The sequence below is a fragment of the Pelomonas sp. BJYL3 genome (genome assembly GCF_027257975.1).
Taxonomy (GTDB): domain Bacteria; phylum Pseudomonadota; class Gammaproteobacteria; order Burkholderiales; family Burkholderiaceae_C; genus Roseateles_B; species Roseateles_B flavus.
Window position 1 is genome coordinate 389,171 of the sequence record NZ_JANZKX010000002.1, and the last position, 455,950, is coordinate 845,120.

Consider the following 455,950-nt stretch of genomic DNA (forward strand, 5'->3'; position numbering starts at 1 on the left):
GACTGGCAGTGGGCAGCTACAGCGTGGTGGCCCAGTTTCCCGGCGACATCAACAACGAGGCCAGCAGCTCCGCACCTGTAGCTGTGAGCGTGGACAACGCGACGCCGGCCAGCCTGGGTTTGAGCAGCACGCTCAAGGAGTTGCCGGCCGGGGCGCGCACCGTGCTGGTGGCCAGCGTCGGTGGGAACAAGCCCAGCGGCACGGTGTCGTTCTACGAGGGGACGACACTGCTGGGCACGGCGCCTGTCGTCGAAGGCATGGCCACGCTGATCGTCAGCTTTGGCACGCCGGGCGCCCACCTGGTGCGCGCCGAGTACAGCGGCGACGCCAACAACATCGGGCTCGTCAGCGCCGGCACGGTGGACTTCAACGTCAGCACGGCACCGGCACCCGGCAGCAGCAGTGCTGAACGCAGCTACCGCTATGACCGTGTAGGCAACGTCGTTGGCAGTGCCGACCGCCGCGGTAATGGCATGCAGGCGATCTACGATGCTCGGGATCGGTTGTCTTTGGTGGTCAATCCGGTGGGAGGCATCTCCCGCAATCGATACAACGGCCTGGGCCAGCCGATCAGCACCACCGATGCGGACGGTGTGTCCGAGACCAACGAGTTCGACAACTTCCAGCGCCTGACGCGCCAGGTGGACGGCCGTGGCAACGTGACCGAGCTCCGCTACGAGTTGAGCAACGGTCAGCCTGGCTCCATGGGTGCACCGACCGAGACCCGCTACCCGACCTACACCCAGCGACAGCGGCTGGACGCCCTGGAACGCCCCACGGCGGACACCCTGCTCAATCCCACGCCTTTGGGCGAAGAGGGCCTGGTCAGCTACAGCACCTACGACTTGCGCGGCCGGCTAAAGACCAGCACGGACGCCAACGGCAAGACGACCAGCTACAGCTACGACGCTCTGGGGCGACTGACCGAGCTGATGGACAGCCTGGGCAACAAGACCATCAGCCGTTACAGCGCCTGGGGCGATCTGCTGGCGCTGACCGACCCGAATGGCCGGACCAATGCCTTCGAGTACGACCGCCTGGGCCGCGTGACCAAGGAAACGCTGCCGATGGGGCAGTCCGTGCAGTACCGCTATGACGCCGCCGGCAACACCACCGGGCGCACGGATCCCAAGGGCGTGGAGAGCGAGTACCGCTATGACGCGCGCAGCCGCGTCGTGGAGGTGCAGCATTTCGACAGTGCGCACGCGCTGAAGCGCAAGATCACGCTCGACTGGGACGCCGAGGACAACCTGGTCGCCTGGACGGACACGGACCTCACCCGTCCGGCGGGGCAGCAGGAAAGCAGGGGGTCGGCGGTCTATGACGAGGACAACCGCAAGCTCAGCGAGACCCTGCAGGTCCCCAACCCGGCCGGCGGTAGCTACGCGCTGAGCTACAGCTACCGCTACAGCCCCGAGGGCCGGAAGACGCGCCTGAACTGGCCTGACGGCAGCGTCGTCGAGTACGCCTACGCGGCCCACGGCGAGCTCGAACGCGTGGGCGTGCCGGGCGAAGGCAGCCTGAGCGTGACCGAGTTCCAGTGGACGGCGCCGACCAAGGTCACGCTGCCCGGCGGCGGCAGCCACGAGAGCCGGTATGACGGCCTGCTCAACCTTCTCGGTCAGACGGTCAAGACGCCCACGCAGCAGACGGTGCTGGAAACGGCCTACACCTACGGCAAGCTGCAGGAGCTCAAGACCCGCCAGCGGACCGACATCGCCGAAGGCGCCAGCAGCACCGACGACCTGACCCTGAGCTACGACGACGAGGCCCGCCTGGTGCAGGCCGAGCGCAGCGGGGCCTACGGCAACGAAGTCGAGCGCTTCACCCTGGACGGCGCCGGCAATCGCGTTGGCCACAGCCGGGTCAGCGGCGCCTGGACCTATGACGGCAACAACCGCCTGCTGAGCCGTGGTACTGGCGCTTCGGCCACCACCTACGCCTACGATGAGGCGGGCAACCAGGTGCGCAAGACCGAGCCGGGCGGCAAGGTGACCGAGTACCGCTACGACGTACTCAACCGCCTCACCGAGGTGCGCACGGGCGCGGGTGCGCTGGTGGCTCGCTATGGCTACGACCCGCTGGACCAGCGCATCTGGAAGGAGCAGTACCGAGACGCTGCCGGCCAGCTCCTGGCGCAGGCCCTGCGAAGCTACTACCTCTACGGTGACGAGGGCCTGCTGGCCGAGAGCCGCCAGCCCATCACCCTCGGGCCGGATGAGCAGGTCGCGGCCAGCGGCGCGCCGGTGCTGCACACGCAGATCGGCGTCATGCCCGACAGCCACTTCAGCACGGCGCCGCTGTTCGTCAAGACGCAGAACAGCGCCGGTCAGGCCGTGGTGGCCTATCTCCAGCATGACCAGCTGGGCACGCCCATGCAGGCCCTGGACAAGAACGGTCGCCTGCTCTGGTCCGCCCAGTTCAACGTGTTCGGCCGGGCCCAGATCACCACGCCGGCAGCCACGGCCGAGCGCCCCACCATCGAGCTGGCGTTGCGCCTGCCCGGCCAGTGGGAAGACGCCGAAACAGGTCTGCACTACAACTTCCGCCGCTATTACGACCCGGAGACGGGGCGCTACATCACCCAGGATCCCATTGGCCTGGAGGGCGGCGGGAATATGTACCGCTATGCCGAAGCGGATCCTGCGAACTTGACCGATCCGACAGGGGAGATCGTGCCCTTTGTCGGAGCGGCTGCTGAAGCGGCGGCGATATACGGGGAATGCGTCCTGGGCTGCACGGCCGAGGAGGCGATGACCGATGCCGTGACCGGTGAATGCGTTGACCTGAAGTCTTCGCTCAAGGACTGCGCGAAGTCCTGCATCGTGGGTCCTCTGGGCAAGCTGGCCAAGAAGCTGCTCAAGTGGATGCCCGACTGGGCGCGCAAGAAGGCCAAGGAGGCCTGGGACAAGGTCAAGTGCGCTACGGGCCGCAACAGCTTCCCGGGTGACACCCTGGTCCATGTCCGGCCGGCGGATGCGGCCGATGCGGATGCCCAGCGCGGCTACAGCGTGCTCAAGCCCATTCGCGATGTGCGCGTTGGCGATGAGGTGCTGGCCTTTGCTGAGTGGGAGGAAGCTGGCGACCTCTCGACGGGTCGTGATCGGCGGCTGCGGTATGAGCGGGTGATCGATGTCTTTAGCAGCATCAAGTCGCAGGAGTTGGTGTCGCTGGCGGGGGCTTCGGGCGAGACGATTGAGGCAACAGGGGGGCATCCATTTTTAACAAAGAATGGATGGAAAGACGCCGCCCGCCTGACGACGCAGGACGATATATTGACCCGCCCAGGTGATTGGCGGGCATTAATTGATCTTCAGCGTTTCGACGCAGGTATTGCGCCTGTATTCAATATTGAATTGGGTACGGCTCATGCGTATTTCGTCGGAATTCAAGCGTTTATTGTCCACAATGCTATTGTTTGTACGCAAAAAATACCGAGAGATGAGCTAAAGCCTCCAAAAAAGCGAGGGAATGCGCCAATTGGAAGTGACGGACATCCGGTGGAGCTTCATCATACTGGCCCAAATACGGTTGAGGAACTCACTCGCACGGAGCATAGAGGCGCAGGGAATTTTAAGGATAAGCATCCGGAATGGATAAATCCAGATCGGAAAGAATTTGACAAGGATCGGAAAAAATACTGGAAAGAGGAGTGGGATAAATGGTGGAGATAATGTATGTTAAGTGATGATTTTTTGATTGAAGTCATGGGCCCAGATGAATGGGCCCTTGCTGTGGATTGTGATGGTAGGTCTGTTTATGCTTATCTTCGAAATTCCGGAGAGATGGTTAATCACGTTTGGCTGATGAATGCTCCAGGCCGTCCATTTGAAGAGCCCGTTCGCGGCAGACCTCCAATGAATAGGCCTCCATTCTGTGTCGAGTCACAATTGGGTACATTGCCGACCGCCGATGATCTTCAAACAGATTGGAAGTGCTTTGGCGAAGGTGTTGAAGTGACGCTTAGATTTCGAGATGAAGTTCTAGCAGTGCTAGATTCATATTCTAGACCGGGTAAGTCAAGGTATACCGTTGTCCCTAGTAAACTTTCTCGACCATTATAATTTTATTAATTGTGGAGGGTGCTGATGCCTGAGGCTGTAGTCAAAATAATGGCGGAGAACCGGGGTCAGGCCTTAATGTTAAGTACTCAAGACTTAAGGTCCGGCCTTAGTGTCGTCGGTAATTTTTGAATCAAGAGCCGCCGTCCCCATCCACCCACCATGCCCAGCAAAACCCTCCCCACCTGGCTCCAACTCCTCGCCATCCTCCTCATCGCCTGGCTACTCAAAACCCAGGTCTTCAACCACCGCGAATCCAGCACCCCGAGCAGCAACTGGACCCCCGAGCAAATCCATGCCCTCGCCGCCACCGTCAAGGCCGAAGAGGTGGTCATGTACACCACCACCGAATGCGGCTACTGCCACCAGGCCAAGGCCTGGCTGAACCAATACGGTTTTGCCTATACCGAATGCAATATGTCCGTCGACAGCCGCTGTGAATCCGAGTTCGCGAGTTATCACGCGAATGGCACGCCCTTTCTGGTGCTGAACCGCCAGGGCCGCGAGCACCGCATGCACGACGGGTTTGACTCCGATGAATTCCTGGCGGCGCTGAGCCTCTGACGCGCTCGCGCCCTCCCTTTTTCCTAACGTAGTCCCAGCCGACCACGGCCGCTGCCGTGGGCCTCACTATGAGCTCTTTGACCGCCGACTTCGCAATCCCTCCGGCCCCGCAGCACCCCCGCGCGGCCTCACGCACGGGCTGGCAGCGCCTGGGTGCCCGCGTCGCGCGGGTGCTGGGCGCCGGCCTGTGGATGGCGGCGCTGGCCGTGCAGGCGCAGGAGACGGTCTGTGCCAAGGTCAAGATCGAGATCAAGCAGGAGCTGACGCTGGAGCGCCAGGCCTTTGATGCCGAGATGCGCATCATCAACAGCACCGACAGCAGCGTGCTGGAGAACGTGGGCGTGGTGGTCAAGGTGACGGACGAAGCGGGCACGCCCGTGCTGATCTCGGACAACCCCAATGACCTGAACGCCAAGTTCTTCATCCGCCTCTCGTCCAAGAAGGACATCGGCGCGGCCGACGGCACGGGCATGGTCCGGCCCCGCAGCACGGCGGTGCTGAACTGGCTGCTGATCCCCGCGCCGGGCGCGGCGGGCAATGCGCCGCTGGGCAAGAAGTACCTGGTGGGCGCCACGCTGAGCTACCGCTACAACGGCGAGGACACGGTGCTGGACGTGGCGCCGGACGTCATCAAGGTCAAGCCCCTGCCCCAGCTGAGCCTGGACTACTTCCTGCCCGCCGAGGTGGAGGGCGACGACCCGCTGACGCCCGAGGTGGAGCCGGTGCAGCCCTTCACCCTGGGCCTGCGCGTCAAGAACAACGGCGTGGCCACGGCGAAGAACCTGGTCATCGATTCCGCCCAGCCCAAGATCATCGAGAACAAGCAGGACCTGCTGATCGGCTTCAAGCTGACGGGCAGCTATGTGGGCGACGTCCCCGCGCCCAACACCCTGCTGGCCAAGCTGGGCGATGTGCCGGGCAACAGCGCCAAGACCGCGCGCTGGATCATGGAGAGCACCCTCTCGGGCCGCTTCACCGAGTTCACCGCGAAGTTCAGCCATGCGGATGAACTGGGCGGCGCGATGACCTCGCTGCTGCAGGGCACGCAGGCGCACACGCTGGTGCGCGATGTGCGCGTGGACCTGCCGGGCCGCGACACGGTGCGCGACTTCCTCGCGCAGGACGGCGACGTGATGCGCGTCTACGAATCCGAAGGCCAGGACACGGTGGTCACCAATCACAGCGCCGTGGCCACGCTCGGCGCGGGCTCGGGCGGCAGCGGCTATGCGCTGAACTTCCCGGTCACGGCCGGCTTCGTCTACGCACGCCTGCCGGATCCGCATGCCGGCACGCGCGCCCTGGGCGTGATCCAGCGTTCGGACGGCAAGGTGCTGGCGCCGGAGAACGTCTGGCTGAGCCGCACCCGCAACGCCGAAACCAAGAAGTGGGAGTACTGGCTCAACGTCTTCGACGTGAACTCGACGGGTGTCTACAGCACCGAGTTCAAGGCGCCGCCCGTGGAGATCCAGCCGCCGGCCCTGCAGTTCATCGCGGACCGCACGGTGCAGGAGGGGCAGCAGGTCTCCTTCCTGGTGGAGGCCAGCGGCAAGAACGGCAAGCCGGTGACGCTGACGGCCACCCCGCTGCCCACGGGCGCCAAGTGGCTGCCGCAGGCGGCCGATCCTGGCGCGCCGGCCCTGGCCCGCTCGGTGTTCGACTGGACGCCGGCCCGCGGCAGCAAGGGGGACTACCTCATCAACTACACGGCCAACGACGGCCTGATGAGCACCAGCCGCAGCGCCAAGATCACGGTTAAAGCGGCGCCGCTGCTGAAGCTGCCGGCCCTGCCGCGCGTGGTGTCGCCCCTGGCCGGCGCCCGCCAGGCCCTGAGCTGGACCGGCACCGAGTTCCAGGCCAATCCCCTGCCGCTGACGGTCGCGCTGGCCGGTGGCGAGTTCGACTCCGCCACCAGCCTGGTCTTCGAGCTCTACGACGACGCCGAGTACAGCCAGCTGCTGGCCTCGGCCACCGTGGCCCCGGTCAGCGTGGGCGGCGTGATGCAGGCCACCTGGTCGGTGGCGGCGGACTTCCGCTCCAACCGCAAGTACTGGTGGCGCGTGCGGGCCACGGACGGCACGCTGTCCAGCCCGTGGGTGGAGGCGTGGTTCTCCACGAATCAGGGGAATGCGGCGCCGCCGCGGGTGCGCAAGGTCACGGAGAACTACCAGTTCAAGGACGCGCAACCCGTCCTGGTTTGGCGCAACGCAGAGGACGTTGACGGTGACACGTTGCGCTACGAGGTGCACGTGTGCCGTTGGCGGATCCAGGGCGAAGCTCTTCCCGCTGACAACGGACTGTGCCGTTGGAATGGCGCCACCGACGAAGTGCTGGTGGCGCGGTCTGGCCTCTTGTTCGGCGGCGCGGGTGGTGAGACCTCATGGAAGGTCCCGGTGCCCCTGCTGCCGTCGACCTTCTACACCTGGCGTGTCGAGGTCTGGGATGCTCGAGGCGCTCGGAGTTCGACGTACATACCGGCAACCTTCACTGGGATGGATTCCTTTACTGTCGATCCGGCAGCGTACTGGCCCGTGCGGGGACTGATGGCGCCTCTGGATGCCGCCGAGATCACTGGCACGAGCGTGACATTGTCCGTGCGGAGCAATTTGACGGAGGAGCGCTTTGACATCGACACCGTGAATACCTTCGATTCTGCGGACAGGCGCGTCGGCCCCACCATCAAGGCGGTCAATGGCGTCGTCAGCTGGACGGTCACCGGCCTCAAGCCTGGGCAGACGTACTGGTGGAGGGTGGACCAGACCATGAGCGGCGACAAGCCGGAAGTGCGCCGCTTCCGCGTCAGCGTGCCGAACCGGGCGCCCACCGTGCCGGCCTTGCGCAACCCAGGCCATGAGTCCTGGGTGACCACCTCCAATCCTGTACTGCTGAGTGGTCTGGCCCAGGATCCTGATGGTCAGGCGGTGCAGTATGAGTTCGAGATCTATGCGGATGCTGCCCTGTCCACCAAGATCGGGGGCGTGCTGCAGTCGTCGCCCAGTTGGCTTGTGCCGATGGCACTTCCCGACGGTGCAGAACGCTGGTGGCGTGTGCGTGCTGTAGATAGCCAGGGGCTGGCCAGCGCTTGGTCACGGACAGGCAAGTTCAGTGTTCGACTGGAGCAGCAGCAGGCCGTCCCCATCGCGCTGACCTTCCCGGATCGTCCGATGCAGCCGGTTGTGGATGGGAGTACCAAGACGCAGCGCATCCGCTGGCAGTTGGCAACTGTCGATGCAGATGTCCAGGTGGCGCTGTACTACAAGAAGGTCAATGCTGGCTCTACGGCACCCCAGGACAGTCGCGATGTGTTCTCCGGCCAGTTGATCGCGGACGGCATCAAGCCTGCGCCCGGCGAGCGTAGCGGTGAGTGGGTCTGGGATGCCAGCGCACTGCCCGTCGGAACCTACTACGTGTATGCCGTCGCGAGTTCCACCCGCGGCCAGGGGCAAGCCTTTGCACCGGGAGCATTGGTCATTCCAAGTGGCAATCAGCGCGGCCTTGTGTCGCTGAGCCGGCCAGCTGTGATCAACGAAGGGGATCGTGTGAGCTTCCCACTGAACTACAGCGGCATGGGTGCTGCTCCCGTGAGTCTTGACGCTGCCATCGCGGAATTGGGTGTTCTGAACGGGGCTCGGGTGATCACCGCGGCTGACGCAGGGTCCGCCAGCTTGGAAGTCACTTATGGCCGCCAGTGTGTTCAAAGCCTCATCAGCGATTTCGTCGGCATTGGCAGCCTGGTTTCCGAGGACCCTGACCTGATGGGTCGCCAGGTGTTGCAGCCGGTCACCGGTGCGTTTACCTACACGAAGAACAACGTCACGGCAGGCTCCGTGGGTCTGGGATTGCGCCTGTGCAACATCCGCGTCCTCAGCGAAACCAAGGTGAATGCGACGTCCTCTGACTACGTGCTCAGCGCAGACCTGGGAAATGCTTACCGGTTCCTATACGCCGTGACCGCCAAGCCGCAGGCCGGGGCGCCTATCGGGGGAAGCAACTGTCCCACCATCGAAGCCGCCAGTGGTGAGTTGAGTTTTGGGTCCAGCTTTGCCTACCAGACGGTCAAGACCAATTCGACAGTGACGGTTCGAGCGAAGTCTGGACTTTCCCGAGCTGGCATGGCCTCTTGCGGGCCGGCTTGGGCCCTGACTTTTACGTTGACGGCGCCCAGTCCTTGAACGATCTGGCGGGACTGCAGGCGGCGCAGCCGGGGCAGCCCAGCTAAAATCCCTGCCGGCCAAATGAGGAGGGCCACAAAAATGAACACGACAGGGAGGGGGGCACCGCTGCCATCAGCGCGTGCCCAGCAGGCCTTCACCTTGCTGGAACTGCTGGTGGTGATGGTCATCATCGGCCTGCTCGCAGCCTATGTGGGCCCACGCTATTTCGGGCAGATCGGCAAGTCCGAACGGGGCGTCGCCCGGGCGCAGCTGGACGCCTTCGCCAAGGCGCTGGACGCCTACCGTCTGGACACCGGCCACTATCCGACGTCCGAGCAGGGCCTGGCTGCCCTGCTGGGCCGCCCGGGTGGGGAGGCGCGCTGGTCCGGTCCCTATCTGCAGAAGGCCTTGCCGCAGGACCCCTGGGGCAATGCCTATGTGTACCGCTCGCCGGCGGCCGACGGAGGCGACTACGACCTCCTGTCCCTGGGCCAGGACGGGCGCGCGGGTGGTGAAGGGCTGGCGGCAGACGTCAGCTACCGCTGAGTCCCGGCATGACGACAACGCAGCCTCTGCGCGAGGCCGGTACGGGCGTGCGCCTGCGGGTGCTGGACAGCGCAGGCATGGAGCAGTCGCTGCACATGCCCGGCCTGGACGAGCACGCCGCCATGCGGCAAGCGCGTGCACGCGGCTGGCGCGTACTGGGCGTGGAGGCCCTGGCGTCCGCGCCGGCCGAGCCCGCGGGAGCCGGGGAGGCCGGCCCGCGGCTTTCCCTGCTGCTCTTCAGCCAGGAGCTGCTGGCCCTGCTCAATGCCGGCCTGACCCTGCCCGAGGCCCTGTCGGCGCTGGTCGCCAAGGAACGCAGCGCTGCGGCACGCCAGGTGCTGCAAGGCGTGCTGGGCGGCCTGGAGGTCGGACGCAACTTCTCCGATGTGCTGGAGACCCTGCCGGCGCACTTCCCGCCCATCTACGTGGCCACCATCCGCGCCGCGGAGCGCACCGGCGACCTGCCGCAGGCCCTGCGCCGCTATGTGGGCTACCAGCAGCAGTTCGAGGAGCTGCGCAAGAAGCTGGTCTCGGCGGCCATCTACCCCGCGATGCTGCTGGTGGTGGGCACTTTCGTCATGCTCTTCCTGCTGGGCTATGTGGTGCCGCGCTTCTCGGTGGTCTACGAGAGCGCGGGCAAGGACATGCCCTGGCTGTCCATGCTGCTGCTGCAGTTTGGCAAGGCGCTCTATGCGCATTGGGCGCTGGGCCTCGCGGCCGCGGCCTGTGTGATCGGGGGCATCGGCCTGCTGCTGGCGCGTGCGCAGGGCCGGGCCTGGCTGCTGGGCTGGGTGTTGCGGGTGCCGGTGCTGGCCCGAAAGGCGCAGGAGTTCCGGCTGGCGCGCTTCTACCGCGCCCTGGGCCTGCTGCTGGTCTCCGGCATCTCTCTGCCGCGGGCCCTGGGCATGGTGCGCGGCCTGCTGGATGCGCAGCAGCAGGGCCGGCTGCAGGACTGCCTCACCGCGGTGACGCAGGGCCGCATGTTCTCGGACGCACTGATCGCCGCCGGGCTGGCCAATCCCATCGCCGAGTCCCTGATCAAGGTTGGCGAGCGCTCCGGTCAGCTGGCCGACATGCTGGAGCGCAGCGCCCAGTTCGCCGACGACGAATTCGCCCGCTGGGTTGACTGGGCCTCGCGCCTGCTGGAGCCCCTGCTGATGACCCTGATCGGCGCGGTGATCGGCACGGTCGTGGTCCTGATGTACATGCCGATCTTTGACATGGCCAACAGCTTGCAATGAACACCCATCCACAGCTCCTGCTGGACGAGGCCCTGCTGCATCGCGCCCGCGCCCACTGCCAGACGCGCGGCGGCACGATGCTGGATGCCGTCGCCCACTGCCTGGACCGGGACCTGCCTTCGACGCTGGGCGCCCTGGCCGCTCACTGGGGTCTGCCTGTGCTGAGCATGCGCGAGCTGCAGTCCCACGCCGCCGTCTTCGACTGGATCCCCTTTGCCGAATGCGCGCAGCGCGGCTGCCTGCCGCTGCGCTCCGAGCAGGGGGGCGTCCTGCTGGTGCTGCAGGATCCCTGGGATGTCGCGACCGAAGAGTGGGCGACGCAGCGCTGTGCGGACCACGGGGCCGATGCGGCCCTGGCCCTGGCCCTGCCCGACGACGTCGACGCCTTCCTGGCCCAGCAGGAGCGGGCCCTGCGCGCGCTGGACGGCTTCGATGGCGGCGGTGCCGAGGCCGGCGAGGAAGAGGTGGCCGCGATCATCACGCTGGCCTCCATCAACGAGGACAGCAATCCCGTCGTCAAGCTGGTCAACTCGACCATCTATGACGCGCTGAAGCTGCAGGCCAGCGACATCCACATGGAGTGCGACGCCGGCTGGCTGCGCGTGCTGTACCGGATCGACGGCGTGCTGGTGCCCATCACGGAGGTGCAGAGCGCGGAGATGGCCGAGCAGGCCATCTCGCGCATCAAGGTGATGGCCGAGCTGGACATCGCCGAGCGTCGCGTGCCGCAGGACGGACGCTTCAAGGTGCGCATCAACGGGCGGGACATCGACTTCCGTGTCTCCGTCATGCCCAACATCTTCGGCGAGGACGCGGTGCTGCGCCTGCTGGACCGGCAGGCCCTGACGGAAGAGGCGCGCACCTTGACGCTGGATCGCCTGGGCCTCGATGGCGAGGCCATCGAGACGCTGCGGCGCCTGTCCGGCAAGCCGCACGGCATGGTGCTGGTGACGGGCCCGACCGGCTCAGGCAAGACGACCACCCTCTACGCCGCCATCACCGAGATCCACACCGGTCGCGACAAGATCGTCACCATCGAGGACCCGGTGGAGTACCGCCTGCCGCGCGTGCTGCAGATCCCGGTGAACGAGAAGAAGGGGCTCACCTTCGCCCGCGGGCTGCGCTCCATCCTGCGTCATGACCCGGACAAGATCATGGTGGGCGAGATCCGCGATGACGAAACCGCGCAGATTGCCGTGCAGGCCGCGCTGACCGGCCACCTGGTGTTCACCACGGTCCACGCCAACAACGTCTTCGATGTGCTCGGCCGCTTCCTGCACATGGGCGTTGATGCCTACAGCTTTGCCGCGGCCCTCAATGGCATCCTGGCCCAGCGCCTGATCCGCCAGATCTGCCCGCAGTGCAGCGAGCCCATGCAGCCCTCGCGCGAGCTGCTGAGCCGGGTCGGCCTGCAGCAGCAGGACATGCAGGGCTGGCAGCTGCGGACTGGCCGCGGCTGCGGGCATTGCCGCGGCGTGGGTTACAAGGGCCGCAAGGCTGTGGCGGAGCTGCTGGTGCTGGACGACCGTCTGCGGGAAATGATTGCCGAACGCGCGCCGGTGTCTGCCATGCGGGCCTACGCGGCGGAGCGGCAAGGCTGGGTGAGCCTCCAGGAGCGGGCCCTGCAATGGGTGGCCCAGGGGCTGACGACGCTGGAGGAGTGGCACCGTGTCGCAGGTTGAGACGAGGCGCGGGCAGGCGCCCGGCCCGTTGCTGCTGGCCGTCCGGCGCGAGGAGCTGGCGCTGGCCTGGACCGAGGATGGCCAGGCCCGCATCCAGCGCATTCCTCTGGCCGCCGCCGACGCGCCGCAGGCCGGCGAGCGCGCGCAGAAGGACGGCCTGCTGGCGCAGGCTGCATTGAAGGCACTTTGCGCTTCTGCCGGCCTGCCAGCCCGGGCGACGCTGCATGTGGTGTTCGAGCCGCCCTGGCTGCTGCACATGACGGTGCCCTGGTCTGCACAGCTGCTGGAGAAGGTGTCGGCCGGTGCCTACGTCCGGCGCTGTGCGCTCGAGGCCGGCTGGGACCTCGAGCGTTGGTCCCAGCGGGTCGATGATGCGCCGTATGGGCAGCCGCGCCTGGCCATCGCCTACCCGCTGGCCTGGATGGAGGCCCTGCAGGTCTGCGTGAAGGAACAGGGCTGGGCCCTGGGCCGTGTGACCGGCCTCAGCGTCCTGGGCTGGCAGGAGGCCCGGCGCCAGATGGGGGGCGTCCGGCAGCTGGTATTGGCCGGTGAGCAGGACGCCTTGTTCCTCGCCGGCGCCCGCCACCTTGAGTCGGCCTACGCATTCAGTGCCCCGCGGGCCGCGCCTCGCGAGGACGAGCTGCTGAAGCAATGGCAGCGCCTGCGCTGGCGCCAGCCCTCGTGGACGGACGACGATCCCGTGCTCCACGGACTGCCGGCGGGGACACCGGCCGAGCCACCTGTGGCCAGCGAGCAGATGCGCTGGCTGGCGGAGACGCCAGGCGAGGGGCCGGCTGCCCTGCGATGGCTGCGGAACGGCCTGCGGCAGCGCAGCGCCCTGGATGCCCGTTTGCCAGGGCCCAGGGGCGCCCTGCTGCACGGCCTGGCCCTCGCGAGCCTGCTGAGCGTGGCTGTGGTGATGCTGCTGGCGGCGTACCGCCTGCACGACAGGGAGCTGGTGCTGGCCGAACAGACGGCACAGCTGAGCCATCGCAGTGCGGCGCGGCCGCTGGTGAAGCAGGACGCCAAGGTCGGTGAAGGCCTGGCGGCCGTGCTGCGGCAGCTGCGCACCCCCTATGCCGATCTGCTGAGCGTGCTCCTGCCTCCGCGGGACATCGACGTGGCCTTGCTGGACCTCGAATTCGGGCAGTCCCCTGCCGCGTCGACCACCCAGACGGTGAAGCTGCAACTGGAAGGACGGACCGCCCTGGACATGACCCGCTACATGGCCTACCTGGAGCATCGCCGGCCGGTAGGCGCCGTGGTGCTGACCCAGCATGCCCTGCGCCAGGACAAGGCCGAAGACCGCTACCGCTTCACCTTGGAGCTTGCATGGCAACGATGATGCGTGGCACGGCACCCGGCAGTCTCAAGCGCTGGCAGTGGGCCCTGGCCCTGGCCGCGGCGCGCCTGCGCCGCAGCTGCGGGTCCTGGCTCTGGGGCTGGGCGTTGGCCGGCCTGCTGCTGCCTGCGGCGGTGCTGCTGTGGTCCTGGCAGCGGCAAGCCCTTCAGGGGCAGCAGAGGGCGTGGGAGCTGGCCGGCGAGGCGGCGCAGGCCGTGGCCGCCCCGGCGTCCCAGCTGGGCTCCGGTGCGATCGACATCGGCCTCGCCTCGCGTGCCCAGGTGCCCGAACTGCTGGGGCAGCTGTTGACCCAGGCTGGGGAACAGGGCCTGCGTGTCGAAGGCGGCAGCTACCAATGGCAACAGCGCGAGCAGGAACCCTTCCAGCGATTCGTGATGACCCTGCCGGTGAAGGGCGCGGCCTCGCAGCTGTTCGCCTTCGTCCAGGCGGCGACGCGCGGCAACGCCAGCCTGGCCCTGGAGGCGGCCGCCATCAAGAGGGCCAGCGTCGATGCCGAGCAGGTGGAGGCGCAGCTGCGCTGGGTGCTGTATGTGACGCCGGACGCCAAGCCGGCGGGGAGGCAGCCATGAGCGCCGCGCAGTCCTGGCGCCGTGCGGCCCTGTGGGGCCTGTTGCTGGCGGTGCTGTATGCCGCCTGGCGGGCCCCGCCGGCGCAGGAGGAGGTGGTGGCGCCGGTGGCACGCGCCGCGGCGCCCGGCGCGCAGCGGCCTGCTGTGGTGGAGGCGGTCTCCACACCGGTATCCGGCCCTGCGATGCCTGCGGTCAGCGCGGATGAAGCCTGGCGCCAGCCCTTCGTCATTCCAGCCTGGGCGCGGGGTGCAGAGCCGCCCCCGATGCCGGCGCCCGCGTCGGCGGCCGTCAGGGAGGTGGTGCTCGAGCAGACCCCATCGAACGTGGCGCCGCCCCTGCCCTTCAAGGCCCTCGGTCGCTACGAGGACGAGCGCGGCCCGGTGGCCCTGCTGCTCCATTTTGACCAGAGCCTGTTCGCACGGCCCGGCGACAAGGTCACCGATGCCTACGTGCTCGAAGCCATTCAGGACCACATGGCCGTCTTCCTCCATGTGCCCACGCAGACGCGTCAATCTCTCGAAATCTCCAGCTCCCCATGACCAAGATCCCTGATGCGAGGCGCCTGCGACCGCGCCCTGGGTGCCGATGGCTCGCCCTGTCCCTGCTGCTGGCCCTGGCGGGCTGCGCAGGCGATGCGGCTTTCCGTGAGGGCCAGGCACTCCTGGCGCAAGGTCAGCAGGAGGCAGGCCTGGCCAAGCTGCAGCAGGCGGTGCAGGAGTCCCCCCGGAACGCCGAGTTCCGGATGGAGCTGGTCACCCGGCGCGAAGCCGCCGTGCGCCGCGCCCTGATGGACGCCGCGGGTGAGGCCCGGGCCGGGCGCCTCAGTGAAGCGGAGAAGCTCTACCTGAAGGTGCAGGGCCTGGATGCTGACAACGCCATGGCTCGTCAGGGCCTGCAGGACGTCGTCAGGGAGCGCCACCACCTCCAGGTGCTGGCCGAGGTCGAGCGCGAGCTCAAGGCGGGGGCCACCGAAACCCTGGCCCTCACCGCCGCCAAGCTGCGCCAGGTGCTGCTGGAGAACCCGCGCCACGCCGCCGCCCTGTACTGGCAGGCCCGCGTGGAGGCCCTGGAGCAGCAGCAGTCCGGCCCGGACAAGCGCCTGGCGGCCGCCTACCGCAAGCCGGTGTCGCTCGAATTCAGGGATGCCCCGCTGAAGTCCATCCTCGAGGTGCTGGCCAAGGTGGCCGGCCTGAACTTCTTCTACGATCGAGACGTGCGGCCCGACCTCCGCGCGACGGTGATCGCGAAGCAGACCACGGTGGAGGATGCGCTGCGCCTGCTGCTCACCACCAACCAGCTGGAGCAGCGCGTGCTGAACGCCAACTCCCTGCTGATCTATCCCTCGACGCCGCAGAAGCTCAAGGAGTACCAGGCGCTGTCGGTGCGGACCTTCTTCCTGGCCAATGGGGACGTCAAGGCGGTCTCCAACCTGCTCAAGACCATCGTCAAGGCCAAGGACATGACCGTGGACGAGCGCCTGGGAACCATCGTGATGCGGGACACGCCCGAGGCCCTGAAGCTGGCCGAGCGCATCGTGGCGTTGCATGACGTGCCGGACCCGGAGGTCATGCTCGATGTCGAAATCCTGGAGGTCAAGCGTTCCCGGCTCATGGAGCTGGGCGTGCAGTGGCCGGGGCAGCTGAGCCTGGCTCCGCTGACGACGGGTACCGATGCCCTGACGCTGAGCCAGCTCTCACACCTGCGCCCCTCGACCGTCAAGGCCACAGTGGGGCCGGTGGCCATCAATGCGCGAAAGGAAGACCAGGACGCCAACATCCTGGCCAATCCGCGCATCCGTGTACGGAACAAGGAGAAGGCACGGATCCAGATCGGCGACAAGGTGCCTGTGATCACCACGACCTCCACCTCGACGGGCTTTGTGTCCGAGTCGGTCAGCTATGTGGACGTGGGGCTGAAGCTGGAGGTCGAGCCCCAGATCCGCCTGGACCAGGAGGTAGGCATCAAGGTCAACCTGGAGGTCTCCAACCTGGTGCGCGAGATCGTCAGCAAAACCGGCACCCTGTCGTACCAGATCGGACAGCGTGCGGCCTCCACGACGCTGCAGCTGCGTGACGGCGAGACCCAGGTGCTGGCGGGGCTGATCAACTCGGAGGAGCGGGTTGGCGCGAACAAGGTGCCGGGGCTGGGTGAGCTGCCCATCGCCGGGCGCCTGTTCGGCAGCAGCAAGGACGACACGCAGCGCAGCGAGATCCTGCTGTCCATTACCCCCCGCATCCTGCGCTCCCTGCAGCGCCCGAGTGCGCAGCAGGCGGAACTGCTGTCGGGCACGGAGGCAGCCATCGGCATGCCCGAGCTCAAGCTGGATGAGGTGCCCGAGGCCAGGGAGAAGCCGGAAGGCGCGGCGGCGCCTGCCGGTGCAGCGGCCCGCCCGCCGCAAAGCGCAGGCGCCGACCGAGTGGGTCCGGGCGCGGCCCTGAAGTGGCAGGGGCCGGCCGCCGTCCGCGTCGGCGAACAGTTCACGCTGACGCTGCACATGAGCTCGGAGCAGGCCCTGCTGGGTCTCCCGCTGGTGCTGGGCTTCGATCCCAAGATCGTGCAGCCGGTGTCGGTCCAGGAAGGCAGCTTCTTCAAGCAGGGCGGGGGCAGCACGGCCTTCAGCCACCGGCTGGACATGGCGCAGGGCAAGGTCTTCGCGGCCATCACCCGCGATGGCGCCAACGGCGTCAATGGCCAGGGAGGGGTGGTGCAGGTCTCCTTCCGTGCCCTGGCCGCAGCGACGGGCACGGGCATCGCGCTCATCGCGGCCTCGCCGACGCCGGAGCAGGGGCTGGCGCGCCCGCTTCCCCTGGTGCATAGCCTGAACGTCGCGCCATGAAGACCCGCTCCTGCGCCCGCCGTGCCGGTGGCTTCACCTTCGTCGAGCTGCTGGTGTGCCTGGCCATCCTGGCGGTGCTGGCCCTGGTCTCCGTGCCCATGGCGCAGGTGGCCGCGCAACGGCACAAGGAGCAGGAGTTGCGCCAGGCGCTGATGGAGATCCGCTCCGCGCTGGATGCCTACAAGCGGGCCGCGGAACAGGGGCGCATCGCACTGAAGGTCGGTGACACAGGCTATCCCCGCTCGCTGCAGGTCCTGGTCGATGGCGTCGACGACCAGCGCAGCCCGGTCAAGAAGAAGATCTACTTCCTTCGCCGGCTGCCCAGGGACCCTTTCGCCGCCGAGGACCTGCAGGCCCAGGACAGCTGGGCGCTGCGCAGCTTTGCCTCGCCGGCCGACGATCCCAGGGCGGGCGACGATGTCTACGACGTCTTCTCGAAATCCGAACGCAAGGGCCTCAACGGGGTCCCCTATCGCCTATGGTAGCCAGCCCCCGACGCCAGTCGCGCGCCTTCACCCTGATCGAGATGCTGCTGGTCATGGTGGTCCTGGCCATGCTGCTGACCCTCTCCGTGCCCCGGTACTTCAGCTCGCTGGACAAGAGCCGGGACGTCGTGCTGGCCGAGAACCTGCGGGTGACGCGCCTTGGTATCGACAGGTTCTTCGCGGACAGGGGGCGCTATCCGGAGTCCCTGGAGGAACTGGTCGAGGCCAGGTACCTGTCGGCCCTGCCCTGGGATCCGGTCCTCGAGAGCCAGACGGCCTGGGTGCTGGTTGCGCCGCCGAGCGGCGAGAACGGGCGCGTGGGCGACCTGCGCAGCGCGGCGCCCGGCAGCGGCAAGTCAGGCAAGGCCTATGCGGACTACTAGTCAGCACCGCCCCTACGAGGCTGGCTTCGCCTATGTCTGGCTGCTGCTGGGCATCGCGGCGATGGGGCTGGGCCTGGTGCAGGTCGTGGAGGTGGCGTCGCTGGCGACCCAGCGCGCACGGGAGCGTGAGCTCCTCTTCATCGGCCAGCAGTTCCGCCAGGCCTTCGAGAGCTACCAGCAGGCCTCGCCGGATCCCAAGGCGAGGGAGCTGCCCCCTTCGCTGGACGCGCTGCTGGCAGATCGCAGGACGGGCCAGCTGAGGCGGCATCTGCGCCGCATTTATGTGGATCCCATGACCGGCAAGGCCGAGTGGGGGCTTGTGCGGGCCGGTACCTTCGTGGCGGGGGTGCATTCCCTCTCGGATCAGCGCCCCATCAAGCAGGACAACTTCGAGCTCGACGACGCCGCACTGGCCGGCAAGCAGCGCTATGCGCAATGGGTGTTTGGTGCGCCGGCGCCGGCGGCTGCAGCCTCAGCGACAGCGCGTGGCGCGTCGGCAGTGCAGGGCTTTCAATAGAAGGAATAGCCAAATGCAGGGGCGGTGGAAGACTTCTCGAGAGGCAGGCCTTGCCATGGCCTCTCTGCTGCTGGCCGGGGCGGCTGGCGCAATGGACATGACCGGGCTTGATGTGCTGGCCGGCATTCCCCAGGCCACGGGTGCCTGTCCCAAGCAGCCGGCGGAGACGCCGTCCAAGGCTGAACGCCCGCAGGCAAGGGTGCAGCCATCGAAGCAGGCGGATTGCCTGGTAGACGTGGCGGACCTGTCCCGGTTTGGCAGTGACCTCGTGCTGGCTGATGTTCGACTGCCTGCGGAGTTCGAGCGCGGGCACGCCGCCGGAGCCATCAGCGTCAGCCCGGAGGCCTTGCTGTCCAAGCCGTACTGGCGCGCGAAGACCGTGCTCCTGCTGGGCCGTGGCAAGGGCGAGCCTGAGCTGGTCGAGCTGTGCTTCGCCCTGCGCGCCCAGGGCTACCGCAGGGTGGCAGTGGCCGACGGCGGGGTCATCGCCTGGTCGCAGCAGGGTCTGGCGTGGTTGGGCCTGCCGCTGGACCTGCGTGAAGCGCAAGACCTGACCCCGGAGGAATTCCTGCTGGAAATGCAGGATCCCAGGCAGCGTCTCTATCTCGGCCCGGAGATGTCCGGCCTGCGCCGGCGCTATCCGGATGCGGCGACCGTGGGGGCCGCCGATGCGGGAGCAGCCTCCGCAGCGAAGCGCCCAGACCGCCGGCCTGTCGGCATCCCGCCCGATCGCGGCAGCGCCCGGTTCATCGTGGCGTCGGGGCGAGATACTGCTCGTGCCCAGCTCGATGCACTGCTGGCAGCCAAGGCGGGCCGTCTCGGCTTCGTCTATACCGGTGGCGAAGCGGGGCTCGCGGAAGCTGCCCGCCAGACCTCCCGCCTTGACGGCCTGCAGAGGCTGGGCCCCAAACGCCTGGGCTGCGGCCTGTGAAGCGGCGATCCGTCCTGCACGCCCTGGCCGCCGGTCTGGCTGGCGTGCTGCCCACGCTGGCGCCGGCCGGTGAGGCGCCGGTGCGGCGGCTGCGCTTCATCTGGGAGCTGTTCAATCCCGGCAGCGAATGGCTCAGGAACGAGGAATTTGCCTGCGCCCTGCCGGCATCGCTGCCAGGGGAGCAGCAGCTGGTCTCCGCAGAAGCCTCGCAGCCGCTGCGCTGGAGTCCGGACTGCCTGGGCCAGAACACGGCGTTGATCACGCTGGCGGAGGTCGCCCCTCGCCAGCGGGTCAGGGTTCAGCTCGACACCCGCGTGGCGCTGCCGGCGCCCGGGAGGACGGCCCCGGACAGCGGCTGCGACCGCTGGCAGGGCCACGGGCCGTTCCTCGACTTTGGCGAGTCCGCCATCGCAGAGCGGGCCGCTGAGCTTCGCCGGGGGTCAGGTCTTGACACCGCACGGGCCATCTTCGACTGGCTGGTCGCGCATGTGCAGTACACGGCTTACAGCCCCAACGACAAGGGCGCCCTGCATGCGCTGAACACCCGCCAGGGAGACTGCACGGAGTTCGCCCATCTCGCCACGTCCCTGGCTCGGTCTGCCGGCATGGCTGCACGCTCGGTGGGTGGCTATGTGCTGACCCATGACGCCATCGTGAAGCCAGGCGACTACCACGACTGGGCGGAGCTGTGGGTGGACGGGCGCTGGCTCATCCTCGACGCACAGCGCCGCGAATTCGACGCAGACGCGCAGGCCTACCTTCGCTTCCGCTACTACTCGGCACATGGCGACGGCACTCTGGGCAGCCACCACCGGTGGCGGACGCTGGGGCAACTGCAGGTCGCCTGGCAGTGAGCCCATGAAAAAGGCGCGAGTCCCACAGGATCTCGCGCCTTGAAGGCTGCCGGCACCGGGAGGTGCCGGAGCGCGTGGCTTACCAGCCGATATCGCGCAGCAGATGGAAGGTCAGGTCCTTCGGCGACTGCAGGATGGTCGTCAGGTCGGCGTTGATGAAGGGCTCCATCAGCTGGTTCGGGAAGGCGCTGGTGTCGTAATGGGACACCGAGGAACCCGAGGCGAAGGGATTGGGCGTGTACAGGTAGGGGCGACCCATCAGGTCGGCACCAGCGTACTGGCTCATGTCCAGACCCAGCGTGATGTACAGGCCGGAGCGCGTACGGGTGCGGGCCTTCATCGCATCCTTCAGGGCCAGGCCGTCGACCTTGCTGATGCGGGCGGAGGGGATGGTGATGGTGTTGTCGGCACCACCCAGGCCCGGAGGCGGGTTGTCGTTGGCGTTGTCCACCACCAGCACGGCCTTGGCACCGGCCAGCTGGGCGTTCTTGACCTTCACGGTGAAGGAGCAGACGCCGCGGTCCACCAGGGCGATCTTGCCGGCCACGGCCAGCTTGTTGGCCGCGCTCAGCGGATCGCAGGCCAGGCCGGTGACGCCGTCGGCCTGGTCGACCACAGGCATCACCTCGGCGCTGAGGCCGGAGGCGGTGATCTGCGGGCCGAAGGCGGCGGTGCCGATGGCCAGGGCGCGCGTCAGGCTGGACGGGGCGGTGATCTTGGCCGAGGGCGTGCCCAGGGCCAGGACTTCCGGCACCTTGGCGCCGACTTCAGCACCGGTCCACACCAGGCGGCGGCCGTTGGTGGCGGAGGTGACGCGCTCGCTGGCGGTCATCTGCGTCCACTTCTTGCCGGTCACGTTGTCCAGAAGGAAGTGATCCCAGGCGGAGGGGTAGCCAGCCAGCAGGGCGCCGGTGTTGCCGCGGGTGAAGGTGGCAAAGCCCAGGCCGTGGCCCAGCTCGTGCAGCAGCGTGGCGACGAAGTTGATCTGGCCGCCGGTATTGCCATCCAGGCCCAGGTAGAAGCCGGAGCCGGCCAGGCAGTCGGGCTTGCCCAGGTTGATGTTGAACTGGGTCTTGATGTCGACATTGCCGTAGCCGCTGCCGTCATCGGGCTGGCCTTCGGACTGATTGACGCCCGAGATCTTGTTGGCCAGGGCCTGGGGATACCAGGTGTTGGCCTTGGGAGCGCCCGTGAAATCGCGCCAGATGTTCCAGGCGCTGGCGCTGCCCAGCACGGCCGAGGAGGCCGAGCAGGTCAGGGGTTCCCAGCCAGCGCTGACGGTGATGACCACGTCGCTGGTGAGCTGCTTTTCCCAGATGTCGGCGACGTAGCGGTAGACGTTCCAGCGCTGCTCGCCCAGGGTGGTGCCGGGGTTGCCGCCCACGGGGGCGACGGGGGTGGGGTCATTGAAGCCCACGCCGACGGCGTCACGGTTCTGGATCTGGATGGTGGCTGCCTGTGCGGCACCGAAGGCCAGCAGCAGGGAGGCCGCCAGCGGCTTGATGAAGTGCTTGCTCATGACGGGGTTCACTCCTTGTTGGCGGACTTGGCCACGGGGCCCTTGACGATGGCCTCGGCCTGCTCCTGGCCCTGCACGCAGGTGCTGGACAGGCTGCCGTCGGCGTTGCGGGTCACGACGGAGTAGCTGACGTTCTCGGGGCCGGGACGGAAGCCGAAGGCGCCGCGCGAGTTCATGCGCTCGGCCTGCACAGGTGCCACGGACAGGGCACGCAGGCGCGAGGACTTGGCGGCCTGGGCCTTGGCCTGCAGCGCGGCCGCCTCGTCGGCGGTGGGGGCGCGCAGCTCGCCGGTGACGGCGTCGCGCACGGCGATCATGCCGTCGGCGCCTTCAGTGACGCTGGTGCTGGCGGCTGCCTTGGCCTCGGCCTTGGCATGCTCTTCACAGTTGGTGCAGGCCAGGGCGGCGCCGCTGAGCAGCAGGCCGCTGGCCAGAGCGATCAGGGATTGGCTCTTCATGGTGTGTTCTCCTCTTGTGGGGGCTCAGGCCTTGCGACGGCGCTGGGCCACGGCGGCACCGACCAGGCCCAGGGCGATCAGGGCGTAGCTGGCGGGCTCGGGGACGGTGCTGACGTCCAGGGTGTCGAGGGCGATGGCGTCGGCCGTCTCGTAGTCACCCTTGTAGACAAAGGCCAGACGGCCGGAGGCGCTGCCGCCCAGGCCGTCGAAAGTGGCTGTGTAACGGGTCCAGCCGTAGGGGGCTCCGTTGACGTCGCCGGTCGGATTGATCGACACCAGCAGATGGGTGAAGTTGCCGGTGGCGCTTGCGCTGCCATTGGTGCTCAGCATCACGTCCAGCTGATCGATGAATCCGTCGGCCTTGGCGTTGGCATAGAAGCTCAGCTGGAAAGACTGGGACAGCGAGAACGTCTTGGTAATCAGCCAATTCTCGATGGCGCCGCCAGCCGGTTTGGCGCTGTTGTAGGTGGCCGTCGCGTAGCTGGTCGGACCACCGGCTTGCGGAGCAAAGACGCCATCGGCGCCCTGCAGCCACTTGTTCTGCGGGTTCAGGCTGTTGTTGGTGAACACCCAACCCTGGGCCGCCAGGCCGCCGACATTGTCAAAACCCTCGGACAGCAGCGTGCCTGCCTGGGCGCTGGCCATGGCGGCCGACAGGGCCAGGACCGAAAGAACTTGCTTGCGCATGGGAAACCCTCCAAATACGGAATCGAGATGGGCTGGGTGGGTGCGGCGCTAAGAACTGCTTGGCCGGGGCCTGTCCAGACCGTGCGAATTCTCACGAGCCATCCTACGAAGTGGGGATGCTGTAAGCCCTAGTGACACCCAGTTGCGGGGTAGTAGAAGTCCGTAAAGGAAAAACAGGATGGCGCATGCCTGTTGTGCGCACTTCGCAGGGGGCGGGCCAGGCACCGAGCCCGAGTCGCTACAGTGCAGCCAGCCTCATCGCCCTGGCCTCGTGCCCCAGCCTTCCTGATGTCTCCGGCCTTTTCGATCTACCTGGACGTGCTGCGCCTGGCCGCAGCCTTGCTGGTCTTCGTCCATCACGCGTCGTATGCGCGCTATCACGGCACTGCGCTGCAGGGCCTGGCTGGCTATGGGCATGAGGCAGTGGTGGTGTTCTTCGTGCTGTCGGGCTATGTGATCGCCTACAGCCGCGAGCACAAGGACCTGGACTGGCGCCACTACGCCGTGCAGCGCCTGAGCCGGCTCTGGTCGGTGGCCCTGCCGGCGATCGTCCTGACGACGGTGCTGGATGCGGGAGGCCGCTCGCTGCTGCCGGCGCTGTATGAGCCGGTGCCGGGCGGCTGGGGCCGGGTGCTGGCTTCGGTGTGCTTCGTCAACGAGTTCTGGATCGAGGGCTGGGCGGCGGGGAGCAACGTCCCTCTGTGGTCTCTTTCCTACGAGGCGGGCTACTACCTGCTGTTCGGCGTGCTCAGCTTCGCGGGCCCGCGCTGGCGCTGGCCGCTGACCCTGCTGTGCGGGCTGCTCGTCGGGCCCCGCGTGCTGCTCCTGCTGCCGGCCTGGTGGATGGGGGTGTGGATTCACCGCAGCCCTCGCGTGCATGCGATGGAGGCGTCCCGTGGGGCTCTGGTCGCGGCGGTTGGCCTGGCCTGGGCCCTGGTGCTGGTGCTGGGCAAGGTGGGCAACCGCTTCATCACCTGGCGCCTCCTGGAACTGCTGCCGCAGCCGGCGGTGCAGCTGCTGGGCGCGTCGGATGCCTTCATCTCCGACAACCTCATCGCGCTGGGCGTGGCGGCCCACGTGGCCGGGATGTCTGCCTGGCTGCGCGGGCGACACGTGCCGGCCTGGCAGGGGCATTGGGTGCCCCTGCTGTCACGGGCGACATTCCCGATCTACCTCTTCCACTACCCGCTGCTGCAGTTCTTTTCGGCGCTGGCGGCGGTCTGGCCTCCGCTGGCCCTGGGTGGCGTGACGGTCCTGAGCCTGGCCCTTTCGGCGGCCTTCACCGGCCCCTGCGAGCAGCTGCGCCAGGTTCTGCGGCGCGGGCTTGCCCGGCTCCTGCGGGCCTGAGGCCGGCCCTGGCCCTAAGATGTCGTGCCATGAGACGGACGACTTCCCTGCGCTTGCTCGGGGCCTGCATGGTGGCCGGCCTGGCCGGTGCTGCCGCGGCGCAGGAGGCGCCGGCGCCGGGCTGCGAGCCCGATGTGCAGCAGGCCCTGGCCCTGGCCAATGCCCTGCGCCAGGAAGCGCGCCGCTGCGGCGCCCGGGCCTTCGAGGCTGCCCGCCCCTTGCGCTGGAATGCGGCCCTGCAGCAGTCCGCCCAGCGTTTCGCGGCCGAGCTGGCGGCGCGCGGTGAGCTGAGTCATCAGGGCCTGAGCAGCCCCACGCTGCGGGAGCGCGTGCGTGACACCGGCTATACGCTGAGGGCCGTCGGCGAGAACCTGGCCGCGGGCCCCCTGGGGCTGGACGAAGCCTTCAGTCTCTGGGCCTCCAGCGAGGAGCACTGCGCCAACCTCATGCGCGCGGACTTCGAGGAGCTGGGCCTCGCCTGCGTCGCTGCCTCGGGGCGCTACGAACGGTTCTGGGTGCTGCACCTGGCGGCACCGGCCCGGCGCTTCTGACCGGCAGGGGCACGCGGCCCCGCCCTTGTGATGCTCAGATCCAGCCGAGGTCGATCGCCCGCAGCACGGCCTGGGTGCGGTCGCGCACGCCCATCTTGGAGAACACGGCCGAGCAGTGGTTCTTGATCACGCCCTCGCTGTTGCCCAGCAGGGCGGCGATCTCGGTGTTGCTGCGGCCGCTGGCCACCAGGCGCAGCACCTGCAGCTCCTTGGGTGAGAGCGGGTCCGGCTGAGGCGTGGCGCTGAAGGCACGCTCGACACTGGGACGCTCCATGCGCTCGGTGAGCGAGGGGCGCAGGGCCGTGCCGCCGGCGGCCACGTCCTTGAGCGCCTGGACCAGGGTGTCCGGGCTGATGGCCTTGAGCAGGAATCCTTTGGCTCCGGCGCGCACGGCCTCGTCGAAGGCCTCGGCGTCGTCGAAGGTGGTCAGCAGGACCACGGGGATCTTCCAGGCACGGGCGGCCAGGGCGCGGATCAGGCCCGTGCCGTCCAGGCGCGGCATGCGCATGTCGGAAAGGATGACGTCGGGTTGGTCCTCGGCCAGCTTTTCCAGGGCCTCGGCGCCGTCGGCGGCCTCGCCGATCAGCAGCACCTCCTCATGCAGGGCCAGCAGGCCTTTGAGGCCCTCGCGCACCAGCTGCTGGTCTTCCACCAGCAGGACCTTGATCTTTTCGCTCATGGACATCTCCTCTTCCGTCGTGATTCCCGGGCTAGCTCTTGCGTGGCACCCGCCATTCGATCATGAATCCGGGGCCGTTTCTCAGGATCTTGAAACGCCCGCCCAGCTCGGCCATGCGCTCCTGCATGCCCTTGAGGCCGTTGCCCTCGCGCAGCTTCGGCGCGCCGGGGCCGTCGTCCTCCACGGTGACGCAGACCTCGGTCCCCTCGCCCTCGCCCACCCGGCTCAGGCGGATGCCGATGTGCTGGGCCCGGCCGTGGCGCACGCTGTTGGTGACGGCCTCCTGCACGCAGCGCAGCAGGGCATGGGCGGTGCGCGGGCTCAGGTCCTGGGCGATCTCGTCCAGTTCCAGGCTGATGTCGGTGCTGGCGATGCCCTGGGCGAGCGCCTGCAGGGCCTCGCGCAGGTCGATGCGGTTGCTGGCCCGCTCGGCCGAGACGGCGGCGCGGACGTCGGCCAGCAGGTGGGCGGCGCCTTCGCGGGCGCGGGCCACGGCCTGCGAGGCGCCGTCGGGGTCGTTGCGCTTGAGCAGGGCCTCGGAGAGCTGCAGCTGCAGGTTCAGCGCGGTCAGGTGGTGGCCCATGACGTCGTGCAGCTCGCGGGCCATCATCATGCGTTCGGCATAGCGCAGCTGCTCGGCCTGCAGGGCCTCGCCCGAGGTCTTCTCGGCCAGCATGACCTGCAGCCAGCGGCGCTTGTCCACCTCGTTGGCCAGCAGGCGGCCGATGCCGAAGGCCATGGCATAGAGGCCCACGAAGGCGCCCAGCTGGGCCATCAGCAGGGCCCACATCGAGGCATTGGGCTGTTGCTGCTCCTGCCATTCGGTCTCGGAGGGCAGCAGGGCGTACAGCAGCAGGCGGATCACGACCTGGCTCACCGCGAAGACGAAGGCCGCGCGCAGGCGCAGCCGCACCGAGGCCAGCACCGTCACCAGGAAGGGCAGGGCCGGCGTGATGCACCAGGCCAGCAGGTCCAGCGCGATGATGCGCTGCAGCGCGCGGGGGCGCGGCCGGTCCAGGCTGCTCTCCTGCGCCGCCTGCCAGAAGAGGTAGATGAAGGCGCAGAACAGCAGGAAGCAGGCGATCACCAGCACCGGGTCCTGCGGATTGCCCAGGCCGCGGCGGTAGAGCTGGGCCAGCAGGCCGTCGTAGGGTTCGGAATTGCCGCCACGCAGGGCCGTCACCAGGCTGCCGAACTCCATCAGGAAGTAGGCCAGGGTGGCGATGCGCAGCACCACCGAGGGGCGTGCGATGCGGGCGAGGAAGCGGTCGAAGTTCAAGGTGAGGGCGTGAGGCATCACCAGCGTGCCACAGCGCCTGGCTTAGATCACGTGCCGGGCGTCATGGCCCGGGCAATCACCGATCTGGGATCAGGGGATGGCTTCGGCGATCACGCCGCCGCCCAGGCAGACCTCGCCATCGTAGAGCACCGCGCTCTGGCCCGGCGTCACCGCCCATTGCGGCTGCGGGAAGTCCAGGCGGAAGCGGCCGGCGGCCGGGTGCTCGGGCGTGAAGGCGCAGGGCGCATCGGCCTGGCGGTAGCGGGTCTTGGCGCCGAAGCCGCCGAAGGCCGGCGCGGGGCCGCACCAGGAGATGTCGTCCGCGACGAGGCTGCGGTACTGCAGCAGCGGGTGGTCGTGGCCCTGCACCACGACGAGGGTGTTGCTGTCCAGGTCCTTGCGGGCCACGAACCAGGGCGCGTGCTCGCCGCCGCCGCGCGGCGCGCCCTTCTCCTTGACGCCGCCGATGCCCAGACCCTGGCGCTGCCCCAGCGTGTAGAAGGACAGGCCCACGTGCTCGCCCAGCTTGCGGCCGCGCTCGTCCTTGATGGGGCCGGGCTGGTGCGAGAGGTAGCGGTTGAGGAACTCGCGGAAGGGCCGCTCGCCGATGAAGCAGATGCCGGTGGAGTCCTTCTTCTTGGCATTGGGCAGGCCGATCTCCTCGGCGATGCGGCGCACCTCGGTCTTGGGCAGCTCGCCCACGGGGAACAGCGTCTTGGTCAGCTGGTGCTGCTGCAGGCGGTGCAGGAAGTAGCTCTGGTCCTTCAGCGGGTCCAGCCCCTTCAGAAGCTGCACGTGCTCGCCGACCTGGCGCACCCGCGCATAGTGCCCCGTGGCGATCTTCTCGGCGCCGCGCGCCATGGCGTGGTCCAGGAAGGCCTTGAACTTGATCTCGGCATTGCACAGCACGTCGGGGTTGGGCGTGCGGCCGGCCTGGTACTCGCGCAGGAAGGCGGCGAAGACGCGGTCCTTGTAGTCCGCCGCGAAGTTGATGTGCTCGATCTCGATGCCGATGACGTCGGCCACCGAGGCGGCGTCCAGGAAGTCCTGGCGCGAGGAGCAGTACTCGCTGTCGTCGTCGTCTTCCCAGTTCTTCATGAAGATGCCGATCACCTCGTGGCCGGCTTTCTTCAGCAGGTAGGCGGAGACGGCGGAGTCAACGCCGCCGGACAGGCCGATGACGATGCGCTGGCGGGCAGACGAAGAGGACAGCGGGGGCAGGGACGAACTCATGCCCCGATTGTCCCAAATGCCGGCGCGGCTGGCCGGGGCCGGGGCATTGCAGCGGCTGCGCTCAGCTCGGGACGGCGGTCAGCGACTGCGGCAGGCGCTCGAAGCTGGCCTGGTCCACCGGGCGGCCGAAGAGGAAGCCCTGGAAGCGGCGGCAGCCCATCTTCAGCAGGGCGTCGCGCTGCTCGGGGGTCTCCACGCCCTCGGCGATCACCTGCAGGCCGAAGGTCTGACCCAGGGCCACGATGGTGCGGGCGATCACGGCGCCGTTGGGATCGCCCAGCATGTCATTGACGAAGCTGCGGTCGATCTTGAGCTCCTCCAGCGGCAGACGGCGCAGGTAGTTCAGCGAGGAGTAGCCGGTGCCGAAGTCGTCCAGCGAGAAGCCCACGCCGGCGGCGCGAAGCTGGCTCATCTTGGCGATGGTGTCCTCGACGTTCTCGGCCAGCAGCGACTCCGTCAGCTCCAGCTTCAGCCGGCGCGGGTCGGCGCCGTGGCGGCGCAGGGTGTCCAGCACGCCGTCCACGAAATGGGCGTCGCGCAGCTGCAATGCGCTCACGTTGACGGACAGGTCCAGGCTGCTGCAGTGCGGGTGCCGGGCCCAGGCGGCGAGCGTCCGGCAGGCGGTGTCCAGCACCCACTGGCCCAGCTCCAGCACGAAGCCGCACTGCTCGGCCTCGGGGATGAAGGCGCCCGGCGGCACCAGGCCGCGCTGCGGATGCTGCCAGCGCAGCAGGGCCTCGGCGCCCAGCACCCGGCCTTGCGCGTCGACCTGGGGCTGGAAGTGCAGCAGCAGCTGGCGCCGGCTGATGGACTGGCGCAGGTCCGCCTCCAGCGCCGCGCGCCCGGCCAGCACGGCCTGCAGCTCGGCGTCGAAGAAGCGGAAGGTGTTCTTGCCCTGGGCCTTGGCCTGGTACATGGCCGTGTCGGCATGGGCCATCAGCTCGCCGGCGCTCAGCAGGTTGTCGCCGAACAGGGTGATGCCGATGCTCGGGCTGCTGTGCTGTTCACGCTCCAGCAGCAGGAAGGGCTGCTCGAAGCTCTGCAGGATCTTGCGCGCCACCATCTCCGCATGGGCCGCGGCCTCCTCGCGGGTCTGGCCCAGGCTCTCGAGCATGATCACGAACTCGTCGCCGCCCAGGCGGGCCACGGTGTCGCCCTCGCGTACCGCGCCACTGAGCCGGCGCGCCACCTGCACCAGCACGCGGTCGCCGAAGTCATGGCCCCAGGTGTCGTTGAGCAGCTTGAACTCGTCCAGGTCGATGAAGAGCAGGGCGCCGAGCTGGCTGCGCCGTGCGGCGCTGAGCACCGCGCGGTCCAGGCGGTCCAGCAGCAGGCGGCGGTTGGGCAGGTCGGTCAGCTGGTCGAAGAAGGCCAGGCGCTGGATCTCGGCCTCGGCGGCGCGGCGCTGGGTGATGTCGCGCACCATGCCGATGTAGATGCGCTCGCCCTCGCGCTCGATCTCGTTGACGGCCAGGCTCATGGGGAAGACCTCGCCGTTCTTGCGCCGGCCTTCGACCTCCCTGCCGCGGCCGATGACCTGGCGCACGCCGGTGCGGGCGTAATGGGCCAGGTAGCCGTCGTGTTCATCGGCATAGGGCAGTGGCATCAGCATCTTGACGTTGAGCCCCAGCACTTCGCTGGCCTCGTAGCCGAAGATCTTGCTGGCCGAGCGGTTGAAGGTCTTCACGTTCCCCTGGCGGTCGATGGTGATGATGCCGTCGATCACGTTGTCCAGGATGGCCTGGGTCTGCTGGGCGGCATCCAGCAGGGCCTCGCGGGCGTTCACCTCCTGAGTGATGTTGCGCGAGAGCACGATCAGGCGCGGCCTATCGCCGGCCTCCTGCTGGCAACGCGTGGCATGCAGCTCGAAGTGGTGCCGGCCCACGGGCAGGTCCAGCACGATGCGCCGGCCGCTGGAGCTGCCGTGCTCCAGCGCCTCGCCGAGCGTCTGCATCACGGTGGCCGCGGCCTCCGGCGGCAGGACCTCGGTGATGAGACGGCCGATGAAGTGCTCGGGGGCCGCGGCCAGCAGATCGCTGGGCGGCGAGTGATAGCTGAGGTAGCGGCCGTCGGCATCGACCTCGAAGACCAGGTCGGGCACGGTCTTCAGCGTGGCCTGCAGCTGCTCCTTGACCTGCTCCAGCTCCGTGTAGGGACGCTGAACGGCCTCCATGAAAACGGCCCGGTGCAGGAAGAGGTAGCCGATCACCTTGTACACATGGCCGGCGAGGTTGAGCACATCGGTCACGCTGGCGTAGAGCGTGAAGAAGAGCTCGCTCATGGCCATGCACAGCACGGCGCCCAGCAGAGCCGAGGCGTTGAAGGGCGTGGGCTCCCGCATGCGCCTCAGCAGCAGCAGGGCCGTCAGCACCAGCAGGCCCACCAGCAGGTACTCGGACGCAATCTTCAGCGGGGTCAGGCCTTGCCCGGCCACGAAGGTGCGGGGCAGGCTGGCCGGATGCAGCAGCACGGCCCAGTGGACCAGGGCCACCAGCGCCGCGACACCCAGCAGCAGGGCATGGCGGCTGCGGCGCTCCAGGGCGGACTGCCAGGGCGCGGCGACCATCCACAGCAGGGCCAGGCCAGCCAGAAAGCGGGCGGCGAGCCAGAAGTCGATGGCCTTCTCCGGGCCCGAGGGCGTCACGTAGTCGGGCATGCCCGCGTAGGACAGCAGGTGCGAGAAGTCCAGCAGGCCGACGCCGGCGAAGGCGCAGGCCAGCACGCACACATTGCCCGGCACCTGGCCCAGCCGGCTGCCCCAGGCCAGGCTGAAGATCAGGCCGGCGACGACGATGGAGAGTGTTTCCAGCAGCGCATGCAGCGGTGCATGGGCGGCCAGGCCCCGCAGCGCGGGAGGCACCGGCAGCACCCAGCAGGCGACGAGCACGGCCAGCAGCAGCCCGATGCGCGGCAGGAGCTGGCGCAGATCGGCCCGGTGGCTGCGGTCGAGTCGGTCGAGGACTTGCAAGGCGGCGAGGCCCGGCGAACGAGGTGGCAGGGCCGGGATGATGGGTCGCGGTCATGCTAGCACCGGCCCTGCGCGGCGCTGGTGCATTGCTGCGCACGGCGCGCCTTGTGTCGTATTCGCGCCTTGACGCATGTCAAGGCCTGAAGCGACGGGCCTGCTCAGGGATTGGCGGACCCGGCTGCCGCGTAGCGATCGGGCCGCCAGAGGCTGTCGGCGCAGTGGATCAGGTCCAGCGGATGGCGCTGGCCGCGCAGGTGGTCCTGCACGCACTGCCAGACCAGGGCCGATCGCGTGCGCCCTTCGCGCTCGGCCTGCGCGATCTCCCTGGGGCTCAGCCACAGCCAGCGCAGGATGCCCTCGTCCAGGGCCAGGCCGGGCAGCGGCTCACCCACCACGCCGCTGAAGGCCATGCGCAGGTAGGTGACGTCCTCGCCGGTGGCAGGGCGCTGGAAGCGGGCCATGTAGAGGCCCAGCAGGGACTGCGGCGTGAAGCTGTGGGCCGTCTCTTCGCGCACCTCGCGCACGACGGCCTCCAGCGGCGACTCGGCCTGCTCCAGGTGGCCCGCGGGCTGGTTGATGCGCAGGCCCTCGGGCGTCTGCTCCTCCACCATCAGGTAGCGCCCCTGCCGCTCGATCAGGGCGGCGACGGTGACGCTGGGCTTGAAACGCTGGGGCGGTGCGGGTGTGCTCATCCCTGCATTGTGGTGCGGAAGCCTCAGCAAGCCGGGCTTGGCGTCTCGCGAAAGGGAGGCCTCTCCAGAAGCCGGCCGGCCCCGCCTTCCCGGGGGCCGGGTGGTGCGAGGGTCGTGCGGCAGGGGCCGTCCTGGGGCAAACCCGCGTTCGCGGCCGGGTTGGCGCGTCATGAAGCCCATGTAAGCTCGCCGCAAGTCTTGCAATTCCCGTTCCCGATCCGCAGGCCGTGCCGCCCTGGGCCGCCGGCCTCGCGTTCCCACAGGAGAAGTCCGATGCTGATTGCAGTGCCGCAGGAAACCGCGGCGGGGGAGTCCCGTGTCGCGGCCACGCCGGAGACCGTGAAGAAGCTGGTGGCCCAGGGCCATCGTGTGCAGGTGGAGCGGGGCGCCGGCCTGCGGGCCAGCGTGACGGACGAGGCCTATGCCGCGGCCGGCGCGGAGCTGGTCTCGCGCGAGCAGGCCTATGCGGCCGAGATGCTGCTGAAGGTGCGCGCGCCGGGGCCCGAAGAGCTGGTCCTGATCAAGCCGGGCACCGTGCTCGTGGGCATGCTCAATCCCTTCGACCGCGAAGGCCTGCAGCGCCTGGCGGATGCAAAGCTCACCGCCTTCGCGCTGGAGGCTGCGCCGCGCACCACGCGGGCTCAGAGCATGGACGTGCTCTCCAGCCAGGCCAATGTGGCGGGCTACAAGGCGGTGATGATCGCGGCCGAGCGCTACCAGCGCTTCTTCCCCATGCTCATGACGGCGGCCGGCACGGTCAAGGCCGCGCGCGTGGTGGTGCTGGGCGTGGGCGTGGCGGGGCTGCAGGCCATCGCCACGGCCAAGCGCCTGGGCGCGGTGATCGAGGCCTCGGACGTGCGGCCCTCGGTCAAGGAGCAGGTTGAATCCCTGGGCGCCAAGTTCATCGACGTGCCCTACGAGACCGCCGAGGAGAAGGAGGCGGCCGAAGGCGTGGGCGGCTATGCACGCCCCATGCCGCCCAGCTGGCTGGAGCGCCAGAAGCTGGAGGTGGCCAAGCGCGTGGCGCAGGCGGACGTGGTCATCACCACGGCCCTGATCCCCGGCCGTGCCGCGCCCGTGCTGGTGACCGAGGACATGGTCAAGTCCATGAAGGCGGGCTCGGTGATCGTGGACCTCGCGGCGCCGGCCGGCGGCAACTGCCCGCTGACTGAGCCTGGCCAGACCGTCGTCAAGCACGGCGTCACGCTGGTGGGCGAGACCAACCTGCCCTCGCTGGTGGCGGCCGATGCCTCGGCCCTCTATGCCCGCAACGTGCTGGACTTCCTCAAGCTGGTCTGCACCAAGGAGGCCGGGTTCCAGATCCCGGCGGACGACGACATCGTCACGGCCTGCCTCGTCGCGCAGGACGGCCAGGTCAAACGCAACTGATCCGGAAGGAGCCGAGGCCATGGAAGCCATCGACCACACCATCATCAACCTCATCATCTTCGTGCTGGCCATCTATGTGGGCTACCACGTGGTCTGGACCGTCACGCCGGCCCTGCACACGCCGCTGATGGCCGTCACCAACGCCATCTCGGCCATCGTCATCGTCGGGGCCATGCTGGCCGCGGCGCTGACCACCACCGACATGGGCAAGGTGCTGGGCACCCTGGCCGTGGCGCTGGCTGCGGTCAATGTCTTCGGCGGCTTCCTCGTGACGAGGCGGATGCTGGAGATGTTCAAGAAGAAGGAACGCAAGTCTGCGCCGGCAGCCAAGGAGGGCCAGGCATGAGCATGAACCTCGTCACGCTGCTGTACCTGCTGGCCAGCGTCTGCTTCATCCAGGCCTTGAAGGGCCTCTCCCACCCGACCACCTCCATCCGGGGCAACGTCTTCGGCATGGTGGGCATGGCCATCGCGGCCGGCACCACCGCCGCGCTGATCGTCAAGCTGGCCAACGGCGACGCCTTCGGGCTCAGCTATGTGCTGGTGGGCCTGCTGATCGGCGGCGGCACGGGCGCCTTCATGGCGCAGCGGGTCGAGATGACCAAGATGCCCGAGCTCGTGGCCTTCATGCACAGCATGATCGGCCTGGCCGCGGTGTGCATCGCGGCAGCGGCCGTGCTGGAGCCGGCGGCCTTCAGCATCGCCGACGCCGCGGGGCGCATCCCGGGCGGCAACCGCATCGAGCTGGGCCTGGGGGCCTTCATCGGCGCCATCACCTTCAGCGGCTCGGTGATCGCCTTCGGCAAGCTCAGCGGCAAGTACAAGTTCCGGCTCTTCCAGGGGGCGCCGGTGACCTTCGCCGGCCAGCACTGGCTCAACCTGGCGCTGGGCCTGGCCTCGGCCTTCTTCATCTTCGGCTTCTGGCATTCGCAGAGCTGGATGGACTTCGGCCTGGTGCTCGCCCTGGGCTTCGTGCTGGGCGTGCTGCTGATCATTCCCATCGGCGGGGCCGACATGCCGGTGGTCGTGTCCATGCTCAACAGCTACTCGGGCTGGGCGGCGGCGGGCATCGGCTTCTCGCTCAACAACAGCATGCTGATCATCGCCGGCTCGCTGGTGGGCAGCTCGGGGGCCATCCTGAGCTACATCATGTGCAAGGCCATGAACCGCTCCTTCTTCAACGTGATCCTGGGCGGCTTCGGCGGCGATGCCTCGGCGGCGGCGGCCGGCGGCGCGGTGCAGCGCTCGGTCAAGAGCGGCAGCGCGGACGACGCCGCCTTCATCATGGGCAATGCCGAGAGCGTGATCATCGTGCCCGGCTACGGCCTGGCCGTGGCCCGCGCCCAGCATGCGGTGAAGGAGCTGGCGGCCAAGCTCACGGAGAAGGGCGTCAGCGTCAAGTACGCCATCCACCCGGTGGCCGGACGCATGCCCGGCCACATGAACGTGCTGCTGGCCGAGGCCGAGGTGCCCTATGACCAGGTCTTCGAGATGGAGGACATCAACGCCGAATTCGGCCAGGCCGATGTCGCCATCATCCTGGGCGCCAATGACGTGGTGAACCCCGCCGCCCACCAGAAGGGCAGCCCCATCTACGGCATGCCCATCCTGGAGGCCTACAAGGCCAAGACCGTGATCGTCAACAAGCGCTCCATGGCCGCGGGCTACGCGGGGCTGGACAATGAGCTCTTCTACATGGACAAGACGCTCATGGTGTTCGGCGACGCGAAGAAGGTCGTCGAGGACATGGTGAAGGCGATCGAATAGCGACGATGGAATCGAGTCATGGCTGAGCCCGCGGCCCCGCCGCGGGTGACGACGCGGATGAGCCGCCTGCGCGCGCTGCTGCTGGGCGTGCTGCTGCCCCTGCTGGCCCTGGCGGGCCTGCACTGGCTGTCCCTGCGTCTGGGGCCGCTGAACATGCCCCAGGTCATGCGCCTGGTGGACGGCCAGTGGATGGATGACAAGCTAGGCCCGCCGCCCCTGCTGGCCGGCCAGCAGCTGCCCGAGAAGGCCGAGGCCATGCAGCTGCCCGACGTGCGCACCGAGGGCAGCGAGTCGGGCTGGTACCTGCTGGACTTCAAGCTGGCCGAGAGCGTGCACGAGCCCTGGCTGGTGGCCTTCACCCACAACCCCGACCTCAACCTCTACCTGGACGGCAAGCTGCTGGCGCGCTCGCAGCAGGGCCTGGAGCTGGAGCCCATGTACCGCGGGCTGCGCCTGGGCAGCAGCGGCGTGCTGATCAACGTGCCCCCCGCCATGCTGGAGGCGGGCGAGCATCGCCTGGCCCTGCACCTGGGCGCCACCGGGGAGCAGATGGGCACGCTGTCCGTCGTGCAGATGGGTCCGGCCACGCAGATGCGCCAGCTGCAGAAGGCGCGCGACTTCTGGCAGAGCGCGCGGCTGCTGACGGCGCTGAGCGCGGCGCTGCTGGGGCTCTTCCTGCTGCTGGTCTGGCTGGCGCTGCGCCAGGAATGGGTCTACGGCCTGACCGGCGTCTACGCCCTCAGCGCGGCCCTGCTGCTGCTGCCCTATCTCAGCGTGGCACCCGTGCCCCTGCCCTGGTGGCGCATGATCCTGGACGCCGCCGACATCCTGGCCCGCGGCCTGATGCTGCTGCTGGTGGTGCAGTGGTTTGCGCCGGGCGACTCCTGGGGGCGGCGCCTGGCCCTGGCCTTCATGGTCATCGCCCTGCCCATCGACCTCTGGGCGGCCTATCACGGCTCCGTCTGGGATGCCTTCGAGAACCTCTGGCCCTGGTGGGCCCTGGGCAGCCGGGGCGTGGTGATGGTCGGCGCCTGGGGCGTGGTGCTGCGTGCGGCACTGCGCAGCGGACAGATCGCGCACAGCCTGGCCGCGGCCAGCCTGGGCCTGGCCTTCTTCTGCTGGGCCTACGTCGGCTATTTCGCGCTGATCGACGAGGGCAGCTTCCCCCTTGTCGACATCAACGTGGCTGGCTATGCGGCCGTGGTGGGCATGGCGGGCTATGTGCTGCAGCGCCGCTTCGTGGCTTCGCTGCGCGCCCAGGCGCGCTCGCGCCAGGCGCTGGAGGAGGCCCTGGCCGAACGCAGCCGTGAGCTCGAGGCCCGCTACCAGGACCTGCAGCGCAGCGAGCAGCTGCGCGTGGCGGCCCAGGAGCGCGAGCGCCTGCTGCAGGAGATGCACGACGGCCTGGGCTCGCAGCTGCTGATGGCCAAGCTGGGGGCGCGCCAGGGCATGGACACCGACACCCTCGTGGCCCTGCTGGACGACTGCATCGCCGAGATGCGCCTGACCATCGACGCGATGACCGTGGACGACGGCGACCTGGGCCTGCTGCTGGCCAATGTCCGCCACCGCCTGCAGGACCGGCTGCGCTCGGCCGGCCTGCAGCTGGAATGGCAGCTGCAGGACACGCCCCACCTGCCACGCCTGATGGGCGCTCAGGGGCGGGACCTGGTGCGCATCGTGCAGGAGGCGCTGAGCAATGTGCTGCACCATGCGCAGGCCGGCCGGGTGCGCTTTGCCACGCGCGTGGTGGACGACGGGGCCGCGGTGCTGCTGAGCATCAGCGACGACGGCCTGGGCCTGCGCGGCACCCGCCGCGAGGGTCAGGGGCTCAAGGGCATGCGCAAGCGCGCCGAGCGCATCGGGGCCCAGATCAGCTGGCGCGAAGTGGACCCGGGCAGCGAGCGGCCGGGCTGCGAGCTGCAGCTGCGCATCCCCGTGGTCCCGCGCTAGGGTCAGTCCTGAAGGCAGCCCGTTCGCACGGGCCTGCGATGTGCGAACAGGCCCGGGGCGGGCACGGGGTCAGGTCTTGCTCAGGCCACCATCGGGGGCGAGGGCGGGGTGAGCTGGTGCTGCCAGCGGCGCTGGATGTCGGCCAGCTTGGGCGCCAGCGTCAGGAAGAGCCCGGCAAGGCGCGGGTCGAAGTGCCGGCCCTGCTGCTCGGCGATCCAGTCCAGGGCCTGCTCCGGCGCCCAGGCTTCCTTGTAGGCCCGCTTCATGGTCAGGGCATCGTAGACATCGGCGATGGCCACGATGCGGGCCGACTCCGGGATGGCTGTGCCCGCGATGCCGTGCGGGTAGCCGCTGCCGTCCCAGCGCTCGTGGTGGTGCAGGGCGATCTCCGCGGCCATCTGGAAGACCGGCGCCGCGCTCTTGGACAGGATCTCATGACCGATCAGCGGATGGCGGCGCATCAGCACCCATTCGTCCTCGTCCAGCGGGCCGGGCTTGCCCAGGATGTGGTCGGGCACGCCGATCTTGCCGGTGTCGTGCAGCGGGGCGGCCAGCTCGATCAGGCGGCAGCTCTCCACGCTCCAGCCCGCCGCGCGCGCCAGCTCGGCAGAGTAGGCCGCCATGCGCCAGACATGGGCGCCGGTGTCGTTGTCATTGAAGTGGCCGGCCTCGCTGAGCATGTAGATGGCGTCGCGGTGGCTGCGCTCCAGACGGCTGTGCCGCACCAGGGACAGGTGCGTCTGCACGCGCGCCCGCACGACCAGGGGCGAGATGGGCTTGACGATGAAGTCCACGCCGCCGGCTTCGAAGCCGCGGGCCTCGTCCCCCACATCCGAGAGGCTGGTGACGAAGATCACCGGCAGGTACTCGGTCGCCGGGTTGGCCTTGATGGCGCGGCAGACCTCGTAGCCGTCCATGCCGGGCATGCGGATGTCCAGCAGCACCAGGGCCGGCTTGTGCTTGGCGATGGCCTCCAGTGCGCTGCCGCCGTCGCGGGCATAGATCAGCTTGTGCACTGCGCCCAGGGCGAGGCGCATGGCGTCCAGATTGATGGGTTCGTCGTCGACGACCAGGATGGGTCCTTGGGGCATGTTCAGCTCTCCCTTTCCAGAACGGGGCCGCGGCTGGCGGCATCGAAGATGAGACGGGCGCCACGGAAGTCGTAGCTCGCAAGGCAGCGGTCCAGCGCGGCCAGCAATTCGGGGTCCAGCTTGCCCTGGCATTGCGACAGGGCCTGGGCGAAGCTGTCGTAGTCGTCGCTGTCCAGAGCCTCGCGCAGGTGGCTGGGGTCAGGACTTGCCACCGGCTGGGGCCCGGGCGTTGCACGCGGCCCGGCGGCGGTGGGCGCGGCATCGGGCATCAGCTCCTCGATCTGCTGGAAGGCCTGGCCGATGGCCTGCTGCAAGGCCTGCAGCGCCGCGGCAGCTTCGTCCTGCAGGTCCGGATCCATGCTGGTGATCTCCAGGCGGGCCGCCGTGGCGGCGAGCTGCTCCAGTCCCAGCAGGGCGGCGGCGCCGCGCAGCTTGTGGGCGTAGGCGGCGCGGGCCTCGCTGTCGTCGGGCAGCTCGTCGGCACTGTGGCTGTAGGCGGCCGAGAAGCGCAGCAGGGCGGCCTGCCAGGCCGGCTCGTCGCCGAAGGACTGCAGGCCGCGCGTCCGGTTCAGCAGCAGCGGGGCCGCCCCCTGGGGCGCGGCGCCGGGCGCGGGGATGGCGGCGGCCGGGGCCTCCAGGACCTCGAGGATGGCGCGGACGAGCTCATCGGCCGTGTAGGGCTTGGCCACGAAGCCGTTGACGCCGGCGGCCAGCGCCCGCTCGCGCTGCTCCCTGAAGGCGCCGGCGCTCAGCGCCAGCACGGGCAGGCTCACATGGCGCGGATTGCGGCGCAGGGCGCGCGTGGCGGCATAGCCGTCGAGCACGGGCATCTGCATGTCCATCAGCACCACGTCCACCTCTTCGCGGCCCTCCAGGCGCTGCAGCGCCGCGCGGCCATCCTCGGCCTCCATGACGGTGGCCCCCTCGCGCTGCAGCATGCGGGCGGCGACCTCGCGGTTGATGTCGCTGTCGTCGACCACCAGCACGTGCCAGCCCTGCAGACGAGGCTGGCCGGGCTCGCTGCCCGGGTGGTGCTCGACCTGCCCGCGATGCCCCTGGGCGGCCAGCACGGCGTCGTAGAGGCTGGAGGCGGTGACGGGCTTGGTCAGCACGGCGTCGACCAGGGACTCGGTGTCCTGGCCGCGCAGCTCGTTGCGGTCGTAGGCGGTGACCATCACGATGATGGGCCACTGCCCGACCTCCCGGTGCTGCTCCCGGATGCGGCGCGCGGTCTCCAGCCCGTCAAGGCCGGGCATGCGCCAGTCCAGCACCAGCACGTCGTAGGGCCCGTCGCCGGCCTGCGCCAGGCTGGCCAGGGCCGCCTCGCCGGAGTCGACGGTCTGCGCGCGCCAGCCCAGGCCCTGGGCGGTCTGGCGCAGCACCTGGCGTGCGAGGTCGTGGTCGTCGGCGATGAGCACGGACAGCCCGCCGCCGCTGCGGTGCACGGGGAGGTCGGTGCTGGCGGCCGGCAGGCTCAGCTCGAAGCTGAACTCGCTGCCCCGGCCGGGCTCGCTGTCCACGGTCAGCACGCCGCCCATCAGGGCGACCAGGCGCGAGCTGATGGCCAGGCCCAGGCCGGTGCCGCCGTAGCTGCGCGTGGTGGAGTTGTCGGCCTGGTTGAAGGCCTCGAAGATCACGGTCTGCTTGTCACGCGGGATGCCGATGCCGGTGTCGCGCACGCTGAAGCGCAGGCGCCGCGGGACGCCCTCGGCCTCGCCATCGTCCAGCCGCTGCACGCTGAGCATGACCTCGCCGCTGGGCGTGAACTTGAGCGCGTTGCTGAGCAGGTTGGTCAGGACCTGGCCCAGGCGCAGCGCATCGCCCACCAGGTACTCCGCGCCGGCCGGCGCATGGCCGATCAGCAGCTCCACCGGCTTGGTGCCCAGCACCGGGGCCATGATGGAGGCGAGGTTGTCCAGCACGTCGGCCAGGCGGAAGGGCGCCTGCTCCAGCTCCAGGCGCTCGGCCTCGATCTTGCTGAAGTCCAGCACGTCGTTGACGATGGCCAGCAGGCCCTGGCCGGCGCCGTGGATCTTGCCCGCCATCTCCCCGGCCTCGCCGGTCAGCTGCTGCTGCTGCAGCAGGTAGGCCAGGCCCAGGATGGCGTTGAGCGGCGTGCGGATCTCGTGGCTCATGTTGGACAGGAAGGCCGACTTGGCGAGGTTGGCCTGCTCTGCCGCCACCACGGCGTCCTGCAGCTGCGCCGTGCGCTTGAGCACGAGGCTTTCAAGGTCGGTGTTGAGCTCCTGCACGCGCAGCTTGGCCTCGATCTCGGCGCTGATGTCCAGGTTGGTCCCCACCACCTGCACGGGCTGACCCAGGCGGTTGCGTTCCAGGATGGCGGCCGCCTTGATCCAGCGCACGCCGCCCCGGTCCAGCGTCACGCGGAAGACCGGCGCATAGCTGCCCTCGCCGCGGACCAGGCGCTGCAGCTGGCGCTCGGCCTCGGCGATGTCGTCCGGGTGCACATGGGTGCGCCAGTAGTCGTAGAACAGCCCGTGCTGGCGCTGCTCGGGCGGCAGGCCGTAGAGCTCGCACATGCGCTCGTCCCAGAAGAGCTGGTTGTCGCCCAGCTGCCAGATCCAGATGCCGATGCCCGCGGCGTCCACGGCCAGCTTGAAGCGGGCGTCGTGCCGCTTCTCGTCGGTGACGTCGCGCGCGGTCTTGGCTGCGCCGATGACGCGGCCATTGGTGTCCCGCACGGGCGACACGGTGACCGCCACGTCGATCAGCCGCCCGTCGCGGCGCCGGCGCACGGTGTCGAAGCGCGGCACGACCTCGCCCCGCGCGATGGTCTCCAGGATGCGCCGCTCTTCGGGGACCTGCTCCTCGGGGATGACCAGCGCCGTCATGGGCTGACCCAGGGCCTGCTGCGCGGTGTAGCCGAAGATGCGCTCGGCCGCCGGATTCCAGCTGGTCACGCGGCCCTGCAGGTCCTTGCCGATGATGGCGTCGCTGGAGCCCTCGATGATGGCCGCCAGCCGCTCCATGCCGGCCTGCGCCAGGCGCCGGCGCATCAGGGCCAGCAAGGCCACGTGCAGCAGCAGGGCCATGAGGGCGGCGCCCAGCAGCACCAGGAAGGCGGCCCGGCCCGGGGTCAGGGCGTCGGTCTCGGGCATGAACTCGGGCGTGACCGCCGCCTCGATCTGCCAGGGGCGGCCGTAGACCGCCAGATTGCGTTGCAGCTGCGGGCCGTCGAGCACGGCCTGTTCGAAGCGGGGCGAGGCGAACAGGGGTGGCGAGCCGGGCTCCTGGCTGGCATCGCGGATGCGCAGCAGCAGGCCCCTGGGCACGGCGCCCAGCTGCTGCAGCACCTCGTCCATGGCCAGCGGGCTGAAGGACAGCGCGTAGGCGGCCGCCCGCCGCTCGCTGACCGTCTCCAGCGGGCGTCCCGGGCCGTAGATGGGCAGGATGAAGAGCATGCCCTGGCTGGACTTGCCCTTGGCCTGCACCAGGGTGATGGGGCGGGAGAGGATGGCCTGGCCGCTGTCGATGGCCAGCTGGGCGGCATCCCGGCGGTGAGGCTCGGAGGCGATGTCCAGGCCCACGGCCTCGGCGTTGCCGGCCACGGGCTCCAGGTACTGGATGACCAGCCGGTCGCCCGCATGGGGCGCCATCTGGCGGATGGCGAAGTCGGCCCAGCCATCGCTGCGCGCGGCGCTCAGGAAGGCTTCCTCGCCCTCCCGCGGCACCCGGCGGATCATGCCGAAGCCCCGTGCGCCCGGAAACTCGCGGTCGAGGTCCCGCGAGTCCATATAGCTCCGGAATCGTTCCCTGCTGATGAGCTCCGGCCCTGCCGCGATCACGGCGCCACGGGCCCCGCGCAGGCCGAATTCGTAGGTGCGCATGCGCTCCAGCAGCGAGTCCAGCACGGTTTCGGTGGTGCTGGCCAGGCGCTGCTCCCGCTGCGCGCGCTGCTGATCGGCCAGGCGGCGGTCCACCCAGGTCGCCAGCACGATGCCCAGCGCCATCACGAGCAAGGGGCCGGCCAGGCCGGCATGCCAAGGCTTCATCGCTCAGTCCTGCATCAGCGGATGCGCAGATCGACGCCCTGTCGGTGCCGCCCTGCCACCATGGAACCAAGTTGCTCGGATTGGCCGCTGTCTCTCCCTGTGACCTCTGGCGCGCCTGCTGCTAGGGCCTGCGCTGCCCGGGTCCGGGCCATCCGAGACCGCAGGGTAGCGTGGCCGGCGGACCTTGTCTCGCCAGGGTTGTGACATTTTTTGCAGCTGATACCAGCATCCCTGACAGGTCACGACTGTGCGATCTGGGGGTTTCTCTCTAGTTTCGCTATCGAATCCCCTGATCGCACGCCCTGCCGCCTCGGGGAGAATCGGCGCGACGATATGGAGACAACAATGGAGAAACCCTGGCTGAAAAGCTATCCGGCAGGCGTTCCGGCTGAGATCCATGCGGAGCAGTACGCTTCCCTGGTCGAGCTGATGGACGCTGCGTTCAAGAAGTACCCGGACCGGCCAGCCTACAAGCTGATGGGGCGGACCCTCAGCTTCGCCCAGATCGACGAGGCCTCCCGCGCCCTGGCGGCCTATCTGCAGGGCCTGGGCCTCGAGAAGGGCGACCGCGTCGCCCTCATGATGCCCAACCTCCCGCAATACCCGGTGGCCGTGGCCGCCGTGCTGCGCGCCGGCTTCGTGGTGGTCAACGTCAACCCGCTGTACACCCCGCGCGAGCTGGAGCACCAGCTCAAGGATGCCGGCGCCCGCGCCATCGTCATCATCGAGAACTTTGCCGCCACCCTGCAGCAGGTCATCAACAACGTGCCGACCAAGCACGTGGTGCTGGCCTCCATGGGCGACATGCTGGGCTTCCCCAAGGGCCTGATCGTCAACTACGTGGTGCGCAAGGTGAAGAAGCTGGTGCCGGCCTTCGAGCTGCCCCAGGCCGTGCGCTTCAACGACGCCCTGTCCCGCGGCCGGAGCCAGTCCTACAAGACGCCCAAGGTGGCGTCCACCGACATCGCCGTGCTGCAGTACACCGGCGGCACCACCGGCGTCAGCAAGGGGGCCGTGCTGCTGCACCGCAACCTCGTGGCCAATGTGATGCAGTGCGAGGCCTGGTACCTGCCGGCCCTGGCGAAGGTGCCGCAGGGCGAGCAGGTGGTGTCGGTCTGCGCGCTGCCGCTGTACCACATCTTCGGCTTCACCACGAACATGATGCTGTCCATGCACACGGGTGGCTGCAATGTGCTGATTCCCAATCCGCGCGACCTGCCGGGCGTCTTCAAGGAGCTGTCCCAGCACCGCTTCCACAGCATGCCCGCGGTCAACACGCTCTTCATGGCCATGGCCAACCACAAGGACTTCAACACGGTGGACTGGAGCCACCTGGTGATCTCCGTGGGCGGCGGCATGGCCGTGCAGCAGGCCACGGCCAAGCTGTGGCTGGAGAAGACCGGCTGCCCGATCTGCGAGGGCTACGGCCTCTCCGAGACCTCGCCCGTGGCCAGCTGCAACCCGACGGATTCCAAGTCCTACACCGGCACCATCGGCCTGCCCGTGCCCGGTACCGAGATGAAGCTGCTGGACGACGACGGCCACGAGGTGCCCGCTGGCGGCACCGGCGAGATCGCCATCAAGGGCCCGCAGGTGATGGCCGGCTACTGGCAGCGCCCGGACGAGACGGCCAAGGTCATGACGGCGGACGGCTTCTTCCGCACCGGTGACGTCGGCCAGATGGACGAGCGCGGCTACTTCAAGATCGTGGACCGCAAGAAGGACATGATCCTGGTCAGCGGCTTCAACGTCTACCCGAACGAGGTCGAGGACGTCATCACCCAGATGCCGGGCGTGCTCGAGTGCGCCGCCGTGGGCGTGCCGGACGACAAGGCCGGCGAGGCGGTCAAGGTGGTCATCGTGCGCAAGGACCCGAACGTCAGCGAGGCCGATGTCCGCGCCTTCTGCGAAGCCAATCTGACGGGCTACAAGCGCCCCAAGATCGTCGAGTTCCGGACCGACCTGCCCAAGACCCCGGTCGGCAAGATCCTGCGTCGCGAACTGCGGGACAAAAAGTAGCACTTTCCCGACGGTGGGTCTTCTGGGTAACGCGTAAGCTCCCGCCCAGGAGACTTTTGCCGTGTTGGACCAGAGCTATCAGAAAACCGACGCCGGCCGCGCTGAAATGAAGGTGCGCCAGCTCGTCAACGCCCGCGCCACCCGCAACCTGCTGCTGGTGATCGATGCCAGCAAGTCCGCCCGCCAGTGGCTGGGCCTGGTGCAGGGCAGCACCGAAGCCGATGTGCAGCAGCTGCTGGACCTCGGCCTGATCCGGGCCGCGGGAGCGGCACTGGGGCCGGCTCCCGCGCCGGCCGCGGACGCCACCTTCGCCCCGGCCTTCGGCACGGCGCCTGCGGCCACGCCCGTGCCGGCACCGGCGCCCGCAGCCGCCGCCGCGGGGGGCGACCCCCAGCTGGACTACGAGCAGCTCTACGCCTACCTCACCCGCCACGCCAAGCAGTACCTGGGCCTGATGAAGGGCTACAAGGTGGTGCTGGAGGTCGAGCGCTGCAGCGGCCTGCCCGAGCTGCAGGACTACGCCCGCCGCTTCGTCGAGATGGTGCGCGAGGCCCAGGGCGATGATCTGGCCGAGCAGGTCAAGCGCGCCATGGGCATGCACTGAGCCTCGCCCGGGGCGCCTCGGCTTCTTTGGCACACTGGCGGGTTCCGGCGACCTTTCCCTGAACCCTGCCCATGCCTCCACGCTTCTTCGTCGATATCCCCCTGGCCGGCCCGGCCGAGCTGTGCCTGCCCGCTGCCGCCGCCCGCCATGTGCAGGTGCTGCGCCTGCAGCCCGGCAGCCCCCTGACCCTGTTCGACGGCTCGGGCGACGAATGGCAGGCCGAAGTCACCGCCATGGGCCGCAGCGAGGTGCGCGTGCAGCTGCACGCCCGCCAGCTGGTCAACCGCGAGCTGGCCACGGCCCTGACCCTGTGCGTCGTGATGCCGGCCAATGACCGCATGGACGGCATCGTCGAGAAGGCCACCGAGCTGGGCGCCGTGGCCATCCAGCCCCTGATGAGCGAGCGTTCGGTCCTGCGCCTGCAGGGCGATCGCGCGCAGAAGAAGCAGGCGCACTGGCAGGGCGTGGCCATTGCCGCGGCCGAGCAGTGCGGCCGGGCCTGCGTCACCCAGATCCACCCGGTCCAGACCCTCGCCGCCTGGCTGGCGGGCCTGGACGCGACGGCGCCCGCCCGCCGCTGGCTCCTGAGCCCCACCGCCGCCCGGCCCCTGCACGAGCGCGCCGCCGGCGAGCCCCAGCCCACCCTGGTCCTCAGCGGCCCCGAGGGCGGCCTGAGCCCCGCCGAGGAGCAGGCCGCCCGCGATCGCGGCTTCGAGGCCCTGCAGCTGGGGCCGCGCATCCTGCGGGCGGACACCGCCCCCCTGGCCGTGCTGGGCTGGGTGGCTTTGCAGCAGGCCTGAGCGGCCGGTTCCGACGCCGCTGGATCCACCCATGCTGGACGTGTACCTGGGCTCCCGCCACAGCGAGCTGTGCCTTCAGCTCTGTGAGCGGGACTTTGCCGGACGCTGGGAACTTGTCGAGTTCCTGCAGCGGCATGGCATTCCTTTCGACTTCTATCGCGATTTCCAGATCGACGCCGAACGCGCCGAAGCGCTGGCCCGGCACTTGGCCACCGCCCTGGTCTCGCCGCTGAACAGGGAGTCCCCGGCGATGCTGGCGCTGTATGCCCTGCTGCTGAAGTCGGCGCTGCAAGGGCAGGCGCTCTACTTCGTCGGGGACTAGGGCCCCAAGGGCGGGCCGGACAGAAAGCCGTGTCTGGTGTTAGCCTCGCTGCCCCGCCCCCCGAAAGCCGCCATGAACCCCGCGCTGATGCTGCTGACCCTGTGCCAGGGTCTGTTCCTGACCAACAACGTCACCTTCATCGCCATCAACGGTCTGGTGGGTCTGGCCCTGGCGCCCGTGCCCTGGATGGCCACGTTGCCGGTGTGCAGCTATGTGGCGGGCGGGGCCCTGTTCGCGCCTCTGGTGGCGCGGCACCAGCGCGCCTGGGGGCGGCGGCGCGGTTTCCAGCTGGCGGCGCTGGTGGCGGTGATGAGCTGCTCGCTGGCGGCCTTTGCGGTCAGCGAGCGCAGCTTCTGGCTGGTGGTGCTGGCCACGCTGCTGGCGGGTTACTACAACGCCAGCGCGGGCCTGTACCGCTTCGTGTCGACCGAGCTGGTGAAGCCCGCGCGCCGCGAGACCGCCATCTCCTGGGTCCTGGCCGGCGGCCTGCTGGGCGCGGTGGCCGGGCCGGCACTGGCCAAGTTCAGCCGGGACCTGCTCGTGCAGCCCTTCGCCGGCGCCTACCTGGCCCTGGTGGGCGTGGCGCTGCTGAGCCTGCTGGTGGTCTCGCTGATTCCCTTCCCGCCCCTGGCCGAGTCGCAGCCCGGCGCGGCCACGGGCCGCTCCTGGCAGCAGCTGATGCGGGAGGAGCCCTTCTTCCTCGTGGCCATCGCCGCCTGCTCTCTGGGCTATGGAGTGATGAACCTGCTGATGGCCGCCACGCCCATCGCGATGAAGCAGTGCAGCCTGCCCTTCGACAACGCCACCTTCGTGCTGCAGTGGCATGTGCTGGGCATGTTCGCGCCCAGCTTCTTCACCGGCCACCTGATCCAGCGCGTGGGCGTGCTGCCGGTGATGGCGACGGGGCTGCTGTTGAACCTGGTCTGCGTGGGCTTTGCCTTGTCAGGGCAAGACCTGACCCATTTCCTGGGCGCCCTGCTGGCCCTGGGCGTGGGCTGGAACTTCCTCTTCGTGGGCGGCACCACGCTCTTCACCCGGGCCTACCGTCCCGAGGAGAAGACCCGCGCGCAGGCCACCATGGAGGTCTGCATCAACAGCACCATGACGCTCACCGCCTTCAGCTCCGGCGCTCTGGTGACGGCCGGGGGCTGGCAGCGCATGGCCCTGGGCTCCCTGCTGCCGCTGGCCCTCATCGGCCTGGCGCTGGCGGTGGGCGCGCGCCGCCTCATTCAGCAGCGCGCGGCTTCTCCCGTGCCGAACCCTTGATCAGGTCGAAGCGGAACAGCCGGCACTCGATGGGGCCGTTCCACATGGGCACGCGGCGGTTTTCCTTGAGCCGCATCTTGGTGGGCAGCTTCATGTCCGGGCACAGCAGCCAGGCGGTCCAGCCGGCGGGGTTCTCGGTGTAGCTGCGCTTCCAGTGGGCGGCCAGGCGGGGGAAGAAGTCGTCGTCCGCATCGCGCTGCTCGGAGCCGCTGGCCTCGCGCACGGCCGCTGCCTTGCCGCGCACCTCGATCCGCTCGCCGTAGGGCGGGTTCATCATGATGGTGCCGGGCATGCCCTCGGGCAGCTTCGGCGCCGCACGCTCCAGGGCGTCGCCGCCATTGAACTGGATGTACTGCGCCACGCCGGCGCGTTCGGCGTTGCGGCGGGCGAAGTCGACCATGCGGAAGGCGACGTCGCTGGCGAAGATGGGCACGGCCGGCGGGTGCACGCGGGCCTGGGCGGCCTGCTTCATCTCGGCCCAGCGGGCGCGCAGAGGCTGGAAGGGCAGCTGGCGCTCGAAGGCGAAGCGGCGCTGGATGCCCGGCGCGATGCCGCAGGCGATCTGCGCGGCCTCGACCGGGATGGTGCCCGAGCCGCAGCAGGGGTCGTGCAGGGCGCCGCCGGTCTCGGGCGTGCCACGCCAGCCGGCCGCGGCCAGCATGGCGGCGGCGAGGGTCTCCTTCAGCGGGGCGTCGCCCTTGTCCACGCGCCAGCCGCGCTTGAAGAGGGGCTCGCCGGAGGTGTCCACGTACAGCGCCGCGCGGTCTTCGCCGAGGTGCAGGACCACGGGCAGGTCGGGCGCGCGGGTGTCCACGCTGGGGCGCTCGCCGGTGGCATCGCGCAGGGCGTCGCAGATGGCGTCCTTGATGCGCAGGGTGGCGAAGTTCAGGCTGCGCAGGGGCGAGCGCTGGGCGGTGGTGTCGACACGGATGGTGTGCTGCGGGCCGATCCAGCGGTCCCAGTCCACGCGCCGGGCGAGCACGTAGAGGTCGTCCTCGTGCCGGTAGCCGCCCTCGATCAGCTCCACCAGCACGCGCTGGGCGAGGCGGCTCTCGAGGTTGATCTGCATGACGTCCTCCGCCGTGCCCTGCACCGAGCAGCCGCCGCGCATCGCGTGGATGCGGCCGCGCGGCAGGATGCGTTGCAGCTCCTCCTCCAGCAGAGGCTCCACCCCACCGGGGCAGGAGACGAAGAGGTACAGCGTTTCAGGGCGGGACATGGCGGGACTTCGGCGTGCAAAGCGCCTATTGTCCCAGGTCCCCCGGCCCCCGCGTCATCCGCCGGCGCGCGGCGTGCCTGCCGGCCAGCTCTGCACCAGGGCCTGGAAGTCCTGCAGGGCCAGCGGGCGAGCGTACAGATAGCCCTGGAAGGCATGGCAGCCCTGCTGCTGCAGCGCATGGCGCTGGGCATCGGTCTCCACGCCCTCGGCGATCACGTCCAGCCCCAGGCTCTCGCCCAGCTGGATCACCGCCCGGGCGATGGCCATGGCATTGGGCTCGGTGACGAGGTCACGCACAAAGCTCTGGTCGATCTTGAGCTGGTCCAGCGGCAGGCGCTTGAGATAGGCCAGCGAGGAGTAGCCGGTGCCGAAGTCGTCCAGCGAGAAATGCAGGCCCAGGCTGCGCAGGGCCACCATCAGGGCGATGACCTGTTCGACGTTCTCGACCAGGGCGCTCTCGGTGATCTCCAGCTTGAGCTTGTCGGTGGGCGCGCCGCTGCGGGCCAGCAGCTGCTGCATGAAGCCGAGGAAGCCCTTCTGGCGGAACTGGTGCGCACTGACGTTGACGGCCAGCGTGAGCCCCGCCATGTGCGGCTCGCGCGCCCACAGCCCCAGCTGCGCGCAGGCCTGCTGCAGCACCCATTCACCCAGCTGGGCGATCAGGCCGGTGTGCTCGGCCAGGGGGATGAAGCGGGCCGGAGAGACCCAGCCCAGCACCGGATGGTTCCAGCGCAGCAGGGCCTCGGCACCGACGATGAGGCCCCGATCGTCCACCTGGGCCTGGTAGAAGAGCTCCAGCTGCTGGCAGTCGATGGCCTGGCGCAGGTCGGCCTCCAGGGCCGTCAGCTCGGCCATGGCGGCCTGCGTGGCCGGGTCGAAGAAGCACAGGCGGTTGCGGCCCGCGGCCTTGGCCTGGTACATGGCGTGGTCGGCATGCTTGAGGAGGTCCTCGCTGCTGCCGGTGTCCCCGCCCCAGATCACGATGCCGATGCTGGGCGTGCTGTGGTGCTGGTGGCCGTCCAGCTGATGGGGCTGGCCCAGCACGCGCAGCAGCTTCTCGGCCGCCGCTTCGGCATGCAGGCCCGCCACCTCGGCGTTCTGGCCGAGGTCGTGCAGCACGACCACGAACTCGTCCCCGCCCCAGCGCGCGATGGTGTCCTCGCTGCGCAGGGCTGCCTGCAGGCGGCGCGCCACGCCGACCAGCACGCGGTCGCCCATGCCGTGGCCCAGGGTGTCATTGAGGGCCTTGAAGTTGTCCAGGTCGATGAACAGCACCGCGCCGTGGCGGTGATTGCGCCGGTTGATGGCCAGGGCCTGGTTGAGGCGGTCCAGCAGCAGGCGCCGGTTGGGCAGGCCGGTCAGGGAATCGTAGAAGGCCAGCTGCTCGATCTCCGCCTCGGCCTTCTTTCGTTCGGTGATGTCGCGGGTGAGGCCGATGAACAGCGGCTCGCCGTCCTGCAGGATCTCCGAGACCGCCAGGCTCATGGGGAAGATGCTGCCGTCCTTGCGCCGTCCGTTGACATCGCGGCCGATGCCGATCACATGCGGCACCTGCGTGTCCAGGTAGCGGCGCACATGCCCGGCATGGTGAGGGCGTTCGGCCTCCGGCATCAGCAGCTCCACCCGCTGGCCCACCAGTTCCTCGGCGCTGTAGCCGAACATGCGGCAGGCGGCCGGGTTGATGGCGTCGATGCGGCCCTTGGCGTCCATGGTGATCATGCCGTCGACCATGTTGTCCAGGATCGCCTGGGTGTGCTGCGCATGGGCCTGCAGCTGCGCCTCTGCCCGCTTGGCCGCGCTGATGTCCATGTGGGTGCCGACCATGCGGGTGGGGCGGCGCTCGGCATCGCGCGCCATGATGCGGCCGTTGGCATGGATCCAGACCCAGTGGCCGTCACGGTGGCGCAGGCGGTAGTCCTGGGTGTACTGGGACAGCGCGCCGGACAGGTAGCGTTGCAGCTGTTCCTGCACGACGGGCCTGTCGTCCGGATGCAGTCGATCCTCCCAGGCCCGCACATGGTCCTCGATCTCGTGCGGGGAATAGCCCAGCATCGCGCACCAGCGCCTGTCGAAGCGGGTCTCGCCGCTGACGAGATTCCAGTCCCACAGGCCGAGAGCCGCGCCCTCCAGCGCCAGGGCGGTGCGGGCGGCGCTGTCGCGCTCGCTGCGCCGCTGCTGGCGCCTCTGCAGCTCCACCAGGCGCCGGCGCCGCTGGTAGAAGAACAGGCCCAGGGTGGACAGCAGGCCCAGGGCGGCGCCGGCCAGCACGGCGCTGTACAGCTGGCGCCGCCAGAAGCCCTCCACGCTGCGCATGGAGCGGCCGACGGCCACGTACAGGCGCTGATCCAGCCAGAGACCCTCCGGGGACACGGTGCGCGCGGCCACCAGGCGCAGGTCATGGCTCAGCCGCGACTGCTGCAGGTGCAGGCTGGCCGGCAGGCCGCCGCGCAGGTGGTGCTCCAGCACCGAGCCGGGCTGGTCCAGCACATTGCGGGAGATCCAGTCCTCCACATGGGGCTGGACCGCAAACATGGCGCCGCTCTCATGGGCGATGGCGGCCCAGGTGTCCTCCGAGGGCTGGACAGTGGCCAGCACCAGCGAGAAGTAGTCGGGGTCCAGGCTGGCCACGATGACGCCCTGGTAGTGGCCCTCGGCGTCATGCAGGGTGCGGGCCAGCGCCACGCTGCGGTCGTCCAGCAGGGTCTGGAACGGCGGGGTGATATGCAGCAGCCCCTCCTGCGGATGCCGCCGGCTCTGGCGGACATAGGGGCGGTCCGAGACGTCACGGCCCAGCAGCTCGGGCATGGACGAGACCTGCACACGGCCGCCGGCATCGACGACCAGCAGCAGCCGCACGCCGGGCATGGCGCGGGTGAGGGTCTGGAGCATCGATTCGCCGTCGGCCTGCTTGTGTGCCGGGCGCCAGCGCGGGTACTCGGCGTCCACTGTCTGCAGGGCGGCCTGGATGGCGATCAGCTGCTGAGAGACGATGCCGTCCAGGGTCTGGACCAGGCTCTGCAGCTTTTCGCCTTCATGGGCGCGGGCGACCTGGCGTTCATTGAGCAGCCACAGCCCCTGCAGCAGCCAGGTGCACATCAGGCCCAGGCACAGCCACAGCCAGGCATGCCAGGGCCTGAAGCGTGTGCTGCCCGACCCTTCAGCCGACAGGGCCGCGTCCGCGGGCGCCGGCCGGTCGGCCGAGATCGCAGCGGAGGAAGGGGGGGACTGCATGACCATGGCGCAAAGACTGGCCACCATAGCGAGCGCCAGGTGGCCGAGGCTTGATGTTGGTCAATTTCCACCTCCACCGCCGCTTCGTCAACGGTGGAGGCGTGATGTGCTGCTCGCGCAGCGGCTCAGGGGTGGGCGGCCATCACCTGGGCCACGGCGGCCGTCAGGCGCTTGCCGTAGGGCACATGCAGGAACTCGTTGGGGCCGTGCGCATTGCTCTTGGGGCCGAGCACGCCGCAGACCATCATCTGGGCCTTGGGGAAGCCCTTCTGCAGCATGCCCATCAGCGGGATGGTGCCACCCTGGCCGATGTAGCCGACCTCGGTGTCGAAGTGGCGCAGGCTGGCCTCCGCCACGGCCTTGGACAGCCAGGGCTGCAGGTCCGGCGTGTTCCAGCCCGTGGCACCGTAGGCGCCGGCACGCCCGTCCGGCACGAAGCTGACCCGGGCGTTGTAGGGCGCGTTGTCTTCCAGCAGGGCCTTGAGCTTCAGTGCGGCCTCGTTGCCGTCGATCAGCGGCGGCAGGCGCAGCGAGAGCTTGAAGGCGGTGAAGGGGCGCAGCACATTGCCGGCATTGCTGATGGGCGGCATGCCGTCCACGCCGGTCACCGACAGCGTCGGGCGCCAGGTGCGGTTGAGCAGCACCTCCAGCGGTTCGGTGGTGACGGGCAGCACCGGGCCGCCGTCCGCGCCGCAGGCCCAGGGCATGCGCTTGTAGACCTCGGCGCCGAGGATGTCGGCCGTGGTCTGGGCCTGCGCGATGCGGTCGGCGGGGATGTCGCAATGGAAGTCGGCCGGCAGCAGATGGCCGGTCTTGGCGTCTTCCAGGCGGTCCAGCAGCTGGCGCATGATGCGGAAGCTGCTGGGCGCCACGCCGGAGTTGTCACCGCTGTGGATGCCCTCGGTGAGCACCTCCACCTTCAGCGTGCCGGTCACGTTGCCGCGCAGGCTGGTGGTGAGCCACAGGCGGTCGTAGTCGCCGGCGCCGCTGTCCAGGCAGACCACCAGGCTGACATTGCCCAGGCGTTCCTTGAGCAGGTCGATGTAGGCGGGGAGGTCGTAGGAGCCGGACTCCTCGCAGGTCTCGATCAGGCCCACGCAGCGCGGGCGCGGGATGCCCTGGCGGTCCAGGGCCATGATGGCCGTCAGCGAGGCGTAGATGGCATAGCCGTCATCGGCGCCACCACGGCCGTAGAGCTTGCCGTCCTCGTACTTGGGCGTCCAGGGGCCGAGGTCGGAGCGCCAGCCGCTGAACTCGGGCTGCTTGTCCAGGTGGCCGTACAGCAGCACGGTGTCCTCGCAGCCCGCCTTGGTGGCCGGTACCTCGAAGAAGATCACCGGTGTGCGGTCGGGAATGCGGATGACCTCCAGCTTGAGCCCCGCCACCTTCTTGCTCTCCACCCAGCTCGCGGCATTGCGCAGCACGGCCTCGATATGGCCGTGGGCCGCCCAGTCCGCATCGAACATGGGGCTCTTGGCCGGGATGGCGATGTAGTCGGTCAGGGCAGGAACGATTTCCTCGTCCCAGACCTGGGCGGCAAACTGCCCCAGGCTGCTGGCTTCGTCGGCCTGCAGGGGCAGGTGGGGGTCACGTGCGTTCATGGCGGTCTCCTGGCGGCTGGTGGCCGCGAGCCAGCTATTCTAGGAGGGTGGTCCTGCCCGCGCTTTAGGTATGGCCCGGGGCTGCGAAATGAAATGCACCTCCATCACGTACGAGCACGGCAGGAGGAAACAATCCGCGGCTTACCAACCTGGCAAAGGGCCGGGCTGCGGGGGCTGTGAAGCTGGGTTGTCCGTTCCTTCCCCGCCCGAGACCCACTCCAGCTGTTCGTCAGTTAGCACCGAGGGCTGGCTCGCTGGCGCCACCTCAGGCTTGTCAGAACTGCAATTGTCTTGGCGAATGTCCACCTGCCGCTCCTCAAATGGTCAAAAAATGATGCCCAGTCTCAGCGCTTTGAGAGCCGCCTGATGTTCGCTCATGCAACCAAGATCCTGAGCGATTTTTCGCAAACAAAGTTTCACCAAGTCTTCGGTGATATTCAGTAAGGCAGCGATTTCTTCAGTCGATTTTCCTTCAAGGGTCCAACTCAAGGCATCTACCTCTTGAGGTGTTAGCTTGTCGATGGTCAAGTTCTCTGGAGGGAGGAACAGGCGAAATGCCGTGTCAAGCGCATGAGCCGCGAACAGCTGCAAATGTGGAAGTGCATGCGCAACATGGCGGGTATCTGCTTCTAGGTCATGATCTGTGTGGACGCAAAAAGCAAAGTGGCGCCCACCTTGCAAATGCGAACTGATGCTGATCCCAGATCGGAGTCCGTAGGCTGAGAAAAGATCGTAGATGTCAGCTACCAGGGGCGAACGGTAGTTGCGGGTGCCCCAGACGATGGGAACGCTGCTTGTTTTGCAGTGTTGCATGACCGGATCGCGCTTCCAGTAGCTGGAGTCGATTGCGTTCCAGTCCGGATTACCAATGTTGTCCACGCAGATGAATTCCGATTCCGCGTTTTCATGATCCACGACCGTCAAAGTGTCGACGGTTCTGAAGCCCAGGTTCTGCGCAAATCGAACGATCTCCGTCCGGAACTCGTCCTCATTTCTTGCGGACATGACGCCGAGGTAGTCGTTGTGCAACATGGCTGGCAACTCCAAGCAGTTAGGCCAAATTGTGCCGGTCTTGGTAGTCCCGGTGATCTGTAACGCTTACCAGTAGGCATGCGACCCGCCGCGACGGAGACTCCGGCCCAGACTCGGAGTTAGTTGCTCAATGCAAACCCCCTTGCATACATCGCCGGCTTTGATGAATTGGACTGCGAAGTCCTGGCCGGCTGTCCGATGGTCTATAGGAAGCAGGACAGCCCTGAAGTTCGCGCATGTCCGGACGACGCGGCTTTCTGACACAGCGTTGAGCGCAGGTTGCTCGGCCTATGGGCATACGCTTTGGGCATGCGTCAATAGTCCGGACGCCATCGGGCTAGGCTGGGACTGGGCGCTGCTGGACTATCCCGCCAACTGCCTGCTTGTGGCGGACGCGATGACAGTCGCAAGCAATCTGCGCCTGCTCGACCCCGAACGGCTTCGGTATCTCAGTACCAATCGTTCTGTGGCCTATTTGAATTGTCTAATCGCGTCACTGAACTGGCGAGTCGAAGTCGCGCGGCAGCTGGGGCTCTCTTTCGTCGAGCCCCCATGCTGATGCCGTATCTCGATCAGTACCGCTCCAGCCAGACCCTCAACCTCTCGAACACCTGCTGCTGCTCGGGCTCGTTGAAGATCTCGTGGAAGAGCTTCTCGAAGCACTGGCTCTGCACCACGGCCTTGGGGGCGCTGGCGGCGAAGCGGCTGGAGCCGGTGGGGGAGACGCAGCGGTCGGCGCCGGCCCACATCAGCAGGGTGGGCAGGGTCCAGTCGGCAGCGCGGGCCAGCACGGCCTCGCCGCCGCGGGCGATCACGGCGGCCAGGGTGGGTGTGATGCGGTTGTGCACCAGCGGGTCCTGCTGATAGGCGCTGACCACGTCCTGGCTGCGCGAGATCCACGCCGGCTTGAGGCCGTTGCCCACGGCCAGGTGCGGCAACAGCGGCAGCGTGGCGGCCAGCAGGCCGCGCTGGAAGGCGCTCGTGTCCACGGCCAGGGCCGGGGAGCTGAGGACCAGGCCGTCCAGGGGGCGGAACCAGGGCGGGGGCGAGCCGGCGCCGGGCAGGCCCCCGGCCACGAAGCGCGCGGCGATCAGGCCGCCCATGCTGTGGCCCAGCATGATCAGCGGGCCGGCGCCCAGCGTGGCATCGGCCCGTACTTCGTCGATCACCAGGGCCAGGTCTTGCTCGAAGCGGCGGTCGTGGGGCAGGTCGCCGCGGGCGCCGCCGGAGGCGCCATGCCCGCGCTGGTCATGGCCGACCACATGCCAGCCCCAGTGGTTCAGATGGGCGGCCACGTGCTCGTAGCGGCCCACATGCTCGCCCAGGCCGTGAACGATCAGTACCGTGCCTCGGGCCGGTCCCATGCCGGTTTTGTTCCATTGCCGCCAGTGCAGGGGCACGCCATCGTCAGTCTTCAGGGTTCGCATGCGGCGCAGTGTAGGCAGGGCCGGCGGCGGCTTTCCCTGGGGCAAGCCCTGGGAAGCGTGCGCTTTGACCTAGGGGCAGCTCTCCATCTTGTCACCTGCGCGATGGCCGAACGCCCCGGCGGCGCTAGGCTTGGCGGCTTCATCGAGCATGCAAGGATCCCCATGAGCGCAGCCCACTACTTCGACCTGGACCTGCAGGAGGGCGGCGTGGCCCTGCTGACCCTCAACCAGCCCGAGCGCATGAACACCATGGCGCCGGACTTCTTCCCTGCCCTGCGTGACGCCGTGCAGCGCCTGCATGACGAAGGCCAGGCCCGCGTGCTGGTGATCGCATCCACCGGCAAGCACTTCAGCGCCGGCATGGCCTTGCAGACCTTCGCGGGCCAGGGCGGCCTGCTGGATACGGGCGATGCCCGCGCACGGCTCTCCTTCCAGGATTCCCTGCGCCGCCTGATGGCCTGCTTCACGGTGCTGGACGAGGCGCGCTTCCCGGTGATCTGCGCGGTGCAGGGCGGCTGCATCGGCGGTGCCTTCGACCTCGCCGCGGCCTGCGACATCCGCCTGTGCAGCGCCGACGCCTTCTTCAGCATCCAGGAGACCACCATCGGCATGGCGGCCGACCTGGGCATCCTGCAGCGCCTGCAGGGTCTGATCCCGGCCGGCATGGCCCGTCAGATGGCCTACACCGGCGAGCGCCTGGGCGCCGAGCGCGCGCTGCAGCTGGGCCTGGTCAACGCCATCGCGCCGGATGCGGCCGCGCTGCTCGAGCAGGCCCTGGCCCTGGCGCGGCAGATCGCGCTGAAGTCACCCCTGGCCATCGCCGGCAGCAAGCTGGCGCTGAACCATGCGCGGGACCACGGCGTGGCCGCTTCGCTGCAGCAGATGAGCCTGCTGCAGAGCGCCATCTTCGACACCGGCGAAATGGGCCGCGCCATCATGGCCTGGCAGGCCAAGCGCGAGGATGCGGGCTTCGAGGCGCTGAAGCCGGTGGCGGCGCTGCCGCAGGGCTGATCGCGGACGGCGAGGCCCTTCAGCCGGCGCGGCCCAGGCGGTCCAGTGCCGCCTCGGCTGCCGCGATGGCGTGGCGGTTGTAGTCCCGCGCATGGGCGCTGCTGAGGCGCGCGTCCTTCAGCACCTGCTCCAGCACGGGCCGTGCCTCGGCCTTGCGATCCTGGGCCAGCAGGAACTGGCCCCAGGCGCTGTGGGTCTCCAGGCCGCTGTGTGTGCGCAGAGCGATCTCGAAGGCGGCCTCGGCTTCCTCGGGATGCACGACCGCCAGCAGCCGGGCCATCAGCAGCGCGAGCTCGCCGCTGTAGCGTTCGGGCTGATCGGCGAACAGGCGGCGCAGGCTGGCCACGGCCGCGGCCTCCTGGCCCGCGGCGGCCTGGCAGCGCGCCAGCCCGCTCAGCGCGGCGGCGTCATGGGCGAACACACCCTGGGCGCAGGCCTGGAAATGGGGCAGGGCCTCCGCTGCCTGGTCGGCCTCCAGCAGGGCCTGGGCCAGGCGCAGGCGGTTGCCCATGCTGGGCGTCTGCTCCAGGGCCAGGCGCGCTTCGCGCAGTTCCCGCTGGGGATCGATGATCTGCCGCAGCGCGGCCCCGGCCTTGCGCCCGAGGCGGCTGTGACGCTGCTCGGGCAGGAACTCGGCAAAGAGATAGACCAGGCTGCCCAGGAAGGGGAAAGACAGCAGCACGAACAGCCACACGGTGTTGCGGCCGGTGCGCACGGCGTGCACCGCGAAGAAGATCGCGATGGCGACGTGCAGGATGACAAGGACAGGCATGGATGCTCCCCGGACAGGCCTCGTGGCGGGCGTTTGGCCCGGCACTATAGCGAACGATCACGGTCTGCCCCGCGCCTTACGATGGCGGCCGGGCCGCCACCACGGCCACCCCTGCCGTCGGCGGCGCGTCGCCTCCCTCGCGAAAGGACACCATGCACGGACCCGACCCCAGCAATCCCCACCCCATGCCCGGCTTTCCCCAGGTGTGCTTCATCAAGAACAAGATCCAGAACCCCAACATCGAGATCGGGGACTACACCTACTACGACGACCCCGAGGGCGCCGATAACTTCGAGCGCCAGGTGCTCTACCACTTCCCCTTCATCGGTGACCGCCTGGTGATCGGCAAGTTCTGTGCCCTGGCCCGTGGCGTCAGGTTCATCATGAACGGCGCCAACCACAAGACCTCAGGGATCTCGACCTACCCCTTCTTCATCTTCGGCAATGGCTGGGAGCGCGCGGCGCCGCAACCCGGCGAGCTGCCGTACAAGGGCGATACGGTCATCGGGCATGACGTCTGGATCGGCTACGACGCCCTGATCATGCCCGGCGTGCACATCGGCAACGGCGCCATCATCCCGGCGCGCTCGGTGGTCACCAGCGATGTGCCGGCCTACACCGTGTACGGCGGCAACCCGGCGCGACTCCTCCGCGAACGCTTTGCACCCGAGGTGGTGGCCGAGCTGGAGGCGATCGCCTGGTGGGACTGGCCCATCGAGCGGATCAGCCAGAGCCTGGAGGCCATCACGAGCGGCGACGTGGCGGCCCTGCGGGCCTGCGCGCCGCGCTGATCGGGACTGGGTGCCCCCAGGCCGCGCCTTCCGGCCCAGCCCTCGTGCCTCCGCCGCTTCTCCTGCCGGCCGCAGGGCTCGCGCGGTGCGGCGCTGAGGCCTTGCAACCGTTTTGGTCTGCCCGTTCGGACATGCCGCTCACAGCCTCTGCACATCCGCCTTCAGCACCTCGGCGGGGTAGTAGCGCCCCATGATCTGCAGCAGGCGGCCTTCGGCCAGGGCCTGCTCGATCAGGCGGCGCAGGCGGCGCCGGGTCTCGGCATCGAGGGTGCTGGTCGAGAGGTAGGTCCCCACCTCCGACGGCGGCAGACCGCTCAGGAGCTGGAAGCGGAAGTCCTGGGTCGCCCGTGCCTCGCTGATGCCGTCCTGAAGGGCGGAATGCAGCAAGGTGGGCGGCAGGATCGTGAACTGCACGCGACCGGCACGCAGCATCTGGCCCAGGGTCTTCAGGTCAGCGACGACGTCGACGCGATGCTGCTCCTCAAGCCGGCGCAGCAGGCGTTCGTACTCACTGCCCCAGGTGTAGCTGCGCACGACCACGGCGCGCCACTCCTTGCGGGCCACCAGGGCCTCGACGCTGGCGGGTGGGGCCTCCGTGCTTGCGCCGAAGGTGATCAGCGTGGGCGTCAGGCGCAGCATGGGCAGGAACTCGGCCTTCTGGTCCCGCTCGGCCGTGCGCGAGGCGGGCAGGAAGAGGTCGGCCTCGCCGGTCTCGAAGAACATGAGGCTCTGCCGGGGCCGGGGCACGATGGGGAAGCTGAAGCTGCAGCCCAGGGCCGGCTCCAGGCTGCGCAACAGGTCGGGATAGACGCCGCGTACCTGCCCGTCCGGCAGCACCTGCACATTGAAGCCGGTGGGCGCAACGGGCACGACCAGGACGCGTTCGCAGCGGGCCCGGGCTGCCGGAGCAAAGGCCATGCCCAGCAGCGCGGGACCCAGGCCGCGCAGGAAGCCGCGTCGCGCCGGCGTCACTGTGGCCTCGCCGCTCAGCCCATGCAGAAGGCGTTGAGCTTGTTGCCGTCCAGATCACGGAAGTAAGCGGCGTAGAAGCCGCCGCCGCGCTCGCCCGGCGCGCCTTCGTCGGTGGCGCCCAGGGCCAGGGCCTTGGCGTACAGGGCCTGGACCTTCTCCTGGCTGTCCACCGCCAGGGCCACCATCACGCCATTGCCCACGCTGGCGGGCTGGCCGTCGAAGGGGCGCAGCACGCCGAAGCCCGGCTTGTCCATGCTGACGCCCCAGGCGTAGCCGCGCTCGAACTCCATCAGGCGCTTGGCGCCGATCACGGCGAAGAGTTCGTCGTAGAAGGCCGCTGCGCGCGGCAGGTCGTTGGTGCCCAGGGTGGTGTAGCCGATCATGGGGGTCTCCTCGTCTCTCGATGGCAGTGAATCCTGGGCGGAGCCTACACGCTGGCGTCCGTGCTGCGGGAGTGACTTGACGGGAATCAAGGACATCATCCCCCAAGGATGCGACCGTGAGGGTTTGATGACAGCCCCGGAGTCCAGGATGAGTACCCGCAGCCGCGCCACCAGCACCCCCGCCCAGGCCCAGGCCCTCAACGGCATCAACGGCAGCCAGGCGCCCAAGCCCCGCCGTGCCCGGGCCGGTGACACCAGCGGCAGCGGCGACGCCCAGCGCATCGCCCGCCAGGTGGTGTCGGACCGTCTGCAGGCCGCACAGGCCCGCGAGCTGGAGGCGCTGAAGGACGTGGCACAGGCGGCATCCCCCGGCGGCAGCCTGGCCAGCTCGGTGAAGAGCCTGCTGGCGGGCGCCTCGCCAGACGATGCCCTCGCCCTGCGCCAGGCCCTGCTGGCCGAGCTGCAGGAACTGCCCGGGGCCGGCCGCAATCCGGACGATGAGCTCTCGCCCACCTGGCGCCGCGGCGGCTACCCCTACAAGAACCTGATGTCCCGCAAGGCCTACGAGAAGCAGAAGTACCGCCTGCAGGTGGAGCTGCTGAAGCTGCAGGCCTGGGTGAAGGCCACCGGCGCCAAGGTGGTGATCCTCTTCGAGGGGCGGGACGCCGCCGGCAAGGGCGGCACCATCAAGCGCTTCATGGAGCATCTCAACCCCCGCGGCGCCCGCGTGGTGGCCCTGGAGAAGCCCAGCGAGGTCGAGCGCGGCCAGTGGTACTTCCAGCGCTATGTGCAGCACCTGCCCACGGCCGGCGAGATCGTGCTCTTCGACCGCAGCTGGTACAACCGTGCCGGCGTGGAGCGGGTGATGGGCTTCTGCTCGGACGCCGAGTACCAGGAGTTCATGCGCCAGGCTCCGGAGTTCGAGCGCAACCTCGCGCGTTCCGGCGTGCACCTGATCAAGTTCTGGTTCTCCGTCAGCCGCGAGGAGCAGCGCCGCCGCTTCAAGGAGCGCCGCGCCCATCCGCTGAAGCAGTGGAAGCTCTCGCCCATCGACCTGGCCTCGCTGGACAAGTGGGACGACTACACCCGCGCCAAGGAAGCCATGTTCTTCCACACCGACATCGCCGAGGCCCCCTGGACCGTGGTGAAGTCCGACTGCAAGAAGCGCGCGCGCCTCAACGCCATGCGCCACGTCCTGCACCAGCTGCCCTATGCCAACAAGGACCTCGACAAGATCGGCCAGCTCGACCCCCTGCTCGTGGGCCGCGCCAACGTCGTCTACGAACGCGGCGAAAACCAGTCCGCCGCCGGCCCCAGCAAGACCTGACCCCCAACGCCTCTTCGCACCACTCCACCCCGCCCCAAAAACGCGCGGCGCAGCCCGCGCCCCACACGGAGGGCGCTGATCCGGCTCCGCCGGGCAGCCGCGCTCGCCCCCCTGGGGGGCTGAGGCCGGACACAAACTGCATGCCGTTTGTGCCTGCCGAAGGGCCAGGCCCCGCGCAGACCGCAGGAGGGAAGAACCGCACCTCTGCCTCGACGCGCGGCGCAGCCCGCGCCCCACACGGAGGGCGCTGATCCGGCTCTGCCGGGCAGCCGCGCTCGCCCCCCTGGGGGGGGCTGGCGAAGCCAGTAGGGGGGGGTTATCTCTTCAATTTGAAGACAGCCATCGACGCCATCAGATTCGGCCACTGGCGCACCACGCGCCCGTCCTGCACGCCGAAGCTGTCCAGGATCTCCAGCCGGTTCTTGCGCGCCAGCACCTCGAAGTCGGCATAGGTGCCCACGCGGATGTTGGGCGTGTCGTACCACTCGTAGGGCAGGGTGCGGGTGACGGGCATGCGGCCCGCCAGCACCTGCAGGCGGTTGGGCCAGTGCGCAAAGTTGGGGAAGCTGACGATGCCCACGCGGCCCACGCGGGCGGTCTCGCGCAGCATGGCCTCGGCATTGCGCAGGTGCTGCAAGGTCTCCAGCTGCAGCACCACGTCGAAGCTCTGGTCCTCGAAGACGGCCAGACCTTCCTCCAGGTTCAGCTGGATGACGTTGACGCCGCGCCGCGCGCAGGCCAGCACATTGGCGTCCGACAGCTCCACGCCGTAGCCGGTGCAGCCCTTCTTCTCCTGCAGCCAGGCCAGCAGCTCACCGGTGCCGCAGCCCAGGTCCAGCACGCGGGAGCCTTCGGGCACCAGGGCGGCGATGGTCTCGATCAGGGCGGTGCTCATCAGCAGAACTCCTTGGCGATGCGCTCGAAGTAGGCGCGCAGCACGCCGTGGTAGCGGGGGTCCTCCAGCAGGAAGGCGTCGTGGCCGTGCGGGGCGTCGATCTCGGCGTAGGAGACGTCGCGGCGGTTGTCCACCAGGGCCTTGACGATCTCGCGCGAGCGGGCCGGCGAGAAGCGCCAGTCGGTCGTGAAGCTGGCCAGCAGGTACTTGCAGCGGCTGCTGGCGAAGGTGCGGGAGAGGTCGCCGCCGTGCTCCCGCGCGGGGTCGAAGTAGTCCAGGGCGCGGGTGATCAGCAGGTAGGTGTTGGCGTCGAAGTACTCGCTGAACTTGTCGCCCTGGTGGCGCAGATAGCTCTCGATCTGGAACTCGATGTCCTGGGTGCTGTAGCCCAGCTCGGCCGCGCGCAGCTCGCGTCCGAACTTCTGCTCCATGACGTCGTCCGAGAGATAGGTGATGTGGCCGATCATGCGTGCCACGCGCAGGCCGCGCTTGGGCACCACGCCGTGCTCGTAGAAGAAGCCGCCGTGGAAGTCGGGGTCGGTGACGATGGCGCGGCGGGCGACTTCGTTGAAGGCGATGTTCTGCGCCGACAGGCTGGGTGCCGTCGCGATGGCGATGCAGTGCCGCATGCGCTCCGGGTAGCGCAGCGACCAGTCCAGGGCCTGCATGCCGCCCAGCGAGCCGCCCAGCACCGCCGCCAGCTGCTTGATGCCCAGGGCGTCGAGCACGCGGGCCTGCGCGTCCACCCAGTCGTGCACCGTGACCACCGGGAAGTCGGCGCCGTAGATGCGGCCGGTGTCGGGGTTGGTGTGCATGGGGCCGGTGGAGCCGAAGCAGGAGCCCAGGTTGTTGATGCCGATGACGAAGAACCTGTCCGTGTCCAGCGGCTTGCCTGGGCCCACGAGGTTGTCCCACCAGCCCTCGCTCCGCTCCTGCCCGGCATAGGTGCCGGCCACATGGTGGCTGGCATTGAGCGCGTGGCAGACGAGCACGGCATTGGACTTGTCGGCGTTGAGCTGGCCGTAGGTCTCGTAGACCAGCTCGTAGTCGCGGATCTCCGCACCGCTGCGCAGGGGCAGGGGCGCCTCGAAGCGCAGGCGCTGGGGCTGCACGTCGCCCACCGAGCTTGGGACCATCTTGGGACTCTCCAAAAGCAAAAACCGGCTCCGCGAAAGCTGCGGACGCCGGTTGCAGGAGCGCCCCTCTTTAGCGGAATTTATTGAGCGCCCGCAATTCGGAACAAATCGGCGCTGTGGGCTGGATTATAGGCCGCCGGGTCCAGACCCGGTGCCGGTGCCGTTTGCCGGCACCAGCCCGATGCGCTGCAGCAGGCGCTGGTGATCGCCCTCGCGCTTGAGCCGTTCGTAGGCCTCCTGCAGGGCCTGGACCTGACGCTCCTGCAGGTCCGGGCTGCCCACCAGCCAGATCTCGCTGTGGTCATAGCTGGGACCCTCGACCCAGTCCCGCGGGTCCTGGCCCGCCGCGCGTATCGCGCCGATCACCGCGGGGATGGCGCCGTAGATCAGCGTGGCGCTGCCATCGCCCATGCGGCGCAGGATCTGTTCGTAGTCGGGCTCCTGAGAGACCTGGCGGTAGCCCTGCTTCTGCAGGCTCTCGGTACTGAGGGCGCCACGCAGGGTGAGCACCTTGGATTGGCGCGCCAGGGCTTCGTCGATGCCCTTGGGCCAGCGGCTGCGCAGGCCCATCAGGGCATAGCGCTGGGTGTAGAGCGGCACCAGCCAGCGGTACTGGCTCTCGCGCTCCGGCGTGCGGGCCAGGGGCGCCATCAGCACCTGTCGGCCGGTGCGGGCCATCAGCGTGGCGCGGGCGAAGGGGTAGAAGTGCGGGTGCAGGTCCCAGCCCGCGCGTTCGCAGAGCAGGACGAGGAACTCGCCCAGCGGCCCCGGGGCGTCGCGGCCCTGCGGGCTGATCAGGGAGGGGAGGTCGGCACTGACCAGCTCCATGGCCCGGGCCGTTCCCGCAGGCAGGGCCAGGGCGAGCCCGCAGGCCAGACCCAGTCGCAGGACCGCGCCCCAGGCGCTGCGCCGGCGCTGTCGCGCATGGGGGCGCGAGTGAGGGCGCGAGTGTGGGCGCGAGTGTGGGCGCGGGCCGGGGAGCGTCGGCGGGAGGGGTGCTGCAGCCATGCCGGGATGGGTGGACGGGGTGGGCAGGAGAGGTTCAGCCTGACCCCATTGGAACCCAGCGCCGGCGATTCCTGCAAGCCGTCCTGCTGAGTCCCGTTCAGTCTTCCCGCTTGGAACTGGGCAGGGCGGCGGCCAGGCCCAGCAGCCCGGCGACCACGAGCACGTACCACAGCGAGAGGCTGCTCTCCAGCCTCAGCACCGCCGCGCTGGCGAGCACCAGCAGGGCGGCCGCGCTGCCGGCCAGCAGCAGCAGGGCCGCGCCGGCCACGCGGGTGACCAGCAGGCTCTGGTCCCGGCGCGCGGCCATGGCGAAGAGCACATAGCCCAGCAGGCTGAACAGGGGGAAGAAGACCCACAGCGCCGGCCCCGCGCTGATCGGGGCCAGGTGAAGGGGTTCGGCGAGCAGGGCGGCTCCGGAGAACAGCCCCAACAGCAGCAGGAAGGCGGCGGCGATGCGCATCATGTCGTGGTTCCTTGGTCAGTCTCAGGGCGCCGTGCAAAGGCAGTGCACGGTGGTGGAGAAGGGTTTGCGGCCTTCCAGCAGCTCGCTGGCCATGGCGAGATCCTGCTGGGGCTGCAGCAGTGCGGGCGGGACATGGAAGCCCAGCTGGGCGCGCACCGAGGCGGCAATGCCGGGGGCCAGGGTGTCACCGACGCTCTGCAGCAGCTTCTCCAGGCGGCCCGGTTCCTTCTCGATGTAGCTGACGCGTGGCTGGCCCTCCAGCTTGGCGCGGCCGGCCGCGGCCTTCACCGCGTCGTCCAGGCTGCCCAGGCGGTCGATCAGGCCGCGTTCCAGGGCCTGCTTGCCGGTCCAGACGCGGCCCTGGGCCACGGCGTCGATCTCGTCGATCTTCTTCTTGCGGGCCGCGGCGGCCTTGCCGGTGAACTCGTCGTAGATGTGCTGGATGCTGCTCTGCACCGCCGAGGCCATGCGCGGATCCAGGCCGGTGCGGAAGTCGTAGCCCTTGCCCAGCCAGGTGGTGGTGTAGCCGGCGGTGTGCAGGTTGAGCTTGTCCATCAGCTTCTCGCCGGTGGGCAGCAGGGCGAAGACGCCGATGGAGCCGGTGATGGTGCCGGCGTCGGCGATCACCTCGTCGGAGGACATGGAGATCCAGTAGCCGCCCGAGGCCGCCACGTCGCCCATGGAGATCACGACCGGCTTGCCGGCCTTCTGCGTCAGCTCCAGCTCGCGGCGGATGACTTCCGAGGCGAAGGCGCTGCCGCCGGGCGAGTTGACGCGCAGGACCACGGCCTTGACCTGATCGTCCTCGCGGGCCTGGCGGATCAGCTCGGCGGTGGAGTCGCCGCCAATCGTGCCGGGCGCGGCCGAGCCGTCCTTGATCTCGCCTTGCGCCACGACCACGCCCACGGCCGGGCCCACGGGCAGGGCCGGCTTCTGGCGGGCCAGGTATTCACCCAGGCCGATGCGGGCGAAGCTGTGGCCCTTGTCGTCACGGGCGCCGCGCTCCATCAGCAGGGCGCGGACCTCGTCGCGGGTCTTGATGCCGTCCACCAGCTTCTGCTGCAGGGCCAGCTTGGCCATGTCGCCGCGCAGGGCCAGCAGGTCCTTGTCGGCCTGCTCGACGCTGCGGGCCAGGCTGCCGGCCTCGAGCTTGCGAGCCTTTTCGATGTCGGCCAGGAAGCCGCCCCACAGCTCGTTGTAGAGATAGCTCTCGGCTTCCAGCGAGGCCTGCGAGGGGCCGTTGGCGATGTAGGGCTCGCCGGCATTCTTGTAGGTGCCCACGCGCAGCAGGTTGGGGCTGATGCCCACGCGTTCCAGCGCGTCCTTGTAGTACATGCGCTGGCGGCCGAAGCCGTCCAGCAGCACGCCGCCCATGGGATGCACGTAGATCTCGTCCGCCTGGGCCGCGAGGTAGTAAGCGCGCTGGCTGAAGCTGTCGCCATAGGCCAGCACCTTCTTGCCGGCGGCGCGCACGCGCTGCAGCGCGGCCGCCACCTCGTGCAGGCCGGCCAGGCCGGCGCCACTGAAGCCGTCGAGGTCCAGCAGGACCTGGCTGATCTTGGCGTCCTTGCCCGCGGCCTCCAGGGCAGCCAGCACGTCGCGCAGGCGCACCTGCTTGGGCTCGATGCCCTGCAGCTGGTTCATCGCCTGGTCGCGCGCCGAACCTGAGAACTGCTCCACCAGTGGCCCGTTGAAGCTCAGCACCAGGGTGCTCTTGTCGCGCAGCGGCTTGGGGCCGCCGCTGAACAGACCCCAGACCAGTGCGACCAGCAGCAGGAGCAGGATGAGGTTGAACAGCGCACGGCGCATGCCGTCCACCACCCACCAGATCTTCTTCAACAGCCACCAGACGGGTGAGACGAGGGTCTTCATGCCCATGCGATTCCTCCAGGTTGGGCGCGCGCTCGGGCGCGGTTCTCGATGCGCGCCGATTGTGCAGCAAGCCGTCCGCTGTGGCGTGTGCGCAAAGCCACCGCACTGCAGCGTGACAGGCGCGCGCTTTGATGCTGCACTGCAGGCCTGGGGAGGGGCTGCCGGGGGTCGGGTCTTGCGTCCACCGGCTGTCGACCGTTGCCGCCCCCCTATCCGGAGACCGCCCCCATGCTGCCCTGGCTCAGAAAAGTCGACGACTACTTCCCCCTGCGCTACCTCAGCTGGTGGCTCTGCGGCCTGGGTGCGGTGCTCAGCGCGGTGGGCACCTGGTACTTCTGGCCGGCCTGGCCCTGGTTCATCCTCTTCATGGGCCTGAGCCTGCAGGGATTTCGGGACGTGCGCCAGACCAAGCGCGCGGTGCTGCGCAACTACCCCGTGATCGGCCACCTGCGCTTCCTGCTGGAATACATCCGGCCGGAGATGCGCCAGTACTTCATCGAGTCCGACAACGAGGCCACGCCCTTCTCGCGCCAGCAGCGGTCCCTGGTCTACCAGCGCGCCAAGGGCGACCCCGACAAGCGCCCCTTCGGCACGCAGAAGGACGTGGGGGCCGCGGGCTACGAATGGATCAACCACTCCATGCAGCCCACCCAGCTGCCGGGCCACGACTTCCGCGTCACGATAGGCGGCGAGCGGGCCCAGCCCTACTCGGCCAGCGTGTTCAACATCTCGGCGATGAGCTTCGGCGCGCTGTCTGCCAATGCCATCCTGGCCTTGAACGCCGGGGCCAAGGCCGGCGGCTTCGCCCATGACACCGGCGAGGGCTCGATCAGCCCCTACCACCGCGAGCACGGCGGCGACCTGATCTGGGAGATCGGCTCCGGCTACTTCGGCTGCCGCACGCCCGCCGGGCGCTTCGACCCGGAGAAGTTCGCCCTCAACGCCTGCGATCCCCAGGTCAAGCTCATCGAGATCAAGCTGAGCCAGGGCGCCAAGCCCGGACACGGCGGCGTGCTGCCCGGGGCCAAGGTGACGCCCGAGATCGCCCTGACCCGCGGCGTGCCGGCGGGCGAGGACTGCAATTCGCCGGCCGCGCATTCGGCCTTCACGACGCCGGTGGAGCTGATGCAGTTCATCGTCGAGCTGCGCCGGCTCTCGGGCGACAAGCCGGTGGGCTTCAAGCTGTGCATCGGCCATCCCTGGGAGTGGTTCGCCCTGGCCAAGGCCATGCAGGAGACGGGCATCCTGCCCGATTTCATCGTGGTCGATGGCGCCGAGGGCGGCACGGGCGCCGCGCCGCTGGAGTTCACCGACCACGTCGGCGCGCCCCTGCAGGAAGGCCTGCTGCTGGTGCACAACACGCTGGAGGGGCTGGGCCTGCGCGAGCGCGTGCGCATCGGCTGCGCGGGCAAGGTCGTCAGCGCCTTCGACATCGCCCGCGCCATGGCCCTGGGGGCGGACTGGTGCAACTCGGCACGCGGCTTCATGTTCGCCCTGGGCTGCATCCAGGCCCAGGCCTGCCACACGGGGCGCTGCCCCACCGGCGTCACCACCCAGGACCCGCTGCGCCAGCAGGCCCTGGTGGTGCCTGACAAGGCCGAGCGGGTCTACCGATTCCACCGCAACACCCTGCATGCGCTGCAGGAGCTGGTGCAGGCGGCCGGGCTGCTGCATCCCGGCGAGATCAGCGCCAATCACATCGTGCACCGGGTCAGCCCGCACGAGGTGCGCCTGCTGACCAATCTGCTGCCCTTCGTGCGCCCCGGCGCGCTGCTGGAGGGCGAGCTGCCCGGCGCGGTCTTCAAGACTTACTGGCCCATGGCCAGCGCACACAGCTTCGAGCCGGTGCGAGCCCTGCGCCGGGGCTTCCTGGCCGTCTGAGGCGGGCGGCGCCGGCTTTTTGCGCTGCTCTTTTGATCTCGGGCAGAGCCCGGCCGGAGCCCCGTGCCTGCGGGGTGGTCAAGACCCCCTGCTGGGGGAGAATGCGCGGCTTGTAAGCAAATGCACGCATGTCTTCGGTCTTCCTGCTCCGCCACAGCCAACGTTCCCTGAACCGGGCGGTCGGAGACTTGGCGGACAGCGGCTGGCACTGCCTGGGTGCGAGTCAGCACTGGCAGGAGGCGGCGGCCAGCCTGCGTCACGCGATGCCGGCCTATCTGGTCAGCGACGTGCACCTCAGCGACGGCCATGCGAGCTGCCTGCTGCAACACCTGGACACGCTGCCGCCGGCGCTGGCGCGCCCTCGCGTGCTGCTGATCAGCGATGCCGTCGACGAGATGACCCTGTTCCGCACGCTCAGCTGCGGGGCCCATGCCTACCACCTGGACCAGCCGCGCGGCCCCAACCTGCAGGACAGCCTGCTGGCGCTGGCGCAGGGGCGGGCCCAGATGTCCCCGGCCATCGCGCGCCAGGCCTTGCAGAGCTTCGGCGCCATGCGCCGCCAGGCCAGCGAGGCGCGGCGCATCGAGGCCGGCCATGACCGTCAGCCCCTGGCGGCGCTGAGCCTGATCAGCCGGGCGGAGCAGGCCCTGCTGAGCCTGCTCTCGCATGGCTGGCTGGTGCCGGAGATCGCCGAGGCCTGGTATGTGCTGCAGGACGAGGTGGAGCGACGCATCGCCCGCCTGTACCGCAAGCTGCATGGGCTGTGCCCGCCGGCCCATGCGGGAGGCATGGCCGGGCTGCAGCTGATCGCCGCCTGATCAGGCCGCCGGCGGGGCGGTGTCGACGAAGCTCTGGCGCGTGGCCAGCTTGGCCAGGTGGCGGGCCAGATTGGGGTAGTCCTCGCGCCAGGCGATGGCGGGGAAGCGGAAGTCCAGGTAGGCCAGGGCGCAGCCGGTGGCGATGTCGGCCAGGCTGAAGTGGTTGCCCGAGCACCAGGGCTTCTCGCCCAGGCCCAGGCTCATGGCCTTCAGCGCGGCCTGCACCTTCTCCAGCTGGCGCTCCACCCAGGCGGCGCTGCGCTGGGCCTCGCTGCGGCCGGTCCAGGTCTGTTCCAGGCGGGCCAGGATGGCGGCATCCAGCAGGCCGTCGGCCAGGGCTTCCCAGGTGCGCACCTCGGTGCGCTCGCGGCCCCGCTCGGGGATCAGCTTGCCCACGGGGGACAGGGTGTCCACGTACTCCACGATCACGCGGGAGTCGAAGACCGCACCGCTGATCGAGTCCTGGCCTTCCATGACCAGGCAAGGCACCTTGCCCAGAGGGTTCATCTTCATGATGGCATCGGAGGCCCAGACGTCTTCCAGCACGAACTGGTAGTCGAGCTTCTTTTCCGCCATCACGATGCGGACCTTGCGGACGTAGGGACTGGTAAGGGAACCGATGAGTTTCATGTGTGGGCAGGGGACGCTTGTCCTCGTTTCGGCCGGATTCTAGGGGCAGAGCCCGGCGTCTCAGCTGACAGCGGGGGCGCAATCCGGGCCTCGCATGGGGGATTGCTGAAGGGGAGGAAAGCACGGCTTGCCAGCGCCCGCCCGGTCCGGGACACTCTTGCGCGCCCCTGCCATCCCCGGATGGGTGCATCCGCTGCCTCCCGCCCCATGACCCCCGCTGCCTTTCCCGCCATCACCCTGCGCCACGTCTGCGAGGACGACATGCCCCTGCTGATCCGGGCCGTGACCGACCCGGCCTGGCGGGGCGCCTTCGCGCCGGGGCGTGTCACCGCGCCGGCCGCGCTGTGGCAGCGCTTCCGGGACAACGGCTTTTCCAGCGAGGACATGGAACGGCTGATGATCGTCAACGCGGAGGGGCGCGTGGTGGGTCATGTGGTGCACTTCCTGGCGCACCGCTATTCCACGGCCCGCGAGATCGGCTGGTCGGTCTACGACCCGGCCGACCGCGGCAAGGGCTACGGCTCGGCCGCGGCGCGCGCCCTGGTGGATTACCTCTTCCGCAGCCTGCCCCTGCACCGCCTATGCTGCAGCCTCTCGCCCGACAACGTGGCTTCGGCCCGGGTCGCGCAGAAGGCCGGTTTCCATTGCGAGGGCCTGATGCGGGGCGTGGTGTTCGCCGGCGGCGACTACCTGGACGGCGAGTTCTACGGCATGACGCGCGAGGACTGGCGCCTGGCTGGCGCCGGCTCATCATCAGAATAAAAGTTCTAGACATAAAGTTCTAGAAAATCTATGCTGTCGGCATGAAGACAGCGTCCCCCCCTCTTTCCACGCCCAAGCCGACCCCGGCCGAGCTGGACCTGCTGCGCGTGCTGTGGCGCATCGGCGCGGCCGATGCCCGCCAGGTGCACGAAGCCCTGCTCCCCGAGCGCCCCGAGGCCAGCTATGCCACGGTGCTGCGCCAGCTGCAGCTGATGCACGCCAAGGGCCTGGTCGAGCGTGATGAATCCTGCCGCCCCCACCAGTACGCCGCCGCGCAGGCGCAGCAGACCCTGCAGACCCGCCTGCTCAAGGACCTCATCACCAAGGCCTTCGCCGGTTCGGGCAAGGCCCTGGTGATGGCTGCGCTGAAAGGCCATGTGAGCCGCAAGGAGCGTGACGAGATCCGCCGCCTGCTCCAGGACAAGGCGCAGGGGGGCGCGGAATGAGCGAGCTCCTGGATCTTCTTGACACGCTCCCCTGGCTGCCCGCACTGGGCTGGGCCCTGCTGAATTTCGTCTGGCAGGGCGCGCTGATCGGCGTGCTGATCGCCGGGGCGCTGCGTCTGCTGGCCCAGGCGCCCGCGCGGCACCGCTACCTGGTCTGCGGCCTCGGTCTGCTGTGGTGCCTGGCCCTGCCCCTGAGCGCCTGTCTGCAGGCCTGGGTGGCCGGGCCCGGCGAGCTGGAGCAGGCCCTTGAGTTCAGCAGCGAGCTGCTGTGGATGCAGGCCCTCACCGAGCTGATGCCGCAGGTGGTGCTGGCCTGGATTCTCGGCGTGGGGCTGATGAGCCTGCGTCTGGCCGGTGGCCTGTGGTGGGTGCGCGGGCTGCGTCGCGCGGCCGCTCCGGCGCCCGCTGAATGGCAGCTGCGCCTGGAGCTGCTGGCCCGCCGCCTGGGGCTCAGGCGGCCGGTGCGGCTGCTGCTGTCGGAGGCCGTCAGCGGCCCGGTGGCCCTGGGCCTGCTGCGGCCCCTGGTGATCCTGCCCTGCAGCCTGCTGAGCCAGATGCCCCCGGCCCTGGTGGAGGCCCTGCTGGCCCACGAGCTGGCCCATGTGCGGCGCTGGGACTACGGCATCAACCTGCTGCAGAGCCTGGCCGAAGCGCTGCTCTTCTTCCACCCGGTGGTGTGGTGGCTGTCCGAGCGCATGCGCGCCGAGCGCGAGCAGGTGGCCGACGCCCTGGCGGCCCAGGCCCTGGCCCAGCCGCGGGACCTGGCCCGCGCCCTGCAGCAGCTGAGCGAATGGCAGCCGCCCGTCCTGCCCCTGGTGCAGGCGGCCCGAGGCCGGCACGGTGGCCTGCTGCTGCAGCGCGTGCGCGGCCTGCTGCAGCCCGGCGAGCGCCTGATGCCGGCCTGGAAGCTGGCCCTGCCCGCCCTGCTGCTGGCCCTGGGCGGCCTGCTGGCCCAGGCGCAGGCCAAGGTCAATGCCGGCAGCGAGGCCGGCACAGAGGCCGCCGTGCTGGCGGCCCTGCCGCCGACCGCCGCCTCCGAGCCGGAGCCCGCGGGGCCCGCCGCCTCGGCGGTGGCGGCGCAGGCCGTGCTGCAGGCCGCGTCTTCCGCGCCCTCGCAGCCCACGGCCGTGCTGGCCGCACCCACCCGGCCCACGACCTCCGGCTGGCGCCTGCCCGTCAACGCCCGCCATGCCGTGGTGATCGAGGAAGGCAGCGGCCGTGTGCTGATGGCCAAGGATGCCGACGAGCCGGTGCCCATCGCCTCGCTGACCAAGCTGGTGACGGCCATGGTGGTGCTGGATGCGCGCCAGGACCCGCAGGAGCAGTTGCGCATTGCTGATGAAGATGTGGACCGCCTCAAGCACAGCGCCTCGCACCTCAAGGTGGGCAGCCGCCTGCCGCGTGAGGCCGCGCTGAAGCTGGCGCTGCTGTCCTCGGAGAACCGCGCGGCCTCGGCGCTGGCCCGGGCCTATCCGGGCGGCCTGGAGGCCTTCCGCCAGGCGGTGCGGCGCAAGCTGCAGGGCCTGGGCCTGCAGCGCACCGTGATCCAGGAGCCCACCGGTCTGTCGCCGGAGAACGTCTCCACCGCCAGTGAGATGGCACGCATCGCCGCCGCGGCCAGCCGCTACAGCGAGATCAACGCCATCACCAGTGCGTCCAAGGCCCGGGTCCCGGTCAATGGCCAGGCCCGCGAGTTCCACAACACCAACCGCCTGGTGGGCCGCAAGGGCTGGGACATCCTGCTGTCCAAGACCGGCTACACCGAGGAGGCGGGCCGCTGCCTGACCATGCGCATGAAGGAGGCGGGCAAGGCCGTCACCGTCGTGCTGCTGGACGCCGACGGCTCGGCCCAGCGCCTCAAGGACGCCGCGGCCATCCGCCGCTCGCTGGGTCGCTGAGCCGCTGAGCGTCAACTGGCGCGGGCCCCGGTGGGTGGCCCGCGCCGCCTCCACCCGCTTCCTCACTTCCTCAGTTCCTGCGCAGACAGCCCGGCAGGCCCGGGCTGGGCTGCCGCCTGCCTCTTCGATCGCTGCACTGGAGTTCCATGCCCCCGCTCTTGCGTCTCTTCCTGATGGTCTGCTGTCTGCTGCCGCTGAGCTGGCCGCCAGAGGTCGGTGCCCAGGCCACGCCCGCCGCCTATGCCCTGGACCGCACCGAGGTCCACCGCCTGCACTCGCGCCTGCTGCAGCGGGACTACGAGCTCTACATCGGCCTGCCGCCCGAGAGCGAGGCCGGCGCCCGCCTGCCGCTGCTCTTCGTCACCGACGCGCCGGTGGCCTTCCCGGTGATCCGCGCGATGAGCCGGCGCCTGGGCCACGAGGGGCCGCAGTCCCAGCAGATGGTGCTGGTGGGCCTGTCCTATGCCCTGGGCGACAGCGCCACGGTGAGCCGCAACCGCGACTACACGCCCAGCCAGCGCGCCTCGAAGGACGAGGACAGCAGCACCCGCTACGGCGAGGCCGAGGCCTATGTGCGCTTCATCCGCGAGGAGGTGCTGCCCTATCTCGCCACCCATGTGCCGCAGGCCGACCCTTCACGGCGCTACTTCGCCGGCCACTCCTACGGCGGCCTGTTCGGTGCGCATGTGCTGCTGCATCACACGGACCTGTTCCAGCGCTACATCCTCAGCAGCCCGTCGCTGTGGTACGACCAGGAGCGCGTGCTGCGCGAGGCGGCGCAGCTGGCCGCGAAGCGCCAGCCGCTGAAGGCCCAGGTGCTGCTGCTGGCCGGCGCCAAGGAGCAGGCGGCGCCGGGCCGGCGCCCGCGGCCGGGGCGGGAGGCCGATGGCGACATCGTCGGCAATGTGCGCCGCTTCGAGCGCCTGCTGGCGCAGCTGCCCGGCGTGCAGGTGCAGAGCCAGATCATCCCGGACGAGGACCACCTCTCCGCCTTCCCCAGCGCCATGGTGCGCGGCCTGCGCTGGGCGCTGCCGCGGCGCTGAGCGCCCTCAGCGGAGTACCTGGTGCACCGCTGGATCGCCGTAGAGCGACTCGTAATGGAGCGTGATGGACAGGCGCTGAAGCAGCGCCTCCAGCGCGTCCGGCTTCAGCGTGCAGCCCGGCCCTGCCGAGGACAGCACCATCTGCCGCTGGTTGACGCGGTAGAAGTGCACCAGCGAGCCCGAGCCCATGCAGGCCGGGTCCAGCCCCAAGGCCCGGGCGGCGGCGGCCGTGCTGGGCTGGGGCTTGCCGTCCACCTGGATGTCGGCCCGCGTCACCCGCGCCGGACCCAGGCCGCTGTTCTGCACCAGCAGCACCCAGCTGCCGTCGAGCTCGGTGTTGAGCTCGGTGTCCAGGATGGGTTGCACCATCAGCCGGTTGTGCTTCTGGATGGCATAGCCCTGCCACAGCGTGGCGGCCAGGGCGCAGACGGACACCACCATGGTCCGGGTGCGGATGGCGGTGAGGGTGGCCCAGCGGCGGCCTTGCGGCGCCGGGGCGGGGGAGGGGGCTTGGGTCATGGGATGGGCTTCTCGCAGGAGGCTGGATGCAGGTGCCGGCTCAGGCCGCCGGCTTGGGCCGGTGCGCCGCGTCGGGCTTCTCGATCCAGGCGCGCAGCTCGGCGCTGCGGGCATGCTGCGGGGCCAGCTCCACAAAGCTCTTGTAGGCGGCCAGGGCCGCGGCCTCGTCACCGGCCTGCAGCTGGGCATCGCCCAGGTTCAGCCAGGCCAGCGCGCGGCTGCCGTCCATCTCGATGGCCTTCTGGTACCAGCGCGCCGCCTCCACGGGCTTGCCGCGCTTGTAGTAGATGAAGCCCAGGTTGTTGGCCGCCAGCGCGAAGCGGGGCTGCAGCTTCAGGGCCTCAGTGAAGGCGGCCTCGGCCTCTTCGTAGCGGCGCTCCTTGTAGAGCTGCAGGCCGCGGTCATTGGCGCGCTGGGCGGCCACGCGGGCGCCGGGGTCCACCTTGGCGGTGGGCGCGGCAATGGCGACCTCCTTGCCGTCCAGGCCCTGCAGCTTGACCTGCACGGCCTTGGCGCTGGGCGCCTGCGCGGCGGTCTTGGCCTCGTCCAGGCGCTTGGCCAGGGCGGAGGCCTGGGCGTCGAGCTGGCCGCTGTCGCCGCTGAGCGCCTGCTCGGGCGTGGCCGCCAGCTCGAAGACGAACTCGCCGCCCTCCGAGCCCGGCAGGCTGCCGAAGGCCGGCGTCTGGTGGGCCACGGCGGACACGGCCGGCGCCACATAGGCGGCCAGCTCGGTGGCGGTGATGAGGCCGTCGCCGTTGAGGTCGGCCTTGCCGGCGAGGGCCTGCAGCAGGGTCCAGGTGAAGACCGAGTGGCCGCCGGGGCCGTCGTCGGCCACCTGCTGGTCGGTGCCGCCGGCCGTCATCATCTGGCGGCCCAGGCGGCGGGCGTTGTCGCGGATGAAGTTGTTGCTGTTCGAGGCGCCGCCGCCGCGCGTCAGGCCCAGGCCCGAGTAGCAGGCATCGATCACGAACAGCGCATGCTTGGCCGGCAGCGCCTCGCCCAGCTCCTGCAGCTGGGGCATGGCGATGGCGTCGGTCTGCAGGTCGTCCAGGCCGGCGTCGACCGGGATCACATAGCCCACCTCGCGCCCGCTGGGCAGCTTGCGCGTGCTGCCATGACCGGCGAAGAAGACGAAGACGCGGTCGTCGCGCTTGAGCTCCTTGCCCGAGAGCTTGTTCAGCGCGCGCAGGATGTTGGCCCGCGTGGCCTCGCCGTCCAGCAGCAGCTTGACGTTCTCGGCGCGGAAGCCGAAGCGGGTCTGCAGCGTCTCCTGCATGGCCTTCGCGTCGCGGCCGGCGTGCTGCAGGCGCGGCCAGCGCTGGTACTGGTCGATGCCGATGATCAGCGCATGGCTGTCGCGGTAGAGCGCGGCGCCGCTGAGCTGGGTGTCCCCCGTCTCGAGGGGCTTGCGGTCGGCGCTGAGGAACTGACCGTCCTTCCAGCTGGCGAACTTGTAGCCCTCGGCCACCAGCTGGTCCAGCACCAGGGGCAGGGCCTGGACGGTGCGGGCATGGATGTCGTGGAAGAGGATGATGCCCCGCTGCTGCTTCTGCACCTCGCCGATCACGCGGGCGGCGATGGACTTGGGGATGGGGTCGGACCAGTCCAGCGAGTCGATGTTCCACATCATCGAGCGCAGCTTCAGGGCCTCGATGGTGTCCAGCGCCTGGTCGTTGCGCGCACCGTAGGGAAAGCGGAAGAGCGCCTGGCCGCTGCGGCCGGCCTTGTCCAGCAGGGCCTCGGTGTGCGCGGCCTCGTCACGCACCTGTTCCTGCGCGAACTTGGACATCAGCCCGTGGGTGAAGCTGTGGTTGGCCAGCTGGTGGCCGGCGGCGAGCACGCGCTTGGCGACGTCGCTGCCGGGCCCGGGCTTCACCTGGCCCTGGGCGTCGACGCTGCCGAGGTTCTGCCCCAGCTCGAAAAAAATCGCGGGCGCCTGGTAGCGCTGCAGGATCTCCAGGATCTCGTCGGTGTAGCGGCCGTGCGGGCCGTCGTCGAAGCTGAGCAGCACCGTCTTCTCGGGCAGCTGCTGGCCGAAGAGTTCGCGCTCGCTCTTGCCGGCGCTGGGCCTGGCCTGCGCCGAGGGCAGGATGGTGGCGTAGTCCTTGAGGATCTGCTCGCGGCTGTAGATCGTCTTGAGCTTGGCGACGTAGTCCGTCCACTTCTCGCGCTTGAGCTCGATGCCGCGCTGGGCGAAGCGGCCGAAGGTGTCGCGCAGCTCGCGCTCGTAGGCCTGCTCCACCTCGGCCAGCACGGCCAGGTCTTCCTGCGCGCGCTTGGCCAGCTTCAGCCCGGCGATGCTCTGGCTGGCGCCCAGGCGCTGCTGCAGCTGCAGCAGCAGGTCCTTGAAGGCCAGGCGGTCGGCGTCGAACCAGCTGGGTTCGCCCTCGATGCGGTCCAGCAGCTGCGCCAGCGCGTCCAGCGAGGCGTCCTTGGCGAAGGCCTGCTCCACCAGGGCGCGCTGGCCCTTCTGCAGGTCGTGGAAGAGCATCAGGCCCACGCTGGAGACGGCCTCGCGCTCGGCGGGCTTGAGCGCGGCCTCGCCGTCCATCAGCACGACCATCTGACGGTGCAGGGCCAGCAGGGCGTCGGCCTTGGCCGTGAGGCTGGGCGCGGTCTGCGCGGCGGAGGCCGCCGCGGACGCGGACAGCGCCGGGCCGGCGTTCGGGGTGCCGGGGCGCTGGCAGGCGCTCAGCGTGAGGCCCGCGGTCAGCAGCAAGCCGGCGAGCAGGCTCAGGCGCCAGGGGGTGGTGACGGACGACAAATCGGACTCCCTCTTCATGATGCAGGCGGCCCGAAGCGATGCCGGGCGCGGCCCGGATTGTGACCCGGCGCGAAGCCCGTCCTGCCCAGGCGCGACGCACGCCACGGACGCCTGCACTGGCGCAACGCTAAAATCCGCGGGTTTGCCCTCGCTCTGTTCCGGCTTCGCGGCCGGCTCCCGCCATGAACCTCTCCGCCCTCACCGCCCTGTCTCCCCTGGACGGCCGCTATGCCTCGCGCATGGGCAGCCTGCGCCCGCTGCTGTCCGAGTTCGGCCTGATGCACCGCCGCGTGCAGGTCGAGGTCGAGTGGTTCATCGCCCTGTCCGATGCCGGCTTTGACGAGTTCAAGCCCCTGTCCGCCGGCGCCCGCGAGCTGCTGCGCGCCCTGGTGACGAACTTCGCCGAGGCCGATGCCCAGGCCATCAAGGACATCGAGAAGACCACCAACCACGACGTCAAGGCCGTCGAGTACTGGATCAAGTCCCGCTTCGAGAGCCACGCGGAGCTGAAGGCCGCCGGCGAGTTCGTGCACTTCGCCTGCACCAGCGAGGACATCAACAACACCAGCCACGGCCTGATGCTCAAGGCCGCCCGCCAGGACGTGATCCTGCCCACGCTGGACCGCATCACGACCAAGCTCACCGGCATGGCCCACACCCTGGCCGCCGTGCCCATGCTCTCGCGCACCCACGGCCAGACCGCCAGCCCCACCACCGTGGGCAAGGAGATCGCCAACGTCGTGGCCCGCCTGCGCAATGCGCGCACCCGCATCGCCGACGTCAAGCTGCTGGCCAAGATGAACGGCGCCGTGGGCAACTACAACGCCCACCTCAGCGCCTGGCCCGCCTTCGACTGGGAGGCCTTCAGCCAGCGCGTGATCGAGCAGCAGCTGGGTCTCACCTTCAACCCCTACACCATCCAGATCGAGCCGCACGACTACATGGCCGAGCTGTTCGACGCGGTGACCCGCGCCAACACCATCCTGATCGACTGGTCGCGCGACGTCTGGGGCTACGTCTCCCTGGGCTACTTCAAGCAGCGCACCAAGGCCGGCGAGATCGGGTCCTCGACCATGCCGCACAAGGTCAACCCCATCGACTTCGAGAACGCCGAGGGCAATTTCGGCCTGGCCAACGCCGTGCTGACCCACCTGAGCCAGAAGCTGCCCATCAGCCGCTGGCAGCGTGACCTGACCGACTCCACCGTGCTGCGCAATATGGGCGTGGGCCTGGGCTACGCGCTGCTGGGCTACGACTCTCTGCTCAAGGGCCTGGACAAGCTGGAGGTCAACGAGGCCGCGCTGGCCGCCGACCTCGACGCCGCCTGGGAAGTGCTGGCCGAGCCCATCCAGACCGTGATGCGCCGCTACGCCCTGCCCAACCCCTACGAGCGCCTGAAGGAGCTGACCCGCGGCAAGGCCATCACCCGCGAGTCCATCCAGGACTTCATCCGCGGCCTGGAGCTGCCCGAGGCCGAGAAGGCCCGCCTGCTCGCACTGACGCCGGGCGGCTACACCGGCACGGCCGAGTCCCTGGCCCGCCGCATCTGAACGGGCGCGGGGCGGCACGGAAGCTCACTTCATGAGCCACCCCGTGAGCCCCCCCCACACCGACACCGCCCGCTTCGCCACCCTGCGCCGCATCCCCGGCGCCATCTGGGTGCTGGGCTTCGTGAGCCTGCTGATGGACATCTCCTCGGAGATGATCCACAGCCTGCTGCCGCTGTTCATGGTGGGCAGCCTGGGGATGAGCGCCACGGCCGTGGGCCTCATCGAGGGCGCGGCCGAGGCCACGGCGCTGATCGTCAAGATCTTCTCCGGCATGCTCAGCGACCACTGGGGGCGGCGCAAGCCCCTGGCCCTGCTGGGCTACGGCCTGGGCGCGCTCAGCAAGCCGCTGTTCGCGCTGGCCCCGGGCGCCGGCCTGCTGGTCACCGCGCGGCTCAGCGACCGCATCGGCAAGGGCCTGCGCGGCGCCCCGCGCGATGCGCTGGTGGCCGATATCGCGCCGCCCGAACTGCGTGGGGCGGCCTTCGGCCTGCGCCAGTCGCTGGACACCGTCGGCGCCTTCCTCGGCCCCCTGCTGGCCGCGGCATTGATGCTGCTGTGGGCGGGCGATTTCCGCGCCGTGTTCTGGGTCGCCTGCCTGCCGGCCGTGGCCTGCGTGCTGCTGCTGGCGGTGGGCGTGCGGGAGCCGGCACCGCCGCCGGCCGCCCATCGGCCCAACCCCCTGAGCCGTGCACAGCTGGCGCAGCTGGGGGCCGCGTTCTGGTGGGTGGCGGGCCTGGGCGCGCTCTTCACGCTGGCCCGTTTCAGCGAGGCATTCCTGGTCCTGCGCGCCCAGCAGCAGGGCATCCCCCTGGCCCTGGTGCCCCTGGTGATGGTGGCCATGAACGTGGTCTATGCCGCCTGCGCCTACCCCTTCGGCAAGCTGGCCGACCGCCTGCCGGTGACGCAGCTGCTGGCCTGGAGCCTGCTCGTGCTGCTGGCCTCGCAGGCCCTGCTGGGCTGGGCACAGGGCTGGCCCTGGGTGCTGGCCGGCGTGGCCCTGTGGGGTGTGCACCTGGGCATGAGCCAGGGCCTGCTGGCCGCCCTGGTGGCCGAGGTGGCGCCGGCCTCGCTGCGCGGCACGGCCTATGGCTTCTTCAACCTCTTCTGCGGCCTGGCCATGCTGGTGTCGGGCGGCCTGGCCGGCTGGCTGTGGGACGCCCTGGGCCCGGGCAGCACCTTCGCGATGGGCGGGCTGTGCAGCGTGCTGGCGCTGGCGGCGCTGAAGCTGCGGCTGCGTGGCTGAGTTCGTTCACTCCGCCAGCCCCTCCGACCGGTTCCCGGTGCCGGCATCGAGGCGCTTCGTCGCGGCCAGCAACACGTTCGCCATGTCGAGCAGCTCCTCTGGCAAAGGCGCGTCTCGCTGGGTCAACAGCCTGCTGAGACCGCCTGTGTTGACGCCGGCATGAGCGACGATCTGTTGGAGCCTGTCGAGGGCAGGCGCTTGAGGCGTGACAAGCGATGCCTTGTCCATGGGATCTGATGAAAGACTGACGGCCCAGCCCCTCACATACAACACGTGCAGCAAGCCCGCGACGATGTCGAGGGCGTCCCGCAAGGCGTGCGCCGGCGATTCTGCGTGAACCATGATGCCCTCAGCCAACAAGGGCGTCGCCCCCACTTCACACCGAAATGCATGCGCTGTTCCAGCAGCCGCTGCCTGCTGCTGCGGCTGGGAAACGCGGATCCACAGGGGAATGAGGGCCGAGGCGCTCGGTGGCTGGGTCCAGTACTTGAGCACCAGGCGACTGTCTGCAGCAGCTTGTCGCTGGGAGGCCGATTCGTTGTGGCTGGCCGACGAGTTGGCGCGGTGAATGCTGGCAATGGCCGCGAGCGTTGAATCAACGTCTGGCAAGTCCGCTCGGCGGGATTGGACCGACTGGAAGGCGCTTTCCAGCGTTTCGTCGGCATTGGCCCCGACGACGCCAAGATCCAGCAAGGTCGTGTCACCCAGCGTGACATGCAGCGTGCACGTGACCTCTGAAATGTCACCGTCCATGTCCTGCGCCAACTGAACCTGCGTGCAATAGGGCAGCCCAGCATGCATCACGCGATGCTCGATCGAAGAAGTGTGAGTAGACATGACGAGCATTCGCCCCCTTGTGACTTGGTGCAGGCGCGATGCCAGCTCATGAAGGCTATCGAGCTTCGGCGTAGCACGCGGCCTCATCTCTGTTCATCTCCTTAAAAGTTGGCAAGCACAGCAGATGACATCGACTCAACGAAGGATGAAGTGAACACCAGGGGCGGATGAGTTCGGAGCGCGGAACGAGTGCGTGCTGCCGGCTGATCCCTCAGCGCACCACGCCTTCCGCGAACCACTGGCCCCAGACGGCCGCCTGCAGGCGCTCGTCCGTGCGGCCGGGCAGGCGCGCCAGGGCGGCCTGCAGCGGGGCCTCGTCATTGCCGGCGCGGAAGAGCACGTGGTCGATGGGCCCGGCCTGCATCGCATACCAGGCGCCCAGCGTGCCCTCGTCGACCAGGGCCTGCAGCGCGGCCTCGAGCTGCTGGCGTTCCTCGGGGCGCAGCGCTGCGACGCCGGACAGCATCACGATGCGGTTCTCGACGATCTTCTTCAGGTTCAGGCCGGTGGTGTTCAGTGCCTTCTTCACCACGCAGGGCTGGGCGTTGAGCGTCATGTGGCCCAGGGCCACGTACTCGTCCTCGGTGAAGTAGGCGCGCAGCGCGTCCAGGTCGGGCGCGCGCACCACCACGATGCCGCGCTTGAGCTGGGACGGGTCGCGCATGGGGCCGGCCGCAAAGAGCTTGCCCGCCGCGAAGAGGCGGCCGAAGTTCTCGATATGGCCCTTCTGCATGGCCATGACCCGTTCCTTGTCCGGCGGGGTGGGCACGCCACGCTCCAGGAAAACGAACCAGTCGCGGCCGGGCACGGGCACCGGCGGGGGCGCTTCGTCCGCAAGGGCCGGTGGCAGGGCCATCGCGGCCGTGAGGGCGGTCAGGCCGGCGGCTTTCAGCGCGGTGCGTCTTTGCATGGCGAGCTCCTGGAGGCGGGATGGGGGGAGCATAGCCGCGGCTTCAACGCCCCGGGGGCAGCTGCTGCGGCCAGCGGATCAGCAGGCGGGCGCCGCCCAGCTCGGGCGCGCGCTGCATCAGGGCCTCGCCGCCATGGCTCTCGGCCACATGCCGCACGATGGCCAGGCCCAGGCCGAAGCCGCGCGAGCGGCGGTGGCGCTCCAGGCGCTTGAACGGGGTGAAGACCAGCTCGCGCAGGGCCTCGGGCACGCCCTCGCCGTCGTCGTCGATGGCCAGCCAGATCTGGCCCTGGTCCAGCCAGGCCTGCAGGCAGATGCGCGAGCGCGCATGGCGGGCCGCATTGCGCAGGCCGTTGCGCAGGGCATAGGGCAGGATCTGGGCGTCAAAGGGCAGGGCGGCATCGGGCAGCTTCAGAAGCAGGCTGAGGTCCTTGCCGTCCAGGAGCGGGCGCAGGCTCTCGGACTCCTGCACCAGCAGCTCGGTCAGGTCCCCGGGCTCGGGCTTGGCACTGAGGGCGCCGGTGTCCAGGCGGGCGAGCATGAGGCTGGCGTCGATCAGACCCTCGAGCTCCTCGATGTCGCGCTCGCAGGCCTGGACCTGGGCTTCGCGCCGGGCCGCGTCGTCCTCGTCGATCAGGGCGTCGATGGCGAAGCGCAGGCGCGCCAGCGGCGTGCGCAGCTCATGCGAGACCGCGCCGGTCAGCTCGCGCTGGCTGGCCAGGGCCGAGGCCAGACGCTGCAGCGTGGAGCGGATGGCATGGGCCAGCGGCGCGAAGAGGCGGCTGCGCGGGCGTGGCAGGGGGGTGTCGAAGTGGCCGGCGCTGATCTGGTCGGCGGCGGCCTGCAGCTCGCGCAGGTCCCGCCAGGCCGGGCGCAGCAGCCACCAGGCCAGGCCCATCACCGCGATGGACAGGGCCAGGCCCGTGAGCAACTGAAGCCACAGCTCGCGCGGCAGCTGCCAGGACTCCCCCGGCTGCCAGTCGGCATTGAGCGGGCCCAGCTGCAGCACGGCATCGCCCTTGGGATCCAGCCGCGCGTAGACCCGCCGGTTGAGGCCCGCCACCACCAGCTCGCCGCGCAGCAGCTGCTCCTGGCGCGCGCCGCTGAGGTCCTGCATGCGCACCAGGCTGACGGGATAGGCGAAGGTCTGGTCCAGCTGGCGGACGCGGGCCTCGCGGGCCTTGTGGTCCAAGGGGCGGAGCTCATTGACCAGCACGTCCACCGTGCCGCGCATGAAGCGCTTGACGTAGTCCGCCGTGAACTGGTCGACGGCCACCGCCACGAGGCCCTGGGCCATCAGCATCAGCGTCAGCACCGCCAGGCCCAGGCCCAGCGCGATGCGCGCCAGGGGCGAGGGCTTGAAACGGGGCAGGCGCAGCCAGCGCGGCATGGCGTCAGGGGACAAAAAGATAGCCCTGGCCGCGGACCGTCTTGATGCGCTCCGGCGCATGCGCATCGTCGCCCAGCTTGCGGCGCAGGCGCGAGACGCGGGCGTCGATGGCGCGGTCCAGGCCGTCGAACTCCAGGCCGCGCAGGCCCTGCATGATGTCCTCGCGCGAGACGACCTGGCCCGCACGGCGCGCCAGGAAGAGCAGCAGCTCGTACTCGGCCGTGGTCAGCTCCACGGCCTCGCCCTGCACGCGCAGTTCGCGGGCGGCCGGGCGGATCTGCACGGGGCCGAAGTCCATCTCGTCTCCCGCCTCGGCCGGGCCGGCCTCGCTGGGCGCGGCCGGCACGTCGCGGCGCAGCAGGGCCTTGAGCCGGGCCAGCAGCACGCGGGGTGCGACGGGCTTGGTGATGTAGTCGTCGGCCCCGCCTTCCAGGCCCAGGACCTGGTCGATGTCGTCGTCGCGGGCGGTCAGCATGACGATGCGGCCCTTGAAGTCGCGGCGCACGTCGCGCAGCACGTCGAAGCCGTCCTTGCCGGGCAGATGGCCGTCCAGCAGCACGACGTCGTAGGCCTCAGCGCGCAGCCGCGCCTCGCCCTCGGCGCCGTCACCACAGCAGTCGACGGCATAGCCGGCCTTGCGCAGCGCCTCGGCCACCAGCGCGGCCAGGCGGTCGTCGTCTTCCACGAGGAGGATGCGTGCGGGGTCCATGGGGCCGCAGTGTACGGAACAGCGCCCGTCCGCAGGGGTGACGATGGGCATGGGCCACGCCGGTCTTCCACAATCCGGGCACTGCCGACCCGGCAGGTCCAGGGAGGATGAAGGGTATGAAGCACAGGGTTCAAGGGCTGGTCTGGCTGGGGCTGGCGCTGGCAGGTGCCGCACAAGCCGATCCATGCCTCACGCAGCTGCCCCGCTCGCTGCAGGCCAGCGTGGCTGCGCAGGCGCCGCAGTACCGTTTGCCGTCTGCCGGGGACTATCCCGATGCAAAGGGTGCCTGCCCCGGGGTGCTCAGGGGCCGATGGGGCGGTAAGACCGCTGTGGCCGTGGTCCTCCCGAGCCGCGACGGGGCCGCCATGGAGCTGGTGCTGGCGCAGCCGCATGCGTCCTCCTGGCAGCTGGAGGTGCTGCTGCGGCCGTCCCGCCGTGACCGCCTGCCTACGCTGAGCACGGCACCCGCAGGACGCTATCTGCGCACGCCAGCCCTGGCTGAGGGAATGGAGCCCGGCGAGCAGAGCCCCCTGGCCTGTGCTGTCGACGGCCTGCGCCTGGACAGTCCGGAGTCAGCCGCCGCCGTGTTCTGCCCCACGTCCGCCGGATGGCGGCATGTCTGGGTGAGCGACTGAAGCGTCGGGGCCGCCCTCAGCTGCCATCGCCGGCGTTCAGGCCGTACTTGCGGATCTTGTCCGCCAGCGTGGTCTTGGGCGTGCGCAGGGCCTGGGCGCTGCGGGCGATGTTGCCGCCGTGGCGCTGCAGGGCCTCGCGGATGAGGCTCTTCTCGAAGTCCTCCACCGTCTCGGCCAGCGAGAGGGCCTGGGGCGCCGGCGCGTCCGCGTTGGCCTCGTTCTGCGCGTCGCCCAGCACATCGCTGCGCACGCCCAGCACCAGGCAGTCGGCCACATTGCGCAGCTCGCGCACATTGCCGGGCCAGTGGTGGGCGGTGAGGGTGCGCAGCTGGGTGACGCTGACCGTGGGCACGGCCAGGCCATAGCGGCTGGCGGCCAGCAGCAGGAAGTGCTCCAGCAGCAGGGGGATGTCCTCGCGCCGCTCGCGCAGGGGCGGGAGGTCGATGGTCACCACGTTGAGGCGGTAGTAGAGGTCGCTGCGGAAGCTGCCCTGACGGGACTTCTCCAGCAGGTCGTCCTTGCTCGCGGCCACCACGCGGCAGTCCACGGGCAGGGGCTGGTTGGAGCCCAGGCGCTCGATCTGGCGCTCCTGCAGCACGCGCAGCAGCTTGATCTGCGCGGCCATGGGCATGCTCTCGACCTCATCCAGGAACAGGGTGCCGCCGCTGGCATGCTCGATCTTGCCGATGCGCCGCTTCTGCGCGCCGGTGAAGGCGCCGGGTTCGTGGCCGAAGAGCTCGCTGTCCAGCAGGGTCTCGGGCAGGCCGCCGCAGTTGAGGGCCACGAAGGGGCCGCCGCGGCGCGCGGAGAGCTCGTGCAGGGCCTGGGCGACCAGCTCCTTGCCGGTGCCGGTCTCGCCGCGGATCAGCACGTCCACCCGCGACTCCGCCACGCGCGCCACCAGCTGGCGCACGGCCTCGATCTGCGGCGAACGCCCCACCAGCTGGCCGGCCACGCCGTCGCGCCGGGCCAGGGCCTCGCGCAGCTGGGCGACCTCCAGCGTCAGGCGGCGCTTGTCCAGGGCGCGGCGCACCACCTCGACCAGATGCTCGGGCGAGAAGGGCTTGGGGATGAAGTCATAGGCGCCGGCCCGCATCGCCTCCACCGCCAGGCTGACGTCGCCATGGCCGGTGATCATGATGACGGGCAGGGCGGCGTCCATGTCCTGGCAGTGGCGGACGAGGCTCAGGCCGTCGGCGCCGGGCAGGCGCATGTCGGTGACGACCACGCCGGCAAAGCCTGCATGCAGCAGCGGCCGGGCCTCCTCGACCGAGACCACCGCGCGGGCCGTCAGGCCGGCCAGCTGCAGGGCCTGGACGCAGCCCAGCTGCATGTGCAGATCGTCCTCGACCAGCAGGACGGACAGCTCGGGGTGGGGCGGCAGGCTCATGGCTGCATTGTCAGGCCTGGGCGGGCGCAGGGGTGTCGTCGGCCGGCAGATGCAGGATGAACTCCGCGCCGCCCTGCGGATGGTTGCGGGCCTCCAGCTCGCCGCCGCCTTCGCGGGCGATGTCGCGGGAGATGGCCAGCCCGAGGCCCAGCCCCACGCCCTGCTCCTTGGTGGTGAAGAAGGGCTCGAACAGGCGCTGCAGGGCCTCCTCGCCCAGGCCGGGGCCGCTGTCCCGCACCAGCAGCAAGACCTGACCCCCGCCCTGCAGGGCCTGCACCTGGATCACGGGCTCGTCCTGGCCCTGCACGGCGTCCAGGGCATTGCCGATGAGGTTCAGCAGCACCTGCTCCAGGCGGTTGGGGTCGAAGAAGGCGAAGACCTGGCCGGGCTCCAGTGTGCGTTCCAGCTGCACCTGCTGCTGGCGGATGCGCTGGTCGTGCAGGAAGAGGGCATTGCCCAGGGCCTGGCCCACGTCACAGCGCTGCGGGCGCGCCTGGCTCTTGCGGGCGAAGCCCTTGAGCGGCTGGATGATCTGGCCCATCTGATCGGCCAGGCGCGTGAGGATCTCGAGATTGCCCTGCACCGAGCGCAGGTCCTCGCGGCGCATGAACTCCAGCGCATTGCCGGCCAGGGTGCGGATGGCACCCAGCGGCTGGGCCAGCTCGTGCGTGATGCCCGTGGCCAGCTGCCCCAGCGCGGCCATCTTGCCGGCGTGCACCAGTTCGTCCTGCGCGCGGCGCAGGGTGGCCTCGGCCTGCTGGCGCTCGGTCACCTCCTGGGCGAGCTGGGCATTGGCCTCGGACAGGGCCTGCGTGCGCCGCGCCACCTGGTCCTCCAGCTCGGCATGGGCCTCCAGCTTCTGGCGCAGGATGCGGCGGCGCTGCAGCAGGATCAGGGCGCTCAGCAGCACCACGCCCAGGCCCAGGCTTGCGAGCAGGCCATGGGTGCTGGCCTGCTGGCGCACGGGGCGCAGGTCGCTGAACATCATCAGCCGCCAGTCCATGCCGTTGAGCGTGCGGCCCATCACCAGCATGGCGCGGCTGGCCAGCCGCGGTGCGGAAGCGGCCGCGCCCAGGCCGTTGGGCAGCACCCCCTCGACCACCTGGCTGTCCTCGTCCACCCGCAGGTCCACCTGCAGCGGGAAGCGCGGCAGGGGCTGGGCGGCATAGAGGCGCGAAAGCTGCAGGTCCACGCGCTGGTCCACGCTCAGCTCGGCCAGGCTGGTGTAGCGCCAGGCGGGCTCGGAGGAGAGGATGACCACCTGGTTGGAATCCGCCAGCAGGGCCGGCGAGCCCAGGGTGGCCCAGGCCTCGTTGATGGGGTCCAGCTTGATCTTGATGGCCGCCACGCCCACCACGCGGGCGCCGTCGTGGATGGGGTGCGAGACGTAGTAGCCCGGCCGCCCGTCCCGCGTGCCGATGGCGAAGTGCCGACCCACGCGGCCGGCCAGGGCCTCAAGGAAATAGGGGCGGAAGGAGAGGTCCTCGCCCAGCAGGCCCGGCTCGCTGGAGGCCAGCACCTGGCCCTGCTGGTTCTGGACAAAGAGCTCCAGGCTGCCCAGGTGGGCGTTGAGACGGCGCAGGTACAGGGCGGCCGCCTCGACGCGCGCGGGCGACTGCGGCTCGCGCAGCAGGGCCAGCACTTCCGGGCTCAGCTGCAGCGTGGCGGGGATGGATTCCTGCCGCTTGATCACCCCCTCCGCCGCGGCGGCGAAGAGCTCCAGCTGGTGGTTGGACTCGCGCCGCAGCGCCTCCGTGCCCTGGCGCAGGCTGGCGGTATAGGCCAGCCAGCCGGCGCCGCCGACGAGCAGCGCCGCGGCCAGCGAGCCGAGCAGGATGCGCAGACCTCTTTTCATGCGAACACCAGCATGCTCAGTACTTCGGCATGGACGGGGCGGAGCCACCGAAGGTGGCCAGCCCCACAGGCACGGCGTGCGCGGATCCGGCTCTGCCGGGCCGTCGCATGCGCCCCCTCGGGGGGCTGAGGCCGGACACCAAGGGCATGCACTTGGTGCCTGCCGAAGGGGCGGGCCTCTGGCCCGGCGTGGTCGGCACGACCGCGAAGCGAGTAGGGGGGGTCAATGGTTCAGGATCTTCGAGAGGAAGTCGCGGGCCCGTGCGGAGCGCTCCTCGGGCTTGCCGAAGAAGTCCTCCTTGCGGCAGTCCTCGACGATCTTGCCGGCGTCCATGAAGATCACCCGGTGGCTGACCTTCTTGGCGAAGCCCATCTCGTGCGTGACGCACATCATGGTCATGCCCTCGTTGGCCAGCTGCACCATCACGTCCAGCACCTCGCCGACCATCTCCGGGTCCAGCGCCGAGGTGGGCTCGTCGAAGAGCATCACGATGGGGTCCATGGACAGGGCCCGGGCGATGGCCACGCGCTGCTGCTGGCCGCCGGAGAGCTGGCCGGGGAACTTGTCCTTGTGGGCGGAGAGGCCCACGCGGTCCAGCATCTTCAGGCCGCGGGTCCTGGCATCGTCGGCATTGCGGCCCAGCACCTTGATCTGCGCGAGCGTCAGGTTGTCCGTCACCGAGAGATGCGGGAAGAGCTCGAAATGCTGGAACACCATGCCCACGCGCGAGCGCAGCTTGGGCAGGTTGGTCTTGGGGTCGGCCAGGGAGATGCCGTCCACCACGATGTCGCCCTGCTGGAAGGGCTCCAGCGCGTTGACGGTCTTGATCAGGGTGGACTTGCCCGAGCCCGACGGCCCGCAGACCACCACGACCTCGCCCTTCTGGATGCTGGTCGTGCAGTCGGTCAGCACCTGGAAGCTGCCGTACCACTTGGAAACGTTCTGGATCTGGATCATGGGTCGACCTCAGCGAATGATTTGGATACGACGCTGCAGCCGGCGCACGAGCATGGAGAGGCTGAAGCAGATCACGAAGTAGAGGCCCGCAGCCAGCAGATAGGTCTCCACCGGGCGGTTGAAGTTGCGGCCGGCCACCTCGAAGCCCTTGAGCAGGTCATAGGCACCGATGGCGTAGACCAGGGAGGTGTCCTGGAACAGGATGATGGTCTGCGTCAGCAGCACCGGCAGCATGTTGCGGAAGGCCTGCGGCAGCACCACCAGGGCCATGGCCTGGCGGTAGTTCATGCCCAGGGCGAAGGCCGCATAGGTCTGGCCCTTGGGCACGCTCTGCACGCCGGCGCGCATGATCTCGGCGTAGTAGGCCGCCTCGAAGAGCGTGAAGGTGATGAAGGCCGAGAGCTCCGCGCTGATGGGCCCGGTGAGCAGGGGCACCAGCAGGAAGAACCACAGGATCACCATCACCAGCGGGATGGAGCGCAGCAGGTTCACGTAGGCGGCTGCCGGCGCGCTGAGCCAGCGGTGGCTGGACAGCCGCATCAGCGCCAGCACCGTGCCCAGCAGGATGCCGCCCACCATGGCCACCAGGGTCAGCTGGATGGAAAAGATGAAGCCCTTGGCGATGAAGGCGCGCAGGAACTCGCCGGTCAGGAAGGAGAAGTCGAGATTCATTTGTGACCCGCTCCGGCAAGACCTGGCACCCGCACCCAGCGTTCGAGCAGGGCGGAAAGCAGGTAGACCGCAAAGGCGGACAGGAAGTACAGCAGGGTCACCATGGCGTAGACCTCGGTGGGGCGGGAGGTTTCCTCACCCACCTGGCGCGCGAACTGCGTCAGCTCCAGCACCGACAGCGCGAAGGCCACCGAGCTGTTCTTGACGATGCTCATGGCCTCGCTGGTCAGCGGCGGCACGATGATGCGGAAGGCCACCGGCAGCAAGATGTGGCGGTAGGTCTGGGGCAGGGTCAGGCCCAGGGCCAGGCCGGCCGCCTTCTGGCCGCGCGGCAGGCTCTGGATGCCGGCCCGCACCTGCTCGGAGATCCGTGCCGAGGTGAAGAAGCCCAGGCCGATGGCCGCGATCAGGAAGCTGGGCAGGCTCTTCATCGGCGCAATGAACTCCGGCGCCACGAAGAACCACAGGAACAGCTGCACGATCAGCGGGATGTTGCGGAACAGCTCGGTCCAGGCCTCGCCCAGGAAGGCGAGCTTGCGGTTCGGGCCGGTGCGCAGCACCCCCATCAGCGAGCCCAGCACCAGGGCGATGACCAGACCGATGGCCGAGACGGCCAGGGTCCAGCCCCAGGCCGAGAGCAGCCAGTCCAGATAGGTCTGCGTGCCGGGCTGGCCGAAGCAGCCCTGGACGACCGTCCCTTCGACGGTGTCCTTGCACCAGAGTTCCTGCCATTCGAATGTCATGGGGATCCTTTCCTGTGGGGTCAGGTCTTGCCTGCTCCCGTACCGTGGCTCCCGGTGGGGCCGCGGTCCTGGGCCTTACTTCTTGGCGTAGGCTTCCATGGGCTTGTCGTTCGGTGCGGCGAGCGCGGCCTTCAGGTTCTCGCTCATCGGCAGGCCCACACGGCTGTTGGTCGGGGGGATGGGCTGCATCAGCCACTTGTCATAGAGCTTGGCCATCTCGCCGGATTTCATCATCGCGACCAGGGTGTCGTCCACGGCCTTCTTGAAGGCGGGGTCGTCCTTGCGGAACATGATGGCGATGGGCTCGACCGACAGCACCTCGCCCACGATCTTGAAGTCCGCCGGGTTCTTGGCCTTGGCGATCAGGCCGGCCAGCAGGGAGCCGTCCATCACGAAGGCGTCGGCACGGCCGGACTCCAGCAGCAGGAAGCTGTCGGCGTGGTCCTTGCCGAAGACCTCCTTGAACTCCACGCCAGTGGCGCGCTCGTGCTTGCGCAGCGTCTGGACCGAGGTCGTGCCGGTGGTGGTGGCCACGGTCTTGCCGGCCAGCTGGCCGATGTTGGCGATGCCCGAGTTCGCCTTGACGGCGATGCGCACCTCTTCCACGAAGGTGGTCACGGCGAAGGCCACGTCCTTCTGGCGGGTCAGGTTGTTGGTGGTGGAGCCGCATTCCAGGTCCACCGCACCGTTCTGCACCAGGGGGATGCGGTTCTGCGAGGTCACCGGCTGGTACTTGATCTCCAGCTTGGCCAGGCCCAGCTGCTTCTGCACGGCGGCGGCCACCTTCTGGCAGATCTCCACGTGGTAGCCCACGTACTTGCCGTCGCCCAGGGTGTAGGAGAGCGCGCCGCTGGACTCGCGCACGCCCAGGGTCAGCGTGGCGCTGTCCTTGATCTTCTTCAGCGTGTCCTCGGCGCGGGCGGGCGCGGCGCTCAGGGCGGCCAGGCCCAGCAGCGTGGCCAGGGCGGAGGTGCGGAGGGACGTCTTCATGCGGATACCTGTCTCTTGATTTGTTGGAGGGGGATTCATTGCAGGGCGCGGTCCGAGGGCTGGCGGTAGAGCTGCAGCAGGGCCTCGGTGGGCGGCCAGTTGAGGTTCAGTCCCTTGGGCGGGATGGGGCGCTGGAACCAGCGCTGGTAGATCTTCAGCGCCTCGCCGCTCTGCATGAGGCGGCTCAGCTCGCGGTCGACCAGCGTCTTGAAGCCGGGATCCTCGCGGCGCAGCATGCAGCCATAGACCTCCGAGCTCATGGGCGCGCCGGTGAGGCGCCAGTCCTCGGGCTGGCTGGCCTTGGCGCGCTCGCCCAGCAGCAGGGCGTCGTCCAGCATGAGCGCGTCGACCTTGCCCGTCTCCAGGGACTGGAAGGCCTCACCGTGGTCGCGGGCCGAGAGCAGCTGGATGCGCCCGCCGTGGGTCTCGTTCCAGGCGCGCAGCAGGCGCTCCGACGTGGTGCCGGCGGTGACCACGGCACGGCGGCCGGCGAGGTCGGCGAACTCCTGCAGCGGCGAGTCCCGGCGCACCAGCATGCGGGTGCTGACGATGAAGATGGAGACCGAGAAGGCGACCTGCTTCTGCCGCGCCAGGGTATTGGAGGTGGAGCCGCATTCCAGGTCCACGGTGCCGTTCTGCACCAGCGACATGCGGTTCTGCGAGGTCACGGGCACCAGGCGCTGGGTGAGGGCCGGCAGCTTGAGCTCCTGGCGGATGCCCTCGACCACCTTGAGCATCAGGTCCTGCGAGTAGCCCACCACCTGGCGGCGCTGGTCATAGTAGGAGAAGGGCACTGAGGACTCGCGGTGGCCCAGGTTGATGGTGCCGGTGGCGGCAATGCGCTTGAGAGTCTCGCTCTGGGCCAGCAGCGGGCTCGCGTCCTTGCCCGCCACGGGATCGGCCGCCACGGCGCCGCCGGCCAGCAGGGGCAGGGTCAGCAGCAGGGAGGCGAGGCGGCGCAGCATGGGCCTCCGTCATGCAGAGGGCATGCCAGCTGGTGAAAACCCTGAGTTTGCGGGGCGGTGCCGCCGTGTGACGAGGCTAAGTCATTGATTTGCAAGCTGTGCCTGCCTGCGGCGTGCGAGCGGCAATGCGCTGGCTGCACGGAATTCCGTCAGGTCCGGCGCTGAGGGGACGGATTTCCGTTCGTGCGCGCCATGGCTCGGGGGGCAGGCAAGACCTGGCACGCCTGGCACGCGGCTGGCAGATGCGAACCGGCGTGCGGCGGCTCAATCCGCCCGGTCCTCCCACGCGATCGCCGCGATCTTCCAGCCCCGCGCCGTCTTCACGCACTGCAGCAGCTTGTGCCCCCGACCCTCGAAGGCCTGGCCCTCGCGGCGGCCGGCCTTGGCGTAGTGCAGGCGCAGCTGGGCCAGGCCGCCTTCGTGCTCGATCTGCAGGTCCTCGATCCACTCGTGGAAGTCCTGCAGCGCGCCGCTGGCAAAGGCCTCGGCGCGGGGTTCGATGAACTCGCGCAGGGAGAGGCTGCTCAGGGCCTCGCCCTGACGCACCACGATGCGGGCCTCGGGAAGCAGCCAGTGCGGCAGGGCGGCGAGCTGGTGGAGGCGGCCCGCGCGGTTGTCGAAGGCGCCGAGGAAGCGCTGCACCAGGGTGCGCAGCTGCTGGGCGTCGTCGCCCGCGGGCTCGGGCGAGCGCCATGCGTAGACGTGGGACAGGCCCTCGTGGGCCTCGGTCTGCTGCAGGCCCAGGTCCTGGAAGCCGATGTCCATCAGCACGCGGCCGGAGCTGTCGTTGTGGGGTGCGGTGGTGGCCAGCAGGTGGCGCAGGCCCAGCACCTCGTGGGCATAGCGCAGGGCGGCGGCGGCGGCCTCGCGGGCGTAGCCGCGGCCCCAGTGGCGCTCGGCCAGGCCGTAGCCGAGGTCGGGCTCAGGCAGGCCCTCGCGGTGGATCAGGCCGGCCAGGCCCAGGCGCTCGCCGTCCTCCTTGCGCTCCACGCACCAGAAACCGTGGCCCTGGGACCAGTAGCGGTTGAGCAGGCGGTCGCGCATCCACTGGCGGGCCTGCTCGGGCGTGCTGACGCCGGGGTCGGCGATATTGGCCTTCCAGGGCTCCTCGTTGATCAGGCCCAGGATGAAGGGCACGTCGCTGTCGTCGAACCAGCGCAGGCGCAGGCGTTCGGTTTCCAGAATCTGCATCGTCGGGACTCTCGTGTGCTGAGGGGCGGCGGCCAGCCAGCCCGGATGAACGGGAAATGGGCCGAAAGCGAGACAATACGGCACCTCCACCAGCCCAGCCCGCTCAAGGGTGCGATCCATGACCTTCCTCCAGCAACTCCACGCCGCCGAACGCCTGAACCAGTCGATGCTCTGCGTGGGCCTGGATCCGGAGCCGGGCAAGTTCCCCGGGGCCTGGAAGGGCGATGCCGGCCGCATCTACGACTTCTGCAGCGCCATCGTGGACGCCACCAAGGACCTGGTCAGCGCCTTCAAGCCCCAGATCGCCTACTTCGCCGCCCACCGCGCCGAGGACCAGCTGGAGCGGCTGATGGCCCACATCAAGCGCGTGGCACCCCAGGTGCCGGTGATCCTGGACGCCAAGCGCGGGGACATCGGCTCCACCGCCGAGCAGTACGCCCGCGAGGCCTTCGTGCGCTACCAGGCGGACGCCGTCACGCTCTCGCCCTTCATGGGCTTCGACACCATCGAGCCCTTCCTGCGCTACGCGGACAAGGGCGTGATCCTGCTGTGCCGCACCTCCAACCCCGGCGGCAGCGACTGGCAGAACCAGCGCCTGGCTGACGTCCCCGGCCAGCCCCGCCTCTACGAGCACCTGGCCCACCTGGCCCAGACCGAGTGGAACAAGACCGGGCAGCTGGGCCTGGTCGTGGGCGCGACCTTCCCCGAGGAGATCGCCCGGGTGCGCGAGATCGCCCCGACCCTGCCCCTGCTGATTCCCGGCGTGGGCGCCCAGGGCGGCGATGCCGCGGCCACGGTGCGCGCGGGCTGGCGCGGCACGGCCGAGGCCAGCAGCGCGCCCATCATCGTCAATTCCTCCCGCGCGGTGCTCTACGCCAGCAGCGGCGAGGACTTCGCCGCCGCCGCCCGCCGCGTGGCCCTGGCCACGCGCGAGCAGCTCAACGCCGCCCGCGGCTGAAGCCCAGGCGCGCGCCTGGGTCAAGCCCGCGCGGACCCAGGCTGCGCATTCCTTCTCGCTCCGCTGCCGGGCGTTGCATTTGTGCGTGGTTTGCTGCGCTGAACCGCTGTTCAGCAGGCCTGCCCTGACCGAGACTCGCAACCTGGCTCGGCTCCGTGGTGGGGCGGGCATCCCCGGAGCATGCCCGCCAACGTGAGCAAGGACCCCCTCGACGATCTCAGCAGCCTGGTCGGCCAGGAGATGTCGCTGGACGAGCGGCGTCAGGCCCTGGAGCGCGGCCTGCGCTGGCGCTCCGTGCGCATGCTGCTGGGCGCCTCGGCCCTGATCGGCGGCCTGGTCACGCTGCTGCTGGCCGGCACCATCCGCGAGGGCGAGCCCCTGCGCGGCGCGCTGCCGCCCCTGCTGGCGGCCCTGGTCTGCGCGGTCGGCACGGCCTTCTACCTGCGCCTGCCGCGCGAACGGGCCAAGCCCGGCGTCATGCTGCTGATGAGCCTGGTGATGATGATGGGCCTGGCCCTGGCCTGGTCCCGCGGGGCCGGCCTGGGCTCGCCGGGCCTGGGTGTGCTGGCCCTCATGGTGGCCCTGGGCACGGCCGTGACGGGCCTGACGGCGGGGCTGTGGCTCTTCGGCGTGGGCGCCGTGTGCCTGCTGGTGATGGCCTGGCTGGAGGCCCACCAGATGCTGCCGCCGGTGGCCCTGGGGTCCAGCGTCTCGGCCCAGCTGGTGACGCAGCTGGTGCTGCTGAGCACCGGGCTGGTCGTGGGCCTGGGCACGCTGCGCCTGGTGCGCCGCTCCATGCGCGAGGCCAGCGAGCGCAATGCCCGTTTCCGCCACCTGCTGTCCATGGCGGCGGACTGGTACTGGGAGATGGACCGCGACTTCCGCTTCACCCACATGGCCGAGAACATCCCGGGCCAGTCGGGCCTGGACCTGAACAACCGCATCGGCAAGACGCCCTGGGAAGTCGACCAGGCCCAGGGCCTGGGCGACGAGGACATGGACGCCCACCGCGCCGACCTGGAGGCCCACCGCCCCTTTCGCGGCATGGTGGCGCGCCGCCGCGGCGAGGACGGTCTGCTGCGCTACGTCTCGGTCAGCGGCGAGCCGCGCTTCGATGCGGCGGGCAACTTCCGCGGCTACTGGGGCGTGGGCCGTGATGTCACCGACGAGGTGCAGGCCGAGCAGGCCATCGTGGCCACCGAGGCCCGCTACCGCGAGCTCTTCCGCCGCTCGCCCTCGCCCCTGGTGCTGCACCGCTGGGGCCGGGTGCTGGACGCCAACCCTGCCGCCATGGCCATGTTCGGCTACACCCAGCGCTCCAGCATGATCGGGCAGGACCTCTTCGCCCACTACGAGAGCGGCGAGGACGAGCGCGCCCGCGAGCGGGCCGCCAAGATCGAGTCCATGCCCGTGGGCGCCATCCTGCCCGTGGCGGAATTCAAGCTGCGCACGCTGTCGCGCCGGCGCCGCCTGGTGCAGGTCACCAGCGTGCGGGTCGACGCCGCCAGCGGGCCCGCGACCCTCTCCTTCTTCATCGACCAGACCGAGGCCTCGCGCGCCCAGGAGGCGCTGCGCCGCTCCGAGGGTCTGCTGTCCCACCTGGTGGCCACCAGCCCGGACGTGATCACGCTGACCGAGATCGCCACCGGCCGCTATGCCATGGTCAACAAGACCTTCGAGGAGCTCTCCGGCTACAAGGCCGAGGAGGTGCTGGGCCGCACCGCGGACGAGCTGGGCGTCTGGCACAACCCCGAGGACCGCGAGCGCCTGGTCGACGGCGTGCGCCTGCATGGCCGCGTGAACGACATGCCGGCCGCCTTCAAGGGCAAGAACGGTGAGCTGATCTCCATGGTGATGTCGGCCGCGCCCTTCAACATGGAGGGGCAGGCCTATCTGGTGATCAACGCCCGCGATGTGTCCGAATCGGAGCGCACGCGGCTGATCCATGCGGCCATCCTGGAGAACGCCTCGATCGGCATCACGCTCACCCGGGACCAGAGCTTTGTGCAGGTCAACCGCGCGGTGGAGGAGATGTTCGGCTGGCCCGATGGCAGCCTGATCGGCCAGTCCGGCCGCGTCGTCTGGCCCAGCGACGAGGAGTACCGCGACGCCGGCCGCGAGCTGGGCCCGCGCCTGGCCGCCGGCGAGCAGGTCGAGACCGAGCGCCGCATGGCCCGCAGGGATGGCAGCACCTTCCTGTGCCGCATCCTGGCCCGCGCCGTCGATCCCGACCATCCCAGCCGCGGCGGCACCATCTGGATCCTGGAAGACGTCACCGAGAAGCGCCGCGTCGAGGCCGCGCTGGCCCAGGCCAAGGACGAGGCGCAGGCGGCCAGCCGCGCCAAGAGCGCCTTCCTGGCCAACACCAGCCACGAGATCCGCACGCCGCTCAACGGCGTCGTGGGCCTGGCCCGCCTGCTGCAGCAGCCGGACCTGGACGACGAGACCCGCCGCCACTACCTGGACCAGATGCTGGACAGCGCCGAGAGCCTCTCCGGCCTGATCGCCGACATCCTGGACCTCTCCAAGATCGAGGCCGGCCGCCTGACGCTGGAGTCCCAGCCCTTCGCCCTGCGCGACATGCTCTCCACCATGCGCATGGCCTACCTGACCCTGGCGCAGGCGCGCGGCCTGTCCTTCCGCATCGACGTCGACGAGGACGTGCCCGGCTGGGTGGTGGGCGATCCGGTGCGCACCCGCCAGATCCTCTCCAACTACCTCACCAACGCGCTGAAGTTCACCGAGAGTGGCTCGGTCTCGGTGCGCGTGGCCCGCATCAGCGACGAGCGCCTGCGCATCGAGGTCACCGACACCGGCCCGGGCATCACGCCCGAGGTGCAGGCCCGCCTCTTCCAGCCCTTCACCCAGGCCGACGAATCGACGACGCGGCGCTACGGCGGCACGGGCTTGGGCCTGTCCATCTGCCGCGAGCTGGCCCACCTGATGGGCGGCGAGGTGGGCGTGCAGTCCGAGACCGGGCGCGGCTCCACCTTCTGGGCCGAGCTGCCCCTGGTGGCCGCGGCCAGCAGCCTCTCGGCCCAGCCCCGCGAGGCCCGCGACAACGCCGACCTCGAAGGCCTGCGCGTGCTGATGGTGGAGGACAACCCGGTCAACATGATGATCGCCGTGGCCCTGCTGGAGCAGTGGGGCCTGGAGGTCTCGCAGGCCAGCGACGGCCACCAGGCCATCGAGGCCATCCACGCCTCGGCCAGCATGGGCAAGCCCTTCGACGTGGTGCTGATGGACGTGCAGATGCCCGTCATGAGCGGCCACGAGGCCACCCGTGAGATCCGCCGCCGCTTCGCCGCCGAGCAGCTGCCCATCGTGGCCCTGACCGCTGCCGCCCTGGTCTCCGAGCGGGACGAGGCCCTGGAAGCCGGCATGAACGAGTTCCTCACCAAGCCCATCGACGCCAACCGCCTGCGCCAAGTCCTGGTCAAGCTGATCGGGCACAAGCCCAACGACCGGCAGCGGCGCTGAGGCCGACGCAGAGCGCTGCCACAATCCGGGCGCGGCGGCCCCGGCATCGCGGGCTGCCGCTGTCCCGCGTCCCCCCTTTGCCGACCTCATGCTGAAGTCCCTGTTCATCGGCCTTTGCGGCTTGTCGATGGCCGTCCAGTGCGCGGCCCAGGCCCCCGCTATTGCCCCCGCCATGACCCCCGCCATGGCCCCTGCCTCGTCAGCCCAGCCTGCCGGCGGCGCCAGCGCCGCCGCGCCCCCGTGGATCCACGTCGAGGCCCAGGCGACGCTGCGCGTGCAGGTCCGCCTGCTTCCCATGGGCTTCAGCCAGGGGCGGGACACGCCCGTCTACACCGGCTACCGGCCCCAGCTGCGCTTCCCGGACCATCCCGCGGGCTCGACCTGCGCGCTGAACATCCCCCCCGGCATCGGCGGCGAGCTCAAGCCGGGTGAAAGCGCCGAGGCCACCGTCCGCTGCCTGGATGCCCTCCAGCTGCGCGACGACCGTCGGCAGTTCCAGATGTTCCAGGGTGGGCGGCTGGTGGGCGAGGGGCAGGTCTTGCCCTGACCCTCGACGCAGGCTCGGCCGCCCCGTCTTTCACCTCGCGCCGGGCCGAGGCGCCGTCAGTGGGGGCTCCGGCTTTTCTGTGCCCGCTCGGGGGCGGCATGTGCGCCGGTGCGACCTGTGAGCAAGTACATCGTCTCCTGGTTGCGGCGCTCCAGCCGGTGCTCGGCCAGCAGGGGCAGCAGGCCCTGCCAGGGTGCGTGCAGGGCCTCGAAACAGCACAGCGAATGCCAGGCGGCACCCCACACGAAGGCATTGCCCAGCCATTGCCAGGCCGGCGCCCACACCAGGCCCGCCGCCACCACCCGGGCGCCGGGCTTCAATGCCGCCTGCAGGTGCAGCAGCGCCTGCGGGCTCTGCTGCAGGTCGTGGGTGAAGAAGAGCAGGGCGGCGTCTGCCTGCCCGTCGGCCTGTGCGGGCCAGCCGGTGGACTCGGCGGCGGACTCGATCAGCGTCAGCCGCGGATCGGCGCCGCAGCGCCGCCGGGCCTGGTCCAGCATGGCGCGGCAGGGCTCCAGGCCGATCACCTGCCCGGTTGGCCCCACGGCCTCCAGCAGCGAGGGCAGGCTCAGGCCCGTGCCGCAGCCCAGGTCCAGGACGGTGTCCCCGGGCTCGAGCCCCAGCTGCGCGATGGCCTCGCGTCGCAGGCCGGCCAGCGCCGCCAGCTCCAGGTCATAGACCGGCGCACGGCGCGCATAGAGCGCCTGCGAATGCTGGTGGCGCAGCGGGGGCAAGGAGGCGCTGGTGTGCGGCTTGGCGGGCATGGCGGGACTCCGGCGGTGGCAGCCCCGGCAGCTTCGGGCCGGACCGGGAGGACGTCAAGCCAAGGGCATGGCTCCTGTGTGTCCATCGGTCCCGCATCCCGGCGGCGGCTTGAGCTGGCGCAGGCGCCGGGCCTGGCCCGGGCCGCCCCGTTCAGCGCAAGCTCAGGCTCCCCGCCTTCCACCCCGCATCCGCCCAGCGCTGGAAGGGGCCCAGCTGCTGGGCGTCGCCGCTGCGGCGCAGCACCTGCAGGCTCTGCAGGTCCAGCACCTCGAAGCTGCGCGCCGTGTAGCGGCCTTCGGCGCGGGCCTCGCGCACCATCAGCAGCTGCTGGCCGCCGGGCACCCAGCCGGCGAATTCGGCATAGCCCAGGCCAGGATTGGCGGCCACCGGCGGCAGAACGTCCAGGCGCCAGCCCTGCGCCGTCTGGCGCAACACCCACAGCTCGCGCCAGGACTCCGTGGGCTGCACCGCCAGCGTGGCGGCCGTGCCCTCGCGGTTGACGCTGAAGGAGGCCGTCTGGATCAGGCCGAAGCTGCAGTGGCGCAGCAGGGCCTCCTTGGCCTGTGCGGAGTGCAGCACCAGGCATTGGTCGCCCTCGGTGCCGGGCAGCAGGCGCAGCTGCAGCGAGTCCTTGCCCCGGCTCCAGCTCACCGTGCTGGACCCCGCCGGCAGGGCCTGCCAGCGCACGGCATTCGCCTGCATGGCGGCGTCGTTGGACAGGGGCTGGTCCTCGTCCGCCAGTTCCGCGGGCTGGACACGGGCCAGGGCCTGCAGGGCGCGGGCGCTGGCGGCCTGGGCGGCGGGGCCGGCGTCCGCCTGCCGCGCCTGGGCATAGGCCAGCCGGCCCCAGACCGCCGTCTGGCGCAGGGCCACGCGGTTGCGCCACAGCGGCGCCAGGCCGTTGGCGGGCACGCGTTCCAGGATGTCGGCGCGCCACTGCTCGCGCTGCAGCTTCTGCGAGGGCGTGGCGGCGGGGTTCTGGCAGTCCAGGCGGGTCAGGGCCAGGGCGGCGCGCGCCTGCTGCTCGGGCGTGCTCGCGGGCAGGGCCAGCACGCGGCGGAAGACCTCGCCCTCGTAGCACAGCTGCAGGCTGCCGGCCTCGCGCTCGAAGCTCTGGAACTTCAGGCCGTAGCGCGCGGCCACGTCCAGCTGGGCGGCCAGCTGGGTGTCGGTGGAGGTCTGCGGCGTGTCCAGCTTCGCGGCATTGCTGCGCGAGGCGCGGTCGGCCAGGCGCTCGGCGAGGCTGCCCAGGGCGTCGAGGGCCTCGACGCCACCGGGGCCGGCCATCTGCTCTGCGCTGGCCTGCTGCACATAGGCGGCAGCCAGGCCCAGGCCCAGGGACTCGGCGCCCGCTTGCAGCCGCACCAGGCGCAGGGCGGCCAGCAGGGCAGTAGGCTCGGCGGCCGGGCCTTCCAGAGGCAAGACCTGACCCTTGCGGACGAAGCCACCGCGCTCGCGCCGGTAGTCGTAGACCTGGTAGAAGTCCAGGCGCTCGCCGCGGATCTCCACCGCCTCGCCCCGCCACAGGGCGGCCTGCGAGGGGGCGGCGTCGCGCGCGGCGGCGCGCAGGGCGGCCTGGTCCTGCAGGACCAGGGCGGTGGTGGCGTGGGTCGGGGCCGGCTGCAGCAGGGCTGCGGTGGCGGCCAGGGCGGCCGTGCACAGGGTGGGGCGCATGATCGGGTTCCTCGCGGGGATGCTCAGGGGGTCAGTTGTTGCCTTCGGTCTGCGCTTCCTGCGCCTCGCGGGCCTTGGCCACGGTCTCCGTCTTGCCGCCCAGCAGGGTCTTGCCGATGAAGCCGCCGTCGGCCGGGGGCGGGGCGATGATGACCTGCACCTTGTCCGAGAGCTTGTCGGCCATGGCCTTCTGGATCAGCAGGGGGTGCCTGCTCAGCAGCGCACCTTCCGCCGACATCTGCTCCAGGCTCACCTTGCCCAGGCGGCCCTGGCGGTAGGCCTCGGCGTCGGCAAGCTTCTCGCGAGCTCGGGCCTCGCCCTCGGCCTCGATGCCCCGGGCCTGGGCGGAGCCCTCGGCCATGCGCACGCGGGCCACGCGCTCGGCCTCGGCTTCCAGCTGGCGCTGCTCGACCTGGCGCTGCTTGAAGGGCAGCACATGCTTCATCGCCTCCTCCTGCGCCTTGGCGGCGATGATCTGCTCGCGCGCGGCGGCCTCGGCGGCGGTCTCGCGGCGGATCTTGTCGGCGGCGGCCTCCAGCTCGGTCTGCTTGACCTTCTTCTCCTGCTGCTCCAGCGTGTAGCGCATCTTCTCGGTGGCCAGGCCCTCGGCCAGCAGCTTCTCCAGGCCTTCGCGGTACTCATGCGGCAGGTCCACATTGCCGATCTGCACGCTGTGCAGCACGATGCCGTCGGCCTGCAGCTTCTTGCGCAGCTCGGTCTCCAGGGCCTGCTGGATCTCGGCGCGCTGGGTCGAGAAGATCTCGCGCACCGTGTGGCTGGCAATCTGGCGGTAGATCACGCCCTGCAGGATGGGGTCGATCAGCTCGCGCTCGATGTTGTCCGGCAGGCTGCGGGCCAGCTGGGGCAGGCGGGTCTGGTCCACGCCCCAGCGCAGGGTCAGCGTGAGTCCCAGTGACAGGCCCTCCACCGACTGCAGCGGTGCCGGGCCGTCGGCACGGGCGAAGGCGCCGGGCTGGTAGCTGCGGTCCTGCTGGGGCAGGGTGCGGATCTCGTGCAGGCCGGGCAGACGAAAGAGACTGCCGTCGCGGGCCTGGGTGACGCCGCCGGTGAGGGTGTTGGTGCGCAGGGCGAATTCACCACGGGGCACCGGGAAGAAGGGGGGATGCAGGGCCAGGGCCGTGACCGACACGATGCTCACGCCCAGGGCCAGCAGCAGCGGGGCATGGCGGCGCAGCTGGGCACCCAGCGAGGGCCTGACGGCCTCGTGGGCGGCGGCGGCTTCGTAGTCCTCGACCAGACGGCTGTGCAGGATGTCGTCGTCGGCCTGGCCTTGCTCGGGGGTGTGCTCGTTCATGTGCGGCTCCTCTCTTGGTTCGGGGCGGACCCCGTGTGTGGATCGATGGCCGCAGTGTTCGACGGAGGCCGCGGAGGGCGCCAGGGCGGCGCCGGGGCACTGTCGTCACAGCCCGGAAGAAAGCTTCACAGGGGGCGGGGCGGGGGCTGCCGATAATCGGGCGCATGAACAAAGTCGCCGTCATCGAGGACGACCGCCCCACCAGCGAGCAGCTGGCCGGCTGGATCCGCGCCGCCCGGCCCGAGCTGCAGGTGGACCAGTGGTTCGACCGCGACAGCGCCGAGGCCGCGCTGGGCCGCGAGGCCTATGCCATGGTGGTGCTGGACATCGAGCTCGGCCGCGAGCGCCATGCCGGCGTGGCCCTGATCAACGCCATCAACAAGCTGCACCAGGGCACGCCGGTGCTGGTGGTCTCCGCCATGCCCGCGGCCATCTACCGCGGCATCATGAAGGCCCTGGACGCCTGGGACTACCTGCAGAAGACCAGCTTCGACGAGGCCGAGTTCACCGAGACTTTCCTGGACATCCTGCGCGCCGCCCGCGCCCGCGCACCCAGCCCCGCGCCGGACACCGCGACGGCCCTGCAGCTCGATCCCCTGTGGCAGCGCAGCCCGCTGTGGAAGGGCCAGCGCATCAACCTGCCGCTGACCGCCCAGCGCATCCTTGCCACCCTGCACCAGCGCGCGCCCGAGGTGGTGAGCTACGAGGAGCTGTTCGACGTGGTCAAGAGCGGCCGCACCCGGGACAACGTGCGCAAGCATGTCTCCACCCTGCGCGAAGCCCTGCGCGAGGTGGACGCCGACTTCGACGCCATCGAGAACGTCCCCATGCGCGGCTTCCGCTGGGCCGGCCCGCGATGAAGGCCCGGCGCGCATGAAGCTGGGCCCCGTCACGCTGCCGGCCCTGCCGGTGCCGCGCCTCGGGCTGGCGGCCTTCCGCCGCCGCCTGGTGGTGCACCTGGCCTTCATGCTGCTGGTGGCCGCCACCCTGGGTCTGGCCCTGACCGTGCTGCAGGACCAGAAGCAGCGCAGCTACCAGCGCTACGAGCAGGGCTTTCGCCAGTCCCTGGCCGAGATCACCCTGCAGCTGCGCCACCCGGCCGGTCAGCTGGCCCTGCTCAACCCCGGCATGGAGCCGGGCAATGGGCAAGACCTGGCCCCGGTGCTGCTGCCCTTCTCGGCCATCGACTTCGACGACCAGTACAAGGCCCTGCGCGCCGTGGAGATGGCCGGCTGCGGCCTGCGCTGGCCGCAGGGTGCCAGCCTGTGCGCGGCGGTGGGCAGCAATGCCTATGCGGGCGGCTTCGTGTACCTGGTGGGCAGCCTGGACGCCGGCCCGCTGCAGCCGCGCAGCGTCGGGCAGCTGGAGCTGGGCGGCGTGCACCGCCTGCGCGTGAGCCTGGACTACCGCGGCCAGCGCAGCGTCTGGACCGCGCCCTATGAAGCCAGCCGCCCCGACGAAGGCCCGGCCCAGCAGCGCGGCCGCCTGACCGGCTTCCTGGCCGAGGGGGACCAGCTGGAGCGGCAGTCCCGCCCGCAGCGCGAGTTCCGCGGCTGGCTATGGCGCGAGGGGCCCTGCGTGAAGACGGCCGATGCCGAGGGGTCCTGCGCGCGGCACACGGTCTTCTCGGTCCGCCTGCCGGTGGAGGCCTTCAAGACGGCGCTGTTCGAGCGCGGCGCCCAGGCCTGGCCGCCGCGTGACCTGGACCAGCTGCGCCTGCATGTGCAGCTGCTGGGCCCGGCCGGCGAGGGCGGGACCGCGGCAGTCCTCTTCGACAGCGCCCGCTCAGGCGCGACGGTGGGCGTGTCCCTGGACCGCCTGGGCGCCGGCCTGCAGGCCGGGGAGACCCTGCGCATCGAGCGTCTGGGCGAGCATCCGCTGGTGATCGCCGAGCGGCGCGGCGCGGAGATCGGCGACGCGCCCCTGCCCTGGCTGAGCCGCCTGATCCGCCGCCTGCCGGTGGACGTGCCCGTGGGCGATGCGAGCCTGCGCCTGCAGGCCCGTGAGGAGGTCGCCACGGCCACCGGGCGCTACCGGCTGAGCCTGCAGGGCGACCTGCGCAGCCTGGACCGCCAGCTGGCGCGCGAGGCCCGCAGCCTGCTGTGGCTGGTGGGCGCCATGCTCGCGGCCATCGCCTTCGCCTGGCTGCTGGTGGAGCTGGGCCTGATCCGCCGCATCACGGTGCTGACGCGGCGCGCGGCGGCCGTCTCCTACAACATGCAGGACCCGCGCGCCGAGCAGCGCATCGGCGAGCTGGACGTGGCGGACCTGGAAGGGCGCGACGAGCTGGGCATCCTGGCCGGCACCCTGCAGGCGCTGCTGCAGCGGGTCAAGGACGGCCTGCGCCGCGAGCAGCTGCGCGCCGAGCGCGAGCGCGAGATGTGGCATGCCGTGGGGCACGAGATCATGTCGCCCCTGCAGTCCCTGATGGTGCTGCATGGCGGCGCGGACGATCCCAGCCACCGCTACGTGCAGCGCATGCAGCAGGCGGTGCGGGTGCTCTACGGCACGGCCTCGCCCAGCGAGGCGCTGCAAGCCGCCGACCTGCAGCTGGAGACCCTGGACCTGGCCCAGTTCTGCCGCGAGGTGGTGGCCAATGCGCCGCATGCCGGCATCGAGGGCGTGCAGCTGCAGGGCGACGAGGGCGCGACACTGCCGGTGCGTGGCGAGGCCTACGCGCTGGAGGACGTGGTCACCCATGTGCTGCGCAACGCCCAGCGTCACCGCCAGCCGGGCACGCCCATCACCCTGACGCTGGCGGCCGAGGACGGCTTCGTGCTGCTGGGCATCCACAACATCGGGCCGGCCATCCCGGCGGACATGCTGACGCGCATCTTCGAGTACGGCGTCTCCGACCAGCCGCCGGACGCCGGGCCCGAGCGGCGCGGGCAGGGCCTCTTCGTGGCCCGCAGCTACCTGGCCAAGATGGACGCGCAGATCGAGGCCCGCAACGAGGACGGCGGCGTGCGCTTCTGGCTGCGCCTGCGCCGGGCCTGAGCCCGGGCGATTCATTCGGGGGACTTGCGGTCAGGCCCCCGCCGCGCACAATGCAGGCATGAGTGATGCCGTCCCCCACCGATCCCACGCCCTGGCCCTGCTGCCCGACAAGGGCGTGCCCAACCTGCTCTTCCTGCTCTTCCACGGAGCCGGGGCGGATGCCACCCAGATGCGGCCCCTGGCCCAGGCCCTGCGCGGCCAGTACCCGCAGGCGGCCGTGCTGGCGCTCAGCGGGCCCGAGGCCTATGACCTGATCCCCGGCGGCGGCAGCGGTCTGCAGTGGTACTCCCTGGACGGCGCCAACGACGAGAACCACGCCCGCCGCGTGGCCGACGCCCTGCCCGACTTCATCGCCCTGGTCCGTGCCTGGACCGAGCATTTCGAGCTGCCCTGGCAACAGGTGGCCCTCGGTGGCTTCTCGCAGGGCGCTGTGCTGGCCCTGGAGGCCGTGCAGGCCGAGCTGCAGCTGGCCGGCCGCGTGATGGCCTTCAGCGGCGCCTACGCCACCCTGCCCGAGCATGCGCCGCAGGAGGTCTCGGTGCACCTGCTGCACGGTCAGCAGGACGGCGTGCTGCCCTACCAGGACCAGATCCAGGCCGCCAAGCGCCTGGTGGCCCTGGGCGCCGATGTCACCGCCGACGTGCTCCCCGACATCGGCCACGAGCTGCACCCCGAGTTGATCGAGCGCGCGCTGCACCAGCTGCGCACCTTCGTGCCCGCGCGCCTCTGGCGGGAAGCCATGCAGGCAGCCGAGGAGCAGGGGCTCAAAGCCCCGCTGCAGTGAGCATGGGCGGCGGGCTGCGCCGGACCCCGGGCCTGGCCCGCAGCCCGGTCGCCCGTTTCTGGTCCAGGGCCGCCCTCCCTGCGTTGGCGATCCTGGCGGGTGCGCTGGGGTCAGGTCTTGCCCGGGCCACCGGCACCGAGCCCGCCTCGCTGCCAACGGTGGACCTGCTCTACCAGGACCGCCCGCCCTACTACGTCCCCCAGCCCGGCCGGCAGCCGCCCACGGGCCTGGTGGTCGCGCCGCTGCGCCGTGCCTTGGAGCGCACGGGCCTGCCGCACCGCTGGGTGCTGACGCCGGCGGTGCGCCAGCTGCTGATGGTCGAGAGCGGCGAGCACCTGGTCTGCGGCGTGGGCTGGTTCCGCAACCCGGCCCGCGAGGCCCGCGGCCAGTTCAGTGCACCCGTGTACCGCGGCCAGCACCTGGCCATGATCGCGCGCCGCGATGCGCCCCTGCGCGAGGGCATGAGCCTGCGCGAGGCCCTGGACTCGCCGGCGCGGCTGCTGGTGAAGCAGGGCTATTCCTACGGCGCCGAACTGGACGCCCTGATCGCCGAGCGCCCCGGCCGTGCCACCCAGGGCAGCGGCGAGGTCGGCCAGCTGCTGCGCATGCTGCAGGCCAGCCATGCCGACTGGATGCCGGCCGCGCCCGAGGAGGTGCAGGCCCAGCTGCAGCGCGACGACAGCCGGGAGAAGACCCTGCACCTGCTGCACTTCAGCGACCCGCCCGTCATCGTGCCCCGCCACCTCTACTGCAACAAGGCGGTGCCGGCGGCCTGGCTGGAGCGGCTGGGGGCGGCGCTGCGCTAGCTAGCGCAAGCCGCCCAGCAGCTGGTTGACCGCCTGCTGGATCTGAGCCCAGCGTGCGCGGGAGACCCAGGCAAAGCTGGGCGATCCGTTGGGATCCACCGGGCTGCGATTGAAGACCTTCTGTTCGGGGAAGTCCCGCAGGTCGTCGACGCACAGGTTGAGCGCATGGCACTGATAGGCCAGCTGGGCCTCTTCCACGCAGGTGCCCAGGCGCGTGCAGGACCAGATGGCTACCACACGGGACAGCGCGAACTGGTCGCGCAGGCGACTGACGCTGGCCAGGTCGAAGAGCGGCCCCATGCCTTCGAGGTCGGCCGCCTCTGGTTTCAGGGGCGGCAGCAGACTGCGGGCTTCGAGCAGTTCCAGGGTGATGTGGCCGGGCAGCAGCTCCGCTGCGAAGTCGGCGGAGCCGGTGGACAGCACATAGTCCACCACCCCGGCGTGGTCCTGGCGCTGCTGGGCCTCGTAGGCACGCCGCTCGGGGGAGTCGGCGGCCCAGGACTGCGCCACGTAGGCCAGCTGCCGGCGGTCGCCCCGGGCCTGGCACAGGTCCTCCAGCGCCTTGATCGTGCGCTTCATCGCCTCCGGTGCCGAGGGCGCCGCGTGGGCGACCAGGGCCTGGCTCACGCCCTTGTCGAGGCAGCGCTGCAGCTGGATCTGGGCCGCGAAAAAGTCGTGGGGGGATTTGCTCAGCGCTGCCTGATGCACCAGCTGGGCGGGTGTTCGCTGGCGAAGGGTGCGCAGGGTGGTCCAGGTTGCGGGGGCTGGCGCCGAGCGCGCGACTCCCGGGGGCAAGGGCGCTGATCTTGCCGAGCGGCTTGGCAGCGGCGGTGGCGGGAGCTGCTCCGCATGGGCCTGGGCAGCGGTATCCGGCCGAGGTGGTGGCGCTGCGCATGTCCCGTAGATCGTGAGGACCAGGGATGACAGCAGCAGTGCCACCACGCCCAGGCCGGCCCGGCGAAGCCTGAGCTTGGACGAGGTCTTCGAAGCGGTCATGGTGTCCTGGTGAGCGGTCCGGAAAAGGCGCCAGATCATAGGCCGACGCCGGCCGGTGAAGAGGCCGCTTCGTCAAGAGCGGACGGCCAGGCGCACCGCCGAGCGGCCTGGCCCGCACGCTGTCAATCCAGCGTCACCTCCGCCCTCACCACCCCCGCCCGCTCCGTGCGGGCCGAGAGCGAGAGCCGCGTGCCATGCGGGGCTCGGACGATCCATTCGGCGACGGCGCGGTCGCCGGTGATCTCGTCGGTGGGCAGGAAGCTCAGCTGGCTGGCCTGGGGAGCGTGGCCGGCCAGGTGCGGGCCCTCCATGCGCGCCTTGCCGGTGACGAGGCTGGCACTGCCGTCCTCGGGCAGCTGGATCTCGAAGATCACGCCGCGCACCACCTGGCGCTCCTTGGCGCGGGCGGTGACGGCGGCGCTGAGGTAGCCGCTGTTGGCCACGGCCAGGCGCACGCGCCAGCTGTCGGCGCCCAGGGCGCGGACTTCGGTGCGCAGCAGCTCCAGGCGCGGCAGGGAGAGGCCGATCTGCGTCAGCCAGGCGGGGAAGCGCGCGGCCTCGCGCTCGCGCAGGGCCGGCGGCGGGTTGCGCCAGTAGTTCATCTTGTCCCAACCGCCGATCTCCACCGCGCCCAGCTGCGGATGCTGGAAGGGGCGCCAGTCCACATGGGCCTGGCCGCCGCAGTGCTCGTCGCTCCACTTGAGCAGCTTGAGCTCGTCCTCCACCGGGTGCTCGCGGAACCAGTCGATCCACTTGTAGCCGCTGATGCCGGCCTCCTGGTTGGGGTTCCACAGCTCCACCACCCAGAACAGCGCGCCCAGGTGCTCGTAAAGCCATTCCTGCGTGCCGCTGATGCTGTCCTTGGGGTGGTACTTGAAGTCGTGCCAGATGCTCACGGCCGGGTAGCCGCTGTGCTTCTCGCCCAGGGCCGAGAACTGCTTGATGAGCCAGAGGTCCTCGGGCGTCATGTCCTCGTCGCTGCAGCTGCCCATGGGGCGCAGGATCACGCCGCTGTAGGTGTGAAAGCTGATGGCCGCGCCGATGTTGGGATGCTTCACGATGAAGTCCACCATGGCTCGCACCTCGGGCTCGCTGGCCGGGTAGGGGCCGGCGCCGCCCTGCTCGTGCTCCTGGCGCCAGCCGCCGGGGAAGTTGCGGTTGAGGTCCAGGCCCTCGACGTCCCCGTTGACCTTGATCTGCAGGCCGTCGTAGTGTTGGATGAAGCCCTCGGGCATCAGGCGGTAGTACTCGCCGCCGAACTCGCCGGGCTCGCGCGCCACCATGAGGCGCGGGTCGCCGGCATGCTTCTTGTAGCCGCCATGCGGGTCGGGAACGCGCAGGGTGAGGATGCGGCCGTCGCCATCGATGTCCTCCATCGTGAGGCCGTCCACGGGGTCCTCGTCATGCGGGTAGCGGCGGGTGGAGGAGCGGATGTGGCGCGGCCGGTCCGCCAGGGCCAGCTCGGCGCCGTCGGGGTTCAGGCGCGGCACGATGTAGACCACGCGGCTGTCCAGCAGCTGGGTGGCGCGGCGGCCGTCCTCGCTGTCCTGGCCGTAGTGCTGCAGCAGCTGGTGCAGGTAGTAGAGGCAGGTGGTGCTGGCCGTCAGCTCCGCGGCATGGATGTTGCCGTCCAGCCAGAGGGCGGGCTTGTCGGTGTCGGGGCCGGTAGCTTCGTTCGTGAGGGCCAGCAGCCAGATCTCGCGGCCTTCGTGGCTGTGGCCGATGGAGCGCAGCGTGACGAGATGCGGCCGCGCCGCGGCATAGGCCTGCAGCAGTTCGGTGAGGGGCTGGTAGCGGAGGAACTGGCTGAAGTCCGGGGTCGGGAGGGCGGTGGCCATGGCATGCGTCTTGTGGAGGCAGGGAGCCATGCTACGGGTGGCCCGGCGCATCCGGCTGGGGGCGAACCCGTGCCAGCATCCAGGGCGTCAGGCGCTGCCGCAGCGCCTCACTGCCCCTTGAACAGGCCCTGGAACTGGCGCGACACCGGCAGCTTCTCCTCCCGCCCCTTGAGCGTCAGCTGCATGGTGTTCTCGTCGATGCGCACGGCGCTGGCGATGCAGCGGCTGTTGACCAGCACCGAGCGGTGCACCTGCCAGAAGAGCTCGGCGTCCAGCGAGGCCAGCAGCTCCTTCAGCGGCGTGCGGATCAGCGCCTCGCCGCCGTCATAGACCACACGGGTGTAGCGGTTGTCGCTCTCGAAATAGACCACGTCCTGCGGGTCGATCATCTTGACCTCGCGGCCCAGCGAGGCCTGGATCAGGCGGGTCTTGGGCGTGGCGGCGGCCATGGGCAGCAGCTGCTTGAGCAGGGCCTGCAGGTCGGGGGCGGGCTGCTGCAGCCGGGACTTCAGCCGCTCGATGGCCTGGGCCAGGCGGGCGTCCTCCACGGGCTTCATGACGTAGTCCACCGCACCGGCATCGAAGGCCGCCAGGGCATGGTCGCCGTAGGCGGTGACGAAGACCACATGCGGCGGGCGCGCGGTGGCGCCCATGCGGCGGGCCACCTCGATGCCGGTGAGACCGGGCATGTTGATGTCCAGGAAGCAGACCTGGGGCTCGTGCGCCAGGAAGTCGTCCCAGGCATCGACGCCATGGCGGCTGGCGGCCACGATGTCCAGCTCCGGCCAGAGTCGCTGCAGGGCTGCGCGCAGCTGCTCGCGCGGGCCTTCCTCGTCGTCGGCAATGAGGGTGCGGATGGCAGTGTTCATGGGGGTCCTCGCTCCTTGTGTTGTGCTGGTTCAGGCGGGCTGGATGCGCACCTCGGCGGCGCATCCCCCTTCGTCCAGGGTGCGCAGCTGCAGGCTCGCACGCTCGCCGAAGGCCTGGCGCAGGCGCTGCAGGGTGTTGCGCAGGCCCAGTCCGCCCTGGGCCGCGGCCGTGGCCGAGTCCTGACTGAAGTCCAGGCCGGCTGCGGGCCCGTGGCCGTTGTCCAGCACCTGCAGGCACAGGCCACCGCGGTCGTCCAGCGTCGCCCGGATGGTGATCTCGCCGCCCTCCAGGCACGGCTGCACGCCGTGCTCGACGGCGTTCTCCACCAGGGTCAGCAGCACGCCGGGCGGCAGCTGGGCGCGGGCGGCGTCGGGCGCGATGTCCAGGCGAAAGCGCAGCCGCTCGCCCAGGCGTGCCTGCATGACCTCGAGGTAGCGGCGTGCGGCCTCGGACTCCTCGGCCACGCTCAGCAAGGGGCGGTCGAACAGCGGCAGGGTGGCGCGCAGATAGCCCGTCAGCGAGCCCAGCAGGGGGGCGGCCCGGTCGTCCTTGACCTGCACCCAGTGCTGCAGCGCGGCCAGGGAATTGAAGAGGAAATGCGGCTGGATCTGCGCCGTGGCCAGCCGGCGGGCCAGGTCCAGGGCCTCGGCCTGGCGGTCCTGCTCGCGCAGCCACTGGGCGCAGTACTCGTTGCGCCAGCAGGCCAGGACCCACAGCGCCAGCGCGCCCAGCATCATGCCCAGCATCAGCATCATGAGCAGGGCCCGGGCCAGTGCCTTGTCCAGGTGGGCGCTGGCCTGCCAGGCATGGAAGCCGAGGACCGCGGCGATCCAGACCAGGGCATACAGGCTGGAGGTCAGGTACAGCCGCTTCATGGTGGGGCGGCGCCAGAGCTGCCTCAGCATGGACAGCTGCATCACCCCGAGCCCATGGTTGGCCAGGAAGATCGCGAGCAGCCCTTGCCAGGGCGTGCCCGGGAGGAAGCGATCCACGGCCCAGATCTGGAACAGCCCGGAACCGATGATGTTGATCCAGATGGCCGCCGCCACGCTGGCCGACATGGCCGGCAGCGTGGCCAGGCGCGCCCACTGCGCGTCGGTGAAGCGGTGGCGGGGTCCCAGCATCAGCGCGACGCGCCAGTCCACCTCGCGCCAGAAGCCCAGGACGCGATCCCGCAGGGCGACCACGCTCACGCCAGCCCCTGCAGCAGCAGGCACACGCGGGTGCCGGGGCCGTCCTCGCGCGGACTGAGCTGCAGTGCGGCGCGTTCACCGAAGAAGCCCTGCAGGCGCGCGCGGCTGTTGCCCAGGCCCAGGCCCTCCTGCCAGCCCTCGGCCAGGCCCACGCCGCTGTCCTCGATCAGCAGGCGCCATCCGCCCGCGGGCTGCGGCGCCAGCTGCATATGGAGCTCGGCGCCGTTGAGCGTCGGGGCGATGCCGTGCTCCAGCGCGTTCTCGACCAGACTCAGCACGATGCCCGGGGGCAGGCTGGCGGCCTCGGCGGCGGCGGGGTCGATGTCCAGGCGGTAGCTCAGGCGCTCGCCCCAGCGGGCCTGCATCACGCCCAGGTAGGCCTGCACCAGGCTGAGCTCCTCGGCCAGGCTCACCTCGGGCCGCAGCATCAGCTCGGCCGAGCCGCGCAGGAAGCTGCTGAGCTGGCGCAGCAGCGGGCTGGCGCGCTGGTCGCCGGTGTCCACCCAGTGCTGGACGGCGGCCAGGGTGTTGAAGATGAAATGCGGCTGGATCTGGGCCTGCAACAGGCGCAGCCGGGCCTCGCTGGCCTCGCGCCGGGCCTGTTCGTGGTCCGCGCGGCTCTGCGCCATGGCCAGCTCGCGGGCCATCTGCTCGCGGCGTTGGCTGGCCGTCAGAATCACCACCAGCAGCAGCGCGAAGGCCATCACCAGGGGCAGGGGCATGCCGATCTTGGCGGCCGCGATGGCGCCGTCCAGCTGCTCGCGCCAGGGCAGGGCATGGTCGACCGGCGCGCGGCGCAGGCCCTGCGTCATGCCGATGGCGCCGGCGACGAGGCCGACCACGGCGCTGAGGATGGCAGCCGGCCGCCCCGAGAACCACAGGGGCCGCAGCCAGGACAGGCCCATCAGGCCCAGGAATCCGCCGCTGAATCCCACCCAGGCGAGCAGGGCCAGCAGCAGGCTGCCGCTGTCTTTGTAGACGCCGGCGAACATGCCCATGCCGCCGAAGACCGCCCCGATGACGGCGCCCAGAAACTGGGAGTTCCGGCTGCAGCCGTTCTCGTTGCGCAGCAGGCGGCCCAGGGCCTGAGCGGCATCGGCGCGCAGGGAGGCGTGCCAGGAGAGGGGAAGGGTGGGGGTTGCCATGGCGTGAGTATCTCCGCCGCGCGGCGGGCGGATCCGGGGCGATGCGGCGAACGGCGGGCTGCCGCGGCGAATGGCGGACTGCCGGGCGCCGGCGGGGGTCAGCCCGCCAGCGCGCCGCCCACGAAGACCTTGAGCTCGCCGGGCTGGAAGGCCACCCAGGGCTCGTCGCGGGTCAGGGGCTCCGTGGCGATGATGGCGGCGCGGTCCAGCGGGGAGGTGTGCTGGGACAGGTCCAGGCTCAGGTCCTCGTCCTGCAGCTGCACCCGGCCGAAGGGATGCTGGCGCAGCAGGTAGTGCAGCCGGGTCGAGCCATGCGCCCACAGGGCCTGGCCGTTGGACAGCAGCATGTTGAAGGTGCCGTAGGCATTGAGGCGCGGCATCAGCTCGGCCAGGGTCAGGCTCAGCTCCTCGACGCTGGGCACGCTGCAGTGCGCCTTGGCCAGCTCCTGCATCAGCCAGCAGAAGGCCCGCTCGCTGTCGGTGTCGCCCACGGGGCGGAAGGCGGCATGCAGGGGCGGGTGGAAGTCCTTGAGGTTGCCGTTGTGCGCGAAGACCCAGTAGCGGCCCCACAGTTCGCGCACGAAGGGATGGGTGTTCTCCAGCAAGACCTGACCCTGCGTGGCCTTGCGGATGTGGGCGATGACGTTGTCGCTCTGGATCGGATAGTTGCGGATGAAGCCGGCCAGGGGCGAGACGCGGGCACTGTGGTGGTCCACGAAATGGCGCAGGCCGCGGCCCTCGAAGAAGGCGATGCCAAAGCCGTCCTTGTGCTCCTCGGCCCGGGTGGCAAGCCCGGTGAAGCTGAACATCACGTCGGTCGGCACATTGCAGTTCATGCCCAACAGCTGGCACATGGGGAGGTCCTTGCTTACTCGAGGAACAGGCGCCTGAGGCCCTTGAGGCTCAGCAGGGTGCCCGGGTTGCTGGTCTCGTTGAGCACGCCGCTCATGCGCTTCAGCAGGCGCGGGCTGCGCTTGGCGCGCCAGATCAGCAGGTCGGCCAGCCAGGGCGCCGCGTTGATGCGATTGGCGCGCTCATAGAGATCGTAGCGGGGCTTGAGCTCCTGCAGCACGGCTTCGTAGCGCTGGCGGGTGTCGGCGTCGTTGTGGCCCTGCAGCACGGCCTCGGCGGCGGCCATGCCCGTGGCCATGGCCTTGCCGATGCCTTCGCCGGTGAAGGAGTAGGTGCTGCCGGCGGCCTCGCCGCTGACCAGCAAGCCCGGGCGCGTCCAGCGGGCGCCCTGCAGGGTGCAGCGCAGGGGGGCGCCCTTGAGCTCGCCCTCCAGCTGGCCGTGGCGCATCAGCTCGGCCGCGGGGGGGTAGTGCTGGCAGAAGGCGTCGAACAGGGCGCGCAGGTTGACGTCCTTCTTGCGCCCCTTGCCGGCCACCGCGCTGTGGCTGTCGGTCACGCCCACGCCGATGTTGAAGCGGCCCTCCGGCGCGGGGAAGATCCAGCCATAGCCCGGCCGGACCTCGCGCGACCACACCACCTCCATGGCCCGGATGCGGCCGACCATGGCCGGCGCGTGCACATAGCCGCGCAGGGCCACGCCGCTGGGTGTGTGGCGCTCGCACATGCCGGCGGCGATCAGGGCCTTGGGCACGGCACCCGTGGCAAGGATGATCCAGCGGGCGCGGACTTCGCGCTCCTCGTCGCCCTGGCGCAGCACCGCGCCGCAGACGCGGCCGGTCTCGTCCTCCAGCACACGCTCGAAGCGGGCCTGCTCGAACCGCGCGCCTCCCGCGATGGCGTGGCGGGTCAGCAACTCGTCAAGGACCTGGCGCGGCAGCACGGCCAGGCTGCCCGGCACGTCGATGCGGCCTCCGCGCGGCCCCACGCAGCCCACTTCGCCCACCGGCTGCGCCTGCGCCATCACCGCCTCCAGAAGGCCCAGGCGCTGCAGGGCCTGGTGCGCATCGGGGATCAGGCCGTCACCGCAGGTCTTGTCACGGCCGATGGGGTGCTGGTCTACGAGCAGCACCTCGCGCCCGGCCTGGGCCAGCCAGCGGGCGCAGGCGCTGCCGGCTGGGCCGGCGCCAATGATGAGGGTATCGAGCATCGTTTCGTGCTTCACGGGGGCAGGTGGCTGCAGGCCGGTCCGGGGTTCGGGGGGGCATTCTAGGCAGCCGGCGGATGGGCGGCCGCCGTACGAGGGGTGACCTGATGCCGGTCATGGCTGCAGGGTCCCGGAGTATGTCCCGAGGGTGGGGCCCTCCAATGGCGGCGACTCGACACGTCCACGTGGTCGGGCGGCAGTCCCAACTTGTTGCGCAGCTGACACAATTCTGACTTGGATCTGTCGGATTCAGGCGGCTGGGTCGGCGGGCGCCTTGCGGCCATTGCACCTGTATTCGCGGGCGGCGCGGCTGCGGGGGGGCGTTGATTGCTGATTTGCCACGGCTGGCGGCGCACGTCAATGCATGAATTGCACTAGCGCCGCCAGCGCCGATCTCCTAGACCATGCCGCGCTGCCTTTCAGAATCACTGCGGTACGCATGGCGACCGGGCACAGAGGGCTTCCACGAGAAGCGCCAGATCAAGCTTGATACCAGGAGAATGTATGAAACGAACTTATATGCAGGCGACGTCGACTCAGGGACTGCGTCGTACCGCATTGGCGCTGGCAGCGGGTGCGCTGCTGGCTTCTGCGCAGGTCTATGCTCAGCAGAGCACGGGTTCCATCAGCGGCCAGGGCAAGAGCGGTGATGTGGTCACCGTGACCAGCAAGAGCATCGGCATCACCCGCCAGGTGGTGGTCGACAAGAGCGGCACCTTTGGCGCCTCGCAACTGCCTGCTGGCGAGTACGTGGTGACCATCAAGCGTGCAGACGGCTCCACCAGCACCCAGACCGTGATCGTGCAGCCGGGCCAGGGCGCCTCGGCCAACTTCAACCAGCTGGACCAGGTCGTGGTGACCGGCACGGCCGTGAAGACCATCGACGTGAAGTCGGTCGAGTCCGCGACTCTGCTGTCCAAGGCTGAACTGGACCGCATCCCCGTGGCCCGCAACACCACCGCCATCGCGCTGCTGGCTCCGGGTGCAACGCTGGGCGACGGCCGCATCGGCTCGACCAACACCCGCTCGGGCAACGTGGCGTCGCTGGGTGGCGCATCTCCCGCCGAGAACGCCTACTACATCAACGGCTTCAACGTGACCAACATTGTGAACGGCATCGCGTTCAACTCGGTCCCGTTCGAAGGCATCGGCAACCAGCAGGTCAAGACCGGTGGCTACAGCGCCGAGTATGGCCGTTCGCTGGGTGGCGTGATCTCGGTCACCACCAAGCGCGGTACCGATGAATGGCACGGTGGCGCCAACATCACCCTGGAGCCGCGTTCGCTCTCCGGCAAGTCGGTGTATGCCAAGAAGGATGATCCCAACAGCACCAGCCCCAACGACTGGTATCTGGCCAAGCGTCCGGGTGGTTCCGACAAGACCCAGGTGAACGTGTGGGCCGGCGGCCCGCTGATCAAGGACACGCTGTATGGCTTCGCCCTGGTCCAGGCGGCCAGCGAGAAGTCGAACGGCTACGGCTTCGACCAGCAGACCGAGCTGAAGAACAGCACGCCGCAATACCTGGTGAAGCTGGACTGGAACGTGAACAAGAGCAACCTGCTCGAGCTCACCGCGTTTAACGACAAGTCGACCGACGAGCTGACGACCTGGAATTCGCCGAAGGCCTACGAGACCGAGCGCGGCACCAACCTGGGCACCGACAAGTTCACGACCGGTGGCGACACGAGCATCCTGAAGTGGACCAGCTGGGTCACGGACGACCTGACCCTGTCCGCCCTGTATGGCGTGGGCAAGTACAACCGCACGTCGGCCGTGCCCTCTGCTGACTGCAACTACGTCAGCGATCGCCGCGTGAGCCCGGCCAAGTCCTATGGCTGCGCCACCGCGACCAGCATCACCGATCCGCGTGCCAACGACAAACGCGTGGCCTACCGGTTCGACCTGGAATACGTGCTGAACGCCAAGCACACCATCCGCGCCGGTCTGGACAGCGAAGTCTATGACACCGTGGACGGCACGGTCGCTCCCGGCCCCAACGCCACCCGTTACCTCATCAAGGAAGTGGGCGCAGGCAAGGCCCTGGCCAACGGCTATGTGAACAACACGGGCGCCACCCAGGCCTACGTCGAGGCTCGCCGGTTCGAGAACGGCGGCACCTTCAAGACGGAAAACTCCGCCTGGTACGTCGAGGACAACTACCAGGTCACCAAGAACCTGCTGCTGAACCTGGGCCTGCGCAACGAAGCGTTCACCAACAAGAACGGCAACGGCATTCCCTTCATCGAAGTCAAGAACACCCTGGCACCGCGTCTGGGCGCGAGCTGGGATGCCAAGGGCGACGGCGACCTGAAGTTGTACGGCAACTACGGCCGCTACTACATCCCGGTGTACGCCAACACCAACGTGCGCCTGTCGGGCAAGCAGACCGACTACACGGACTACTACGCCTTCAACGAGACCTTTGGCAACGACAAGTTCCAGCTGCCGGTTCTCGGCGCCAAGCTGGGCAATCGCAAGGTCAACTCCGATGGCACCACGCCGGATCCGCGCACCATCGTCGATCCCAACATCAAGCCGATGTTCCAGGACGAGTTCATCCTGGGCTTCCAGAAGTCCCTGGCCAAGCGCTGGACGGCGGGCGTGAAGTACACGCACCGTGCCCTGAAGAACGCCATGGATGACCTCTGCTCGGGCGCCAAGCCGGCCGAGTGGGCGCTTGCCAATGGCTACAGCGCCGCTGAAGCTGGGCGCATCGGCGACACCATCGAGCACTGCTTCCTGGGCAATCCGGGCCGTGATCTGACGGTCAACGTGGACGTCAAGGCCGATGGCAAGCTGGTGCCGGTGACCATCCCGAACGCGGCCCTGGGCTTCCCGGAAAAGCCGAAGCGTACGTATGACGCACTGGAGTTCATGGTCGAGCGCGCCTGGGACAAGCAGTGGAGCTTCCAAGGCTCCTACGTGCTGGCCTTCAGCAAGGGCAACACCGAAGGCTACGTGAAGTCGGACATCGGTCAGGATGACGCGGGTATCAGCCAGGACTGGGATTACCCCAGCCTGATGCAGGGTGCCAATGGCTATCTGCCCAACGACCGTCGTCACACCTTCAAGGTGTGGGGCTCCTACGCTGCCACCGACGAATGGCGCCTGGGTGCCAACCTGACGGTGCAGAGCGGTCGTCCCAAGAACTGCTTCGGCTATCCGGTCAGCGAGGATGACCCTGCCTACAACTACGGCTCCTCGTCGTTTGTCTGTGATGGCAAGCCGACGCCCCGTGGTTCGCAAGGTCGCCTGGGCTGGTTCAAGGAACTCAACCTGCAAGCCACCTACACGCCGCGTTTCCTGAAGGGCGCCACCTTCTCGGTGGACCTGCTGAACGTGTTTGATACCCGGACCGTCCGCGGTATCGAAGAGCAGGCTGAGCAGGCCTCGGGCACCTGGGCACCCGCCTATGGCCGTCCGATCGCCGACAGCATCCAACGCGGCCGTCGCGTGCGTCTGCTGGCTCAGTACGAGTTCTGATGAGCTGAAGCCTCGGGGCTTGCACCCCGGGGTGTCTCATCGACGCCGATCAGGCCCTGGGCTTCCGCCCAGGGCCTTTTTCATTGTTCAGGGGTATCCGGGCTCCTGGCCGTGCGGCCTGCCGAACGCCTCGGGGCTTGCCCCTTGCCGGCCGGGTCGGGCCGGGATGGGCTGCGTGGGGCTGGGCGACATTCGGTGCCCTCCATGCAAAGAGGGCCTGCAGCGCGTGTGCGTTGCAGGCCCCCGGCAGGCCCCTTTGGGGGGCGGGTGTCGACGCGAGGGTCAGCCCTGCTGCTTGACCTTCAGACGCCAGGCGTGCAGCAGGGGCTCGGTGTAGCCGCTGGGCTGCTCCTTGCCCTTGAAGACCAGGTCCAGCGCGGCCTGGAAGGCGGCGCCCTGCGGGTGGGCGGCCAGGGACTTGTAGGCGGGGTCGCCGGCGTTCTGCTGGTCCACCACCGTGGCCATGCGGGCGAAGGTCTCGCGCACCTGCGCCTCGCTCACCACGCCGTGGTGCAGCCAGTTGGCGATGTGCTGGCTGGAGATGCGCAGGGTGGCGCGGTCTTCCATCAGGCCGACGTTGTGGATGTCCGGCACCTTGGAGCAGCCCACGCCCTGGTCGACCCAGCGCACCACGTAGCCCAGGATGCCCTGGACGTTGTTGTCCAGCTCCTGCTGGCGCTCGGCGGCGCTCCAGTTCGGGTGCGCGGCCACGGGGATGGTCAGCAGCTTCTCCAGGATGCCGGCGCGCTCGGCGGCTTCGTCGGTCTTCTCGAGTTCCTGCTGCACGGCGGCCACGCTGACCTGGTGGTAATGCAGGGCGTGCAGGGTGGCCGCGGTGGGGCTCGGGACCCAGGCGGTGTTGGCGCCGGCCTTGGGATGGGCGATCTTCTGCTCCAGCATGGCGGCCATCAGGTCCGGCATGGCCCACATGCCCTTGCCGATCTGGGCTCGGCCGCGCAGGCCGCAGGCCAGGCCGACCAGCACATTGCTGCGCTCGTAGGCCTGGATCCAGCTGCTCGTCTTCATGTCACCCTTGCGCAGCATGGGGCCGGCCAGCATGGCGGTGTGCATCTCGTCGCCCGTGCGGTCCAGGAAGCCGGTGTTGATGAAGGCCACGCGGCTGGCGGCCGCGGCGATGCAGGCCTTGAGGTTGACCGAGGTGCGGCGCTCCTCGTCCATGATGCCCAGCTTGACGGTGCTGTCGGGCAGGCCCAGCAGCTGCTCCACGCGGCCGAAGAGCTCGTTGGCAAAGCCCACCTCGGCCGGGCCGTGCATCTTGGGCTTGACGATGTAGATGGAGCCGCGGCGCGAGTTGCGCAGGCCGCTGCCCGAGAGCTGCTTCAGGTCATGCAGGGCGATGGCGGTGGTGATGACCGCGTCCATGATGCCCTCGGGGATCTCCTTGCCGCCGTCCCACAGGATGGCCGGGTTGGTCATCAGGTGGCCGACATTGCGCACGAACATCAGCGAGCGGCCATGCAGCACCAGCTCGCCACCCGTGGGCGCGGTGTAGCGGCGGTCGGCGTTGAGGCGGCGCACGAAGGTCTTGCCGCCCTTGGCGACTTCCTCGGTCAGCGTGCCGCGCTGGATGCCCAGCCAGTTGCGGTAGGCCAGCAGCTTGTCCTCGGCGTCCACCGCGGCGACCGAATCTTCCAGGTCCAGGATGGTGGACAGGGCGGCTTCCATCACCACGTCGGCGATGCCGGCGGCGTCGGTCTTGCCGATGGCGGTGCTGCGGTCGATCTGGATGTCCAGGTGCAGGCCATGGTGGACCAGCAGCACGCTGCTGGGCGCGCCGGCATCGCCCTGGTAGCCGGCGAACTGGCTGGCGTCCTGCAGCCCGGTGCTGGCGCCGCCGGTGAGGCTCACCACCAGGCGGCCGTTCTCGACGCGGTAGCCGGTGGCGTCACGGTGCGAGGCGCCGGCCAGCGGGGCGGCCTGGTCCAGCACCTGGCGGGCGAAGGCGATGACCTTGGCGCCGCGCACCGGGTTGTAGGCGCCGGCGCGCTCGGCGCCGTCGGCCTCGGGGATGGCGTCCGTGCCATAGAGCGCGTCATAGAGCGAGCCCCAGCGGGCGTTCGCGGCGTTCAGCGCATAGCGGGCGTTGAGGATGGGCACCACCAGCTGCGGCCCGGCCTGGGTGGCCAGCTCGGCGTCGACGTTGGCGGTGGTGGCCTGCACCTGCTCGGGCACGGGCACGAGGTAGCCCAGCTCCTTCAGGAAGGCCTGGTAGGCCGGCATGTCGGTGATGGGGCCGGGGTGGGCGCGGTGCCACGCGTCCATGGCGGCCTGGATGCGGTCGCGCTCGGCCAGCAGGGCGGCATTCTTGGGGGCCAGCTCATGGACGAGGGCGTCGAAGCCGGCCCAGAAGGCGGCGCGGTCCACGCCGGTGCCGGGCAGGACCTCCTGGTCGATGAAGTCGGCCAGGCGGCTGTCGACCTGCAGGCGGTGGAGGGAAGTGCGTGCGTTCATGGCAAAACCTCGTGAAGGCAAAGAAGAGGAATCAGGAGACGGTGTCGGGAAAGAGGGCCAGCACCCCGCGCAGGGAGCTGGCCTCGTGATGCGGCGGCGGGCCCAGCTGCTCGCGCGGCTGGCCCTGGCGGTTGACCCACAGCGTGGTGTAGCCGTACCAGGTGGCGCCCAGGGCGTCCCAGGCATTGCTGGAAACGAAGAGGATCTCGCGCGCCGGCAGGCCCAGGGCGGCGGGCCCCAGGGCGTAGGCGGCGGGGTCGGTCTTGTAGCGTCGGGTCTCGTGCACGCTCAGCACCGGGTCCAGCCAGGGCGCAAGGCCGGCGCTCTGCACGGCGACCTGCAGCATGCCCGGGTCGCCATTGCTGAGGATGCCGGCGCGGATGCCCCGGGCCTGCAGCTGCTGCAGCACCTCGCGGTTCTCGGGGAAGGCGCTGAGATGGCGGTATTCGTTCATCAGGCGCTCCTCGCCCGCCGCCGTCAGCGTCAGCCTGAGGCTCAGGCAGGCATGGCGCAGCGCAGCGCGGGTGAGTTCCCAGAAGGGCTGGTACTGGCCGCTCATGGAGCACAGGCGGCTGTACTCGATCTGCTTGTCCCGCCATCGCTGGGACAGGGCCTGGCCCTGGCTGGCGAAGAGCTGCTCCGCCATCAGCGCGACGCTGTGCACGTCGAAGAGCGTGCCATAGGCGTCAAAGAGCACGGCGCGGAGGGTGGGCGGGGTCATGTGCCCAATTTAGGCCCAAACAGGGCCTGGATTGCTGCGCTGCACACGTGGAGATTCGTGATCAAAACGCAAAGATCCGGGCCTTTATGGTCTTCATTCCGCTTCGAGAAATCTCTTTTCATTCAGTGAAATGAGGATTGCAACCTTGCATAGGTGTAAATCCAACATTTTTTGATGCATTGCCATCATTGGCCGTGGGCGAGCGCAGAATGCGGCGCATGGACCGGCTCAAACAGATCGAATCCTTTGTCGCCGTGGCGACCAAGGGCAGCCTCACCGCCGCCGCGCAGGCGGAAGGGGTGGCGCCCGCGGTGATGGGGCGGCGCATCGACGCGCTGGAGGAGCGTCTGGGCGTCAAGCTGCTGCTGCGCACCACGCGGCGGCTCTCGCTGACGCACGAGGGCACCGCCTTCCTGGAGGACTGCCAGCGCCTGCTGGTGGACTTCGCCAATGCCGAGGCCAGCGTCAGCGCGGGCGGCGTCAAGGCCAGCGGCCATCTGCGCATCACCGCGCCGGCCGGCTTCGGCCGCCGCCACGTGGCACCCCTGGTGCCGGACTTCCTGGCGCAGCACCCGGACGTGTCCCTGTCCCTGAACCTCTCGGACCGCGTGGTCGACATCGTGCACGAGGGCTTCGACTGCGCCGTGCGCGTGGGCGACCTGGCGGACTCCAGCCTGGTCAGCATGCGCCTGGCCGACAACCGCCGCCTCTGCGTGGGCGCGCCCGGCTACCTGAAGCGCGCCGGCATCCCGCAGCATCCCGACGAGCTGTCCCGCCATGCCTGCCTGGTGCTGAGTTCCGATGCCAGCCAGTCGCGCGGCTGGGCCTTCACGGTGGACGGGCAGCTGCAGCACATCCGCCCCGTGGGCCGCCTGGACTGCAGCGACGGGCAGGTGCTGCACGACTGGTGCCTGGCCGGCCTGGGCCTGGCCTGGCGCAGCACCTGGGAGGTGGAGGCCGACGTGGCGGCGGGCCGCCTGGTCTCGGTGCTGGACGACTTCGCCGCGCCGGCCAACGGCATCTACGCGCTGATCCCCCAGCGCAAGCACCTGCCGCTGCGGGTGCGCCTGTGGATCGACTTCCTCAAACACCACTACGGCAGCGCGGAGTACTGGCAGCGCCAGGGTCGCGCATCTGAGGCACACTCCGCCTGAATTTTTCGGCTGACATCGCAATTCAGGGGAGTGCGTCGATGCTTCTTGAGACCGGCCTGGCCATCTTTCACTGGCTGTCCATCCTGACCCTGGTGGTCTTCATCAGCAGCGAGGCGGCGCTGTGCCGCGTCGAGTGGCTCAATGCCGCGGTGGTGAAGCGCCTGCAGCGGGTGGACCTGATCTACGGCATCGCCGCGATGGCGGTGCTGGCCTCGGGCCTGCTGCGGGCCTTCCTGGGCATGAAGGGCTCGGCCTGGTACTGGGGCCAGCCGCTGCTGCATGCCAAGCTGACGCTGTTCGTGGTCGTGGGCCTGATGTCCATCAAGCCCACGCTGACCTTCCGCCGCTGGGGCCGGCAGCTGGCCGCCGATGGGCGCCTGCCCGAGGCCGCCGAGATCGCCGCCACGCGCCGCCTGGTGATGATCCAGGCGCACCTGATCCTGGTCTTCCCCATCCTCGGGGCCCTGCTGGCGAGGGGCATGCTGACACGCTGAGCACGCGCGGTTCCACGAGCAAAGGCCCGCCTGCAGCGGGCCTTTGGCTTTCAGGGGAACGAACGGGGTTCAGCCCTTGGCGGCGTCCGCCGCGCACTTCTTGACGAAGCTGTTCTTGGCAGCGCCCGCCAGCTTCTTCTCTGCGGCCTTGGCCTCGCAGGCGACGGCCGGATCGGGCTTGGCCTCGGCGGCGGCCGGGGCGGCGCCACCGGCGGCATCGGCATTGCACTTCTTCAGGAAGCTGTTCTTGGCGGCACCAGCGAGCTTCTTCTCGGCGGCCTTGGCGTCGCAGCCGTTGGCGGCGCCGGCGTCGGCATTGCACTTCTTCAGGAAGCTGGTCTTGGCCGCGCCGGCCAGCTTCTTCTCGGCGGCCTGCTCGTCACAGCCGGCATGGGCGCTGAGGTGGACGGCACCCAGCACGAAGCTCAGGGCCAGGAGGGAGAGGGACTTCTTCATGGTGGAACTGCCTTTGATGGTGGACTACGGGTACAGCACTGCGTACTGCGGGGAACTGCGGGGAACTGCGGTGGCAACGGGGTCAGGTCTTGCCTGGTGATGCCTTGGGGACTCAATGCGCGGGGCGGCCCGGCGGTTGACCGCCTTCAGAGAATGCGCCGTGGATGGGCCATGGCCTCGTGCGCGGCATGCAGGCGCCGCACGAGAACCTGGATGAAGGCCCGGTCGAAGCGGTGCTGGCACTCCGGGCTCAGCAGGGCCAGGGACTCGGGGGTGAAGGAGATCGTCGTGCAGACCTCGGTCACGCGGATGTCGGTGCTGTGACGGCGCAGTTCGGGGTTGGGCGCCAGGTAGGCCATCTCGCCCACCGAGGTGCCGGTGCCCAGGGTCGCGACCTGCTGGCCGTCCCGGAAGACCTCCACCTCGCCCGCGGCGATGATGTGGAAGCTGTTGCCCTCCTGGCCCTTCTTGTACAGCGCATGCCCTTCCGGGTAGCGCCGCCACTTGGCGCGGTGCACCACCTCCCACAGCTCCACGTCTCCGAAGCCGGCGAAGAACTCCAGGCCGCGCGCGAGGTTGAAGCGCTCGGAGTCCTTGACCTCGTACAGCCGTGCCAGCGGCACCAGCTGCTTGGCCACCAGCTCGGACAGGGCGGTGGCGAAGCTGTCCCAGTCCGGGAAGCGCTCGGCGGGGTGCTTGGCCAGGGCCTTCTGGATGACGGCGTCCAGCTCGGCCGTGACCCCGCCGCGCAGGTCGGTCAGGGGCTGGGGGGCCTGGTGGTAGATCTGGTGCATCAGCGCCATCTGGTTGGGCGCGTCGAAGGGCGGGCGGCCGGCGACCAGGTGGTAGAGCACGGCGCCCAGGGCGTAGATGTCGGCCTGGCAGCCGACGTCACCGCCCTCGATCTGCTCCGGCGGCATATAGGCCAGGGAGCCCACGCGGTGGATCTGGGTCTGGTCGGCGTTGAGGTTCAGGGCACTGCCGAAGTCGCTGACCTTGACATCGGTCACCTGGCCTTGAGCGTCCAGCACGGCCAGGAGATTGGCGGGCTTGACGTCGCGGTGGATCACGCCCTGGCGGAACACATAGCCCAGCGCCATCGCGCACTTGAAGCCCAGCTCCACGATCTGGTCCAGGGGCAGGAGGCGGTCGCTGCGGCAGAAGCTCTTGAGGGTGACGCCCGGCACGTACTCCATCACCAGGAAGGGCGCGTCGGCGTCGGGCACGGCGTCCAGGATCTGGACCACGTTGGGGTGCTGCAGCCGCCCGGCCAGCGCGGCCTCGGCGGCGAAGAAGCGCCAGCTGATCTGCCCATCCGCGGACTCCCGCTGCTGGCTGGCCCAGGCGCGCTGGCGCTTGATGGCCACTTCCTGATCGCGGAATTCGTCCAGGGCCAGGAAGACATCGCTCGTGGCGCCCTCGCCCAGCTGGCGCAGGACCTTGTACTTGCCGATATAGGCGGGGAGGTCGCGGGCGGAGATGGGGCCCAGGGCGTCGGAGCCGGCGGACGGCACGGAACTGGCGAGTGTGCGGGAGTCAAGGCTCATGGCGGCTCGTATCCTGCCCCAGGCCCCCAGGCGAGGCAAGACCATGAACAGGCAGTAACAGCCGCGGGCAACAGCTGTTCCGCGATGGCACATGCGCCAGGGCCCGGGCGCGGGGCGGGGGGTTTCGTAGAATCGCGCCCATGATCCAAGCCAAGCAGGAACTGCTCGCCGCCCTGGGCGAGGCCATCCACTCCCTCAGCCCCGAGGCCACCCTGGCCCCGGCCTTCGAATCGCCCAAGCAGGCCAGCCATGGCGACTACGCCTGCACGGCCGCCATGCAGCTGGCCCGCCCGCTCAAGAAGAACCCGCGCGAGCTGGCCCAGGCCCTGATCGAGGCCCTGCAGGCCAAGCCGGCCTTCCAGCGATGGGTCGAGGGCATGGAGATTGCCGGCCCCGGCTTCATCAACATCCGCCTGAAGGATGCCGCCAAGCAGGCGGTCGTCGCCGAGGTGCTGGGCGCAGGCAGCCATTTCGGCGACCGTCCGGCCACCAGCAAGCACGTGATGATCGAGTTCGTCTCGGCCAACCCGACCGGCCCGCTGCACGTGGGCCATGCCCGCCAGGCCGCGCTGGGTGATGCGATCTGCTCGCTGCTCAAGACCCAGGGCCACGATGTGACCCGGGAGTTCTACTACAACGACGCTGGCGTGCAGATCGCCACGCTGGCCCACTCCACGCAGTTGCGGCTCAAGGGCTTCAAGCCGGGCGACGCCTGCTGGCCCACCGATCCCGACCACCCCGACAGCAAGAAGTTCTACAACGGCGACTACATCCAGGACATCGCCGACGCCTTCCTGCGCAAGGAAACGGTCAAGGCCGATGACCGTGAGTTCACCGCCTCGGGCGATGTCGAGGACCTCGACGGCATTCGCCAGTTCGCCGTGGCCTATCTGCGTCACGAGCAGGATCTGGACCTGCAGGCCTTCGGCCTCAAGTTCGACAACTACTTCCTTGAGTCCAGCGTCTATGCCAACGGCCAGCTCGAAGCCGCGGTGCAGCGCATGATCGACAGTGGCAAGACCTACGAGAAGGACGGCGCACTGTGGTTCCGCTCGACGGACTATGGCGACGACCAGGACCGGGTGATGCGCAAGCGCGAGGGCGGCTTCACCTATTTCGTGCCGGACGTGGCCTACCACGTCAACAAGTTCGGGCGCGGCTACACCCAGTGCATCAACATCCAGGGCACCGACCACCACGGCACCATCGCCCGCGTGCGCGGCGGCCTGCAGGCGCAGAACCTGGGCATTCCGCAGGGCTTCCCGGACTACATCCTGCACAAGATGGTCACGGTCATGAGGAACGGCGAGGAGGTCAAGATCTCCAAGCGCGCCGGCTCCTACGTGACGCTGCGCGACCTGATCGACTGGACCAGCCGCGACGCCGTGCGCTTCTTCCTGATCAGCCGCAAGGCCGACACCGAGTTCACCTTCGACGTGGACCTGGCCCTGAAGCAGAACGACGAGAACCCCGTGTTCTACGTGCAGTACGCCCATGCGCGCATCTGCTCGGTGATCCGCAAGTGGGCCGAGCAGGGCGGTGATGAAGCCGGCCTGGCCGGTGCCGACCTCAGCCTGCTGACGGCACCCACCGAGGCCGCGCTGATGCTCAAGCTGGCGGACTACCCCCGCATGCTCAGCAGCGCCGCGCAAGACCTGGCCCCGCACGACGTGGCCTTCTACCTGCGCGACCTCTCCGGCGCCTACCACAGCTACTACGCCGCCGAGCGCGTGCTGGACCAGGCCCCCGAGCTGACCCGTGCCCGCGTGGCCCTGCTGGCGGCCACCCGTCAGGTGATCCGCAACGCCCTGGCGGTGCTGGGCGTCAGCGCGCCGGAAGTCATGGCACGCGAGGCGCTGGCCTGAAGTCTTTCCGGACCAGTCGGCGGACCTAGAATCCGCCGCGTTGAAGGGTCGGCCCCGGGTGGGGCCGCGAGCATGGAGATGGCATGAGCAAGGCTGAAGCTGGCAAGCAGCGCGGTGGATTTGTCCTGGGGCTGATCGTGGGCCTGCTGCTGGGTCTGGCGATCGCGCTGGGCGTGGCGCTCTACATCACCAAGGTGCCCATCCCCTTCGTCAACAAGGTGCCGCAGCGCACGGCCGAGCAGGACGCCGAGGAAGCGGCCCGCAACAAGAACTGGGACCCCAACGCCCCCCTGGCCGGCAAGGCCGCCCGCAGCGCCAGCGGCGTGCTGAGCCCGGCCGTGCCCGCCTCCGCCCCCGCGCCGCAGGAAGTGGCCCGGCCCGTGGACAAGCCGGCCGACAAGCCAGCGGAAAAGCCCACGGAAAAGCCCACCGACAAAGTGACCGACAAGACCGCCGACAAGGTCATGGAGAAGGTCGCCGAAAAGACGGCCGAGAAGGCCGCCGCGGATGCAGGCAGCCTGTACTTCGTGCAGGCCGGTGCCTTCCTGAAGCCCGAAGATGCCGAGGCGCAGCGCGCCAAGCTGGCCATGGCCGGCTTCCAGTCCAAGGTCTACGAGAAGGAACAGTCGGGTCGCACGGTCTACCGCGTTCGCATCGGCCCGATCGACAACCGTGACGAAGCCGAGGCCCAGCGCGGCAAGGCCGAGGCCGCCGGCTTCGAGGCCAACCTGGCCCGTGTCGCGCGCTGAGCCGGCCGCCCGCGCCCCCTTCCGTCCCCCCGATCCCAGGAGAATGCCGTGAGCATCAACCGCCGTGATTTCGCCGCCGCTGCCAGCCTGGCAGCCCTGAACCTGCCTCTGATCGCCCAGGCCCAGGGCGGCCCGGTCGAGGGCCGCCACTACCAGAAGCTGCAGCAGCCCCTGCCCACCACCGCCGGCAAGATCGAGGTGGTGGAGTTCTTCTGGTACGGCTGCCCGCACTGCTACGTCTTCGAGCCCGCCCTGGCGGCCTGGACCGGCCAGCTGCCGGCCGACGTGAGCCTGCGCAAGGTCCATGTGCTGTTCCGCCCCAATATGCGGGTGCACCAGCGCACCTACTTCGCGCTCGAGGTGATGGGCAAGGAGGCGGAAGTCCGCGGCAAGATCTTCGACGCCATCCACCGGCAGGGCCAGCGCCTGGACGAGCTGGACGCCATGGCCGCCTTCCTGGCCAAGCAGGGCATCGACGCGGCCAAGTTCAAGGACACCTTCGGCTCCTTCGGCGTCAACAACAAGTGCGGCCAGGCCGACAAGCTGGCCGAAGGCTTCCGCATCGAGGGCGTGCCGGCGGTGGGCGTGGCCGGCCGCTTCCTGACCTCGCCGGCCATGGCCAGCGTGGGCATGCGCATCGACGAAGAGCAGAGCGGGCTGCGTGCCCTGGCCGTGGTGGACTTCCTGATCAAGCGCGCCCGCCAGGGCGCCTGAGCCGCTGCAGGGCGTCGCGCCTAGCCCCCGGCCGCGGGGGCTGGCATGGGCCGCCTCGTGGCAGAATGGTCTGCAAGAACCGTGCCTTGCCTTGTGCGCCCTCGGGCGCCCAGGCTGCCGGGGCGCGCCATCCCTGAACTTTCGTCCGAGCGCTGTATGACTGCCACCGGCTTGCGAGCCTCCGCCCTGCTGTGCCTGTCCCTGTCGACGGGCCTGATCGGCACGACCCCGGCCCATGCGGCCCGGGACGATGCCAACAAGCCGCTGAGCATCAGTGCCGACAAGGGCGGTCGCCTGGACGTGGCGCGCCAGCGCACCGAATGGAATGGCAATGTCGTCCTCAGCCGCGGCAGCATGCTGCTCAAGGCCGAGCGCATGGACATCCAGGAGGGCGCGGACGGCTACTACCTCGCCTATGCCCAGGGCGAGGCGGGCAAGCCGGTCAATTTCCGGCAGGACCGCGACGTGGCCGGGGAGTCCATCCAGGGCTATGCCGACCAGCTGGAGTACGACGGGCGCTCCGACACCGTCCGCTTCATCGGCAACGCCGTGGTGCGCCGCATGCGCGGCAGCGTGGTGGCTGACGAGGTCAGCGGCGCCGTCATCGTCTATGACAACCGCACCGAGGTCTTCGGCGTGGAAGGCGGCCAGGGCGCCCTGCAGCCCAACGGCCGCGTCCGCCTGGTGATGAGCCCCCGCGGCAGCGCCTCCGCGCCGGCCCCCGCGGCCTCGACGCCGTCCCTGCAACTGCAGCCCAGCCCGGGCCTGCAGCCGCTGCGCAAGACGCCATGAACCAGCGCCCCGCCCTCGAAGCCGGGCCGCCCAGCCGCCTGGAGGCCGAAGGCCTGCAGAAGAGCTACGGCGTGCGCAAGGTGGTCAAGGACGTGCATCTGGCCGTCAACAGCGGTGAGGTCGTGGGCCTGCTGGGGCCCAACGGTGCCGGCAAGACCACCAGCTTCTACATGATCGTGGGCCTGGTGCGCGCCGATGCCGGCGAGATCCGCATCGACGGCCAGCCGGTCCAGCGCCTGCCCATCCACCAGCGCTCGCGCCTGGGCCTGAGCTATCTCCCGCAGGAGGCTTCGATCTTCCGCAAGCTCAGCGTCGAGGAGAACATCCGCGCCGTGCTGGAGCTGCAGCAGGACGAGCACGGCAAGCCCTGGCCCGAGACCCGGGTGCGCGAGCTGCTGGAGAGCCTGCTGGCCGATCTCAGCATCGAGAAGCTGCGCGACAGCCCGGCGCCGGCCCTCTCCGGCGGCGAGCGCCGCCGCGTGGAGATCGCCCGCGCCCTGGCCACCCAGCCCCGCTTCATCCTGCTGGACGAGCCCTTCGCGGGCGTGGACCCGATCGCCGTGCTGGAGATCCAGCGCATCATCGGCTTCCTCAAGGCGCGCGGCATCGGGGTGCTGATCACCGACCACAACGTGCGAGAGACTCTGGGCATCTGCGATCGCGCCTACATCATCAGCGAGGGCCGCGTGCTGGCCGAGGGGCAGCCGGACGAGATCGTGCAGAACCCCGAGGTCCGCAAGGTCTACCTGGGCGAACACTTCCGCATGTAAGGGCGGCCCGCGATGAAGCCCTCTCTGCAGGTCCGCCTATCCCAGCATCTCTCGCTGACGCCGCAGCTGCAGCAGAGCATCCGGCTGCTGCAGCTGTCGACCCTGGAGCTGAACCAGGAGGTCGAGCAGATGCTGGCCCAGAACCCCCTGCTGGAGACCGAGGAAGAGTTCGAGACCCGCCAGGAGCCGGCCCGTGCCGAGCTGCAGGCGCCCGCCAGCACGGGCGGCGATGAAGGCAGCGGCGGCGACGAAGGCGGCGAGGCCCTGGGCGAGATGCGGGCCGAGGACTTCGGCACCACCGAGCGCGAGGACTGGGAGAACGGCACCGAGGGCGACGACTTCGACGGCATCCGCGAGCTGCCCAGCGGCAATGCGGCGCCCAGCGACGACGGCGACGAGCGCTCGGACACCGACGCCGGCACCATCAGCCTGCAGGAGCATCTGCAGGCGCAGATGGCCGGCATGAGCCTCTGCGACGAGGACCGCGCGGCCCTGCTGGTGCTGATCGAGTCTCTCAACGAGGACGGCTATCTCGAGGATCCGCTGGAGGAGATCGCCACCAGCCTCAACCCCGAGGGCGACCCTGCGGTGCAGGAAGAGCTGCTGGACCGCCTGCGCTGCGCGCTCAAGTGGCTGCAGAGCCTGGAGCCCTCCGGCGTGGGCGCGCGTGACCTCTCCGAATGCCTGGTGCTGCAGCTGCGCGCGCAGCCGCGCAGCCAGGTGCAGGCCGTGGCCATCCTGATCTGCAAGCAGCACCTGGACCTGCTGGCCAGGCGCGACCTGCGCCGCCTGGGCTCGCTGACTGGCGCCGACGAGCCCCTGCTGCGCGAGGCCCAGGCCCTGATCGCCCGCCTGGAACCCAAGCCCGGCCGCCCCTTCGTGCGCAATGTGGCGCAGGCGGTGATCCCCGATGTCATCGTGCAGAAGTCCGGCCGCGGCTTCCGGGTGATGATCAACCCGGAAGTGGCGCCCAAGCTGCGCATCAACGAGCTCTACGCCCAGGCCCTGCGCCAGACCCGCGGCGGCGTGACCAACTCGCCGCTGGGCGGCCAGCTGCAGGAGGCGCGCTGGTTCATCAAGAACATCCAGCAGCGCTTCGACACCATCCTGCGGGTGTCCGAGGCCATCGTTGAACGCCAGAAGGGCTTCTTCACCCACGGCGAGCTGGCGATGAAGCCCCTGGTGCTGCGCGAGATCGCCGACGAGCTCAGCCTGCACGAGTCCACCATCTCCCGCGTGACCACGGCCAAGTACATGGCCACGCCCTGGGGCACCTTCGAGCTGAAGTATTTCTTCGGCTCCGGTCTGGCCACCGAGACCGGCGGCAACGCCTCCAGCACGGCGGTGCGGGCGCTGATCAAGCAGTTCGTGGCGGCCGAGGATCCGAAGAAGCCGCTGTCCGACAGCGCCCTGGCCAGCATGCTGGAGGAGCAGGGCATCCAGGTGGCGCGCCGAACGGTGGCCAAGTACCGCGAGGCCCTCAAGATCGCGCCGGCCAATATGCGCAAGACCTGACCCTCCGGGCCTGGCGCGCAAGACCTGACCCCAGTCGAGCCACGGAGATCCCAGCCCATGGACCAGCTCAAGGCGATGCGCGTGTTCGCGCGGGTGATCGACGAAGGCAGCTTCGCCGGCGCCGCCCGCGCCCTGGACCTGGCCCCCGCCGTGGTGACCCGCCTGGTGGCCGACCTCGAGGAGCACCTGGGCGCACGGCTCCTGAACCGCACCACCCGCCGCCTGGCCCTCACCGAGGTGGGCGAGGCCTACCTGGAGCGCTGCCGCCGCGTGCTGATGGAGCTGGAGGACGCCCAGGCCCTGGTGCAGTCCGCCACGCACGAGGCGCGAGGCCATGTGCGGGTGCTGGTGCCGCCGGCTATCGCCGTGCACCAGCTGGCCAAGCACCTGGCCCGCTTCCACCAGCAGTACCCGCACGTGACCCTGGAGCTGCATTCGCCGGGCCCGGTGACGCAGATCGACGAGGCTTTCGACATCAGCGTCATCAGCACCAAGGAGCCGCTGCAGGGCGACTTCGTGGCGCGGCGCCTGGCGCGCACCGAGGTCATCCTCTGCGCCGCGCCGGAATACCTGCAGCGGCGCGGCCGGCCGCAGCATCCGGTGGAGCTGCAGCAGCATGACGTGTTGGTGCCGCCCGTGGCCATCCAGCAGCGCGGCATCGTCTTCGTGCGGGGGCGGCGCGAGGCGCCCGAGGAGCGCATCGAGGGCGAATGCCGCCGCGGCGTGCTGACCACCGGCCACAACGACACCAACTACGCCGCTGCCCTGCACGGCCTGGGCATCGCGGCCTTGCCGTCCTTCATGATCGAGGACGCGCTGCTGGAGCATGCGCTGGAGCGCGTGATGCCGCAGTGGCACATGCAGAGCTACGACCTCTGGGCCGCCATGCCTTCGCGCAAGTTCCTGCCGGCGCGCACGCGGGTCTTCCTCGACTTCCTGGTCAGCATCTTCGGCGGCCAGGACCACGACCCCTGGCTGGAGGCCGCCGGCTGCGCGACCCGCTGAGCCGGGGCGTCGGGGCGCTCAGCGCAGGCTGAAGCCGTCCTGGACCAGGCTGCCGCGCAGGTCCTGCAGCAGGTGCGTCAGCGGGGACAGCTCCACGTAGCGCGTGCTGACCTTGATCGCATAGGCGAAGAGGCGGGGCAGGTCCTCGGCATAGCGGGGCTTGCCGTCGCGGTGCTTGAGGCGGCAGAAGATGCCCAGGATCTTCAGGTGGCGCTGCAGCCCGCACCACTCGATGCGGCGCCAGACCTCGCCGAAGTCGTCGCCAATGGGAATGCCGGCCCGCCGCGCCTGCTCCCAGTAGCGGATGGCCCAGTCCAGCTCGCGCTCCTCGTCCCAGGAGATGAAGGCGTCACGCAGCAGGGAGGCGATGTCATAGCAGGTCGGGCCGCGCACCATGTCCTGGAAGTCCAGGATGCCGGGCAGGGGCTCGCAGACCATCAGGTTGCGCACCATGTAGTCGCGGTGCATGGCGACCATGGGCTGGTCCAGCATGTTGCGCACCAGGGCCTTGCAGCTCATTTCCCACCAGGCCTGCTGCTGTTCGGACCATTGGCGGCCGTGTTCCTTCTGCACGCACCAGTCGACGAAGATCTGCAGCTCGCGGCGCACGAAGGCCTCGTCGTAGGCGGGCAGGCTGCTCGCGTCGGCCCGCGACTGCCACTGCACCAGGGCGCCGATGGCGGCGCGCATCAGGCGGTCGGCCTCCTTGGGCTCGGCCTGCAGCAGGGCCTGCAGATAGGGCGTGTCCCCGAGGTCTTCCAGCAGCATGAAGCCCAGCTCGGTGGAGCTTGCCAGCACCTGAGGCGCGTGCAGGCCGGCCTGGCGCAGCTGCTCGCCCACCTGCAGGAAGGGGCGCAGGTCGTTGCTGGCAGGCGGGGCGTCCATCAGCACGAGCGGGCCCTGGGCCGCGTCCAGGCGCAGGTAGCGGCGGGTGCTGGCATCCTCGCTGGCCGGGCGCAGGGTGTCGGCGCGCAGGCCAAGGGCAGGGTCCAGGCCTTGCAGCCAGTGGTGCAGGACCTCGGCACGGGCGGGATCGGTCCAGGATACGTTGGACATGGGTGGTGGCTGGTCTGGGCGGCGCAGGCGGAGCCGCGGTCGAAGGGGGAGGCGGGCCGGCCATTCCCATCCCTGCCTGATGGCAGGGGGGCGCGTCGGCCGGCTCATGGATAATGAATTCTACAAACCGCCGTCATGGCGAGCGCCGGCCTGCCCAGCAGGCTGCCACTCCACTTCGATCGATGCCGTCGCCGTGCTGCGTCCCGCTCCCGTCCTGCCACCCCCGCTGACCTCCCTGCGCTCCCTGCTTGCTCTGACGCCCCTGGCGCTGGCAGCCATGAGCGTGGGCGCCCAGACCCTGGACCCCGAGGCCATCCCGCCGCGACTGAAGCCGGCCCGCAGCCTGGACACGGCCCGCGCGGGCAATGCCGAGCAGAAGCCGGCCCTGGTGCTGGAGGCCGAATCCCTGAAGAGCCAGGTCGATGCCCAGACCCTCGCCCAGGGTCAGGTCCGCCTGCGCTACGGCGACCTGCTGCTGCGCGCGGACCAGATCAGCTATGACCAGGCGAAGGATCTCGCCCGGGCCGAAGGCTCGGTGGAGGTCAGCCGCAACGGCACCGTGGTGCGCGGGCCGAGCCTGCAGCTCTACCTGGAAAAGTTCGAGGGCGAATTCGTCTCGCCCCAGTACAGCTTCGCGCTGACGGGCGGCAGCGGCCGCGCCCAGCGCCTGCGCTTCATCGACGCCTCGCATGTGGAGGCGCAAGGGGCGACCTACTCCAGCTGCCCCGTCGAAGAAGGCAGCGGCCGGCCCGCCTGGCAGCTCACCACCCGGCAGCTGCGCATGAACTTCGACGCCAACGAGGGCGTGGCCGAGGACGCCGTGCTGCGCTTCTACGGCGTGCCCATCCTGGCCGCGCCCGCCCTGAGCTTCCCGCTGGGCGAGGGGCGCAAATCGGGCTGGCTGCCGCCCAATATGGGCCTGGACAACCGCAGCGGCTTCGAGCTGGGCCTGCCCTACTACTGGAACATCGCGCCGCAGCGCGACGCCACCCTCACGCCCTTCTTCATGACCCGCCGTGGCGCGGGCCTGGACAGCGAGTTCCGCTACCTCGAGCCCGGCCATGCAGGCCAGCTGAACCTGGCCTTGCTGCCGCGCGACCGCATCATCGACCGCAGCCGCTGGGACCTGCGCCTGAGCCACGATGGCGAGCTGATGGACGACTGGCGCTACCGCTGGCGCCTGGAGCGGGTGTCCGACGACGAATACTGGAAGGACATGCCGCGGCGCCTGCAGAACGTGCCGCAGCGCCTGCTGCCGGCCGATTTCAGCCTCAGCCGCCTGCGCAGCTACGGCTGGGGCGAGATGCAGACCTACGCCCGCATGCAGCGCTGGCAGGCCTTGCAGGGCCTGGACGTGGCCGCGCAGTTCGAGACGCCCTACCAGCGTTCGCCCCAGGTCGGCCTGCGCCTCAACACCCAGGCCGACGACCTGGTGCTGGCCGGCTTCCGCCCCTGGGGGCGCCGCGCCCGCCTGGAGGGCGGCCTGGAGCTGGAATACAACCGCTTCGACCTGACCACCTCGAGGCAGCTGCTGGATCCGTCGGATCCGCTGGGCAAGAAGCTGCTGCCCGTGCCCAACACCGGCGAGCGCGTGCACATGCTGGGCCACGTCAGCCTGCCCATGGGCGGCGCCGCATGGTGGCTGGTGCCCAAGGTCTCGCTCAATGCCGCGCGCTACCGCCTGGACCAGCCCGTGGCCGACGGCCGCACCAGCCTGGGCCGCAGCATCCCGACCTTCAGCCTGGACCACGGCTGGGTCTTCGAGCGCAACACGACCCTGTTCGACCGCGCCATGCAGCAGAGCCTGGAGCCCCGCCTGCTGTACGTGCGCACGCCCTATCGCCAGCAGGACCTCTTCCCGCGCTTCGACAGCGCGGCCAAGGACTTCAACGCCGACTCCATCTACGCCGAGAACCAGTTCTCCGGCGTGGACCGGGTGTCCGACGCGCATTCGCTGACCGCCGGCGTGACCTCGCGCTGGCTGGACGCCGCCCAGGGCGAGGAGATGCTGCGCCTGGGCCTGGTGCAGCGCTTCCTCTTCGCCGACCAGCGCGTCACGCCGGACGACAAGCCGGTGTCGCAGCGGGTCTCGGATGTCCTGCTGGTGGGCGCCGCCCACCTGGACCGCCGCTGGTGGATGGACGGCGCCCTGCAGTACAGCCCCGAGGCCGGCCGGACCATGCGCTCGGTGCTGCGGGCCCGCTATGCGCCCGGTCCTTTCCGCACGGTCAGCGTCGCCTACCGCCTGGCCCGCGAGCAGAGTGAGCAGGTGGAGCTGGCCTGGCAATGGCCGCTGTTCGGCGCCGCCGAGCGCCCGCAGCGCCGCAGCAGTGCCGGCAGCTGCAGCGGTGCCTGGTACAGCGCAGGCCGCATCCAGTACAGCATGCGCGACCGGCGCCTCACCGATTCGGTGGTGGGTTTCGAGTACGACGCCGGCTGCTGGGTGCTGCGCGTGGGTGCCGAGCGCCTCTCCGCCGGCCGCGCCGAAACCAACACGCGCCTGCTGCTGCAGATCGAGCTGGTGGGCCTCTCCCAGCTCGGTTCCAATGCGCTCAGGGTCTTGAAGGACAATATCCCCGGTTACCGTCAGCTGAGCTCAGACCGCTCGGCAAGCTCTCATGGCATCTATGACTGATCTGTCCCTACGCTCCCTTCTTGTCGCCGGCATATGCGCCAGCCTGTACGCCAGTGTGGTGCCCCAGGCCTCGGCCCAGACCGGCGCCAGCCGCATCAAGCCCGGGGACCATATCGCCGTGGTGGTGAACCAGGATGTCGTGGCGGCCAGCGAGATCACGCTGCGGGCCGAGCGCTCGCGCGCGGAGGCCCGCCGCCGCGGCGAGGCCAATCCCAATATGGACGAGCTGCGCAAGGCCGCGATGGAGGCGCTGATCGAGGAGCGTGCCATGGTGACCCTGGCTCGCGAGACCGGCCAGCGCGTCGAGGACCCCGAGCTGGATCGCGTGGTGGCCAATGTGGCCACGCAGAACAAGCTGACCATGGCCGAGCTGAAGGAACGCCTGAAGGCCGACGGCATGGACTTCAGGACCTTCCGCGAGAACCTGCGCGACCAGATGCTCATGGAGCGGGTTCGCGAGCGTGAAGTGCAGAAGCGCATCAACATCACCGACGGCGACATCGACCGCTACCTGGACGAGCGCCAGGCCAAGGCGGACAGCAACCCGCAGCTGAACATTGCCCAGGTCCTGATCCCCATTCCCGAGAAGGGCACGGAGGCCCAGGTGGCCGAGCGCAAGGCCCGTGCCGAGACGGCCCTGGCCCGCGTCAAGGCGGGCGAGGACTTCGCCAAGATCGCGCGCGAGTTCTCCGAGGATGCCAACAAGGACCGGGGCGGCGAAGTGGGCCTGCGCCAGGCGGAACGCCTCCCGGACGTCTTCGTCGACGCCGTGCGTGAGCTCAAGCCGGGCCAGGTCAATCCCCGCCTGATCCGCTCCGAGGTGGGCTTCCACATCATCAAGCTGCTGGCCCGCGAGGCCGCTGCCAATCCCAACGTCATCACCCAGACCCATTCCCGCCACGTGCTGCTGCGCCCCTCGCAGCAGCTGACGGCCGAGGTGGCCGCGCGCCGCCTGCTGGAGTTCAAGCGGGCCATCGAGGCCGGTCAGGTGAGCTTCGAGCAGGTGGCCCGGGACAATTCCGAGGACGGCAGCGCGCCCAATGGCGGTGATCTGGGCTGGGTCGGGCCGGGCACCTTCGTGCCCGAGTTCGAGGAAGCCATGAACGCCCTGCCGCTCAATGGCATCTCCGGTCCTGTGGTGTCCCGCTTCGGGGTGCACATGATCCAGGTGCTGGAGCGTCGCCAGGTCGAGCTGGAGCCCAAGCAGTTGCGTGAGCAGGCCAAGGTGGCCCTGCGGGAGCGCCGCTACGAGGACGCCTACAAGGACTGGCTGAAGGAGTTGCGCGCCAACGCCTTCATCGAGATGCGCGAGTGGCAGTGAGCGAAGGCGCCTGATGCAGCACGTCGCCCGCAAGCGTTTCGGCCAGCACTTCCTGACCGATGGCGCGATGATCGAGTCCATCATCGACGCCATCGCGCCGGAGCCCGGTGATGCCATGGTGGAGATCGGCCCCGGCCTGGGTGCCATGACCCTGCCGCTGCTGGCCCGCATCCAGCCGCTGACCGTCATCGAGCTGGACCGCGACCTCGCCGCCCGCCTGCGCAAGCGGGGCGACCTGGAGGTGATCGAGTCCGATGTGCTGAAGGTGGACTTCGCGGCCATCGCCGCGTCCAAGGGGAAGAAGCTGCGCGTGGTGGGCAACCTGCCCTACAACATCTCGACGCCCATCCTCTTCCACCTGCTGGGCTTCGTGGACCATGTCGTCGACCACCACTTCATGCTGCAGAAGGAAGTCGTGGACCGCATGGCGGCCTCGCCGGGCAGCAAGGACTACGGCCGGCTGTCGGTGATGCTGCAGTGGCGCTATGACATCGAGTCGGTGCTGGACGTGCCGCCCGAGTGCTTCGACCCGCCCCCGCGCGTGGACTCCGCCATCGTCCGCATGATCCCGTTGGCCCAGCCGCCGGTGCTGGACTCGACCCTGCTCGAGCAGATGGTCGCCGCCGCCTTCTCCCAGCGCCGCAAGCTCCTGCGCCACAGCCTGGGCGTCTGGCTCGCCCAGCGCGGCTTCCAGGGCCATTTCGACCTCCAGCGCCGCGCCGAGGAAGTCCCCGTCCACGAGTTCGTGGCCCTCGCGCAGCAGCTCCAGAAATGACCAAGCCCGCCATGAGCGGGCTTTTCCTTGACCACGTCGTCGTTCGTGCGTGACGACGGGTTCGGGCAGGGTGCCGTCGTTCTGTTCTGGCGTGTCCACTGGCAGCAAGCGACCCATCAACGACATTGATCGTCCTGATCTCCTCGCCCCGAAGCAGCCGGTCACCGCTGCCACGATCTCACTGCCGCAGACGTCCGTCCTGCCGGGCCTAGTTCTGGTCTTCAGGCTTTGGGAAGCGTTTGAGTTCCCTATGCGCGCGCACGCGCGGCCACATGGCGTGCTTGAGAGGCTACCTCGGCCGTCTTCGACGTGTAGCCCGTGGCCGTCGAACTGCGCCTGAGCTCCCGGCTCGCGCTGCCCGCACTGCGCCCGAGCACCTGCCTGATCTGCCGCAGGCTCTATCGCTGTTGCCGCAGCGCCGGCGGCGTCACTCGCTCTTCGGCCAGCATCTGCTGAAATCGTCTCGTCATCTCCACACCTTACCGGACGGCGAGGTATTGCATTCCGGGATTGAAACCGCCCGGCGTTTGCCGCTCAGTGTTTGGAAGTAAATTCCATCGTGGCAACACAAATAAGGTAGCTCTGGGGGAACAAGCTTGGACCTGGCAAGAATCTATGAAACAGCTGTGGGAAGCGGCTTGGCACGAGAGATGGCTCGCATCGAAGAGGAGCGCTCATCGTGGCGCAATGCTTTGATCGACAGCAATCTGATCGGCAAACAGGTGCGGGAGCTGGCTGGAAACACGATCTATGCCCAGATGGCCAAGGACCTCAAAGCCTTGCAGTCGCCAGCGATTTCGATTGCCAAGCAGTATGAAGACCTCTTGAGTTCCAACTCTGCCATTGGGTCTGCATACAAAGCTTGGCAAGAATCTGAGCGTGCCCAGCTGGAAAAGATGCGAAAGATGTTCGACCCCATGGCCGACATTCGCAAGAGTGTTCTGGGGGACGCCACCACCCAGCAACTCGTCAAGGAGCTCACTGACGGTAGCTCCATGCGAAGCCAGATGAAGGCGATTACAGATCAGGCCTTGGGCATCGGATCGGTTGCCAAGATGCTGGCCCAACAAGCCGAGGACTCACGAGCGCAGACCAAGAAGCTGCTTGAAGGATTGGGAGTGGGGAGCAGCATTCAGAGCTACCTCAAAGACTTCGAGCACATCAACAAGCAGTGGAAGGTGCCCAACGAGGTGCTCGGCCTCATGGGACCGGTCAAAGAGCTGCAAGAACAGCTCGGACTTGGCAAGGTCGCGTTGCCCACCATCGATTGGGGCTCCGCTGCGGCCTTGGCACGGGCGATGGGACCGGAGGGCATTCAAGAGCAGCTGGCATTGCTGGGCATAGAGCCAGATGGCTCTATGAACCCAAAGGCGGGTCTGCCAGAGAAGGGCATCCTCAGCAAGAAGCAAACCGATGTCATCACACTGATCAGCTTCCTTCTGATCTTCGTAATCTTCTTCTACCAGGAGTACAACAGCTCGTTGCAGCAGGCCAAAACGGAAGCATTCCAAGCGCAGACCGCCGTGATGTTGCAGGTGCAGGCCAAGCAGATTCAGAACCTTACGACCCTTATCGAAAAGACCTTGGTGCAAGCGGCACAGGAGCCAGAGGAGCGCCTAGTTGTGCGCGATCGCATTGCCACGGTTCGGTCAAAGCCAGAGCATGGATCGGCCATAGAAGGCCAGCTCATGCCCAACGAGGTGGTGCGTGAGACTGATAAGGACGGCAAGTGGGTGGAGATCGAGTACTACCACTGGCTGCACGAGGAGTACCGAACGGGATGGGTCTTGAAGAAGTATCTGGAACGAGTGCCTGCGAACTATGCGAAGGCCCGTCGGCAGTAGATGCTAGAAGGTGGCCTGTGCGCAGTAAGGCGGCGGCCCAGATGAGATGCAGAGATGCCCGGAAGCGGCCGGTGAGGAGCGACGGCTTTTGGCCGAACGGCGACGCAAGAGCGGCGCCGTCACCAGGCGAGGTCAAACGGCAGCGCTTCAGGGCCAAACAGGAAGTGCAACACTCTTCGTCGGCTTGTGCCTGACGACTTTGAGGAAGCATGCAGAACCAAGGGGCGCATGACCAGTGCGTCGCCACGCTCCGCGGGCACGACGAAGCCTTGTGTCCGTCCCAAGATCGCAGCGCGGCCGGGATCGACACGACCAAGCTCATGCGACGCTGGGACGAGTCGGAGAGGCCCATCCTCCTCGGAGCAGCGATCGATGTGAACGCGAACTGCGAGGAGTTGCCGAAGGACCGTGTCCGGCGGCTGTACAAACACCGCGCCTTCTTTTTCACTCCAGCCCGACAACGCCGGGTGACTCACTCGACGCGCAACGGGGATGCTCAGGTCCTGGTGAATCGGCACCAGCCAATTCTTTTCAGCAGACTTCTCAAAGAACGTGCACTGAACTGCCCGAACATCGGCCGGCAGGTACCTGCGAATCTCAGCATGAATCATTACCTTGTGCGCGAGATCAGCACACCAGTTTTCCTCCAACAACCGCCTCGAACCGACGCCTCGCGATTCGGCCAATGAAAGAGCTTGGGCTACGTCATTGCACTCTGCTTCGCTCAAAAGCATCGGAACAAGGGTAAATCCATCAACGTCGAGCTGCATTTCAGGGCCAGGAAGTTGATGTCCCGGAAGCATAGCGAACTGCTGTGTCGAATTGCTTAGAAGCTGGCGGTCGCGGCCGGCCACTCCTGGCCGAGAGCAGACGAATCAGCCGGGCATGACTGCCAGCGGCAGCCGCTGCTGAGCAGTCCTTCATGCCGCCGCCTTTTGGGCCGAGCGGGGTGCCCAGTGCCCCCATGTGCACGACCCTAGAAACAAAGAAGCCCACCGGTACAACCCGGTGGGCTTCGCCCCCAGCGAATACCGCTGATCCGGCTTTGCCGGGCAGTCGGTATTGCCCCCTTGAGGGGGCGGCCGTCAGGCCGTAGGGGGTGGTCTCATGCCGCGCTGAGCCACATGGCAGTGTCAAAGGCACTGCTCATCATCGGCATGTTCATGCCGAAATTGGCATTCGCAGCAGCCTTGCTGCTCTTCGTTGCAGGCTTCTCAGCAACCGGGGCCACCTCAGCAGCCCGCTCCCATGACCCGTTTTCTTGGGAGCGGGCTACTGAAAAGAATAGAAACACCGGAAGGGGACCTTGCGATCCGCCCAGTAGTCGGCGGCATCGCGGAACACGTCCAGCAACTGCTCGCGGGACTCGCGGTCGAAGCGCAGGTTGTCCGGCAGCTGCTCCAGCACCACCACGAAGCCCGGCTGCGCGCCGGACTTGTGGACCAGGTCGGTCATGCAGTCATAGAGGGCGTCGAGGTTCTTGCCAAAATGCGCAGGGAAGAGGAAGGACTGTGCGATCCCTTCCAGCACGTCCTGCTTGGACTCCGCCTCGGTCAGGTTGGCGTAGAGGAAATGCTGGCCGGCCGCCTGGGCCGCCTGCATCAAGTCCTCTACGCGGTAGGCCCGTATGGCCTGCACGATATTGGGACGGACGGTCTGCAAAAGCATGGTCACGTTCCTCCTAGAATGGTCACAGAACTGGGTGCGCCGCTGCTCATTTCACGATCTTGCGAAAGCTCGCGTAATGATCCTCGGTGTAATAGCAAACCTCGGGATTGCTGGGGGGCTGGCCGCCGCACACGATCCGTCTGGCGCCGCGGTTGCGTGCGCCGGGCGTTTTGACGGTGTACTCGTGGTAGAAGCCGCGGGCCTTCTTCGGCAGCTGCCGCTCGCGATTGCCGAAGACCACGCCGTCTTTCTCGTAGGGGAAAGGTCCCCCGGAAAGAATCAGCTGATGGGTCTGCTGGGCTTCGCGCGGCAAGGCCGACAAGGCCACCGTGCCGCTCGCTGCGCCGGTCGTGGAGGCGTTTTCCTTGGCCTGCGCACTGGGCGCCATTGCCAAGACCACAGCTGCTGTGAGGACGCCGCCCCACTGTCGCCACGCGGGCCAAGCCCCTGACCGATCGAGCAAAAACACGGGTTTACCCTGAATCCTGAAGGCAAGATGGTACCGAAGCCCCCCGGAAATCTCAAGCCGAGGGTTTTGCCGATGCCTAGAAATGCGGCAATGTGAGTGTGCGCACACCATGCTTATGGCGGGCTTAAATGCTCACTTCCTGCTCGGAAATCAGGCTCAGTGAGCCGTCACAAACTTTTATGAAGAGTCTGTGCTCCAGACGGACAATTGCACAAAAAAGGTGCACTTCCTGCCGGAGGATTCGCTGAATTTGCGGCGCCACAGCACGCCGACGGGCTGAGGGGCGATGCACCCAGGCCCTCCCGGGCCCGGGCGTCCGGCAGGGGATTCAGCGGGCGGCGTTGGCGTCCGCCACGGTCAGGGCCGTCATGTTGACGATGCGGCGCACGGTGGCCGAGGGCGTCAGCACATGCACGGGCTTGGCCGCGCCCAGCAGCACCGGACCGATGGCAATGCCACCGCCGGCCGTCGTCTTGAGCAGGTTGTAGCTGATGTTGGCGGCGTCGATGTTCGGCATCACCAGCAGGTTGGCCTCGCCCGACAGCGTGGTGCGCGGCATCAGCTGGGTGCGGTAGTTGGCGTCCAGCGCGGTGTCGCCGTGCATCTCGCCGTCCACCTCCAGCCAGGGGGCGGACTGCTGGATCAGCGCCAGGGCCTCGCGCATCTTGACCGCCGAGGGGTTGTTGCTGGAGCCGAAATTGCTGTGCGAAAGCAGCGCCGCCTTGGGGCGGATGCCGAAGCGGCGCAGCTCCTCGGCCGCCATCACCGTGATCTCGGCCAGCTGCTCGGCGGTGGGGTCGTAGTTGACGTGGGTGTCGACCAGGAAGACCTGGCGGCCCGGCAGGATCAGGCCGTTCATGCAGGCATAGGTCTTGACGCCCGGGCGCTTGCCGATGACCTGGTCGATGTACTGCAGGTGCATGGCCGTGTTGCTCCAGGTGCCGCAGAGCATGCCGTCGACCTCGCCCTTGTGCAGCAGCATGGCGCTGATCAGCGTCAGGCGGCGGCGCATCTCGATCTTGGCCAGCTGCTCGGTCACGCCCTTGCGCTCGGTCAGGCGGTGATAGGTCTGCCAGTAGTCGCGGTAGCGGTGGTCCTGCTCGACGTTGACGATGTCGTAGTCGCGGCCCTCCTGCAGGCGCAGGCCGAAGCGCTCGCAGCGCTGGGCGATGACGGCGGGGCGGCCGACCAGCGTGGGGCGCGCCAGGCCTTCGTCGACCACCACCTGCACGGCGCGCAGCACGCGCTCTTCCTCGCCCTCGGCATAGGCCACGCGCTTGTGGGCGTTGGCCCGCTTGGCAATCTGGAAGATGGGCTTCATCGTCGTGCCCGAGGCATAGACGAAGCTCTGCAGCTTTTCGCGGTAGGCGTCCCAGTCGACGATGGGGCGGCGGGCCACGCCGGAGTCCATGGCGGCCTGCGCCACGGCCGGGGCGATCTTGATCATCAGCCGCGGGTCGAAGGGCTTGGGGATCAGGTACTCGGGGCCGAAGCTCAGGTTGGCGCCGGCATAGGCCGCGGCCACCACCTCGCTCTGCTCGGCCTGGGCCAGTTCGGCGATGGCGTGCACGGCGGCGATTTCCATCTCATCGGTGATGGTGGTCGCGCCGCAGTCCAGGGCCCCGCGGAAGATGTAGGGGAAGCACAGGACGTTGTTGACCTGGTTGGGATAGTCGGTGCGGCCCGTGGCCATCACGGCGTCATTGCGCACGGCCTGCACTTCCTCGGGCAGGATCTCCGGCGTGGGGTTGGCCAGCGCGAAGATCAGCGGACGCTCGGCCATGCTGGCCACCATGTCCGGCTTGAGCACGCCGCCGGCCGAGAGTCCCAGGAACACGTCGGCCCCGGCGATCACCTCGCGCAGGCTGCGCAGCTCGGTGGGCTGGGCGAACTGGGCCTTGTCGGGGTCCATCAGCTCGGTGCGGCCGGTGTAGACCACGCCGGCGAGGTCCGTCACCCAGATGTTCTCGCGCGGCAGGCCCAGCTTCAGCAGCAGGCTCAGGCAGGCCAGGGCGGCGGCACCGGCGCCGGAGGTCACGAGCTTGACCTGCTTGATGTCCTTGCCCAGCACCTTCAGCCCGTTGAGCAGGGCGGCGCCCACCACGATGGCGGTGCCGTGCTGGTCGTCGTGGAAGACGGGGATCTGCATGCGCTCGCGCAGCTTGCGCTCGACGTAGAAGCAGTCCGGCGCCTTGATGTCCTCGAGGTTGATGCCGCCGAAGGTGGGCTCCAGCGCGGCGATCACGTCGACCAGCTTGTCGAGGTCGCGCTCCTGGATCTCCAGGTCGAAGACGTCGATGCCGGCGAACTTCTTGAAGAGCACGCCCTTGCCTTCCATCACCGGCTTGGAGGCCAGCGGGCCGATGTCGCCCAGGCCCAGCACGGCGGTGCCGTTGGTGACCACGGCGACGAGGTTGCCGCGCGAGGTGTAGCGGAAGGCATTGGCCGGATCGGCCACGATCTCCTCGCAGGCCGCGGCTACGCCGGGGGAGTAGGCCAGGGCCAGGTCACGCTGGTTGACCAGCTGCTTGGTGGGCGTGACGGCGATCTTGCCCGGGGTCGGGAACTCGTGGTACTCCAGGGCGGCTTGGCGGAGCTGGGCGCGTTTTTGTTCAGCAGTGGGCATGGACAGGTCTCGTCGTTCAGGACCGGAACCGGTGCCGGGCTTTGCGCCCTGGCGCCTGTCCGGACAAGCCGGGGTGGGCGGCGATTGTAGGAGCCGGGTCCTGACGCCAGCTGACGCCGCCATGCCGAATCGGCATGCGCCCCAGCCGGTGCCTGCGGGGGGCTCCGGTGCTCGAACGTCCTAGTGTGAACCCGAATGGCCGCGCCGGGGTACGCGAAACTGCGCATCTGAATTGCGCGCCAAGCAGCAATACTGGGCCGACCTCATGACTGACTCCTGCCCCTCCCCTGCCAGCCTCGCGCAGCCGGCCGCTGCGCTGCCGCCCCGTCGCGGGCGCCGCTGGCTGCTCTGGGCGGCCCTGATCGGCCTGCTGCTGGTCGCCCAGAGCCTGCTGCTGGCGCTGACCCTCAGCTACGAAACCCAGCGCGCCCAGGATCAGGTCGACGCCCTCGCGCTGGAACTCGTGGGCCGGCTGCAGCAGCTGGGCTCGCACCAGATGCAGGACGTGCAGGCCCTCATGTGGGAGGAGGGCGCCATGAACTGGCAGGCCGAGGCCGCACGCCTGATGCGCGCCTCGCGGCCCTTGCTGCGCCTGGAATGGCGGGACGCCCGGCGCCAGGTGCAGCGCGCGGTGGAGTCGCCCTTCGGCGGGCCCATGTTCGCGCGCCTGGCCCGCACGGAGCTGCAGCTGGAGACCGAGCTGGCCTGCACGGCCGCCGTGCGCCAGGGCTCGCCGCAGTACTCGCGCAGCTACTTCGTGCCCCTGGGCGGAGGGGACGGCCTGGAGGTGATCGACCTGTGCCTGCCCCGCCTGCAGGCCGGCCGCACCGAGGGCTACCTGGTCGCGACCCTCGGCCTGCATCAATGGCTGGAGGAAGCCTCCACGCCCGAACAGGCGCGGCGCCACGAGTTCAGCTTCGTCGAGGGCGATGGCACCCGGCTGGCCCGCGCCGGCCTGGTCCGTGGTGCCGGCCACTTCCGCGCCGAGCGCGTGCTGGACATGCCGGGCCTGACCCTGCAGCTGCGCGTGGACAGCGCGGCGGGCAGCCCCAAGCTCATCCCCAACCTGATGACCTCGCTGGTGCTGGGCCTGTCCCTGGCGCTGTTCGGCGTGGTGATCCTGCTGGCCCGCGACGTGCGCCGCCGCGCCGCCGCCGAGCGCGCCCTGGCCGAGGCCCTGGCCCTGCGCAAGGCCATGGAGAACTCCCTGATCACCGGCCTGCGGGCCCGGGACATGGACGGCCGCGTGAGCTACGTCAACCCGGCCTTCTGCCAGATGGTGGGCTTCAGCGCCGAGGAGATCCTGACCACCGGCGGCGAGCGCGAGCAGAGCGCGCCGCCCTACTGGCCGCCCGAGTTCATCGAGGAATACCGGCGCCGCCACCGCGAGCGCAGCGCCCGCTGGCAGGCGGACACGCCCGCGCCCGGCGGCCAGGACCCGCGCCAGGGCTTCGAGACCGTCTTCATGCGCCGCAACGGCGAGCGCTTCCCGGTGATGATCTTCGAGGCCCCGCTGCTGGACGCCCAGGGCCAGCAGACCGGCTGGATGAGCGCGGCGCTGGACATCAGCGAGCAGCGCCGCATCGAGGAGCTCTCGCGCCAGCAGCAGGAGCGCCTGCAGGCCACGGCCCGGCTCGCGACGGTGGGCGAGATGGCCTCGCTGCTGAGCCATGAGCTGAACCAGCCGCTCTCGGCCATCGCCAGCTATGCCGCGGCCTCACTGAACCTGCTGCGCCTGGAGGCCACGGACCCGCAGACGCCGGACATGGTGCGCCAGGCGGTGTCCCGCATCGCCGAGCAGGCCGAGCGCGCCGGCCGCGTGATCAAGAGCGTGCACGACTTCGTGCGCCGGCGCGAGCAGGCCCGCGAGTCCATCGCCGTGGAGCGGCTCTTCGACGCCGTGCTGCCCCTGGTCCGCCTGCAGGCCCGCAAGAGCGGCACGCGCATCGAGGTTGCGCTGCCGCCCGGCCTGCCCGCCCTGCGCTGCGACCGCACCATGGTCGAGCAGGTGCTGCTCAACCTCAGCCGCAACGGCATCCAGGCCATGGAGGCGCACACGGCGCTGGGCGATCGCGTGCTGACCCTGGGCGCCAGCCAGCAAGGCCGCTGGGTGATGATCACCGTGCAGGACCGCGGCCCGGGCATTCCCGAGGGCGTCGCTCGCCAGCTCTTCACGCCCTTCTTCACCACCCGCAGCGAGGGCATGGGCCTGGGCCTGAGCCTGTGCCGCACGGTCATCGAGCAGCATGGCGGCGCCATGGACTTCGAGAACCTGGGCGAGGAGGGCGCACGGCGCGGGTGCGTGTTCCGTTTCACGCTGCCTGCCGACACCGCGGGCTGAGGCTCTAACATCCGGACTGCCGACAAGGAGCCTGCCCATGTCCTCCAGCCTGCCCATGGTCTACATCGTCGACGACGAAGAGGTCGTGCGCGACGCCCTGGGCTGGCTGCTGCGCTCGCGCCGTCAGCTCTTCGAGGGCTTTGCCAGCGCCGAGGCCTTTCTCGACTTCCTGGACGGCCTGCCCGAGGGCGGCGCCCACTGGCCCAACTGCCCCAGCTGCCTGCTGCTGGACGTGCGCATGCCCGGCCTCAGTGGCCTGGCCCTGTTCGAGCGCCTGATCGAGCGCGGTCTGCTGCGGCGCCTGCCCGTGATCTTCCTCACCGGCCATGGCGACGTGCCCAGCGCGGTCGACGCCCTCAAGCGCGGCGCCTACGACTTCGTCGAGAAACCCTTCTCCGACAACGCCCTGGTGGACCGCGTGCTGCAGGCCCTGGCGCAGAGCGGCGAGGCCATCGCCCTGCGCGACCGCGATCGCCTGTTGCAGCAGCGTGTGCAGGAGCTGACCGAGCGCGAACGTGAGGTGATGCAGCTGATCGTGCGCGGCCTGCCCAACAAGCTGATCGCCGACCAGCTCCACATCAGCGTGCGCACGGTGGAGGTGCACCGGGCGCGGGTCTTCGACAAGATGGAGGTGAAGTCCGCCGTCGAGCTGTCCAACCTCCTGCGTGAGCCCGGCGCGGCCTGAGCCCTGCGCCGTCCGGCGACAATCGCCGCATGAGTGCAAGCCTGGGTGAATTCGAGCTGATCCGCCGTTTCTTCGACCGCGGGGATCGCGCCGCGGACGGCGTGGTCAAGGGCATCGGTGATGACTGCGCCGTGCTGGCGCCCACGCCGGGCTGGCAGTGGCTGGTCTCGACCGACATGCTGGTCGAGGGCCGGCACTTCCTCTCCACTGTCGACCCCGAGCGCCTGGGCCACAAGGCCCTGGCCGTCAACCTCAGCGATCTGGCCGCCTGCGGCGCCACGCCCCGGGCCTTCTTCCTGGCCCTGGCCCTGCCGCGCGCCGATGCGACGTTCCTGGAAGGCTTCGCCCGCGGCCTCTTCGCTCTGGCCGACGCCCACGGCATTGCCCTCGCCGGCGGGGACACCACGGCGGGCCCGCTGAACATCTGCATCACCGTGATGGGCGAGGCACCGCAGGGTCAGGTCTTGCTGCGCAGCGGTGCCCGGCCCGGTGACGAGCTCTGGATCAGCGGCACCCTGGGCGACGCGCGCCTGGCCCTGGAGGTCTTCCGCGGCACGCTCTCGCTGCCCGGTGAGCAGTTCGCCCAGGTGCGCCGCGCCATGGAGCTGCCCCGGCCGCGCCTGGCCCTGGGCCAGGCCCTGCGCGGCATCGCCAGCAGCGCCATCGATGTGTCGGACGGCCTGGGCGGCGATCTGGGCCATGTGCTGAAGGCCTCCGGCGTGGGCGTGGAGCTGCAGGTCGACGCCCTGCCGCGCAGCGCCGTCCTGGCCGCGCAAGACCCGGTCCTGCAGCTGGAATGCCTGCTCGCCGGCGGGGACGACTACGAGCTGGTCTTCACGGCGCCGGCCGATCGCCATCAGGCCGTGCGTGAGGCCGCAGCCCGCGCCGGCACGCCGGTGAGCTGCGTGGGCCGCATCAGCGCCGAACCGGGCCTGCGCCTGCTGGATGCCCAGGGTCAGCCGATGGCCCGCCGTTTCGCGTCCTTCGACCATTTCAAGAGCTGAGCATGAGTGAGCAGCAAGACCTGACCCCCGAGGCAACGGACGACAGCGGCGCGCCCCTGCGCCCGGATGACGTGCACATGGCCGACGCCACGCCCAGCAGCGCGGCGCCCGCCGGCATGGCTCCGCGCCGCGCCACGGTGGGCTTCATGCTGCGCCATCCGGCCCGCTGGATCGCCCTGGGCTTTGGCAGCGGCCTCTCGCCCGTGGCGCCGGGCACAGTGGGCACGCTGTGGGCCTGGCTGAGCTTCGTGCTGCTGCGGCCGCATCTGGCGGAGCTGCAATGGCTGCTGCTGATCGCGGTGGGCACCCTGGTGGGCGTGTGGGCCTGCACGCGCTGCGCCCAGCACCTGGGCGTGGCGGACCCGGGCTCCATCGTCTGGGACGAGATCCTGGCCTTCTGGCTGGTCCTGTGCCTGGTGATGCCCGTGGGCTTCGGCGGCCAGCTGCTGGCCTTCGGGCTCTTCCGCTACTTCGACGCGGCCAAGCCCGGGCCCGTGCGGTGGGCGGACGGCCTGTTCAAGTGCAGGCCCGGCGAGGCCATCGGCTGGCGCCAGGGGCTGGGCATCTTGTTGGACGATTTCGTGGCCGCTGGATGTACCCTCGTGGTGTTGGCGCTGTGGCGCTTCACCATCGGAGGATGACCATCATGCTGTGCCCTGACGAACCCGAACTGATCGAACGCATCGCCCTGGCCCTCATCCAGCGCCGCGAGCGCATGGGCACGGCCGAGTCCTGCACCGGCGGGCTCATCGCCGCGGCCTGCACCAGCCTGGCCGGCTCCAGCCAGTGGTTCGAGCGCAGCGTGGTCAGCTACAGCAACCAGGCCAAGACCGAGATGCTGGGCGTGCCGCCGGGCCTGCTGGAGCTGCACGGCGCCGTCAGCGCCGAGGTGGCGCAGAGCATGGCGCGCGGCCTGTACGCCCATGCGCCCGTCGAGTGGACCCTGGCCGTGACCGGCATCGCCGGGCCCAGCGGCGGCAGCGAGGACAAGCCCGTGGGCACGGTCTGGCTGGCGCTGTACCACCACGGCAAGCCCATCAAGGTCTGGCAGGAGCTGTTCAAGGGCGACCGTCATGCCGTGCGAGCGGCCACCGTCCGCGTGGGCCTGGCAGCCCTGTGCGAGGCCCTGGAGGACCGGGACAGCTGATGGCGATTCTCCTGTGTGGTGCCTGGGCGCTGGACCAGCCCGAAGGCCGGGCCGAGCAGCAGCGCTGGCTGCAGGCCCTGCAGCAGGCCCTGCCGGGCGAGGACTGGGTGCTTCAGGCGCCCGAGGACCCGGCGCAGGCCGCGGCCATCGAGATTGCCGTGGTGGCCAACCCGCCGCCCGGCAGCCTGCAGGGCCTGCCGCGCCTGGCCTTGATCCAGTCCCTGTGGGCGGGCGTGGACCGGCTGATGCAAGACCTGACCCTGCCGGCCGGCATCCCCCTGTGCCGCATGGTCGACCCAGCCATGAACGAGGCCATGGTGCAGACGGCGCTGTGGGCCACCCTGGCCCTGCACCGCGGCTTCTTCCAGTGCCAGCAGCAGCAGTGCGCGGCGCAGTGGCGCCAGCCGCCGCAGCTGCGTGCGGCCGAATGGCAGGTGCTGGTGCTGGGGCAGGGCGAGCTGGGCGGCCGCGTGGCCCGCAGCCTGGCCGGCCTGGGCTACGCCGTCTCGGGCTGGAGCCGCCGGCCCAGGACACATGAAGGCGTGCAGGGCCTGCATGGCGAAGACGGCCTGGCCCGGGGCCTGGCCGCGGCGGACACGGTGATCAACCTGCTGCCGCTCACCGACGAGACCCGCGGCTTCTTCGACGCCCGGCGACTGGACGCCTTCAAGCGGGGCGCCAGCCTCATCAATCTGGCGCGCGGCGCCCATGTCGACGAGCAGGCCCTGCTGGCGGCCCTGGACACGGGCCACGTCGGGCATGCGGTGCTGGATGTCTTCCGCCACGAGCCGCTGCCGGCGCCCCATCCCTTCTGGTCGCACCCGCGGGTGACGGTCCTGCCCCACACGGCGGCGCAGACCGATCCGCGCTCGGCGGCCGAGGTGGTGGCGTCCAATGTCAGGGCGCTGCGCAGCGGAACGACATTGCAGCACCGGGTCGAGCGCAGCCAGGGCTACTGAAGCGCCCGGCCCGCCGCCCCGCAGGCGGGTGTGCGTCCCTGAAGCGGGGCTTCTCAAGCGCGGCGGCCCTGCGTTAGCCTTGGGCTTCGTCGTCGGGATGTAAAACACCATGGACTGGCTTCGCAGGCCTGCGCTGTTTCCGGGTCGCCTGGCATCGGCTGTCGCGGGTGTCGATGCGCCCCCGTCCCTGCCGCTGCTGGCGCTGGCCCGGCGGGCCTGGGCCGAGCGCCAGCTGGACAGCCGCCAGGCCCTGTCCTGGGCCGCCGCCGTGCTGGAAGGCCTGCCCACGCTGGACCTTCCCGCGGCCGACGCCCGCCTGCTGGGCGCCCGCATGACCCTGGTCCGGGCCGAGATTCATCTGCAGCAGCTGCGCCTGGACGAGGCCGAGCAGGGCATGAAGGCGGCGCGTGCGCAGTTCGAGGCCTGCAGCGACGACTGCGGGCTGGCCGATGCCTGCTGGCTCGAGCACATCCTGGCCAGTGACCGCGGCGACACCCAGGGCCTGCGCCGCGCCTTGCTGGACGCCCTGGCCTGCGCCGAGCGGGCCGCCGAGCCGGACCGCGCGCTGTTCCTGCGCATCGTGCTGGCCCGGTCCGACATGTTCCGGGACGCCGAAGAGGCGCGCCAGGCCTGGGCCGGCCGCCTGCCTGAATCCATCGAAGGACTCTCGCCGATGTGCGCCGCGGCCCTGGCCGACTACCTCGGCGTCCGCGAGGGGCTGCTGTCGCATTTCTCGCTGTCCGCCACCTGGCTCGAGCAGGGATTCGAACTGGCACTGGCCTCCGGGCAGCTGCGCCGGGCCATGGCCCTGGCCTCGAACCTGGGCTACACCTTCACCGCGTCGTCGGACTATGCCCGCGCCATCGACTGGCTGCAGCGCGGCCTGGAGCTGGCCCGGCGTGCCGGCTGGCCCGGCTCCATCGGCCTGTGCCTGGCGCAGACCGGCGAGGCCATGCGCCGCGTCGGGCAGGTGGGAGCGGCGCGCGAGCTGCTGCAGGAGTGCCTCGACACCCTGTCCGGCCACCCCGACAGCCGCACCATCCTGCTGGCCCTGAGCTATCTGGGCCAGGTGGAACTGGACTCCGGCCATGCGCCGCAAGCCCTGACCCTGTTCGAGACCCTGGTCCGGCGCGCCCTGCTGGTGGGCTCCAGCGACCTGCGCCTGGACGGCGAGCTGGGCCGTGCGCGCTGCCTGCTGCGTCTGCAGCGCCCGGCTGAAGCGCGGGCCGCGGCCCAGGGCGCGCAAGACCTGGCACGCCAGCTGCAGCAGCAGGCCCTGCAGGTGGAACTGCTGTGGCTGCAGGCGGCCATCGCGCGCGCGGCTGCGGCGCCGCCGGCCGAAGTGCTGGACGGGCTGCTGGAGGCCTCGCAACTGGCCGCGGTGATCGAAGGCTACCGCCCGCCGCCGGCCCTGCTCGAGGAGACGGCCGAGGCCCTGGCCGCCGCCGGCCGGCACCAGGAGGCCTATGCGAGCGCACGGCAGGCGGCCCGGGTGCGCAAGGACAGCCTCAGCGACGAAGCCGCCAAGCGCGCCGCCGCCCTGCAGCTGCACCAGCAGATCGAGACCCTGGCCGCGGAGCGCGAGCATCTGCGCCGCCTGGCCGAGGCGGAGTCGGCCCGCGCGCGGGCCCTGGAGGATGCGCAGCAGGTGCTCAGCCACCTGAGCCGCGTGGGGCAGGAGATCACGGCCGAGCTGGTGGCCGAGCGGGTGTTCGATTCGCTGGAGCGCCATGTGCACGCCATGCTGCACGTGGCCTGCATGGCCATCTACCTGCTCGACGAGGCCGGCACCCAGCTCTACTGCGCCTTTGGCGTGGAGGAAGGCCAGCCCTTCGTGGACCCGCCCGTGCCGGTGGACGCGCCGCACAGCTACTGCGCACGCTGCGTGCGGGAGCGCTGCAGCTTCGTCCTGGGCGTGGACGAGCAGCCGCATGCAGACTCGCAGGTGCCAGGCACCAGCCAGATGCTCAGCGTGATGTTCGCGCCGCTGATGATCGGCGAGCGCGTGGTGGGCGTGATGACCGTGCAGTCGCCGCGCGCCGCGGCCTACGGCCAGCGCGAAGAGCTCATCTTCTCCAGCCTCTGTGCCTACGCGGCCATCGCGCTGGACAACGCGCGCGCCTACCAGCGCCTGTCCGAGCTGCAGCGGCACGTGATGGCCCAGGAGAAGCTGGCCGCCCTGGGCGCGATGGTGGCCGGCGTGGCCCATGAGCTGAACACCCCCATCGGCAACAGCCTGCTGGTGTCCTCGGCCCTGCTCAGCGATGCGCGCGACTTCGAGGCCCGCGTGAACCGCGAGCCCCTGCGCCGCAGCGACTGGCAGCAGCACGCCACGCGGTCCCGCGAGGGCCTGGAGGTCATCGAGCGCTGCATGGACACCGCGGCGGCCCTGGTGCGCAGCTTCAAGCAGGTGGCGGTGGATCGCAGTGCGGAGCAGCGCCGGCGCTACGAGCTGCTGGAGCTGTGCCAGCAATGCCACCAGAGCCTGGGCCTGATGCTGCGCCGCGCGGGCGTGCAGCTGGACATCGCGGTGCCGGCGGGCCTGCTCCTGCACGGCTACCCGGGTGCGCTGAGCCAGGTACTGGTCATCCTCATCAACAACGCCGTCACGCACGCCTTCGACGGGCGCGAGCAGGGCCTGATGCGCCTGGAGGCGCAGCTCAACGGGCCGCACCAGGTCCAGCTGAGCCTGCGGGACGACGGCGCCGGCATGAGCCCGGCCGTGCTCAAGCGGGTGTTCGAGCCCTTCTTCACCACCAAGTTCGGGCAGGGGGGCAGCGGCCTGGGCCTGTCGATCTGCCTCAACATCGTCGAGACCCTGCTGGGGGGGCGCATCCGGGTCAGCAGCGAACCGGGCCAGGGCAGCTGCTTCACGCTGGAACTGCCGCTGATCGCCCCCTGATCGCCCGCTGGTTGCGGGATCGGATCAGCTCAGGCCCGCGAACAGCGACTCCGGCGGATCCTCGGCGTCGAGGGCCGGTGGCTTCCACTGCTCCAGCCAGTCCACGAACTGGGCCTCGGGCATGGGCTTGCTGATGAAGTAGCCCTGGCCCTCGTCACAGCCCAGGCGAGCCAGGATTTGCCAGGCCCGCAGGGTCTCCAGCCCTTCGGCCACCACCGACAGCCCGAGGTTGTGGGCCAGCTCGACGGTGGAGCGCACGATCTTGGCGTCGTCCAGGTCGCGCTCCATGGCCATCACGAAGCTCTTGTCGATCTTCAGCTCGTCCACGGGCAGGCGCTTCAGGTAGGCCAGCGAGGAGTAGCCGGTGCCGAAGTCGTCGATGCTCAGCTTGAAGCCCATGGCGGACAGTTGCTCCAGCGTGCTCAGCGCGCGGGCGGGGTCGTCCATGATGGCGCTCTCGGTGATCTCCAGGCACAGCGCCGAGGGCGGCACGCCCTCGGCCTCGATGGCGGCGCGGATCTTCAGGGGCAGGTCCTGGTCCATCAGGTCGCGCGTCGAGAGATTGACGCTGATGCGCAAGACCTGACCCCGCTCGCGGGCCTGCCGCCAGGCGCGGGCCGAGGCGGCCACCACCCAGGCGCTGAGTTGGCGGATGAAGCCGGTCTGTTCCGCGAAGGGGATGAACTGCATGGGCGGCACCAGGCCGCGCTGCGGATGCTCCCAGCGCACCAGGGCCTCGGCGCTGATGACCTGGCCGCTGCGCAGGTCCACCTTGGGCTGCAGGAAGAGGCGCAGCTGGCCGCCCTCGACCGCCCGGCGCAGCTCGCCCAGCAGACTCAGGGACTCCTGGCTGCCCGCGTCCAGGCTGGGGCTGTAGAGCTGGCTGCCGCTTTGACGCTGCTTGGCGGCGTACATGGCCAGCTCGGCCCGGCTCAGCAGGCTGCTGGCGTCGCGGGCCTGGCGCGGGTAGAGCACGATGCCGATGCCGGCACCCAGGTCCACCGTCTGATCCTCGATGTGCAGGGACTGCTCGAAGTCGCGCTGGATGCGCTGGGCCATGGCCAGCGCGGCCTCCTCGTCGGCGCCGTCCAGCAGCAGCGCGAACTCGTCGCCGCCCAGTCGTGCCAGCAGGCTCTGGGAGCCTCGGCACAGCTCGCTGAGCCGCGCGGCCACGCCGCACAGCAGCTGGTCGCCCAGCCGGTGGCCCAGCACGTCGTTGACATGCTTGAAGCGGTCCAGGTCCAGCATCAGCACGGCGCAGGGTGCCTCGCTGGCCTGCAGGCGCTCCTGCAGGCGCTGGCTGAACTGCTCACGGTTGGGCAGGCCGGTCAGCGGGTCCCAGTAGGCCAGGCGATGGACCTGCTCCTCGCGCTCGCGGATGCCCAGGCGCATGGCCTCGAAGCTGCGGGCCAGCTCGGCCACCTCGCCGAGGTCGGAGCCCGAGGCCACGGGCGTGTCATAGTCGCCCGCGCCCAGTCGCAGTGCCGATTGCGTCAGCGAGGCGATGGGGCGGCTGATGCGCCGCGCGGTGAAGACGCTGCCCATGGCGAAGGCGGCGATGCCCGCGGCCGTCAGGGCCAGCAGGGACCACTGCAGCTGGCGGTAGGGCGCCACCGCTTCGTCGAAGGAGGCCCACATCACCGCGCCGATCTGGCGCTTGCCGGCCAGCTCCTGCGGCAGGGGCAGCAGGCGCACCCGCCAGTGCTGCCCGCCCCATTCGCGCCGCAGGGACTGCCCCGGGCTCAGCTCCGCCATGGCGCTGGTGAAGGCGGGGCCGCGCTCGGCGTCTTCCACCACGGAGACGCTTTCCTGCCAGCGCCCGCGCTCCCCGGTGACGAACATGGCGTCGACGTTGATCAGGCGCTTGAGGTCCAGCAGCGGCACTTCATCGAGCCGGAAGCCCATCAGCACATGGCCGATGGTCATGGGGGCGCGGACCGGCACGGTGACCACCTGCATGATCTCGCGGTCCACCAGGACGAGGGTGGCCTGCTCGGGGTCCGGGTCCTGGCGCTTGAGCAGGGGCAGGTAGAGCTCGGCCTGGTCGCGGGTGGCGGCCACCAGCTGGCCCGTCACGTTGGCATAGGCCACCAGCGAGGCGTTGACGCGCTCGCCGTTGTTGTGAAGGGCGTCGCGCAGGGTCTCGATGTCGACCTGCTCGGACGGGCCCTGGCTGCGGCCCACGGCCTCGCGGAAACCGTAGTCCGCGGCCAGCAGCTCGGCAGCGGCCCGCTCGCGGGCGGCCTGCTGGACGAGCAGCCGCTGCAGCATGCGCCCCGCGGTGGCCAGCTTGGCCTCGATGGCGGCCTCGGCGTTGGCCTCGATGCTGTGGCCGATGAAGCCGAAGCTGGCGAGCTGGATCAGCAGCAGCAGCCCCAGGAACAGGGCCACGATGCGGCCCTCGATGCGGCGCGGGTTGAGGAAGGCCGGCAGTTGCGGGGACCCCATCAGCATCGGCCCTTCACTGCGGGGCCAGCACCAGGCTGGACTGGCCCGAGGCCTGCCCGGCAGGCACGGTGAGCTTCTGGCTCAGCAGCAGCGGCTGCAGGCGCGAGGGGTGCCACAGCTTCAGCGCATGCTCGCCCGGAGGCAGGTCCAGGCTCAGCTCGCCCTGGGCGTTGGTCTTGCCGAAGACGGGGGTGTCGACCACCACGATGAAGGCGCCCATGCGGTCGTGGATGTTGCAGCCCAGCGCGGCGACGCCCGGCTTGTCGAAGACGACGGGCTCGGAGGGCGTGCCCGAGTAGAGCTTGATGTCGAAGGGCTTGATGGGCGAGAAGGAATAGACGTGGTGGCGGACCGTGTCGAAGTTGGGGAAGGACACGGCCGTGCCCGTCTGCACCACCAGCACATGCGGCTGGAACTGGCGATCGCGCTGGGCCATCTCGGCGCGGCCGTTGCTGCTGCGCGCGGGGCCCTTGATCTCGACGGCGACCACCGCCTCGGCCAGCGGCTGGCCTTCGGCCGTGCGAAGCTGGAACTGCCAGGGAATGGCTGCGGCCAGGCCCGGCAGCAGGCACAGGGCGGCGCAGCTGCCGCCCAACAGGGTTCGGATCGTTCGCGGGAGCGTGGGCTGCATGCCTGCGCCTTCCAGGAAGGGACAACAGGCCAGACCATAACGCGAAACACCGCGTCGCGGCGTGCCGAATCAGCCGTCTCAGGCCTTGAGAACGAGGCTGGCGTGACGTCCGCCCGCCCCGCGACCCGGCTGACCCAGCGCGGTCTCCAGCAGCATCAGCGCCAGCTTCTGCAGCGCGGCCCAGGGGTCCAGCGGCCAGTCGCGGTGACGCAGGCCCTTGACGATGCCGTCAACGACCTGGGCGGCATCGACCAGGGCCTGGACCTGCATGCCATGCAGCCCCGGCACGATGCGCTCGAACAGCCGCTCCTTGGCGCCCCAGACCCGCGACTCGCGCAGGGCCATGGGCAGGGGCTTGCCGGCATCCACGGCCTCGCGCACGCGCTTGAGGGCGCGGATGTCGTCGGCCAGGGCCCAGTGCACCAGCACGGCGGCCTCGCCCTCGGCTTCGAGGCCTTCGAGCATGCGCAGCACGCGGGGCGTCTGGCCCGAGAGGATGGCCTCGCTGAGCTTGAAGACGTCATAGCGCGCCACGTTCAGCACCGCGCTCTCGATCTGCTCGAAGCTCAGCGGCCCCGGCGGATGCAGCAAGGCCAGCTTCTGCAGCTCCTGGTGCGCGGCCAGCAGGTTGCCCTCCACGCGGTCGGCAAAGAAGGCCAGGCTGCGCTGCCCTTCCTCGCCCTCGACCACGGACTGCCCCTGCGCCGAGAGGCGCTGGGCAAGCCACTGCGGCAGGGCGCGGCGCTCCACGGGTTCGACCTTGATGCTCACGCCTTGCTGGTCCAGAGCGGTGAACCAGGCGCTCGAGAGCTGGGTCTTGTCCAGGCGGGGCAGGGTGACCAGCGTCAGCACGTCCTCGGGCAGGGCCTGGCAATAGCGCTGCAGGGCCTCGGAACCGTCCTTGCCGGGCTTGCCGGAGGGGATGCGGATCTCGATGAACTGACGCTCGGCGAAGAGGCTCAGCGCCTGCGCCGCGCCCAGCACCGGGCCCCAGTCGAAATAGGCGCCGCTGACGATGAAGACCTTGCGCTCGCTGTAGCCCTGGGCGCGCGCCGCGGCACGGATGGCGTCCGCGGCCTCCTGCGCGAGCAGGGGCTCATCCCCATGCACGGTGTACAGGGGCTTGAGGCCTTTGGCGAGTTGCGCGGCCAGCGCGTCGGGGCGGATCTGCATGGTGGCGGCTTCAGCGCAGGCGCACGCTGCCCAGACGGCGCATCACCTGCGCGGCGGCGTCGTACTGCATGGCGCGATAGAGCTGGGCTTCCTCCTGCTCCTTGGCCAGGGCCTGGGATTCGAGGTAGCTCATTTCGCGGCTCATGCGCAGCTCGGTGATGGGCAGCAGCGGCTCGCCGCCGGGCGTGCGCACCAGGTAGTCCAGCTGCAGCTTGAGCTGCCACTCCCGCACCTGGCCGGCGCTGGTGGACACCACGACCGAGCGCTCGCGGTTGTCCCGCAGCGCTTCCAGCACGACCTGCGCCTTGGACGGGTCCTGCACCAGCTGCAGCGGCGACTGCCGCAGCTGCCGGCGCAGTTCCTCGGCCAGCGGCGATTCGGGCGCGAAGCCCGCCAGGGCCAGGGACTGGAAGGCGAACTCCGGATCACGGCGCAGCTCGAAGCCGCAGGCGGCCAGGCCGGTCAGCACGGGCAGCGCGAGCAGCCCGCGGCGCGAGAGGCGACTCATGGCGCTCAGACCACCACGTTGACCAGACGGCCGGGCACGACCACGACCTTCTTGGGAGGCTGGCCGCCGCTGAACTCGGCGAACTTCTCGTGGGCCAGGGCGGCGGCCTCGATGGCGGCCTTGTCGGCGCCTGCGGGCACCTTCAGCGAGCCGCGCAGCTTGCCGTTGACCTGCAGCATCAGCTCGATCTCGTCCTGCACCAGGGCGCCCTTGTCGACCATGGGCCAGGGCGCGTCCAGCAGGTCGCCCAGCTGGGCCGCGAAGCCCAGCTCCTGCCACAGGGTGTGGGCGATGTGCGGGCAGGCCGGGTAGATCACGCGCAGCAGCACCGAGAGGCCCTCGCGCACGGCGGCGGCCTGGCCTGCCACGTCCTTGAAGGCCTCCAGCGCCTTCAGCAGCTTCATGGCCCCGGAGACCACGGTGTTGTAATGCATGCGCTCGTAGTCGCGGGTGACCTGATCGAGCACGTCGTGCACCTCGTGGCGCAGGGCCTTGCCCTCGGCGCTCAGCGCAGCGAAGTCACTGTCGGCGGTCTTCACCACGTCGGCGTTCTTGGCGGCGAAGCCCCAGAGGCGCTTCAGGAAGCGGTGCGCGCCCTCCACGCCGGCGTCGTTCCACTCCAGCGTCTGCTCGGGCGGGCTGGCGAACATCACGAAGAGGCGGGCGGTGTCGGCGCCGTACTGGTTGATCAGCTCCTGCGGGTCCACGCCGTTGTTCTTGGACTTGGACATGGTGCCCACGCCCTCGTAGTCGATGGCCGAGCCATCGCTCTTGAGCTTGGCACCGATGATCTTGCCGCTCTTCTCGTCGAAGACGTTCTCGACCTCATGCGGCCAGAAGTACTCGATGCCGCCCTTGTCGGTGCGGCGCGAGTAGATGTGGTTGAGCACCATGCCCTGCGTCAGCAGCTTGCTGAAGGGCTCGTCGATCTTGACCAGGCCCAGGTCGCGCATGACCTTGGTCCAGAAGCGCGCGTACAGCAGGTGCAGGATGGCGTGCTCGATGCCGCCGATGTACTGGTCCATCGCGGCGCCCTGGCGCATCCAGTAGGCCGTGCCGTCGCCGACCATGGCGTCCTTGTTCTGCGCGTCGCAGTAGCGCATGAAGTACCAGGACGAGTCCACGAAGGTGTCCATGGTGTCGGTCTCGCGCTTGGCGGGCTTGCCGCAGACCGGGCAGGGCACGTTCAGGAAGGCGCTGTGCTTGTTCAGCGGGTTGCCGCTGCCATCGGGGATGCACTCCTCGGGCAGCACCACCGGCAGGTCCTTCTCGGGCACCGGCACCGCGCCGTGCTCGTCGCAGTGGATGATGGGGATGGGCGTGCCCCAGTAGCGCTGGCGGCTCACGCCCCAGTCGCGCAGGCGCCAGGTGGTCTTCTTCTCGCCCAGGCCCTTGGCGCCGACGAGTTCGGCGACCTTGTCCACGGCCTGCTTGTGCGTCAGGCCATCCAGCACGCCGGAGTTGATGCACACGCCCTGCGACTTGTCGCCGAACCAGTCGGCCCAGGTGGTGGTCGAGAAGGTCTGGCCCTCGACGGCCACGACCTGCTTGATCTCGATGCCGTACTTGTTGGCGAAGGCGAAGTCGCGCTCGTCATGCGCGGGCACGCCCATCACGGCGCCGTCGCCGTAGCTCATCAGCACGTAGTTGCCGATCCACACCGGCACCTGCGCGCCGGTCAGCGGATGCGTGACCACGAGGCCCGTGGGCATGCCCTTCTTCTCCTGCGTCGCGAGCTCGGCCTCGGTCGTGCCGCCCTGCTTGCATTCCTCGATGAAGGCCGCCAGTGCCGGGTTCGTGGCAGCGGCGTGCGCGGCCAGGGGGTGCTCTGGCGCGACGGCGCAGAAGGTCACGCCCATGATGGTGTCGGCGCGGGTGGTGAAGACGTAGAGCTTGCCGTCCTGGATCAGGGCGCCGCTGGCGTCCTTGATCTCATGCGGGAAGGCGAAGCGCACGCCCTGGCTCTTGCCGATCCAGTTCTCCTGCATCAGGCGCACGCGCTCGGGCCAGCCGGACAGGTAGTTCTTGTCCTCGGGGTTGGCCACCGCGGCCAGCAGCTCTTCGGCGTAGTCGGTGATCTTGAGGTAGTAGCCGGGGATCTCGCGCTTCTCGACCAGGGCACCGGAGCGCCAGCCGCGGCCGTCGATCACCTGCTCATTGGCCAGCACGGTCTGGTCCACCGGGTCCCAGTTGACGACCTGGGTGCGGCGCTCGGCGATGCCCTTCTCCAGCATCTTCAGGAACAGCCACTGGTTCCACTTGTAGTACTCGGGCTGGCAGGTGGCGATCTCACGCGACCAGTCGATCGCCAGGCCCATGGCCTGCATCTGCGACTTCATGTAGGCGATGTTGGAGTACGTCCACTGCGCCGGCGGCACCTTGCCCTTCATGGCGGCGTTCTCGGCCGGCAGGCCGAAGGCGTCCCAGCCCATGGGCATCAGCACGTTGTAGCCCTTCATGCGCAGCTGACGCGTGAGCATGTCGTTGATCGTGTAGTTGCGCACATGGCCCATGTGCAGCTTGCCGCTGGGGTAGGGCAGCATGGAGCAGGCGTAGAACTTCGGCTTGTTCTCGTCCTCTAGCACGCGGTAAGCGTCGCGTTCGTTCCAGTACTGCCGCGCGGCGGCTTCGATCTCGTTGGGGGCGTACTTGTCGTTCATGCGCCAAATTGTAGGCGCAGGGTGTGGCGCGGCCGCTTCAGGGCTTGTCGCTGCTCGGTGCTTGGGCGACGAAGGCAATGCGGTGCAGGCCGCCGTCCTGGATCCAGCCGATCAGCTCGGCCACGCGGCCGTAGGGCACGGTCTGGTCTGCGCGCAGCTGCACCTCCATCTCGGGGCGGGCCTGGCCCAGCTGCCGGATGCGCTGCTTGAACTCGGCGGGCGTGAGACGCTCCTCGCCGAGGTAGAGCTCGCCGGCCGGGTCCATCGCCACGCTGATGAACTGCGGCGTGTCCGAAGGCGTGGCTGCCTCGCTCTTGGGCAGGTCCAGGCGCAGCGAAGAGCTCATCAGCGGCGCCGTGATCATGAAGATGACCAGCAGCACCAGCATGACGTCGATCAGCGGCGTCATGTTGATCTCGCCCATGGGCCTGGGCGATTCGCGGCGTTCGAGGCGGCCGAAGCTCATGCCGACCCCCGGTTGGCAGCAGGCCGGCAGGGGCGCGGCCCGGCGCTCGGCCTGCGGCGGATGCTCATGATGCGGCGCTGTCCAGGAACTCGCGCAGGTCGTGCGCAAAGCCTTCCAGCTCGGCCTCACAGGCGCCAATCAGCTTGCCGAAGACGTTGTAGGCCAGGACCGCGGGGATGGCCACGGCCAGGCCGGCGGCGGTCATGATCAGGGCTTCGCCCACCGGGCCGGCGACTCGGTCGATGGTCAGGTTGCCCGCGGCGGAGATGCTCTGCAGCGCGTGATAGATGCCCCAGACGGTGCCGAACAGGCCCACGAAGGGCGCTGTGCTGCCCACCGAGGCCAGCAGCACCTGGCCGTACTGCAGCCGTTGCACGACGCGGTGCAGGGCGTCGCGCAGCTGGCGGGTCAGCTGGGACTCCTTGTGTCCCTGGGCTGCCAGAGTCTGGGCCGCGGGCGTCTCGGTGGCCGCTTGCAGCAGGGGGACCAGCACGCCCTCGCGGTCCAGCCGTGACACCGTGCTGTGGCCGTCAGCCAGCGAGGCCGAGTTCCAGAACGCCGACATGCCCTGGGCCAGATCCAGCCGGGCGCGGCGCAGCTGCCAGCCTTTCCAGAAGATCAGCACCCAGGCGCTCACCGACATGGCCAGCAGTAGCAGGGCCACCAGGCGGCCCACGCCATCACTCTGCGTCCAGAACTGGAGGAAGCCGCCCATGGTGCTCAGGCGCGCTTCGCGCTCAGGCCGAGCACGTCGTCCATGTCGTAGAGGCCGGGGCCGCTGCGTGCCAGGAAGCGTGCGGCTCGCAGGCTGCCCTGGGCATAGGTGGCCCGGCTGGAGGACTTGTGCGAGATCTCGATGCGTTCGCCCGTGCCGGCAAAGAGCACGGTGTGGTCACCGATGATGTCGCCACCGCGCACCGTGGCGAAGCCGATGGTGGAGGGGTCGCGCTCGCCGGTCACGCCTTCGCGGCCGTAGACGGCGCAGCTCTTGAGGTCCCGGCCCAGGGCCTGGGCCACCACCTCGCCCATCTTCAGGGCGGTGCCGCTGGGGGCGTCGACCTTGTGGCGGTGGTGGGCCTCGACGATCTCGATGTCATAGCCCTCGTTGAGGGCGCGGGCGGCCATGTCCAGGAGCTTGAGCACGACGTTGACGCCCACGCTCATATTGGGCGCCATCATGATGCCGATCTTCTGGGCGCCGGCGGCGATGCGGGCCTTCTGCTCGGGTTCGAAGCCGGTGGTGCCGATCACCATGGCGACGCCCAGCTCCTCGCACAGGGCCAGGTGGGCCAGCGTGCCTTCGGGGCGGGTGAAGTCGATCAGCACCTGGGCGCCCTGCAGGCCGGCGCGCAGGTCGTCCGTGACGCGCACGCCGCTTTCGCGGCCCAGGAAGCCGCCGGCATCCTGGCCCAGCAGTAGGCTGCCGGGGCGGTCCAGGGCGCCGCTGAGCTGGCAGTCGGGGGACTGCAGCACGGCTTCGATCAGCATGCGCCCCATGCGTCCGGAGGCGCCGGCAATGGCGATGCGCACGGTCATGAGCGGGGCTCCAGCGGCGGATAGCTGCGCACCGGGCCCATGGGCTCCAGCACGGCCGGCGCCTGCTTGGCCGGGGCCGGCAGGGCCTTGCGCTCGTTCTCGCTGAGCGCCAGCTTGGGGGCATCGCCCTTGAGCTTCAGCGTATTGATGGAGGCGACGAATTCGCGCTCCGTGGGGATGTCGTTCGGGGCGTCCACACTCTTGAGGGTGTCGCCCTCGAACCAGACCACCACATGGCGGCGCTGGGGCTCGGTGCCCTGGCGACGGATGGTGAAGATGTAGTCCCAGCGGTCCTCGTGGAAGACGTCGGTCAGCATGGGCGAGCCCAGCAGATCCTGGACCTGCGCGCGCGGCATGCCGGGCTTGACGCTGGCCAGCAGCTCCTTGGTCAGCACGTTGCCTTGCACCACCTCGACGCGGTAGGGGCGCACCAGGCCCAGCACCTTGTCGCCGGTGGCGGAGGTCAGCTCGCTCAGCTTGGGCATCTGGCTGCAGCCGCCCAGGGTCAGCAGCGCCAGCGCCAGCGCGCCGGTCAGCGGCCAGCCGCGGGGGCTGGCGTCAGGAGAAATGAGTCGCATGTCACTAGGGGCTTAGAAGTCGGCGGCCCAAGCTGGCTATGATCGACCCATTCTAGCGGCAGGCCTGGAGCCTGCTGAACGCACGCTGATTGCCAGCAAGACCATGAACCGCACCGACGAAATCAAGAACAGCGGCCTCAAGGCCACGCTGCCGCGCATCAAGATCCTCGAGATCTTCCAGAAGACGACGCAGCGCCACATGACGGCCGAGGACGTCTACAAGGCCCTGCTCGTGGAGGACGCCGACATCGGTCTGGCCACGGTCTACCGGGTGCTGACCCAGTTCGAGCAGGCCGGCCTGCTCTCGCGCAATCATTTCGAGTCCGGCAAGGCGGTGTTCGAGCTCAACGAGGGCCACCACCATGACCACCTGGTCTGCCTGACCTGCGGCAAGGTCGAGGAGTTCTTCGACCCCGAGATCGAATCGCGCCAGCACAAGATCGCCCTGGACCGAGGCTTCGAGCTGCAGGAGCATTCGCTGTCGCTGTATGCGAACTGCATCAAGAAGGACTGTTCCAACAGGCGGTGATGGCCCACCCCCTACCGGCTGCGCCTGCCTCCTCAAGGGGGCACACCCGTAGGCCCGGCGGAGCCGGATCCTCGGGTGTCGCTGGGTGAAATCCCCCCCTGCCGGCTGGGCTGGCCCCCAAGGAGCACACCCGCAGGCCCGGCAAGGCCGGATCCTCGGGTGCCGCGCGTTCGGGGACGCGCTGCTCCCCGTTGATTCCTGGGCTGTGGGCTTGTGGGGCGAGGGGTGAGCTCGGCGTGGCAAGGCCTCAGGCGTCGTCCTGCAGGCCTTTTTCGATGGCGCGCTGGTGGCGCTCGACGAACTCACGGTAGGTGTCGATGCCGCGCAGCTGCAGGATGGTGTTGCGCACCGCGGCTTCCACCAGCACGGCCAGGTTGCGGCCGGCGTCCACGGCAATCACCACCTTGCGCACGGGCATGCCCAGCACGTCCTCGTACAGGGGCTCGTAGGGCAGGCGCTCGAAGTCGCGCTCCATGGTTTCCTTGCGGACCAGGTGCACGATGAGCTTGAGCCGCATCTTGCGGCGCACGGCGGTCTCGCCAAAGATGGCCTTGATGTCCAGCAGGCCGATGCCGCGGACCTCCAGCAGGTTCATCAGCAGTTCAGGGCAGCGGCCTTCGATGGCGGTCTGGGAGATACGGAAGAAGTCCACCGCGTCGTCGGCCACCAGGCCGTGGCCGCGGGAGATCAGTTCCAGGCCCAGCTCGCTCTTGCCCAGTCCGGATTCGCCGGTCAGCAGCACGCCCAGGCCCAGGATGTCCATGAAGACGCCATGACGGGTGGTCCGGTTGGCGCACAGCAGGGCCAGGTAGGAGCGCACCACATCGATGGTGTGGCCGGCGGACTCGGAGGTGACGAAGAGCGGGATCTCGGCACGGTCGCACATGGCCACCAGGCGGTCCGGCGGGTTCTGGTCGTCGGCGACGATGATCACCGGCGGCTCCAGGGTCACGATGCGAGCGATGCGGCGGTCCAGCACTTCGCCCGAGGCCTCGCTGAGGTAGGCCACCTCGCGGCGTCCCACCAGCTGCACGCGGTAGGGGTGGATGTAGTTCAGGTAGCCGACCAGGTCGGCGGCGGACTGGGCGTCCCGCACGGCCGTGTCGTCGAAACGGCGCTCGGGGTGGGCGTGTCCGGCGATCCAGGCCCAGCGCAGGGCCTCGCGGAGTTCTTCAAAGAGGCGGTCGGCGCTGATCGAGGTGGGCTTCATCCCGTCATCGGCCTCAGGCGACCGACTTCAGCGGTTCCCAGTCGGCGATCAGCTTGTGCAGCGTCGCCGCCTCGGCCTCGGTCTTGAGGCGCTCGCGCAGTTCGCGGTCCGAGAGCATCTCGGCGATCTCGGAGAGGATTTCCAGGTGGCGCTGGGTGGCGGCTTCGGGCACCAGCAGGAAGATCAGCAGGGAGACGGGTTCGTCATCCGGAGCGTCGAAGCCGATGGCCTGCTGCACGCGCAGCACCGCAGCCAGCGGATTCTTCAGGCCCTTGATGCGGCCGTGGGGGATGGCCACGCCATGGCCCAAGCCGGTCGAGCCCAGGCGTTCCCGGGCAAAGAGATTGTCCGTGACCAGGGCGCGCGCGATGGAATGGTTGTTCTCGAACAGCAGGCCTGCCTGTTCGAAAACTCGTTTCTTGCTGGAGGCGTCCACATTCACCAGCACATTGCTGGCAGGCAGGATGGCGGCGAGACGGTTCATCGAGGTCACAGCGCCGATTACGGCCGGGTCGGCCTTGGGCGGGACGCTTGGTCACTAGGGTTGGAAAACCGATTATAGAAAGCTCCTTGACCCTGGGCGTCCTGCCCGGGCGAAGAGCCCTCCAAATGGGTGCGATAGCGTGATATTGAGGCGCTTCGGCAACGCTGCCGCGCCACGGGCGGGGCAGCAAAAAGGCGCCCGGATGGGCGCCTTGCGTACAGGACGGATTGACGTCAGGACTCAGGAGGCCGGCATGTCCATGCGCTTGACGGCCTGGTGGTGGTGGTCCTGGAGCTTGTCCTTGTGGCGGCAGACCTGACGATCCAGCTTGTCCATCAGCTGGTCAATGGCGGCATAGAGATCTTCGTGAGCTTGCTCGACAAAGATGTCACGTCCCTTCACATGGACAGTGACTTCGGCCTTTTGCCTGCGCTCCTTCTCCTTCTGCTTCTCCACCGTGAGCAGGACGTTGATGTCAACAACCTGGTCAAAGTGGCGGGTCACCCGGTCCAGCTTGGTCAGCACGTATTCGCGCAGCGCTGGGGTCACTTCAAGATGGTGGCCGCTGATAGTCAGGTTCATAAAGCCTCCTTTCACAGGGCTTGGTCGCGAGAAAGCATTGATGCTTGAGAACACTTGGGGGACGCCGTGGCGGCGGCCGCCCTTCTTCAGGGATACAGAGGTCTTGAGGGGGAGGTTGAGGCGTCTTGGAAAGGTGTGCGGCGGTGAGTAGCGGAGTGGAGGAGTCGTTCTTGCTGTGAGCCAGTTTGCTCCCGAAGCATGACTGTGACAAGCGTTTTAAAGCGCCTTCTAGTGGCTTGCAGGGCTGCTCTTTTGCTTCAGCGCAAAGCCGTGATGGAATGCGCGATCGGCCCGCGCAGCGCGCAGGCGCGGCCTCAGGGCAAGCCCGCTGATATCGTCGGCGGCGCCGCCATAGAAATGCTTGATGCGCCTGACGACGGGACGCGATAATGCGCCGTCCCCACCACTGGAGCCTTTCTTGGACAGCGATCACCCTCGGTGACCGTCCACTCCAGCGTCCCGGAGCACGCGGCCCCTTGAGCAGGCCCTGCGTTGCGGCCGGTGTCCGGAGTGAGACGGGTCGCCTTCACCCCCTTCCCCGGACTTGGCCTGCCCTGCACGCTCGTCCATCGCCCACAGACTGATCCTGCCGCGCCCCGCAGCCGGCCGGACGCATGCGCTGGAGCCCTCATGCTCAATGTCTTCACGCTGGACAACGGCCGCCTCAAGGGTGGGCTGTTCCAGGACGAAATCGAATCCGCCGCCGATCTGGCCATGGCCCGCCCCGTCTGGGTGGACCTGGAGAACCCCACATCCGAGGAAAAGGGCTGGATACGAGAGCGCTTCGGGCTGATCATTCCCGAGGACATCGTCGACGACGACCTTGAGGAATCCGCCCGCTTCTACGAGGAAGACAACGGCGAGCTGCACATCCGCTCCGACTTCCTCATCGAGGACGACGAGTCGGCCCGCAATGTGCGGGTGGCCTTCATCCTGCACCAGAACGTGCTCTTCTCCGTGCACAACGAGGACCTGCCGGTCTTTCGCCTGCTGCGACTGCGGGCCCGCCGCATCCCGGCACTCATCGAGGACGCCAAGGACGTGCTGCTGAAGCTCTATGACGCGGATGCCGAGTACTCCGCCGACGTGCTGGAAGGCATCTACGACAAGCTGGAGCGCATCAGCGCCCGCGTGCTGAAGAGCGACGTCAACGATGCCGAGGCCGGCGAGGTGCTGGCCGCCATCGCCCGCGAGGAAGACTTGAACGGGCGCATCCGCCGCAATGTGATGGACACCCGCCGTGCCGTCAGCTTCATGATGCGCAGCCGCATGCTCAATGCCGAGCAGTTCGAGGAGTCGCGCCAGATCCTGCGGGACATCGACTCGCTGGACTCCCACACGGCCTTCCTGTTCGACAAGATCAACTTCCTGATGGACGCCACGGTCGGCTTCATCAACATCAACCAGAACAAGATCATCAAGATCTTCTCCGTGGCCAGCGTGGCCCTGCTGCCGCCGACCCTGATCGCCAGCATCTACGGCATGAATTTCAAGCACATGCCGGAACTCGATGCGGAATGGGGCTACCCCTTCGCCATCGCCCTGATGGTGGCCTCGGTGGCCGCGCCCTTCATCTACTTCCGCCGCAAGGGCTGGCTGCGCTGAAGACGCTGCGCCAGTGGCGGCAGGATCAACGCGCCGGCATGCAGGCCGCCGCCGTTCCGTGAGGAGCACTGCGGGCTGAGGGTCGGGCGCCGTTGCGCCCGCGGTACCACCCGGCCTCTGCTGCAGCCGTTCAGGATTCGTCTTTGGGAATGGCGGCAATCGCGGGCCGCGAAGCGGTCGCGGCTGCCCGCGGCGCTGGAAGGCTGCCCGCCGCTGTAGCTTTACGTCAGGCAGCGGCCAAGAAAAAGGGCTCCCGCAACAGCGGGAGCCCTGGACATAAAAGAAGCCGCAAGATGCCCCGGGACCAACGAGGGAGGGAGGGAGGAGGAGGAGAAGAGTCCCGGGATTTCAGCCCCAACACTGGGGAGATCTTGCGACCGAAAGCTTGTGGCTACTTTACTCGTTTGTGGTTTCGCTGTGTAAGCACGCCAGCCGTACTTTTCAAACCTTTGCGCAATTCTGCAAATGAATTGGCGCTACAGCGCGGATTGTTGGGCCTGGGGGCCGGAAGTTTTGCTACTTCTGTCCCAGGTGCCGGGTACAAGAACGAGTTCTTGAGCGAAAGTGTGGGCCTTCGGGCTTACACCAAGCTTCAAGGGCGGGGTTTTCACGGAATGACGGCCGCTGGAGATGTCCCGCGTTTCTGTGTCATGCGGAAATGCGACGCTCCCGGCGTAACCGGCGCGGTCACGGTTTTTGCGCCCGAGGCCGTCTGGCAGCTGCGTGGCAGGGTGGCTGTCACATGGCTGCAAGCCTTTGCTGTTGAACTGCTGCGGGGCTGACCGGCGCGGCCGGCCCTGCCCGGCTGCGCCGACCCCGTTGCCGAGGCTCACCCACTTGCGGGGCCTTGTCCGGGGGCGAAAGCTCCTTGGCGCCCGCCCCGTTTAGAATGCCGCCCCTAAACCATAGGACGGACCATGCTCTACCCCGAACTCTTCAAGCAACTGGAAGCCGTGCGCTGGAACATGGACACCGACATCCCCTGGGACACGTTCGATGCCAGCCTGCTCACCGAAGACCAGGCCCAGACCATCAAGATGAATGCGATCACCGAGTGGGCGGCTTTGCCGGCCACCGAGATGTTCCTGCGTGACAACCGCGACGACAGCGACTTCTCCGCCTTCATGAGCGTCTGGTTCTTCGAGGAGCAGAAGCACTCCCTGGTGCTGATGGAATACCTGCGCCGCTTCCGCCCGGACCTGGTGCCCAGTGAGCAGGAATTGCATGAGATCCGTTTCGACTTCGATCCGGCGCCCGCCCTCGAGACGCTGATGCTGCACTTCTGCGGCGAGATCCGCCTGAACCACTGGTACCGCCGTGCCGCCGAATGGCACACCGAGCCGGTGATCAAGGCCATCTACGAGACCCTGGCCCGCGACGAAGCCCGCCATGGCGGCGCCTACCTGCGCTACATGAAGCGCGCCATGCAGAAGTTCGGTGACGAAGCCCGTGCTGCCTTCGCCAAGGTGGGCGTGCTGATGGCCAGCGCCCGCCGCACGGCCCAGGCCCTGCACCCGACCAATCTGCACGTCAACGCCAAGCTCTTCCCCCGCGACACCATCCAGAGCCGCCTGCCGGATCCGGAATGGCTGGAGAAGTGGCTGGACAAGCAGATCCAGTTCGATGCCGTCTGGGAGAACAAGGTGGTGGATCGCATCCTGCACAACATGAGCCTGCTGATGGAGCGCAGCTTCGCCAGCGTGCAGGAGCTGAACCGCTTCCGCAAGGAAGTCAGTGCCAAGGTGACCGCAGCCGGCGGTGCTGCCAGCGGCGCCGAGCCCAGCCCCGCGGCCTGATCGCACCGTCGATTCCGCAAAGACAAAGCCCGCCAATCGGCGGGCTTTTTACTGGAGGCTCGCGAGGGCTCAGCTAGCCTGGCGGCGCTTGAGCACCAGCAGGTAGAAGCACAGGCCGGCCAGGGCCAGGCCGCCGACGAAGTGCGGCGAAACCAGCTGGGCGAAGGCCGCGCCCAGGTCATGCAGCACCAGCTGCAGCAGGCTGGCGAAACTCTCGTGCTCCAGCTGCTGGGCGGCGCCCCGGCCTTCCAGGGTCATGCTGGCATTGAACAGAGCCTTGCCGGCTCCTTCGAACTGGGCCTTCAGCAGTTCGGCCACGATGCGGTTGTGATAGACCTTGTCCAGCACGTTGGCGATGATCACGGTGCCGCCAATCAGCACGGGCACCCCCCAGCGCTTGAGCCAGGCCGCCGCCGCCATCAGGGCCATGAACATGGGCGCCAGCCACAGCGTCATCAGCAGCAGGCCGATGCTCAGGCGCAGCCAGCCCAGGACGACGATGCTCATCAGGCTGCCCCAGGGCACCTGGCCGAAGCCGGCAAAGCCGTGGATCTTGAGCAGGGCTGCTGCGGCCATCACGGGCCCGCAGACCAGGCCGACGGCCATGGCTGCCATGGGCACGAGCAGCGCGTGCGTCAGCACGGTGGCGCCGATGCTCTCGACATGCGTGGCCGGCAGGGACAGCCAGAACTCGACGGAGCGGTCCTGCTGATCGCGGCGGGACAGGCCCGGCAGCTGGAACATCGACACGATCCAGCTCAGGGCGAACACGCCCGCCATGCTGCCCAGCATGGCCACGGCGGCCACGGCCACCGGCGGCGGGACTTGGGCGTCGCCGTCGACGATCGGGCCCTGGAGAGGCATCAGCAGCAGGATCAGTGCGGGCGGCACCAGCATCACCAGCAGCCAGCCGAGGCGGTGCTGCATCCACTCGCGCTGCATGAGGGTCAGGAATCGTTGTGCATTCATGGTCGGTCTCCTTCAGGCCTCGCGGGGCTGCAGTTCAGGCTTGCGGGTCAGGGCGACGAAGAGGTCGACCAGGCTGGGGCGGAATCGCTGGCCCAGGGCCTGGACGTCTGCCGGCGGCTCGCCGTCGAACAGGGCCGCCGAGCGGCCTTGCTGGCGGTAGCGCAGCAACGGGTGGGCGCGGGCCACGGTGTCGGCGGCAGCCGGGTCGTGGGCCAGGGCCACGAAGCGGGAGTCCATCTCTTCCAGGCTGATGTTGAGCACCAGCTTGCCCTCGTCCAGCATCATCACGTCGGACAGCAGGCTCTCGATCTCCTCGACCTGGTGGGTGGAGATGACCACCGTGCGCTCGCCATCGCACCATTCGTCGATGAGCATCTCGTAGAAGCTCTTGCGGGAGATCACATCCAGGCCCAGGGTGGGCTCATCGAGAATCATGAGCCGGGTGTCGATCGCGGCCACCAGCGCCAGGTGCAGCTGCGTCACCATGCCCTTGGACAAGGCCTTGACCTTGTCATTGAGGCTGACGCTGGTGCGCTTGAGCAGGGCGCGGGCCCGCTCGGACGAGAACTGCGGCTGCAGACCGCTCATCAGCGTGATCAGCTCGTGCACGCGGGCCCAGCGGGGCAGCACGGCCACATCGGGGATGTAGGACAGGCCCTTGAGCAGCTCGGTGCGCTGGCTGCGCGGATCCAGGCCGAGCACGCGAAGCTCGCCTTCTCCGCCCTGCAGGCCCACCATCGCCTTCATCAGCGAGGTCTTGCCTGCGCCGTTGTGGCCCAGCAGGCCCACCACGCGGCCCTTGGGGATCTGGAAGCTGAGGTGGTCGCAGGCGACCTTGCGGCCGTAGCGCAGCGTGAAGTCACGGGCGCTGACCAGGGCTTCGGTGTTGTTGTTGGCGTTCATTGCAGGTCCTCCCATTGCAGATCCTGGGCGCTGAGCCCCAGGCGCTTGAGCTTTTCTCGCAGCAGCGGCCATTCCTTGCTCAGGAACTGCTTCCGCTCGCTTTCCAGCAGGCGCTGGCGGGCGCCGGGCCGCACATACATGCCCAGGCCTCGGCGGCTTTCAACCAGGCCGTTGTCGGCCAGCGACTGCAGCGCGCGGCTGACCGTCAGCGGGTTGATCAGGTATTGGGTGGCCAGCAGGCGGACCGAGGGCAGGGCCTCGCCCTCGGGTGGATTGCCATCCAGCAGCTGACTGGCCAGTCGGTCGGCCAGCTGCTGGTAGATCGGCGCGTTGTCGTTCCAGCTTTGCATGTCGCTTCAGGCCAGGAGCCTGCGGTGTGTTGCTGATGTAGCACACCATAACAATGCGGGCAGGGGGGACCTAGCGGGGGGCGACAGACTGCAGTGGGAGCGGGATGAACTGCATGGGGTGGGGCGGTGCCAGTGCCGCGCTCTGCCGACCTCCCGATCAAGAACCCGCGCGCCTCACGGAGGCCTCGGGCGCTGGTCTGGCGCTGGTCTGGCGCCGGATGCGAAGGCTTTTCTGTAGTCACGGGGCGAGAGGGTCAGGCGCTCGCGGAAGTGGTGCCGCAACCCCTGAACGCTGCCAAATCCCACCTCGGCCGCCACTTGCTCCACGGACAGCGCCGTGCGCTCCAGCAAGCGCTGGGCCTGCACGACGCGCTGCTCGATCAGCCATTGCCCCGGGCTCAGGGCGGTGGCTTCGACGAAGCGCCTCAGGAACGTGCGGGGGCTCATGGCCACCAACGCGGCCATCCGGTCCACCGTCCAGTCGGCGCTGAGCTCGGACCGGATCCGGTCGAGGGCCTCGGTCAGCCGGTGGCCTCGATCCGCCGGGACCGCCCGCTCGATGAACTGCGCCTGCCCGCCGCTGCGGTGCGGTGGCATGACCAGCCGGCGGGCGACGGAGTTCGCGGCCTCGGCGCCGTGGTCCTGGCGAATGATGTGCAGCATGAGGTCGATGCCCGCGGCGCTGCCTGCCGAGGTGTAGATCCGGTCCTCCTCGACATAGAGCACGTCGGCATCGACGTCAATCTCGGGGTGGCACGCGGCCAGCTGGTCAGCATAGCGCCAGTGGGTGGCGGCCCGGCGGCCATTGAGCAGGTCCGTCGCGGCGAGGACGAACGCCCCGGAGCAGATGGAGGCAAGGCGAGCGCCACGCTCCCAGGCGCTGCGCAGCCGCGCGGCCAGCTCGGCAGGCACCGGGACGCCGGCCCCCTTCCAGCCTGCGGCCACGATCAGGTCGGCCTGATCCAGCAGCTCGATGCCTCCCGATGCCGTGAAGGTCAGGCCACCATGGGCACGCAGGGGCCCGGGCTCCACGGCCGCGGTCGCGTACCGGTACCAGCTTCGCCCCATTTCCGGCCTGGGCAACCCGAACACCTCGGCAACGATGGCGAACTCGAAGGTGCAAAGGCCGTCGTGGGCCAGGGCCACCACCAAAGGGCCGGTCAACTCGCCGGAGGCTGATTCGTGCGAGGCGTGCATGGCTGGCGAGAAATTGACGATAAGTGTCTTTTGCGCCAATTGTGGCACCGCACCGCCTTGGACACGATGGCGACTCCTTCACAACGGAGCAAGACATGCCCACCGAAGTCACCGCAGTTCCTGCCGCGCCCTCCGCCCTGGCCGAAGCCCATTTCGCCGCGGAATTCACGTTCGAGACCGACTGCTGGGACGTGCATGAAGGCCTGCAGGCCGGCGCCGATTTCGTGCTGCTCGATGTGCGATCGCCCGCGATGTATGCCAAGGGGCACGTGCCTGGCGCCCTCAACCTGCCCCACGGCAAGCTCGTTCAGGGCAAGCTGGCGCAATGGCCGGCGAACACCCTGTTCGTGACGTACTGTGCGGGCCCGCACTGCAATGGCGCCGCGCGCGGCGCCCTGCGGCTGGCCAGGCTCGGGCGTCCCGTCAAGATCATGGCGGGTGGCCTCACCGGCTGGATCGACGAAGGCTTCGCGCTGGCGACCGGCGAGACTCCGGATTGATCGCCTGGCCTGCCTGTCGCCGGCCGTCGAGGTGACGCTGGTGACGGGCGTGCCGTGATCGCCCGAAATTCGTCCTCAAGTTCGCGCCGGACTTGCCGATAGAGCCCCCATGGACATCAACAGCGCTCCCAGCGTCGACGCCGCGGTCAGCAATGTCTCCAGCGGCACTCCAGGCACGGTGGGTCACAGCGCCGGCCTGCTGGTGCTGCGAAAGGCCCTGGACGCCCAGGAAGCCGGCGCCGCGGCCTTGCTCGCCGCCTTGCCGCAGGCGCCTGCCCTGGCCACCGAAGGCCATCTGGGGCGACATCTCAACACCTACGCCTGAACGGGCTTTTGCGCCCTTCGGCGGCCTGACAAGTGCTTCGACCGGCGGCACGGCAAGCCCTCTGAAGGGCACCTGAACGCGGCTCAGCCCACCAGGGCCCCATGATGGAACCCCAGCCGAGGATCCCCGCCCGGTGACACCGGCACGAACTCCTGCAGCGCTGGCATGGCCACACGCAGGCGCAGGGTGTTGGCGGGATAGTCGTAAACCGTGATGTGGTTGAGCCCGCGATTGGCGGTGAACAGCAGGCTTTGGTCCGCGCAGAGCTGGCAGGCATAGACGGAGTCCAGCACCGCCCAGCGCGAGATGCGCAGTGCGGACAGGAAATGCCGCGTCTCGTTCAGCACATTGCCGCGGCTGAGGGCATCGGCAATCTGGGTGCCGACGGCCTTGCGCTGGCCGAGTACCGTCGCCAGGTCAGGGCGCTCGTCGATCATGCGCCAGCCCGCCAGGCGCTCGCGCTCGATCATGACGATGCTCTGGCTGGCGCCATTGCAGAAGATCAGCTCGCCGTCGGACAGCACCACGTCGCTGTTGATGTGGGCCGGTACCTCGCGCCCCGCGGCCCAGTGGCGGAGCACCCGGCCGCTGGCGGCGTCGATCTCGAAGGCGTATTCCTTGAGGAAGGCCATCGCCCATTCGTGCCAGTCACGCCCCTCCTGCGGCAGCACGCGGAAGCTCAGCGCATAGAAGAGGTCCCGCGCGGGATCCGCCGCCACATGCCAGCAAGTGGCAGGCAGCTCCACGCGGCGGGCCTCGCCGGTCTGCAGGTCGTAGATGCCGACCTCGCGGGCCTCGCCCAGCCTGGGATGGTCCATGGAGCCGTACACCAGGTAGCGGCCGGAGGCGCTGCGCTTCAGCGCGTGCGGCAGCTTCACACCGTGGGGCCCGAGCTTCACGCCCTCGGCGAGGCGGCGTGCGTCGAAGCGGTAGAAGTGATCGCCGATCGCGGTGATGAACTCATGCTCGCTCAGCCATATGGCATGGGTGCTGCCGCGCAGCGAGGTGTCGGTGCTCTCGTAGCTGAGCGTGCTCTGGCGAGCCAGCTCGCGGGAGTCCGTGCCGTCGTAGATCAGCAGATGCTGGCCCGTGTTGCCCAGGAAGCCCAGCGAGCCTCCCGGGTTGAGGCTGATCGCATGTCCGCCGGCGATGCCGTCGAAGTAGGTGATCTTCCAGGCATAGGCGTTGTCGGCGGGGTCGAAGAGGAACTGGCACACGCCCGCCAAGCCCTCCAGGCCGTTGAGGCCATTGCCATCCAGCGCGACATGGAATCGGTAGGGGTAGGCTCTCATGCCGCGTTATTATCATTCCATGGCACGCCGCCCCGGCATGATTGACCCTGCCCACACCGTGTGGGTCCATCAGCGCGCCGGCGCATCAGGCCCGACGCTGCTGGATGAGCTGCTGGCCCTCTGCGGCTTCTGGGACAGCCTGGCGGGCCTGCGCGGCCCTGTGGTGATCAAGCCCGACCTCGACGCCTGCGAGCAGGCGCCGCATGCCGGCACTGAGGCCCTGCTGGTGGAGCACCTGATCGATCGCCTGCATGAGCACGGTTTCACTGACGTGGCCGTGGCCGATGCACGCCATGAAGACGACAGCTGGCTGCACAACCGCGACCCCCTGCTCGTGCCCGAGTTGACAGGCTGGCGCTTCAGCACGCCCCAGGGGCGCCCCTACGAGGTGTTTGGCGCCGCGGGCGGCGAGCGCTGGCGGGCCGCGGGCCTGCGCATCGCCTTCGCCAAGAACCGCACGCATGAGGAGCATCACTTCGCGCTCGCGGTCCACAACCTGGCCGGCCTGGCCGCGCCGCGCCGCGGTCTTGTGGAAGATGCCCTGCAGGTGCTGCGCGAAGCCCCGCCGCACTGGTGCCTGATCGACGCCGTCACCAGCGCCCACGGCGGTGCCGGCCAGCGCGCGCCGCGTCCGCTGGCGACACACACCCTGATCGCCAGCCCCAGCGCCCTGCTGGCCGACTGGGCGGGCGCCGCGCGCATGGGGCTGGACCCCTACGCCTCGGCCGTCAATGCCGCGGCCCTGCATGCCTTCGGGCTGCCGCCGCACCGTGTTGAAGGCAGCCTGGCGCCCTATCCGTTGTGGCGCAACGTCCATCCACTGATGGCGCGCTCGGCACGCCAGCGCCAGGCGGCGGAGGGCGTCGGCGCACTGGCTCCGGCCTGGTTCCAGGCTGTGGACCGCGAGCGCTTTGCCCTGCGCGACTTCTACAGCGATCGGCTCAACGCGCTGCTCGCGCCCCTGGTGTCCCGGGTGGACGACAACCCGCGCGCCTTCTGGACCGTGGTGACGCTGAACCTGCTGCTGGCGCGCCTGGGCGGCCTGGTGACGGCACAGCACACCCTGTTCTCCAAGGACCGCCTGCGCCGGCGCGAGGCGCCGTTGCTGATCGACCCCGCGGCCTATTCAGCCGCGGACTATGAAGCCGTGCCCGATGCCATGGCCCCCTACGAGGCCCTGCTGGCCCATCTGCCGCCCGCCCGCAATGGTCTGCGCTGGCGCCATGTGGACGGTGCCATCGTCTTCGGCAACGAGCACGTGGTGCCGGTACGCTACGAGCAGTGGGTGCGGCGGGTCGACATCGCCCGCGGCATCCAGTACATGAACGACTACATCGGCGGCGCCACCGTGGCCGTGCGGCGCGATGGTCGCGGCCGCGTCACGCACCAGGCCGAGCGCAACCTGTACCTGCAGCAGCCCAACTGGATGGTGCTGTTCGGCGGTGAGGTGATCGACGTCGAGAAGCTGCAGTGCATCCGGCGCGCGCCGGGGCGGCAGAGCATCTACTGGCGCACGGTGGCCAGCCCCAATGGCAGCGCCGTGGCCGACGACGGCTGCGTGGAGTTCACCCGGACACCCGAGGGCCAGGTGAGGGTGCGCGTGGCAGGGCGGCAGCACTTCGCACTGCCACTGGCGTTCAAGCTCTTCGACATCAACCTCGCGCCCGCTCTGCGCGATCCCATCATCGAAGGGGCCTATACGAGCTTCTTCGAAGGCACGGTGGCGAACCTGCAGGCAGCCTACGAGGGGCGCGACTTTCGCATCGGCCACGACGCCGCAGCCGACAGCCCTCGGCGCGCGCTGCCCCGTCTACTGGCCACCGCCGCCGCCGCGGTGGCCGAACTGCTGCGCGGCCGGCGGGGCGGGGGCGAGCCCGGCGAGCTCGGGAACCTGGGTGATGCCGTGGCCTGGCTGATGGGCACCGGTGCCGGCACCACGGCGCCGCCGACCGGTCCACAGACCCAGGCGACGGATGCGCAGGGCTTCCGCCACTTCAGCCCGCAGCCTGCGGCCAATGACCCGCAGGAGCGCGATGCGGCCTTCGTGGCGGGCATGGCCGCACTGGCGCGTGACGCGCCGGACTTCCTTCAGGGGCTGGCCGACGCGGTGCACCGCGACCTCGACCAGCTGGCGCGCGGATGAAGGCCCCCGCGCTCGTCACCGGGGCGACCGGCATCGTGGGCAACCACATCGTGCGGGCCCTGCTCGAGGAGGGGCATCCCGTGCGCGTCCTGGTGCGCGAGGGCAGCGACCGCCGGGCGCTGGCCGGCTTGGCGGTCCAGGTCTTCGAGGGGGATGTGCTGGACGTCGACTCCGTGCAGCGCGCCGCCACGGGCTGCGACTGGGTGTTTCATGCCGCCGCCGTGTTTGCCTACACCGGCATGGCGGCCGAGGCGCAGGCCGACCTGGCCGTGCGCGGCACGCGCCACGTGCTCCTGGCGGCGCAGCGCGCTGGCGTGGGGCGGGTGGTGGTGACCTCGTCTTCGGTGACGCTGGGCTCCAGCACCGTGCCTCTGGTGCTGGACGAGGACGCTGTCTTCGACGAGCGCGAGCCCTCGGCCTATGTGCAGTCCAAGCTGCGGCAGGAGGAGGCGGCCTTCGAGGCGGGCGTCCGCCTGGGCCTGGAGGTGCTGACGGTCAACCCGACCCTGGTCATCGGCGCGCACGACCACCGCCTGGGGCCCAGCAACGCCAATCTCGTCAACTACCTCAACGACCCCCTGCGCTGCACCTTCCTCGGCGGCTGCAATGTGGTGGCTGCGCCAGACATCGGGCAGGCCCACCTCGTCGCGGCCCTGCGGGGCGAGGCGGGCAGGCGCTACGTTGCCGGGAGCGAGAACCTGCGCTGGGAGGCGCTGCATGCCCTCGTGTCCGAGCTGACCGGCACCTTCGGGCCCACACTGACGCTGAACCACACGGCCGCCTACCTCGCCGCCGCCGGCATGGAGGCCGCCGCCCGGCTGGCCGGCCGCGCCCCCCAGGTCACGCGGGACGAAGCACGCATGGCCTGCCGCTTCTACTGGTACCGCCATGAGCGCCTGGCTGCCCTGGGCTGGCGGCCGCGGCCGGCCCGTAAGGCCCTGGCCGAGGCCCTGGCCTGGGTGCTGGCGCGCGGCCATGTCTCCGATGCCGTCACCGCGCGGCTGCGCCTGCTGCCCGAAGTGCGGGCCGCCTCATGAAGCTGATGATGGTGCTGATGCAGCCCGCGGGCCCGCTGCAGCAGGGGCTCCTGGAGCGCAGCTGCGAGCTCGCGCCCGTCCTGCCGCATGTGCAGGCTGCGGAGCTGGTGCGCGACGAGCTCCTGCCCGGCGGCGAGCGCCAGGTCGTGCAGCAATGGCGGGCGCGGGTCGAGGTGCCGGTGCTGCTGCAGCCACACCTCGATCCGGGGCTGCTCGAATGGACATTGACACTGCGCCAGCCGGCCGGCGGCTCCGTGATCCGCTTCCACGCGGCCTCGCGGGCGGTGCAGGTGCCGGGCCGCTGCGAAGGGACGCTGCGCTTCTCGCCGGCCGCCGGCGGACGCGGCACTCGCATCGAGATGGAGCTCGAATTCCCGCACATGGGTGAGGGCCTGCGGCGCATCTTCGGCGAGCTCGTGGCACGCCACTGGCGGACCCTGCTCGAAGCCGCGGCCGCGCGGCTCAGTTCGCCAGCAGGCTGACGACCGACCAGGCCAGCGCGGCCATGGCGGCCGCCTCGGCGCGGGCTTCGTGCGTCATGTGCAGGCCCATGGAGAGGAGGCTGGCGTCCGGGTCGAAGGCGTCATGGTGCAGGCGGCAGCGGCGCTCCTCCAGCACCAGGTGCAGGCAGCTGCCATCGGGCAGACGGCGGCGCCAATGCTCGGCGCTGGCAGGGGCGCCGGCGCTGGCGCGGTAGCGCCCGCTGGCCTTCAGTGCGGCGGCCTCGCGCCGTGTGACGGGGCGCTCGCCATTGCTGCGCGGGGCGTGCGCGAGCACGCGGCGCTCGCTGGCACGGTAGTGGGCACGGTCGCTGGCGCGGTCGTTCACGCCTTGGCCGCAGCGCGCCTGGTGCGTGGGCGATGCGCTGCGGGCGCAGGGCCGGACGCCGCAGCAGGGGGCGATGCGGCCTTCTCGCGGCTGTGGGCCAGGCGGTCGAACTCGTCGTAGTAGCTGGCGCTCAGGCGCTGAGCCAGGTCGGCATAGGCCTGCGTGCTCTGGCGGCCGAAGTCACTCAGCTTGCGGGCCGTGGCGGAGAGCGTGGCCTTGTTGTCCTGCACTTCCTGCAAGGTCTCGGCGGCTAGCGACGAGAACCGGGCGGCCTGGTTGATGTAGACCTGCAGGGCCTCCACGCCCGCATTGAGCAGCTTGACCTCCAGCCGCGCGGCACCGCTCAGTACCTTCTGCAGATCGATGGACGGGGGACGCGTGGCCATGCTGCGCTCCTAGGCAGATAGATGCTGCGACTATAGGATTGCCGCCGTCGCGCAGCAATGACCCCATGGTCGTCCCTGGATCCGACGGGCGGACCGCAGGGGAGTCCGCGGGCAGGCAAGGGGCGTGCCCGCGAGTGCGGTCGCATCAGGGGCTGCGCCGGCTCGGCGCCCCGGCCGATGGCCTCATGCGGAGGGCAGCGCCTTCGCAGGGGTGGCGTGCCGCACACCGCCGCCCACGGAGTGGCCCCGGAGCAGGCGCTGCTTGCCGGGCGCCTGCGCCGGCTGTGCCTGCCTGAACTGCGCCAGATGGCGGGCGTAGGGATCCAGCGCATCCTCCGGGCGCCCCAGCGGCAGCTGCACCACCGCGGCGAAGCGCGCGGGGCCGACCTGGCCCTGCTCGATCAGTTCATCCACCAGCGCCAGCAGGTCCTGGCGATGGGCGCGGAGCAGGCCCGTGGCACGCACATGCTCGGCCTGGAGCAGGGCCTCGATGGAGGCGTTGCTGCTCTCCACATCGGTGCAGAAGTTCTCTTCGCTGTCGCGGGCGACATCACAGCGGCCGATGCGCGGGCCGTGGCCCAGGTGGCGCAGCATGCGGGCCGCCGTCTCGGTGGCCTTGCGCAGATCGCTCTCGGCCCCGCTGGAGCTGAGTTCGGGGCCGAAGACCAGCAGCTCGGCCGCCCGCCCGGCGAGGCTGGTGCAGATGGAGTCCCGCAGATTGCGCCGCGACCAGACCTTGCGCGAGCTGTAGGCGTTGTAGCCGCCCTCGAAGCTGGCCACGTGGATCTTGATCTCCTGCGGCGCACGACCGAAGAGCAGGGCATGGACCAGGCCATGGCCTGCCTCGTGCACGGCCAGCAGGGCGCGGAAGTCGGCGTTGTTGCGCTGGCGAAGCCGGGAGATCTCGAAGGGCGCGGCGATGGCCTGGGCGCGCGACGCCCATTGCGCGCAGAGCTCGCGACCATTGGCACTGAGCCGCACACGGTCGCCCGGCTCGGCGCCTTGCTCGATGGCCCACAGCGCGGCCTTGCTCAGCCCGGCACCCAGGATGGCATGCAGGGAGGAGAACAGCGGCCGCGTGCCCTGCGCGGGAAAGACGGCGTTGGCATAGACCTGCTCCCGCACGCTGGCGTCCAGCTCGAAGCGCAGCTGGCAGCGCTGCTCGGCCTCGCGGGCATAGCGGCTGCAGCCTTGCTCGATCAACTGCTCGTAGGCCCGGCGCGAGAGCGAGGGGTAGACCACATGGTCGTTGCCCAGTCGCGCCACCTGCTCAGGCTTGAAGCGTCTGTTGAGCGCCTGCTTGACGTCGATGACGCTGAGCTGGCCCGTCAGCGCATGGAAGACATCGGCATCGCTGTCGCAGTCGTCCACACTGGTGGCGAGGTCCTCGTACATCTCGTCGAGGTTGCCGCAGACGAAGATGAGCAGCCGGCTGTAGTCGGTCTCCCAGCGCTGCTGGCCGCTTTCGCGGAATGCCTGCAGCCGCTCGTGGATCTGCTCGGGCGTCCAGGCCATGATCTCCAACAGCGGTTCGTCCAGCTTGAGGTTGCGCTGCAGTTCCTGCGCTTCCCAGCTGCGCAGCTTGAAGCGCAGCCGGGCGGCGCCGTCCTCGGGGCGCTCGGCCCGTTCGGCGTCATAGGCCGCCTCGGCGATGGAGGACTCGATGTCACCCAGCAGCGAGAGCGCGGGCGGCAGGCGGCCGTCCGACAGCAGGGCCCAGACGTCCTGGTAGCGCTCGACGCGCAATTCGCCGCGCTTGCCGTCGATGGTGCGGAAGCGCTGGAACTCGTCGAGGGCCAGGATGCCGGGTTCGCCCTCGCGCACGCCGGACTCGGCCAGCATGCCCGAGATGCTCTGTGCGCCGCGAAAGCCCGCGCCATTGGAGAACCCGTCCATCTGGACCTCGACGAAGCGGTCGTAGAAGCCCAGCAGCTGCGCCAGCCGGCGCACGAGCTGCGTCTTGCCGGTGCCGGTGAGGCCCCAGAGGCAGACGATCACGGGGCGCGAGACCAGCTCGGGCATCAGGTACCAGGCCCGCACCGAATCGATGACGCGGTCGATGATGGCGTCGATGCCGAACAGCTCTCGCTTGAGCTGCGCGGCGATCTCGCGGAGCTGGCCATCCTTTTGGGCCAGCTGTTCGCGCAACGAGGCGCTGCTTCGTGGGGATTCACTCATCCCAGTCCTTTCGTCGCAGCAGTGCCTGCAGGGCCACGCGGTCGGCACGGCGCTGGGCGCCGCGGCTCTGGATGTGCTGGCCCGCGCCGCGCAGGCCGCGCTGGCCCAGTGCGCGCGCCACGGGGTCGCGTGGGCCGTCACTCTGCTCGAGCAGCAGCGACATGGGTTGTTTCATGCGGCGCAGGGCCTTGACCCGCCCCTCCTGGAGGGCGCGGGAACGGAGTTGTGCACTCATGGCGGTTTCCGAAATGCAAAAGCCCCGGCTCGAAGGCGGCGGGGCTTTGGCTGCCGCGCGGTCTGAGGCCGTATCTGGGTTCAGACACGGTTCAGCCGGGGCACGGGAACCGTGTTCAGTCGATGGTCGAGAGGAACAGGGAGGACATAGGGGGATCTCCGTCATGCGGGCGCTGTCGTGGGCGCCTTCAGCAATGGGGGCGAATGATGGGGGCATTGCGAGCCGCCGGGCAAGGGTCATGGGGCGATCGCGTTGCGGGCTGCCAACAGGGCTTTCCGGGCGGGACCCATTGCCGGCGCCCATGTGTGGCGGATTCGCAAGTGATGCCGGCTTGGGCAGGCGCAAGCTCATCAGCCCCGTGGGTCTGAGGAAGAATGGCACAACGCCTACAGGGAGTGGCCGGCGCGGGATGTCGATCCCGCCCGCACCTCGCCGCCGGCGATGCAGACGTCACCGGAGGCACGGATGTGGCCAGGCATTGATCTCGACAGCTCGAATTCCGATCCTGGCAATGAATCCGCCCTGCAGGGCATTGCGCTGCGCAGGTGCACGCCTGAGGACCTGCCTTTCCTGGAGACGCTCTATGCCTCGACGCGCGAGGCCGAGCTGGCCCGGACCGGATGGCCCGAGGCACGTTGCCGCCAGTTTGTCGAGCAGCAGTTTGCCCTGCAGCACAGCTATTACCAGACGCATTTCGCAGAGGCGCAGTTCCTGCTTCTGCACCGGAATGGCCAGGCCATCGGCCGGCTCTACTGGTGGGAGGGCGCGCACCGGGCGGTGCTGGTGGACGTGATCCTGCTGCCCCAGGAGAGAGGCCGCGGTGTGGGGAGCGCCTTGCTGCGGCTCCTGGTGGGCCGGGCCGAGTCGCGGGGCCTGGACATCGAGCTCCACGTCGAAACCAACAACCCTGCGCTGCGCCTGTACCGGCGCTTTGGCTTCGAGACCCTGGGGGACAACGGCATCCACGCCAAGCTACGCCGTTGCTGCCCTCAGGCGACCTGCTGAAAGACTCATTTTCAACCTGAAGGAGACTGACATCATGAGTGAACCGTTCCTCGGTGAGATCCGCATGGTCGGATTCAATTTCGCCCCCGTGGGCTGGGCCCCCTGCGATGGCCGCCTGCTGCCAATTGCACAGAATTCGGCGCTGTTCGCCCTGCTGGGCACCACCTATGGCGGTGACGGTGTCAGCAACTTCGGCCTGCCGGACCTGCGCGGCCGGGCCGCCGTGGGCATGGGCAACGGGCCCGGTCTCACGCCCATCGTCCAGGGCGAGCGCAGCGGCACCGAGTCCGTCACGCTGACCAACGGGCAGCTGCCCCAGCACACGCATCCGGCCTCCTTCGCCGGGCAGGCCAGCGGGGTATCCGGATCGCTGAGCACCTCGGTGAGCGTGGACGTCGCCACCAGCACGGCCAACCCCATGGTGCCGCCCACCACGGGTGCCACCACCTTCCTGTCGGCTACCACGGGCAAGGTGGGCCTGAACAACGTGGTCTTCAACGGGCTCTACACGGGCACGGCCCCGGACGCGACCAAGGCACAGCTGGGCGGCATCACCGCGTCGACCAATGCGGGCGCCTTGTCCTCCACAGCCGCAGGGACCGTGACGGTCGGGCCGGCGGGGAGCAGTCTGCCGGTCCCCCTTCGCAACCCCTACCTGGGCAGCAACTACATCATCGCCCTGGAAGGCATCTTCCCCTCGCGGCCCTGAGTGCCGGCGCCGGATCGCGCGGCAGGGCAGGCGCCCTGTGTCGAAAAAGACACGCGACCGTCCGGCGCCGATCGGAGCGCGCAAGCCGGCTGCGTAGCCCATCCGGGCGAGGCCTGACGTCCTGCCTGGACGTCAAGAGGGCCTCATGTGTTGATTACTTCCGGCTGGCGGCACCTTCTGGAGCCCCGGGCGGGGATTCTTCCTGCGCGCCGGACCCGCGCAGACTGGGGCGGGCGCCTGGCTGGAGAGGAATTGCCAGGCCCCGCTTGATCGGGATCTAGGTAGGATGGCACCGCAAGGCCTGACCCCCCGGGGCCTGCGGTGCCGACAGTAGTGGAAAAGCCCAGCGCGTCTCCCTTGGAGCCCCGACCTGGACGGACAAGTTGGAGACAGTCATGCGGATCTTCAGGCAGCTCAAGCAGCAGCTCACTCCTGGACGTGCCAGTCCGCAACCCCAGACCGCTTCCCCGGCGGCGCCGACACCCCTGTTGATGGCCCTCGAGCCGCGCGTCATGTTCGACGCTGCGGCCCTGAGCACCGCGGCGGAGGTGGTGGCCGTGCACCGCGAGCCCGTGCATGTGGCTGAAGCCGACTCCTCGCTGCTGCGGCACTTCGGGCCGGCGGCAGCCACAGGGCCCGCTCCCCGGGAGGTGATGTTCCTCTCCGGTCAGGTGGATGACGCCGCCACCTTGCGCCAGGCTGCGCGACCAGGGGTCGTGGTCGTGAACCTGGATCCCTCGCGCAACGGCCTGGACCAGATCGCCGACTACCTGGCCCAGCACGACGGCGTGACGGCGGTGCACATCGTCTCGCACGGCCGGGACGGCGCCGTCTCACTCGGCAATCTGTGGCTGGACAGCAGCACGCTGGCGGCCAATGCCCCCACGCTGGCCCGCATCGGCAGCGCCATGGCGCCGGGCGGGGACCTGCTGCTGTACGGCTGCAATGTGGCGGCCGACGCGCAGGGCCGGGACTTCCTCCAGCAGCTGTCTCAAGCGACCGGGCGTGACGTGGCGGCCTCCGACGATGCCACGGGCGCCAGCCGCTCTGGCGGGGACTGGACCCTGGAGGCGCGCGTGGGCAGCGTCGAGGCGGCCATCGCCTTTGGCGGGCAGGCGCTGGGCGCCTACCAGGGGCTGCTGGCGGTTTCCAGCGAGAACTTCGATGGCGTGGGTCTGGTCTACCAGACGAGCGTCACCAGCGTCAACGTGGGTACCTGGACCTTCACTTCGGCCGCCAGCAACGACTTCGCCACCCCGGACTCCACCGAGCAGGCCTTCAACACCAATCTGGACGGCGGCGCCAGCGACCGGACCTTCGTTTGGAACCTGGGCGGCAACTCCATCTCCAACTTCACCATGAAGTCGGCCGATGGCACGGACTTCAAGCTCAACTCCTTCGTGCTGGGCTCCTCCGCCGGCTCGACCACGGTGACCGTCAGTGCCTGGCGCAACGGGAGCCTCGTCGTCGCGGGCGAAGTCGTGGACCTGACGGCTGGGGATTCCGCAGGTCACATCACCTACAACTTCACCGGCACGACGGCCGGGGGCAGCTATGGGCAGCTGGTCTTCGACAGCCAGTATGCCAATGTGGACGAGATCCGCTTCAGCTGGTCTGGCGCGGTCACGCCCGAGATCGACGACATCAGCATCTCTGCTGCCGTGGTCCCGGCGAGTGTCACCAGTGCCACCTATGACGCCAGCACCGGCGTGCTGGCCGTCACGGGCGCCAACATGGTCGGCGGGGACACCATCGATCCCGGCAAGCTCACGCTGACCGGACAGGGCGGCGCCACCTACACCCTCACCTCGCCCAGCACCACGGCCAGCAGCAGCACGGCCTTCTCGATCACGCTCAATGCCGCCGACAAGCTGGCCATCAACGGCCTGCTCAACAAGAACGGCACGAGCGCGGTGGGCGGCACCACCTTCAACCTGGCAGCCGCGGCGAACTGGGACTCCACCGCCAGCGCGCCTGCCGATCTCACCGGCAATGGCGTGACGGTCAGCAACGTCACGGCCCCAAGCATCACCTCGGCCACCTACGACGCCAGCACCCATGTGCTCACCGTCACGGGCAGCAATCTGGTGGGGGTGTCCGGAGCGGGCAATGACATCACGGTGTCCAAGCTCACCATGTATGGCGAAGGCGGCAACAGCTACACGCTGACCTCGTCCAACGTCGAGGTGAGCTCGGCCACCAGCTTCTCTGTCACGCTCAATGCGACCGATCGTGCGCAGGTGGAGCTCATGCTCAACCGCAATGGCACCACTTCCACCGGCGGCACCACCTACAACCTGCAGGCCGACGACGACTGGAACAGCGTCGTGACGGGCGGCGACATCTCGGATGTCGCCAACGGCATCACCGTCAGCAATGTGGCGGTGCCCACCATCACCAGCGCCACCTACAACAGCACGAGTGGCCAGCTGGTGATCACGGGCACCGGCTTCCTGACGCTGAGCGGCATCGGCAATGATGTCGTTGCCAGCAAGCTCACCCTGACCGGTGAAGGCGGTGCCACCTACACGCTGACCGACACCGTCGACGTGGACGTCAGCTCCGGCACCAGCGCCACCCTGATCCTGAGCGCCACCGACAAGGCCGCCATCAACGCCCTGCTGAACAAGAACGGCAGCGCCTCCACCGACAGCACCACCTACAACCTGGCCGCCGCCGAGGACTGGAACGCCGGGGCCGCGGCCGCGGTCGTGATCGCCGACCTGACGGGCAACGGCATCACCGTGAGCGGCTACAACAGCGCCCCGCAGACGGGCAGCCTGCATGGCGATTCCGTCGCCTGGGCGGGCGTGGGTGGCACGGTGGTGCTGGATGCGGGCGGCAATGCCACCGTGCTGGATGCCGAGTTCGCCGCCCTCAACGGCGGACTGGGCGACTGGGCCGGTGGCAGCCTGACGGTGCAGCGCCAGGGTACAGCCTGGTCCGCGGACACCCTGGGCTTCAACGCGTCCGGCTTCACGGTCAGCGGCGGCAACCTGCAGTCCGGTGGCCTGACCTTCGCCACCTTCACCAATTCGGGCGGCGTGCTGAGCATCAGCTTCACGAGCTCCGGGACCGCGGCCACCAATGCCCTGGTGCAGGCCGTACTGCGCGGCATCACCTACCGCAACGACACCCCGGCCGGGAACGAGACGGTGCGCTTCACGCTGTCCGATGGCACGAACAATGCCACCGCGGATGTCAGCGTGACCAGCAGCAGCATCTACGTGACCAACACCACGGACACGGGCACGGCGGACTTGAGCGATGGCGTGAGCTTCAGCGAGGCCATGGCCATTGCCAACGCGCAGTCCGGGGCGGACACCCTGCTGCTGTCAAGCAGCTTCACCGGCACGATGACGCTGGCTGGCGGCCTTTCGGTCAGTGACAACACCACGGTCGACGCCGACCTGGGCAACGGCTTCAACCTGAGCGGCAGCACGCTCACCCTGGACCCGGGCAAGACGCTGACCCTCACCAACGGCGCGGGCGACACGGCCACGATCTCCAGCCAGCTGGCCGGCTCGGGCACCCTGGCCAAGAGCGGGGCCGGCACCCTGGTGCTGGGCAACACGGGCAACTTCGCCGGCATGAGCGGCGACATCACCGTGGGGGGCGGCAGGCTGAGCATCTCGGACGCCAACCACCTCTCCTCCGGGACCCTGACGCTGAACGGCGCCACCCTGGCCGACACCAACAGCGCGGCCCAAACCCTGTCGAACGCCGTGGTGGTGGGCAGTGGCGGCGCCACCTTCACCAAGACCGCTGGCGGGACCCTGACCCTGTCCGGATCGCTGGATGGCGGCGGCTCGATCACCAACACCGGCGCTGCACTCAACCACACCGGGGGCGGCACGCTGACCCTGGACGGCGCCACGGTGGAAAGCGCCGTGGGCGGCAGCCAGATCACCCTCGGCAGCCAGGTGGTGATCGGCAGCGGGGGGGCGACCTTCCTCGCCACGTCCGGGGACATCAACCTCAAGGGCAGCGTCAGCGGATCGGGGGCCCTCACCAAGAACGGCTCGAGCTATTTCCTGTCCCTGTACGGCAACAACTCGCACAGTGGCACGCAGAACGTCAATGCCGGCTACCTGGTGGCCAATGGCTCGGCGACGGCGCTGGGCACTGGCCAGATCGTGCTGGCCAGCGGGGCCTCCCTGGGCTTCCTCGGTGTCGGAACCATGACCGCCACCAACGACATCGTGCTGGCCGGCAACGCCACGGTCATCAATGGCGTGGCGGGCAACTGCATCGTCACCTTCAGCGGCAGCATCACCGAGAGCGGCGGCAGCCGATCCCTGGCCATCACGCCCAACTCGGGTGTCAACAGCCGGATGATCTTCACGGGAACCAATACCTACACGGGAGGGAGCACCCTCAGCGGCGGGGTGGTGGAGGTCACCGACGGCAGCAACCTGGGCTCGGGCGCGTTGAGCCTGTCCAGCACCACCCTGCAGATCAACGGCAGCGGCGTGACGCTGAGCCATAACGTCAACCTCAGTGGCTCGTCGACCCTCAGCAATGCCAATGACGTGACCTTGTCCGGCGTCATGGCGGGGAGTGGCTCCCTGGCCAAGACGGGCGCCGGCACGCTGACGCTCTCGGGCACCAACACCAACACCGGGGCCATCACGGTGTCGGCCGGCACCTTGGCGCTCAGCGGTGGCGCGGCGGTGGCCAACAGCACGGCCGTGACGGTGGCCAGCGGCGCCACCCTGGCGCTCAATGCCAGCGAAACCATCGGTTCACTGGCCGGTGCCGGCGCGGTGTCCCTGGGAGCCAGCACGCTGACCACCAGCGGCAACGCCAGCACCAGCTTCTCCGGCGCCATCAGCGGCACCGGCGGGCTCACCAAGCAGGGCAGCGGCACGCTGACCCTCTCCGGCGCCAACACCTACACCGGCAGCACGACCCTGAGCGCGGGCGCCCTGACCCTGAGCGGCGGGGCCGCGCTGTCTGACAGTTCGGCCCTGACCCTGAGCGCGGGCAGCACGCTGAACCTGTCTGCCAGCGAGACCATCGGCTCGCTGGCCGGCACAGGCACCGTCAACCTGGGCACCAACACGCTCAGCGCAGGCGGCGACAACACCAGCACCAGCTTCAGCGGCGCCGTGGGCGGCACCGGGGGCCTCACCAAGCTGGGCAGTGGCACGCTGACCCTGAACGGCACCAACACCTTCACCGGCGCCACCACCGTCTCTGCTGGTGAACTCACGCTGGTCGGCGGGGTGGCCCTGGCCGACGGCTCTGACGTGAGCGTGGCCAGCGGCGCCCTGCTGACCCTGGTCAGCGCCGAGACCATCGCTTCCCTGGCGGGGGCCGGCACCGTGGCCCTGGGGAACAACACCCTGACCACCAGCGGCAGCACCAGCACCACCTTCTCGGGGGCCATCAACGGCAGCGGTGGGCTGACCAAGCAAGGCAGCGGTGCCCTGACGCTCTCGGGCACCAATGGCTACACCGGCGCCACCACCCTCAGCGGGGGATCGCTGTGGGTCAATGGCAGCGTCAGCAGCGCCGTGCAGGCCGCCAGCGGGACCACCCTGGGCGGCAGCGGCACCATCACTGGCAACGTGACCGTGAACAGCGGTGCGACGCTGGCGCCTGGCGCCAATGCCGTCGGCACCCTGACCATCCAGGGTGACCTGGCCTTGTCCGGCACCTTGAATGCCGAGCTGGCGGGCACCACGCCGGGCACGCAGTATGACCAGGTCGTCGTCAACGGCACTGTGGACCTGGGCGGGGTGGGCGGCGTGACGCTCAGCTCCAGCGGCGGCTTCACCGGCAGCGGCATCTTCGTGCTCATCGTCAATGATGGGGCAGACACCTTCGTGAACCCGGGCAGCACCGCCGAGGGCGGCAGCGTCAGCTTCGGTTCCAGCACCTTCCTGCTCACCTACGCCGGGGACAGCAGCGGCCCGGCCATGAGCGGTGGCAATGACCTCGTGGTGGGCGGCAACGCCGCGCCCGTGGTGGGCGGCCTGGGCGGTGACAGCGTGTCCTATACCGAAGACGGCGCGGCCGTCCGGCTCGACGCCGGGCAGAACGCCACCGTGGTGGATGGCGACAGCGCCGACTTCAACGGCGGCACCCTGCGCGCAGCCATCGTGACGAACCGGGTTGCGGGCGAGGACCTCCTGTCCCTCGTGCACCAGGGCAATGGCGCCGGCCAGATCGGCGTGTCGGGCAGCCAGGTCAGCTATGGGGGCGTGCTCATCGGCACCTTCACCGGCGGCAGTGGCGCCAATGACCTGGTCGTGACCTTCAACAGCAATGCCACGCCCGCGGCCGTGCAGGCCCTGATGCGCGACATCGCCTATCGCAACGGCAACAGCGTGGATCCCAGCTCGGCAAGCCGGACGGTGCGCGTGACGCTCGACGACGGCGACGGCGGCACCAGCAGCAATGCGGACGTCACCGTGGCCGTCGTGCCGATCAACGACGCACCGACCCTCAGCGCCGGCGCAGGGGCCGTGACCTTCAACGAGGGTGACTCCGCCGTGGGCCTGTTCAGCGGGGCCTCCATCAGCACCGTGGAAGCCGGACAGAGCATCGTGCAGTTCACCCTGACGGTCAGCCAGCTGAAAGACGGGGCGAGCGAGTTGCTGGGGATCGATGGCAGCTCGGTGGCCCTGACCCATGGCAATACCCTGACGACGGCCGGCAATGGCCTGAACGTCACGGTGAGCGTGTCGGGCGATACCGCCACCGTCACCTTCACGAAGCCGGCCGGGCTCAGCACGGGTGCGGCGCAGGGCCTGATCAATGGCCTGAGCTACCGCAATGACAGCGGCGAGCCCACTGCGGGCAGCCGCGTCGTGACCCTCACCAGCCTTCAGGACAGCGGCGGCACGGCCAGCGGTGGCGCGGACACTGGCAGCCTGGCCATTGCCGCGACCGTGAACGTGGTGGCGGGCAGTGCTGCGCCGGTGCTGAGCACGACCAGCGGCAGCGCGACCTTCATCGAAGGCGCGAACACCGCCAGCGTGCCCGTGGTCGTGGACGGCGGACTCCTGGTCAGCGACAGCGACAGCGCCACCCTGGCCAGCGCCACCGTGCGCATCAGCGGCAACTTCCGCAGCGCGGAGGACGTGCTGGCCTTTGCCAACACCAGCGCGGGCAGCTTCGGCAACATCAGCGGCAGCTACGACAGCGCCAGCGGGGTGCTCACCCTCAGCTCGGCAGGGTCCACGGCGACCCTGGCCCAGTGGCAGGCGGCCCTGCGCGCCGTGACCTACACCAATACCTCGGAGGCGCCGGACACCAGTGCCCGCACGGTGAGCTTCAGCGTCAACGACGGCGGCTTGAGCAGCGCAGCGGCAACCCGGCTCATCAGCGTGGCCGCGGTCAACGACAGCCCCGTCAACAGCGTCCCCGCGCTCACCCAGCACGTGAACCAGGGGGGGCAGCTGGTGTTCGGCAGCGCCCAGGGCAATCCGATCAGCATCGGTGATGTCGACGCGGGCGCAGGGCTGGAGCAGGTCACGCTCACCGCCACCCACGGCACGCTCACGCTGTCCAGCCTGGGCGGCCTGAGCTTTGTCTCGGGCACCGGGACCGGCGACGCCAGCATGACCTTCCAGGGCACCGTGGCGGACATCAACGCCGCGCTCAACGGCCTGCGCTTCGAGCCCACGACGGGCTACAGCGGCGCCGCCAGCCTGCAGATCAGCACCAGCGACCTGGGCAACAGCGGCGCGGGCGGTGTCGGGACGGACGTGGACAGCGTGAACCTGAGCGTCGACCCTGTGCACCCGGTCGTCACCGGCGTCAGCTCGTCCGCGGCCGATGGCCACTACAAGATCGGCGACACCCTCACCCTCACCGTCACCTTCGATCAGGCGGTCACCGTCGACACGGCGGGCGGCACGCCGACGCTGCGTCTGGAGACCGGCGCCATCGATCGCAATGCCGTCTATGCGTCCGGCTCCGGCACCAGGACCCTCAGCTTCACCTACACGGTTCAGGCGGGCGATCTCAGTGCCGACCTGGATTACGCCTCGACGGCGGCCCTGGCCCTCAACGGCGCCAGCATCCGTGGGGCGACCCTTCTGGATGCGGCGCTGACGCTGCCTGCCACCGGCAGCGCCGAGGCGCTGGCCGGCCAGAAGGCGCTGGTGATCGACGGGCTGGCGCCCGAGATCGTGAAGGTGGATGCACCGACCAACGGCACCTACGTGGCAGGCCAGACGCTGGACTTCACGGTGCAGTTCAACGACGCCGTCACCGTGGACACGGCAGGCGGCACGCCGCGCATCGCCATCACGCTGGATTCGGGCGGGACGGTCTATGCCGACTACCTGGCCGGATCGGGCGGCACCACGCTGACCTTCCGGCATGTGGTGCGCAGCGGCGAGCTCGACAGCACGGGCCTGGCGCTGGGATCCCGCATCGAGCTCCAAGGTGCGTCACTGCGCGACGGCACAGGCAACGAGGCCGCGCTGACGCTCCAGGGCGTGGCAGCGACCGCCGGGGTCAGGATCGATGCCGTGGACCCGGCGGTGGAAAGCTTCACCCGCCTGGATCCCTCGCCCACCGACGCTGCCTCGGTCCGCTATTCGCTGGTGTTCACGGAAGCCGTGACGGGCCTGGGCGTGGAGGATCTTTCGCTGGTGAGCAGCGGCTCGGCCTCAGGCCGCATTCAGTCGATCACCCAGGTGGATGCGCGCACCTACACCGTGCTGCTGAGCGGCGTCTCCGGCACGGGCGAGCTGTCCCTGCGGCTCAATGCGCCGGGCAGCGGCATTGCGGACGCCGCGGGCAATGCCCTGGCCACCGGGGGGCTGTCCCAGACCTATCAGCGCAGCCCCGCGGTCACGCCCCCGCCCGTGGTCGAGGTGCCGGTGCCGGCACCGGCGCCCGCGCCCGCCCCCGATCCCGGCCGGTGGACGCCGCCGCTGACCTTCCAGTCCGACGGGCCGGTGCGCTCAGCCGACCTGCCGACCCTGCCGTCTCCGCCACAGCTGTCGTCCCAGTCGACCTTGCAGCTGAGCATGCAGCCGCCGCTGCAGACTGCCCTCGATACGGCGGCAGGCATCCCCGCCACTCCGTCCGGCCAGCCCGGCCAGGGTTCGTCGCCTGGCCTGGTGAACCTCGCGTCTGGCAGCCCGGTCATGCCGACGTCCGTCACTTCGCTGGCTTCGCCAACGGACACCCGTCCCAGCTTCGTGGAGCTGGGCACGGCAGGCGGGCAGGGCTTGCGGTCGATGCCGGACATCGGCGACTTCTCGGTGCGGGCCGGGCAGCCCATCAGCATCATGCTGCCCGCCTCCACCTTCAGCCATTCGGATAGCAAGGAGCAGGTTACCGTCGAGATCCGCCTGGCGGACGGCCGGCCCCTGCCCAGCTGGCTGAAGTTCGATCCGGTGAAGGGCACCCTCAGCGGGCAGGCGCCTGCCGGCTTGAATCAGCGCATCAGCATCGAGGTGATCGCCCGCGACAGCAAGGGGAACCGGGTCAGCTCGCACATGGACATCGACGTCAGGGCCGCGGGCAGGCCCAATGCCTTCCTGTGGGCCCCTGACGGTCCGCAGCCCGAGCTTGCCGACCTCGGCGCACTGCAGGACCTGCTGGCCCAGACTCGTGAGCAGGCGCCCGCGCCGCAAGGGCGTGCCGCGCTGGCCGACCAGTTCGAACGCCATGGCAGCGCTGCCCTGAAGGCTGAACGCCAGGCCTGGATCCAGCACCTCAAGGCCGCCGCGCAGCGTGCTTGATCACATCGACAAAATTCCTAGGAGATCTGCCAGATGCCGCAATTCCGCCGACTGCCGACTCGTTCCCTGCTCGCCGTCCTCGTGACCGCCGCCTTCGCCGGCTGCGCGATCCAGCCTCAGGCCCTGAGCCCCGACGAACGGCAGGCCGCCCTCAAGGCCGGCCGTACCGAGATGTTCCAGCAGCAGGAGCCCGTGCAAGGGCCGATCACGCTGGACGAAGCCATGGCTCGGGCCATCAAGTACAACCTGGACCACCGGGTGAAGCTGATGGAGGAGGTGGTGTCCCAGCGCCAGCTGAATCTGTCCCGCACCGACCTGCTGCCCAAGCTGGCCCTGTCGGCCGGCTACAGCGGCCGTGACAACGAGCTGGCCTCGTCCTCGCGCAGCGTGATCAGCGGCAACCAGTCGCTGGAGCCCTCGACCTCCAGCGACAAGGAACATCGCAACGGCGACCTGTCCCTGAGCTGGAATGTGCTGGACTTCGGCGTGAGCTACTACGGTGCGCATCAGCAGGCGGACCGCGTGCAGGTGGCCGAGGAGCGCCGCCGCAAGGTCCTGCACCTGCTGATGCAGCAGACACGCCAGGCCTGGTGGCAGGCCGCAGGCGCGCAGCTGCTGGAGGCCCGCATCGATCCCGTGCTGAAGCTGGCACGCCAGGCCCTGGACGACTCCCGCCAGGTCGAAGTCGAGAAGCTGCGCTCGCCGCTCGAGGCCCTGACCTACCAGCGGCAGCTGCTGGACATCGTCCGCCAGCTCGAGGCCGTGCGTGACGAGCTGGCCCAGGCCAAGCCGCGCCTGGCCTCGATCATGAACCTGCCGCCGGGCGAGCCCTTCTCGGTGGCCGTGGGTGGTGCGCTGGCCGCGCCCAAGGTCAGCCTGCCGGTCGCCGACATGGAAGAGGCCGCCATGCTGCGCCGCCCCGAACTGGTGGAGGCCCAGTACAACGAGCGCATCGGCCTGCTGGAGACGCGCAAGGCGCTGGCCCGCCTGCTGCCGGGGGTGGAGCTCAGCGTGGGCCAGCACTACGACAGCAACAGCTACCTTTCGAACCACCGCTGGGGCGATGTGGGCCTGCGCGTGAGCTGGAATCTGTTCAATGTGCTGAACGCCGGCACCATCCGTGGCGTGGCGCAGAGCCAGCTGGAGCTGGCCCGCCAGCAGCGCCTGGCGCTCAGCATGGCGGTGCTGACGCAGGTGCACGTCGCGCGGCTGGACTACCTGGGCCGGCTCAAGCAGTACCAGCTGACCGATGACCTCAACAAGGTCGAGCAGCGCATCCTGCAGTACACCCGCAATGCGGCCACCGCCAATTCGCAGGGCAAGATGGAGGAAATCCGCGCCTCGGCCTCGGCCATGATGTCCGAGCTGCGGCTGTACCAGACCTACGGCGCGCTGCAGGGGGCCTATGGCCAGCTGGTGGCGACCCTGGGGCTGGACCCGCTGCCTGAGTCGGTGCCGTCCCATGACCTCAAGGCGCTGGGTGAATCCGTGCGGGCCTCCGAAGCCAACTGGACCAAGACGATCAACCCCGGAGGCGGTGCATGATCCGTGGCATCGGACTTGCCCTTGTCTCCATCGCCCTGAGCCACGCCACAGCCTGGGCGCAGACCTCCCCGCTGGCCACCGACAAGGACGGCCGCATCCGCACCCAGCTGAGCGCCCGCAATGCGCTCACGGTGTCGGCCGAGATCGCGGCCCGCGTGGCCAGCCTGCCGCTGCGCGAGGGCGAGGCCTTCCGCGCAGGCCAGACCCTGGTGGGCTTTGACTGTGCGCTGTACCAGAACCAGCAGCGCAAGGCCGAGGCCGCTGTGGAGGCGGCGAACGCCGTGCTGCAGTCCAACCAGCGCATGGCCGAGCTCAACTCGATTGGCAGGTTCGAGGTCGATCAGTCCCAGGCCAAGCTCAAGGAAGCGCAGGCGGAGGCGGCCAGCGCCAAGCTGCTGGTGGGGCGCTGCGCCATCGCCGCGCCTTTCGCGGGCCGGGTGGTCAAGCGCCAGGTCGCGGCGCACCAGTACGTCTCGCCGGGCAATCCGCTGCTGGACATCGTCGAGACCGGGCAGCTGGAGCTGCAGATGATCGTGCCCTCCAAATGGCTGAGCTGGCTCAAGCCGGGCAGCAGCTTCAGTGTGGAGGTCGAGGAGCTGGGCAAGAGCTACCCGGCCAAGGTGCAGCGCCTGGGCGCCCAGATCGATCCGGTCAGCCAGACGCTGCCGGTCTACGGCGTGATGGATGGCAGCCAGCCGGGCCTGCTGCCAGGCATGAGCGGATGGGCCGTGTTCCCCGTGCGCAAATGACCGTGGTCCCCTGCGTGCAGGCCGCCTGACATGAGCGCGGCAGACCCCAACGCCTCTCTGCTCAAGCTGCTGCAGCTGCAGCGGCGCGCCCGCGAGGCCGGCTCACCCGAAGCCCTGGGCTTCGTGATGGTCAACGAGACCCTGCAACTGCTGCCCTACCGCCAGGCCGTGCTGTGGACCCAGGCCGGACTGGGGCAGGTGGCGGCGGTGTCGGGCCTGCCGCAGCCGGATCCCAGCGCACCCTATGTGCAGTGGATGGCCCGGCTGTGCCGGCATCTGATACGCCAGCCGGCAGGACCGGACGAGGCCGGCGCCGCCTCCATGCCTCAGGCCGGGCCGCGTGAGGTTGATGTCCACGGTCTGCCGCAGGACCTGAGCGCCGACTGGTCGCAATGGCTGCCTGCCTCGGCCCTGTGGCTGAGCCTGGGCCCGGCCGCGCAAGCCGGGGAAGGGGAGGCCGAGGCCGGTCTGCTGCTGGCCCGTGACGCCCCCTGGCAGCCCCATGAGAGGGCCCTGCTCCAGGAGCTGGGCCATGCCTATGCGCACGCCTTTCACGCCTTCGGGCCGCGGCAGGCCTGGCGCGGGCGCCTGGGCCGGGCCCTGAGCGGCAAGGCGCGGCGGCGCTGGCTGGCGGCCGCGCTGCTGCTCAGTCTGTGCCCAGTGCGGCTGACCGCACTGGCCCAGGCCGAAGTCGTGCCTCAGAACCCCTTCATGGTGCGTGCGCCGCTGGACGGCGTAATCGAGCGCTTCGACATCCATCCCAATGCAGCGGTCCAGCCCGGCACGCCCCTGTTCAGTCTGGACACCAGCGCCTTGCGCACGCGCATGGAACTGGCGCGCAAGGCCCTGGACGCGGCGCAGGAGGAGTACCGGCAGTCCGCGCAGGCGGCCGTCACCAGCGACAAGAACCGGGCGGAAACGGCCCTGCGGCGGGGCAAGCTGCAGGAGAAGGCCGTGGAGGTGGACTACACCACCGAGCAGCTGGCCCGCATCCAGGTGAAGTCGGACCGCAGCGGCGTGGCCGTGTTTGCCGATGGCAATGACTGGGTCGGCAAGGCGGTGTCCCTGGGCGAGCGCGTGCTGCTCATCGCCGACCCGGCGCAGGTCGAGCTGCTGGCCTGGCTGCCCGCGGCGGATCTGCTGCCGCTGGCCGTGGGCGACCGCCTGACGCTGTACCCGCAGGGTGCGCCGTTGCAGTCCTTTGAGGCCCGCATCAGCAGCGTGGCCTACCGCGCCGAGATGACGCGCGACGGATTCCTCGCCTACCGCATCAAGGCCAGCTTCGAGGCCGGCCAGGCTGCGCCGCGCATCGGCCAGCTGGGGTCGGCGCGCCTGTACGGCGGCTGGGCGCCGCTGATCTATGTGGCCCTGCGCCGCCCGCTGGCGGTGGCCCGACAGTGGCTGGGCTGGTGATGCTGCCGCCCCTGAGGCAAGACCTGGCCCTGCATCCCGGCCCGGATGCGCCGGACGGCTCGCCCACCTGGACCCTGCATGACCCGGCCAGCAACCGCTTCTTCGCGCTCAGCTGGCCGGCCTTCGAGCTGCTGGCCCGCTGGGGCAAGGGCAGCGTGGAGGCGGTGCTCGCGTCCCTCCACGCGGAAACCACGCTGCAGCTCGGGGCGGCTGACGTCCAGGGCCTGCTGCAGATGCTGGCCGGCAATCACCTGCTGGTGGCCGGCAGCGCGCAGGACAGCCAGCGCCTGGCGGACCAGGCCCGGGCCCAGCAACTGTCTGCCGGGCAGTGGCTGCTCAAGAACTATCTGTTCTTCCGCCTGCCGCTGCTGCGGCCCATGCACTGGCTGCAAGCCATGAGCCCCTGGGTGCGATGGGTCTACCGCCCGGCGTTCTGGGTGGGCGTGGCGGCCCTGTGGCTGCTGGGGGGCATCCTGGCCGCCCGGCGCTGGGACGAATTCACCCATACCTTCACCTCCTACGGCAGCTGGGACGGCCTGCTGGCCGTGGGCGTGGCCCTGAGCGTGGCCAAGGTCCTGCACGAGCTGGGCCACGCCTTCACCGCCACGCGCTACGGCTGCCGGGTGCCCACCATGGGTGTGGCCTTCCTGGTGATGTGGCCGGTGCTCTACACCGACACCAACGAGGCCTGGAAGCTGCGCTCGCGCCGCCAGCGCCTGGCCATCGGGGCGGCCGGCATGCTCAGCGAGCTGGCGCTGGCCAGCGTGGCGCTGCTCCTGTGGCACCTGCTGCCGGACACGCCGGCCTGGGGGCCGGTGCGTTCCGGCGCCTTCCTGCTGGCCACCACGACCTGGCTGCTGACGGTGGCCATCAACGCCAGCCCCTTCATGCGCTTCGATGGCTACTTTCTGCTGGTCGACGCGCTGAACATGCCCAATCTGCACGAGCGCTCCTTTGCCCTGGCCCGCTGGTGGCTGCGCGAGCGCCTGTTCGGCTGGGGGCTGCCCCCGCCGGAGGTCCTGCCGCCTGCGCGGCACGCCGGGCTGATCGCCTTCGCCCTGATGACCTGGCTGTACCGCCTGCTGCTGTTCTTCGGCATCGCCCTGCTGGTCTATCACGCCTTCTTCAAGGCGCTGGGGCTGGCGCTGATGGCGGTGGAGCTGGTCTGGTTCATCGCGCGGCCGCTCTGGCGGGAAGTGCGGGTCTGGTGGCTGGGCCGCCAGGCCATGCGCTGGAACCGCGCGAGCCGGCGCAGCGCGCTGCTCGCGGGCCTGGGGCTGCTGGCGCTGATCTGGCCCTGGCAGAGCCGGGTCCAGGCGCCCGCGGTGCTGGGGGCCCAGCAGGCGCAGGTGCTGTATGCCCCGTATCCCTCGCAGCTGGTGTCGCCGATGCCAGCCGTGGGGCAGTCTTTCCAGGCGGGGCAGACCCTGCTGCAGCTGCACTCGCCCGAGCTGGCCGTGCGCCTGCAGCAGGCCCAGGCCATGGAGCAGCAGCTGCAGTGGCAGCTCAGCCAGCAGGCCTTCGATCCGCAGCTGCTGGCGGCGGGCGAGGCCCTGCGCAAGCGCTGGGAGTCCGCGGCCGCCGAGGTGGCCGGGCTGCAGGCGGAGCTCCAGCGGCTCAAGCTGCAGGCCTCCTTCGATGGCCGGGTGGCCGAAGCCAATGAGGACGCCCGGCCCGGGGCCTGGCTGCCTGCCGGCGAGCGCCTGCTGATGCTGGTGGGGCCGCAGGGCAGCAAGGTGGATGCCTATGTCGACGAAGCGGCACTGGCCGCCGTGTCGCCGGGCCAGGCGGCGCGCTTCCTGCCTGCCATCCTGGAACAGGCACCCGTGCAGTGCCAGGTGGAGCGGGTGGACCCGGTCCAGCTCAGCCAGCTGGACGCGCCGGTGCTGGCCAGCGTCCATGGCGGCGACATCGCCGTGCAGAAGGCGCCCGACGGGCGGCTCCTGCCGCTGCAGCCCCTCTTCCGGGTGCGCCTGGCCCACTGCGACCGCGCCCAGCCCCCCTTGATGGAGCTGCCCGGTCGCGCCGAGCTGCAGGGGGAGCGGCGCGCCTGGCTGACCCGGGCCTGGCGCTGGGCGGTGGCGCTGTGGCAGCGCGAGTCGGCGCTGTGAGGGGGCTGTGACGGCTGCCTGCGGCTGACGGCCCTTCGCACGCGCCAAGAGGCGCCCCAGGGCCAGGCGCTACGTCCGTATTTCCCTGCTCGGCACCTCGCTGACCGCAGGCCTGGCGCCGCCCGCGGCATTCGCCCCTGCCGAGAACGCCACCGTGGCCGACAACGTCGACGCCAAGGGCATCGGCCCGCGTGGTCGAGTGGGTGATCCCACTGCCTGGAAGCTGATCGACGGCAGCTGCACCTGAACGTCAACCAGGACGTGCAGAAGAAGTGGCTGGAAGACGTGCCGGGCACCAACAAGAAGTGCGACATGAACCGGCTCTCGCGCCAGCGTGGCGAAGCGCCAGCAGCGGCCGAGGGCCGGACGCCCCTCGGCCACGGCCTCATCGCCGCGCCACCCAGTAGGTCGCCCCTTGCGGCCCATAGCGCTCGGCATGCAGCACACCGGCGGCGAGCTCGAAGAGGTCGCCCGGCAGCAGGTGCCGGGTGCTGCCTTCCACGGTCAGCCACATCTCGCCGGCCACGAGCAGGGCGCAGGCGATCAGCCCTTGGCCTTCATGGCCGCCATCTGGCGGTCGGTGTCGGCCTTGCGGTCGGCGGCGACCTTCTGTGCGGCAGGGCGCTCGCCGACCAGCTTCGCATGGCTCTTCCAGTCCACGCCATGGGCGGCCAGCAGGTCCTCGCCCAGCACGGCCTTGGTGGCCATGGCGACCAGGGGCAGGCTGACCCAGGCGGCGCAGTCGGCCTGCGTGAAGGTGTCACCGCCCACATAGGGCGCGAAGCGGGCCAGGCGCTTGAAGGCGGGGATGTTCTTGTTGAGCGTCTTGCGCACCCACTCCTGCTTCGACTCGCTGACCGTGCCGCCGAAGAAGGCCTGGGCATAGAGCTCGCGGGCCACCAGCTCCAGGTGCAGCTCGATGAAGGCGGTCAGCTCGCGCAGCTTGGCCGCGGCGAAAGGGTCGGCCGGCAGCAGCGGATGCTCGGGGTAGGCGGCTTCCAGGTAGTCCATGATGACCTGGCTCTCGCACAGCGGGCCCTGCGGCGTCTTGAGGAAGGGCACCTTGCCCAGCGGCGAGCAGCTCAGCACGGCCTCGTCGGCCGACTTGGTCATCACCAGCTCTTCCTGGAAGGGGATCTGCTTCTCCAGCAAGGCCAGCTTGACCTTGTTGTAGTAGTTGGACAGGGTCAGGCCGCACAGCGTGATCATCGGTGTCTCCCGGGAGTGGTTTGGAATGCGCGGAGTCTAGGCGGATGGCGCCGTGCGTGCTGGCGCCCGTGCGACAGGCGCAGCGTTCAGCGATTCACCAGTGCGATGCCCAGCACCAGCCCGGCCATCGCGGCCATCAGCCGGCCCGAGATGGCCTCGCCCAGCAGGGCGCTGCCAGCCAGCAGGCCGAAGAGCGGCGTGCTCAGCGTAAAGCTGGCCAGGCGGGTGGCGGGGTAGTGGCGGATCAGCCAGAACCACACGAGGTAGCTGATGAAGGACACGATCACCGCCTGGAAGCCGAACAGCCCCGCCAGGCGCCAGCTCCACTGCAGCGGCCAGGCCTCGCCCGCCCAGACGGCGCCGGCGCACAGCAGCAGGGCCGAGACGGCCAGCTGGTAGAACAGGGTCTTCTCGGCACTGGCCGTGGACAGCCGCGTCGCGCGGATGGCCAGCGTGGTGCCGCCCCACAGCAGCGCGGCCAGCAGGCCCAGGGCATCGCCCAGCCATTGGCGCGGTGCATCCGGGGCCGGCGCGCCGAAGCCCTCGGCAAAGGCAAAGGCCACGGCGCCGAAGGCCAGCAGCAGGCCCGCACTCTGGCGCAGGCTCAGGCGTTCAGCGCGCGCGATGAAGGGCATGCCCAGGGCCACGACGAAGGGTGAGAGGTAGATCCACACCACCATGCGCGCCGCCGTCGTGTACTGCATGCCGGCGTAGATGCAGGCGAACTCGGCCGCGAAGAGCGTGCCCACCAGCAGGCCGCCGGGCAGGCTGCCGTCGCGGTCGAACAGCGGGATGCCGCGGGCGCGCGCCCAGGCCCACACCAGCACCGCCGCCACCAGGGAGCGCAGGCCGGCCTGCCACATGGGCGTGATCTCGGTCAGCGCCGCCTTGATGGCCACCTGGCCCAGGCCCCACAGCAGGCAGCAGGCCAGCAGGGCGCTGATGGCGAAGAGATCCAGATGGGCGCGGCGTTCGGTCATGGCGGGTACTGCAGCTGAGGGCGGGCGGCGGCCGGAGCGCAGGCGCACCGGGCGGGTGCATTGTGCGGGCATTGCCGCACAAGGATGGCGCGAAGCGGGCGAGGGGCGGCAGTCCGGGCCTTGCCGTGGTGCATGGCCGGCGTGCCGGCAGGCCTGTCGCTGGCACGGGGCTTGCGCAGTCCCGGCTGTGCTGATGAACTTGAACGATGGAGGGAATTCCCATGCACACGTCCACCCTGCCGCCCGTGGCCGCCACCGGCCTGAGCCTGCGCCTGGATGACCTCAGCGACCCGCGCATCGCCCTGCTGCTGGAGGAGCACCTGGCCGACATGCGCGCCACCTCGCCCCCCGAGAGCGTCCACGCGCTGAACCTGGACAAGCTCCGCCGGCCCGAGATCCGCTTCTGGACGGCCTGGGATGCGCAGGGCGCGCTGCTGGGCTGCGGCGCCATCAAGCGCCTCCAGGGGGACCATGCCGAGCTGAAGTCCATGCGCACCGCGACGGCCGCACGCGGGCGCGGCGTGGGCCGGGCCGTGCTGGCGCGGCTGATGGACGATGCGCGCGCCCAGGGCGTGAAGCGCCTGAGCCTGGAGACAGGCAGCCACGCCTTCTTCGAGCCGGCGCATGCGCTGTACCGATCGGCCGGCTTCGAGCTGTGCGGCCCCTTCGAAGGCTATGCCGAAGATCCGCACAGCGTGTTCATGACGCGCGAGCTCTGATCAGGCCCCGCTCAGCGCTTGCCCCCGCGCAAGAGCAGCAGCCCGCACAGCAGCCCCGCTGCTGCGCCGGCCAGATGCGCGAAGGGCGCGATGGGCACGTCCCAGCCGATCACCGTGCGCAGCGGCGCTCCGAGGGGTTGCTCCGACAGCAGCTTGAGCACCAGCCCCAGGCCGATGGCCGCGCCCAGCGCGCGCTCGCGCCCCTTGCGCTGCCACAGCATCACCACCAGCACGGCCACCCCGGCATGCAGCACGCCGGACAGCCCGCCGTAGCGGTGCAGGCCCGGCTGCAGCAGCAGGCCCAGCTGCGTCAGCGGCCAGGCGATGAACCAGGCCAGGGCCGCGCGGCCGCCGGGCTCGCTGGCCCAGCCCAGCAGGGCCAGGACCAGGCAGCCGGCGAGGTTGGCCAGCAGGTGATGCCAGCTCCAGTGCACCAGGGCGCCCGTCCACAGGCGCCAGGGCTGATGCCAGACGAGATCGGCCTGCCAGTCCACGCGGGCGCTGGGCAGCAGGGAGGTGGCGAGCAGGGCGGCCAGCAGGGCCAGCGCCGCGGCGGCGGCGCAGAGGGTGGTCCAGGCGCGCATCAGTTCGTGGTCTCAGCGGGGAAGACGGCCTGCCACAGGGCCAGCACGGCGGCCCGCAGCGGGGCGGTGCCCTGCGCGGCCTGTGCGGCCTCGTCCAGCGCGGTGCTCTGCTCGTCCAGGCGGGCCCGGTGCTGCAGGCGGCGCAGTTCGCGGTAGGCATTGGCCGCATCACGGCCTACGCCGGCGGGCAGCAGGCCGGCGTCCTCGGCCCGTTGCAGCAGGGCGATGTTGCCGGCGTTGGCCAGCAGCTCGGGATGCTGGCCGGAATGCGCCAGGATCAGGTATTGCAGCGCGAACTCCGCGTCCATCATGCCGCCCGGGCTGTGCTTGACGTCGAAGAGCCCCGGCTTCACCGGCCGCGCCGAACGCACCTTCTCGCGCATGGCCTGCACCTCCTGGCGCAGGGCCTGCGGATCGCGCGGGGCGGTCAGCACCTGGCGGCGCACGTCCTCGAAGCGCTGGGCCAGGCCGGCATCGCCCGCGCAGAAGCGCGCACGGGTGATGGCCTGGTGCTCCCAGGTCCAGGCGGTGTTGCTGCCGCGGCCGACCTGGTAGTTGCCGAAGGAGCTCATGGAGGTCACGAGCAGGCCGGAGTTGCCGTTGGGCCGCAGGGCGGTGTCGATGTCGAAGAGCTCGCCCGCGGCCGTACGCAGGGTCAGCCAGGTGATGAGCTTGCGCACGAAGGCGGCGTAGACCTCGGGGGCGTTCTCGTCGGTGTCCTGCTCGTTGTCGTAGAGGAAGACGACGTCGAGGTCGCCGCCATAGCCCAGCTCCTTGCCGCCCAGCTTGCCGTAGGCGATGACGGCGAAGCGCGGCTGCTCGCGGTGCTTCTGCTTCAGGCGGGACCAGGCCCAGTCGATCACGCACTGCAGCGTGGCGTCGGCCAGGGCCGAGAGGTCGTCGGCCACCTGCTCGACGGTGATCTCGCCCTCGACGTCCCGCACCAGGGTGCGGAAGACCTCGGCATGGTGGGCGCGGCGCACGCTGTCCAGCAGCGCCTCCTCGTCGGCCTCGCCGTGCTGGGCCCAGGCGTCGTGGCGGGCCTGCAGGTCGGCGATGAAGGTGGCGCCGTCGAAGCGCTCGTGCAGCAGCCGGGTGTCGGCGAGCTCGTCGATCACGCCGGGGTGCTGCATCAGGTAGCGCATGGGCCAGCGGGCCAGGCCCAGCAGGCGCAGCAGGCGGGTCTGCACCGAGGGGCGTTCGACCAGCAGGGCCAGGTAGCTCTCGCGGCGCAGCAGGGGCTCCATCCAGTCGATGAAGCGCAGGGCGGCGTCCAGGCTGCATTCGCCGTCGCGCACCCCGAGGGCGGCGCGGCCGACCAGCTTGGCCAGGCGCAGTCGGGACTCCTCGCGCAGGTTCTGCACCCGCGGCTGCTGCGCCCAGCGGCGCACGGCCTCGGCCAGCTCGGGCGGCAGCTTTTCCAGGAATTCGTCGGCGTCCACCGGCAGGGGCGGGCCGCCGCACTGGCCCTTCTTGCAGCCGCCCGCGGAGGGCGCCTGGCCGTCGTGCAGCAGGGCGTCGAACTCGGTGGCCACCAGCTCGCGGACCTCGCACAGCCGGTCCAGCAGCTGGCAGGCGTCGGCGCTGCAGGGGAGGTCCATGGAGCGGGCGATCCAGCCCAGGTCCTCGTCGCAGCCGGGCAGGCAGTGGGTCTGCTGGTCGTCCAGGAACTGGATGCGGTGCTCGACGCGGCGCAGGAAGTCGTAGGCCTGGGCCAGCTTCTCGGCCGTGAGGGGCTTCATCAGGCCGCGCGCGGCCAGGCGGCCCAGGGCCTTGACGGTGGACCGGGTGCGGATCTCGGGGAACTGGCCGCCGCGCACCACCTGCAGCAGCTGCACGATGAACTCGATCTCGCGGATGCCGCCGCGCGAGAGCTTGACGTCATTGGCGCGCTCGGGGCGGCCGGCGGCGCGGCGCTGGGCCTCGTCGCGGATCTTGCGGTGCAGCTGGCGCAGGCCCTCGAAGACGCCGTAGTCCAGGTAGCGGCGGTAGACGAAGGGTGTCACCAGCGAGCGCAGGGCCACGGCCCGCGAGGGCGGCTCGCCGGGCTCGGGCTGGTGGGGGGCCACGACCCGGCTCTTGAGCCAGGCGAAGCGCTCCCACTCGCGGCCCTGCACGAGGAAATACTCCTCCAGCATGGACAGGCTCACCACCGGCGGCCCGGAATTGCCGTTGGGCCGCAGGGCGAGGTCCACGCGGAAGACCTGGCCGTCCTCGGTGACGTCGCCGATCAGGGCGTAGAGCCGCTTGGCCACCAGACCGAAATACTCATGGGCGGTGACGACCTTGGGCCCCAGGGTCTGGCCGTCGTCCTCGTAGACGTAGATCAGGTCGATGTCGGACGAGACATTGAGCTCCCGCCCGCCCAGCTTGCCCATGCCCACGACCCAGAACTCGATGGGCTCGCCGGCCTCATTGCGGGGCTCGCCGTTGATCTCGTCCTGCTCCAGCCGGGCCTGGCGCAGGGCGGCGCACAGGGTCACCTCGGCCAGGGTGGTCATGGCTTCGGTGATGGCGGGCATGGGGGCGGCCTGCTCGATGTCGGCCACGGCCAGGCGCTCCAGCACCAGGTGGCGGCAGACCCGCAGGCTGCTGGCCAGGGTGCGGCCGCCGTCCTGCAGCCGGGCGATCAGGGCCTGCATGGCCTCGCGTCCGGGAATGCCCGGGGGCAGCAGGGGCAGCTCGGCCTCGTAGCGGCGCCGGATGCGCTGCACGAAGCGGCTGTGGGCGGCGCTGGCGGCGGGATTGGCGCCAGCCTTCGTAAAACTTTGCTCCACGGTGCTCATGGCTGGGATGCCCCTGGGTAAGATGCCGGTGCATTCCACGAGCGAAGGGCTGCCGTGCGCTTCAGCACGCGCGCCGGCCGAGGCTTCGAATCAAAACTCATGGTGTCCACTGCCGATTCCCGGCCTCTCGTGCCTCTGTCATGTCTTCGCTGATTGCCCACACGCTTGCCGCTGCCAGGCGTCCGCTGCGCTGGACGCGCCGCTGCATGCGCTGGGCGGTCGTGAGCCTGCTGCTGCTGTGCACCTTGCTGCTGGCCGCGTGGCTCACGCTTCATTGGGCGATTCTGCCGCAGCTGGATCGTTGGCGTGCGCCCTTGGAGCAACAGGCCTCCAAGGCACTGGGGTTGAAGGCCGAGATCGGCCGCCTGGAGGCCGAGCCCGGCGCCTGGCTGCCCGCCCTGACCTTGCACGACCTGCGCCTCAGCGACGCCCAGGGCCGCACGGCCCTGCGCCTGCCCGAGGTGAAGGCGGTGCTGTCCCTGCGCTCGCTCTACGCCCTGGAGCTCCGCTTCGCGCAGCTGCTGATCAGCAAGCCCGAGCTGGAATTGCGCCGCGACAAGTCCGGCCGCATCTTCGTGGCGGGCCTGGACATCGCCGAGGGCGAGCGCGCCAGCGACGGCGCCGAGCTGGCCGACTGGTTCTTCTCGCAGCCCGAGTTCGTCATCCGCCAGGGGCGCATCCGCTGGGTGGACGAAAAGCGCCAGGCCCCGCCCCTGGAGCTCAGCGGCCTGGACCTGGTCATGCGCAACGGCCTGCTGCACCACGATGTGCGCCTGGACGCCACGCCGCCGGCCGCATGGGGTCAGGCCTTGAGCCTGCGCGGCCGCTTCAAGCAGGCCCTGCTGAGCCGCCCCAGCGAGTTCCAGCGCTGGAGCGGCGAGCTCTTCGCCGACCTGCCCCGGGCCGACGTGCGGGAGCTGCGCCGCTACCTGGACCTGCCCTTTGAACTCTCCGAGGGCGACGGCGCCCTGCGCGCCTGGGCCGAGATCCGCGAGGGCCAGCCTCAGGCCCTGACCCTGGACATGGCCCTGCGCTCGGTGCGCATGCGGCTCTCGCCGCGGGTCGACGTGCTGGACCTCGGCGGCATCGCCGGCCGCCTGGAGCTGCGCCGCAGCGGCGCCCAGCTGACCCTGGCCGCGAAGCAGCTGGGCTTCGAGCTGGACGACCGCCTGGTCTGGCCCCGCAGCGACTGGTCCCTCAGCGTCACGGAGGAGCAGGCCGGCCCGCGCGGTGTCAGCCGGGACGTGACCCAGGCCCCGGCGCCCGGTGGCATCGTGGGCGGCGAGCTCAAGGCCCAGCATCTGGACCTCGACCTGCTGGCCCGCATCGCCACCAAGCTGCCCCTGGGCGAGCAGCTGCGCCAGCTGATCGACGACATCGCCCCCCAGGGCGTGCTCAGCGAGCTCAGCGCCGGCTGGGAGGGCAGCCTGGACGCTCCCCGGCGCTACCGGGCCCGCGGACAGCTGCAGCAGTTCAGCATGCAGGCCCAGGCCGGGGCCGACGCCGTCCACGTGGGCCGCCCCGGCCTGGATGGCGCCAGCCTGCGCTTCGAGGCCACCGAGCGTGGCGGCCAGGCGCAGCTGCACATCGCCGAGGGCTCGGTCGTCTTTCCCGGCGTCTTCGAGGCGCCGCGCATCCCCCTCCAGCGGCTGTCGGCCCAGCTGGACTGGCGCATCGAGCCGCGCGCCCAGGGCCTGCCCCTGATCGAGCTGAAGGCCAGCGAGGTCAGCGTGGCCAATGAGGACCTGCTGGGCGAGCTGGAGGCTACCTGGCGCACCGGCAGCGGCGAGGGCGTGGGCCGAGGCGGGCGCCTGCCGGGCCTGCTGGACCTCAACGGCCGGCTGTCCGAGGTCAAGGCCGCGGCGGTGTGGCGCTACCTGCCCCTGGGCGTGGGTGACCAGGCCCGCCACTATGTGCGCGACGCCGTGCTGGACGGCACGGCCAGCAATGTGCAGTTCCGCAGCCGTGGCGATCTCTGGGACTTCCCCTATGACCGCAGCAAGGACGGCCAGTTCCGCATCAGCGCCCAGGCGCGCGACGTCCTGCTGGCCTACGTGCCCAGCCGTGCCGCGCGCGAGGGGGTCCCCGCCTGGGAGTCTCCCTGGCCGGTGATGGAACGGGTGCAGGCCGAGCTGCTCTTCGACCGCGGCAGCATGAGCATCCGCAACGGCCGCGCCCAGGTGCTGGGCTACGAGCTGGGCAATGTGCACGGTGGCATCAAGGACCTGATCCATCACCAGGTGCTCGAGCTGGAAGGCAGTGGGCGGGGGCCCGCGTCGGAGCTGATCCGCTTCGTCAATGTCTCCCCCGTGGGTCGCTGGACGGGCAACGCCCTGGCCACCGCCTCCAGCAATGGCAATGCCGGGCTCAAGCTGAATCTGCAGATGCCGCTGGACCATGTCGACGCGACGCAGATCAAGGGCAGCGTGCAGCTGCAGGGCAACGACCTGCGCCTGCGACCCGACGTGCCCCTGCTGGGAGCCGCACGGGGCCGGGTCGACTTCGACCACAAGGGCCTGCAGATCGTCGGTGGCCAGGCCCAGGTCCTGGGCGCCGAGGCCAGCTTCGAGGGCGGCAGCCAGAAGGACGGCAGCCTGCGCTTCACCGGCCAGGGCACGGCCACTGCCGAGGGCCTGCGCCGGGCCTCGGAGATCGGCCTGCTGAGCCGCCTGGGCAGCTTCATGAGCGGGCAGGCGGCCTACCGGCTGCAGCTGGGCATCCGCGGCGGCGCCACCGAGATCACCGTGCAGTCCTCCCTGCAGGGCCTGGGCGTGGACCTGCCCGCGCCCCTGCGCAAGGAGGCCGACGCCAGCCTGCCCCTGCTGTACCAGACCCAGGCGGCGGGGCCGCAGCGCGACGAGCTCCGGCTGGATGTCGGCACCCTGCTGCATGCCCAGTACCAGCGCGACACCAGCGATCCGGAGGCGCCCCGGGTGCTGCGCGGCGCCCTCGCCGTCGAGGACAGGCTGCCCGCCCTGCCGGACAGCGGCGTGCTCTTCCAGGCCCGGCTGGGGCGCGTGCAGGCCGATCCCTGGCTGGCGGTGGAAAGCCAGCTGATGGGCGGCGCGGCCGGCGGCACGGGTGAAGGCGGTTACGGTCCCAGCCGCATCCAGCTGCAGGCCCAGCAGCTGCTGGCGGGCGGCCGCGCCATCAACAAGCTCAGCGCCACGCTCAATCGGGCGGATGCCTGGTCCTGGCGCGGCACGCTCGACGCCGAGCAGCTCGCCGGCCAGGTCGAGTGGCGTGACAACGCCGCGCCGCAGGGCGGCCGGCTCTTCGCCCGCCTGAGCCGCCTCTCCCTGCCCAAGAGCGAGGCCGATTCCGTCAGCCAGCTGCTGGACAAGTCCGATGCCCAGGTGCCGGCGCTGGACGTGGTGGTCGACGATTTCGAGCTGCGCGGCAAGCGCCTGGGCCGGCTGGAGGTCGAGGCTCAGCTGCAGGGCCCGCGCCTGCCCGGCGGGCGCGAGTGGAAGCTCAACCGTCTGCAGCTCAAGAGCCCCGACGCCACGCTCAGCGCCACCGGCCAGTGGAAGGCCGAGAGCGGCCAGAGCCAGCGCCGCACTCAGCTGGACTGGCAGCTGGACGTGGCCGACGCGGGCAAGCTGCTCGAGCGCATGGGCCAGGGTCAGGTCTTGCGCAACGGCCGTGGCAAGCTGCACGGTCAGCTGGGCTGGCAGGGCTCGCCGCTGTCGCCCGACTACGCCAGCATGGCAGGCCAGCTCAATGTGGCCCTGGACGCCGGCCAGTTCCTCAAGGCCGATCCCGGCGTCGGCCGCCTGCTGGGCGTGCTGAGCCTGCAGAGCCTGCCGCGGCGCCTGCTGCTGGACTTCCGCGATGTCTTTGCCGAGGGCTTCGCCTTCGACAGCTTCGAGGGCGACGTGCGCATCGAGCGCGGTCTTGCCCGCAGCGAGAACCTGCGCATGCGCGGCGTGCAGGCCCTGGTGCTGATGGACGGCAGGGCCGACCTCGCCCGTGAGACCCAGGACCTGCGCGTGCTGGTCGTCCCCCAGGTGAATGCGGGCGGGGCCTCGCTGGCCTATGCCGCCATCAACCCGGCCATCGGCCTGGGCACCTTCCTGGCCCAGCTGCTGCTGCGCAAGCCCATGGCGGCTGCGGGCACCAGCGAATTCCATGTGACCGGCACCTGGGAATCGCCCAAGGTCGAGGAAGTGCCGCACAAGGGTGGCGTGCCTGACGAGGGTGCCAGCCAGCCGGCGGGCAGCGGCTCGGCGCCCGCGTCCGGCAAGCCGTCGGCCTCTGCCCCGCCCGCACCGCCCGCCTTCACGCCCTGAGGAGAAGCCCATGAAGATCGCCGCCATCCAGATGGTGTCCACGCCGGACGCCGCCCGCAACCTGGCCCGCGCCTGCGAGCTGATGGCGCAGGCTGCCACCGCTGGCGCCGAGGCCGTGGCCCTGCCCGAGTACTTCTGCCTGATGGGCCTGCAGGACCGCGACAAGCTGGCCATCGCCGAGCGCGACTTGACCGTCGCGCCCGACGCCGCGGCGCCCCTGCAGCGCGCGCTCTCCAAGGCCGCGCGCGAGCTGGGCGTGTGGGTGCTGGGCGGCACCCTGCCCATCGCCTGCGAAGGGGATGCGGCCGGGCAGCGCGTGCGCAACAGCGTCTGTGTCTATGCGCCGGACGGCCAGCGCGCGGCCCGCTACGACAAGATCCACCTCTTCCGCTTCAACAACGGCCGCGAGGCCTATGACGAAGGCCAGGTGCTGGAGCGCGGCGAGCAGCCCGTCACCGTGGACCTGAAGGCGCGCGACGGCCGCGTGTGGCGCACGGGCCTCTCGGTCTGCTACGACCTGCGCTTCCCCGAGCTCTTCCGCGCGATGAGCTTCACGCCGGGCCAGCCGCCCTGCGACCTCATCGCCGTGCCCGCGGCCTTCACCTACACGACCGGGGAGGCGCACTGGGAGCTGCTGCTGCGCGCCCGTGCGGTCGAGAACCAGGCCTACGTGATCGCCCCCGCGCAGGGCGGCCGGCATGAGAACGGCCGCCGCACCTGGGGCCACAGCCTGATCATCGATCCCTGGGGCCAGGTGCTGGCCTGCCTGCCGGAAGGCGAGGGCGTGGTGATGGCCGAGCTGGACGCCCAGCGCCTGGCCGCCGTGCGCAGCCAGCTGCCGGCCCTGCAGCACCGCCTGCTGTGAGTCGAGTGACCGGCTGAGGCGGGCCTGAGACGGGCAGGCTTTGCCCGTCTTTTCTCGGCATCACCGGCGGCCCGCGGCGGCACCATGAGCGCCTGGAGACTGCCCATGATGCGCCCCGTCCTGTCCCTTTCCTGTGTGCTGGCCCTGGCCGCCCTGCTGGGCGGATGCGGCACGCCGGCCGAGCCCGATCGCATGAGCCTGCGCGCCGCCGAGCGCCTGCAGCTGCGCAGCTGGATTCCCGAAGCGCTGCGCGGCCAGATCCGCCTGGGCAAGGTGGAGGGCGGCGCCGAGACCGGGCGCTACTGGGGCTCCAAGATCAGCGACGAGAGCCTGCGCATCGCCCTGGACGAATCCCTGCGTGGCGTGGGGCTGGCGGCCGTGATGCCCGAAGGCGGCCGCTTCGAGCTGCAGGCGCGGCTGATGAAGCTGGAGCAGCCCAAGGTTGCGGCCGACGTCACCGTGGCGCTCTACATGCAGTACCGCCTGGTGGAGCGGGCCAGCGGCAAGCTGGTCTACGAGCGCCAGATGCGCCTGGTGCAGACCACGCCCCTGGATGCCGCCTGGCTGGACATGAACGAGCGCCTGCGCCTGGCCAACGAGGCAGCGCTGCATCAGTCGCTGGAAGCCCTGGTGCGCGAGCTGATCGAGCTGCGCCTGGCCTGAGCCGCCGCACAATGGCGGCACCGCCCGCGTGGTGATGCCGGAGCCTGCGATGACTGCCCCCGATCCCGACCGCCCTCTGCTGATGCTCACGACCCTGCCCAGCCGCGAGGCCGCCCAGGCCCTGGCACGCGAAGTGGTGCAGCGCCGCCTGGCTGCCTGTGCGCAGATCCAGGCCATCGAGAGCATCTACCGCTGGCAAGGCGAGGTCTGCGAGGACCCCGAATGGCGCCTGCTGCTCAAGACCACGCAGGGCCGCCAGGCCGAGCTGGCGGCGCTGGTGGCCGACCTCCATCCCTACGAGCTGCCCGCCCTGCTGAGCCTGCCCGTGCAGTGGGCCGAACCGGCCTTCGCGGCCTGGATGGCCGAGTCCGTGGCGAGCCTGCAGGCCTGAGCGCGGGGTCTCAGGCCTTGTCGGTGGCCAGCAGCAGGCTGGTCTCGCTGCTGGCGATGCCGGGAATGCGGCGGATCTCGCCCAGGGCCGTGTTGAAGGCCTCCAGCGACTCCGCCCGCAGCTCGGCGATCAGGTCCCAGCGGCCGTTGGTGGTGTGCAGGCCCACCACCTGCGCATGGCCCCACAGCGCCCGCCGCACGGCCTCGCCCTGGCTGCCCTCGACGGCAATGCTCATCACCGCGCGCAGGCGGCCGGACTCCGTCTCGGGGCGCAGCTTCAAGGTGTAGCCCAGGATCACGCCGGCCTGCTCCAGGCGTTCGATGCGGTGCTGCACCGTGTTGCGCGTCAGGCGCAGGGCCTTGGCCAGCGCCACCACGGGCGTGCGGGCGTTGACAAGCACCCCATGCCGTCGTGATGGTCCGGCCCCATCGCTTCCAGCCCAATCCGCAGACCCGGGCCGACAACCGATTCCAGCAGCCCGTCCCGCCCTCCGCCACCCTGGGCCTGCAGGCCCGCCTCGAGTTCGATGCCGCCGTGGACCGGCTGCGCGAGGCGGGCGTTGCCGTGCATGTCTTTGACGAGCCCAGCGCGCCCGAGGCACCGCCGACGCCCGATGCCGTCTTTCCCAACAACTGGTTCTCCACCCATGCCGACGGCCGCGTGGTGCTGTACCCCATGGCCGCGCCCAACCGGCGCCTGGAGCGGCGGGCGGACATCCTGGCCTTCCTCGGCCGCCACTACCAGCTGCGCCAGCTGCTGGACCTCAGCCCGCTGGAGCGACAGGGCCTGCACCTCGAGGGCACGGGCGCCCTGGTGCTGGACCACGTGCAGCGCCTTGCCTACATGGGGCGCTCCGGCCGCGCGCATGAGGCCGCGCTGCAGCGCTTCTGCGCACTGATGCGCTACCGCCCCCATGCCTTCGACACGGCCGATGCGCAGGGCGTGCCCGTCTATCACAGCAATGTGCTGATGCATGTGGGCACGGCCTACGCCGCGGCGGGCCTGGCCCTGCTGCCAAAGGACGCCGAGCGCCGCCGCCTGCGTGCCCGGCTGCAATCGGGCGGGCGGCAGCTGATCGAGCTGGGTGCTGAGCAGGTCCTTGCCTTTGCCGGCAATGCCCTGGAGCTGGCGACGCCCCGCGGGCCGCTGCTGGCCCTGTCCGGTACCGCCCTGGACGCCCTGGATGCGCGCCAGAAGAAGGTCTTCGCGGGGCTGGGCCTGCGCCTGCTGCCCTTGGCGGTGCCCACCCTCGAGCAGGCCGGCGGCTCGGTGCGCTGCATGCTGGCGGGGGTGCATCTGCCGGCACGTCCGGCGAGGGCGCTCGCCGCATGGCCGCAGGCACTGGACGCGCAGTGAGCGGGTGCGGCGCCTTGCCCGACCGCTTCGCGGTGCGGTGCCAGGTCAACTGTGCGTTGCTCGCCCAACTGGTTGGGGGGTGGTTTCATGTAGGACGGCAGGCATTGCGGAGGACACCTGTAAACCCTTGCAGGTTGCCCTGCCCATTCATGTAAAGCCCGGGTGGCCTAGGGACTTGCCCCATGGGGTGCCTGGGAAGCCGACGCATAGCCTTCGATCCGCTTTGCGCAATGCCAGGCTGCCGGGCTGCCCCGGACACGACGCAGTGCTTCCGATGTGCGGAGGGCCCTGCAGCCGCGGTCGCAGGCGCAAGGTTTTCACACTCAACCTAGCAAGGAGAACCTCATGAACGAGATCACCAGCGCACTGCAGCAAGTCGAGCAATGGATGCAAGACGAGTCCGCAGCCAACCCCGCCGGCCCGCTGTTCTCCAGCGGCGTGTACAGCGAAGCCGAAATCGCCGGCGACGTGTCGCGTGAAACCCGCCAGGGCTGCTCCAGCTGCTCCGGCTCGCGCACCATCATGTGCTGCTGATGCACTGATGTGCAGACGCCTGGGGTTCCGGTCCCTGGCGTCGAGACCCCGCCCAGGTGGCGGGGTCCGGCCGGCAGTCCTGGCCTTCTGCCCAGGCGTCTCCCCTGATCCGCCCGACCTGATCCGCTCGCCCATGCAGTCCACGCCCCCCGCTGAATCCGTCGCCGCCCGCGAGCATCCCGACCACGACGCGCACGCCGAGCCGGCCGAGCCGGCCGAGCCGGACTTCGTCCCCTGCCTGGTCCACTGGATTGCTCCCGCCCTTGCCGCGCTCACGCGTGCGCTGCAGGACCTGGACAGCCTCGAGGCAGCCGAGCGCTCTCTCATTGCCGACGCCTTGCGTCAGCACCTCGAACAACAGCTCCATGCCAAGCTCGCCCGCGTGCTGGTCATGGATATCAACGCCGCCCGCGTGCAGGGCCGGCTGAGCGCGGCGAGTTCTGCGGCGCGCTGGGAGGAATACCTGGCCCAGGCCGCCACCCCGCAGCACTGGGCGAGGCTGGGCGAGCAATACCCGAGCCTGCTGGCCCGCGTTGGCTGGATCGTGGACCACAAGGTGCGCTTCGTGGCCACCCTGGCGCGCCATTTCGCCGAAGACAGGGCCTTGCTCGGCACGCTGCTGGGCCAGGCGCCCGGTGCGCTGCAGGCCCTGGAGCTGGCCAAGGGCGACAGCCACAACGGTGGCGCAGGCGTGGCCCTGCTGCGCCTCGAGGGCGGCACCGCGGCCTACAAGCCCCGGCCCCTCAACACCGATCAGGCCCTGGCCGACTTCCTGCAGCAGGTGCTGGCCGACGAGCCCGTCGCGCAGCGCGTGCGCGTGCCCGCGGTGCTGGACCGCGGCGACCACGGCTGGGGCGAGTTCATCGTCCACCGCCATGCCGTCGATGAGCGGGAGCTGCGGCTGTTCTACCGCAACATGGGCCACTGGCTGGCCATCATGCGGCTGCTGGGTGGCACTGATTTCCATGGCGAGAACGTCATCGCCCAGGGCTGCCTGCCCATCATCGTGGACTGCGAGACCCTCTTCTGCCCGCGCACCGAGATCAAGCCCTCCGGCTTCGGCAACGCGGTGGACAAGGCCGACGAGGCCATGTTCGCCTCCCTCATGAAGACGGGCCTGCTGCCCGGCCGCGGCGCCTCGCTGGGCTGGCGCGGCGTGGACAACTCCGGCATGGGCAGCATCCGCCAGCAGCAGCCCAAGATCAGCGTCCCCGCCCTCGTGGACGGCGGCCGGGACACCGTGCGCATCGGCCAGGCCCTGGTCGAGGTGGAGATCGCCAAGAACCACCCTTGCGAGACGCCCTCGCTGGAGCGCTACTGGGGCCAGGTGCTGGAGGGTTATGACAGCCTCACCGCACGCCTGATCCAGCTGCATGCGCAGGGCCGCCTGGCGCCGCTGCTGCAGCCCTTCAAGCCCTGCCACATGCGCCTCGTGCCGCGGGCGACGGAGGTCTATGCCGAGCTGATCCGCATGCTCTGGCACCCGATCTCCCTGGCCGACGAGGTACAGGCCCGCCAGCGCGCTGCGGGCCTGCTGGCGCGCGCGGCGGCGCTGATCTCGACCACGCCCTCCGACCCCGTGGTCATCCAGGCCGAGATCGACGACATGCTGCGCGGCGACGTGCCCTACTTCCACAGCACCGCCGGCCATGGCCGCATGTCGGGGCCCGGCGGCACGCAGTGGCTGCCCGAGAACGACCTCGTCGAGCAATGCCTGCAGGCCTGGAGCGCCTCGGACCAGCGCCTGGACCGCGACATCATCAAGGCCTCCCTGCTGAGCGCCTACCTCAACGACGGCTGGATGCCCACCGAGCGGTCCTTCCGCGTGCACACGGCCAGCCAGCAGGACCTCGAGCCGCGGCGCCAGGCCTGGGCCCGCCGCCTGCTCGTGCCCTTCCTGCAGAACGGCATCCGCGGCGATGACGGCACGGTCACCTGGATCTCCCCCACGCTGGGCCCCACGGGCTGGGGCATCCAGGCCATCGACCAGAACCTCTACGGCGGCAATGCCGGCGTGGCCCTGCTGCTGGCGGCCTACCAGCGCGAGGTGGCCCAGGGCCGCGCCCTGCCGCTGCCCGGTGCCGACGAACTGCTGGCCGCGGTGATCGAGACCATGAGGAAGGGCCTGTACCGCCAGGTCGAGCTGCAGCGCTCGGCCGGCAAGGTGCGGCCGCACCAGCCGGGCGGCTACCTGGGCATCGGTTCGCAGATCTGGGGCTGGCTGCAGCTGGAGGCCCTGGGCGCCGTCGGGGCCGAGGCCGTCGAGTGCGCCGCGCTGACGGCGGAGTACATGCAGGGCTCGCTGGAGGCCGACCAGACCTATGACCTGCTGGCCGGCGCGGCCGGGGCGATCCCGGGCCTGCTGCTGCTGCACCGGCGCACGCAGCAGGCCGCGCACCTCGCGCTGGCCATCGCAGCGGGGGACCATCTGCTGAAGGCCGCGAAGCGCGAAGGCGGCCGGGCCTGCTGGCCCACCGCGGCGGCCCCCGAGGGCATGGGCGGCTTCGGTCACGGCAGCTGCGGCATCGGCTGGGCCCTGCTGAAGCTGCATGAGGCCTGCGGCGAACCTCGCTTCCTGCAAGGCGCGCAGGAGGCGCTGGCCTTCGAGGAGTCCCTGTTCGACGAGGCGGACCAGAACTGGCGCGACCTGCGCCATCTGGACGGCGTCAACTGCTCCACGGCCTGGTGCCACGGCGCCGTGGGCAACGGCCTGGGCTACCTGGACTTCACGGCCCTGATCGGCGAGGACCGGGTGCGCGAGCGCGTGCACCAGGCCGCCGGGGCGACCTTCCGTCAGGGCATGGGCTGGAACCACTGCGCCTGCCATGGCGACGCCAGCGCCCTGGAGCTGCTGCAGGAAGCGGCCGACCGCGGCCTGGCACCGCCGGGTGTCAGCCGAGACGCGGAGCTGGCGCGCCTGCTGGCCAGCCTGGAGCAGCACGGCAGCCGTTGTGGCATCACCAATGACGTCTTCTCGCCCTCGCTGATGACGGGGCCGGGCGGCATCGCCTACCAGCTGCTGCGCGCGCACCCGCAGGCGCGGCTGCCGTCCTTCGTGCGGCCATGAGCCGGGCACCGGACCGGGCGGCTGAGGGCGCCTCGCAGGCGCCGGGCGACGCCGAGGTCTTCATCGCCACCGACAACCCCTATTGGGAGTTGGGCGCCTCCGAGGCCCTGCTGAGCAGCTTTCCCGCCTTCTTCCGGCGCGTGGCGGGTGCGGCGCCGCCTGTCGTCGCGCTGATGCGGCGGGTCGGCCTGGCTGCCGTCCTCGGCGTGCTGGGCTGCCAGCTGCTGGCCGGCCTTCTGTGGGCCTACACCCTGGTGCTGGGGGGGCGGCTCCTGCAGTCCCTGCTCGATGCGCATGGGCTGGCTCAGTCCGTGAGCCAGCAGCTGGCGCCGCACACGGGCGTCGCCCTGGGCCTGGGCGCGGCCTTCCTGGGCAAGCTGGCGCTGGAGGCCCTGGCCGAGGTGCTGCGCGCCCGGCTCAGCCCCGCCCTGGTGGCCACGGCCGAGCAGGACTTCGTCGACGCCTGCCTGCGTGCACCGCTGCAGCGTTTCGATGACCCGGAGTTCGTCGACCGCATGCACCGTGCCCGCGACCGCGGCCTGCACTATGTCGAGAGCATCGTCGACCAGACCGTGGCGCTGAGCAGCGCGGGCATCGGCCTGGTCTCAGGCGCGGTGGCCCTGCTGGTGCTGCATCCGGCCCTGCTGCCCGTGCTGCTGCTGTGCCTGCTGCCCCAGGCCTGGACGGCCATCCGCGCCCTGCTGTGCGTGCAGAGCCATTGGGACCAGAGCATCGCCCTGTCCCGCCAGGGCTGGATGCTGCAGGAGCTGGCCAGCCAGCCCGAGCCTGCCGCCGAGCTGCGGGCGCTGCAGATGGAGCCGCTGCTCAGCGAGCGCCACCGGCGCGTGACCGAGGCCCTGCGCACCAGCCTGGAACGGCTGAAGGCCGGCATCGCCCGCACGCGGGCCTGGGGCGCCGTCGTGAGCGGCCTGGCCCAGGGGCTGGCCTACCTCTGGCTGGTGATGCTGGTGGGCCGCGGCAGCCTGGCGCCGGCGCTGGCCGGCGCCGCGGCACTGGGCCTGCGCACCAGCCTGGAGGCCGTGCGCCAGCTGGTCCATGCCCTGGACCAGATGATGGAGAAGGCGCTGTACCTGGACGACTACTTCGGCTTTGTCGGCCAGGCGCCTGCCGCCCTGCCCGCACAGGCCGGCGCGCCCGAGCTGCCGGCGCCCGAACGCATCACCCTGCAGGGCGTGGGCTTTGCCTACGCGGGCGCCCCGGACCGGCCGGTGCTGCACGACATCCACCTGACGCTGCAGCGCGGCACGACCATCGCCCTGGTGGGTGAGAACGGCTCGGGCAAGTCCACGCTGGCCAAGCTGCTGGCCGGCCTTTACGAGCCCAGCGCCGGGCGCATGGACTGGGACGGCGTGGACTGCCGCAGCCTCGACGCCCGCCAGCGCCTGGCCCACACCCTCATCGTGCCCCAGCACCCGCTGCGCTGGCCCTACAGCGCTGCGCAGAACGTGCGGCTGGGGCGCGTGGGTCTGGCCGCCGGCGGTGATGACGACCCCCGCTTCGCGCAGGCCGTTCGCGAGGCCGAGGCCGACCAGGTGGCTGCTCAGCTGCCGCAAGGCTGGCAGACGCTGCTCAACCGCCTGTTCAAGGGCGGCATCGAGCTGTCCTCCGGCCAGTGGCAGCGCCTGGCCGTGGCCCGTGGCCTCTACCGCCAGGCCGCCCTGACCATCTGGGACGAGCCCACCGCACCCCTGGACGCCCGTGCCGAGGCCGCCGTCTTCGCGAGCCTGGCCAGGCTGCGCCGCGACCGCATGGTGGTGCTGATCACCCACCGCCTGGCCAGTGCGCAGTCAGCGGACCGGATCTACTTCCTGAAGGCCGGGCGCATCACCGAGTCCGGCACGCATGAGGAACTGATGGCGCTGGGCGGCGGCTATGCGCAGCTGCATGCGCTGCAGGCGCGGCTGGCCGAGCGCATGGAGGCGGACGCTGCAGGAACGGCCGCGGAGGCAGTGGCGGCGGCGCCGCGTGAATCCGAGGCCGCGTGATCCGGCCAGGGCAGGACGCTAGCGCCGCCCGAACATCATCTGCCGCGCCAGCGCCTTCTTGACCGGGGGCAGCGCCTGCAGCGCCGCCAGGCCCAGGCCCCGCAGGGCGGGCAGGGCGGGCCAGCGCCAGCTGAAGCTGCGGGCCAGGAAGTCGGTGCCGAGGATGGTGCTCCAGCGGTCCGGCCCGCGCTGCCACTGCACGCGCTGCAGGGCCCGGGGCACGGCGGCGGCCAGGGGGGAGCCGGGCTGGCGGGCCTGCGCCTGGACCAGCGCCTCGACCAGCGCGTAGGCATCGCGCAGGCCCAGGTTCAGGCCCTGGCCGGCCACCGGGTGCAGGGTCTGGGCCGCGTTGCCGATGCGCACCAGGCGCCCCTCCACGAGGCTGCGCTCGGCATTGAGGCCCAGCGGGAAGCACTTCAGCGGGCTGATGCCGCGCAGGGGCGGCAGGCCCGGCGGCAGCTGCTGGTTGATCACGGTGAGGCGCTGGGCATCCGTCAGGCCGGCCACCTCGTCCTCGGCCTGCGGCAGGCACCAGACCAGGGCCGCGCGGTGCGGCTGCTGGGGGGTGGGTGGCAGGGGCAGCAGGGCCAGGGGACCGTTGCGGGTGAAGCGCTCGTAGGCCACGCCCGGCGGCGAGGCCGGGTCCAGGGTCACGGTGCCCACCCAGGCGTTCTGCTGGTAGTCGTGGCTGAGGCTCTTGCGGGACTGCTCCGCGAAGACGCCGCCCTCGGCGATCACGACCAGGTCGAAGCGATCGGCGATGCCTGCGTCCACCTCCATCTCGTCACCCACGGCGCGGATGCCGGCCACCGGCTGGCCGAAGCGGGTGAGGGCCTGGGCCGGCCGCGCCTCGCACTGGCGCAGCCAGGCCGCCTGCATGGGCGCCACCAGCTGCCCGTAGGCCAGCACGGCGCCCAGGCGCTCCTCGCCCTGCTCACGGGCATGGATGCTCACCACCGGCTGCCCCGCCTCGCCGAAGACCGGGTGCCTCAGCGTGGGCGGCGCCTGGCTGACCTGGACCTGCAGGATGGACTGTGCCGCTGCCTCGTTCCAGGCCTGCAGGCGCTGCAGCAGCTGGACGCTGCCCAGGGAGAGGGCCAGGGTGCGGGGGTCGTCGCTGATGTCCTTCTCCAGCGGGCGGGCGTCGAAGAGCTGGACCTGGGCCGCGGGCAGGCGCCGCGCGGCCAGCAGGGCGAGGCCCAGGCCCGCCGGGCCCGCGCCGACGATGGCGATGCGCAGGGGATCGGCAGGGGAGGGCGGGGCGGCGGGGGCGTCGGTACGCATGGCGTGGGGGCGTCGCCCAGGGGACAGATGCCCGCAGGCGGCGCCACGGTATTGCGAGGGTTCCGCACTATAGCGAGCCGGCTGGGCTACGCTCGCCCCCATTGCCATGACGGCGGGTCAGGCTTGGCCCGGTGGCGGGCCGGCGGGCCGTGCCGCACACCACGTCAAGAAGGAGTCAGGCATGCAATACCGTCGACTGGGCCGCAGCGGCCTGCAGGTGTCCGAACTGTCGCTGGGATCCTGGGTGACCTATCACAACCAGGTGGACACGAAGTCCGCCGTGGAGATGCTGGCCGCCGCGCGCGACGCCGGGGTCAATTTCTTCGACAACGCCGAGGTCTACGCCCAGGGCGCCAGCGAGCGCGTGATGGGCGAGGCCTTCAAGCAGCTGAAGTGGGCCCGCGAGAGCTATGTGGTCTCGACCAAGTTCTTCTGGGGCCTGCAGCGCGAGGGCAGCACCGTCAATCTGCAGAACACGCTCAACCGCAAGTACCTGATGCAGGCCATCGACGGCTCGCTCCAGCGCCTGCAGCTGGACTTCGTGGATCTGGTCTACTGCCACCGCCCCGATCCGCTGACGCCCATCGAGGAGACCGTGCGCGCGATGAGCGACATGATCACCCAGGGCAAGGCCCTCTACTGGGGCACCAGCGAATGGAGCGCCGCCGACATCCGCGCCGCCTGGGAGATTGCCGAGCGCCACCACCTGCACAAGCCGGTGATGGAGCAGCCGCAGTACCACCTCTTCCACCGCAAGCGGGTGGAGCAGGAATACGCCCGCCTGTACGAGGACCTGGGCCTGGGCCTGACCACCTGGAGCCCGCTGGCCTCCGGCCTGCTGACGGGCAAGTACCGCCAGGGCATCCCCGAAGGCAGCCGTGGCTCCCTGGAGAGCATGAGCTGGCTGCGCGAGCAGCTGCAGCACCCGCAGCGCAATGCCGCCGTGGCCGAGCTGGAGGCCATCGCCGCCGAGCTGGGTGGCAGCGTGGCCCAGCTGGCCATCGCCTGGGTGAACCGCAATCCGCGCGTCTCCACGGTGATCCTGGGCGCCAGCCGCATGAGCCAGCTGCAGGACAACCTGGCCGCGCTGGCGATGACGCCCAAGCTCAGCCCCGAGGTGCTGGAGCGCATCGACGCCCTGACCCTGCCGCTGGCCCAATAAGCCTGCAGGGCGGGGCGTTGCGCGCACCCCCCACTCAGGAGGGAGAGGCCCCCTCTTTGTAAGGGAGTGTCATGCCGCCCCGCTAACATCCGCCGGATGCTCGCCCGCCTCCTTCCACGCTTGTCGCTGCCGGTGCTTGTCATGATGGCGCTGGCCGTTCCGGCCCACGGCCAGGCACCCCGCCTGCCGCAGGCGCTGGTCGAGCCCCGGTTCGAGGCGGTGGGCGATGTGGCCTCCATCACCGACGGTGTGGTGTCCGCCCTGGCCCAGGACGGGCGGGGCTTCATCTGGATCGGCACCACGGCCGGCCTGGTGCGCTTCGACGGCTACCAGCTGCGCACCTACCAGCTGGGCAACGACAACCGCAAGACGCCCGCCGGGACCAGCTTCGTGCGCTCCCTGCTGGCCTCGCAGGAAGGGGTGCTCTGGATCGGCACCGAGAGCGACGGCCTGGCCCGCTTCGACCCCCAGACTGACCGCTGGACCTTCTTCCGCAGCAAGCCGGACGACCCGAAAGCCCTGGCCTCCGGCACCGTCCGCGCCCTGGCCCAGGCCCTGGACGGCACGCTGTGGGTGGGCACCATCGGCGGCGGCCTGGACCGCTTCGATCCGGCCACGGGCCAGTTCACGCACTTCCGCCAGGGGCCCGCCAGCGGGCTGCCGGATGACCGCATCCAGGCCCTGTTCTTCGATTCCCAGGGCGACCTGTGGGTGGGCACCTGGAACGGCGTGGCCCGCCTGCGCAAGGGCAGCACGCATTTCGAGACCCTGCAGGTGGAGGGCCGCCCGCTGGGCGAGCGCATCATCACCCTGCTGGCGGAGTCGCCGGACGGGCATCTGTGGGTGGGCACGCAGCAGGGGGACCTGCTGCGCCTGGGCAAGGACTCGCCCAAGCTGCAGTGGGTCGAGCTGGGCGAGCAGTCCGGTCGGCGCGACACCCTCTACGCCATGGTGGCGCCGGACCCGCAGCGCCTGTGGATGGCGCGGGCCAGCGGCATCGAGGAGCGCGACCCCGTCAGCGGCCGGCTGCTGCGCCGCCTGCAGCACGACATCCGCCGCCCCTGGGGCCTGGCCGGCAACGATGTGCGCGCCCTGGTCAAGGACGCCGCCGGCTGGATCTGGGTGGGCAGCTACGGCGGCGGCCTGCAGCTGCACAACCCGGCCAATGCCGGCCTGTGGGTCAGGCATTCCGACCTCGACGAGCACAGCCCCCTGGCCCAGGCCGATGTGCGCAGCATCCTGCAGCTGCGCAGCGGCGCCATCTGGATGGGCACCAACGAGCGCGGCGTGGCCATCCTCGACCGCGAGCTGCACCTGCAGGGCCAGATCGCGCCGCAGGAGGGCAGCGGCTTTCGCGGCGGGCGCGTGGGCGGCCTCGCGCAGACGCCCGACGGCCAGGTCTGGGTGGGCACCGACACCGCCCTCTACCGCTTCAACGAGGCCCGCCAGCTGCTGGGCCAGTACGCCGCCGGCAAGGGCCGCGTGCGCCGCCTGATGGCGGACAGCGCGGGCCGGTTGTGGGTGGCCACGCAGGACGGCCTGTTCCGCTACGACCCGGCCCAGGACCGCCTGCTTCGCATGAGCCTGGTGGGCGGTCGCAAGCTCAGCGGTGACGTCAATGCTCTGGCCGAGGATGCCCAGGGCCGCCTGCTGGTGGGCGGCGAGAGCGGGCTCTACCTGCTGTCCAAGGACGGCGAGGCCCTGGAGGAGCTGCGCTCTCCGGCCGGCGCGGGCCTGTCCAACCATTCGGTGCTGGGCCTGCTGCTGGACCGTCAGGGGCGCTTCTGGGTGGACACGGCGGCGGGCCTGCACCAGCTGAGGCGCTGGGAGGGCCAGGAGGCCCTGTTCGACCGCGTCAGCGAGCGCTACGGCCTGGGCGGCAAGGCCTTCGGTGCCAACCTGATGGACGACGAGCAGGGGCGCATCTGGACCCACCGCGCCGTCTTCGATCCCAAGACCGGCCGCTACCACGAGCTCAGTGCGGCCGACGGCGCCGCCTTCGGCACCGGCTGGTTCCGCGCCTACACGCGGCTGGACGACGGGCGCATGCTGATCGGCGGCAGCAAGGGCGTGCTGGTCATCGATGCCAGCCGCTTCAAGCCCTGGACCTACCAGCCGCCGCTGGTGGTGTCCGAGCTGCGCATCGGCGGGGAGCGCACCTCGCCCGGTCCGCTGGGTCAGACCGTGGTGCTGCAGCCGGGGCAGCGCGATGTCAGCGTGGAGTTCGCCGCCCTGGACTTCAGCAACCCGGCGGTGCTGAGCTACCGCTACCGGCTGCAGGGCTATGACAAGGACTGGATCCTCAGCGAGGCCAGCCAGCGCACCGCCAGCTACACCAATCTCGATCCCGGCCGCTACCTGCTGCAGGTGCAGGGCAGCAACCGCGTCGGGCAGTGGAGCCCGCACGAGCTGCTGATCCCCCTTCATGTGCAGCCCGCCTGGTGGCAGACCTGGTGGGCGCGCCTGGGCGGCGTGCTGCTGGGCCTGCTGGGCATCTACGGCATCGTGCAGATCCGCACCGGCTACCTGCGCCGTGCCCAGGCCGTGCTGGAGGCGCGGGTGCGCGAGCGCACGCACGAGCTGCTCACCCTGAGCCAGGCGCTGAAGGAAGCCAGCCTGACCGATCCGCTGACCGGCCTGCGCAACCGGCGCTTCCTGGCCCAGCACATCGAGTCGGACATCAACAGCGTGGTCCGCGGCTACGAGGGCGAGGTGCAGCGCCTGGCCCGCGAGCCGGGGCAGGACATGGTCTTCTTCATGGTGGACCTGGACCATTTCAAGCAGGTCAACGACGACTACGGCCACGCGGCCGGCGATGCCGTGCTGGCCCAGATGCAGGCCCTGCTGCGCCAGGTCTTCCGCGACGCCGACTACCTGATCCGCTGGGGCGGCGAGGAATTCCTCGTGGTGGCCCGCAATACCGACCGCCACCATGCCGCCGAGCTGGCGGAGCGCGCGCGCCGCACGCTGTCGCGCTACGACTTCCAGCTGGATGACGGGCGCACGCTGCGGCGCACCTGCTCGCTGGGCTTTGCCGCCTTCCCGCTGTCGGCGAAGTTTCCGCGGGGCCTGGACTGGAGCACGGTGGTGGACCTGGCCGATGCGGCGCTGTATGCCGTCAAGCGCGGCGGCCGTGATGGCTGGCTGGGCCTGGTCAGCGCCGAGGTCGACACCCTGGAGGAGCTGCGCGAATGGAGCCGCCGGCCCCTGGCCGAATGGGCGGCCACCGGACGGCTCAAGGTGGTGGGCTCGGGGCTGCAGCATGACGCGGTGCCCCTCGCCCAGGCTGAGGCCTGATCAGCAGGCCTGACGGGATCGGGCCCCGAGGCAATACCTGACCCCCGGGAAGGGGCCACAAAAGACAAGGCCTGACCCCGCAGGGCCAGGCCTTGTCCATTTCGGCAGGCGCGGCTCAGCAGGCCGCGCCCGGCGCCTTACTGCGGGCGGTAGGTCACGGTCAGCGTGTAGCTGCCGGCCGTGTAGCCCTTGACCAGCACGTAGCCGTCGCTGTTGGTCGTGACGTTGATGGTGCAGGTCTCGGTGGCCGTGCTGCCATCGGACTTGCAGCCGTAGCTGCTGGTCGTGGGCACGGCGCCCAGCTTGCCGTAGATGTCGATGTCACCCGTGCCGGTGGTGGACAGCTTGAACGAGCCGCCGGCCTTGGCCTTGAAGGGACCATAGCTCTTCGTCTGGCCGGTGCTGAGGCTGCCGGTGAAGGTCTCGGTCTTGTCGGTGGGCGTGGTGGTCGGGCCGTCGCTGCCCAGTTCCACGGCATAGGCCAGGCCCATGCGTGCGAACTTCAGCGAGTGCGCGCCGGTGCTGTCGCTGTTGGCCAGGGTGTCGTTGGCGGTGTGGATGGCCTTGTTGTCCCCGGACATGGAGGACTCGAAGGGCATGGTCGTCGCATAGCCCTTGGCGTTCCAGGAGGCGTGGTCCGAGCAGGCATAGCCGCAGCGGTCGGTGCCCACGGTGAGCGTCGGCAGGTAGGTCTTGATCAGGTTGGTGACGAAGGTGTTCTGCGCGCTGTCCGTGTAGTCGGTGAAGATGTAGATGTCGCTGGCCGAGCCCTTGTAGTTGGTCATGTCCAGCTGCATCACGCCCACGACGTTGGCGCCCGCGGCGGAGAAGCTGTTGGCGATCTCGGCCGAGCCGCGCAGGCCGACTTCCTCGGCCGCATAGGCCATGAACTTGATGGTGCGACGCGGCTTGTAGTTGTTGGCCAGCAGGGTGCGGTAGATCTCGGTGAGGCTGGCGACGCCGGAGGCATCGTCATCGGCACCCGGTGCGCGGGTGGTCTCGGAGGTGCCGGACTGGTTGATGGAGTCCAGGTGGCCGCCCAGGACCACGATCTCATTGCCGTTGTCCGTGCCCTTGATGGTGGCGATCACCGACTTCTGCTTCCAGCCACTGTGGGTGAACTGCTCCACCGTGATGTCGGTGCGGCCGTTGGCCATGGTCAGCCACTTGTTCTTCAGCCAGTCCGAGGCGTTCGCGCCGCCGCTGGTCTGGTAGTAGCGGTTGCTGTAGTTGTTGGACAGGTCGGAGATGGTCTGCACGATGTTGCTGGCCTGCATCTGCGACAGCATGGGGTTGACCACGGTCTGCTGGTCGATCACGTAGCTCGGGCGGGTGGCCAGGGTGCTGCGGTCGGTCAGGATGCGGGCATTGGTGCGGCTGCCGGCGTGCAGGTCCAGGGCGCGGCGGCCGTCGCGCTCGCTGGCATGGTGCATGTAGCCGCCGCAGCGGTGCTGGTTCTCGTGCAGCGCGGTGGACAGGGCGGGCAGCAGCTCTTCGTCGATCTGCACCAGATGCAGCTTCTCGGCCTTGAGGGCGGCGCTGGGCGTGGCCAGGCCGGCGATGTCGCCGCGGCGCAGCTGGGCTTCGGACACCGCCACCGAGGCGGTGGCGCGGGCGCCGGGCTGCAGCTTCTGCAGCTCGCTGTAGGCACCGTCGCCCAGGCTGATCCAGACCTTGTCACCGGCCTGTGCCGGGACGCTGAGGCAGAAGAGGCTGGCGGCGAGGGCCAGGGCGGACAAGGCGTTCTTGCGTTGCATGGAGGTCTCCTGATGATGAGGAAGATGGGACCCCACACCGCCCTGCTCGTGGCAGCGATCAATGTCAGCAGGCCCCTGTTGCTTGCGCGCTGCGGGACTGCCAGCGTCGGCGACGCGATTGTTCGGGCGGCAATCGCCCGTTGTGCTCAGGGTTTGTGCTGGATTCGCAGTCCATTCGGCCTATTGCCCGGGAGAAGCTGTAAGACTTGACAGGGGCCCAGACGGCCGGAGCCCCTCGCCTGTTGTGGCAGGCAGACGCCTTGTGTCAGGACGTTGCCGGGTTTGCCCCAGGGGCGTTCACCGCGGCCAGGCGTTCGGGCGTGCCGACGTCCGTCCATTCGCCGCCATACAGCGAGGCGCTGATGCGCCCGGCACCGATGCCGCGCTCCAGGCAGGGGCGCAGGGGCAGGGGCTGGTCGGGCGCCACGCCCTCGAACAGGGCGCGCTTGAAGAGACCCACGCAGGACCAGGTGTAGCGCGGGCTGATCGTCTCGCCGCTGAGGGCCAGGCCTTGCGGGCTGATGCCGAAGTCGCCGCGTGGATGGTGGGCCTGGTTGGGTACCAGCCAGAGATGGGCCAGGCGCTCGCTGGACGCGAAGTCCTGTGCGGCCTGCGCGTCCAGCACCAGGCCCGGCAGGAAGACGTCGCCGGACAGCACCCAGAAGGCCTCGTCGCCGTCCGCGCACAGCAGGGGCAGGGCCTTGGCGATGCCGCCGGCGGTCTCCAGGGCACGGCCGTGGTCGCGCTGCTCGTCGCTGTAGTGCAGGCGCACGCCGTAGCGGCTGCCGTCCCCCAGCTGCGCCGGGAACTGATCGGCCAGCCAGGCGCAGTTGATGACGATGTCGCGCACGCCGGCCGCGGCCAGGGCCTGGATGTGCCAGCGGATCAGGGGCTGGCCGCGCACGTCCAGCAGGGGCTTGGGGGTGTGGTCGGTCAGGGGCCGCATGCGCTCGCCGCGGCCGGCCGCCAGGATGATGGCTCTCATGCCCCGCAGTCTACGGGGCCTCGCGGCTTCACCGTCCGCCGCTCAGCCGGGCAGGCGGGGCGCCAGGCCCAGCGGCTCGGGCAGGGCATTGAGCACGCGCTGGAACACCGCGTGGTAGGGCCCGTCCAGCTCGGTCTGCAGCTGGCCCAGGTGGCGCCCGGTGAGCGGGTCCTTGTTCTCGGCGAAGGCCTGGTCCAGGTCCTGCCAGTCCTCCTCGCTGAAGAGCTGCATGGCGGCGGGCAGGATCTCGCGTTCCTCGATGTCCATGTGCTGCAGGTAGAGGTGCACGTAGCGCTCGGCCTGCTGCTCGAAGGCGGCGCGGCGGGCGTCCCCCAGCATCTCGAAGCCCAGCAGGCTGTGCTCCAGGTCGCGGATCGCGCGCTCGCCGCGGGCATGGTCCTCGTCCAGCTTGTCCAGCAGATCGCGCATGGCCGGCGCGCGGGCGCGCAGCTTGGGGAAGAGCAGCTCCGACTCCTTCGGGTGGTGCAGGCGCTCCGGGAACTCGTCGACGTAGAAGAGCATGGCGCGCAGCGCCGCGAAGTCCGGCAGCGTGCCGGCACGGCGGTGCTCCGCCAGCAGCAGCGGCAGGGTGCGCAGCATGGCGGCCAGGGCCGCATGCTCGTCGCGGATGATGCGCAGGGTCAGGGGCTTGAGGCCGGTCATGGCGATGTCTCCGTGCGTTCTTTTCGGGCTTTTGCCAAGACTCGCCCCAGCAGGCCTCGGCGGCCTTGCCATGGATCAAGAAGCGTGAAGCCCTTGGCGGATTCCCATGGACGTAATCGTTTGCGCGCAGCGAGGGTTTGCAGGCGGAGCGAAGTGACTTCATCGCCCCTTAAAATGCCGGGTTTACCCCCAACTTTCCGCCCGCACCCACCATGGTTGACACCGCTGCAAGCACCCCCACCCTGATGGCCCACGCCATCCGCGCACTGGCCATGGACGCCGTGCAGCAGGCCAACTCCGGTCACCCGGGCGCACCCATGGGCATGGCCGAGATGGCCGTCGCCCTGTGGGGTCGTCACCTGCGCCACAACCCGGCCAATCCGCACTGGGCGGACCGCGACCGCTTCGTGCTGTCCAACGGCCACGGCTCCATGCTGATCTATGCCCTGCTGCACCTGAGCGGCTACGAGCTGTCCATCGAGGAGCTGAAGAACTTCCGCCAGCTGCACAGCAAGACGCCCGGCCACCCCGAGGTGGGCATCACCCCGGGCGTGGAAACGACCACCGGCCCGCTGGGCCAGGGCATCACCAACGCCGTGGGCCTGGCCCTGGCCGAGAAGATGCTGGCCAAGGAGTTCAACCGTGAGGGTCACGCCATCGTCGACCACCACACCTACGTCTTCCTGGGTGACGGTTGCCTGATGGAAGGCATCAGCCACGAGGCCTGCGCGCTGGCCGGCGCCTGGAAGCTGAACAAGCTGGTCGCCCTGTACGACGACAACGGCATCTCCATCGACGGCCAGGTCGCCCCCTGGTTCATCGACAACACCGCCCAGCGTTTCGAGGCCTATGGCTGGAACGTCATCGGCCCCATCGACGGCCATGACGTGGACGCCGTGGACGCCGCCATTGCCGCCGCGAAGAAGAGCAGCGACAAGCCCACGCTGGTCATCTCCAAGACCCACATCGGCAAGGGCTCGCCCAACCGCGCCAACACGGCCAAGGCCCACGGCGAGCCCCTGGGCGCCGAAGAGATCAAGCTGACGCGCGAGGCCCTGGGCTGGTCGCATGAGCCCTTCCAGATCCCGGCTGACGTCTACGCCGCCTGGGACGCCAAGACCGCCGGCGCCGCCGCCGAGAAGGCCTGGGACGAGCGCTTCGACGCCTACGCCGCCGCCCACCCCGAGCTGGCCGCCGAGTTCCAGCGCCGCATGGCCGGCGTGCTGCCCGCCAACTTCGCGCAGATCGCCGTGGACGCCGTCGTGGCCGCCCACGAGAAGGCCGAGACCGTGGCCAGCCGCAAGGCCAGCCAGCTGGCCCTGGAGGCCTTCACCGCCGCACTGCCCGAGCTGCTGGGCGGCTCGGCTGACCTGACCGGCTCCAACCTGACCAACACCAAGAGCACGCCCGCCTTCCGCCTGGAAGCCGATGGCAGCGCCAACGGTGGCCGCCACATCAACTACGGCGTGCGCGAGTTCGGCATGGCCGCCATCATGAACGGCATCGCCCTGCATGGCGGCTACATCCCCTACGGCGGCACCTTCCTGACCTTCAGCGACTACAGCCGCAACGCCATCCGCATGGCCGCGCTGATGAAGCAGCGCGTGATCCATGTGTTCACGCACGACTCCATCGGCCTGGGCGAGGATGGCCCGACCCACCAGTCCATCGAGCACGTCTCGAGCCTGCGCCTGATTCCGGGCCTGGACGTCTGGCGTCCGGCCGACACCGTCGAGACCGTGGTCGCCTGGACCATGGCCATCGGCAATGCCCAGCGCCCCAGCGTGCTGGCCCTGTCGCGCCAGAACCTGCCCTATGCGCCCAAGACCGCCGTCGATGAAATCGCCCGCGGCGCCTACGTGCTGGCCGAGCCCGCCGAGGTGGGCCTGAAGAAGAAGGCCCAGGTGGTGATCATGGCCTCGGGTTCGGAAGTGCAGCTGGCCATGAATGCCCAGGCCCTGCTGGCCAAGGACGGCATCGCCGCCCGCGTGGTCTCGGTGCCCTGCACGAATGTGTTCGACCGCCAGGACGCCGCCTACAAGGCCAGCGTGCTGCCCGCGGGCGTGCCCCGCGTGGCCGTGGAGGCCGGCGTGACGGACTTCTGGTGGAAGTACGGCGTCTCGGCCGTCGTGGGCATCGACACCTACGGCGAGTCCGCCCCCGCGCCGGTGCTGTTCAAGCACTTCGGCTTCACGGCCGAGAACGTGGTGGACACGGTCAAGGTGGCCGTGGGGGCCGCACGTCTGAAGCGTTAAGGGCCAGCGTTAAGGGCCAGGTCTTGCGCTAGAGTGCGCTCCTCATCACAGGAGGAGCGCATGAATAGAACAGCGCATCAAAACAAGACCATGAAGGGTCGCCTGCTGGCGGCCCTTTTTCTTTGGGCAGGCCTGACGGGGCTCGCTCAGGCCCAGACCGACAGCACGCCACCATCGCCGGCCCAGTCGCTGGGCTGCCTGAAGCGGCCGGACGGCACGATCAGCTACCCGGCGCACCACCGGTTCGATCGCAGCCACGGCTTCATGCGCCTGCGCCTTCACTTCGAAAAGGCTGATGCCGCGCCGCGTGTCGAGGTGCTTGCCAACACGGCCCGCGAGGACATGCAGGACCGCGTCTACCGCTACGTGGCCGACTACCGCCTGCCCTGTCTGAAGGCCGAGGACGGCACGGTCAGCGCCGTGCAGGAGTTCGACTTCAGCAACTCCAGCATGGAGGCCCTGCCGGTGCCGGAGACGGCGCAGCGGCGTCTGCCCTTCTGCCCCGTGATGCCGCGCAAGGACATGGACCGCATCATGACCCTGAGCCGCAGTGTCGAGCATGTGGTGCTGGCGGCCACCTTCACCGGCGATGGCGAGCAGGCGCCGGAGGTCAAGGTGCTCCACAGCACGGGTGACAGGGCCGTGGAGCGGGAAGCCATCGAGCGGGTCAAGACCTACCGCATGCCCTGCCGCACGGGCAAGGAGGAGCCGCAGGTCATGCAGCAGCGCTTCACCATGGTCCCGGCGGGTCATCGCCGTTACGTGCTCAAGCAGGAGAACTTCAGTCTGGTGGAGTTCCTGTCCATGACCCAGGGCGCCCGGCAGCTGAAGGCGAACTTCGACTTCAACACCATGGGCTGCCCCTTCAAGGTGAACTACACCATCTACGGCCCGGCCCTGCCCAACGAGCTGCGCGTGGGCGGCAAGCGCGATCCCAACCGTGCGCCCTTCCTGAAGTGGCTGGGCGAACGCCAGATCGCCTTCGGCTCCGACAAGCAGGCCAACGAGCTCTTCGGGCAGACGCTGCAGATCCAGGTGCCCTGCGGGCAGCTGGACCTGGATCCGGCGGGCTCCTGAGGCGGGCGGCTCGGGCCGGTCTGCTGACGCACCGGCCGCAGGCGCGGACGGGCATGCGGGAGTGTGCCCATGCCCGCCGCGGCTTGCGCTGGATCGAAAAGAGCCGCCGACGTACCCCCTTTGTTCCGGGGCGGCTGCGACCAGGGCGCCGGAATCGGCGAAAATCCCGCGCAGTCAGGTTTTCACAGCTTTTTCATTTCACTCCGGAGACTTCCGCATGACGATCAAGATCGGTATCAATGGCTTCGGCCGTATCGGCCGCATGGTGTTCCGCGCCGCTGTCCAGAACTTCAATGACATCGAGGTCGTGGGCATCAACGACCTGCTGGAGCCGGACTACCTGGCCTACATGCTGAAGTACGACAGCGTGCACGGCCGCTTCAAGGGCGACGTGGCCGTCGATGGCAACACCCTGATCGTCAACGGCAAGAAGATCCGCCTGACCGCCGTGAAGAACCCGGCCGAGCTGAAGTGGGATGAAGTCGGCGCCGACATCGTCGTCGAGTCCACCGGCCTGTTCCTGACCAAGGAGACCGCCGAGGCCCACCTGAAGGCTGGCGCCAAGAAGGTGATCATGTCGGCCCCGTCCAAGGACGACACCCCCATGTTCGTCTACGGCGTCAACGACAAGACCTACGCCGGCCAGGCCATCATCTCCAACGCCTCGTGCACCACCAACTGCCTGGCCCCCGTGGCCAAGGTGCTGAACGACAAGTGGGGCATCAAGCGCGGTCTGATGACCACCGTGCACGCCGCCACCGCCACCCAGAAGACCGTTGACGGCCCGTCCAACAAGGACTGGCGCGGCGGCCGCGGCATCCTCGAGAACATCATCCCCAGCAGCACCGGTGCCGCCAAGGCCGTGGGCGTGGTGATCCCCGAGCTGAACAAGAAGCTGACCGGCATGTCCTTCCGCGTGCCGACCTCCGACGTCTCCGTGGTCGACCTGACCGTCGAGCTGAACAGCGCGGCCAGCTACGCTGACATCTGCGCCGAGATGAAGGCCCAGTCCGAAGGCGCGCTCAAGGGCGTGCTGGGCTACACGGAAGACAAGGTCGTCGCCACCGACTTCCGCGGCGAGTCCTGCACCTCGGTGTTCGACGCCGAGGCCGGCATCGCCCTGGACAGCACCTTCGTCAAGATCGTGTCCTGGTACGACAACGAGTGGGGCTATTCGAACAAGGTCCTGGAAATGGTCCGCGTGGTCGCCAAGTAAGCGCCGCCACCCGCACGAAAGCCCCGCCCCGGCGGGGCTTTTCCTTTGGCGGCGCCCTATGTCAAGCATGGCGAGGCCCTGCCTGGCCTGCGTGTTTTGCCTAGCCTTTCTTTACGTCCGGCGGAGCCCGAAATCCCTACACTGCCGGGCATTGGACCGTCCCCGATCTGGAGCCCTTTCGCATGTCTCAGTCAATCCCTTCGCGTCCGCTGGCCCTGGGCCTGCTGATGGCCTCCCTGGCGGCGCCCCTGGGCCTGCAGGCCCAGTCCGCGAGCGCTACCGCCGCCGCGGCGTCCGGCACCGAGACCGTGGGTCGGGTGGTCGTGCGCTTCAAGGCCGGCGCCCAGAGCGTGCGCGCCCAGGCGCTCAGTGCCAGGACCGACGTGGCCACCGCCCGCCAGATCGCCCGCAGCCGCGCCCAGAGTCTGGGGCAGCGCACGGGCCTGGCCCTGCACGCCCACCACAGCCTGGACGAGCGCACGCAGGTCGTGCTGGCCCGGGGCCTGAGCTCGGAGGCCCTGGCGGCCCGCCTGGCCCGTGACAGCGAGATCGAGCTGGTGGCCGTGGACCACCGCCGGCGGCTGGCCGCGGTGCCCAACGACCCGCTCTATCCGCAGGTCAACCAGGCGCAGGGCAGCAATGGCCATGGGCAGTGGTACCTGATGCCGCCCAGCAAGGACCTGGTCTCCAGCATCAATGCCGAAGGCGCCTGGGATCTCAGCAAGGGCAGCAGCAGCGTGGTCGTGGCCGTGCTGGATACGGGCGTCCGCTACGACCACCCTGACCTGGCAGGCAAGCTGCTGCCCGGCTACGACATGATCGGCGCGATGACCAATGACGTCGACGCCCTGGCCGTGGCCAACGACGGCGACCGGGCCGACAGCGATGCCAGCGACCCCGGCGACTGGGTCAGCAATGCCGACATCGAGGCGGGCAGCATCAGCGGCTGCACCTATGACGACGTCGCCAACAGCTCCTGGCATGGCACGCGGGTGTCCGGCCTGATCGGTGCGGCGAGCAACAACGGCATTGGCGTCGCCGGCGTCAGCTGGTCCAGCAAGATCCTGCCCGTGCGGGTGCTGGGCAAGTGCGGCGGCTACGACTCCGACATCTGGGCCGGCATGCGCTGGGCCGCGGGCATCGCCGTTCCGGGCCTGCCCCTGAATCCCACGCCGGCACGGGTGCTGAACATGAGCCTGGGCGGCGGCGGCAGCTGCAGCGACGGCGGCGGCACGGCCACGATGTACGCCGAGACCGTGGCCGCGGTGCGGGCCAAGGGTGCGGTCATCGTCGCCGCGGCGGGCAACACCTCCGGTCAGGCGGTCGGTCTGCCGGCCAACTGCAGCGGCGTGATCGCGGTGGCGGGCCTGCGCCACGTGGGCACCAAGGTGGGCTTCTCCAGCGTGGGGCCGGAGGTCGCACTGGCCGCACCGGGCGGCAATTGCGTCAATGCCAGCGGCGCCTGCCTCTACCCCATGCTCAGCACCACCAACTCGGGCAAGCAGGGGCCGGTCTCGAACGACAACGCCTACACCAACAGTGACGCCTCGGTGGGCACGAGCTTCTCGGCGCCCCTGGTCTCGGGCGTGGCCGCGCTGCTGCTGTCCGTGAAGCCCGAGCTGACGCCAGACCAGGTCCGCCAGGCCCTCGTGAGCACGGTGCGCCCCTTCCCGACCACGGGAGGCGGCTCGGGCGGTGATGCGAATCCGCCGGCCTGCACGGCGCCCACCGGCGCCGATCAGCTGGAGTGCTACTGCACCACCAGCACCTGCGGCGCGGGCATGCTGGACGCGCGCGCCGCGCTGGCCAGCGTGGCGCCGCCTCCGCCCGCCAGCTCGGGCGGTGGTGGCGGTGCGATGAGCCCGGCCTGGCTGCTGGCCCTGCTGGCGAGCGTGCCGCTGCTGCGGCGCTGGCGGCGCCAGGCCTGAGTCAGCGGGCGGACGGGGCGGCGCTGGCTGCCTCGGTGGCGCTGGCAGCAGGGGCGGCGGCACAGCTGCGGCCCTCGCCCAGCTCCTTGATGCCGCGCAGCTTGGCCTGCGTCACACCGTCGGCCTGGGCAAAGCGCAGCACATGCAGGCTGCTGGCGGCCTGAAGCTGCATCACCCGCAGGCCCTTGAGGGCGCGCTGGCTCATGGCCTCCAGGGCGGCCTCCGCGGCCTTCTCGCTGCCGTGGCGGGACAGCACCATGGTCGGCACCTCTTCGGGCGGGCCGGCCAGGTACTCGAAGTTGATGCGCATGCGCTTGTAGGTCTCTTCCTTGCGCTGCTGGAAGTCCTTGTTGGGGAAGCGGATGGTGGCCACGGCCCAGACGCCGGCCTGCTCGGCCCGCTGGTCCTGCCATTGCGTGGCGGCGATGCCGGCCTTGTCCAGCTGGGCTTGCACGCTGCGCAGGGTGTCGTCGCCCATCAGCGGCCCGAACTCCAGGCAGGCGCGGGCCTGGACCGATTTCGCGGCCTGCGCGTTCAGCAGCTGCAGCTGCTCGGGGTTCACCTGCTGCTGCAGCCGGGCGGGGTCGCTGTCACCGCGGGCATGCAGGCCGGTGAGGCCGTCCAGCCAGCCCTGGGTGAAGACGAAGATCAGCAGGTTCAGCAGCAGGGTCGCGGCGAAGAGGAGTCTCAGCATGCGGGCGGCTCGCTGGCTTGCAGACGCACGGACACCTCGCCGGCGCTGACGGTCTGGCGCTGGCCCTGCACGTCCATCAGCAGCTCGCCCTGGGCGCTGATGCCCGCGCCCACGCCCTCGTTGCCGCCGGCCGTGAGGGGGCGGCCGCGCAGGAGGTCGCGGGCCTCGTAGCGCTGCTGCCAGGCGCCGAAGCCGCCCTGCGCGAAGCCGGTGACGGCCTGGATCAGCGGGCGTGCGACGCGGCGCAGGACCTCGGGCGCGCTCAGGGCGGGGTCGAGCTCATCCAGGCTGGCGTAGCCGCTCATGAACTGGCTCTCGTTGCCGGGCTTCTGCGGGCGGATGTTCAGCCCGACGCCGATCACCGCGATGCGCTGCTCGCCCGCGCTGACGGTCTCGATGAGGATGCCACCCAGCTTGCGTCCGTCCAGCCAGAGGTCGTTGGGCCACTTGAGCTGCAGGCGCGGCGGGCTGGCGGGCTGGGGCTCGAGGGCATCGGCCATGGCGCAGCCCACGGCAAGGGACAGACCGGACCAGTCCGGCAGCGTCAGTGGCAGGGCCAGTGAGAAGGTCAGCGAGGCCCCGGCCTCGGCGTGCCAGATGCGGCCCATGCGGCCACGGCCGGCGGTCTGGTGCTCGGCGACCAGCAGGCAGGGCTGCATGTCATGGGCCCGGCGGCCGAAGCCGCCGCGCTCGCCCACGCGGTCCGGGCCGCGCTCGCCAGAGGAACGGTGCTCCGAGCGCACGCGCTCCAGCAGCACGCTGTTGGTGGAGTCCGTGCGGGCCAGGACCTCGATGGACAGGCCGGGCAGCAGGGGTTCCAGGTCTTGCCAGAGCGACTCGGCGCCCCAGTTCTGATGATTGGCAGCCATGTGGGGCAGGGGTGTCAGCGTTTGGGCGTGAGCATGGTGCCACGGCACTGCGGTGCACCGCAATGACAGGCGTATTCCTTCTTCAACTTGGGGGTGTAGCGCTCGTCCACCGTCAGCCCGTAGTCGTAGAACAGCTCCTCGCCGGGCATCAGGTCGCGCAGGGCCTTGATGAAGACGCGGCCGTTGACCTCGTCGGCCTCGCAGTTGGGATCGCAGCTGTGGTTGATCCAGCGGGCGCTGTTGCCGCCGTGCAGGGCGTCGATCACCGTGCCGTCGTCCAGGCCGAAGTAGAAGGTGTGGTTGGGCTGGCTGGGGTCGTGGGGATGGCGGTCCATGGCCTCGTCCCAGTCGATGCGCTCGCCGGTGTACTCGACGATGACCTCGCCCATGGCGATCTCGGTGACCGCGTAGACACCGCGCCCGTGCACGCCCGAGCGCCGCACCTGGATGCGCCGTCCACCGCCCTTGACGACCTTGGCGGCCTTTCTCACCGCCATGGAGGATGGCGCGTCTGCGGTCTTCTTGCGGGCGGCTTGCGGCATGGCTTGAGTTGGTTACATTGAAATCATGGGTGCGTGCGCGTGTGCGTGCGCGCGAGGCCGCATTGTAGGCAGAGCTTTTGCTGCCGGCGGCCAGCCCCACCAGGAACGTCAGAAGAGACCATGAGCAAAGCCCTGATCATTGCCGAGAAGCCTTCCGTCGCGCAGGACATCGTGCGCGCCCTCACGCCGCAGTCCGGCAAGTTCGACAAGCACGACGAGTACTTCGAGAACGACCAGTACGTGGTGAGCTCCGCCGTGGGCCACCTGGTCGAGATCAAGGCGCCGGAGGAGTACGACGTCAAGCGCGGCAAGTGGAGCTTCGCCCACCTGCCGGTGATTCCGCCGCACTTCGACCTCAACCCCATCGACAAGAGCAAGGGCCGGCTCAATGCCCTGGTCAAGCTCATCCGCCGCAAGGACATCGAGACCCTGATCAACGCCTGTGACGCGGGCCGCGAAGGGGAGCTGATCTTCCGCCTGATCGTGCAGTACGCCGGCACGGCCAAGGCGGCCATCAACAAGCCGGTGAGCCGGCTGTGGCTGCAGTCCATGACCCCGCAGGCCATCCGCGAGGGCTTCGAGCGCCTGCGCTCCGATGCGCAGATGCTGCCCCTGGCCGACGCCGCCCGCTGCCGCTCCGAGGCCGACTGGCTGGTGGGCATCAACGGCACGCGCGCCATGACGGCCTTCAACTCGCGCGACGGCGGCTTCTTCCTGACCACCGTGGGCCGGGTGCAGACGCCCACGCTGTCCATCGTCGTCGAGCGCGAGGAGAAGATCCGCAAGCACGTGGCCCGCGACTACTGGGAGATCCGCGGCAGCTTCGACGCCGAGGCCGGCCAGTACGAGGGCAAGTGGTTCGACCCCGCCTGGAAGAAGAACGCCGAGGACCCCGAGCTGAAGGCCGACCGCGTCTGGACGCAGGCCGAGGCCGAGGCCATCGCCGCCGCGGTGAAGGGCCAGCCCGCCACCGTCACCGAGGAGAGCAAGCCCAGCTCGCAGAGCAGCCCCGGCCTCTATGACCTCACCACGCTGCAGCGCGAGGCCAACTCGCGCTTCGGCTTCTCGGCCAAGACCACGCTGGGCCTGGCCCAGGCGCTCTATGAGAAGCACAAGGTCCTGACCTACCCGCGTACCGACTCCCGCTACCTGCCCGAGGACTACCTGGCCGTCGCCAAGCAGACCGCCGAGATGATCGCCAACGAGGACCTGCCCGGGCCGCTGCAGGCCCTGGCCGGCCATGCCCGCGTGGCGCTCAACAAGGGCTATATCAAGCCCACCAAGAAGGTCTTCGACAACGCCAAGGTCTCGGACCACTTTGCCATCATCCCCACGCTGCAGGCGCCCAAGAGCCTCACCGAGGCCGAGGCCAAGCTCTACGAGCTGGTGGTCAAGCGCTTCCTGGCGGTGTTCTTCCCCGCGGCCGAGTTCCAGGTCACGACCCGCATCTCCACGGTGAAGGCCGCCGGCAAGGACTACAAGTTCCAGACCAACGGCAAGGTGCTGGTCAACCCCGGCTGGCTGGCGGTCTACGGCAAGGAAAGCCAGACCGACGATCCGGCGGACGGCAGCGGCGCCAGCCTGGTGCCGGTGAAGGCCGGCGAGGTGGTGCGCACCGAGCACGTCGACGTCAAGGGCCTGGCCACCAAGCCGCCGGCCCGCTACACCGAAGCGACGCTGCTCTCCGCCATGGAAGGCGCCGGCAAGCTGGTGGACGACGACGAGCTCCGCGAGGCCATGGCCGAGAAGGGCCTGGGCACGCCAGCCACGCGCGCGGCCACCATCGAAGGCCTGATCACCGAGAAGTACATGCTGCGCGAGGGCCGCGAGCTCATCCCCACCGCCAAGGCCTTCCAGCTGATGACGCTGCTGCGCGGCCTGGGCGTCGAGGACCTCACCAAGCCCGAGCTGACCGGCAACTGGGAGCACCAGCTGGCCGAGATGGAGAAGGGCCGCCTGAACCGCGAGGAGTTCATGGCCCGCATCGCGGAGATGACCCAGCGCGTGGTGCAGAAGGCCAAGGAATACGACCGCGACACCATCCCCGGCGACTACGCCACCCTCAAGACGCCCTGCCCCAAGTGCGGCGGCGTCGTGAAGGAGAACTACCGCCGCTTCACCTGCTGCGGCAAGGATGGCGCTTCCGAGGGCTGCGGCTTCTCCATCGGCAAGATCCCCGGCGGCCGCAGCTTCGAGCTGCACGAGGTCGAGCAGTTCCTGCGCGACAAGAAGATCGGCCCGCTGGAAGGCTTCCGCTCCAAGGCAGGCTGGCCCTTCACGGCCGAGCTGGCCCTGGTCTATGACGAGGAGATCCAGAACTGGAAGCTGGAGTTCGACTTCGGCGAAGACGCCAAGAAGGCCGACGAGGCCGCCGAGGCCGTGGACTTCAGCCAGGCCGAGCCCCTGGGCGCCTGCCCCAAGTGCGGCGGCACCGTCTACGAGCACGGCAGCAACTACGTCTGCGAGAAGAGCACCGGCCCGGCGCCCAGCTGTGACTTCAAGAGCGGCAAGATCATCCTGCAGCAGCCCATCGAGCTGAACCAGATGCGCAAGCTGCTGGAGACCGGCAAGACCGACCTGCTGGAGAACTTCGTCTCCAACAAGACCCGCCGCAAGTTCAAGGCCTTCCTCAGCTATGACGCGAAGGCCGGCAAGGTGATGTTCGAGTTCGAGCCGCGCGCGGCCAAGCCGGCGGCCAAGGGTGCGGCGCGCAAGACGGCGGCGAAGAAGGCCTGAAGCCCCTCGCTGAAGCGCAGCGGCGTGCCGGTGGAGACCGGCACGCCGCTTCGCGTTTCAGGGGCGCTTGCGGGGAGCCGGGCGGCTCCCGGGAGGCTCGATGCGAGCCTCCCCGCAGGCTCAGAGGAAGGACACGAGGAACACGGCGTCCTCGTCGACGATGGCCACGCGTCCGGGGGCCAGCACGGTGAAGCTGCGCAGGTCGAAGCCCGTGTGGACGGTGCTGACGCTGCCGTCCGGCGCGATGCGGCGCAGGCGCTGGCTGCCGTCCAGCACCAGCACATTGCCGGCGCTGTCCACGGCGATGCGGCGCGCATCGGCGAAGCGGGCGGTCGCTGCGGGGCCGTCGACCACCGTGGCCTGGCCGGCCAGGCCGCCGATGGTGCTGACCACGCCGGTGCTGCTGACCTTGCGCACCGTGCTGCCGTCGGCCACATAGACATTGCCTCGCGCGTCCACCGCGGCCGCATGGGCCTTCTCGAAGGTGGCCACGTCGGGGCCGCCGTCACGCGAGCCCTTCACGTGCTGCAGGCCTGCCAGCGTGGTCACGGACTTGCCGTCGCCGCTGACCTTGCGGATGCGCAGGCCCACGGTGTCGGCGACGTAGAGGTCGCCGGCGGCGTCGGCGCTGAGGTCCTCCATGTCTTCGATGAGGGTCTTGGCATCGGCCTTGAGGATGACCGGCACGTTGCTGCCATCCGCGTTCAGGCGCCAGATGTACTGTGCGTCCGCCATGTAGAGGCTCTTCGCCGGCCCCGCGGCCAGGCCTTGCTCCGCAGAGCGCACAGGTTCGGACTGGGCCACGGTGCTGACCACGCCATCGGGGGCGACGCGGCGCAGCGCCCAGGCGCCGATGTCCCAGATGAACAGCTCGCCGGCACTGCCCTTGGCCAGGGACGCTGCCTGCCTGAAGCGGGCCGATTCCCCGGGACCGTCGACCTTGCCACCCAGCCATCGCGACCGGCCGGCCAGCGTGCGCACCGTGCCGTCGGCGCTCAGGAGCCGGACGGTGTTGGTGTCGGTGACGGCGACCTGACCCTTGGCATTGATGGCCAGCGACTGCGGGAAGGAGAAGCGCGCGGCGCTGCCCACGCCGTCCACCACCACGTCGCCCTGGAAGGCCTTGCCGGCCAGGGTCTTGACCTTGCCGTCCAGGCCGACGCTGCGGACGATGCGGCTGCCCTGATCCAGGACCAGCAGCTGCCCGGCGCCATCCAGGACGAGGCCCTTGGGCTCGTAGAAGGTGGCCGCAGCGCCCTGGCCGTCGTCGGCGCCGCGGACGTCGGTGGCGCCGGCCAGGGTGCGGACCTCACCGGCAGGGTTGCGATAGCGGATGCGCTGGCTGCCCGTGGACGAGAAGTACAGATTGCCCGCCCCGTCGAAGGCCAGGCCGCCGGCGTAGGCGCAAGCAGCGTTGTTGGCAGGCGTGTCCATGTCCTTGCAAGGGACGGCGGTGAGATCGCCCGAGGGTTCGAGCCTCAGCAGTTGGTCGGCTGCGAGCCAGATCCGGTTCGATGCGTCCACCGCGAGGGTCCAGGGGCCGTCCGGGACCATGGGAGGGGTGCGTCCGAGAACGTTCTTCCACAGGACGGTGTGCGCGCCGCTGCGCCGGTCGATCCTGACGACTTCCTGCATCGCCAGGAAGAGCTGGCCGTAGATGGTGCCGTGCGAGGCGGACGCGGCGATGTAGTTGCCGTCCTTGTCCAGGGCCAGGCCCATCCACCAGTGATTGGGCTGAGGGCTCCAGGTGCTGCTCAGCGTGCGCACCTCGCCCGTGGCCGAGACGGTCCGCAGGCGTGAATCCGCGTCGACGAGGGTGAAGCCCTCGCCGTCCGCGATCACGACGCCGGGGCTCGTGAACCGGGCCTCGGCACCGGTGCCGTCCTTCATGGAGGCGCCGCCCGGGCTGCCCGCCAGCAGCTTGACGCTGGCCGTCACCGTCAGCGTGGCCTCGCTGCTGAGCACCTGGCCCTGGCTGTTGCTGGCCTTGAGGCGGAAGCGGGCGGACTGGTCGGCGCCGCTCACGGCGGCCAGGGTCAGCTGGCTGTCCCGGGCATCGGTGACATCCACCCAGGTCGTGCCGCCGTCATTGCTGCGCTGCCACTGCAGGCTGGGCCGCGGATCGCCGCTGACGCTGGCGCTGAGCGTCAGCGCGGTACCCGCATCGGCCTTCACGCTGGCGGGCAAGGCCGCCACCGCCGGGGCCACAGGCTTGGGGTCGGTCGAGCCGCTGCCGCCGCCACCACCGCCACCGCAGCCCGCAAGAATCCAGGCTCCCCAGGCCATGCCGGCCAGGAGTCTCAATCTACGCATGTCTTTCTCCCTGTTCATTTGAAGTCGCGCCTGGGCTTCGCCCGGGCATCGCGCCGAACTTGTCGGCCCAGCATTGTCTGCGGCGCGCGGAAATTGGGCGACACTCCGCCCTTGTTGTTGTGCGCTTGGCATTACACCCTCCTGGCCGCTGGAGGCGGCCGGGCCTGGGCAAGGAAACGCATGCGAGCACCGCTGAGGGACTGGAGCATCCAGACACGCCTGATGGCGGGCCTGGGCGCTGTCGCGACCCTGCTGGTGCTGGCCGTGGGCGCCTACTGGACCAGCCGCGAGGAACGCCAGCTGACCGAGGCCCTGCTGCAGCGCCAGGAGCGCCTCTCCCAGATCGCGGCGCGCGGCTTCGCGGGTCCCATCTGGAACCTGGACAGCGCGGCCATCTCCAATCTGCTGGACGCCGTCATGGCCGACCCGGAAGTCCAGGCCATCGAGCTGGAGGCGCTGGGCGTGGACGTCCAGCCCCTGCGCCGCCAGCGTGACAACGCCGCCACGACCGTTCCCCTGGTCAAGGAGTTCGATGTGGTCTACCAGGCCGTGGCGCAGCAGCGGCCGGTCAAGGTGGGCCAGGCCCGGCTCTACTTCACCGGCGAGCGCGTGGCCGCCGCGGTGGCGGAGATGCGCCGCTTCGTGGTGATGCTGCTGGCGGCCGTGCTGGTGGCCGTGCTGGCCTCCTGCTACTGGCTGGTGAACCGCCTGGTGAAGCAGCCGGTCTCGCGCCTGGGCGCGCTGGCGCAGCGGGTCTCGCATGGCGAGCTGGGCGTGACGCTTGCGGTCGAGCGCCGGGACGAGATCGGCGAGCTGACCGAGCAGTTCAACCGCATGAGCCACCAGCTGCGCCAGTCCTCGGAAGGCCTGCGCGCCAGCGAAGCCCGCTACCGCAGCCTCTTCGAGAACGCCACCGAGGGCATCTTCCAGACCGACGGCCGAGGGCGCCTGCTGGGCCTCAACAAGGCCATGGCCCAGATGCTGGGCTACGAACGGCCGGCCCTGGCCCTGGCCGCCTCGCGCAATCTGCGCCGCCTGGTCAGCCTGGAGCCCGGCGAGCTGCGCCGCGTGCTGCGCGCGCTGATGCGCCACCGCCTGCTGCAGCAGGTGCCCATGCTGGTCGGCACGCATGACGGCCGGCAGCTGTGGATCGAGCTCAGTGCCCATGTCGTGCCGGGCGGGCAGGGGCAGGAGGCCCGCATCGAGGGCATGATCAGCGACATCACCCAGCGCCGCCTCGCCGAGCAGGAGCTCACGCGGCACCGCGACCATCTCGAGGAGCTGGTCGAGGCGCGCACCATGGAGCTGTCGCAGGCCAAGATCCGCGCCGAGGCGGCCAACCAGTCCAAGAGCCGCTTCCTGGCCACCATGAGCCACGAGTTCCGCACGCCCCTCAATGCCATCCTGGGCTTCGCCCAGCTGCTGCAGATGGACGACGGCCTGGACGACGCCCAGCGCAACAAGATCAATCTCGTGCGCGACTCCGGCGAGCACCTGCTGGCCCTGATCACCGACCTGCTGGACATGGCCAGCATCGAGGCCGGCAAGGTGCGCCTGCAGCCCGCGACGGTGGACCTGCGAGCCCTGCTGGAGGTGGCCTGCGACGCCATCCGCCTGCGCGTGGCCGAGAAGCGCCTGGCCTTCCTGGTCAGCATCGACGAGAACCTGCCGCTGCGCGTGCGCGTGGACGGCCAGCGCCTGCGCCAGGTGCTGCTCAACCTGCTGTCCAATGCCGTCAAGTTCACGGATCACGGCCGGCTGAGCCTGGTGGCGGAGCTGGTGGCGCAGACGCCGTCCAGCGCGACCGTGCGCATCGAGGTCAGCGACTCCGGCATCGGCATGAACGCTGCGCAGGTGGGCCGCCTGTTCCAGCCCTTCGAGCAGGTGGCCGAGGACGCCCGCCGCACCGGGGGCACGGGCCTGGGCCTGTCCATCAGCCAGCAGCTGGTGCGCCTGATGGGCAGCCGCATCGAGGTGCACAGCGAGCCGGGCGTGGGCAGCCGGTTCTGGTTCGACCTCGAACTGCCCCTGCAATCCTGAAGGCCATGCAGCAGCGACGATACTGCCGGCCATGAACGAAGGCGTACTGGCCAAGCTGCTGGCCATCATGGTGGCGGTGGGCATCGGCTGGCTGGTGGGCCGCATGCGCTGGCTGGGCGAGGCGGATGCCGGCGGCACGGGCGGGGATCCGGCCCGGGTGCTGTCCAACGCGGCCTTCTACATCTTCGTGCCGGCCCTGATGTTCCGCACCACGGCCCGCATCGACTTCCAGCACCTCCCCTGGGCCACCCTGCTGGGCTTCTTCCTGCCGGTGGTGCTGGGCATGCTGGCCTGCTACGGCTGGCTGCGCTGGCGAGGGCAGGGCGCGGTGGCCAGCCCCAGCGTGCGGGCCATCACGGCCAGCTTCGGCAACACGCTGCAGGTGGGCGTGCCGCTCGCCGCGGCCGTGTTCGGCGAGCAGGGCCTGGCCATCCACATCACCGTGGTGAGCCTGCATGCCCTGACCCTGCTGAGCGTGCTGACCCTGCTGGTGGAGCTGGACCTCGCCCGCGCCGCGCACGCGCACAACCCCAAGGGCCTGCGCGCCACCATGCTGGCCACGGCGCGCAACACCGTCATCCACCCGGTGGTGCTGCCGGTGCTGGCCGGCCTGCTCTGGAATGCCACCGGCTGGCGTCTGCCTCAGGCGCTGGACGAGATGCTGCAGATGCTGGGCACGGCCGTGGTGCCCCTGTGCCTGACGCTGATCGGCATGTCCCTGGCCTACTACGGCTGGCCGGCGCGCTGGCGCTCGGTGCTGGGCCTGCTGGCCTGGAAGCTGCTGGTGCTGCCCGGCCTGGTGCTGGGCCTGGGCCTGTGGGTGCTGGACCTGCCAGCGCTGCCGCTGGCAGTGATCGTGATGATGGCGGCGCTGCCGCCGGGCTCCAATGCCCTGATCTTCGCCCAGCGCTACCGCTGTGAGGAGGCCGAGACCACCGCCGCCGTGGTGCTGGGCACCCTGCTCTTTGCCTTCAGCGCGCCGCTGTGGCTGACGGGCCTGGTGCGCCTGGGCCTGCTCTGACGACGGCTGCGGAGGCCGCTGAGGGCTCCGGCGCCAGGTCTTGCCCTCTGCCGAGGCGCTTGGCAAGACCTGACCCCTCGCCCGCCGCCGGGCTGTGGCTCAGGCGGCCTGCAGGGGCAGGTGGATTTCCACCAGCGCCTCGTGGGCCGGCACCTCGGGGAAGAAGCGCAGGCGCTTCAGGAAGGGCGGTGCATCGCGCAGCTCCAGGCCACTCTGGGGCAGCCAGCTGCCGTAGAGCCAGCGGATGGCCTGGTCCAGGCTGGCATCGGGCCCCTCGTGGCGCAGCACGGCATGCAGGCCTCCCTGGATGCGGTCGGCGACCAGCCCCTGCGGGTTGGGCGGCACCGGCTGGTCCCAGGCCACGGCCAGGCCGAAGCGGCACGCGTCCGGCGGCACGGAGGACGGGTCGTCGTACAGCAGGTTGTAGGTGGCCGCCTTCGAGGGCGGCAGCTGCCGTTCCTTGCGCCAGGCGATGAAGCGCTGCAGGCTGGGGGCCAGGTCTTGCATGGGCCCCCGGTGGACCAGCAGGGCCACGGGGATGTCAGGGGTCTGCTCCAGGCGCACCTGGTCGGGCTGGAAGGGATCGTCGTACATGGGCCATTGCTCCGCTTGATGAAGTTGCCGCTCGCAGGCCGCCCAGGCCGCGGAGCGCGGATCGCGCCGCCACTGGCTGGGGGTCTTGTCGAACAGACGACGAAAGGCGCGCGTGAAGGCCTCCGGGCTCTCATAGCCGCTGGCCAGGGCCACCTCCAGCACCGGCATCGCCGGCCGGTGGGCCAGCCACTGGGCCGCGCGGCGCATGCGGGAGAGCTGCACGTAGCGGGCCAGGGGCAGGCCGCACAGGGCGGCGAACTGGCGGTGAAAGTGAAAGGGCGAGCTGTGGGCCAGGGCGGCCAGGCCGCCGAGGTCCAGGGCGGCCTCGGGCTGGCCATCCACATGGCGCAGCACGCGTTGCATGCGCTCCTGCCAGCGGCGCAGGGACTCGTTGAGGGAGGACTTCTCGGGTGCGTTCATCGTGGGACGAAGCCTAGGGGCCGGGCCGGAGTCCTGCCGTGCCGCTCTTGCGGATCGCGGCGGGCGGCGGTGAAAGAAGCCCTTGTCCAGCGGCGAAAGCCAGGGGCGGCGGGTCCCGGCGGGCGATGGCGGAGAATCAGGCGCATGAGTACCGCAGTTTCGCTCGCTTCCCTGCCCGATCCCGCCCAGGACCTCGCCGCCTACATGGACGCCCTGGGCGCCGCCGCGCGCGCCGCCAGCCGCCAGATGGCCGCCGCGCCCACGGCTGCGAAGAATGCCGCCCTGCTGGCCCTGGCCCGCCGCCTGCGCGAGCAGGGGCCGGCCCTGGCCGAGGCCAATGCCCGCGACCTGCAGGCCGCCGAGGCCGCCGGCCTGGCCGGCCCGATGCTGGACCGCCTGCGCCTCACGCCTGCCGTGATCGCCACCGTGGCCGAGGGCTGTGAGCAGATCGCCGCCATGCCCGACCCCATCGGCGAGATCACCGGCGTCAAGCGCCGCCCCAGCGGCATCAGCGTGGGCCAGATGCGCGTGCCCCTGGGCGTCTTCGGCATGATCTACGAGAGCCGCCCCAACGTGACCATCGAGGCCGCCTCGCTGGCCCTCAAGAGCGGCAACGCCTGCCTGCTGCGCGGCGGCTCGGAGGCCTTCCATTCCAACCAGGCCCTGGCGGCGCTGGTGGCGCAGAGCCTGGAGGAGGCGGGTCTGCCGGCCCGCGCGGTGCAGCTGATCGGCACCACCGACCGCGCCGCCGTGGGCCGCCTGATCGCCATGCCCGAGTTCGTGGACGTGATCATCCCGCGCGGCGGCAAGGGCCTGATCGAGCGCATCGCCAGCGAGGCCCGCGTGCCCGTCATCAAGCACCTGGACGGCAACTGCCACTGCTATGTCGACGCCGAGGTGGACCTGGACCTGGCCCTGCGCGTGGTCGACAACGCCAAGACGCAGAAGTACAGCCCCTGCAACGCGACCGAGTCCCTGCTGGTGCATGCGGCGCAGGCGGCGGCCTTCCTGCCGCGCATCGGCGCCGTGTTCGCGGCCAAGGGCGTGGAGATGCGCGGCTGCCCGCGCAGCCTGGCGGCGCTGCAGGCCGTGCCCGGCGCCCAGCTGGTGCCGGCCACCGAGGCGGACTGGGACACCGAGTTCCTGGCGCCCATCATCAGCATCAAGGTGGTGGACAGCCTGGACGAGGCCATGGCCCACATCAACCGCCATGGCTCGCACCACACCGACGCCATCCTCACCACGAACCACCCCAACGCCATGCGCTTCCTGCGCGAGGTGGATTCGGCCAGCGTGATGGTCAATGCCAGCACCCGCTTCGCCGACGGCTTCGAGTACGGCCTGGGCGCGGAGATCGGCATCTCCACCGACAAGTTCCACGCCCGCGGCCCGGTGGGCCTGGAAGGCCTCACCTCGATGAAATGGATCGTGCTGGGGCAGGGTGAGGTGCGGGGCTGAGGCTGCGCACCCGGCTGCCGCTCAGCGCCAGCCCGTCACCAGCGCGTCCGCCGGCGCCGAGAGCTTGTAGCGGGCGCTGAAGCGCTGGGTCTGCTTCGGGGCCAGGGTCTGGCGCCAGGCACGGATGCCGGGCTGCTCGCGCCAGTCGCCGGTCTGGGGTTCGGGCTTGAAGGCGGTCTCGATCCGGATGTCCGCGTGCTGGCTCACCGGGCTGGCCTCCAGCACCAGCAGGGGCAGGGGCTTGTCCGTGCGGTTCTCGATCTCGTAGCTGCGCTCGATCTGGCGCTCGCGGCGCTTGCTGATCAGCCCGGCCTTGTTGCCGTCCAGTCGCTCGGGAAGGCTCAGCACACGCAGGCGCTCATCGCGGCCGAACAGCCATTCCACCTTGGCCTCGCCGCTGAACTGCAGTTGGGCATCGCCGACCAGGGTCCCGTCACGGTAGAGCTGCAGCTTGCCGCGCGGCCAGCTGCCGGTCGGGCGCGCCAGCTCGGCGACCAGGTACGCGTCGTGGTCGACCTGCCCGCGAAAGCGGCTGTAGACATCGGCCTCCACCGTTTCACGCCCCAGCGACAGCTGCACGGGCCGGGCGCCGCTGAGCAGCCGCTGGCGGCCGGGCAGGGCGTAGGTCGTTGCGAACTCGCCGGCGAAGACCTCCGGATTGAACTCCACCCGCTTGCGCGCCGGCGGCATGCCGGGGGCCGCGGGCTTGACCTCCATGCGGGGCGCCGGCGCGGCCGAGTAGAGCGTCATGGCCGGCGCGGGGCGTGACTCTTCCAGGGCAACGGTGTCGATGTCCAGGGTCCAGGAGGACAGCATGCCGGCGCCGCCGCTGTCTCGGGTCATCTCGGTGCTCAGGCGCAGCGGGACGCTGCTCCAGTCCTCGCCGGTGTATTGCGCGGCCTCGGCGCGGCGCTCGAGGCTCAGCCGCCCGCTGGTGGTGTCCAGGCGCGCCCGGTACAGCGGTGTCCATCCGGCCTGCTCACTGCGATAGACCAGGCGCAGCTCGCCGCCCTGGGCGCTGTCCACGGGGACCGTGAGTACCTGGTATTGGCGCTGGACGCCTTCCTGCTCGCGCGCCTCGGCCAGCTGGCGGTTCAGCGCGTCCATCCGCTCCCTCAGGGCCTGCTGCCGCTGCAGCTGGTCCACGGTCTGGCGGCGCAGGGTCTCCAGGGTCTCGGAGAGCTTGCCGCCGGGCGGCAGCTCCTTCCCCGTCAGCTGCTTGAGGAAGTTGAGGGAGACCGCCAAGGCCTCCGATTCCGCCTGCAGCTGGCGCGACTGCTGCTCCAGCTCGCGCACCTTGCTGCCGCGCTCGCACTCGGGCAGCAGCTCGGCGGGCTTGAGCTCCAGGCGGACCTCGCCCACGCCCATGCCGGCGGGGGGCAGCAGCTGGATGGAATCGGCCACCAGCTCGGGGCTGAGGCAGCTGAAGCGGGCCTCCTGCGCACTGGGCGCCAGTGTCAGGGCGCGCTCGACGGTGGCGCCCTGGGGGTGCAGGGTGACCTGGCGCAGGGTGTCGGCCGCCTGGGCCTGCAGGGTCAGCCCAGCGAGGGCGAGAAGGGGCAGCAGGGGCGTTGCTTGAGGCATGACGTGGAGTGCTTTCAAACGGGGCTTCAGCCTAACACCGACGGCCCGCTGCTGCCCCGCTGCTGGCCCGCTGCTGGCCCATGCCGAGAGGCCTCCCCAGCGGGCGTGGCAGCCGGCAATGGCACACTGCAGCCCATGAGTCTTCCCCCGCAAGCCAATTCCACCCGCAAGGCCCTGGTGCTCTTCTCCGGCGGCCAGGACTCCACCGCCTGCCTGGCCTGGGCGCTGGAGCGCTATGCCCAGGTCGAGACGATCGGTTTCGACTACGGCCAGCGCCACCGCATCGAGCTGGACTGCCGTCAGACTGTGCGCCGCGAGCTCGCCGCGCAGTTCCCCGCCTGGGGTGCCAAGCTGGGCGACGACCATGTGCTGGACCTCGCCCTGCTGGGCCAGATCTCCGACACCGCGCTGACCGAATCCCGCGCCATCGAGATGCAGGCCAACGGCCTGCCCAACACCTTCGTGCCGGGCCGCAACCTGCTCTTCCTGAGCTTCGCCGCCACCCTGGCCTACCGCCGCGGCGCCTCGGTGCTGGTGGGCGGCATGTGCGAGACGGACTACTCCGGCTACCCCGACTGCCGCGACAACACCCTCAAGGCCCTGCAGGTGGCCCTGAGCCTGGGCCTGGACCAGCCCATGACCATCGAGACGCCGCTGATGTTCATCACCAAGGCCCAGACCTGGGCCCTGACCGAGCAGCTGGGCGGCGCCGCGCTCAACGCGCTCGTGATCGAGCACACCCACACCTGCTACCTGGGCGAGCGCCAGCAGCGCCATGCCTGGGGCTACGGCTGCGGCAGCTGCCCGGCCTGCGAGCTGCGGGCGCAGGGTTACGAGGGTTTCCTGGCGCAGCAGCGCGCCGGCGCATGATGCCCTGGATGAGCTCCTGGTCCTGGACCCCCTGGCTGGTGGCCGCCATGCTCTTCTTCTGGGGCGTGGGCGGCTACAACCGCATGATGCGGCTGCGCAATGCCATCGGCACCGCCTACGGCCAGCTGGACGGCCTGCTGGTGCAGCGTGCCCAGCTGTGCGCCCGCCTGCTGGAGCAGCTGCGGCCCCTGCTGCAGAACGAGCAGGCCACCTTCGACGCGCTGGAGAACGCCCAGGGCGAGGCCCAGACCGCCGCCAATGCGGTGCGTGCCAAGCCCTATGCGGCCGATCCGGTGGCCGCCCTGGCCGTGGCCGCCGCGGTGCATGCGGCGGCGCTGACGCGGCTGATGTCGCTCGTGGAGCACCACGGCGCCCTGGCCGAGCATCCCGAGGTCTTTGCCCTGGTGGACGAGCTGAAGATGGTGGAGCGCCAGCGCGCCTTCGCCCGCCAGGTCTTCAACCAGGCGGTGGGCGTCTACAACGAGGCGGTGCAGCAGTTCCCCACACGGCTGCTGGCCAGCTTCTTCGGCTTTGGCGAGGCGCGCTCGCTGTGATCAGCCCGGGCGGCTGATCAGCTGCACTCGATCACGCCCGAGCTGACCAGCTCCTGGAACAGCGCCATCAGGGCCTGGCCGCGCATGGCGTAGGGATTCAGGCGGGTGCTCTCGCTGTACTTCAGCACCAGGGCCGGGTTGAGCCGGTGCAGGTTGACCTGGCCCATGCTCCAGCCGGCGAAGCGGCGTTCGTCGATCTCTTCATAGCTCAACAGGATCACGTCATGGTGGCGCGGATCCTGCACGATGGACTTGTAGCGCGCATTGACGGCGTCGCGGCCGCCCTCCAGCACCTGGATGAAGACGCCGTCGCTGAGGCACAGCAGGCCGGTGATGCCCTCGGCCGGGTTGTGCTCTCGGGACTGCTTGAGGATGGCCGCCAGCTGGGCCTCCTTGGTGCCTTCGGCGGCACGGCTGGCATAGAGAAGACGGACGAGCATGGCAGGCTCCTGGGGCGGTGCTTACTTCTTGCTGAGCAGGGAGAGGAATTCGCGGCGCAGGTTGGGGTCCTTGAGGAAGGCGCCGCGCATCACACTGTTGGTCATCATGGACTCGCTGTCCTTGACGCCGCGCCAATGCATGCAGAAATGGTCGGCTTCCATCACGATGCCCAGGCCGTCGGGCTGCACGCGTTCCTGCAGCTCGTTGGCCAGCATGGTCACGGCCTCTTCCTGGATCTGGGGGCGGCTCATGATCCAGTCGGTGAGCCGCGCGTACTTCGACAGGCCGATCAGATTGGAATGCTCATTGGGCAGCAGACCGATCCACACCCGGCCGACGATGGGGCACAGGTGGTGCGAGCAGGCCGAGCGCACGGTGATGGGGCCCACGATCATCAGCTCGTTGAGCCGGGTGATGTTGGGGAACTCGGTGACGTCCGGGGCCTGGACGTAGCGGCCCTTGAAGACCTCGCGCACGAACATCTTGGCCACGCGCTTGGCGGTGTCCTGGGTGTTGTGGTCGCTGTCGGTGTCGATCACCAGGGCGCGCAGCACGCCCTGCAGCTGCCGCTGGACCTCGGCCTGGATCTCGTCCAGCTCGCCGTCCTCGATGAAGTCGGCGATGTTGTCATTGGCGTGGTGGCGGCAGTCAGCGGCCAGCAGCCGGTAGCGCACGCGCTCTGAGGCGGGCAGGGCGGCCAGCTCGTCGGCGCTGAGGGCGGGGAGGGGGGCGGTCTTGCCGGGCATTTCGGGGCCTCGCGGTTCTTCTATGGCGCGGATTGTGGCCTTTTTGAATGAATCCGGCGTGAGAGGGGCCCGCTTGGCCCCAGAAGCTGAGCGGACAAGCGGCCCGGTGCCGGCTTCACGCCGGCCTAAGCCTCGCTGCGGGCCGGCACTTACACTGCCCGGGTGTCTGAATCCACCTCCCCCACTGCTGCGGGCATCCCCCTGCAGCGCCTCCTGCTGCAGACCGCGGACGCCGTCCAGGCCGTGCGCCAGGGGCGCTCGCTCACGGACGTCCTGGCCCGTTGCCCGCGCGAGCTGCGCCCCGGCACCCAGGCCCTGAGCTTCCTGGTGCTGCGTCAGCTCGGCGCGGCCCAGGCCCTGCGCCGCCAGCTGGCGCCCAAGGCGCCGCCGCCCAAGGTCGAGAACCTGCTGCTGTGCGCCCTGGCCCTGCTGTGGCCGTCCGACGATCCACCCTATGCCGCCCACACCGTGGTCGACCAGGCCGTGCGCGCCGTGCGCCAGCGCGCGGCGCCCAGCGCCGGCTTCGTCAATGCCGTGCTGCGCCGCTTCCTGCGCGAGCGCGAGGCCCTGGTGCAGAGCCTGCTGCGCGACCCGGTGGCGCATCACAACCATCCGCAGTGGTGGATAGACCGCGTCCGCCAGGACTGGCCCCTGCACTGGCAGGGCATCCTCGCTGCCAACAACAGCCGCCCGCCCATGACCCTGCGCGCCAATGCCCGCCAGGGCAGCGCCGCGGCCTACCAGGCACGCCTGGGCGAGCAGGGCATGGCCGCCCGCCTGCTGGGCGAGCGCCTGCCCCAGGCCCTGCTGCTGGACCGGCCCCAGCCGGTGTCCGCCCTTCCGGGTTTCGAGCAGGGCGCCGTCTCGGTCCAGGACGCCGCCGCCCAGATCGCCGCCCCGCTGACCGTGGCCGCCCTGCAGGCACGCGCGGCGACCGGGCAAGACCTGACCCTGCCGGCCCTGCCGCCCGGCGCCCGCGTGCTGGACGCCTGCTCCGCCCCCGGAGGCAAGACCGCGCACCTGCTGGAGCTGCAGTCCCTGGACCTCCTGGCCCTGGACGCCGACCCCGAGCGCCTCGCCCGTGTGGAGGACAACCTGCGCCGCCTCCAGCTGCAGGCGCAGGTCCGCGCCGTGGACGCCCGCCAGACCGCCCAGTGGTGGGACGGCCGCCCCTTCGACGCCATCCTGCTGGACGCCCCCTGCAGCGCCTCCGGCATCGTGCGCCGCCACCCGGACGTGCGCTGGCTGCGCCGCCCCGAGGACATCCCCCAGCTGGCCCGCATCCAGGCCGAGCTGCTGGACGCCTTGTGGCCCCTGCTCAAGCCGGGAGGTCGGCTGGTCTACGCCACCTGCTCGCTCTTCAAGGCCGAGGGCCAGGACCAGGTCGACGCATTTTTGCAACGCCAGCCGGACGCCGAAGCGGTGGAGTGCGCAGGGCTCACGGGCCATCTGCTGCCCGTGCCTGACAATGGCTCCCAAGACGCGGCCGGGCAGGCTGTCCCGCTGGACGGCTTCTTCTATGCCCTGCTCCTGAAATCGCCCGCATCCACCCGCTGATGGTTTTCGCTCCCCTGGCGCATGAGGCGCCATGTCTGCTGCGCTGTGCCTGGCCCGCCAAGGGCCTGGGCCGCGCCGTGGCGTGGGGATCGCAGGTCCTGCGCTGGGCCTGGGGCCTGCTGCTGGTGCTGGCTCTGGTGATGGGGGCGGTGTCGGCGGCGCGTGCCGACGGCATCCACCTGACCGACCTGCGCACAGAGCGCACGGACGAAGGCCTGCTGCTGAGCTTCAGCGCCCGCTTCGAGCTGACCAAGCCGGTCGAGGAGGCCTTGCTGAAGGGCCTGCCGGTCTACTTCCAGGCCGAGGTCAATGTGATGCGCAGCCGCTGGTACTGGCGCGATGCCCGGGCCGCCCGGGGCGTGCGCAGCTGGCGCCTGGTCTGGCAGCCCCTGACCCGGCAGTACCGGGTGACCACCGAAGGCCTGCACCAGAACTTCGACAGCCTGCCCGAGGCCCTGGCCTTCATGCGGGGCGTCTCCGGCTGGCGCATTGCCGAGCCTCGTGACATCGACGAAGACGGCAAGTACTACCTCGAGTTCAGCTACAAGCTCGACACCTCTCAGCTGCCCCGCCCCATGCAGATCGGCCTGGGCGCGCCCCAGGGCTGGGGCCTGAGCGTGGAGCACAGGCTCAATCTCGGGGCTGACTTCAGCGCCAAGCTGCAGCCATGAGCGCCGCTCATTCCCGCCTGGCGGGACCCTACGCCGTGCGAGGTCTGTTCCCGTGAGCCGTGTGAGACGCTGGGCCTGGCTGGTCTCGCTGCTGGCCGTCGCCGGGGCGGCCGGCCTGCTGGCCTTCCTGCTGTCCATCGGCGCCACCGCCGAGCGCGGCTTCTTCGAGCGGCACTACGGCTGGCTGTTCTGGCTGAACGTGGGCGTGGCGCTGATGCTGGCCACCGTGATCATCAGTGCCGGCGTGCGCCTGGTGCTGCGCGTGCGGCGTGGCAAATTCGGCAGCCGCCTGCTGCTGAAGCTGGCCGGCATCTTCGCGCTGGTGGGCGTGGTGCCCGGCGTGCTGATCTACACCGTGTCCTACCAGTTCGTGAACCGCTCCATCGAGAGCTGGTTCGACGTGCGCCTGGCCAGCGCGCTGGAGTCCGGCCTCAAGCTGGGACAGGGCACGCTGGACGGCCTGGTCAACGAGCTGGGCGCCAAGACCAAGAACGCTGCCGAACGGCTGGGCGAGCAGGGCGGCAACCCGCCCATGACCCTGGCGCTGGAGCGCCTTCGCGACCAGCTCTCGGCCCGTTCCGTGAGCCTGCTGGGGGCCAACGGCCAGCCCCTGGTCGTGGTGGGCGGCGCCGAGAACCCCGCCCTGACGCTCAGCCGCACCAGCAGCAACCTGCTGCGCGACGCCCGCCGCCAGGGCGTGATCAGCAAGATCGAGGGCCTGGAGGACGAGGCCAAGGCGCTGGAGGGGCAGGCCCGCATCCGTGCCCTGGCCCTGGTCCCCAGCAATGACTTCAGCCTGGGCGCCAGCGACCGCTACCTGATGGTGGTGCAGGGCCTGCCGGGCTCGGTGCTGGCCAATGCGCTGGCCGTGCAGAACGCCAATGTCGAGTACCAGCAGCGCTCCCTGGAGCGCGACGGCATGCGCCAGATGTACCTGGGCACCCTCACCCTGGTGCTGATCCTGGCTACGTTCGCCGCGCTGCTGCTCGCCGTGACCCTGGGTGACCAGCTGGCCCAGCCCCTGCTGCTGCTGGCCGACGGCATGCGCCAGGTGGCCCAGGGCGATCTCACGGCCAAGCCCACCATGGCCTCGCGTGACGAGCTGGGCGGCCTGACCCGCAGCTTCGCCGACATGACCCAGCAGCTGGCCGACGCCCGCCACATGGTCGAGCAGAGCGTGACCCAGCTCGAGAGCGCCCGCACCCATCTGCAGACCATCCTGGACAATCTCACCGCGGGCGTGATCGGCTTTGATGCCCGCGGCGGCATGGACACCATCAACCCTGGCGCCACCCGCATCCTGCGCCTGCCGCTGTCGGCCTACCAGGGCCAGCGCATGGAGGCCGTGCCGGAGCTGCAGGAGTTCGCGGCCGAGGTCGCCCAGCGCTTCGCCAGCAGCGAGGATGCCGACGGTACCTGGCAGGACAGCTTCGAGCTCAAGCTGCCCGGCAAGGAGGAGGCCCTCAACCTGCTCGTGCGCGGTGCCAGCCTGCCCGAGGGCGAGCGCCTGATCGTGTTCGACGACATCTCCGAGGTGGTCTCCGCCCAGCGCTCGGCCGCCTGGAGCGAGGTCGCACGGCGCCTGGCCCACGAGATCAAGAACCCGCTGACTCCCATCCAGCTGTCCGCCGAGCGTCTGCAGCACAAGCTGGAGGCCAAGCTGGAGGGGCCCGACCAGGCCATGCTGGTGCGCTCGGTGGGCACCATCGTCAACCAGGTGCAGGCGATGAAGCAGCTCGTCAACGAGTTCCGCGACTACGCCCGCCTGCCCGCCGCCCAGCTCAATCCGCTGGACCTCAATGCCCTGGTGGGCGAGGTGCTGATGCTCTACGTCTCGGCCCAGGAAGCGGGCCGCCTGCAGGCCGAGCTGAGCCCCGAGCTGCCCCTGATCGTGGGCGACGCCACCCAGCTGCGCCAGGTCATCCACAACCTCGTGCAGAACGCCCTGGATGCAGTTGCTGATCGAGAGCAAGGGCATGTGCGGGTACGCACGCTCAAATCCGTCGGCGACACTGGCGAGCTGCGTGGCTTGCGCCTCGTGATCTCGGACAACGGTCCCGGCTTTGCGGAGAAGGTCCTCAAGAGAGCCTTCGAGCCTTACGTGACCACCAAGTCCAAGGGCACGGGCCTCGGTCTTGCCGTGGTCAAGAAGATCGCCGATGAGCATGGGGCGCGGATCCGCCTCAGCAATCTGCATCCTGACGGCGACGAGTCCCTGCCGCCGAACGGCGCGCAAGTTTCGTTATCATTTTCAAAACTCGCGACTGCACCGAGCCCGGCCGAGCCGAGCGAAGCTCCCGGGGCCGCGTGAACAGTAGGCATACATGGCAACCATTCTTGTTGTTGACGACGAACTGGGCATCCGCGCCCTGTTGTCTGAAATCCTGACCGACGAAGGTCACACCATCGAGCTGGCCGAGAACGCCGGCCAGGCGCGCGCCGTGCGCGAGCGCATGCGGCCCGACCTCGTGCTGCTGGACATCTGGATGCCCGACGTCGACGGCGTCACCCTGCTCAAGGAGTGGGGCAGCAGCGGCCAGCTGACCATGCCCGTGATCATGATGAGCGGCCACGGCACCATCGACACCGCAGTGGAAGCCACCAAGTTCGGCGCCATTGCCTTCCTGGAAAAGCCCATCACCCTGCAGAAGCTGCTGCGCGCCGTCGAGCAGGCCCTGGTGAAGACCGCCCCGCGCCCCGCCGCACCGCCGCCCGGCCTGCCCAGCTATGCCGCGCGCCCCGAGCTGCCCCTGCACGCCCACAGCGCCGTGATGAGCCACGGCGTCCACAGCGCCGCCCCGGCCATCGCTCCCGTGCAGGCCCTGGCCTCCGAGCAGCTGTTCGAACTGGACCGCCCCCTGCGCGAGGCCCGCGACGCCTTCGAGAAGAGCTACTTCGAGTTCCACCTGGCCAAGGAGAACGGCTCCATGACCCGCGTGGCCGAGAAGACCGGCTTGGAGCGCACCCACCTGTACCGCAAGCTGAAGCAGCTGGGCGTCGATCTTTCAAGAAACAAGCGCAACAGCCAAATTTAGTGTTATAGTCATGGTCTTCGCTGATCACTGCGCCGCAAGACGCAAGCGGTCAGGAAGACAAAGATGGCCAAGTAGCTCAGTTGGTAGAGCAGCGGATTGAAAATCCGCGTGTCGGTGGTTCGATTCCGCCCTTGGCCACCAGAATTCGCGAAAGCCCGATCAGTGATGGTCGGGCTTTTTGCTTTCCAGGGCCTGATCCATGCTCCGTCTGGACCTGCTGTGTCCTCGCGCAAGGCTTCAGGTCCCGCTGACCTGCCACGGTTGGGCAAAGGCTGAGGCGCGCGTTTCGCTGTCGCCGAGCGCCATGTTCGTCAATGCCGACACAGGCGTGAACGAGCACTCGCCATTGGAAGCTGTCGCACAATGCTCTAGCGCCGCTGCCTTGCGCGGAGCATCCATTGAGGCCACAGATGCAAACTTGGTATCGCGTAACCGTCCGCCTTGAGTCGATCGGCGCAGAAGCCAGGACGCTTTACAGCCGAGGCAGAGACGGTGGCATCGAACACTGGTTCGAAGGAGGCTTGCGGCATGAGCTGTTTTTGCGCCCCGGTGGCGAGAGCGAAACGATAGAGCTTCGACCAGGTGAGTCTGTTTCGCTATCGGCACTGATTCAGTGTCTTTGTGGCCTGACCATCGCCGAAGGCACGAAATGGCTCTCCCATGAAAGCAATCGAGGCACCGTTGCTTGTGGTGAAGTGGTGGCTGTGCACGAGGCGTGGAGTGAGGGGCAAAGCCCAGATCTGCCATCAGATGCCAATTGGGCTGGACATCTCCTCTTCTGACGTTCTGTAAGGATGAATCCGCGTGTCAGTGGTTCGATTCCGCCCTTGGCCACCAGAATTCATGAGTGCTGACAAGTACTTAAAGAGAGCCCCGCGCAACGCGTCTACAAATTGTTGGAGGGCATGTGACGATCCGCCAACTGGTCGACGACACCATCTTTCTCGCCGAGCACGGGCGGTACATCGGCGCGCTTGCGTCCATCCTTGCTGCGATTTCCGGGAGCTCGCGCAAAGTCTTCCCGAAAGGTACGCCCTCCAAGGTCAATCCTGCGGACAAGCGCGGGATGCAAGACAAGGAGGCGTTCACGAGGTTCTTGGGGCGGCGGCTCTGCGAAGTGATGGTCGGGGCAACCTTCAGTCACCCTGACGACACCGCTTCTGTGATGTCGATTCCCATCGACGGCAAGTCGATGGCGATAGAGGGGATCCTCTACGAGCACTTTCGGTGTGCTCTATCGCATGAGGGCCAGCTTCCCGCGACGGTGGCATTCGACGAACAGCAAGGCTTTGACCTCAGCAATGGCTCTGTCGGTACTTCCGTGGTGGACGGCGTGGTGAAGCTTGAGCACGGATGGATGGGCGTCCTGATCCGGGTAGTGACTCAAGCGCCATGCAACGGGCCAGCGTTCGGCATCGAGCACTACCGGCTGCAACCAAGGGCTGGCGTTGATATCGAGGCCCACAGGCAGCAGCTCATGGCGGAATTTCAAGTTTCACCAGGTCGCCTAGGTATTCTCCAAGCCTTTCTGGAAGCCGTGCCACCAGAGCGAATTGATGGGGCATCGGCTGCGGAATTGAATCAGGAGTTGGCAGCCAGCTTAAGCAATGGACCACTTAATGGCGGAGCGTTGACGGGCCTTGTCATCGGCGGACTTGCTACGGATACAGGCAAATGGACAGCAAGGGGGGCGGCTCTCTTGCGGCGCTTTGCCGGCGCCTGGTCTTTGGTTCGCGTTATCTGAGTGGGCTGACGCGCTCGCCGATGCGCTGCCGCATGTAGTGCTCTGTCATTTCGCGGTTTCGATGCCCCAGCAGCTTCTGCGAATGCGCCAGGTCGCCCGTTTCGGTGGCTGCCTTGGCCCTGATGTCCCGGAACTGGAAGTCCACCCCCGCCAGGCGCCGCGCCTTGTCAAAGCGTGAGCGCAGCGCGAAAGTGCCCAGCGGCTGCCCGTCGTCATCCTGAATCAGCCAGGCGCTCAGCCGCTCCCGCGGCCGGGCATTGATGCGCACGATTAGGGCAGCCAGCTCGCCGGCCAGCTCGATGGCTCTCCTCGTGCGCGGCCTCGGCTACAGCCCTTTGAACTTCTTGCTTGACGAGTGCTGCCAGGGGATGCGGAAGCCGCCGCCGGCGGTCAGCCGGGCGTGCTCAAGCACCTGCGGCCACCAGAGCACCAGTCGGGATGACTTCAACCAGAAGGGGTGCTTCGCCCATTGCGGGTCCAGCACGTAGACCGTGTGACCCGCGCGGCGGAGCGCTTCTCGCTCCTGACCACGGCTCTTTGCGAACTTGTCGATGCTGACGATGTACCAGCCTGGCCCCAAGGCGGGTATCCATTCCAGGTCAGGGGTGCTGCGGCGGAAGCGGTCGGTGAGGTGGATCACCTCGTCCACGCCGCTCTCAGTCTGGCAAAGCTCGCGAATCGCGTGCGCCAGATCAGGAGGAAGGTTGGCGTCGAACAGGAATCGCACGCCGCCCTGTCACGCTGCCAGTTGCTGCTCGAAGGCGACGGCCGCTTTCACCTCTTGCGGCTTGACGCGGTACAGGCGTGCCACTCGTTCGACGTCCTGGCCTTCCGCCTGGAAGGCCGCTGCGAGCGTGTCGGTCGGTACGCCGCCCTCCACGACGATGGGCTCACCAAATTGCACCAGGGGATCGAGTACCACCAGACGCTTCTTCGGCACGGGAAACCAGCGGAGCGCATGGGCGTCGGCACCGTACTCGATGCCCTCGAGCAGGCTGGGCCGGATCACCGCATCCATGGCGAACTGCTGCCTGCGCACATCCAGCAGCCTCGGGTCCTCGCCTGCGCGCTCTACCGCTTCAAGAAAGATCTTCTTGCCGTCGGTCACGAACCGGCGTGAATGCAGGGGGTAGTCACCCAGGGTTTCGCGCGCCACGTCGATCGTCGCCCGGATCACCTTCAGGCTCACACCACGCTCAACGAAGCGGGCGACCGTACGCAACTCAAGCAGGTCATGAAACCCCAGCACCTGCTCGTCACCAAACTCCTCGTCGTCCGCATATTCGAGAGGCCACAGCGGACCGGAGGCCTTGCGGCCATCGCCGTACTTCCAGGAATAGCCCTTCAGCCAGCGGCGAACCGTACGCAGTTCCGCCCCCACGAGCCGGGCGGCTCGTGGCAGCGGGTACATGCCCGTGCCGAGGAGGGTGGCTTGCTTGTTCATGGTCGGCAAGCAGTTTACGCCCGCAGTCTGACGAACACCTGGATTCCGAACCGTCTGCCAAGGCGTCCTCGCCATGGGAGACGCAAGACATCATTTTCCTTGTTGAAAGAAGTTCCGGTCACGGCTCCCGATCCATCCTCACGTCCCCCGCCCGTACTCCCCCTTCTCCACCCGCGCGAGCAAAGCGCCCAGCCGCGCGCGCTCCCGCTCGGCCTTGGCCTCGGCGACGCGCTTCATCAGCGCATCGGCACAGGCCGCCTGCAGCGCCTGCTCGGCCGGCCCGGTGATGTCAGGCTTGACGCCGACGTATTCCCAGTGGGTCCAGGTGATGGGCCTGATGGCGCGGCCGGTGGGAAGGAAGGCGTCGAGGCCTGCCTCACGACAGGCACGTTCGACGCCCTGCTGCGCATTGCCTGCTGCGACCAGGACGCCCTGGTCGCGCTGACCGAAACCCAGCGCGCCCGCGGCCGCATGCTCAGCGGCCGCTGGCCGGCGGCGCTTCCCGGGTGACGATCTCCTGCCGCTTGTACTGCACCAGGCCCTGAAAGGCGGAGCCCGTCACGCTGACCAGGATCAGCAGGGCAAAGGCCTGCAGCTTGGTGATGCGGGGCATCTGCCAGATCGGTACGACGGCATGGTTCCAGCAGACCGCGAACACCCAGCAAAGAAAGTAGACGGCCAGCACCACCAGCACGGCCGGGCCGAAGCCCATGGCCAGGCTGCTCCATTCCATGTCCATTGAATCCTCCCGGCGCTGCCGCCGTCTCCCTTGTGTCGTCTCTTGTGGACCGTGGCGCGCCGGATTGCCTCCGGGCCGCCCGGCCGGCGCGAAGTGTGCCATGGGGAGGTGCACCTCGGCCCATCCCCTAAAATCGGGGGTCTGACAGCCAACCGTCAGCGCCGGTGTCCACATTGCGGCCCATGCATTCATGCGCGATCAGGGCATGAGGCCGGCGTGGGCTGTGGCGCTCCTCGGGAGCGCTCAGACCGCCGGCAGCGTCAGGAAAACAGGGTAGTTCGGGTGTCAACGCAACGCCCAAGTTGGGGATCGCAATGGACGTGACCGCGCAGCGGCACCACGCCTTTTCTGGGCCGCCGGGCCTGCTGCTGCTCGCACGTCTGTGCTGCGTGGCCCTGGGCTACTACCTGACGGCCCGCATGGGCCTGCAGATTCCGTATGTGGGCACTCATGTGTCGCTGTTCTGGCTGCCCACCGGTCTTGCGGTCGCGGCCTACTACCGCTGGGGCGACCGCATGGCCCTGGCCGTGCTGGGGGCGGCTTTCCTGGCCAATCTGGAACTGGGCGGGCCGCTGTGGGCGGCCGCGGGCATCGCGCTGGGCAATGCCGTCGGGCCCTGGCTGAGCAAGCAGGTGCTGCTGCGCCTGGACTTCGACGCCACCCTGGGCCGCCGCCGCGATCTGGGCGTCTACCTGCTCGCCGTGGCGCTGGGCATGCTGGTGAGCGCCAGCAATGGCACGCTGTGCCTGCTGGAGAGCGGCCTGCTGGCGCCCGGGCAGTGGCTGTCGGCCTGGACCACCTGGTGGACGGGCGACGCCGTGGGCGCGCTGCTGGGCGGCATCCCCCTGATCACGCTGAGTGTCAGCGCCCTTCGCCAGGGCTTTGGAGGACGCCGCGGCGCGCTCAACCTGCTGCTGCTGGGTGTGGTGCTGGGCTGCGGCTTGCTGAGTTTCACGCCCTGGGTCACGCCGCATCCCGGCCTGGCCTTCCCCCTGCTGGCCCTGCCGCTGTTCCTGATGGCCCTGCTCGCGCTGCGGGCGGGGGTGATGGTGGCCTCGCTGGCCGTGCTGCTGCTGTCCGGCACGGCAGCCTGGGGCACGGCCAACGGCGCCGGTCCCTTCGCCTCGCAGGACGCGCACCTGGGCCTGCTGGCCCTGTGGAGCTACATCACGGCGCAGGCCTGCACCAGCGTGCTGATCTGCGGGCTCGTGGCCGAGCTGCTGGCCAGCCGCCGCCAGCAGCAGGCCCTGTTCCAGCATGCGCAGCAGGGCATCCTGCTGGTCGAACCTGATGGCCGCCTGAGCGCCTTCAATCCGGCCGCCGGGCGGCTCCTGGACCTGGACGCCGGACTTCATGCCGGCCGGCCCCTGGCCGAGCTGCCTGCGGGCACGGGGCCGCAGCTGCAGGCCTGGCTGCAGGTCAACGGGGCCTTGCCGCAGGTCTCGCAGCAGCCCTACCTGAGCATCGTCACCTGCCAGGGCCGACGCGTGGAGCTGGAGGCCCAGACCGCCCGCTACCGCGATGCACGCGGGCGCTGGCAGACCCAGCTGATGCTGCGTGACGTCACCGAGCGCCGCCAGGCCGAGGAGGCGCTGCGCCAGAGCGAGCAGCGCATGCGCAGCATTGCGGACCGCCTGCCCATGCGTGTGGGCTATGTCGACCGCGAGCAGCACTTCCGCTTCATGAACCTGGCCTTCGAGCGGGACTTCGGCCGCCCGCGCAGCGCGATGCTGGGCTGCACGATCCAGGAGGTGATCGGCCCGGCCGCCCATGCCCAGGCGGCGAGCTCCATCGAGCGCGTGCTGGCGGGCGAGACCGTCACCCTGGACGCCGAGAAGACCACGCAGGAAGGCTATCAATGCGAGCGCCTGACCTTCGTTCCGCAGTTCGCAGAGGATGGCCGCACCGTGCTGGGTTTCGTGACCATGGTGGTCGACAACACGGCGCAGAAGCTGGAGGAGCGCCGCCTGATCGAGCTGAGCCTGTCGGACCCGCTGACCGGCCTGCTGAACCGGGCCGGCTTCGACCAGCGCCTGCAGGAGGCCCTGGAGCGGGCCGGCGCGCGCCCGGGCTGCATGGCGCTGCTGCTGCTGGACATCGACGGCTTCAAGGGCGTGAATGACCGCCTGGGCCACCCGGCGGGCGACCTGCTGCTGCGCGGCTTTGCCGGCCGCCTGGCCCGCACGCTGCGCAGCGCGGACGTCATCGCGCGGCCGGGGGGCGACGAGTTCGCCGTGATCGTGGAGGGACTGCCGGACGAGCCGACCGCGGCCCGCATCGCCGGCAACCTCGTCGAGGCCATGCGCGCACCGTTCGTGCTGGAGACGCATGCCGTGTGCATCAGCACCAGCATCGGCGTGGCCGTGCATGGCGGCGCCGTGCCCGTGCAGGCCGCCGAGCTGCTCAAGCGGGCCGACCAGCGCCTCTATGCGGCCAAGGCCGCGGGGCGGGATCGTTACGTCGCGCATTGAGGCCGGCCCGGCGGAGCGGGCGGGCGCCTGCATCAAGCTGTCATCTGCCGCTGCGATGCTCCCGGGCATGTCTCCCCGGAGTTCCGCATGCAGAATCCTTCGCCTCTTCTCGGTCGCCTGATGCCTCTGGCCGGCCTTCTTGTCGCCACCCTGGCCGCCTGCGGCGGCAGTGCCTCCGAGCCTCAGGCGTGGCCGCCCGCCTCCGCCGTGATCGCCCACCGCGGCGCCTCGGCCCTGCGCCCCGAGCACACGCTGGCGGCCTACCAGAAGGCCATCGACGACGGCGCGGACATCATCGAGCCCGACCTCGTCTCCACCAAGGACGGCGTGCTGGTGGCCCGGCATGAGAACGCCATCGCCATCCTCAACGCCGATGGCAGCGTCAAGGAAGCCACCAGCAACGTGGCCGACAAACCCGAGTTCAAGGACCGGCTGCGGACCAAGAGCATCGATGGCGTCAGCATCCGCGGCTGGTTCACCGAGGACTTCACCCTGGCCGAGCTGAAGACGCTGCGGGCTCGCGAGCGCATCCCCGCCATCCGCCCGGCGAATGTGGCCTACAACGACCAGTTCGAGATCCCGACGCTGCAGGAGGTCATCGAGCTGGCCAAGGCGCAGTCGGCCGCCAAGGGCCGCACTATCGGCATCATTCCCGAGACCAAGCACCCGAGCTACTTCCAGTCCATCGGCCTGCCCCTGGAGCCGGCCCTGCTGGCCGTGCTGGACAAGAACGGCTGGAACCACCGCGATGCGCCGGTGATCGTGCAGTCCTTCGAGGTGGCCAATCTCAAATCCATCGCCCAGAAGAGCACGGTGCGCCTGGTCCAGCTGATCAACAGCAGCGGCCGGCCCTGGGACTTCATGCAGGAAGGCGCCGCCAACACGCGCGGCTATGCCGACATGGTCACCGCCGACGGCCTCAAGGAGATCGCGCGCTACGCCTACGCCGTGGGCCCCTACAAGGAATGGGTGATCCCCCAGACCCGCGACGCCAAGGGCGTGGTCACAGGCCTGGGCCAGGCCAGCTCCTTCGCCCGCGATGCCCACGCCGCCGGGCTCAAGATCACCATCTGGACCCTGCGTCCGGAGAACGCCTTCCTGCCCACCAGCCTGCAGGGCACGCCCGGCAGCGATGCCACGGCACGCGGCAACAGCGTGGCCGAGATCCGCGCCTACCTGGACGCCGGCGTCGATGGCTTCTTCACCGACGACTCTTCGGTGGGGCGGCAGGCGGTGCAGGGCTGGAAGCCCGCGAACTGAGCGCCAGGATCCGCCCGAGTGCCTGGAAGGCGCGGTAACAACGCGTTAGTTCCGTGAGTCGTGGTTCGAAGTCCCGCAAACCGGCTGCATCAAGCGTCATGGATGGGGCCAGATAGATACCTTTTTGAGGCCGGTAATGGGCCATAACGGCACAAGTGGTTTGCAATTGGACTGGTTTTGCCGGATGTTGGCAGGGTGCTGATCGCCCAGCATGGTGGCACCGCAGGGCCTGAAGGCGCTTCCCTACCCGGGGACGCCGGGTCGGCACTGCGGTGCAGGACCGACCTCGCGCGGGCTGCCCGGGCGACGGCCGCGCCCGGGACGGGCAGGCGTGAGGCAGGCCTGCGGTGCCTTCCATCCCAACCCCGCCCGGCCCACTTTCGCCTTTGCCTCACAAGGTGCACAGGTCTTCGGGCCCGGGCACTCTTGAAAGGTGATCCATGACCAAGTCATCCCAAGCCCCCCGCCGCCAGGCCCTGCAGCTGATGGGCGCGGCGTCCGTCCTCGCCCTCACCGGGCGCGAGGCCGCCAGCGGCGAGCTGCTCTACGGTGCGGCGGCGGCGGCCTGCCGCAACGACATCGAGTCCACCGCCGGGCCCTATCCCAACATCGACCCCCTGGAGCGGCGCGACCTGCGCGCCAACTCTCGCGGCAACACCAGCCTCAAGCCGGGCGCGCCGCTGACGCTCAGGATACGCGTCCATGACGTCGAGAATGCCTGCGCCCCCATCCCGGGCGCCGTGGTGGACATCTGGGGCGCCGACGCCGTCGGTACCTATGCCGGCTACGCGCCCTTCAACACCGTGGGCCAGGACTTCTGCCGCGGCTACCAGCGCACGGACGCCAACGGCCAGGCCGAGTTCCTGACCCTGTTCCCCGGCAGCTACACGGGCCGAGCCCTGCACATCCACTTCTCCATCCAGAGTCAGGCCCGCAACCTGCGGCCCAACGACGACGGGCGCAACCTGCCCAATGTGTTCGTGGCCCAGCTCTACTTCGCGGCCAGCACGGCCGATGAGGTCTTCGCCAGCAATCCCATCTATCAGCAGGGCGCGCGGCGCACGCCCAACGAGGCGGACAGCATCTACCTCAGCGACGGCGGCAGCAGCTACATCGTCACGGTCACCAAGACGGCCAGCGGCTATGTGGGCGAGATCGACGTGGGCGTGAAGAAGGCCGCCATCGGCATGGGAACGCCCTCCACCGAGGTGCCGCTGACGCCTGGTGTGCCGGTGGCGGTGAGCCTGGCCGCCAAGCAGACGCGGCTCTACAGCATCAAGCCGGCGGCCGGCGCCCGCCAGCTGCAGCTGCGCCTCAGCGGCGGCTCGGGGGATGGTGACCTGTTCCTGCGCGCCAACGCCGCACCCACGCCCACGCTCTACGACCGCAAGTCCGACGGGCCCACGAATGCCGAGAGCATCACCCTGACGCCGGTCGCCGCCGGTGCCAAGTACTACGTGCTGGTGCAGGCCTATGCCGCGGTCTCGGGCGCCAGCCTGGTGGCCACGGTGAGTTGACGCCTCCGGTGATTTGACGCGATGAGCAGGGATCCAGGGCCGCCCGCCTCGATGCGAAGGACGGGCGGCACGCTAGGATGCCGGGCTTTCCCTTTCTTGCCCGACCCTAGCCATGAGATCGTCCATCCACATCGTCGACGTCGACCGCACGGAGACCTGGACGCGCTACCGCAAGGGCCTGTGCGACAGCTGCGCCGCCAACTGCTGCACCATGCCCGTGGAGGCCCGCCTGGCCGACCTGGTGCGGCTGGGCCTGGTCGATGCCTTCGAGGCCGAGCACGAGGCCCCCAAGCAGATCGCCAAGCGCCTGAGCAAGGCGGGGTTGATCGAGCATTTCAGCTTCAAGCACGGCATCTTCCAGCTGGCCCGCCGCGCCGGCGGGGACTGCCAGTTCCTGGACGCCCGGACCCGGCGCTGCACGGTGTATGAGCGCCGCCCCGACATCTGCCGCAAGCACCCGCAGGTCGGGCCGCGGCCCGGCCACTGCCCCTATGGCGCGCGGCGGGAAGCGGCTGCGGCGGACTGAATCTGCGAACTGAAGCTGCAAACTGAAGCTGCAAACTGAAGCTGCGAACTGAAGCTGCGAACTGAAGCTGCGAACTGAAGCTGCGAACTGAATCTGCGGCCTGGCGCCTGCGGGTTTTCGGCGCGTTCGGCGTCAAAGCCGGCAGTGCCATGTCCTACGAAGCCGGCCGGTGATCGCTTGCGGCGCTGCATCAGCTGCGTTACAAGACCGCACAAGGGCCGCAGAGCCTGGGTGTCATTCAGGCCTGGCGGCTGTACGCGTCGAGGGTGAAACACGGCGCAGCGGCTGTCCTGCCTGACCAATCTTCAGGAAGGAAAGCGCCGTGCGCAACAACCAACCGGTCACCGACCGCGAGTACCTCTTCCCGCCCGGGCAGAACCTGGTATCAACCACGGATCTTCAAGGACGCATCCTCTACTGCAATCCGGCCTTCATCGAGGTCAGCGGCTTCGAGCGCGACGAGTTGCTGGGCCAGCCCCACAACATGATCCGTCACCCCGACATGCCGCCGGAGGCCTTCCGGGACATGTGGGAGACCATCGCCAGCGGCCACCCCTGGTCCGGCCTGGTCAAGAACCGCCGCAAGAACGGCGACCACTACTGGGTGATGGCCAACGTGACGCCGTTGATGGAGGGCTCGCGCGTGGCAGGCTACATGTCGGTGCGGACGGAGCCCGGGCGCGAGCACGTGCGGGCCGCCGAAGCCGTCTACCGCCAGCTGCGCCAGGAGGCGGAGCAGGGCAGGCCGCTGCACCGCCTGCGCCGCGGGCAGCTGGAGCGCGTCGACGTCCTGGGGCGGCTGCTCGCGCGGCTGCGGCCCGGCCCGCAGAGTGCGCTGGCCGGTCTCTTCCTGCTGCAGGCCCTGGTGCTGGCCCTGGTGTTTCCGCTGGGCAGCGCCTGGGCCTTGGCGGCGGGTGTGCTGAGCGCGCTGGCCGGCGGATGGCTGGCCCGGCGGTTGCTGAGCGGCCCGGTGGATGCGCTGCTGCCCTTCGCCAACCGCATGGCCGCGGGCGACCTGACGCAGAGCCTGGGCCGCGAGCAGCGCGGCCACAGCGGGCGGCTGGCGCTGGCGATGAACCAGCTCAATGTGAACCTGCAGTCGGTGGTGCGGGACGCGCGCACCGAAGCCCACAAGATGCAGGCCGCCACCTCTGACATCGCCACGGGCAATCTGGAGCTGTCGCAGCGCACGGAGTCGCAGGCCAGCAGCCTGCAGCAGACGGCGGCCTCCATGGAGCAGATCACCGGCACCGTGCGCCAGACCACGGCCTCGGCCCACGAGGCCAGCGAGCTCGCCCGCGAGGCCAGCGCCGTGGCCGCCAACGGGCAGGCCGCGGTGGACGAGGTCTCACGCACCATGGACGCCATCCGCCTGTCGTCCAGCAAGATGGCCGACATCATCCAGGTCATCGACACCATCGCCTTCCAGACCAACATCCTGGCCCTCAATGCCGCGGTGGAGGCGGCGAGGGCGGGGGATTCGGGACGCGGCTTCGCCGTGGTGGCCAGCGAGGTGCGCGCCCTGGCGCAGCGCTCGGCCACGGCGGCGCGGGAGATCAAGTCCCTCATCGAGGCTTCGTCCTCCGACGTGGAAGCCGGCCATCGCCACGCGGGGCAGGCGCAGCAGACCATGCGGGGCGCGGTCGAGTCCGTGCAGCGGGTCGCCACGCTGATCAGCGGCATCGAGCGCGCCGCCACCGAGCAGCTGGACGGCATCTCTCAGGTCAACTCTGCCGTCGCCAGCCTGGACATCATCACGCAGCAGAACGCCGCCCTGGTGGAGCAGATCGCCGCGGCGGCCGCGGCCCTCAAGGACCAGGCGGATACCGTCAGCGACACGGTGGGCATCTTCAAGCTGGACCGCCAGCTGGAGGCCGCCGAGGCGCCGGATGCCGTGGCCCTGCGCAAGGCGGCCAAGGTCCGGCGCCAGGGGCTGCAGGTGCGGGCGGCGGGCTGAGCGGGCGCGGGGTGAAGGGCGTGGCGTAAAGGGTGTGGCCTGAAGGGCGCCTGGCGGCAGCCCCGAGGCCGTACAGTCGCCCCTCATGCAAGTCGACCACCCAGAACTTCCTGACCGCCTGGAACCGCAGCCCGCGCCGCGCGGCGGTGGCCGGCGCGAGAAGCTGGGCCTGGCGCTGGCAGGCGGCGGCTTCCGGGCCAGTCTCTTCCATGTGGGCGTGCTGCGCTACCTGGCCCGGGTTGATCTGCTGCGGCATGTGGAGGTGCTCTCCACGGTGTCCGGGGGCAGCCTGGTCGGCGCGCTGTACGTGCTGCAGCTGAAGCAGGTCCTGGAAGCCCGGGATGCCCTGCAGCCGGGCCACGCGCCCCTGCGGCTGGAAGCGGACGACTACGTCTGCATCGTCGACGAGGTGGAGGCGCGCATCCGCGAGATCGTGCGCCAGAACCTGCGTATGCGCCTGCTGCTCAACGTGGGGCGCTGGGTGGGCATCAGCCTGGGCCTGGCCTCGCTGGGCCGGCACTTTGCGAACTACCTGGACACGCAGCTGTTCGGGCAGGTCTGCCGCCGGCTGCATCGGCAGGCAGCTGCCGCCCGCCAGGTGCCCAGCGGCGGGCCGGACGGACCCTTCGCGGACTTCATCACCCGGCGGCTTCCCTGGGCCCGGCCGCGCCTGAGCCTGCGGGCGCTGCGCCTGTGCGCGGGGCGGGTCGATGCCCACGGCGGCACGGAGAACTACAACCGCGCGGCCCTGTGGAGCCAGGCGCCCGGTGCGCAGCCGGCCTCCGCCGTCACCCGCCTGATCCTGAACACCACCTCGCTGAACTCCAGCGGGCGCTTCTGGTTCTCCCATGCGGAGTTCGGCGAGTGGTACCTGGGCTATGTGCGCCAGGCCGACATCCGGGCCGACCTGTGGCCGCGCAAGTGGCTGCAGCAGGAAGCGCCGTCGCTGGGCAGCGCGCAGGCGTCGCCCGAGCAGGTCGATCCGGTGCTGGACGCACTGTCGCAGGCCTACTGCAAGGAGTTCCGCGTGGCCGCCCTGCCGGAGGAGGCGCAGCTCAGGGCGCAGATGCGCGATCGCTGGCCGCTGCTGTGCTGGTGGCGGGGGACCGAGCCGCAGCTGCAATGGCAGCGCCTGCTGCCCCTGCAGGCGCGCCTGGCGTCCTGCCAGCTGGGCGCAGCCGGCGCGGGCGCGAAGCCCAAGACCGTGCCGATGTTGGCGACCCTGCTGCGGGACATCGAGATGGGCCGCGCCCGGCAGCTCAAGAACTTCGCCTGGCTGCTGCGCGTTGGGCGGCATGGCCTCCAGGGCGGCCCCGCCGTGCGCGACGGCATGAGCGACCTCCAGCTGGTGGCGGGCTTTGTGGAGTCGCTCAAGGCGGTGGACGACGGCTGGCTGGCGGCTCTGGGCCTGGCGCCTGGTGCGGGAGCAATGGTGATGCTGCAGGGCGGGGCCGCGGCGCCCCTGCACGACTGGGCCGATGCGCTGCTGCTGCTGGTGATCGAGGTCTACCAGTGCCGCTGCGCCGAGTTCATGTCGCCCCATGTGTGGCGGGACTGGCAGGACATGCCGCTGTCCGAGGCGGTGGCGGCCTCAGCCTCCTTCCCGCCGGTGTTTCCGCCCCATGTGCTGTCGACCCTGGTGGACGATCGCAAGATCCGCGCGCTGGGGCTCACCGATGGCGGGGTGTTCGACAACCTGGGCAGCACCGCCTTGCTGGACGAGCAGTGCACCATGATCATCGCCAGCGATCCGGGCGGGGTCTTCGACACCCGCGCCCGCGAGGTGTCCGTGGGCCGCATCGGCCTCATGGGCCGCCTGGTGGAGCTGCTGAGCGAGCGGCCCAACCAGCTGTTCCGCCATGAGCTGCGCGAGCGCCGCCGCATGGGCGAGGCCTTCGAGGCATCGGCCGCCGGCACCCTGGGGGCCGACGCCGCCCAGTTCGTGGAGGCCCGCTCCCTGACGGCCCTGAGCACGTTCCGGATTGCCCCCACGGAGGATCTCAACAGGCCGGGCAGCCGTGGCCAGCTCCTGTCGGCCATCCGCACGGACCTCGACGTCTTTGGCCAGCTCGAGCAGGACGCCCTGATCCAGCAGGGCGAGCGCCAGGCCGAGCGGCACCTGCAGCGGCGCTTCGCCCCGGAGGCCGGCAGGCCCTTGCAAGTGGGGCAGCGTCCGCTGCCGGAGCAGCCCGGGCTGACGGCCGGGGAGCAGGCGGTGCTGGCCGTTGCCCGCCACCGCTTCTGGCGCCTGGCGCGCCTCGCGCCGCTGTCCTGCCTGCTGCTGCTGGGGCTGCTGATGGCCGCGGCCTGGCATTGGCCCTGGCCGGCGGCTCTGGGGGCTGCCGGGGAGGCGCTCTGGCGCGGGCTGTCCTGCCTGCCGCAGGGGCCGGGTCTGCTGAGCGCGGCGGTGCTGTCCAGGCTGTGGGCCCTGCTGGGGGCCTGGCACTACCTGCCTCTGATGGCGCTGCCGGCCCTGCCGCTGGCCTGGCTGGTCTTGCGGCGCTGGCTGGCGGAGCCGGGTCTGTGGCGGACGGGGCTTGGCGCGCTGAACCGGTGGCTGCGCAAGTCAGCCCTGGCGCGGGGCCTGCGGACCTGCCATGCGCAGCTCCTGCGGTGGTCCGTGGGACGCTGGCTGTTCGGGCAGAGCCAGGCCACCTGGCGGCGGCGCCTGCGTCATGTCAGGGGCCTGTTCGTGTACGGGCTGGGCCTGGTGCTGCTGCCTGGCGTGCTGGGCTCGTTGTGGATGATCATGCCGCTGCTGTTCGCCCTGGTGCTGGCGGGCGTCGGCGTGCTGTCCCTGGGGACCAGCTGGCTGTACCGGCGCGTGGCGCGCTGAGGGGCGTGCCGGAAGCGGCATTGCCCCGATGCGCCAGCCTTTGCGGCCGATCCGGGATAATCGGGCCGTCCCCCATTCCAGGGGCCCGACCCTCTCGCTGCAGCATCCATGTCGAATCTGATTGTTCACGGCGGTACCCCGCTGGCTGGCCGCATCATCCCCTCGGCCAACAAGAACGCCATCCTGCCCATCCTCTGTGCCACCCTCCTCACCGCCGAGCCGGTGCGTCTGCGGGGCATCACCGAGATCACCGACGTCAAGAAGATCCTCGAGGTCTTCAGGAAGCTGGGCAGCACGGTCGAGGTCGACTACAAGACCGGCATCCTGGACGTGCACCACCGGGACACCCACTTCGACGCCGCGACCGACCGCCTGCCCGAGGAGATGCGCTCGTCCATCATGCTGGTGCCCGGCCTGATGGCTCGCTTCGGCGCGGCCCGCATCGAGGACGACGTCAAGGGCTGCACCCTGGGCGCCCGTGAGATCGACCCGCATGTGGAGGTCTTCGAGCGCTTCGGCGCCAGCGTCCAGCGCCTGAGCGACGGCCTGCTGCTGAGCGTGGACCGCCCGCTCAAGGGCAATGACCACTGGACGGACTACGCCTCCGTCACCACCACCGAGAACTTCGTGCTCTGCGCCGCGCTGGCGCAGGGCACCTCCACGCTGATGAACGCGGCCTCGGAGCCGCACGTGCAGGAGTTCTGCGCCTTCATGCAGATGCTGGGGGCCAAGATCGAGGGCCTGGGCACCTCGCGCCTCAAGATCACGGGCGTCGAGCGCCTGGGCGGCGGGGACTTCAGCTTCGCCGAGGACTTCCACGAGATCGTGACCTTCCTGGCCCTGGGCGCCATCACCGGCGGAGACGTCCAGGTGAAGAACTCCCAGCCCGAGCAGTTCCCCCTGATCGACCGCACCTTCGCCAAGTTCGGCGTGCACATCGAGCACAAGGACGGCTGGTCGCGTGCCCTCACGCAGGGCCCGCTGAAGGTCAAGGAGCCCTTCACCCGCAACATCCTGCAGAAGGTCGAGGCGGCGCCCTGGCCCTACCTGCCGGTGGACCTGCTGCCCATCTTCGTGGCCCTGGGCGTGAAGGCCGAGGGCAGCGTGATGTTCTGGAACAAGATCTACGACGGCGCCATGGGCTGGACCTCGGAGCTGTCCAAGTTCGGCGCGCATGCCTTCCTGTCGGACCCGCACCGCATGGTCACCTTCGGCGGCAAGCCCCTGCATGCGGCCGAGGTGGAGAGCCCCTACATCATCCGCGTGGCCATCGCCCTGCTGATGGTGGCGGCGTCCATCCCGGGGCGCTCGGTGATCCGCAATGCCACGCCCATCCGGCGCGCGCACCCGCATTTCGTCGAGAACATCTGCACGCTCGGCGCCCGTATCGAATGGGTGGACGGGGACTGAGCCGCTGCCACGCCCCCCGTGCCCTGATACTGCGGCGCATTCCCTGCTGTCCGAACGCTGCACCGGCCCATGGCCCTGTTCCCGTCGTCCCTGCTGTCGAGCCTGGCGCTGAGCCTGGCCCTGCTGCCCTGCGCGGCGCGGGCGGCTGAGCCGTTGCCGACCCTGCACTGGCTGGTGCAGGACGTGCCACCGCACTTCAGCTATGTGCGGCCCGGCCAGGTGCCGCAGACGGTGGAGGACATCGGGCAGGGCGAGCTCGATGGCTTCCTGCGCATCCTCGTGAGGCGCATGCCCCAGTACCGGCATGTGCTGGTCGAGATGCCCTTCACTCGTTTCGAGCTCCAGGCGCGCCAGGGGCAGACCCTGTGCTCCGTCCTGCATGTGAAGACGCCGGAGCGCCTGGCCTGGCTCTGGTTCAGCCACCTCTATCCGCCGCTGTTCTCGCGCCAGCTCCATGTGGTCGTGCACAAGGACCGCCTGGCGCAGTTCGAGACCGCTGTCACCGGCCAGCCACTGCAGCTGGCGGACCTGCTGCAGCGCCAGGACCTGGTCGGCCTGCTGCCGCGCGACCGCGCCTTCGGCCCCCGCATCGACGCTCTGCTGAAGCAGGCCGGCGATGGCGCGCCGCGCACCGTGGTGCCCAACCGCAACATGCACCTGCTGCACATGCTGCGGGCGCGGCGCATGGACTTCACGCTGGAGTACCCCTCGGTCGTGGACGAGTTCCTGCGCCTCAACGGCGGGGACGACCTGGTCAAGCTGCCCCTGGCCGAGGGCCGCAGCACGCAGCTGGCCACCGTGGCCTGCACCCGCAGCGCCGAGGGCCGGCAGCACATCGAGGCCATCGACGCCGCCGTGCGCCGCCTGGCCCAGGAGAAGGACCGCGACGCCTGGCTGCGCAGCTGGCGCCGCGAGCCGCTGGACGAGCAGGACCGCCAGCGCGTCAACCGCTACATGGACGAGCGGGCCCGCGGCGGCCCCATCATCGAGTGAGCCGCCCGCCCAAGCTCGCCCTGCCCATGCGCGAGGGCGTCAGTGCCTCGGCCCTGGCCTGCCCGCCGGGGGACTGGCCGCTGCTGCTGGACTTCCTGGCCCAGCGGCTGTCCCTGGTCAGTAGGGACGACTGGGCCGGTCGCATGGCCGGCGGCGAGGTGCTGGGGCCGCAGGGTCAGGTCTTGCCTCCGGAAGCGCCCTATCGCGCCGGGCAGCGCATCTACTATTACCGCCGGGTGGCCCACGAGACGCCCGTGCCCTTCGAGGAGCAGCTGGTCCATGTGGACGAGCTGCTCGTGGTGGCCGACAAGCCGCATTTCCTCTCCGTGACGCCCAAGGGCCGTCATGTGCAGCAGACCCTGCTGACCCGGCTCAAGCGGCGGCTGGGGCTGCAAGACCTGACCCCCGTCCACCGCCTGGACCGCGAGACCGCCGGCCTGACCGTGTTCTGCGTGCAGCCCGCGCATCGCGATGCCTACCAGCGCCTCTTCCGCGAGCGCAGCGTGGACAAGGTCTACGAGGCCGTGGCCGCCGCCCCGCCGGCGGGCCTCGAGCTGCCCCTGCGCTACCGCAGCCGGCTGGTGGAGCGCGAGGGCGAGGCCTTCATGCAGATGGGCGAGGTGCCTGGCGAGCCCAATGCCGAGACCATGATCCGCTGCCTGCGCCCGCTGGATGCGGGGCGGGCCCTGTACGAGCTGCGCCCGCTGACTGGCCAGAAGCACCAGCTGCGGGCGCAGATGTGCGCGCTGGGCCTGCCGCTGGCGGGCGATCGCATCTACCCGGTGCTGCAGCCGCCGCGTGAAGACTTCGACGAGCCCCTGCAGCTGCTGGCCCGGTCCATCGCCTTCGTCGATCCCGTCAGCGGGGCGCCGCGGGCCTTCCGCTCGGAGCGTCAGCTGGCGCTGGCCAGCAGCAGCTCGGCCTGACCGCTCAGCAGCGGGCCGACGAGGATGCGGTAGCCGTCCAGGTCGAAGGGCGGGGGCGCGTGGCCCGCCGGCAGCTGCAGCGCCCGGCCCTCCACCGTGCCCAGGTAGGCCCAGTGCTGCAGCACATGGGTCTGGACCCAGTCGCCCGCGCGCTCCACCAGGCCCACGGCGCCGTCGAAGGGCCAGGCCTGCACCTGCCACTGCGCGAGGGCGGCCCGCAGGCGATCGTCATGCTGATCCTCGGGCTCCTGGCCACCGCACAGCGCACACCGGCCCAGCTGACGCGCGAAGCAGCCGCGCGCCGAGGCGGGCTCCAGGCCCAGGCGAGCCTGGCACAGCTGCTGCGCCTCGGCGAGGCCGCGCAGCGCCTGCTGGGCCGCATGGCCGGAGCTGTACAGACCGAACAGGCCCGGGCTGCGGGCGAAGTCCTGGTCCCGCGAATGCACGAGGCGCAGCACGGGGGCGGACGGGACCATCGTCCAGGCGCACAGCGAGCGGCTGCGGCGCAGGCGCTTGTTGAACAGCGGCTGCTGCGCCTTCACCCAGCGCGATTCCAGCAGCAGCGCGCCCACCTCGCCCGCCGTGCGCTGCCAGCTGACGCGGCAGGCCTGCGCCAGCATCCGCGCCTCGGCCGGCTCGCGCAGATGGGCCAGCACGCGCGAGCGGATGTTGACGCTCTTGCCGATGTACAGCGGCAGGGCGCCTTCGCCATGGAAGACATAGACCCCGCAGGCGGCGGGCAGCTCGGCCAGGTTGGCCTCGGGAATGTGGTGCGTGGGCATGAGGGGCGTCAGGCTGCCGGAAGTATGCCCGCGCGGCGCGGTGGGCTCGCCTGCTGTGCGACTGGCAGCACCGAGGGCCTGTCATCCCCCCACCAGGAGGGGGCAACAAGGCGCAACAGCCGCGATGCGGCGCACGCCCGCCGCCCTACACTGCTCGCGCCCCCGATGAAGCGAGGGGCGGGAGTGACACGATGGCAGCGATGGGCAAGGGACTGAAGATCCTGGCGGGCGTGGGCCTGGCAGCGGCGGTGGCCGCGGCAGGCTGGTGGGGCTGGCAGCGCCAGCGCGGTGCCCCGGAGGCCATCGAGGCCGACAGCGGGCCGCTGGCCGCCTTTGCGCTGGCCGACTGCAAGGCCCGGCTCTTCGACGGCTCGCCGGCCATTGCGGTGATGTTCACGCAGGCCCTGGCCGGCGGACAGGACTTCGGCAAGCTGCTCACGGCCACCGAGTCCGCCCCCAACGAGGAGGCCGACAAGGCCACCCCCGTCGAGGCCCGCTGGGTGCTGGGCGACAACCCCCGCGTGCTCTACCTCCCCTACGTGAAGCCGGAGCGCAAGTTCCGGGTCAAGCTGGCGGGCGAGCTGGCGGCCAAGGCCGGCGCGACCCTGGCCACGCCGCAGACCTGCGAGGTGGCCAGCGAGGCCATGCCCGACGCCTACTACTTCGCCAGCCGCGGCACCGTGCTGCCGGCCGAGATCAATGGCGGCCTGCCCGTCGTGACCGTCAACACGCCCCAGGTGGACGTGCAGTTCCTGCGCATCCGCCCCGAGAACCTCAGCGCCTTTCTGGACCAGGTCGGCGGCCGGCGCGAGCGCCCGAAGGCGGCCAGCTACGAGGAGGGCAGCGAGGACTACGAAGGCGGCTACTACTACGAGGACCCGGGCCGCCGCCTCAAGGGCCGGACCTCCGGCTATGTGCTGGACCAGCTGCGCAGCATGTCCGACAGCGTCTACATCGGCCGCTTCACGACGGACGAACGCCCCAACCGCCGCAACGTCTCCTTCCTGCCCGTCGAGCGCATCAAGGAGCTGCAGGAGCCGGGCATCTATGTGGCGGTGATGAACACGCCGGGCCGCTTCGGCTGGGACTACCAGGTCACGCACTTCTACGTCACCGACATCGGCCTGCACCTGCGTCGCCATGCCGCGCAGCTGGACGTCTTCGCCACCTCGCTCAAGGGCGGCACGGCGCTGTCGGGCATCGAGCTGACCCTGGTGGACGAGGCCGGCAAGGCCCTGCAGCAGCTCAGCAGCGATGGGCAGGGCCACGGCGTCTTCACTCAGAAGCTGGACAAGGCCCGCGTGGTGCTGGCCAAGCGGGGCAAGGAGATGTCCGTGCTCTCGCTCAACGATGCGGCGCTGGACCTCTCCGAGTTCGATGCCATCGGGCACCCCTCGCGCAACAACAAGCTCTTTGTCTACGCCGGCCGTGACCTCTACCGCCCCGGCGAGAGCTTCCAGGCCTCCGTGCTGGCCCGCGACGCCGACGGCCGCGCCTGGGACAAGCCCGTCCCCCTGACCCTGAGTCTCAAGAAGCCCGATGGCAGCAATGCCGCCACCCTGCTGGTGCGCCCGGGGGCCACCGGTGCCGGCTACTACCAGCAGGCCATCACCCTGCCGGCCGACGCCCCCACGGGCCGCTGGCAGCTGCAGGCGCGCGTGGACCCGGCCGCCAAGCAGCCAGACGCGCAATGGAGCTTCCAGGTCGAGGAGTTCCTGCCCGAGCGCATGAAGCTGCAGCTCAGCGCCCCCGAGACCGTGCTGACGGGCGACACCGCGCTGCGCGTGGACGTGCAGGGCGACTACCTCTACGGCGCGCCGGCCTCGGGCAACCGCGTCCAGGCCAGTCTCTACACCGAGCGCCAGATCAATCCGCTGGCCCGCGCGCTGCCGGGCTTCATCTTCGGCGACTTCGCCGACGACAAGGCCCAGAAGCGCAGCGACGCCGAGGACGACGAGCTGGACGACAAGGGCCACACCACCCTCAACTTCCATCCCGCCCTGAGCGAGCGCAGCTCGCCCATGCTGCTGCGCGCCAGCGTCAGCCTGCTGGAGAGCGGGGGGCGCCCCGTGGTGCGCTCCCTGGAGCGCAGCTGGTGGCCGGCCGAGCAGCTGCTGGCCATCCGCCCGCTCTTCGACCGCAATGTGGTGCAGGAAGGCGGCATGGCCGAGTTCGAGCTGACGCGCGTGGACGCCGCCGGCAAGTTCCACGCGGCGGCCGACCTGCAGCTGCGTCTCGTCTACGAGGAACGGCAGTGGTACTGGCGCTATGACGACAGCCGCGGCTGGCACTCCGGCTTCAACACCCAGGAAGAACTGGTGGAGGCTCGCCAGATCAAGCTGGACAAGCGCAGCAAGATCGCGCTGCCGGTGCGCTGGGGCCGCTACCGACTGGAGATCGCCGACCCTGCCACGCAGCAGACCCTGCGTTATGGCTTCTACGCCGGCTGGGGCGCTCAGGACGCCGACGACGTCGGCAACCGTCCCGACCGCGTGCAGCTGAAGCTCGAAGGCGCGCCGTTCAAGCCGGGCCAGAAGGCGAAGCTCGAGATCAAGCCGCCGCACGATGGCGAGGCCCTGGTGACGGTGGAGGGCGACCGCGTGCTGTGGAGCGAGCGCCTGGCCGTGCGCGCGCGCGGCACCACGGTCGAGATCCCCGTGGCCGAGGACTGGAAGCGCCATGACCTCTACATCACCGTGGCAGCCTTCCGGCCCGGCAGCCAGGGCGACAAGGTCACGCCGGCCCGCGCCCTGGGCCTGGTGCACCTGCCTCTGTGGCGCGAGGACCGCAAGCCCAAGGTGGAGCTGGTCGCGCCCCCGAAGGCCACGCCGGAGCAGTCGCTGCCCCTCAAGGTCAAGGTGCCGCAGCTGGCGGGCAAGGCGGCCCTGGTGACCGTGTCCGCGGTGGATGTGGGCATCCTCAACATCACCCGCTACAAGACGCCGGACCCGCAGGACTTCTTCTTCGGCAAGCACCGCTACGGGGCCGACCTGCTGGACCTCTACGGCAAGGTGATCGAGCGCATGGAGGGCAATGCCGCCCGCCAGCGCTTCGGCGGTGACGCCGGCAAGCGGGACACGCAAAGCATGCCCCGCAAGGTGCTGCTGGTGGACCTCTTCAGCGGCCCGGTGCAGCTCGATGCCAAGGGCGAGGCCACGGTGAGCTTCAAGCTGCCGGACTTCAACGGCACCCTGCGCGTGATGGCCGTGGTGGCCAGCGCTGACAGCTATGGCAGCGCCCAGGCCGAGACCGTGGTCGCCGCGCCCCTGGTGGCCGAGCTGTCCCTGCCGCGCTTCCTCTCGCCCGGTGACAAGGCCACCATCGCGCTGGACGTGAGCAATCTCTCGGGCAGCGCCCGCGAGGTCAAGGTGCGCCTGGAGGCCGACGGCCCGCTGCGCGTGCTCGCCCAGCCCGAGCCCGTGCCGCTGGCCGACAAGCAGCGTAAGGTGCTGAGCTTCCAGGTGGAGGCCACCGAGGCCGCGGGCCTGGTGCCGCTCAAGCTGCACGTGCAGGCCGGCGACCTGAAGCTCACGCGCGAGGCTGCGCTGCAGCTGCAGCCGCTGACCCCGCCCGTGCACGAGCTCAAGCGCACGCGCCTGGAGCCCGGCGCCACGCTGAAGCTCGATGCCAACCTGCTCGATGGCTACTGGGGCGGCTCCGCCAGCGCCACGCTGAGCCTCTCCGACAAGCCGCCCATCGACATCCGCGAGCAGGTCAAGGGCCTGCTGGGCTATCCCTACGGCTGCCTGGAGCAGACCACCAGCAGCGCCTACCCGCTGGCCATGATCGACGAGGAGGCCGCCAAGGCATTCGGCATGACGCCCGTGCCGCGCGAGGAGCGGGCCAAGCGGCTGGACAGCGCCTTCGGCCGCCTGGCCGGCATGCAGCAGGCCAAGGGCGGCTTCGGGCTCTGGGCCAACACCAGCCCCTACGAGGCCTGGCTGTCGGCCTATGTGACCGGCTTCCTGCAGGACGCCAAGGACGCCGGCTTCGCTCCGCCCGAGAGCATGCTCAGCCGCTCCATGGACAACCTCCTGGAGCAGTTCCAGCGCAGCCCCGGCCAGCAGACCCAGCCGCCCAAGGATCCCAAGCGGGACGACAAGGGCCGCGTGGCCAGCTACAGCGACATCGAGCTGATCCGCATCGCCCACCAGCGCTTCGCCGAGGCGGCCCATGCCGGCTATGTGCTGGCGCGCGCTCAGAAGGCGCCGCTGGCCACGCTCAAGACTCTGCATGACCAGTACCGCGGCAATGCCCGCTCGCCCCTGCCGCTGATCCACCTGGGCCTGGCCCTCAAGCTCATGGGCGACGAGAAGCGGGCCCGGCAGGCCCTGGACGAGGGCCTGAACCGCGCCTATGGCATCAACCCCGCGCTCGCTCCGTCGCAGGAGGGGTGGTGGTGGGAAGAGTGGCTGGGCGACTATGGCAGCCGCGTGCGCGACCAGGCCATGGCCTATGCCCTGCTGGCCCGCCACGGCATCCAGCACGAGCGCCGCGAGGGCCTGCTCTTCGACCTGGCCGGCGACTTCGACCGCCGCCGCTACTTCTCCACCCAGGAGCGCCTGGCGCTCTTCCTGGCGGTGCGAAGCGCCCACGGCCAGGCCGGCGGCGAAGGCTGGAGCGCCAGCCTGCAGACCGGCGCTGCGGCGCCCGACACGCTCAGCGGCAAGGAGACGGCGCAGCGCGACATCGCCGGCACCCGGCTCAAGGCCGGCACCGTGCTGAAGAACGAGGGCAAGGGCTCGCTGTTCGTGGAGCTGCATGCCCAGGGCTATCCGACCAAGCCCCTGCCGCCTCAGACCGACAGCATCGTGGTCGAGCGCAGTCTCTTCAGCACGGATGGCAAACCCGTCACCGCGCGCCAGTTCACCACGGGCGAGCTGTTCATCGTGCGCCTGCGCACCACGGCCCGGCGGCCCATCAAGGACGGCCTGATCGTGGACCGCATCCCGGCCGGCTTCGAAGTGGAGAACCTCAACCTCAGCCAGGGACCGCAGGCCGGCGAGTTCACCGTGGAGGGGCAGAACATCGCCCAGGCCAACGCCAACACGCGCATCGTGCACACCGAGTACCGAGACGACCGCTTCGTGGCCGCCGCGCAGCTGGACGGCAGCCCGCTGGATGTCTTCTACCTCGTGCGCGTGGTGACGCCGGGCCGCTACCAGGTGCCGGCGCCCTTTGCCGAAGACATGTACCGGCCCGAGCTGCGCGGCATCGGCAAGTCGGAGACCGAGATCACCGTCCTCAACAAGAAATGAAGCCCGGCCCTGACCCTGCGCCCCTGAGCGGCGTGCTGGCCTCCTATCGATGACAGGACCATGCCTGCACGACTGAGCCTGATGCGCCGGGCCCGCCGCCGCCGGGCCTGGTGCGCGCTGGCCGTCTTCATGCTGGCGCTGCTGGGCCTGGACCAGCTCTTCCCGCTGCCGGCCGCGGCCTGGCCGGACAGCCCGGCGCGGCGGCCGCTGGAGGCCGTGGTGGTGCTGGCCGAGGACGGCACGCCGCTGCGCTACTGGCCGGGCGCGGACGGCGCCATGCGGCACCGGGTCACGCTGGAGCAGGTCTCGCCGCTGTACGTCGAGGCCCTGCTGGGCTACGAGGACCGCGGCTTCTGGTGGCATCCCGGCATCAACCCGGCGGCACTGCTGCGTGCGGGCTGGCAATGGCTGCGGGCCGGGCAGGTGGTGTCGGGCGGCTCCACGCTGACCATGCAGGTGGCCCGCCTGCTGGACGCCGAGTGCGCCGACCGCCAGCGCAATCTGCAGACCTGCGCCACGCGCAGCCTCGGTGCCAAGGCGCGCCAGATGCTGCGCGCCCTGCAGCTGGAATGGCACCTCAGCAAACGGGAGATCCTGACCCTCTACCTCAACGAGGCGCCCATGGGCGGCATGGTGGAAGGCGTGGAGATGGCGGCGCAGTCCTACCTTGGCAAGTCAGCGCGTGACCTGTCGCCCGCGGAAGCGGCCCTGCTGGCGGCACTGCCGCAGAGCCCCTCGCGACTGCGGCCCGACCGCCATCCCGCCCAGGCCCAGGCCGCGCGCGACAAGGTGCTGGATCGCCTCGTGAACCAGGGCATCTGGAGCGCCGCGCAGGGGCAGGACGCCAGGCTGGAGAAGGTCTTCGCGCCACCCCTGCGCTCGCGCGTGCTGGCGCCGCTGCTGGCCGAGCGCCTGCGCCAGCGCGGCCTGAAGGCGGGCGAGTCCGTGGTGCCGTCCCTGCTGGACGCGGGCCTGCAGCAGCGCCTGGAGCAGGTCCTGCTGGACCGGCTCAACACCCTGCCCGAGCAGGTCTCCATCGCCGCGCTGATCGTGGACAACAGCAACGGCGCGGTGCGTGCCTACGCCGGCTCGGCCGACTTCGGCGATATGAAGCGTGCCGCCCATGTCGACATGGTCCGCGGCCTGCGCTCGCCGGGCTCCACACTCAAGCCCTTCCTCTACGCCATGGCCCTGGACCAGGGACTGGTGCATGCCGAGAGCCTGCTGGTCGATGCACCGCAGAATTTCGGCGGCTACGCGCCCGGCAATTTCCAGGCGGACTTCTCCGGGCCGGTGAGCGTCTCCGAAGCCCTGCAGCGTTCGCTCAACGTGCCGGCAGTGGACTTGCTGGAGCGCATCGGGCCCGAGCGCTTCGCGGCCCAGCTGCGCGGGGCGGGCCTGCGCCTGCGCATGCCGGCCAATGCGGCGCCCAATCTGAGCCTGATCCTGGGAGGCGGCAGCACGCGGCTGGAGGAGCTGGTGGGCGCCTACACGGCCCTGGCCCGCGGTGGCGAGGCCCTGCAGCCGCGCCTGCAGGCGCAGGACCCGCTGCGCCCGGCGCGGCTGATGAGCGAAGGCGCCGCCTTCATCGTGCGCGAGATCCTGGAGAACGGCGGCCGCCCCGGCGCTCCCTTCCGTGAGTCCCAGGCCCGCATCGCCTGGAAGACGGGCACCAGCTTTGGCTTCCGCGACGCCTGGGCCCTCGGTGTGACGGACCGCTACACCCTGGGCGTCTGGATGGGCCGCCCGGACGGCACGCCCAATCCCGGCCACTTCGGCGCCAACAGCGCAGCCCCGCTGCTGCGTGATCTGGCCGCCGCCCTGGGCCCTCAGCAGCTGGCACCGCGCCGGCAGCCGGCCAGCGTGCAGGCCGCGCCCATCTGCTGGCCCCTGGGCCGCCTGGCCGCCAGCACGCCGCCGGACCAGTGCCTGCAGCAGCGCATGGCCTGGCTGCTGGACGGCGCCGCGCCGCCCACTCTGCCCGAGCGCGGCGCGACCCAGGGTCTGGAGTTCCAGGTGCTGCTGGAGGCCGGCGGGCACGAACGCGTCTCCAGCGATTGCGCCGGCCCCCTGGCCCGCCCCGAGCCCACCGTGCGCTGGCCGGCGCTGCTGCAGCCGTGGATCGAGAACGCCCAGCGCCACCCGCTGGAGCGCCTGCCCTGGAAGGCCGGCTGCCGGGGCGAGGCCCAGGGCGGACCCAGCGCCCGGCTGCGCATCGTGGGCCTGGAGCCCGGCACCGTGCTGCGGCCCTCGCCGGGCCAGCCACACATCCGTCTGCCCCTGCAGGTGCTGGGCGCACAGGGCGCCGTGGCCTGGCTGCTGGACGGTCAGCTGCTGGCCTGGCAGGAGCCGGCCGAGGGCAGCGCCCGCCGTGCGCCGCTGCTGCTGCAACCCCAGCGCAACGGCGAGCAGCAGCTCACCGCGCTGGACGCCCAGGGGCATTACGCCCGGCTGCGCTTCACGGTGCAGGGCTTGTGATCACAACAGCAGCTTCAGCGTGGCCGAGAACATGCCCGCCTGCTGGCCATAGACCTTGCCAAACAGATAGGCCGCCTGCAGCTGCAGGGCCTGGTGCTCTCGCAGGGTCCAGCTGGCCTGGATCGAGGGGCCGGCGCGGTGGGACTGGCGCTCGGCCGGTTTCCAGTCCCGCCAGTTGCCCAGTTCGCCAAAGCCCTGCACGCCCGCGCGCCAGCCGGGGTGCAGCGGCCAGCTCAGCTGCCATTGGTACTTCAGCTCGGTGCCGCTGCGGGCCAGCTCGCCCCAGCCGTGCTCCAGGATCGCCGTGGCCTGCACACGGGCCAGGCCCCATTCCGTCTGGCTGACCAGGCCCAGCTCCAGGGCTTGCCCCTGCTCCGCGCCGTGGCTGCGGACCAGCTGGGTGTGCAAGGCCAGGTCCCAGTCGCCTCGGCCGTCGTCCAGGCGGACCTGGTTGAGCCAGTTCCAGGTGTCCAGGCGCACGGCCTCCTCGCGCGTGCCCTCATAGCTGGCCAGCAGCGTGCTGGTCCAGCGCTCGCCAAAGCCGTAGGAGAGCGCCAGTTCGGGCCACAGCACCGCGGGGCCGCCGCTGCGTGTCTTGACGGTCCAGTAGCGCAGCTCGGTTCCCACTTGCCCCGCCTGGGCATAGGGCGCGAGCACGTAATAGCCCGGATCGGCCCGTGCAGGCAAGGCGCCCAGCCACAGCGCGCAGGTCAGGCTTCCCAGGCGCACAGAGATCCTCGGCATGACACTCCCTGGACGGTTCTGCCCCGAAGGCCGGGGTGCCTCACTGTAGCGAGGCCTTGCCAATTTGTGCCGCGCTTCGGGGACAGATGCACGGTCCAGGCCACAAAGTTCCGGGCAATCCCGGGTGGGCGAGCCGCCCGAATCGGCCGATGCTGAAAGGCCGGCAACGTTTGCAGTGCCGGTGACACCCATGAACGCCACGCCTGCCCTGCTCATGTCGCTGAAGTCCCGCGCCCTGCTGGGCCTGCTGACGCTCGGTCTTGCGCTGGTGCTGGTCATGGGGGGCTGGCATGTGAGGCGTGAGCTGCACCTGGAGGCCGAGCAGGCCGAGACCACGCAACAGCTGCTGCCCCTGCTGTACGCCGAACCCCTGTCGCGGGCCGTGGCCGGCAATCAGATCGCGGCCGCCCAGCGCCTGCTGGAGACGCTGGTGAGTCGCCACGAGCTGCAGTCGGCGGTGCTCAAGGGCCGGGACGGATTGCGCCTGCTGAGCGGCCCGGACGTGCTGCCCGGGCCGGACAGCCCGCACAGCGAGTTCGCCCTGCGCCTGCCGGGCGATGGCGAGGAGCTGGGCCGTGTCCGCGTGGTGGCCCCCGAGCTCAATGTCTGGGGGCAGCTGAGCAAGCCGGCCATGCAGCACTGGCTGCTGCAGCTGCTGGCCCTGGCGCTGACCCTGGGACTGGGCGCGGCCCTGCTGATCGACCGCCTGCTGCTGCGCCCGCTGCGCCGCATGGCCTCCGACATGGAACGCTTCGATCCCAGCCGGCCGCCCAGTGAGTTCAGCTGGTTCGATGACGGGCAGCCCGCCCGCGCACCGGCCGAGCTGCAGCAGATCAACCGCGCCATGGCCCATGTCCACCAGAGCGTGGACCAGCAGCTGCAGCGAAAGCAGCGGGAGATGCGCGATCTGAGCGCCCAGGTGGCGCAGCAGGCGCGCGCCTTGCACGAGGCACAGGCGGCGCTGGACCTCAAGCAGCGCGAGCTGGCCCAGCTGGCCCGCCACGACGCGCTGACCGGACTGGCCAACCGCCGCGAGTTCGACGACGCCCTGCGCCGCGAGTTCAAGCGCGCCCAGCGCCAGCAGTCCCGCCTGGCCCTGGCCGTGCTGGACCTGGATCACCTGAAGGCCTACAACGAGCTGCACGGTCACGCCGCCGGCGACGAGGTGCTGCGCCGCTTTGCGCGCCTGCTGGGCGAACGCTTCAAGCGCGACACCGACCTGGTCGCGCGCCTGGGCGGGGAGGAGTTCGGGGCCCTGCTGCCCGGCTTCGACGTCGGCTCCGCCCAGCACATGCTCGAGAGCCTGCGCGAGGACTGGCGGCGGCTGTCCCTGCCGCATGGGGCGAGCCCGGTGGACGAGATGGTGACGGTGAGCATCGGCCTCGCGGCCTATGGCCCCAGCCACCCCTATCTGAGCCCGCTGGCCCTGATGCAGGCGGCCGACGAGGCGCTCTACATCGCCAAGCACGCCGGGCGTGACCGGCTGAGCCTGGCGGCCTGAGCGGCCCCGCCCACCGGCCCGCGGCTGGCATGAAAAAGCCGGCAGGACGCCGGCTTGCTGCGTTCGTGGGGAAGGCTCAGTCCCGGCCGTGCGCCTGGGCTTCCAGCAGCTGCTCGCTGACACGGCGCGCCGCGCGCAGCACCAGGGTCTCGTCCAGCTGGGCCTGCGGAGCAATGGCCTTGGCGATCTCGTCCAGGCGCTCCGGCGCATTCATCAGGGACCAGGCAATCACGGAGATCGCGCAGACGCTGCGGCGCTGCAGGGTGTCCGGCATCAGCAGGCTGGTCTGCACTTCCACATGGCTGCGGACGCTGGCCACCGAGGCCGGCGCGAGACCCCAGCTTTCGCACAGGGCGGCGCCCAGGGCGTCATGGCTCACGCCGAAGGCGGTGTGCTCCAGCTTGACCAGCTCGGCGTCTTCCTGCGTGGCGCGCAGCATGGCAGGGTAGTGGGCGGGAGCGTGGCGGTAGAGCACGGCCTTGCCGCATTCCTCGAAGAGGCCGGCCGAGTGCGCCGCCCAGGGGTCCACGCCCAGCATCTGGCCCATGCGACCCATCAGCAGGCCGCGCTGCGAGGCGCGGGCCCAGACGGGGTCCAGCTCAGGGGCGGGCGGGAAGGCGGCGCGCAGACCCATCTCGAAGGTGATGGCGGCCACTTCGCGCATGCCCAGGTAGGTCAGGGCCTGGTGCACCGTCTGTACCCGGCCGCGCAGGCCGTACAGCGAGGAATTGACGGCCTTCAGCACGGCGGCGGCGAGGGCCATGTCGGTCTCGACCAGGGCAGAGACGGCCAGGAGGTCGATGTCGTCGGCGGCCATCAGCAGGGACAGCTTGACCAGCACCTCGGGTTGGGTGGGGATCTCGATGTCGAGGGTGCGCAGTTCAGGATCAACAGACATGGGCGGCCTTGCGTGGTACGTGAGAGCGTCTCCAGGGGCGGCCGGCATGTGCCGCGCCTGCCCTGGGAGGCGTGATCCGGCAATGGTAGCGCCGTGGGGCGGCTGCCGCGGAATCTTGTGACGCCTGGAGACGAATCTCCGTCCCCCGGGCAGGGAATCAGCGCAGGAAGGCGTCGTAGCTGGTCTTGAGGATCAGCGCCCCCACCACCAGCACGAACATGCCGCGCACAAAGCCCGTGCCGCGGGCCAGGGCCATGCGCGTGCCCAGCAGGCTGCCGATGACGTTGGTGACCGCCATCACGGCGGCGATGTGCCACCAGAGGTGCCCCTTCATCGTGAACAGCAGCAAAGCGGCGGCATTGGTGGCGGTGTTGAGCAGCTTGGCGCTGGCCGAGGCATGCAGGAAGTCGAAGCCCAGCAGGCGCACGAAGAGGAAGACGAAGAAGCTGCCCGTGCCCGGCCCGAAGAAGCCGTCGTAGAAGCCGATCACGCCGCCGATCAGGCTGGCCAGCAGCATTTCGCTGCGGCCGCTGAAGCGCGGGGCGTGCTCGCGGCCCAGGTCCTTCTTCGCCAGCGTGTACAGCAGCACGGCGCCCAGGATCAGGGGCAGCAGCTTGCGCAGGCCCTCGGGGCTGACCAGGGTGACCGTCCAGGCGCCGCCGAAGCTGCCCAGCAGGGCGGCGACGGCAGCCGGCAGCAGGGCATGCCAGGGCAGGGTGACGCGTGCGGCGTACTGCCGGGTCGCCCAGGCCGTGCCCCAGATGGCCGCGCCCTTGTTCGTGCCGAACAGCGTGGCGGGCGTGGCCTGCGGGTAGACGCTGAAGAGGGCGGGGACCAGGATCAGCCCCCCTCCGCCGACGACGGCATCGATGAATCCGGCCAGCAAGGAGGCGAGGGCGACGGTGACAAGGTCCAGCATGAGGGGCGAGCGTCAGGGGAGGCGCAAGCGGCCGCGCGGCGGCAGCGCACCAATAAAAACGGGCACCGATGTGGTGCCCGCCGATTGTGACAGTGGCGCGCCACGGTAGTGGCGGCCCCGTCTTGTTTGTCTCCTCAGCCCCCGTAGGCGAGCACTGCAAGCGCAGCGTCCGCGTCGAGTGACGTCAATGTAGAGGCCGGCTCCCATGCACGCACTTGGGGTTTTTACCGTAGGTCAAGCACCGGGCTGGTGCGTAATGCGCCCTTCAGGGGCCACGTTTCTCTATGGAAATGGCAATGGCAGGCCGCAAGGGCGACGGTCTGGACAGGGGCGCGCTGTCCCCTGATCCGGGGGCGCTGGCCGACGCTGCGCGATATCAGCGCCACTTCAGCGCCCCTTCAGTGCGGCGACAAGGGGTTGAACAGGGGCTTGAAGCCGAAGGGGTCCGGGCTGGCGGGGTCCACGCTGACCCGCACCGCGTGCACCTCCTGCTCGCCGAAGACCTGCAGGCGCAGCAGGTTGCGCAAGACCTGACCCTTGCCGGGCTCCTTGACGGCCTTGAAGGGGCGGTCGATCACGAAGCGGTGGCTGTCACCATGGATCAGCAGGACGGGGCGGCCCCAGTCCTGGACCAGGGGCAGCAGGCCCTGCTCGAAGAGCCGGGTGAAGCCGCTGTGGCTGGGGAACTCCATCCACTGGTTGGCACCCAGGAAGGGGTCGGCCTGCATGGCGATGACCACGGCGCGGGCATCCAGGCTGCGTGCCCGCTCGAAGCCGGCCTGCAGCCAGGCCAGGTTCGCCTCGTTGCGCGCGAGGAACTCCTGCACGGCGGCCAGGTCGCGGGGCTCGAAGCCGTTGTTGGAGCCCGGCACGTTGAGGGTCAGGAACAGCACGCCCTCGCGCTCGAAGCGCAGGTTCTCGCGGAAGCGGGCATGGGCCGGCTGCAGGTCGGCCTGGCGCTGCACGGCCAGCGGCTGGCGGCCCAGGCTGCGCGGGGCGCCGAAGAACATCTCGCGCAGCTTGTCCAGCCGCTCCTGGGGCGCATAGCCGCCGGCCGCGGGGCGGTGGCAGTCGGTCCATTCGTTGTCGCCAGGCGTGTAGACCAGGGCCGAGTCGAACTGGTTGAAGAAGGCGCGCTGGCGGGCGAATTCCTCGTCGCTGCAGGGGCTGCTGCCGCTCTTGAAGTCCCCCACGTGCAGGCTGAAGGCCGGCGCCTGGGCATTGATCAGCTGGATCAGCTGCTGGTAGACGGGGTAGGCGGTGTCGGCGGGGCCGTAGGGCATGTCGCCCAGGGCCACGAACTCGAAGGGCCGGGGCGCCGCGGCGGGTTCTTCGGCCCAGACCGGCGCGAGGCCTGCTGCGCCGGCAAGGCCGGCCGTCAGCAGGGCCAGCCGGCAAAGTGAGTGGCGGAGTCGCTGGCGAGGCTTCATGGGGCGGATTCCGGGCGAGGGGCTGTGCGGGCGTCGTTGAGGGTGGGGGCCGGCGGTTCTGCGGCTTCTGCGGGCTTTGCGGCTTCTGCGGGTTCTGCGGACAGGGGCAGGCGGTCCGTCCGGCGCAGGTCCAGCACCACGGTGTGGGCGGCCTTGTCCTGCAGGGCCTGGCGGTTGGCGTCCCAGGCGAGCTGGGCGAAGCCCATGCCGCCGGTGCCCATGCTGGCCAGGTAGCCGCCGTAGCGGCTGAAGCTGCGCATCAGGGTCATGGGCTTGCCGCTGAGCTCGGCCACCTTCAGACCCATGAGGCGCTTGCCCACGGTCTGCCCCGGCCACAGCACCGGCAGCAGCGTGAAGTAGACGATGGCCAGGCTGAAGCGCAGGCCGACCGCGCCCAGCGCCTCGTCCAGCCACTGCCGGGGCTGGAAGCCGCTGTGGGCGCGGGCCGCCTCCTCGGATTGGCGCAGGCGGCGGACCTGCGACTCCAGCTCGGCGATGCGGCGGCTTTCGGGGCTGGCGGCACTGGCAGCCGACGCGGCGGAGGGAGGCGGGGCGGTGTCATCGGCCCGGGCCTCGTCCTCCTCGGGGCTGTCTTCGGCCGGCGCGCCTGCGGCCGGGCGGGTGGCGCGGGGCTTGTCCTCGACGGCCTCGCGCAAGTCCACCCAGAGGCCGCGCAGGCCCAGCGCCAGCAGCAGTGCAACTGCCAACCACCAGAGGGGTGAGGGCGGGCGGCGGGCATCGCGGCGCCGGATCTGCAGCCAGGCGGCCAGGGCCACGCCGCCCAGCAGCATCCAGTTGCCCAGGGAGGAGGCCAGGCCGATGAGGGCCAGGTCCAGGGCCATGGCCCAGGCCCTCTGCGCCGGCCGTGCCAGCGCATGGCCCAGCAGGGCGGGGCTGACATTGACGTCCTCGGGGGTGACCCAGTCGCGGCGCGGCGAGGGCTGGATCAGGGCGGGCAGGCGCAGGCGCATCAGCGGGCAGGGCGGCGTTGGTGGTGGAGGCTGCCGATTCTGCCGCGTGATTGCGGCGCCATGGGGTCAGATCGCGCCGGGTGTCTTCAATCGTCTTCCAGGCTGTCGCAGCCGGCCGGCGGGCAGAGCAGGCCGATCTGGCTCAGCAGGTCCAGGGCGTCGTCGCGCCAGTCGGGGGCACTGCCGGTATCTGCCGTGGCCGGCGCAGGCGTGCTGGCGGTCTGCAGGGGCGGGGCGAAGGCCGGTGTGGTCGGTGCAGGAGGGGCGGGCGTGGTGATCGGCGCGGGCAGGGGCGGCGCCTGAGCCGCGAGCGTCCCGCCGGCCACCGGGGCGGCGTGCGTGACCGGCATCTGCGGGGCGGGCGCTCCTGCGCCGAGGCCCGCCTGCCGGTCATGGGGCCGGTCATCGGGCCGGTCATCGGGCCGGTCATCGGGCCGCGGAGGGTCCTGCCAGAAGCCCAGCAGCACGGCCGTGATCGCAAGGGCAAAGAACGCCGTGGTCTTCATGGAGGGGGCAGAGCTGTGACAGAGGCCGCAGCATGCGGCGTGCGCCTGAGCGGCTCGCGTCTGCTCTGCGAAGAAATGCAAAGCAGGCCCCCGGGGGCCCGGCTAGGTCGCGCGCGCCCGGGCCCGGCCCGCGGAGGCCAGGGACTGCTGCAGCGCCACGAAGGCGTCCATGGCGTCCCACAGGGCCTGCGTGTCCAGGCCTGGCTGCAGCTGGGCCAGGGCCAGGGCGGCGGCCTCCAGGCTGCTCAGCTGGTGGGCCGCATGGGCCTTGCGGATGGCATAGCGGCTGACCGGCGTGGCCGTGAGCGCCAGGCGGGGCAGGGCCTGCAGCCAGGGCGAATGGCGCATCAGCTGGCGGCTCTGACGCCAGGTGCCGTCCAGCAGGACCAGGCGGGGCGGGGGCTGCCCGGCCGCCCAGGCGTGCGATGGCGGCGGCGCACCGGGATCGGGCGGATAGAGCAGCAGCAGCGGATGGGCGTCCGCGAGCGGCGCGGGAAACTGCGTCCCGACCCGGCGCTCGCAATGCCGCAGGCACAGCTGGAGCAGCCGGGCCGTGCCCTTGGCCTGGCGGGCTTCCTCGGGGTGCTGCAGGATCAGCAGGGGCACGGCGCTGTCCAGCGGCCGGACGCAGGCGCACAGGCAGCCGGCCAGGGGGCGCTCGCAGCGCAGGCAGGTGGGGCGGCTCACCCGGGCCTCACAGCGCCTTCAGCGGCAGCGGCGCACCGCTCTTGACGCAGCGGATGGCGAAATTGCTGGTGATGTCCTGGACCATGGGCAGGGCCTGCAGGCGGCGCACGATCTGCTCGTAGTCCGGCAGGTCGCCGACGACCACCTCCAGCAGATAGTCATGCGCCCCCGAGACCACATGGCAGGCCACCACCTCGCTCATGGCCTGCATGCCGGACTCGAACTCCCGCACCGCGTCTTCGCGGTGGTGCATCAGCTTGACGTTGACGAAGACGGTGGTCGCCAGCTGCAGGCGCTTGCGGTCCAGGATGGCGCGGTAGCCGCTGATGTAGCCGGCCTCCTCCAGGCGGCGCAGGCGGCGGGCGCAGGGGCTTTGCGACAGGGCCACGCGGTCCGCCAGCTCGGCCACCGAGAGGCGGCCCTCGCGTTGCAGCAGCTCCAGCAATTGCAGGTCGATACGGTCCATGAACGGGCGGGAAGGGTGAAAAAACGCTTTGGGTGCCGCTGAATTGGCGATAACAGGCTTCGCAAGGCCAATCCAGTGGTGAATGCGACCGATTATCGCGCGGCAATCACCAGAAAATCTGCGCCATTCAGTAGTTACCCGCAGTACTCCCGTGTCCAGCATCGCCCCCTCCTCGCTCCAGGCCGCCGGCCTGGCCCTGCCCGCCACCCCCGCCCGCAGCGCCATCCCCTGGGCCGGCTGGGCCGCCCTGGCCTTCACCCTGCTGATCTGGGCCAGCTTCTTCGTCTCGCTGCGTGCCGGCGCCCGTGCCGCCCTGGCCCCGGCCGAGCTGGCCCTGGTGCGCTTCCTGCCGGCCGGCCTGGTCTTCCTGCCTGTGGTGATCCTGCGCTGGCGCCGTTTCGCCAGCCTGCCGGTGCTGCAGTGGATGAGCATCGTGGCGGGCGCGGGCCTGCCCTATTTCCTGATTGCCGGCGCCGGCATGCGCCACGCCCCGGTGGCCGACGGCGCCACGCTGATCCCCGGCACCATCCCGCTCTTTGTGGCCCTGATCGCCGCCTTCAGCCAGGGCCGTGCCGCGCTGAGCCGCTGGCCGGCGCTGCTGACCGTGGTCAGCGGCGTGGCCACCCTGCTGGCCTTCCACCACGGCGAGGGGCAGCTGGCCCAGGGCTACGGGCTCTTCCTGCTGGGCAGCCTCATGTGGGCCAACTACACCCTGGCCTTGCGCCACTCCGGCCTGAGCCCCATCGAGGCCGCGGCGCTGATCTCGGTCGTGTCCCTGGCCCTGCTGCTGCCTTGGCTGGTGATGCATCCGCCCCTGGGCCTGATGGCCCTGCCGGCGCGGGCCTGGGTCCTGCACGGCAGCATCCAGGGCCTGGGCGTGGGCCTGCTGTCCACGCTCAGCTACGCCTTCGCCATCCAGCGCCTCGGTGCGCAGCGCGCGGCCACCGTGGGGGCGCTGACCCCCGTGCTGGCAAGCTGCCTGGCCTGGCCCATGTTCGGCGAGGTGCCGGATGGCGCGACGCTGGCGGGCATGGGACTGATCCTGGCCGGCGTGCTGTGGAGCCAGCGGCCGCAGCGCTGATCGCCCGCTTCAGCGGTACAGGGGCAGGGCGTCCACGCGCTGCCGGATCAGGGCCATCATGCGCCGGTAGCCCTCGCCTTGCAGCCCGCCGTACTGCCGCTGCAGGGCCTCGGCACTGAGGAACTCGGGCAGGTCCTCGGTGCGGGGCATGAAGTCCCGCTCCGGTGGGTGAGCCGCCAGGCGCCGCTGCAGGCCGACCGGGTCGCGCTCCGAGTACAGGCCCAGGTGGGCGCCGGCCTGGTCCGCGGCCAGGTCATTGAAGCTGAAGCCGCTGCCGCCGCGCGAATCCGCCACCTCCTTGTAGATGCCGATGGCATCGGCCAGCGGACCGCCGCCCTCGATGGCCAGCACCACCGAGACCAGCAGATGCTGGGAGAAGTCGTCCCGCCCATTGGCGGTGAGGATCATGGGCCGCGCCCGGGGCCAGCTGCTGGCGGCGGGCAGCAGGCGGCTGGTGTGCTCGCCCGCGGCCTGCAAGGCCAGGATGAGGAAGGCGGCGCGGTTCTCCAGGCGCGGGTCCTCCCCGGACTGGCTGCGGCGCAGGGCCTCGGCGAAGAAGGGCGGCATGACATCCGCCACCGAGACCGGCGTGCCGGACAGATGCGGCTCGCAGAGCTTCACCAGCAGCGCGTTGTAGTGCTGCAGCCGGGCCTGCTCCGCAGCGGGCCAGCGGGCGTTGAGGGCTTTCTTGAGGGAGTCCGGCTTCCACTCGTAGCTCATTTCCAGCTGCCCGGGGGCGAAGCCGATGTGCTGGATCAGCTCGCCCGCCACGCGCAGCTCGGCCTGCGCGGCCAGGCGCTCGGTGAGCCAGCGCACCAGCCAGTCCGAGGCCCAGGTGGGCAGGGGCAGGTGGCCGATGCGCAGCTGGCGCAGGCGCGGCAGATTGCCCGTTTCCTGCAGCCGGGCGTGGATGTTCAGCCAGGGGCCGGCGCCCTGCTCGCGCAGCGGGATGCTGGCCTCCAGCAGGGCCTCGTGCTGGGCCAGCTGGGCCGTGGCGCGGGCCTCGCGGTAGCGGTTGACCAGCCGCCCCAGCAGCAGCTGCAGCTGCGCCTCGCTGAGGCGGGCCACGCGCAGGCCCCCGGGCGGCAGCTGGCGCGGGTCGTTCTGGCGCAGGACCTCGCTGGCCTGCTGCAGCTGAGCGCCTTCGAGCGCCGGCGGAGGCGCTACGCTGGGCTGCGCCTGCAGGGCGAGCATGGCCAGCAGCAGGGGCAGCCCCAGGCCCAGGAACAGCATCAGCCAGAGGGTGCGGCGCAGCAGGCGGCCGAGCTGGGTACGTCGGGGGAGGGCGGTCATGGGCGCCAGTCTGCCACCTCGCCGGCAGGCCACCCGAAAGCCAGGCCCGGCGCTGGCGACAATGCCGCCCATGCCCGCCTTCGTTCCGCCTCCCGTGCCCATGCTGCGTCCGCTGCTGCGCCTGCAGACCCTGGACCGCGGCGATGGCCTGCTGGGCCTGCGGCCGCACGGGCGCCTGGGGCCGCGCGGCGCGCCGCTGAGCCTGATGCAGCTCTTCCTGGTGGACGCGGCCGGGGGGCCGCCCTGGCCCTGCCCGCCCGAAGGCCAGGCCGGACCGCATGGGCCCTGGCTCCAGCAGCTCCTGGCCCTGGGCGCCCAGCCCCTGCGTGCCGATCACCTGCAATGGCGCCAGCCGCCCGCCGCCGCGCCCGGCCGGGCCTGGACGCTGCTGCTGGAGGAGGACTTCGGCGATTTCGTCACCGATGTCCTCCCCCGCCTGGCCGCCGAGGGCTGGGTGGTGGAGCGCCTGCCCGGCTTCGCCCATGAGCCCCAGCCGGTCAGCGCCTGGCATCTGGGGCTCAGCGCCGAAGGGGCCGGGGTCTCCGAGGCCGTGCCGCGCCTCGGCGCGCCCCGCCAGCGCGGCTCCTGGCTGCTGAGCCTGGGCCTGGAGGTGCAGGGCGAGCGCCTGGACCTGGCACCGCTCATGGCCAATCTGCTGCGCCGTGACAAGCGCTGGCTGGACGCCGTGGCGCTGGAGGCCATCGAGGACGACGACGTCATCTTCCTGCGCGCCCCCGGCGGGCGGCGCTTCCATACCCCGGCGGCGCCGCTGAAGCAGCTGATGCGCCATCTGCTGAGCCTGGTCACGCCGCGCCAGCTGGATGGCAAGGGGCCGCTGCGCCTGTCCGAGTGGCAGGCGCAGCAGCTGGCCCTGTTTGACGAGGACCGGGGCCGCTGGCAGTTCCATGGCCAGCAGGCGCTGGACGGGCTGGTGGCGCGGCTGCGCGAGGCGGGCCGGCCGGCGCCGGTGCTGCATCCCGAGGGCCTGGGCCTGCGCCTGCGCGACTACCAGCTGCAGGGCCTGGCCTGGCTGCAGTACCTCGGTCAGCACGGCCTGGGCGGCATCCTGGCTGACGACATGGGCCTGGGCAAGACCGCCCAGACCCTGGCGCATCTGTGGCTGGAGAAGCAGTCCGGGCGCCTTGCGCAGGGCGCGCTGCTGGTCCTGCCCACCAGCCTGCTGTTCAACTGGGCGCAGGAGGCGGCCCGCGTCTGCCCCGGGCTGCGCGTGGCCACCTGGCACGGCGCGCCGCGCGGCCAGGCCCTGCCCGATTGCGACTTGCTGCTGTGCAGCTACGGCCTGGTCTGGCGGGACCTGCGGGTGCTGTCCGGCCGGGACTGGGACTGGCTGGTGCTGGACGAAGGCCAGGCGGTCAAGAACCCCGCCTCGCGCACCGCCCGGGCTCTGCGCCGCCTGCCTTCGCGCCAGCGCCTGGTGCTGAGCGGCACGCCGCTGGAAAACCATCTGGGCGAGCTGTGGGCGCATTTCGACTTCCTGCTGCCCGGCTTCCTGGGCGATGCCCGGGGTTTCTCCCGCCACTGGCGCAAGCCCATCGAGGAGGGTGGGGACGGCCGCCGGGCGCGCTGGCTGGCCGCCCGGGTCCGGCCCTTCATGCTGCGCCGCCTCAAGGAAGAGGTGGCGCCGGAGCTGCCCCCGCTGACCGAGCTGCGCACCCTGCTGACGCTGCCCCTGCCCCAGCGCCAGCTCTACGAGGGCGTGCGGGTCGCGGCCGACCACATGGTGCGGCGCATCCTGGCCCGCCAGGGGCTGGAGGGGGGCCTGATCTCGGTGCTGGACGCCATGCTGCGCCTGCGCCAGCTGTGCTGCGATCCCAGCCTGATCGAGGAGGTGCCGGCCCGGCTGGGCGAGGGTGTGAAGCTGGCCTGGTTGCGCGAGCACCTGCCCGACCTGCTGCGGCAGGGGCGCCGGGTGCTGGTGTTCTCGCAGTTCGCCCGCATGTTGGACCTGGTGGAGGCCCTGCTGACGGAGCTGAAGCTTCCGGCCCTGCGCCTCAGCGGGGAGACCCCCGAACGCCAGCGCGGCGAGCGTGTGGCCCGTTTTCAGGCTTGTGAGTGCCCACTCATGCTCTTGAGCCTGAAGGCCGGAGGTGTCGGCCTGAACCTGACGGCCGCGGACACCGTCATCCACCTGGATCCCTGGTGGAACCCGGCCGTGCAGGCGCAGGCCAGCGCGCGGGCCCATCGCATCGGGCAGGACAAGCCGGTCTTCGTGCACCAGCTGCTGGTGCAGGGCAGCATCGAGGAGCGCATCCTGGCCCTGCAGGCGCGCAAGAAGGCGCTGGCGGATGGGGTGATGGGGGTGGACGGGGCCGCCGAGCTGCTGAAGTTCAGCGCGGCCGACCTTGAGGGCTTGCTGGCGCCGCTGCCGGCCCTTGAGGAGGGGGAGGACGAGCCGGAAGGGGCCTAGCGGACCGTGCGTCTGAGGCACCCGCCGCCAGGACGGGCAGCGCTCCGGGCGCCACCCAGACATGCAAAGAGCGCCTCGTGGGCGCTCTGTGGTGGATGGGGCCGGCTGGGCCCCGGTGCGATCAGCGCTTGCGGTCGAAGCGCATCGCGCGGGCCAGGCTGCGGCGGTCGGTGCCCAGGCTGGCGGTCTCGAAGGCTTCGTGCTTGCGGCCCTTGTCGGTGTTCCATTCGGTCATGGGCACGCGACGGTTCTGGGCTTCGGTACGGTGTTGCGACTTCATCATGGCGACTGGCCTTTCCTCTTGCTGGACCCCATCAAGCGGGTCTTGAGGGGCACAACGGGGTGGGCAGACAGGCGGTTGACAGCGCCGGCAAACTTTTTTCACGTTCCAGCCTGCCGCCCGGGTTCGCCCCGGGAACCGCCGGCCCGTCGTGCGACTACAACGGGAGGGCTGTCCCTTCCGGCTGTCCCCTTCTTTGTCGCTAAGCTTGCCCGCCATGTCCTCCTCGCTCGCCCAACGCCAACCGCCGCCCACCCTGGTCGCCTGCCTGTGCGCGGCCTGGTGTCGCCTCTGCGACAGCTACCGCGAGACCTTTGCCCAGCTGCGCGAGCAGCACCCTGGCGCCCGTTTCATCTGGGTGGACATCGAGGACGATGCCGAACTGGTGGGCGAGCTGGACGTCGAGACCTTCCCGACCCTGGTCGTGGGCGTGGGCGAGCAGCTGCGCTTCTGCGGCCCGGTGACGCCCCAGCTGAGCACCGCCCAGCGCCTGCTGGAGACGGTGCTCGCCCCCGATGCCGCCGCGGCCGCCGCCGGGCCTGACGCCCAGGCCCTGCTGTCCCGCCTGCAGCACAGCTGCTGACGCTGCCCGCCCCTGACCCCCGGCAGGGGCGGCCCCGCGCGGTGACAATCGCGCCACCCACACCAAAGAATTCACAGCCATGACCGTTCAACTCAAGAGCGCCGCGTCGCGCGCCACGCCCATCGTCGTGCTCGATGCAGCGAGCTTCCAGGCCCTGAAGTCCAAGCTGCCCAAGCCCACGCAGAACTGGCTGGCCGCCATCGGATTCACGGCGCGCCCGGACAGCCACGCGCTCGTGCCTGGCGCCGACGGCAAGATCGAGAAGGTGCTGGCCGGCGTGGCCAGCGTGGCCTCGCCCTACGTGCTGTCGGCCCTGCCCATGGCGCTGCCCGAGGGCTCCTATGTGCTGTCGGACGAAGGGCTGGCCGTCGCGCCGGAGCAGGCCGCGCTCTCCTGGGAGCTGGGCAGCTACCACTTCGACGTCTACAAGGCCCGCCCCCGTGCCAGCGCCACCCTGCTGCTGAAGCCGGGCATCGAGGCCGAACGCGGCCTGGCCACCGCCACCGCGATCTGCGCGGCCCGCGACCTGATCAACACCCCGGCCGAGCACATGGGCCCGGCCGAGCTGGCCGCCGCTGCACAGGTGCTGGCCAAGCAGCATGGCGCCAAGTTCAAGCAGATCGTCGGTGAGGACCTGCTGAAGAAAGGCTTCCCGGCCGTGCATGCCGTGGGCCGCGCCAGCGTGCGCGCGCCGCGCCTGATCGAGCTGAACTGGGGCAAGGCCAAGGATCCGCTGGTCAGCCTGGTGGGCAAGGGCGTCTGCTTCGACACCGGCGGCCTGGACCTCAAGACCCCCGAGGGCATGCGCCAGATGAAGAAGGACATGGGCGGCGCCGCCAACGCCATCGCCCTGGCCGGTCTGATCATGACCCTGAAGCTGCCGGTGCGCCTGCAGCTGCTGATCCCTGCGGTGGAGAACGCCGTGGCGGGCAATGCCTACCGTCCGGGCGACATCATCAAGACCCGCAAGGGCATCCAGATCGAGATCGGCAACACCGACGCCGAAGGCCGCGTGATCCTCTCCGACGCCCTGGCCTACGCCAGCGAAGGCAAGCCCGAGCTGATCATCGACCTGGCCACGCTCACCGGCGCGGCCCGCGTGGCCCTGGGTCCGCAGCTGCCGGCCCTGTTCGCCAAGCACATGGACACCGCCCGCGAGCTGGTGGACCTGGGCCTGAAGATCGACGATCCCGTCTGGCACATGCCCCTGTGGGCGCCCTACCAGCAGGGCATCCAGTCCAGCCTGGGCGACATCGTCAACACCGGCCCCAATCCCATGGCCGGCGCCATCAACGCGGCCCTGTTCCTGGAGTACTTCATCGAGCCGCTGCAGGACTGGCTGCACCTGGACATCTACGGCTCCAATGCCAAGTCCCTGCCCGGCCGGCCCGAGGGCGGCGAGGCCCAGGGTATCCGCACCCTGCTGGCCTACCTGGAAGAGCGCTTCGGCGGCTGAGCGCGGCCGAGCGCCACCTGCACGAGGGCCCGCCTTGGCGGGCCTTTTTCATCCTTGGCTCATGCGCGCTGCTGCAGCATCCAGCTGGCGATGCGCTCCGCGATCATCAGCGTCGGCGCATTGGTGTTGCCGCTGGTGATGGTGGGCATGAGGCTGGCGTCGGCCACGCGCAGGCCCGCCACGCCGCGCACGCGGCCTTGCGGGTCGGTCACGGCCAGCGGGTCCTCGGCGCGGCCCATCTTGCAGGTGCCCACGGGGTGGAAGATGGTGGTGGCGATCTCGCCAGCCAGGCGGGTGAGCTCCTCGTCGCTCTCGTAGGCCGGGCCGGGCTTCACCTCGCGCGGCTGGAAGGGGGCGAGCGCGGGCTGGGCCACGATGCGCCGGGTCAGGCGCAGGCTCTTCGCGGCGATGCGGCGGTCCCCTTCGGTGCTGAAGTAATTGGGCGCGATGGCGGGCGGCTGGTCCGGATCGCCGCTGCGGATGTTGACGCTGCCGCGGCTGCCTGGATTCAGGTTGCACACGCTGGCCGTGAAGGCGTTGAAGCGGTGCAGTGGCTCGCCGAAGGCATCCAGGGACAGCGGCTGCACGTGGTACTCCAGGTCCGGCCAGCGCAGCTGCGGCGAAGAGCGGGTGAAGGCGCCCAGCTGCGAGGGCGCCATGCTCATGGGGCCGCTGCGCGACCACAGGTACTGCAGGCCGATGCCCAGCTTGCCCCACCAGTGCGCCGCCTGCGTGTTGAGCGTGCGCGTGCCCTCCACGGCATAGACGGCCCGGATCTGCAGGTGGTCCTGCAGATTCTGGCCGACCCCGGGCAGGTCCTGCTGCACCGCAATGCCCAGGGATTGCAGCAGCGCTGCCGGCCCCAGGCCCGAGCACTGCAGGATCTGCGGCGAGCCGATGGCGCCCGCGGCCAGCACCAGCTCACCGCCCGGCGCCAGGCGCACCTGCTCCATGCCGTGGGACGTGCGCACCTCGGCGCCTTCGCAGCGCAAGGCGCCTGACTCGTCGCGGCGCAGCTTCAGCCGGTGCACCGTGGCGCCGGTCCAGAGCTCGAAATTGGGACGGCCCAGGCAGGTCGGGCGCAGAAAGGCCTTGGCGGCGTTCCAGCGCAGGCCACCGCGCTGGCTGACCTCGAAATAGCCCACGCCTTCGTTGCTGCCGCCGTTGAAATCCTCGGTGCGCGGAATGCCGGCCTGCTCGGCTGCGGCGGCGAAGGCGTCCAGGATGTCCCAGCGCAGGCGCTGCTTCTCCACCCGCCATTCGCCGCGGTGGCCATGCAGGGCGCGGAAGGCCTCGTCAGCGCTGCCCTTCGCGTCGAGGCGCCAGTGGTCCTCGTGCTGCTTGAAGAGAGGCAAGACCTGACCCCAGGACCAGGCGTCCTCGCCGGTGAGCGCCGCCCAGTGCTCGTAGTCGCGGGACTGGCCGCGCATGTAGATCATGCCGTTGATGCTGGAGCTGCCCCCCAGCACCTTGCCGCGCGGGTAGCGCAGCTGCCGGCCGTTGAGCCCGGGTTCGGCCTCGGTGTTGTAGAGCCAGTCGGTGCGCGGGTTGCCGATGCAGTGCAGGTAGCCGACGGGGATGTGGATCCAGTGGTAGTCGTCCTTGCCGCCGGCCTCCAGCAGCAGCACGCGCTTGCTCGGGTCGGCGCTCAGGCGGTTGGCCAGCAGGCAGCCGGCGGTGCCGGCACCGACGACGATGGTGTCAAAGTCCATGGGCTTGATTTCTCCAGGGGGTCAAGCCCAGCCAGCGGCCAGCTCACGGACCAGTTGGGCCGCGGGCTTGGTGCGGGCCAGTGGGAGGGCCTGACCGGCCCAGAGACTCATGTAATCGGCCCGGCCCTGGGCGGCGCCGGCCTGGCGCAGTGGGCGGCTCAGTGCATTCGGGATGGGGAAGTCCGGCAGCGGTGCGTCGGCCATCTCGCGGGTGAAGGCGTTGGCCAGGCCGCGGGCCTCGCGGCCCGAGAAGGCGCGGGTGAGCGTGGAGTCGGCATCGCGCGCCTGCAGCAGGGCCTCGCGGTAGGCGGGCGACAGCGGGCATTCCTCGGCCAGCAGGAAGGCCGTGCCCACCGCGGCGGCCGTGGCGCCGAGCGCGCGGGCGGCGGCCATGCCGCGGGCATCGGCAATGCCGCCGGCGGCGATCACCGGCACGTAGAGCGCATCCACCAGCTGAGGCACCAGGGCCATCGTGCCGATCAGCGCGCCTTCGGGCCGGCCCAGAAAGCCTCCGCGATGGCCGCCTGCCTCGCAGCCCTGGGCCACGACGGCGTGCACGCCGCTGTCCTGCAGCTGCAGGGCTTCGCTGACTTGCGTCGCCGTGCCGAGCACGACCCGGCCCTCGTCGCGCAGGGCCTGGACGAGTGCGGGCCCGGGATCGCCCATGGCAAAGCTCACCACGGCCGGCTGCAGCTCGCGCACCACGGCCAGCTGGGCCTCGAAGTCCTCCTCGCAGGCGGCGGGCAGCTCGGGCACGGGCAGGCCCAGGGCCTGGGCATGCGGCGCGAGGCGCTGGCGGTAGGCCTCGACCCGCGCGCTGTCGATGCTCCAGGGCTGCGGGCAGAAGAGGTTGATGCCGAAGGGCTTGTCGCTGCGGGCGCGGATGTCGGCCACCACGGTGCGGATGCGCGCCGGGCTCAGGTAGGCCGCGCCCAGCTGACCCAGGCCGCCGGCCTCGCTGACGGCCGCCACCAGGGCCGCGCTGGCGGCCTCTCCGGCCATGGGCGCCATCAGCACGGGCGTGGGGATGCCCAGCTTCTGCAGAAAGCTCTTCATGACCGGTCCTTTCAGTTGGACAGGTGTGAGGCCAGCACCGGGAAGAGCTTGACCAGGCCGTCCTGGAGCAGCTCCACGGCCAGTGCGGCCAGGATCAGGCCCATCAGCCGGGTCATGATGTTGATGCCGGTCTGGCCCAGCACGCGGGCGATGCGGCCGGACGCTGAGAAGACGAGGTAGGTCACCAGGCCCACCACCACGCCATAGCCCACCAGCACGCCCAGCTCCCACCAGTGCCGGGTCTTGTCCGCGTAGATCACCATGGTGGAGATGGTGGCCGGGCCGGTCAGCAGCGGAATGGTCAGCGGCACGACGGCGATGCTGGCGCCGCTGCTGAGCTTGGCCTCGCCTTCGCTGAGGTCCTCGGGCCGGCTTTCGGCGGGGCGGGCATTGAGCATCTGCAGCGCGCTGATCAGCAGCAGCACGCCGCCGCCCACCTGGAAGCTGGCCAGCGAGATGTTGAAGAAGTCCAGCACCTTGAGCCCGGCCAGCGCGCTGATGGAGATCACCAGGAAGGCCGTGAGCGAGCTGACGCGCACCGTGTGCCGGCGCTGCTCGGCGCCCTGGTCCTGGGTGAAGTGGATGAAGAAGGGCACCACGCCGATCGGGTTGACGATGGCCAGCAGGGCGATCAGGGGCTTGACGATGTCCATCCACGCGTCTCCATCAGGTAGTGAAGGCCGGCCGCGGCGCGCGGGCCGTACCAGCTGAGCAGCTCGCCATCGACCAGGCGCACGCGCGCCTGCGGGCACAGGGCCTGGGCGGCGTCGAGGTGGCTGGCATTGAAACTGTAGGGTTCCGAGCTGAGCAGCACCTCGTCGATCTCGTGCAGCCAGGCTTCGTCGCCCTGGATCACCGGATAGCGTGCGGCGCCAGTCTCGCCGCCGTCCACGTCCGGCCAGCTCAGCCAGCCGACCTCGGCCAGCATGCGGGCGATGTAGGTGTCGCGCGCCACGCCCATCCAGGGATCCTTCCAGATCAGGTAGAGCACGCGCCGCGGGGGCCAGGTCTTGCCTCGCGCGGCCCGCAGCGCCTGTGCCAGGGCTTGCTGCAGCGCCGCGGCGCGGGCCGCCACGCCGGGCAGGTGGCCGAAATGCGCCTGCAGCTGGGCGATCAGGGCGGCGTTGTCCTGCGGCCCCTGGGGGTGGGTGACGATGATCTCGGGCACGAACTCGCGCAGCGCCTCGGCGGTCTCGGCGCGGTTCTCGTCCATGTTCACGATGACGTGGCTGGGCGCGAGGCGGCGCAGCTTGTCGAGATTGACGTCCTTGGTGCCGCCGACCTTGGGCACCTCGGCCACCTCATGGGCAGGGTGGATGCAGAAGCCGGTGCGAGCGACCAGCCAGGGACGCAGGCCCAGCGCGATCAGCAGCTCGGTGATCGAGGGCACCAGGGAGGCGATGCGGGGCGCTGCGCTCACAGCTGGGCTTCCTCGGCCGGCGGCTCGGTCAGCGCCAGCCACACGGCGCAGCAGCCGCGCAGATAGAACAGGGCCGGCAGCACCAGGGCCAGGGCGAAGACCACGCCGCCGCCCGTCTGCACGGCCAGGCCGGCGGCGCTGGTGTTGATGGGCGTGCCGGCCGCGCCCAGGCTGCGCAGCCCGCGCCCGAACAGCCCGGCCATCAGCTGCTGCGGCGGAAGCTCGATGCCGGCCGCCCAGGGCACCAGCAAGGCCATGGCCTGGCCGCCACCGACGACGACCACGCTGACGCAGGCGCTCACCAGGGCCGAAATGCCCAGCACGCCCACCATCAGCACCGCGGTGTCCAGCAGGCGCCAGCGCAGCAGCCCAGCCAGCTTGCGCAGGGCCCGGGCTGGGGGCAGCCCGGACCAGATCGAGGGCCCGGTAAGCGGCCCCACCATCACCATCAGCGTCAGGAGCATGCCGCCGAACAATCCCACACCCAAGGGAACCAGGGCGCTCAGCAGCGGCGGACCCACATGGGGCAGGCGGGACAGGCTCAGCAGCCCCAGCATCAGGGCCGTCAGCAAGCCGGCCGTGGACAGCATGGCAACCAAGCACAAGAGCACGCGGGGAGCAATACGAAGACTGTCATAGGCGGCATCGCGAAGGTCCCGGATGGGGCGTCCGCGGGCCTGGTCCATCAGCAGCAGGCCGGTGCTGTTGACCCCCAGGAACACGATGCACAGGGCGGCGCAGCCCCACAGGGCGCCGCGCCAGGTCAGTTCCCGCGCCAGATCGGCCTCGGCGGCGCCCAGCATCAGGCCGGCCAGGCAGAAGGAGGCCAGCAGGGCGCGGAATGCGGCGCCATTGCGGGCGGCGTCCAGGCTGGACAGGAGGCGCGTGAGGGTGTGGGGGCTGAGACTGGAGTTCACGGGGGCGCGGGCTTTCGCTGCATCTTAGCGAGGCCGGGTCGCCCCTCAGGGCTGCCACGGGAATTGCTCGCTAACCCTAGTCGCACCCGTCGATTTGTGCTGGAATGCGCCCAACCAAGGGTTTGTACTGGTTTCCAGACGGCGTCTAAAAACAACAGTCCGCAGAGGGCGCTTTGCGCCGTCAGAAAGGCTCCGCCCATAATCGGCAACCTGTGTCTGGATGCAGCGCCTTCGGTTGAATGGTTCACGATGGGTTGAAGCTCCACATGGTTATTTGGTATTGAAAGGGCTTCCCCATGGGAAACAAGCTTTACGTAGGCAATCTGGCCTATAGCGTCCGCGACGAATCGCTCCACGAAGCGTTCTCGCAATTTGGTACGGTGACCTCCGCCAAGGTCATGATGGACCGTGAAACCGGTCGCTCCAAGGGCTTCGGCTTTGTGGAGATGGGTTCGGACGCCGAAGCGCAAGCCGCCATCAATGGCATGAACGGTGCGGCGCTGGAAGGCCGTGCCATCGTCGTGAACGAAGCCCGTCCCCGTGAAGAGCGTCCGGGCGGCTTCGGCGGCGGCGGCGGTGGCCGTGGTGGCTTCGGCGGCGGTCGCTCCGGCGGCGGCGGCTTCGGCGGCGGCGGCGGCGGTTACGGCGGTGGCCGTTCCGGCGGCGGCGGTGGCGGCTACGGTGGTGGCGGCGGCGGCGGTTACGGCGGTGGCCGTTCCGGCGGCGGCGGCTACGGCGGTGGCCGTTCGGGCGGCTACTGATCGCCTGGCCAGGGCTGAACCCTGTTCAGCCCCTGCAAAGAGAAGCACCCTCGACGAGGGTGCTTTTTTTTATGCCTGTCCTGATGTCTGCCGCCGGGCCTCGGCCCGGGGTGGGGCATCGCAGGCGCCCCGGAGGGCCGCAGCGGGCCCCGGCGGCCCGTGGTGGCGCGATCAGCGGCCGAACACGGTGCTGTACTTGGCGAACCACTCCTTCTGCGTCGCCTCGCCGGGTTGGCGGCGGGTGTGGGTGTAGCCCACGCTGAAGGCGCTGCTGAGGCCCTGGCGGCGCTGGTAGACCAGGGATTGCGTGAAGGCATGGCGGCGGTCCTCCTCCAGCGAGCCGTCCGGCATGCGGCTCAGGCCGCGCTGCTGAAGGATCAGGCGCAGAGAGTCCTGCGCGCTGAAATGCAGTACCGCCAGGGACTGCCCCAGCCACTCCTGCAGCGAACGCTGGCGCTGCGGGCCGCGCACGTCGGACCAGCCCAGGTGCTGGTTCCACTCCAGGGCCATCTGGGCCGGCAGGTTGAAGCGGAAGTTGGCGTCGATGGCCAGCGTCTGGCCACGACCCAGGCGGTCCGCCTCGACGTCCAGCCGCCGGCCGAATTCGTAGTCGATGCTGAACAGGCTGAACCAGGGCGAGGGGTTGAGGATGAAGCCCAGGTTGACCGTGCGGGGCTGGTGCAGGACGCCCGTGGGCGAGGCCCGTTGCGCATCCAGCCCCAGATGGGCCCAGAACTCGAACTTGCGCGCCGAGGTGAACCAGACACCCGGCTGCACCAGGCGCTCGATCACCTGGCCGGACGGGATGCCGAACTCGGCGTCGGCCAGGGTGCTGGCCTGGGCCAGCTTGAGCTGCCACTCGAACTCGTAAGCCGGCCAGGTGATGCCCGTGCCGGGCAGGCCCAGGGTCTGGCTGCCCATGCGGCGGTTGATCTGGGCGGTGAGGCGTTGCACGCCGGTCTGGTTGACGAAGCCGTTGTCATTGGCGAAGCGGGGGCTCAGCCGTTCCAGGTGGACGGCATTGGCCCAGTCCTCGCTGCGATGCCGGCCCTCGACCCAGACATAGCTGCCGCTCTGGGCCGACTGGCGCAGGGGCTGGTCGTCGGCGTCAAAGCCCAGGGTGGTGCTGGACAGCAGCACATGGCCCCGCACGCTGGCCTGCTCGCTGAGGTTGCCGTGGAAATCGCTGCCCAGCACCCAGTTGTGCCGGCCCAGGCCGTAGTCGCGGATGGAGACCAGGCCCGCCGCGCCCCATTGGTCGAACTGCTGATGCAGGCGGGCGAAGCTGGCCTGCGAACTCAGGTGCTGGGGCAGGCGCTCGAGGGTCTCGTAGGCATTGGAGCGGAAGATCTTGCCGCCGCCCTTGTCGCGCAGGCTGAGAAAGGTGCCCTCGGCCTCGGCGCCCCGCCAGGTGGCGCGCAGGCCCCAGTTAGGGTCGGTGATGGCGCGGGAGTAGAAGGCGGCCAGTCCACGCGCCTGCCCGCTGTCGTCCGGCTGGCCCTTGCCCGTCACGTCCTGGCTCTCCAGGAAGAAGGGGCGCTTCTCGGTGAGCTGCAGGGCGAAGCGGGTGTTGCCTGTGAGCTGGGGCACGTCCAGCTCCACCTGGGAGAAGTCGGGGTTCAGGGTGGCGTCCACCACCCAGTCGGCGCGTGGGCGCCACTTGAGCTCGAGGCCCAGGCTGGCGTCGTTCTGGCGGCTGAAGGGCGCACCGGCGCTGCGCTCCTCGTGGCGGCGCAGGGTCAGCTCGGGCCGCAGCTCGACGAAGCTGCGCTCACGCACGGTCTGCACCAGGTCTCCCAGGCCCTCGATGGGCTGCAGTTCGGCGATGTTGTGCAGGGAGTCCTGGGTCAGCGGGGCGGACACCAGGAAGACGTTCTCATCGCGCGGGACGCTGCGTCCCACCATCATCCGCCAGTCCGCACCGCCCTGGTAGGGGTAGCGCAGGGTCGACAGCGGCCAGCGCAGCTCGATGCTGTAGCCGTCAGGCAGCCGCTGGGCTGCGGCCTGCACGTCGAAGTCGGGGGCGAAGTCCTCCACATCGTCCACCGCGGCGATGCTGCCGTCGGCCACCACGCCATTGGCGCCCACGCGCACGAACTGCGCGGTGCGGCGCTGGCCCATGGGATCGAGGAAGACGACGACATAGTCCTGGTCCCGCTTGACCTGGTCCCGGCGCACCAGCGGCGCACGGATCTGCTCGGGGTGCTCGTCGTAGCAGCGGATGCCGATCACGAGCGCGTCCTTGTCGGCGACGACCTGCACCGTGGTGCGCCAGCGCGCGGGCTTCTTGTCCTGCGGCTGCAGCTGGATGAAGCTGTCGTGGATGGGCGCCTGCGCCCAGATGGCTTCGTCGAGACGGCCATCGATCCGTGCATCCGCATGGTCCACGCGCAAGGCCTTGGGCCAGGGCATGTCGGGGAGGTCTGCGTGGGCCTGCGGCAAGCCCAGCAGGGCAAGGCAGGCCATCGCGACCGCGTGGCTAGTTCTGTTCATGGCTCCTCCTTCTCGCGCGCTTTGTTTTTGGACGCGAGGCTCCCGTGCCCGTCGGGATTCCATTCGGGCGCGCGGAGTGTAGGAAGCCGGTGCCTCATGCGCACGCAAAGGCGAGCGCCGGCAGGGGGTGCTTGTGGCGCCGGGCTTACTCGCCTTCTCGGTGTTTACGCGGACGTCCCGCCAGCAGGCGGTCGTAGAGCGCATCGGGCAGCACGCGCAGAACCCGCGCCACCATGCCCATCTGCCACGGGATGACGCGGAACCGATGGCCTGCCTGGATGCTGCGGAATGCGGCACTGGCAAAGCTTTCAGCAGACATCAGGAAGGGCATGTGATAGCGGTTGCGCCGGGTCAGCGGCGTGTCGATGTAGCCGGGGGCGATGGTGCTGACGCGCACGCCGAACGGGCGGCATTCGCCCCGCAGGCTCTCGCAGTAGCTGATGACCGCGGCCTTGCTGGAACAGTACGCCGCATGGCCGGGCAGTCCGCGGATGCCGGCCACGCTGGCGATGCCCACCAGGCTGCCGCTGCGCCGCGCATTCATGGGCGCGATGAAAGGATGGAAGGTTGCGGCCAGACCGATGTTGTTGGTCGCGTAGAGGCGCTGCATCACGGCCAGGTCCTCGTAGATGGCGCTGTCCATGCCCACCGAGATGCCGGCATTGGCGATCACCACGTCCGGCAAGCCCTGCTCGGCAATGCAGCGGCGGCCGGCCTCGACGATGGACTCGACCTGGCTCACGTCTGCACCGTAGACGCGCCAGCGTGCGGCCTCCAGCCCCTGCTCCTGGGCCCAGCGCGCCATCTCCTCGGTGCGGCGGGCCACGAGGGCCAGGCGCCAGCCCTGCCGGTAGAACTCGAGGGCCATGGCCTGGCCCAGGCCGCTGGAGGCGCCGGTGATGTAGACGAGGGGGGCTTGGTTCATGGCAGGTCGGGCAGGGCTCAGGGCCTCTTGCGCCGCGGCAGGTAGCTGGCCGTACTGCGGCCATGGAACTGCAGCTGGCCGCTGAGGTTGTCGTATTCGAAGGACTGCACACTGAAGCTGCCCTGGCCGGTGCGCAGGGTCACCGGCAGGTGGGAGCTCATCAGCTCGCGCGGCGGGTTGAGCTGCAGGAACTCGCCGCTGATCTCCAGCTGCGCAGGCAGGTTCTCCGGCTGGGCCTGGGCATAGCGGCGCACCAGCACGTCGCCCTGCAGGCGGATCTCGCTGGCGTCGGCATTGCTCAGCGCCTGGCGGGCCTGGGCGACGGTCAACGTGCCGTCCTTGCCCAGGGCGCGCAGCTCGATGCCGTCGATCTCCAGGGTGTCGGTGTCCGGGTAGTGGCGCATCTCGCGGCCGCGGACTTGCAGGGCCAGCGTGCCGTCGGGCTTGAAGCGCTGCAGCTCGAAGCCCTGCATCTGGTAGTCGGGCTCATGGCGCAGCACGCGCTGGGCGCTGCCGTCCTCGGGCAGGGGCGTGCTCTTGACCAGCCACCAGGTGAAGGCGGCCAGCAGGGCCAGGATCAACAGGGGCAGGTAGGTGCCGACCAGGCTCTGCAGGCGCCACAGCAGCGGCGGCGCCTCGCGCCGGCGTGCGGGCGCGGGCGGCGGCGCCAGGGGCGTGCTGCTCGTGGCGCTCATGGGTGAGCCTTCGACCCGTGGGCGGCACGGCTCATGCGGGGCGACCTCCGTCCAGCGTGCTCAGATGCCCGTGCAACAGGCCGGCGTAGCGGCCCTTGGCCATCAGCAGCAGGTCGCAGCATTCGCGGGCGGCGCCGTGGCCGCCGGGGGCGCGGGTCACGTGATGGGCGATGGCCAGCACCTCGGCATGCGCCTGTGCCGGCGCGCAGGCAAAGGCGGCGCGACACATGAGAGGCAAATCGGGCCAGTCGTCGCCCATGGCGGCCACCTGGCTCCAGTCGAGCCCCAGTTGCGCCAGCAGGGGCTCGGCGACGGCCAGCTTGTCCTTGGCGCCGTAGACCGCATGCTTCAGGCCCAGGTCCGCCACGCGGCGGCGCACGGCGGGCGAATCACGGCCGGTGATGATGAGGGGGGTGATGCCGCCCTGGTCCAGCAGCTTGAGGCCGTGGCCGTCCAGGGTGGAGAAGGCCTTGAAGCTCTCGCCCTGCTCGCCGATGTAGATGCGGCCGTCGGTCAGCACGCCGTCGACGTCGAAGATGGCGGCCCTGATCCCCAGGTTCGGGCCCAGGCCCGTGCCCTGCGCCTTCAGCAGCAGTTCGGGCGGGAAGCTCAGGGCGGGGGTGGTGATGGCGCGCATTCAGATCACCTTCGCGCTCATCAGGTCGTTGATGTGCACGGCGCCGATCAGGCGCTCTTCCTCGGTGACCAGGACCACGGTGATGCGGGCGGCTTCCATCAGGTCGGCCGCGTCCACGGCGAGGTCATCGGCGCGCACGCTCTTGGGATTCAGTGACATCACCTCGCCCGCGCGCAGGCTGCGCAGGTCCGTGCCGCGCTCGATGAGGCGGCGCAGGTCGCCGTCGGTGAAGACGCCCTGCACGATCTCGGCCTCGTCGACCACGATGGCCAGGCCCATGCCCTTGGCGGACATCTCGCGCATCATGTCGGTGAAGGGCGTGTCCGGCTCGACGCGGGGCAGGGCCTCGCCGCTGCGCATGAGGTCGCGCACATGGGTCAGCAGCTTGCGGCCCAGGGCACCGCCCGGGTGCGAGCGGGCGAAGTCCTCGGGGCGGAAACCGCGGGCATCGAGCAGGGCCACGGCCAGGGCGTCGCCCAGGGCCATCTGCGCCGTCGTGGACGCCGTGGGCGCCAGGTTCAGGGGGCAGGCCTCGACGGCCACGCGGCTGTCCAGCACCAGGCTGGCGTGGCGTGCCAGGCTGGACTCGGCCCGGCCGGTCATCGCGATGATGCAGACGCCCAGGCGCTTGAGCACCGGCAGCACGGCATTGAGCTCGTCGCTCTCGCCCGAGTTCGACAGCGCCAGCACGACGTCCTGCGGGGTCACCATGCCCAGGTCGCCATGGCTGGCCTCGCCGGGGTGCACGAACATCGCGGGGGTGCCGGTGGAGGCCAGGGTGGCGGCGATCTTGCGGCCCACATGGCCGCTCTTGCCCATGCCCATCACGACCACCCGGCCCTTGCAGGCCAGCACGGCCTGGACGGATTGCGCAAAGCTCTCGCCCAGGCGGGGCAGCATGTCGGTCAGGGCCTGGGCCTCGATCTGCAGGGCCTGGCGGGCCATCTCGATGGCTCGCGCCGCGTCGTAGGACTGGGGGGCATTCATGGGCGGCAGTGTAACAACCGGGGCTGCCCGGCCAGGGCCTGGCGAGGGCTTCAGGCGGCCTGTTCGGCCAGCTTGATGTACTCGACGTTGAGGGTGATCAGCTCGCTGTAGCGCAGCACGAAGTAGTCGCCGTCGACCACGTAGAAGCGGTCGGTGAAGAGCAGCGGGCTGCCGTCATCGTCGGCCGGGACGGGCTTGTCGGCGGCCAGGGGGCGGCGCATCACCGCGCGTAGCACCAGGCGGTCGAGCTTGCCTTCGGGGTCGAGGAAGTAGTCGCTCAGCAGGCCGGTGTAGAGGTAGCCCTCGCCGGCGACGTTCACGATGGCGCTGACGGCGATGAGGTCAGGCGCCTCGTCGCGAGGGAAGTCGGCGCCGGTCAGCAGGTAGTACCAGGGCGCGCCGGAAAAGCGCAGCCAGGGGCTGAGGCGGGAGTGCTGGCTGTCCAGACGCCAGCGGCTGATCAGGCGGCGCAGCGCCGTGGGCATCAGGTAGGCGAAGAGCAGCAGGCTGCCGAGGTAGGCGGTGATCGGGCCGGCCATGGCGGCGATGGCCTCCACGGACTGAGCCTGGCGGACGTTGTCCGAGCCCAGCAGCCGCAGCAGCACCTCGGGCCGGGGCTCGTAGGCCGTCAGCAGCCAGGCCAGGCCGCACCACAGCAGGTGCAGGGCCAGGGCCCAGAGCAGGGCTTCGCTGACGATCTGTCCGAAGGGGGAGTAGTCCAGCGACTGCCGCTCGATGCGCTTGATGCGCGAGCGGGCGATGAAGCCGGGCAGGAGCAGGGCGAAGACGGCCAGGGTTGGCAGCGCGAAATTCATGCCCGCAGGAAACGGTGTCCAGGGTGCCGGCGCTCAGGCGGCGCGCGGAACGACGATGGGGGTGAGCTTGCGGGTGCGGCCGCCATCGGCCTTGAGCTCGATGACGGTGGCCAGCGGGGCCTCGGCGGCCGGGGTGTCCGAGGGGGACTGGGCTGCCTGCGCGGCGATGGCGGACTTGCGCGCCAGGTAGTGCCGCAACTGGCCCTTGGCCTGCGGGTCGGCCAGCACGGCCTTGGCGAGAGGGCTCATCAGCGCTTTCATGCCCGGGATGATGCCACAGCGGCTCCGGGGCCGTGCATGAAAAAGGCCCGCCGGCTGTCGCATCGGCGGGCCTGGGATGCAGGCCGCCGGGGCAGCCTGGATCACGAGGATCTGCGGATCAGGGGTAGAGACCGCGCTCTTCGCGGGCCTGCAGCACGCGGGTGCAGGCCACGGTGAAGGCGGCGGTGCGCAGCGAGATCTTGTGCTTCTCGCTGGTCTCCCAGATGCCCTTGAAGGCGCCGATCATGATCTGGTCCAGGCGGACGTTGATCTCGTCCTCGGTCCAGAAGAAGCTGGAGAAGTCCTGCACCCACTCGAAGTAGGACACGGTCACGCCGCCGGCATTGGCGATCACGTCCGGCACCACGATGATGCCGCGGTCGGCCAGCACGGCGTCGCCGTCCGGGGTGGTCGGGCCGTTGGCGCCTTCCAGCACGATGCGGGTCGAGAGGCGCTGGGCGCGCTCGGCGCTGATCTGGCCTTCCAGGGCCGCGGGGATCAGCACGTCGGTCTTGACGTCCCAGAAGTTCTCGTTGTCGATCTTGTCGGCGCCCTTGAAGCCGCCCACGCCGCCGGTCTTGGCCACGTGGTCCAGCAGGTCGGCCATGTCCATGCCCTTTTCATTCAGGATGGTGCCGGTGTGGTCCTGCACGGCGACGATCTTGGCGCCGTTGGCGGCGAACATCTTCGCGGCCACGGAACCCACGTTGCCGAAGCCCTGCACGGCGATGCGGGCACCTTCCATGGGCACGTTCAGGCGGCGCATGGCTTCACGGCCGATCACGAACACGCCGCGGCCGGTGGCGGCCACGCGGCCCAGCGAGCCACCCAGGGGGATGGGCTTGCCGGTCACGACGCCGGTGGCGGTGGCGCCGACGTTCATGGAGTACGTGTCCATCATCCATGCCATGATCTGGCCGTTGGTGTTCACGTCAGGGGCCGGGATGTCCTGCTGCGGGCCGATGATGATGCCGATCTCGCTGGTGTAGCGGCGCGTCACCTTCTCCAGTTCCTTCAGGGACAGGGTCTTGGGATCCAGGCGGATGCCGCCCTTGGCGCCGCCGTAGGGCAGGTTCACCGCGGCGTTCTTGACCGTCATCCAGGCCGACAGGGCCATCACTTCTTCCAGCGTGACGTCCGGGTGGTAGCGCACGCCGCCCTTGCCGGGGCCGCGGGTCAGGCTGTGCTGCACGCGGTAGCCCTCGTAGTGGGCGATGGTGCCGTTGTCCAGCTCGATGGGGATGTCGACGATCAGTGCGCGCTTGGGGCGGCGCAGGGTCTCGACCCAGCGGGCCAGGTGACCCAGATAGGGTTCGACGGCGTCGATTTGCGACAGATAGGTGCCCCAGGGGCTGTTGCGCGTGGGCGAAACGAAGGACAGGTTGGGCATGTAATGCTCCGTAATCTTTAGCGTGGCGCGAACGGTATCGCGAACCCGGATCGCGCGGCCAGTGATTCCAAAGCCGAGTGCACATGCGCCTATGCGGCGAACGCATAGGTGGTGGAAGTTTGCGCCGAAGGGCCTGTTTGCGCAAATTTTTGCTCAATCCGTCCCTGGTAGTTACCCATACCGCTCTGCTACCAGGGCTGCTGCGAAAACCGGCAGTCCGCCGGCGTCTCAGCCGCCGGCCGCCTTGAGCTGCTGGCGGCGCAGGCGGACCAGGGCGTCGACGACGGCCTGGGCGCGCTGCTCGTCGGCGGGCGAGAGCTGGAGGTCGGCAAAGCGGACAGGGGGGTACAGGCCGGCCGGCAGCTGCGCGAAGGCCTGCGCGGTCGTGACGCCCGCCTGCCGGTAGGTGGCCACCTCCTCAGCCGTGCGCAACAGGTTCCGGAAGGCCGACCGGGCGCTGTACTCTGGCGTAACGAGGAGCAGGGCGCTCGCCTTGCGCAGCACGTTCATGTCCGCGGCAGTGAGGCCGAGGGCCTCCGGCCGGTCTGCCAGCAGGACCTTGCCCAGGGCGACGAAATCCTGGCCGGCGAGGGCCCAGCGGCCCAGCAGGCGCGCACTGTCGCCAGACGGGTCCAGCTGTTCCTCGTAGGCCCAGTAGACGGCATCGGGGAGGCCCTGGCCGGCGGCCAGCAGCACCAGCTGTTTCATCAACGCCGGGCCCGAGGCTCCGGCGGTCTGACAGAAGGCGTCGACCCGTGCGCGCTCCGCCGGGTCGGTGTCGGGCAGCACCCGGGCCAGCAGGGCGTGCTGCCCCCGCTGCTCAACGCCAGCCCGCAGGTCCTTGAAATACTGGCACCGCGACAGTTCCCGCGCCACCTCGAACGCCCGGCCGGACTGGCCTGCTTGCAGGGCGAGCCGGGCCTCCGTCTGCAGGCCGCCCGGAAACCGGCGGACGAGGTCGACGTGGCGGCGTGGGTCGCCACTGGCCGACGCCGGCGCAGGGCTGGCGGGCGCGGCGAGCCCGGGGGCGGGCGGCAGGGGCGCCGGCCTCGGATCCAGACGGCGGTCCTCCCGCACGGCGGTGGCCGGCCTGCCCGGGAGGGCGGGATCCGGCGCAGTGCCGAGCCGGGCCAGCTCGGCCCTCCCCACGGACAGAAGCAGGGTCGTGCTGCAGGCCAGCGTCGCCAGCAGGCCGAGAACCGTCATGAGAAAGCGGAGGCGCGTCATCACCGTGTGCCGTTGTCAGGGAGACCAGGACGGAAGGCGCACTGTGCCCCGGTGTGCCCGCCGAGGCGGCGAGTCTAGTGAGACGGGCGCTTCGGCGCTGCTGTCAGGCCTGACAGCAGCGTGCCCTCAATCCTGCCGCAGGCACTCGATCGGCAGCAGCTTGGACGCCCGCCGAGCCGGGTAGTAGCCGAAGAACAGGCCCACCAGGCTGGCGAAGCCCACGGCCACGATCACATGCTGGGTCGAGAGGCTCACCACGACCTTGTCCAGCGCGTTGATGCCCAGGGCGCCCAGCGCGGCCAGGCCCAGGCCGATGAGGCCGCCGATCAGGCACAGCACCACGGACTCGCCCAGGAACTGCCACAGCACGTCCCGCGGCTTGGCGCCGATGGCCATGCGGATGCCGATCTCGCGCACCCGCTCCGAGACGCTCACCAGCATGATGTTCATGATGCCGATGCCGCCCACCAGCAGCGAGATCGCGCCGATCACGCCCAGGCCCACCGAGAGGCCGCGGGCGATGGCGCTGCCGGTCTCGGCGATGCTGGCGAGGTCGGTGATCGCGAAGTCGTCCTTCTTGTCGCCGGTGATGTGGTGGCGGTCGCGCAGCAGCTCCTCGGCGTCCTGGCGGGCATCGTCCATCTGGCTGGCGCTGCGGGCCTGCAGGCTGATGTAGTGGACCAGGCCCGGGCGGGCCAGGCGCAGGGGCATGGCGCTGATGGGCACCAGCACCAGCTCGCCCAGCTCGGTGCCATCCAGCGTGCGGCCCTTGCCGGCCATCACGCCGATGATGGTGAAGGGCTGGCCGTCCAGGCGCACGACCTGGCCCAGGGGGTCGCGGTCGGCGTAGTACTTGCGTGCCAGCAGGGAGCCGATCACGACCACGCGGTTGGCGGACTGCACATCGCGCTCGTCCAGCGCCACACCACGGTCGATCTGCCAGTTGCGCAGCTCCATCATCGCGGGGGTCACGCCCAGCACCGTCTGGTTGCTGTTGGCGTCGCCATAGTGCAGCTGGAAGAAGCCCTGCAGCGCCGGGGCGGCGCCGCGCAGGCTCGGCAGCTGGGCCAGCGCGCGGGCGTCGTCCACGGTGAGGTTGGGCACCTCGCCGGCGCGCCGGCGCACGCCGCCGTCCACCGGCGTGCCGGGCTGGACGATCAGCTGGTTGCTGCCCAGCACCGACAGCTCCTTGGCGATGAAGGCGCGCACGGAGTCGCCCACGCTGAGCATCAGCAGCACCGAGGCGATGCCGATCACCACGCCCAGCATGGTCAGCGCGCTGCGCAGGCGGTTGCCGTTGAGAGCGCGGAGGGCTTCGATGAAGATCTGCAAGGGGCTCATGCGTAGGCCTGTTCGTCAGGGCGCCCGTCGAAGGCGATCAGTCCGTCCTTGAGCCGCACCAAGCGCTTGGCCTTCAGGGCGACATCCGGCTCGTGCGTGACCAGCACGATGGTCAGTCCCGCCTCGCGGTTGAGGGTGTCGAAGACTTCCAGCACCTCGGCGGTGGTCTGGGTGTCGAGGTTGCCGGTGGGCTCGTCGGCCAGCAGCAGGGGTGCCTCGTTGCCCAGCGCGCGGGCGATGGCCACGCGCTGCTGCTGGCCGCCGCTGAGCTGGTTGGGCATGCGCGAGGCCATGGCGCCCAGGCCGACCTGGTCCAGCATGTGGCGGGCGCGCTCGCGGGCCTCACCACGCTTACGCCCGGCATAGATCATGGGCAGGGCCACGTTCTCCAGCACGTTCATGCGCTTGAGCAGGTTGAAGCTCTGGAAGACGAAGCCGATCTGCTCGTTGCGCACGGCGGCGTGCTGCGTGCTGCTGAGGCCGCTGACGTCCTGGCCCTGCAGGGTGTAGCAACCGTCGTCGCAGCGGTCCAGCAGGCCCATCAGGTTCATCAGCGTGCTCTTGCCGGAGCCGCTGGAGCCCATCAGGGCCACGTAGTCGCCGGGCTGCACGTCGAGGTCGATGCCGTGCAGCACCGGCGTCTGCACGTCGCCCGTGCGGTAGCTCTTGCGGATGCCGCGCATGCTCAGCACGGGCGGGCGCTGCGGAGGAGTCATGGCCGGGGCGAGCATCACGCGCCCTCGCGGGTGTCAGCCTTGGCGCGGCGGATCACCACGGTGTCGCCCGGCTTCAGGTCGCCGCTGAGCAGCTCGGTGTAGCGGGTGTTGGAGATGCCGATGGTGACCTCACGCGCCTCCAGCTTGCGGTTCGCGCCCTCGGTGTAGACCTTGAACACGCGGTCGCCGCCGCGCAGGCTGCTGAGCACGCCGTCATCGGTGGAGGTGGCGCTGGCCGTCGCTGCGGCCGGGGCCTTCTTGCCGCCCTTGCCCGGCAGCTCGTCGTCATTGGGCTTGAAGCGCAGGGCGGCCGTGGGCAGGCGCAGGGCCTTGGGGCTGCTGGCCACGACGATGCGGGTCTGCGCCGTCATGCCCGGCTTGAGCAGGCCCTCGGGGTTCGACACGTTGACGATCACCGTGTAGGTCACCACGCCCTGGGTGTTGGTGGGGTTGAGGCGGAACTGCTGCACGCTGCCCTCGAACTCGCGCGACGGGAAGGCGTCGACCAGGAAGCGCACCTTCTGGCCCTCGCGGATCTGGCCCACGTCGGCCTCGCTGACATTGGCCTGGATCACCATCTCGTTGAGGTCGCGGGCGATCAGGAAGAGCTCGGGCGTCTGGAAGCTGGCGGCCACGGTCTGGCCGACATCGATGCTGCGCTTGATGACCACGCCATCCACGGGGGCGCGGATGATGCTGTTGTTGAGGTCGGTGCGGGCCGCATCCAGCTGGGCGCGGGCGAGTTCGCGGTCGGCGCGCGCGGCCTCGGCCTCGCGCAGGCTCTGGTCGCGCTGCGGCGTGGAGATGAAGCCCTGGGCCGCCAGCGTCTCGTTGCGGCGCAGCGTGCCTTCGGCAAAGGCCAGGCGGGCTTCGGCCGAGGCCAGCTGCGCGCGGGCCTGGCGCTCGCGGGCCTCGAAGTTGGCCGAGTCCAGACGGGCCAGCACCTGACCCTTGACGACCTTGTCATTGAAGTCGACCAGACGCTGCGCCACGGTGCCGCTGACGGGCGTGCCCACGGTGACGGTGGAGACCGGCTGCAGGCTGCCATTGGCCATGATGACCTGGGTGATGGCACCTTCATCGATCTGCGCGGACTTGAAGGGCGAGGGTCGGGTGTTGCTCGAGGCCTGGCTGTTCCAGGCCCAGCCGGCGAGCACGGCACTGGTGATCACGCTGCCCAGCACGACCCAGCGGCGACGGTTCTTCAGCATTTTCATCTCCTTGGGGTTTCGGGCTCAGAGCAGGCGGAAGCCGATCAGGGCGACGGCGTGCTCGGGCAGGGTGAGGCGGACCTTGTCGTCCCAGGCGGCATCAGCCTTGATGCTGGCGCAGTAGAGGATGCGGCCGGTGGTCTGGCTGTGCTCCTTGAGCTTGTTGTCCAGGCGCAGGGTGGCCAGCTCGGTGCCGTCGGCGGCACGGGCCTGGATGGCCTGGTCCTCCTTGGTGGAGCAGACGTCGAAGCTGGCGTCCGAGCGCGAGAGCAGCCGCCACTTGAAGGGGAAGCGCTCGCGATAGACGGCCTGGTACTCGCGCAGCACCTGGCGCACCCAGCCCATGTCGGAGGCGGGGCCGGCCAGCTGCGGGACCAGGGCGAAGTTGCCCACGCCCCAGGCGCCGTCGACGCGGTTGACGGTGAGGTCGGCCTGCTTGACGTCCACCGGCAGGTCATGCGGCACGACGTAGAGCTCGCCGATGGTCGGGGAAATGGCCACGTCCTTGTCCTCGTCGTAGACGCTGACGCGCAGGGGCGTGCTCTTGTCGCGGCTGAAGAGGCGCATGCCCTGGCGGATGTGGCCGTGGCTGAGCTCGTGGATGGGGCGCACGGTGCTGGCCCAGGTGGCGTAGGGCATGACCGAGCTGCGCTTGCCGGCGATCTCGACGGCGTCCAGGCTGGCGGCGGGCTCGGTCTCGATGCTGGCGGGCGCGGCATGCGCCAGCAGGGCGCAGGACAGCAGCACGGTGCACAGCAGGCGGCGGGTCAGGGGGGAGGTGTCCATGTTCACAGGCTCCTGTTGACGAGACGGCCCTGGCGGTTCAGGCGGACCATCTCCAAGGTGAGACGGGATTCGATGTTGTGCTTGATGGAGGGGCAGGGCGAGATGCCGTCCGTCCAGTGCTTGGGGCACTTGCCGCCGCAGATGGGCAGGATGCGGCAGCTGTGGCATGGCACCTCCCCGGCCTGGATGCGGTCGTTCCAGTCGGCGAAGGGGCGCGGCCGGGCGACGGGCGCGGGAGGCTGGCGCACATCGTCCAGGCGGTAGAAGCGCACCTCCTTGTAGGCCGGCACCTGCGAGATCTCGGTGCAGTTGAAGGCCTCGCCGTAGGGATCGATGAGCTCGGCCTCCTCGCGCACGCTCATGCAGACGATGGGCTTGAGCGCCTTGGGCAGCAGGCTGGGCGCCTGGCCGGCCTCGATCAGGCGGGCCATCAGCTCCAGCTCGAACTCGGCATAGCGCTGCTGGCTCAGCGAGCCCAGGTGCGCGTCGTTGCCCCAGCTGTGCACCGGCGCCGTGTAGAAGCGGAAGTGGCGCAGCAGGTCGTGCTCGCGCAGCACCTCGACCAGGGCCAGCGTGCCCTCGTGGTTGCGGGTGTCCACGTTGCAGCGGATGAAGACGGAGGCGCCGCAGCCGGCAAATCGCGGATCCGCGGCAATGCCGCGCAGGTTGTTGAGGATGGTGTCGAAGGAGGGCCGGCCGTCCTTGGTGACGCGGCGGCGGTCGTGGTACTCGCGGGCACCGTCCAGGGTGATGTCGAAGGCCATCACGCGGTGCTGCTCCACCAGCTCGAAGAAGAGCTTGGGGGTGAGGGCCACGCCGTTGGTGGCCATCTGCGCGCTGTAGTCCAGCTGGTGCTCGCGGGCCAGGGCCTGCAGGCGCGGCGTCAGGCTGCGGATGGAGGCCAGGCCCAGCAGCGGCTCGGCGCCGAACCAGCCGATCTGCAGGTGCTGGTAGCCCTGGCGGCGGGCCAGCTTCTGCTCCGCGCGGCGCATCACGCCCTGCATGACCTCGTCGTCCATGCGCTTGTTCTCGTGCTGCTGGCCGCAGTAGTCGCAGCCCAGCTGGCAGTTGGCCGAGGGGGAGATACCGAGGTAGAGCATGTCGTCGTCCCGGATGGCCGCCTTGTTGTGGGCGATCACCAGGGCCTGCTCGTCCTCGCCTTCTGGCACGAGGATCTTGTGCTCCAGCAGGGACTGGCGCAGCGCCTCGGGCAGGGCCTCGCAATGGCCTTGCTGGACCTGGGCCCAGTCCTCGTCGCTGACCAGCGCGGAGCGGGCGCTGCGCGTCGAATAGACCATGCGGAAGGCGCGGCGGCCGACGGCAGGGCTGATCGCCAGGTAGCGGCTGGCGCGCAGTGCGGGAGTGGTGCTCATGGTCATTGGGCCACCAGCAGTTCGCTGGCGAAGATTTGTTGCAGGGATTGCGGGTCCTTGAAGAGCTGGCTCAGCCATTGGCCCGGGATGCCCTCGCGGCTGCCGCGCAGGCGGTCCATCCAGCCGGCATAGGCGGGCGGCACGCGCTTGAGTTCGTCCGTCTGCGCGTCCAGCAGCAGGCCCTGGGCCGGCTCGTAGAGGTGGTAGCGGTCCTCGTTGAAGCGGTAGAGGCGCTGCGGCTCGAAGGCGTTCATGCGGCGCTGCTGGGCCCGGGTGCGGTAGCTGTACCAGCCCATCTCCCACTGCCGGGCATGGAGGACGGTCCGGTCCTCGAAGCGGGTCCACAGCTGCTGCAGGGCCAGGCGGGCGAATTCTTCGCGCGAGCCTTCGGGCGGGATGGGCTCGCCGATCTCGGCGCTGACCGTGCCGTCGGCCTCGCGCCAGGACAGCATGGGCACCAGCGGCAGGCCCAGCTTGTGCGCCAGATAGGCCGCGCCCATGCGGGCCAGGATCTCGCGGCCGGCGAAGCGGATGGGCACGGCGTGGCGCTCCTCGTCGGCCGCGTTCATCTGGCCACGCTGGCCTCGCTGGCCGTCGATGCAGATGTAGAGGCTGCGCCCTTCGCGCAAGGCCCGCATCATCTGCATCAGGGCGCTGCTGCCGTCGCTGCTGATCACGCTCAGCTCGGCCTGCCACAGCTGGCGTTCCCGGCCCTGGTGGTTCATCTGCACCATCGCCCCGCCATGGTCCTGGGCCATGCCCGGGCCGGCCACGATGGCCATGGGGATGCCACGACGCAGCAGCAGCACAGGCTGGATGGCCCAGGCGCCCAGGTGGTAGGAGCAGTAGATGGCGGGACCGGCGGCGGGCCGGCCGTGCTGCAGGTTCAGCAGGCCGGCGGACTCCAGGTCGCAGATGCTGCCGAACTCGAACTTCTTCATCTCGCGATGGCGGAAGTTGTCCCGGTACTGCTGGCGGCTCTGGCCATGGGCCTGCTGCGGGAAGAAGTACTCGTTGGCGATCTGGAAGCGCAGCCAGTCCAGGCGCAGGGGGCCCGAGGCGTCCAGGTCCAGGGCCGCGGCCAGGTCGCCGGCATCAAAGAAGGCCTTCTGATGCGCTTCCCTCAGCTCATGTAGTTTGGAATCTGCTTTTGACATGGGTATAGGCTCTCAGCAGGAAGGGGCGGGTGAAGAAGAAGAGGACGACCAGGCTGATAGTGGAGGACACCAGCAGGCGGGGGTGCTCCAGGGCGAGAAATTCCCAACTGTGATGAACAAGAATCTCCAGGGTCTGGCTGAAATTGCGGTAACTGGAATTCAGCAGGCCGTAGCAGACAAAGCCGAGAAAGGAGTAATTGCAGACGGCGTAGACGGCGATGAACCATTCGGTGCCGCTGATGGCGGCTTTCTCCCGCAGTTTGCGGTAGACGATCCAGCACATGCCGCCGGCACGCTGGTACAGGTCGTGCAGGCCCAGGAAATCAGCCAGCAGCCAATAGCCGTCATTGCGGATGAAGGGAATCAGCACGAACAGGGCCGTGGCCAGGTTCGATTTGAAGGCCAGGCTGAGCCAGGCCTGGGTATGGCCCTCGGTCAGCGCGATGCCGATATAGAGAATCACCGACGCCAGCAACTGGAAATAGATACCCCCCAGATTCACCACGAATCTCGAATGGCGGTCCACCAGCCAGGCATTGCTGACATTGGCGAAGAAGACGGGGAATATCAGGTAGAAACCGAAGCCGATCTCGTGCGGAGGTTGCCCCACATGGCGCATGCCGGCCGCATGGCCCAGCTCGTGAAAGAGCAGCACGGCCAGCACACAGAGGTAGCCCATCAGCAGGTCGCGGCCGCTGAGATCCAGGCTGCGCAGCTGCGTGCCGCCCACCTGGTGAAAGAGGAACAGGTCGCCCAGGACCAGCAGGGCCAGCAGGCAGACGGTCCAGACCACGGGGCGGCGGAAGAGCAGGGCCAGGTGGACGGACAGGCGCTGCACCAGCGAGGCGGGCAGCACGGTGACGGAGGCCTGGATGTAGGAGGTGCTGGCGCGTTCGGGGGCCAGGCGGGCGACCTGCTCCAGCAGCTCGGTCTTGAAGGAGGGACGGGATTCGGGGGCGATGCCCCAGCGCTCCATCAGGCGCTCGCTGCCGGCATCCACGCCGTCTTCCTGAAGGACCCCCAGGGCCTCGTACATGCGGGGCTGGATCCGGAAGTGGCGGCCATTGAATGCGGCCTGGTAGGCACCATCGACGACCTTGATCTGCACCTGGGCGATCAGGTTTGAAATATCAAGGGTACTCATGATGGTCAAAGTTGCAGGGAAAAAAGGGCGGGATGCACCGTCGTCATGGGCATGACCGGCATGCATCCCGCAGCCTGAGAATCACCCGAGGTGAATCCCAGGCCTCGGGCCGGATTACTCGGCGGACGGCTGTTCTTCGCCCTTGCTGGGCGAGCAGATGAAGTTCTCGATGTCGACGACAGCCAGGTCGGGGGTGGCGTTGACCATTTCGAAACGCTGGTCCAGTTCGACGGTGGCCAGTTCTTCCTTCAGGGTGGCGATCTTGTTGTCCATGATGTTTCCTTTTGAATTGAGGTAGGATTTGAAATAGGCTTTTTGAGCCTGGGTTCCGGACGCCGGATATTTCCGGTGTCATGGCTTCTTGAAATTAGAGGCGACCTTCTTCTGCAGATTTCCGGTTGCTTTCTGATATTCGTTCAGCGCATGGGTTGAACTCTAAAGACGACCCCGCCTGGTGGCTACTAACAAAAGTGGTAGGTGCGGGTTGGCGGCGGACGCTGCAGGCAGGGGCGGCGCCTGCGGGGTTTCGCGCAGAGGTCGGCAGGGCAGGCATTACCATGGCCGCATGAGTTCGCTGGACCTTGCCTTGCTGTATCTGGTGGCCGCCGTGCTGGGCGTGGTCGCCTGCCGATCCCTCAAGCTGCCGCCCATGCTGGGCTACCTGACCGTCGGGGTGCTGATCGGCCCCAACGCCATGGCGCTGTCGGGGGAATCGGAAGGCGTGCGCTATCTGGCCGAGTTCGGCGTGGTCTTCCTGATGTTCGTGATCGGGCTGGAGTTCAACCTGCCCAAGCTGCGCAGCATGCGCGCCCTGGTCTTCGGCCTGGGCCTGCTGCAGGTGCTCATCACCATCCTGGGCACCATCGTCGGCAATGTGCTGCTGGACCATCTTTTCGACTGGCTGGGCCTCCGCTGGGACCTGGGCTGGGAGGGCGCCCTGGTGCTGGGCGCGGCCATGGCCATGAGCTCCACCGCCATCGTCGTGAAGCTGATGGCCGAGCGCCTGGAGCTGGAGAGCGAGCATGGCCGCCGCGTGATGGGCGTGCTGCTGTTCCAGGACCTGGCCGTGGTGCCGCTGCTGGTGCTGATCCCCGCGCTCAAGAGCGATGGCGGCACCATGGCCGTCTCCCTGGCCTGGGCGGGCCTGAAGGCGGTCGCCGTGCTGGCCGTGCTGCTGGCCGGCGGCCAGAAGGCCATGCGCTGGTGGCTGACCCTGGTGGCGCGGCGCAAGAGCGAGGAGCTCTTCATGCTCAACCTGCTGCTCGTGACCCTGGGCCTGGCCTGGGTGACCGAGCACGCCGGACTCTCACTCGCGCTGGGCGCCTTCGTGGCCGGCATGCTGATCGCCGAGACCGAATACAAGCACCAGGTGGAGACCGACATCCGGCCCTTTCACGATGTGCTGCTGGGCCTGTTCTTCATCACCATCGGCATGAAGCTGGACTGGCGCCCGGTGGTGGCGCAGTGGCCGCTGGTCGTGCTGCTGACCCTGCTGCCGCTGGCGGCCAAGGCCACGCTGATCGCGGTGCTCGCCAAGCTCTTCCGCGCACCCACGGGCGTGGCCATCCGCACCGGCCTGTACCTGGCGCAGGCGGGCGAGTTCGGCTTCGTGCTGCTGAGCCTGGGCGCGCAGCACCAGCTGATCGCGCCGCAGTGGGTGAGCCCGGTGCTGGCCTCCATGGTCATCTCCATGCTGGCCACGCCCTTGCTGATCATGTACAGCAACCGCATCGTGATGAAGCTCTCGTCCAGCGACTGGCTGCTGCAGTCGGTGCAGCTCACCACCATCGCCAAGAAGTCCATCAAGGCCGATGCCCACGTGATCATCTGCGGCTACGGCCGCAGCGGCCAGAACCTGGCCCGCTTGCTGGAGACCGAGCACATCCCCTACATGGCCCTGGACCTCGACCCCGACCGCGTGCGCCAGGCCGCGGCCGCAGGCCAGAGCGTGGTCTTCGGCGACGCGGCCAAGGTGCAGAGCCTGATGGCCGCCGGCCTGGCCCGCGCCAGCGCCGTGGTGATCAGCTACCACGACACCCCCTCGGCGCTGAAGATCCTCCAGCTGGTGCGCGAGCACGCCGCCCATGTGCCGGTGGTGGTGCGCACCATCGACGACAGCGACCTGGAAAAGCTGCGCGCCGCCGGCGCCACCGAGGTGGTGCCCGAGGCCATCGAGGGCTCGCTGATGCTGGCCAGCCATGCGCTGGCGCTGGTGGGCGTGCCCATGCGGCGCGTGATCCGCCTGACGCGCGACGCCCGCGATGCCCGCTACGGCCTGCTGCGTGGCTACTTCCATGGTGCCGACGACGACAGCGCCGAGGAGCGCGATCAGGCCCGCCTGCGCCCCGTCACCCTGCCGGTGGCCTCACCCTATGCCGGCGAGCCGCTCGGTGACCTGGTTCTGGAGGCCATTGGCGTGCAGGTGGTCTCGGTGCGGCGCGCCAGCGGCGCGGTGCGGCCGGCTCAGGACGGCCTGGAGCTGCAGGGCGGCGACACCCTGGTGCTGTCCGGCACGCCCGAGGCCCTGGCCCTGGCCGAAGAGAAGCTACTGCGCAGCTGAGGCCGCCGGCCAGGCCAGCCGGGGCAGCAGCCAGGCCGATCCGGCCTCGCTGAGATGGCCCTGGTCGCGGTAGAGCATCACCTCGTCCCGCATCACGTCGCAGCGGCCGTCCCGGCACAGCAGCGGCTCGAAGCGCAGCACCGGCAGCACGCCCTCTGCCTGCGTCAGCCAGGCCTGGACCGCGGCGTCGCTGGCGTCACGGTGCGCGCCGTCGATGCGGCAATCCGGCGTGGCGCCCAGGGTCCATCGGCCCAGGGCCCGGCGCTCCAGGCAGGCCGCGACATTGAAGCTGGCCCGCGGCGGCGGCGCGACCATCACCACCTGCCGGCCCAGGGCCCGCAGGCGCTGCGTGGTGCGCCGCAGATCGTCCAGCAGGGCCTGGCGCAGCCCGGCTTCGTCCAGGGCCTGCCCGGACAGCTCGCCCTGCGGCGTCAGCAGGCGCGGGCTGTACTGGCGCGTGTCCAGGTACTGGGTCAGCAGGCTGGAGAGCACCACCGTCCTGATCTCCGGATGCCGTAGCAGCCAGTCCAGCACGGACTCGTTGAAGGCCCGGCACTGGGCGATCCAGCGCGGCGCGAAGGTGGCGCCCGGCGCCGCCTCGGGCTTGTAGGGCGCGAGGCCCGGGAAGGGGCCGCAGGAGGACTTGGTGGCCTGGATCAGGCCCGTTGCGCCCTGCCTCTCCAGGTAGGAGGCAAGACCTGGCACCAGGTGCATGGCATAGGAGTCGCCCCACACCATCCATCGGGGCTGCCTGCCTTGCTGGCATTCCGGGCGCGGGGCGTAGGGGCGCTCCGCATCGCAATGGGCGGAGAAGCCGTAGTTGGGCCGGGTGAGCCGGGCGAAGTCATGACCCTCGGGCGCCTGTACCCAGCGCTGGGTGAGCACGGGCAGCAGGGCCAGGGACAGGCTGCCGGCGATCACGGCGACCCATCCCGGCGCTCCCCGCAGCCCGGCCTTGCCGGGCAGCTCCACCCAGCGGTGCAGCAGCCAGGCCAGGGGCAGGGCGGTGGCCAGCGCAGCGAGGCGCCAGGCCATCAGCTCGGGCGGCGCGTCCCGGCCGGTTCCGACCCAGGCGTTGTGCACCGCCGCCATCAGCGGCCAGTGCACGAGGTACAGCGAATAGCTGCGATCCCCCAGCCAGACCAGGGGCCGCAGGCCGCGTGGCGCGGGGTGAAGGCCCGCCGGATGCTGCACCAGCAAGGCCGTGGCCAGGCAGGCGCACAGGGCCAGCGGCCCGGGATGCGGCCAGCCGGGCAGATCCAGCAGGGGCAGCACCAGCAGGACGATCGCGGCCGCGACGCGCAAGCCGGCGGGCACCGCCCAGGGCCGCGGCCGCAGCGCCACCAGGGAGCCCAGCCCCAGCTCCCAGGCGCGGCTGGGCAAGGCATAGAAGGCCAGGTTCGCGTCGCGCATGAGCCAGTAGCTGCACAGCGCCAGGCTGGCCAGGCCCAGCGCCCCCACCGCGATGAGGCGCCAGCGCTGCGGGCTCAGCCACAGCAGGGCCGGCAGCAGCAGGTAGTACTGCTCCTCCAGCGACAGCGACCAGAAGTGCAGCAGCGGCTTGAGCTCCGCCGCGCCCTGGAAGTAACCGCTCTGCTGCCACAGCACCCAGTTGCTGGCGAAGAGCAGGGCGCCGCGGGCCTGCGCGGCCAGATCCAGCTGCTCGCGGGCATTCAGCAGCCAGGGGCTGGCCAGCAGCGTCAGCGCCAGCGTGACGTAGGCCGCGGGCAGCAGGCGGCGGGCGCGGCGGGCGTAGAAGTCCAGGAAGCTGAAGCGGCCGGCCAGGAGGGCGCGTTGCACCAGGCCCGTGATCAGGTAGCCGGAGATCACGAAGAAGATGTCCACGCCCAGGTAGCCGCCGGCGATGCCGGGCAGCTGGGCATGGTGCAGCAGCACCCAGGCGACGGCGAGGCCGCGCAGGGCCTGGATGTCCCAGCGCAGGGGCTCGGCTGTCGCCAAGGAGACGGAGTGGTGGGGCGTCATGTCGCGCCGCATTGTCGGGCCTGCCGCCTGCGCGACAGCCGGCCCCGCCGCGCTGGGCCACACTGCGCGCATGTCCCAAGCCCCGAGTTCTCCAGGCCGACGCCGGCGCCTCTACCTGATGCGCCACGGCGAGGTCTGCTACTTCGATGCGGCCAGCGGCCGCCCGGTGCTGCCCGAGCAGGTGAGCCTCACGGCCCATGGCGAGGCCCAGGCCCGCGCGGCCGGCGCCTACCTGCGCGAGCAGGGTGTGCGACTGGACCGCGCCATCATCTCGGGCCTGCCGCGCACCGCCCAGACGGCGGCCCTGGTGCTGCAGGCCTCCGGCCACGAGGCGCTGCGGCCCGAGGCGTGGCCTGAGTGGGAGGAGATCCGCGGCGGCCGGCTGTCGGCCATCGCGCCGTCCGAGTTGCGGCAGGCCTTCTGCGGGCTTCACCAGGGGCATGTGCCCGAGGACCGGCGCTTCCTGGCCGGGGAGTCCGTGGGGGAGTTCCTGGACCGCGTCCTGCCGGCCCTGCAGCGCCTGCGCGCCGATCCGCACTGGGACAGCGCCCTGCTGGTGCTGCACGGCGTGGTCAATGCCGCCCTGCTGTCCCACGCCCTCAGCGCCGGGCAGCGCCTGCTGTACGGCAGCCTCATGCAGAGCCCGGCCTGCCTCAATGTGATCGACATCGGCGAGGCGCCCGGCGACTGGGTGCTGCGCGCCCTGAACATCGCGCCACTGGATGGCCTGCGGCACGAGGACCGTCTGACCACCATGGAGCACCTGCTGGCGCAGTACCAGCACTACCTGGCTCTGCGCCGTGCGCAGGAGCCCTCGACCAGGGAACAACCATGATCCGCGTGATGGGCCTCTACCACTGGGCCGACGGCGCCCGCTTCGACGCCGCCGTCTATGCCGGCGAACATGCCGCCCTGACCCGCCGCCTGCTGACGCCCCTGGGCCTGCAGCGCCTGGAGCTGGCCCGCTTCCTGGGGTCCGCTGCGCCCCGGCCCGGCGAGCTGATCGCCGCCACCTTTGCCGACTTCCCCGACCTCGCCAGCGCGCAGGCCGCCCTGGCGGCGGCCGGTCCGGAGCTGGCTGCGCATGTGAGCCGTTATTCCAGTCTTCAGCCGCAGATCCGCCTGTGCGAGCTGCTGGCCTGAGTCTTCCCGTCTTACCCAAGGACCCGCCATGAACTTCGACTACAGCCCCAAGGTCCAGGCCTACCGCGAGCGCCTGCTGGCTTTCTTCGATCAGCACATCTATCCCAACGAGCGCCGCTTCCACGAGGAGGTGGAGGCCAACCGCCGCGCCGGCAATGCCTGGGTGCCCACCCGACTCATCGAGGAACTCAAGCCCCTGGCCCGCGCCGCCGGGCTGTGGAACCTCTTCCTGCCGCAGTCGGACCGCGCGCCGGAAGGGCTGTCCAACCTCGAGTACGCGCCGCTGTGCGAGATCATGGGGCGGGTGTCCTGGGCGCCGGAGGTCTTCAACTGCTCCGCGCCCGATACCGGCAATATGGAGACCATCGAGCGCTACGGCAGCGAGGCCCAGAAGGACCGCTGGCTGGAGCCCCTGCTGCGCGGCGAGATCCGCTCGGCCTTCCTGATGACCGAGCCCGAGGTGGCGTCCTCCGATGCCACCAACATCCAGTGCCGCATCGAGCGCCAGGGCGACGAGTACGTGATCAACGGCACCAAGTGGTGGTCCAGCGGCGCCGGCGATCCGCGCTGCGCCCTCTACATCGTGATGGGCAAGACCAATCCGGACGCCGGCCGCCACGAGCAGCAGTCCATGGTGCTGGTGCCGGCCGATGCGCCGGGCGTCACCGTCAAGCGCGCCCTGCCGGTCTTCGGCTATGACGACGCGCCGCACGGCCACATGGAGATCGAACTGGAGAACGTGCGCGTGCCCGTCTCCAGCATCCTGCTGGGCGAGGGCCGCGGCTTCGAGATCGCCCAGGGGCGCCTGGGCCCGGGGCGCATCCACCATTGCATGCGCTCCATCGGTGCGGCCGAGCGGGCGCTGGAGCTGATGTGCCAGCGCGCCGTCGCCCGCGTGGCCTTCGGCAAGACGCTGGCGCAGCAGACGGTGACGCAGGAGCGCATTGCCGAGGCCCGCTGCCTGATCGAGCAGTCGCGCCTGCTGACGCTCAAGGCCGCCTACATGATGGACACCGTGGGCAACAAGGTCGCCAAGGCCGAGATCGCGATGATCAAGATCGTGGCGCCGAACATGGCGCTGAAGGTCATCGACTGGGCCATCCAGGTCCATGGCGGCATGGGCGTCTCCGATGACACCCCGCTGGCCATGATGTGGGCCCATCAGCGCACGCTGCGCTTCGCGGACGGCCCCGACGAGGTGCACCGCAATGCCCTGGCCAAGCTGGAGCTGGCCCGGCACATGAAGCTCCCCTCAGACAAGGTGTCGATGCCGGTGACGCGCGGCGCCTGAGGCCGCTCCCCCTAAGGTTGGGGGCCTGGTCGGGGCTTGCCCATCTGGGCAGAGGCAGGGCTTGTCCCTAGGATGCCGGCTTTGCCCGGCCTGCCGCTTCGGCCCCTCCCGCCCCATGACCCCCCGCCCTGCCAACGTCCCCCCGCGCCGCCACCCACGGATGCGCTGGCATGCCGCCCTGCGCGGCACGCAGGACCTGCTGCTGCGCAAGGGCATGGCCGTGCTGCTGCTGGCCTGCCTGCTGCTGCAGCTGGGCTGCTTCGTGAGCGGTCTGCGCGCACAGTCCCTGGGCGAACCCGTGCTGGGCTGGGCCATCGCCGGCATGGCGCCGGGCCTGCTGGCCGCCGTGCTGGGCCTGTTGATGCTGGCCCAGGGGCGCCACCAGATCCAGCGCGCCTACGACCAGCTGGAGGAGGCCATCGACGCGCTGCCCGCCAGCGTCGAGATCTTCGATGCCGACGACCGCCTGGTCGCCTACAACCGCAAGCTGATCGAGATCTACCCGCACATGTGGGGCGCCTTCGACCGCGGCGCCAGCTTCCAGGAGATGGCGCGGGCCTCGGCCTACAGCGGCGGTGTGCCCGAGGCGCGGGGCCGCGAGGAAGCCTGGCTCGCCGAACGCCTCGCCCAGCGCGGCCAGCAGGTCGAGCCCCTGCTGCAGCGCGTGCATGACAACAAGTGGCTGCGCATCCACGAGCAGCGCACGGCCTCGGGCGGCATCGTGGGCGTGCGGCTGGACGTCAGCGACCTGGTCCAGGAGCAGCAGCGCCTGGCCGCGAGCCAGGCCCATCTGCAGGCCGTGATCCAGGCCGCGCGCAATGCCATCATCACCCTGGACACCGATGGCCACATGCTCGAGGTGAACCCCGCCTGCGAGGCCCTGTTCGGCTACACGGCCGGCGAGCTGCAGGGCGCGCACCTGGGCATGGTGCTGGACAGCGGCGAGCGCGGCGAGTCCCGCCTGCAGCCCCAGCTGCTGCTGGGCCGTCAGCACGAGCTGAACGGCCGTCACCGCGGCGGCACCGTCCTCGCCCTGCAGCTCAATGTGGCCGAGGTGAAGACGGCCACCACCCATCTCTTCGTCTGCATCATCGCGGACTTCACCGAGCGCAAGCGCCAGGAGCTGCGCCTGCGCCAGGCCAACGAGCTGCTGGCCCGCCAGTCCACGACCGATGGCCTGACCCGCGTCGGCAACCGCCGCCTCTTCGACGAGCTGCTGCGCCAGGCCTGGCAGCGCAGCCAGCTGCAGCAGCAGCCGCTGTCCCTCCTGCTGCTGGATATCGACCATTTCAAGCAGTACAACGACTGCCACGGTCACGTGGCCGGCGACGACTGCCTGCGCCGCGTGGCCAGCCTGCTGCAGTCCTGCGTGGCCGAGGCCGTGCTGTGCCGCTACGGCGGCGAGGAGTTCGCGGTACTGCTGGAGGAGGTGGACGCCAGCGAGGCCCGCCAGATCGCCCAGCGCTGCCTGGACAGCCTGCGCCTGGCGGCCATCCCCCACGGCGCCAGCCCCCAGCGCGGCGGCGTGACCCTCAGCATCGGCCACGCCACGCGCGTGGCCCAGGCCGGCGAGGACGGCGGCCTGCTGGTCGAGCTGGCGGACGCGGCGCTGTATGCGGCCAAGCGCAACGGGCGGGCGCGGCTGGTGAGCGACAGCCGCTGCGCCTGAGGAGGTGACGGCGGTGACGGCGGCGGCATGGCGCGGCGGGCTGCGTGGGCGGCACAATCCGAGCCCATGAGCACCAGCGACCTCGACTTCATCCGCCAGCAGATCCGCACCGTGCCCGACTGGCCCAGCGCGGGCGTGCAGTTCCGGGACATCACGCCCCTGCTGTCCAGCCCCAAGGCCTTCCGGGTGCTGATCGACCAGTTCGTGCACCGCTATTTCGATGCCCGCCCCACGGCCATCGCCGGCCTGGATGCGCGCGGCTTCATCATCGGCTCGGTGCTGGCCTATGAGCTCAACATCGGCTTCGTGCCCATCCGCAAGAAGGGCAAGCTGCCCTTCACCACGGTGCAGGAGAGCTACGAGCTGGAGTACGGCAGCGCCACGGTGGAGATCCACACCGATGCCGTGGGCCCGCAAGACCGCGTGGTGCTGATCGACGACCTCATCGCCACCGGGGGCACCATGCTCGCCGGCCTGCGCCTGCTGCAGCGCCTGGGCGCCGAGGTGATCGAGGGCGCGGCCATCGTGGACCTTCCGGAGCTGGGCGGCTCCGACCGCATCCGCGCGGCCGGCCTGCCCTTGCACACGCTGGTGAGCTTCGAGGGGCACTGAGCGCCCCGGCGGCGGCGCAGCCCGCGGGCCGCGCTCCGGCTCAGCCCCAGCGGCTGCTGAGCTTCCAGCGCAGGTCCAGGGCGGCGGGCCTCAGCGTCACCTCCAGCACCTCGGCCGGCAGCGGCGCCTGGCTGGGCAGCAGGTCCAGGGCCGGGGCCAGCAGGGCCAGCAGCGTCTTCATCTGCAGCAGGGCGGCATAGCGGCCGGGGCAGGTGCGCGCGCCGGCGCCGAATGGCATGGACGACGCGCAGGGCGCCTGGCCGTCCACGGCCAGCCAGCGCTCGGGGCGGAAGTCGTGGCGGTCCTCGGGGCCCAGCTTCAGGGCGCTGTAGCGGTTGAGGGTCATCAGGCCGGCGCCCTTGGGCACGAGCACGCCGCCCACCACCTGGTCCTCGGCGGCCTGGAACATCAGCAGGCTGATCACCGGCTTCAGGCGCTGCGACTCCTGGATCAGGGCTTCGGCGTAGGGCAGGCGGCGCAGGCTGTCGTAGTCGGGGCCGTGGGCGGGACCGTCTTCGGGGCAGGCCTGGGCGATCTCCGTCTGCAGCTGCTGCCAGGCGCCGGGGTGGCGGCTGGCCAGGGTCATCAGCCAGGCCAGCGAATGGGCGCTCGTGTCCTCGCCGGCAAAGACCAGCTCGGTGAGCAGGCGCACCAGCTGCTCGTCGGACAGCTCGATGGGCCGCTCGCCCGCCTCGGGCCGGGCCTGGGCGATCAGCAGGGCGTCCAGCAGGTGGCGTGGCGTGGCCTCGGGCTGGGCGGCGCGGTGGGCCCGGGCCTGCTCGACGATGGGCAGCAGGGCCTGGCGCACGCGCTCGATGGCGGCGTCGACGGCCCGCTCCGGGGCGGTCTTGAACCAGCGCCACAGGGGCACCGTCGCGTTGATGCGGCGCCAGACCTGGCTGATCAGGAATTCGATGTCGGCCTGCAGCTGCAGGCTGCCGGCGCCGGGCTGGCCCCGCCCGTCATGGCCGGCGCCCAGGTCCACGCCCATGGCCAGGGCCACGCCCACTTCCAGCGAGAAGCGCGGCAGGTCGCGCGCCAGGTCCGGCTGCTGCCCCTGGCGCAGGGCCGCGACCCAGCTCTCGCGCCAGCGCTGGCCGATGGCCAGCAGGCGCGGATGGAAGCCGCGCAGCATCTCGGGCGTGAAGGCCCGCACCGTCAGGCGGCGCAGGGCCTGCCAGCGATCGCCCTCGCTCATGAAGAGGCCGTCCACGCCCAGCTCCTGGCAGACGCGGCGCGTCGTGGGGCTGCGCAGCACGCGCTGGGGGCGCCGCCGCATGACGTCCTGGGCCAGTTGGTGGTCAGCCACGACCAGCACGGGGCGCCGGCCCAGCTGCAGGCGGTACAGGGCGCCATGCGTGCCGGCCCAGCACTCCAGCTGCTGCTGCAGCCGGCGGCGGTCCAGGATGGGCAGGTGGCCCAGCAGCGGCCAGCCGGGCGGTCCGCCCAGCTCGCGCAAGGGCTGGGCCGGGCTGCCGAAGGCGGCGGGCCGGGGCAGGCCGAAGTCGGCGGGACCCGGTCGCGGTCCAGGCTCCGTGGCGTCACGGGTGGGTTTCATGTCTCTCTCCCTCGTTGTGGCGCGATGGTAGTAGCGCTCCGAGGACGTGGCCTGGGGGCAGACCCTCAGGCTGTGAGCAAATGAAAGGACCCGTGCGAGCGATGGAGCGCTGCGGGATCAGACACGGCGCAGGGCGGGGGTCAGGACTTGCCCCGACCCGCGGGCGCACAAGGGTCCGCGTTTTTCATGCTTGGCGCCTCGGAGCATCGGCCTTACGCTGCCCCGTCTGGGTGACCTGGCCGCCGTGGCGGATCACCCGCAGCCAGGAGCCCTGAATGACCGATTCCCGCCATGCCTCCGCACCGCGCCTCAGCGCTGCCGACTTCAGCCCCGACATCCTCCGACTCTTCGACCGCTATGTGCATGGCGACGCCAGCCGCCGCGACTTCCTCGACGCCGCCCAGCGCCTGCTCGGCAGTGCGGCCGCCGCAACGGCCACGCTGGCGGCGCTGAGCCCGCGCTTTGCCGCGGCCCAGCAGGTGAAGCCGGACGATGCACGCCTGCGCTCGCGCTGGCTCAGCATCGACTCGCCCGCCGGCCATGGCACCGTGCGCGGCCTGCTCGCCGCGCCGGCCCAGGCCAAGGGGCCGCTGCCGGCCGTGCTGGTGGTGCATGAGAACCGCGGGCTGAATCCGCATATCGAGGACATCACCCGCCGTCTCGCGCTCGAGGGCTTTCTGGCCTACGCCCCGGACGCGCTGCAGAGCCTGGGCGGCTATCCGGGCGACGAGGACCAGGCCCGCGAGCGCTTCGCCAGGCTGGATCCGGTCAAGGTGCGCGCCGACTTCGTGGCCGCCGCCCAGGCGCTCAAGGCCCTGCCGGAGAGCACGGGCGCGCTGGGCGTGGTGGGCTTCTGCTTTGGCGGCAGCATCGCCAACTACCTGGCGACCCAGCTGCCCGAGCTGCGCGCCGCTGTGCCCTTCTACGGCGGCCAGCCGCCGGTGGAGGACGTGCCCCGCATCAAGGCCAGCCTGCTGATCCACTACGCCGGCCAGGATGAACGCATCAACGCCGGCTGGCCGCGCTACGAGGCCGCCCTGAAGGCGGCCGGCGTGCACTACGAGGCCCATGTCTACGAAGGCACGCAGCACGGCTTCAACAACGACACCACGCCGCGCTTCGACCCCCAGGCCGCTGCGCTGGCCTGGTCACGGACGCTGGCGTTCTTCAAGAGCCGGCTGGGCTGACGGCCGACGTGAGGTCGGTCCGCCGGCTGAGTCCGCCGGCTCAGTCCGGCGGCTCAGTCCCCCGGCTCAGTCCCCCGGCGGCGCAGGCCATGGGCCCAGCGGTACAGCAGCGGCAGCACCAGCAGGGTCAGTGCCGTGGAAGACACGATGCCGCCGATGACCACGGTGGCCAGCGGCCGCTGCACCTCGGCGCCCGTGCCGGTGGCCAGCGCCATGGGCACGAAGCCCAGCGAGGCCACCAGGGCCGTCATCAGGACGGGCCGCAGGCGGGTGAGGGCGCCGTCGCGGACGGCCGTCTCCAGCGCCAGGCCTTCCTCGCGCAGCGAGCGGATGCAGGCGATCATCACCAGGCCATTGAGCACCGCCACACCCGAGAGCGCGATGAAGCCCACGCCCGCCGAGATCGACAGCGGGATGCCGCGCAGCCAGAGCGCGACGAGGCCGCCGCTCAGCGCAAACGGGACGCCGGTGAAGACCAGCAGGCCGTCCCGGACGTTGCCGAACATCGCGAACAGCAGGACGAAGACCAGCAGCAAGGCCACCGGGACCACGAGCTGCAGCCGCGCCGTCGCCGACTCCAGCTGCTCGAAGGTGCCGCCCCAGCTGATCCAGTAGCCGCTCGGCAGCTTGAGCTGCTCCTGCAGGCCGGCCTGCGCCTGCGCCACGAAGGAGCCGATGTCGCGGCCACGCACATTGGCCGTCACCACCACCCGGCGCTTGCCCTGCTCGCGGCTGATCTGGTTGGGGCCGGGCGCGATCTCGAAGGCGGCGACCTCACTCAGCTGCACATAGCCCCCGCCCGGCAGACGCAGCGGCAGCCGCTTCAGGGCGTCGAGGTCCCCGCGGATGCGCTCGGGCAGGCGCACCTGGATGTCGAAGCGCCGGTCGCCCTGGAACACAAAGCCGGCCTCGCGCCCACCGATGGCCGTCGCCGCGGTGTCCTGCACATCGGCCATGCTCAGGCCCAGGCGCGCCAGCTGGCTGCGGTCGATCTGCAGCGTCAGCATCGGCAGGCCCGCCGTCTGCTCGACCTTGACGTCGGCCGCGCCGGGCACGGCCTTGAGCAGGCGGGCGATCTGCTCGGCCGAGGCTTCCATGACCGCCATGTCGTCGCCGAAAACCTTGACCGCCACGTCGCTGCGCACGCCGGAGATCAGCTCGTTGAAGCGCATCTGGATGGGCTGGGTGAACTCGTAGTTGTTGCCGGGCAGCTGCGACACCGCCGCCTGCAGCGCGGCCATCAGGGAGGCCGTGCTGCGCCGGGGGGCCGGCCACTGGCTGCGCGGCTTGAGCATGATGAAGGTGTCGGCGACGCTGGGCGGCATGGGGTCGGTCGCGATCTCGGCCGTGCCGAGCTTGGCGAAGACCTTGTCCACCTCGGGGAAGCGCTGGATGACGTGCTCCAGCTCCACCTGCATGGCCACCGCCTGGCTGAGGCTGGTGCCGGGAATGCGCAGGGCATGCAGGGCGATATCGCCCTCGTCGAGGCTGGGAATGAACTCGCTGCCCAGGCGCGTGGCCAGCAGGCCGCTCAACATCACCGTCACGCCGGCCACGGTCAGCACCAGCGGCCTGTGGGCCAGGCTCCAGTCCAGCAGGGGCGCATAGGCCCGCCGCGCCCAGGCCGTCAGGCGGTTCTCCTTCTCGTCGACCCTGTCGCCGATCAGCAGGGCGACTGCTGCCGGGATGAAGGTCACCGACAGCAGCAGAGCGCCCAGCAGCGCGGCCACGACCGTGAAGGCCATGGGCTGGAACATCTTTCCCTCGACCCCGCCCAGCGCAAAGAGGGGCAGATAGACCACCATGATGATCAGCTGGCCGAACAGCAGCGGGCGGCGCGCCTCGCGTGCAGCGGCAAAGACCTCGGCCAGGCGCTCGCTGCGGCTCAGGGCCCGGCCGGCTGCCGCTTGCGCATGGGCCAGCCGGCGCACGCAGTTCTCGACGATGACCACGGCCCCGTCGACGATGATGCCGAAGTCCAGCGCGCCCAGACTCATCAGATTGGCGCTGACCTTGTTGCCCACCATGCCGGTGAAGGTGAACAGCATGGACAGGGGGATCACGGTGGCGGTGATCAGCGCTGCGCGGACATGGCCGAGGAACAGGAACAGGATGGCGACGACCAGCACGGCGCCCTCGATCAGGTTCTTCCTGACCGTGGCAATGGCCTTGTCGATCAGGACGGTGCGGTCATAGACGGTCTGCGCGACCACGCCGGCCGGCAGGCTGCGGTTGATCTCCGCCAGCTTGCGGTCCACGGCCTGCGACACCTTGCGGCTGTTCTCGCCCATCAGCATGAAGACCGTGCCCAGCACCACCTCGCGGCCGTTCCCGGTGGCCGCGCCGGTGCGCAGCTCCTGGCCCAGGCCCACCTCGGCGAGATCCCGCACCCGCACCGGCACGCCCCGGGCGTGCCCGACGACGATGTCCTCGATGTCCTCCAGGCTGCCGACCTGGCCCGGCGCGCGGATCAGGTACTGCTCGCCGCGCCGCTCGATGTAGCCGGCCCCGACGTTGGCATTGTTGCGCTCCAGCGCCTGCACCAGGTCGGCCAGCCCCAAGCCGTAGGCCACGAGCTGGTCGGGACGCGGGGCCACCTGGTACTCCCGGACGTGGCCGCCGATGGTGTTGATCTCGGTGACGCCGGGGACATTGCGCAGCTGCGGCTTGACGATCCAGTCCTGGATCTCGCGCAGGTCGGTGGGGGTGTAGGGTGTCCCGTCCGGCTTGAGCGCGCCGTCTCTGGCCTCGACCGTCCACATGTAGATCTCGCCGAGCCCCGTGGCGATCGGGCCCAGGCTCGGGCTCAGGCCGGCAGGGAGCCGGGCCTTGACCTCCTGGATGCGCTCCCCGACCAGCTGCCGGGCGAAGTAGAGGTCGGTCCCTTCCTTGAACACCACGGTCACCTGCGAGAGACCGTAGCGCGACAGCGAGCGGGTCTGCTCCAGCCGGGGCAGGCCGGCCATCGCGGTCTCGATGGCGAAGGTCACGCGCTGCTCGGCTTCCAGCGGTGAATAGCCGGGGGCCTCGGTGTTGATCTGGACCTGCACATTGGTGATGTCCGGCACGGCGTCGATGGGCAGTCGCTGGTAGCTGAACACGCCCAGGGCGGCCATGCCCAGCACGGCCAGCAGGACCAGCCCGCGCTGGTCGATGGCAAAGCGGATGATTCTCTCGAACATGGCGGGCCCTCAGTGGTCGTGCTCGGCACCGGCCTTGCCGATGTCAGCCTTGATCAGGAAGCTGTTCCTGGCGGCGTAGGCCTCACCGGCGTTCAGCCCCTTGAGCACCTCGACGAAGCGGCCATCGCTGCGTCCCAGCTCGACCGGCCGCGCCTCGAACTGCTGGCCGTAGCGTCCGAAGACGGTGGCCCGCGCGTTCAGCGTCTGGACCGCCTCCACGCGGACGGCCACGGGCACTTGCGCCTCGTCGCCCGTGAGCGTCACCTGGACCGGCAGCCCGGGCCGCCACAGGCCCTTGGGATTGGCCAGCACCACGCGGGCGACGGCACTGCGGCTCTGCTCGCCGATCAGGGCCCCGACATGGCTCAGCCGGCCCTGCGCCTGCGCCTCGAAGGCGGAGGCCTTGACGAGGGCGCTGGCACCGCTGCTCAGCTGGCCCAGGTCCCTGGCCGGCACGGCCAGCTCGACCCACACGCTGGACAGGTCCGCGACCTGGAAGATCGGCGCATCGTCCTTCAGGGCCTCACCGACGCTGATCTTCTTCTCGATGACGACGCCGTCGATGGGGGCGCGGATCTCCAGCCGCGTCAGCCCCTGCGTCGTGGTGGTCGCCGCGGCGCCCAGGGCGGCCAGCTTCTGGCGTGCGCTCTCCGCGGCGATCTCGGCTTCCTCGAAGGCCTGGCGGGCCTGCAGGTAGTCCTGCTCTGCGCTGATCCGGTCCTCCCACAGCCGCTTCTCGCGCTCGTGGCTGACGCGGGCCTGCGCCAGGCGCTTCTCTGCGGCGAGCCGCTCGCTGCGCAGGTCGGCCAGGGCCTGGCTGGAGAGCACGGCCAGCACCTGGCCGCGGCGGACGCGGTCCCCCGCATTGGCCGTCACGGATTCGACACGGCCCGCCAGGCGCGGTGTCACCAGCACGCTGCGGTCCTGGTTGAGCTTCACCTCGCCCAGCAGCTGCAGCGAGCTCGCCAGGCGGGCCGGCCCGGCCGTGGCGATCTCGATGCCGTTCTGCCGGAGCTGGGCATCGCTGAGCGGCACCCGCCCCTCGACCTGCTCGAAGCCGAAGGCGTAGTCCTTGCCTGCCGCGCGGGCGTGGAGGGCCACCTCGAAGGAATGCGGCTCCGCGACCACGCCGGCGCCCTTCAGATAGTCCTTCTCCGGGCTGAAGCGAAAGGTCTCGGCCGCCCGGCCCAGGCGCTGCAAGGTCACCGTCACGCTGGCGTCTGTCGGGGCCATCGGCTGCCCGTCCCGGTACAGGTAGACGCGGAACTCCGGTTCCACACCTGTCTCGAAAATCGTCAGCTCCAGGCCGAAGCCCTCTTGCGTGAACAGCTTGCCGCCGTGGGGGCCGCTCCGTGGGCCGGCCTGCGGCAGCTCGTCAGGGTGCGCCCTGTCCGTGCTGCCTGTCTTGCCGTGTGGCTCGTCGGCAGGGGCCGCGTTCTCCGCATGGCCGTGGGCGTCGCCGGCCGGCCTCGACCGGTCCGTCCTGAGGATGGCAATGCCCAGCAGCACGCCCACCGCCAGCACGGCGGCGATGGCCACCGGCGTCTTCCTGTTCTTGATCGTTTCCATCATCACGTCACTCCGGCTTGGCTTCGGGGGGCTGGGTCGGGCGGCCCAGCAGGCGGTCCAGGTCTGCCGCGGCGCGGAAGGCCTCGGCGCTGTCTCGCCACAGCTGGCGGCGCAGCTGGAACAGCGTGCGCTGGGCATCGAGCACATCCAGGAAGGCGAACTTGCCGAGCTCGTAGCCCTTGAGCGCCGCGTCATAGGCGGACAGGGCCGTGGGCAGCGCCTCCTCGCCCAGCAGCCGGACCTGGTCCCGGCTCAGCCTGAGCCGCTCCAGGGCCAGCGCGAGCTCGGTCTGCAGGCGCAGCGAGGTGGCGCTCAGCGCTTCGCGGGCCTGCGCCTCGCGGCGCAGCGCCTCCAGCAGCGGGCCCTGCTGGCCGTCATGCACGGGCAAGGGGATGGAGAGGCCCACGACCGCCTGCGTCTGGCCGCGCTCGGCGTCGCGCCTGGCGCCCAGGGTGAGCGTCAGGTCCGGCACGCGGCGGGCACGCTCGACGTCGACGAGGGCCTGCCGGCGGGCGACCTCCAGGCGGGCCAGCTGCAGCGCGGGCGCGTCGGCCAGCCACAGCGCCACCTCCTGCTCGGACGGCAGCGCTGGCAGCGCCTGCGCTTGCGAGCTGGCATGGCCGATGGCCTGCGGCGGCTGGGCCCAGTGGGCGGCCAGGCGCTGACGAGCCAGCAGCCGCTCGCTCTGCGCCTGGGCCAGCTCGCTGCGCGCGGCCGCCTCGGCCACCCGGGCCCGGGCCGGCTCCAGCGGCGCGACCTTGCCCGCCTGGAGCCGCCTGGCCGCCGCCGCGGCGGCGCTGCGGGCCAGGTCCAGCGAGGACAGGGCCAGCCGCTCCTGCTCCTGCGCCGCCACCAGCTCGAAGTAGGCCGCCGTCACCGTGGCCCGCAGTTCGTTGCGTCGCGCCTGCAACGCCACCGCGGCCTGGGCCCGGACCTGTTCGGCGACGGCCATGAGGGCCGCGCGCTTGCCGCCCAGTTCGATGGCCTGGGACAGCTGCAGGGTGCTGGTGCGGGTGGCACGATCCCGGCCTTCCAGCAGCACCCCCAGCTCGGGATTGGGCCGGGCGCCGGCCTGCAGCGCCGCCGCCTCCACGGCCTGCAGCTCGAGCCGGGCGGAGGCCAGCTCCGGGTTGTGTGCCTCAGCCAGGCGCAGCGCCTCGGCCAGGCTCAGGGACGGGGCCAGGACGGCGCCTGCCGACGGAACAGGTGCCGGCAAAGGCCGGGGCATGGGGTCAGGGCTCGCGGCCAGCGCGCAAGCGCCGGACAGGAGCAGGGCCAGCGCGCCCAGGGGCGCCGGCAGGGCATTCATCAAGCCTGGAACAGGGCTTTGCATCGAACTCTCCAAGGTTGCAGGACACAACGAGGGACGGTTCGGCGCAGCCGGTGCCGACCGGACAGGCGGCACCACGCTGGATCAGCGTGCGAGGGAAGTCAGGCGGCGCGCCGAATCAGGCGCGCAGCCAGTCGGGGCGTTCGAGCCCTGAGGGGATGTGGGACTTGTGACGCTCGGCGGTGGCCGGCGCGGGCAGGGCCGCTGGGGCCGTCGCCGGCTGGGCCAGGGCCAGGGCCGGCGTGGCGCAGCCCGCGTGATGGCAATGGCAATGACCCAGCTCGCAGGCATGGGATGGCTCGCCGGGACTGCCCGCATGGGCGGTGTCCACCACGAGCTGCATCGCCACCGGCCCTTCGTCAGCCGGCCCTTGCTTGCCGGCCAGCTCGCCCACGCAGCACAGCGCCGCGCCCGCCCAGGACAGCTGGGCGGCCACCATGAGCGTCAGGACCAGGACGAAGAAGCGGCGCATGGGCGGCAGTATATCGATGGCTCAGGGTTTCGCCGGGGTGTCTGGCGTGCGCCAGCGTTTCGATGAGCGCCTCCCGGTCGAGCTGCGCCGCGCGCGGGCCACGCGCATGCCAGGGGCAGCTCGTGGACGCGAGCCTGAACGGGGCCTTCAAGCGCTGGCCGCCCCGCTGATCGCTGAAGCGGGACCCGTGCCATGCCGGGTGTGGTCTCCGGTGAGTTCGAGTTCGCTGCTCAGGGCGCCCACAACTGCCTCGCCCACGACGCCTTCTGCGCCGCCTCCACCCCGTAGGCTTGCGGCGAGCGGCCGTGCGGCAGGCAGGCGGTCCCGAACAGCACATCCCAGATCATCAGGAGCTGGCCGAAGTTCGCATGCGGCGGCCGCCCGTGCTCATCGACCAGCGCATGGTGGGCGCGGTGCGTCGAGGGCAGCTGGACGAGGCGTTCCAGCACACGGCCCATGGGCGCAAGCCAGCGGTGGTGAAACAGCCAGGCGTCCCAGGCAAAGGCGCTGTGGATGAGCACGTTGGCCAGGCCGAAGATCAGCTGCCCGACCATCACCAGCTCTGCGCCGCCCAGGGCGACCAGGGCGCCCGCCAGCCACAGGTCCGGCATCAGCAGGAAGTAGACCCAGTTCTCGCGGTACGAAACGCTGATGCTCATCGCTGTGGCGGTGTGGTGGGTCTTGTGAAGCCGCCAGAAGAAGGGCGAGCTGTGGGCCAGGCGGTGATAGCCGTAGTGCAGCAGGTCCGCCAGGAGCACATAGGCCGGGACCGCCCAGATCAGCGGCCACGAGGCCAGGGGCGTCCGGACCGGGGCGAGCCCGTGCATCGCCTGCGCCGCCATCCACACGATGGCCGGCTTGATGAGCCCGGCGAACTGGGCGAGGCTCAGCGCGTCCACCCACAGCTCCTCGCGGGGGCGTCCGCCCGTCAGGCGCCCGGCCAGAGCCTCCAGTGAGCCGAGGACAAGCATCAGGCCTGTGACGGCCCAGACTTCCAGGTGTTCCATGCCGATCTCCTTTTCTGCGGGGATGGGCGGCAATCTAGGAGATGGGCAGCGTCCTGACTTGAACGGTTTTGCGATCCGCAGCCTGCGAGGGCGGGAGTCCGAAGACGCGGGTACAGGTGCGCCAGAGATGCGAGGAATCGGCGAAGCCGGCGGCGTGAGCGATGGCGGTGGCATCCATGGGGCCGCCGAGCAGGTCCATGGCGGCCCGTAGCTTGCGCCAGAGCAGGAACTGGCGCAGGGACAGCCCGACCTCCCGCTTCATCCAGCGCGCGTGTGCCGCCGTCGTGCCGGGGTAGCGCCGGGAAAAGGCCGGCCAGACGGACTCCGCCTGGGCGGCATGGCCAGGTTCGCCCAGTCCGTCCAGAAGGTCCAGCAAGGCCCGCAGTTTCGGGCTGCCGTCCACGGGGCCGTACTGCCCGAAGTGCCTCAGCAGCTGGGCCAGCCACTGGTCCAGCCCCAGGGCATGGGGCAGGGTCAGGGCTTGCCTGGCCCAGTCGGCACTCAGGGCGGGCTCGATGGCCATCGTCTGCTTACCCCGGACCTGGGACCAGTCGAGGAAGCGCCGGTAGAGCGCATGCCCTGGTTCCACCGTCACGCTGATGTGCGGGCAAGCTCGAAGAAAGCGACGCCGCAGACCCGGCGCCAGCACCACGGCACGCAGGCCGGGGTGCACCTGGCCTTCGATGTCGAGATCCATGGCCTGGTCCATCGCCAGCAGGACCGTCACGCCGGGGCGCGCATTGAAGCCCGTGGGCAGGGACTGGGCGAGCACCACGAAGCAGGCGCGGCCGAGCAGCAGGGCGCTGCGGGCGCTCAGGGTGTTGAGGGCGTTCAAGGCGGCGTCCCTGTGCATCAAGCACCGCTGGCGGTGCCGCCGGCGGCCGGATGCTGCGCCGTCTGCAGACGCCCCAGCCCCATCAGCGTCCCGAAGGCCAGCAGGCCCAGCGCGGTGGTGAGCCAGAGGGCCTGCCCCTGCCAGCGGTCCAGCGCGAGGCCGAACAGCCACGGCGCGAAGGCCTGGGCGACGCGCGCCGGCAGCATCAACAGACCCTGCCGATGGCCGTAGCCTTGTGCGCCGAAGATCACCAGCGGCAAGGTGCCCTTGGCGATGGTCAGCACGCCATTGCCTGCCCCATGCAGGATGCCGAATGCCGCCCCCGCCGGGCCACCGAGGATCAGAAGACCGAGCGCGCCCAGCGGGTGCGCCAGCGTGGCCAGGCGAGCCGACAGCAGCGGATGCACGCGGCGCAGGAATCCAAACTCGAACAGGCGCGCGGCCACCTGCGAGGGACCGATCAGTGCAGCAATGGCCACGGCACCCGCCACCCCAATGCCGAAGCCCTGGAGCAAGCGCGGGAAGTGCGCGGCCATGGCGGTGCTGGTGAACCAGGTCGTGGCGAACACCAGGGACAGGGCCAGTACGGGGCCCAGGCCCGGCTCGGGGGTGGCCGCCGGCTCATCTGAATCGCCCCGGCTCGGGCCGGCTGCATCGTGTGCCGCTTCGGCCCGCGGCAGGCTCAGGTTCAGGGGCAGCCCCACCAGCACATGCAGCGCGGCCCAGGTCCAGCAGGCCTCGCGCCAGCCCCACTGCGCGCTCAGCCAGGCACTCAGCGGCCAGCCCACCGTGCTGGCGAAGCCGGCGATGAGGGTGATGCCGGTGATCATCTGGCGGGACTCCAGCCGATGCAGGCGGACCAGCGTCGCGAAGGCGGCCTCGTACAGCCCGCTGCCCATCGCGAGGCCCATGACCACCCAGGCCAGCAGCAGGCTGGTGAAGCCCGTGCTCGTCGCCATCAGCGCCAGGCCGGCCGCGAAGAGGCCGCTGGTGGCGGCGAGCACGCGCCGGCCGCCTTGCTGGTCGATCATCCGCCCCGCATGCGGGCCGACCAGTGCCGACACCACCAGGGCCACCGAGAAGGCCGCGAAGATGTCGGGTGCGGCCAGCCCCAGCGAGCGGGCCATGGGCTGGGCCAGCATCGCCGGGAGATAGTAGGACGAGGCCCAGGCCAGGGTCTGGGCCAGGCCCAGCGCGATGACCGTCGTGGTGCGGCGCTGGCGCATGCTCAGCCGCAGCACCGGGCGGCAGGCGCTGCCGCTTCCCGGGTGGGCTTGGGGCCGCAGCAGGACGCGCGTGCCGGGGCAGTGACCGAGAGGGGTGAGACCACCTCGGCAGGCGCCTCGGCGGCAGGCCTCTGCTCGGCCGGGGCGCCGCAGCAGGCGCTGCTGCCTGCATCCGCCTCGGCGGCGTCGAGGGAGCACACGCCCGTCTCCGGCAGATCCAGCTCGACCCGGTCGGCAGCCTCCAGGTCACCCGCCAGCGCGGCGACGACGGAGCGCGCCTGTTCGAAGCCGGTGGCCATCAGAAAGGTCGGCGCACGGCCATAGCTCTTCACGCCCACGGTGTAGAAGCCCGGCTCCGGGTGCGACAGCTCGCGATGGCCGTGCGGCCGCACGGTGCCGCAGCTGTGCAGGTTCGGGTCGATCAGCGGGCCCAGGGCCTCGGTGGACTCCAGCCAGGGATCGAGCTTGAGGCGCAGCTCGCTGCCGATGCGCAAGTCGGGGCGCTGGCCGGTGGCGCAGATGATCTCGTCGATGCCGGGCACCTCGATGGGCCGCTGCTGCGCATCCGTGCCCAGGACGGTCAGCTGGCCCGAGGCCTCCCGGCGGACCTCGGTGATGCGCAGGCCGCTGAAGAACTCCATCTCCGCGCTCTCGCGCAGGCGCTGCAGCGCGCTGCCGAGCTCGCCGCGCGCAGGCAGCGCATCCGCACTGCCACCGCCGAAGACGCGTTGCAGCGAGGGCGAGCGCACCGCCCATGCCAGCCGGGTGCCCGGGGCCTGCCGGGCCAGCTCGGCCAGGTACAGCAGGGCGTTGGCCGCCGAGTGCCCGGCGCCCACCACCAGGGTCCGCTTGCCCGTGTAGCGCAGGCGCTGCGTGCCGAGCACGTCGGGGATGCCATGGAAGATCTGAGACGCCGCTGCCGCCTCACCGAGCGCCGGCAGGCCATTGGCGCCCAGGGGATTGGGCGTGCTCCAGGTGCCTGTGGCGTCGATGACGGCGCGGGCGCGCAAGCTCTGCTCGCGCCCGTCCTGCACATAGCGCACGACAAAGGCGGCCTGGTCTCTCCCGGTGCTCTTGACCTTGTCGTAGCCCTCTCGGCTGAGGGCGGTCACGCGGGCCCCGAGCTTCAAGGCGCGAGCCACCGCAGGCAGTGCTGCGAAAGGCTTCAGCACGCGCTCGACCACCTCGGCCGCGAGCGGCAGTTCAGCGTCAGGTGGAGCCATCCAGCCGGTCGGCGCCAGCAGCCGGGCCATGCTGGCGTCGATGTTGTACTGCCAGGGGGAGAACAGGCGCACATGGCCGTAGTCCTGGAGATGGGAGCCCACCTCACGCCCGGCTTCCAGCACCACGAAGGGCAGGCCGCGCTCGATCAGCTGGGCTGCCGCGGCCAGGCCCACCGGGCCTGCGCCGAGCACGGCGACGGGCAGACCGTCCTGCGCCTTCGGCAGCTCACGCAGGGTCAGGCTCATGAAGGCGGCGCAGGCCGGGCAGGCGCCCTGGAACTCGGCCGAGGCCTTGAGGGCCGCCGGCGCCTCCGCCAGCGTGCCGCGCTTGAAGCCGTACTGCGCGAAGTACTCCGGCGCGGTGACGGTCAGCAGGTGCAGCGAGGCGATGTCCCGGGCGCGCGCCTGCTGCAGCAGGGTCTGCAGCATCAGTCGGCCGATGCCCTTCTTGTGCAGCCCCGGGGCCACGGCCACGGAGCGCAGCAGCGCCACGGCGCCATAGACCTCGGCGCCGGCACAGCCGACGACCTCGCCGTTCGAGACGGCCAGCACATAGGTCGCGAGGTGCTCGCGAGCCCCTTCGGTGGGGAGCTTGTTGGCCAGCAGCAGGGCCTCGATGGCGGGCCAGTCGGAGGCGCCGGCCTGGCGAAGGGAGACGGGGTTCAGCAGCATGATGGTTTGTCCTTGACGTTCTTGACGTCCTTGGCCTCGGGCGGCGGGAGGCAGCACATCGCCGCCTGGTCTTCCCGCAGGGCCTGAAGCAGCAGCAACAGGGATTGCTCGACGGCAGCGCGCTGGCGCTCACCCAGGCGGTCCAGCAGCTGGTCCGCGTGGGCGTCGAGCGTGTGATTCAGCTCACGGACGGTGCGCACGCCGTCGGCGGTGAGCGTGACGAGCCAGCTCCTTGCGTCGGACGGGTTCGGCTCCTTGGTCACCCAGCCACGGGCTGCCATGGCTTCCACCGCGCGCGACACCCAGCTCTTCTCCAGGCTGACCCGCGTGCCCAGCTCCGACAGCGGCAAGGGCCCGGAGCGCGCCAGCTCGGTCAGCAGGTGGCACTGGGTGCTGGTGGTGCGACAGCAGTCCGCGACCACGCGCTGCGCCCGCGTGTAGAGGCGAGCCACTTCGCGCAGCAGGCTGCCAGGGCTGGACGTGGAGGGAGCTGATGCTTGAGGCATGTGGGTGTGTATAGCAACGACTTGAGCGCACGATAGGAAGCTCCGTACAGGTTGTCAATAGCAACTATCTGGACCAAGAAAACGGGGCTGCGGCCCCGTGCGTCAGGGGGTCAGGTCTTGTGGGCCTGCCTCGGTTCTTCATCCGAGTCCCGAGCCGATGCGCCCCTGGGCAAGAGCAGGCGCGCCACGCCGACGGCAAGCCCCGCGCCCACTAGTTGCGCCAGCACAAAGCCGGGTGCGCTGGCGGGGGCGATGCCAGCGAAGCTGTCGCTGAACATGCGACCGAACACCGCGGCGGGATTGGCAAATGACGTGGAGGCCGTGAACCAGTAGGCCGCCCCGATGTAGGCGGCGACGAGGGACGAGGCCCGGCCGGCCGGCGCGCGCAGGATCACCAGCAACAGCCCGAAGGTGGCCACGGCTTCGGCGATCCACTGCCCCGTGCCGCCCCTCAGCTTGCCCGACCACTGCAGGATGCTCAGGTCGAACATGGCATGCGCCAGCCAGGCACCCATCATGGCGCCGAGCAGCTGGACCAGCACGTAAGGCCCGAGAAGGCCCATGGGCAACTCGCCTCGGGCGGCCATCACCAGCGACACCGCCGGATTGAAGTGCGCGCCGCTGAGCGGGCCGAACACCTCGATGAGGACATAGAGGCCGCCCACCGTGGCCGCCGTATTGGCCAGCAGCGCGAGGGCCACGTTGCCGCCGGCCAAGTGCTCGGCCATGATGCCGGAGCCGATCACCACGGCCAGCAGCAGCGCCGTGCCCAGGCCTTCGGCCAGCAGCTTCTGAGAGGGGCTTGCAGTCATGGCGTGCGTCTCAGCTCTTGGCGATAGCGTTTAGAGCCGCCAGCAGTTCGGGCTTGCCCAGGGTCTCAAGCGGCAGCGCCAGCAGTTGCAGCATGCGATAGCCAATCGCCTGGCGGGTCAGCTCGAAGGCGCGGCGCTTGCCCTCGTCGCCCCCTTCGGCATTGGAGGGATCGGGGTAGCCCCAGTGCACCTTCACCGGCTGGCCCTGGCCGCCGAAGAAGACCGGGCACTGCTCGGCCGCCGCGCTGTCGCAGACGGTGATCACGATGGACAGCGGCGGCGCCTCGGGCGTGGTGAACTCGTCCCAGCTCTTGCTGCGGTAGCCGCTGACGTCGACACCTGCGTTGCTCAGGGCCTCGAGCGCGAAGGGGTTGAGGCGGCCGCTGGGCGCGCTGCCGGCGCTGAAGGCCTTCACGTCCTTGCCCAGCCTGGCGGCGAGATGGTTCAGCATGCCCTCGGAGAGCACGCTGCGGGCGGAGTTGTGGGTGCAGAGGATGAGGACGTTGGTGGTCATGAGTCGGACTTGGGTGGGTCGCGGGGCTGCCGGCGCAATGCGCTCGCTCAGCAGGCGCAATGGTTCGACGAGGCGGGCAGGCAGGCCTCGCCCTGGCAGCAGTTCTCCGTGAGAAAAGCCAACAGCTCGTTCATGTGTTCGAAGGCGGCGCGGTACACCACATTGCGGCTGATCCGCTCCTGCGTCACCAGACCGGCATGGCTCAGCTCCTTCAGGTGGAAGGACAGGGTCGCAGCTGGCACCTCCAGCGCTTGCGCAAGCGCGCCAGGCGTCAGGCCTTGTGGGCCTGCAACGACCAGCAGACGGAACACCTTGAGCCGATGGGCTTGCGCCAGGGCCGCGAGGGAACGGACGACTTGTTGCTCTTCCATAGGTTGATAATTCTATAGAATTGGAAATATTGACGCAAGACAAGGCGCAGGCCCGACCGCTGCGCGAACCTTGTGCTGGTTCAATCGCAACAAGTCCGGGAGTTCACGATGCCTACCCTCCAGATCTTTGATCCCGCCCTGTGCTGCAGCAGCGGCGTCTGCGGCCAGGATGTCGATGCCCAACTGGTCCAGGCGGCGGCCGATGTCGACTGGGCCAAGGGCCAGGGCGCGTCCATTGAGCGCTTCAACCTGGCCCAGCAGCCTCTGGTCTTCGCCCAGAACGAGGCCGTGCGCGCCTTCCTGGAGCGGTCCGGGCAGGACGCCCTGCCGATCACCTTGCTGGACGGCCAGATCGTGCTCGCGGGGCGCTACCCCAGCCGTCAGCAGCTGGCGCAATGGACTGGCTTAACGACCGTCAGCGGTGGCGTGAGCGCCGGCAGCTGCTGCGGCGGCGGCAAGTGCTGCTGACCCGGGAGGCCCCATGAAGTTCATTGAGCAGCTGCCCCGCTTCGCGTTCTTCACCGGCAAAGGGGGCGTCGGCAAGACCTCCCTCGCCTGCGCCACGGCCGTCAAGTTGGCGGAGGCCGGGCGGCGTGTGTTGCTGGTCAGCACCGACCCGGCCTCCAACGTGGGCCAGGTCTTTGGCATCCGCATCGGCAACCAGATCACCGCAGTGCCTGAGGTGCCCATGCTCTGGGCCATGGAGATCGACCCGCAGGCCGCCGCCCAGGGCTACCGGGACCGCATCGTCGGACCGGTGCGAGGCGTACTGCCGGCCGATGTCGTCCAGGGCATCGAGGAGCAGCTGTCCGGGGCCTGCACCACGGAGATCGCCGCCTTCGACGAGTTCACGGGCCTGCTCACGGATGAGTCGCTGGTCCAGCGTTTCGACCATGTCCTCTTCGACACGGCGCCGACGGGGCACACCATCCGCCTGCTCCAGCTGCCGGGCGCCTGGAACAGCTTCCTCGAGGCCGGCAAGGGCGATGCGTCCTGCCTCGGACCCCTGGCCGGCCTAGAGAAGCAGCGCGCGCAGTACAAGGCGGCCGTGGATGCCCTGGCCGACCCGGCTCGCACACGCTTGATCCTCGTGGCCCGCGCCCAGGCCTCGACCTTGCGCGAGGTCGCGCGCACCCACGAAGAGCTGGCCCGCATCGGTCTGACACGGCAGCATCTGGTCATCAACGGTGTCATGCCTGCTGCCGAAGGCGCGAACGATCCCTTGGCCGCCGCCGTGGTGCGGCGCGAGCAGGCCGCCCTCGCCGCCATGCCCGAGGTCCTGGGCGGGCTGCCCGTGGACCAGGTCCCGTTGAAGGCCTTCGATCTGGTCGGTCTGGATGCGCTGCGCCAGTTCCTGGATGCACCGCGGCCTCAGGAGCGGTCCGCCGATGCCGCGCCCGGCGAGCCTCTTGCTGCTCCCACGCTGGCCCAGCTGGTGGACGACCTGGCGGCGCCGGGGCATGGGCTCATCATGGTGATGGGCAAGGGTGGCGTCGGCAAGACGACGCTGGCGGCGGCCGTTGCCGTTGAGCTTGCGCGACGAGGCTTGCCGGTGCACCTCACCACCTCGGACCCTGCCGCCCACCTGTCAGAGACGCTGGCGGGCCAGATGGAGCACCTGACCGTCAGCCGCATAGACCCCCGCGTGGAAACCCAGCGCTACCGCGACCAGGTCCTGGCGACCAAGGGCAAGAACCTGGACGCCCAGGGCCGCGCCTTGCTGGAAGAGGACCTGCGCTCGCCCTGCACCGAGGAGATCGCCGTCTTCCAGGCCTTCTCACGCATCATCCGCGAGGCCGGCCGCAAGTTCGTCGTGATGGACACGGCCCCCACGGGGCATACCCTGCTGCTGCTGGATGCCACCGGGGCCTATCACCGGGAGATCGCCCGGCAGATGTCAGGCTCGGGCGTGCACTTCACGACGCCGATGATGCAGCTGCAGGACGAGGCGCGCACCAAGGTCCTGATCGCGACCCTGGCCGAGAACACGCCCGTGCAGGAGGCCGCTCTGTTGCAGGAGGACCTGCGCCGGGCAGGCATCGAGCCCTGGGCCTGGGTGGTCAACAACAGCGTGGCGGTGACGCCGACCCAGTCGCCGTTGCTGCGTGCCCGGGCGGCCCGGGAGCGGCCCTTCATCGACGCCGTGGCGCAGCGCCACGCCAAGCGCCATGCCGTGGTGCCCCTGATGGCGGAGGAGCCGGTCGGGGTGGCGCGGCTGCTGGCGCTGGCAGGCGGGCCGCGCTAGGACGGCCGCGGCGCGGGGGCACTTCCGGTGCGCAAGGAGGGATGGGGTCCGGAGCGAGATGGAGAGGGGGCTGTGGCAAGACCTGGCCCTGGCTTGGACTCACAATGGGACTCAGGAAGGGCGTGCGGCCCTGCCTCCGGGCGCGCCAGGTCTGAGGGCTGTTGCGCCATGGAGGGGCCCGCTCCAGTCCCGCCTCCATCAGCACCCCGCCGGCACCCGCCGCTGCGGCGGCCCCTGCAACTGCCAGGCCCACTGGTGATACACCGCCCGCGCCATGCGCTGCAATTGAAGCGTGCGCGCCGGCAGGTCTCGAAGCATGTCTCCCCAACGTTGCACCGCTGGGCCACGCAGCCCTTCGACCTCTGCCCGCCCGGCTTCGCACCAGCGGCGCAACCCTGCTTCGCTGACTTCCAGATGGCACTGGAAGCCCAGATGCGGCCCCAGCGAGAAGGCCTTGTTCAGGCAGTGGGTCCCGAAGAGCAGGCGCCGTGCACCGCGGGGGATCTCGAAGGTGTCGTAGTGCCAGTTGAACACCTGCAGCTCTTGCGCCCCGCAAAACAGACGGCGCCCCTCCGGCGTGACCCAGACGCGCGACCAACCCACGTTGGGCCATGCGTTGCGGCCGACCTGGGCGCCGGCCGCCAGCGCGAGCTGCTGCGCGCCGAAGCAGTGGGCCAGCACGGGCACCGCGTGCTGCAGCGCCTGCTTCAGCAGGGCGCGCTCGGCGGCGATCCATGACAGCGGGTCATGCACGCTGTGGTCGCTGCCCAGCGCTGCGATTCCCGCGAACTCCCGGACATCAACCGGGATTCGGTCCCCCTGGTCCGGCCGGATGACCACAGTCTCGAGGCCTTCGTCGCCGAGGCATTGCTGGAGGAAGTCGGGGCCCTGCAGGTCTTCGTGTTGCAGGATGAGGATGGCTCTCATGAGGGCGGCCCGGGCCTGGCGCGGGCGGTGTTGCGATGAGGAGCAATCTATCGAGCACGCCCTCAAGGCCCTGCAGAGATTGGGCCGATGGCCGTCAAGATGTCGTCAAAGCCGGGCCGCTCAAGGCACCAGCCGATACCCCACCGCCGTCTCCGTCACGAGATGCTTCGGGCTGGCCGGCTGCGCCTCCAGCTTCTGCCGCAGATTGCCCATGTAGACCCGCAGGTAGTGGCTGCTGTCGGTATGGCTGGGGCCCCAGACGGCCTTGAGCAGCTGCCCGTGCGTGAGCACCTTGCCCGCATTGGCCACCAGGTGCGTCAGCAGGCGGTACTCGGTGGGCGTCAGGTGCACGGGCTGGCCGGCGCGCAGCACGCGGCGGTGCACCAGGTCCACCTCGACGTCACCGAAGCGGAAGACCGTCAACGCGGCCTCCTGCCCGCGCGTGGTCGTCGCCAGGCGGCGCTGGCAGACGCGCACCCGCGCCATCAGCTCCCCGATGCCGAAGGGCTTGCTCAGGTAGTCGTCGGCGCCGGCATCGAGGGCGGCGATCTTGTCGGCCTCGTTGCTGCGCGCCGACAGCACGATGACGGTGACGTGGGACCAGCTGCGCAGGTCGCGCAGGTAGTTCACGCCATCGCCATCGGGCAGACCCAGGTCGAGGATGACCAGGTCGGGGTGGCGCGTGCCGGCATCGATCAGGCCCTGGCGCAGGGTCTCGGCCTCATGGACGACCCAGCCCTCGGTCTCCAGGGCCAGGCGCACGAAGCGGCGGATGCTGGGCTCGTCCTCGACGATCAGGGCAACGGGATGCGGTTCACTCATGGTTCTCAGGCAGATCGGCTTCCATGGCCTCCAGCGAAGGCGGCGTGCCACGGGGCAGGGCTATTTTGAAGGCGGCACCGCCCAGGGCGCTGCGCTCGGCCCAGATGCGGCCTCCATGGGTCTCGACAATGGCGCGGCAGATGGCCAGGCCCAGGCCCACGCCGGGGGTGCTGGACTCCTTCTCGCCGCGGCTGAACTTGTTGAAGAGCTGCTCCTCGCGGCCCGCGGGCAGACCGGGGCCGTCGTCCTCCACGCTCAGCACGACCCGGTCCGGCTCGGTCACCGCGGCGAGTGTGATCTGCGAGCCCGGCGGCGTGTACTTCACCGCGTTCTCCAGCAGATTGCACAGCACGCGCTCCATCAGCGCCGCGTCCAGGTTCAGCAGGGGCAAGCCGGGCGGCAGGCGCATCTGCAGTCGGTGCTGGGCCAAGCTGTCACCCAAGATCTGCAGCGAGGTGCCAATGACCTCTTCCAGCGGCTGCCACTGCCGGTTGAGCTGCAGGCTGCCGCTTTCCAGGCGGGCCATGTCCAGGAGGTTGTTGACCATGGCGCCAACGCGGCGGGACTGCTGTTGCAGGGTCAGGCTCAGCTCGCGCGCCTGGGCGGGCAGCCCCGGCAAGGTCTCCAGGGTCTGGGAGAGACCGTAGAGCACGGCCAGGGGCGTGCGCAGGTCATGCGAGAGGGCAGAGAGCAGGGAGTTGCGCAGGCGCTCGGACTCGATCTGCACCAGGGCCTGCTGGGCCACCTCCACGTAATGCACCCGTTCCAGGGCCTGGCCGATGATGCGGCCGCAGGTGGCCAGCTGCGCGCCCAGCTCCGGCTGCAGCACGGTGCCCAGCGCGCGAGGCCGCAGCGCCATCACGCCGCGCAGGCGCATGGGCGCCTCCAGCGGGAGGTAGTGCCAGGGGCTGCCGGGCAGGGTGTCGGTCGAGAGCCCGGCCGCCTGGCGGTGGTCCAGAGCCCAGCGGGCCGTGCCGGCGTCAGGGCGGTCGGCGTCGCTCAAGAGCGCTTCGCGCGGCGAGGGCTGGAGCTGCTCGTGGAGGTCCAGGGTGTAAATCAAGACCTGACCCTGCACCTCGCGCGCCAGCGTGCGCTCGGCCACCTCCAGCACCTGATCGGTCTGAAGGGCGCCGGCCAGGTCACTGGTCAGCTCGAAGAGCAGGCGGGCACGACGCTCGCGCTCGGAGGCGACCAGGGCCTGGTAGCGCAGGCCGGCCGTCAGCTGGCCGGTCAGCAGGCCGACAGCCAGCATCACGGCGAAGGTCAGCAGGTACTGCACGTCAGAGACGGCAAAGCTCAGCTTGGGCTCGACGAAGAAGAAGTCGAACAGGCCCACGCTCAGGAAGCTGGCCAGGACCGCAGGCCCTCGGCCCTGCTTCCAGCCGACCCACAGCACGGCCAGCAGGAAGACCATGACGATATTGGTCTGCGCGAAGGCCCACTGCAGCGGCCAGCAGAGCACGGCCGCGCCGATGCAGGCGGCGGCGGTGAGACCGTAGCGGCGCAGGCGCTGCAGGGCGGGCTCAGTCTGTGCGGCTGAGGCGACCGGCTGTTCGGCGCGTGCTGGCGTGCGTCGCGCGACCGTCAGCACATCCAGGTCCGGGCTCATGGCTTCCAGGGCGCGGGCCAGCGTTTGACGGCCCAGCCAACGCTGCCAGGTCTGCAGGGGCTGGGCGCGCCCCAGCACCAGCGTGGACAGGTTGTGCTGGCGCGCATGGTCCTGCAAGGCCTGGGCGATGGATTGCCCGCTCAGCACCGAGGTCTCGGCCCCCAGCTCGTGGGCCAGGCGCACGGTGCGCAGAATGCGCTCGCGCTGCGCGTCCGGCAGGCGGCTGAGCTGCGGTGTTTCCACATAGACCGCATGCCAGCTGACGTTGAGCTGCTGCGCCAGACGCGCCGTTTCGCGCACCACGCCGTCGTCCGAGGGGTCGGGGCCGATGGCGCACAGCAGGGCCGCCTCGGTCTTCCAGACCTCGCTGACGCGCTGGTTGCTGCGCCAGGCCTGCACGTCGTCCTCGACCCGGTCCGCGGTTCGCCGCAGCGCCAGCTCGCGCAGGGCCATCAGGTTCCCCTTGCGGAAGAAGTGCTGGGCGGCACGTTCGGCCTGCGCCCCCATGTAGACCTTGCCGGCGGCGAGGCGCGAGAGCAGCTCGTCGGCCGGCGTGTCCACCATCACGACCTCGTGGGCCGCGTCGAAGAAGGTGTCCGGCAGCGTCTCCTGCACGCGCACGCCGGTGATGCCGCCGACGATGTCGTTGAGGCTTTCCAGGTGCTGGACGTTCAGCGTGGAGTAGACGTTGATGCCGTTGGCCAGGAGCTCCTCAACGTCCTGCCAGCGCTTGGGGTGGCGCGAGCCCGGCACATTGGAGTGGGCCAGCTCGTCCACCAGGACCAGGGCGGGCTTTCGCGCCAGGGCGGCGTCCAGGTCGAACTCCGGCAGCGCTTTGCCACGGTACTCGATGGCCTTCAAGGGCAGCTGCGGCAAGCCCTCCAGCAGCGCCTGCGTCTCGGCCCGGCCATGGGTGACGACGATGCCCGCGAGCACGTCCACCCCGTCCGCCTGCAGCTTGCGCGCGGCGGCCAGCATGGCGTAGGTCTTGCCCACGCCGGCCGAGGAGCCAAAGTAGACGCGCAGCCGGCCGCGCCGGGCCTCACGGTCCTGCTGGTCGATCTGCGCGAGCAGGGCGTCGGGGTCGGGGCGTTGCTCGCTCATCAGAGCCACCCGGCGCGCCGGAAGCGCCACCACAGCAAGCCGCAGACACTGACGATCAAGCCCAGCGCCGCCGGATAGCCCCAGGCCCACTTGAGCTCGGGCATCTGCTCGAAGTTCATGCCCCAGATGCCCGCGAAGGCCGTGGCCACCGCGAAGATGCCGGCCCAGGCCGCCAGGCGCTTGGTGACGGCGCTGTCGTCGATGGCGACCATGGAGAGGTTGGCCTGGATGGCGGTGGCGAGGGTGTCCCGCACGGACTCGATGGCGGCGTGAATGCGCGCCAGGTGGTCCGCCACGTCGCGGAAGTACTCGGTCGTGCGGCTGCACAGCAAGGGCACGCGCCCGCCGTGCAGCTTGGACAGCATCTCCAGCATGGGCGCCACCGCGCGGCGCAGGCGCATCAGCCGGCGCTTGAGCTCGTAGAGGCGCTTGATGTTGTCCAGCTGCGCGCCGGGCGTGAAGATGCTCTGCTCGATCTCCTCCAGCTCGGACTCCAGCTGGTCCACGATGGGGAAGTAGCGGTCCACCACCGCGTCCATCAAGGCATAGAGCACGAAGCTCGGGCCCTGCATCAGCAGATGCGGCTCGCGCTCGCAGCGCTCGCGCACGCCCAGGAAGTGCAGGCGGCTGCCGCTGCGCACCGAGATCACGAAGTTCGCCCCGCAGAACACCGCCACCTCGCCGATGCTGAGATCGGCATCGACCCAGTCCACCAGGTGCATCACCGCGAAGACCAGATCGCCGTACTCCTCGACCTTGGGCCGCTGGTGCCCATGCGTCGCGTCCTCGACGGCCAGCTCGTGCAGATGGAACAGGCGCTGGAAGGGCTGCAGCTCTTCGGCTGTGGTGTCGCGCAGGGCGATCCAGACGAAGGTGTCGGGGTCCGACAAGTGCCGGCCCAGCGTGGCTTCGTCGTAGGGCGAGAAGTCCTCGACCTTCACCCCGGAGCGGTAGGCGGCGCAGTTGATCAGCATGGCTTCATTGTCAGCCGGCGAGGGCCGTCTGGCGCATCGAGGGGGCGTCCTTCATCCTGCGCCCAGCTTCAGAAGGTCCTGCCCACGCTGAGCACCAGCCCCGCCTTGCCGACGCGCTTGGCGTCCTGGCCGGCGGCATTGCCCACCTGGTACAGGGCCTTCCTCGCATCGGTGGCGATGAGCGCCGCCGTCCAGTTCAAGCCCAGCATTTCCTTTGCCAGCGAGAGCTTGAGGTCGGTGTAGGACAGATCGCCGTAGTGGCGCACCTCGGTGCGGCCCACATGGGCGCCGAGGGTCAGGCCTTGCCCCAGGTCCACCGTGTAGTTCAGGTCCAGGTACAGCGTGCCCTTGGATGAGCCCTTTGCGTCGAGCGCGCTGAAGTAGGCATAGCCGGCGGTGTCCCCGTTCAGGCCGAAGTAGTCGGTGAGGGCATAGGAGAGCTTGCCGCTGAAGGCGCCCAGGCTCAGGCCGGCGTAGAGCTCCAGGTTGTCATAGCGCTTGCTGCTGGCGACGCCGGGGGCGCTGTTGAGACGCGCGCCAGGGTAGACGTAGGCCAGGGCGCCCAGGTCCAGCGAGCCCTCGCCCATCACCGGCAGCTTCACGCCGCCGTAGAGGTCCAGCTCCAGGCCGGCGCCGTTGTTGTAGCTGTTGCCGGAGACGTTGGAGGCCCAGCTGCCGGCGTACCAGCCGCTCTTGTGAGCGTAGTCGAAGCCGCCCTGCACGGCGGGCAGGGCCCAGGTCTGGCTGATGCCGCGGAAGCGGTAGTCGCTGACCAGGCTCAGGTTGCCGGTGAGGCTGTGTTCGGGCGTGGGCGCGGGTTCGTTGGCTTGCGCGTGGCTGGACAGCACGGTCGAGAGCAGGAGGACAAGGGTCAAAGGGGCAAGCTTGTTCATGTCAGGTCGAGAGTCAGCGCGGCGGCCAGCGGCGCAAGGCCGCTGGCACCGCCAGGGGTTCAGAAGAAGAGGGTGCGGCGAAGAACGCGGGAGCAGGCGCTGAGTCAGCCTCGCCTGGCGCGGTCCAGGGCGAGGTTGAGCTTCAGCACGTTCACGCGGGGCTCACCGAGCACGCGCAGGTCCGTGGGCTCGGTGTGGGCCTCGATCAGGCCCTGCACCTCCTTCATGGACAGGCCGCGCTCGCGGGCCACGCGCGGCGCCTGGTAGCGCGCAGCGGCCAGGCTGATGTGCGGGTCCAGGCCGCTGGCCGACGCGGTGACCAGGTCCACCGGCACCGGCGCGGTGTTGCCCGGATCCGCCGCACGCAGCGCCTCCACGCGCGCCTTGACGGCCACCTCCAGTGCCGGGTTCAGCGGCCCCTGGTTGGAGCCGGCCGAGTTGGCCGCGTTGTGGCTCATCGGCCCGGTCGCCGAGGGCCGGCCCCAGAAGTACCTGGGGCTGGAGAAGGACTGGCCGATCAGCTCGGAACCGATCAACTGCCCCTTCTCCTCGATGAGCGAGCCGTTGGCTTCCTTGGGCATGGTCAGCTGGGCGATGCCCGTGACGGCCAGCGGGTAGAGCAGCCCGGTCGCGGCGGAAAGCAGCAGCAGGCTCACCAGGGCGGGACGCAGATGTTGATTCATGATGGATCTCCTCAGATCAGGTGCAGGCCGACCAGGATCAGGTCGATGGCCTTGATGCCGATGAAGGGCACGAGAGGCCGCCCAGGCCGTAGATCGCGAGGTTGCGGCGCAGCAGGGCCGCGGCACCGATGGCGCGGTAGCTGACGCCCTTCAGGGCCAGGGGAATGAGGGCGATGATGATCAGCGCATTGAAGATCACCGCCGACAGGATGGCCGAGGCCGGGCTGTGCAGCTGCATCACGTTGAGCGACTGCAGCTGCGGGTACACGCCCACGAACATGGCCGGGATGATGGCGAAGTACTTGGCGACGTCGTTCGCGATGGAGAAGGTCGTCAGCGAGCCGCGCGTCATCAGCAGCTGCTTGCCCGTCTCGACGATCTCCAGCAGCTTGGTGGGATTGGAGTCCAGGTCCACCATGTTGCCGGCCTCCTTGGCCGCCTGCGTGCCGCTGTTCATGGCCACGGCCACGTCGGCCTGCGCGAGGGCGGGGGCGTCGTTGGTGCCGTCGCCGGTCATGGCCACCAGGCGGCCTTCGCTCTGGTAGTCGCGGATCATCTTCAGCTTGGCCTCGGGCGTGGCCTCGGCCAGGAAGTCGTCCACGCCGGCCTCGGCAGCGATGGCCGCGGCGGTGAGCTTGTTGTCGCCGGTGATCATCACGGTCTTGATGCCCATGCGGCGCAGCTCGGCAAAGCGCTCCTTGATGCCGCCCTTGACGATGTCCTTGAGCTCGACGACGCCCAGCACGCGGGAACCATCGCTCACGACGAGAGGCGTGCTGCCCAGGCGGGCCACGTCGTCGACGGCTTGCTGGACCTCGGCCGGGTAGCGTGCCCCCTGCGCCTCGACATGGCGGCGGATGGCATCGGCCGCACCCTTGCGGATGCTGCGAAGCGGGCTGCTCGCGGTCTGCAGGTCGATGCCGCTCATGCGGGTCTGGGCCGTGAAGGGCACGAACTGGGCGCCCAGGCTCGCGAGCTCGCGCTCGCGCAGGCCGTAGCGCTGCTTGGCCAGGACCACGATGCTGCGCCCTTCCGGCGTCTCATCGGCCAGCGAGGCCAGCTGCGTCGCATCGGCCAGCTGCATCTCGCTCACGCCGGGCGCCGGCAGGAAGCGGCTGGCCTGGCGGTTGCCCAGGGTGATGGTGCCAGTCTTGTCCAGCATCAGCACATCCACATCGCCCGCGGCCTCGACGGCGCGGCCCGAGGTGGCGATGACATTGGCCTGCATCATGCGGCTCATGCCCGCCACGCCGATGGCCGAGAGCAGCGCGCCGATGGTCGTGGGGATCAGGCAGACCAGCAGGGCCACCAACGCCGTGATGGACACCACCGTGCCGCTGCCCGCGGCCTCCACGCTGAAGATGGAGAAGGGCAGCAGGGTCACGGTCACGACCAGGAAGACCAGGGTCAGCGCCACCAGCAGGATGGTCAGCGCGATCTCATTGGGCGTCTTCTGGCGCTTGGCGCCCTCCACCATGGCGATCATGCGGTCCAGGAAGGACTCACCCGGGTTGACCGCGATGCGCAGCACCAGCCAGTCCGAGAGCACGCGGGTACCGCCGGTCACCGAGGCGAAGTCGCCGCCGGACTCGCGGATCACCGGCGCCGATTCACCCGTGATGGCGCTCTCGTCCACCGAAGCCACGCCCTCGATCACCTCGCCGTCCAGCGGGATCAGGTCGCCCGCCTCCACCAGCACCACATGGCCCTTGCGCAGCTCATCGGAGGGGACCGGGTGCCAGCGCGCGCCATGCCGCGGCTCCTCCAGCTTCTTGGCCCAGGCCTTGGTCTTGAGCCCGCGCAGCGAGGCGGCCTGGGCCTTGGAGCGGCCCTCGGCCATGGCCTCGGCGAAGTTGGCGAAGAGCACGGTGAACCACAGCCACAGGGCGATGGCCAGCATGAAGCCCGAGCCCTCGCCGCCAGCCACGGCCGGATCGCCCAGGCTGGCGAGCCACAGGCCGGTGCACAGCAGGCTGCCCGCGTAGACCACGAACATCACCGGGTTGCGCCATTGGATGCGCGGGTCCAGCTTGGCGATGGCCTGGCCCAGGGCCTGCTTCATCAGGGCGGGGTCCAGCAGGGAGGCGCTGCTCGTCGTTGAGCTTGTTGCAGTTGTCGACTTGCTCATGATGTTTCCTCAGGCGGTCCAGAGCATCAGCTGCTCGACGATGGGGCCCAAGGCCAGGGAAGGCACGTAGTTGAGGAGGCCGACCAGCAGCACCACGCCGATCAGCAGGGCCACGAAGAGCGGGCCGTGCGTGGGGAGCGTGCCGTTGCCGGTAGGGACGCGCTTCTTGGCGGCCAGGCTGCCCGCCAGGGCCAACACCGGCACGATCACGCCGAAGCGCCCCAGCCACATCACGATGCCCAGCAGGGTGTTGTAGAAGGGCGTGTTGGCCGAGAGGCCGGCGAAGGCGGAGCCGTTGTTGTTGCCGGCCGAGGTCAGCGCATAGAGGACCTCAGAGAAACCATGGGCGCCCGGGTTGGCGATGCCCGCCTTGCCGTCCGCCGCGAGCACCGCCAGCGCCGTGCCCATGAGCACGACCAGGGGCGTGACGAGGATGGCGATGGACACCATCTTCATCTCGTGGCTCTCGATCTTCTTGCCCAGGTACTCCGGCGTGCGGCCGATCATCAGCCCGGCGATGAAGACCGCGAGAATGGCGAAGACCAGCATGCCGTACAGCCCCGTTCCCACGCCGCCGAAGACCACCTCGCCCAGCTGCATCATCACCAGGGGGACCATGCCGCCGACGGGCGTCAGCGAGTCATGCATGGTGTTCACGGCGCCGCAGGAGGCGGCCGTCGTGACCACGGCGAAGAGGCTGCTGGCGTTGATGCCGAAGCGCGTCTCCTTGCCCTCCATGTTGCCGCCCGATTGCTCCATCGTGAGCCGCTGGTCCACCTGCAGCGCCTGCAGGCGAGGGTTGCCGGCCTGCTCTGCGGCGGTTGCGACGGCCACGCCGGCGATGAACAGAACGCTCATCGCTGCCAGGATGGCCAGGCCTTGGCGCCAGTCCCCGACCAGCTGGCCGAAGCTGAAGCACAGCGCCGCCGGGATCAGGAAGATGGCCAGCATCTGCGCGAAGTTGCTCAGCGGCGTGGGGTTCTCGAAGGGGTGGGCCGAGTTGGCGTTGAAGAAGCCACCGCCGTTGGTGCCCAGCATCTTGATGGCCAGCTGCGAGGCCACCGGGCCCATGGCCAGCTGCTGGGTCGCGGCCTCGGCGGCCTCGGTCAGCGGCTCGCCCTTCTCGTTCTTCAAGGGCTGACCGTCGGCGCCCAGGCGCGGGGCGTCGTAGTGATTGACCTCCAGCGTGTGGGCGTCCCGGTAGGCGTCCAGGTTCTGGATCACGCCCTGGCTCACGAAGAAGAGCGCGAAGACGAAGGACAGCGGCAGCAGCAGCCACAGCGTGATGCGGGTCAGGTCTTGCCAGACGTTGCCCACGTCGCCGCTGAGCTTGCGCGAGAAGCCGCGGATCAGCGCGAAGACCACCGCGATGCCGCTGGCGGCCGACAGGAAGTTCTGCACCGTCAGCGCCAGCATCTGGGTCAGGTAGCTCATGGTGGACTCGCCGCCATAGCCCTGCCAGTTGGTGTTGGTGACGAAGCTGATGGCGGTGTTGAACGCGGAGTCCGGGCTGATGGCGCCCATGCCTTGCGGGTTCAGCGGCAGCAGGTGCTGCAGGCGCTGCAGGCCGTAGACCGCCAGCACGCCCAGCAGGCTGAAGACCAGCAGGCCGACGGCGTAGTGCCGCCAGTGCATGCCTTCGTCAGCCTTCACGCCGGCCAGGCGCAGCAGGCCGCCTTCGACCCGCAGCATCCAGCGCGGCAGCCGTCCCTCGGCCAGGGCCGAGAGCCAGCGCGACAGCGGCCACGCCGCCGCCAGGAGCACGCCCATGTAGAGCGCCAGTTGGATCCAGGCAGAGGGGCTCATTCAGAACTCCTCTGCGCGCAGCAGCGCATGGACCAGGTAGACGAACAAGGCCGCGGCCAGCAGGCCGCTGATCCAGTACAGCGCACTCATGACTTCTTCTCCAGCCGATGACTGGCCAGGGCGAGGCCGGCGGCCAGCGCGAACAGCGCCAGGCTCAGGCCCAAAAACACTCCGTCCATAGACACTCTCAACAAGGGGTTGTGTGATGTCAGGAGCGTAGGTTTGGGGGCGTCAAGGCCGTGTAGAAGGTCGGAGGGGCGGCATCAAGAAGATGTAAAGACGCGGCGCGACAGCGTCAGCGGTCATCGCCGATGCGGCGTCAGGCCTTGCCGGGCAAGGGGCCGGCAGGGGCCGAGCCTCAAGCGAGCTGGGCCCTACTTGCGGGGGCGGATGCAGGCCGGAAGAGGGGCGAAAGGGGGGCGAAAGTGGGCCGAAAGTGGCGGCGGCCTTACTTCCCGATGCAGAAGCGGCTGAAGATCTCCCCCAGCAGCTCGTCCGCCGAGAAGGCACCGGTGATCTCGCCCAGGGCGTCGTGGGCCAGGCGCAGTTCCTCGGCCATCAGGTCCAGGGCGGGCGGCTCCACTTCGACCTGGGCCAGCGCGAGCGCCAGGTGCTCGGCGGTGCGGCGCAGGGCCTGGACGTGCCGCTCGCGGGCGATGAAGAGGCCCTCGGGCACCGCGTGCCAGCCGGCATGGGCCAGCAGCTCGCGGCGCAGCTCGGCCAGGCCGGCGCCGGTCTTGGCGGACAGCTGCACGGCGTCCGCCGGGAGGGTCAGGTCTTGCCTGCTGCGGGCCTCCGCGCCGGTGTCGGCCTTGTTGTAGACCTGCAGGAGGCGGGCGGGGTCGACCTGGGCGAGGCGTTCGCGGATCTCGGCGTCCCCGGCCTCGTAGCCGGCCTCGCCCATGCGGGTGAGGTCGTGCAGGAAGAGCACCACGTCGGCCTCGGCGATGGCGTCCCAGCTGCGGGCCACGCCGATGCGCTCGACTTCATCGGAGGTTTCGCGCAGGCCGGCTGTGTCGGTGATGTGCAGGGGCACGCCCTCGATCTGGATGGTCTGGCTGACCTTGTCGCGCGTGGTGCCGGGGATGGGCGTCACGATGGCCAGCTCGGCGCCGGCCAGGGCGTTGAGCAGGGAGCTCTTGCCCACATTGGGCTGGCCGGCCAGCACCACCTTGATGCCCTCGCGCAGCAGGGCGCCCTGGCGGGTGCGGTCCAGCACGCTGTCCAGGCGGGCCTGGATGCGGCGCAGCTTGCCCAGGGCGTCGGCCGCCTGGAGGAAGTCGATCTCCTCCTCGGGGAAGTCCAGCGTGGCCTCGACCAGCATGCGCAGGTTGATCAGGCCGTCGCGCAGCTCGCCCACCTCGGTGGACAGCGCGCCGGACAGCGCACGGCTGGCGCTGCGGGCCGCGGCCTCGGTGCTGGCGTCGATCAGGTCGGACACGGCCTCCGCCTGCGCCAGGTCCAGCTTGCCATTGAGGAAGGCCCGCTGCGTGAACTCGCCGGGTTCGGCCAGGCGCAGGTGCTTCAGTGATTCGATGGCGCTGCCCAGCTCCAGGCAGCGCGCCAGCAGCAGCTGCAGCACCACCGGGCCGCCGTGGGCCTGCAGCTCCAGCACGTGCTCGCCGGTGTAGGAGGCCGGCGCGGGGAAGTGCAGGGCCAGGCCGTGGTCGATGGCGTCGCCGTTGGCCGCACGCAAGGGCAGGTAGTGCGCCTCGCGCGGGCGCAGGGCGCGGCCGCACAGCTGCTCGATCAGCGGGGTCAGGTCTTGCGGGGACGAGACGCGCACGATGCCCACGGCGCCTCGTCCTGGGGCGGTGGCGATGGCGGCGATGGGGTCGAGGTGGCGGGCCAGCATGGGCGCATTGTCCTATGCCTCGCCGGTGGACGGTGGCCGGCAGTGCCCATGAAAACGGCCCCGGGCGCGATGCCAGGGGCCGTGGAAGATGGCGCGGGGGAGGCGGCCGCAGCGGTTCTCGTGAACCCCGCGGCGGGCCTGTGATGCAGCCCGGTTGAATGGACCTGCTGCATCAAGCTGCCCCGCATGAGCTCCATTAAAGGTGAGGGCCGGGGCGAAAAAAAGCCCCCGATCGCGGGGGCGATCGGAGGCTTTGTGCAGTAGTTCGCGAAGGCCTTCGCGCGATGCTCAGCTCTGCACGCCCATCTGCTTGTTGATGATCCACTGCTGGGCGATGGACAGCAGGTTGTTCACCAGCCAGTACAGCACCAGGCCGGCCGGGAAGAAGAAGAACATGAAGCTCAGCGCCAGCGGCATCATCCACATCATCTTGGCCTGGGTCGGGTCGGCCGGCGTGGGATTCAGCGCGACCTGCAGCAGGCTCGACGCCGTCATCAGGATGGGCAGGATCAGGAAGGGGTCGGCCGAGGAGAGGTCGGTGATCCAGCCGATCCAGGGCGCGTTGCGCATCTCGACCGTGCTCTGCAGCACCCAGTACAGGGCGATGAAGAAGGGCATCTGCAGCAGCATGGGTAGGCAGGAACCCAGGGGGTTGACCTTCTCCTCGCGGTAGATGCGCATCATCTCCTGCTGCTGCTTTTGCGGGTCGTTCTTGTAGCGCTCGCGCAGCTCGTTGATGCGCGGGCCCACGGCCTTCATCTTGGCCATGGACCGGTAGGCGCTGGCATTCAGGCCGAAGAAGGCGATCTTCAGCAGCACCACCAGGGCCACGATGGACCAGCCCCAGTTGCCCAGCATGCCGTGGATCTTGTCCAGCAGCCAGAACAGCGGCTTGGCGATCACGTAGAACATGCCGTAGTCCTTGACGCGCTCCAGGCCCGGGGCGAGTTCGGTCAGCTTGTTTTCCTCCTGCGGACCGGCGTACAGCAGGTTCTCAGCCACGGCCGAGGCGCCGGGATTGATGGCGGGCAGGGGGAAGACCTGGCCCACGCTGTAGGCGCCGGACTCGGTCTTCTTCACGAAGAACTCGCGCGGACCGGCGGCGTTGTGCAGCCAGGCGGTGGTGAAGTAGTGCTGCACCATCGCGACCCAGCCGTCATCGGCGTGCTTGTCGTAATCGGCCTTGCCCTTGTCCAGGTCCTTGAAGTCGAACTTCTGGAACTTGTTCTTGTCCGTGTAGATGGCCGGGCCGATGAAGGAGGCGGGCGCCATGTAGCCGGACGAGGATTCCACGGCCGTCGGGCGCACCAGCTGCACATAGAGCTGCGGGCTGACCGGCGCGGCGCCGGTGTTGACCACCTCGTGCTTGACGTCGATGGCGTAGTCGCCACGCTTGAGCGTGTAGCTCTTCACCAGCTTGAGGCCGCCCTGCTCGGGGGACTCGAAGCGCACCGTCAGCGAGCTCGCGCCGTCCTTGAGCTGGCGCTCGGCGCCCACCACGTTCATCAGCGTGAAGTGGTTGGGGGCGCCGGGGGCGCCAATCAGGCCGGACTCGGGGCGGTAGCTGCTGGCGTCGAAGAGCACCACGGGCTCGGGCTTGAAGCCAGACGGCGCCTTGAGGCCCACGGCACGCATCAGCGGGTCCATGAGGCCGTGCGTCTCGGTCGTCAGATGCTTGAGCAGCTCCACGCGCACCAGGCTGCCGCCGCGGGTGTCGAAGGTCGCCTTGACCACATCGGTCGTGACCTCGAACTTCTCGCCAGCGGGCTGCGCCGCCGAGGCGGCCGCCGCGGGGGCTGCGGCGGCGCTGGCCGTGCCGGTGCCGCTGGCCGTGGGCAGGCCGGCCGATGCCGCGCTGCCGGGCGCAGGCGCCGCGCTGGCGGCGGGCTTGGCCGGCGTGGGGCTGAACATCGAGGGGTGCCCGTTGTATTTCTGCCAGCCGTCCCACAGCAGGACGAGCGACGCGGTGAACACCATCCACAACACGGTGCGGCGTATATCAGTCATGGAGAAGCTTCTGGATTGGAAGAAGAGGGTGTCGCGCTGCCCCCGAGCCCGAGGCGCGAGAACAGACGGGGCGGATTGTCAGGCACGGGGTCATGTCCGCCCAGACAGAATGGGTTGCAGCGCAGGATTCTCGCTGCGGCCAGGTAGCTGCCGGCGATGCCGCCGTGCCGGCGCACGGCCTCCATGCCATAGGCGGAGCAGCTGGGGTAGTAGCGGCAGCCGGCCTGGATCCAGGAGCTGATCAGCAGCTGGTAGGCGCGGATCAGGCCCATCAGGAGCCATTGGAGGGGACTGCGGCGGGCCGTCATGGCGGGCAGGAGGGCTCAGCCCTGGGCCGCGGCCGGGGCGGCCGGGCCGGCGGGTGTGGCTTGAGCCGCGCGGGCCAGCTTGGCGCGCAGCTGCAGCAGCTCCTCACGCACCAGGGCCTTGAGCGGGTCGGAGGCGGCGCTGGGGAACTGCTTGCGGTCCACGGGCAGGCGCAGGCGCACCACCCAGAGTCCGGGCGGCAGCAAGCCCGCGGCGTCAGCGAAGACGGCGCGGATCTGGCGTTTGATCAGGGATCGGGTCACCGCACGGCGCGCGTGCCGCTTGGGCACGACGCAGCCCAGCCACTGCCCGTCAGGGACGGCCACGGGGGCCGTCGCTTCGGGCTTCACCCCCTCGGCAGATGCCGATTCGTCCACAGGACTGTGGGCAAGTGGTGGGTGGCCTGTTGATAACTCGGATTTCACTGTGGAAAAACCGGGTCCGGGCAGGCTGGGAGCGGCCATGAGGTGATGCACAGCAAAATGCTTGCTGCGGGCGCGGCTGGGCTGACCCAGCACGCGCTCAAAGTCGGCCGATCGTTCGATGCGGCCGATCATGGTCTTGATACGGCTCGCTTAGACGGCCAGGCGCTTGCGGCCCTTGGCGCGACGGGCGCGGATCACGGCGCGGCCACCGCGGGTCTTCATGCGGACGAGGAAGCCGTGGGTGCGGGCGCGGCGGGTCTTGGAGCCTTGGTAGGTGCGTTTCATGTTGGAAAACCTCTGTGGACGTCTGTGGACGCGATAGCTGATGGGCCGATCAAAGATGCGGGAGCATCTCGGAACTGCAAGCCGCCACCTCCGTAAAGGTGTCTGCCTGCCGCACCGCTGATGTGCGCCGCGCCGGGGCGCCGCTGCTGCGTGCGCCCACATCAGGTTCCTGCTCGGTCTGCCGTCCTGGCGTGAGGCCAGGGCGGTGTTCCGGGGCAGGGCCCCTTGTTGGCGCGGTGGACCTACCGCCAGGGGTTTGACCTCCCAAAGCAGGGAAAGCCACGCGCCCAAGCAAATACATCCGGCGTCCGGAAAAGCCCGCGATTACACCAAACTTCTGGCCGCCGGTCAACTTCCTCCGGGAGTGCCGGGCTGCCGTGCCGGGGTAAGGCGGGCACGAAAATTTCTGTGGATAACCTCGTCTTTTGGGGCCGTGGATCCGTACAATCCGGCCGCTCAAGAAGAAGTTTTCCACAATGAGCGCAGATCTCTGGCAACGCGGCTGTGAACGTCTGGCCGCCGAGCTGCCTGAACAACAATTCAATACCTGGATCCGTCCTCTCCCCCCGGCCGATGTGGCTGATGGCGGTGAGCAGGGCGTGACCGTGTCCCTGCGCGTGCCCAACCGCTTCAAGCTGGACTGGATCCGCAACCAGTACGCCGGGCGCATCGAATCCATCCTCACCGAACTGGCCGGCCGCCCGGCGCGGCTGGAGCTGGCCGTGGCGCCGCGCGAGGCCATGCCGCGTGCGGCCACGGCCCTGCCGGCCAACCAGCCGGTGGCCGTGGGCCAGGTGCTGCACAACGGCCTGCGGCCGGTGCCCGTGAACCGCCCGGCGGCCGTGGAGCGGCCGGCGGTGAACGGCCTGGCTGCCGTGCAGCCGGCCATGGCGCAGGCGCCCGTGGCGGCCTCCGGCGCGACGCCCGCGCCGGGCAGCACGCGGCACCGCATCAACCCCGCGCTCACCTTCGACACCCTGGTCCCCGGCCGTGCCAACCAGATGGCCCGCACCGCGGCGCTGCACGTGGCCGGCGCGCCGGGGCAGATGTACAACCCGCTGTTCATCTACGGCGGCGTGGGCCTGGGCAAGACCCACCTGATCCACGCCGTGGGCAATGCCCTGCTGAAGGACAAGCCGGACGCCCGCGTGCTCTACCTGCACGCCGAGCAGTTCATCTCCGACGTGGTGAAGAACTACCAGCGCAAGACCTTCGACGAGCTCAAGGCCAAGTACCACTCACTGGACCTGCTGCTGATCGATGACGTGCAGTTCTTCGCCGGCAAGGACCGCACGCAGGAGGAGTTCTTCAACGCCTTCGAGGCTCTGCTGGCCAAGCGCGCCCACATCATCATGACCTCGGACACCTATCCGAAGGGCCTGGTGGACATCGACGAGCGCCTCACCAGCCGCTTCGACGCCGGCCTGACGGTGGCCATCGAGCCGCCCGAGCTGGAGATGCGCGTCGCCATCCTGATCAAGAAGGCCGAGGCGGAACAGGCGCCCATGCCGGAGGATGTCGCCTTCTTCATCGCCAAGAACGTGCGCGCCAATGTGCGCGAGCTCGAGGGCGCGCTGCGCAAGGTGCTGGCCTACAGCCGCTTCAGCCACAAGGAAATCAACATCCAGCTGGCCCGCGAGGCGCTCAAGGACCTGCTCTCCATCCAGAATCGCCAGATCTCGGTCGAGAACATCCAGAAGACGGTGGCCGACTTCTACAAGATCAAGGTCGCCGACATGTACAGCAAGAAGCGCCCGGCCAGCATCGCCCGGCCGCGCCAGATTGCCATGTACCTGGCCAAGGAGCTGACCCAGAAGAGCCTGCCCGAGATCGGCGAGCTCTTCGGCGGCCGCGACCACACCACGGTGCTGCACGCCGTGCGCAAGATCGGCGGGGAGCGCCAGAAGAACACCGAGCTCAACCAGCAGCTGCACGTGCTGGAGCAGACGCTCAAAGGCTGATCCGGCGCGCTCAGGAGGCCCCGGCGGGGCTTCCGGCGGGTCTACCCACACCGACTAGGTCAAAACCCTGGCTCGCCGGCCCTGGGAAACCCCCATTCCTGGGTGACAATGCGCGCTGTCTCACGCGCGCGCGTCTTGCTTGTGACTGGCCCCAGGGCGCCGGTCGGGCCGGGAAGGCGGGCGCGGGTCGCCCCGAACAAGTGGAGAGAGGTTCACATGATTGTGTTGAAAGCCAGCCAGGACAAGGTGCTGAGTGCCCTGCAGGCCGTGTCCGGCATCGTCGAGCGCCGCCACACCCTGCCCATCCTGGCCAATGTGCTGATCCGCAAGCAGGGTTCGCAGGTGGAGCTGACCACCAGCGACCTCGAGATCCAGGTCCGCACCACCGTCGAGTTCGACGGCGATGAAGGCAACTTCTCCAGCACCGTGGGCGCCCGCAAGCTGATCGACATCCTGCGCTCCATGCCCTCGGACCAGACGGTGAGCCTCTCCAGCAACGCCAGCAAGATGACCCTGCAGGGCGGCAAGAGCCGTTTCACGCTGCAGACCCTGCCGGCCGACGACTTCCCCCTCGTGCAGGAAGCCGCCGACTTCGGCCCCGCCTTCAGCGTGCCGCAAAAGACGCTCAAGCACCTGATCAACCAGGTGCACTTCGCGATGGCGGTGCACGACATCCGCTACTACCTCAACGGCATCCTCTTCGTGGCCGAGGGCAAGAGCCTGACGCTCGTGGCCACCGACGGCCACCGCCTGGCCCTCGCGCAGGCCGAGCTGGAGACGGACATCCCCAAGCAGGAAGTCATCCTGCCCCGCAAGACCGTGCTGGAGCTGATGCGCCTGCTGAAGGACGGCGGCAAGGATGGCTCGGATGACCAGCCCATCGAGATGCGCTTCGCCGGCAACCAGGCCAAGTTCAGCTTCTCGGGCATGGAGTTCGTGACCAAGCTGGTTGAGGGCAAGTTCCCCGACTACAACCGCGTCATCCCCAAGAACCACAAGTTCCGCGTGACCCTGGGCCGCGCGCCCCTGCTGTCGTCCCTGCAGCGTGCCGCCATCCTGACCAGCGAGAAGTTCAAGGCCGTGCGCCTGTCCTTCGAGCCGGGCCTGCTGTCCATTGCCTCCAGCAATGCCGAGCAGGAAGAGGCCAAGGAAGAGATCGAGATCGACTACGGCGGCGACCTGATCGAGACCGGCTTCAACGTGACCTACCTGATGGACGCGCTGCAGAACATGGGCCAGGACATGGTCTCCATCGACCTGAACGACAGCGCCTCCAGCGCCCTGATCACCATCCCCGAGCAGAGCGGCTTCAAGTACGTCGTGATGCCGATGCGAATCTGATCGAGATCCAGAAATGAGAGCAGCGGGCAAGGGCCAGGAGGCCCGGCCCGCTTCAGTGCTTTAAAGGGGTCATGCAAGACCTGACCCCGTGTGAGAGAGAGTTCCCGATGAGTGATGTCCCGAGCAATGAACACAAGCCCGAAGGCCTGACCGACAAGCAGCAGGCCGCCGTCACGGCCGAGGCCGCGTCGGGCGCGGTCTACGGGGCCGATTCGATCCAGATCCTCGAAGGCCTGGAAGCCGTGCGCAAGCGCCCCGGCATGTACATCGGCGACACCTCCGACGGCACCGGTCTGCACCACCTCGTCTTCGAAGTGGTGGACAACTCCATCGACGAATCGCTGGCTGGCCACTGCGACGACATCATCGTCACCATCCACACCGACAACTCCATCTCGGTGATCGACAACGGCCGCGGCATCCCCACCGGCGTCAAGATGGATGACAAGCACGAGCCCAAGCGCTCGGCGGCCGAGATCGCGCTGACCGAGCTGCACGCCGGCGGCAAGTTCAACCAGAACTCCTACAAGGTCTCGGGCGGCCTGCACGGCGTGGGCGTGAGCTGCGTGAACGGCCTGTCCAAGTGGCTGCGCCTGACCGTGCGCCGCGACGGCAAGGTGCATCAGATCGAGTTCAAGCAGGGCATCCCGCAGGACCGCCTGATCGAGGTGGTGGACGGCGTCGAGACCAGCCCCATGCGCGTGATCGGCGAGACCGACAAGCGCGGCACCGAAGTCCATTTCCTGCCGGACACGGAAATCTTCCAGCAGAACAACGACTTCCACTACGACATCCTGGCCAAGCGCCTGCGCGAGCTCTCCTTCCTGAACAACGGCGTCAAGATCCGCCTGATCGACGAGCGCAACAACAAGGAAGACAACTTCGCCTATGCCGGCGGCGTGCGCGGCTTCGTGGAGTTCATCAACAAGGGCAAGAGCACCCTGCATCCGAACATCTTCCACGCCCAGGGCGACAAGACCTCGGACCAGGGCACCAACATCGGCGTTGAAGTCTCCATGCAGTGGAACGATGGCTTCAACGAGAACGTGCTCTGCTTCACCAACAACATCCCGCAGCGCGACGGCGGCACCCACCTCACCGGCCTGCGCGCCGCCATGACCCGGGTGCTGAACAAGTACATCACCGACAACGACCTGGCCAAGAAGGCCAAGGTCGAAGTGGCCGGGGATGACATGCGCGAAGGCCTGGCCTGCGTGGTCTCCGTCAAGGTGCCCGAGCCCAAGTTCAGCAGCCAGACCAAGGACAAGCTGGTCTCCAGCGAAGTGCGCGGCCCGGTCGAGGAGATCGTCGCCAACAAGCTGACGGACTGGCTGCTGGAGAACCCGGTCGACGCCAAGATCATCTGCGGCAAGATCCTTGACGCCGCCCGCGCCCGCGAGGCCGCGCGCAAGGCCCGCGAGATGACCCGCCGCAAGGGCGTGCTGGACGGCCTGGGCCTGCCCGGCAAGCTGGCCGACTGCCAGGAAAAGGATCCCGCCCTGTGCGAGATCTACATCGTGGAGGGTGACTCCGCAGGCGGCTCCGCCAAGCAGGGCCGCGACCGGAAGTTCCAGGCCATCCTGCCCTTGCGCGGCAAGATCCTGAACGTGGAGAAGGCCCGCTACGAGAAGCTGCTGACCTCCAACGAAATCATCACCCTGATCACCGCCCTGGGCACCGGCATCGGGCGCGGCGCCGGCAGCGACGACTTCAACCCGGACAAGCTCCGCTACCACCGCATCATCATCATGACTGACGCGGACGTCGACGGCGCCCACATCCGCACCCTGCTGCTGACCTTCTTCTACCGCCAGATGCCCGAGCTCGTGGAGCGCGGCCACATCTACATCGCCCAGCCGCCGCTGTACAAGGTGAAGGTGGGCAAGCAGGAGCAGTACCTGAAGGACGGCCACGAGCTGGACGCCTTCCTGCTGCGCGTGGCCCTCAACGACGCCGAGCTGCACACCGGCCGTGGCGACGTGCTCAAGGGCGAGGCCTTCGAGGCCCTGGCCCGCCAGTACGTGCTGGCCGAGAACGTGATCGACCGCCTCTCCAACTGGATGGACTTCGAGGCCCTGCGCGCCCTGGCCGGTGGCCTGGCCATCAACCTCGACAGCAAGGAAGCCGCCGACCAGTCCGCCGCCGACATGCAGGCCGCCCTGCACGAGGCCGAGGTCAGCGCCGAGTACGACGCCCGCACCGACAAGCTCTTCCTGCGCATCAGCCGCAAGCACCACGGCAACACCCGCTCCAGCGTCATCACCGCGGACTTCGTCCACGGCGCCGACTACGAAGTGCTCGCCACCGCCGGCAAGACCTTCAAGGGCCTGATGACCGCCGACGGCCTGGTCCGCAAGGGCGAGGGCGAGAAGGCCAAGGAAAGCAAGATCAGCGACTTCCGCGGCGCCATGAGCTTCCTGATGACCCAGGCCGAAAACTCCGTGGGCCGCCAGCGCTACAAGGGGCTGGGGGAGATGAATCCGGAGCAGTTGTGGGAGACGACGATGGATCCCACCGTGCGGCGGCTGCTGCGCGTTCAGATCGAAGATGCGATTGAGGCCGATCGCGTGTTCACCATGCTCATGGGGGATGAGGTGGAGCCTCGCCGTGACTTCATCGAGACGAACGCGCTGCGTGCGGCGAATATCGACGTTTGATGCCTTTGAATGCCTCGCTTTGGTGAGGCAATGGAATGAGAAACGCCCGGCCGGTCCGGGCGTTTTGCATGGCCGAGGAGATCCAAGGCCTGTGACGGATTTCGCAGTGCAACGAACGCTCCACGGGGGGGGGGCGGTTGGCTGCTTTGCAGCGGGTGCTGTCCTACGTCAGGCTGAGTTCGACTCCTGGATGCGGTCGTTCAACGTCGGCTCTCATGCCGCACCTTTCGATCGACGCCCGCAACGGCTTGTTGGCGTCTCGGCGCGGACTAGCAGCAGTAACTTAGCATGTGGCAATCGACCTTCACTCCGCAGTGAATAGCCGCATCGTAACTGGCGACGGTCCTTCCGGGGATGCAGACGTGGGAGCGATGCTAGCCATGAAGCCTGGCGGCAAGTGCTTGTACGTGGCCTTTGGCTTGGTATCAGAACCATGAATGGCTGCATCTAGATCGCGTACGGGAAGCGAAACGCATTGAGCGGTGAATAGCTGTCCTCCATCGACTGAATATCCAATACGCTTGAATGCATCGTAGTACGGGGTGACTACCAGCGAGCCACCGAAATATCCGGTATTGCAAACCACCACGTTGCAGAAGATCGTCCTCGATAGAGAAACGGCTAACGACTCAAAGAGCTTAACGTCCCGGTTATAGGCAATGACAAACAAATGGTGAACTCGGCCGCGATAGAGGAGGGCGCGTTCAATATCCATGAAGTCATAGCAAATGCTGACCCCGATACGCCCATAGGGCCCTGCATCGAAGACGTAGACGTTGGGATCGGCATCGAAAGTCCAAGGCGGTATGTACTTCGCGAGGTCAGACGCTTCGGCCGGTGCAGGGTCCCGTTTGCCGAACCAAACTCTGGCGGCATTGCGTGAAGGTATGCGTTTCCAAAAGTTCCTGGGTACGATGACAAGTCCTTCGTTCTTCGCTGATTTCTTCACATGGTCTAGACGGTAGTCGACCCCAACTATCGCTATTGCATTCATGGAACAGACTAGTTGCTCGAAGTCGTCCAATCGCGTTCTAGGAAGTGCCAGCTCCGGCAGAAGAACGATGCGAGGCTGATCGTCGTGATCGGCCAATGCCCTCATCGCTCTTCGAATCTCGTGCCACGCGCGATTGTCCTCGCCTGCCGCAATTTTTGGCTCACCACTAGCGGCACTCCATGCAAGCTTTGAGTTCAATGTCGTCTGAATTACGCCGAGGGTAAGCGAATCAACCAGTGTTGGATTATCTTGGGTCATGCTGGGCCCATTTCAAAGTAGCGCTTCCAATCAGCATCGGTGAGATGCATTAGATTGACTGGCGTGACCTGCCGAGACTGGTGATTGAAGGTTGATATCTGATTTTCTTCAAGTTCGTTTTGGGCGATCGAGATGATGCGCGCCAAATCAGCAGCGTCAATAAGGCTGACTGGATCGTGCATAGTGTCATCGTCGAAGTCGGCGCTCCATGCTGGGTGCAGGCCGGCGAATACGTTCTCGGTTGCACGAGGCTGGAGACACGCCTCGAGAATTCCAAGAGTTGCTGATGAGTAGGTGATTTCATTCCGCAGGAGTTGCGGAAGATGCCTGAGCATGCTCTCGTGCCCTATCCCGTTCCATTGGGCTGGCAGGAGGAAGGAGCGTGAAAGCAGGGCAAATAGGCAAAGGCCCAGACCACGAATTGGATTCTGCGCAGCCCCTATGGCGCTCACGACCAGCGGGGCATATCGCCTGTCATAGATCTGACGCCGTTGTGGCACTTGCCGTAGAACTCCACCGTCAGGCTCGCGCATCTTTTGTTTCCACTCTTGCCAAGAGACTGCCGGAGTATCGATGAGATGGCTCGGCAGAGCGAAGTTGAGTGGATGTGCACAGCTGACGCGTATATCAGGGTTCTTGCGCGATGCACGTTTAAGATAGCCTTGGTCTAGCGTCTCGGCGGTAGTCGATAGCAGCATCGCCGCTTGTCTAACGATCTCCAGGCACGTCCATTCGCCGAGCCGCCATTGCTTTGTGATTCCGGGGTCATGACTAGCCCAAATCCTTGTCGCCCAGACTGGCAAAGGCAGCAGTTTCGCTGTCTCAGATCCATCTAATGCTTTCTGGACACGAGACGCTGCCGGTGACAACGCACATACGCGCTGGACCTCCGGCCGATCGAAGCGCCCCATCAAGGCGTCAAGCCACCAGCCTTCTTGATTCGCTTGCTTTGGCCTAGCTGATGACGCGATCCGCGCTAGAGGCGCCATCGGCGCATCCGCAGGAAAAAAGGTCCATAGATCATCGGACTCGGGTAAGCCATTGACGAGCGTTCCCAGGTGAAGAATCAGATCAGACGCTCGACGAATAGGCTTACGGAGGTCGAACTTGCATCCCCACCAGGCTAGCGCAACGCGCTGATCTGGTGTCACATCATCGTTACTTAGCAACGCGCGACCCTTGTCGACAAATGAACGACTCAGCCCTTGCCCCAAGAGTCGCAATGAGCCCGGAGATCGTTCTAACAATAGGGTGGCGCAGTACACGCCGACGAAGAACTGATTCAGGCTTTTCTGTACAAACCATCGGTCTGCTGCCGGAACACCTCGATTGGTGAGCCTTGCAATATCTCGCAGAGATCGCAGCGCGGCGGCTCGTCGCCAGCCTGCAGCATTGGTGTCAATAAGCAACTGTGCAGCCCGAACGGTCTCTGCAGCGAGGACTGCGTAGGAGTTGCCGAGTATGTAGCTTGCCGCCAGTCGATTGACCGGGTCGCGCGCATAGCGATCAATGTCATCGAAGAGAAGTTCTAATCCCGTGGCGCCAAGGCGGCGCGCAATCGTCAGCGCATGAGTCCACAGGCGGACGCGATCAGGCCGTTCGTGCAGGACTCTTCGGACCAAGCCAAATACTCTGTCGGCGATGCCGGCAAGTCGGGCGTGAATCTCGGCGTCGTTGATCCCAGTAAGACTCGCGTTTGCATCGAGTGTAGAGTCTTGGCCATTGCGGCCCTTAGCTTGACTTCCGGTCAGGCGGCTTTGCTGAGCACTACCGTTTCGAATACTGAGGGTTTCCGGTGCCGCGAGCCTAGCTTCGGCGATACGGGCAAGGCGAGTCGCCGCGAATGCCAGACGCGTGCGCCCCGGCATCTCAGATTCAGGAACCTCTACGAGCAATAGATGCTCCAACTGTTGGGACAGAATTGAGAGCTCGTTATCTTCGAGCACCGTGAAATCTGTTCTGCCAATTGCCGAAACAAGGGCAATCGTCTTCGTCATCAATGGCGTTGGAAATTCGGAATCTAGGCGGCACTCGTCCAGGGCCCGATTCCACTGATCCGACCCGGCAACGCGGTTGCTTGCATCGCTTGTTCCTAGCAGCTCACCTAAAGCTTTCGGTTCTGTTTTGGCCGGGTTGATGCTGGCGCCAGAGCCCATCCTTTCGATCACGTCCTTGTAGTGGTCGATCCAATTCACTAATTCCTCAAACGTCTTGGCCAATATCACATGGTCATCGACATAGCGAAAATGCGCGACGCGTCCCCTTGGAAGCGATTTCTGTACTTCTTGGTCAACCTGCAAGAGCGCTGCATTTGCGAGGAACCCTGACACCATGAGCCCAGTGGGAATTCTGCGGAAGGTCTTCCTTGACTCGGCAAGCTCTATGTGCCTTAGGTCAGTATCTGTCCAACCCTCAAGGTCCAATGGAAGCAGCGTGAGTGTTTTCAACAGCCTTTGAACATCAGGGCGCAGTTCGACCGGGACGGACTGAGAGATTGCGTCAACGCAAGCTGCGAGGGGAATGGACGGATAGAACTTCTCCAAATCAACTGAAGCCCAGTAGACATCGCTCCTGTTTGCGTCAGTTGCCAAGGATGTCCAATAATCAGCGAAAACGAATGGACATCTATCGGCCTTGTGCATGCGATGTTGAAGGTCAAGCTCTTCGCGCTCATCCTCGTCGAGGTTGTCAACCTTTTCATGACCGTGCGCCGCAGCAGAAACCGCTAACGCAACGTGCCGCCTAAACAGTGGCCAGGCCTGCTGAAACGGGCGGTAGATTCGGCCGGATGAGTGTCTGTATGGGCCGACCTTCCTAATCTTGTTATTGTGAATGTCTTCTTCAATCCATGCAGACCGGAACAGTCGGTTACCATAGCTCCAAACAGGCATCTGCGCATCGACGTAGGGCCCAAGGACATTCACGACCGCCACCCAGGCGACTTGATCTCTAACCGCAAAGTGGAAGTACTGTCTAACTCTGGGGTTCCCATCTCCATCAGGGTTTTTTGGAAACGCCATGGGCCGAATCGGCGACATTCGGAATTTTCCAGTGCGTAGATCATCGCAAAGGCTCTGAAGCTCACGACCCAAATGAACTTCAAAAGAGGCAAGGTCCGCCTCGTCGATCCAGATGTCGCCAGGGACAGATGCTCTCTTCACTTTCTCCCAGGCCCAACGTATGTTCAGTTGATCGCATACCTGACTCAAGAAGCTACGCATTTATTCCTCGCGCGATAACGTCACTGGCATCCATGTCTTTAGGTGGAACTGCAAACCGAATGCTCTTGCTTCTAGCTCGAAATTCCTTTGCAAGGAACTTCATGAATTTTTCACCTGCAGCGTCACCGTCGGGAACGCCCACCAACTCAAAAGGAAGTAATTCATCAACCCATTCAGACCGGAATGAGGTTGCCCCTAGAACCGCAACCGCTGCTAGCCCGGCGCCCTCCATTGCAATTGCGTCTGGCACACCCTCGCAAATGTGGAGAAGACTCCCTGGCTGCAACTGGCTAAGTCGCTGGCTGTTAAACATGGGTTTGGGGATGCCACTCGGGCCGAAGAACTTCATCCTGCTCTGAAGGCAGCGAACCTGTAAGTACTGCGTAGTCGCCCCGGACTTGAAAGGGAACAGCAATGCGTACCCAAGCCAGCTTAGTGCTCGTCGATTTCCAGACAGCCCTGAGCTACGGATTCGTTCTGCACCCCAATGTTTTTCCAGTTCCCGATACGCCCTTATCGGATCCACGAGTTCAACGACGCCGAATTTAAGCGCCAGCTCCGGTGCAATTCCGTGGGCTTGAAGATACGTAGTTCCCAGCGCTCCTTTGACCGGGCCACAGTGCGCTACTAGCCAGGTGTACAGCTCGGGGTCTGGATTCGTCGTGGTGGCCGGAAGAGGCGATTTGCTTGCCTTTGGGCTTGTCGCTCGCGAAATTGCATGAATGCGTCGGCTTGGCTGCACGTCGCCGCCGATGATGCCGAAGTGGCCGCAGAGCCACTTACAGGCATCCATAAACGCAAGGCCGTGCATCTTTTGGACTAGCGCGATTGCGTCGCCATGCTCACCGCATCCGAAGCATTTCCAGGTATTTCTCGTTCTGTTGACGGTGAAGCTTGGGCTCGCTGCGTCGTGGCCGTTAAAGCACATCGCCTTGTTGCCACGCAGGGTGATCCCTACGGCCGATGCGACGTCCGCCACTGGCAAGTCGCGAAGGCGCGCAAGCACCTGATCGCTCAATGGCCTCGGCTTGGCTGCTTGTAAGCTGGCTCGCCGCAAAAGCACCCCCCTTGCGCCAGTTTCTGGCTTCTTACAAAAATTGTCTCATGGAGATGACGAGATGGGGCTGCGAATCATCTGACATCTGGACGCACTGAGTACGTAGATGCGGCGGCCATTGCAAGCAAAGTTGCTACGGCAAGGATCCCACCAGAGATCCATGTGCTCATCTCCCTTTGCATAGTGAACAGCAGCGTAAAGATCGACTTGATTTGCGCAAGGTCGGTAGCGAACCGGGCTTGGTGCAGCGCCTCAACGCAGGCTATCCGCCGTACGGCAGTTGCTAGCTGACTAGTATGTGGTTGCTTAGGGCGGAAAACTGAAGTGCCGTGAAGCGGTCGTTGTCGAACTTCCGCTTTCAGCCTTAACCCGCCCCTCACCCACCCTGACACCCCCTGCAATACTGCAACCCCCCAAACCTCTCCCCCTGATTCCAACAAAACCTCCCCTCCGAAAAACTGATCTTCGCCTCGCACGTCGCGCAAACCAGTTTTCGATACAGGGGATGGCTGGAATCAGCCTGAGCGGAGGGCTCCGGCACAGAAACCTTCGGAGCCGGATCAGGCGCAATTACCGCCTTCGGCTTCATGAACTCCGGCAACTCCAGCGGATTCACCGGCCGATGCTGCCGGGCCAATTTCTCTGCCCAGCCGCGCAAGGTCTCGGTGCTGTGGATGTTCAGCAGCTTCCCGAACACATCCCCCACGCCCAGGGACTCGATGTACTGCTCATGCCAGCGCTGGATCATGTCGGCCTTGATCACGTCGCGGGTGTCGAAGCGCTTGGCGTCAGGCCGGCGGATGGTGGCCTTGGGGTGCAGCAGCACCACGTGGTGATAGGTCGGCTTCAAGCTGCCTCGCCCGGTGATATCCAGGCGCTCCAGCAGCTTGTCCAAAATGCGCTCATGCCGCCGGCTCTGCTCCAGCGGTGAGGGCACGCCATAGCGGCGGCCATTGGCGTAGGCAACGCTCCACTCGCCCTGCTCATTGATCTCCACATCCCCACCGAAGCACTTGGTCTCGAACAGATAGAAGTGCAGGGTGCGGCCGATGACCAGGTGGTCGATCTGCGCCGTCTCGCCATCGACCACGAAGCGCAGGTCGTGCAGCACGGCGTGGTGCTCGCTGTCCTTCTTCCAGTGGTCGATGTGATGGGCGGCCTCGCGCTCGCCCTGCTGCCCGCGCTGGCACCGCATCCGCTCGTCCTGCAGCCACTCCCGCTGACGCTGATCCAGCAAGGGCGACGACTGCAGGTCTTCCAGCAAGCGCATCCGCCGCTGCTTGTCATCCGCTGCTTTGATCAGCATGTGTCATGACCCCCTGAGTGCGAGTCATTTTGGCCGTGCGCCTGCCGTACAAGCAGGTCACATGTCACGCTTCAGGGGCCTGGCAGACGCGGGTTTGCGCTGACGCAAACGGTCAGAAGCCCCGCCAATGCTGGCTTTGCGGCCTGCGGGATGAGATGGGGATCAGATCGGTGGCTGACTCAATGAGTCAGTGGCTCTGGCGCCATACGGTCACAGCCCGGCGCCCAGCACCCGGCACCAGGCGCCCCCCAGCAGCACAGGCACCACCGCCATCCACGGGTAGAAGCCGATCCCCCGCTTCGGAAACGGAAACGACAGGTTCATCGCCACCGCGAGGGCCAGGGCCAGGCCGCTCAGTGCGAGGTCGGGCCAGCGCCCTGGCTGCGGCAGCCACTGATGCCCCATCACGCCCGCCATCAGCAGGATGGCGGCCACCGAGCTGGGCAGGCCCTGGAAGCACTCGCCGAATCGATTGCGGATCAGGCCGCGCTGGCTGTAGCGGGCCAGCCTCAGCGTCGCAGCAAGGACGTAGGCGACGCAAGGGACGGCCGCGCCCCACGACGGCGTGCCGGCGGGGTTCAGCACCTTGCCCATCGTGAAGGCCGGCAGCAGGCCGAAGGCGAGCAGGTCCGCTAGGCTGTCCAGCTGCGCGCCCAGGGGCGAGCTCACGCCCAGGGCCCGCGCCAGCTTGCCGTCCAGCACGTCGCAGAGCAGGGAGAGGGCCAGGCACAGCAGGGCCACGGCCAGGGCCTGGTCCACCGGCGTCCAGCCGAGGTACAGCAGGCCGGTGCTGGCCGAGGCGGCCGAGGCGAGGGTGATGGCATGGGGGAGGGCGGCGTACTTCGGCATGGGCGACAAGTTCGGAGGCGGGGCGTAAGCCGGCCGTGGCCGGCGCTTACGTGGCTTATCCCGCAAACATGCGGCCTGCGGCACAGGGCGCGCTCGGGGCAGGCCGCGCGGGCGGGCATGATCGCACCTTTGCCGTTTTTTGCTCCGCTCTTGAAGACTGATTTCTCTGCGCTCTGGCAGCTCTCGCCCGCTCCGGCGGACCTCTGGGTCCTCGTGGGTGGCGGCCTGGCCGCCATCTCCATCGCCACGGCGGTGACTTATCTGCATCCGGCCCTGCGCCCGCAGCGCCGCGTGCAGCAGGCCGTGCAATCCTGGGTGCCCGTCATCCTGATGGCGGCGCTGACGCTGCTGCTGGGCTCGGGGCTGAGCTGGCTGGTGTGTGGCCTCACGTCCCTGCTGCTGCTGCGCGAGGGCCTGCGGCTGCTGCCGCTGACGCCCGCGGAGCAGCGTCTGCATGGCGGGCTGGCGGCGCTGCTGAGCCTGGCGGCGCATGGGCTGGTCGCCCTCGGGCAGATGCCTTGGGCGCTGGGCCTGTGCCTGGTCTACTGCGGACTGCTGCTGGGCCCGGTGCAGATGCTGGCCAGCGGCCCGGAGCGCTTCATCCCCCGCGTCGGCGGGCTCATGCTGGTGCTCAATGCCTGCGTCACGCTCTTCCTCTTCGTCAGCCTGCTGGTGCTGCAGGCGCCTGCGGGCCGGCCGCTGGGCGGGCCCGGCCAGGGCGGTTTCTTCTTCGTGCTGGTGATCTTCTCGGACGCCATGCAGTACATCGGCGGCAAGTGCTGGGGCCGCCATGCGCTGGCGCCGTCCATCAGCCCGGCCAAGACCTGGGAGGGCCTGGCCTTCGCCTCGCTGATCTGCGGGCTGCTGGGCTTCGGCCTGGCGCCCTGGCTGCTGGGCCTGCCGGCCTGGGCGGGCCTGCTGCTGGCGCTGGCCATGGTCGGCCTGGGCCTGGTGGGGGACCTGCTGGTCTCCTGCTGGAAGCGCGACGCGGGCGTGAAGGACACCGGCACCCTGCTGCCCGGGCAGGGCGGCGTGCTGGACCGCTGCGACAGCCTGATCTTCGTCGCCCCCTGGTTCTGGCTGCTGATGCAGGTGAGCGCATGAAGCTTGAGACGCAAGACCTGACCCCTGTGCAGTCCGTCCCCGAGCCGGGCATCCCCGAGCCAGCCGTTCCTGAAACATCCGGTACCGATGCTGCCGCACCCGACCTCGCCGTGCTTCGCGCCCAGCTGGAGGCCGCCGGCTGCTTCGAGCGCAAGCCGGGCCGGGCGGTGGCGGAGCTGCTCTTCAATCTGCTGGGCAGCGCCCTGGCCTTCCTGGCCGCACGCGAGGCGGCCCTGGCCTGGTCGGTCTGGGCGGGCCTGCCCCTCTTCGTGCTGGGCAGCTTTCTCTTCTACCGCAACGGCTGGCTGATGCACGACGCCGCGCATGGCGGCAGCTGGCCGGGCATCCAGGCCAACCGGCGCTTTGCGGCGCTCACCGCCGGCCTCCTGGGGGAGTTCCCCAGCGGCTGGCGGCACGGCCACAACCGCCACCACGCCCGCACCAATGTGCTGGGCGAGGACTGGGACCAGCGCGAGCGCTGGGACCCCACGCGCCGCTACCACTCGCGCCTGACGGCCTGGCTGGGCCTCTTCCTCTTCACCCGCTACAACGGTGTCTACCTGCCGGCCACGCTGATCTTCATGGCCCTGCGCGACGGCTACTACTGCTTCCGCCACCACCGCGAGCGCTTCGCCGCCGAGCTGCTGGCGGTGCTGCTGGGCCTGGGCTCGCAGCTCGCCTTCTTCGTGCTGCTGACGGGGTCCTGGCTGGGCGTGCTGCTGTTCCTGCTGCACACGCATGTGGGCATGCTCTACCTGAACTCGGCCTTCGCGGGCAACCACTACGACCTGGAGACCTTCACGCCCGAACAGGCGCGCCAGCTCGATGTGCTCAGCCTGCAATCGCGCACCACGCGCAACTACGCCGGCGGCTGGTGGACGCACTTCGTCTTTGGCGGCCTGGAGAAGCAGCTGGAGCACCACCTCTTCCCGCACCTGCCCCGCCACCACCTGCATCGCGCCGCGCCCTATGTGCGCGCCTTCGTGGCGGCGCACGGCCTGCCCTATCACGAGGCGCCGTTCTGGCATTGCTACATGCGGGTGCTGGATTTCCATGTCGACCCGCGGCCCGCCGCTGCGCCCTCCGCATGAGCGGCACCGGACCCTGGACCGCAGGGCGCCAGCGCTGGGCGCGCAACCTGGCCTTCCTGTCCTTCTCCTTCGCCAACACGGCCTGCATCACCGTCTTCCCCCAGCACCGCTTCTGGGGCCATCCGCAGGAGGCGATGTGGACTTCGGCGGTGCTGCTGGGCGGTGCGCTGGCGGCCCTGCTGGGCCAGGCTTGGGCCACGCGCCGGCGCGGCGCCGCCCTGCGCCCCGCGACGACGGGGGCGGGCTGGGCGGCCTACGCGGCCCTGCTGCTGGTGGCCGGCAGCAAGGCCGTTCCCAGCCCCCTGGCCTACGCGCTGCTGGTCTGGGCCCTGTCCTTCAGCTCGGGCGCGCTGATGCAGCGCTTCGACGAGTGCTCGGTGCAGCAGGCCGGCCCGGACGGGCGGGTGGCGAATGACCTGAGCATCTCCCTGCTGCGCTTCCTGGGCATGCTGCTGGCCCCCGGCGCCTTCAGCCTGATGCCGCCGGGCAGCGCGGCCGCGCAGGGGCTGCTGCTGGGGATGGTGGCGCTGGTGGCCTTGAGCGGCTGGCGCCTGCTGGCGTCCGCCGAGGCTGGGGCGCCGGGCGCGGCGGTGTCCGCCCCCGCGGTCGAAGCCATGCCAGCGTCAGCGTCTGCAGCCCTCGCCCGGTCGGAATGGGCCTTGTGGGCGGCTGGCGTGCTGGTCTATGCCAACTACTGCGTGCTGGCCAGCGCCGCGCCCTTCCTGCTGCGCGACCTGCTGGCCCAGCCGGGCGCGATGGCGCGGGCCTGGCTGCTGATCTCGGCGGTCTACGCCGCGGCCATGCTCAGCAATGCCCTCGTGCAATGGCGGCGCTGGGCCCCGCGCCTGGCCTGGCTGCCGGTGGCGCCGGTCACGCTGATGCTCGTGGGTGCCAGCCTGCTCATGCCCGCCGCGGCCAGCGCGGGTGGCCTGGTGCTGCAGCTGGGCGCCAGCGTGGCCCTGGGCGCGGCCTTCGGCCTCTTCATGATGGGCTACCGCGACCACCTCACCCGCCAGGCGGTCCAGCTCCAGCGGCCGGCACTGCTGGCTCGCTACAACCAGTTGCCGCGGTGGGCCACCCTGCTGGCCTTCGGTGTGATGGCGGCCTTGTCCGGGCTGGCGTCCCTGCCTGGCGGCGCGCCGCGACTGGCGGGCAGCGTGGCGGCCTACCTGCTGCTGTCGTCGCTGGTGGTGCTGGGGGCGATGGGGGCGATGAGGCCGATGCGCGTGGGGACGCCAGGCGGCAAGACCTGACCCTCAGCCCAGCCCCTTCACATCCTCCCACCCGACCCCGAACCTCATCAGGTACTTCCTCAGGCGATCTGCATCGTTGACCACGCTGCGCTGCGTGCGCGACTGGTCGAACAGGCGCCGCCCGGCTTCGGAGAGCGTGGCGCAGTCGCGGCAGACCTGCAGCACGGACTGCAGCTGCAGCTGGTCGAAGAGGTCCATGCTGGTGAGAGTCTCTTCGGGGAGCAGCTTGCTGAGGTCGATGCCATCAGTCCCGCCTGTGCGCGCCCCCCCGCCCTTGCGCACAGGCGCCTCGCCCGCCGGCTCCCACAGCCAGCGCAGGCGCTGGATCTCGGCGTCGACCAATCCGGCGGCAATGCGCCCGCCCTCCGCCAGCGTCGCCATGCGGGTGATGCTGGCGCTGAGGTCGCGGAAGTTGCCGCTCCACAGGGCCTCGGCGCTGCGGGCGAACTGCAGGTAGCGGGACTTGGCCTCCACATTGAAGCGCACGGCATGGCCCAATTCGGCGGCGCAGCGGGCCAGCAGGTGATCGACATTGGGCTCGATGTCCTCCGGCCGCTGGGCCAGACCGGGCAGGGTGTAGGCCCAGAGGTTGATGCGGGCGAAGAGGTCCTCGCGGAAGCGGCCCTGGGCCACGTCCACGCGCAGGTCGCGGTTGGTGCCGGCGATCAGCTGGAAGTCGCTGCTGACCTCGCGGTCGCTGCCCATGGGGAAGAAGCGCTTCTCCTCCACGGCCTTGAGCAGCATGGCCTGCTCGTCCAGCCCCAGTTCGCCGATTTCATCCAGGAACAGCACGCCCTGGTGCGCCGTGCGCAGCAGGCCGGCGCGGTCCGAGGCGGCGCCGGTGAAGGCGCCCTTCTTGTGGCCGAAGAGGGTGGAGGCCGCGCTGTCTCCGCGCAGGGTGGCGCAGTTCACCTCGACGAACTCGCCCTCCACCCGGTGCTGGGCCTTCTTGAGCTCGAACATGCGCCGTGCCAGATGCGACTTGCCCGCGCCCGTGGGGCCGGTCAGCAGCACGGGCGCCTGCGAGCGCACGGCCACGCGCTCGATCTCCTCGATCAGCGCATTGAAGCGCTTGTTGCGCGTCGCAATGCCGCTCTTGAGGAAATCCTGCGCCTCCGCCTGCGCCTGGCTGAAGCGCCGGGCCAGCACGTCGTAGCGGGAAAGATCCAGGTCGATCAGGGTGTAGCTGCCCGGATCGCCCTGGCGCTGCTTGCGCGGCGGCGCGGTCTGCAGCAGCACGCCGGGAATGAAGCGCGACTCCACCATCAGGAACATGCAGATCTGCGCCACATGCGTGCCGGTGGTGATGTGGGCCCAGTACTGCTCGTGCGCGGGGTCGAAGCGGTAGGCGCGCGCCCAGTCGTAGAGCGCGGCATACATCTCGCCGAAGTCCCAGGGATCGGCCACGTCCATGGGCACGAGGTTCACGACGGTGTCGGGCGAAACGGTGGCCACGTCGCGCTGCACCTGCTGGGCCAGCGCGGTGTGCTGGCGCGCATGCAGCAGCTCGATGCGGTCGACCACCATGTCCTCGTGCTGGACCAGCGAGACCGTCGGCCGCCATTTCTCCCAGCGGCCCGCGCCCTGGCCGGCGTCCAGCTGGGAACCGAGGAAGCCGATGACGACGGTTTTCTTGGGCATGGCGCAAAAGATAAATGACTAGCCAGGAGTCTAGCAATCCGGCGGCGGGATCTGGGGCTTGCCGACCCATGAAAACGGGCAGGAAACTTTTTTCTTCAATGAAATCAACAATTTGCAGTCCTTCTGCCAGCTGGAGGCAAGACCTGGCACGGCCGTTGCAATGAAGAAGGCGCGAACAAGACGTTGAATGAAAAAGAGGAGTACCTCATGGTCAACACCCAGCTTTTCCACACGATCAAGGGCGCGCTGCTGCCCGCCGCCACGGCGCGCAATGCGCAGCAGGCGCCGGCCTATGCCTTCAGCCCCCGCCACCAGCTGGCGCAGCTGGCGGCCACGGGTTGCCTGAGCCGCACCTTCTATGCCTCGGCTGAGGACCAGCTCGACCAGGTGCTGGCCCTGACCCAGGAGCTGGAGCCCGCCTTCGTGGCCAAGGCGGCGATCTACGGCCGCCAGTCCGGCCACATGAAGGACATGCCGGCCTTGCTGGCCGCCAGCCTGGCCCAGCGTGACGTGGCCCTGCTGAGCCAGGTGTTCTCCCGCGTGGTGGACAACGGCAAGATGCTGCGCAACTTCGTGCAGATCCTGCGCAGCGGCGCGGTGGGTCGCAAGTCCCTGGGCTCACGGCCCAAGAAGCTGGTGCAGCAGTGGCTGCTGACGGCCACCGAGAAGCAGCTGCTGAACGCCGCCGTGGGCAACACGCCCTCGCTGGCGGACGTGGTGAAGATGGTGCACCCCAAGCCCGCCGAGGCCTGGCGCGCCGCCTGGTTCGCGTGGCTGATCGGCCGCCCCTTCGATGAAGCGGCGCTGCCCCCCATCACGCAGGCCTTCGAACGCTTCAAGCGTGACGCGGCGCAGGGCGTGGCGGCCGAGGTGCCCGAGGTGCCGTTCCAGATGCTGACCGCGCTGGCGCTGAACGCTGCTCAGTGGGCGCAGATCGCTCGCCAGGGCTCGTGGCAGATGGTGCGTCAGAACCTGAACACCTTCGCCCGGCACGGCGTGTTCGAGCTGCCCGGCATGGCCGAGGCCGTGGCCGCTACGCTGAGCGACGCGCAGGCCGTGGCCAAGGCCAAGGTGATGCCCTACCAGCTGCTGTCGGCCTTCAAGGCGGCGGGGGAGGCCGTGCCGGCGCCGGTGCGCGAGGCGCTGCAGGACGCGATGGAGCTGTCGCTGGCGAACGTCCCGGCGTTGGCAGGCCGTGTGGTGGTGTGCCCCGACGTGTCGGGTTCGATGAGCTCACCCGTCACCGGCCATCGCGGCTCGGCGACGTCGACCGTGCGCTGCATCGACGTGGCGGCTCTGGTGGCCGCTGCCGTGCTGCGCAAGAACCGCCAGGCCCGGGTGCTGCCCTTCGAGCAGGACGTGGTGAAGCTGTCGCTGAATGCTCGCGATTCGGTGATGAGCAATGCCCAGGCGCTGGCCAGCATCGGTGGTGGTGGCACGAACTGCAGCGCGCCGCTGGCCCTGTTGAACCAGGAGCGTGCGAAGGTCGATGTGGTGATCCTGGTCTCGGACAACGAGTCCTGGGTCGACGCCACCCGCCATGGCGCGACGCAGACCCTGCGCGAGTGGGAGCTGCTCAAGCAGCGCAACCCGCAGGCGCGCCTGGTGTGCATCGACATCCAGCCGACGGCGAGCACGCAGGCGGTGGAGCGGCACGACATCCTGAATGTCGGCGGCTTCTCGGACGCCGTGTTCACGATGGTGGCGCGCTTCGCCGCCGGCACGATGGACGCCGAGCACTGGATCGGCGAGATTGAAAAGGTGCCGCTGGCCGCGCAGTAAGGCCACGGCAATCAAGGTTGGAAGGTGTCCCGGGCGAATGCCTGCAGGAGTACAGCGCCCCTTGGCCGCGCGGGCCCGCAAGCCCGCAACGGAGACCCCGTAGGCCGCTCCTGCAACTCTGGTCGCCCGGGGCACTGACCGATCAACACGACACGCGTCGTCGCGTGGCGAATGCTGGGGGGACTACATCCAAAAGAGTCTCACCGACTGTTCGTCGCCACGCGGGGGCCTTCAGTTTCAGCGCGAATGCAGGCAGGACTACATCCGGTACGCCGGGGGTTCAAGTCCCCAGCTGGGCAACCAGTGGCAGCGTCTTGCCGCCCTTGTCGCGCCTTTTTGTTTGAGATGCCCTGCGGCGAATGCAGGTGGAACTACAGCCTTCTCAGCTCGTGGTCGCGGGTTCGAGTCCCGCCGGTCCCGTATCAGGGGGACCGTAGCTCAGCGGTAGAGCACGATGTTTCACCCCACCTTGTCGTCGCAAGGCATCGCTTTTGATTGCGGGCGCGCTGGCACAGAAGGGAGCGCCACTGCCAAAAATGTTTGTCATGCCGGCAGCCTGGGTAAAGCCAGGTGCAGCAGGCAAGCCGGTGGGCGAGCACGGTTGAGGATGCAGGTGCGGGCTCCGATGACGGGTCTGTCACTGGCGCGCGTTTCCAATCGCCCACTGGGCCACCGGCCTCGAAACCGTGGTTGCTGCATTGATGCGGGTTCGAATCCCGTCGCGTCCACCCACAGACAATGAACGAAGAAAGACAGAGGAAGTCATGAACTACAAGATCGAACAGCCCGAGGGGGGCGTCCCCATCAAGATGTGGACGAACGGCGTCCCCGTCGAACCCGAGGCCATGCAGCAGCTGAGCAATGCCGCCAAGCTGCCCATCGTCTTCAAGCACGTCGCCGCCATGCCCGACGTCCACCTGGGCATCGGCGCCACCGTGGGCTCGGTGATCCCCACGCTGAAGGCCATCATCCCTGCCGCGGTGGGGGTGGACATCGGCTGCGGCATGATGGCCGCCAAGACCACGCTGCGTGCCGAGGACCTGCCGGACAACCTGGCCGCGATGCGCTCGGCCATCGAGCGTGCCGTGCCGCACGGCCTGACGCCCAAGCACCGCGGCCGTGATGCCGGCAGCTGGGAGAACCCGCCCGCGCTGGTGGACCAGGCCTGGGCCACGCTGGTGGACGAGTTCGAGGCGCTGTGCGAGCTGCACCCGCGCCTGAGGAACACCAACAACCACAAGCACCTGGGCACGCTGGGCACGGGCAACCACTTCATCGAGGTCTGTCTCGATGAGGCGGGCTTCGTCTGGTTCATGCTGCACTCGGGCTCGCGCGGCGTGGGCAATGCCATCGGCACTCACTTCATCGAGCTGGCCAAGAAGGACGCCGAGCGCCACCAGCGCAACCTGCCGGACCAGGACCTGGCCTACTTCGAGGAAGGCGCCCAGTACTTCGGTGACTACGTGCGCGGCGTGTCCTGGGCCCAGAAGTTCGCGATGAAGAACCGCGAGGTGATGATGGCCCACCTCATCGCCACCGTGCGCACCGTCATCAAGAAGCCCTTCGAGGCCCATGTGGAGGCGGTGAACTGCCACCACAACTATGTGCAGCAGGAGCGCCACTTCGGGCAGGACGTCTTCGTGACCCGCAAGGGCGCGGTGAGCGCCAAGCGCGGCCAGATGGGCATCATCCCCGGCAGCATGGGCGCCCGCAGCTACATCGTGCGCGGCCTGGGCAACCCGGAGAGCTTCGAGAGCTGCAGCCACGGCGCGGGCCGCGTCATGAGCCGCACCAAGGCCAAGAAGCTGTTCACCGTGGCGGACCAGGTCAAGGCGACCGAGGGCGTGGAATGCCGCAAGGACGCCAACGTGATCGACGAGATCCCCATGGCCTACAAGGACATCGACGCCGTCATGGCCGCGCAGAGCGACCTGGTGGAAGTGGTGCACACGTTGAAGCAGGTGGTGTGCGTGAAGGGATAGTCATGGGACTGAAGCTGTTCAGCCGCCTGTGGGAGGCGCCCGATCGAGATCTTGAGCGCTGGGTCGAACGCGGCCGCTCCGGCAATGGCTATGAGCGTGAGGCCGCCGTGCATGCGCTCGCCGCCTTGCGGACCGGCGAGGCCATCCCGAGCTTGCTGGCGCGCGCGAATGACTGGGTCCCCGAGGTCAGCCACGCTGCGCGACGTGCCCTGACGGGGCTCATGTCTCCGGAGCATGTGCCGCACTGGCTGGCCTGCCTGGAGCAGATCGTGGCACTGCAGCGGGCGACGCGCGTGGATCACCGTGCGCTGCTGCAGGGACTCCGTTCTCTGCTGGGCTCTCCTGATGTGCTGCCCATGACCTTGAGCGCGTCGCGTACGGGGAGTCTGGCGGTCCGGCGTTGGGTGTTCGCGCTGCAGATCGATGCCCTGGCCGAGCAGGCGGCCGGCCAGGCGCTGCTGCAGGACGCCCTGCGCGGCAAGGATATCTTCACCGCAAGACAGGCCTTGCGTCATATCCTGCAATGGCCGCTCGGACCGGTGCGCGATGGCTTGCTGCGTGAGGCTCTCCAATGCAGGTTTTCCTCGGTCCGAGCCGCGGCATTGCGCTGGGTGCTGGCGAGTCAGCCGGAGCTTCTTCCTGCCGAGACGCTGAGAGCTTTGTGCTTCGACATCAGCGCTGCCGTGCGCGGCGTTGCGCTCCATGTGATCCGTGGCACTGCCGTTGAGGCGGCCGCGGCGCAGGCGGCTCTGGGACGATGGGAGCAAGCGGACTTGCCAGGCCGCGCCCGCGCTGCGGCGCTGCTGGTGCTTCTGACACTCCGGCCGGAGGAGTCCGGCCCCTGGCTGCCTGCTGCGCTACAGGATTCCTCAGCCCAAGTGCGCGCTCGGGCCTATGCCAGCCAGATCGCCTGCACGCCTCCAGATCAGCAGACGGCGCTGGCGCTGCAGGCCTTCAAGGATTCGTCGGGCCGGGTCCAGCGTGTGGCGATGGACAGCCTGAGGCGCGGGGCGTTGGCGCCAGCAGCCGAGGATCTGCTGGCGGTCGCTGTGCAGCATGGCACCCCAGGAAGTCTGGACCGCGGGCTGGCGATGATGGGCTATTGCTCCTTCTGGTCCCGCTTTCTCTGCGTGCTTCGCGCGCTGTGCCAACCCGGCTGCGCGGATCCAGTACGCATGCTCGCTGCCTTGAACGCCTGGACGCGGCAGGGCAGTCGTATGGCACTGGAGCCAAGCCCGGCGCAGTCCAAAGCGCTGGTCCGGCTGTGGCCCGAGGCGGTGGAGCGTGTGCCGGAGCCGCTTCTGGCGGAGATCCGCTTCATGCTGGCCTCGTTCGAAATCCGACTGTCCGCGTGAACTGAAAAGAATCAAAGGGAAACCAAGAAGATGATCGAGATCGACGGCTCCACCGGCGAGGGCGGTGGGCAGATCCTGCGGACCTCGCTGGCCCTGGCCATGTGCACCGGCCAGGCTTTCGAGCTGAGCCGCATCCGTGCCGGCCGCCCCAAGCCCGGCCTGATGCGCCAGCACCTGACCTGCGTGAACGCTGCGACCGAAGTGTGCGGAGCGCAGGTGCAGGGCGCCGAACTGAACTCGCAGTCCCTGCGCTTCGTGCCGGGCCCGGTGCGGGCGGGGGACTACGCCTTCAGCGTCGGCACGGCGGGCAGCTGCACGCTGGTGCTGCAGACCGTCTGGCCGGCGCTGATGTTGGCCGCGGCGCCCAGCCGCGTGAAGCTGGGCGGCGGCACGCACAACCCCATGGCGCCGCCCTTCCATTTCCTGGCCCGCAGCTATGCGCCCTTGCTGTGCCGTCTGGGCGCGGAGGCCGAGCTCGTGCTGCGTCGACTGGGCTTCTATCCCGCCGGAGGAGGCGAGATCGAGGCCCTCATCCGGCCGGCGCGGGACCTGCTCCAGCCCTTCGACCTGAACGAGCGCGGCGCCCTGCGCGAGGCCCACGCCGAGTGCTTCGCGCCCGCCCTGCCGCGCTCCGTCGCGCGCCGCGAGCTGCAGCAGCTGGGCGCGCTCCTGGACTGGCCCCAGGCGCAGCTGCGCGAAGTCGCCACACGGCAGAACGAAGGGCCGGGCAACGCCCTGATCGCGACCCTTGCGTACGAGCACGTCACCGAGGTCTTCACCGCCTTTGGCGAGAAGGGCGTCAGCAGCGAGCAGGTGGCGCAGGCCGTGGCGAACGAGCTGCGGGCCTACGAGGCCGGTGAGGCCGCCCTGGGCCCGCATCTGGCGGACCAGTGGGCCCTGCCGCTGGCCCTGGCCCTGTGGCAGCGCGGCGGCCAGGCGTCCTACACCTGCACCGAGCTGACGCCCCATGCGAAGACCAACTTCGAAGTGATCGAGAAGTTCCTGCCGGTGAAGTTTGCGACGGAGCCGATGGGCCGCGGCTGGCGGGTGCGTGCCAGCGCGCAGCCTTGATCCTTGTGCGCCAGCGCCGCTTCCGAAGCCATGAGCAGCCGATATAGTCGATGCGCCGAATCAATTCAAAAGAGCGCATCTGGGGGGGAATATGCTGAAGTGGGTCGCCACGCTGCTGGGGAACGCGTCGTTCGAGCTGCCTGAGGGCGTTCCCGAGGTATGGGTCCAGCGCATGGAGGCGCTGCTCTCGCCGCTCGACGCAGCAGCGCCGCCCAAGGGCCGCGTTGGCCTTGCGCGCGACATGCTCGAGTTCGTGCTGCATGGCAGCAGCGCCGCCGTGCTGGGAGAGGTCGCCGCGAGTGAGTTCGTGGCCGAGCACCTGCATCTCTCCGGCTATCACTACGGCCACGCCAAGGGCGTGCCGGATGTCTATGAGCACTTCAACGCGCTGCCGCCCGCCGTGGGCTTGCGCTGGGCCCAGCTGCTCGCGGCCAGCACCTCCTCGCTCACGCGGATGTTCTCCTTCCAATTGCCTCGCGGCCTGAGGTGGCCGGAAGCGCTGCTCCAGCACAGTGCCGGCCACAGCCTGACGGGGTGGTCCGGCAGGCGGGCGAGGGCGCGCCACCTCTCCGCGGCGTGCCTGGAGGCCTTGCAACTCGAGGATGGGATTGAGGCCAGCGCCCTGCTGGTGTCAGCGTTCAGCACACCCTTGTCCTCCAGCTACTTCGCAGAGCAGCGCCTGCTCCTGGTGACCGATCTCAAGGGCTATGCCCAGATGCTGGACTGTCACCTGCTGAGTGTGCGTCCCTTCTTGCTGGCGGAAGCCGTTCCCCAGCGTCTGCATGTGTTGAAGCTGCTGGAGACCGCGGAAGTGAGCACCCTGCAGAAGCTGCTGCCTCAGCTGAGCCTGCTGGCCACTGCCAGCAGCAAGCAGGTCCGTGCGGCCGCCGAGCCCCTGCTGCGCCGGTGTGGCTCGGCGGGCGTGGACGCGCTGGCGGCGCTCGCGACCGGCGGCAAGCCGGACCAGCGCTACCAGGCCCTGGCGCTGCTCTTCAAGCTGGCCTCGGAGCAGGAAGACGGTGCACGCATGGACTGGGCGCGTCAGGTTGCGGGCGCCGACAAGGCGGCCTCGGTCCAGGCCCTGCGGGCCGAGTGGGAGGAGAGTCAGGCGGCCCTGGACGCCGGGCCCGAGCGCTATGACTACGTCCTTCCTGTCATCGACTGGGCCAGTGATCTTCATCGCCTGCCTGGCCATGTGCAGGTGAAGTTCTGGCACGAGGTCACCGAGGCCATCACCCAGGCCAACCAGCAGGCGCGTGAGCACCACGCCCGGATGGCTGCCCAGGGGCACAAGTTCCAGCTCCGGGAGACGGAGCACTACACGGCTGCCGACCAGCAGGCGTTGGCGCAATACCTGGCCGCCGCGGTCGCCACGCCGCCCCGGCGCGAGGAGCAACGGCAAAGGGTCTGGCAGCATGTGACACCCGCTCTGGAGACGCTGGTCGAGTCCGGCGCCCTGACGCCGGTCAGTGCGATGAAGATGCTGGCCTTCTTCCAGGTGGACACGGCGCCGGACGGCTCTTTGCTGATGCCGGCCCGCAGGGTCTTCGAGCGCCTCTACCGACGCAGTGGCCATCCGACCTTGCTGGAGATCTCGGTCCTGCTGGACCAGTCCGGCCATATGGGCCGGGCCCTGCTGCTGGACTACTGCAGCAGCTGGAACCCCTTTGCTGCGGACTGGGCAGCGGCGGATGTCTGGCCCTTCTTCGCACACCACCTGGACTGGCTGGTCGAGGTGCTGATGAACAACCCGATCAAGTCCTATTCCTTTGATCGCAAGGGCCTCTATCGCGCGCTGGCGACCCTGCCCAGCCCGCCCGCCGTGGCCGTCAGCGCGCTGTTCGGCCTGGCGATGGGGCCCACCAAGACCGATAGGAAGCCGGCACAGGAGGCCCTGCAGCATCTGCCAGGCAAGGAGCAGCGCATCATCGAGGCGCTGGGCAGTGGCAAGGCGGAGGTGCGCATGCTGGCTGCACAATGGCTCGGCCGCCTGCGGCATGAGCCGGCCGTGCCCTCGCTGGAGCAGGCCCTGCGCAAGGAGAAAAACGACCTGACCAAGGGCGCGCTGCTCGATGCGCTTCAGCAGCTGGGGCAGGCTGTCGAGAAGTACCTGGACCGCGAAGCTTTGGCCACCGAGGCCGCCAAGTCACTGGCCAAGGGGCTGCCCAAGGACCTGGACTGGTTCCCCTGGAGCGCCATGCCCCGGGTCCGCTGGGCCGATGGTCAAGGCCAGGTGCCGACCGAGGTGCTGCAATGGATGCTGGCCCAGGCCGTCAGGCAGAAGCTGCCTGAGCCCAATGCCGTGCTGCGCAAGTACTGCGGCATGTTCGAGGCGCGCGACCGCGAGGCCCTCGGCCAGTTCGTGCTCGAGGCGTGGCTGCAGGAGGATGTTCGCCCCATCTCGCCCGACGAAGCGATGACCCTGGCAAAGAACTCGGCCCTGTCTACGCAGCAGTCGATGACCCAGTTCCCCCAGTACTACCAGGAGCATCCGCACTGGGGAAAGTCGGTCGAGGAGATGACCGCGGCCTACCTGCCCGCCTGCCTGCGCCATCCGGCGGGCTCCGCGACGGGCAGCAAGGGCCTGCTGGCCGTCGCCGCCGCCTGCGCGGCAGAGCGCGCCGCGGCACCGACGCAGCGCTATCTGAAGGAGTGGTACGGCTCGCGTGCCTCGCAGGGCAAGGCGCTGATCGCCATGCTGGCCTGGATCGAGCATCCGAGCGCCACGCAGCTGATGCTGGCCATTGGCTCGCGCTTCCGTACGCGCAGCTTCCAGGAGGAGGCCACGCGCCAGGCCCAGGCACTGGCCGAGCGCAAGGGCTGGACCCTGGCCGAGCTGGCCGACCGCACCATTCCCTCGGCAGGCTTCGATGAGAACGGCGTCCTGGAGCTCAGCTATGGGCCGCGGGTGTTCCAGGCCCGGCTGCTGCCCGACTTCAAGGTCGAGCTCTTCAACCCCGATGGCAAGAAGATCGCGGCCCTGCCCGAGCCCCGGCAGGACGACGATGCGGACACCGCCAAGCAGTCCAGAAAGGCCCTCAGCGCCGCCAAGAAGGAGCTCAAGAGCATTGTTGACCTCCAGACGGACCGCCTCTACGAAGCGCTGTGCACGCAGCGCGAATGGTCGTACGCCGACTGGCGCGCCTACCTGTTCGAACACCCGGTGGCGCGGCACCTGGTGCAGCGCCTGGTCTGGGTCCAGGTCGAGGACGGCCAGGCGGTGCAGGTCTTCCGCCCCCTGGACGACGGCAGCCTCACTGACTGCGAGGACGAGGCCGTGACCCTGCCGGACGACGCATGTATCCGCCTGGCCCACGATTCCCTGCTCGATGACGAGGTCGTCGCCGGCTGGCAGCAGCACCTCGTGGACTACGAGGTCAAACCTCTATTCCAGCAGCTGGGCAAGGGGCGCTACACGCTGCCCGCCGAGCAGGCACAGTCGGACGAGATCCTGGACTTCAAGGGCCACATGCTGGAGGCCTTCGCCCTGCGCGGCCGAGCCCTCAAGCTGGGCTACACGCGCGGGCCCGCGGAGGACGGCGGCTGGTTCCATGTCTATGAGAAGCGCTTCCCCACCCTGGGTCTCACCGCCACCCTCGAGTTCACCGGCAATCCGCTGCCGGAAGAGAACCGCAGCGTCGCCTTGATCAAGCTGACCTTCTCGGCGACCCAGTCCGGTGACCGCTGGGATGCCAGCCACCTGCTTCTGTCCAAGGTGCCGCCTGTCCTGCTGTCCGAGTGCTACAACGACCTGCGCCTGATTGCCGCCGAGGGGGCAGGTTTTGACCCGGCATGGGAAAAGAAGAGTGAGTACTGAGATGAGCACTTCCGCGCCGCAAGGCATCCTCCGTGCGCCGGCCGAGCAGACCCATGCGCAGGAGCTGGCCCTTTTGGCCGAGAAAGACACCGGGCCGCGGCCCGAGGGATGGAAGCTCTCCCCACGGGCCGTGCGCCGCTTCATCGTGGGCGACGAAAAGCTGGGCATCACGCGCAAGTTCTACGGCGACGATGCTCTGGTGGACCGCTGCGTGGTCACCTTGATGAGCGACCGCGGCCTGCTGCTTGTGGGAGAGCCGGGCACGGCGAAGTCCATGCTGTCGGAGCTGCTCACCGCGGCCATCTCCGGCCGCTCGGACCGGACCATCCAGGGCACCGCCGGCACGACCGAGGATCAGATCAAGTACACCTGGAACTTCGCCCTGCTGCTGGCACAGGGGCCCAGCACGCGTGCCCTGGTCAAGGGCCCCTTGTTCGAGGCGATGGCGGGCGGCTGCCTCTGCCGCTTCGAGGAGCTGACCCGTGTCCAGCCCGAGATTCAGGACAGCCTGATCAGCCTGCTCTCCGACAAGGTGCTGCACGTGCCCGAGCTGGCCGGCGAGGATTCGATGGTGTTCGCCGCCCGCGGCTTCAATGTGCTGGCGACAGCCAATATACGCGACCGCGGCGTGCACGAGATGTCCAGCGCCCTCAAGCGCCGCTTCAACTTCGAGACGGTGCGGCCCATCAACGATCGCAAGCTGGAGATCCAGCTCGTGCGCGAGCGGACCCAGGCCCTGCTGGCGCGCGCGCAGGTGGAGGTGGACTTGCAACCCGACGTCGTCGAGCTGCTGGTGACGGCCTTCCACGACCTGCGCCACGGCGTGACCGGGGAGGGCGTGGTGGTCGAGAAGCCCACGGCGGTGATGTCATCCGCGGAGGCCGTGTCCGTGGGTTACGCCGCCTGCCTGGATGCTCACTACCTTGGCGGCGGCAGCGTGGCGGGCGAGCATGTGGCCAAGCAGCTGATTGGTACCGTGCTCAAGGACAACCCGGACGACGGCAAGAAGCTGCGCCACTACTTCGATGTGGTGGTTAAGCAGCGTGCCCAGCGGGACAGCCAGTGGAAGCGCGTGCTCGATGCCCGCCGCGAGCTCGAGCGCTGAACCGCGGCACGGCATGCTGCAGACCTCCGACGCGATCCGTGCGCTGTCCGCGAGTCTGGTCCGGCCGGACCTCATCGTATTTCCGGTCCGGCACCACAGCCCAGGTTGTGCCTGGCAGCTGCAGGCGCTGCTGACGCGCGTGCGGCCGGCGGCGGTGCTGGTGGAGGGGCCTGCGGGCTTCACACCAATGATCCCCTTGCTGGTGCATGCCGAGGCACGCATGCCGCTGGCCCTCTACACCTATGCCGTCCGCAAGGCGCAAGGAGAGACGCCCGAGAAGCGGCGCGCGGCCTACTACCCCTTCTGCGACCATTCGCCGGAGCTTGTAGCCTTGCGGGCCGCAGCGGCCCTGGGCGTGCCCGCCCGCTTCATCGACCTGGACTTTGCCGCGCAATCGCTCCTGGACGACGCGAGCGCGAGTGAGGAGGCGCTGTCCCTGCTGGACGAACGGCACTTCAGGCGCAGTCAGGCGCTGGCAGCACTGGCCCGCCAGCTGGGCTGCCGGGACCATGAGGAGCTGTGGGAGCACCTGTTCGAGGCGCCCGCGATGGGGCGTGAGCTGGAGGCGCATGTCACGGACATGGCGGCCTACTGCCAGCTGGCCCGGGCTGAGTACAGCAATGAGATGCTGGCCGCCGACGGCACCTTGCCTCGGGAGGCCGAGATGGCCTGGCACATCCAGAAGGCGCTTTCGGACCGCCGGGACGGCGACGGGCCGGTGCTGGCTGTCGTTGGGGGCTTTCATGCGGTGGCCCTGCCCGCGCTGCTGAGCCGGCCCGTGCAGCGGCCGGACATCGCCTGCGGTGCCATCATCGAGGCCTCGTCCGCCTTGATCCGCTACTCATTCGACCGGTTGGACCGGCTCAACGGCTATGTCGCGGGCATGAGTTCGCCGGCCTGGCACCAGCGCCTGTGGGAGCTGTCCCAGAAGCCGGCGAAGCCCTCCCGGGCCGGCGCGCCCCAGCTGCGCCAGGAGCTGGCGCTGTCATTCCTGTTCGACATCGCCACGGAGCTGCGCGAGCGCTTCAGGCTCGCACTGCCCCTGCCTGCCCTGATGGCCGCCTTCGAGCAACTGCTGCGCCTGGCCGAGCTGCGCGGGCGACCCGCGCCGGTGCGCGAGGACCTGCTGGACGCCGTGACCAGCTGCTTCGTCAAGGGGGATGCCGATGGCGACGGCGCCTTGGTGCTGGGCGTGGCCCGGCGCATGCTCAGCGGCCAGTCCATGGGCAAGGTCCCGCCTGGCGGCAGCACGCCGCCGCTGGTGCGCGACTTCGAGTACCGGGCCCGGCGCCAGCGCCTGAAGATCGACGACGCCCAGCCCCGCCGGGCCGTCCTGGACCTCTACCGGCGCGCCGAGCATCGCCTGACCAGCCGGCTCTTCCATGGCCTTGTCCTGTTAGGTGTCCCGCTGGCCACGCGCATGGCCGGCCCGGATTTTGTGAATGGCATCGGGCTGGACCGACTTCAGGAGCATTGGGAGTACGCCCATTCGGCGGCCACGGAAGCAGCCCTGGTCGAGGCCTCTGTCTTCGGCACAACCCTGGCGCTGGCTGTGGCCAACCGCTTTGATGCTAGGCTAGAACGCTTTGAGACCGGCCAGCTCAGCCGCGACGCGGAGACGGCCGCCAGCCTGTTGACGCAAGCCTGCGTGCTGGGCCTGCATGATCACCTGTCGCGTGTGGCCGGGCTGCTGGGCCAGGTCATGGCGGCGGATGCGAGCTTTGCCTCCCTGGCTTCGGCGGCCAGCACCCTGGGCCTGTTGCGCGAATCGCGCGAGCCGCTGGAGGCCGAGGGCCTGCGGGAGCTGCCCCAGTTGCTTCAGGCCGCCTTCGAGCGCGCCATCTTCCTGGGGCGCGAGCTCAGGGGAGGCGACAGCCCCGAGGTCGTCGAGGGCCTGGCCCGCTTGCGGGAGCTGCTGCACAGCGAGGCGGGACGGGCGCTGGATGCCTCCCTGTTCTGGGAGATGGTGGCGGGCCTGCAGGCCAACCACGAAGCCGCCCTGACCCGGGGCGCAGCGGCCGGCCTTCTGTACAGCGCCGGCCGCCTGTCCGACGAGGCGCTGGGCGAGATCCTGGCCGGGCATCTCCAGGGCCTAATCGCCCCGCAGGACGCCGTGGCCTTCCTGCGTGGGCTGTTGCAGACCGCCCGCGAGGCGGCCTGGCAGCAGCGCTCTTTGCTGCAGGTACTGGACGCCACGCTGCAGGGCTGGGACGAGACGACCTTTGTCGCCAACCTGCCGGAACTCCGTCTTGCATTTGCCGACATGACGCCCAAGGAGACCGACCGGATCGCCGAAGCCGCGGCCCGGCTCCACGGCCGAGAAGATCTGGGCCGCCTGGTGCGACATGACCTCTCCGCGGAACAGGTGCAGACCCATCTGCAAGCCTCGCGCCTGCTGCATGAGACCCTGGCCGCTGATGGACTGGAAGGATGGGTGAAACCATGAATCCGCTCGACCGCTGGCGTCTCGTGCTGGGCAAGTACGCCGCCCGCCGCCTGTCGGTCGGCGGGCCGGGCCTGCAAGGTGTACAGCAGCGGATGGACCAGGCGCTGGACTACCTCTACGGCCGTGAGTACCAGGGCCGCGGCCTGCGCACCGGCACGGGGCCAGGATCGCTGGATCCGTCCCAGCTGACCCTGGTGACCTGGCTGGGCGAGGTGCGCGAGCTCTTCCCCCAGGAGACCGTCGAGATCATCGAGAAGCATGCGCTGGACCGCTACGGCCTGACCGAACTGGTGACCGACCCGCAGACCCTTGAGCGCCTGGAACCCAACCAGCAACTGCTGCGGGCCCTACTGACGCTGCGCGGCCATCTGCACGGCGAAGTGCTGGACATGGCGCGCCGCATCATCCGGCAGGTCGTGGACGAGATCCGGCGCCGACTGGAGCCGGAGGTGCGCCAGGCGCTCGCAGGCCGCTTGAACCGCTTCAGGCACTCGCCCCTGGCCGTGGCACGCAACTTCGATGCCATCGGGACCTTGCGCAGCAACCTTCGGCATTTCGACCAGTCCCGGCAGCAGATGGTCATCGAGCAGCTGCGCTTCTTTGAGCGCAATGCGCGGCGCCTGCCCTGGGACGTCATTCTGTGCGTGGACCAGAGCGGCAGCATGGCCGACTCGGTGATCCACAGCGCGGTGATGGCAGGCATCCTGGCGGCTCTGCCGGCGTTCCGGGTCCGGATCGTCGTCTTTGATACCCAGGTGGTAGACCTCAGCGACCATGCCGGCGATCCAGTGGAGACACTCATGCGCGTGCAGCTCGGTGGTGGCACCGACATCGCACAGGCCGTGCGCTACTGCAGCCAGCTGGTGGCGCACCCTCAGCGCACGGTGCTGGCCCTGGTGACGGACTTCTGCGAGGGCGCGTCACCGGACGAGCTGGTGCGCGCGGTCAAGCAGCTGGCGGAGGCCCGCGTCCGCCTGCTGGGACTGGCTTCGCTGGATGCCCAGGCCCATCCGGTCTACGACCGCCAGATCGCAGAACGGCTGGCGGGCTGCGGCATGGAGATTGCCGCGCTGACGCCTCAGAAGCTGGCGCACTGGCTGGTCAAGGTGATCTCATGAGCACGCTCAGGCAGGGGCTGCTCGAGCAGTTGTCTCGATTCGACGAAGACGCCTTTGTCGCGCTGTCCAACCGCGGCCTGTACCGCCGGGCTGTGAAGGACCTGGAGAAGCAGGCCGCCGCCGTGATCGAGGAGGGCGCGGACGTGCTCGTCGTCAGTGTGGCGGAGCACCGGGTCAGCTTCGATGCCCGTGGGCCTGCGCACGCCCGATGCAGCTGCCCGGCCTCGGGGGTCTGCCAGCACATCGTGGCCGCGGCCCTCGGCCTGCAGCGCCTGGGCGTGGGAGGCGCCAACCCGGAGCTCGGCGCTGAAGGGCTGCACGGTGAACCGGGCGTCGCCCCTGGCGAGGACCCGCTGGCACGGCTGGGCGACGAACTGCTGGCGATTCCGGCAGAAGCGCTGCAGAATCATGCCGGCCGCGCCGGCTACCGCTGGGCCTGGCAGTTCGTGGCCGATCTGGAGCCGGAGCAGGCCCTGCGCATAGGAGGCAGCGCCCACCTGGTGCTGGGCTTCCAGCGCCCGCGCCTGAACCTCCGCTACATGGGCGGCGGGATCGGAAACCTGCTGCCAGACATCGAGCTGGCGCAACTCGAGAAATACCGCGTGGCCGCCGTACTGGCCTTTCGGCGGGCCCATGGGCAAGACCTGCCCCCGCCGGAGCCCGCAGCGCGAGAGCGCTCTGCCGCGCTGGATCTCGGCCAGGATCATGCCGTGCCACCGAACGGTGCAGGCACCCTGCAGGACTCCCGAGCGCGACTGCGCGAGCGGGTCAGTCGCTTGCTGGGCGAGTGCCTGGAGCTAGGCCTGGCGCATCTGTCGCGCGGCATCCACGAACGCTTCTCGACGATGGCTGTGTGGGCCCAGGGCGCCGAGTACCACCGCCTGGCCCTGGCGCTGCGGCGCATCGCCGACCACGTCGAGCAGCTTCTCGAGCGAGTGGGCGGCGCGGACGAGCACCGCCTGCTGGATGAGCTGACGCTCTGCTACGGCCTGGTGTCGGCGCTGGATGCTGCGGCAGCCCGCGGCGCTGCGCCCTCGCAGCTGCTGGGGCGCGCCCGCTCCAGCTATGAGCCGGTGGGCTCTCTTGTCCTGCATGGCCTGGGCGCCTGGGCCTGGCGCTCGGGATCGGGCTACGTGGGCTTGACGATGCTGTTCTGGTCGGCTCGCGAGCAGCGCTTCCTGGCCTGCACGGAGGCGCGGCCGCAGAGCCAGCGCGGCTTCAACGCCAGGGCGCGTTACAAGGCGGCCGGACCCTGGAGCGGCATGTGGGCACCGGCGCAGTTGACAGGGCGTGTCCTGACGCTGTTGCACGCACAATTGAACTCGAGCGGTCGCCTGTCCGCTGCGGACAGCACCGTGGTCGCTGTCATGCCGGAGCAGGCACAGGCGGACTTCGCCGCAGGCCTGCAGGCCATCAACCGCTGGTCCGTCCTGCGGCAGCGCCGATGCGAGCACCGACGCAGCCTGCTGGCTGAGCCGGCACCCATGGAAGACTGGGTCGTGCTGAAGCCTGAACGCTTCGGCGCTCCGTACTTCGACGCCCCGCGGCAGTTGCTGGTCTGGCCCCTGCTGGACGGCGAGGGCGCGCGGCTCGACGCGGAGCTGGCCTTCTCCGAATTCGCGGACCATGCCATCGGGCGCATTGAGGCCATGAACGAAAGCCCGCCTGCTCCCGGGACGCTACTGGTGGCCCGGCTTCGGCAGTCCATGGACCGCCTGCGCGTCGAGCCGCTGAGCCTGGTGCGGGTCGATGGGCCGGTCGCGCCCGAGGGCGGTCTGCCGGTCGACGCCTTGCACTTCGATGCCGCCCCCGGTGCCAGGGACCGGGTGGCGGGTGTGCCGAGGCCGGGAGGCGCTGCGGCCGGGGCCGAGGCGCCCGAATTGCAGGGCGAGCTGCTGCCTGAGGTCTTGAGGCGCTTCCGCTCGGCCTTGCAGGGAGCAGCCGAGCGCGGCCTCGCGGACCAGCAGCGCGCTTTGTGGCAGTCGGCGCTCAAGTCCTGGGTGGCAAGCGCGTCGCAGGCGGGATTCAGCGCCTTCGACCGCATGGCGATGGAGACGGCGACGTTGGCGGAGGCCACCCTGCGGGCCAACTACCTTTGCCTCCAGTTGGAGCGCCTGCTGGTGGGTGAGGGTGCCTCGCAGGACTGATCAGGCGTGGAGGCTCAGGGGGCTGCGCGCTCCGTTCGGCGGCATCCGTGCCTCATCCACCGTGTTTGCCTCATCCCGACCCTGACGCGGCCCGAGTTCTCAATTCCTCCCCGCCATCACCCCCCCATCCACATCCCACACCGCCCCCGTCACCCAGTCCGCCTTGTCGGACAGCAGGAAGGCGATGGCCTCGGCCACGTCCTGTGGCCGGCCCACGCGGCCGATGGGGTGGAAGCTGTTGAAGCCCTGCAGCGTGGCGGCGACCTGGTCCCTGGGGATGAAGCGCTCATAGACGGGGGTCTCCACCACGGCGGGCGAGACCGCATTGACGCGAATGCGGTGCGGCGCCAGCTCCATGGCCAGGTGCTGGGTCAGCGCATGCAGCCCGGCCTTGGCCATGGAATAGGCGGAGGACGGCGTGGCCGCGATGGCCTGGCGTGCCCACATGGACCCGATGTTGACGATGGCGCCCGGCCGTTTCTGGCCCACCCACTGCCGCGCCATGGCCTGGGTGATGAAGAAGAAGGCCTTGTTCAGGGCCATGTAGCGCTCGTAGTCCGCGGCCTCGTGGTCCAGGAAGGGCTTGGGGAAGAAGACGCCCGCCGCATTGACCAGCAGGTCGATGTCGGCATGCCGGCTGCTCAGCACCTCCAGCAGGGCGGCCACGCCCAGATCGCTGCCCAGGTCCGCCGTGATGGCCTGGACCGGACCCAGCGGGGCCAGCTGCGCCCGTGCGGCCTCCGCCTTGCCGGCGTCGTGGCCGACGATCACTGCGCTGCCGCCCTGGCCCAGCACCAGGCGTGCGGTCTCCAGACCCATGCCGCTCGTCCCACCCAGCACCAGCAGCTTCCTGCCTTGAAATGCATCACTCATCGCACACCTCTTCTGTCCTTGGAATTGATGCCGACGGGGCGCGAGCGGATCAGAAAGAAAAGCTATCCGGCCCAGGCCCGCCGACTGACGGAACGATCTGGCCGCCTCCTGGAGGCGGGCTCAGTCGTCGGAATGGATTCTTCGCGGCGGCCCTCAGGGTGACAAACGAGATAATCTGTCCGCACCGGAAAGAAAATCTTCATGAATGGCAAGACCCTGGTCCACCTCAACGCCCTGCGGGCCTTCGAGGCCTCGGCGCGGCACCAGAGCTTTGCGCTGGCGGCCGGAGAGCTGCATGTCACGCCCGCGGCCGTGGGGCAGCTGGTGCGTTCGCTGGAGGACTGGCTGGGCACGCCGCTGTTCCTGCGCGGCAGCAGCGGCCGCGCCCGCCTGCAGCCCACCGAGGCGGCCGAGCGCGCGCTGCCGGACATCCGCGCCGGCCTGGATCGCCTGGCCCTGGGGATGGAGCGCCTGCGCGAAGGGGCGGGCCACGGGGTGCTGACTCTGACGGTCAGCCCGGCCTTCGCGGCCAAGTGGCTGCTGCCGCGACTGGAGCGTTTCCAGCAGCGCCACCCTGACACGGACGTCCGCCTGGAAACCCGGCTGAAGGCGGTGGACTTCCTCGCTCAGCGCGTGGACATCGGCGTGCGCTACGGCCTGGGCCACTGGCCTGGCCTGAGCGCGGTGAAGCTGCTGGACGAAGACCTGTTCCCCGTCTGCGCGCCGCGCCTGCTGCAGTCACCGGACCGCCTGCGCCAGCCCGAGGACCTGCTGCGCGAGACGCTGATCCACGACGAGTCCATGGACGATCACGCCGGCTTCCCCGGCTGGGCGACCTGGCTGGAGGCCGCCGGCGTGCGCACCCGGCTGTCGCGCTGCCCCCTGCGCATCAACAATTCGGCCGCCGTGCTGCAGGCCGCGGCGGAGGGCCAGGGTATCGCTCTGGCCCGCAGCGTGATGGTCCGCGACGACCTGGCGGCAGGGCGGCTGGTCCGGCTCTTCCCGGCAGTCGAGTACCGCTCGCCGCTGTCCTACTACGTGGTCTACCGCGGCGAATGCGCCGGCCTGCCCCGCCTGGCGGCCTTCCGCGACTGGCTGCTGGAGGAGGCGGGGCAGTCACCCGTCTGACCACGCTGCCTGGTGCGGGCGAATGCCGGCCCGGCACCCCTGGCCCCGGCCGCTCACGGGCCTGTCGCCATCTCGCTCTCCACCCGCCGGCACAGCTCATGCACGCTGCCCACGCCCAGTGCGCGATAGATCTTGCGGATGTGATCCACCACCGTGCTGTGGGCCACGCCCTGGAGCTGGGCGATGTCCGCGGCGCCATGCCCCTGGCACAGCGCCGCGCAGACCTGCAGCTGCCCAGCGGTGAGGGGAAGCTGGCGCAGGGTGCGGTGCAGGGCCACGGCATGGGGCTCCAGGCGCCGCAGGGTGACGAGGGTGGCGGGGCTGCCCGGCCCGTCCAGATGACCGAGCAGGGCGCGGGCCTCGGCGGTGAAGCGGCCATGGGCATTGATCAGGGTCAGCGAGCGGGCGCGGCCGAGGGCTGCGGGGCCGGAGTCGAAGACACGTCGCAGCGCAGCCTCCATGCCGGCACGGCCTTCGGCCAGGGCGTCCATGGTCAGGCCGCCGGTCGCCAGCAGCAGCAGGCGCGCCGCACCGGCCGTGGCATCGAGCAGATGCCCTTCGGCATCCAGCAGCAGGGTCTCGGCCAGCTCTGGGGCAGGGAGGTAGCGCGGCGCAGCCTCCTCGCTCGCCGGACCGCTGCGCGTTCCCTGAAGGCGGGCGGCCTGGCCCGCCTGCAGGCCTCGCGCCACCCAGGGCAACACGGCGGCCAGGGCCTGCTCTTCATCGCTGCTGAAGGGGGCGTCGTCCGGCCCCCGGTACAGCACCAGGCTGCCCAGCAGTCGCCCCCCGGCATCGCGCACCACGCCCTCCAGCCGGCTGTGCAGGCCCTGGGGCTTCCAGATCTCGTGGTACAGGGCCGAGTTGTAGAACTGCGGCGTCATCAGGGGGCGGGCGCTGCGCACGCCGCCCGGTGCCAGGGCCAGTGACTGGAAGGCCGGCATGCAGTCCGCCTCGCGGCGGTTGTGGAAGTGCTCGAAGTAGTGCTGCGCAATGTCCTCGTCCACCGGGCCTTCGACGTAGTAGTGAAGCAGGCTGCCCTGGGCGTCCGTGTGATCGAAGAGGTTGCGGGCGCTGGGGATGACCTCGTGCAAGGCCTCCAGCAGGGCAGGAATGAAGTCCCCCGGTGCCAGGCCTGCGCCCAGCAGGGCGGGAAGCTGGGCCAGGCGGCGTTTGGAGACGGTGGGGCTGCGCAGCATGGGCGTCATGGTGAAACCACTGTCAATCACCAGCATCAATCAAACTGATGACGTCAGCGCGACAACTTTGTGCTTCTTGCCGGCGTTTGCCCTCATCCCATGGGGCGCAAGGTGGACGCTGACTTTGCATATTGGAGGCATCACCACACGGGGAGCGAGCGATGTCTCTGAATCTTGAATCCGCCAGCTTTGACAAGGTCGAACTGGGTGTCAGCGGCGCCCGCACCGAGGATGGGCAGGTGCTGTCCATCCTGTTCACCGGCCTGGAGGTGGCCAGCCACCCGGACGACCAGGACGCCGCGCCTCAGGCCGTGCGTGCCGATGGCCTGGTGCGCTGCCGCGGAACGGGCTGGGTCAGCGTGCAGGTGCGCGGCGGCAGCCAGCTCAGCGGCCCGCGCGGCCTGGCCCACGTGATGGTCTGGGCCAATGGCCGTCGCATTGCCTTGATGCCGGACTCGCCCGAGGAGCCGCTGGCCGGCGCCACTACGGCGCGCGTCGGCGTGGACGGCGAGCTGCGCCTGTCCCTGACCCTGCTGGCCCAGCGTGACCTGGCCGAGCCGGGGTCCGGCGCCCTGTGCTGGGTGGATTCCATCGATCTCCGGGTCCTCGACCCCGTCGAGCGCCGCCGGGGCTGACGGCCGCGGCCTGGCGCCGCTGCCGCTGCATCGGCGCGAGACCGAGGGGCGTGCGAGAAAGGCGTTGCACGCCCCTGCGCAAGAGGGCGTCGATTGCAACCCGGCCTTGCCAGACATCGTGCGCCGCGCCCTGTTGCGGTCGGGCTGCAGGCGTGCGTGGCTGGACGCCGGTGGCGACAGCCGACATCGAAGAAGAAATGAAGGGGACCCTATGCCTCGACTGGAACAGATGGCGACATCGCCAGCGCCGCTCCGGCGCGTGGGTGGACAGCGCTGGGGGCTGCTGGCGCTGCCTGCTTCGGCCCTGCTGGCGGCGGCCTGCGCGCCCCTCAGCCCGCAGACCAGCGACCTGCGCCCGCAGTACGGCTTCACGTCACGTGCCGCCAGTGCACCACAGGGACTGTACGGGCAGTTGTGCGGTCCGTCGCTCACCGACGCGCAGCTGGAAGCCGCCGGTTGTCCCCGCTTCTACGGCCTGCTGCCCGCCGCCGTCGACGATGCCGACGCCGCCCGGCTGCGCATCCTGCGCGCCGAGATCGATGATTCCGGCGCCCCCTGGCTGGTCTCCGCGGCGGCCTACCCCGTGGGGGCCTATGCCTTGTATCGCAGTCTGTTCGGCCATGGCGACGAGGTGCGCCGCGAGGTGACGCGCCTGGGGCTGGCGGGCAGCGCCGCCTTTGGCTGGGTCAAGAGTCGGGAATCGCCGCAACGCCAACAGATCCGCCTGGCCGCGGTGGATGCGCTGAGTTGCGCCATGTACGGCTCGGTGGCGCGCTACCTGTACGAGCGCAAGTACATCCAGGGCGACACGGCACGAAGCGCCGGCGAGGCAGCGTCCGGGCCCGGCGAGGGCCAGGGAGCATCAGCGGCCGTCGCCACCCGGGCAGGGGCCGGAAGCGCATCCCTGGACAATGAGGCCAGCCTGATCCAGAGCCGCAGCGCCCTGCGCAGGGCGATCCGGACGCTGAATGACGCGTTGATCAGCCTGCGTGCGGCCTTGGCGGTCACCCCGGAGGCCTTCCAGCGTGTCGGGGCCTACCGCAATGGCTGCGACAGCCGCGGCGCCACGAGCACCACCTGTCAGTCGCGGGGGCAGGGTGAAGCGCCGGTCGTGTCGGACGCCAACACTGAGCATGGGCTGGCGCGGCAGACGCTCGAAGAGGCCGAACAGCGGCTGCTGACGGCGGGTCGCTCGCTCAGGGCGGCCCAGGGCCTGCAGGACCGCATCGACAACGCACCGCACGCCTTGCTGCACACCGTGCGCACCATCGAGGCCGCCGCCAACAAGGCGGTGCAGGCCACGGAGGCCGATGTCGATTCGCTGCGTCGCGCCGTGGGCGGCATGAAGCTGGGGAGCCAGGATCTCTCCAGTGTGCTGTCGCAGGCCGCGACCCCGCCGTCGACGTCGCCCACTGCGCCAGGTGGCGGCACTGCGGAAGGCCAGAGCGGTACGAGCAAGGCGCGCAAGGCCGGTCCGGCCAAGGCCGCATTGAAGCTCAGCGCTGATGAGCTCAGTGCACGTGTCGACGTCAATCGAGCTCTGGTGAAGTCCCATGCCGAGGTCCGCACTGCGCTGTTCAAGTTGATCGCCGCGGAGGAGCAGATCCAGGCCTATCTGGAGGTGGACCGCGAGCGTGCCGCCGCCCTGCAGGGCCGGGACGAATGCCAGTTCCTGCCGCCCGGGCTCAAGCTGGTGGTCGACCCGCAGGAGGCCGTCATCACGGTCGCGCCCGGCGGGACGCAGCGCTTTGTCGCTCAGGGGGGCATCCAGATGCCCACGATTTCCCTGGCCGGCACCTCCAGCCTGCGGACCTCGGACCTGCTGCGCACGGAGCCGGATGCCACGGCTGGACGCCAGTCGCTGACCGTGGTGATCAGCCCGGCGGCCAGTGCGCCGGAGCAGGACCTCCAGCTGGTGTTCCGCAACGGGGACCTCCTGCAGCAGCGCACGGTGGCCATCCGCAAGCCTGCCGGGGGCGGCAAGTGAGCGGGCGCGAGCTGCAGTGCCTCTGGCGCGCGATCCAGGCCTGGGCCGAAGCCCTGGGCCAGCAGCGCTGCGGCGTCGGGGCCCTGTCCTGGGTGCGGCCGGAGATCATCGAGGGCTTCAGCATCGGCGGACGGCCCGGGCACCTTCATGTCCGGGTGCATCTGGCGGAGGGCTGGCCGGCGTCGCTGCTGCCGCGCCGCGTGGAGACGACCCTGGGCGAGGTGCCCCTGCAGGCCTGGCGCAGTGCTCGGCCCACGGCCCAGTGCGCCACCCTGCAAGGCCTGCGTACCAGTCCCTCCGGCGAGGCAATCCTGGGGGCCTTGGGCTTTCTGGCAGCGGACCAGCATGCGGCGGACCACTACTACCTGGTGACCGCCGGCCATGTGCTGGCGGCTCGCAGCGGCGTGGGCTTTGATGAGCCCTTCGAGATCTTCACGACACCCGACGGCGTGCGAATCGGGCGGGCCTATCTGGCGCAGACCAGCATCACCGGCGGCGCGGAGGTGAGCGCCTACGAGCTGGACGCGGGCCTGCTGCGCGTGTCCGCCCAGGTCTGGCACTCGTTGATCCGCGAGGTGCCCGCGGCATTGCCGCAGCGCCTGGGCCAGACGCCCGTGCTGGGGGACCGCCTGCAGGTGTGCCTGCCCGGCGGCGATGTGGTGGCGGGGCGCTGCCAGGGCATGAGCGCGGCCATGAACATCAATACCCACCGGGTGGCGCCGGACGGCAGCACCGAGGAGGTGACCCTGCGCGTGCAGTCCTTGGTGGCGGCACGGCTGGACCGTGCCACCCAGGCCGGTGACAGCGGTGCGTCCGTGCAGGACCCAGGCGGCGCGCTGCTGGGCCTGCACTGTGCAGGCCTGGACACCGATGGCGATGAGGCCAACGCCTGGTTCACGCCGGCGCAGGCGGCCATCAGCTACTTCGGCATTCTGCCCATCACCCGGGAGACCCTCGGTCGACCGCTGCCAGTAACGCCGCGGCCCTCCCTGCGCGCCGCCCTGCCGCGCTCGGTGCCAGGCACGGCCACAGGCGCCGCGGCCGGTGCCGCCCCTTCTCGTGAGGTGGCCGTGGACACCCTGGCGCGCACGCTGTGGGCGGAGGCCCGCGGCGAAGGGCGGCGCGGCATGGAGGCGGTGGCCTGCGTGGTCATGAACCGGGTCCACCGCCAGACCTGGTGGGGACGCAACGTCGTGGACGTCTGCCGCAAGCCCTGGCAGTTCAGCTGCTGGAACCCTGGTACGCCGTCACTGGAGCGCTTGCTGAAGGTCAGCCCGGCAGACGCCGCCTTCGCCCAGGCGCTCGACATCGCCGACCTGGCCGTCAAGGCGGACTGGAAGGACTTCACCGACGACGCCTGCCACTACCACACCGTCGACATCCTGCCCGACTGGGCGGCGGGCCAGACCCCCTGCTTCCGGCTCGGGCGGCATGTCTTCTACAACCGGATCCGCTGAGCGAGGCCGCTGATGAACAACGCCATGATCGATCTCGCCCTGGGCATGGTCCTGATGTACGCCGTGCTCAGCCTCTTCGTCACCACCCTCCAGGAGTTCGTGGTCAACGCCCTCCTGCGCTCGCGGGGGAGCACCCTGAAGAAGCTGGTGCGTTCCGCCTTCGGCGAGGACAAGGGGCTGACCGAGGCCTTCTTCCAGCAGCCCTTGATCGTGTCCCTGGCGGAGGGGACGGGGCGGCGCCGACCGTCCTACATCCCGCCGACGCTGATGGCCAAGGGCTTCCTGGCCGTGCTGGGGCATGGCGAGCACCCGGCTCGCAGCGGCATGTCGCCCAGGAGCTTCGTGGCGGCGTTGCGGGCGGGGGGGCAGGCTCCGGCGTCCGCCGGGCGGGTCGTGGGCAGCAGCGCCATCGGGAGCGCGCTGGCACTGGCCACCTCGGAGACGCAGGACTGGGAGGCATTCGAGAAGGAGGTGGCGGTGTGGATCGCCTCCATCGGCGACCGTTCCGAAGGCTGGTACAAGCGCACCGCCCAGGGCTGGACTTTTGGCATCGCCCTGGCGCTGGCGATGGGGCTGAACGTGGACTCGGTGAGCATCGCCCGCACGCTGTGGAGTGACGCCGAGCTGCGCACGCAGCTGGCGGAGGCCGCGGTAGCGGTGAATGCTGCACGGCAGTCCGGCGCCTCGGCGCCCGCGGCGGCCCAGACAGTGGCTTCGACGGCTGCCCCGCGCGACTTCGCCGGCCGCTACGAGCAGGTCGAGAAGTCGGTCGGCGCCCTGGAGACGGCCTTGCGCGACAAGAGCTTCCTGCAGGAAGACCAGCTCTTCACCTTCAAGTGCACGGTGCGCGAGAAGACCTGTGTCTTGGACCTGCGGCTGGGCCGGCGCTGCAAGCTGGATCGTCGCTTCACGCCCGAGGAGCTGGCGGCCTGCGTGCCGGCGGACCCGGGAGGGAAGCCGGCCCAGGAGACCACGCCTGCCACCGAATGGCTGGACGACCTGCACGCCCTGCGCGAGGAACTGCGCGAAGGGCGCGTCCAGGCCTCGAAGCAGGGCGCCAGGCTTGAGCGCACGCAGGAGCTGGAGAACCGCATCGACACCGTGGACCAGACCCTGGCCCACATCATCGGCGAGATGCAGTGGCTGTCCTTCAAGCTGCCGGATCCCAATGGCAAGGCGGCACGCACCATGGCCGGCCTCACGCGCAGCGCGCTGGACCTGCAGCGCGAGATCGCCCAGCTGTACCGCACGCCGGGCACAGCGCTCGGCAGGGTGCGCGCCGAATGCGGCCTCTCCTTGGGAAAGGACACGGACGAGTTCCGGGCCTGCGTGCTGCGGCGGGACGGTGAGACCACCTTCCACCTGCCCATGGGCTTCGCACCGGAGGTGCTGGCGCGCCAGCTGTCGCTCGAGGATCTCAAGGCTTGCGAATCCGGGCAGTGCGGCACGCTGGGCCTGCTGTGCCGCGCCCTTCGCAACGGTGCGCTGTTGGGGTGGTTGCTCACGGCCACCGCCCTCAGCCTGGGGGCGCCTTTCTGGTTCGATACCCTGGGACGCCTGGTCAAGCTGCGGGCGGCCGGTGCGCCCACCAAGGAGACCGACGGCGGCGGGAAGGGCGGCGACGCCAAGACCAGCCCCCCCACGACCGCTCCGGCGCCTGGGCCGGGACCCACCCCCGGCCCTGCCGGGGGAGGACGCAGCGGCACCAGCGACCACACCACCTCGATCGAGGGCACGCTCAGCGTCGACGAGATCAAGGAAGTGCAGCGGCGCCTCAGCGTGCCCGACACGGGCGTCTGGGACGAACGCACCCGCCTGGCCCTGGCCCAGCGGCGCGAGGCACTGCGCATGCCCCAGGGCGCCGAACTGGATGGCTCGCTGTACGAGGCCATCATGGAACGGCGCAGCCTGCTGGTCGAAGCCCGCCCCGTGCTGAAGCTTGGGTCCCAGAGCGATCAGGTCCCGGCCCTGCGGACGCGACTGAGCCAGGCCCTGGCCCTGCCTGAGCTGGCTAGAGGCCAGGGCGAGGGCTTTGACAGCCTGCTCCGCGACGCGGTGCGCCTGTACCAGGGGCGCAGCGGCCTCGTACCGGACGGTGTCGTGGGCGAGCAGACGTGGCGCGCGCTGGACAGCGGCGGCGGCGACGGCGCTGCGGACGTCTGGATGAAGCGTGCCATCTCGGCCCTGGGTCTGAACGAGGTGCAGCACAAGGCCGAGATCAGGGCCATGCTGGGCATCGTCCACGAGGAAGCGCAGGATCCAGCGACCTACGCCTGGTGCGCCTGCTTCGTGTCCTGGGTCCTGTCCCCCAGGGATGCCACCGGACTGCCCGCCGCACCCATGCGGGCCGCGAACTGGTCGGGTTGGGGCACGGCGATCGATGAGCCCTGCTACGGCGCTGTGCTGCTGCTGCGCAACCGGGCAGAGCCCAGCCAGCACCACCTGGCCTTCCTGGTGGGCGAGGTCGCGGATGGTTGGGTAGTCCTGGGCGGCAACCAGGGCACGCCGGGGAAGGTGTCGGTGACCCTGTTCTCCGGCGATCACTGGGAGCGCGCCCACATGGCCCTGCCGCCCGCCGGGCAGACTTGAGCCACTGCCGGCGTGCCTGGGCGCGCCGGCAGTGAGCCTGGCTCAATCCAGCGGCACCTGCGCATCCTCCCGCGTGTTCACCTCGATCACCAACCCGCCCGGGGCCTCGCAGAAGAAGCGCGTGCCGCGCATGGCGTGGTGCAGGGTCTGCGTGAAGCGAACGCCCTGGGCGGTGAAGCGCTCGAAGAGGTCGACCACGGCCTGGCGGGTCGGCAGCTCGAAGCCGATGTGGAAGTTGTGCGGCCAGTCGACGGCGCTGAGGCCGTGCAGGCGGCCGTCCTCGATGACGATGTCGAAGCCCTGGTGCTTGAGGAAGTTGAAGGCGCCCATGCGGCGCACGGTGCAGCCCAGCTGCTGCTCGAAGAAGGCGGTGGTGGCCTCCAGGTCGGGCGCAGGGAAGCTGAGGTGGTTGAGGGTCTGGGTGGCGGGGGCCTGGTGGCGGGACTGGGGCATGGAATCTCCGTGCGTTGAAAAGTCCGCCCATGCTAGGGAGCGGGCCTGCGTCCCGGTACTCGCATCCCGGCCGTGTGTGGCCTGCCGGCGGGATCGGGCCGGATCGGCACCCGCCTGCATGTCCGACTCACATGCCCGACTCGCATTCACGGCCTTGCCCGCCCGGTGCAGCGGCCGCGGCCCGTTCAAGGTAGCCGAAGACGGCCGCCTCCACGCGGCGCTGCAGATGCGCCAGATCGGTCTCCCGCCGCTCGCCCGCGCCATCCACCAGGCCGCGGATCAGGGCGGCGACATCGGCCGCGGCGAGCGCGGCGTCCCCCTGCCGGGGCAGGCCCGGGCGCTGCAGCAGCGTGCCGATCAGCTGGCCGAACCGGCCCTTGTCCAGATGGGCACGCAGCTCGGGCCGGCCCTCCTGCTCGTCCAGCAGCCGGGCCAGCTCGGCACGCTCCAGCTGCTGGCGCACGGAGGCCCGGATCAGGTGACGCAGGGCGGCGGGCCCGTCGGGCACCTCCAGCGCGGCCAGGGCATCGGCCTCGAAGCGGGCCGCCTCGCGTTCCAGCAGGGCCAGGGTCAGGGCGTCCTTGGACGGAAAGTACTGGTACAGCGAGCCGATGCCCACGCCCGCGCGCTCGGCCACCGCATTGGTGTTGAAGCCCTCCAGGCCCTGCGTCTCCAGGAGCTGGGCCGCGGCCTCCAGGAGGCTGGCGACGGTCAGCTGCGAACGGCGCTGGCGCGGGGACTTGCGAGGCAGCAGGGGCGGCGTGGAGCGCATGGGGGGAGTCAGCGGAACAGGGGGCGGTCCTCAGTCTAGTGCGGGCCGGCGTCTGCCGGGCGTAGGCGCCACGCGGCCTGCTCAGGGGTTCGCTGTGGGAACCCCGCGGCCCGGCATCCCCCTAGGTTGGCGCGCGTTCGGGGCCGGGTCTCCCTAGGTCGTGGGCTGCTTCGGGGCGCGGGGCTCCTAGAGTCTGAAGGCCAAGCCGCGCGTCCTGCGTGGCCGCCTTTGCCCTCATCAAGGGAGTCCTCATCATGAACATCGACAAGCAACGCGGTTCGGAGAAGCTGCTGGCCGCCTGGAAGGCTCGCCAGCTCACCGAGGAGTCCGTGCGGGAGATCGCACAGGCCATGGACAAGTCCCCCGCCCGCATCGAGGAGGCCACGGTCTACGGCGGCGCCAACGCCACGGGCATGCGGCTCTCGCTGAGCTATGCGGGCGATGACGTGCCCATGTGCGGCAACGATCTGCTCTTCTGGCTCAAGTGGCATCGCACGCATGGCGGCGAGGTCAAGCCGCCGCGCATCCTGATCGACGGCACGCCCTGGCCGGACCTGATCCGCATGCAGCTGGACTTCGGCCATGTGGTGCAGCCCGGCAATGTGCTGGAAGGCGGCATCAGCCAGCTCGGCGCGCGCGGGGCCTTGGGTGGCTGAGAGCTTCGCCCCCTGGACAGCGCCGGGCGCCATCGCCCGCCCGGCGCTGCAGTCCGGCTGCGGTGGGCCCACGGGCGTGGCGCCCATCATCCAGCTGCATCCCACGCGGCTGTGCAACCTGGCCTGCGCGCATTGCTACACCTCGTCCGGCCCGCGCGAGACGCAGCAGCTGCCCCTGCCGCTGCTGCGGGCCGTGCTGGACGACGCCGCGGCGCTGGGCTACCGGCAGCTGGCGGTCTCCGGGGGCGAGCCCCTGCTGTACGAGGCGCTGCCGGGCCTGCTGCAGCATGCCCGCCGCCTGGGGATGCTGACCAGCCTCACGAGCAACGGCCTGCTGCTGAGCCCGCAGCGCTGGGCGGCCATCGCGCCGCATCTGGACCGCCTGGCCATTTCCGTCGATGGCCGCGAGGCCACGCACGATGCCCTGCGCGGGCAGGCCGGCGCCCTGGCGCGCACCCTGCGGCTGCTGGCCCAGCCGCGCGCCACGGGCACGCCCTTCGGCTTCATCTTCACCCTGACCCAGCACAACGTCGACGAGCTGGAGGACGTCGTGGGACTGGCCGCCGCGCACGGCGCGCAAGGCGTGCAGGTGCATCCGCTGACGCTGCATGGGCGCGCCCGCGAGACGCTGGCCGGCGCGCGGCCCGATGGCCAGGAGCTGCTCGCGGCCATCGTCGAGGCGCAGCGGCTGGCGCAGGCCCTGCAGACCCGCAGCGGCGTGCGGGTCCAGGTGGACGCGCTGAGCCAGGACCAGATCCTGGCCCACCGCGAACGTCTGGTGCCCGCCTGGCCGGCGCCAGGCTTGACGGCACTGGCGCCCGTGCTGGTGCTGCAGTCCGACGGCCAGCTGCTGCCGCTGACGCACGAGCTGCCGCGCGCGCTGTGGCTGGGATCCGTGCACGAGGCGCCACTGAAGGCCCTGGCCGCACGCTGGTTGCACAGCAGCGCGAGCCGGCGCCTGGTGCAGGCGCTGGAGCGCACCTGGCAGGCCCTCGCCGAGGGCGCGCAGCCCGCGGCCTACTGGTATGACGAGGTGGCGGCGCGTGTAGGTCCGGCCGAGGTGCACGTGCCGGTTCCGCCGCTGCCGTCCAGAGGGCTCATGCCGCGAGGCCCTGCCCTGGCACAGGGGCGTGCGGCGCAGGCGTGACGCAGGCCGGGGCGCTCAGGCCTCGTCCGGCCCGCGATGCCGGTACACCAGGCCCTGGCCGCCGCGGAAGGGAATGCGCTGCTCCAGCTGCGCACCCAGACGCTCGGCCACGGCGCTGGAGGCGCTGTTGCCCTCCGCCACCACGCTGACGGCGGTGCGCCAACCGAAGTGGCCATAGGCCGCGGCCAGTGCACCGCGGGCGGCCTCGGTGGCATAGCCCCGGCCCTGGGCCTCGGGCAGCAGGGCCCAGGTGATCTCGGGCTCCACCCAGCCCTCGGGATTCCACAGGCCGCTGAGGCCGACGAAGGCACCGTCGCCCTTGCTTTCGAGCGCCCAGGGGCCGTAGCCGCGCAGGGCCCAGTGGCCCAGGTAGGCGGCGAACTTGCGCCAGGCTTCCTCACGCGAACAGGGGCCGCCGTAGGTGGCCGAGACCGGGCTGGCGAAGAAGCGCGCCAGGCCGTCGAAGTCCGCCTCGCGAAACGGGCGCAGCCAGAGGCGTTCGGTCTCGAAGCGCGGAATCTGCAGGCCGCCCAGGGACGTGCCGTTCATGCGCCGGCCTCGCCTGCCGCAGCGGCCTGCGGCGCGGCGGTGAGCCCGTACAGCGCCAGCAGCCCCAGCACGTGGCCGATCGCCACGCCGGGCTCGCCGGACTCGATGCGGCCGATGGTCTGCACGTGTACGCCCAGCCGGGCCGCCGCGGCGGCCTGGCCCTCGCCGGCCTGCAGCCGGGCCTGGCGGGCGGCCGCACCCAGGGCCTGGATGGCCTGGAGGGCGGCGGGATGGATGTCGACGGAGATGCGTTTGCCTTGTGCCATGCCGCCATTGTGGCCGCTGCCGGCTCAGTGGGCCCGCCGCCTTTGCCTGGCCTGCCGCCAGGCCCGCTGCAGCGGCCCCTGCGCGCTGACCAGGCCGATGCCCGCCAGCACCAGCACGCTGCTGGCGAGGAAGGAGGCCTCCAGTGTCTCGTCCAGCAGGGCCGCGCCCAGCAGCACGCCGAACAGCGGTGTCAGGAAGGAGAACATGCCCAGCTGCGAGGCCAGGTAGCGGCGCAGCAGCCAGCACCAGGTCAGGAAGCTGGCAAAGGACACCACCAGGCTCTGGAAGCCCAGGTGGGCCAGCACGCGCGGCGTGCAGGTGAACTGCGCCTGGCCGCTCAGCAGGGCCGCGGGCAGCAGGAGCAGGGCCGCGCCCATCAGCTGGTACATCAGCGTTTCCGTGGCCGGCGCCTCGACGAGGCGGGTGCTGCGCAGCGTCACGGTCGTCGCGCCCCAGGCCAGGGCGGCCAGCAGGGCCAGGGCATCTCCCGCCAGGGCCTGGCCGCCGGCGTGTCCCGGCGCCCCGGCACGCGGGCCCAGGAAGGCGCAGGCGATGCCCGCGAAGGCCAGCAGGGCGCCGGCCCATTGCCAGGCGCCCATGCGCTCCGCCGGCCAGCGCAGGTGCAGGCCCAGGGCCGCGAAGATGGGGGCGGTGTAGAGGAACACGATCACATGGGCTGCCTGTGTGCGCTGCAGGGCCTCGGACACCAGCAGGAACTCCAGCCCGAACAGCAGCCCCGCCAGCGCGCCGGCACGCCAGCGCTCGCGGGCCAGGCGCTCGCCGCGGCTGCGCATCAGCAGGCCCAGCAGCGCCAGGGCGATGCAGGAGCGCAGCGCGATCATCAGCATGGGGCTCATCTCCCCGGCCGCCGCCTTCAGCGAGACCTGCTGCAGGCTCCACAGCAGGCACAGCATCAGCATGGTGGCGGTGGCGCGCAGGTCCAGCGCGCCGGGGGCGGCAGCGGCGGCCTGGGGCCGGGGTCCGGCGGGCAGGGTGGGGGTCAGCAGGCTCATGAGGGCCTCACTGTGAGTGCGGACGTGATTGCTGAAAAGCGCATAATTCGTGAACCATCCATGCGCTTATCGAAAGCATGCGCGACCTCCAGATCGATTGGCTCAAGTGCTTCGTGGCCACCGTGGACGCCGGCTCCCTGAGCAGCGCCGCGCCGGAGATCCACCGCTCGCAGTCTGCCGTCAGCATGCAGATCAAGAAGCTGGAGGCGGCCCTGGGCCACCCGGTCTTGCTGCGTGGGCCGCGCCAGTTGCAGCTCACGCATGAGGGTCAGGTCTTGCTGGGCTATGCCCGCCGCATGCTGGACCTGCACGCGGAGGCGCAGGCTGCCCTGCACGAGGAGGCCCTGACCGGCCTCGTGCGCCTGGGCGTGCCGGACGACTACGCCAGCAAATACCTCACGCCCGTGCTCAAGCGCTTCGCGCCGCGCCACGGCGGGGTCGAGATCCAGCTGGACTGCGAGCAGTCCACCTCGCTGATCCCCCGGGTCAGCCGGGGCGAGCTGGACCTGGCCCTGGTCTCGCGCGACAACGCCCGGCGTGGCACCCTGCTGTTCCACGAGCCCATGGTGTGGGTGGGCTCCACACAGTTCGATGTCTGGACCCGCAGCCCCCTGCCCATTGCGGTCTACGAGCCCGCCAGCCCCGGCCGTCGCAGCGCCCTGAATGCGCTGGCGCTGCAGGGGCGCCCCTACCGGATCGTCTACAACAGTTCCAGTCTGGCCGGCCAGATCGCCGCGGTGGAGAGTGGCCTGGCCGTGGCGGTGCTGACCCAGTGCAGCGCGCCGCCGCACCTGCAGGTGCTGGGCGAGCAGCACGGCCTGGGCCCGCTGGCGCCCATGGAGGTGGCCGTCTACCGCAGCCGTGCCTCGCAGGGCAACAAGGCCGTGGACAGCCTGCACCGCATGCTGGTGCAGACGCTGCGCCAGGCGGGGCGCTGAGCCCCGCTGGGCGCTGCGAGACAATTTGCCGCCATGAACCCGCCTGACCCCGCTTCCGTCGACGACGACCCCAAGCCCCAGCCCCCCGAGCCGCCCGCGCTGGAGGACTGCTGCGGCAATGGCTGCGACCCCTGCATCTTCGACGCCCATGACCTCGCCATGGATGCCTACCGCCAGGCCCTGCGCGCCTGGCAGGCCCGCCATCCGCAGGCCTGACGCGTCATGTGAACATTAGAGAGGGCTCTCACTCCGTCCCTCGAAATGATCTGAGTCAAGAGGCCGCGAACGCTCCTGCGAAGAATGGGCCGCATCCATTTCTTCACAGGGAGCATTCCAATGAAAGCCCATTTCCTCGGCAGCGGCATCGGTTCACTGGCCGGCGCCGCCTTCATGATCCGCGACGCCGGCGTGCCCGGCACGGACATCACGATCTACGAAAGCCAGCCCCAGAGCGGCGGCAGCCTGGACGCCGCCTGGCGCCCCGAGCAGGGCTACAGCCTGCGCGGCGGCCGCATGCTCACCACGGACCACTACGAGTGCCTGTGGGACCTGATGAAGTCCATCCCCTCGCTGGACCAGCCCGAGCTCTCGGTCTACGAGGAGACCGTGCGCTTCAACGAGCAGAACCCCGCGCACTCCAAGGCCCGGCTGGTGGACCGCCGCCGCCACAAGCTGGACGTCAGCCACATGGGCTTCAGCAACGCCGACCGCCTGGAGCTGCTGCGCCTCACCGAGGCCAGCGAGGAGGCCCTGGGCACCAGCAAGATCAGCGACTGGCTCTCGCCCGCCTTCTTCGACACCAACTTCTGGTGGATGTGGCAGACCACCTTCGCCTTCCAGCCCTGGCACAGTGCGGTGGAGTTCAAGCGCTACCTGCACCGCTTCATGAACGAGTTCCCGCGCATCGAGACCCTGGGCGGCGTCAAGCGCACGGTCTACAACCAGTACGACTCCCTCGTGCGGCCGCTGGAGACCTGGCTGCGGCAGCGCGGCGTGAACTTCGTGCACGGCACCACCGCGACGGACGTGGCCCTGGACGAGGCGGACGGCCAGACCGTGGCCCGCGCCCTCACCCTGCGCGACGCCCAGGGCGAGCGCACCGTCGGGATCGCGCCCGAGGACCTGGTCTTCGTGCAGAACGCCTCCATGACCGATGCCTCCAGCGTGGGCAGCATGAGCGCGCCCGCGCCGCGCCTCACCAAGGCGGACAGCCAGGGCTGGGCCCTGTGGGAAAAGCTCGCGAAAGGGCGGCCGCAGTTCGGCAATCCGGCGGCCTTCAACAGCCGCCTGGCGGAGTCCTACTGGCTGTCCTTCACCGTCACCTGCTCTCAGCCGGCCTTCTTCGATCAGATGGAGGCGTTCACCGGCAACCGCGCCGGCACTGGCGGCCTCGTGACCTTCAAGGACTCGGCCTGGCAGATGTCCGTGGTGCTCTACCACCAGCCGCACTTCCGCGGCCAGCCCGAGGGCCTGCAGGTGTTCTGGGGCTATGCGCTGCAGCCGGACCGCATCGGCGACTTCGTGGCCAAGCCCATGAGCGAATGCAGCGGGGCGGAGATCCTGCAGGAGCTGCGCGGCCACCTGAACCTCGACCCCGAGGTGCTGGAGCGCGCCGTGTGCATCCCCTGCCGCATGCCCTACATCACGAGCATGTTCATGCCTCGCGCCCACGCCGACCGGCCGCTGCCGGTGCCGCCGGGTTCGCGCAATGTGGCCTTCGTGAGCCAGTTCGTGGAGATCGCGGACGACGTGGTCTTCACCGTCGAGTACTCGGTGCGCGCTGCGCAGATGGCCGTCTACCAGCTGCTGGGCGTGCAGCGCCCCGTGCCGCCGATCACGCGGCATGACCGCTCGCTGAAGGTGCTGATGGACTCGCTGGTGAAGTCCCTGCGCTGAGCTCAGGCCCGCAGCGCCGCCGCTTCGCGAGGCCCCAGCGAGGCGCGCAGCGCCTGCTCGATCAGCTGCGGATGGGTGATGTGCGGGCAGTGGCCCGAGTTCTCCAGCAACTGCAGTGTCGAGCCCCGCAGCTGCCGGTGGAGGTACTCGCCGACGTGCACCGGCGCGAAGGTATCGTGCGTGCTCTGCAGCACCAGGCAGGGGTGGCGCACCTCGGCCAGGCGCGCCCGGCAGTCCACATAGAAGGTCAGCCGGGCGAAGCGGGTGGCGATCAGCGGATCCAGGGCATGGAGGCCGCGGCCGAAGGCCTCGATGTGGTGCGCGGGGTTGTCCGGCCCGATGGCCACGGGGGCCAGGAAGGCGGCGGTGGCCGGGTAGTCGGCGTCCATGCGTGCGAGCAGCTCGGCGATCTGCCGGCGCTGGAAGCCCCCGCGGTAGCCGGTCTCGTCGATGAAGTGCGGCGAGGTGTTGAGCAGCACCAGACGCGCAAAGCGCCGCGGTGCACGCAGGCTGGCCAGCAGGCCAATGACGCCGCCGATGGAGTGGCCCACATAGACCACGTCGCTGAGGTCCTGGTCCTCGAGGATGTCCACCAGGTCCTGGGCATAGCCATCCAGCGAGCTGTGGCGCTGGTCGCAATGGGCCAGGCGGTCCGAGCGGCCGAAGCCGACGTGGTCGAAGAGCAGCACGCGGTGCGTGGAGGCCATGGCCTCGGCCACGCGGCTCCAGGCGGCCTGGTCTGAGCCAAAACCATGGCCGAAGACCAGGGTGGGCCCGCCCTGGCCCAGCAGCCTCAGGTGATTGCGAGAAGGATCGACCATGCCGAGCTCCCTGGACGCACAGGCCCTGCCGTGGCGAGGGGCCGCTGGCGTCGTGCTGTTTTCGGCAAGCTTAGGAGCAGACCTCAACCGGGAGCAAGACCCGTCAATCAGGGGCGCGGGGCCGATGGCCGGCGGGCGGAATCAACAGAGGGTGCCCTCGCTCACCTGCAGGTCCTGGGTCGTCGCCAGGGCGGTCCGCAGGGCCAGGCGCAGGCCGGCGCCCATGGTGTCCAGCGCCATGGAGGCCGCCTGCGGATGCTGCGCGGCCTGCTCGGGCAGGTAGGGCAGGTGCAGGAAGCCGGCCTGGCGCAGCCAGGGGCGCTGCTGCGCCAGGTGCATCAGGCCGTAGAAGACGTGGTTGCACACAAAGGTGCCGGCCGTGTAGGACACCTCGGCCGGCACACCCGCGCCGCGCAGGGCCTGGGTCATGGCCTTGACCGGCAGCGTCGCGAAGTAGGCGGCGGGGCCCGCGGCCTGTACCGGGCGGTCGATGGGCTGGGCGCCGGCGTTGTCGGGGATGCGCGCGTCGTCCAGGTTGATGGCCACGCGCTCGAAGCTCAGCGCCGTGCGCCCGCCCGCCTGGCCGCAGCACAGGACCAGGCGCGGCCGCAGGCGGTCCAGATGGGCCTCCAGCACCTGCAGCGCGGCGCCGAACTCGCAGGGCAGCACCACGGCCTCCACGCGCGCGCCCGGCGCGATCGCCTCGCCCTGCAGCTGCAGCACCAGCTGGGCGGAGGGGTTGACGGACTCGCCGTCGAAGGGCTCGAAGCCGGTGATCAGAAGGCAGTCGGGGGCGTTCATGGCGGCGGGGCGGCTCAGACGATCAGGTACAGCAGCAGGGTCTGCAAGGCCAGCAGCAGCAGGGCCGTGGGCGTCTGGGCCTTGATCACGGCGTGGCGGTCCTGCAGGTTCAGAAGGGCGGCGGGCACGATGTTGAAGTTGGCCGCCATGGGCGTCATCAGGGTACCGCAATAGCCGCTGAGCATGCCGATGGACAGCACGGCCGCCGGATTGGCGCCGTGGCCCTGGATCAGGAAGGGCAGGGCCACGCCGGCCGCCATCACGGGGAAGGCGGCGAAGGCATTGCCCATGACCATCGTGAAGGCCGCCATGCCCACGGTGTAGGTGGCCACCACCGCGGCCTTGCTGTCCGGCCGCAGCAGACGGCGGGCCAGGGTCTCGATGGCGTCGCCCGTGTGGCTGGCCAGGAAGACCCCGCCCAGCATGGCCAGCATCAGCGGCAGCAGCAGCGGCCAGCCGATGGACTCGATCAGGCCCTGCGAGGCCTGCAGCGCCCGCCGTGGCGAGTCGCCCGTCACCCGCCAGGCCAGCAGCAGGGCGCCGAGGCAGGCCAGGGTCAGGGCTGCGAGGGTCAGGTGTTGCGGGGCCAGCAGGCTCCCTTGAGGCCAGCGCAGGTGAGGGCCGGCCAGCACGCCCACCACCGTCAGCGCCGGGATGGCCAGCACCGGCAGGAAGAGCCGGTGGCCCAGCAGGGCGGCGCGCTGCTGGCGGCGCTTCTGGTCCTTGGGCGAAGGCGGTGCGGCGGGGCCGGCGCTGTAGCCCAGGCCGGCGATCAGGCCCAGGGCCAGCACCAGCAGGCCGGCCAGGCGGTCGGTGAGGGGCTTGCCGAGCTGGTCCAGCATCAGGTCGCCCAGCAGGAAGGGCAGGCCGAACAGGGCCCAGAACAGGCCGCGCCAGAAGCGCCGCGGCGTGCCGGTCTCGCGCCAGCAGCCCAGGGCCGTGGCGAGCAGGATCACGCCCACCAGGGGCAGGGTCAGGCCGGGGCCGATGAGGGCGGGGGCGGGCGCCACGGGCGCGGAGCTCATGCGGCCTCCCAGGTGCTGGGCTCGGCGGGCAGGGCGGCGGCGATCTGGGCGTCCAGCCGTGACAGCCGCGCCAGGTGCACCACCGCCGCGCACAGGGCCGTGGGAATGGCCCACAGGCCGATCACCAGGGGCTCCGCCACCGGGATGCCGCTCTGCTGCATGAAGCTGTGGATCAGCAGCACGGCGCCGAAGGCGATGAAGATGTCCTCGCCGAAGAAGAGGGCCACGTTGTCGCAGGCCGCGGCGTGGGCCAGGATGCGTTCGCGCAGGGCCGGCGGCAGCGGGCCGTGGCGCTGCACGGCCAGGCCCTCGGCCATGGGCGCCAGCAGGGGGCGCACCGTCTGGGCCGGGCCGCCCAGGCTGGTCAGCCCCAGCGCGGCGGTGCCCTGGCGCAGCAGGTAGTACAGCATCAGCAGCCGGCCGGTGCTGGCACCGCGCAAGCGGCCCACCCAGGTCTGCGCATGCTCGCGCAGGCCGTGGCGCTCCACCAGGGCCACCACCGGCAGCAGCAGCACGACCACCGCCAGCGAGCGGCTGGCCATGAACTTCGCGCCGAAGAGCTCCAGCAGCGCCAGGGGCTCGAGGCCGGCGCACAGGCCGGTCACCGTGCCCGCCACCAGCACCACCAGCAGAGCGTTGAAGCGCAGGGCGAAGCCCGCAACGACGAGTGGGATGCCGACCAGCGGCAGGAAGGGGGCGAGGTCCATGGGGTCAGGTCTTGAGGGTGGGGCGCGGGCCCATCAGTCGGGGGCGCGCACGGCCAGGCCGGCGGCACGCAGGGATTCATGCAGGGCGCGCACCAGGGGCAGGGCGGCCAGGCCGTCACCGTGCACGCAGAGGGTGTCGATGCGCAGGCGCAGGGCGCTGCCATCCTGTGCCTGCAGGGGCTCGCCCCGGGCGAGGGCCAGGCCTTGCGCGACGCCCTCGTCCAGCGCCTCCAGCACGGCCCGCGGCTCGCTGCGCGGCACCAGGGTGGCGGCAGCGGTGTAGCGGCGGTCGGCGAAGCCCTCTTCGCGCACCGGCAGGCCGGCGCGGCGGGCCGCCTGCGCCAGCGGGCTGCGGGCCAGCGCGACCAGGGCCAGGCCCGGGGCCTCGCGCGGCAGCAGCGCCAGCAGCAGCTCGATCAGGCCGGGGTCCTGGGCGGCCTGGTTGTAGAGGGCGCCGTGCGGCTTCACATGCCGGGGCCTGGCGCCCTCCCGCTGCGCGGCCCGCTGGAAGTCCTGCAGCTGCCGCGCCAGCTCGCCGCACAGGGCGGCCAGCATGGCGGGCGTCACGGCCTGCGGCTGGCGACCGAAATGTGCAGGGTCGGCATAGCTGGGATGCGCACCCACCGCCACGCTGTGCTCGAGGGCGCGGGCGATGGAGGCCCGCATGCTGGCGGCGTCGCCGGTATGGCCGCCGCAGGCGATGTTGGCCGAGCTGATCCAGGGCAGGATCAGCGCCTCGTCGGCACAGCCCTCGCCGAGGTCGGCGTTGAGGTCCAGGGCGGCGGGGGGCGGTGCGGGGCGCATGGGGCGATTGTCAGGGGCGCCGGCTGTCAGCCCTCCTGCAGAGCCTGGCATTGACAGTGCAGGGCGTCCCGTGCCTGCCGCCGGGCGGCGCGGGCCTGCGCCTCGTCCACGGGCAGGAAGCGCAGGCGCTGGCCAGGGGTGCACTGAGCCAGGCGCGGCAGGTCGGCCTCGATGAGCACGGCCAGGCGCGGATAGCCACCGGTGGCCTGGGCGTCGGCCATCAGCACGATGGGCTGGCCGTCGGGCGGCACCTGCACGACGCCCGGGAGCACGGCGTGCGAGGGCAGCTCGGCGAGCTCATCGGGGCGATCGGGGCGGCGCAGCGCGGGGCCATCGAGCTGGCTGCCCATGCGGTTGCTGCGCGCACCGAGGCGCCAGCCGGCCTGCCAGAACTCGGCCATGGCCTCGGGGTGGAACAGCGCGGCCTCGGGGCCGGGCAGCACGCGCAGCGCCAGGGTCGCGGGGGCGGTGAAGGCGGCAAGACCGCGCCGGCGTCCCGCCGGCAGTGCGGCCCGGCCCGCGGCCTGCAGCACGTCTCCCGCGCGCAGCGCGCGCCCCTGCGGGCCGCCGAAGCCGCCGGCCAGGTCGGTGCTGAAGGAGCCCATGCGCGAGGGCGCCACGATGCCGCCCGGCAGCGCCAGATAGGCGAAGCGCCCTGCGCGCGGCCCCTGCAGCCGCAGCGTCTGGCCGGCACGGGCGGCCTGAGGCCAGCCGATGGGGCAGGGCTGGTGGTCCAGCATCCCTTCGTAGTCGGCGCCGGCCAGTGCAAAGACGGTGTCGCGTTCGAAGCGCAGCTCCACCGGGCCGCCGCTGATCTCCAGCGCGGAGAGGGTCAGGTCTTGCCTCAACAGGGCGTTGGCCAGCTGCAGCGACACGGGATCCATACACCCGGCGCTGCCGATGCCCAGGTGCCGCCAGCCCGTGCGGCCGAGGTCCTGCACGCTGCTTTGCACGCCGGGCTTGATCACCTGCACGAGGAGGGGCTCAGCCATCGCAGCGCTCCACCACGAAGCGCAGGCGGTCGCCCGGCTGCAGCAGTGTGGGCGGCTGCGCGTCGGCATCGAAGAGGGGCAGGGCGGTGCGGCCGATGAGCTGCCAGCCGCCGGGGCTGCTGCAGGGGTAGACGCCTGTCTGCGCACCGCCGATGCCCACCGAGCCCGCCGGCACCGCCCTGCGCGGCGTGGCCAGGCGCGGCGTGTGCAGGGCCGCGGGCAGGCCCTCCAGATAGGCGAAGCCGGGCAGGAAGCCCAGGAAGAAGACGCGGTAGTCGGCCTCGCTGTGCAGGCGCACCACCTCGCGCGCACGGAGCCCATGATGGCGGGCGACGCCGGCCAGGTCGGGGCCAGCCTCGCCGCCGTAGTGCACGGGGACCTCCACCAGGCGGCCCGTGTCCAGGGGCGCCAGGGGCTGGTCGAGCTGCGCCTGCCAGTGCTGCATCAGCCGGGCGCAGGCGGCCTCGCCGTCGAGCCGGTCGGGATCGAAGACCCAGCTGAGGTTGCCCATGCCGGGCACGCAGTCGACGACAACGTCGCCCGCATCCAACAGCTGCTCGCGCAGCCGCCACAGCCGCCGCTGCAACTCCAGGTTGGCAGGGGTGCCGGGGAAGTCCAGCAGCACGGCGCGCTCGCCCAGGGTCTGGCAACGGGCCTGCAAAGCTTCTGTCATGGGACTTGCCTACGATGGCTGGACTGCATGGTGGGTGGGCACGGTAGGTGGATCTGCCCCGGACTCCTGCGGCCCGCGAGCGGGCCCCTGCGGCGTGCATTGTCACCTGTGCGACAGCCCTGGTCCACGCTGGCACAGCCGCTATGCCCGGCCTAGGGTTTGCTGGGGTGGAGCCTCGCCGGCTTTTGCCGGATCGTGCAGCGAGCTGCGTCAAGACAGCCTGTGGATTCGCGCGCACGACTTGCCGTCGACTCTCACCCCAATGGAGACAAACATGAAGAAGTTCCCCTCCCTCCTGGCCGCCTGCGTCTCGGCCGTGGTCCTGGCCGCGGGCGCCCTGCCCGCGGCGGCCAGCACGCTCAACCAGAACGTGTCCTGGACCATCGACCGCGCGGGCACCACCACCAAGTACCGCGTGGTGGCCTACGGCGATTCCATCTACGCCGGCTACAACGGCTCCACGCTCAATGCCGCCAAGTACTCGGCCCCCACCGTCGATGCGGAGTACCTGTCCGCCCTGTGGAATGCCGACATCGAGAGCGTGCGCCGCGCCAAGTCCGGCGCCGTGGCCTCGGACGTCTACAACAACAAGATCGTGGGCGAGGCCAGCTACATGCAGGCCAGCAGCACCCGCGTCGTCACCTTCGAGATGTGCGGCAACGACGGCCTGCAGGCCCGCACCGCCTTCAAGGGCCAGACCGGCACCTGCGACTACAGCGTGCTGGACAACGGCCTGGCCAACTGCAAGACCTATGTGGCCAAGGCGATGGACTACATCAACGCCAACGCCTACGCGGGCACCAAGCTGAAGATCATTTCCAACCTGCACTACCCCGGCTACGCGGCCGACAACGTGCAGAGCAGCTGCAAGGACGCCGCCACCGGCGCCACCGTCAACCTGCGGGACAAGTTCCTGCCGGCCCTGACCAAGATGAACTACTGGATGTGCGAGTACGCCCGCCAGAAGGGCTTCAAGTGCGCCGACAACTTCGCCCAGTACATGGCCGCCGACTACGACAGCAACGGCGACGGGCAGGTGGACTCCGACGCGATCCGCTACGTGCCCGGTGACACCGAGGCAGCCTATGTGACCCGCATCACCTCCACCTACAGGAGCACCCTGCGCGACGCCAACACGCACTTCGTCTCGGCCAGCAGCAGCTACGACTACATCCAGTCCGATGACACCCACCCGACCTACAACGGCGGCACGGTGACGGCCGGTCTCTTCGGCGGCACCACGGGCTCGGGCGCACCGCGCTACACCAGCTTCAGCGGCGGCAAGAACCCGATCTGGAACCAGTACGGGCATGAGCGCATGGGCTGGGCGCTGTCGGTGTCCAACCCCGCCGCGCCCTGAGCCGGCACAGCACAGGCTGGCTCATGGCAGCGAAGCAGGCCCCGCCCGCCTGGCGCCGGCTGGCGCCACTGGCCTATGTCGGCCTGGCCCTGCTGTGCCTGGTCGCGGCTCTGGCCTTGCTGTGGCCCGCCGCCCCGCCCGGAACGCCGGACGCGCCCGCGGGGCCTGCCGCCCCGGGGGGCGAGGGGTCAGGTCTTGCCAGCGCGGTGCCGGCCTCCGCGGCCAGCGCCGCGCCGCACCCCTGGCTGCTGGTGGGCACCTCGGGTCCGGCCGTCAGCGATGACCTGGCCGACCACGTGCCGGCCGGCAGCGCGCCCAGCATGCAGGAGGTGATCGAGCGCCTGCACAAGGCCGGCGTGCGCACCGGCCTGGGCGCCTTCCAGCCTCCGGGCACGCGGCCGCCCATCGTGGGCCTTGCGGTGCCCGAGGACTATGTGCTGCCCGACGGCTATGTGCGGCACCACCAGGCCACCGACGACGGGCAGCGCATCGAGGCCATCCTGATGTTCGCGCCGGACCGGCCCGTCCGCGACGCCGCCGGGCGCCCGATCGCCGTGCCTGCGGACCGGGTGGTCACGCCGGCCCTCGCGCCGCCGGGCTTTCCCATCCGCTTCGTCGTCATTCCGAGGCCGCAGGAGCCCGGCCGCGAGGCCTCCGGCTCGCCTTGATCCTTTTTTCAGATTTCCATGCATGCACTGACATCGAAGGCCTGGGTCCGCGCGACCCTGGCCGTGGGCCTGGGCGCCGTCCTGCTGGCGTTCTATGCGCGGGGCAGCTGGGGCCTGGGCTTCGTGGCCCTGCTGCCCTGGCTGTGGTGGCTGGACCAGCCCGCGGGCTGGGGCCGGCGCCTGCTGCGGGCCTGGGTGCTGAGCCTGGCCTTTGTGCTGGCCGCCTTCACCTGGTTCGGCACGGCCATCGCGCACTATGCCCAGTGGCCGCAGCTCCAGGGGCAGGCCGTGCTGCTGCTGATCGCGCCGTTGCTGCAGCCCCAGCTGATCGCCTGGGCCCTGGTGCGCCAGGCGCTGGACGGCCGACGGCAGCCCTGGTTGCGGGCCTGGGCGGCCGCGGCGGCGTGGATCGGGGTCGAATGGCTGTGCCCCAAGCTGCTGGGCGACACGCTGGCCCATGGCCTCTACCCCGCGGGCCAGCTGCGCCAGGCCGCGGCCCTGGGCGGCACGGCCGGCCTGACGCTGATGCTGCTGCTGGTCCACGAGGCCCTGGCTCAGGCCCTGGCTCAGGCGCTGAGCCAGGTGGGCCCGGCCTGGCGGACCCGAGCTCGCGCGATGCTCGCCCCGCTGGGCCTGGCCCTGCTGCTGCCGCTGGGCCTGCTGGGCTATGGCGCCAGCCGCGAGGCCCCGCGCCTGGACGCCGGCCTGCCCCTGCTGCGCGTGGGCCTGGTGCAGGCCAATATCGCGGACTACGAGGGCCGCCGCCAGTCCCAGGGCAGCTACGCCGTGGTGCGCGAGGTGCTGGATGTGCACTACGCCATGAGCTACGACGCCGTCGAGCGTCAGCATGCCGACGCCGTGCTGTGGTCCGAGACCATCTACCCCACGACCTTCGGCCAGCCCAAGAGCGAGGCCGGCGCGCAGCTGGACCAGGAGATCGCCTCCATTGTCAACGCGGCCGGCGTGCCCTTCGTCTTCGGCACCTATGACCGCGACTCGGCAGGCGAGTACAACGCCGCCGCCTTCCTGCAGCCGCAGCAGGGCCTGCTGGGGCTGTACCGCAAGACCCGGCTTTTCCCCTTCACCGAGCAGGTGCCGGCCTGGCTGGACGGTCCGCTGCTGCAGCGCTGGCTGCCCTGGGCAGGGCGCTGGCAGCCCGGCAGCGGGGCGCGCGTCTTCCCGCTGCGCCTGCGCGATGGCCGCGAGCTGCCGGTGCAGCCGCTGATCTGCCGGGATGACGTCGATCCTTCGCTGGCCATCGCCGGCGCACGGCTGGGGGCGCGGGCGCTGCTGACGATGTCCAACGACGCCTGGTTCAGCGCGGACCCCCTGGGCGCCCGGCTGCACCAGGCCGTGGCGGCCTTCCGCAGCATCGAGACCGGCCTGCCGCAGTTCCGGGTGACGACCAATGGCTACAGCGCCGTCATCGATGCCCGCGGCACGGTGCATGCCGCGGGTGACTTCGGCCAGCGCGCCCTGGTCGTCGGTGCGCTGCCGGTGCCTGAGGTGGCGCCGACCTTGCTCGTGCGCTGGGGTGACTGGGTCGGCGCCCTCTGCCTGCTCAGCCTGGCGGGCCTGCTGCTGGCGCGCTGGCGGCCGCTGCGGGGCTGGGCGCCACCGCCGGTCGCGCCGCTGGCCTGGCCCTTGCGCGTGCGGGTGGTGTCGCCGGCCTGGCGCGCCGGCATTGCCGCGCTGCGGGGGCTGTCGAGGCTGAGCGTGCTGGGGCTGGGGCTGGCCCTGCTGCTGGACGAGGGCCTGCGTACCCAGTCCCTGCTGCAGCTGCGCCTGGTCGCCGCCCTGGTGCTGGCGCCGGAGGCCGCGGCCTGGTGCCTGCTGCAGGCCTGCACGGCCCGGCTGGCACTGGACGGTGGCACGCTGGTGCTGGCCCGGCGCGGCGGCGAGCGCCTGTGCTGCGCGCTGGCCTCCCTGCGCCAGGCTCAGGGCTGGCGCCTGCCCTGGCCCGGCCCGGGCCTGGACCTGCTGACGGACGAGGGCAAGACCTGGCCCCTGCTGCTGGGGCGGCCGCATGACCTGCGCGAGGCCCTGCGCGCGGCCGGGGCGCCGCTGGCCGCGCCCGGCGAGGACAGCCGGGCGGCGCGCTACACGCTGGCCCGCCAGCGCCTGCGCCGTCACCGCCTGGCCCGGCCGGCCTGGAAGTTCCTGGGCCTGCCCCTGCTGCTGGCGCTGCCGGCCTTCGCCCTGCACCAGCACATTGCCTACGGCGGCTTCCTGGGGGAGTACCGCAGCTACGGCCTGGCGGCCTATCTGGGCGCCTTCGGCCTGTGGTGGGCGGCCTGGGCGGTCGGGGTGCTGATGGCCTCGGCGGCGGTGCGTGCCGGCATCGAGACCCTGGCCTGGCTGGGCTTGCTGTGGCGCCCTGCCGGGGCGCTGTCCATGCGGCAGGGCCTGGAGTCCGCCGGGCTGGCCCTGCTGTACCTCGGCCTGCCGGCCTGGCTGGCCCTGCGCCTGCTGGGAGCCTGAGCCCTGCGAATTTCTGCGCATTGCGCGGGGGGCATGACGCAGGGCTTGCACAGAGCCTGCTTATCATGCGCCTCCATGCACCGAGCTGTTCTGCGCCTGTCCGCATTGCTGTTCCTGTGGACGGGCCTCCAGTGGGCCGGTCTGCTGGTGCAGCCTGCCCGGGCTGGCGAGGTGCTCGATGCGCAGTTCCGCAGCGTCGAGGTGCCGCAGAACACGGTGCCCACGCTGGCTCAGGACCGCAGCGGCTTCATCTGGGTCGCCACCATCAAGGGCCTCACCCGCTACGACGGCTACCGCCTGCGGCCCGTCGAGCAGGAGGGCCCCACCGCCGCCCGCCGCAACCTCGGCTGGGTGCGGGCCCTGGCCCCCGCCCGCGACGGTCGCATGTGGATCGGCACCGAGTTCCAGGGCCTCATGGTCTACGACCCCCAGCAGGACCGCGTGCAGGCCCTGGGCAGCGCCGAGGGGCGCGTGGCGGCCCATGTGCCCATCCGCGCCCTGGCGGAGGACGGCGACGGCAGCGTCTGGATGGGCAGCCTGGGGCAGGGCCTGCAGCGCTACCTGCCGGCCGAGCGGCGCTTCGAGCGCCACGAGCTGAGCATCAAGGGCGAGAAGGAGCAGCGTGTCACCGCGCTGGTCGTCGGCCATGACGGCACGGTCTGGGCCGGCCATTGGCGCGGGCTGGCGCGCCGCCAGGGGGCGGGCTGGGTCCCTGTCGATCTGCCCGGCCCGCAGGACGAGGCCACCGTGCTGGCCCTGACCGAGGACCGCGCCGGCCGCGTCTGGTTCGGCACGCAGGACGGGCGCCTGGGCGTGGTGGAACAGGGCCGGGTGCGCTGGGTGCAGGACCTCAAGGCTCCCGTGCAGGCCCTGGCCGAGGCCGAGGACGGCCGCATCTGGGTCGGCGGCAAGAAGGGCCTGTACTGGCTGGATCCCAACCGCGGCAGCATCGAGGCCTGGCTGCGCCATGACCCGCGCCACCTGCGCGGCCTGGCGGGCAATGACATCAGCGGCCTGCTGCGCGACCGCTGGGGCGTGATGTGGGTGAGCGGCTACGGCCTGGGCCTGCAGCGCCACCAGGACCATCCCGCGCTCGCCGTGCGCGGGCCCGACAACGACGCCCAGAGCCCCCTGCGCGAGCTGGATGTGCGCGCCCTGCTGCGCCTGCACAACGGTGAGGTGCTGGCCCCCACGCAGCTGGGCCCCGTGGTGCGTCTGGACGGCCGTCCCGGCCAGGCGCTGGCGACGCTGGGCGCCTGGCCGCGCGAGCGCCGCAGCGTGGTCGATGCCCTCAACCAGGCACCGGACGGCAGCCTCTGGCTGGCCTCGGCGGGGCGCCTGGAGCATCGCAGCCTGGACGGCCGCCTGCTGCGCGACTGGCCCCTGGAAGGCGCACGGGCCCAGCAGCTGCTGATCCGCCGCACGGGCGAGGTCTGGCTGGGCATGCAGGAGGGCCTGTACCGCCTGGCATCGCCCGAGGCGCCCGCGCTGCAGCGCGTCACGCTGGCGGGTGGCGAGGCGCTGAAGGGCGGCATCTACGTGCTGCGCGAGGAGCCGGGCACCCAGGCACTGTGGGTCGGCGGGCAGCAGGGCCTGTTCGTCGAGGGGGCTGGCGGCCTGGTGCCGCTGGCGCAGTCGCCCAAGGAGGCACTGGGCAGCCCCATCGTCATGGGCCTGCTGTGGTCGCGTGACGGCACGCTGTGGGTGGACACGCCGGTCAGCGGCCTGCACCGCCGCAATGGCCTGGACGCCCAGGGCCGCTCGCGCTTCGAGCGCATCAGCGAGCGCCACGAGGTGCAGGGCGTCTTCGGCGGCAATCTGCACGAGGACAGCCAGGGGCGCATCTGGAGCCAGCTCTACGTCTATGACCCGCGGGCCGACCGCATCGACGCCTTCGGCCCGGCCGAGGGGGCCTTCTTCGGCAGCTTCTGGTTCTTCGCCAGCTGCGATCTGCCCGGCGGCGGCCTGCTGTTCGGCGGCAGCCGCGGCCTGCTGCGCGTGCAGCCGGAGGCCTATGCGCCGCCCACGGGCGAGCTGCCCATGGTGATCAGCGGCCTGCGCCTCAACGGCCAGCCCTTCCATCCGCAAAGCCTGCAGCAAGGCCTGACCCTGCAGCCCGGCATGCGCACGCTGACCGTGGAGTTCGCGGGCCTGGACTATGCCGACCCGCAGCGCCTGCGCTACCAGTACCGCCTGCTGGGCCAGGACACCGAGTGGACCCGCGTGGACGCCAGCGCTCGCAGCCCCAGCTTCGGCCCGCTCAAGCCCGGCCGCTATGTGCTGCAGATGCGCGCCATGCCCCAGCAGGGCGCGGGCCGCATGGCCTCGCTGGACCTGCCCATCGAGCTGCTGCCCGCCTGGTGGCAGACCTGGTGGGCGCGCTTCGGCGCCGGCGTGCTGCTGCTGCTGTCGATCTGGAGCTGGGTGCAGTGGCGCACCCGGCGGCTGCGCCACCGCGAGGTCGAACTGCGGGCGCTGGTGGATGCGCGCACGGTGGAGCTGCGCGAGGCCAGCCTGACCGACACGCTCACCGGCCTGCGCAACCGCCGCTACCTGGCGCTGCGCCTGGAGGACGACCTCAATCTGTGCCTGCGCCGCTTCGAGTCCGAGGGCCAGGAGCCCGGGCCCGACAGCGACCTGCTGCTGATGCTGCTGGACCTGGACCACTTCAAGCGCGTCAACGACGTCCACGGCCACGGTGCCGGCGACGCCGTGCTGGTGCAGCTGGCCGAGCGCCTGCGCAAGGTCTTCCGCGGCACGGACTCCCTCGTGCGCTGGGGCGGCGAGGAAGTGCTGGTGCTGGTGCGTGACAGCAACCGCGGCAGCGCGGCCGAGCTGGCCGAGCGGGCCTGCACGGCGGTTCGCGAGCGCCTCTTCGACATCGGCGAGGGCCGGCAGATCCCGGTCACCGTGTCCCTGGGCTGGACGGCCTTCCCGCTGGACCCCTCGCAGCCCCGCGCCTGGGACTGGGACGCCAGCCTGGGCCTCACCGACGCGGCCCTCTATGCCGCCAAGGCGCAGGGCCGGGACGGCCATGTGGGCATCGAGCGCGCGGACGGCCTGACGCCGCTGCACCTGCCCAAGGACTGGTGGCTGGGCCAGCCGCCGGCCGGGCTCACGGTGCGCCGCAGCCGGACGCGCTTCGGGGGCTGAGCCATCCCGGGCCGGGATCGCTTCTGCTAGGCTCCTCGCGCCGCCCGCCGGCTTCAGGAGTTGCTCGACATGCCCCAGGCCTCATTCCCGCCCCTCGATGCCCAGCCCGCCGCCACCTTGCTGGACCGGCCGGTGTGGCACAGCCTCACCGGTCCCCAGCAAGACCTGGCCCTGGGCGATGCGCTGGCGAGGCGCTACCGCCCCGAGATCCACCTCTTTGCCTGCGCCGCGGACGACAGCCCCGAAGCCCTGGCCGCGCTGGCGCGACTGCTGCCGGACCAGGGCTCGCTGTACCTGCTGCAGGCGCCGCCGCTGTGCCTGCCGCCCGGTGCTCGCGTGCTCAAGGAGGCCCTGGGCGTGCAGATGCTGGCCACGCGCTCGCTCGCGGATGAGCCCTCCCACCCCGGCATCCAGCCCCTGGGCGATGCCGACGCCGCCGAGATGCTGGCCCTGGCCGAGCTGACCCAGCCCGGCCCCTTCCTGGCGCAGACCCACCGCATGGGCCGCTTCCTGGGCGTTCGCCTCCAGGGCCGCCTGGCCGCGATGGCGGGCGAGCGCATGCATGTGGCGGGCCATACCGAGATCAGCGGCGTCTGCACGCACCCGGACTTCCGCGGCCTGGGCCTGGCCCGCCAGCTCTCCGCCGCCGTGGCCCGGCAGATCGAGGCCCGCGGCGAACGCCCCTTCCTGCATGCCTGGCGCAGCAACGAGGCCGCCATCGCCCTCTACGAAAGTCTGGGCTTCCGATGGCGTGCTGACGTGCAGGTGGCGGTGATCGAGAGGGCCGCATGAGCAGCGCCGCCCCCGCCCGCGACGCCGTGGGGCTGGCCACCCTCGCGTTCTTCGGCCTGGCCCTGGGCTTCATCGGCCTGCGCGGCCTGTACCAGGGGCATTTCGACCATGTCGTCACCTGGCGCGGGCAGCCCGTGAGCTTCAGCCTGCGCTTCATCGCCTGGATGCTGGGCTGCGGCCTGTGCCTGGGGCTGTGCCGGGCGGTGTGGCGCCAGAGCCTGGCGCCCGACGCGCGGCTATGGCAGGACACCGCTCCCCTGCCGCGCAGCGAGCCCGCCCGCATGGTCCTGCACGAGCGGCCGCGCGGCGGCCTGAGGCGCCTGGCCGGCCTCGCGGCCCTGCTGCTGGCGGGGCTGGTGATGTTCATGGGCCACCAGATCCTGCAGTCGCTGCTGGGGCCCGCCGCGTGGCTTGGCAGCGGGCCCGTCGCCCTGGCCCTGGCCTGGGGCCTGCTGCGCTGGCTGCTGTGGCGACCCCGGGGCGGGCCGCTGCTGATCCTGGGGCCCGAGGGCCTGCAGGACCTGAGCCGCGACTGGCCACCCATCCCCTGGACCGACATCCAGGCCCTCGATCTCTACGGCAGCCGCCTGCAGCTGGCCCTGTACCGCGAACGCCGGGCCCAGGTGCTGCGCGGCCTGGGCGGCACCGCGCGCTGGACCGCCCTCTCCATGCGCTGGGACGGGGACGGCGCGGACGTCGCCATTCCCCTGCATGCCCTGGACGGCCGGGCCGCCGAGGTGCTGGCCCGTGCCCGGGACTGGCAGGGCTGGGCGCAGGCACAGCCGCAGTCCAGCACGCCCGCCCGGGGCTAGACTGGCCCCAGCCTCCCGGAGCGCCTATGCCGCCGTTTGCCGCCGTTGGATGGGGCCTGTGCCTGCTGCTGGGCAGCGGCGCGGCGCGGGCCGTGCCCCAGACGGCGCCGCCGGCACCGCCGCCGCCCTGGCCCGTGCTGCGCCTGTGCACCTCGGACAGCCCCTTCCTGCCCTACACCGCGCCCGACGGCTCCGGCAGCAGCCAGCGCCTGCTGGCCCAGGCCCTGCAGGGGCTGCCCCTGCGCCTGCAGTCCTATGTGGCGCCGCGCTCGCGCTGCCTGCTCGACGCCCGGGCGGGCCAGGCGGAGGCGCTGATCGGCGTCTTCGACCCCGAGCGCCTGGCCTGGGCCCGCTACCCCATGCGCGGGGACCAGCCCGACGACAGCCAGGCCCTGGCCGCCGGCCGTTTCCTGGTCTACCGCCGTGTGGGGAGCCCGGCGGACTGGGACGGCGAGCGCTTCAGCCAGCTGCAGGGCGCGCCGGTGGGCGTGCGCCTGGGCTTTTCCTACGGCGGGGCGCTGGCCCGCAGCGCGGCACCGATCGACGACAAGGCCACCTCGGCCGAGCAGCTGCTGCGCAAGCTGGCCAAGGGGCGCGTGGCCCTGGCCATCGTGCAGGAGGCGCAGGGCGAGCTGTTGCGCCAGCAGGGTCTGGAGGTCCCCATCGAGGCCCTGCCCAGGCCCTTCAGCAGCTTCGAGCTCCATCTGATCCTGACGCAGCGCTTCGAGCAGCAGCACCCCGCGCTGGCGCGCCAGCTGTGGCAGCGCATCGGCCAGCTGCGCGCCCGCCAGGCCGGCAGCCCCTGAACACCGTGCGCGGAGCGCGCAGGCCATGCCGCGTGCCCAGCACTCCATGCCATTGCTGCATGTCCCAGCGCCGGCCGGGGTGATTGTTGCGGCGCACAATGATCGCCATGGACAGCCAGCCTCAAAGCATCGCCTCGTCCACCCGCCCGCGGGTGCTCATCATCGGTTGCGGCTTCGGCGGCCTGGCCGCCACGCGGGCCCTGGCGGGGGCGCCGGTCGACATCACCCTGGTCGACCGCAGCAACCACCACCTCTTCCAGCCCCTGCTGTACCAGGTGGCCACCGCGGGGCTGTCGGCGCCTTCCATCGCGGCGCCCATCCGCCACATGCTGCGCGGCCAGCGCAATGTGACCGTGCTGATGGCGGAAGTCAGCGGCATCGACAAGGCCCGGCGCAGCGTCAGCCTGGCTGACGGCCAGGTGCTGGGCTACGACTTCCTCATCGTGGCGGCCGGCGCCACGCACAGCTATTTCGGCCATGACGAGTGGGCCGCGCACGCCCCGGGGCTCAAGACGCTGGAAGATGCCTTCCGGCTGCGCGCCCGCGTGCTCAAGGCCTTCGAGCAGGCCGAGCTGGAGCCCGACCCGGCGCGGCAGGCGGCGCACCTGAGCTTCGTGGTGATCGGCGGCGGGCCCACCGGGGTCGAGATGGCCGGGACCCTGGCCGAGATCGCCCACCACACCCTGCGCGACGAGTTCCGCCGCATCGACCCCTCCAAGGCCCGCGTGCTGCTGCTGGAGGGCTCGGAGCGGGTGCTTCAGGCGCTGCCGCCGGGGCTGTCCGCCAAGGCGGAGGCGCAGCTGCGCGGCCTGGGCGTGGAGGTGCAGACGCGCTGCCGCGTGGTGGGCATCGATGCCGAGGGCGTGAGCGTCCAGCAGGGGGAGGGCGCCGAGCCCCAGCGCATCGAGGCCCGCACCGTGGTCTGGGCCGCCGGCGTGGCGGCCTCGCCCCTGGGCCGCCTGCTGGAGGTGCCACTGGACCGCGCCGGCCGGGTGCAGGTCGATGGCTTCCTGCGCATTCCCGGCCACCCCGAGGTCTTCGTGATCGGCGACCTGGCCGCCGCCCAGAGCCTGGAGCCCGACGGCCGCCAGCGGCCCGTGCCCGGCGTCAGCCCCGCGGCCAAGCAGATGGGCGCGCATGCGGCCCGCAGCATCCTCGCGGCCCTGCGCGGGCGTGAGTCGGCACTGCGGCCCTTCCGCTACCGCGACTACGGCGCCCTGGCCACCATCGGCCGCAAGGCGGCGGTGGCCGACCTGGGCTGGCTGCAGTTCTCGGGCTATGCGGCCTGGCTGTTCTGGCTCTTCGTCCACATCTATTTCCTGATCGGCTTCCGCAACCGCCTGGTCGTGCTGATGGACTGGGCCTGGGCCTACTGGAGCTTCCAGCGCTATGCCCGCGTGGTAGTGGAGCCGGCGGCAGGCGCCCCGGGCGGGCGCTCCCCGGCCTGATCAGGCCTGGGCCGCATCCAGCGGCAGCGCCGTGCGGCTGATCACATGCTGCAGCACGAAGCTGGAGTGCACGCCCGTCACGCCGGCGATGCGGGTGAGCTTGCCCAGCAGCAGGCTCTGGAAGTGGTCCATGTCACGCACCCAGAGCTTGAGCTGGTAGTCCGCCGCCTGGCCGGTGATCAGCAGGCATTCCAGCACCTCGGGCAGCACGCGCACCGAGGCCTCGAAATTGGCAAAGCGCTCCGGCGTGTGCTGGTCCATGGAGATGTGCACCAGGGCCATCAGGCTCAGGCCCAGCTTGCGGGCGTCCAGCAGGGCGCGGTAGCCGGCGATCAGGCCGCTGTCCTCCAGGGCGCGCACCCGGCGCAGGCAGGGGGAGGGTGAGAGGCCCACGCGGTCGGCCAGGTCCTGGTTGGCGATGCGGCCTTCCTGCTGGAGGATGTCCAGGATCTGGCGGTCTATGCGGTCCAATTCCATGTCAATTGCTCAAATGGTTTGATGTGAGCAATTTAATGCCAAAAGCATGGGGATTGAAGCCATCTTCGCAATTTTCTGCCTAGCCGCGCTTCCTACACTGGAATCACTGCAAACAGCAGCCCTCCACCGCCCGGGCAAGACCCCCGCGGAGCAGGCCAGGCCCACGACGGCCCCACCCCCTGCAGTCAAGGCCCCAGGCGTCACGAGCGTGCTGGGGCCTTGGCCATTGGGGCAGGCGCATGTCCCGCGGCACTGTCGAGGGCCCGGCGCGCGGCCCCACAATGCCGCCATGGACCTGACCCTTGAACGACTGAGCCTGGAGGAGCTGCGCCTGCTCGAAGCCGGGCAATGGCCGGCCGGATGGCTGGACCGCGTGGAGCCTGGCGCCCTGCCGCCCGAGCGCGTGCACCGCCGCGCCCTGGCCCTGCTGGCAGAGGGTTGCGCCCCCTGCTGGGCGGTCAGCTGCATGATGTGCCGGCCCAGCGACGGGCGCTACCTGGGCAACATCAGCTTCAAGGGCGCGCCCTGCGAGGGGCGCGTGGAGATCGGCTACCACGTCGCCCCCGGCCAGCAGGGCCAGGGCCTGGCCACCGCCGCCGTGCGACTGATGCTGGAGGAGGCCTGGGCCTCGGGCGTGCAGGTGGTGCGGGCCGAGGTTCTGCCGGAGAACCTGCCCTCCCAGCGCGTGCTGGCCAAGGCGGGCTTCCGCCTGGTCGGCCACCGTGCCGACGAGCGCCAGGACTGGGTGGGCGTCTGGGAAGTCCAGCGGCCGGATTGAGCGCCGGCCCTGCGCCGGCTCAGCGGATCAGCACCAGCGAGCTGCCGCGGTGGGACTCTTCCTGGTAGCGCAGCCTGAAGCCGCCCAGGTCCAGCTCGCCCAGGCTGGCCAGGGCGTGCTGCAGGCTGTCGCGGTTGATGGGGCCCCGGATGCGGCGCAGCCCCTCGGTGAGGACGCGGGCCGCCACGTAGCCCTCCAGGCTCAGGGAGTCGAACTGGCGGTCGCCCCGGGCCAGCATGGCTTTCTGGTAGGCCGCCACCACCGGCAGGCTGGTGTCGTGCGCATCCGGCACGACCTGGGAGACGCGGATCTGGCGCATGTCGCCCATCAGGGACTCCTTCAGCGGCTCCAGGCCAACGAAGGACAGCACGTAGAAGCGGCCCTTGTAGCCGCGGCTGCGTGCCTGGCGGATGAAGGCGGCGCAGGTCTCGTAGGTGCTGATCATGAACACCGCCTCGGCGGGCTCGCGGGTGATCAGGGCGTCCAGGGCCTCGTCCACCTGGGTCGAGTTGCGCCGGACCGTGGCCGAGGCCTGCAGCTGCAGCTTCAGGGGCTGCGCGGCGTCGCGCATCGCCTCCAGGCCGGCGCGGCCGAAGAGGTCGGCCTGCAGCAGCACGTTGAAGCGCTGCACGCCGTCCTGTCTCATCGCATGAGCCAGGGCGACGGATTCGTCCATGTAGCTGGCGCGCACGCTGAAGATCCGGCCCGGGCCGGGCTCGTAAAGCATGCTGGCGCCGGTGTAGGCGCCGAGGAAGCTGATGCCGTGGCGCTTCAGGTAGGGCAGCGCCACGCGGCTGGTGGGCGTGCCCACGTAGCCGAACAGCAGCAGCACGCGCGGGTCCTCGACGAACTGGCGGGTGTTGATTTCGGCGCGGTCGGGTTCATAGCCGTCATCGCGCAGGTCCAGCACCACCTTGCGGCCCTGCACGCCCCCCTGCTGGTTGAGCATGTCCAGCTGCGCCCGGATGCCCGCGTGGTAGCGCAACCCCAGCTGGGCCGCCGGGCCGCTGAGCGCCGCCGAGCTGCCGATGCGCAGCTCCTCCTCGGCCGAGGCGCCGGCGTGGCGCTCGAACCCCAGGCCCAGGCCCAGGCCGAGCAGGGCGGCCAGGCTCAGGCGTCGCGAAGGCACGGTGGCATCAGGCATGACGGCCGCATTGTGCGCCTGTGGCTCCGCGCCTGACTTGCGCTGGGATGAGGCCCGCCCATCTGCGTGCGCAAAGCGGTGCTTTGCCACGGCCGCGCTGGCACCGCCCGGGGTGCCGGTCCGGCCGGACAGCCCTTGGCGCAGGGGGTGTCTTCCCGTGCCGGGCCCCGCGGGACCGGGATAATGCGGGAGCGGAGCCGGCGCCCATCGCGCCGGCCCGATGAACCGTGTGCCGAGGGCCAGTGAGGGAGAACGATCGATGAGCAGAACTTGGACAGCCACCCCCCTGGCCAGCCTGGCCGGGGCCTGCTTGCTGGCCGGCTGTGCGATCTCCGTGCCGGGCCGCGAGCCGGCCAAGGTCTCGGTCTACCAGAACGAGCGCTTCCAGGCCGAGGAGACCTTCTCCCGCCTCTTCGACGCCTCCATGGAGGACACCTGCGAGGCCGCGCGGCGTGCGCTGCTGAGCCAGGGCTACCTGATCAACCCCGGCAAGGCGGGCGCGGTGAGCGGCACCAAGCGCTTCCAGCCCGAGGGGGAGGTGCACGTGGAGATCAACTTCAACGTGGTCTGCGTGCCCGACGGCCGCAACGCCCAGCTCGCCACCGCCTTCGTCTCGGCGCAGCAGGACCGCTACGCCATCAAGAAGAGCGCCAACTCCACCAGCATCGGGGTCAGCGCGATCGGATCGATCTCGGTGCCGCTGGCGGCGTCGCAGGACTCCATGGTGAAGGTGGCTTCCGAGACCATCCCCGCCGGTGAGTTCTACGACCGCTTCTTCGCGCTCATGCACCGCATGCTCAGCGAGCAGACGGGCGAGGGCTCCGGCGCGGCCAGCGCCGCCGTGATGCGCCAGCGCTGAGGAGGCCGTGATGAGCGGCAGCCGCCTGGTCTATTCCACCGAGCTGGGGCGCACCTGCCCGCAGTGCCGCGCGGCGCTGTCAGCCTGCCGCTGCGGCAAGCCCGCCGCCCGCCCCTCGGGCGATGGCATCGCGCGCGTCTGGCGTGAGAGCAAGGGCCGGGGCGGCAAGACCGTCACCCTGGTCAAGGGCCTGCCCCTGGACGACGCCGCGCTGCAGGCCCTGGGCAAGCAGCTGCGCAGCGCCTGCGGCAGCGGCGGCACGTGCAAGGACGGCGTCCTGGAAATCCAGGGCGACCATGCCGAGCGCGTCACCGCCTGGTTGATCGCCCAGGGCCATCCGGCCAAGCGGGCCGGCGGCTGAGGCCGGCGCCGGGGCGCAGGCTCAGGGCTTCACGAAGCGCAGGGTCATGCGGTCGCTCTCGCCGATGGCGGTGTAGCGCTCGCGGTCCTTGTCCTTGTTGGTGAGGGTAGGAGGCAGGGCCCAGACGCCGTTCTCGTGGTCCGCCGTGTCCTTGGGATTGGCATTGACCTCGCTGCGCGCGGCCAGCTTGAAGCCCACGGACTCGGCGATGCGGATCACGTAGGCCTCGTGCACATAGCCGCTGCTGGCCTTCTCGTCCTGGGCCTGGGCGGCCGGGCGGCGGTGCTCTACCACGCCGAAGGTCCCGCCCTTCTTCAGGGCCTCGAAGGCGCTGCGGAAGACCGCGGTGACGGCGGGCTCGCCGCCGGCCTCGATCCAGTTGTGCACATTGCGGAAGGTCAGCACCAGATCGGCCGAGCCGGGGGCGGCGTACTGCAGGCGGCCGGGCACCTCGAACACATTCATCTGCACCTTGCCGTAGACCGCCGGCGTGGCGGCCAGCTTCTCCTTCAGGCGCTGGCCGCTGCGCTGGCGGTAGGCGTTGCTGGACTGCGGGTCGTCGGCGCCCAGGATCAGCTGGCCCTTGTCATGCAGGTAGGGCGCGAGGATCTCGGTGTACCACCCGCCGCCGGGGCTCAGCTCGACCACCGTCATCTCGGGGCGGATGCCGAAGAAGCGCAGGGTCTCGTAGGGATGGCGGGCACCGTCGCGGGCGGTGAAGGCGGGCGTGCGCTGCGAGCCGGCGATGGCGGCCTGCAGCGCGGTGTCGGGGCTGTCTGCGGCAGGGCTGCCGGCCCAGGCCGTGGCCATCATGGACAGGCAGGCGAGGGCGGCAAAGCCGCGGCGAGTCAGGCTCATGGAGTCCTCCGATCGGACGAAGTCTTGGGGCCGGCGCAGTATGCAAGCCGGGGGGCGGGGGTGACGGAAGGCACCCCGGGCCATCCGCAGCAGCGCCCCTGGGCAGGGCTGGCTACAGTGCCAGGTCTTGCCTGTCTCCTCCCTCCCTTCGACCATGCGCCTGTCCCGCCTGCCCCTGCCCACCTTGCGCCACGCCCTGCTCCTGCCGCTGCTGGCCCTGTCCGGCCTGGCGAGCGCCGCGCCCCCGCTGGGCACCGAGGCCGAGCGCAGCAGCTATCTGCGCACCGGCCGCTACGAGGAAGTGGGCCGCCTGTGCCAGGCCTTCCAGCAGCGCTTTCCCCGCGCGGTGCGCTGCACGCGCTTCGGCAGCACGCCGGAAGGGCGGCCCATGTGGGCGCTGGTCGCCAGCCAGCAGGGGGTGTTCAGCCCGGCCGAGGCGCGCCGGCGCGGCCTGCCGGTGACGCTGATCCAGGGCGGCATCCACGCGGGCGAGATCGACGGCAAGGACGCCGGCTTCCTTGCCCTGCGCCAGGTGCTCGAAGGGCAGGCGGCGCCGGGTGCACTGAAGCGCCAGGTGCTGGTCTTCGTGCCCGTCTTCAATGTCGACGGCCATGAGCGCTTCGGCGCCTGGAACCGCCCCAACCAGCGCGGGCCCGAGGCCATGGGCTGGCGGACCACGGCCGAGAACTACAACCTCAACCGCGACTACGCCAAGGCCGATGCGCCCGAGATGCAGGCCATGCTGCGCCTGGTCCAGGCCTGGGACCCGCTGGCCACCATCGACCTGCACGTGACCGACGGCGCGCAGTTCGAGCACGACGTGTCCATCCAGGTCGAGCCGGTGCATGCGGGCGACGAGGCGCTGCGCGCCAGCGGGCAGCGCCTGCGCGACGGCGTCATCGAGGCGCTGGCGGCGCAGGGCTCGCTGCCGCAGCCCTTCTACATGTCCTTCGAGAAGATGGACGACCCTGCCTCCGGCTTTGCCGATGGCGTGCCGCCGCCGCGCTTCTCCACCGGCTACTTCTGGCTGCGCAACCGCTTCGGCATGCTGGTGGAGACGCACTCGTGGAAGGACTATCCGACCCGTGTGCGCATCACCCGCAACACCGTGGTCGCCGTGCTGGCGCTGATGGCCCGCCACGGCGTCGACTGGCTGGCGCAGGCCCGGGCGGCGGACGCGCGCGCGATGCGCCTGGCCGGCCACGAGCTGCCGCTGACCTTCGAGACCAGCCCGAAGCAGCGCATGATCGACTTCCGCGGCTATGCCTACACCCGCACGCCCTCGGACATCTCCGGCGCCCTGATGACCCGCTACGACGAGCACCGCCCCGAGATCTGGCACGTGCCCCTGCGCGACGAGATCGTCCCCGCCCTGAGCCTTCCGGTGCCCGGCGCCGGCTATCTGGTGCCCGCGGCGCATGCCGAGGCCGTGGCGGCCCGGCTGCGCCTGCACGGCCTGCGCTTCGAGCGCCTGGCCGCGGCGCGCCCGGCGCTGCCGGTGCAGGTCTTCAGGGCCGAGCAGGCGCGCTTCGGTGCGCAGTCGGTGGAAGGCCACCAGCGCCTGGAGGTGAAGGGCCAATGGCGCCCCGAGCCGCGCGACCTGCCCGCCGGCAGCCTGTTCGTCCCCGTGGCCCAGCCCGGCGTGCGCCTGCTGATGGCCCTGCTGGAGCCGCAGGCGCCAGACTCCCTGCTGGCCTGGGGCTTCTTCAACAACGCCTTCGAGACCAAGGAGTACATGGAGGACTACGTGGCCGAGGACGTGGCCCGGGCCCAGCTGGCGGCCGATCCGCAGCTGGCCGCCGAGTTCCAGCGCCGCCTGGCCGAGGACGCCGCCTTCGCCGCCGACCCGCATGCCCGCCTTGCCTTCTTCGCGCGCCGGCACGCTTCCTGGGATGAACGTTACCGGCTGTATCCGGTGATGCGCCTGGACCAGCCGCTGCGCTGAGTTCCCGGACGCCGTTTCGTCGCGCCCAGGGGCACCGGGCGCGCACAAAGTCGCAGGAAGCCGCGCGACCTGCGTGGCAGCGCTTTTCAGCGGCGCCGCCAGCGCCTACTGTTGCGCCTACGGGATTCCCCCGTGATCGGCAAACCGCGCGAAAGCGCGGGACGCAAAGCCTCCGGCCTACAGCCGACGCCCTTCAGGCGCCGGCCACGGTAGCGGGGTTGCCAGCTGCCCCGCCGCCCCGGCAGGGAACTGGCCTCGATGGATGCACTCCGAGGCGAAACCACATGAACTCACCCCTGTTCTCCGCCCTGGTCCTGGCCCTGCTGGCCGGCGCCGGTTCTTCCCAGGCCGCCTTCCAGGCTGCCCAGATCGGCCCTGACGGCCTCATCGTCCAGGCCGCCCAGACGGACCGCCTGATCGTCAAGTACAAGTCCGGCAAGGGCGCCTTCCCCACCGAGAACGCCCGCCTGGCCGCCCAGGTCGCGAGCAACCGCCATGGCGTGCAGCTGACCCACCTGCGCCAGATGGCCAGCGGCGCCCAGGTGTTCAAGCTCAGCCGTCGCCTGGGCAAGGGCGACATCGAGGCCCTGGCCGCCAGCTTCCGCAGTGGTGACGCCAATATCGAGTACGTCGAGCCCGACCGCCTGCTGCAGCCGCAGCTGACGCCCACCGACCCGATGTACGCCCAGCAGTGGAGCCTGTTCGACGCCGTGGGCGGCATCCGCGCCCCCGACGCCTGGAACAAGTCCAGCGGCGAAGGCGTGACCGTGGCCGTGATCGACACCGGCGTACGGCCCCATGCCGACTTCGCCCCGCGCCTGCTGCCCGGCTACGACTTCATCCTGAACACCACCGTGGCCGGTGACGGCGGCGGGCGCGACGCCGATGCCAGCGACCCCGGCGACTTCGTCGCGGCGGGTGCCTGCGGCTCGGGCAGTGCCGCGCGCAACAGCTCCTGGCACGGCACGCATGTCAGCGGCATCGTCGGCGCCACGGGCAGCAATGGCATCGGCGTGAGCGGCGTGGCCTTCAAGGCCCGGCTGCTGCCGGTGCGCGCCCTGGGCAAGTGCGGCGGCTACACCTCGGACATCGCCGATGCCATGGTCTGGGCCGCCGGTGGCAGCGTCAGCGGCGTGCCGGTCAATGCCAATCCGGCGAAGGTGATCAACCTCTCGCTGGGCGGTGCCGGCAGCTGCGACATCACCACGCAGAACGCCATCAACACCGCCCGGGCCAAGGGCGCCGTGGTCGTGGTGGCCGCGGGCAACAGCGGCCAGGACGCGGCGAACTTCTCGCCGGCCAGCTGCAGCGGTGTGATCGCCGTGGCGGCCACCGGCAAGACCGGCGCGCGGGCGTCCTACTCCAACTTCGGCAGCAAGGTGACGCTGGCCGCGCCGGGGGGCGACAGCAACGGCGCCATCCTGTCCACCTACAACACGGGCGCCACCACGCCGGGCAGCGACAGCTATGCCGGCATGATGGGCACCTCCATGGCCACGCCGGTGGTCAGCGGGGTCGTGGCCCTGATGCTCCAGGCCAACAGAAACCTCACGCCCGACCAGGTGGCCAGCCTGCTCAAGAGCAGCGCCCGCGCCTTCCCGGCGGCCTGCACGGGCTGCGGCGCCGGCCTCGTTGACGCCAACGCGGCCGTGAACGCGGCCCTGGCGCAGGCTTCGGGTGGCGCCCCCGCGCCCGCACCCGCACCCGCGCCGGCCCCCGCGCCCGCCCCGGCCCCGAGCCCCGAGCCGACGCCCACCCCTGCGCCGGCGCCGGTCTCCATCAAGGAAGCCGAGCCCAATGACAGCCTCAGTGCCGCCCAGGTGATCAGCGCCAGCCGCGCGGCCATCAGCGGCAGCATCGCCAGCAACACCGACAACGACTACTACCGCTACAGCGTCCCCGCCGGCAAGACCCTCAAGGTCACGCTGAGCGCCGGCAGCGCCTCGGGCTTCGGCCTCGGGGCCTACACGGCCGGCGGCACGCAGCTGCTGCTGAGCACCGGCGTGCCGGGCGTCACCCAGATGCTGCAGATCACCAACTCGGGCAGCAAGGACGTGAACGTCTACCTGCGCGTGCTGCGCAGCACCGGTGCGACCGGCGGCTATGCCCTCAGCCTGAGTCTCTAGTCACGCGGCCGGCCCGCGGGCCGGTCCTTGTTTTCTCTCGTCCTTGCTCCTCGCTTCGAGCGCGCGCTGCGTCAGCAGAGCGCGCTCTTTTTCATTGAGGCTCAGCGCCGCAGCCCGCTCGAAGGCCTCCGCGGCCTCCTCGCTGCGCCGCTGCCGCTGCAGCAGGTCGCCGCGCACGCTGTGCCACCAGGGGTAGCGCTGCATGGCCGCCTGCGCGCCCAGGGCGTCGACCAGGAGCAGGGCTTCCGCCGCGCTGCCCTCGGGCGCCCGGCTCAGCGCCACCGCACGGTTCAGCGCGACGACGGGCGAGGGCCAGCCCTCCAGCAGCCGGGTGTAGAGGGCCAGGATCAGGGACCAGTCCGTGTCCTCGGCCCGCGTGGCGCGGGCATGGCAGGCCGCGATGCCCGCCTGCAGCAGGTAGTAGCCCGGCGCCTGGCCCAGGGCCGCGCAGGCCGCCTCGCCCGCGGCCAGCGCGGCCAGGCCGCGGCGGATCAGCAGGCTGTCCCAGCGGCGGCGGTCCTGGTCCATCAGCAGCACGGGCGCGCCTTGCGCGTCCAGCCGCGCCGCCTGGCGCGAGGCCTGGATCTCGAGCAGGCTCATCAGGCCCAGCACTTCCGGCTCCTGCGGCATCAGCGCGACCAGCAGGCGGGCCAGGCGCTGGGCCTCGCCCATCAGGTCGCTGCGCAGCCAGTCGCTGCCGGAGCTGGCGGCATAGCCCTCGTTGAAGATCAGGTAGACCACCTCCAGCACCGCGCCCAGGCGCTGCAGGCGCTCGGCGGGGCCGGGCAGCTCGAAGGGCACCTGGGCCTCGCTGAGCGTGCGCTTGGCGCGGCTGATGCGCTGGGCCACCGTGGGCTCGGGGCACAGGTAGGCGCGGGCGATCTCGGCCGTGCTGAGGCCGCCCAGCAGGCGCAGGGTCAGGGCGGCGCGCGCCTCGGGCGAGAGCAGGGGGTGGCAGGCGGTGAAGATCAGACGCAGGAGGTCGTCGCCGATGTCATCGGCGCGGCGGGCGTCCAGGGTCTCGCTGAGGTCGGGCACCACATGCTCCTGGCGCGCCTCGATGTCCTGGGCCAGGGCCTCGTGGTGGCGTTCCTGCATGCGGCGCTGGCGGAGGCGGTCCAGGGCGCGGTGCTTGGCCGTGGTCATCAGCCAGGCGCCGGGCTTGTCCGGCACGCCCTCGCCCGGCCAGTGTTCCAGGGCGGCCAGCAGGGCTTCCTGGGCGATCTCCTCGGCTTCATCGAGGTCGCGCAGCAGGCGGCGCAGTGCCCCGATCACGGCCGGCGACTCCAGCCGCCAGATGGCCGCGATGCGCGAGGTCAGCGCCGCCGCCTCGCTCACGTCGCGGTGCCCTGCGAAGCGTTCACCTGGCTGGCATCCACCATGTGCACCAGCTCCCAGAGATGGCCGTCGAGGTCCTCGAAGCTGTGGCCGTACATGAAGCCGTGGTCCTGCGGTGGGCGCGGCGCACGGCCGCCCGCGGCGATGGCGCGGGCCACCAGCTGGTCGACCTCCTCGCGGCTGTCGCAGGAGAGGCAGACCAGCACCTCGGTGCTCTCGCGGGCATCGGCGATGCGCTTGTCGATGAAGCCCTGGAAGAAGGGATGGATCAGCAGCATGGCGTAGAGGTTCTCGCCCAGCACCAGGCAGGCGCCCTGCTCGTTGCTGAACTGCGGATTGAAGCTGTAGCCCAGGGCCTCGAAGAAGGCGCGGGAGCGCGCCATGTCGGCGATGGGCAGGTTGACGAAGATCTGGCGATGCATGAAGGGTCTCCTGGGGTCAGGTCTTGCTCTCTGGTGTCACCAGCGGCTGGACCAGGTGGATGAGGTTGCCGCAGCCGTCCTCGAACAGGGCGCCGATGATCGGGCCCATGGGACGCGGCGGCTCGCGGAAGCGCACGCCGCGCTCGCGCAGGCGTTCGTACTCGGCCGCGATGTCGGCGGTGGTGAAGGCGGCCGCGGGCATGCCGGCTTCATAGAGGGCACGCTGGTAGACGCGAGCCGGCTCGAAGCCCAGGGGCTGCAGCACCAGCTCCACGCCGGCCAGGCCCTCGGGCGAGCGCACGGTGAGGAAGCGGTAGGGTCCCATGGGGATGTCGGCGCAGGGCTCGAAGCCCAGCTGCTGCGTGTAGAAGCGCAGGGCCTCATCCTGGTCCTGCACCAGCAGGGGGCTGAACTTGATCTGCATGCGGGGGCCTCTCAGTGTTGTTCCGCGATCTGCTGCAGGTTCTTCAGGCCCTGCTCGAAATCCGTGCCGACCATGCGGTCCATGTTGAAGATCAGGCCCATCAGCTTGCTGAGGTAGGTGCTGGGGCCTTCCATGGCCCAGCTCAGCTCGCTGCTGCCGTCGGCCTGCGGCTGGATCTGGAAGAGGGCCTGGTTGTGGGCCTCGAAGGGCTTGATGAAGTCCAGGCGCAGGCGCACCTCGCGCCCGGGCTGCAGGCCGGTGATCTCCATGCTGCCCTGGCCCAGCTCCTTGCCCTGCCAGCCGTAGCGGGCGCCGATGCCGGCGGCCGGGCCGCTGTACTCGCCCTGGGCGCCCGGCTCCTTGCGCAGCCAGGGGTTCCAGCGGTTGAACTGGTGCAGGTCCTGGATCAGGCCGTAGACGGTATCGGCCGGGGCCTGGATGCGCAGGCGGCGCTCGACGCGGAAATGGTCGGGCCGGAAGGCCGCAGCCACGAGCACGCCGGCCAGCAGCAGCAGGACGATGAGTCCGATGATCTTGATCATGCCTGGCCTCCCTGGCGCTCCGCTTCCAGGGCCTTGAAGCGCTGGATGCCTTCCAGCTCGGCGAAGTCGTCCAGGTCATAGAGGGGCCGGACCTCGATGCAGCCTGCCTGCCCCTCGCCGAAGGGTGCCGGGAAGCGGCGCGCCCATTCCAGGGCTTCGTCGCGGCTGCGCACCTGGATGAGGGTGTAGCCGGCGATCAGCTCCTTGGACTCGGTGAAGGGCCCGTCCAGCAGGCGGCTGCCCTCGGGTCCGTGCTCGATGCGCCAGCCGGCGCTGCTGGGCTTGAGGCCCGCGGCGTCCAGCAGCACGCCGGCGCGGGAGAGCGCCTCGTGATAGGCCGCCATGTCCAGCATCACCTGGGGGTCCGGCGTGCCGCCGGTCTCGCTCTGCGCGGTGGCGCGCACCATGATCATGAATCGCATGTCCGTCTCCTGTGGCGGGCCGCCCCATGCGGCCTCATGCCTGTACGACGAAGGCGGTCCACGCATTTCGACAGCGGGCCAGCAATTTTTCTGGCGCAGCCGTCAGAGGGCGTCCTCGAAGCAGGGGCCCACGCCGCGCACCTCGATCGTGGCCCACTCCGCCGCCGGGCAGCGCGCGGCGATCTCCAGCGCGGCCTCACGCGTGGGCACATCCAGCAGGAAGAAGCCGCCGACCAGTTCCTTGCTCTCGGCAAAGGGGCCGTCGGTGATGCTCAGGCTGCCGTCGCGCTTCTGCACGCGGCTGCTGCGGCCCGACAGCGACTGGCTGGCCAGCAGCTGGCCGCGGGACTGCAGCTCGGCACCGAACTGCAGCATGCGCTCGTAGACCTGCTCGCCGGCGTCCCGGCCGCGATCGGCCCGCTGGCCGTGGGGTTCGAGGATCAGCAGCATGTAGCTCATGGGCGCGTACTCTGGATGAAAGAAGGATGGCGCATTGTGCGTCCTGCGCCACGCCATCGGCCGCCCCGGGGATCCACCCCTGGCGCAGGCATGGACTTGGTCGAGAATCGCCCCTCAAGGAAACGCCGGACCGCCCAAGTTTCCCTGACCCCCTCGGGGGGCCTGGCACGCCGTGGCAGGTTGGGGGCGGTCAGCAGTCAAAGCAGTCAAGGAAGTCCCGCCATGCCGTACGCACCGTCCCGTCATCCGAATGCCCTGTCCACCGTGGCGACCGCCTTCGCGGCCCTCGCCCTGGCCGTCGGTCCCCAGCAGGTCGCCCACGCCTGGGGCGCCACGGGCCACTCGGCCGTCGGTGACATCGCCGCCCAGCTGATCAAGGGCACGCGGGCCGAGCGCGAGGTCCACCGCATCCTCGGCGGGGTGAGCCTGCACGACATCGCCGTCTGGCCCGATTGCGTCAAGGGCATCGACCCGGCCAAGGACTTCCGCTACACCGTCACCGGCCGCTACCCCGAGTGCGCCCCCTTCGAGAACAAGCCCGAGGAAGAGGCCCTCATGCGCGACTACGTCAAGCGCAACAACGAGGGCTGCGGACCCAAGCCCGGCGAGGAGAGCTGCCACAAGCAGTACCACTACACCAACCCCGCCCTGGAGCGCGGCCGCTACAGGCCGGGCTCGGTGGGCACCAGCGACCACGACATCGTCTACGCGCTCGAGGCCGCCCGCCAGCGTCTGGCCGGGGGCACCGTGCCGGGCCCCTTCGCCCTGCAGACCGAGCGCGAGGCCCTGGCCCTGCTGGTCCATGACCTGGGCGACGTCCACCAGCCCCTGCACGTGGGCTCGGTCTACCTCGACGAGAAGGGGCAGCGGCGCGATCCCGACGTTCAGGGCGACGACCCGCAGGCCCGCACCGTGGGAGGCAACGCCCTGGCCGTGATGAGCCCCACCGGCCCGGGCGGCAATCTGCATGCCTACTGGGACAACGCCCCGGGCAAGCTGAGCCCCGAGCAGCTGGCGGCCCTGCCGGCCGCCGCCCGCCAGGTGCCGGCCATGGCCGCCGATCCCGCCCAGTGGTCGGCCCTGTGGGCCAGCGAGACCATGGTCGAGGCCGAGACCGCGTACGCCGGCCTGCAGTTCGGCGAGCGCCAGTCCAGCCTGCGCGGCTCGCGCTGGGTCGTGACCCTGCCCGCCGACTACGAGGCGCGCAGCCAGGCTCAGGTCCGCCAGCAGCTGGCGCGCGCCGGCGCCCGCCTGGCCCAGCTGCTGCAGACGATCTGGCCGGACGCCGCCAAGCCCTGACGCAAGGGCCCCGGCCGTGAAGCCTGCACGCCCCCCGCCCGCGGGGGAGGGTGCGGAGGCTCTTTCAAGCGGGCGTGGTCATGACCGATGATCGGGCCATGATTCCCGCCCCTCTTCGATCGGACGAGGACCGGGCCCTGGCCGCCCTGCGCGCCCTGCAGGTGCTGGACAGCCCGCCCGAGCCGGAGTTCGACGCCCTGGTCCGCACGGCCGCCCTGGTCTGCGGCGTGCCGGTGTCGGCGATCAGCCTGATCGATGCGCAGCGCCAGTGGTTCAAGGCCCAGCTTGGTCTGACGGGCCTGGACGAGGCCCCGCGCGAGACGGCCTTCTGTGCCCATGCCGTGCTGGGCGAGACCGTGTTCGAGGTGCCCGACGCCCGGCTGGATCCGCGCTTCGCCGACAGCCCGCTGGTGCTGGCCGCGCCCCACATCCGCTTCTACGCCGGGGCGCCGCTGAGGCTCAGCGGCGGCGAGCACGTGGGCACGCTGTGCGTGATCGACCGCGAGCCCCGCCAGCTCGACGATCAGCAGCGCGAGGTCCTGCAGCAGCTTGCCCTGGCTGCCAGCCAGATGCTGGAGGGGCGTCGCGCCCTGCGCATCGAGCGCCACGCCATGGCCGAGGCCTCGCGGGCGGCCGCCCTGCTGCAGCACAGCGCCGACGCCATCCTCAGCATCGACACGCAAGGCCTCATCCGCCGGGCCAATGCCGCGGCCGAGCGGCTCTTCGGCGCGGCGCCGCTGCAGCTGCTGGGTCGTTCGCACGCCTCCCTGGTGCCGGAGTCCTTCCAGGCCCGCGAGCAGAACAACCGCCAGGCCCTGTCCGCCGGCGAGGCTCTGAGCCACGAGAGCGAGCGGCTGCGCCTGGACGGGCAGCGCCTGCTGGTCTCCGTGACCCTGGTGGCCGAGCATGACCTCGACGGCGGCGAGATCGGGGTCACCGAGTTCATCCGCGACATCACCGCCCGCGAGGAGGCGGCCCAGGCCCTGGCCCTCAGCGCCGAGCGCTTCCGCAGCCTCAGCGACTGCGTGCCCGTGGGCGTCTTCCAGGTGGACCGCGGTGGGCAGTCGGGCTACACCAACGAGCAGTGGCGTCAGATCTACCAGATCGCACCGGCCCAGGTGAGCCACGAGACCTGGCTGTCGCGCATCCACCCCGAGGACCGCGAGCGCGTGCGCCAGGCCTCGCAGCGCAGCCAGGGGGGCAAGGAGCCATTCGACGAGATCTACCGCGTGGTCTGGCCCGGTGGCGAGGTCCGCCATGTGCGCAGCCGGGCCCAGGAGCTGCAGAGCCTGCGCGGCGAGCCCCTCGGCTTCGTGGGCATGGTGGAGGACATTACTGAGCGGCGCGTCTTCGAGGCCCAGCTGGTGCAGGCCCGCGACCAGGCGCGCGCCGCTGCCCAGGAGGCGCTGGAGAACGCCCGCCTGCTGCGCAACATCACCGATGCCGTGCCCGGCCTGGTGGCCTACTGGCGACGCGACCTCAGCTGCCGCTTCGCCAGCCGCTCCTTCGAGGAGTGGTACGGCCGAAGCCGCGAGGACATGCTGCGGCTGAGCGTGCCTGACGTCCTGGGACCCGAGGCCTACGAGCGCACGCGCCCCTACCTCGAGGGCGTGCTCGCCGGGCAGGTGCAGACCTTCGAGCGCAGCATCCGCCGGCCGGACGGGCGCCTGGGCCAGATGCTGGTCCACTACGTGCCCGACACCGACGCCCGCGGCGAGGTGCGCGGCATCTTCGCCGTGGCCAGCGACGTCAGCAGCCTCAAGACCGCGCAGCGTGAGCTGCAGCTGGCGGCCTCGGTCTTCAGCGCCACGGTGGACGCCGTGATGGTGACGGACGCCCAGGGCCTGATCCTGTCGGTCAACCCGGCCTTCACGGCCATCACCGGCTTCGAGCCCGCGGACGTGATGGGGCGCTCCGCCGATGTGCTGGGCCGCGACGACCGGGCGCTGGAGGCCCAGGCCCGCGAGGCCTTGCGCACCCAGGGCCACTGGCAGGGCGAGCTGTGGCGCCGCCGCAAGAGTGGCGAGGCCTTCCTGCAGTGGCTGGACCTGAGCGTCATCCCCGGCGATCCCCTCACCGGGGCCGAGGAGCGCCAGCTGCACGTCTTCAGCGACGGCACCGAGCAGCGGCGCCGCGACGAGCGCCTGCAGCACCTGGCCTTCCATGACGCGCTGACCGGCCTGGCCAACCGCAGCCTGCTGATGGAACGCCTGGGCCGCCTGCTGGGCCAGACGCACCGCGAGCGCCGCGAGCTGGCCCTCATGTACATGGACCTGGACGGCTTCAAGGCCGTCAACGACAGCGTGGGCCACGCCCAGGGTGACGCCCTGCTGCGCCAGGTGGCCGCGCGCATGAGCACCCTGGTGCGGGACACCGACACCCTGGCCCGCCTGGGCGGCGACGAGTTCGTGCTGCTGCTGGACCAGGCCGCGGGACCCCAGGAGCTGGAGCTGGTGGCCGGGCGCCTGATCGAGGCGGTCAGCCAGCCCATGGTGCTGGCGGGGCAGAGCGTGGTGGTGGGCGTGTCCGTGGGCATCGCCCGCTTTCCCCAGCATGGCCGCACCGTGGAGGGGCTCATGCGGGCGGCCGACCTGGCCATGTACGCTGCCAAGGCCGCGGGCCGCAACTGCTGGCAGTTCGCCTCCGACGAGACCCCGCTCGCGGCCTCCTGAGCGCGCAGGCGCTATGCTGGCCGGCATCCGGAGTTCTCCCTCCTTCGCCTGCCTGACCCTCATGTCCAAGCTGCTTTCCCTCCTCGCCGTCCTGACCCTTGCCGGCCTGGCCGCCTCGCCCCTGGTGGCTCTGGCGGACAGCAGCTCGGTGTCCTCCGTCCTGGACAGCGGCTCGCGGTCGGCGGGCAGCGTGTCCGACTCCATCCAGGGCTCCAGCAACAGCTCGACCGGCCGCCAGGTGGCGGCGGGCGAGTACCGCGTGGTCGAGATCGCCGCTCTGGAGGACCGCCCCGGCCTGGAGCGCGTCCAGATGGAAGGCGAGGGGGGCCGCTTCAGCCTGCTGCTGCCGGCCGCCCTGCGCGAGCGCGAGGCCCTGCGCAGCGGGGACCGCATCGCCGTGAGCACGCCCGCCTATGGCCTGGCCTTTGCCCGCGTGGGCGCCCGGGAGCCCTTCTTCCTGGCCCTGGAAGAGGGCTGGCGCCATGAATTCCAGCGCCGGGCCGTGACGCTGTGAACCCGGCCTGGCGCCGCGGCCTGCCGGCCCTGGCGCTCCTGGTGGGCCTGCTGGCACCGCTGGCGAGCCGGGCGGGTACGGAACTGCTCTGCGCCCGCGAGCGGGAGGCCACTGCGGCCGAGCAGGCACGGGCCCTGCGCTTCAGCGCCGCCCTGCGCGAGCTGATGGAGGCCGGCGGGCAAGACCTGGCCCTCGTCGCCCGCGATGGCCTGGACCTGCGCCGCTGGGGCCAGCGCTACTCCCACGCCGGCCTGGCCCTGCGCGACAACCCCGCCGGCCCCTGGGCCGTGCGTCAGCTCTATTTCGACTGCGACAGCGGCCGCCCCCGTCTGTTCGACCAGGGCCTGGCCGCCTTCGTGCGCGGCAGCCAGCGGCCCCAGCAGGGCTTCATGGCGCTGCTGCTGCTTCCGCCCGAGGCCAGCGCCGCCTTGCATGCGCTGGCCCTGGACAACGCCCGTGCCCTGGACCTGCTGCATCCCGCCTACAGTGCCAATGCCTATGTCTACGGCCTGCGCTACCAGAACTGCAACCAGTGGCTGGCCGAGCTGCTGGCCGCGGCCTGGGGCGGGGCCGGCGACCGCGCCGAGGCCCAGGCCTGGCTGCGCGAGCAGGGCTATGCCGGCACCGTGCTGCAGCTGCCCGGCCGGCCCTGGCTGTGGGTGGCGGCTCTCAGCCCCTGGCTTCATCTGGCCGAGCATCCGGATGAAGACCTGGCCGCCGCGCGCCAGCGCATCAGCCTGCCGCAGGGCCTCATGGACTGGCTGCTGCAGCGCTTTCCCGCGGCACGCCGGGTCGACCTCTGCGAGTCGGCCGAGGGGCTGATCCAGCGCGAGGGCGGCTTCGCGCCGCAGGCGGCCTGCGAGCTGCAGCCCGGGGACCGCCTGCTGGCCGCGCCGGGCTAGCGCGGTCTGCGCACCAGGCGCAGCTTCCAGCCGGCTGCGTCGTCCGGGGTCATCAGGGCGTCACCGGCCCGGCGCGGGCCGACGCGGCCATTGGCCTCGATGCTCACGATGATGCGGCACAGATGGCTGCGCCCCGAGTGGAATTCACAGCGCACGGCTTCCAGCGACGCGATGCGCACCAGGTGCGGGCGCGCCTGTGCCGGCCCCAGTTCCTCGAGGATCTCGGCGTTGCTCGCCGCCACGTGGCGCCGGTAGGCCTGCTCGACCTCGGCCAGGCTGGGCACAGGCACCGGGCGGCGCTCCCAGGGTTCGGCGGGGGCCGGCTGCAGCGCGGTCGCCAGCAGCAGGGCGGCGCCGGACTTGAGCCAGCGCAGAGCCCGGCCGGGCCGGCCGCCACGGGCCGCCCTGCGTTTGCGCCAGGGCAAGGACAGCGCCCCGGCTGAGGCCTTCAATGAAGGTTCCAACAACGACCTCCGGACTCCACCATGAAAGCATTCGAGCTGCTGTTCACCAGCGACGTGGGCCTGATGAGCCTGACCGTGCTGACCATCACCCTGGGCATGGGCGCCTTCTACCTGCGCTACTTCCTCAAGCACATCAAGGACGACGGCGCCGCCGCCGCCCGGCAATCGCGCTGAGGCCTCCGGCCGGCCGTGACAGGCTGTGGTGCGCTCAACGGGTGACGATGTCCCGGTGCATGGGCGCCAGCAGGGCCAGCAGACGGCCCTGCGTGGCGAAGGGCACGCCGGCGGCGTCCATCGCATCCTGCAGGTCCTCGACCAGGGCATTGAAATGGGCCTGGTTCAGGCCCATGGCCGCGTGCGCGTTCTTCATGGTCTCGCCCTCGTAGCGGCAGGGCCCGCCGGTCACCGCGCACAGCTGGTCCACCAGCTGGGTGCGCAGGTACTTGAGGTTGGTCTCCTTGAAGAAGTCCTTGATGCGGGCGTCCTGCGTGGCGCGCTGCAGCAGGCCGTCGACCACCGCCTCCAGCGCGGGCTTGCCGCCCAGCTGGGTGTAGAGGCTGTCGTCGGCGCGCGCGGGCATGGCCTGCAGGGCGCACAGCAGGGCCAGGGCGAGAGGGGCAAGGGCTTTCATGCGGCGGCATCCCTGTTGATGGTGGCCTGTTGACGGTGGCTCAGTCCCTGAGCTAGTAGGCGATCTGGGCCGAGAGGTAGAGCCCGGTCTGCCGGCGCGGCACGACGCCGGGCACGATGGCGCCCAGGTCCACATAGGCGGCGGTCAGCGAGAACTGCTTGCTCGGCGCCCAGGCGATGAACAGGTCCTTCCAGTCCTGCTCGGCCAGGCCCGCGCCCAGGGCCGAAGGGTTGAGCTTGTCCGGCTTGGCCCGGTACTCCACCCCCACGGCCAGCCGCCGGTTGACGAGGTAGGCCATGGACAGCTCCGGCCGCAGGCTGAAGCGGCTGCTGGCCGTGCCGCCGAAGCCCAGCAGGCCGTTCTGGTTGGCCCGCGTGGCGCGCAGCGTCAGGTTCAGCAGGGTGCTCTGGCGCAGCAGCAGCTTGGTGGCGCTGAGGTAGAGCTCGGTGTCATTGGCGCGGGCGCCCAGGCTGGCCAGCGTGGGGGCGAGATCGCCCGCATGGCTGCGCTTGTGCTCCAGGCCCAGGCTCAGCTGGGGCATCCAGCGGTCGCTGTCCAGGATGGCGTCGCCGGCGATGCGCCATTTGGCGCCGAAGATGTCCTGCTTCAGGTGCAGGCCCGGCAGGCCCAGGGCGGTGCCGGTGGGGCCGGTGCTGAAGTCCTGGCGGGCGAGGGACAGCTCGAAGCGGTCGTGCAGGCCCAGGGCCGCGCCATAGACCGTCAGGCCGTAGTCCTGGGTGTGGACCCGCGTGGCGAAGGCGGTGGCACCGAACTCGCCCGGCGCGGCATAGCTGCCGATGAGGGCCCAGGGCGTGAGGCCGCCGCCGGCCGCGCCGTCGATGCTGCTGACGCCGCCCGTGAGGAGCAGCTTGCCCTGCGCCTGCGCCGGTCCCGCGATCAGCAGGGCCAGCAGGGCGGTGGCGGCAAGGGAGGAAGGGCGGTGGAAGCGGGCCGGCATGACACTCCTTCGAAGCTGCTGCGCCGGCCCCGGTGGATCACCAGCTGCCGGTGTTGGGCATGGACACCCAGGGCTCGGCAGGAGCCAGGGCGGGTCCATTCTGCAGCAACTCGACGGAGATGTTGTCGGGGGATCGCACGAAGGCCATGCGGCCGTCCCGGGGCGGGCGGGAAATCGTCACGCCGTGGTCCGCCAGGCGCTGGCAGGCGGCGTAGATGTCGTCCACGCCAAAGGCCAGGTGGCCGAAGTTGCGGCCGCCGGTGTAGGTCTCGGCCGTGCCGTCGGGGGCGGGCCAGTTGTAGGTCAGCTCCACCTGGGGCTGGAAGGGGCCGTCGGCGTCGCCCGGAGCGGCCAGGTAGACCAGGGTGAAGCGGCCGGCCTCGTGCTCGGTGCGGCGCACCTCGCGCAGGCCCAGGGCGTCGCGGTAGAACTTCAGGGACTGGTCCAGGTCGGTGACGCGGACCATGGTGTGCAGGTACTTCATGGCTGCTGGGCGGTAGAGGCTTGGGAGAGTGCCATTGTGGCCTCGCGCGGAGCAGCCTGCCGGCCTGGGGTCTTGGGCGCGGCGATGCCCAGCAGGCGACGCAGGCCGGGGACAGGTCTTGCCAGCCGGTAGACCACGGCGCAGGCCAGGAAGGTCAGGCCGATCAGCAGCAGGGCCTCCAGGCTGTCCGGCAGCTGCAGCGGCTCCAGCAGGGGCGTCAGGCCCACGATCACGCTCTGGTGCAGCACGTAGGCGCAGAAGACGGCGGCGCTCAGGCCGGCGCGCCAGCGGTGATCACGGTCCAGGTGGCGCTTGCCGAAGCCCAGCACGGCCAGCAGGGCCGCGCCTTGCTTCAGGCCGTACAGCAGGCGTTGGGTGTAGAGCACGAACTGCGAGGGGTCGTGGTCGACGTAGTGCCGGATGTAGAGGCCGAAGCCCAGCCAGCCCGCCAGGAAGACCGCCAGGGCCGGCCAGCGCAGGCGCTCGGCCCAGGTCCACAGCGCCGGGGCCTGGGAGGCCGCCATCCAGCCGACCAGGAAGAGCCACAGCGAGACCATGTGGTTGTACCAGTCCCAGGTGAGGTTGTGGGTGACGGGGAAGAGGCCGTAGAAGCAGCGGGCGGCCATCAGGGGCAGGCACAGGCCCGCCAGCCAC

373 protein-coding genes, 1 tRNA gene, 1 pseudogene and 1 riboswitch (2 of these 376 cut by a window edge) are annotated in these 455,950 nt (G+C 69.9%); of the genes and pseudogenes, 180 read left to right on the top strand and 195 right to left on the bottom strand.

Annotated elements, in window-relative coordinates; genetic code table 11:
- The 15 genes from O9Y01_RS07425 to O9Y01_RS07495 all read left to right on the top strand — a co-directional run.
- A protein-coding gene (locus tag O9Y01_RS07425; protein ID WP_269630897.1) for an Ig-like domain repeat protein crosses the window boundary here: on the top strand, positions 1-3,674 show its 3' portion. 898 nt of this gene lie to the left of the window's left edge; the window shows 3,674 of its 4,572 coding nt (coding positions 899-4,572); its start codon lies beyond the left edge, outside the window; the stop codon is at positions 3,672-3,674.
- Positions 3,675-4,223: 549 nt separating this feature from the next.
- Positions 4,224-4,625, top strand: a complete 402-nt coding sequence (locus tag O9Y01_RS07430) for a glutaredoxin family protein (RefSeq protein ID WP_269630898.1) — start codon at positions 4,224-4,226, stop codon at positions 4,623-4,625.
- 68 nt (positions 4,626-4,693) lie between these two features.
- Positions 4,694-8,794 (top strand): hypothetical protein, encoded by a 4,101-nt coding sequence (locus O9Y01_RS07435; protein ID WP_269630899.1) that lies wholly within the window; start codon positions 4,694-4,696, stop codon positions 8,792-8,794.
- Between the two features lie 81 nt (positions 8,795-8,875).
- Positions 8,876-9,322, top strand: coding sequence for a type II secretion system major pseudopilin GspG (gene gspG / locus O9Y01_RS07440; protein ID WP_269630900.1), 447 nt, complete (start codon positions 8,876-8,878; stop codon positions 9,320-9,322).
- Positions 9,323-9,330: 8 nt separating this feature from the next.
- Positions 9,331-10,563 carry a type II secretion system F family protein gene (locus tag O9Y01_RS07445; protein WP_269630901.1) on the top strand — a complete coding sequence of 411 codons (1,233 nt, stop codon included), beginning with the start codon at positions 9,331-9,333 and terminating at the stop codon, positions 10,561-10,563.
- Positions 10,560-12,245, top strand: coding sequence for a GspE/PulE family protein (locus O9Y01_RS07450; RefSeq protein ID WP_269630902.1), 1,686 nt, complete (start codon positions 10,560-10,562; stop codon positions 12,243-12,245). Before O9Y01_RS07445 ends, O9Y01_RS07450 begins: the two co-directional genes overlap by 4 nt.
- Positions 12,232-13,590: a hypothetical protein gene (locus O9Y01_RS07455; protein WP_269630903.1), complete on the top strand. Its 1,359-nt coding sequence runs from the start codon at positions 12,232-12,234 to the stop codon at positions 13,588-13,590. Before O9Y01_RS07450 ends, O9Y01_RS07455 begins: the two co-directional genes overlap by 14 nt.
- Positions 13,578-14,177: a hypothetical protein gene (locus O9Y01_RS07460; RefSeq protein WP_269630904.1), complete on the top strand. Its 600-nt coding sequence runs from the start codon at positions 13,578-13,580 to the stop codon at positions 14,175-14,177. The genes O9Y01_RS07455 and O9Y01_RS07460 overlap by 13 nt, the downstream gene beginning before the upstream one ends.
- Entirely contained in the window at positions 14,174-14,716 is a 543-nt protein-coding gene (locus O9Y01_RS07465) for a hypothetical protein (RefSeq protein ID WP_269630905.1), read from the top strand. The genes O9Y01_RS07460 and O9Y01_RS07465 overlap by 4 nt, the downstream gene beginning before the upstream one ends.
- On the top strand, positions 14,713-17,013 hold the full coding sequence (locus tag O9Y01_RS07470) for a cohesin domain-containing protein (RefSeq protein ID WP_269630906.1): 2,301 nt from the start codon (positions 14,713-14,715) through the stop codon (positions 17,011-17,013). The genes O9Y01_RS07465 and O9Y01_RS07470 overlap by 4 nt, the downstream gene beginning before the upstream one ends.
- Positions 17,010-17,498 (top strand): type II secretion system protein, encoded by a 489-nt coding sequence (locus O9Y01_RS07475; protein ID WP_269630907.1) that lies wholly within the window; start codon positions 17,010-17,012, stop codon positions 17,496-17,498. Before O9Y01_RS07470 ends, O9Y01_RS07475 begins: the two co-directional genes overlap by 4 nt.
- Complete coding sequence (locus O9Y01_RS07480; protein WP_269630908.1) at positions 17,492-17,881, top strand: type II secretion system protein; 390 nt, start codon at positions 17,492-17,494, stop codon at positions 17,879-17,881. The genes O9Y01_RS07475 and O9Y01_RS07480 overlap by 7 nt, the downstream gene beginning before the upstream one ends.
- Positions 17,868-18,398, top strand: coding sequence for a type II secretion system protein (locus O9Y01_RS07485; RefSeq protein ID WP_269630909.1), 531 nt, complete (start codon positions 17,868-17,870; stop codon positions 18,396-18,398). The genes O9Y01_RS07480 and O9Y01_RS07485 overlap by 14 nt, the downstream gene beginning before the upstream one ends.
- 55 nt (positions 18,399-18,453) lie before the next feature.
- A complete protein-coding gene (locus O9Y01_RS07490) occupies positions 18,454-19,329 on the top strand; it encodes a rhodanese-like domain-containing protein (protein ID WP_269630910.1) in 876 nt (291 codons plus the stop codon).
- Positions 19,326-20,183 carry a transglutaminase-like domain-containing protein gene (locus O9Y01_RS07495; RefSeq protein WP_269630911.1) on the top strand — a complete coding sequence of 286 codons (858 nt, stop codon included), beginning with the start codon at positions 19,326-19,328 and terminating at the stop codon, positions 20,181-20,183. Before O9Y01_RS07490 ends, O9Y01_RS07495 begins: the two co-directional genes overlap by 4 nt.
- A 79-nt stretch (positions 20,184-20,262) precedes the next feature.
- On the opposite strand, the gene O9Y01_RS07500 is transcribed toward O9Y01_RS07495, so the two are convergent.
- The 3 genes from O9Y01_RS07500 to O9Y01_RS07510 are packed head-to-tail and all read right to left on the bottom strand — an operon-like array spanning position 20,263 to position 22,847.
- On the bottom strand, positions 20,263-21,702 hold the full coding sequence (locus O9Y01_RS07500) for a PA domain-containing protein (RefSeq protein ID WP_269630912.1): 1,440 nt from the start codon (positions 21,700-21,702) through the stop codon (positions 20,263-20,265).
- Between the two features lie 8 nt (positions 21,703-21,710).
- Complete coding sequence (locus O9Y01_RS07505) at positions 21,711-22,160, bottom strand: post-PEP-CTERM-1 domain-containing protein (protein ID WP_269630913.1); 450 nt, start codon at positions 22,158-22,160, stop codon at positions 21,711-21,713.
- Positions 22,161-22,184: 24 nt separating this feature from the next.
- Positions 22,185-22,847: a choice-of-anchor J family PEP-CTERM protein gene (locus O9Y01_RS07510; RefSeq protein WP_269630914.1), complete on the bottom strand. Its 663-nt coding sequence runs from the start codon at positions 22,845-22,847 to the stop codon at positions 22,185-22,187.
- A 288-nt stretch (positions 22,848-23,135) separates the two neighbouring features.
- Here O9Y01_RS07510 and O9Y01_RS07515 point away from each other — a divergent pair, with 288 nt between their 5' ends.
- Positions 23,136-24,194 (top strand): acyltransferase family protein, encoded by a 1,059-nt coding sequence (locus O9Y01_RS07515; RefSeq protein WP_269630915.1) that lies wholly within the window; start codon positions 23,136-23,138, stop codon positions 24,192-24,194.
- 29 nt (positions 24,195-24,223) lie between these two features.
- On the top strand, positions 24,224-24,745 hold the full coding sequence (locus tag O9Y01_RS07520; protein WP_269630916.1) for a CAP domain-containing protein: 522 nt from the start codon (positions 24,224-24,226) through the stop codon (positions 24,743-24,745).
- 34 nt (positions 24,746-24,779) lie between these two features.
- Here the strand turns inward: O9Y01_RS07520 and O9Y01_RS07525 are convergent, their stop codons facing one another.
- The 5 genes from O9Y01_RS07525 to O9Y01_RS07545 all read right to left on the bottom strand — a co-directional run bounded on the left by O9Y01_RS07525 (position 24,780) and on the right by O9Y01_RS07545 (position 31,596).
- Positions 24,780-25,424 carry a response regulator gene (locus O9Y01_RS07525; RefSeq protein ID WP_183105763.1) on the bottom strand — a complete coding sequence of 215 codons (645 nt, stop codon included), beginning with the start codon at positions 25,422-25,424 and terminating at the stop codon, positions 24,780-24,782.
- A 31-nt stretch (positions 25,425-25,455) separates the two neighbouring features.
- Positions 25,456-26,721, bottom strand: a complete 1,266-nt coding sequence (locus tag O9Y01_RS07530; protein ID WP_269630917.1) for a sensor histidine kinase — start codon at positions 26,719-26,721, stop codon at positions 25,456-25,458.
- A gap of 72 nt (positions 26,722-26,793) precedes the next feature.
- Positions 26,794-27,936, bottom strand: a complete 1,143-nt coding sequence (mnmA, locus tag O9Y01_RS07535; protein WP_269630918.1) for a tRNA 2-thiouridine(34) synthase MnmA — start codon at positions 27,934-27,936, stop codon at positions 26,794-26,796.
- 61 nt (positions 27,937-27,997) lie between these two features.
- Positions 27,998-30,904, bottom strand: coding sequence for a bifunctional diguanylate cyclase/phosphodiesterase (locus O9Y01_RS07540; RefSeq protein ID WP_269630919.1), 2,907 nt, complete (start codon positions 30,902-30,904; stop codon positions 27,998-28,000).
- Positions 30,905-31,062: 158 nt separating this feature from the next.
- A complete protein-coding gene (locus tag O9Y01_RS07545; protein ID WP_269630920.1) occupies positions 31,063-31,596 on the bottom strand; it encodes an NUDIX hydrolase in 534 nt (177 codons plus the stop codon).
- Positions 31,597-31,869: 273 nt separating this feature from the next.
- Between O9Y01_RS07545 and O9Y01_RS07550 the strand changes: the two genes are divergently transcribed.
- From O9Y01_RS07550 to O9Y01_RS07565, 4 genes are read left to right on the top strand one after another with little or no spacing between them, the layout of a single operon-like run.
- Positions 31,870-32,985 (top strand): Re/Si-specific NAD(P)(+) transhydrogenase subunit alpha, encoded by a 1,116-nt coding sequence (locus O9Y01_RS07550; RefSeq protein ID WP_269630922.1) that lies wholly within the window; start codon positions 31,870-31,872, stop codon positions 32,983-32,985.
- A gap of 19 nt (positions 32,986-33,004) precedes the next feature.
- Positions 33,005-33,331: an NAD(P) transhydrogenase subunit alpha gene (locus tag O9Y01_RS07555; protein WP_269630923.1), complete on the top strand. Its 327-nt coding sequence runs from the start codon at positions 33,005-33,007 to the stop codon at positions 33,329-33,331.
- Positions 33,328-34,752: an NAD(P)(+) transhydrogenase (Re/Si-specific) subunit beta gene (locus tag O9Y01_RS07560; protein WP_269630924.1), complete on the top strand. Its 1,425-nt coding sequence runs from the start codon at positions 33,328-33,330 to the stop codon at positions 34,750-34,752. Before O9Y01_RS07555 ends, O9Y01_RS07560 begins: the two co-directional genes overlap by 4 nt.
- An 18-nt stretch (positions 34,753-34,770) precedes the next feature.
- Entirely contained in the window at positions 34,771-36,705 is a 1,935-nt protein-coding gene (locus O9Y01_RS07565; protein ID WP_269630925.1) for a sensor histidine kinase, read from the top strand.
- 80 nt (positions 36,706-36,785) lie between these two features.
- Here the strand turns inward: O9Y01_RS07565 and O9Y01_RS07570 are convergent, their stop codons facing one another.
- Together O9Y01_RS07570 and O9Y01_RS07575 are read right to left on the bottom strand one after the other, a co-directional pair.
- A complete protein-coding gene (locus O9Y01_RS07570) occupies positions 36,786-37,796 on the bottom strand; it encodes an HD domain-containing phosphohydrolase (protein WP_269630926.1) in 1,011 nt (336 codons plus the stop codon).
- A 2-nt stretch (positions 37,797-37,798) separates the two neighbouring features.
- A complete protein-coding gene (locus O9Y01_RS07575; protein ID WP_269630927.1) occupies positions 37,799-41,809 on the bottom strand; it encodes a CHASE domain-containing protein in 4,011 nt (1,336 codons plus the stop codon).
- Between the two features lie 345 nt (positions 41,810-42,154).
- Here O9Y01_RS07575 and O9Y01_RS07580 point away from each other — a divergent pair, with 345 nt between their 5' ends.
- From O9Y01_RS07580 to O9Y01_RS07600, 5 genes are all read left to right on the top strand, one after another.
- The gene (locus O9Y01_RS07580; RefSeq protein ID WP_269630928.1) at positions 42,155-43,828 is read left to right on the top strand and encodes a long-chain-fatty-acid--CoA ligase; all 1,674 of its coding nucleotides are present in this window, start codon (positions 42,155-42,157) and stop codon (positions 43,826-43,828) included.
- A gap of 61 nt (positions 43,829-43,889) precedes the next feature.
- The gene (locus O9Y01_RS07585) at positions 43,890-44,432 is read left to right on the top strand and encodes a hypothetical protein (RefSeq protein WP_269630929.1); all 543 of its coding nucleotides are present in this window, start codon (positions 43,890-43,892) and stop codon (positions 44,430-44,432) included.
- Positions 44,433-44,503: 71 nt separating this feature from the next.
- Entirely contained in the window at positions 44,504-45,232 is a 729-nt protein-coding gene (locus O9Y01_RS07590) for a 16S rRNA (uracil(1498)-N(3))-methyltransferase (protein WP_269630930.1), read from the top strand.
- Between the two features lie 31 nt (positions 45,233-45,263).
- The gene (locus O9Y01_RS07595) at positions 45,264-45,554 is read left to right on the top strand and encodes a hypothetical protein (protein ID WP_269630931.1); all 291 of its coding nucleotides are present in this window, start codon (positions 45,264-45,266) and stop codon (positions 45,552-45,554) included.
- 72 nt (positions 45,555-45,626) lie between these two features.
- Positions 45,627-46,820, top strand: coding sequence for an MFS transporter (locus O9Y01_RS07600; protein WP_269630932.1), 1,194 nt, complete (start codon positions 45,627-45,629; stop codon positions 46,818-46,820).
- Here the strand turns inward: O9Y01_RS07600 and O9Y01_RS07605 are convergent.
- The 4 genes from O9Y01_RS07605 to O9Y01_RS07620 form a co-directional block, all read right to left on the bottom strand.
- Positions 46,780-48,039, bottom strand: coding sequence for a THUMP domain-containing class I SAM-dependent RNA methyltransferase (locus O9Y01_RS07605; protein WP_269630933.1), 1,260 nt, complete (start codon positions 48,037-48,039; stop codon positions 46,780-46,782). The genes O9Y01_RS07600 and O9Y01_RS07605 overlap by 41 nt on opposite strands.
- 54 nt (positions 48,040-48,093) lie before the next feature.
- Entirely contained in the window at positions 48,094-51,270 is a 3,177-nt protein-coding gene (locus O9Y01_RS07610) for a bifunctional diguanylate cyclase/phosphodiesterase (protein ID WP_269630934.1), read from the bottom strand.
- 125 nt (positions 51,271-51,395) lie between these two features.
- The gene (locus O9Y01_RS07615; protein ID WP_269630935.1) at positions 51,396-52,871 is read right to left on the bottom strand and encodes a M20 family metallopeptidase; all 1,476 of its coding nucleotides are present in this window, start codon (positions 52,869-52,871) and stop codon (positions 51,396-51,398) included.
- A gap of 324 nt (positions 52,872-53,195) precedes the next feature.
- Entirely contained in the window at positions 53,196-53,903 is a 708-nt protein-coding gene (locus O9Y01_RS07620; protein ID WP_269630936.1) for a helix-turn-helix transcriptional regulator, read from the bottom strand.
- Between the two features lie 163 nt (positions 53,904-54,066).
- On the opposite strand from O9Y01_RS07620, the gene O9Y01_RS23165 reads away from it, so the two are divergent.
- On the top strand, positions 54,067-54,462 hold the full coding sequence (locus O9Y01_RS23165; protein WP_442952735.1) for a DUF4902 domain-containing protein: 396 nt from the start codon (positions 54,067-54,069) through the stop codon (positions 54,460-54,462).
- Between the two features lie 13 nt (positions 54,463-54,475).
- Here the strand turns inward: O9Y01_RS23165 and O9Y01_RS07625 are convergent, their stop codons facing one another.
- Positions 54,476-55,330 (bottom strand): alpha/beta hydrolase, encoded by an 855-nt coding sequence (locus tag O9Y01_RS07625; protein WP_269630937.1) that lies wholly within the window; start codon positions 55,328-55,330, stop codon positions 54,476-54,478.
- 162 nt (positions 55,331-55,492) lie between these two features.
- Between O9Y01_RS07625 and O9Y01_RS07630 the strand changes: the two genes are divergently transcribed.
- Positions 55,493-56,341, top strand: a complete 849-nt coding sequence (locus tag O9Y01_RS07630) for an enoyl-CoA hydratase-related protein (RefSeq protein ID WP_269630938.1) — start codon at positions 55,493-55,495, stop codon at positions 56,339-56,341.
- Positions 56,342-56,360: 19 nt separating this feature from the next.
- Here the strand turns inward: O9Y01_RS07630 and O9Y01_RS07635 are convergent, their stop codons facing one another.
- Positions 56,361-57,113, bottom strand: coding sequence for a tetratricopeptide repeat protein (locus tag O9Y01_RS07635; protein ID WP_269630939.1), 753 nt, complete (start codon positions 57,111-57,113; stop codon positions 56,361-56,363).
- Positions 57,114-57,265: 152 nt separating this feature from the next.
- Between O9Y01_RS07635 and O9Y01_RS07640 the strand changes: the two genes are divergently transcribed.
- Entirely contained in the window at positions 57,266-57,904 is a 639-nt protein-coding gene (locus O9Y01_RS07640; protein WP_269630940.1) for a Vat family streptogramin A O-acetyltransferase, read from the top strand.
- Between the two features lie 138 nt (positions 57,905-58,042).
- Here the strand turns inward: O9Y01_RS07640 and O9Y01_RS07645 are convergent, their stop codons facing one another.
- On the bottom strand, positions 58,043-58,876 hold the full coding sequence (locus O9Y01_RS07645; protein ID WP_269630941.1) for a substrate-binding periplasmic protein: 834 nt from the start codon (positions 58,874-58,876) through the stop codon (positions 58,043-58,045).
- A gap of 14 nt (positions 58,877-58,890) precedes the next feature.
- Positions 58,891-59,259 carry a VOC family protein gene (locus tag O9Y01_RS07650; protein ID WP_269630942.1) on the bottom strand — a complete coding sequence of 123 codons (369 nt, stop codon included), beginning with the start codon at positions 59,257-59,259 and terminating at the stop codon, positions 58,891-58,893.
- Positions 59,260-59,407: 148 nt separating this feature from the next.
- On the opposite strand from O9Y01_RS07650, the gene ppk2 reads away from it, so the two are divergent.
- A complete protein-coding gene (gene ppk2 / locus O9Y01_RS07655; protein ID WP_269630943.1) occupies positions 59,408-60,586 on the top strand; it encodes a polyphosphate kinase 2 in 1,179 nt (392 codons plus the stop codon).
- Positions 60,587-60,902: 316 nt separating this feature from the next.
- On the opposite strand, the gene metW is transcribed toward ppk2, so the two are convergent.
- The 5 genes from metW to sppA all read right to left on the bottom strand — a co-directional run bounded on the left by metW (position 60,903) and on the right by sppA (position 65,960).
- The gene (gene metW, locus O9Y01_RS07660) at positions 60,903-61,481 is read right to left on the bottom strand and encodes a methionine biosynthesis protein MetW (RefSeq protein ID WP_269630944.1); all 579 of its coding nucleotides are present in this window, start codon (positions 61,479-61,481) and stop codon (positions 60,903-60,905) included.
- A complete protein-coding gene (gene metX / locus O9Y01_RS07665; RefSeq protein ID WP_269630945.1) occupies positions 61,481-62,617 on the bottom strand; it encodes a homoserine O-succinyltransferase MetX in 1,137 nt (378 codons plus the stop codon). The genes metW and metX overlap by 1 nt, the downstream gene beginning before the upstream one ends.
- Before the next feature lie 126 nt (positions 62,618-62,743).
- The gene (locus tag O9Y01_RS07670; protein ID WP_269630946.1) at positions 62,744-63,445 is read right to left on the bottom strand and encodes a substrate-binding periplasmic protein; all 702 of its coding nucleotides are present in this window, start codon (positions 63,443-63,445) and stop codon (positions 62,744-62,746) included.
- Positions 63,446-63,722: 277 nt separating this feature from the next.
- Positions 63,723-64,088, bottom strand: a complete 366-nt coding sequence (locus O9Y01_RS07675) for a hypothetical protein (protein WP_269630947.1) — start codon at positions 64,086-64,088, stop codon at positions 63,723-63,725.
- A gap of 21 nt (positions 64,089-64,109) precedes the next feature.
- The gene (gene sppA, locus O9Y01_RS07680) at positions 64,110-65,960 is read right to left on the bottom strand and encodes a signal peptide peptidase SppA (protein ID WP_269630948.1); all 1,851 of its coding nucleotides are present in this window, start codon (positions 65,958-65,960) and stop codon (positions 64,110-64,112) included.
- Positions 65,961-66,188: 228 nt separating this feature from the next.
- On the opposite strand from sppA, the gene O9Y01_RS07685 reads away from it, so the two are divergent.
- Together O9Y01_RS07685 and O9Y01_RS07690 are read left to right on the top strand one after the other, a co-directional pair.
- The gene (locus tag O9Y01_RS07685) at positions 66,189-67,841 is read left to right on the top strand and encodes an FMN-binding glutamate synthase family protein (protein ID WP_269630949.1); all 1,653 of its coding nucleotides are present in this window, start codon (positions 66,189-66,191) and stop codon (positions 67,839-67,841) included.
- A gap of 128 nt (positions 67,842-67,969) precedes the next feature.
- Positions 67,970-68,659, top strand: a complete 690-nt coding sequence (locus O9Y01_RS07690) for a hypothetical protein (RefSeq protein WP_269630950.1) — start codon at positions 67,970-67,972, stop codon at positions 68,657-68,659.
- On the opposite strand, the gene O9Y01_RS07695 is transcribed toward O9Y01_RS07690, so the two are convergent.
- Positions 68,660-69,289 (bottom strand): glutathione S-transferase family protein, encoded by a 630-nt coding sequence (locus O9Y01_RS07695; protein WP_269630951.1) that lies wholly within the window; start codon positions 69,287-69,289, stop codon positions 68,660-68,662. It lies immediately after the preceding gene.
- A gap of 207 nt (positions 69,290-69,496) precedes the next feature.
- Between O9Y01_RS07695 and O9Y01_RS07700 the strand changes: the two genes are divergently transcribed.
- The 4 genes from O9Y01_RS07700 (at position 69,497) to O9Y01_RS07715 (ending at position 73,438) form a co-directional block, all read left to right on the top strand.
- Positions 69,497-70,051 (top strand): GNAT family N-acetyltransferase, encoded by a 555-nt coding sequence (locus O9Y01_RS07700; RefSeq protein WP_269630952.1) that lies wholly within the window; start codon positions 69,497-69,499, stop codon positions 70,049-70,051.
- 41 nt (positions 70,052-70,092) lie between these two features.
- Positions 70,093-70,497, top strand: coding sequence for a BlaI/MecI/CopY family transcriptional regulator (locus O9Y01_RS07705; protein ID WP_269630953.1), 405 nt, complete (start codon positions 70,093-70,095; stop codon positions 70,495-70,497).
- Entirely contained in the window at positions 70,494-72,395 is a 1,902-nt protein-coding gene (locus O9Y01_RS07710; RefSeq protein WP_269630954.1) for a M56 family metallopeptidase, read from the top strand. Before O9Y01_RS07705 ends, O9Y01_RS07710 begins: the two co-directional genes overlap by 4 nt.
- Positions 72,396-72,541: 146 nt before the next feature.
- The gene (locus tag O9Y01_RS07715) at positions 72,542-73,438 is read left to right on the top strand and encodes an alpha/beta hydrolase (protein ID WP_269630955.1); all 897 of its coding nucleotides are present in this window, start codon (positions 72,542-72,544) and stop codon (positions 73,436-73,438) included.
- Positions 73,439-73,444: 6 nt separating this feature from the next.
- Here the strand turns inward: O9Y01_RS07715 and O9Y01_RS07720 are convergent, their stop codons facing one another.
- Together O9Y01_RS07720 and O9Y01_RS07725 are read right to left on the bottom strand one after the other, a co-directional pair.
- Entirely contained in the window at positions 73,445-73,957 is a 513-nt protein-coding gene (locus O9Y01_RS07720; RefSeq protein WP_269630956.1) for a hypothetical protein, read from the bottom strand.
- A 40-nt stretch (positions 73,958-73,997) separates the two neighbouring features.
- A complete protein-coding gene (locus tag O9Y01_RS07725) occupies positions 73,998-76,721 on the bottom strand; it encodes a polysaccharide deacetylase family protein (protein WP_269630957.1) in 2,724 nt (907 codons plus the stop codon).
- A gap of 182 nt (positions 76,722-76,903) precedes the next feature.
- On the opposite strand from O9Y01_RS07725, the gene purB reads away from it, so the two are divergent.
- Positions 76,904-78,271 carry an adenylosuccinate lyase gene (gene purB, locus O9Y01_RS07730; RefSeq protein WP_269630958.1) on the top strand — a complete coding sequence of 456 codons (1,368 nt, stop codon included), beginning with the start codon at positions 76,904-76,906 and terminating at the stop codon, positions 78,269-78,271.
- Positions 78,272-78,314: 43 nt separating this feature from the next.
- A complete protein-coding gene (locus O9Y01_RS07735) occupies positions 78,315-79,514 on the top strand; it encodes an MFS transporter (RefSeq protein ID WP_269630959.1) in 1,200 nt (399 codons plus the stop codon).
- A gap of 6 nt (positions 79,515-79,520) precedes the next feature.
- On the opposite strand, the gene O9Y01_RS07740 is transcribed toward O9Y01_RS07735, so the two are convergent.
- The 4 genes from O9Y01_RS07740 to O9Y01_RS07755 form a co-directional block, all read right to left on the bottom strand.
- Positions 79,521-80,351 (bottom strand): hypothetical protein, encoded by an 831-nt coding sequence (locus O9Y01_RS07740; protein ID WP_269630960.1) that lies wholly within the window; start codon positions 80,349-80,351, stop codon positions 79,521-79,523.
- Positions 80,352-80,562: 211 nt separating this feature from the next.
- On the bottom strand, positions 80,563-81,261 hold the full coding sequence (locus O9Y01_RS07745; protein WP_269630961.1) for a YciI family protein: 699 nt from the start codon (positions 81,259-81,261) through the stop codon (positions 80,563-80,565).
- Positions 81,262-81,304: 43 nt separating this feature from the next.
- Entirely contained in the window at positions 81,305-82,666 is a 1,362-nt protein-coding gene (locus O9Y01_RS07750; RefSeq protein WP_269630962.1) for an ATP-binding protein, read from the bottom strand.
- Positions 82,656-83,360: a response regulator transcription factor gene (locus O9Y01_RS07755; RefSeq protein ID WP_269630963.1), complete on the bottom strand. Its 705-nt coding sequence runs from the start codon at positions 83,358-83,360 to the stop codon at positions 82,656-82,658. Before O9Y01_RS07755 ends, O9Y01_RS07750 begins: the two co-directional genes overlap by 11 nt.
- 116 nt (positions 83,361-83,476) lie before the next feature.
- On the opposite strand from O9Y01_RS07755, the gene O9Y01_RS07760 reads away from it, so the two are divergent.
- Entirely contained in the window at positions 83,477-83,995 is a 519-nt protein-coding gene (locus O9Y01_RS07760) for a hypothetical protein (protein ID WP_269630964.1), read from the top strand.
- Between the two features lie 16 nt (positions 83,996-84,011).
- Here O9Y01_RS07760 and O9Y01_RS07765 read toward each other — a convergent pair whose 3' ends face one another.
- The 8 genes from O9Y01_RS07765 to O9Y01_RS07800 form a co-directional block, all read right to left on the bottom strand.
- Positions 84,012-85,385, bottom strand: coding sequence for a sigma-54-dependent transcriptional regulator (locus O9Y01_RS07765; RefSeq protein WP_269630965.1), 1,374 nt, complete (start codon positions 85,383-85,385; stop codon positions 84,012-84,014).
- Between the two features lie 10 nt (positions 85,386-85,395).
- A complete protein-coding gene (locus tag O9Y01_RS07770; protein WP_269630966.1) occupies positions 85,396-87,240 on the bottom strand; it encodes a sensor histidine kinase in 1,845 nt (614 codons plus the stop codon).
- Positions 87,241-87,462: 222 nt separating this feature from the next.
- Positions 87,463-88,197 (bottom strand): amino acid ABC transporter ATP-binding protein, encoded by a 735-nt coding sequence (locus O9Y01_RS07775; RefSeq protein WP_269630967.1) that lies wholly within the window; start codon positions 88,195-88,197, stop codon positions 87,463-87,465.
- A gap of 9 nt (positions 88,198-88,206) precedes the next feature.
- The gene (locus O9Y01_RS07780; RefSeq protein ID WP_269630968.1) at positions 88,207-88,869 is read right to left on the bottom strand and encodes an amino acid ABC transporter permease; all 663 of its coding nucleotides are present in this window, start codon (positions 88,867-88,869) and stop codon (positions 88,207-88,209) included.
- Positions 88,866-89,612 carry an amino acid ABC transporter permease gene (locus tag O9Y01_RS07785; protein WP_269630969.1) on the bottom strand — a complete coding sequence of 249 codons (747 nt, stop codon included), beginning with the start codon at positions 89,610-89,612 and terminating at the stop codon, positions 88,866-88,868. Before O9Y01_RS07785 ends, O9Y01_RS07780 begins: the two co-directional genes overlap by 4 nt.
- Before the next feature lie 75 nt (positions 89,613-89,687).
- A complete protein-coding gene (locus tag O9Y01_RS07790; protein WP_269630970.1) occupies positions 89,688-90,602 on the bottom strand; it encodes an amino acid ABC transporter substrate-binding protein in 915 nt (304 codons plus the stop codon).
- A gap of 35 nt (positions 90,603-90,637) precedes the next feature.
- On the bottom strand, positions 90,638-91,567 hold the full coding sequence (locus O9Y01_RS07795) for a transporter substrate-binding domain-containing protein (protein ID WP_269630971.1): 930 nt from the start codon (positions 91,565-91,567) through the stop codon (positions 90,638-90,640).
- A 264-nt stretch (positions 91,568-91,831) separates the two neighbouring features.
- Positions 91,832-92,758: a GNAT family N-acetyltransferase gene (locus O9Y01_RS07800; protein ID WP_269630972.1), complete on the bottom strand. Its 927-nt coding sequence runs from the start codon at positions 92,756-92,758 to the stop codon at positions 91,832-91,834.
- A 118-nt stretch (positions 92,759-92,876) separates the two neighbouring features.
- On the opposite strand from O9Y01_RS07800, the gene pyrF reads away from it, so the two are divergent.
- The 3 genes from pyrF to O9Y01_RS07815 all read left to right on the top strand — a co-directional run bounded on the left by pyrF (position 92,877) and on the right by O9Y01_RS07815 (position 97,743).
- Entirely contained in the window at positions 92,877-93,716 is an 840-nt protein-coding gene (gene pyrF / locus O9Y01_RS07805) for an orotidine-5'-phosphate decarboxylase (protein ID WP_269630973.1), read from the top strand.
- A gap of 192 nt (positions 93,717-93,908) precedes the next feature.
- Entirely contained in the window at positions 93,909-97,196 is a 3,288-nt protein-coding gene (locus O9Y01_RS07810) for a PAS domain S-box protein (RefSeq protein ID WP_269630974.1), read from the top strand.
- A gap of 88 nt (positions 97,197-97,284) precedes the next feature.
- The gene (locus tag O9Y01_RS07815; protein ID WP_269630975.1) at positions 97,285-97,743 is read left to right on the top strand and encodes a hypothetical protein; all 459 of its coding nucleotides are present in this window, start codon (positions 97,285-97,287) and stop codon (positions 97,741-97,743) included.
- Between the two features lie 56 nt (positions 97,744-97,799).
- Here the strand turns inward: O9Y01_RS07815 and O9Y01_RS07820 are convergent, their stop codons facing one another.
- The 3 genes from O9Y01_RS07820 to O9Y01_RS07830 all read right to left on the bottom strand — a co-directional run bounded on the left by O9Y01_RS07820 (position 97,800) and on the right by O9Y01_RS07830 (position 101,494).
- A complete protein-coding gene (locus O9Y01_RS07820) occupies positions 97,800-98,504 on the bottom strand; it encodes a methyltransferase domain-containing protein (protein ID WP_269630976.1) in 705 nt (234 codons plus the stop codon).
- A gap of 151 nt (positions 98,505-98,655) precedes the next feature.
- Positions 98,656-100,179, bottom strand: coding sequence for a hypothetical protein (locus tag O9Y01_RS07825; RefSeq protein WP_269630977.1), 1,524 nt, complete (start codon positions 100,177-100,179; stop codon positions 98,656-98,658).
- Between the two features lie 31 nt (positions 100,180-100,210).
- Positions 100,211-101,494, bottom strand: a complete 1,284-nt coding sequence (locus O9Y01_RS07830; protein WP_269630978.1) for an SPFH domain-containing protein — start codon at positions 101,492-101,494, stop codon at positions 100,211-100,213.
- A gap of 164 nt (positions 101,495-101,658) precedes the next feature.
- Here O9Y01_RS07830 and O9Y01_RS07835 point away from each other — a divergent pair, with 164 nt between their 5' ends.
- The 4 genes from O9Y01_RS07835 to O9Y01_RS07850 are packed head-to-tail and all read left to right on the top strand — an operon-like array spanning position 101,659 to position 106,081.
- A complete protein-coding gene (locus O9Y01_RS07835) occupies positions 101,659-102,354 on the top strand; it encodes a response regulator (RefSeq protein WP_269630979.1) in 696 nt (231 codons plus the stop codon).
- Between the two features lie 13 nt (positions 102,355-102,367).
- A complete protein-coding gene (locus O9Y01_RS07840) occupies positions 102,368-104,491 on the top strand; it encodes a sensor histidine kinase (protein WP_269630980.1) in 2,124 nt (707 codons plus the stop codon).
- Positions 104,492-104,549: 58 nt separating this feature from the next.
- Positions 104,550-105,275 carry an esterase gene (gene ypfH, locus O9Y01_RS07845; RefSeq protein ID WP_269630981.1) on the top strand — a complete coding sequence of 242 codons (726 nt, stop codon included), beginning with the start codon at positions 104,550-104,552 and terminating at the stop codon, positions 105,273-105,275.
- A gap of 2 nt (positions 105,276-105,277) precedes the next feature.
- The gene (locus O9Y01_RS07850) at positions 105,278-106,081 is read left to right on the top strand and encodes a hypothetical protein (protein ID WP_269630982.1); all 804 of its coding nucleotides are present in this window, start codon (positions 105,278-105,280) and stop codon (positions 106,079-106,081) included.
- Here the strand turns inward: O9Y01_RS07850 and O9Y01_RS07855 are convergent, their stop codons facing one another.
- The 7 genes from O9Y01_RS07855 to O9Y01_RS07885 form a co-directional block, all read right to left on the bottom strand.
- Positions 106,082-107,077 (bottom strand): hypothetical protein, encoded by a 996-nt coding sequence (locus O9Y01_RS07855; protein WP_269630983.1) that lies wholly within the window; start codon positions 107,075-107,077, stop codon positions 106,082-106,084.
- 122 nt (positions 107,078-107,199) lie between these two features.
- Complete coding sequence (locus tag O9Y01_RS07860) at positions 107,200-108,915, bottom strand: M14 family metallopeptidase (protein ID WP_269630984.1); 1,716 nt, start codon at positions 108,913-108,915, stop codon at positions 107,200-107,202.
- A gap of 107 nt (positions 108,916-109,022) precedes the next feature.
- A complete protein-coding gene (locus tag O9Y01_RS07865; RefSeq protein ID WP_269630985.1) occupies positions 109,023-109,784 on the bottom strand; it encodes a LytR/AlgR family response regulator transcription factor in 762 nt (253 codons plus the stop codon).
- Between the two features lie 30 nt (positions 109,785-109,814).
- The gene (locus O9Y01_RS07870) at positions 109,815-110,978 is read right to left on the bottom strand and encodes a sensor histidine kinase (RefSeq protein WP_269630986.1); all 1,164 of its coding nucleotides are present in this window, start codon (positions 110,976-110,978) and stop codon (positions 109,815-109,817) included.
- The gene (locus tag O9Y01_RS07875) at positions 110,975-112,123 is read right to left on the bottom strand and encodes a sensor histidine kinase (RefSeq protein ID WP_269630987.1); all 1,149 of its coding nucleotides are present in this window, start codon (positions 112,121-112,123) and stop codon (positions 110,975-110,977) included. The genes O9Y01_RS07870 and O9Y01_RS07875 overlap by 4 nt, the downstream gene beginning before the upstream one ends.
- 98 nt (positions 112,124-112,221) lie before the next feature.
- Positions 112,222-112,977, bottom strand: a complete 756-nt coding sequence (locus O9Y01_RS07880; RefSeq protein WP_269630988.1) for a class II glutamine amidotransferase — start codon at positions 112,975-112,977, stop codon at positions 112,222-112,224.
- Between the two features lie 14 nt (positions 112,978-112,991).
- Entirely contained in the window at positions 112,992-114,182 is a 1,191-nt protein-coding gene (locus O9Y01_RS07885; RefSeq protein ID WP_269630989.1) for an NAD(P)/FAD-dependent oxidoreductase, read from the bottom strand.
- Positions 114,183-114,683: 501 nt separating this feature from the next.
- On the opposite strand from O9Y01_RS07885, the gene O9Y01_RS07890 reads away from it, so the two are divergent.
- Positions 114,684-117,662 (top strand): TonB-dependent receptor, encoded by a 2,979-nt coding sequence (locus O9Y01_RS07890; RefSeq protein WP_269630990.1) that lies wholly within the window; start codon positions 114,684-114,686, stop codon positions 117,660-117,662.
- 282 nt (positions 117,663-117,944) lie between these two features.
- On the opposite strand, the gene O9Y01_RS07895 is transcribed toward O9Y01_RS07890, so the two are convergent.
- Both O9Y01_RS07895 and O9Y01_RS07900 read right to left on the bottom strand, forming a co-directional pair.
- Positions 117,945-120,134 carry a malate synthase G gene (locus tag O9Y01_RS07895; RefSeq protein WP_269630991.1) on the bottom strand — a complete coding sequence of 730 codons (2,190 nt, stop codon included), beginning with the start codon at positions 120,132-120,134 and terminating at the stop codon, positions 117,945-117,947.
- Between the two features lie 31 nt (positions 120,135-120,165).
- A complete protein-coding gene (locus tag O9Y01_RS07900) occupies positions 120,166-120,855 on the bottom strand; it encodes a haloacid dehalogenase type II (protein WP_269630992.1) in 690 nt (229 codons plus the stop codon).
- Positions 120,856-121,073: 218 nt separating this feature from the next.
- On the opposite strand from O9Y01_RS07900, the gene O9Y01_RS07905 reads away from it, so the two are divergent.
- Complete coding sequence (locus tag O9Y01_RS07905; protein ID WP_269630993.1) at positions 121,074-122,009, top strand: LysR family transcriptional regulator; 936 nt, start codon at positions 121,074-121,076, stop codon at positions 122,007-122,009.
- Between the two features lie 38 nt (positions 122,010-122,047).
- Complete coding sequence (locus O9Y01_RS07910; protein ID WP_269630994.1) at positions 122,048-122,503, top strand: DUF2214 family protein; 456 nt, start codon at positions 122,048-122,050, stop codon at positions 122,501-122,503.
- A gap of 69 nt (positions 122,504-122,572) precedes the next feature.
- Here O9Y01_RS07910 and O9Y01_RS07915 read toward each other — a convergent pair whose 3' ends face one another.
- Entirely contained in the window at positions 122,573-122,959 is a 387-nt protein-coding gene (locus O9Y01_RS07915) for a hypothetical protein (RefSeq protein WP_269630995.1), read from the bottom strand.
- A gap of 146 nt (positions 122,960-123,105) precedes the next feature.
- A complete protein-coding gene (locus O9Y01_RS07920) occupies positions 123,106-124,506 on the bottom strand; it encodes a serine/threonine-protein kinase (protein WP_269630996.1) in 1,401 nt (466 codons plus the stop codon).
- Between the two features lie 140 nt (positions 124,507-124,646).
- Between O9Y01_RS07920 and argS the strand changes: the two genes are divergently transcribed.
- From argS to O9Y01_RS07955, 7 genes are all read left to right on the top strand, one after another.
- Complete coding sequence (argS, locus tag O9Y01_RS07925) at positions 124,647-126,371, top strand: arginine--tRNA ligase (protein WP_269630997.1); 1,725 nt, start codon at positions 124,647-124,649, stop codon at positions 126,369-126,371.
- Positions 126,372-126,454: 83 nt separating this feature from the next.
- Positions 126,455-127,120, top strand: coding sequence for an SPOR domain-containing protein (locus O9Y01_RS07930; RefSeq protein WP_269630998.1), 666 nt, complete (start codon positions 126,455-126,457; stop codon positions 127,118-127,120).
- Positions 127,121-127,168: 48 nt separating this feature from the next.
- Positions 127,169-127,834, top strand: a complete 666-nt coding sequence (locus O9Y01_RS07935; RefSeq protein WP_269630999.1) for a thiol:disulfide interchange protein DsbA/DsbL — start codon at positions 127,169-127,171, stop codon at positions 127,832-127,834.
- 156 nt (positions 127,835-127,990) lie between these two features.
- The gene (gene lptA / locus O9Y01_RS07940) at positions 127,991-128,626 is read left to right on the top strand and encodes a lipopolysaccharide transport periplasmic protein LptA (protein ID WP_269631000.1); all 636 of its coding nucleotides are present in this window, start codon (positions 127,991-127,993) and stop codon (positions 128,624-128,626) included.
- Positions 128,623-129,396 (top strand): LPS export ABC transporter ATP-binding protein, encoded by a 774-nt coding sequence (gene lptB / locus O9Y01_RS07945; protein ID WP_269631001.1) that lies wholly within the window; start codon positions 128,623-128,625, stop codon positions 129,394-129,396. Before lptA ends, lptB begins: the two co-directional genes overlap by 4 nt.
- Before the next feature lie 12 nt (positions 129,397-129,408).
- The gene (locus O9Y01_RS07950) at positions 129,409-130,911 is read left to right on the top strand and encodes an RNA polymerase factor sigma-54 (RefSeq protein WP_269631002.1); all 1,503 of its coding nucleotides are present in this window, start codon (positions 129,409-129,411) and stop codon (positions 130,909-130,911) included.
- Between the two features lie 57 nt (positions 130,912-130,968).
- Positions 130,969-131,916, top strand: coding sequence for a LysR family transcriptional regulator (locus O9Y01_RS07955; RefSeq protein WP_269631003.1), 948 nt, complete (start codon positions 130,969-130,971; stop codon positions 131,914-131,916).
- 18 nt (positions 131,917-131,934) lie between these two features.
- Here the strand turns inward: O9Y01_RS07955 and O9Y01_RS07960 are convergent, their stop codons facing one another.
- Positions 131,935-132,972: an aminoglycoside phosphotransferase family protein gene (locus tag O9Y01_RS07960; protein ID WP_269631004.1), complete on the bottom strand. Its 1,038-nt coding sequence runs from the start codon at positions 132,970-132,972 to the stop codon at positions 131,935-131,937.
- Positions 132,973-133,165: 193 nt separating this feature from the next.
- Between O9Y01_RS07960 and O9Y01_RS07965 the strand changes: the two genes are divergently transcribed.
- The 4 genes from O9Y01_RS07965 (at position 133,166) to O9Y01_RS07980 (ending at position 139,547) form a co-directional block, all read left to right on the top strand.
- A complete protein-coding gene (locus O9Y01_RS07965) occupies positions 133,166-135,607 on the top strand; it encodes an LPS-assembly protein LptD (protein WP_269631005.1) in 2,442 nt (813 codons plus the stop codon).
- A complete protein-coding gene (locus O9Y01_RS07970) occupies positions 135,600-136,928 on the top strand; it encodes a peptidylprolyl isomerase (RefSeq protein ID WP_269631006.1) in 1,329 nt (442 codons plus the stop codon). The genes O9Y01_RS07965 and O9Y01_RS07970 overlap by 8 nt, the downstream gene beginning before the upstream one ends.
- 13 nt (positions 136,929-136,941) lie before the next feature.
- Positions 136,942-137,703, top strand: a complete 762-nt coding sequence (gene rsmA, locus O9Y01_RS07975; protein ID WP_183103514.1) for a 16S rRNA (adenine(1518)-N(6)/adenine(1519)-N(6))-dimethyltransferase RsmA — start codon at positions 136,942-136,944, stop codon at positions 137,701-137,703.
- A gap of 650 nt (positions 137,704-138,353) precedes the next feature.
- Complete coding sequence (locus O9Y01_RS07980) at positions 138,354-139,547, top strand: SH3 domain-containing protein (protein ID WP_269631007.1); 1,194 nt, start codon at positions 138,354-138,356, stop codon at positions 139,545-139,547.
- 119 nt (positions 139,548-139,666) lie between these two features.
- Here the strand turns inward: O9Y01_RS07980 and O9Y01_RS07985 are convergent, their stop codons facing one another.
- From O9Y01_RS07985 to O9Y01_RS08000, 4 genes are all read right to left on the bottom strand, one after another.
- Positions 139,667-140,317: a phytanoyl-CoA dioxygenase family protein gene (locus tag O9Y01_RS07985; protein ID WP_269631008.1), complete on the bottom strand. Its 651-nt coding sequence runs from the start codon at positions 140,315-140,317 to the stop codon at positions 139,667-139,669.
- Positions 140,318-140,819: 502 nt separating this feature from the next.
- Positions 140,820-141,215 (bottom strand): barstar family protein, encoded by a 396-nt coding sequence (locus tag O9Y01_RS07990; protein WP_183103513.1) that lies wholly within the window; start codon positions 141,213-141,215, stop codon positions 140,820-140,822.
- A gap of 46 nt (positions 141,216-141,261) precedes the next feature.
- Positions 141,262-141,603, bottom strand: coding sequence for a ribonuclease (locus tag O9Y01_RS07995; protein ID WP_269631380.1), 342 nt, complete (start codon positions 141,601-141,603; stop codon positions 141,262-141,264).
- Between the two features lie 409 nt (positions 141,604-142,012).
- Positions 142,013-144,310, bottom strand: coding sequence for an NADP-dependent malic enzyme (locus O9Y01_RS08000; RefSeq protein ID WP_269631009.1), 2,298 nt, complete (start codon positions 144,308-144,310; stop codon positions 142,013-142,015).
- Positions 144,311-144,575: 265 nt separating this feature from the next.
- Here O9Y01_RS08000 and O9Y01_RS08005 point away from each other — a divergent pair, with 265 nt between their 5' ends.
- The 7 genes from O9Y01_RS08005 to O9Y01_RS08035 all read left to right on the top strand — a co-directional run bounded on the left by O9Y01_RS08005 (position 144,576) and on the right by O9Y01_RS08035 (position 153,348).
- Positions 144,576-146,651: a PAS domain-containing sensor histidine kinase gene (locus O9Y01_RS08005; RefSeq protein ID WP_269631010.1), complete on the top strand. Its 2,076-nt coding sequence runs from the start codon at positions 144,576-144,578 to the stop codon at positions 146,649-146,651.
- Positions 146,652-146,688: 37 nt separating this feature from the next.
- On the top strand, positions 146,689-147,336 hold the full coding sequence (locus O9Y01_RS08010) for a response regulator transcription factor (RefSeq protein WP_269631011.1): 648 nt from the start codon (positions 146,689-146,691) through the stop codon (positions 147,334-147,336).
- A gap of 41 nt (positions 147,337-147,377) precedes the next feature.
- Positions 147,378-148,340 carry a thiamine-phosphate kinase gene (gene thiL / locus O9Y01_RS08015; RefSeq protein WP_269631381.1) on the top strand — a complete coding sequence of 321 codons (963 nt, stop codon included), beginning with the start codon at positions 147,378-147,380 and terminating at the stop codon, positions 148,338-148,340.
- Positions 148,341-148,417: 77 nt separating this feature from the next.
- Positions 148,418-148,981, top strand: coding sequence for a phosphatidylglycerophosphatase A family protein (locus tag O9Y01_RS08020; protein WP_269631382.1), 564 nt, complete (start codon positions 148,418-148,420; stop codon positions 148,979-148,981).
- Positions 148,982-148,986: 5 nt separating this feature from the next.
- Positions 148,987-149,487 carry a CinA family protein gene (locus O9Y01_RS08025; protein ID WP_269631012.1) on the top strand — a complete coding sequence of 167 codons (501 nt, stop codon included), beginning with the start codon at positions 148,987-148,989 and terminating at the stop codon, positions 149,485-149,487.
- The gene (locus O9Y01_RS08030) at positions 149,487-150,446 is read left to right on the top strand and encodes a 2-hydroxyacid dehydrogenase (RefSeq protein WP_269631013.1); all 960 of its coding nucleotides are present in this window, start codon (positions 149,487-149,489) and stop codon (positions 150,444-150,446) included. The genes O9Y01_RS08025 and O9Y01_RS08030 overlap by 1 nt, the downstream gene beginning before the upstream one ends.
- Positions 150,447-150,555: 109 nt before the next feature.
- Entirely contained in the window at positions 150,556-153,348 is a 2,793-nt protein-coding gene (locus O9Y01_RS08035; protein ID WP_269631014.1) for a sensor histidine kinase, read from the top strand.
- Between the two features lie 24 nt (positions 153,349-153,372).
- Here the strand turns inward: O9Y01_RS08035 and O9Y01_RS08040 are convergent, their stop codons facing one another.
- The 9 genes from O9Y01_RS08040 to O9Y01_RS08080 form a co-directional block, all read right to left on the bottom strand.
- Entirely contained in the window at positions 153,373-155,802 is a 2,430-nt protein-coding gene (locus O9Y01_RS08040; protein WP_269631015.1) for a putative bifunctional diguanylate cyclase/phosphodiesterase, read from the bottom strand.
- Between the two features lie 7 nt (positions 155,803-155,809).
- Entirely contained in the window at positions 155,810-156,427 is a 618-nt protein-coding gene (locus tag O9Y01_RS08045; protein ID WP_269631016.1) for a methylamine utilization protein, read from the bottom strand.
- Between the two features lie 78 nt (positions 156,428-156,505).
- Positions 156,506-157,600: a DNA polymerase III subunit delta gene (holA, locus tag O9Y01_RS08050; RefSeq protein WP_269631017.1), complete on the bottom strand. Its 1,095-nt coding sequence runs from the start codon at positions 157,598-157,600 to the stop codon at positions 156,506-156,508.
- A gap of 10 nt (positions 157,601-157,610) precedes the next feature.
- The gene (locus tag O9Y01_RS08055; protein ID WP_269631018.1) at positions 157,611-158,108 is read right to left on the bottom strand and encodes an LPS-assembly lipoprotein LptE; all 498 of its coding nucleotides are present in this window, start codon (positions 158,106-158,108) and stop codon (positions 157,611-157,613) included.
- 5 nt (positions 158,109-158,113) lie between these two features.
- Entirely contained in the window at positions 158,114-160,768 is a 2,655-nt protein-coding gene (leuS, locus tag O9Y01_RS08060; RefSeq protein WP_269631019.1) for a leucine--tRNA ligase, read from the bottom strand.
- Between the two features lie 37 nt (positions 160,769-160,805).
- The gene (locus O9Y01_RS08065; protein ID WP_269631020.1) at positions 160,806-161,234 is read right to left on the bottom strand and encodes an ExbD/TolR family protein; all 429 of its coding nucleotides are present in this window, start codon (positions 161,232-161,234) and stop codon (positions 160,806-160,808) included.
- Between the two features lie 64 nt (positions 161,235-161,298).
- Complete coding sequence (locus O9Y01_RS08070) at positions 161,299-161,949, bottom strand: MotA/TolQ/ExbB proton channel family protein (protein WP_269631021.1); 651 nt, start codon at positions 161,947-161,949, stop codon at positions 161,299-161,301.
- 5 nt (positions 161,950-161,954) lie between these two features.
- Positions 161,955-162,770: a 4-hydroxy-tetrahydrodipicolinate reductase gene (gene dapB / locus O9Y01_RS08075; protein ID WP_269631022.1), complete on the bottom strand. Its 816-nt coding sequence runs from the start codon at positions 162,768-162,770 to the stop codon at positions 161,955-161,957.
- A complete protein-coding gene (locus O9Y01_RS08080; RefSeq protein WP_269631023.1) occupies positions 162,767-163,348 on the bottom strand; it encodes an outer membrane protein assembly factor BamE in 582 nt (193 codons plus the stop codon). Before O9Y01_RS08080 ends, dapB begins: the two co-directional genes overlap by 4 nt.
- 103 nt (positions 163,349-163,451) lie before the next feature.
- Between O9Y01_RS08080 and fur the strand changes: the two genes are divergently transcribed.
- Positions 163,452-163,877 (top strand): ferric iron uptake transcriptional regulator, encoded by a 426-nt coding sequence (gene fur, locus O9Y01_RS08085; RefSeq protein ID WP_269631024.1) that lies wholly within the window; start codon positions 163,452-163,454, stop codon positions 163,875-163,877.
- Between the two features lie 247 nt (positions 163,878-164,124).
- Here fur and hprK read toward each other — a convergent pair whose 3' ends face one another.
- The 3 genes from hprK to hpf all read right to left on the bottom strand — a co-directional run bounded on the left by hprK (position 164,125) and on the right by hpf (position 166,153).
- Entirely contained in the window at positions 164,125-165,087 is a 963-nt protein-coding gene (hprK, locus tag O9Y01_RS08090; RefSeq protein ID WP_269631025.1) for an HPr(Ser) kinase/phosphatase, read from the bottom strand.
- Between the two features lie 13 nt (positions 165,088-165,100).
- A complete protein-coding gene (locus O9Y01_RS08095) occupies positions 165,101-165,571 on the bottom strand; it encodes a PTS sugar transporter subunit IIA (RefSeq protein ID WP_183103497.1) in 471 nt (156 codons plus the stop codon).
- Between the two features lie 240 nt (positions 165,572-165,811).
- A complete protein-coding gene (hpf, locus tag O9Y01_RS08100) occupies positions 165,812-166,153 on the bottom strand; it encodes a ribosome hibernation-promoting factor, HPF/YfiA family (RefSeq protein ID WP_269631026.1) in 342 nt (113 codons plus the stop codon).
- Between the two features lie 630 nt (positions 166,154-166,783).
- Here hpf and corA point away from each other — a divergent pair.
- Together corA and O9Y01_RS08110 are read left to right on the top strand one after the other, a co-directional pair.
- Complete coding sequence (gene corA / locus O9Y01_RS08105; RefSeq protein ID WP_269631027.1) at positions 166,784-167,758, top strand: magnesium/cobalt transporter CorA; 975 nt, start codon at positions 166,784-166,786, stop codon at positions 167,756-167,758.
- A 917-nt stretch (positions 167,759-168,675) separates the two neighbouring features.
- Positions 168,676-169,554, top strand: a complete 879-nt coding sequence (locus O9Y01_RS08110) for a ferritin-like domain-containing protein (protein ID WP_269631028.1) — start codon at positions 168,676-168,678, stop codon at positions 169,552-169,554.
- A gap of 69 nt (positions 169,555-169,623) precedes the next feature.
- On the opposite strand, the gene O9Y01_RS08115 is transcribed toward O9Y01_RS08110, so the two are convergent.
- From O9Y01_RS08115 to ftrA, 4 genes are all read right to left on the bottom strand, one after another.
- Entirely contained in the window at positions 169,624-170,523 is a 900-nt protein-coding gene (locus O9Y01_RS08115; RefSeq protein ID WP_269631029.1) for a hypothetical protein, read from the bottom strand.
- Between the two features lie 12 nt (positions 170,524-170,535).
- Positions 170,536-171,426 carry an ABC transporter ATP-binding protein gene (locus tag O9Y01_RS08120; RefSeq protein ID WP_269631030.1) on the bottom strand — a complete coding sequence of 297 codons (891 nt, stop codon included), beginning with the start codon at positions 171,424-171,426 and terminating at the stop codon, positions 170,536-170,538.
- On the bottom strand, positions 171,423-171,776 hold the full coding sequence (locus O9Y01_RS08125) for a GntR family transcriptional regulator (protein WP_269631031.1): 354 nt from the start codon (positions 171,774-171,776) through the stop codon (positions 171,423-171,425). The genes O9Y01_RS08120 and O9Y01_RS08125 overlap by 4 nt, the downstream gene beginning before the upstream one ends.
- Positions 171,777-171,950: 174 nt before the next feature.
- Complete coding sequence (gene ftrA / locus O9Y01_RS08130; protein WP_442952736.1) at positions 171,951-172,973, bottom strand: transcriptional regulator FtrA; 1,023 nt, start codon at positions 172,971-172,973, stop codon at positions 171,951-171,953.
- 95 nt (positions 172,974-173,068) lie between these two features.
- Here ftrA and O9Y01_RS08135 point away from each other — a divergent pair, with 95 nt between their 5' ends.
- Together O9Y01_RS08135 and O9Y01_RS08140 are read left to right on the top strand one after the other, a co-directional pair.
- Positions 173,069-173,473, top strand: a complete 405-nt coding sequence (locus O9Y01_RS08135; RefSeq protein WP_269631032.1) for a rhodanese-like domain-containing protein — start codon at positions 173,069-173,071, stop codon at positions 173,471-173,473.
- Between the two features lie 109 nt (positions 173,474-173,582).
- Positions 173,583-173,798, top strand: coding sequence for a putative motility protein (locus O9Y01_RS08140; RefSeq protein WP_269631033.1), 216 nt, complete (start codon positions 173,583-173,585; stop codon positions 173,796-173,798).
- A gap of 83 nt (positions 173,799-173,881) precedes the next feature.
- On the opposite strand, the gene O9Y01_RS08145 is transcribed toward O9Y01_RS08140, so the two are convergent.
- Complete coding sequence (locus O9Y01_RS08145; RefSeq protein ID WP_269631034.1) at positions 173,882-175,090, bottom strand: hypothetical protein; 1,209 nt, start codon at positions 175,088-175,090, stop codon at positions 173,882-173,884.
- A gap of 37 nt (positions 175,091-175,127) precedes the next feature.
- On the opposite strand from O9Y01_RS08145, the gene O9Y01_RS08150 reads away from it, so the two are divergent.
- The 3 genes from O9Y01_RS08150 to O9Y01_RS08160 are packed head-to-tail and all read left to right on the top strand — an operon-like array spanning position 175,128 to position 178,752.
- Positions 175,128-177,233, top strand: coding sequence for a hypothetical protein (locus O9Y01_RS08150; protein WP_269631035.1), 2,106 nt, complete (start codon positions 175,128-175,130; stop codon positions 177,231-177,233).
- Entirely contained in the window at positions 177,230-178,270 is a 1,041-nt protein-coding gene (locus O9Y01_RS08155; RefSeq protein WP_269631036.1) for an NAD-dependent epimerase/dehydratase family protein, read from the top strand. The genes O9Y01_RS08150 and O9Y01_RS08155 overlap by 4 nt, the downstream gene beginning before the upstream one ends.
- Positions 178,267-178,752: an SRPBCC family protein gene (locus tag O9Y01_RS08160; protein ID WP_269631037.1), complete on the top strand. Its 486-nt coding sequence runs from the start codon at positions 178,267-178,269 to the stop codon at positions 178,750-178,752. Before O9Y01_RS08155 ends, O9Y01_RS08160 begins: the two co-directional genes overlap by 4 nt.
- On the opposite strand, the gene O9Y01_RS08165 is transcribed toward O9Y01_RS08160, so the two are convergent.
- The 4 genes from O9Y01_RS08165 to O9Y01_RS08180 form a co-directional block, all read right to left on the bottom strand.
- Positions 178,733-179,098: a hypothetical protein gene (locus O9Y01_RS08165; RefSeq protein WP_269631038.1), complete on the bottom strand. Its 366-nt coding sequence runs from the start codon at positions 179,096-179,098 to the stop codon at positions 178,733-178,735. The genes O9Y01_RS08160 and O9Y01_RS08165 overlap by 20 nt on opposite strands.
- Positions 179,095-179,484, bottom strand: coding sequence for a hypothetical protein (locus tag O9Y01_RS08170; protein WP_269631040.1), 390 nt, complete (start codon positions 179,482-179,484; stop codon positions 179,095-179,097). The genes O9Y01_RS08165 and O9Y01_RS08170 overlap by 4 nt, the downstream gene beginning before the upstream one ends.
- A 183-nt stretch (positions 179,485-179,667) precedes the next feature.
- Positions 179,668-181,662: an AAA family ATPase gene (locus O9Y01_RS08175; RefSeq protein ID WP_269631041.1), complete on the bottom strand. Its 1,995-nt coding sequence runs from the start codon at positions 181,660-181,662 to the stop codon at positions 179,668-179,670.
- Entirely contained in the window at positions 181,655-181,897 is a 243-nt protein-coding gene (locus O9Y01_RS08180; protein ID WP_269631042.1) for a hypothetical protein, read from the bottom strand. Before O9Y01_RS08180 ends, O9Y01_RS08175 begins: the two co-directional genes overlap by 8 nt.
- 465 nt (positions 181,898-182,362) lie before the next feature.
- On the opposite strand from O9Y01_RS08180, the gene O9Y01_RS08185 reads away from it, so the two are divergent.
- From O9Y01_RS08185 to O9Y01_RS08215, 7 genes are all read left to right on the top strand, one after another.
- A complete protein-coding gene (locus tag O9Y01_RS08185) occupies positions 182,363-182,902 on the top strand; it encodes a GNAT family N-acetyltransferase (protein ID WP_269631043.1) in 540 nt (179 codons plus the stop codon).
- A 34-nt stretch (positions 182,903-182,936) separates the two neighbouring features.
- On the top strand, positions 182,937-183,611 hold the full coding sequence (locus O9Y01_RS08190) for a phage tail protein (RefSeq protein WP_269631044.1): 675 nt from the start codon (positions 182,937-182,939) through the stop codon (positions 183,609-183,611).
- 512 nt (positions 183,612-184,123) lie between these two features.
- Positions 184,124-193,324, top strand: coding sequence for a DUF4347 domain-containing protein (locus O9Y01_RS08195; RefSeq protein WP_269631046.1), 9,201 nt, complete (start codon positions 184,124-184,126; stop codon positions 193,322-193,324).
- A 33-nt stretch (positions 193,325-193,357) separates the two neighbouring features.
- Positions 193,358-194,869, top strand: coding sequence for a TolC family protein (locus O9Y01_RS08200; protein ID WP_269631048.1), 1,512 nt, complete (start codon positions 193,358-193,360; stop codon positions 194,867-194,869).
- Positions 194,866-195,618 carry an efflux RND transporter periplasmic adaptor subunit gene (locus O9Y01_RS08205; protein ID WP_269631049.1) on the top strand — a complete coding sequence of 251 codons (753 nt, stop codon included), beginning with the start codon at positions 194,866-194,868 and terminating at the stop codon, positions 195,616-195,618. The genes O9Y01_RS08200 and O9Y01_RS08205 overlap by 4 nt, the downstream gene beginning before the upstream one ends.
- 30 nt (positions 195,619-195,648) lie before the next feature.
- Entirely contained in the window at positions 195,649-197,031 is a 1,383-nt protein-coding gene (locus O9Y01_RS08210) for an efflux RND transporter periplasmic adaptor subunit (RefSeq protein ID WP_269631050.1), read from the top strand.
- Entirely contained in the window at positions 197,031-199,142 is a 2,112-nt protein-coding gene (locus O9Y01_RS08215; protein WP_269631052.1) for an HlyD family efflux transporter periplasmic adaptor subunit, read from the top strand. The genes O9Y01_RS08210 and O9Y01_RS08215 overlap by 1 nt, the downstream gene beginning before the upstream one ends.
- 385 nt (positions 199,143-199,527) lie before the next feature.
- On the opposite strand, the gene O9Y01_RS08220 is transcribed toward O9Y01_RS08215, so the two are convergent.
- The 3 genes from O9Y01_RS08220 to O9Y01_RS08230 all read right to left on the bottom strand — a co-directional run bounded on the left by O9Y01_RS08220 (position 199,528) and on the right by O9Y01_RS08230 (position 201,331).
- Complete coding sequence (locus tag O9Y01_RS08220; protein ID WP_269631053.1) at positions 199,528-199,656, bottom strand: hypothetical protein; 129 nt, start codon at positions 199,654-199,656, stop codon at positions 199,528-199,530.
- Positions 199,657-199,685: 29 nt separating this feature from the next.
- Positions 199,686-200,351, bottom strand: a complete 666-nt coding sequence (locus O9Y01_RS08225; protein WP_269631054.1) for a glutathione S-transferase family protein — start codon at positions 200,349-200,351, stop codon at positions 199,686-199,688.
- Positions 200,352-200,437: 86 nt separating this feature from the next.
- Positions 200,438-201,331: a DMT family transporter gene (locus tag O9Y01_RS08230; RefSeq protein WP_269631055.1), complete on the bottom strand. Its 894-nt coding sequence runs from the start codon at positions 201,329-201,331 to the stop codon at positions 200,438-200,440.
- Positions 201,332-201,552: 221 nt separating this feature from the next.
- On the opposite strand from O9Y01_RS08230, the gene O9Y01_RS08235 reads away from it, so the two are divergent.
- The gene (locus tag O9Y01_RS08235) at positions 201,553-202,050 is read left to right on the top strand and encodes a GNAT family N-acetyltransferase (RefSeq protein ID WP_269631056.1); all 498 of its coding nucleotides are present in this window, start codon (positions 201,553-201,555) and stop codon (positions 202,048-202,050) included.
- Between the two features lie 11 nt (positions 202,051-202,061).
- On the opposite strand, the gene rrtA is transcribed toward O9Y01_RS08235, so the two are convergent.
- Together rrtA and glnE are read right to left on the bottom strand one after the other, a co-directional pair.
- A complete protein-coding gene (gene rrtA, locus O9Y01_RS08240) occupies positions 202,062-202,634 on the bottom strand; it encodes a rhombosortase (RefSeq protein ID WP_269631057.1) in 573 nt (190 codons plus the stop codon).
- A complete protein-coding gene (gene glnE / locus O9Y01_RS08245) occupies positions 202,634-205,420 on the bottom strand; it encodes a bifunctional [glutamate--ammonia ligase]-adenylyl-L-tyrosine phosphorylase/[glutamate--ammonia-ligase] adenylyltransferase (protein ID WP_269631058.1) in 2,787 nt (928 codons plus the stop codon). The genes rrtA and glnE overlap by 1 nt, the downstream gene beginning before the upstream one ends.
- A gap of 140 nt (positions 205,421-205,560) precedes the next feature.
- On the opposite strand from glnE, the gene O9Y01_RS08250 reads away from it, so the two are divergent.
- From O9Y01_RS08250 to cutA, 4 genes are all read left to right on the top strand, one after another.
- On the top strand, positions 205,561-209,712 hold the full coding sequence (locus O9Y01_RS08250) for a YhdP family protein (RefSeq protein WP_269631059.1): 4,152 nt from the start codon (positions 205,561-205,563) through the stop codon (positions 209,710-209,712).
- Between the two features lie 10 nt (positions 209,713-209,722).
- Positions 209,723-210,577, top strand: a complete 855-nt coding sequence (locus O9Y01_RS08255; RefSeq protein ID WP_269631060.1) for a carbon-nitrogen hydrolase family protein — start codon at positions 209,723-209,725, stop codon at positions 210,575-210,577.
- Positions 210,578-210,682: 105 nt separating this feature from the next.
- The gene (locus O9Y01_RS08260; protein WP_269631061.1) at positions 210,683-211,240 is read left to right on the top strand and encodes a hypothetical protein; all 558 of its coding nucleotides are present in this window, start codon (positions 210,683-210,685) and stop codon (positions 211,238-211,240) included.
- A 49-nt stretch (positions 211,241-211,289) separates the two neighbouring features.
- The gene (gene cutA, locus O9Y01_RS08265) at positions 211,290-211,631 is read left to right on the top strand and encodes a divalent-cation tolerance protein CutA (RefSeq protein ID WP_269631062.1); all 342 of its coding nucleotides are present in this window, start codon (positions 211,290-211,292) and stop codon (positions 211,629-211,631) included.
- Positions 211,632-211,641: 10 nt separating this feature from the next.
- Here the strand turns inward: cutA and O9Y01_RS08270 are convergent, their stop codons facing one another.
- Entirely contained in the window at positions 211,642-212,031 is a 390-nt protein-coding gene (locus tag O9Y01_RS08270; RefSeq protein ID WP_269631063.1) for an Lrp/AsnC family transcriptional regulator, read from the bottom strand.
- Between the two features lie 14 nt (positions 212,032-212,045).
- Here O9Y01_RS08270 and ctlX point away from each other — a divergent pair, with 14 nt between their 5' ends.
- The 4 genes from ctlX to O9Y01_RS08290 all read left to right on the top strand — a co-directional run bounded on the left by ctlX (position 212,046) and on the right by O9Y01_RS08290 (position 218,594).
- Positions 212,046-212,987, top strand: coding sequence for a citrulline utilization hydrolase CtlX (gene ctlX / locus O9Y01_RS08275; RefSeq protein ID WP_269631064.1), 942 nt, complete (start codon positions 212,046-212,048; stop codon positions 212,985-212,987).
- A gap of 345 nt (positions 212,988-213,332) precedes the next feature.
- Positions 213,333-213,521 carry a DUF6229 family protein gene (locus O9Y01_RS08280; RefSeq protein WP_269631065.1) on the top strand — a complete coding sequence of 63 codons (189 nt, stop codon included), beginning with the start codon at positions 213,333-213,335 and terminating at the stop codon, positions 213,519-213,521.
- 133 nt (positions 213,522-213,654) lie between these two features.
- Complete coding sequence (locus O9Y01_RS08285; RefSeq protein WP_269631067.1) at positions 213,655-216,588, top strand: type 2 lanthipeptide synthetase LanM family protein; 2,934 nt, start codon at positions 213,655-213,657, stop codon at positions 216,586-216,588.
- Complete coding sequence (locus O9Y01_RS08290; RefSeq protein ID WP_269631068.1) at positions 216,585-218,594, top strand: ABC transporter ATP-binding protein; 2,010 nt, start codon at positions 216,585-216,587, stop codon at positions 218,592-218,594. The genes O9Y01_RS08285 and O9Y01_RS08290 overlap by 4 nt, the downstream gene beginning before the upstream one ends.
- Positions 218,595-218,612: 18 nt before the next feature.
- Here the strand turns inward: O9Y01_RS08290 and O9Y01_RS08295 are convergent, their stop codons facing one another.
- Positions 218,613-219,878: an FAD-dependent monooxygenase gene (locus tag O9Y01_RS08295; RefSeq protein ID WP_269631069.1), complete on the bottom strand. Its 1,266-nt coding sequence runs from the start codon at positions 219,876-219,878 to the stop codon at positions 218,613-218,615.
- A gap of 181 nt (positions 219,879-220,059) precedes the next feature.
- On the opposite strand from O9Y01_RS08295, the gene O9Y01_RS08300 reads away from it, so the two are divergent.
- The gene (locus tag O9Y01_RS08300) at positions 220,060-221,040 is read left to right on the top strand and encodes a potassium channel beta subunit family protein (RefSeq protein ID WP_269631071.1); all 981 of its coding nucleotides are present in this window, start codon (positions 220,060-220,062) and stop codon (positions 221,038-221,040) included.
- Positions 221,041-221,181: 141 nt separating this feature from the next.
- Positions 221,182-224,337, top strand: coding sequence for a ligand-binding sensor domain-containing diguanylate cyclase (locus O9Y01_RS08305; protein ID WP_269631072.1), 3,156 nt, complete (start codon positions 221,182-221,184; stop codon positions 224,335-224,337).
- 137 nt (positions 224,338-224,474) lie between these two features.
- On the opposite strand, the gene O9Y01_RS08310 is transcribed toward O9Y01_RS08305, so the two are convergent.
- The 3 genes from O9Y01_RS08310 to O9Y01_RS08320 all read right to left on the bottom strand — a co-directional run bounded on the left by O9Y01_RS08310 (position 224,475) and on the right by O9Y01_RS08320 (position 227,742).
- Entirely contained in the window at positions 224,475-226,094 is a 1,620-nt protein-coding gene (locus O9Y01_RS08310) for a M20/M25/M40 family metallo-hydrolase (RefSeq protein WP_269631073.1), read from the bottom strand.
- A 265-nt stretch (positions 226,095-226,359) separates the two neighbouring features.
- Positions 226,360-227,079, bottom strand: coding sequence for an N-acetylmuramate alpha-1-phosphate uridylyltransferase MurU (gene murU / locus O9Y01_RS08315; protein WP_269631074.1), 720 nt, complete (start codon positions 227,077-227,079; stop codon positions 226,360-226,362).
- A 42-nt stretch (positions 227,080-227,121) separates the two neighbouring features.
- On the bottom strand, positions 227,122-227,742 hold the full coding sequence (locus tag O9Y01_RS08320) for a hemerythrin domain-containing protein (protein ID WP_269631075.1): 621 nt from the start codon (positions 227,740-227,742) through the stop codon (positions 227,122-227,124).
- A gap of 212 nt (positions 227,743-227,954) precedes the next feature.
- On the opposite strand from O9Y01_RS08320, the gene tkt reads away from it, so the two are divergent.
- The 4 genes from tkt (at position 227,955) to O9Y01_RS08340 (ending at position 234,218) form a co-directional block, all read left to right on the top strand.
- On the top strand, positions 227,955-229,997 hold the full coding sequence (gene tkt, locus O9Y01_RS08325; protein ID WP_269631076.1) for a transketolase: 2,043 nt from the start codon (positions 227,955-227,957) through the stop codon (positions 229,995-229,997).
- Between the two features lie 60 nt (positions 229,998-230,057).
- Positions 230,058-231,074 (top strand): hypothetical protein, encoded by a 1,017-nt coding sequence (locus tag O9Y01_RS08330; RefSeq protein ID WP_269631077.1) that lies wholly within the window; start codon positions 230,058-230,060, stop codon positions 231,072-231,074.
- Positions 231,075-231,291: 217 nt separating this feature from the next.
- Positions 231,292-232,290, top strand: a complete 999-nt coding sequence (gene gap / locus O9Y01_RS08335) for a type I glyceraldehyde-3-phosphate dehydrogenase (RefSeq protein ID WP_269631078.1) — start codon at positions 231,292-231,294, stop codon at positions 232,288-232,290.
- A 182-nt stretch (positions 232,291-232,472) separates the two neighbouring features.
- Positions 232,473-234,218 carry a S8 family peptidase gene (locus O9Y01_RS08340; RefSeq protein ID WP_269631079.1) on the top strand — a complete coding sequence of 582 codons (1,746 nt, stop codon included), beginning with the start codon at positions 232,473-232,475 and terminating at the stop codon, positions 234,216-234,218.
- Between the two features lies 1 nt (position 234,219).
- Here O9Y01_RS08340 and O9Y01_RS08345 read toward each other — a convergent pair whose 3' ends face one another.
- The 3 genes from O9Y01_RS08345 to O9Y01_RS08355 are packed head-to-tail and all read right to left on the bottom strand — an operon-like array spanning position 234,220 to position 236,278.
- The gene (locus O9Y01_RS08345) at positions 234,220-234,912 is read right to left on the bottom strand and encodes a hypothetical protein (RefSeq protein ID WP_269631080.1); all 693 of its coding nucleotides are present in this window, start codon (positions 234,910-234,912) and stop codon (positions 234,220-234,222) included.
- The gene (locus O9Y01_RS08350) at positions 234,906-235,781 is read right to left on the bottom strand and encodes a biotin--[acetyl-CoA-carboxylase] ligase (protein ID WP_269631081.1); all 876 of its coding nucleotides are present in this window, start codon (positions 235,779-235,781) and stop codon (positions 234,906-234,908) included. The genes O9Y01_RS08345 and O9Y01_RS08350 overlap by 7 nt, the downstream gene beginning before the upstream one ends.
- A gap of 14 nt (positions 235,782-235,795) precedes the next feature.
- The gene (locus O9Y01_RS08355; protein ID WP_269631384.1) at positions 235,796-236,278 is read right to left on the bottom strand and encodes an SET domain-containing protein; all 483 of its coding nucleotides are present in this window, start codon (positions 236,276-236,278) and stop codon (positions 235,796-235,798) included.
- Between the two features lie 165 nt (positions 236,279-236,443).
- On the opposite strand from O9Y01_RS08355, the gene O9Y01_RS08360 reads away from it, so the two are divergent.
- Positions 236,444-239,059 carry a DNA topoisomerase III gene (locus tag O9Y01_RS08360; protein ID WP_269631082.1) on the top strand — a complete coding sequence of 872 codons (2,616 nt, stop codon included), beginning with the start codon at positions 236,444-236,446 and terminating at the stop codon, positions 239,057-239,059.
- Between the two features lie 120 nt (positions 239,060-239,179).
- Here O9Y01_RS08360 and O9Y01_RS08365 read toward each other — a convergent pair whose 3' ends face one another.
- Entirely contained in the window at positions 239,180-241,372 is a 2,193-nt protein-coding gene (locus tag O9Y01_RS08365; RefSeq protein ID WP_269631083.1) for an NHL domain-containing protein, read from the bottom strand.
- Between the two features lie 180 nt (positions 241,373-241,552).
- Between O9Y01_RS08365 and O9Y01_RS08370 the strand changes: the two genes are divergently transcribed.
- Positions 241,553-243,412 (top strand): sensor histidine kinase, encoded by a 1,860-nt coding sequence (locus O9Y01_RS08370; protein WP_269631084.1) that lies wholly within the window; start codon positions 241,553-241,555, stop codon positions 243,410-243,412.
- Positions 243,413-243,443: 31 nt separating this feature from the next.
- Positions 243,444-244,433: an AEC family transporter gene (locus tag O9Y01_RS08375; RefSeq protein ID WP_269631085.1), complete on the top strand. Its 990-nt coding sequence runs from the start codon at positions 243,444-243,446 to the stop codon at positions 244,431-244,433.
- Positions 244,434-244,532: 99 nt separating this feature from the next.
- Here the strand turns inward: O9Y01_RS08375 and O9Y01_RS08380 are convergent, their stop codons facing one another.
- Positions 244,533-245,447 carry an AraC family transcriptional regulator gene (locus O9Y01_RS08380; RefSeq protein WP_269631086.1) on the bottom strand — a complete coding sequence of 305 codons (915 nt, stop codon included), beginning with the start codon at positions 245,445-245,447 and terminating at the stop codon, positions 244,533-244,535.
- Between the two features lie 204 nt (positions 245,448-245,651).
- Here O9Y01_RS08380 and O9Y01_RS08385 point away from each other — a divergent pair, with 204 nt between their 5' ends.
- Positions 245,652-246,905 (top strand): glutamate-5-semialdehyde dehydrogenase, encoded by a 1,254-nt coding sequence (locus O9Y01_RS08385; protein ID WP_442952737.1) that lies wholly within the window; start codon positions 245,652-245,654, stop codon positions 246,903-246,905.
- Positions 246,906-246,926: 21 nt separating this feature from the next.
- Here O9Y01_RS08385 and O9Y01_RS08390 read toward each other — a convergent pair whose 3' ends face one another.
- The gene (locus O9Y01_RS08390; RefSeq protein WP_269631090.1) at positions 246,927-248,489 is read right to left on the bottom strand and encodes a DUF4139 domain-containing protein; all 1,563 of its coding nucleotides are present in this window, start codon (positions 248,487-248,489) and stop codon (positions 246,927-246,929) included.
- Between the two features lie 135 nt (positions 248,490-248,624).
- Between O9Y01_RS08390 and queC the strand changes: the two genes are divergently transcribed.
- Positions 248,625-249,359, top strand: a complete 735-nt coding sequence (queC, locus tag O9Y01_RS08395; protein ID WP_269631092.1) for a 7-cyano-7-deazaguanine synthase QueC — start codon at positions 248,625-248,627, stop codon at positions 249,357-249,359.
- Between the two features lie 8 nt (positions 249,360-249,367).
- The gene (locus O9Y01_RS08400; RefSeq protein WP_269631093.1) at positions 249,368-249,913 is read left to right on the top strand and encodes a LemA family protein; all 546 of its coding nucleotides are present in this window, start codon (positions 249,368-249,370) and stop codon (positions 249,911-249,913) included.
- Between the two features lie 17 nt (positions 249,914-249,930).
- Here the strand turns inward: O9Y01_RS08400 and O9Y01_RS08405 are convergent, their stop codons facing one another.
- Positions 249,931-250,353, bottom strand: a complete 423-nt coding sequence (locus O9Y01_RS08405) for a BLUF domain-containing protein (RefSeq protein ID WP_269631094.1) — start codon at positions 250,351-250,353, stop codon at positions 249,931-249,933.
- Positions 250,354-250,374: 21 nt separating this feature from the next.
- On the bottom strand, positions 250,375-251,100 hold the full coding sequence (gene folE / locus O9Y01_RS08410; protein ID WP_269631095.1) for a GTP cyclohydrolase I: 726 nt from the start codon (positions 251,098-251,100) through the stop codon (positions 250,375-250,377).
- A gap of 162 nt (positions 251,101-251,262) precedes the next feature.
- Between folE and rsmB the strand changes: the two genes are divergently transcribed.
- The 7 genes from rsmB (at position 251,263) to O9Y01_RS08445 (ending at position 258,107) form a co-directional block, all read left to right on the top strand.
- The gene (gene rsmB / locus O9Y01_RS08415) at positions 251,263-252,657 is read left to right on the top strand and encodes a 16S rRNA (cytosine(967)-C(5))-methyltransferase RsmB (RefSeq protein WP_269631096.1); all 1,395 of its coding nucleotides are present in this window, start codon (positions 251,263-251,265) and stop codon (positions 252,655-252,657) included.
- Positions 252,657-253,328 (top strand): DUF4390 domain-containing protein, encoded by a 672-nt coding sequence (locus tag O9Y01_RS08420; RefSeq protein ID WP_269631097.1) that lies wholly within the window; start codon positions 252,657-252,659, stop codon positions 253,326-253,328. Before rsmB ends, O9Y01_RS08420 begins: the two co-directional genes overlap by 1 nt.
- A gap of 52 nt (positions 253,329-253,380) precedes the next feature.
- Positions 253,381-255,639, top strand: coding sequence for a sensor histidine kinase (locus tag O9Y01_RS08425; protein ID WP_269631098.1), 2,259 nt, complete (start codon positions 253,381-253,383; stop codon positions 255,637-255,639).
- Positions 255,640-255,652: 13 nt separating this feature from the next.
- Positions 255,653-256,363: a response regulator gene (locus O9Y01_RS08430; protein WP_269631099.1), complete on the top strand. Its 711-nt coding sequence runs from the start codon at positions 255,653-255,655 to the stop codon at positions 256,361-256,363.
- A gap of 65 nt (positions 256,364-256,428) precedes the next feature.
- Positions 256,429-256,504: transfer RNA gene (locus O9Y01_RS08435), tRNA-Phe, on the top strand.
- Positions 256,505-256,773: 269 nt separating this feature from the next.
- Positions 256,774-257,145 carry a hypothetical protein gene (locus O9Y01_RS08440; RefSeq protein ID WP_269631100.1) on the top strand — a complete coding sequence of 124 codons (372 nt, stop codon included), beginning with the start codon at positions 256,774-256,776 and terminating at the stop codon, positions 257,143-257,145.
- Between the two features lie 125 nt (positions 257,146-257,270).
- Positions 257,271-258,107 (top strand): hypothetical protein, encoded by an 837-nt coding sequence (locus O9Y01_RS08445; protein WP_269631101.1) that lies wholly within the window; start codon positions 257,271-257,273, stop codon positions 258,105-258,107.
- On the opposite strand, the gene O9Y01_RS08450 is transcribed toward O9Y01_RS08445, so the two are convergent.
- Genes O9Y01_RS08450 through O9Y01_RS08460 form a run of 3 tightly spaced genes read right to left on the bottom strand, consistent with a single transcriptional unit; the run spans position 258,100 to position 259,551 of the window.
- Positions 258,100-258,408 (bottom strand): tyrosine-type recombinase/integrase, encoded by a 309-nt coding sequence (locus O9Y01_RS08450; RefSeq protein WP_442952738.1) that lies wholly within the window; start codon positions 258,406-258,408, stop codon positions 258,100-258,102. The two genes, O9Y01_RS08445 and O9Y01_RS08450, sit on opposite strands and share 8 nt — an antisense overlap.
- A 24-nt stretch (positions 258,409-258,432) precedes the next feature.
- Complete coding sequence (locus O9Y01_RS08455; RefSeq protein WP_269631103.1) at positions 258,433-258,834, bottom strand: hypothetical protein; 402 nt, start codon at positions 258,832-258,834, stop codon at positions 258,433-258,435.
- A 9-nt stretch (positions 258,835-258,843) separates the two neighbouring features.
- On the bottom strand, positions 258,844-259,551 hold the full coding sequence (locus O9Y01_RS08460; protein ID WP_269631104.1) for a DUF433 domain-containing protein: 708 nt from the start codon (positions 259,549-259,551) through the stop codon (positions 258,844-258,846).
- Between the two features lie 99 nt (positions 259,552-259,650).
- Between O9Y01_RS08460 and O9Y01_RS08465 the strand changes: the two genes are divergently transcribed.
- Positions 259,651-260,061, top strand: coding sequence for a hypothetical protein (locus tag O9Y01_RS08465; protein WP_269631105.1), 411 nt, complete (start codon positions 259,651-259,653; stop codon positions 260,059-260,061).
- Here the strand turns inward: O9Y01_RS08465 and O9Y01_RS08470 are convergent.
- A complete protein-coding gene (locus O9Y01_RS08470) occupies positions 260,027-260,290 on the bottom strand; it encodes a hypothetical protein (protein ID WP_269631106.1) in 264 nt (87 codons plus the stop codon). The two genes, O9Y01_RS08465 and O9Y01_RS08470, sit on opposite strands and share 35 nt — an antisense overlap.
- Before the next feature lie 314 nt (positions 260,291-260,604).
- On the opposite strand from O9Y01_RS08470, the gene O9Y01_RS08475 reads away from it, so the two are divergent.
- From O9Y01_RS08475 to O9Y01_RS08515, 9 genes are all read left to right on the top strand, one after another.
- On the top strand, positions 260,605-262,761 hold the full coding sequence (locus tag O9Y01_RS08475) for a sensor domain-containing diguanylate cyclase (RefSeq protein ID WP_269631107.1): 2,157 nt from the start codon (positions 260,605-260,607) through the stop codon (positions 262,759-262,761).
- A gap of 87 nt (positions 262,762-262,848) precedes the next feature.
- A complete protein-coding gene (locus O9Y01_RS08480) occupies positions 262,849-264,021 on the top strand; it encodes a glycerophosphodiester phosphodiesterase (RefSeq protein ID WP_442952731.1) in 1,173 nt (390 codons plus the stop codon).
- Positions 264,022-264,461: 440 nt separating this feature from the next.
- Positions 264,462-265,538: a pre-peptidase C-terminal domain-containing protein gene (locus tag O9Y01_RS08485; RefSeq protein ID WP_269631108.1), complete on the top strand. Its 1,077-nt coding sequence runs from the start codon at positions 264,462-264,464 to the stop codon at positions 265,536-265,538.
- A 112-nt stretch (positions 265,539-265,650) separates the two neighbouring features.
- A complete protein-coding gene (locus tag O9Y01_RS08490; protein WP_269631109.1) occupies positions 265,651-266,064 on the top strand; it encodes a YkgJ family cysteine cluster protein in 414 nt (137 codons plus the stop codon).
- Between the two features lie 322 nt (positions 266,065-266,386).
- Complete coding sequence (locus O9Y01_RS08495; protein ID WP_269631110.1) at positions 266,387-268,021, top strand: methyl-accepting chemotaxis protein; 1,635 nt, start codon at positions 266,387-266,389, stop codon at positions 268,019-268,021.
- 85 nt (positions 268,022-268,106) lie between these two features.
- Positions 268,107-270,857: a patatin-like phospholipase family protein gene (locus tag O9Y01_RS08500; RefSeq protein ID WP_269631111.1), complete on the top strand. Its 2,751-nt coding sequence runs from the start codon at positions 268,107-268,109 to the stop codon at positions 270,855-270,857.
- Positions 270,858-270,965: 108 nt separating this feature from the next.
- Complete coding sequence (locus O9Y01_RS08505) at positions 270,966-272,267, top strand: UDP-N-acetylglucosamine 1-carboxyvinyltransferase (RefSeq protein WP_269631112.1); 1,302 nt, start codon at positions 270,966-270,968, stop codon at positions 272,265-272,267.
- 69 nt (positions 272,268-272,336) lie between these two features.
- A complete protein-coding gene (locus tag O9Y01_RS08510; protein WP_269631113.1) occupies positions 272,337-273,260 on the top strand; it encodes a hypothetical protein in 924 nt (307 codons plus the stop codon).
- Positions 273,257-274,186: a pseudouridine synthase gene (locus tag O9Y01_RS08515; protein ID WP_269631114.1), complete on the top strand. Its 930-nt coding sequence runs from the start codon at positions 273,257-273,259 to the stop codon at positions 274,184-274,186. The genes O9Y01_RS08510 and O9Y01_RS08515 overlap by 4 nt, the downstream gene beginning before the upstream one ends.
- Here the strand turns inward: O9Y01_RS08515 and O9Y01_RS08520 are convergent.
- Positions 274,153-274,968, bottom strand: a complete 816-nt coding sequence (locus O9Y01_RS08520; RefSeq protein WP_269631115.1) for an endonuclease — start codon at positions 274,966-274,968, stop codon at positions 274,153-274,155. The two genes, O9Y01_RS08515 and O9Y01_RS08520, sit on opposite strands and share 34 nt — an antisense overlap.
- Before the next feature lie 191 nt (positions 274,969-275,159).
- On the opposite strand from O9Y01_RS08520, the gene O9Y01_RS08525 reads away from it, so the two are divergent.
- Positions 275,160-280,226, top strand: coding sequence for an alpha-2-macroglobulin family protein (locus O9Y01_RS08525; RefSeq protein ID WP_442952732.1), 5,067 nt, complete (start codon positions 275,160-275,162; stop codon positions 280,224-280,226).
- Between the two features lie 72 nt (positions 280,227-280,298).
- The gene (gene pbpC, locus O9Y01_RS08530; protein WP_442952739.1) at positions 280,299-282,704 is read left to right on the top strand and encodes a penicillin-binding protein 1C; all 2,406 of its coding nucleotides are present in this window, start codon (positions 280,299-280,301) and stop codon (positions 282,702-282,704) included.
- Here the strand turns inward: pbpC and O9Y01_RS08535 are convergent, their stop codons facing one another.
- Entirely contained in the window at positions 282,705-283,448 is a 744-nt protein-coding gene (locus O9Y01_RS08535; RefSeq protein ID WP_269631118.1) for a hypothetical protein, read from the bottom strand.
- 190 nt (positions 283,449-283,638) lie between these two features.
- Here O9Y01_RS08535 and O9Y01_RS08540 point away from each other — a divergent pair, with 190 nt between their 5' ends.
- Positions 283,639-284,949, top strand: coding sequence for a GGDEF domain-containing protein (locus O9Y01_RS08540; protein WP_269631119.1), 1,311 nt, complete (start codon positions 283,639-283,641; stop codon positions 284,947-284,949).
- 76 nt (positions 284,950-285,025) lie between these two features.
- Here O9Y01_RS08540 and O9Y01_RS08545 read toward each other — a convergent pair whose 3' ends face one another.
- The 7 genes from O9Y01_RS08545 to O9Y01_RS08575 form a co-directional block, all read right to left on the bottom strand.
- Entirely contained in the window at positions 285,026-285,847 is an 822-nt protein-coding gene (locus O9Y01_RS08545) for an HDOD domain-containing protein (RefSeq protein ID WP_269631120.1), read from the bottom strand.
- A gap of 157 nt (positions 285,848-286,004) precedes the next feature.
- Positions 286,005-286,766 (bottom strand): TSUP family transporter, encoded by a 762-nt coding sequence (locus O9Y01_RS08550; protein ID WP_430765666.1) that lies wholly within the window; start codon positions 286,764-286,766, stop codon positions 286,005-286,007.
- A 398-nt stretch (positions 286,767-287,164) separates the two neighbouring features.
- Positions 287,165-288,196 carry a hypothetical protein gene (locus tag O9Y01_RS08555; RefSeq protein WP_269631121.1) on the bottom strand — a complete coding sequence of 344 codons (1,032 nt, stop codon included), beginning with the start codon at positions 288,194-288,196 and terminating at the stop codon, positions 287,165-287,167.
- A complete protein-coding gene (locus O9Y01_RS08560) occupies positions 288,193-289,167 on the bottom strand; it encodes an RDD family protein (RefSeq protein ID WP_269631122.1) in 975 nt (324 codons plus the stop codon). The genes O9Y01_RS08555 and O9Y01_RS08560 overlap by 4 nt, the downstream gene beginning before the upstream one ends.
- A gap of 86 nt (positions 289,168-289,253) precedes the next feature.
- On the bottom strand, positions 289,254-289,673 hold the full coding sequence (locus O9Y01_RS08565) for a hypothetical protein (protein ID WP_269631123.1): 420 nt from the start codon (positions 289,671-289,673) through the stop codon (positions 289,254-289,256).
- A gap of 102 nt (positions 289,674-289,775) precedes the next feature.
- Positions 289,776-290,360, bottom strand: coding sequence for a tRNA-uridine aminocarboxypropyltransferase (locus tag O9Y01_RS08570; protein WP_269631125.1), 585 nt, complete (start codon positions 290,358-290,360; stop codon positions 289,776-289,778).
- Positions 290,361-290,367: 7 nt separating this feature from the next.
- Positions 290,368-290,826 carry an Lrp/AsnC family transcriptional regulator gene (locus O9Y01_RS08575; RefSeq protein ID WP_269631127.1) on the bottom strand — a complete coding sequence of 153 codons (459 nt, stop codon included), beginning with the start codon at positions 290,824-290,826 and terminating at the stop codon, positions 290,368-290,370.
- Positions 290,827-290,977: 151 nt separating this feature from the next.
- Here O9Y01_RS08575 and O9Y01_RS08580 point away from each other — a divergent pair, with 151 nt between their 5' ends.
- Positions 290,978-291,907 (top strand): DMT family transporter, encoded by a 930-nt coding sequence (locus tag O9Y01_RS08580; RefSeq protein ID WP_269631129.1) that lies wholly within the window; start codon positions 290,978-290,980, stop codon positions 291,905-291,907.
- Between the two features lie 9 nt (positions 291,908-291,916).
- Here the strand turns inward: O9Y01_RS08580 and O9Y01_RS08585 are convergent, their stop codons facing one another.
- Positions 291,917-293,200, bottom strand: coding sequence for a hypothetical protein (locus O9Y01_RS08585; RefSeq protein ID WP_269631130.1), 1,284 nt, complete (start codon positions 293,198-293,200; stop codon positions 291,917-291,919).
- Positions 293,201-293,270: 70 nt separating this feature from the next.
- Here O9Y01_RS08585 and O9Y01_RS08590 point away from each other — a divergent pair, with 70 nt between their 5' ends.
- Positions 293,271-295,628 carry a DEAD/DEAH box helicase gene (locus O9Y01_RS08590; protein WP_269631132.1) on the top strand — a complete coding sequence of 786 codons (2,358 nt, stop codon included), beginning with the start codon at positions 293,271-293,273 and terminating at the stop codon, positions 295,626-295,628.
- 121 nt (positions 295,629-295,749) lie between these two features.
- Here the strand turns inward: O9Y01_RS08590 and O9Y01_RS08595 are convergent, their stop codons facing one another.
- Positions 295,750-295,911 (bottom strand): hypothetical protein, encoded by a 162-nt coding sequence (locus O9Y01_RS08595; RefSeq protein WP_269631134.1) that lies wholly within the window; start codon positions 295,909-295,911, stop codon positions 295,750-295,752.
- A 214-nt stretch (positions 295,912-296,125) separates the two neighbouring features.
- On the opposite strand from O9Y01_RS08595, the gene O9Y01_RS08600 reads away from it, so the two are divergent.
- Both O9Y01_RS08600 and O9Y01_RS08605 read left to right on the top strand, forming a co-directional pair.
- Positions 296,126-296,491: a thioredoxin family protein gene (locus O9Y01_RS08600; protein ID WP_269631135.1), complete on the top strand. Its 366-nt coding sequence runs from the start codon at positions 296,126-296,128 to the stop codon at positions 296,489-296,491.
- Positions 296,492-296,570: 79 nt separating this feature from the next.
- Positions 296,571-297,947, top strand: a complete 1,377-nt coding sequence (locus O9Y01_RS08605) for a leucyl aminopeptidase family protein (RefSeq protein ID WP_269631136.1) — start codon at positions 296,571-296,573, stop codon at positions 297,945-297,947.
- A 59-nt stretch (positions 297,948-298,006) separates the two neighbouring features.
- On the opposite strand, the gene O9Y01_RS08610 is transcribed toward O9Y01_RS08605, so the two are convergent.
- The 5 genes from O9Y01_RS08610 to O9Y01_RS08630 are packed head-to-tail and all read right to left on the bottom strand — an operon-like array spanning position 298,007 to position 303,052.
- On the bottom strand, positions 298,007-299,659 hold the full coding sequence (locus O9Y01_RS08610) for a GMC family oxidoreductase (RefSeq protein ID WP_269631137.1): 1,653 nt from the start codon (positions 299,657-299,659) through the stop codon (positions 298,007-298,009).
- 21 nt (positions 299,660-299,680) lie between these two features.
- A complete protein-coding gene (locus tag O9Y01_RS08615) occupies positions 299,681-300,715 on the bottom strand; it encodes an NAD(P)H-dependent flavin oxidoreductase (RefSeq protein ID WP_269631138.1) in 1,035 nt (344 codons plus the stop codon).
- An 11-nt stretch (positions 300,716-300,726) separates the two neighbouring features.
- Positions 300,727-301,368: a MarC family protein gene (locus O9Y01_RS08620; RefSeq protein ID WP_269631139.1), complete on the bottom strand. Its 642-nt coding sequence runs from the start codon at positions 301,366-301,368 to the stop codon at positions 300,727-300,729.
- The gene (locus O9Y01_RS08625; RefSeq protein WP_269631141.1) at positions 301,347-302,135 is read right to left on the bottom strand and encodes a helical backbone metal receptor; all 789 of its coding nucleotides are present in this window, start codon (positions 302,133-302,135) and stop codon (positions 301,347-301,349) included. The genes O9Y01_RS08620 and O9Y01_RS08625 overlap by 22 nt, the downstream gene beginning before the upstream one ends.
- The gene (locus tag O9Y01_RS08630; RefSeq protein ID WP_269631142.1) at positions 302,132-303,052 is read right to left on the bottom strand and encodes a hypothetical protein; all 921 of its coding nucleotides are present in this window, start codon (positions 303,050-303,052) and stop codon (positions 302,132-302,134) included. Before O9Y01_RS08630 ends, O9Y01_RS08625 begins: the two co-directional genes overlap by 4 nt.
- Positions 303,053-303,348: 296 nt before the next feature.
- Here O9Y01_RS08630 and O9Y01_RS08635 point away from each other — a divergent pair, with 296 nt between their 5' ends.
- Entirely contained in the window at positions 303,349-303,813 is a 465-nt protein-coding gene (locus O9Y01_RS08635; protein ID WP_269631143.1) for an RNA recognition motif domain-containing protein, read from the top strand.
- Positions 303,814-303,984: 171 nt separating this feature from the next.
- On the opposite strand, the gene O9Y01_RS08640 is transcribed toward O9Y01_RS08635, so the two are convergent.
- From O9Y01_RS08640 to O9Y01_RS08720, 17 genes are all read right to left on the bottom strand, one after another.
- Positions 303,985-306,306, bottom strand: a complete 2,322-nt coding sequence (locus O9Y01_RS08640; RefSeq protein ID WP_269631144.1) for a carbohydrate binding family 9 domain-containing protein — start codon at positions 306,304-306,306, stop codon at positions 303,985-303,987.
- A 145-nt stretch (positions 306,307-306,451) separates the two neighbouring features.
- Positions 306,452-307,231: an SDR family oxidoreductase gene (locus O9Y01_RS08645; protein ID WP_269631145.1), complete on the bottom strand. Its 780-nt coding sequence runs from the start codon at positions 307,229-307,231 to the stop codon at positions 306,452-306,454.
- Between the two features lie 17 nt (positions 307,232-307,248).
- Positions 307,249-307,926, bottom strand: a complete 678-nt coding sequence (gene lptC, locus O9Y01_RS08650) for an LPS export ABC transporter periplasmic protein LptC (RefSeq protein WP_269631146.1) — start codon at positions 307,924-307,926, stop codon at positions 307,249-307,251.
- Between the two features lie 31 nt (positions 307,927-307,957).
- Positions 307,958-308,563, bottom strand: a complete 606-nt coding sequence (locus O9Y01_RS08655; protein ID WP_269631147.1) for a KdsC family phosphatase — start codon at positions 308,561-308,563, stop codon at positions 307,958-307,960.
- Positions 308,564-309,550, bottom strand: a complete 987-nt coding sequence (locus O9Y01_RS08660) for a KpsF/GutQ family sugar-phosphate isomerase (RefSeq protein ID WP_269631149.1) — start codon at positions 309,548-309,550, stop codon at positions 308,564-308,566.
- Positions 309,551-309,600: 50 nt separating this feature from the next.
- Complete coding sequence (locus O9Y01_RS08665; RefSeq protein ID WP_269631150.1) at positions 309,601-310,365, bottom strand: hypothetical protein; 765 nt, start codon at positions 310,363-310,365, stop codon at positions 309,601-309,603.
- Between the two features lie 33 nt (positions 310,366-310,398).
- Positions 310,399-310,614 carry a hypothetical protein gene (locus O9Y01_RS08670; protein ID WP_269631151.1) on the bottom strand — a complete coding sequence of 72 codons (216 nt, stop codon included), beginning with the start codon at positions 310,612-310,614 and terminating at the stop codon, positions 310,399-310,401.
- 130 nt (positions 310,615-310,744) lie between these two features.
- Entirely contained in the window at positions 310,745-312,016 is a 1,272-nt protein-coding gene (locus O9Y01_RS08675) for a Glu/Leu/Phe/Val family dehydrogenase (protein ID WP_269631153.1), read from the bottom strand.
- A gap of 228 nt (positions 312,017-312,244) precedes the next feature.
- Positions 312,245-313,243 carry a hypothetical protein gene (locus O9Y01_RS08680; RefSeq protein ID WP_269631154.1) on the bottom strand — a complete coding sequence of 333 codons (999 nt, stop codon included), beginning with the start codon at positions 313,241-313,243 and terminating at the stop codon, positions 312,245-312,247.
- A 126-nt stretch (positions 313,244-313,369) separates the two neighbouring features.
- A complete protein-coding gene (locus tag O9Y01_RS08685; protein ID WP_269631155.1) occupies positions 313,370-314,584 on the bottom strand; it encodes an ABC transporter permease in 1,215 nt (404 codons plus the stop codon).
- Positions 314,581-315,300, bottom strand: a complete 720-nt coding sequence (locus tag O9Y01_RS08690; RefSeq protein WP_269631156.1) for an ABC transporter ATP-binding protein — start codon at positions 315,298-315,300, stop codon at positions 314,581-314,583. The genes O9Y01_RS08685 and O9Y01_RS08690 overlap by 4 nt, the downstream gene beginning before the upstream one ends.
- 14 nt (positions 315,301-315,314) lie before the next feature.
- The gene (locus O9Y01_RS08695; protein ID WP_269631158.1) at positions 315,315-316,511 is read right to left on the bottom strand and encodes an efflux RND transporter periplasmic adaptor subunit; all 1,197 of its coding nucleotides are present in this window, start codon (positions 316,509-316,511) and stop codon (positions 315,315-315,317) included.
- A 24-nt stretch (positions 316,512-316,535) separates the two neighbouring features.
- Positions 316,536-317,297, bottom strand: coding sequence for a hypothetical protein (locus O9Y01_RS08700; protein ID WP_269631159.1), 762 nt, complete (start codon positions 317,295-317,297; stop codon positions 316,536-316,538).
- A 2-nt stretch (positions 317,298-317,299) separates the two neighbouring features.
- The gene (locus O9Y01_RS08705; RefSeq protein ID WP_269631161.1) at positions 317,300-318,670 is read right to left on the bottom strand and encodes a radical SAM/SPASM domain-containing protein; all 1,371 of its coding nucleotides are present in this window, start codon (positions 318,668-318,670) and stop codon (positions 317,300-317,302) included.
- 2 nt (positions 318,671-318,672) lie between these two features.
- The gene (locus tag O9Y01_RS08710) at positions 318,673-319,827 is read right to left on the bottom strand and encodes an LpxL/LpxP family acyltransferase (RefSeq protein ID WP_269631162.1); all 1,155 of its coding nucleotides are present in this window, start codon (positions 319,825-319,827) and stop codon (positions 318,673-318,675) included.
- On the bottom strand, positions 319,799-320,971 hold the full coding sequence (locus tag O9Y01_RS08715) for a hypothetical protein (RefSeq protein ID WP_269631164.1): 1,173 nt from the start codon (positions 320,969-320,971) through the stop codon (positions 319,799-319,801). The genes O9Y01_RS08710 and O9Y01_RS08715 overlap by 29 nt, the downstream gene beginning before the upstream one ends.
- Positions 320,972-321,085: 114 nt before the next feature.
- Positions 321,086-321,244 (bottom strand): hypothetical protein, encoded by a 159-nt coding sequence (locus O9Y01_RS08720; protein ID WP_269631165.1) that lies wholly within the window; start codon positions 321,242-321,244, stop codon positions 321,086-321,088.
- Positions 321,245-321,536: 292 nt separating this feature from the next.
- Here O9Y01_RS08720 and O9Y01_RS08725 point away from each other — a divergent pair, with 292 nt between their 5' ends.
- Positions 321,537-323,531 carry a monovalent cation:proton antiporter family protein gene (locus O9Y01_RS08725; protein ID WP_269631166.1) on the top strand — a complete coding sequence of 665 codons (1,995 nt, stop codon included), beginning with the start codon at positions 321,537-321,539 and terminating at the stop codon, positions 323,529-323,531.
- On the opposite strand, the gene O9Y01_RS08730 is transcribed toward O9Y01_RS08725, so the two are convergent.
- A complete protein-coding gene (locus O9Y01_RS08730) occupies positions 323,517-325,514 on the bottom strand; it encodes an acyltransferase family protein (protein WP_269631168.1) in 1,998 nt (665 codons plus the stop codon). The genes O9Y01_RS08725 and O9Y01_RS08730 overlap by 15 nt on opposite strands.
- 70 nt (positions 325,515-325,584) lie before the next feature.
- On the opposite strand from O9Y01_RS08730, the gene O9Y01_RS08735 reads away from it, so the two are divergent.
- From O9Y01_RS08735 to O9Y01_RS08755, 5 genes are all read left to right on the top strand, one after another.
- Entirely contained in the window at positions 325,585-326,349 is a 765-nt protein-coding gene (locus tag O9Y01_RS08735; RefSeq protein WP_269631169.1) for a histidine phosphatase family protein, read from the top strand.
- Positions 326,346-326,657, top strand: a complete 312-nt coding sequence (locus tag O9Y01_RS08740) for an EthD family reductase (RefSeq protein WP_269631171.1) — start codon at positions 326,346-326,348, stop codon at positions 326,655-326,657. The genes O9Y01_RS08735 and O9Y01_RS08740 overlap by 4 nt, the downstream gene beginning before the upstream one ends.
- A gap of 28 nt (positions 326,658-326,685) precedes the next feature.
- Positions 326,686-327,948 (top strand): acyl-CoA dehydrogenase family protein, encoded by a 1,263-nt coding sequence (locus O9Y01_RS08745; protein ID WP_269631172.1) that lies wholly within the window; start codon positions 326,686-326,688, stop codon positions 327,946-327,948.
- Positions 327,949-328,108: 160 nt separating this feature from the next.
- On the top strand, positions 328,109-329,617 hold the full coding sequence (locus tag O9Y01_RS08750; RefSeq protein WP_269631174.1) for a sensor domain-containing diguanylate cyclase: 1,509 nt from the start codon (positions 328,109-328,111) through the stop codon (positions 329,615-329,617).
- Positions 329,618-329,683: 66 nt separating this feature from the next.
- Positions 329,684-330,229, top strand: a complete 546-nt coding sequence (locus O9Y01_RS08755) for an adenine phosphoribosyltransferase (RefSeq protein WP_269631175.1) — start codon at positions 329,684-329,686, stop codon at positions 330,227-330,229.
- A 40-nt stretch (positions 330,230-330,269) separates the two neighbouring features.
- Here O9Y01_RS08755 and O9Y01_RS08760 read toward each other — a convergent pair whose 3' ends face one another.
- Entirely contained in the window at positions 330,270-331,787 is a 1,518-nt protein-coding gene (locus O9Y01_RS08760) for a cytochrome P450 (RefSeq protein WP_269631176.1), read from the bottom strand.
- A 275-nt stretch (positions 331,788-332,062) separates the two neighbouring features.
- On the opposite strand from O9Y01_RS08760, the gene O9Y01_RS08765 reads away from it, so the two are divergent.
- Positions 332,063-332,974 carry a dienelactone hydrolase family protein gene (locus O9Y01_RS08765; protein WP_269631177.1) on the top strand — a complete coding sequence of 304 codons (912 nt, stop codon included), beginning with the start codon at positions 332,063-332,065 and terminating at the stop codon, positions 332,972-332,974.
- Between the two features lie 53 nt (positions 332,975-333,027).
- Here the strand turns inward: O9Y01_RS08765 and O9Y01_RS08770 are convergent, their stop codons facing one another.
- The 12 genes from O9Y01_RS08770 to O9Y01_RS08825 form a co-directional block, all read right to left on the bottom strand.
- Positions 333,028-336,156, bottom strand: coding sequence for an efflux RND transporter permease subunit (locus tag O9Y01_RS08770; protein WP_269631178.1), 3,129 nt, complete (start codon positions 336,154-336,156; stop codon positions 333,028-333,030).
- A 9-nt stretch (positions 336,157-336,165) separates the two neighbouring features.
- Positions 336,166-337,725 (bottom strand): efflux RND transporter periplasmic adaptor subunit, encoded by a 1,560-nt coding sequence (locus O9Y01_RS08775; RefSeq protein WP_442952740.1) that lies wholly within the window; start codon positions 337,723-337,725, stop codon positions 336,166-336,168.
- 7 nt (positions 337,726-337,732) lie between these two features.
- Positions 337,733-339,058, bottom strand: a complete 1,326-nt coding sequence (locus tag O9Y01_RS08780) for a TolC family protein (RefSeq protein ID WP_269631181.1) — start codon at positions 339,056-339,058, stop codon at positions 337,733-337,735.
- Between the two features lie 115 nt (positions 339,059-339,173).
- Positions 339,174-339,527, bottom strand: a complete 354-nt coding sequence (locus tag O9Y01_RS08785; RefSeq protein ID WP_269631182.1) for a hypothetical protein — start codon at positions 339,525-339,527, stop codon at positions 339,174-339,176.
- A gap of 230 nt (positions 339,528-339,757) precedes the next feature.
- Entirely contained in the window at positions 339,758-340,534 is a 777-nt protein-coding gene (locus tag O9Y01_RS08790) for a sterol desaturase family protein (RefSeq protein WP_269631183.1), read from the bottom strand.
- A gap of 34 nt (positions 340,535-340,568) precedes the next feature.
- Positions 340,569-341,369 carry a helix-turn-helix domain-containing protein gene (locus tag O9Y01_RS08795; RefSeq protein WP_269631184.1) on the bottom strand — a complete coding sequence of 267 codons (801 nt, stop codon included), beginning with the start codon at positions 341,367-341,369 and terminating at the stop codon, positions 340,569-340,571.
- Positions 341,370-341,386: 17 nt separating this feature from the next.
- On the bottom strand, positions 341,387-342,595 hold the full coding sequence (locus tag O9Y01_RS08800; RefSeq protein ID WP_269631186.1) for an MFS transporter: 1,209 nt from the start codon (positions 342,593-342,595) through the stop codon (positions 341,387-341,389).
- Positions 342,596-342,597: 2 nt separating this feature from the next.
- A complete protein-coding gene (gene arsN2, locus O9Y01_RS08805) occupies positions 342,598-344,490 on the bottom strand; it encodes an arsenic resistance N-acetyltransferase ArsN2 (RefSeq protein ID WP_269631187.1) in 1,893 nt (630 codons plus the stop codon).
- The gene (locus O9Y01_RS08810) at positions 344,481-344,996 is read right to left on the bottom strand and encodes a MarR family winged helix-turn-helix transcriptional regulator (RefSeq protein WP_269631188.1); all 516 of its coding nucleotides are present in this window, start codon (positions 344,994-344,996) and stop codon (positions 344,481-344,483) included. Before O9Y01_RS08810 ends, arsN2 begins: the two co-directional genes overlap by 10 nt.
- 110 nt (positions 344,997-345,106) lie before the next feature.
- The gene (locus O9Y01_RS08815; protein ID WP_269631189.1) at positions 345,107-345,808 is read right to left on the bottom strand and encodes an aquaporin; all 702 of its coding nucleotides are present in this window, start codon (positions 345,806-345,808) and stop codon (positions 345,107-345,109) included.
- A 10-nt stretch (positions 345,809-345,818) separates the two neighbouring features.
- Positions 345,819-346,322 carry an arsenate reductase ArsC gene (locus O9Y01_RS08820; protein ID WP_269631190.1) on the bottom strand — a complete coding sequence of 168 codons (504 nt, stop codon included), beginning with the start codon at positions 346,320-346,322 and terminating at the stop codon, positions 345,819-345,821.
- Between the two features lie 47 nt (positions 346,323-346,369).
- Complete coding sequence (locus O9Y01_RS08825; RefSeq protein WP_269631191.1) at positions 346,370-346,693, bottom strand: ArsR/SmtB family transcription factor; 324 nt, start codon at positions 346,691-346,693, stop codon at positions 346,370-346,372.
- Between the two features lie 108 nt (positions 346,694-346,801).
- On the opposite strand from O9Y01_RS08825, the gene arsD reads away from it, so the two are divergent.
- Positions 346,802-347,161: an arsenite efflux transporter metallochaperone ArsD gene (gene arsD, locus O9Y01_RS08830; RefSeq protein WP_269631192.1), complete on the top strand. Its 360-nt coding sequence runs from the start codon at positions 346,802-346,804 to the stop codon at positions 347,159-347,161.
- A 13-nt stretch (positions 347,162-347,174) separates the two neighbouring features.
- A complete protein-coding gene (arsA, locus tag O9Y01_RS08835) occupies positions 347,175-348,938 on the top strand; it encodes an arsenical pump-driving ATPase (RefSeq protein WP_269631193.1) in 1,764 nt (587 codons plus the stop codon).
- A gap of 198 nt (positions 348,939-349,136) precedes the next feature.
- Here arsA and O9Y01_RS08840 read toward each other — a convergent pair whose 3' ends face one another.
- The 14 genes and pseudogenes from O9Y01_RS08840 to rpmH all read right to left on the bottom strand — a co-directional run bounded on the left by O9Y01_RS08840 (position 349,137) and on the right by rpmH (position 364,762).
- A complete protein-coding gene (locus O9Y01_RS08840) occupies positions 349,137-349,865 on the bottom strand; it encodes a type 1 glutamine amidotransferase (RefSeq protein ID WP_269631195.1) in 729 nt (242 codons plus the stop codon).
- A 120-nt stretch (positions 349,866-349,985) separates the two neighbouring features.
- Positions 349,986-350,687, bottom strand: coding sequence for a two-component system response regulator KdpE (gene kdpE, locus O9Y01_RS08845; RefSeq protein WP_269631196.1), 702 nt, complete (start codon positions 350,685-350,687; stop codon positions 349,986-349,988).
- Positions 350,680-353,400 carry a DUF4118 domain-containing protein gene (locus tag O9Y01_RS08850; protein WP_269631198.1) on the bottom strand — a complete coding sequence of 907 codons (2,721 nt, stop codon included), beginning with the start codon at positions 353,398-353,400 and terminating at the stop codon, positions 350,680-350,682. The genes kdpE and O9Y01_RS08850 overlap by 8 nt, the downstream gene beginning before the upstream one ends.
- On the bottom strand, positions 353,400-354,374 hold the full coding sequence (locus O9Y01_RS08855) for a magnesium and cobalt transport protein CorA (protein WP_269631199.1): 975 nt from the start codon (positions 354,372-354,374) through the stop codon (positions 353,400-353,402). The genes O9Y01_RS08850 and O9Y01_RS08855 overlap by 1 nt, the downstream gene beginning before the upstream one ends.
- A gap of 68 nt (positions 354,375-354,442) precedes the next feature.
- A complete protein-coding gene (locus O9Y01_RS08860; RefSeq protein WP_269631201.1) occupies positions 354,443-355,267 on the bottom strand; it encodes a TorF family putative porin in 825 nt (274 codons plus the stop codon).
- A 104-nt stretch (positions 355,268-355,371) separates the two neighbouring features.
- A complete protein-coding gene (gene kdpC, locus O9Y01_RS08865) occupies positions 355,372-355,950 on the bottom strand; it encodes a potassium-transporting ATPase subunit KdpC (protein ID WP_269631202.1) in 579 nt (192 codons plus the stop codon).
- A gap of 11 nt (positions 355,951-355,961) precedes the next feature.
- Positions 355,962-358,012: pseudogene (gene kdpB / locus O9Y01_RS08870) on the bottom strand (potassium-transporting ATPase subunit KdpB).
- 75 nt (positions 358,013-358,087) lie between these two features.
- Positions 358,088-359,884: a potassium-transporting ATPase subunit KdpA gene (gene kdpA / locus O9Y01_RS08875; RefSeq protein ID WP_269631203.1), complete on the bottom strand. Its 1,797-nt coding sequence runs from the start codon at positions 359,882-359,884 to the stop codon at positions 358,088-358,090.
- Positions 359,885-359,974: a K(+)-transporting ATPase subunit F gene (kdpF, locus tag O9Y01_RS08880; RefSeq protein WP_269631205.1), complete on the bottom strand. Its 90-nt coding sequence runs from the start codon at positions 359,972-359,974 to the stop codon at positions 359,885-359,887.
- 358 nt (positions 359,975-360,332) lie between these two features.
- Complete coding sequence (gene mnmE, locus O9Y01_RS08885) at positions 360,333-361,739, bottom strand: tRNA uridine-5-carboxymethylaminomethyl(34) synthesis GTPase MnmE (protein ID WP_269631207.1); 1,407 nt, start codon at positions 361,737-361,739, stop codon at positions 360,333-360,335.
- Between the two features lie 288 nt (positions 361,740-362,027).
- Positions 362,028-363,746: a membrane protein insertase YidC gene (yidC, locus tag O9Y01_RS08890; RefSeq protein ID WP_269631208.1), complete on the bottom strand. Its 1,719-nt coding sequence runs from the start codon at positions 363,744-363,746 to the stop codon at positions 362,028-362,030.
- Entirely contained in the window at positions 363,743-364,054 is a 312-nt protein-coding gene (gene yidD, locus O9Y01_RS08895; RefSeq protein ID WP_269631209.1) for a membrane protein insertion efficiency factor YidD, read from the bottom strand. The genes yidC and yidD overlap by 4 nt, the downstream gene beginning before the upstream one ends.
- A gap of 15 nt (positions 364,055-364,069) precedes the next feature.
- Positions 364,070-364,378: a ribonuclease P protein component gene (locus O9Y01_RS23145; protein WP_332108748.1), complete on the bottom strand. Its 309-nt coding sequence runs from the start codon at positions 364,376-364,378 to the stop codon at positions 364,070-364,072.
- A 249-nt stretch (positions 364,379-364,627) separates the two neighbouring features.
- Complete coding sequence (gene rpmH, locus O9Y01_RS08905; protein WP_183106475.1) at positions 364,628-364,762, bottom strand: 50S ribosomal protein L34; 135 nt, start codon at positions 364,760-364,762, stop codon at positions 364,628-364,630.
- Positions 364,763-365,238: 476 nt separating this feature from the next.
- On the opposite strand from rpmH, the gene dnaA reads away from it, so the two are divergent.
- The 3 genes from dnaA (at position 365,239) to gyrB (ending at position 370,721) form a co-directional block, all read left to right on the top strand.
- Positions 365,239-366,723 (top strand): chromosomal replication initiator protein DnaA, encoded by a 1,485-nt coding sequence (gene dnaA / locus O9Y01_RS08910; protein ID WP_269631212.1) that lies wholly within the window; start codon positions 365,239-365,241, stop codon positions 366,721-366,723.
- A 216-nt stretch (positions 366,724-366,939) separates the two neighbouring features.
- Positions 366,940-368,064, top strand: coding sequence for a DNA polymerase III subunit beta (gene dnaN / locus O9Y01_RS08915; protein WP_269631214.1), 1,125 nt, complete (start codon positions 366,940-366,942; stop codon positions 368,062-368,064).
- Between the two features lie 107 nt (positions 368,065-368,171).
- Entirely contained in the window at positions 368,172-370,721 is a 2,550-nt protein-coding gene (gene gyrB, locus O9Y01_RS08920) for a DNA topoisomerase (ATP-hydrolyzing) subunit B (RefSeq protein ID WP_269631215.1), read from the top strand.
- Between the two features lie 304 nt (positions 370,722-371,025).
- On the opposite strand, the gene O9Y01_RS08925 is transcribed toward gyrB, so the two are convergent.
- The 5 genes from O9Y01_RS08925 to O9Y01_RS08945 form a co-directional block, all read right to left on the bottom strand.
- Positions 371,026-371,973: a carbon-nitrogen hydrolase family protein gene (locus O9Y01_RS08925; protein ID WP_269631217.1), complete on the bottom strand. Its 948-nt coding sequence runs from the start codon at positions 371,971-371,973 to the stop codon at positions 371,026-371,028.
- Positions 371,970-375,194, bottom strand: coding sequence for an RNA-directed DNA polymerase (locus O9Y01_RS08930; protein WP_269631219.1), 3,225 nt, complete (start codon positions 375,192-375,194; stop codon positions 371,970-371,972). The genes O9Y01_RS08925 and O9Y01_RS08930 overlap by 4 nt, the downstream gene beginning before the upstream one ends.
- Positions 375,187-376,212, bottom strand: coding sequence for a CHC2 zinc finger domain-containing protein (locus tag O9Y01_RS08935; protein ID WP_269631220.1), 1,026 nt, complete (start codon positions 376,210-376,212; stop codon positions 375,187-375,189). Before O9Y01_RS08935 ends, O9Y01_RS08930 begins: the two co-directional genes overlap by 8 nt.
- A gap of 415 nt (positions 376,213-376,627) precedes the next feature.
- Positions 376,628-377,557 (bottom strand): nuclease-related domain-containing protein, encoded by a 930-nt coding sequence (locus O9Y01_RS08940; protein ID WP_269631221.1) that lies wholly within the window; start codon positions 377,555-377,557, stop codon positions 376,628-376,630.
- A 210-nt stretch (positions 377,558-377,767) separates the two neighbouring features.
- Positions 377,768-378,406, bottom strand: coding sequence for a CDP-alcohol phosphatidyltransferase family protein (locus O9Y01_RS08945; protein WP_269631222.1), 639 nt, complete (start codon positions 378,404-378,406; stop codon positions 377,768-377,770).
- 150 nt (positions 378,407-378,556) lie between these two features.
- Here O9Y01_RS08945 and O9Y01_RS08950 point away from each other — a divergent pair, with 150 nt between their 5' ends.
- From O9Y01_RS08950 to O9Y01_RS08960, 3 genes are read left to right on the top strand one after another with little or no spacing between them, the layout of a single operon-like run.
- Positions 378,557-379,510, top strand: coding sequence for a phosphatidate cytidylyltransferase (locus O9Y01_RS08950; RefSeq protein WP_269631223.1), 954 nt, complete (start codon positions 378,557-378,559; stop codon positions 379,508-379,510).
- A complete protein-coding gene (locus O9Y01_RS08955) occupies positions 379,507-380,601 on the top strand; it encodes a fatty acid desaturase family protein (protein WP_269631224.1) in 1,095 nt (364 codons plus the stop codon). The genes O9Y01_RS08950 and O9Y01_RS08955 overlap by 4 nt, the downstream gene beginning before the upstream one ends.
- Entirely contained in the window at positions 380,598-381,854 is a 1,257-nt protein-coding gene (locus O9Y01_RS08960; protein WP_269631225.1) for a hypothetical protein, read from the top strand. Before O9Y01_RS08955 ends, O9Y01_RS08960 begins: the two co-directional genes overlap by 4 nt.
- A 3-nt stretch (positions 381,855-381,857) precedes the next feature.
- On the opposite strand, the gene rtcR is transcribed toward O9Y01_RS08960, so the two are convergent.
- The gene (rtcR, locus tag O9Y01_RS08965; protein ID WP_269631226.1) at positions 381,858-383,495 is read right to left on the bottom strand and encodes an RNA repair transcriptional activator RtcR; all 1,638 of its coding nucleotides are present in this window, start codon (positions 383,493-383,495) and stop codon (positions 381,858-381,860) included.
- A gap of 207 nt (positions 383,496-383,702) precedes the next feature.
- Between rtcR and O9Y01_RS08970 the strand changes: the two genes are divergently transcribed.
- The 9 genes from O9Y01_RS08970 to O9Y01_RS09010 all read left to right on the top strand — a co-directional run bounded on the left by O9Y01_RS08970 (position 383,703) and on the right by O9Y01_RS09010 (position 400,318).
- A complete protein-coding gene (locus tag O9Y01_RS08970; RefSeq protein WP_269631227.1) occupies positions 383,703-385,277 on the top strand; it encodes an RNA-binding protein in 1,575 nt (524 codons plus the stop codon).
- Positions 385,278-386,041: 764 nt separating this feature from the next.
- Positions 386,042-387,259: an RtcB family protein gene (locus O9Y01_RS08975; protein ID WP_269631229.1), complete on the top strand. Its 1,218-nt coding sequence runs from the start codon at positions 386,042-386,044 to the stop codon at positions 387,257-387,259.
- Positions 387,260-387,261: 2 nt separating this feature from the next.
- Positions 387,262-388,614 (top strand): hypothetical protein, encoded by a 1,353-nt coding sequence (locus O9Y01_RS08980; RefSeq protein ID WP_269631230.1) that lies wholly within the window; start codon positions 387,262-387,264, stop codon positions 388,612-388,614.
- A 30-nt stretch (positions 388,615-388,644) separates the two neighbouring features.
- On the top strand, positions 388,645-389,685 hold the full coding sequence (gene rtcA / locus O9Y01_RS08985) for an RNA 3'-terminal phosphate cyclase (protein ID WP_269631231.1): 1,041 nt from the start codon (positions 388,645-388,647) through the stop codon (positions 389,683-389,685).
- Between the two features lie 91 nt (positions 389,686-389,776).
- Positions 389,777-393,502 (top strand): DUF4132 domain-containing protein, encoded by a 3,726-nt coding sequence (locus O9Y01_RS08990; RefSeq protein WP_269631232.1) that lies wholly within the window; start codon positions 389,777-389,779, stop codon positions 393,500-393,502.
- 1 nt (position 393,503) lies between these two features.
- Positions 393,504-394,607, top strand: coding sequence for an ATP-binding protein (locus O9Y01_RS08995; RefSeq protein ID WP_269631233.1), 1,104 nt, complete (start codon positions 393,504-393,506; stop codon positions 394,605-394,607).
- Between the two features lie 13 nt (positions 394,608-394,620).
- A complete protein-coding gene (locus O9Y01_RS09000; RefSeq protein WP_269631235.1) occupies positions 394,621-397,053 on the top strand; it encodes a DUF5682 family protein in 2,433 nt (810 codons plus the stop codon).
- Positions 397,050-398,171, top strand: coding sequence for a VWA domain-containing protein (locus O9Y01_RS09005; protein ID WP_269631236.1), 1,122 nt, complete (start codon positions 397,050-397,052; stop codon positions 398,169-398,171). Before O9Y01_RS09000 ends, O9Y01_RS09005 begins: the two co-directional genes overlap by 4 nt.
- Positions 398,168-400,318: an SWIM zinc finger family protein gene (locus tag O9Y01_RS09010; RefSeq protein ID WP_269631237.1), complete on the top strand. Its 2,151-nt coding sequence runs from the start codon at positions 398,168-398,170 to the stop codon at positions 400,316-400,318. Before O9Y01_RS09005 ends, O9Y01_RS09010 begins: the two co-directional genes overlap by 4 nt.
- A gap of 99 nt (positions 400,319-400,417) precedes the next feature.
- On the opposite strand, the gene O9Y01_RS09015 is transcribed toward O9Y01_RS09010, so the two are convergent.
- Positions 400,418-401,191 carry an SDR family NAD(P)-dependent oxidoreductase gene (locus O9Y01_RS09015; protein ID WP_269631238.1) on the bottom strand — a complete coding sequence of 258 codons (774 nt, stop codon included), beginning with the start codon at positions 401,189-401,191 and terminating at the stop codon, positions 400,418-400,420.
- Between the two features lie 201 nt (positions 401,192-401,392).
- On the opposite strand from O9Y01_RS09015, the gene gcvA reads away from it, so the two are divergent.
- Positions 401,393-402,319 carry a transcriptional regulator GcvA gene (gene gcvA / locus O9Y01_RS09020; protein WP_269631240.1) on the top strand — a complete coding sequence of 309 codons (927 nt, stop codon included), beginning with the start codon at positions 401,393-401,395 and terminating at the stop codon, positions 402,317-402,319.
- A 53-nt stretch (positions 402,320-402,372) separates the two neighbouring features.
- On the opposite strand, the gene O9Y01_RS09025 is transcribed toward gcvA, so the two are convergent.
- Positions 402,373-403,551, bottom strand: coding sequence for a helix-turn-helix transcriptional regulator (locus tag O9Y01_RS09025; RefSeq protein ID WP_269631241.1), 1,179 nt, complete (start codon positions 403,549-403,551; stop codon positions 402,373-402,375).
- A gap of 125 nt (positions 403,552-403,676) precedes the next feature.
- Between O9Y01_RS09025 and O9Y01_RS09030 the strand changes: the two genes are divergently transcribed.
- The 4 genes from O9Y01_RS09030 (at position 403,677) to O9Y01_RS09045 (ending at position 410,183) form a co-directional block, all read left to right on the top strand.
- On the top strand, positions 403,677-404,150 hold the full coding sequence (locus O9Y01_RS09030; protein ID WP_269631242.1) for a hypothetical protein: 474 nt from the start codon (positions 403,677-403,679) through the stop codon (positions 404,148-404,150).
- 211 nt (positions 404,151-404,361) lie between these two features.
- A complete protein-coding gene (locus O9Y01_RS09035; RefSeq protein ID WP_269631243.1) occupies positions 404,362-406,137 on the top strand; it encodes a hypothetical protein in 1,776 nt (591 codons plus the stop codon).
- Positions 406,134-407,594, top strand: coding sequence for a cell wall hydrolase (locus O9Y01_RS09040; protein WP_269631244.1), 1,461 nt, complete (start codon positions 406,134-406,136; stop codon positions 407,592-407,594). The genes O9Y01_RS09035 and O9Y01_RS09040 overlap by 4 nt, the downstream gene beginning before the upstream one ends.
- Before the next feature lie 12 nt (positions 407,595-407,606).
- Positions 407,607-410,183 carry a peptidoglycan-binding protein gene (locus tag O9Y01_RS09045; RefSeq protein ID WP_269631245.1) on the top strand — a complete coding sequence of 859 codons (2,577 nt, stop codon included), beginning with the start codon at positions 407,607-407,609 and terminating at the stop codon, positions 410,181-410,183.
- 42 nt (positions 410,184-410,225) lie between these two features.
- Here the strand turns inward: O9Y01_RS09045 and O9Y01_RS09050 are convergent, their stop codons facing one another.
- Positions 410,226-410,636 (bottom strand): VOC family protein, encoded by a 411-nt coding sequence (locus O9Y01_RS09050; RefSeq protein WP_269631246.1) that lies wholly within the window; start codon positions 410,634-410,636, stop codon positions 410,226-410,228.
- A gap of 127 nt (positions 410,637-410,763) precedes the next feature.
- A complete protein-coding gene (locus tag O9Y01_RS09055; RefSeq protein WP_269631248.1) occupies positions 410,764-411,408 on the bottom strand; it encodes a TetR/AcrR family transcriptional regulator in 645 nt (214 codons plus the stop codon).
- A gap of 254 nt (positions 411,409-411,662) precedes the next feature.
- On the opposite strand from O9Y01_RS09055, the gene O9Y01_RS09060 reads away from it, so the two are divergent.
- Entirely contained in the window at positions 411,663-412,064 is a 402-nt protein-coding gene (locus O9Y01_RS09060) for a hypothetical protein (protein WP_269631249.1), read from the top strand.
- Positions 412,057-413,211 carry a radical SAM protein gene (locus tag O9Y01_RS09065; protein ID WP_269631250.1) on the top strand — a complete coding sequence of 385 codons (1,155 nt, stop codon included), beginning with the start codon at positions 412,057-412,059 and terminating at the stop codon, positions 413,209-413,211. The genes O9Y01_RS09060 and O9Y01_RS09065 overlap by 8 nt, the downstream gene beginning before the upstream one ends.
- A 15-nt stretch (positions 413,212-413,226) precedes the next feature.
- Here the strand turns inward: O9Y01_RS09065 and O9Y01_RS09070 are convergent, their stop codons facing one another.
- The 3 genes from O9Y01_RS09070 to O9Y01_RS09080 are packed head-to-tail and all read right to left on the bottom strand — an operon-like array spanning position 413,227 to position 415,040.
- Positions 413,227-413,760: a GNAT family N-acetyltransferase gene (locus O9Y01_RS09070; protein ID WP_269631252.1), complete on the bottom strand. Its 534-nt coding sequence runs from the start codon at positions 413,758-413,760 to the stop codon at positions 413,227-413,229.
- A complete protein-coding gene (locus O9Y01_RS09075; protein WP_269631253.1) occupies positions 413,757-414,026 on the bottom strand; it encodes a helix-turn-helix domain-containing protein in 270 nt (89 codons plus the stop codon). The genes O9Y01_RS09070 and O9Y01_RS09075 overlap by 4 nt, the downstream gene beginning before the upstream one ends.
- A gap of 24 nt (positions 414,027-414,050) precedes the next feature.
- The gene (locus O9Y01_RS09080) at positions 414,051-415,040 is read right to left on the bottom strand and encodes a DMT family transporter (RefSeq protein ID WP_332108749.1); all 990 of its coding nucleotides are present in this window, start codon (positions 415,038-415,040) and stop codon (positions 414,051-414,053) included.
- Positions 415,041-415,117: 77 nt separating this feature from the next.
- On the opposite strand from O9Y01_RS09080, the gene O9Y01_RS09085 reads away from it, so the two are divergent.
- The 3 genes from O9Y01_RS09085 to O9Y01_RS09095 all read left to right on the top strand — a co-directional run bounded on the left by O9Y01_RS09085 (position 415,118) and on the right by O9Y01_RS09095 (position 417,874).
- A complete protein-coding gene (locus tag O9Y01_RS09085) occupies positions 415,118-415,978 on the top strand; it encodes a LysR family transcriptional regulator (RefSeq protein WP_269631254.1) in 861 nt (286 codons plus the stop codon).
- Between the two features lie 33 nt (positions 415,979-416,011).
- Positions 416,012-416,194, top strand: a complete 183-nt coding sequence (locus tag O9Y01_RS09090; RefSeq protein ID WP_269631255.1) for an oxidoreductase-like domain-containing protein — start codon at positions 416,012-416,014, stop codon at positions 416,192-416,194.
- 120 nt (positions 416,195-416,314) lie between these two features.
- Positions 416,315-417,874, top strand: coding sequence for an oleate hydratase (locus O9Y01_RS09095; RefSeq protein ID WP_269631256.1), 1,560 nt, complete (start codon positions 416,315-416,317; stop codon positions 417,872-417,874).
- A gap of 2 nt (positions 417,875-417,876) precedes the next feature.
- Here the strand turns inward: O9Y01_RS09095 and O9Y01_RS09100 are convergent, their stop codons facing one another.
- From O9Y01_RS09100 to pxpB, 7 genes are all read right to left on the bottom strand, one after another.
- Positions 417,877-418,695, bottom strand: coding sequence for an alpha/beta fold hydrolase (locus tag O9Y01_RS09100; protein ID WP_269631257.1), 819 nt, complete (start codon positions 418,693-418,695; stop codon positions 417,877-417,879).
- Between the two features lie 141 nt (positions 418,696-418,836).
- Positions 418,837-419,496 (bottom strand): pyroglutamyl-peptidase I, encoded by a 660-nt coding sequence (pcp, locus tag O9Y01_RS09105; RefSeq protein WP_269631258.1) that lies wholly within the window; start codon positions 419,494-419,496, stop codon positions 418,837-418,839.
- A gap of 14 nt (positions 419,497-419,510) precedes the next feature.
- Positions 419,511-420,521 carry a 5-oxoproline transporter, DUF979 family subunit gene (locus O9Y01_RS09110; RefSeq protein WP_269631259.1) on the bottom strand — a complete coding sequence of 337 codons (1,011 nt, stop codon included), beginning with the start codon at positions 420,519-420,521 and terminating at the stop codon, positions 419,511-419,513.
- Positions 420,518-421,228 carry a DUF969 domain-containing protein gene (locus O9Y01_RS09115; protein ID WP_269631260.1) on the bottom strand — a complete coding sequence of 237 codons (711 nt, stop codon included), beginning with the start codon at positions 421,226-421,228 and terminating at the stop codon, positions 420,518-420,520. Before O9Y01_RS09115 ends, O9Y01_RS09110 begins: the two co-directional genes overlap by 4 nt.
- A gap of 33 nt (positions 421,229-421,261) precedes the next feature.
- Complete coding sequence (locus O9Y01_RS09120; RefSeq protein WP_269631261.1) at positions 421,262-422,032, bottom strand: LamB/YcsF family protein; 771 nt, start codon at positions 422,030-422,032, stop codon at positions 421,262-421,264.
- A 26-nt stretch (positions 422,033-422,058) separates the two neighbouring features.
- A complete protein-coding gene (locus O9Y01_RS09125; RefSeq protein WP_269631262.1) occupies positions 422,059-423,024 on the bottom strand; it encodes a biotin-dependent carboxyltransferase family protein in 966 nt (321 codons plus the stop codon).
- Positions 423,017-423,697: a 5-oxoprolinase subunit PxpB gene (gene pxpB / locus O9Y01_RS09130; protein WP_269631263.1), complete on the bottom strand. Its 681-nt coding sequence runs from the start codon at positions 423,695-423,697 to the stop codon at positions 423,017-423,019. Before pxpB ends, O9Y01_RS09125 begins: the two co-directional genes overlap by 8 nt.
- Positions 423,698-423,971: 274 nt before the next feature.
- Here pxpB and O9Y01_RS09135 point away from each other — a divergent pair, with 274 nt between their 5' ends.
- From O9Y01_RS09135 to O9Y01_RS09170, 8 genes are all read left to right on the top strand, one after another.
- A complete protein-coding gene (locus tag O9Y01_RS09135; RefSeq protein ID WP_269631265.1) occupies positions 423,972-425,057 on the top strand; it encodes an SGNH/GDSL hydrolase family protein in 1,086 nt (361 codons plus the stop codon).
- A gap of 23 nt (positions 425,058-425,080) precedes the next feature.
- A complete protein-coding gene (locus tag O9Y01_RS09140; protein WP_269631266.1) occupies positions 425,081-425,725 on the top strand; it encodes a hypothetical protein in 645 nt (214 codons plus the stop codon).
- 18 nt (positions 425,726-425,743) lie between these two features.
- Positions 425,744-428,206, top strand: a complete 2,463-nt coding sequence (gene lnt / locus O9Y01_RS09145; RefSeq protein ID WP_269631268.1) for an apolipoprotein N-acyltransferase — start codon at positions 425,744-425,746, stop codon at positions 428,204-428,206.
- Positions 428,207-428,281: 75 nt separating this feature from the next.
- Complete coding sequence (locus O9Y01_RS09150) at positions 428,282-431,359, top strand: ligand-binding sensor domain-containing diguanylate cyclase (protein ID WP_269631269.1); 3,078 nt, start codon at positions 428,282-428,284, stop codon at positions 431,357-431,359.
- Between the two features lie 69 nt (positions 431,360-431,428).
- Positions 431,429-432,151: a GNAT family N-acetyltransferase gene (locus O9Y01_RS09155; protein ID WP_269631270.1), complete on the top strand. Its 723-nt coding sequence runs from the start codon at positions 431,429-431,431 to the stop codon at positions 432,149-432,151.
- Positions 432,148-432,963, top strand: coding sequence for a hypothetical protein (locus O9Y01_RS09160; RefSeq protein ID WP_269631271.1), 816 nt, complete (start codon positions 432,148-432,150; stop codon positions 432,961-432,963). Before O9Y01_RS09155 ends, O9Y01_RS09160 begins: the two co-directional genes overlap by 4 nt.
- 26 nt (positions 432,964-432,989) lie before the next feature.
- Positions 432,990-433,769 carry a substrate-binding periplasmic protein gene (locus tag O9Y01_RS09165; protein ID WP_269631272.1) on the top strand — a complete coding sequence of 260 codons (780 nt, stop codon included), beginning with the start codon at positions 432,990-432,992 and terminating at the stop codon, positions 433,767-433,769.
- Between the two features lie 107 nt (positions 433,770-433,876).
- A complete protein-coding gene (locus O9Y01_RS09170) occupies positions 433,877-435,217 on the top strand; it encodes an NAD(P)/FAD-dependent oxidoreductase (protein WP_269631273.1) in 1,341 nt (446 codons plus the stop codon).
- Here O9Y01_RS09170 and O9Y01_RS09175 read toward each other — a convergent pair whose 3' ends face one another.
- Positions 435,218-435,694 carry an Lrp/AsnC family transcriptional regulator gene (locus O9Y01_RS09175; RefSeq protein WP_269631274.1) on the bottom strand — a complete coding sequence of 159 codons (477 nt, stop codon included), beginning with the start codon at positions 435,692-435,694 and terminating at the stop codon, positions 435,218-435,220. It lies immediately after the preceding gene.
- A 289-nt stretch (positions 435,695-435,983) separates the two neighbouring features.
- Here O9Y01_RS09175 and O9Y01_RS09180 point away from each other — a divergent pair, with 289 nt between their 5' ends.
- Positions 435,984-436,472 carry a GNAT family N-acetyltransferase gene (locus O9Y01_RS09180; protein WP_269631275.1) on the top strand — a complete coding sequence of 163 codons (489 nt, stop codon included), beginning with the start codon at positions 435,984-435,986 and terminating at the stop codon, positions 436,470-436,472.
- A 19-nt stretch (positions 436,473-436,491) separates the two neighbouring features.
- Here the strand turns inward: O9Y01_RS09180 and O9Y01_RS09185 are convergent, their stop codons facing one another.
- Entirely contained in the window at positions 436,492-437,616 is a 1,125-nt protein-coding gene (locus tag O9Y01_RS09185) for an ABC transporter substrate-binding protein (protein ID WP_269631276.1), read from the bottom strand.
- A 259-nt stretch (positions 437,617-437,875) separates the two neighbouring features.
- On the opposite strand from O9Y01_RS09185, the gene O9Y01_RS09190 reads away from it, so the two are divergent.
- Positions 437,876-438,475, top strand: coding sequence for a DUF2242 domain-containing protein (locus tag O9Y01_RS09190; RefSeq protein ID WP_269631277.1), 600 nt, complete (start codon positions 437,876-437,878; stop codon positions 438,473-438,475).
- A 10-nt stretch (positions 438,476-438,485) separates the two neighbouring features.
- The gene (locus tag O9Y01_RS09195) at positions 438,486-438,836 is read left to right on the top strand and encodes a translation initiation factor Sui1 (RefSeq protein WP_269631278.1); all 351 of its coding nucleotides are present in this window, start codon (positions 438,486-438,488) and stop codon (positions 438,834-438,836) included.
- Between the two features lie 21 nt (positions 438,837-438,857).
- Here the strand turns inward: O9Y01_RS09195 and O9Y01_RS09200 are convergent, their stop codons facing one another.
- Positions 438,858-439,694 (bottom strand): class I SAM-dependent methyltransferase, encoded by an 837-nt coding sequence (locus O9Y01_RS09200; RefSeq protein ID WP_269631279.1) that lies wholly within the window; start codon positions 439,692-439,694, stop codon positions 438,858-438,860.
- Positions 439,695-439,848: 154 nt separating this feature from the next.
- Here O9Y01_RS09200 and O9Y01_RS09205 point away from each other — a divergent pair, with 154 nt between their 5' ends.
- On the top strand, positions 439,849-441,639 hold the full coding sequence (locus tag O9Y01_RS09205; protein ID WP_269631280.1) for a M14 family metallopeptidase: 1,791 nt from the start codon (positions 439,849-439,851) through the stop codon (positions 441,637-441,639).
- 128 nt (positions 441,640-441,767) lie between these two features.
- Positions 441,768-441,865: riboswitch (cyclic di-GMP riboswitch) on the top strand.
- 58 nt (positions 441,866-441,923) lie between these two features.
- Positions 441,924-443,765: a S8 family peptidase gene (locus O9Y01_RS09210; RefSeq protein WP_269631281.1), complete on the top strand. Its 1,842-nt coding sequence runs from the start codon at positions 441,924-441,926 to the stop codon at positions 443,763-443,765.
- Here O9Y01_RS09210 and O9Y01_RS09215 read toward each other — a convergent pair whose 3' ends face one another.
- From O9Y01_RS09215 to O9Y01_RS09240, 6 genes are all read right to left on the bottom strand, one after another.
- Positions 443,766-445,103 carry an RNA polymerase sigma factor gene (locus O9Y01_RS09215; RefSeq protein WP_269631282.1) on the bottom strand — a complete coding sequence of 446 codons (1,338 nt, stop codon included), beginning with the start codon at positions 445,101-445,103 and terminating at the stop codon, positions 443,766-443,768. It abuts the gene before it with no gap.
- Positions 445,100-445,525, bottom strand: a complete 426-nt coding sequence (locus O9Y01_RS09220; protein ID WP_269631283.1) for a VOC family protein — start codon at positions 445,523-445,525, stop codon at positions 445,100-445,102. The genes O9Y01_RS09215 and O9Y01_RS09220 overlap by 4 nt, the downstream gene beginning before the upstream one ends.
- Positions 445,526-445,541: 16 nt before the next feature.
- Positions 445,542-445,949: a VOC family protein gene (locus tag O9Y01_RS09225; RefSeq protein ID WP_269631284.1), complete on the bottom strand. Its 408-nt coding sequence runs from the start codon at positions 445,947-445,949 to the stop codon at positions 445,542-445,544.
- Positions 445,950-445,960: 11 nt separating this feature from the next.
- Positions 445,961-446,491, bottom strand: coding sequence for an SRPBCC family protein (locus O9Y01_RS09230; RefSeq protein ID WP_269631285.1), 531 nt, complete (start codon positions 446,489-446,491; stop codon positions 445,961-445,963).
- On the bottom strand, positions 446,488-446,913 hold the full coding sequence (locus O9Y01_RS09235; protein WP_269631286.1) for a YciI family protein: 426 nt from the start codon (positions 446,911-446,913) through the stop codon (positions 446,488-446,490). Before O9Y01_RS09235 ends, O9Y01_RS09230 begins: the two co-directional genes overlap by 4 nt.
- 102 nt (positions 446,914-447,015) lie before the next feature.
- Positions 447,016-447,372 (bottom strand): YciI family protein, encoded by a 357-nt coding sequence (locus O9Y01_RS09240; protein ID WP_269631287.1) that lies wholly within the window; start codon positions 447,370-447,372, stop codon positions 447,016-447,018.
- 222 nt (positions 447,373-447,594) lie between these two features.
- On the opposite strand from O9Y01_RS09240, the gene O9Y01_RS09245 reads away from it, so the two are divergent.
- The 4 genes from O9Y01_RS09245 to O9Y01_RS09260 all read left to right on the top strand — a co-directional run bounded on the left by O9Y01_RS09245 (position 447,595) and on the right by O9Y01_RS09260 (position 452,759).
- Positions 447,595-448,671, top strand: coding sequence for a S1/P1 nuclease (locus tag O9Y01_RS09245; protein WP_269631288.1), 1,077 nt, complete (start codon positions 447,595-447,597; stop codon positions 448,669-448,671).
- A 98-nt stretch (positions 448,672-448,769) separates the two neighbouring features.
- Complete coding sequence (locus O9Y01_RS09250) at positions 448,770-451,343, top strand: sensor domain-containing diguanylate cyclase (protein WP_269631289.1); 2,574 nt, start codon at positions 448,770-448,772, stop codon at positions 451,341-451,343.
- Between the two features lie 61 nt (positions 451,344-451,404).
- On the top strand, positions 451,405-451,857 hold the full coding sequence (locus O9Y01_RS09255; RefSeq protein WP_269631290.1) for a hypothetical protein: 453 nt from the start codon (positions 451,405-451,407) through the stop codon (positions 451,855-451,857).
- Positions 451,854-452,759, top strand: a complete 906-nt coding sequence (locus tag O9Y01_RS09260; RefSeq protein ID WP_269631291.1) for a DUF2145 domain-containing protein — start codon at positions 451,854-451,856, stop codon at positions 452,757-452,759. Before O9Y01_RS09255 ends, O9Y01_RS09260 begins: the two co-directional genes overlap by 4 nt.
- Here O9Y01_RS09260 and O9Y01_RS09265 read toward each other — a convergent pair.
- Positions 452,756-453,211 (bottom strand): hypothetical protein, encoded by a 456-nt coding sequence (locus O9Y01_RS09265; protein WP_269631292.1) that lies wholly within the window; start codon positions 453,209-453,211, stop codon positions 452,756-452,758. The two genes, O9Y01_RS09260 and O9Y01_RS09265, sit on opposite strands and share 4 nt — an antisense overlap.
- A 33-nt stretch (positions 453,212-453,244) precedes the next feature.
- Between O9Y01_RS09265 and O9Y01_RS09270 the strand changes: the two genes are divergently transcribed.
- The gene (locus tag O9Y01_RS09270; RefSeq protein WP_269631293.1) at positions 453,245-453,397 is read left to right on the top strand and encodes a DUF3149 domain-containing protein; all 153 of its coding nucleotides are present in this window, start codon (positions 453,245-453,247) and stop codon (positions 453,395-453,397) included.
- A 34-nt stretch (positions 453,398-453,431) separates the two neighbouring features.
- On the opposite strand, the gene O9Y01_RS09275 is transcribed toward O9Y01_RS09270, so the two are convergent.
- The 4 genes in view from O9Y01_RS09275 to O9Y01_RS09290 are tightly spaced (at most 52 nt apart) and all read right to left on the bottom strand, a layout consistent with a single transcriptional unit that may run on beyond the window.
- Positions 453,432-453,854 carry a group I truncated hemoglobin gene (locus O9Y01_RS09275; RefSeq protein ID WP_269631294.1) on the bottom strand — a complete coding sequence of 141 codons (423 nt, stop codon included), beginning with the start codon at positions 453,852-453,854 and terminating at the stop codon, positions 453,432-453,434.
- Between the two features lie 52 nt (positions 453,855-453,906).
- On the bottom strand, positions 453,907-454,812 hold the full coding sequence (locus O9Y01_RS09280) for a DUF3034 family protein (RefSeq protein ID WP_269631295.1): 906 nt from the start codon (positions 454,810-454,812) through the stop codon (positions 453,907-453,909).
- Between the two features lie 37 nt (positions 454,813-454,849).
- Positions 454,850-455,296, bottom strand: a complete 447-nt coding sequence (locus O9Y01_RS09285; RefSeq protein WP_269631296.1) for a VOC family protein — start codon at positions 455,294-455,296, stop codon at positions 454,850-454,852.
- Positions 455,293-455,950 carry the 3' portion of an acyltransferase family protein gene (locus O9Y01_RS09290; RefSeq protein WP_269631297.1) on the bottom strand. The gene runs 569 nt beyond the window's last position, so 658 of the gene's 1,227 nt are visible here — the last part of the coding sequence; its start codon lies beyond the right edge, outside the window — the gene reads right to left on this strand; it ends in the stop codon at positions 455,293-455,295. Before O9Y01_RS09290 ends, O9Y01_RS09285 begins: the two co-directional genes overlap by 4 nt.

Bases quoted from the DNA above. Each gene is read 5' to 3' on its own strand.
- O9Y01_RS08375 (WP_269631085.1), top strand. From the start codon at position 243,444: ATGAACGAAGGCGTACTGGCCAAGCTGCTGGCCATCATGGTGGCGGTG.
- rsmA (WP_183103514.1), top strand. From the start codon at position 136,942: ATGCAGCACGTCGCCCGCAAGCGTTTCGGCCAGCACTTCCTGACCGAT.
- O9Y01_RS07650 (WP_269630942.1), bottom strand. From the start codon at position 59,259: ATGATCGGCTACACCACCCTGGGCACCAACGACCTGCCGCGCGCAGCG.
- murU (WP_269631074.1), bottom strand. From the start codon at position 227,079: ATGAGAGCCATCATCCTGGCGGCCGGCCGCGGCGAGCGCATGCGGCCC.
- O9Y01_RS07485 (WP_269630909.1), top strand. From the start codon at position 17,868: ATGCGGACTACTAGTCAGCACCGCCCCTACGAGGCTGGCTTCGCCTAT.
- hprK (WP_269631025.1), bottom strand. From the start codon at position 165,087: ATGAAGCCCACCTCGATCAGCGCCGACCGCCTCTTTGAAGAACTCCGC.
- O9Y01_RS08490 (WP_269631109.1), top strand. From the start codon at position 265,651: ATGAGATCGTCCATCCACATCGTCGACGTCGACCGCACGGAGACCTGG.
- O9Y01_RS08185 (WP_269631043.1), top strand. From the start codon at position 182,363: ATGTGGCCAGGCATTGATCTCGACAGCTCGAATTCCGATCCTGGCAAT.
- dnaA (WP_269631212.1), top strand. From the start codon at position 365,239: ATGAGCGCAGATCTCTGGCAACGCGGCTGTGAACGTCTGGCCGCCGAG.
- O9Y01_RS08575 (WP_269631127.1), bottom strand. From the start codon at position 290,826: ATGGACCGTATCGACCTGCAATTGCTGGAGCTGCTGCAACGCGAGGGC.
- O9Y01_RS08260 (WP_269631061.1), top strand. From the start codon at position 210,683: ATGATGCGCCCCGTCCTGTCCCTTTCCTGTGTGCTGGCCCTGGCCGCC.
- O9Y01_RS09090 (WP_269631255.1), top strand. From the start codon at position 416,012: ATGAACCCGCCTGACCCCGCTTCCGTCGACGACGACCCCAAGCCCCAG.
- O9Y01_RS08065 (WP_269631020.1), bottom strand. From the start codon at position 161,234: ATGAGCTTCGGCCGCCTCGAACGCCGCGAATCGCCCAGGCCCATGGGC.
- O9Y01_RS07500 (WP_269630912.1), bottom strand. From the start codon at position 21,702: ATGAGCAAGCACTTCATCAAGCCGCTGGCGGCCTCCCTGCTGCTGGCC.
- O9Y01_RS07580 (WP_269630928.1), top strand. From the start codon at position 42,155: ATGGAGAAACCCTGGCTGAAAAGCTATCCGGCAGGCGTTCCGGCTGAG.
- O9Y01_RS09045 (WP_269631245.1), top strand. From the start codon at position 407,607: ATGAACAACGCCATGATCGATCTCGCCCTGGGCATGGTCCTGATGTAC.
- O9Y01_RS07930 (WP_269630998.1), top strand. From the start codon at position 126,455: ATGAGCAAGGCTGAAGCTGGCAAGCAGCGCGGTGGATTTGTCCTGGGG.
- O9Y01_RS09060 (WP_269631249.1), top strand. From the start codon at position 411,663: ATGAACATCGACAAGCAACGCGGTTCGGAGAAGCTGCTGGCCGCCTGG.
- O9Y01_RS08780 (WP_269631181.1), bottom strand. From the start codon at position 339,058: ATGCAAAGCCCTGTTCCAGGCTTGATGAATGCCCTGCCGGCGCCCCTG.
- lptC (WP_269631146.1), bottom strand. From the start codon at position 307,926: ATGAGCGCCACGAGCAGCACGCCCCTGGCGCCGCCGCCCGCGCCCGCA.
- O9Y01_RS07460 (WP_269630904.1), top strand. From the start codon at position 13,578: ATGGCAACGATGATGCGTGGCACGGCACCCGGCAGTCTCAAGCGCTGG.
- O9Y01_RS07840 (WP_269630980.1), top strand. From the start codon at position 102,368: ATGAAGCTGGGCCCCGTCACGCTGCCGGCCCTGCCGGTGCCGCGCCTC.
- O9Y01_RS09005 (WP_269631236.1), top strand. From the start codon at position 397,050: ATGAATCCGCTCGACCGCTGGCGTCTCGTGCTGGGCAAGTACGCCGCC.
- kdpE (WP_269631196.1), bottom strand. From the start codon at position 350,687: ATGAGTGAACCGCATCCCGTTGCCCTGATCGTCGAGGACGAGCCCAGC.
- O9Y01_RS07900 (WP_269630992.1), bottom strand. From the start codon at position 120,855: ATGACCCCGCCCACCCTCCGCGCCGTGCTCTTTGACGCCTATGGCACG.
- O9Y01_RS09110 (WP_269631259.1), bottom strand. From the start codon at position 420,521: ATGAGCTCCGCGCCCGTGGCGCCCGCCCCCGCCCTCATCGGCCCCGGC.
- O9Y01_RS08550 (WP_430765666.1), bottom strand. From the start codon at position 286,766: ATGCTGGACCTTGTCACCGTCGCCCTCGCCTCCTTGCTGGCCGGATTC.
- O9Y01_RS09240 (WP_269631287.1), bottom strand. From the start codon at position 447,372: ATGAGCTACATGCTGCTGATCCTCGAACCCCACGGCCAGCGGGCCGAT.
- O9Y01_RS08925 (WP_269631217.1), bottom strand. From the start codon at position 371,973: ATGACCCAAGATAATCCAACACTGGTTGATTCGCTTACCCTCGGCGTA.
- O9Y01_RS08390 (WP_269631090.1), bottom strand. From the start codon at position 248,489: ATGCCTCAAGCAACGCCCCTGCTGCCCCTTCTCGCCCTCGCTGGGCTG.
- O9Y01_RS07980 (WP_269631007.1), top strand. From the start codon at position 138,354: ATGGCTCGCATCGAAGAGGAGCGCTCATCGTGGCGCAATGCTTTGATC.
- O9Y01_RS09125 (WP_269631262.1), bottom strand. From the start codon at position 423,024: ATGGCTGAGCCCCTCCTCGTGCAGGTGATCAAGCCCGGCGTGCAAAGC.
- O9Y01_RS07760 (WP_269630964.1), top strand. From the start codon at position 83,477: ATGAAGCACAGGGTTCAAGGGCTGGTCTGGCTGGGGCTGGCGCTGGCA.
- O9Y01_RS08825 (WP_269631191.1), bottom strand. From the start codon at position 346,693: ATGGAAGAGCAACAAGTCGTCCGTTCCCTCGCGGCCCTGGCGCAAGCC.
- O9Y01_RS08095 (WP_183103497.1), bottom strand. From the start codon at position 165,571: ATGAACCGTCTCGCCGCCATCCTGCCTGCCAGCAATGTGCTGGTGAAT.
- O9Y01_RS08430 (WP_269631099.1), top strand. From the start codon at position 255,653: ATGGCAACCATTCTTGTTGTTGACGACGAACTGGGCATCCGCGCCCTG.
- O9Y01_RS07865 (WP_269630985.1), bottom strand. From the start codon at position 109,784: ATGAACACTGCCATCCGCACCCTCATTGCCGACGACGAGGAAGGCCCG.
- O9Y01_RS07515 (WP_269630915.1), top strand. From the start codon at position 23,136: ATGTCTCCGGCCTTTTCGATCTACCTGGACGTGCTGCGCCTGGCCGCA.
- O9Y01_RS09135 (WP_269631265.1), top strand. From the start codon at position 423,972: ATGAAGAAGTTCCCCTCCCTCCTGGCCGCCTGCGTCTCGGCCGTGGTC.
- O9Y01_RS09120 (WP_269631261.1), bottom strand. From the start codon at position 422,032: ATGCGCCCCGCACCGCCCCCCGCCGCCCTGGACCTCAACGCCGACCTC.
- pyrF (WP_269630973.1), top strand. From the start codon at position 92,877: ATGACCTTCCTCCAGCAACTCCACGCCGCCGAACGCCTGAACCAGTCG.
- O9Y01_RS08840 (WP_269631195.1), bottom strand. From the start codon at position 349,865: ATGAGAGCCATCCTCATCCTGCAACACGAAGACCTGCAGGGCCCCGAC.
- O9Y01_RS08030 (WP_269631013.1), top strand. From the start codon at position 149,487: ATGGCGATTCTCCTGTGTGGTGCCTGGGCGCTGGACCAGCCCGAAGGC.
- O9Y01_RS07475 (WP_269630907.1), top strand. From the start codon at position 17,010: ATGAAGACCCGCTCCTGCGCCCGCCGTGCCGGTGGCTTCACCTTCGTC.
- O9Y01_RS08710 (WP_269631162.1), bottom strand. From the start codon at position 319,827: ATGTCAAAAGCAGATTCCAAACTACATGAGCTGAGGGAAGCGCATCAG.
- O9Y01_RS07505 (WP_269630913.1), bottom strand. From the start codon at position 22,160: ATGAAGAGCCAATCCCTGATCGCTCTGGCCAGCGGCCTGCTGCTCAGC.
- O9Y01_RS08215 (WP_269631052.1), top strand. From the start codon at position 197,031: ATGCTGCCGCCCCTGAGGCAAGACCTGGCCCTGCATCCCGGCCCGGAT.
- O9Y01_RS08080 (WP_269631023.1), bottom strand. From the start codon at position 163,348: ATGCGACTCATTTCTCCTGACGCCAGCCCCCGCGGCTGGCCGCTGACC.
- kdpC (WP_269631202.1), bottom strand. From the start codon at position 355,950: ATGAATCAACATCTGCGTCCCGCCCTGGTGAGCCTGCTGCTGCTTTCC.
- O9Y01_RS09250 (WP_269631289.1), top strand. From the start codon at position 448,770: ATGATTCCCGCCCCTCTTCGATCGGACGAGGACCGGGCCCTGGCCGCC.
- O9Y01_RS08480 (WP_442952731.1), top strand. From the start codon at position 262,849: ATGCAGAATCCTTCGCCTCTTCTCGGTCGCCTGATGCCTCTGGCCGGC.
- O9Y01_RS07825 (WP_269630977.1), bottom strand. From the start codon at position 100,179: ATGCGCCCCACCCTGTGCACGGCCGCCCTGGCCGCCACCGCAGCCCTG.
- O9Y01_RS08945 (WP_269631222.1), bottom strand. From the start codon at position 378,406: ATGCCGAAGTACGCCGCCCTCCCCCATGCCATCACCCTCGCCTCGGCC.
- O9Y01_RS08560 (WP_269631122.1), bottom strand. From the start codon at position 289,167: ATGCGCCTGCGCCTGCCCGCCCTGATCCAGCCCTCGCCGCGCCGCGAC.
- O9Y01_RS08655 (WP_269631147.1), bottom strand. From the start codon at position 308,563: ATGCGCGCCATCACCACCCCCGCCCTGAGCTTCCCGCCCGAACTGCTG.
- O9Y01_RS07835 (WP_269630979.1), top strand. From the start codon at position 101,659: ATGAACAAAGTCGCCGTCATCGAGGACGACCGCCCCACCAGCGAGCAG.
- O9Y01_RS08120 (WP_269631030.1), bottom strand. From the start codon at position 171,426: ATGAACGCCAACAACAACACCGAAGCCCTGGTCAGCGCCCGTGACTTC.
- O9Y01_RS08110 (WP_269631028.1), top strand. From the start codon at position 168,676: ATGCTCTACCCCGAACTCTTCAAGCAACTGGAAGCCGTGCGCTGGAAC.
- O9Y01_RS08475 (WP_269631107.1), top strand. From the start codon at position 260,605: ATGGACGTGACCGCGCAGCGGCACCACGCCTTTTCTGGGCCGCCGGGC.
- O9Y01_RS08960 (WP_269631225.1), top strand. From the start codon at position 380,598: ATGAGCGGCACCGGACCCTGGACCGCAGGGCGCCAGCGCTGGGCGCGC.
- O9Y01_RS07905 (WP_269630993.1), top strand. From the start codon at position 121,074: ATGGACCGGCTCAAACAGATCGAATCCTTTGTCGCCGTGGCGACCAAG.
- O9Y01_RS07595 (WP_269630931.1), top strand. From the start codon at position 45,264: ATGCTGGACGTGTACCTGGGCTCCCGCCACAGCGAGCTGTGCCTTCAG.
- O9Y01_RS07625 (WP_269630937.1), bottom strand. From the start codon at position 55,330: ATGCGAACCCTGAAGACTGACGATGGCGTGCCCCTGCACTGGCGGCAA.
- O9Y01_RS07685 (WP_269630949.1), top strand. From the start codon at position 66,189: ATGCTGCCCTGGCTCAGAAAAGTCGACGACTACTTCCCCCTGCGCTAC.
- O9Y01_RS08585 (WP_269631130.1), bottom strand. From the start codon at position 293,200: ATGACCGCCCTCCCCCGACGTACCCAGCTCGGCCGCCTGCTGCGCCGC.
- O9Y01_RS08775 (WP_442952740.1), bottom strand. From the start codon at position 337,725: ATGGAAACGATCAAGAACAGGAAGACGCCGGTGGCCATCGCCGCCGTG.
- O9Y01_RS08290 (WP_269631068.1), top strand. From the start codon at position 216,585: ATGAGCCGGGCACCGGACCGGGCGGCTGAGGGCGCCTCGCAGGCGCCG.
- mnmE (WP_269631207.1), bottom strand. From the start codon at position 361,739: ATGCTGGCCCGCCACCTCGACCCCATCGCCGCCATCGCCACCGCCCCA.
- O9Y01_RS09175 (WP_269631274.1), bottom strand. From the start codon at position 435,694: ATGGAATTGGACCGCATAGACCGCCAGATCCTGGACATCCTCCAGCAG.
- O9Y01_RS07850 (WP_269630982.1), top strand. From the start codon at position 105,278: ATGGGCGGCGGGCTGCGCCGGACCCCGGGCCTGGCCCGCAGCCCGGTC.
- O9Y01_RS08405 (WP_269631094.1), bottom strand. From the start codon at position 250,353: ATGCTCGTCCGTCTTCTCTATGCCAGCCGTGCCGCCGAAGGCACCAAG.
- O9Y01_RS07635 (WP_269630939.1), bottom strand. From the start codon at position 57,113: ATGCCTGTCCTTGTCATCCTGCACGTCGCCATCGCGATCTTCTTCGCG.
- kdpF (WP_269631205.1), bottom strand. From the start codon at position 359,974: ATGAGTGCGCTGTACTGGATCAGCGGCCTGCTGGCCGCGGCCTTGTTC.
- O9Y01_RS08250 (WP_269631059.1), top strand. From the start codon at position 205,561: ATGTCTTCGCTGATTGCCCACACGCTTGCCGCTGCCAGGCGTCCGCTG.
- O9Y01_RS08620 (WP_269631139.1), bottom strand. From the start codon at position 301,368: ATGGACATCGTCAAGCCCCTGATCGCCCTGCTGGCCATCGTCAACCCG.
- O9Y01_RS07770 (WP_269630966.1), bottom strand. From the start codon at position 87,240: ATGAAAAGAGGTCTGCGCATCCTGCTCGGCTCGCTGGCCGCGGCGCTG.
- O9Y01_RS08715 (WP_269631164.1), bottom strand. From the start codon at position 320,971: ATGAGTACCCTTGATATTTCAAACCTGATCGCCCAGGTGCAGATCAAG.
- O9Y01_RS08225 (WP_269631054.1), bottom strand. From the start codon at position 200,351: ATGATCACGCTGTGCGGCCTGACCCTGTCCAACTACTACAACAAGGTC.
- O9Y01_RS07675 (WP_269630947.1), bottom strand. From the start codon at position 64,088: ATGATGCGCATCGCCGCCGCCTTCCTGCTGCTGTTGGGGCTGTTCTCC.
- O9Y01_RS08645 (WP_269631145.1), bottom strand. From the start codon at position 307,231: ATGAACCAAGCCCCCCTCGTCTACATCACCGGCGCCTCCAGCGGCCTG.
- O9Y01_RS08595 (WP_269631134.1), bottom strand. From the start codon at position 295,911: ATGATGAAGTCGCAACACCGTACCGAAGCCCAGAACCGTCGCGTGCCC.
- O9Y01_RS08350 (WP_269631081.1), bottom strand. From the start codon at position 235,781: ATGGCTGCCAATCATCAGAACTGGGGCGCCGAGTCGCTCTGGCAAGAC.
- O9Y01_RS07545 (WP_269630920.1), bottom strand. From the start codon at position 31,596: ATGAGCACACCCGCACCGCCCCAGCGTTTCAAGCCCAGCGTCACCGTC.
- O9Y01_RS08125 (WP_269631031.1), bottom strand. From the start codon at position 171,776: ATGCAAAGCTGGAACGACAACGCGCCGATCTACCAGCAGCTGGCCGAC.
- O9Y01_RS07860 (WP_269630984.1), bottom strand. From the start codon at position 108,915: ATGGCCACCGCCCTCCCGACCCCGGACTTCAGCCAGTTCCTCCGCTAC.
- leuS (WP_269631019.1), bottom strand. From the start codon at position 160,768: ATGAACGACAAGTACGCCCCCAACGAGATCGAAGCCGCCGCGCGGCAG.
- O9Y01_RS08115 (WP_269631029.1), bottom strand. From the start codon at position 170,523: ATGAATGCACAACGATTCCTGACCCTCATGCAGCGCGAGTGGATGCAG.
- O9Y01_RS08525 (WP_442952732.1), top strand. From the start codon at position 275,160: ATGGCAGCGATGGGCAAGGGACTGAAGATCCTGGCGGGCGTGGGCCTG.
- O9Y01_RS08310 (WP_269631073.1), bottom strand. From the start codon at position 226,094: ATGCAACGCAAGAACGCCTTGTCCGCCCTGGCCCTCGCCGCCAGCCTC.
- O9Y01_RS08615 (WP_269631138.1), bottom strand. From the start codon at position 300,715: ATGAAGAGCTTTCTGCAGAAGCTGGGCATCCCCACGCCCGTGCTGATG.
- corA (WP_269631027.1), top strand. From the start codon at position 166,784: ATGCTCAATGTCTTCACGCTGGACAACGGCCGCCTCAAGGGTGGGCTG.
- O9Y01_RS09210 (WP_269631281.1), top strand. From the start codon at position 441,924: ATGAACTCACCCCTGTTCTCCGCCCTGGTCCTGGCCCTGCTGGCCGGC.
- O9Y01_RS09170 (WP_269631273.1), top strand. From the start codon at position 433,877: ATGGACAGCCAGCCTCAAAGCATCGCCTCGTCCACCCGCCCGCGGGTG.
- O9Y01_RS08940 (WP_269631221.1), bottom strand. From the start codon at position 377,557: ATGCTGATCAAAGCAGCGGATGACAAGCAGCGGCGGATGCGCTTGCTG.
- O9Y01_RS09015 (WP_269631238.1), bottom strand. From the start codon at position 401,191: ATGAGTGATGCATTTCAAGGCAGGAAGCTGCTGGTGCTGGGTGGGACG.
- O9Y01_RS08980 (WP_269631230.1), top strand. From the start codon at position 387,262: ATGGGACTGAAGCTGTTCAGCCGCCTGTGGGAGGCGCCCGATCGAGAT.
- O9Y01_RS09075 (WP_269631253.1), bottom strand. From the start codon at position 414,026: ATGGCACAAGGCAAACGCATCTCCGTCGACATCCATCCCGCCGCCCTC.
- O9Y01_RS08025 (WP_269631012.1), top strand. From the start codon at position 148,987: ATGCTGTGCCCTGACGAACCCGAACTGATCGAACGCATCGCCCTGGCC.
- O9Y01_RS07830 (WP_269630978.1), bottom strand. From the start codon at position 101,494: ATGAACGAGCACACCCCCGAGCAAGGCCAGGCCGACGACGACATCCTG.
- holA (WP_269631017.1), bottom strand. From the start codon at position 157,600: ATGCAGATCCGCCCCGACGCGCTGGCCGCGCAACTCGCCAAAGGCCTC.
- O9Y01_RS07435 (WP_269630899.1), top strand. From the start codon at position 4,694: ATGAGCTCTTTGACCGCCGACTTCGCAATCCCTCCGGCCCCGCAGCAC.
- O9Y01_RS08305 (WP_269631072.1), top strand. From the start codon at position 221,182: ATGATGGCGCTGGCCGTTCCGGCCCACGGCCAGGCACCCCGCCTGCCG.
- O9Y01_RS07670 (WP_269630946.1), bottom strand. From the start codon at position 63,445: ATGGAGCTGGTCAGTGCCGACCTCCCCTCCCTGATCAGCCCGCAGGGC.
- O9Y01_RS08555 (WP_269631121.1), bottom strand. From the start codon at position 288,196: ATGAAGCCTCGCCAGCGACTCCGCCACTCACTTTGCCGGCTGGCCCTG.
- O9Y01_RS07855 (WP_269630983.1), bottom strand. From the start codon at position 107,077: ATGACCGCTTCGAAGACCTCGTCCAAGCTCAGGCTTCGCCGGGCCGGC.
- O9Y01_RS07710 (WP_269630954.1), top strand. From the start codon at position 70,494: ATGAGCGAGCTCCTGGATCTTCTTGACACGCTCCCCTGGCTGCCCGCA.
- O9Y01_RS08380 (WP_269631086.1), bottom strand. From the start codon at position 245,447: ATGAACGCACCCGAGAAGTCCTCCCTCAACGAGTCCCTGCGCCGCTGG.
- O9Y01_RS08725 (WP_269631166.1), top strand. From the start codon at position 321,537: ATGAGTTCGCTGGACCTTGCCTTGCTGTATCTGGTGGCCGCCGTGCTG.
- O9Y01_RS08460 (WP_269631104.1), bottom strand. From the start codon at position 259,551: ATGAACAAGCAAGCCACCCTCCTCGGCACGGGCATGTACCCGCTGCCA.
- O9Y01_RS09190 (WP_269631277.1), top strand. From the start codon at position 437,876: ATGAGCAGAACTTGGACAGCCACCCCCCTGGCCAGCCTGGCCGGGGCC.
- O9Y01_RS07785 (WP_269630969.1), bottom strand. From the start codon at position 89,612: ATGACATTCGAATGGCAGGAACTCTGGTGCAAGGACACCGTCGAAGGG.
- O9Y01_RS08150 (WP_269631035.1), top strand. From the start codon at position 175,128: ATGATTGACCCTGCCCACACCGTGTGGGTCCATCAGCGCGCCGGCGCA.
- O9Y01_RS08770 (WP_269631178.1), bottom strand. From the start codon at position 336,156: ATGTTCGAGAGAATCATCCGCTTTGCCATCGACCAGCGCGGGCTGGTC.
- O9Y01_RS07610 (WP_269630934.1), bottom strand. From the start codon at position 51,270: ATGCAGTCCCCCCCTTCCTCCGCTGCGATCTCGGCCGACCGGCCGGCG.
- O9Y01_RS08660 (WP_269631149.1), bottom strand. From the start codon at position 309,550: ATGAATGCCCCCCAGTCCTACGACGCGGCGCGAGCCATCGAGATGGCC.
- O9Y01_RS08330 (WP_269631077.1), top strand. From the start codon at position 230,058: ATGAATAGAACAGCGCATCAAAACAAGACCATGAAGGGTCGCCTGCTG.
- gspG (WP_269630900.1), top strand. From the start codon at position 8,876: ATGAACACGACAGGGAGGGGGGCACCGCTGCCATCAGCGCGTGCCCAG.
- O9Y01_RS09275 (WP_269631294.1), bottom strand. From the start codon at position 453,854: ATGAAAGCCCTTGCCCCTCTCGCCCTGGCCCTGCTGTGCGCCCTGCAG.
- O9Y01_RS07520 (WP_269630916.1), top strand. From the start codon at position 24,224: ATGAGACGGACGACTTCCCTGCGCTTGCTCGGGGCCTGCATGGTGGCC.
- O9Y01_RS08730 (WP_269631168.1), bottom strand. From the start codon at position 325,514: ATGACGCCCCACCACTCCGTCTCCTTGGCGACAGCCGAGCCCCTGCGC.
- O9Y01_RS09100 (WP_269631257.1), bottom strand. From the start codon at position 418,695: ATGGTCGATCCTTCTCGCAATCACCTGAGGCTGCTGGGCCAGGGCGGG.
- O9Y01_RS08340 (WP_269631079.1), top strand. From the start codon at position 232,473: ATGTCTCAGTCAATCCCTTCGCGTCCGCTGGCCCTGGGCCTGCTGATG.
- O9Y01_RS08000 (WP_269631009.1), bottom strand. From the start codon at position 144,310: ATGCCCACTGCTGAACAAAAACGCGCCCAGCTCCGCCAAGCCGCCCTG.
- O9Y01_RS08520 (WP_269631115.1), bottom strand. From the start codon at position 274,968: ATGCCCACGCACCACATTCCCGAGGCCAACCTGGCCGAGCTGCCCGCC.
- O9Y01_RS07800 (WP_269630972.1), bottom strand. From the start codon at position 92,758: ATGCAGATTCTGGAAACCGAACGCCTGCGCCTGCGCTGGTTCGACGAC.
- O9Y01_RS07745 (WP_269630961.1), bottom strand. From the start codon at position 81,261: ATGCAAAGACGCACCGCGCTGAAAGCCGCCGGCCTGACCGCCCTCACG.
- O9Y01_RS07695 (WP_269630951.1), bottom strand. From the start codon at position 69,289: ATGAAACTCATCGGTTCCCTTACCAGTCCCTACGTCCGCAAGGTCCGC.
- O9Y01_RS08280 (WP_269631065.1), top strand. From the start codon at position 213,333: ATGAACGAGATCACCAGCGCACTGCAGCAAGTCGAGCAATGGATGCAA.
- O9Y01_RS07445 (WP_269630901.1), top strand. From the start codon at position 9,331: ATGACGACAACGCAGCCTCTGCGCGAGGCCGGTACGGGCGTGCGCCTG.
- O9Y01_RS07615 (WP_269630935.1), bottom strand. From the start codon at position 52,871: ATGAACGCACGTGACCCCCACCTGCCCCTGCAGGCCGACGAAGCCAGC.
- O9Y01_RS08505 (WP_269631112.1), top strand. From the start codon at position 270,966: ATGTCGAATCTGATTGTTCACGGCGGTACCCCGCTGGCTGGCCGCATC.
- O9Y01_RS09205 (WP_269631280.1), top strand. From the start codon at position 439,849: ATGCGCCTGTCCCGCCTGCCCCTGCCCACCTTGCGCCACGCCCTGCTC.
- O9Y01_RS09150 (WP_269631269.1), top strand. From the start codon at position 428,282: ATGCACCGAGCTGTTCTGCGCCTGTCCGCATTGCTGTTCCTGTGGACG.
- O9Y01_RS07815 (WP_269630975.1), top strand. From the start codon at position 97,285: ATGCTGAAGTCCCTGTTCATCGGCCTTTGCGGCTTGTCGATGGCCGTC.
- O9Y01_RS08545 (WP_269631120.1), bottom strand. From the start codon at position 285,847: ATGTCTGTTGATCCTGAACTGCGCACCCTCGACATCGAGATCCCCACC.
- O9Y01_RS07985 (WP_269631008.1), bottom strand. From the start codon at position 140,317: ATGCAGCTCGACGTTGATGGATTTACCCTTGTTCCGATGCTTTTGAGC.
- O9Y01_RS09035 (WP_269631243.1), top strand. From the start codon at position 404,362: ATGCCTCGACTGGAACAGATGGCGACATCGCCAGCGCCGCTCCGGCGC.
- O9Y01_RS09180 (WP_269631275.1), top strand. From the start codon at position 435,984: ATGGACCTGACCCTTGAACGACTGAGCCTGGAGGAGCTGCGCCTGCTC.
- O9Y01_RS08285 (WP_269631067.1), top strand. From the start codon at position 213,655: ATGCAGTCCACGCCCCCCGCTGAATCCGTCGCCGCCCGCGAGCATCCC.
- O9Y01_RS08535 (WP_269631118.1), bottom strand. From the start codon at position 283,448: ATGCCGAGGATCTCTGTGCGCCTGGGAAGCCTGACCTGCGCGCTGTGG.
- O9Y01_RS08675 (WP_269631153.1), bottom strand. From the start codon at position 312,016: ATGCCCAACCTGTCCTTCGTTTCGCCCACGCGCAACAGCCCCTGGGGC.
- lnt (WP_269631268.1), top strand. From the start codon at position 425,744: ATGCATGCACTGACATCGAAGGCCTGGGTCCGCGCGACCCTGGCCGTG.
- O9Y01_RS09285 (WP_269631296.1), bottom strand. From the start codon at position 455,296: ATGAAGTACCTGCACACCATGGTCCGCGTCACCGACCTGGACCAGTCC.
- O9Y01_RS08685 (WP_269631155.1), bottom strand. From the start codon at position 314,584: ATGAGCCCCTTGCAGATCTTCATCGAAGCCCTCCGCGCTCTCAACGGC.
- yidD (WP_269631209.1), bottom strand. From the start codon at position 364,054: ATGACGGCCCGCCGCAGTCCCCTCCAATGGCTCCTGATGGGCCTGATC.
- O9Y01_RS09030 (WP_269631242.1), top strand. From the start codon at position 403,677: ATGTCTCTGAATCTTGAATCCGCCAGCTTTGACAAGGTCGAACTGGGT.
- O9Y01_RS08145 (WP_269631034.1), bottom strand. From the start codon at position 175,090: ATGAGAGCCTACCCCTACCGATTCCATGTCGCGCTGGATGGCAATGGC.
- O9Y01_RS09255 (WP_269631290.1), top strand. From the start codon at position 451,405: ATGTCCAAGCTGCTTTCCCTCCTCGCCGTCCTGACCCTTGCCGGCCTG.
- O9Y01_RS23165 (WP_442952735.1), top strand. From the start codon at position 54,067: ATGAATTGGACTGCGAAGTCCTGGCCGGCTGTCCGATGGTCTATAGGA.
- O9Y01_RS08155 (WP_269631036.1), top strand. From the start codon at position 177,230: ATGAAGGCCCCCGCGCTCGTCACCGGGGCGACCGGCATCGTGGGCAAC.
- O9Y01_RS07920 (WP_269630996.1), bottom strand. From the start codon at position 124,506: ATGAGCCTTGACTCCCGCACACTCGCCAGTTCCGTGCCGTCCGCCGGC.
- O9Y01_RS07605 (WP_269630933.1), bottom strand. From the start codon at position 48,039: ATGTCCCGCCCTGAAACGCTGTACCTCTTCGTCTCCTGCCCCGGTGGG.
- O9Y01_RS07995 (WP_269631380.1), bottom strand. From the start codon at position 141,603: ATGGCGCCCAGTGCGCAGGCCAAGGAAAACGCCTCCACGACCGGCGCA.
- gap (WP_269631078.1), top strand. From the start codon at position 231,292: ATGACGATCAAGATCGGTATCAATGGCTTCGGCCGTATCGGCCGCATG.
- dapB (WP_269631022.1), bottom strand. From the start codon at position 162,770: ATGACCGTGCGCATCGCCATTGCCGGCGCCTCCGGACGCATGGGGCGC.
- O9Y01_RS07910 (WP_269630994.1), top strand. From the start codon at position 122,048: ATGCTTCTTGAGACCGGCCTGGCCATCTTTCACTGGCTGTCCATCCTG.
- O9Y01_RS09000 (WP_269631235.1), top strand. From the start codon at position 394,621: ATGCTGCAGACCTCCGACGCGATCCGTGCGCTGTCCGCGAGTCTGGTC.
- fur (WP_269631024.1), top strand. From the start codon at position 163,452: ATGAACCGCACCGACGAAATCAAGAACAGCGGCCTCAAGGCCACGCTG.
- O9Y01_RS08140 (WP_269631033.1), top strand. From the start codon at position 173,583: ATGGACATCAACAGCGCTCCCAGCGTCGACGCCGCGGTCAGCAATGTC.
- O9Y01_RS08800 (WP_269631186.1), bottom strand. From the start codon at position 342,595: ATGCGCCAGCGCCGCACCACGACGGTCATCGCGCTGGGCCTGGCCCAG.
- O9Y01_RS07490 (WP_269630910.1), top strand. From the start codon at position 18,454: ATGGCCTCTCTGCTGCTGGCCGGGGCGGCTGGCGCAATGGACATGACC.
- arsD (WP_269631192.1), top strand. From the start codon at position 346,802: ATGCCTACCCTCCAGATCTTTGATCCCGCCCTGTGCTGCAGCAGCGGC.
- O9Y01_RS08955 (WP_269631224.1), top strand. From the start codon at position 379,507: ATGAAGCTTGAGACGCAAGACCTGACCCCTGTGCAGTCCGTCCCCGAG.
- O9Y01_RS07590 (WP_269630930.1), top strand. From the start codon at position 44,504: ATGCCTCCACGCTTCTTCGTCGATATCCCCCTGGCCGGCCCGGCCGAG.
- O9Y01_RS09080 (WP_332108749.1), bottom strand. From the start codon at position 415,040: ATGAGCCTGCTGACCCCCACCCTGCCCGCCGGACCCCGGCCCCAGGCC.
- pcp (WP_269631258.1), bottom strand. From the start codon at position 419,496: ATGAACGCCCCCGACTGCCTTCTGATCACCGGCTTCGAGCCCTTCGAC.
- O9Y01_RS07720 (WP_269630956.1), bottom strand. From the start codon at position 73,957: ATGACCCAAGCCCCCTCCCCCGCCCCGGCGCCGCAAGGCCGCCGCTGG.
- O9Y01_RS09235 (WP_269631286.1), bottom strand. From the start codon at position 446,913: ATGCGATTCATGATCATGGTGCGCGCCACCGCGCAGAGCGAGACCGGC.
- O9Y01_RS09195 (WP_269631278.1), top strand. From the start codon at position 438,486: ATGAGCGGCAGCCGCCTGGTCTATTCCACCGAGCTGGGGCGCACCTGC.
- O9Y01_RS08295 (WP_269631069.1), bottom strand. From the start codon at position 219,878: ATGCGTACCGACGCCCCCGCCGCCCCGCCCTCCCCTGCCGATCCCCTG.
- rpmH (WP_183106475.1), bottom strand. From the start codon at position 364,762: ATGAAACGCACCTACCAAGGCTCCAAGACCCGCCGCGCCCGCACCCAC.
- O9Y01_RS08300 (WP_269631071.1), top strand. From the start codon at position 220,060: ATGCAATACCGTCGACTGGGCCGCAGCGGCCTGCAGGTGTCCGAACTG.
- O9Y01_RS08670 (WP_269631151.1), bottom strand. From the start codon at position 310,614: ATGAGCCCTCTCGCCAAGGCCGTGCTGGCCGACCCGCAGGCCAAGGGC.
- O9Y01_RS08690 (WP_269631156.1), bottom strand. From the start codon at position 315,300: ATGACTCCTCCGCAGCGCCCGCCCGTGCTGAGCATGCGCGGCATCCGC.
- yidC (WP_269631208.1), bottom strand. From the start codon at position 363,746: ATGACTGATATACGCCGCACCGTGTTGTGGATGGTGTTCACCGCGTCG.
- O9Y01_RS09200 (WP_269631279.1), bottom strand. From the start codon at position 439,694: ATGAGCCTGACTCGCCGCGGCTTTGCCGCCCTCGCCTGCCTGTCCATG.
- O9Y01_RS07510 (WP_269630914.1), bottom strand. From the start codon at position 22,847: ATGCGCAAGCAAGTTCTTTCGGTCCTGGCCCTGTCGGCCGCCATGGCC.
- O9Y01_RS08745 (WP_269631172.1), top strand. From the start codon at position 326,686: ATGAACTTCGACTACAGCCCCAAGGTCCAGGCCTACCGCGAGCGCCTG.
- glnE (WP_269631058.1), bottom strand. From the start codon at position 205,420: ATGAGCACCGTGGAGCAAAGTTTTACGAAGGCTGGCGCCAATCCCGCC.
- O9Y01_RS08700 (WP_269631159.1), bottom strand. From the start codon at position 317,297: ATGGACACCTCCCCCCTGACCCGCCGCCTGCTGTGCACCGTGCTGCTG.
- O9Y01_RS09095 (WP_269631256.1), top strand. From the start codon at position 416,315: ATGAAAGCCCATTTCCTCGGCAGCGGCATCGGTTCACTGGCCGGCGCC.
- lptB (WP_269631001.1), top strand. From the start codon at position 128,623: ATGAACCAGCGCCCCGCCCTCGAAGCCGGGCCGCCCAGCCGCCTGGAG.
- O9Y01_RS09160 (WP_269631271.1), top strand. From the start codon at position 432,148: ATGAGCAGCGCCGCCCCCGCCCGCGACGCCGTGGGGCTGGCCACCCTC.
- O9Y01_RS08740 (WP_269631171.1), top strand. From the start codon at position 326,346: ATGATCCGCGTGATGGGCCTCTACCACTGGGCCGACGGCGCCCGCTTC.
- O9Y01_RS07620 (WP_269630936.1), bottom strand. From the start codon at position 53,903: ATGTTGCACAACGACTACCTCGGCGTCATGTCCGCAAGAAATGAGGAC.
- O9Y01_RS08180 (WP_269631042.1), bottom strand. From the start codon at position 181,897: ATGAGTGCACAACTCCGTTCCCGCGCCCTCCAGGAGGGGCGGGTCAAG.
- O9Y01_RS07570 (WP_269630926.1), bottom strand. From the start codon at position 37,796: ATGCCCCAAGGACCCATCCTGGTCGTCGACGACGAACCCATCAATCTG.
- O9Y01_RS08860 (WP_269631201.1), bottom strand. From the start codon at position 355,267: ATGAACAAGCTTGCCCCTTTGACCCTTGTCCTCCTGCTCTCGACCGTG.
- O9Y01_RS08045 (WP_269631016.1), bottom strand. From the start codon at position 156,427: ATGCAGCCCACGCTCCCGCGAACGATCCGAACCCTGTTGGGCGGCAGC.
- O9Y01_RS08565 (WP_269631123.1), bottom strand. From the start codon at position 289,673: ATGAAGACCACGGCGTTCTTTGCCCTTGCGATCACGGCCGTGCTGCTG.
- O9Y01_RS07600 (WP_269630932.1), top strand. From the start codon at position 45,627: ATGAACCCCGCGCTGATGCTGCTGACCCTGTGCCAGGGTCTGTTCCTG.
- O9Y01_RS07885 (WP_269630989.1), bottom strand. From the start codon at position 114,182: ATGCTCGATACCCTCATCATTGGCGCCGGCCCAGCCGGCAGCGCCTGC.
- O9Y01_RS07705 (WP_269630953.1), top strand. From the start codon at position 70,093: ATGAAGACAGCGTCCCCCCCTCTTTCCACGCCCAAGCCGACCCCGGCC.
- dnaN (WP_269631214.1), top strand. From the start codon at position 366,940: ATGATTGTGTTGAAAGCCAGCCAGGACAAGGTGCTGAGTGCCCTGCAG.
- O9Y01_RS08705 (WP_269631161.1), bottom strand. From the start codon at position 318,670: ATGAGCACCACTCCCGCACTGCGCGCCAGCCGCTACCTGGCGATCAGC.
- O9Y01_RS08720 (WP_269631165.1), bottom strand. From the start codon at position 321,244: ATGGACAACAAGATCGCCACCCTGAAGGAAGAACTGGCCACCGTCGAA.
- O9Y01_RS09280 (WP_269631295.1), bottom strand. From the start codon at position 454,812: ATGCCGGCCCGCTTCCACCGCCCTTCCTCCCTTGCCGCCACCGCCCTG.
- O9Y01_RS09220 (WP_269631283.1), bottom strand. From the start codon at position 445,525: ATGCATCGCCAGATCTTCGTCAACCTGCCCATCGCCGACATGGCGCGC.
- O9Y01_RS08020 (WP_269631382.1), top strand. From the start codon at position 148,418: ATGGCCGACGCCACGCCCAGCAGCGCGGCGCCCGCCGGCATGGCTCCG.
- O9Y01_RS08385 (WP_442952737.1), top strand. From the start codon at position 245,652: ATGGACGCCCTGGGCGCCGCCGCGCGCGCCGCCAGCCGCCAGATGGCC.
- O9Y01_RS08255 (WP_269631060.1), top strand. From the start codon at position 209,723: ATGAAGATCGCCGCCATCCAGATGGTGTCCACGCCGGACGCCGCCCGC.
- O9Y01_RS09245 (WP_269631288.1), top strand. From the start codon at position 447,595: ATGCCGTACGCACCGTCCCGTCATCCGAATGCCCTGTCCACCGTGGCG.
- O9Y01_RS08040 (WP_269631015.1), bottom strand. From the start codon at position 155,802: ATGCTGATGGGGTCCCCGCAACTGCCGGCCTTCCTCAACCCGCGCCGC.
- O9Y01_RS08815 (WP_269631189.1), bottom strand. From the start codon at position 345,808: ATGACTGCAAGCCCCTCTCAGAAGCTGCTGGCCGAAGGCCTGGGCACG.
- O9Y01_RS08005 (WP_269631010.1), top strand. From the start codon at position 144,576: ATGACTGACTCCTGCCCCTCCCCTGCCAGCCTCGCGCAGCCGGCCGCT.
- O9Y01_RS07575 (WP_269630927.1), bottom strand. From the start codon at position 41,809: ATGAAGCCTTGGCATGCCGGCCTGGCCGGCCCCTTGCTCGTGATGGCG.
- O9Y01_RS07560 (WP_269630924.1), top strand. From the start codon at position 33,328: ATGAGCATGAACCTCGTCACGCTGCTGTACCTGCTGGCCAGCGTCTGC.
- O9Y01_RS09270 (WP_269631293.1), top strand. From the start codon at position 453,245: ATGAAAGCATTCGAGCTGCTGTTCACCAGCGACGTGGGCCTGATGAGC.
- O9Y01_RS07565 (WP_269630925.1), top strand. From the start codon at position 34,771: ATGGCTGAGCCCGCGGCCCCGCCGCGGGTGACGACGCGGATGAGCCGC.
- O9Y01_RS08995 (WP_269631233.1), top strand. From the start codon at position 393,504: ATGAGCACTTCCGCGCCGCAAGGCATCCTCCGTGCGCCGGCCGAGCAG.
- O9Y01_RS08540 (WP_269631119.1), top strand. From the start codon at position 283,639: ATGAACGCCACGCCTGCCCTGCTCATGTCGCTGAAGTCCCGCGCCCTG.
- O9Y01_RS07795 (WP_269630971.1), bottom strand. From the start codon at position 91,567: ATGCTGCGCCGCCTCGCCTCCCTGCTGCTGACCCTGCCCCTGCTGGCC.
- O9Y01_RS08635 (WP_269631143.1), top strand. From the start codon at position 303,349: ATGGGAAACAAGCTTTACGTAGGCAATCTGGCCTATAGCGTCCGCGAC.
- O9Y01_RS08760 (WP_269631176.1), bottom strand. From the start codon at position 331,787: ATGAAACCCACCCGTGACGCCACGGAGCCTGGACCGCGACCGGGTCCC.
- tkt (WP_269631076.1), top strand. From the start codon at position 227,955: ATGGTTGACACCGCTGCAAGCACCCCCACCCTGATGGCCCACGCCATC.
- O9Y01_RS09050 (WP_269631246.1), bottom strand. From the start codon at position 410,636: ATGCCCCAGTCCCGCCACCAGGCCCCCGCCACCCAGACCCTCAACCAC.
- O9Y01_RS07555 (WP_269630923.1), top strand. From the start codon at position 33,005: ATGGAAGCCATCGACCACACCATCATCAACCTCATCATCTTCGTGCTG.
- O9Y01_RS07790 (WP_269630970.1), bottom strand. From the start codon at position 90,602: ATGAAGACGTCCCTCCGCACCTCCGCCCTGGCCACGCTGCTGGGCCTG.
- O9Y01_RS08170 (WP_269631040.1), bottom strand. From the start codon at position 179,484: ATGGCCACGCGTCCCCCGTCCATCGATCTGCAGAAGGTACTGAGCGGT.
- metX (WP_269630945.1), bottom strand. From the start codon at position 62,617: ATGGTCCCAAGCTCGGTGGGCGACGTGCAGCCCCAGCGCCTGCGCTTC.
- O9Y01_RS08610 (WP_269631137.1), bottom strand. From the start codon at position 299,659: ATGGACTTTGACACCATCGTCGTCGGTGCCGGCACCGCCGGCTGCCTG.
- O9Y01_RS08205 (WP_269631049.1), top strand. From the start codon at position 194,866: ATGATCCGTGGCATCGGACTTGCCCTTGTCTCCATCGCCCTGAGCCAC.
- O9Y01_RS08605 (WP_269631136.1), top strand. From the start codon at position 296,571: ATGACCGTTCAACTCAAGAGCGCCGCGTCGCGCGCCACGCCCATCGTC.
- O9Y01_RS09010 (WP_269631237.1), top strand. From the start codon at position 398,168: ATGAGCACGCTCAGGCAGGGGCTGCTCGAGCAGTTGTCTCGATTCGAC.
- O9Y01_RS07880 (WP_269630988.1), bottom strand. From the start codon at position 112,977: ATGTGCCAGCTGTTGGGCATGAACTGCAATGTGCCGACCGACGTGATG.
- O9Y01_RS07775 (WP_269630967.1), bottom strand. From the start codon at position 88,197: ATGATCCAGATCCAGAACGTTTCCAAGTGGTACGGCAGCTTCCAGGTG.
- O9Y01_RS07550 (WP_269630922.1), top strand. From the start codon at position 31,870: ATGCTGATTGCAGTGCCGCAGGAAACCGCGGCGGGGGAGTCCCGTGTC.
- O9Y01_RS08485 (WP_269631108.1), top strand. From the start codon at position 264,462: ATGACCAAGTCATCCCAAGCCCCCCGCCGCCAGGCCCTGCAGCTGATG.
- O9Y01_RS08320 (WP_269631075.1), bottom strand. From the start codon at position 227,742: ATGACCGGCCTCAAGCCCCTGACCCTGCGCATCATCCGCGACGAGCAT.
- O9Y01_RS08855 (WP_269631199.1), bottom strand. From the start codon at position 354,374: ATGCTGATCAACTGCGCCGCCTACCGCTCCGGGGTGAAGGTCGAGGAC.
- O9Y01_RS08990 (WP_269631232.1), top strand. From the start codon at position 389,777: ATGCTGAAGTGGGTCGCCACGCTGCTGGGGAACGCGTCGTTCGAGCTG.
- O9Y01_RS07970 (WP_269631006.1), top strand. From the start codon at position 135,600: ATGACTGATCTGTCCCTACGCTCCCTTCTTGTCGCCGGCATATGCGCC.
- O9Y01_RS07895 (WP_269630991.1), bottom strand. From the start codon at position 120,134: ATGAACGCACGCACTTCCCTCCACCGCCTGCAGGTCGACAGCCGCCTG.
- O9Y01_RS08750 (WP_269631174.1), top strand. From the start codon at position 328,109: ATGCGCTGGCATGCCGCCCTGCGCGGCACGCAGGACCTGCTGCTGCGC.
- O9Y01_RS07470 (WP_269630906.1), top strand. From the start codon at position 14,713: ATGACCAAGATCCCTGATGCGAGGCGCCTGCGACCGCGCCCTGGGTGC.
- ftrA (WP_442952736.1), bottom strand. From the start codon at position 172,973: ATGCACGCCTCGCACGAATCAGCCTCCGGCGAGTTGACCGGCCCTTTG.
- O9Y01_RS07525 (WP_183105763.1), bottom strand. From the start codon at position 25,424: ATGAGCGAAAAGATCAAGGTCCTGCTGGTGGAAGACCAGCAGCTGGTG.
- O9Y01_RS07430 (WP_269630898.1), top strand. From the start codon at position 4,224: ATGCCCAGCAAAACCCTCCCCACCTGGCTCCAACTCCTCGCCATCCTC.
- O9Y01_RS08765 (WP_269631177.1), top strand. From the start codon at position 332,063: ATGACCGATTCCCGCCATGCCTCCGCACCGCGCCTCAGCGCTGCCGAC.
- rtcA (WP_269631231.1), top strand. From the start codon at position 388,645: ATGATCGAGATCGACGGCTCCACCGGCGAGGGCGGTGGGCAGATCCTG.
- O9Y01_RS09140 (WP_269631266.1), top strand. From the start codon at position 425,081: ATGGCAGCGAAGCAGGCCCCGCCCGCCTGGCGCCGGCTGGCGCCACTG.
- O9Y01_RS07890 (WP_269630990.1), top strand. From the start codon at position 114,684: ATGAAACGAACTTATATGCAGGCGACGTCGACTCAGGGACTGCGTCGT.
- O9Y01_RS07690 (WP_269630950.1), top strand. From the start codon at position 67,970: ATGTCTTCGGTCTTCCTGCTCCGCCACAGCCAACGTTCCCTGAACCGG.
- O9Y01_RS08035 (WP_269631014.1), top strand. From the start codon at position 150,556: ATGGACTGGCTTCGCAGGCCTGCGCTGTTTCCGGGTCGCCTGGCATCG.
- O9Y01_RS07700 (WP_269630952.1), top strand. From the start codon at position 69,497: ATGACCCCCGCTGCCTTTCCCGCCATCACCCTGCGCCACGTCTGCGAG.
- O9Y01_RS07740 (WP_269630960.1), bottom strand. From the start codon at position 80,351: ATGTCTACTCACACTTCTTCGATCGAGCATCGCGTGATGCATGCTGGG.
- O9Y01_RS08695 (WP_269631158.1), bottom strand. From the start codon at position 316,511: ATGCTGAAGAACCGTCGCCGCTGGGTCGTGCTGGGCAGCGTGATCACC.
- O9Y01_RS08345 (WP_269631080.1), bottom strand. From the start codon at position 234,912: ATGCTGAGACTCCTCTTCGCCGCGACCCTGCTGCTGAACCTGCTGATC.
- gcvA (WP_269631240.1), top strand. From the start codon at position 401,393: ATGAATGGCAAGACCCTGGTCCACCTCAACGCCCTGCGGGCCTTCGAG.
- O9Y01_RS08500 (WP_269631111.1), top strand. From the start codon at position 268,107: ATGCAAGTCGACCACCCAGAACTTCCTGACCGCCTGGAACCGCAGCCC.
- O9Y01_RS08365 (WP_269631083.1), bottom strand. From the start codon at position 241,372: ATGCGTAGATTGAGACTCCTGGCCGGCATGGCCTGGGGAGCCTGGATT.
- O9Y01_RS07960 (WP_269631004.1), bottom strand. From the start codon at position 132,972: ATGTCCAACGTATCCTGGACCGATCCCGCCCGTGCCGAGGTCCTGCAC.
- O9Y01_RS07820 (WP_269630976.1), bottom strand. From the start codon at position 98,504: ATGCCCGCCAAGCCGCACACCAGCGCCTCCTTGCCCCCGCTGCGCCAC.
- O9Y01_RS08420 (WP_269631097.1), top strand. From the start codon at position 252,657: ATGGTTTTCGCTCCCCTGGCGCATGAGGCGCCATGTCTGCTGCGCTGT.
- O9Y01_RS07955 (WP_269631003.1), top strand. From the start codon at position 130,969: ATGGACCAGCTCAAGGCGATGCGCGTGTTCGCGCGGGTGATCGACGAA.
- O9Y01_RS07875 (WP_269630987.1), bottom strand. From the start codon at position 112,123: ATGGCAACCCCCACCCTTCCCCTCTCCTGGCACGCCTCCCTGCGCGCC.
- O9Y01_RS08680 (WP_269631154.1), bottom strand. From the start codon at position 313,243: ATGACGCGCCTCCGCTTTCTCATGACGGTTCTCGGCCTGCTGGCGACG.
- lptA (WP_269631000.1), top strand. From the start codon at position 127,991: ATGACTGCCACCGGCTTGCGAGCCTCCGCCCTGCTGTGCCTGTCCCTG.
- ppk2 (WP_269630943.1), top strand. From the start codon at position 59,408: ATGAGTACCCGCAGCCGCGCCACCAGCACCCCCGCCCAGGCCCAGGCC.
- O9Y01_RS07630 (WP_269630938.1), top strand. From the start codon at position 55,493: ATGAGCGCAGCCCACTACTTCGACCTGGACCTGCAGGAGGGCGGCGTG.
- O9Y01_RS08220 (WP_269631053.1), bottom strand. From the start codon at position 199,656: ATGTGGCTGACCGTGGAAGGCAGCACCCGGCACCTGCTGCCGGGCGAC.
- O9Y01_RS08470 (WP_269631106.1), bottom strand. From the start codon at position 260,290: ATGGACATGGAATGGAGCAGCCTGGCCATGGGCTTCGGCCCGGCCGTG.
- O9Y01_RS08230 (WP_269631055.1), bottom strand. From the start codon at position 201,331: ATGACCGAACGCCGCGCCCATCTGGATCTCTTCGCCATCAGCGCCCTG.
- O9Y01_RS07915 (WP_269630995.1), bottom strand. From the start codon at position 122,959: ATGAAGAAGTCCCTCTCCCTCCTGGCCCTGAGCTTCGTGCTGGGTGCC.
- O9Y01_RS08355 (WP_269631384.1), bottom strand. From the start codon at position 236,278: ATGGCGGTGAGAAAGGCCGCCAAGGTCGTCAAGGGCGGTGGACGGCGC.
- O9Y01_RS07755 (WP_269630963.1), bottom strand. From the start codon at position 83,360: ATGGACCCCGCACGCATCCTCCTCGTGGAAGACGACGACCGCCTGGCC.
- O9Y01_RS09055 (WP_269631248.1), bottom strand. From the start codon at position 411,408: ATGCGCTCCACGCCGCCCCTGCTGCCTCGCAAGTCCCCGCGCCAGCGC.
- purB (WP_269630958.1), top strand. From the start codon at position 76,904: ATGAACCTCTCCGCCCTCACCGCCCTGTCTCCCCTGGACGGCCGCTAT.
- O9Y01_RS08190 (WP_269631044.1), top strand. From the start codon at position 182,937: ATGAGTGAACCGTTCCTCGGTGAGATCCGCATGGTCGGATTCAATTTC.
- queC (WP_269631092.1), top strand. From the start codon at position 248,625: ATGAGTCTTCCCCCGCAAGCCAATTCCACCCGCAAGGCCCTGGTGCTC.
- O9Y01_RS09085 (WP_269631254.1), top strand. From the start codon at position 415,118: ATGCGCGACCTCCAGATCGATTGGCTCAAGTGCTTCGTGGCCACCGTG.
- O9Y01_RS08510 (WP_269631113.1), top strand. From the start codon at position 272,337: ATGGCCCTGTTCCCGTCGTCCCTGCTGTCGAGCCTGGCGCTGAGCCTG.
- O9Y01_RS09155 (WP_269631270.1), top strand. From the start codon at position 431,429: ATGCCCCAGGCCTCATTCCCGCCCCTCGATGCCCAGCCCGCCGCCACC.
- O9Y01_RS08400 (WP_269631093.1), top strand. From the start codon at position 249,368: ATGAGCTCCTGGTCCTGGACCCCCTGGCTGGTGGCCGCCATGCTCTTC.
- O9Y01_RS08160 (WP_269631037.1), top strand. From the start codon at position 178,267: ATGAAGCTGATGATGGTGCTGATGCAGCCCGCGGGCCCGCTGCAGCAG.
- O9Y01_RS08195 (WP_269631046.1), top strand. From the start codon at position 184,124: ATGTTCGACGCTGCGGCCCTGAGCACCGCGGCGGAGGTGGTGGCCGTG.
- O9Y01_RS08810 (WP_269631188.1), bottom strand. From the start codon at position 344,996: ATGCCTCAAGCATCAGCTCCCTCCACGTCCAGCCCTGGCAGCCTGCTG.
- O9Y01_RS09185 (WP_269631276.1), bottom strand. From the start codon at position 437,616: ATGCCTGATGCCACCGTGCCTTCGCGACGCCTGAGCCTGGCCGCCCTG.
- pxpB (WP_269631263.1), bottom strand. From the start codon at position 423,697: ATGACAGAAGCTTTGCAGGCCCGTTGCCAGACCCTGGGCGAGCGCGCC.
- argS (WP_269630997.1), top strand. From the start codon at position 124,647: ATGATCCAAGCCAAGCAGGAACTGCTCGCCGCCCTGGGCGAGGCCATC.
- O9Y01_RS08735 (WP_269631169.1), top strand. From the start codon at position 325,585: ATGTCCCAAGCCCCGAGTTCTCCAGGCCGACGCCGGCGCCTCTACCTG.
- O9Y01_RS08975 (WP_269631229.1), top strand. From the start codon at position 386,042: ATGAACTACAAGATCGAACAGCCCGAGGGGGGCGTCCCCATCAAGATG.
- O9Y01_RS08235 (WP_269631056.1), top strand. From the start codon at position 201,553: ATGCACACGTCCACCCTGCCGCCCGTGGCCGCCACCGGCCTGAGCCTG.
- O9Y01_RS08010 (WP_269631011.1), top strand. From the start codon at position 146,689: ATGTCCTCCAGCCTGCCCATGGTCTACATCGTCGACGACGAAGAGGTC.
- O9Y01_RS09115 (WP_269631260.1), bottom strand. From the start codon at position 421,228: ATGGACCTCGCCCCCTTCCTGCCGCTGGTCGGCATCCCACTCGTCGTT.
- O9Y01_RS07480 (WP_269630908.1), top strand. From the start codon at position 17,492: ATGGTAGCCAGCCCCCGACGCCAGTCGCGCGCCTTCACCCTGATCGAG.
- O9Y01_RS07990 (WP_183103513.1), bottom strand. From the start codon at position 141,215: ATGCTTTTGCAGACCGTCCGTCCCAATATCGTGCAGGCCATACGGGCC.
- O9Y01_RS08790 (WP_269631183.1), bottom strand. From the start codon at position 340,534: ATGGAACACCTGGAAGTCTGGGCCGTCACAGGCCTGATGCTTGTCCTC.
- O9Y01_RS08970 (WP_269631227.1), top strand. From the start codon at position 383,703: ATGGTCAACACCCAGCTTTTCCACACGATCAAGGGCGCGCTGCTGCCC.
- O9Y01_RS07950 (WP_269631002.1), top strand. From the start codon at position 129,409: ATGAAGCCCTCTCTGCAGGTCCGCCTATCCCAGCATCTCTCGCTGACG.
- O9Y01_RS08640 (WP_269631144.1), bottom strand. From the start codon at position 306,306: ATGAACAGAACTAGCCACGCGGTCGCGATGGCCTGCCTTGCCCTGCTG.
- arsA (WP_269631193.1), top strand. From the start codon at position 347,175: ATGAAGTTCATTGAGCAGCTGCCCCGCTTCGCGTTCTTCACCGGCAAA.
- O9Y01_RS08850 (WP_269631198.1), bottom strand. From the start codon at position 353,400: ATGAGCGAGCAACGCCCCGACCCCGACGCCCTGCTCGCGCAGATCGAC.
- rrtA (WP_269631057.1), bottom strand. From the start codon at position 202,634: ATGCGCGCCTGGACCACCCTCTGCGCCGCCGCCGCGGCGCTGGCCCTG.
- O9Y01_RS08055 (WP_269631018.1), bottom strand. From the start codon at position 158,108: ATGAGTCGCCTCTCGCGCCGCGGGCTGCTCGCGCTGCCCGTGCTGACC.
- O9Y01_RS08785 (WP_269631182.1), bottom strand. From the start codon at position 339,527: ATGCGCCGCTTCTTCGTCCTGGTCCTGACGCTCATGGTGGCCGCCCAG.
- O9Y01_RS08370 (WP_269631084.1), top strand. From the start codon at position 241,553: ATGCGAGCACCGCTGAGGGACTGGAGCATCCAGACACGCCTGATGGCG.
- O9Y01_RS08930 (WP_269631219.1), bottom strand. From the start codon at position 375,194: ATGCGTAGCTTCTTGAGTCAGGTATGCGATCAACTGAACATACGTTGG.
- sppA (WP_269630948.1), bottom strand. From the start codon at position 65,960: ATGAAGACCCTCGTCTCACCCGTCTGGTGGCTGTTGAAGAAGATCTGG.
- O9Y01_RS08200 (WP_269631048.1), top strand. From the start codon at position 193,358: ATGCCGCAATTCCGCCGACTGCCGACTCGTTCCCTGCTCGCCGTCCTC.
- O9Y01_RS07640 (WP_269630940.1), top strand. From the start codon at position 57,266: ATGCACGGACCCGACCCCAGCAATCCCCACCCCATGCCCGGCTTTCCC.
- metW (WP_269630944.1), bottom strand. From the start codon at position 61,481: ATGAGCACCGCCCTGATCGAGACCATCGCCGCCCTGGTGCCCGAAGGC.
- O9Y01_RS08135 (WP_269631032.1), top strand. From the start codon at position 173,069: ATGCCCACCGAAGTCACCGCAGTTCCTGCCGCGCCCTCCGCCCTGGCC.
- kdpA (WP_269631203.1), bottom strand. From the start codon at position 359,884: ATGAGCCCCTCTGCCTGGATCCAACTGGCGCTCTACATGGGCGTGCTC.
- O9Y01_RS07780 (WP_269630968.1), bottom strand. From the start codon at position 88,869: ATGAATCTCGACTTCTCCTTCCTGACCGGCGAGTTCCTGCGCGCCTTC.
- O9Y01_RS08070 (WP_269631021.1), bottom strand. From the start codon at position 161,949: ATGGGCGGCTTCCTCCAGTTCTGGACGCAGAGTGATGGCGTGGGCCGC.
- O9Y01_RS09025 (WP_269631241.1), bottom strand. From the start codon at position 403,551: ATGCTGGTGATTGACAGTGGTTTCACCATGACGCCCATGCTGCGCAGC.
- O9Y01_RS08175 (WP_269631041.1), bottom strand. From the start codon at position 181,662: ATGAGTGAATCCCCACGAAGCAGCGCCTCGTTGCGCGAACAGCTGGCC.
- mnmA (WP_269630918.1), bottom strand. From the start codon at position 27,936: ATGAGTTCGTCCCTGCCCCCGCTGTCCTCTTCGTCTGCCCGCCAGCGC.
- O9Y01_RS07715 (WP_269630955.1), top strand. From the start codon at position 72,542: ATGCCCCCGCTCTTGCGTCTCTTCCTGATGGTCTGCTGTCTGCTGCCG.
- rtcR (WP_269631226.1), bottom strand. From the start codon at position 383,495: ATGCCCAAGAAAACCGTCGTCATCGGCTTCCTCGGTTCCCAGCTGGAC.
- ypfH (WP_269630981.1), top strand. From the start codon at position 104,550: ATGAGTGATGCCGTCCCCCACCGATCCCACGCCCTGGCCCTGCTGCCC.
- O9Y01_RS07465 (WP_269630905.1), top strand. From the start codon at position 14,174: ATGAGCGCCGCGCAGTCCTGGCGCCGTGCGGCCCTGTGGGGCCTGTTG.
- O9Y01_RS07530 (WP_269630917.1), bottom strand. From the start codon at position 26,721: ATGCCTCACGCCCTCACCTTGAACTTCGACCGCTTCCTCGCCCGCATC.
- O9Y01_RS08820 (WP_269631190.1), bottom strand. From the start codon at position 346,322: ATGACCACCAACGTCCTCATCCTCTGCACCCACAACTCCGCCCGCAGC.
- O9Y01_RS07765 (WP_269630965.1), bottom strand. From the start codon at position 85,385: ATGAGCCTGCCGCCCCACCCCGAGCTGTCCGTCCTGCTGGTCGAGGAC.
- O9Y01_RS08600 (WP_269631135.1), top strand. From the start codon at position 296,126: ATGTCCTCCTCGCTCGCCCAACGCCAACCGCCGCCCACCCTGGTCGCC.
- O9Y01_RS09070 (WP_269631252.1), bottom strand. From the start codon at position 413,760: ATGAACGGCACGTCCCTGGGCGGCCTGCAGATTCCGCGCTTCGAGACC.
- O9Y01_RS09230 (WP_269631285.1), bottom strand. From the start codon at position 446,491: ATGATCAAGATCATCGGACTCATCGTCCTGCTGCTGCTGGCCGGCGTG.
- O9Y01_RS08590 (WP_269631132.1), top strand. From the start codon at position 293,271: ATGCCCGCCTTCGTTCCGCCTCCCGTGCCCATGCTGCGTCCGCTGCTG.
- cutA (WP_269631062.1), top strand. From the start codon at position 211,290: ATGACTGCCCCCGATCCCGACCGCCCTCTGCTGATGCTCACGACCCTG.
- O9Y01_RS08440 (WP_269631100.1), top strand. From the start codon at position 256,774: ATGCAAACTTGGTATCGCGTAACCGTCCGCCTTGAGTCGATCGGCGCA.
- O9Y01_RS09225 (WP_269631284.1), bottom strand. From the start codon at position 445,949: ATGCAGATCAAGTTCAGCCCCCTGCTGGTGCAGGACCAGGATGAGGCC.
- O9Y01_RS08210 (WP_269631050.1), top strand. From the start codon at position 195,649: ATGAGCGCGGCAGACCCCAACGCCTCTCTGCTCAAGCTGCTGCAGCTG.
- O9Y01_RS09165 (WP_269631272.1), top strand. From the start codon at position 432,990: ATGCCGCCGTTTGCCGCCGTTGGATGGGGCCTGTGCCTGCTGCTGGGC.
- O9Y01_RS08665 (WP_269631150.1), bottom strand. From the start codon at position 310,365: ATGAATTTCGCGCTGCCAACCCTGGCCGTCTTCGCCCTGCTCCTGCCC.
- O9Y01_RS08360 (WP_269631082.1), top strand. From the start codon at position 236,444: ATGAGCAAAGCCCTGATCATTGCCGAGAAGCCTTCCGTCGCGCAGGAC.
- O9Y01_RS08755 (WP_269631175.1), top strand. From the start codon at position 329,684: ATGAGCACCAGCGACCTCGACTTCATCCGCCAGCAGATCCGCACCGTG.
- O9Y01_RS07450 (WP_269630902.1), top strand. From the start codon at position 10,560: ATGAACACCCATCCACAGCTCCTGCTGGACGAGGCCCTGCTGCATCGC.
- arsN2 (WP_269631187.1), bottom strand. From the start codon at position 344,490: ATGCTGCTGAACCCCGTCTCCCTTCGCCAGGCCGGCGCCTCCGACTGG.
- ctlX (WP_269631064.1), top strand. From the start codon at position 212,046: ATGGTCCGGCCCCATCGCTTCCAGCCCAATCCGCAGACCCGGGCCGAC.
- hpf (WP_269631026.1), bottom strand. From the start codon at position 166,153: ATGAACCTGACTATCAGCGGCCACCATCTTGAAGTGACCCCAGCGCTG.
- gyrB (WP_269631215.1), top strand. From the start codon at position 368,172: ATGAGTGATGTCCCGAGCAATGAACACAAGCCCGAAGGCCTGACCGAC.
- folE (WP_269631095.1), bottom strand. From the start codon at position 251,100: ATGCCCGGCAAGACCGCCCCCCTCCCCGCCCTCAGCGCCGACGAGCTG.